This is a genomic window from Saccharopolyspora hattusasensis (assembly GCF_050972075.1).
GTDB classification, from domain to species: domain Bacteria; phylum Actinomycetota; class Actinomycetes; order Mycobacteriales; family Pseudonocardiaceae; genus Saccharopolyspora; species Saccharopolyspora hattusasensis.
Map to the genome: position 1 here is coordinate 3,980,868 of NZ_JBPCDC010000001.1, position 456,688 is coordinate 4,437,555.

At 68.2% G+C, this 456,688-nt stretch carries 418 protein-coding genes, 9 tRNA genes and 14 pseudogenes (1 of these 441 running past the window's edge); 238 read left to right on the plus strand and 203 right to left on the minus strand.

Annotated elements, in window-relative coordinates:
• The 6 genes from ACRXBZ_RS18730 to ACRXBZ_RS18755 all read right to left on the minus strand — a co-directional run.
• Positions 1–194 carry the 5' end (the start) of a hypothetical protein gene (locus tag ACRXBZ_RS18730; RefSeq protein ID WP_433880189.1) on the minus strand. The gene continues 358 nt to the left of window position 1, outside the view, so 194 of the gene's 552 nt are visible here — the first part of the coding sequence; the start codon lies at positions 192–194; the stop codon falls past the left edge of the window.
• Positions 195–679: 485 nt separating this feature from the next.
• Entirely contained in the window at positions 680–835 is a 156-nt protein-coding gene (locus tag ACRXBZ_RS18735; RefSeq protein ID WP_433880190.1) for a hypothetical protein, read from the minus strand.
• Positions 836–853: 18 nt separating this feature from the next.
• Entirely contained in the window at positions 854–1,465 is a 612-nt protein-coding gene (locus ACRXBZ_RS18740; protein WP_433880191.1) for a hypothetical protein, read from the minus strand.
• Positions 1,466–1,872: 407 nt separating this feature from the next.
• On the minus strand, positions 1,873–2,985 hold the full coding sequence (locus tag ACRXBZ_RS18745; protein ID WP_433880192.1) for a hypothetical protein: 1,113 nt from the start codon (positions 2,983–2,985) through the stop codon (positions 1,873–1,875).
• Positions 2,986–3,249: 264 nt separating this feature from the next.
• A complete protein-coding gene (locus ACRXBZ_RS18750; RefSeq protein ID WP_433880193.1) occupies positions 3,250–3,960 on the minus strand; it encodes an ATP-binding protein in 711 nt (236 codons plus the stop codon).
• The gene (locus tag ACRXBZ_RS18755; protein WP_433880194.1) at positions 3,935–4,375 is read right to left on the minus strand and encodes a hypothetical protein; all 441 of its coding nucleotides are present in this window, start codon (positions 4,373–4,375) and stop codon (positions 3,935–3,937) included. The genes ACRXBZ_RS18750 and ACRXBZ_RS18755 overlap by 26 nt, the downstream gene beginning before the upstream one ends.
• Before the next feature lie 116 nt (positions 4,376–4,491).
• Here ACRXBZ_RS18755 and ACRXBZ_RS18760 point away from each other — a divergent pair, with 116 nt between their 5' ends.
• From ACRXBZ_RS18760 to ACRXBZ_RS18780, 5 genes are all read left to right on the plus strand, one after another.
• Positions 4,492–4,809 (plus strand): hypothetical protein, encoded by a 318-nt coding sequence (locus ACRXBZ_RS18760; protein WP_433880195.1) that lies wholly within the window; start codon positions 4,492–4,494, stop codon positions 4,807–4,809.
• 5 nt (positions 4,810–4,814) lie between these two features.
• Complete coding sequence (locus ACRXBZ_RS18765; protein WP_433880196.1) at positions 4,815–5,429, plus strand: transglycosylase SLT domain-containing protein; 615 nt, start codon at positions 4,815–4,817, stop codon at positions 5,427–5,429.
• Positions 5,426–5,887: a hypothetical protein gene (locus tag ACRXBZ_RS18770; protein WP_433880197.1), complete on the plus strand. Its 462-nt coding sequence runs from the start codon at positions 5,426–5,428 to the stop codon at positions 5,885–5,887. The genes ACRXBZ_RS18765 and ACRXBZ_RS18770 overlap by 4 nt, the downstream gene beginning before the upstream one ends.
• A gap of 253 nt (positions 5,888–6,140) precedes the next feature.
• Positions 6,141–6,458 carry a hypothetical protein gene (locus ACRXBZ_RS18775; protein WP_433880198.1) on the plus strand — a complete coding sequence of 106 codons (318 nt, stop codon included), beginning with the start codon at positions 6,141–6,143 and terminating at the stop codon, positions 6,456–6,458.
• A gap of 67 nt (positions 6,459–6,525) precedes the next feature.
• Positions 6,526–6,678 carry a hypothetical protein gene (locus ACRXBZ_RS18780; RefSeq protein WP_433884153.1) on the plus strand — a complete coding sequence of 51 codons (153 nt, stop codon included), beginning with the start codon at positions 6,526–6,528 and terminating at the stop codon, positions 6,676–6,678.
• A gap of 241 nt (positions 6,679–6,919) precedes the next feature.
• Here the strand turns inward: ACRXBZ_RS18780 and ACRXBZ_RS18785 are convergent.
• Positions 6,920–7,093 (minus strand): annotated as a pseudogene (locus ACRXBZ_RS18785) (DUF397 domain-containing protein); the annotation flags it as partial.
• Positions 7,053–7,940: a helix-turn-helix domain-containing protein gene (locus ACRXBZ_RS18790; protein WP_433880199.1), complete on the minus strand. Its 888-nt coding sequence runs from the start codon at positions 7,938–7,940 to the stop codon at positions 7,053–7,055. The gene ACRXBZ_RS18790 and the pseudogene ACRXBZ_RS18785, both read right to left, overlap by 41 nt.
• Positions 7,941–8,085: 145 nt before the next feature.
• Between ACRXBZ_RS18790 and ACRXBZ_RS18795 the strand changes: the two genes are divergently transcribed.
• From ACRXBZ_RS18795 to ACRXBZ_RS18810, 4 genes are all read left to right on the plus strand, one after another.
• Positions 8,086–8,388, plus strand: a complete 303-nt coding sequence (locus ACRXBZ_RS18795) for a hypothetical protein (RefSeq protein WP_433880200.1) — start codon at positions 8,086–8,088, stop codon at positions 8,386–8,388.
• Positions 8,389–8,810: 422 nt separating this feature from the next.
• Positions 8,811–9,236, plus strand: a complete 426-nt coding sequence (locus ACRXBZ_RS18800) for a response regulator transcription factor (protein ID WP_433880201.1) — start codon at positions 8,811–8,813, stop codon at positions 9,234–9,236.
• Positions 9,237–9,695: 459 nt separating this feature from the next.
• A complete protein-coding gene (locus ACRXBZ_RS18805) occupies positions 9,696–10,106 on the plus strand; it encodes a YciI family protein (protein ID WP_210435681.1) in 411 nt (136 codons plus the stop codon).
• The gene (locus ACRXBZ_RS18810) at positions 10,103–11,260 is read left to right on the plus strand and encodes an RNA polymerase sigma factor (RefSeq protein ID WP_433880202.1); all 1,158 of its coding nucleotides are present in this window, start codon (positions 10,103–10,105) and stop codon (positions 11,258–11,260) included. The genes ACRXBZ_RS18805 and ACRXBZ_RS18810 overlap by 4 nt, the downstream gene beginning before the upstream one ends.
• A gap of 26 nt (positions 11,261–11,286) precedes the next feature.
• Here ACRXBZ_RS18810 and ACRXBZ_RS18815 read toward each other — a convergent pair whose 3' ends face one another.
• The 19 genes and pseudogenes from ACRXBZ_RS18815 to ACRXBZ_RS18905 form a co-directional block, all read right to left on the minus strand.
• Positions 11,287–11,823, minus strand: coding sequence for a GrpB family protein (locus ACRXBZ_RS18815; protein ID WP_433880203.1), 537 nt, complete (start codon positions 11,821–11,823; stop codon positions 11,287–11,289).
• A 528-nt stretch (positions 11,824–12,351) separates the two neighbouring features.
• Positions 12,352–12,513: pseudogene (locus ACRXBZ_RS18820) on the minus strand (VOC family protein); the annotation flags it as partial.
• 311 nt (positions 12,514–12,824) lie between these two features.
• Positions 12,825–14,555, minus strand: coding sequence for an acyl-CoA dehydrogenase family protein (locus tag ACRXBZ_RS18825; RefSeq protein WP_433880204.1), 1,731 nt, complete (start codon positions 14,553–14,555; stop codon positions 12,825–12,827).
• 2 nt (positions 14,556–14,557) lie between these two features.
• Positions 14,558–15,367, minus strand: coding sequence for an acyl-ACP desaturase (locus ACRXBZ_RS18830; protein ID WP_433880205.1), 810 nt, complete (start codon positions 15,365–15,367; stop codon positions 14,558–14,560).
• A pseudogene (locus ACRXBZ_RS18835) lies at positions 15,364–15,534 on the minus strand (acyl carrier protein); the annotation flags it as partial. The gene ACRXBZ_RS18830 and the pseudogene ACRXBZ_RS18835, both read right to left, overlap by 4 nt.
• Positions 15,535–15,709: 175 nt before the next feature.
• Entirely contained in the window at positions 15,710–16,567 is an 858-nt protein-coding gene (locus ACRXBZ_RS18840; RefSeq protein ID WP_433880206.1) for a class I SAM-dependent methyltransferase, read from the minus strand.
• Complete coding sequence (locus tag ACRXBZ_RS18845) at positions 16,551–18,287, minus strand: AMP-binding protein (RefSeq protein WP_433880207.1); 1,737 nt, start codon at positions 18,285–18,287, stop codon at positions 16,551–16,553. Before ACRXBZ_RS18845 ends, ACRXBZ_RS18840 begins: the two co-directional genes overlap by 17 nt.
• A gap of 655 nt (positions 18,288–18,942) precedes the next feature.
• Positions 18,943–19,404 (minus strand): TnsA-like heteromeric transposase endonuclease subunit, encoded by a 462-nt coding sequence (locus tag ACRXBZ_RS18850; RefSeq protein WP_433880208.1) that lies wholly within the window; start codon positions 19,402–19,404, stop codon positions 18,943–18,945.
• 190 nt (positions 19,405–19,594) lie between these two features.
• Complete coding sequence (locus ACRXBZ_RS18855) at positions 19,595–20,602, minus strand: DUF6924 domain-containing protein (protein ID WP_433880209.1); 1,008 nt, start codon at positions 20,600–20,602, stop codon at positions 19,595–19,597.
• Positions 20,603–22,045: 1,443 nt separating this feature from the next.
• On the minus strand, positions 22,046–23,272 hold the full coding sequence (locus tag ACRXBZ_RS18860) for a GDSL-type esterase/lipase family protein (protein WP_433880210.1): 1,227 nt from the start codon (positions 23,270–23,272) through the stop codon (positions 22,046–22,048).
• A 4-nt stretch (positions 23,273–23,276) separates the two neighbouring features.
• Entirely contained in the window at positions 23,277–23,894 is a 618-nt protein-coding gene (locus ACRXBZ_RS18865; protein WP_433880211.1) for a TnsA-like heteromeric transposase endonuclease subunit, read from the minus strand.
• Positions 23,895–24,442: 548 nt separating this feature from the next.
• Positions 24,443–26,908 carry a DUF6924 domain-containing protein gene (locus ACRXBZ_RS18870; protein WP_433880212.1) on the minus strand — a complete coding sequence of 822 codons (2,466 nt, stop codon included), beginning with the start codon at positions 26,906–26,908 and terminating at the stop codon, positions 24,443–24,445.
• 333 nt (positions 26,909–27,241) lie between these two features.
• Positions 27,242–27,643: a LysR family transcriptional regulator gene (locus ACRXBZ_RS18875; protein ID WP_433883914.1), complete on the minus strand. Its 402-nt coding sequence runs from the start codon at positions 27,641–27,643 to the stop codon at positions 27,242–27,244.
• Positions 27,644–28,503: 860 nt separating this feature from the next.
• The gene (gene dnaB, locus ACRXBZ_RS18880; RefSeq protein WP_433883915.1) at positions 28,504–31,128 is read right to left on the minus strand and encodes a replicative DNA helicase; all 2,625 of its coding nucleotides are present in this window, start codon (positions 31,126–31,128) and stop codon (positions 28,504–28,506) included.
• A 422-nt stretch (positions 31,129–31,550) separates the two neighbouring features.
• Positions 31,551–32,003: a 50S ribosomal protein L9 gene (gene rplI, locus ACRXBZ_RS18885; RefSeq protein WP_433880213.1), complete on the minus strand. Its 453-nt coding sequence runs from the start codon at positions 32,001–32,003 to the stop codon at positions 31,551–31,553.
• A gap of 18 nt (positions 32,004–32,021) precedes the next feature.
• Positions 32,022–32,258 carry a 30S ribosomal protein S18 gene (gene rpsR / locus ACRXBZ_RS18890; RefSeq protein WP_093151213.1) on the minus strand — a complete coding sequence of 79 codons (237 nt, stop codon included), beginning with the start codon at positions 32,256–32,258 and terminating at the stop codon, positions 32,022–32,024.
• A gap of 45 nt (positions 32,259–32,303) precedes the next feature.
• Entirely contained in the window at positions 32,304–32,786 is a 483-nt protein-coding gene (locus ACRXBZ_RS18895) for a single-stranded DNA-binding protein (protein ID WP_093263833.1), read from the minus strand.
• Positions 32,787–32,828: 42 nt separating this feature from the next.
• Complete coding sequence (gene rpsF, locus ACRXBZ_RS18900; protein WP_210435509.1) at positions 32,829–33,179, minus strand: 30S ribosomal protein S6; 351 nt, start codon at positions 33,177–33,179, stop codon at positions 32,829–32,831.
• A 385-nt stretch (positions 33,180–33,564) separates the two neighbouring features.
• Positions 33,565–34,524 (minus strand): hypothetical protein, encoded by a 960-nt coding sequence (locus tag ACRXBZ_RS18905; RefSeq protein WP_433880214.1) that lies wholly within the window; start codon positions 34,522–34,524, stop codon positions 33,565–33,567.
• 194 nt (positions 34,525–34,718) lie between these two features.
• On the opposite strand from ACRXBZ_RS18905, the gene ACRXBZ_RS18910 reads away from it, so the two are divergent.
• Together ACRXBZ_RS18910 and ACRXBZ_RS18915 are read left to right on the plus strand one after the other, a co-directional pair.
• Positions 34,719–35,486 carry a deoxyribonuclease IV gene (locus tag ACRXBZ_RS18910; RefSeq protein WP_433880215.1) on the plus strand — a complete coding sequence of 256 codons (768 nt, stop codon included), beginning with the start codon at positions 34,719–34,721 and terminating at the stop codon, positions 35,484–35,486.
• A gap of 67 nt (positions 35,487–35,553) precedes the next feature.
• The gene (locus tag ACRXBZ_RS18915; RefSeq protein ID WP_433880216.1) at positions 35,554–36,915 is read left to right on the plus strand and encodes a glycosyltransferase family 87 protein; all 1,362 of its coding nucleotides are present in this window, start codon (positions 35,554–35,556) and stop codon (positions 36,913–36,915) included.
• A 52-nt stretch (positions 36,916–36,967) separates the two neighbouring features.
• On the opposite strand, the gene ACRXBZ_RS42165 is transcribed toward ACRXBZ_RS18915, so the two are convergent.
• Together ACRXBZ_RS42165 and ACRXBZ_RS18920 are read right to left on the minus strand one after the other, a co-directional pair.
• Positions 36,968–37,144 carry a WCX domain-containing protein gene (locus ACRXBZ_RS42165; RefSeq protein WP_490885441.1) on the minus strand — a complete coding sequence of 59 codons (177 nt, stop codon included), beginning with the start codon at positions 37,142–37,144 and terminating at the stop codon, positions 36,968–36,970.
• Positions 37,145–37,168: 24 nt separating this feature from the next.
• The gene (locus ACRXBZ_RS18920) at positions 37,169–39,013 is read right to left on the minus strand and encodes an acyl-CoA dehydrogenase (RefSeq protein WP_433880217.1); all 1,845 of its coding nucleotides are present in this window, start codon (positions 39,011–39,013) and stop codon (positions 37,169–37,171) included.
• A 381-nt stretch (positions 39,014–39,394) separates the two neighbouring features.
• On the opposite strand from ACRXBZ_RS18920, the gene ACRXBZ_RS18925 reads away from it, so the two are divergent.
• The 8 genes from ACRXBZ_RS18925 (at position 39,395) to ACRXBZ_RS18960 (ending at position 46,944) form a co-directional block, all read left to right on the plus strand.
• The gene (locus ACRXBZ_RS18925) at positions 39,395–40,150 is read left to right on the plus strand and encodes a MerR family transcriptional regulator (RefSeq protein ID WP_433880218.1); all 756 of its coding nucleotides are present in this window, start codon (positions 39,395–39,397) and stop codon (positions 40,148–40,150) included.
• Positions 40,151–40,557: 407 nt separating this feature from the next.
• Positions 40,558–40,995, plus strand: a complete 438-nt coding sequence (locus tag ACRXBZ_RS18930) for a fluoride efflux transporter FluC (RefSeq protein ID WP_433880219.1) — start codon at positions 40,558–40,560, stop codon at positions 40,993–40,995.
• Positions 40,995–41,336, plus strand: coding sequence for a DUF190 domain-containing protein (locus ACRXBZ_RS18935; protein WP_210435684.1), 342 nt, complete (start codon positions 40,995–40,997; stop codon positions 41,334–41,336). The genes ACRXBZ_RS18930 and ACRXBZ_RS18935 overlap by 1 nt, the downstream gene beginning before the upstream one ends.
• The gene (gene crcB / locus ACRXBZ_RS18940) at positions 41,333–41,707 is read left to right on the plus strand and encodes a fluoride efflux transporter CrcB (RefSeq protein WP_433880220.1); all 375 of its coding nucleotides are present in this window, start codon (positions 41,333–41,335) and stop codon (positions 41,705–41,707) included. The genes ACRXBZ_RS18935 and crcB overlap by 4 nt, the downstream gene beginning before the upstream one ends.
• A 291-nt stretch (positions 41,708–41,998) precedes the next feature.
• The gene (locus tag ACRXBZ_RS18945) at positions 41,999–42,337 is read left to right on the plus strand and encodes a cupin domain-containing protein (protein WP_433880221.1); all 339 of its coding nucleotides are present in this window, start codon (positions 41,999–42,001) and stop codon (positions 42,335–42,337) included.
• A gap of 6 nt (positions 42,338–42,343) precedes the next feature.
• Entirely contained in the window at positions 42,344–43,699 is a 1,356-nt protein-coding gene (locus tag ACRXBZ_RS18950) for an MBL fold metallo-hydrolase (RefSeq protein WP_433880222.1), read from the plus strand.
• Between the two features lie 58 nt (positions 43,700–43,757).
• Positions 43,758–44,387, plus strand: coding sequence for a LysE family translocator (locus ACRXBZ_RS18955; protein ID WP_433880223.1), 630 nt, complete (start codon positions 43,758–43,760; stop codon positions 44,385–44,387).
• Between the two features lie 256 nt (positions 44,388–44,643).
• Positions 44,644–46,944, plus strand: coding sequence for an ATP-binding protein (locus ACRXBZ_RS18960; RefSeq protein ID WP_433880224.1), 2,301 nt, complete (start codon positions 44,644–44,646; stop codon positions 46,942–46,944).
• Positions 46,945–47,027: 83 nt separating this feature from the next.
• On the opposite strand, the gene ACRXBZ_RS18965 is transcribed toward ACRXBZ_RS18960, so the two are convergent.
• Complete coding sequence (locus tag ACRXBZ_RS18965; protein ID WP_168585843.1) at positions 47,028–47,435, minus strand: hypothetical protein; 408 nt, start codon at positions 47,433–47,435, stop codon at positions 47,028–47,030.
• 500 nt (positions 47,436–47,935) lie between these two features.
• Between ACRXBZ_RS18965 and ACRXBZ_RS18970 the strand changes: the two genes are divergently transcribed.
• Positions 47,936–49,738 carry a HEAT repeat domain-containing protein gene (locus tag ACRXBZ_RS18970; protein ID WP_433880225.1) on the plus strand — a complete coding sequence of 601 codons (1,803 nt, stop codon included), beginning with the start codon at positions 47,936–47,938 and terminating at the stop codon, positions 49,736–49,738.
• Between the two features lie 316 nt (positions 49,739–50,054).
• Positions 50,055–51,278, plus strand: coding sequence for an MFS transporter (locus ACRXBZ_RS18975; RefSeq protein ID WP_433880226.1), 1,224 nt, complete (start codon positions 50,055–50,057; stop codon positions 51,276–51,278).
• A gap of 168 nt (positions 51,279–51,446) precedes the next feature.
• Here ACRXBZ_RS18975 and ACRXBZ_RS18980 read toward each other — a convergent pair whose 3' ends face one another.
• Together ACRXBZ_RS18980 and ACRXBZ_RS18985 are read right to left on the minus strand one after the other, a co-directional pair.
• Positions 51,447–51,758 carry a hypothetical protein gene (locus ACRXBZ_RS18980; protein WP_433880227.1) on the minus strand — a complete coding sequence of 104 codons (312 nt, stop codon included), beginning with the start codon at positions 51,756–51,758 and terminating at the stop codon, positions 51,447–51,449.
• Between the two features lie 46 nt (positions 51,759–51,804).
• On the minus strand, positions 51,805–52,059 hold the full coding sequence (locus tag ACRXBZ_RS18985; protein WP_433880228.1) for a hypothetical protein: 255 nt from the start codon (positions 52,057–52,059) through the stop codon (positions 51,805–51,807).
• Between ACRXBZ_RS18985 and ACRXBZ_RS18990 the strand changes: the two genes are divergently transcribed.
• Positions 52,058–52,366 (plus strand): Rossmann-fold NAD(P)-binding domain-containing protein, encoded by a 309-nt coding sequence (locus ACRXBZ_RS18990; RefSeq protein ID WP_433880229.1) that lies wholly within the window; start codon positions 52,058–52,060, stop codon positions 52,364–52,366. The genes ACRXBZ_RS18985 and ACRXBZ_RS18990 overlap by 2 nt on opposite strands.
• A gap of 125 nt (positions 52,367–52,491) precedes the next feature.
• Here ACRXBZ_RS18990 and erm read toward each other — a convergent pair.
• A pseudogene (gene erm / locus ACRXBZ_RS18995) lies at positions 52,492–53,214 on the minus strand (23S ribosomal RNA methyltransferase Erm); the annotation flags it as partial.
• 263 nt (positions 53,215–53,477) lie between these two features.
• Between erm and ACRXBZ_RS19000 the strand changes: the two are divergent.
• The 4 genes from ACRXBZ_RS19000 (at position 53,478) to ACRXBZ_RS19015 (ending at position 57,138) form a co-directional block, all read left to right on the plus strand.
• Positions 53,478–54,077 (plus strand): MerR family transcriptional regulator, encoded by a 600-nt coding sequence (locus ACRXBZ_RS19000; RefSeq protein WP_433880230.1) that lies wholly within the window; start codon positions 53,478–53,480, stop codon positions 54,075–54,077.
• A gap of 25 nt (positions 54,078–54,102) precedes the next feature.
• The gene (locus tag ACRXBZ_RS19005) at positions 54,103–54,282 is read left to right on the plus strand and encodes a hypothetical protein (protein ID WP_433880231.1); all 180 of its coding nucleotides are present in this window, start codon (positions 54,103–54,105) and stop codon (positions 54,280–54,282) included.
• A gap of 166 nt (positions 54,283–54,448) precedes the next feature.
• Complete coding sequence (locus ACRXBZ_RS19010; RefSeq protein ID WP_433880232.1) at positions 54,449–56,518, plus strand: PhoX family protein; 2,070 nt, start codon at positions 54,449–54,451, stop codon at positions 56,516–56,518.
• Positions 56,519–56,592: 74 nt separating this feature from the next.
• The gene (locus ACRXBZ_RS19015) at positions 56,593–57,138 is read left to right on the plus strand and encodes a TetR/AcrR family transcriptional regulator C-terminal domain-containing protein (protein WP_433880233.1); all 546 of its coding nucleotides are present in this window, start codon (positions 56,593–56,595) and stop codon (positions 57,136–57,138) included.
• A 6-nt stretch (positions 57,139–57,144) separates the two neighbouring features.
• Here ACRXBZ_RS19015 and ACRXBZ_RS19020 read toward each other — a convergent pair whose 3' ends face one another.
• The gene (locus ACRXBZ_RS19020; protein ID WP_433880234.1) at positions 57,145–57,381 is read right to left on the minus strand and encodes a hypothetical protein; all 237 of its coding nucleotides are present in this window, start codon (positions 57,379–57,381) and stop codon (positions 57,145–57,147) included.
• A gap of 456 nt (positions 57,382–57,837) precedes the next feature.
• Positions 57,838–59,175, minus strand: a complete 1,338-nt coding sequence (locus ACRXBZ_RS19025; protein ID WP_433880235.1) for an MFS transporter — start codon at positions 59,173–59,175, stop codon at positions 57,838–57,840.
• A 101-nt stretch (positions 59,176–59,276) separates the two neighbouring features.
• On the opposite strand from ACRXBZ_RS19025, the gene ACRXBZ_RS19030 reads away from it, so the two are divergent.
• Positions 59,277–59,960, plus strand: a complete 684-nt coding sequence (locus tag ACRXBZ_RS19030; protein WP_433880236.1) for an SDR family oxidoreductase — start codon at positions 59,277–59,279, stop codon at positions 59,958–59,960.
• Between the two features lie 228 nt (positions 59,961–60,188).
• Here ACRXBZ_RS19030 and ACRXBZ_RS19035 read toward each other — a convergent pair whose 3' ends face one another.
• Positions 60,189–61,529: an amidohydrolase family protein gene (locus ACRXBZ_RS19035; protein WP_433880237.1), complete on the minus strand. Its 1,341-nt coding sequence runs from the start codon at positions 61,527–61,529 to the stop codon at positions 60,189–60,191.
• Between ACRXBZ_RS19035 and ACRXBZ_RS19040 the strand changes: the two genes are divergently transcribed.
• Positions 61,519–61,692, plus strand: coding sequence for a hypothetical protein (locus tag ACRXBZ_RS19040; protein ID WP_168585850.1), 174 nt, complete (start codon positions 61,519–61,521; stop codon positions 61,690–61,692). The two genes, ACRXBZ_RS19035 and ACRXBZ_RS19040, sit on opposite strands and share 11 nt — an antisense overlap.
• Positions 61,693–61,946: 254 nt before the next feature.
• On the opposite strand, the gene ACRXBZ_RS19045 is transcribed toward ACRXBZ_RS19040, so the two are convergent.
• Together ACRXBZ_RS19045 and ACRXBZ_RS19050 are read right to left on the minus strand one after the other, a co-directional pair.
• Complete coding sequence (locus tag ACRXBZ_RS19045) at positions 61,947–62,606, minus strand: response regulator transcription factor (protein ID WP_168585851.1); 660 nt, start codon at positions 62,604–62,606, stop codon at positions 61,947–61,949.
• Positions 62,603–64,405, minus strand: coding sequence for a sensor histidine kinase (locus tag ACRXBZ_RS19050; protein WP_433880238.1), 1,803 nt, complete (start codon positions 64,403–64,405; stop codon positions 62,603–62,605). Before ACRXBZ_RS19050 ends, ACRXBZ_RS19045 begins: the two co-directional genes overlap by 4 nt.
• A gap of 277 nt (positions 64,406–64,682) precedes the next feature.
• On the opposite strand from ACRXBZ_RS19050, the pseudogene ACRXBZ_RS19055 reads away from it, so the two are divergent.
• The 3 genes and pseudogenes from ACRXBZ_RS19055 to ACRXBZ_RS19065 all read left to right on the plus strand — a co-directional run bounded on the left by ACRXBZ_RS19055 (position 64,683) and on the right by ACRXBZ_RS19065 (position 67,147).
• Positions 64,683–65,391, plus strand: a pseudogene (locus ACRXBZ_RS19055) (ABC transporter ATP-binding protein).
• Positions 65,388–66,776, plus strand: a complete 1,389-nt coding sequence (locus tag ACRXBZ_RS19060; protein ID WP_433880239.1) for an FtsX-like permease family protein — start codon at positions 65,388–65,390, stop codon at positions 66,774–66,776. Before ACRXBZ_RS19055 ends, ACRXBZ_RS19060 begins: the two are co-directional and overlap by 4 nt.
• Positions 66,722–67,147, plus strand: a complete 426-nt coding sequence (locus ACRXBZ_RS19065; protein ID WP_433880240.1) for an FtsX-like permease family protein — start codon at positions 66,722–66,724, stop codon at positions 67,145–67,147. Before ACRXBZ_RS19060 ends, ACRXBZ_RS19065 begins: the two co-directional genes overlap by 55 nt.
• 312 nt (positions 67,148–67,459) lie before the next feature.
• Here the strand turns inward: ACRXBZ_RS19065 and ACRXBZ_RS19070 are convergent.
• A pseudogene (locus ACRXBZ_RS19070) lies at positions 67,460–68,092 on the minus strand (nitric oxide synthase oxygenase).
• Positions 68,093–68,540: 448 nt separating this feature from the next.
• Between ACRXBZ_RS19070 and ACRXBZ_RS19075 the strand changes: the two are divergent.
• Both ACRXBZ_RS19075 and ACRXBZ_RS19080 read left to right on the plus strand, forming a co-directional pair.
• A complete protein-coding gene (locus ACRXBZ_RS19075; RefSeq protein ID WP_433880241.1) occupies positions 68,541–68,855 on the plus strand; it encodes a nuclear transport factor 2 family protein in 315 nt (104 codons plus the stop codon).
• A gap of 453 nt (positions 68,856–69,308) precedes the next feature.
• A pseudogene (locus ACRXBZ_RS19080) lies at positions 69,309–69,605 on the plus strand (GNAT family N-acetyltransferase); the annotation flags it as partial.
• A gap of 403 nt (positions 69,606–70,008) precedes the next feature.
• On the opposite strand, the gene trmB reads toward ACRXBZ_RS19080, so the two are convergent.
• On the minus strand, positions 70,009–70,653 hold the full coding sequence (gene trmB, locus ACRXBZ_RS19085) for a tRNA (guanosine(46)-N7)-methyltransferase TrmB (RefSeq protein WP_246869153.1): 645 nt from the start codon (positions 70,651–70,653) through the stop codon (positions 70,009–70,011).
• A gap of 144 nt (positions 70,654–70,797) precedes the next feature.
• Entirely contained in the window at positions 70,798–71,370 is a 573-nt protein-coding gene (locus tag ACRXBZ_RS19090) for a hypothetical protein (RefSeq protein ID WP_433880242.1), read from the minus strand.
• Between the two features lie 235 nt (positions 71,371–71,605).
• Here ACRXBZ_RS19090 and ACRXBZ_RS19095 point away from each other — a divergent pair, with 235 nt between their 5' ends.
• Positions 71,606–72,073 carry a universal stress protein gene (locus ACRXBZ_RS19095; protein ID WP_223839760.1) on the plus strand — a complete coding sequence of 156 codons (468 nt, stop codon included), beginning with the start codon at positions 71,606–71,608 and terminating at the stop codon, positions 72,071–72,073.
• 536 nt (positions 72,074–72,609) lie between these two features.
• On the opposite strand, the gene ACRXBZ_RS19100 is transcribed toward ACRXBZ_RS19095, so the two are convergent.
• From ACRXBZ_RS19100 to ACRXBZ_RS19125, 6 genes are all read right to left on the minus strand, one after another.
• Positions 72,610–72,753: a hypothetical protein gene (locus ACRXBZ_RS19100; protein WP_433880243.1), complete on the minus strand. Its 144-nt coding sequence runs from the start codon at positions 72,751–72,753 to the stop codon at positions 72,610–72,612.
• Positions 72,754–73,179: 426 nt separating this feature from the next.
• Complete coding sequence (locus tag ACRXBZ_RS19105) at positions 73,180–73,905, minus strand: hypothetical protein (RefSeq protein ID WP_433880244.1); 726 nt, start codon at positions 73,903–73,905, stop codon at positions 73,180–73,182.
• Positions 73,902–74,849 (minus strand): ABC transporter ATP-binding protein, encoded by a 948-nt coding sequence (locus tag ACRXBZ_RS19110; RefSeq protein WP_433880245.1) that lies wholly within the window; start codon positions 74,847–74,849, stop codon positions 73,902–73,904. Before ACRXBZ_RS19110 ends, ACRXBZ_RS19105 begins: the two co-directional genes overlap by 4 nt.
• A 259-nt stretch (positions 74,850–75,108) precedes the next feature.
• The gene (locus tag ACRXBZ_RS19115) at positions 75,109–75,912 is read right to left on the minus strand and encodes an HAD hydrolase family protein (protein ID WP_433880246.1); all 804 of its coding nucleotides are present in this window, start codon (positions 75,910–75,912) and stop codon (positions 75,109–75,111) included.
• Positions 75,913–75,961: 49 nt separating this feature from the next.
• Positions 75,962–76,618, minus strand: a complete 657-nt coding sequence (locus ACRXBZ_RS19120) for a response regulator (RefSeq protein WP_433880247.1) — start codon at positions 76,616–76,618, stop codon at positions 75,962–75,964.
• Between the two features lie 79 nt (positions 76,619–76,697).
• The gene (locus tag ACRXBZ_RS19125; RefSeq protein WP_433880248.1) at positions 76,698–77,900 is read right to left on the minus strand and encodes a sensor histidine kinase; all 1,203 of its coding nucleotides are present in this window, start codon (positions 77,898–77,900) and stop codon (positions 76,698–76,700) included.
• A 212-nt stretch (positions 77,901–78,112) separates the two neighbouring features.
• On the opposite strand from ACRXBZ_RS19125, the gene ACRXBZ_RS19130 reads away from it, so the two are divergent.
• The 3 genes from ACRXBZ_RS19130 (at position 78,113) to ACRXBZ_RS19140 (ending at position 82,072) form a co-directional block, all read left to right on the plus strand.
• A complete protein-coding gene (locus tag ACRXBZ_RS19130) occupies positions 78,113–79,663 on the plus strand; it encodes a dynamin family protein (RefSeq protein WP_433880249.1) in 1,551 nt (516 codons plus the stop codon).
• Positions 79,663–80,127 (plus strand): nucleotide exchange factor GrpE, encoded by a 465-nt coding sequence (gene grpE, locus ACRXBZ_RS19135; protein WP_433880250.1) that lies wholly within the window; start codon positions 79,663–79,665, stop codon positions 80,125–80,127. The genes ACRXBZ_RS19130 and grpE overlap by 1 nt, the downstream gene beginning before the upstream one ends.
• Before the next feature lie 85 nt (positions 80,128–80,212).
• On the plus strand, positions 80,213–82,072 hold the full coding sequence (locus ACRXBZ_RS19140; protein WP_433880251.1) for a dynamin family protein: 1,860 nt from the start codon (positions 80,213–80,215) through the stop codon (positions 82,070–82,072).
• A 213-nt stretch (positions 82,073–82,285) separates the two neighbouring features.
• Here ACRXBZ_RS19140 and ACRXBZ_RS19145 read toward each other — a convergent pair whose 3' ends face one another.
• Positions 82,286–82,567 carry a hypothetical protein gene (locus ACRXBZ_RS19145; RefSeq protein ID WP_433880252.1) on the minus strand — a complete coding sequence of 94 codons (282 nt, stop codon included), beginning with the start codon at positions 82,565–82,567 and terminating at the stop codon, positions 82,286–82,288.
• Between the two features lie 108 nt (positions 82,568–82,675).
• Positions 82,676–82,888 (minus strand): HC3 family zinc finger protein, encoded by a 213-nt coding sequence (locus ACRXBZ_RS19150; protein ID WP_433880253.1) that lies wholly within the window; start codon positions 82,886–82,888, stop codon positions 82,676–82,678.
• Between the two features lie 112 nt (positions 82,889–83,000).
• Between ACRXBZ_RS19150 and ACRXBZ_RS19155 the strand changes: the two genes are divergently transcribed.
• The 10 genes from ACRXBZ_RS19155 to ACRXBZ_RS19200 all read left to right on the plus strand — a co-directional run bounded on the left by ACRXBZ_RS19155 (position 83,001) and on the right by ACRXBZ_RS19200 (position 92,181).
• Positions 83,001–83,843 carry a helix-turn-helix domain-containing protein gene (locus ACRXBZ_RS19155; protein ID WP_433880254.1) on the plus strand — a complete coding sequence of 281 codons (843 nt, stop codon included), beginning with the start codon at positions 83,001–83,003 and terminating at the stop codon, positions 83,841–83,843.
• On the plus strand, positions 83,840–84,079 hold the full coding sequence (locus ACRXBZ_RS19160) for a DUF397 domain-containing protein (RefSeq protein WP_433880255.1): 240 nt from the start codon (positions 83,840–83,842) through the stop codon (positions 84,077–84,079). The genes ACRXBZ_RS19155 and ACRXBZ_RS19160 overlap by 4 nt, the downstream gene beginning before the upstream one ends.
• A 135-nt stretch (positions 84,080–84,214) precedes the next feature.
• The gene (locus ACRXBZ_RS19165; RefSeq protein WP_433880256.1) at positions 84,215–84,625 is read left to right on the plus strand and encodes a hypothetical protein; all 411 of its coding nucleotides are present in this window, start codon (positions 84,215–84,217) and stop codon (positions 84,623–84,625) included.
• 13 nt (positions 84,626–84,638) lie between these two features.
• Positions 84,639–85,175, plus strand: coding sequence for a DUF3558 family protein (locus tag ACRXBZ_RS19170; RefSeq protein WP_433880257.1), 537 nt, complete (start codon positions 84,639–84,641; stop codon positions 85,173–85,175).
• 23 nt (positions 85,176–85,198) lie between these two features.
• Positions 85,199–86,599, plus strand: a complete 1,401-nt coding sequence (locus ACRXBZ_RS19175) for a hypothetical protein (protein ID WP_433880258.1) — start codon at positions 85,199–85,201, stop codon at positions 86,597–86,599.
• A 19-nt stretch (positions 86,600–86,618) separates the two neighbouring features.
• Entirely contained in the window at positions 86,619–87,434 is an 816-nt protein-coding gene (locus ACRXBZ_RS19180) for an ESX secretion-associated protein EspG (protein WP_433880259.1), read from the plus strand.
• A 134-nt stretch (positions 87,435–87,568) separates the two neighbouring features.
• On the plus strand, positions 87,569–88,405 hold the full coding sequence (locus ACRXBZ_RS19185; protein WP_433880260.1) for a trypsin-like peptidase domain-containing protein: 837 nt from the start codon (positions 87,569–87,571) through the stop codon (positions 88,403–88,405).
• Positions 88,406–88,769: 364 nt separating this feature from the next.
• Positions 88,770–89,510 carry a DUF6802 family protein gene (locus tag ACRXBZ_RS19190; protein WP_433880261.1) on the plus strand — a complete coding sequence of 247 codons (741 nt, stop codon included), beginning with the start codon at positions 88,770–88,772 and terminating at the stop codon, positions 89,508–89,510.
• Positions 89,511–89,916: 406 nt separating this feature from the next.
• On the plus strand, positions 89,917–91,731 hold the full coding sequence (locus tag ACRXBZ_RS19195; protein ID WP_433880262.1) for a phosphoenolpyruvate carboxykinase (GTP): 1,815 nt from the start codon (positions 89,917–89,919) through the stop codon (positions 91,729–91,731).
• A 285-nt stretch (positions 91,732–92,016) separates the two neighbouring features.
• Positions 92,017–92,181, plus strand: a complete 165-nt coding sequence (locus ACRXBZ_RS19200) for a hypothetical protein (RefSeq protein WP_190819980.1) — start codon at positions 92,017–92,019, stop codon at positions 92,179–92,181.
• Positions 92,182–92,303: 122 nt separating this feature from the next.
• Here ACRXBZ_RS19200 and ACRXBZ_RS19205 read toward each other — a convergent pair whose 3' ends face one another.
• The 4 genes and pseudogenes from ACRXBZ_RS19205 to ACRXBZ_RS19220 form a co-directional block, all read right to left on the minus strand.
• Positions 92,304–93,500 carry a sensor histidine kinase gene (locus tag ACRXBZ_RS19205; RefSeq protein WP_433880263.1) on the minus strand — a complete coding sequence of 399 codons (1,197 nt, stop codon included), beginning with the start codon at positions 93,498–93,500 and terminating at the stop codon, positions 92,304–92,306.
• Positions 93,497–93,919 (minus strand): hypothetical protein, encoded by a 423-nt coding sequence (locus tag ACRXBZ_RS19210; RefSeq protein ID WP_433880264.1) that lies wholly within the window; start codon positions 93,917–93,919, stop codon positions 93,497–93,499. The genes ACRXBZ_RS19205 and ACRXBZ_RS19210 overlap by 4 nt, the downstream gene beginning before the upstream one ends.
• 8 nt (positions 93,920–93,927) lie before the next feature.
• Positions 93,928–94,179 (minus strand): annotated as a pseudogene (locus ACRXBZ_RS19215) (ATP-binding cassette domain-containing protein); the annotation flags it as partial.
• Positions 94,180–94,312: 133 nt separating this feature from the next.
• Positions 94,313–95,461, minus strand: coding sequence for a sensor histidine kinase (locus ACRXBZ_RS19220; protein ID WP_433880265.1), 1,149 nt, complete (start codon positions 95,459–95,461; stop codon positions 94,313–94,315).
• A gap of 273 nt (positions 95,462–95,734) precedes the next feature.
• On the opposite strand from ACRXBZ_RS19220, the gene ACRXBZ_RS19225 reads away from it, so the two are divergent.
• Positions 95,735–95,890, plus strand: coding sequence for a PLD nuclease N-terminal domain-containing protein (locus tag ACRXBZ_RS19225; protein WP_433883916.1), 156 nt, complete (start codon positions 95,735–95,737; stop codon positions 95,888–95,890).
• 9 nt (positions 95,891–95,899) lie between these two features.
• Here the strand turns inward: ACRXBZ_RS19225 and ACRXBZ_RS19230 are convergent, their stop codons facing one another.
• Positions 95,900–96,577: a LuxR C-terminal-related transcriptional regulator gene (locus ACRXBZ_RS19230; RefSeq protein ID WP_433880266.1), complete on the minus strand. Its 678-nt coding sequence runs from the start codon at positions 96,575–96,577 to the stop codon at positions 95,900–95,902.
• A gap of 155 nt (positions 96,578–96,732) precedes the next feature.
• Here ACRXBZ_RS19230 and ACRXBZ_RS19235 point away from each other — a divergent pair, with 155 nt between their 5' ends.
• The gene (locus ACRXBZ_RS19235) at positions 96,733–97,950 is read left to right on the plus strand and encodes an ROK family transcriptional regulator (protein WP_433880267.1); all 1,218 of its coding nucleotides are present in this window, start codon (positions 96,733–96,735) and stop codon (positions 97,948–97,950) included.
• Between the two features lie 27 nt (positions 97,951–97,977).
• Here the strand turns inward: ACRXBZ_RS19235 and ACRXBZ_RS19240 are convergent, their stop codons facing one another.
• The 6 genes from ACRXBZ_RS19240 to ACRXBZ_RS19265 all read right to left on the minus strand — a co-directional run bounded on the left by ACRXBZ_RS19240 (position 97,978) and on the right by ACRXBZ_RS19265 (position 106,992).
• Positions 97,978–102,828 carry a DUF6531 domain-containing protein gene (locus tag ACRXBZ_RS19240; protein WP_433880268.1) on the minus strand — a complete coding sequence of 1,617 codons (4,851 nt, stop codon included), beginning with the start codon at positions 102,826–102,828 and terminating at the stop codon, positions 97,978–97,980.
• Between the two features lie 43 nt (positions 102,829–102,871).
• Positions 102,872–103,474: a YbaB/EbfC family nucleoid-associated protein gene (locus tag ACRXBZ_RS19245; protein ID WP_433880269.1), complete on the minus strand. Its 603-nt coding sequence runs from the start codon at positions 103,472–103,474 to the stop codon at positions 102,872–102,874.
• Between the two features lie 115 nt (positions 103,475–103,589).
• Entirely contained in the window at positions 103,590–104,192 is a 603-nt protein-coding gene (locus tag ACRXBZ_RS19250; protein WP_433880270.1) for a type VII secretion target, read from the minus strand.
• 19 nt (positions 104,193–104,211) lie between these two features.
• Positions 104,212–104,973, minus strand: coding sequence for an ESX secretion-associated protein EspG (locus ACRXBZ_RS19255; protein ID WP_433880271.1), 762 nt, complete (start codon positions 104,971–104,973; stop codon positions 104,212–104,214).
• On the minus strand, positions 104,970–106,535 hold the full coding sequence (locus tag ACRXBZ_RS19260) for a WXG100 family type VII secretion target (RefSeq protein ID WP_433880272.1): 1,566 nt from the start codon (positions 106,533–106,535) through the stop codon (positions 104,970–104,972). Before ACRXBZ_RS19260 ends, ACRXBZ_RS19255 begins: the two co-directional genes overlap by 4 nt.
• 55 nt (positions 106,536–106,590) lie before the next feature.
• On the minus strand, positions 106,591–106,992 hold the full coding sequence (locus tag ACRXBZ_RS19265) for a hypothetical protein (protein ID WP_433880273.1): 402 nt from the start codon (positions 106,990–106,992) through the stop codon (positions 106,591–106,593).
• 160 nt (positions 106,993–107,152) lie between these two features.
• On the opposite strand from ACRXBZ_RS19265, the gene ACRXBZ_RS19270 reads away from it, so the two are divergent.
• The gene (locus ACRXBZ_RS19270) at positions 107,153–109,240 is read left to right on the plus strand and encodes an AfsR/SARP family transcriptional regulator (RefSeq protein WP_433880274.1); all 2,088 of its coding nucleotides are present in this window, start codon (positions 107,153–107,155) and stop codon (positions 109,238–109,240) included.
• Between the two features lie 80 nt (positions 109,241–109,320).
• Here ACRXBZ_RS19270 and ACRXBZ_RS19275 read toward each other — a convergent pair whose 3' ends face one another.
• From ACRXBZ_RS19275 to ACRXBZ_RS19345, 15 genes are all read right to left on the minus strand, one after another.
• Positions 109,321–110,178 carry an SGNH/GDSL hydrolase family protein gene (locus tag ACRXBZ_RS19275; RefSeq protein ID WP_433880275.1) on the minus strand — a complete coding sequence of 286 codons (858 nt, stop codon included), beginning with the start codon at positions 110,176–110,178 and terminating at the stop codon, positions 109,321–109,323.
• Between the two features lie 205 nt (positions 110,179–110,383).
• Positions 110,384–112,651, minus strand: coding sequence for an oxidoreductase (locus ACRXBZ_RS19280; protein WP_433880276.1), 2,268 nt, complete (start codon positions 112,649–112,651; stop codon positions 110,384–110,386).
• Between the two features lie 296 nt (positions 112,652–112,947).
• Positions 112,948–113,712: an amino acid ABC transporter ATP-binding protein gene (locus ACRXBZ_RS19285; RefSeq protein WP_433880277.1), complete on the minus strand. Its 765-nt coding sequence runs from the start codon at positions 113,710–113,712 to the stop codon at positions 112,948–112,950.
• A complete protein-coding gene (locus tag ACRXBZ_RS19290; protein WP_433880278.1) occupies positions 113,709–114,539 on the minus strand; it encodes an amino acid ABC transporter permease in 831 nt (276 codons plus the stop codon). The genes ACRXBZ_RS19285 and ACRXBZ_RS19290 overlap by 4 nt, the downstream gene beginning before the upstream one ends.
• 12 nt (positions 114,540–114,551) lie before the next feature.
• Positions 114,552–114,710, minus strand: coding sequence for a hypothetical protein (locus tag ACRXBZ_RS19295; RefSeq protein ID WP_433880279.1), 159 nt, complete (start codon positions 114,708–114,710; stop codon positions 114,552–114,554).
• On the minus strand, positions 114,710–115,525 hold the full coding sequence (locus tag ACRXBZ_RS19300) for a basic amino acid ABC transporter substrate-binding protein (protein ID WP_433880280.1): 816 nt from the start codon (positions 115,523–115,525) through the stop codon (positions 114,710–114,712). The genes ACRXBZ_RS19295 and ACRXBZ_RS19300 overlap by 1 nt, the downstream gene beginning before the upstream one ends.
• Before the next feature lie 471 nt (positions 115,526–115,996).
• Positions 115,997–118,114, minus strand: a complete 2,118-nt coding sequence (locus tag ACRXBZ_RS19305; RefSeq protein ID WP_433880281.1) for a VanW family protein — start codon at positions 118,112–118,114, stop codon at positions 115,997–115,999.
• Between the two features lie 145 nt (positions 118,115–118,259).
• Positions 118,260–118,580, minus strand: coding sequence for a GroES family chaperonin (locus tag ACRXBZ_RS19310; RefSeq protein WP_010313054.1), 321 nt, complete (start codon positions 118,578–118,580; stop codon positions 118,260–118,262).
• A gap of 181 nt (positions 118,581–118,761) precedes the next feature.
• Positions 118,762–120,639, minus strand: a complete 1,878-nt coding sequence (locus ACRXBZ_RS19315) for an NHL domain-containing thioredoxin family protein (protein ID WP_433880282.1) — start codon at positions 120,637–120,639, stop codon at positions 118,762–118,764.
• Positions 120,621–121,034, minus strand: a complete 414-nt coding sequence (locus ACRXBZ_RS19320; protein ID WP_433880283.1) for a type II toxin-antitoxin system VapC family toxin — start codon at positions 121,032–121,034, stop codon at positions 120,621–120,623. The genes ACRXBZ_RS19315 and ACRXBZ_RS19320 overlap by 19 nt, the downstream gene beginning before the upstream one ends.
• Positions 121,031–121,246 carry a type II toxin-antitoxin system CcdA family antitoxin gene (locus ACRXBZ_RS19325; RefSeq protein ID WP_433880284.1) on the minus strand — a complete coding sequence of 72 codons (216 nt, stop codon included), beginning with the start codon at positions 121,244–121,246 and terminating at the stop codon, positions 121,031–121,033. The genes ACRXBZ_RS19320 and ACRXBZ_RS19325 overlap by 4 nt, the downstream gene beginning before the upstream one ends.
• 32 nt (positions 121,247–121,278) lie before the next feature.
• Complete coding sequence (locus tag ACRXBZ_RS19330) at positions 121,279–121,494, minus strand: YunG family protein (protein ID WP_433880285.1); 216 nt, start codon at positions 121,492–121,494, stop codon at positions 121,279–121,281.
• Between the two features lie 234 nt (positions 121,495–121,728).
• Positions 121,729–122,034 carry a HigA family addiction module antitoxin gene (locus ACRXBZ_RS19335; protein WP_433880286.1) on the minus strand — a complete coding sequence of 102 codons (306 nt, stop codon included), beginning with the start codon at positions 122,032–122,034 and terminating at the stop codon, positions 121,729–121,731.
• A gap of 88 nt (positions 122,035–122,122) precedes the next feature.
• Positions 122,123–122,566 carry a hypothetical protein gene (locus ACRXBZ_RS19340; protein WP_433880287.1) on the minus strand — a complete coding sequence of 148 codons (444 nt, stop codon included), beginning with the start codon at positions 122,564–122,566 and terminating at the stop codon, positions 122,123–122,125.
• Positions 122,567–122,805: 239 nt separating this feature from the next.
• Complete coding sequence (locus ACRXBZ_RS19345) at positions 122,806–123,717, minus strand: aminoglycoside phosphotransferase family protein (protein WP_433880288.1); 912 nt, start codon at positions 123,715–123,717, stop codon at positions 122,806–122,808.
• 218 nt (positions 123,718–123,935) lie between these two features.
• On the opposite strand from ACRXBZ_RS19345, the gene ACRXBZ_RS19350 reads away from it, so the two are divergent.
• Together ACRXBZ_RS19350 and ACRXBZ_RS19355 are read left to right on the plus strand one after the other, a co-directional pair.
• Positions 123,936–124,595 (plus strand): hypothetical protein, encoded by a 660-nt coding sequence (locus tag ACRXBZ_RS19350; protein WP_433880289.1) that lies wholly within the window; start codon positions 123,936–123,938, stop codon positions 124,593–124,595.
• 567 nt (positions 124,596–125,162) lie between these two features.
• Positions 125,163–125,486: pseudogene (locus ACRXBZ_RS19355) on the plus strand (SDR family oxidoreductase); the annotation flags it as partial.
• Between the two features lie 453 nt (positions 125,487–125,939).
• Here the strand turns inward: ACRXBZ_RS19355 and ACRXBZ_RS19360 are convergent.
• Entirely contained in the window at positions 125,940–126,590 is a 651-nt protein-coding gene (locus ACRXBZ_RS19360; protein WP_433880290.1) for a TetR/AcrR family transcriptional regulator, read from the minus strand.
• 121 nt (positions 126,591–126,711) lie between these two features.
• Between ACRXBZ_RS19360 and ACRXBZ_RS19365 the strand changes: the two genes are divergently transcribed.
• From ACRXBZ_RS19365 to ACRXBZ_RS19380, 4 genes are all read left to right on the plus strand, one after another.
• The gene (locus tag ACRXBZ_RS19365; RefSeq protein ID WP_433880291.1) at positions 126,712–127,266 is read left to right on the plus strand and encodes an SCP2 sterol-binding domain-containing protein; all 555 of its coding nucleotides are present in this window, start codon (positions 126,712–126,714) and stop codon (positions 127,264–127,266) included.
• Positions 127,267–127,331: 65 nt separating this feature from the next.
• The gene (locus tag ACRXBZ_RS19370; RefSeq protein WP_168585886.1) at positions 127,332–128,540 is read left to right on the plus strand and encodes an acyl-CoA dehydrogenase family protein; all 1,209 of its coding nucleotides are present in this window, start codon (positions 127,332–127,334) and stop codon (positions 128,538–128,540) included.
• 461 nt (positions 128,541–129,001) lie between these two features.
• Positions 129,002–129,238, plus strand: coding sequence for a hypothetical protein (locus ACRXBZ_RS19375; RefSeq protein WP_433880292.1), 237 nt, complete (start codon positions 129,002–129,004; stop codon positions 129,236–129,238).
• Positions 129,239–129,345: 107 nt separating this feature from the next.
• A complete protein-coding gene (locus ACRXBZ_RS19380) occupies positions 129,346–129,816 on the plus strand; it encodes a pyridoxamine 5'-phosphate oxidase family protein (RefSeq protein WP_433880293.1) in 471 nt (156 codons plus the stop codon).
• A gap of 55 nt (positions 129,817–129,871) precedes the next feature.
• Here the strand turns inward: ACRXBZ_RS19380 and ACRXBZ_RS19385 are convergent, their stop codons facing one another.
• The 3 genes from ACRXBZ_RS19385 to pdhA form a co-directional block, all read right to left on the minus strand.
• Positions 129,872–131,197 carry a dihydrolipoamide acetyltransferase family protein gene (locus ACRXBZ_RS19385; protein ID WP_433880294.1) on the minus strand — a complete coding sequence of 442 codons (1,326 nt, stop codon included), beginning with the start codon at positions 131,195–131,197 and terminating at the stop codon, positions 129,872–129,874.
• 267 nt (positions 131,198–131,464) lie between these two features.
• The gene (locus tag ACRXBZ_RS19390; RefSeq protein WP_168585890.1) at positions 131,465–132,481 is read right to left on the minus strand and encodes an alpha-ketoacid dehydrogenase subunit beta; all 1,017 of its coding nucleotides are present in this window, start codon (positions 132,479–132,481) and stop codon (positions 131,465–131,467) included.
• A complete protein-coding gene (gene pdhA / locus ACRXBZ_RS19395; RefSeq protein WP_168585891.1) occupies positions 132,481–133,698 on the minus strand; it encodes a pyruvate dehydrogenase (acetyl-transferring) E1 component subunit alpha in 1,218 nt (405 codons plus the stop codon). The genes ACRXBZ_RS19390 and pdhA overlap by 1 nt, the downstream gene beginning before the upstream one ends.
• 429 nt (positions 133,699–134,127) lie before the next feature.
• On the opposite strand from pdhA, the gene ACRXBZ_RS19400 reads away from it, so the two are divergent.
• The 5 genes from ACRXBZ_RS19400 (at position 134,128) to ACRXBZ_RS19420 (ending at position 138,231) form a co-directional block, all read left to right on the plus strand.
• The gene (locus tag ACRXBZ_RS19400; protein ID WP_168585892.1) at positions 134,128–134,805 is read left to right on the plus strand and encodes a GOLPH3/VPS74 family protein; all 678 of its coding nucleotides are present in this window, start codon (positions 134,128–134,130) and stop codon (positions 134,803–134,805) included.
• Positions 134,806–134,894: 89 nt separating this feature from the next.
• On the plus strand, positions 134,895–135,542 hold the full coding sequence (locus ACRXBZ_RS19405; protein ID WP_433880295.1) for a GOLPH3/VPS74 family protein: 648 nt from the start codon (positions 134,895–134,897) through the stop codon (positions 135,540–135,542).
• A 10-nt stretch (positions 135,543–135,552) separates the two neighbouring features.
• Positions 135,553–136,212 carry a GOLPH3/VPS74 family protein gene (locus ACRXBZ_RS19410; RefSeq protein ID WP_433880296.1) on the plus strand — a complete coding sequence of 220 codons (660 nt, stop codon included), beginning with the start codon at positions 135,553–135,555 and terminating at the stop codon, positions 136,210–136,212.
• Positions 136,213–136,264: 52 nt separating this feature from the next.
• A complete protein-coding gene (locus tag ACRXBZ_RS19415) occupies positions 136,265–137,680 on the plus strand; it encodes a M20/M25/M40 family metallo-hydrolase (protein ID WP_433880297.1) in 1,416 nt (471 codons plus the stop codon).
• A gap of 332 nt (positions 137,681–138,012) precedes the next feature.
• Positions 138,013–138,231 carry a hypothetical protein gene (locus tag ACRXBZ_RS19420; RefSeq protein ID WP_433880298.1) on the plus strand — a complete coding sequence of 73 codons (219 nt, stop codon included), beginning with the start codon at positions 138,013–138,015 and terminating at the stop codon, positions 138,229–138,231.
• 38 nt (positions 138,232–138,269) lie between these two features.
• Here the strand turns inward: ACRXBZ_RS19420 and ACRXBZ_RS19425 are convergent, their stop codons facing one another.
• From ACRXBZ_RS19425 to ACRXBZ_RS19440, 4 genes are all read right to left on the minus strand, one after another.
• Positions 138,270–138,446 carry a PspC domain-containing protein gene (locus ACRXBZ_RS19425; protein ID WP_168589986.1) on the minus strand — a complete coding sequence of 59 codons (177 nt, stop codon included), beginning with the start codon at positions 138,444–138,446 and terminating at the stop codon, positions 138,270–138,272.
• A 213-nt stretch (positions 138,447–138,659) separates the two neighbouring features.
• A complete protein-coding gene (locus ACRXBZ_RS19430) occupies positions 138,660–140,315 on the minus strand; it encodes a glycosyltransferase family 87 protein (RefSeq protein WP_433880299.1) in 1,656 nt (551 codons plus the stop codon).
• A 79-nt stretch (positions 140,316–140,394) separates the two neighbouring features.
• Entirely contained in the window at positions 140,395–143,490 is a 3,096-nt protein-coding gene (locus tag ACRXBZ_RS19435) for a transglycosylase domain-containing protein (RefSeq protein ID WP_433880300.1), read from the minus strand.
• 236 nt (positions 143,491–143,726) lie between these two features.
• The gene (locus tag ACRXBZ_RS19440) at positions 143,727–144,131 is read right to left on the minus strand and encodes a DUF5318 domain-containing protein (RefSeq protein WP_190819912.1); all 405 of its coding nucleotides are present in this window, start codon (positions 144,129–144,131) and stop codon (positions 143,727–143,729) included.
• 213 nt (positions 144,132–144,344) lie between these two features.
• Between ACRXBZ_RS19440 and ACRXBZ_RS19445 the strand changes: the two genes are divergently transcribed.
• Both ACRXBZ_RS19445 and ACRXBZ_RS19450 read left to right on the plus strand, forming a co-directional pair.
• Complete coding sequence (locus ACRXBZ_RS19445; RefSeq protein ID WP_433880301.1) at positions 144,345–144,935, plus strand: PadR family transcriptional regulator; 591 nt, start codon at positions 144,345–144,347, stop codon at positions 144,933–144,935.
• Positions 144,936–144,955: 20 nt separating this feature from the next.
• The gene (locus ACRXBZ_RS19450; protein ID WP_433883917.1) at positions 144,956–146,047 is read left to right on the plus strand and encodes an inositol-3-phosphate synthase; all 1,092 of its coding nucleotides are present in this window, start codon (positions 144,956–144,958) and stop codon (positions 146,045–146,047) included.
• A 248-nt stretch (positions 146,048–146,295) separates the two neighbouring features.
• Here ACRXBZ_RS19450 and ACRXBZ_RS19455 read toward each other — a convergent pair whose 3' ends face one another.
• Complete coding sequence (locus ACRXBZ_RS19455; protein ID WP_433880302.1) at positions 146,296–147,147, minus strand: sensor domain-containing diguanylate cyclase; 852 nt, start codon at positions 147,145–147,147, stop codon at positions 146,296–146,298.
• Positions 147,148–147,439: 292 nt separating this feature from the next.
• Here ACRXBZ_RS19455 and ACRXBZ_RS19460 point away from each other — a divergent pair, with 292 nt between their 5' ends.
• Positions 147,440–148,759 (plus strand): glycosyltransferase 87 family protein, encoded by a 1,320-nt coding sequence (locus ACRXBZ_RS19460; RefSeq protein WP_433880303.1) that lies wholly within the window; start codon positions 147,440–147,442, stop codon positions 148,757–148,759.
• Between the two features lie 108 nt (positions 148,760–148,867).
• Here ACRXBZ_RS19460 and ACRXBZ_RS19465 read toward each other — a convergent pair whose 3' ends face one another.
• Both ACRXBZ_RS19465 and ACRXBZ_RS19470 read right to left on the minus strand, forming a co-directional pair.
• On the minus strand, positions 148,868–150,178 hold the full coding sequence (locus ACRXBZ_RS19465; RefSeq protein WP_433880304.1) for a hypothetical protein: 1,311 nt from the start codon (positions 150,176–150,178) through the stop codon (positions 148,868–148,870).
• A 182-nt stretch (positions 150,179–150,360) separates the two neighbouring features.
• The gene (locus ACRXBZ_RS19470) at positions 150,361–151,206 is read right to left on the minus strand and encodes a hypothetical protein (RefSeq protein WP_433880305.1); all 846 of its coding nucleotides are present in this window, start codon (positions 151,204–151,206) and stop codon (positions 150,361–150,363) included.
• A 198-nt stretch (positions 151,207–151,404) separates the two neighbouring features.
• On the opposite strand from ACRXBZ_RS19470, the gene ACRXBZ_RS19475 reads away from it, so the two are divergent.
• Positions 151,405–152,586 (plus strand): AI-2E family transporter, encoded by a 1,182-nt coding sequence (locus ACRXBZ_RS19475; RefSeq protein WP_433880306.1) that lies wholly within the window; start codon positions 151,405–151,407, stop codon positions 152,584–152,586.
• An 80-nt stretch (positions 152,587–152,666) separates the two neighbouring features.
• On the opposite strand, the gene ACRXBZ_RS19480 is transcribed toward ACRXBZ_RS19475, so the two are convergent.
• On the minus strand, positions 152,667–153,896 hold the full coding sequence (locus ACRXBZ_RS19480) for a GGDEF domain-containing protein (protein WP_433880307.1): 1,230 nt from the start codon (positions 153,894–153,896) through the stop codon (positions 152,667–152,669).
• A gap of 142 nt (positions 153,897–154,038) precedes the next feature.
• Here ACRXBZ_RS19480 and macS point away from each other — a divergent pair, with 142 nt between their 5' ends.
• From macS to ACRXBZ_RS19515, 7 genes are all read left to right on the plus strand, one after another.
• Positions 154,039–155,220, plus strand: a complete 1,182-nt coding sequence (macS, locus tag ACRXBZ_RS19485) for a MacS family sensor histidine kinase (protein ID WP_168585904.1) — start codon at positions 154,039–154,041, stop codon at positions 155,218–155,220.
• Positions 155,217–155,894 carry a response regulator gene (locus ACRXBZ_RS19490; protein ID WP_168585905.1) on the plus strand — a complete coding sequence of 226 codons (678 nt, stop codon included), beginning with the start codon at positions 155,217–155,219 and terminating at the stop codon, positions 155,892–155,894. Before macS ends, ACRXBZ_RS19490 begins: the two co-directional genes overlap by 4 nt.
• Before the next feature lie 526 nt (positions 155,895–156,420).
• A complete protein-coding gene (locus tag ACRXBZ_RS19495) occupies positions 156,421–156,582 on the plus strand; it encodes a hypothetical protein (protein WP_433880308.1) in 162 nt (53 codons plus the stop codon).
• Between the two features lie 81 nt (positions 156,583–156,663).
• A complete protein-coding gene (locus ACRXBZ_RS19500) occupies positions 156,664–156,837 on the plus strand; it encodes a hypothetical protein (protein WP_433880309.1) in 174 nt (57 codons plus the stop codon).
• Between the two features lie 116 nt (positions 156,838–156,953).
• Positions 156,954–158,285, plus strand: coding sequence for a hypothetical protein (locus tag ACRXBZ_RS19505; protein ID WP_433880310.1), 1,332 nt, complete (start codon positions 156,954–156,956; stop codon positions 158,283–158,285).
• 253 nt (positions 158,286–158,538) lie between these two features.
• Positions 158,539–159,294, plus strand: coding sequence for an AfsR/SARP family transcriptional regulator (locus ACRXBZ_RS19510; RefSeq protein ID WP_433880311.1), 756 nt, complete (start codon positions 158,539–158,541; stop codon positions 159,292–159,294).
• Positions 159,295–159,573: 279 nt separating this feature from the next.
• The gene (locus tag ACRXBZ_RS19515) at positions 159,574–159,801 is read left to right on the plus strand and encodes a hypothetical protein (protein ID WP_433880312.1); all 228 of its coding nucleotides are present in this window, start codon (positions 159,574–159,576) and stop codon (positions 159,799–159,801) included.
• A 323-nt stretch (positions 159,802–160,124) separates the two neighbouring features.
• Here the strand turns inward: ACRXBZ_RS19515 and ptsP are convergent, their stop codons facing one another.
• Complete coding sequence (gene ptsP, locus ACRXBZ_RS19520; RefSeq protein ID WP_433880313.1) at positions 160,125–161,762, minus strand: phosphoenolpyruvate--protein phosphotransferase; 1,638 nt, start codon at positions 161,760–161,762, stop codon at positions 160,125–160,127.
• Between the two features lie 208 nt (positions 161,763–161,970).
• Between ptsP and ACRXBZ_RS19525 the strand changes: the two genes are divergently transcribed.
• Positions 161,971–162,258: a hypothetical protein gene (locus ACRXBZ_RS19525; RefSeq protein ID WP_433880314.1), complete on the plus strand. Its 288-nt coding sequence runs from the start codon at positions 161,971–161,973 to the stop codon at positions 162,256–162,258.
• A gap of 303 nt (positions 162,259–162,561) precedes the next feature.
• Here ACRXBZ_RS19525 and ACRXBZ_RS19530 read toward each other — a convergent pair whose 3' ends face one another.
• Positions 162,562–162,894, minus strand: coding sequence for a glutaredoxin family protein (locus ACRXBZ_RS19530; RefSeq protein WP_433880315.1), 333 nt, complete (start codon positions 162,892–162,894; stop codon positions 162,562–162,564).
• Between the two features lie 219 nt (positions 162,895–163,113).
• On the opposite strand from ACRXBZ_RS19530, the gene ACRXBZ_RS19535 reads away from it, so the two are divergent.
• A complete protein-coding gene (locus ACRXBZ_RS19535; RefSeq protein ID WP_433880316.1) occupies positions 163,114–163,821 on the plus strand; it encodes a TetR/AcrR family transcriptional regulator in 708 nt (235 codons plus the stop codon).
• 10 nt (positions 163,822–163,831) lie between these two features.
• On the opposite strand, the gene ACRXBZ_RS19540 is transcribed toward ACRXBZ_RS19535, so the two are convergent.
• Together ACRXBZ_RS19540 and ACRXBZ_RS19545 are read right to left on the minus strand one after the other, a co-directional pair.
• The gene (locus ACRXBZ_RS19540; protein WP_433880317.1) at positions 163,832–164,227 is read right to left on the minus strand and encodes a hypothetical protein; all 396 of its coding nucleotides are present in this window, start codon (positions 164,225–164,227) and stop codon (positions 163,832–163,834) included.
• Between the two features lie 34 nt (positions 164,228–164,261).
• Positions 164,262–164,489 (minus strand): HC3 family zinc finger protein, encoded by a 228-nt coding sequence (locus tag ACRXBZ_RS19545; RefSeq protein WP_371812837.1) that lies wholly within the window; start codon positions 164,487–164,489, stop codon positions 164,262–164,264.
• A gap of 189 nt (positions 164,490–164,678) precedes the next feature.
• Between ACRXBZ_RS19545 and ACRXBZ_RS19550 the strand changes: the two genes are divergently transcribed.
• Both ACRXBZ_RS19550 and ACRXBZ_RS19555 read left to right on the plus strand, forming a co-directional pair.
• Positions 164,679–165,545 carry a helix-turn-helix domain-containing protein gene (locus ACRXBZ_RS19550; RefSeq protein ID WP_433880318.1) on the plus strand — a complete coding sequence of 289 codons (867 nt, stop codon included), beginning with the start codon at positions 164,679–164,681 and terminating at the stop codon, positions 165,543–165,545.
• Positions 165,546–165,549: 4 nt separating this feature from the next.
• Positions 165,550–165,732 (plus strand): DUF397 domain-containing protein, encoded by a 183-nt coding sequence (locus ACRXBZ_RS19555; protein WP_433880319.1) that lies wholly within the window; start codon positions 165,550–165,552, stop codon positions 165,730–165,732.
• On the opposite strand, the gene ACRXBZ_RS19560 is transcribed toward ACRXBZ_RS19555, so the two are convergent.
• The gene (locus ACRXBZ_RS19560; RefSeq protein ID WP_433880320.1) at positions 165,722–167,848 is read right to left on the minus strand and encodes an ATP-binding protein; all 2,127 of its coding nucleotides are present in this window, start codon (positions 167,846–167,848) and stop codon (positions 165,722–165,724) included. The two genes, ACRXBZ_RS19555 and ACRXBZ_RS19560, sit on opposite strands and share 11 nt — an antisense overlap.
• A gap of 319 nt (positions 167,849–168,167) precedes the next feature.
• On the opposite strand from ACRXBZ_RS19560, the gene ACRXBZ_RS19565 reads away from it, so the two are divergent.
• The 3 genes from ACRXBZ_RS19565 (at position 168,168) to ACRXBZ_RS19575 (ending at position 170,027) form a co-directional block, all read left to right on the plus strand.
• Positions 168,168–168,995, plus strand: coding sequence for an isocitrate lyase/PEP mutase family protein (locus ACRXBZ_RS19565; RefSeq protein WP_433880321.1), 828 nt, complete (start codon positions 168,168–168,170; stop codon positions 168,993–168,995).
• A 179-nt stretch (positions 168,996–169,174) separates the two neighbouring features.
• Entirely contained in the window at positions 169,175–169,762 is a 588-nt protein-coding gene (locus tag ACRXBZ_RS19570) for a hypothetical protein (RefSeq protein WP_433880322.1), read from the plus strand.
• 82 nt (positions 169,763–169,844) lie between these two features.
• Positions 169,845–170,027 carry a hypothetical protein gene (locus ACRXBZ_RS19575; RefSeq protein WP_433880323.1) on the plus strand — a complete coding sequence of 61 codons (183 nt, stop codon included), beginning with the start codon at positions 169,845–169,847 and terminating at the stop codon, positions 170,025–170,027.
• On the opposite strand, the gene leuS is transcribed toward ACRXBZ_RS19575, so the two are convergent.
• Positions 170,028–172,916 (minus strand): leucine--tRNA ligase, encoded by a 2,889-nt coding sequence (gene leuS, locus ACRXBZ_RS19580; RefSeq protein ID WP_433880324.1) that lies wholly within the window; start codon positions 172,914–172,916, stop codon positions 170,028–170,030. It abuts the gene before it with no gap.
• Between the two features lie 1,077 nt (positions 172,917–173,993).
• Between leuS and ACRXBZ_RS19585 the strand changes: the two genes are divergently transcribed.
• Positions 173,994–174,407: an SdpI family protein gene (locus tag ACRXBZ_RS19585; RefSeq protein ID WP_168585925.1), complete on the plus strand. Its 414-nt coding sequence runs from the start codon at positions 173,994–173,996 to the stop codon at positions 174,405–174,407.
• A gap of 64 nt (positions 174,408–174,471) precedes the next feature.
• Positions 174,472–175,437 carry a magnesium and cobalt transport protein CorA gene (locus tag ACRXBZ_RS19590; RefSeq protein ID WP_433880325.1) on the plus strand — a complete coding sequence of 322 codons (966 nt, stop codon included), beginning with the start codon at positions 174,472–174,474 and terminating at the stop codon, positions 175,435–175,437.
• Between the two features lie 99 nt (positions 175,438–175,536).
• Here ACRXBZ_RS19590 and ACRXBZ_RS19595 read toward each other — a convergent pair whose 3' ends face one another.
• On the minus strand, positions 175,537–176,112 hold the full coding sequence (locus tag ACRXBZ_RS19595; protein WP_168585926.1) for a YqgE/AlgH family protein: 576 nt from the start codon (positions 176,110–176,112) through the stop codon (positions 175,537–175,539).
• Between the two features lie 202 nt (positions 176,113–176,314).
• Positions 176,315–177,778 (minus strand): CCA tRNA nucleotidyltransferase, encoded by a 1,464-nt coding sequence (locus tag ACRXBZ_RS19600; RefSeq protein ID WP_433880326.1) that lies wholly within the window; start codon positions 177,776–177,778, stop codon positions 176,315–176,317.
• Between the two features lie 239 nt (positions 177,779–178,017).
• On the opposite strand from ACRXBZ_RS19600, the gene ACRXBZ_RS19605 reads away from it, so the two are divergent.
• From ACRXBZ_RS19605 to ACRXBZ_RS19645, 9 genes are all read left to right on the plus strand, one after another.
• A complete protein-coding gene (locus ACRXBZ_RS19605; protein WP_433880327.1) occupies positions 178,018–178,575 on the plus strand; it encodes an NUDIX hydrolase in 558 nt (185 codons plus the stop codon).
• Positions 178,572–180,890 carry a DUF6049 family protein gene (locus ACRXBZ_RS19610; RefSeq protein ID WP_433880328.1) on the plus strand — a complete coding sequence of 773 codons (2,319 nt, stop codon included), beginning with the start codon at positions 178,572–178,574 and terminating at the stop codon, positions 180,888–180,890. The genes ACRXBZ_RS19605 and ACRXBZ_RS19610 overlap by 4 nt, the downstream gene beginning before the upstream one ends.
• Before the next feature lie 130 nt (positions 180,891–181,020).
• Positions 181,021–182,862, plus strand: a complete 1,842-nt coding sequence (murJ, locus tag ACRXBZ_RS19615; protein ID WP_433883918.1) for a murein biosynthesis integral membrane protein MurJ — start codon at positions 181,021–181,023, stop codon at positions 182,860–182,862.
• Between the two features lie 98 nt (positions 182,863–182,960).
• Positions 182,961–184,538, plus strand: a complete 1,578-nt coding sequence (locus tag ACRXBZ_RS19620) for a protein kinase family protein (protein ID WP_433880329.1) — start codon at positions 182,961–182,963, stop codon at positions 184,536–184,538.
• Positions 184,539–184,657: 119 nt separating this feature from the next.
• The gene (sigM, locus tag ACRXBZ_RS19625) at positions 184,658–185,266 is read left to right on the plus strand and encodes an RNA polymerase sigma factor SigM (protein ID WP_433880330.1); all 609 of its coding nucleotides are present in this window, start codon (positions 184,658–184,660) and stop codon (positions 185,264–185,266) included.
• Entirely contained in the window at positions 185,263–186,069 is an 807-nt protein-coding gene (locus tag ACRXBZ_RS19630) for an RsmA family anti-sigma factor (RefSeq protein WP_433880331.1), read from the plus strand. The genes sigM and ACRXBZ_RS19630 overlap by 4 nt, the downstream gene beginning before the upstream one ends.
• 206 nt (positions 186,070–186,275) lie before the next feature.
• On the plus strand, positions 186,276–187,283 hold the full coding sequence (gene trxB / locus ACRXBZ_RS19635; protein ID WP_433880332.1) for a thioredoxin-disulfide reductase: 1,008 nt from the start codon (positions 186,276–186,278) through the stop codon (positions 187,281–187,283).
• Between the two features lie 35 nt (positions 187,284–187,318).
• Entirely contained in the window at positions 187,319–187,648 is a 330-nt protein-coding gene (gene trxA / locus ACRXBZ_RS19640; RefSeq protein ID WP_168585933.1) for a thioredoxin, read from the plus strand.
• Positions 187,649–187,937: 289 nt separating this feature from the next.
• Entirely contained in the window at positions 187,938–189,086 is a 1,149-nt protein-coding gene (locus tag ACRXBZ_RS19645) for an N-acetylmuramoyl-L-alanine amidase (protein WP_168585934.1), read from the plus strand.
• Between the two features lie 272 nt (positions 189,087–189,358).
• On the opposite strand, the gene ACRXBZ_RS19650 is transcribed toward ACRXBZ_RS19645, so the two are convergent.
• Complete coding sequence (locus ACRXBZ_RS19650; RefSeq protein WP_433880333.1) at positions 189,359–189,985, minus strand: GNAT family N-acetyltransferase; 627 nt, start codon at positions 189,983–189,985, stop codon at positions 189,359–189,361.
• A gap of 498 nt (positions 189,986–190,483) precedes the next feature.
• Between ACRXBZ_RS19650 and ACRXBZ_RS19655 the strand changes: the two genes are divergently transcribed.
• Both ACRXBZ_RS19655 and ACRXBZ_RS19660 read left to right on the plus strand, forming a co-directional pair.
• The gene (locus ACRXBZ_RS19655) at positions 190,484–191,827 is read left to right on the plus strand and encodes an aminotransferase-like domain-containing protein (protein ID WP_433880334.1); all 1,344 of its coding nucleotides are present in this window, start codon (positions 190,484–190,486) and stop codon (positions 191,825–191,827) included.
• A 97-nt stretch (positions 191,828–191,924) separates the two neighbouring features.
• A complete protein-coding gene (locus tag ACRXBZ_RS19660; RefSeq protein WP_433880335.1) occupies positions 191,925–192,875 on the plus strand; it encodes a D-alanine--D-alanine ligase family protein in 951 nt (316 codons plus the stop codon).
• 154 nt (positions 192,876–193,029) lie between these two features.
• Here the strand turns inward: ACRXBZ_RS19660 and ACRXBZ_RS19665 are convergent, their stop codons facing one another.
• From ACRXBZ_RS19665 to rpmH, 8 genes are all read right to left on the minus strand, one after another.
• Entirely contained in the window at positions 193,030–194,028 is a 999-nt protein-coding gene (locus ACRXBZ_RS19665) for a ParB/RepB/Spo0J family partition protein (protein ID WP_433880336.1), read from the minus strand.
• Positions 194,025–194,924, minus strand: coding sequence for a ParA family protein (locus ACRXBZ_RS19670; RefSeq protein WP_223839738.1), 900 nt, complete (start codon positions 194,922–194,924; stop codon positions 194,025–194,027). Before ACRXBZ_RS19670 ends, ACRXBZ_RS19665 begins: the two co-directional genes overlap by 4 nt.
• A 98-nt stretch (positions 194,925–195,022) precedes the next feature.
• A complete protein-coding gene (gene rsmG / locus ACRXBZ_RS19675) occupies positions 195,023–195,721 on the minus strand; it encodes a 16S rRNA (guanine(527)-N(7))-methyltransferase RsmG (protein ID WP_168585940.1) in 699 nt (232 codons plus the stop codon).
• 380 nt (positions 195,722–196,101) lie between these two features.
• The gene (locus ACRXBZ_RS19680; RefSeq protein WP_433880337.1) at positions 196,102–196,662 is read right to left on the minus strand and encodes a Jag family protein; all 561 of its coding nucleotides are present in this window, start codon (positions 196,660–196,662) and stop codon (positions 196,102–196,104) included.
• 32 nt (positions 196,663–196,694) lie between these two features.
• Positions 196,695–197,627: a membrane protein insertase YidC gene (gene yidC, locus ACRXBZ_RS19685; RefSeq protein ID WP_433880338.1), complete on the minus strand. Its 933-nt coding sequence runs from the start codon at positions 197,625–197,627 to the stop codon at positions 196,695–196,697.
• A gap of 5 nt (positions 197,628–197,632) precedes the next feature.
• Positions 197,633–197,971: a membrane protein insertion efficiency factor YidD gene (gene yidD, locus ACRXBZ_RS19690; RefSeq protein ID WP_168585943.1), complete on the minus strand. Its 339-nt coding sequence runs from the start codon at positions 197,969–197,971 to the stop codon at positions 197,633–197,635.
• Positions 197,971–198,417: a ribonuclease P protein component gene (gene rnpA, locus ACRXBZ_RS19695; protein ID WP_433880339.1), complete on the minus strand. Its 447-nt coding sequence runs from the start codon at positions 198,415–198,417 to the stop codon at positions 197,971–197,973. The genes yidD and rnpA overlap by 1 nt, the downstream gene beginning before the upstream one ends.
• Positions 198,418–198,429: 12 nt before the next feature.
• Complete coding sequence (gene rpmH / locus ACRXBZ_RS19700; RefSeq protein ID WP_083822226.1) at positions 198,430–198,573, minus strand: 50S ribosomal protein L34; 144 nt, start codon at positions 198,571–198,573, stop codon at positions 198,430–198,432.
• A gap of 616 nt (positions 198,574–199,189) precedes the next feature.
• On the opposite strand from rpmH, the gene dnaA reads away from it, so the two are divergent.
• From dnaA to ACRXBZ_RS19755, 11 genes and pseudogenes are all read left to right on the plus strand, one after another.
• A complete protein-coding gene (dnaA, locus tag ACRXBZ_RS19705) occupies positions 199,190–200,974 on the plus strand; it encodes a chromosomal replication initiator protein DnaA (protein WP_433880340.1) in 1,785 nt (594 codons plus the stop codon).
• A 1,332-nt stretch (positions 200,975–202,306) separates the two neighbouring features.
• The gene (gene dnaN, locus ACRXBZ_RS19710; protein ID WP_433880341.1) at positions 202,307–203,431 is read left to right on the plus strand and encodes a DNA polymerase III subunit beta; all 1,125 of its coding nucleotides are present in this window, start codon (positions 202,307–202,309) and stop codon (positions 203,429–203,431) included.
• A 150-nt stretch (positions 203,432–203,581) separates the two neighbouring features.
• The gene (gnd, locus tag ACRXBZ_RS19715; RefSeq protein ID WP_433880342.1) at positions 203,582–204,469 is read left to right on the plus strand and encodes a phosphogluconate dehydrogenase (NAD(+)-dependent, decarboxylating); all 888 of its coding nucleotides are present in this window, start codon (positions 203,582–203,584) and stop codon (positions 204,467–204,469) included.
• 232 nt (positions 204,470–204,701) lie between these two features.
• On the plus strand, positions 204,702–205,877 hold the full coding sequence (recF, locus tag ACRXBZ_RS19720) for a DNA replication/repair protein RecF (RefSeq protein ID WP_433880343.1): 1,176 nt from the start codon (positions 204,702–204,704) through the stop codon (positions 205,875–205,877).
• Between the two features lie 148 nt (positions 205,878–206,025).
• On the plus strand, positions 206,026–206,562 hold the full coding sequence (locus ACRXBZ_RS19725; protein WP_433880344.1) for a DciA family protein: 537 nt from the start codon (positions 206,026–206,028) through the stop codon (positions 206,560–206,562).
• Between the two features lie 441 nt (positions 206,563–207,003).
• Complete coding sequence (gene gyrB, locus ACRXBZ_RS19730; protein WP_433880345.1) at positions 207,004–208,977, plus strand: DNA topoisomerase (ATP-hydrolyzing) subunit B; 1,974 nt, start codon at positions 207,004–207,006, stop codon at positions 208,975–208,977.
• Positions 208,978–209,137: 160 nt separating this feature from the next.
• Positions 209,138–211,633, plus strand: coding sequence for a DNA gyrase subunit A (gene gyrA / locus ACRXBZ_RS19735; protein ID WP_168585950.1), 2,496 nt, complete (start codon positions 209,138–209,140; stop codon positions 211,631–211,633).
• Positions 211,634–211,687: 54 nt separating this feature from the next.
• Positions 211,688–212,479: a DUF3566 domain-containing protein gene (locus tag ACRXBZ_RS19740; protein ID WP_433880346.1), complete on the plus strand. Its 792-nt coding sequence runs from the start codon at positions 211,688–211,690 to the stop codon at positions 212,477–212,479.
• A 115-nt stretch (positions 212,480–212,594) separates the two neighbouring features.
• Positions 212,595–212,668, plus strand: a tRNA-Ile gene (locus ACRXBZ_RS19745).
• Positions 212,669–212,732: 64 nt separating this feature from the next.
• Positions 212,733–212,840, plus strand: a pseudogene (locus ACRXBZ_RS19750) (DLW-39 family protein); the annotation flags it as partial.
• 99 nt (positions 212,841–212,939) lie between these two features.
• Positions 212,940–213,012: transfer RNA gene (locus ACRXBZ_RS19755), tRNA-Ala, on the plus strand.
• 41 nt (positions 213,013–213,053) lie between these two features.
• On the opposite strand, the gene ACRXBZ_RS19760 is transcribed toward ACRXBZ_RS19755, so the two are convergent.
• From ACRXBZ_RS19760 to ACRXBZ_RS19770, 3 genes are read right to left on the minus strand one after another with little or no spacing between them, the layout of a single operon-like run.
• On the minus strand, positions 213,054–214,178 hold the full coding sequence (locus tag ACRXBZ_RS19760; RefSeq protein ID WP_433880347.1) for a tyrosine-type recombinase/integrase: 1,125 nt from the start codon (positions 214,176–214,178) through the stop codon (positions 213,054–213,056).
• Positions 214,171–215,520, minus strand: coding sequence for a replication initiator (locus ACRXBZ_RS19765; protein WP_433880348.1), 1,350 nt, complete (start codon positions 215,518–215,520; stop codon positions 214,171–214,173). Before ACRXBZ_RS19765 ends, ACRXBZ_RS19760 begins: the two co-directional genes overlap by 8 nt.
• A complete protein-coding gene (locus ACRXBZ_RS19770) occupies positions 215,517–215,963 on the minus strand; it encodes a hypothetical protein (protein ID WP_433880349.1) in 447 nt (148 codons plus the stop codon). The genes ACRXBZ_RS19765 and ACRXBZ_RS19770 overlap by 4 nt, the downstream gene beginning before the upstream one ends.
• Before the next feature lie 150 nt (positions 215,964–216,113).
• On the opposite strand from ACRXBZ_RS19770, the gene ACRXBZ_RS19775 reads away from it, so the two are divergent.
• The 3 genes from ACRXBZ_RS19775 (at position 216,114) to ACRXBZ_RS19785 (ending at position 218,218) form a co-directional block, all read left to right on the plus strand.
• Positions 216,114–216,878, plus strand: a complete 765-nt coding sequence (locus ACRXBZ_RS19775; RefSeq protein ID WP_433880350.1) for a GntR family transcriptional regulator — start codon at positions 216,114–216,116, stop codon at positions 216,876–216,878.
• Between the two features lie 9 nt (positions 216,879–216,887).
• Entirely contained in the window at positions 216,888–217,550 is a 663-nt protein-coding gene (locus tag ACRXBZ_RS19780; RefSeq protein ID WP_433880351.1) for a YdcF family protein, read from the plus strand.
• A gap of 603 nt (positions 217,551–218,153) precedes the next feature.
• Positions 218,154–218,218: transfer RNA gene (locus ACRXBZ_RS19785), tRNA-Ser, on the plus strand.
• A gap of 625 nt (positions 218,219–218,843) precedes the next feature.
• Here the strand turns inward: ACRXBZ_RS19785 and ACRXBZ_RS19790 are convergent.
• On the minus strand, positions 218,844–219,107 hold the full coding sequence (locus ACRXBZ_RS19790; protein WP_433880352.1) for a hypothetical protein: 264 nt from the start codon (positions 219,105–219,107) through the stop codon (positions 218,844–218,846).
• A gap of 122 nt (positions 219,108–219,229) precedes the next feature.
• Positions 219,230–219,805 carry a hypothetical protein gene (locus tag ACRXBZ_RS19795; protein ID WP_433880353.1) on the minus strand — a complete coding sequence of 192 codons (576 nt, stop codon included), beginning with the start codon at positions 219,803–219,805 and terminating at the stop codon, positions 219,230–219,232.
• A 140-nt stretch (positions 219,806–219,945) separates the two neighbouring features.
• On the opposite strand from ACRXBZ_RS19795, the gene ACRXBZ_RS19800 reads away from it, so the two are divergent.
• Both ACRXBZ_RS19800 and ACRXBZ_RS19805 read left to right on the plus strand, forming a co-directional pair.
• Entirely contained in the window at positions 219,946–220,494 is a 549-nt protein-coding gene (locus ACRXBZ_RS19800; protein WP_168585954.1) for a peptidylprolyl isomerase, read from the plus strand.
• A 57-nt stretch (positions 220,495–220,551) separates the two neighbouring features.
• Positions 220,552–221,481, plus strand: coding sequence for a rhomboid family intramembrane serine protease (locus tag ACRXBZ_RS19805; RefSeq protein ID WP_433880354.1), 930 nt, complete (start codon positions 220,552–220,554; stop codon positions 221,479–221,481).
• 3 nt (positions 221,482–221,484) lie between these two features.
• On the opposite strand, the gene ACRXBZ_RS19810 is transcribed toward ACRXBZ_RS19805, so the two are convergent.
• Both ACRXBZ_RS19810 and crgA read right to left on the minus strand, forming a co-directional pair.
• Positions 221,485–221,892, minus strand: coding sequence for a PH domain-containing protein (locus tag ACRXBZ_RS19810; protein WP_433880355.1), 408 nt, complete (start codon positions 221,890–221,892; stop codon positions 221,485–221,487).
• 168 nt (positions 221,893–222,060) lie between these two features.
• Positions 222,061–222,327, minus strand: a complete 267-nt coding sequence (gene crgA / locus ACRXBZ_RS19815; protein ID WP_168585956.1) for a cell division protein CrgA — start codon at positions 222,325–222,327, stop codon at positions 222,061–222,063.
• 260 nt (positions 222,328–222,587) lie between these two features.
• Here crgA and ACRXBZ_RS19820 point away from each other — a divergent pair, with 260 nt between their 5' ends.
• Positions 222,588–223,229 carry an aminodeoxychorismate/anthranilate synthase component II gene (locus tag ACRXBZ_RS19820; protein ID WP_433880356.1) on the plus strand — a complete coding sequence of 214 codons (642 nt, stop codon included), beginning with the start codon at positions 222,588–222,590 and terminating at the stop codon, positions 223,227–223,229.
• A 131-nt stretch (positions 223,230–223,360) separates the two neighbouring features.
• Here ACRXBZ_RS19820 and pknB read toward each other — a convergent pair whose 3' ends face one another.
• The 7 genes from pknB to ACRXBZ_RS19855 are packed head-to-tail and all read right to left on the minus strand — an operon-like array spanning position 223,361 to position 232,846.
• The gene (pknB, locus tag ACRXBZ_RS19825; protein ID WP_433880357.1) at positions 223,361–225,316 is read right to left on the minus strand and encodes a Stk1 family PASTA domain-containing Ser/Thr kinase; all 1,956 of its coding nucleotides are present in this window, start codon (positions 225,314–225,316) and stop codon (positions 223,361–223,363) included.
• Between the two features lie 37 nt (positions 225,317–225,353).
• Positions 225,354–226,682 carry a serine/threonine-protein kinase gene (locus tag ACRXBZ_RS19830; protein ID WP_433880358.1) on the minus strand — a complete coding sequence of 443 codons (1,329 nt, stop codon included), beginning with the start codon at positions 226,680–226,682 and terminating at the stop codon, positions 225,354–225,356.
• A 3-nt stretch (positions 226,683–226,685) separates the two neighbouring features.
• Positions 226,686–228,140: a peptidoglycan D,D-transpeptidase FtsI family protein gene (locus tag ACRXBZ_RS19835; protein ID WP_433880359.1), complete on the minus strand. Its 1,455-nt coding sequence runs from the start codon at positions 228,138–228,140 to the stop codon at positions 226,686–226,688.
• Positions 228,137–229,546 (minus strand): FtsW/RodA/SpoVE family cell cycle protein, encoded by a 1,410-nt coding sequence (locus tag ACRXBZ_RS19840; RefSeq protein WP_433880360.1) that lies wholly within the window; start codon positions 229,544–229,546, stop codon positions 228,137–228,139. Before ACRXBZ_RS19840 ends, ACRXBZ_RS19835 begins: the two co-directional genes overlap by 4 nt.
• Positions 229,546–230,946 (minus strand): protein phosphatase 2C domain-containing protein, encoded by a 1,401-nt coding sequence (locus ACRXBZ_RS19845; RefSeq protein ID WP_433880361.1) that lies wholly within the window; start codon positions 230,944–230,946, stop codon positions 229,546–229,548. Before ACRXBZ_RS19845 ends, ACRXBZ_RS19840 begins: the two co-directional genes overlap by 1 nt.
• Positions 230,943–231,407 carry an FHA domain-containing protein FhaB/FipA gene (locus tag ACRXBZ_RS19850; RefSeq protein WP_168585963.1) on the minus strand — a complete coding sequence of 155 codons (465 nt, stop codon included), beginning with the start codon at positions 231,405–231,407 and terminating at the stop codon, positions 230,943–230,945. Before ACRXBZ_RS19850 ends, ACRXBZ_RS19845 begins: the two co-directional genes overlap by 4 nt.
• Before the next feature lie 47 nt (positions 231,408–231,454).
• Positions 231,455–232,846: an FHA domain-containing protein gene (locus ACRXBZ_RS19855; protein WP_433880362.1), complete on the minus strand. Its 1,392-nt coding sequence runs from the start codon at positions 232,844–232,846 to the stop codon at positions 231,455–231,457.
• Positions 232,847–233,056: 210 nt separating this feature from the next.
• Here ACRXBZ_RS19855 and ACRXBZ_RS19860 point away from each other — a divergent pair.
• From ACRXBZ_RS19860 to ACRXBZ_RS19900, 9 genes are all read left to right on the plus strand, one after another.
• A tRNA-Leu gene (locus ACRXBZ_RS19860) sits at positions 233,057–233,139 on the plus strand.
• Positions 233,140–233,759: 620 nt separating this feature from the next.
• The gene (locus ACRXBZ_RS19865; protein ID WP_433883919.1) at positions 233,760–235,484 is read left to right on the plus strand and encodes an IS1182 family transposase; all 1,725 of its coding nucleotides are present in this window, start codon (positions 233,760–233,762) and stop codon (positions 235,482–235,484) included.
• A gap of 94 nt (positions 235,485–235,578) precedes the next feature.
• Positions 235,579–235,962: an anthrone oxygenase family protein gene (locus ACRXBZ_RS19870; RefSeq protein ID WP_433880363.1), complete on the plus strand. Its 384-nt coding sequence runs from the start codon at positions 235,579–235,581 to the stop codon at positions 235,960–235,962.
• Positions 235,963–236,002: 40 nt separating this feature from the next.
• Complete coding sequence (locus ACRXBZ_RS19875; protein ID WP_433880364.1) at positions 236,003–236,449, plus strand: HD domain-containing protein; 447 nt, start codon at positions 236,003–236,005, stop codon at positions 236,447–236,449.
• A gap of 31 nt (positions 236,450–236,480) precedes the next feature.
• Positions 236,481–236,819, plus strand: coding sequence for an alpha/beta fold hydrolase (locus ACRXBZ_RS19880; RefSeq protein ID WP_433880365.1), 339 nt, complete (start codon positions 236,481–236,483; stop codon positions 236,817–236,819).
• Positions 236,780–237,256 (plus strand): alpha/beta fold hydrolase, encoded by a 477-nt coding sequence (locus tag ACRXBZ_RS19885; protein ID WP_433880366.1) that lies wholly within the window; start codon positions 236,780–236,782, stop codon positions 237,254–237,256. Before ACRXBZ_RS19880 ends, ACRXBZ_RS19885 begins: the two co-directional genes overlap by 40 nt.
• A gap of 220 nt (positions 237,257–237,476) precedes the next feature.
• Positions 237,477–238,265, plus strand: coding sequence for an IclR family transcriptional regulator (locus ACRXBZ_RS19890; RefSeq protein ID WP_433880367.1), 789 nt, complete (start codon positions 237,477–237,479; stop codon positions 238,263–238,265).
• A gap of 298 nt (positions 238,266–238,563) precedes the next feature.
• Positions 238,564–239,196, plus strand: coding sequence for a hypothetical protein (locus ACRXBZ_RS19895; protein WP_433883920.1), 633 nt, complete (start codon positions 238,564–238,566; stop codon positions 239,194–239,196).
• Positions 239,197–239,397: 201 nt separating this feature from the next.
• Positions 239,398–240,054 carry an SDR family oxidoreductase gene (locus tag ACRXBZ_RS19900; protein ID WP_433880368.1) on the plus strand — a complete coding sequence of 219 codons (657 nt, stop codon included), beginning with the start codon at positions 239,398–239,400 and terminating at the stop codon, positions 240,052–240,054.
• Positions 240,055–240,106: 52 nt separating this feature from the next.
• On the opposite strand, the gene ACRXBZ_RS19905 is transcribed toward ACRXBZ_RS19900, so the two are convergent.
• The 4 genes and pseudogenes from ACRXBZ_RS19905 to ACRXBZ_RS19920 form a co-directional block, all read right to left on the minus strand.
• The gene (locus tag ACRXBZ_RS19905; RefSeq protein WP_433883921.1) at positions 240,107–241,417 is read right to left on the minus strand and encodes a D-arabinono-1,4-lactone oxidase; all 1,311 of its coding nucleotides are present in this window, start codon (positions 241,415–241,417) and stop codon (positions 240,107–240,109) included.
• Positions 241,418–241,520: 103 nt separating this feature from the next.
• Complete coding sequence (locus ACRXBZ_RS19910; RefSeq protein WP_433877452.1) at positions 241,521–243,293, minus strand: IS1182 family transposase; 1,773 nt, start codon at positions 243,291–243,293, stop codon at positions 241,521–241,523.
• Positions 243,294–243,399: 106 nt separating this feature from the next.
• Positions 243,400–244,242: a transposase gene (locus tag ACRXBZ_RS19915; RefSeq protein WP_433880369.1), complete on the minus strand. Its 843-nt coding sequence runs from the start codon at positions 244,240–244,242 to the stop codon at positions 243,400–243,402.
• A gap of 544 nt (positions 244,243–244,786) precedes the next feature.
• Positions 244,787–245,173: pseudogene (locus tag ACRXBZ_RS19920) on the minus strand (transposase); the annotation flags it as partial.
• A 76-nt stretch (positions 245,174–245,249) separates the two neighbouring features.
• Here ACRXBZ_RS19920 and ACRXBZ_RS19925 point away from each other — a divergent pair.
• Entirely contained in the window at positions 245,250–246,428 is a 1,179-nt protein-coding gene (locus ACRXBZ_RS19925; protein ID WP_433880370.1) for an amino acid deaminase/aldolase, read from the plus strand.
• Here ACRXBZ_RS19925 and ACRXBZ_RS19930 read toward each other — a convergent pair.
• Complete coding sequence (locus ACRXBZ_RS19930; protein WP_246869157.1) at positions 246,398–246,976, minus strand: TetR/AcrR family transcriptional regulator; 579 nt, start codon at positions 246,974–246,976, stop codon at positions 246,398–246,400. The genes ACRXBZ_RS19925 and ACRXBZ_RS19930 overlap by 31 nt on opposite strands.
• Before the next feature lie 536 nt (positions 246,977–247,512).
• Here ACRXBZ_RS19930 and ACRXBZ_RS19935 point away from each other — a divergent pair.
• A complete protein-coding gene (locus ACRXBZ_RS19935) occupies positions 247,513–250,992 on the plus strand; it encodes an L-tyrosine/L-tryptophan isonitrile synthase family protein (RefSeq protein ID WP_433880371.1) in 3,480 nt (1,159 codons plus the stop codon).
• 797 nt (positions 250,993–251,789) lie between these two features.
• On the opposite strand, the gene ACRXBZ_RS19940 is transcribed toward ACRXBZ_RS19935, so the two are convergent.
• Positions 251,790–252,128 carry a hypothetical protein gene (locus ACRXBZ_RS19940; RefSeq protein WP_433880372.1) on the minus strand — a complete coding sequence of 113 codons (339 nt, stop codon included), beginning with the start codon at positions 252,126–252,128 and terminating at the stop codon, positions 251,790–251,792.
• A gap of 13 nt (positions 252,129–252,141) precedes the next feature.
• On the minus strand, positions 252,142–252,387 hold the full coding sequence (locus ACRXBZ_RS19945; protein ID WP_168585974.1) for a hypothetical protein: 246 nt from the start codon (positions 252,385–252,387) through the stop codon (positions 252,142–252,144).
• A 222-nt stretch (positions 252,388–252,609) separates the two neighbouring features.
• Between ACRXBZ_RS19945 and ACRXBZ_RS19950 the strand changes: the two genes are divergently transcribed.
• The 7 genes from ACRXBZ_RS19950 (at position 252,610) to ACRXBZ_RS19980 (ending at position 260,312) form a co-directional block, all read left to right on the plus strand.
• Positions 252,610–253,980 carry a helix-turn-helix domain-containing protein gene (locus ACRXBZ_RS19950; protein ID WP_490885423.1) on the plus strand — a complete coding sequence of 457 codons (1,371 nt, stop codon included), beginning with the start codon at positions 252,610–252,612 and terminating at the stop codon, positions 253,978–253,980.
• 51 nt (positions 253,981–254,031) lie between these two features.
• The gene (locus tag ACRXBZ_RS19955) at positions 254,032–254,937 is read left to right on the plus strand and encodes a phosphotransferase enzyme family protein (protein WP_433880374.1); all 906 of its coding nucleotides are present in this window, start codon (positions 254,032–254,034) and stop codon (positions 254,935–254,937) included.
• A gap of 144 nt (positions 254,938–255,081) precedes the next feature.
• Positions 255,082–255,384 carry a hypothetical protein gene (locus ACRXBZ_RS19960; RefSeq protein ID WP_433880375.1) on the plus strand — a complete coding sequence of 101 codons (303 nt, stop codon included), beginning with the start codon at positions 255,082–255,084 and terminating at the stop codon, positions 255,382–255,384.
• A gap of 367 nt (positions 255,385–255,751) precedes the next feature.
• Positions 255,752–258,415 carry a hypothetical protein gene (locus ACRXBZ_RS19965; protein WP_433880376.1) on the plus strand — a complete coding sequence of 888 codons (2,664 nt, stop codon included), beginning with the start codon at positions 255,752–255,754 and terminating at the stop codon, positions 258,413–258,415.
• A 323-nt stretch (positions 258,416–258,738) separates the two neighbouring features.
• A complete protein-coding gene (locus tag ACRXBZ_RS19970) occupies positions 258,739–259,086 on the plus strand; it encodes a hypothetical protein (RefSeq protein ID WP_433880377.1) in 348 nt (115 codons plus the stop codon).
• 171 nt (positions 259,087–259,257) lie between these two features.
• Positions 259,258–260,115: a helix-turn-helix domain-containing protein gene (locus ACRXBZ_RS19975; RefSeq protein WP_433880378.1), complete on the plus strand. Its 858-nt coding sequence runs from the start codon at positions 259,258–259,260 to the stop codon at positions 260,113–260,115.
• Positions 260,112–260,312: a DUF397 domain-containing protein gene (locus tag ACRXBZ_RS19980; RefSeq protein WP_168585981.1), complete on the plus strand. Its 201-nt coding sequence runs from the start codon at positions 260,112–260,114 to the stop codon at positions 260,310–260,312. The genes ACRXBZ_RS19975 and ACRXBZ_RS19980 overlap by 4 nt, the downstream gene beginning before the upstream one ends.
• 266 nt (positions 260,313–260,578) lie before the next feature.
• Here ACRXBZ_RS19980 and ACRXBZ_RS19985 read toward each other — a convergent pair whose 3' ends face one another.
• The 3 genes from ACRXBZ_RS19985 to ACRXBZ_RS19995 all read right to left on the minus strand — a co-directional run bounded on the left by ACRXBZ_RS19985 (position 260,579) and on the right by ACRXBZ_RS19995 (position 262,452).
• A complete protein-coding gene (locus ACRXBZ_RS19985; RefSeq protein ID WP_433880379.1) occupies positions 260,579–261,106 on the minus strand; it encodes a copper resistance CopC family protein in 528 nt (175 codons plus the stop codon).
• The gene (locus ACRXBZ_RS19990; protein WP_433880380.1) at positions 261,103–261,795 is read right to left on the minus strand and encodes a YcnI family copper-binding membrane protein; all 693 of its coding nucleotides are present in this window, start codon (positions 261,793–261,795) and stop codon (positions 261,103–261,105) included. The genes ACRXBZ_RS19985 and ACRXBZ_RS19990 overlap by 4 nt, the downstream gene beginning before the upstream one ends.
• A 138-nt stretch (positions 261,796–261,933) precedes the next feature.
• Positions 261,934–262,452 carry a hypothetical protein gene (locus tag ACRXBZ_RS19995; RefSeq protein WP_433880381.1) on the minus strand — a complete coding sequence of 173 codons (519 nt, stop codon included), beginning with the start codon at positions 262,450–262,452 and terminating at the stop codon, positions 261,934–261,936.
• Positions 262,453–262,761: 309 nt separating this feature from the next.
• Here ACRXBZ_RS19995 and ACRXBZ_RS20000 point away from each other — a divergent pair, with 309 nt between their 5' ends.
• Together ACRXBZ_RS20000 and ACRXBZ_RS20005 are read left to right on the plus strand one after the other, a co-directional pair.
• Positions 262,762–264,453, plus strand: a complete 1,692-nt coding sequence (locus tag ACRXBZ_RS20000) for a BCCT family transporter (RefSeq protein WP_433880382.1) — start codon at positions 262,762–262,764, stop codon at positions 264,451–264,453.
• A gap of 6 nt (positions 264,454–264,459) precedes the next feature.
• Positions 264,460–264,789, plus strand: a pseudogene (locus tag ACRXBZ_RS20005) (ABC transporter permease); the annotation flags it as partial.
• 705 nt (positions 264,790–265,494) lie between these two features.
• On the opposite strand, the gene ACRXBZ_RS20010 reads toward ACRXBZ_RS20005, so the two are convergent.
• The 3 genes from ACRXBZ_RS20010 to ACRXBZ_RS20020 form a co-directional block, all read right to left on the minus strand.
• Positions 265,495–266,304: an NsdA family TPR-like regulatory protein gene (locus tag ACRXBZ_RS20010; protein ID WP_490885424.1), complete on the minus strand. Its 810-nt coding sequence runs from the start codon at positions 266,302–266,304 to the stop codon at positions 265,495–265,497.
• Positions 266,216–266,626: a helix-turn-helix domain-containing protein gene (locus ACRXBZ_RS20015; RefSeq protein ID WP_433880383.1), complete on the minus strand. Its 411-nt coding sequence runs from the start codon at positions 266,624–266,626 to the stop codon at positions 266,216–266,218. Before ACRXBZ_RS20015 ends, ACRXBZ_RS20010 begins: the two co-directional genes overlap by 89 nt.
• A 1,065-nt stretch (positions 266,627–267,691) precedes the next feature.
• Entirely contained in the window at positions 267,692–268,330 is a 639-nt protein-coding gene (locus tag ACRXBZ_RS20020; protein ID WP_433880384.1) for a DUF6474 family protein, read from the minus strand.
• An 87-nt stretch (positions 268,331–268,417) separates the two neighbouring features.
• Between ACRXBZ_RS20020 and ACRXBZ_RS20025 the strand changes: the two genes are divergently transcribed.
• Together ACRXBZ_RS20025 and ACRXBZ_RS20030 are read left to right on the plus strand one after the other, a co-directional pair.
• On the plus strand, positions 268,418–270,052 hold the full coding sequence (locus tag ACRXBZ_RS20025; protein ID WP_433880385.1) for a TM0106 family RecB-like putative nuclease: 1,635 nt from the start codon (positions 268,418–268,420) through the stop codon (positions 270,050–270,052).
• Positions 270,053–270,218: 166 nt separating this feature from the next.
• Positions 270,219–271,967 (plus strand): N-acetylmuramoyl-L-alanine amidase, encoded by a 1,749-nt coding sequence (locus tag ACRXBZ_RS20030; protein ID WP_433880386.1) that lies wholly within the window; start codon positions 270,219–270,221, stop codon positions 271,965–271,967.
• Positions 271,968–272,528: 561 nt separating this feature from the next.
• Here the strand turns inward: ACRXBZ_RS20030 and ACRXBZ_RS20035 are convergent.
• The 3 genes from ACRXBZ_RS20035 to ACRXBZ_RS20045 form a co-directional block, all read right to left on the minus strand.
• Positions 272,529–273,287, minus strand: coding sequence for an SDR family NAD(P)-dependent oxidoreductase (locus tag ACRXBZ_RS20035; protein ID WP_433880387.1), 759 nt, complete (start codon positions 273,285–273,287; stop codon positions 272,529–272,531).
• 104 nt (positions 273,288–273,391) lie between these two features.
• The gene (locus ACRXBZ_RS20040) at positions 273,392–273,514 is read right to left on the minus strand and encodes a hypothetical protein (RefSeq protein WP_256413681.1); all 123 of its coding nucleotides are present in this window, start codon (positions 273,512–273,514) and stop codon (positions 273,392–273,394) included.
• Positions 273,515–273,767: 253 nt separating this feature from the next.
• Positions 273,768–274,730, minus strand: a complete 963-nt coding sequence (locus tag ACRXBZ_RS20045; protein WP_433880388.1) for an aldo/keto reductase — start codon at positions 274,728–274,730, stop codon at positions 273,768–273,770.
• Between the two features lie 141 nt (positions 274,731–274,871).
• Here ACRXBZ_RS20045 and ACRXBZ_RS20050 point away from each other — a divergent pair, with 141 nt between their 5' ends.
• Positions 274,872–276,182 (plus strand): UDP-glucose dehydrogenase family protein, encoded by a 1,311-nt coding sequence (locus ACRXBZ_RS20050; protein ID WP_433880389.1) that lies wholly within the window; start codon positions 274,872–274,874, stop codon positions 276,180–276,182.
• Positions 276,183–276,591: 409 nt separating this feature from the next.
• Entirely contained in the window at positions 276,592–278,400 is a 1,809-nt protein-coding gene (locus ACRXBZ_RS20055; protein WP_433880390.1) for a gamma-glutamyltransferase family protein, read from the plus strand.
• 122 nt (positions 278,401–278,522) lie between these two features.
• Here the strand turns inward: ACRXBZ_RS20055 and ACRXBZ_RS20060 are convergent, their stop codons facing one another.
• Positions 278,523–280,157, minus strand: a complete 1,635-nt coding sequence (locus ACRXBZ_RS20060; RefSeq protein WP_433880391.1) for a flavin monoamine oxidase family protein — start codon at positions 280,155–280,157, stop codon at positions 278,523–278,525.
• Between the two features lie 247 nt (positions 280,158–280,404).
• On the opposite strand from ACRXBZ_RS20060, the gene ACRXBZ_RS20065 reads away from it, so the two are divergent.
• Genes ACRXBZ_RS20065 through ACRXBZ_RS20075 form a run of 3 tightly spaced genes read left to right on the plus strand, consistent with a single transcriptional unit; the run spans position 280,405 to position 283,242 of the window.
• A complete protein-coding gene (locus ACRXBZ_RS20065; RefSeq protein ID WP_433880392.1) occupies positions 280,405–281,463 on the plus strand; it encodes an SDR family oxidoreductase in 1,059 nt (352 codons plus the stop codon).
• Positions 281,460–282,743: an aspartate aminotransferase family protein gene (locus tag ACRXBZ_RS20070; protein WP_433880393.1), complete on the plus strand. Its 1,284-nt coding sequence runs from the start codon at positions 281,460–281,462 to the stop codon at positions 282,741–282,743. The genes ACRXBZ_RS20065 and ACRXBZ_RS20070 overlap by 4 nt, the downstream gene beginning before the upstream one ends.
• Before the next feature lies 1 nt (position 282,744).
• Positions 282,745–283,242, plus strand: a complete 498-nt coding sequence (locus ACRXBZ_RS20075) for a type II toxin-antitoxin system RatA family toxin (RefSeq protein WP_433880394.1) — start codon at positions 282,745–282,747, stop codon at positions 283,240–283,242.
• A 342-nt stretch (positions 283,243–283,584) separates the two neighbouring features.
• Here the strand turns inward: ACRXBZ_RS20075 and ACRXBZ_RS20080 are convergent, their stop codons facing one another.
• Positions 283,585–284,484: a DMT family transporter gene (locus ACRXBZ_RS20080; RefSeq protein WP_433880395.1), complete on the minus strand. Its 900-nt coding sequence runs from the start codon at positions 284,482–284,484 to the stop codon at positions 283,585–283,587.
• A 292-nt stretch (positions 284,485–284,776) separates the two neighbouring features.
• Here ACRXBZ_RS20080 and ACRXBZ_RS20085 point away from each other — a divergent pair, with 292 nt between their 5' ends.
• Entirely contained in the window at positions 284,777–285,895 is a 1,119-nt protein-coding gene (locus ACRXBZ_RS20085) for a baeRF11 domain-containing protein (protein WP_433880396.1), read from the plus strand.
• 356 nt (positions 285,896–286,251) lie between these two features.
• Positions 286,252–289,494: a glycosyltransferase gene (locus ACRXBZ_RS20095; RefSeq protein WP_433880398.1), complete on the plus strand. Its 3,243-nt coding sequence runs from the start codon at positions 286,252–286,254 to the stop codon at positions 289,492–289,494.
• Positions 289,495–289,648: 154 nt separating this feature from the next.
• Here the strand turns inward: ACRXBZ_RS20095 and ACRXBZ_RS20100 are convergent, their stop codons facing one another.
• Entirely contained in the window at positions 289,649–290,971 is a 1,323-nt protein-coding gene (locus ACRXBZ_RS20100) for a hypothetical protein (protein ID WP_433880399.1), read from the minus strand.
• A 222-nt stretch (positions 290,972–291,193) separates the two neighbouring features.
• Here ACRXBZ_RS20100 and ACRXBZ_RS20105 point away from each other — a divergent pair, with 222 nt between their 5' ends.
• Together ACRXBZ_RS20105 and msrA are read left to right on the plus strand one after the other, a co-directional pair.
• Complete coding sequence (locus ACRXBZ_RS20105; protein ID WP_433880400.1) at positions 291,194–292,939, plus strand: acyltransferase family protein; 1,746 nt, start codon at positions 291,194–291,196, stop codon at positions 292,937–292,939.
• A 21-nt stretch (positions 292,940–292,960) separates the two neighbouring features.
• Positions 292,961–293,629 (plus strand): peptide-methionine (S)-S-oxide reductase MsrA, encoded by a 669-nt coding sequence (gene msrA, locus ACRXBZ_RS20110; protein WP_433880401.1) that lies wholly within the window; start codon positions 292,961–292,963, stop codon positions 293,627–293,629.
• Positions 293,630–293,727: 98 nt separating this feature from the next.
• On the opposite strand, the gene ACRXBZ_RS20115 is transcribed toward msrA, so the two are convergent.
• Positions 293,728–293,979 carry a hypothetical protein gene (locus tag ACRXBZ_RS20115; RefSeq protein ID WP_433880402.1) on the minus strand — a complete coding sequence of 84 codons (252 nt, stop codon included), beginning with the start codon at positions 293,977–293,979 and terminating at the stop codon, positions 293,728–293,730.
• A 251-nt stretch (positions 293,980–294,230) separates the two neighbouring features.
• Here ACRXBZ_RS20115 and ACRXBZ_RS20120 point away from each other — a divergent pair, with 251 nt between their 5' ends.
• Complete coding sequence (locus ACRXBZ_RS20120; protein ID WP_433880403.1) at positions 294,231–294,440, plus strand: dodecin; 210 nt, start codon at positions 294,231–294,233, stop codon at positions 294,438–294,440.
• Between the two features lie 454 nt (positions 294,441–294,894).
• Here ACRXBZ_RS20120 and ACRXBZ_RS20125 read toward each other — a convergent pair.
• Positions 294,895–294,967, minus strand: a tRNA-Gly gene (locus ACRXBZ_RS20125).
• A 71-nt stretch (positions 294,968–295,038) separates the two neighbouring features.
• On the minus strand, positions 295,039–295,449 hold the full coding sequence (locus tag ACRXBZ_RS20130) for a PPOX class F420-dependent oxidoreductase (RefSeq protein WP_168586012.1): 411 nt from the start codon (positions 295,447–295,449) through the stop codon (positions 295,039–295,041).
• 31 nt (positions 295,450–295,480) lie between these two features.
• On the opposite strand from ACRXBZ_RS20130, the gene ACRXBZ_RS20135 reads away from it, so the two are divergent.
• The 3 genes from ACRXBZ_RS20135 to ACRXBZ_RS20145 all read left to right on the plus strand — a co-directional run bounded on the left by ACRXBZ_RS20135 (position 295,481) and on the right by ACRXBZ_RS20145 (position 297,202).
• Complete coding sequence (locus ACRXBZ_RS20135; protein WP_433880404.1) at positions 295,481–296,152, plus strand: RNA polymerase sigma factor; 672 nt, start codon at positions 295,481–295,483, stop codon at positions 296,150–296,152.
• Between the two features lie 184 nt (positions 296,153–296,336).
• Complete coding sequence (locus ACRXBZ_RS20140) at positions 296,337–296,774, plus strand: DUF983 domain-containing protein (protein ID WP_433880405.1); 438 nt, start codon at positions 296,337–296,339, stop codon at positions 296,772–296,774.
• Between the two features lie 203 nt (positions 296,775–296,977).
• Positions 296,978–297,202 (plus strand): hypothetical protein, encoded by a 225-nt coding sequence (locus tag ACRXBZ_RS20145; protein WP_433880406.1) that lies wholly within the window; start codon positions 296,978–296,980, stop codon positions 297,200–297,202.
• Between the two features lie 121 nt (positions 297,203–297,323).
• Here the strand turns inward: ACRXBZ_RS20145 and ACRXBZ_RS20150 are convergent, their stop codons facing one another.
• The 6 genes from ACRXBZ_RS20150 to ACRXBZ_RS20175 all read right to left on the minus strand — a co-directional run bounded on the left by ACRXBZ_RS20150 (position 297,324) and on the right by ACRXBZ_RS20175 (position 301,296).
• The gene (locus ACRXBZ_RS20150; protein ID WP_433880407.1) at positions 297,324–298,841 is read right to left on the minus strand and encodes a methionine--tRNA ligase; all 1,518 of its coding nucleotides are present in this window, start codon (positions 298,839–298,841) and stop codon (positions 297,324–297,326) included.
• Between the two features lie 111 nt (positions 298,842–298,952).
• A complete protein-coding gene (locus ACRXBZ_RS20155; RefSeq protein WP_433880408.1) occupies positions 298,953–299,570 on the minus strand; it encodes a hypothetical protein in 618 nt (205 codons plus the stop codon).
• A 743-nt stretch (positions 299,571–300,313) separates the two neighbouring features.
• Positions 300,314–300,451 (minus strand): hypothetical protein, encoded by a 138-nt coding sequence (locus ACRXBZ_RS20160; RefSeq protein ID WP_433880409.1) that lies wholly within the window; start codon positions 300,449–300,451, stop codon positions 300,314–300,316.
• A gap of 67 nt (positions 300,452–300,518) precedes the next feature.
• A complete protein-coding gene (locus ACRXBZ_RS20165) occupies positions 300,519–300,857 on the minus strand; it encodes a hypothetical protein (RefSeq protein WP_433880410.1) in 339 nt (112 codons plus the stop codon).
• Positions 300,854–301,063, minus strand: a complete 210-nt coding sequence (locus tag ACRXBZ_RS20170; RefSeq protein ID WP_433880411.1) for a hypothetical protein — start codon at positions 301,061–301,063, stop codon at positions 300,854–300,856. The genes ACRXBZ_RS20165 and ACRXBZ_RS20170 overlap by 4 nt, the downstream gene beginning before the upstream one ends.
• Positions 301,060–301,296 carry an HC3 family zinc finger protein gene (locus tag ACRXBZ_RS20175; RefSeq protein WP_433880412.1) on the minus strand — a complete coding sequence of 79 codons (237 nt, stop codon included), beginning with the start codon at positions 301,294–301,296 and terminating at the stop codon, positions 301,060–301,062. The genes ACRXBZ_RS20170 and ACRXBZ_RS20175 overlap by 4 nt, the downstream gene beginning before the upstream one ends.
• A gap of 155 nt (positions 301,297–301,451) precedes the next feature.
• Between ACRXBZ_RS20175 and ACRXBZ_RS20180 the strand changes: the two genes are divergently transcribed.
• The 11 genes and pseudogenes from ACRXBZ_RS20180 to ACRXBZ_RS20230 all read left to right on the plus strand — a co-directional run bounded on the left by ACRXBZ_RS20180 (position 301,452) and on the right by ACRXBZ_RS20230 (position 312,287).
• Positions 301,452–302,303 carry a helix-turn-helix domain-containing protein gene (locus ACRXBZ_RS20180; protein WP_433880413.1) on the plus strand — a complete coding sequence of 284 codons (852 nt, stop codon included), beginning with the start codon at positions 301,452–301,454 and terminating at the stop codon, positions 302,301–302,303.
• Positions 302,300–302,503 (plus strand): DUF397 domain-containing protein, encoded by a 204-nt coding sequence (locus ACRXBZ_RS20185; RefSeq protein ID WP_433880414.1) that lies wholly within the window; start codon positions 302,300–302,302, stop codon positions 302,501–302,503. The genes ACRXBZ_RS20180 and ACRXBZ_RS20185 overlap by 4 nt, the downstream gene beginning before the upstream one ends.
• A gap of 25 nt (positions 302,504–302,528) precedes the next feature.
• On the plus strand, positions 302,529–302,699 hold the full coding sequence (locus ACRXBZ_RS20190) for a hypothetical protein (RefSeq protein WP_433880415.1): 171 nt from the start codon (positions 302,529–302,531) through the stop codon (positions 302,697–302,699).
• A gap of 165 nt (positions 302,700–302,864) precedes the next feature.
• A complete protein-coding gene (locus ACRXBZ_RS20195) occupies positions 302,865–303,716 on the plus strand; it encodes an Fpg/Nei family DNA glycosylase (protein WP_433880416.1) in 852 nt (283 codons plus the stop codon).
• A gap of 176 nt (positions 303,717–303,892) precedes the next feature.
• Positions 303,893–305,137, plus strand: a complete 1,245-nt coding sequence (locus tag ACRXBZ_RS20200) for a GAF domain-containing sensor histidine kinase (protein ID WP_433883922.1) — start codon at positions 303,893–303,895, stop codon at positions 305,135–305,137.
• Positions 305,138–305,146: 9 nt separating this feature from the next.
• Positions 305,147–306,052: a S49 family peptidase gene (locus ACRXBZ_RS20205; protein ID WP_168586022.1), complete on the plus strand. Its 906-nt coding sequence runs from the start codon at positions 305,147–305,149 to the stop codon at positions 306,050–306,052.
• A 769-nt stretch (positions 306,053–306,821) separates the two neighbouring features.
• On the plus strand, positions 306,822–307,598 hold the full coding sequence (locus tag ACRXBZ_RS20210; protein ID WP_433883923.1) for a LytR/AlgR family response regulator transcription factor: 777 nt from the start codon (positions 306,822–306,824) through the stop codon (positions 307,596–307,598).
• A gap of 16 nt (positions 307,599–307,614) precedes the next feature.
• Entirely contained in the window at positions 307,615–308,022 is a 408-nt protein-coding gene (locus ACRXBZ_RS20215) for a hypothetical protein (RefSeq protein WP_168586024.1), read from the plus strand.
• A 49-nt stretch (positions 308,023–308,071) separates the two neighbouring features.
• Entirely contained in the window at positions 308,072–309,814 is a 1,743-nt protein-coding gene (locus ACRXBZ_RS20220; protein WP_433880417.1) for a sodium/solute symporter, read from the plus strand.
• Between the two features lie 299 nt (positions 309,815–310,113).
• A pseudogene (locus ACRXBZ_RS20225) lies at positions 310,114–310,458 on the plus strand (DUF485 domain-containing protein); the annotation flags it as partial.
• Positions 310,459–310,763: 305 nt separating this feature from the next.
• Complete coding sequence (locus tag ACRXBZ_RS20230; protein ID WP_433883924.1) at positions 310,764–312,287, plus strand: solute symporter family protein; 1,524 nt, start codon at positions 310,764–310,766, stop codon at positions 312,285–312,287.
• A 70-nt stretch (positions 312,288–312,357) separates the two neighbouring features.
• Here ACRXBZ_RS20230 and ACRXBZ_RS20235 read toward each other — a convergent pair whose 3' ends face one another.
• The gene (locus tag ACRXBZ_RS20235; protein ID WP_168584092.1) at positions 312,358–312,588 is read right to left on the minus strand and encodes a hypothetical protein; all 231 of its coding nucleotides are present in this window, start codon (positions 312,586–312,588) and stop codon (positions 312,358–312,360) included.
• 340 nt (positions 312,589–312,928) lie between these two features.
• Between ACRXBZ_RS20235 and ACRXBZ_RS20240 the strand changes: the two genes are divergently transcribed.
• The 9 genes from ACRXBZ_RS20240 (at position 312,929) to ACRXBZ_RS20280 (ending at position 325,542) form a co-directional block, all read left to right on the plus strand.
• Positions 312,929–313,252: a rhodanese-like domain-containing protein gene (locus ACRXBZ_RS20240; protein WP_168586029.1), complete on the plus strand. Its 324-nt coding sequence runs from the start codon at positions 312,929–312,931 to the stop codon at positions 313,250–313,252.
• Positions 313,249–314,166 carry a DUF4328 domain-containing protein gene (locus ACRXBZ_RS20245; RefSeq protein ID WP_433880418.1) on the plus strand — a complete coding sequence of 306 codons (918 nt, stop codon included), beginning with the start codon at positions 313,249–313,251 and terminating at the stop codon, positions 314,164–314,166. Before ACRXBZ_RS20240 ends, ACRXBZ_RS20245 begins: the two co-directional genes overlap by 4 nt.
• Positions 314,167–314,528: 362 nt before the next feature.
• Complete coding sequence (locus ACRXBZ_RS20250; RefSeq protein WP_433880419.1) at positions 314,529–315,371, plus strand: glycerophosphodiester phosphodiesterase; 843 nt, start codon at positions 314,529–314,531, stop codon at positions 315,369–315,371.
• Positions 315,372–315,392: 21 nt separating this feature from the next.
• Complete coding sequence (locus ACRXBZ_RS20255; RefSeq protein WP_433880420.1) at positions 315,393–316,343, plus strand: DUF5926 family protein; 951 nt, start codon at positions 315,393–315,395, stop codon at positions 316,341–316,343.
• A gap of 509 nt (positions 316,344–316,852) precedes the next feature.
• Positions 316,853–317,431, plus strand: coding sequence for a SigE family RNA polymerase sigma factor (locus ACRXBZ_RS20260; protein ID WP_168586032.1), 579 nt, complete (start codon positions 316,853–316,855; stop codon positions 317,429–317,431).
• The gene (locus ACRXBZ_RS20265) at positions 317,431–317,928 is read left to right on the plus strand and encodes a hypothetical protein (protein ID WP_433880421.1); all 498 of its coding nucleotides are present in this window, start codon (positions 317,431–317,433) and stop codon (positions 317,926–317,928) included. The genes ACRXBZ_RS20260 and ACRXBZ_RS20265 overlap by 1 nt, the downstream gene beginning before the upstream one ends.
• 181 nt (positions 317,929–318,109) lie before the next feature.
• The gene (locus ACRXBZ_RS20270) at positions 318,110–320,929 is read left to right on the plus strand and encodes an SNF2-related protein (protein ID WP_433880422.1); all 2,820 of its coding nucleotides are present in this window, start codon (positions 318,110–318,112) and stop codon (positions 320,927–320,929) included.
• Positions 320,926–323,535, plus strand: a complete 2,610-nt coding sequence (locus ACRXBZ_RS20275) for a DNA methyltransferase (RefSeq protein ID WP_433880423.1) — start codon at positions 320,926–320,928, stop codon at positions 323,533–323,535. The genes ACRXBZ_RS20270 and ACRXBZ_RS20275 overlap by 4 nt, the downstream gene beginning before the upstream one ends.
• Before the next feature lie 81 nt (positions 323,536–323,616).
• Positions 323,617–325,542, plus strand: coding sequence for a hypothetical protein (locus tag ACRXBZ_RS20280; protein ID WP_433880424.1), 1,926 nt, complete (start codon positions 323,617–323,619; stop codon positions 325,540–325,542).
• A gap of 56 nt (positions 325,543–325,598) precedes the next feature.
• On the opposite strand, the gene ACRXBZ_RS20285 is transcribed toward ACRXBZ_RS20280, so the two are convergent.
• Positions 325,599–325,802, minus strand: coding sequence for a DUF397 domain-containing protein (locus tag ACRXBZ_RS20285; RefSeq protein WP_433880425.1), 204 nt, complete (start codon positions 325,800–325,802; stop codon positions 325,599–325,601).
• A 13-nt stretch (positions 325,803–325,815) separates the two neighbouring features.
• Entirely contained in the window at positions 325,816–326,682 is an 867-nt protein-coding gene (locus ACRXBZ_RS20290; protein WP_433880426.1) for a helix-turn-helix domain-containing protein, read from the minus strand.
• 182 nt (positions 326,683–326,864) lie between these two features.
• Here ACRXBZ_RS20290 and ACRXBZ_RS20295 point away from each other — a divergent pair, with 182 nt between their 5' ends.
• Together ACRXBZ_RS20295 and ACRXBZ_RS20300 are read left to right on the plus strand one after the other, a co-directional pair.
• Entirely contained in the window at positions 326,865–327,107 is a 243-nt protein-coding gene (locus tag ACRXBZ_RS20295; RefSeq protein WP_433880427.1) for an HC3 family zinc finger protein, read from the plus strand.
• Positions 327,107–327,382 (plus strand): hypothetical protein, encoded by a 276-nt coding sequence (locus tag ACRXBZ_RS20300; RefSeq protein ID WP_433880428.1) that lies wholly within the window; start codon positions 327,107–327,109, stop codon positions 327,380–327,382. Before ACRXBZ_RS20295 ends, ACRXBZ_RS20300 begins: the two co-directional genes overlap by 1 nt.
• 25 nt (positions 327,383–327,407) lie before the next feature.
• Here ACRXBZ_RS20300 and ACRXBZ_RS20305 read toward each other — a convergent pair whose 3' ends face one another.
• The 5 genes from ACRXBZ_RS20305 to ACRXBZ_RS20325 form a co-directional block, all read right to left on the minus strand.
• A complete protein-coding gene (locus ACRXBZ_RS20305) occupies positions 327,408–328,601 on the minus strand; it encodes a hypothetical protein (RefSeq protein ID WP_433880429.1) in 1,194 nt (397 codons plus the stop codon).
• A gap of 79 nt (positions 328,602–328,680) precedes the next feature.
• Positions 328,681–329,244: a DUF3558 domain-containing protein gene (locus ACRXBZ_RS20310; protein WP_433880430.1), complete on the minus strand. Its 564-nt coding sequence runs from the start codon at positions 329,242–329,244 to the stop codon at positions 328,681–328,683.
• A gap of 27 nt (positions 329,245–329,271) precedes the next feature.
• Entirely contained in the window at positions 329,272–329,598 is a 327-nt protein-coding gene (locus tag ACRXBZ_RS20315; protein ID WP_433880431.1) for a hypothetical protein, read from the minus strand.
• A 776-nt stretch (positions 329,599–330,374) separates the two neighbouring features.
• On the minus strand, positions 330,375–330,740 hold the full coding sequence (locus ACRXBZ_RS20320; protein ID WP_433880432.1) for a hypothetical protein: 366 nt from the start codon (positions 330,738–330,740) through the stop codon (positions 330,375–330,377).
• 13 nt (positions 330,741–330,753) lie between these two features.
• On the minus strand, positions 330,754–333,210 hold the full coding sequence (locus ACRXBZ_RS20325) for a hypothetical protein (RefSeq protein ID WP_433880433.1): 2,457 nt from the start codon (positions 333,208–333,210) through the stop codon (positions 330,754–330,756).
• Positions 333,211–333,458: 248 nt separating this feature from the next.
• Here ACRXBZ_RS20325 and ACRXBZ_RS20330 point away from each other — a divergent pair, with 248 nt between their 5' ends.
• Positions 333,459–339,692 (plus strand): DEAD/DEAH box helicase, encoded by a 6,234-nt coding sequence (locus ACRXBZ_RS20330; RefSeq protein ID WP_433880434.1) that lies wholly within the window; start codon positions 333,459–333,461, stop codon positions 339,690–339,692.
• Positions 339,693–341,879, plus strand: coding sequence for a 3'-5' exonuclease (locus tag ACRXBZ_RS20335; protein ID WP_433880435.1), 2,187 nt, complete (start codon positions 339,693–339,695; stop codon positions 341,877–341,879).
• A 3-nt stretch (positions 341,880–341,882) separates the two neighbouring features.
• Here the strand turns inward: ACRXBZ_RS20335 and ACRXBZ_RS20340 are convergent, their stop codons facing one another.
• The 4 genes from ACRXBZ_RS20340 to ACRXBZ_RS20355 all read right to left on the minus strand — a co-directional run bounded on the left by ACRXBZ_RS20340 (position 341,883) and on the right by ACRXBZ_RS20355 (position 345,917).
• The gene (locus ACRXBZ_RS20340; RefSeq protein ID WP_433880436.1) at positions 341,883–342,440 is read right to left on the minus strand and encodes a ferritin; all 558 of its coding nucleotides are present in this window, start codon (positions 342,438–342,440) and stop codon (positions 341,883–341,885) included.
• A 323-nt stretch (positions 342,441–342,763) separates the two neighbouring features.
• A complete protein-coding gene (arcA, locus tag ACRXBZ_RS20345; protein WP_433880437.1) occupies positions 342,764–343,966 on the minus strand; it encodes an arginine deiminase in 1,203 nt (400 codons plus the stop codon).
• Positions 343,967–344,149: 183 nt separating this feature from the next.
• A complete protein-coding gene (locus tag ACRXBZ_RS20350) occupies positions 344,150–344,959 on the minus strand; it encodes a CPBP family intramembrane glutamic endopeptidase (protein ID WP_433880438.1) in 810 nt (269 codons plus the stop codon).
• A gap of 178 nt (positions 344,960–345,137) precedes the next feature.
• Positions 345,138–345,917, minus strand: a complete 780-nt coding sequence (locus ACRXBZ_RS20355; protein WP_433880439.1) for a DUF2470 domain-containing protein — start codon at positions 345,915–345,917, stop codon at positions 345,138–345,140.
• A gap of 318 nt (positions 345,918–346,235) precedes the next feature.
• On the opposite strand from ACRXBZ_RS20355, the gene ACRXBZ_RS20360 reads away from it, so the two are divergent.
• The 7 genes from ACRXBZ_RS20360 (at position 346,236) to ACRXBZ_RS20390 (ending at position 357,274) form a co-directional block, all read left to right on the plus strand.
• Positions 346,236–347,102, plus strand: a complete 867-nt coding sequence (locus ACRXBZ_RS20360; RefSeq protein ID WP_433880440.1) for a hypothetical protein — start codon at positions 346,236–346,238, stop codon at positions 347,100–347,102.
• Entirely contained in the window at positions 347,099–348,304 is a 1,206-nt protein-coding gene (locus ACRXBZ_RS20365) for a fumarylacetoacetate hydrolase family protein (protein WP_433880441.1), read from the plus strand. Before ACRXBZ_RS20360 ends, ACRXBZ_RS20365 begins: the two co-directional genes overlap by 4 nt.
• Before the next feature lie 4 nt (positions 348,305–348,308).
• Positions 348,309–349,001, plus strand: coding sequence for an IclR family transcriptional regulator (locus ACRXBZ_RS20370; protein WP_433880442.1), 693 nt, complete (start codon positions 348,309–348,311; stop codon positions 348,999–349,001).
• A gap of 265 nt (positions 349,002–349,266) precedes the next feature.
• Entirely contained in the window at positions 349,267–350,769 is a 1,503-nt protein-coding gene (locus tag ACRXBZ_RS20375) for a cytochrome ubiquinol oxidase subunit I (RefSeq protein ID WP_433880443.1), read from the plus strand.
• Between the two features lie 15 nt (positions 350,770–350,784).
• Positions 350,785–351,798, plus strand: a complete 1,014-nt coding sequence (cydB, locus tag ACRXBZ_RS20380; RefSeq protein WP_433880444.1) for a cytochrome d ubiquinol oxidase subunit II — start codon at positions 350,785–350,787, stop codon at positions 351,796–351,798.
• A 121-nt stretch (positions 351,799–351,919) separates the two neighbouring features.
• Positions 351,920–355,672 (plus strand): thiol reductant ABC exporter subunit CydD, encoded by a 3,753-nt coding sequence (gene cydD, locus ACRXBZ_RS20385; protein WP_433880445.1) that lies wholly within the window; start codon positions 351,920–351,922, stop codon positions 355,670–355,672.
• Between the two features lie 444 nt (positions 355,673–356,116).
• Positions 356,117–357,274: a GAF domain-containing sensor histidine kinase gene (locus ACRXBZ_RS20390; protein ID WP_433880446.1), complete on the plus strand. Its 1,158-nt coding sequence runs from the start codon at positions 356,117–356,119 to the stop codon at positions 357,272–357,274.
• 321 nt (positions 357,275–357,595) lie between these two features.
• Here the strand turns inward: ACRXBZ_RS20390 and ACRXBZ_RS20395 are convergent, their stop codons facing one another.
• The 3 genes from ACRXBZ_RS20395 to ACRXBZ_RS20405 all read right to left on the minus strand — a co-directional run bounded on the left by ACRXBZ_RS20395 (position 357,596) and on the right by ACRXBZ_RS20405 (position 359,689).
• On the minus strand, positions 357,596–358,237 hold the full coding sequence (locus ACRXBZ_RS20395; RefSeq protein WP_433880447.1) for a response regulator: 642 nt from the start codon (positions 358,235–358,237) through the stop codon (positions 357,596–357,598).
• A gap of 60 nt (positions 358,238–358,297) precedes the next feature.
• Positions 358,298–358,810: a DoxX family protein gene (locus ACRXBZ_RS20400; protein WP_433880448.1), complete on the minus strand. Its 513-nt coding sequence runs from the start codon at positions 358,808–358,810 to the stop codon at positions 358,298–358,300.
• Between the two features lie 270 nt (positions 358,811–359,080).
• Positions 359,081–359,689 (minus strand): macro domain-containing protein, encoded by a 609-nt coding sequence (locus ACRXBZ_RS20405; RefSeq protein WP_433880449.1) that lies wholly within the window; start codon positions 359,687–359,689, stop codon positions 359,081–359,083.
• Between the two features lie 428 nt (positions 359,690–360,117).
• Between ACRXBZ_RS20405 and pheA the strand changes: the two genes are divergently transcribed.
• Both pheA and ACRXBZ_RS20415 read left to right on the plus strand, forming a co-directional pair.
• Positions 360,118–361,041 (plus strand): prephenate dehydratase, encoded by a 924-nt coding sequence (pheA, locus tag ACRXBZ_RS20410; RefSeq protein ID WP_433880450.1) that lies wholly within the window; start codon positions 360,118–360,120, stop codon positions 361,039–361,041.
• Complete coding sequence (locus ACRXBZ_RS20415) at positions 361,038–361,691, plus strand: histidine phosphatase family protein (protein ID WP_433880451.1); 654 nt, start codon at positions 361,038–361,040, stop codon at positions 361,689–361,691. The genes pheA and ACRXBZ_RS20415 overlap by 4 nt, the downstream gene beginning before the upstream one ends.
• 43 nt (positions 361,692–361,734) lie before the next feature.
• Here ACRXBZ_RS20415 and ACRXBZ_RS20420 read toward each other — a convergent pair whose 3' ends face one another.
• Together ACRXBZ_RS20420 and ACRXBZ_RS20425 are read right to left on the minus strand one after the other, a co-directional pair.
• Positions 361,735–362,085, minus strand: a complete 351-nt coding sequence (locus tag ACRXBZ_RS20420) for a metallopeptidase family protein (RefSeq protein WP_433880452.1) — start codon at positions 362,083–362,085, stop codon at positions 361,735–361,737.
• 28 nt (positions 362,086–362,113) lie between these two features.
• A complete protein-coding gene (locus tag ACRXBZ_RS20425; RefSeq protein WP_433880453.1) occupies positions 362,114–363,070 on the minus strand; it encodes a septum formation family protein in 957 nt (318 codons plus the stop codon).
• 177 nt (positions 363,071–363,247) lie between these two features.
• Here ACRXBZ_RS20425 and ACRXBZ_RS20430 point away from each other — a divergent pair, with 177 nt between their 5' ends.
• The 3 genes from ACRXBZ_RS20430 to serS all read left to right on the plus strand — a co-directional run bounded on the left by ACRXBZ_RS20430 (position 363,248) and on the right by serS (position 366,443).
• On the plus strand, positions 363,248–363,934 hold the full coding sequence (locus ACRXBZ_RS20430; protein WP_433880454.1) for a hypothetical protein: 687 nt from the start codon (positions 363,248–363,250) through the stop codon (positions 363,932–363,934).
• 3 nt (positions 363,935–363,937) lie between these two features.
• The gene (locus ACRXBZ_RS20435; RefSeq protein ID WP_433880455.1) at positions 363,938–365,107 is read left to right on the plus strand and encodes a glutathionylspermidine synthase family protein; all 1,170 of its coding nucleotides are present in this window, start codon (positions 363,938–363,940) and stop codon (positions 365,105–365,107) included.
• 73 nt (positions 365,108–365,180) lie between these two features.
• Positions 365,181–366,443, plus strand: coding sequence for a serine--tRNA ligase (gene serS / locus ACRXBZ_RS20440; protein ID WP_168586057.1), 1,263 nt, complete (start codon positions 365,181–365,183; stop codon positions 366,441–366,443).
• Positions 366,444–366,669: 226 nt separating this feature from the next.
• Here serS and ACRXBZ_RS20445 read toward each other — a convergent pair whose 3' ends face one another.
• Positions 366,670–367,305 carry an endonuclease gene (locus ACRXBZ_RS20445; protein WP_433880456.1) on the minus strand — a complete coding sequence of 212 codons (636 nt, stop codon included), beginning with the start codon at positions 367,303–367,305 and terminating at the stop codon, positions 366,670–366,672.
• Positions 367,306–367,668: 363 nt separating this feature from the next.
• Entirely contained in the window at positions 367,669–368,541 is an 873-nt protein-coding gene (locus ACRXBZ_RS20450; protein WP_433880457.1) for an LLM class flavin-dependent oxidoreductase, read from the minus strand.
• A gap of 126 nt (positions 368,542–368,667) precedes the next feature.
• Here ACRXBZ_RS20450 and ACRXBZ_RS20455 point away from each other — a divergent pair, with 126 nt between their 5' ends.
• Positions 368,668–369,480, plus strand: coding sequence for an HAD family hydrolase (locus tag ACRXBZ_RS20455; protein WP_433880458.1), 813 nt, complete (start codon positions 368,668–368,670; stop codon positions 369,478–369,480).
• A 32-nt stretch (positions 369,481–369,512) separates the two neighbouring features.
• Here ACRXBZ_RS20455 and ACRXBZ_RS20460 read toward each other — a convergent pair whose 3' ends face one another.
• Together ACRXBZ_RS20460 and ACRXBZ_RS20465 are read right to left on the minus strand one after the other, a co-directional pair.
• Complete coding sequence (locus ACRXBZ_RS20460) at positions 369,513–370,544, minus strand: N-acetylmuramoyl-L-alanine amidase (protein ID WP_433880459.1); 1,032 nt, start codon at positions 370,542–370,544, stop codon at positions 369,513–369,515.
• Between the two features lie 226 nt (positions 370,545–370,770).
• The gene (locus tag ACRXBZ_RS20465) at positions 370,771–372,009 is read right to left on the minus strand and encodes a glycosyltransferase 87 family protein (RefSeq protein WP_433880460.1); all 1,239 of its coding nucleotides are present in this window, start codon (positions 372,007–372,009) and stop codon (positions 370,771–370,773) included.
• A 314-nt stretch (positions 372,010–372,323) separates the two neighbouring features.
• On the opposite strand from ACRXBZ_RS20465, the gene glf reads away from it, so the two are divergent.
• The 5 genes from glf to ACRXBZ_RS20490 all read left to right on the plus strand — a co-directional run bounded on the left by glf (position 372,324) and on the right by ACRXBZ_RS20490 (position 377,780).
• A complete protein-coding gene (gene glf, locus ACRXBZ_RS20470; RefSeq protein WP_433880461.1) occupies positions 372,324–373,514 on the plus strand; it encodes a UDP-galactopyranose mutase in 1,191 nt (396 codons plus the stop codon).
• A 1-nt stretch (position 373,515) separates the two neighbouring features.
• Entirely contained in the window at positions 373,516–375,477 is a 1,962-nt protein-coding gene (locus ACRXBZ_RS20475) for a glycosyltransferase (RefSeq protein WP_433880462.1), read from the plus strand.
• A 20-nt stretch (positions 375,478–375,497) separates the two neighbouring features.
• Positions 375,498–376,079, plus strand: coding sequence for a phosphatase PAP2 family protein (locus ACRXBZ_RS20480; protein WP_433880463.1), 582 nt, complete (start codon positions 375,498–375,500; stop codon positions 376,077–376,079).
• A gap of 265 nt (positions 376,080–376,344) precedes the next feature.
• Entirely contained in the window at positions 376,345–377,295 is a 951-nt protein-coding gene (locus tag ACRXBZ_RS20485) for a decaprenyl-phosphate phosphoribosyltransferase (protein WP_433883925.1), read from the plus strand.
• Between the two features lie 131 nt (positions 377,296–377,426).
• Positions 377,427–377,780: a hypothetical protein gene (locus ACRXBZ_RS20490; RefSeq protein WP_433880464.1), complete on the plus strand. Its 354-nt coding sequence runs from the start codon at positions 377,427–377,429 to the stop codon at positions 377,778–377,780.
• On the opposite strand, the gene ACRXBZ_RS20495 is transcribed toward ACRXBZ_RS20490, so the two are convergent.
• From ACRXBZ_RS20495 to ACRXBZ_RS20515, 5 genes are all read right to left on the minus strand, one after another.
• Entirely contained in the window at positions 377,723–378,991 is a 1,269-nt protein-coding gene (locus ACRXBZ_RS20495; RefSeq protein ID WP_433880465.1) for an NAD(P)/FAD-dependent oxidoreductase, read from the minus strand. The genes ACRXBZ_RS20490 and ACRXBZ_RS20495 overlap by 58 nt on opposite strands.
• Positions 378,988–379,395, minus strand: a complete 408-nt coding sequence (locus tag ACRXBZ_RS20500) for a GtrA family protein (protein ID WP_190819615.1) — start codon at positions 379,393–379,395, stop codon at positions 378,988–378,990. Before ACRXBZ_RS20500 ends, ACRXBZ_RS20495 begins: the two co-directional genes overlap by 4 nt.
• On the minus strand, positions 379,382–380,386 hold the full coding sequence (locus ACRXBZ_RS20505; RefSeq protein ID WP_433883926.1) for a glycosyltransferase family 2 protein: 1,005 nt from the start codon (positions 380,384–380,386) through the stop codon (positions 379,382–379,384). Before ACRXBZ_RS20505 ends, ACRXBZ_RS20500 begins: the two co-directional genes overlap by 14 nt.
• 294 nt (positions 380,387–380,680) lie before the next feature.
• Entirely contained in the window at positions 380,681–380,923 is a 243-nt protein-coding gene (locus tag ACRXBZ_RS20510; RefSeq protein ID WP_433880466.1) for a hypothetical protein, read from the minus strand.
• A gap of 301 nt (positions 380,924–381,224) precedes the next feature.
• A complete protein-coding gene (locus ACRXBZ_RS20515) occupies positions 381,225–384,392 on the minus strand; it encodes an arabinosyltransferase domain-containing protein (RefSeq protein ID WP_433880467.1) in 3,168 nt (1,055 codons plus the stop codon).
• A 183-nt stretch (positions 384,393–384,575) separates the two neighbouring features.
• Here ACRXBZ_RS20515 and ACRXBZ_RS20520 point away from each other — a divergent pair, with 183 nt between their 5' ends.
• Both ACRXBZ_RS20520 and ACRXBZ_RS20525 read left to right on the plus strand, forming a co-directional pair.
• Positions 384,576–385,226 (plus strand): hypothetical protein, encoded by a 651-nt coding sequence (locus ACRXBZ_RS20520; RefSeq protein ID WP_433880468.1) that lies wholly within the window; start codon positions 384,576–384,578, stop codon positions 385,224–385,226.
• A 33-nt stretch (positions 385,227–385,259) separates the two neighbouring features.
• The gene (locus ACRXBZ_RS20525; RefSeq protein WP_433880469.1) at positions 385,260–386,051 is read left to right on the plus strand and encodes a hypothetical protein; all 792 of its coding nucleotides are present in this window, start codon (positions 385,260–385,262) and stop codon (positions 386,049–386,051) included.
• 490 nt (positions 386,052–386,541) lie between these two features.
• Here the strand turns inward: ACRXBZ_RS20525 and ACRXBZ_RS20530 are convergent, their stop codons facing one another.
• From ACRXBZ_RS20530 to dprE1 (ACRXBZ_RS20550), 5 genes are all read right to left on the minus strand, one after another.
• Entirely contained in the window at positions 386,542–386,988 is a 447-nt protein-coding gene (locus tag ACRXBZ_RS20530) for a hypothetical protein (RefSeq protein ID WP_433880470.1), read from the minus strand.
• Positions 386,989–387,201: 213 nt separating this feature from the next.
• On the minus strand, positions 387,202–388,566 hold the full coding sequence (locus ACRXBZ_RS20535; RefSeq protein ID WP_433880471.1) for a hypothetical protein: 1,365 nt from the start codon (positions 388,564–388,566) through the stop codon (positions 387,202–387,204).
• Positions 388,567–389,131: 565 nt separating this feature from the next.
• Complete coding sequence (gene dprE2, locus ACRXBZ_RS20540) at positions 389,132–389,893, minus strand: decaprenylphospho-beta-D-erythro-pentofuranosid-2-ulose 2-reductase (protein WP_433880472.1); 762 nt, start codon at positions 389,891–389,893, stop codon at positions 389,132–389,134.
• Positions 389,890–391,254, minus strand: coding sequence for a decaprenylphosphoryl-beta-D-ribose oxidase (gene dprE1 / locus ACRXBZ_RS20545; protein ID WP_433880473.1), 1,365 nt, complete (start codon positions 391,252–391,254; stop codon positions 389,890–389,892). Before dprE1 (ACRXBZ_RS20545) ends, dprE2 begins: the two co-directional genes overlap by 4 nt.
• Positions 391,254–392,618 carry a decaprenylphosphoryl-beta-D-ribose oxidase gene (gene dprE1 / locus ACRXBZ_RS20550; RefSeq protein ID WP_433880474.1) on the minus strand — a complete coding sequence of 455 codons (1,365 nt, stop codon included), beginning with the start codon at positions 392,616–392,618 and terminating at the stop codon, positions 391,254–391,256. Before dprE1 (ACRXBZ_RS20550) ends, dprE1 (ACRXBZ_RS20545) begins: the two co-directional genes overlap by 1 nt.
• 184 nt (positions 392,619–392,802) lie before the next feature.
• Between dprE1 (ACRXBZ_RS20550) and ACRXBZ_RS20555 the strand changes: the two genes are divergently transcribed.
• Entirely contained in the window at positions 392,803–393,243 is a 441-nt protein-coding gene (locus tag ACRXBZ_RS20555; protein WP_168586074.1) for a GtrA family protein, read from the plus strand.
• Between the two features lie 629 nt (positions 393,244–393,872).
• On the opposite strand, the gene ACRXBZ_RS20560 is transcribed toward ACRXBZ_RS20555, so the two are convergent.
• From ACRXBZ_RS20560 to ACRXBZ_RS20580, 5 genes are all read right to left on the minus strand, one after another.
• Entirely contained in the window at positions 393,873–397,175 is a 3,303-nt protein-coding gene (locus ACRXBZ_RS20560; RefSeq protein WP_433883927.1) for an arabinosyltransferase domain-containing protein, read from the minus strand.
• A gap of 388 nt (positions 397,176–397,563) precedes the next feature.
• Positions 397,564–398,478 (minus strand): galactofuranosyltransferase GlfT1, encoded by a 915-nt coding sequence (glfT1, locus tag ACRXBZ_RS20565; RefSeq protein ID WP_168586075.1) that lies wholly within the window; start codon positions 398,476–398,478, stop codon positions 397,564–397,566.
• Positions 398,475–399,293 carry a galactan export ABC transporter ATP-binding subunit Wzt/RfbE gene (gene wzt, locus ACRXBZ_RS20570; protein WP_433880475.1) on the minus strand — a complete coding sequence of 273 codons (819 nt, stop codon included), beginning with the start codon at positions 399,291–399,293 and terminating at the stop codon, positions 398,475–398,477. The genes glfT1 and wzt overlap by 4 nt, the downstream gene beginning before the upstream one ends.
• 16 nt (positions 399,294–399,309) lie before the next feature.
• Positions 399,310–400,173 carry a galactan export ABC transporter permease subunit Wzm/RfbD gene (gene wzm / locus ACRXBZ_RS20575; protein WP_433880476.1) on the minus strand — a complete coding sequence of 288 codons (864 nt, stop codon included), beginning with the start codon at positions 400,171–400,173 and terminating at the stop codon, positions 399,310–399,312.
• 100 nt (positions 400,174–400,273) lie between these two features.
• Positions 400,274–400,807, minus strand: coding sequence for a bacterial proteasome activator family protein (locus ACRXBZ_RS20580; protein ID WP_433880477.1), 534 nt, complete (start codon positions 400,805–400,807; stop codon positions 400,274–400,276).
• Positions 400,808–401,044: 237 nt separating this feature from the next.
• Between ACRXBZ_RS20580 and ACRXBZ_RS20585 the strand changes: the two genes are divergently transcribed.
• Positions 401,045–402,244, plus strand: coding sequence for a cysteine desulfurase-like protein (locus ACRXBZ_RS20585; protein WP_168586078.1), 1,200 nt, complete (start codon positions 401,045–401,047; stop codon positions 402,242–402,244).
• A 238-nt stretch (positions 402,245–402,482) separates the two neighbouring features.
• On the opposite strand, the gene ACRXBZ_RS20590 is transcribed toward ACRXBZ_RS20585, so the two are convergent.
• Positions 402,483–403,460 carry an NAD(P)H-quinone oxidoreductase gene (locus tag ACRXBZ_RS20590; protein WP_433880478.1) on the minus strand — a complete coding sequence of 326 codons (978 nt, stop codon included), beginning with the start codon at positions 403,458–403,460 and terminating at the stop codon, positions 402,483–402,485.
• A gap of 182 nt (positions 403,461–403,642) precedes the next feature.
• On the opposite strand from ACRXBZ_RS20590, the gene ACRXBZ_RS20595 reads away from it, so the two are divergent.
• Together ACRXBZ_RS20595 and ACRXBZ_RS20600 are read left to right on the plus strand one after the other, a co-directional pair.
• A complete protein-coding gene (locus ACRXBZ_RS20595) occupies positions 403,643–405,166 on the plus strand; it encodes a M28 family metallopeptidase (protein WP_433880479.1) in 1,524 nt (507 codons plus the stop codon).
• A 187-nt stretch (positions 405,167–405,353) separates the two neighbouring features.
• Positions 405,354–406,586 (plus strand): endonuclease/exonuclease/phosphatase family protein, encoded by a 1,233-nt coding sequence (locus tag ACRXBZ_RS20600; RefSeq protein WP_433880480.1) that lies wholly within the window; start codon positions 405,354–405,356, stop codon positions 406,584–406,586.
• A gap of 283 nt (positions 406,587–406,869) precedes the next feature.
• Here the strand turns inward: ACRXBZ_RS20600 and ACRXBZ_RS20605 are convergent, their stop codons facing one another.
• Positions 406,870–407,160, minus strand: a complete 291-nt coding sequence (locus ACRXBZ_RS20605; protein ID WP_433880481.1) for a hypothetical protein — start codon at positions 407,158–407,160, stop codon at positions 406,870–406,872.
• Positions 407,161–407,610: 450 nt separating this feature from the next.
• Between ACRXBZ_RS20605 and ACRXBZ_RS20610 the strand changes: the two genes are divergently transcribed.
• A complete protein-coding gene (locus ACRXBZ_RS20610; protein WP_433880482.1) occupies positions 407,611–408,447 on the plus strand; it encodes a tyrosine-type recombinase/integrase in 837 nt (278 codons plus the stop codon).
• Positions 408,448–408,565: 118 nt separating this feature from the next.
• On the opposite strand, the gene ACRXBZ_RS20615 is transcribed toward ACRXBZ_RS20610, so the two are convergent.
• Together ACRXBZ_RS20615 and ACRXBZ_RS20620 are read right to left on the minus strand one after the other, a co-directional pair.
• A complete protein-coding gene (locus ACRXBZ_RS20615; protein ID WP_433880483.1) occupies positions 408,566–409,429 on the minus strand; it encodes a phosphotransferase enzyme family protein in 864 nt (287 codons plus the stop codon).
• Between the two features lie 14 nt (positions 409,430–409,443).
• Complete coding sequence (locus tag ACRXBZ_RS20620; protein WP_433880484.1) at positions 409,444–410,769, minus strand: NsdA family TPR-like regulatory protein; 1,326 nt, start codon at positions 410,767–410,769, stop codon at positions 409,444–409,446.
• Between the two features lie 254 nt (positions 410,770–411,023).
• Here ACRXBZ_RS20620 and ACRXBZ_RS20625 point away from each other — a divergent pair, with 254 nt between their 5' ends.
• The 9 genes from ACRXBZ_RS20625 to ACRXBZ_RS20665 all read left to right on the plus strand — a co-directional run bounded on the left by ACRXBZ_RS20625 (position 411,024) and on the right by ACRXBZ_RS20665 (position 417,281).
• Complete coding sequence (locus ACRXBZ_RS20625; protein WP_433880485.1) at positions 411,024–411,410, plus strand: hypothetical protein; 387 nt, start codon at positions 411,024–411,026, stop codon at positions 411,408–411,410.
• Between the two features lie 489 nt (positions 411,411–411,899).
• Positions 411,900–412,433, plus strand: coding sequence for a transposase family protein (locus tag ACRXBZ_RS20630; RefSeq protein WP_433880486.1), 534 nt, complete (start codon positions 411,900–411,902; stop codon positions 412,431–412,433).
• 649 nt (positions 412,434–413,082) lie between these two features.
• Positions 413,083–413,382, plus strand: coding sequence for a hypothetical protein (locus ACRXBZ_RS20635; protein ID WP_433880487.1), 300 nt, complete (start codon positions 413,083–413,085; stop codon positions 413,380–413,382).
• The gene (locus tag ACRXBZ_RS20640) at positions 413,379–413,540 is read left to right on the plus strand and encodes a hypothetical protein (RefSeq protein ID WP_433880488.1); all 162 of its coding nucleotides are present in this window, start codon (positions 413,379–413,381) and stop codon (positions 413,538–413,540) included. The genes ACRXBZ_RS20635 and ACRXBZ_RS20640 overlap by 4 nt, the downstream gene beginning before the upstream one ends.
• 37 nt (positions 413,541–413,577) lie before the next feature.
• Complete coding sequence (locus ACRXBZ_RS20645) at positions 413,578–413,892, plus strand: hypothetical protein (protein WP_433880489.1); 315 nt, start codon at positions 413,578–413,580, stop codon at positions 413,890–413,892.
• Positions 413,893–414,447: 555 nt separating this feature from the next.
• Positions 414,448–414,633, plus strand: a complete 186-nt coding sequence (locus ACRXBZ_RS20650; protein ID WP_433880490.1) for a hypothetical protein — start codon at positions 414,448–414,450, stop codon at positions 414,631–414,633.
• A gap of 372 nt (positions 414,634–415,005) precedes the next feature.
• The gene (locus ACRXBZ_RS20655) at positions 415,006–416,418 is read left to right on the plus strand and encodes an aminotransferase class I/II-fold pyridoxal phosphate-dependent enzyme (RefSeq protein WP_433880491.1); all 1,413 of its coding nucleotides are present in this window, start codon (positions 415,006–415,008) and stop codon (positions 416,416–416,418) included.
• A 115-nt stretch (positions 416,419–416,533) separates the two neighbouring features.
• Positions 416,534–416,977: a TSCPD domain-containing protein gene (locus ACRXBZ_RS20660; protein WP_433880492.1), complete on the plus strand. Its 444-nt coding sequence runs from the start codon at positions 416,534–416,536 to the stop codon at positions 416,975–416,977.
• A gap of 40 nt (positions 416,978–417,017) precedes the next feature.
• The gene (locus ACRXBZ_RS20665; protein WP_433880493.1) at positions 417,018–417,281 is read left to right on the plus strand and encodes a hypothetical protein; all 264 of its coding nucleotides are present in this window, start codon (positions 417,018–417,020) and stop codon (positions 417,279–417,281) included.
• Here ACRXBZ_RS20665 and ACRXBZ_RS20670 read toward each other — a convergent pair.
• The 3 genes from ACRXBZ_RS20670 to ACRXBZ_RS20680 form a co-directional block, all read right to left on the minus strand.
• Positions 417,278–417,748, minus strand: a complete 471-nt coding sequence (locus tag ACRXBZ_RS20670) for a tyrosine-type recombinase/integrase (protein ID WP_433880494.1) — start codon at positions 417,746–417,748, stop codon at positions 417,278–417,280. The genes ACRXBZ_RS20665 and ACRXBZ_RS20670 overlap by 4 nt on opposite strands.
• 120 nt (positions 417,749–417,868) lie before the next feature.
• Positions 417,869–417,952, minus strand: a tRNA-OTHER gene (locus ACRXBZ_RS20675).
• 107 nt (positions 417,953–418,059) lie between these two features.
• A complete protein-coding gene (locus tag ACRXBZ_RS20680; RefSeq protein ID WP_433880495.1) occupies positions 418,060–418,251 on the minus strand; it encodes a helix-turn-helix domain-containing protein in 192 nt (63 codons plus the stop codon).
• A 112-nt stretch (positions 418,252–418,363) separates the two neighbouring features.
• On the opposite strand from ACRXBZ_RS20680, the gene ACRXBZ_RS20685 reads away from it, so the two are divergent.
• Positions 418,364–418,567, plus strand: coding sequence for a hypothetical protein (locus ACRXBZ_RS20685; protein WP_433880496.1), 204 nt, complete (start codon positions 418,364–418,366; stop codon positions 418,565–418,567).
• Between the two features lie 376 nt (positions 418,568–418,943).
• On the opposite strand, the gene ACRXBZ_RS20690 is transcribed toward ACRXBZ_RS20685, so the two are convergent.
• Together ACRXBZ_RS20690 and ACRXBZ_RS20695 are read right to left on the minus strand one after the other, a co-directional pair.
• On the minus strand, positions 418,944–419,882 hold the full coding sequence (locus tag ACRXBZ_RS20690; RefSeq protein WP_433880497.1) for an SUMF1/EgtB/PvdO family nonheme iron enzyme: 939 nt from the start codon (positions 419,880–419,882) through the stop codon (positions 418,944–418,946).
• Between the two features lie 53 nt (positions 419,883–419,935).
• On the minus strand, positions 419,936–420,745 hold the full coding sequence (locus ACRXBZ_RS20695) for an aminotransferase class IV family protein (RefSeq protein WP_433880498.1): 810 nt from the start codon (positions 420,743–420,745) through the stop codon (positions 419,936–419,938).
• 169 nt (positions 420,746–420,914) lie between these two features.
• Here ACRXBZ_RS20695 and ACRXBZ_RS20700 point away from each other — a divergent pair, with 169 nt between their 5' ends.
• Positions 420,915–421,115 (plus strand): hypothetical protein, encoded by a 201-nt coding sequence (locus ACRXBZ_RS20700; RefSeq protein WP_433880499.1) that lies wholly within the window; start codon positions 420,915–420,917, stop codon positions 421,113–421,115.
• A 14-nt stretch (positions 421,116–421,129) separates the two neighbouring features.
• Here the strand turns inward: ACRXBZ_RS20700 and ACRXBZ_RS20705 are convergent, their stop codons facing one another.
• Positions 421,130–421,471 carry a helix-turn-helix domain-containing protein gene (locus tag ACRXBZ_RS20705; RefSeq protein ID WP_433880500.1) on the minus strand — a complete coding sequence of 114 codons (342 nt, stop codon included), beginning with the start codon at positions 421,469–421,471 and terminating at the stop codon, positions 421,130–421,132.
• A gap of 232 nt (positions 421,472–421,703) precedes the next feature.
• Between ACRXBZ_RS20705 and ACRXBZ_RS20710 the strand changes: the two genes are divergently transcribed.
• From ACRXBZ_RS20710 to ACRXBZ_RS20780, 15 genes are all read left to right on the plus strand, one after another.
• On the plus strand, positions 421,704–421,976 hold the full coding sequence (locus ACRXBZ_RS20710) for a helix-turn-helix domain-containing protein (protein WP_433880501.1): 273 nt from the start codon (positions 421,704–421,706) through the stop codon (positions 421,974–421,976).
• Position 421,977: 1 nt separating this feature from the next.
• The gene (locus tag ACRXBZ_RS20715) at positions 421,978–422,511 is read left to right on the plus strand and encodes a hypothetical protein (RefSeq protein WP_433880502.1); all 534 of its coding nucleotides are present in this window, start codon (positions 421,978–421,980) and stop codon (positions 422,509–422,511) included.
• Positions 422,511–422,780, plus strand: coding sequence for a hypothetical protein (locus ACRXBZ_RS20720; RefSeq protein WP_433880503.1), 270 nt, complete (start codon positions 422,511–422,513; stop codon positions 422,778–422,780). The genes ACRXBZ_RS20715 and ACRXBZ_RS20720 overlap by 1 nt, the downstream gene beginning before the upstream one ends.
• Positions 422,780–423,664 carry a hypothetical protein gene (locus ACRXBZ_RS20725; RefSeq protein WP_433880504.1) on the plus strand — a complete coding sequence of 295 codons (885 nt, stop codon included), beginning with the start codon at positions 422,780–422,782 and terminating at the stop codon, positions 423,662–423,664. The genes ACRXBZ_RS20720 and ACRXBZ_RS20725 overlap by 1 nt, the downstream gene beginning before the upstream one ends.
• A gap of 20 nt (positions 423,665–423,684) precedes the next feature.
• Positions 423,685–424,122: a RapZ C-terminal domain-containing protein gene (locus ACRXBZ_RS20730; RefSeq protein ID WP_433880505.1), complete on the plus strand. Its 438-nt coding sequence runs from the start codon at positions 423,685–423,687 to the stop codon at positions 424,120–424,122.
• Positions 424,123–424,174: 52 nt separating this feature from the next.
• Positions 424,175–424,693 carry a hypothetical protein gene (locus tag ACRXBZ_RS20735; RefSeq protein ID WP_433880506.1) on the plus strand — a complete coding sequence of 173 codons (519 nt, stop codon included), beginning with the start codon at positions 424,175–424,177 and terminating at the stop codon, positions 424,691–424,693.
• Between the two features lie 11 nt (positions 424,694–424,704).
• The gene (locus tag ACRXBZ_RS20740) at positions 424,705–424,899 is read left to right on the plus strand and encodes a hypothetical protein (RefSeq protein WP_433880507.1); all 195 of its coding nucleotides are present in this window, start codon (positions 424,705–424,707) and stop codon (positions 424,897–424,899) included.
• Between the two features lie 88 nt (positions 424,900–424,987).
• Positions 424,988–425,332, plus strand: a complete 345-nt coding sequence (locus tag ACRXBZ_RS20745; protein ID WP_433880508.1) for a hypothetical protein — start codon at positions 424,988–424,990, stop codon at positions 425,330–425,332.
• Positions 425,329–425,592, plus strand: a complete 264-nt coding sequence (locus ACRXBZ_RS20750) for a hypothetical protein (RefSeq protein WP_433880509.1) — start codon at positions 425,329–425,331, stop codon at positions 425,590–425,592. Before ACRXBZ_RS20745 ends, ACRXBZ_RS20750 begins: the two co-directional genes overlap by 4 nt.
• Positions 425,592–426,692 carry a hypothetical protein gene (locus ACRXBZ_RS20755; RefSeq protein ID WP_433880510.1) on the plus strand — a complete coding sequence of 367 codons (1,101 nt, stop codon included), beginning with the start codon at positions 425,592–425,594 and terminating at the stop codon, positions 426,690–426,692. Before ACRXBZ_RS20750 ends, ACRXBZ_RS20755 begins: the two co-directional genes overlap by 1 nt.
• A 133-nt stretch (positions 426,693–426,825) precedes the next feature.
• Positions 426,826–429,132 carry a P-loop NTPase family protein gene (locus ACRXBZ_RS20760; RefSeq protein WP_433880511.1) on the plus strand — a complete coding sequence of 769 codons (2,307 nt, stop codon included), beginning with the start codon at positions 426,826–426,828 and terminating at the stop codon, positions 429,130–429,132.
• Positions 429,133–429,391: 259 nt separating this feature from the next.
• The gene (locus ACRXBZ_RS20765) at positions 429,392–430,339 is read left to right on the plus strand and encodes a bifunctional DNA primase/polymerase (protein WP_433880512.1); all 948 of its coding nucleotides are present in this window, start codon (positions 429,392–429,394) and stop codon (positions 430,337–430,339) included.
• Entirely contained in the window at positions 430,336–431,397 is a 1,062-nt protein-coding gene (locus tag ACRXBZ_RS20770; protein WP_433880513.1) for an AAA family ATPase, read from the plus strand. The genes ACRXBZ_RS20765 and ACRXBZ_RS20770 overlap by 4 nt, the downstream gene beginning before the upstream one ends.
• Before the next feature lie 83 nt (positions 431,398–431,480).
• A complete protein-coding gene (locus tag ACRXBZ_RS20775; protein ID WP_433880514.1) occupies positions 431,481–431,681 on the plus strand; it encodes a helix-turn-helix domain-containing protein in 201 nt (66 codons plus the stop codon).
• A 21-nt stretch (positions 431,682–431,702) separates the two neighbouring features.
• The gene (locus ACRXBZ_RS20780; protein ID WP_433880515.1) at positions 431,703–432,968 is read left to right on the plus strand and encodes a tyrosine-type recombinase/integrase; all 1,266 of its coding nucleotides are present in this window, start codon (positions 431,703–431,705) and stop codon (positions 432,966–432,968) included.
• A 78-nt stretch (positions 432,969–433,046) separates the two neighbouring features.
• On the opposite strand, the gene ACRXBZ_RS20785 is transcribed toward ACRXBZ_RS20780, so the two are convergent.
• Together ACRXBZ_RS20785 and ACRXBZ_RS20790 are read right to left on the minus strand one after the other, a co-directional pair.
• Positions 433,047–433,131, minus strand: a tRNA-Ser gene (locus tag ACRXBZ_RS20785).
• Between the two features lie 48 nt (positions 433,132–433,179).
• Entirely contained in the window at positions 433,180–433,608 is a 429-nt protein-coding gene (locus ACRXBZ_RS20790) for a MarR family winged helix-turn-helix transcriptional regulator (protein WP_433883928.1), read from the minus strand.
• A gap of 156 nt (positions 433,609–433,764) precedes the next feature.
• Here ACRXBZ_RS20790 and ACRXBZ_RS20795 point away from each other — a divergent pair, with 156 nt between their 5' ends.
• Genes ACRXBZ_RS20795 through ACRXBZ_RS20805 form a run of 3 tightly spaced genes read left to right on the plus strand, consistent with a single transcriptional unit; the run spans position 433,765 to position 435,972 of the window.
• Positions 433,765–434,238, plus strand: a complete 474-nt coding sequence (locus tag ACRXBZ_RS20795; protein WP_433880516.1) for a MarR family winged helix-turn-helix transcriptional regulator — start codon at positions 433,765–433,767, stop codon at positions 434,236–434,238.
• Positions 434,222–435,205 (plus strand): ABC transporter ATP-binding protein, encoded by a 984-nt coding sequence (locus ACRXBZ_RS20800; RefSeq protein WP_168586084.1) that lies wholly within the window; start codon positions 434,222–434,224, stop codon positions 435,203–435,205. Before ACRXBZ_RS20795 ends, ACRXBZ_RS20800 begins: the two co-directional genes overlap by 17 nt.
• Entirely contained in the window at positions 435,202–435,972 is a 771-nt protein-coding gene (locus ACRXBZ_RS20805; RefSeq protein ID WP_168586085.1) for an ABC transporter permease, read from the plus strand. Before ACRXBZ_RS20800 ends, ACRXBZ_RS20805 begins: the two co-directional genes overlap by 4 nt.
• Before the next feature lie 49 nt (positions 435,973–436,021).
• Here ACRXBZ_RS20805 and ACRXBZ_RS20810 read toward each other — a convergent pair whose 3' ends face one another.
• Positions 436,022–436,204 (minus strand): DUF397 domain-containing protein, encoded by a 183-nt coding sequence (locus ACRXBZ_RS20810; RefSeq protein ID WP_433880517.1) that lies wholly within the window; start codon positions 436,202–436,204, stop codon positions 436,022–436,024.
• A 6-nt stretch (positions 436,205–436,210) separates the two neighbouring features.
• Complete coding sequence (locus tag ACRXBZ_RS20815; protein WP_433880518.1) at positions 436,211–437,059, minus strand: helix-turn-helix domain-containing protein; 849 nt, start codon at positions 437,057–437,059, stop codon at positions 436,211–436,213.
• Between the two features lie 138 nt (positions 437,060–437,197).
• On the opposite strand from ACRXBZ_RS20815, the gene ACRXBZ_RS20820 reads away from it, so the two are divergent.
• The 5 genes from ACRXBZ_RS20820 (at position 437,198) to ACRXBZ_RS20840 (ending at position 439,800) form a co-directional block, all read left to right on the plus strand.
• Positions 437,198–437,422, plus strand: coding sequence for an HC3 family zinc finger protein (locus ACRXBZ_RS20820; protein WP_168586088.1), 225 nt, complete (start codon positions 437,198–437,200; stop codon positions 437,420–437,422).
• On the plus strand, positions 437,419–437,607 hold the full coding sequence (locus tag ACRXBZ_RS20825) for a hypothetical protein (RefSeq protein WP_433880519.1): 189 nt from the start codon (positions 437,419–437,421) through the stop codon (positions 437,605–437,607). The genes ACRXBZ_RS20820 and ACRXBZ_RS20825 overlap by 4 nt, the downstream gene beginning before the upstream one ends.
• 13 nt (positions 437,608–437,620) lie before the next feature.
• Positions 437,621–437,905, plus strand: coding sequence for a hypothetical protein (locus ACRXBZ_RS20830; RefSeq protein WP_433880520.1), 285 nt, complete (start codon positions 437,621–437,623; stop codon positions 437,903–437,905).
• A gap of 504 nt (positions 437,906–438,409) precedes the next feature.
• Positions 438,410–439,222, plus strand: a complete 813-nt coding sequence (locus ACRXBZ_RS20835) for a L,D-transpeptidase (RefSeq protein WP_433880521.1) — start codon at positions 438,410–438,412, stop codon at positions 439,220–439,222.
• Between the two features lie 50 nt (positions 439,223–439,272).
• The gene (locus ACRXBZ_RS20840; protein ID WP_433880522.1) at positions 439,273–439,800 is read left to right on the plus strand and encodes a hypothetical protein; all 528 of its coding nucleotides are present in this window, start codon (positions 439,273–439,275) and stop codon (positions 439,798–439,800) included.
• Positions 439,801–440,163: 363 nt separating this feature from the next.
• Here the strand turns inward: ACRXBZ_RS20840 and hisC are convergent, their stop codons facing one another.
• A complete protein-coding gene (hisC, locus tag ACRXBZ_RS20845) occupies positions 440,164–441,225 on the minus strand; it encodes a histidinol-phosphate transaminase (RefSeq protein WP_433880523.1) in 1,062 nt (353 codons plus the stop codon).
• 262 nt (positions 441,226–441,487) lie between these two features.
• Here hisC and ACRXBZ_RS20850 point away from each other — a divergent pair, with 262 nt between their 5' ends.
• The 4 genes from ACRXBZ_RS20850 to ACRXBZ_RS20865 all read left to right on the plus strand — a co-directional run bounded on the left by ACRXBZ_RS20850 (position 441,488) and on the right by ACRXBZ_RS20865 (position 444,584).
• Positions 441,488–442,189, plus strand: a complete 702-nt coding sequence (locus ACRXBZ_RS20850) for a dienelactone hydrolase family protein (protein ID WP_433880524.1) — start codon at positions 441,488–441,490, stop codon at positions 442,187–442,189.
• Positions 442,190–442,271: 82 nt separating this feature from the next.
• On the plus strand, positions 442,272–444,266 hold the full coding sequence (locus ACRXBZ_RS20855; protein ID WP_433880525.1) for an acetoacetate--CoA ligase: 1,995 nt from the start codon (positions 442,272–442,274) through the stop codon (positions 444,264–444,266).
• Between the two features lie 113 nt (positions 444,267–444,379).
• Positions 444,380–444,469: transfer RNA gene (locus tag ACRXBZ_RS20860), tRNA-Ser, on the plus strand.
• 42 nt (positions 444,470–444,511) lie between these two features.
• A tRNA-Arg gene (locus tag ACRXBZ_RS20865) sits at positions 444,512–444,584 on the plus strand.
• A gap of 732 nt (positions 444,585–445,316) precedes the next feature.
• Here the strand turns inward: ACRXBZ_RS20865 and ACRXBZ_RS20870 are convergent.
• Complete coding sequence (locus ACRXBZ_RS20870; protein WP_433880526.1) at positions 445,317–445,541, minus strand: hypothetical protein; 225 nt, start codon at positions 445,539–445,541, stop codon at positions 445,317–445,319.
• A gap of 1,405 nt (positions 445,542–446,946) precedes the next feature.
• Between ACRXBZ_RS20870 and ACRXBZ_RS20875 the strand changes: the two genes are divergently transcribed.
• Positions 446,947–447,600, plus strand: coding sequence for a YeeE/YedE family protein (locus ACRXBZ_RS20875; protein WP_433880527.1), 654 nt, complete (start codon positions 446,947–446,949; stop codon positions 447,598–447,600).
• Complete coding sequence (locus ACRXBZ_RS20880) at positions 447,600–448,016, plus strand: YeeE/YedE thiosulfate transporter family protein (protein WP_168586104.1); 417 nt, start codon at positions 447,600–447,602, stop codon at positions 448,014–448,016. The genes ACRXBZ_RS20875 and ACRXBZ_RS20880 overlap by 1 nt, the downstream gene beginning before the upstream one ends.
• A 239-nt stretch (positions 448,017–448,255) precedes the next feature.
• Here the strand turns inward: ACRXBZ_RS20880 and ACRXBZ_RS20885 are convergent, their stop codons facing one another.
• Positions 448,256–448,456 (minus strand): DUF1707 SHOCT-like domain-containing protein, encoded by a 201-nt coding sequence (locus tag ACRXBZ_RS20885; RefSeq protein WP_433883929.1) that lies wholly within the window; start codon positions 448,454–448,456, stop codon positions 448,256–448,258.
• 117 nt (positions 448,457–448,573) lie between these two features.
• Between ACRXBZ_RS20885 and ACRXBZ_RS20890 the strand changes: the two genes are divergently transcribed.
• Positions 448,574–449,203: an SRPBCC domain-containing protein gene (locus ACRXBZ_RS20890; protein ID WP_433880528.1), complete on the plus strand. Its 630-nt coding sequence runs from the start codon at positions 448,574–448,576 to the stop codon at positions 449,201–449,203.
• Here the strand turns inward: ACRXBZ_RS20890 and ACRXBZ_RS20895 are convergent.
• Positions 449,172–450,493, minus strand: a pseudogene (locus ACRXBZ_RS20895) (MFS transporter). The gene ACRXBZ_RS20890 and the pseudogene ACRXBZ_RS20895 overlap by 32 nt on opposite strands.
• A 70-nt stretch (positions 450,494–450,563) precedes the next feature.
• Here ACRXBZ_RS20895 and ACRXBZ_RS20900 point away from each other — a divergent pair.
• Entirely contained in the window at positions 450,564–451,544 is a 981-nt protein-coding gene (locus ACRXBZ_RS20900) for a GlxA family transcriptional regulator (protein ID WP_433880529.1), read from the plus strand.
• A gap of 341 nt (positions 451,545–451,885) precedes the next feature.
• Positions 451,886–452,650, plus strand: coding sequence for an SDR family NAD(P)-dependent oxidoreductase (locus tag ACRXBZ_RS20905; RefSeq protein WP_433883930.1), 765 nt, complete (start codon positions 451,886–451,888; stop codon positions 452,648–452,650).
• A 158-nt stretch (positions 452,651–452,808) separates the two neighbouring features.
• Here the strand turns inward: ACRXBZ_RS20905 and ACRXBZ_RS20910 are convergent, their stop codons facing one another.
• Positions 452,809–453,306: a YbaK/EbsC family protein gene (locus ACRXBZ_RS20910; RefSeq protein ID WP_433880530.1), complete on the minus strand. Its 498-nt coding sequence runs from the start codon at positions 453,304–453,306 to the stop codon at positions 452,809–452,811.
• Between the two features lie 268 nt (positions 453,307–453,574).
• Between ACRXBZ_RS20910 and ACRXBZ_RS20915 the strand changes: the two genes are divergently transcribed.
• Positions 453,575–453,793: a hypothetical protein gene (locus ACRXBZ_RS20915; protein ID WP_433880531.1), complete on the plus strand. Its 219-nt coding sequence runs from the start codon at positions 453,575–453,577 to the stop codon at positions 453,791–453,793.
• Between the two features lie 114 nt (positions 453,794–453,907).
• On the opposite strand, the gene ACRXBZ_RS20920 is transcribed toward ACRXBZ_RS20915, so the two are convergent.
• Together ACRXBZ_RS20920 and ACRXBZ_RS20925 are read right to left on the minus strand one after the other, a co-directional pair.
• Positions 453,908–455,086, minus strand: coding sequence for a cytochrome P450 (locus ACRXBZ_RS20920; protein ID WP_433880532.1), 1,179 nt, complete (start codon positions 455,084–455,086; stop codon positions 453,908–453,910).
• Positions 455,087–455,119: 33 nt separating this feature from the next.
• Positions 455,120–455,812 carry a TetR/AcrR family transcriptional regulator gene (locus tag ACRXBZ_RS20925; RefSeq protein WP_433880533.1) on the minus strand — a complete coding sequence of 231 codons (693 nt, stop codon included), beginning with the start codon at positions 455,810–455,812 and terminating at the stop codon, positions 455,120–455,122.
• 262 nt (positions 455,813–456,074) lie between these two features.
• Between ACRXBZ_RS20925 and ACRXBZ_RS20930 the strand changes: the two genes are divergently transcribed.
• The gene (locus tag ACRXBZ_RS20930) at positions 456,075–456,197 is read left to right on the plus strand and encodes an antitoxin (protein ID WP_433880534.1); all 123 of its coding nucleotides are present in this window, start codon (positions 456,075–456,077) and stop codon (positions 456,195–456,197) included.
• Positions 456,198–456,688: the final 491 nt, after the last annotated feature.

The window sequence follows — 456,688 nt, forward strand, 5'->3', positions numbered from 1 at the left end:
GCGTTTTCCGGCAGCAGGAACACGTACGGGTTCGTCCCGACGTTTTCCGGCCTGCCCTGCGGCGGTGATCCTCCGGGCGAATTCCTGCGGTACGCGGAGGCGATCAGCAGCACGGCTACCGCAATCGCCATCCACGTCCACATTTCGATGCCGCCGTACTTTTTCTTGAAAAAGTTGGCGTTCAGCTCAGCCACCGGCCGCCCCCTCCTGTCCACGGGCGCGGTGGTGTCCGAATAGGACTGACCCCGGAAACGCGGAATCGACAGCAGCGACCGCACCGGCCGCCGCTGCTGCTGCCGTCCGCTGCGCCCGTCCCGCCCCGCCGTCGTCGGGGTCGGGCTGTGCATCCCCGTGCGGTCTGAATGCGCCCCGCCCGCCATGCGCCGCCATTGGTGCGTGCGCTGGTGCATGTCCGGGCGGATCGGCCCCGCCTCCGTCCACCGCAGCGGGGCGGCTGCCGGGATGTAGTTCCCGGTGTGCCACCACGGGCCGCGTTCGCGGTAAATCCCCTGGTCAAACGATGCCGGTGGTGGGGCCACGTACTCGATCGGTGCCCGCCCGCCGGAGGTGCGCCCCCGGAACGGCAGACCCCCGGAGGTACGCCCCGGGCGCGGCGTGCGTTCGTCGTAGAACCGCTGTGTGCCCGCGTGCGGCAGCGGGCGAGGCGTGCGGTGGCGCATCACCAGCTCCCCCCGCCCGTCGCGGCCTTGAGTGCGCCGGAGAAGGCTCCGCCCACGGAGTTCACGAGCCCCGGACCCTGCGAACCGGGGCGGACCATCACGAAGATGGCAGAGACGACGATGATGCCCATTGCGATGTCGGCAACCTTGTTCATTTCTTGTTCTCCTGTTCTCTACACGAATTGCGTCGGCTGCCCCGGTGGCACCGCTGGCAGCGGCAATGGTGGGGCATTCGGGTCGGGTGGCGGCGGTGGTGGCGCGAGTAGCTGATTAATCCACTCTTGCCCGTTGAAACGCGGAATGACGTTCTCACGCGGCTTGCGCTGCGCCATTCTCTTGATGTGGTCGGACATCCGGACACCGAACGCGGTGCCATCCTGGAATGGTGCCAACAGCAGCATCAGCACCGTTAAACCGCCTAACGCGGAAGCGACCCGACCGGCACGCGGGCCGATCCCGCCAATGGTGAATAACACGATGTAGATCGCAGACCACAGCAATTGCCGTGCAACCCACTGATTGAAGTCCTTGACCCATTCCGGTTTCACCAACGGGTACAGCCACATCAACAGGATTCCGGCGAGCCATTCGCCTTTCAGTGCCCGCAGCGATGGCGAACCGGATTTCATGTTGCCGGTGGCGTTGCGGCCGGAACGGTTGGCGACACGCCCAACTGTTCCGGCCACCTTGACCGCCGTAGCGGCTTCCGGTCCGGCAACCTTCGCGGCGACTTTCGCGGCCTTGGCCGTTTTACTGCCCTTCTGCTGCTTGGGTGATGCCGCCATAAACGCCCCTGATGAATCCACGAAAGCCCGGTTCGGGTGCGTTGTAGCCGTGCAGCGCTACCCATTCCAAGCTGATTCCGATGACCATGAGTGTCAGACCGATTGCCGGGCGCATCAGCCCGGCCCCTTCAGTACTCCAATGAGAGCTTGCGGCGGGAACAGCAGCGCCACAGCCCACCCAAGCAAAATCCACAGAATCGCGTGCTTCGGCTTCATTGTGATTAACCTCCGTGAACGTGGCGGAAGATGTACCGCAGTGTCAGCAACGTTGCGTATTCGGCGAGTACAAGCAGCACCAGATATGACACTGTCGGCTGCCAGGGTCGGGCGGAACCGCCCGCAGCGGGTGCGGTACCCGCGTTACTGGGTGCGGCCTGATCGGCGGCACCGGTGTAGCGGCCTGCCATTTAGATACCCTCCAATTCCAGGGGAATCGCGTTGATCGGAACCACTTCATCCGTGATGATTTCGACCGTGCCCGGAAGATTCTTCGCACCGGCGGCGGTGGCGGTTTCGAGCATCACGTACGTGGCGTTCGACGTCGGCAGCCAATACGAACCCGTGAGCTGCCCCGGCTGCCGGAATCGGGGGATCACATACACCCCGGTTTCGCGTTCCGCGATCCCCAGACCCAACGAATCGTAGTGCCACTCCATTTGAGAGAACAACGACTCTGGGGACCGAACAAACACGGAACGGTCATCGAGACGGAAACGAATGGGATCACTGAGGTAGTCCTGCCTTTCCCCCTTGGAATCCCGCACAACCAGAATGATGGTCCTGTACTCATTGCCGGTGTTCGAGAGCTGCAACAGATTGTCCGCACCCGCAGCGTTGAGCGCCTTCACGTCATGCCGCAACAGGCTGCCGATCGACAATCCCGGTGGCAGCGGCGCAATCGGGTTGCCGTGCAAGTCCTGTGCGTCGGTCTGCGCCCACGTTTCCAGAAATCCGGTCACCGTGACGTTCGGCCACGCACCGACGTTGCCCGTCGCGACGTTGTCACCACCAGCGAGCGTATAGCGGATTCGATACTGCGCGCGAGCGTCGGTGTTGGCCAGCACACCGGCCGTGTCCCTGATTTCGGGAAAGATGCGCAGAACGAAACTCGGGTTGATGCCCCGCGAATACGCGCTGTACTTCGTCGGGTCGCCCATCCACGGTTTCGAATACTTGTTTTCGAGATAATAGGCATACCCGCTCATGGGGTACTTGATCGGCGAACCGTCGATGTTCTCCAACGAAATCGACGTGATCAGCGACCACGGGTTATCCGGTGACACCGTGCCCTGCCCCAGAGAACCGCCCGTAGCCTTCACATACAGCGACACACCCCGCAGAAAACCACCAGGCGTGATGTTGTGAACGAACTCCTGAGACTGCCCCGGCTTCGTCTCGTAGTTGTCGGTGAAAATCTTTTCTGCGTAGTGGCTTGATCCGACTAGGAACGGAACCTGTACAGCCCCACCACCCTTGCCCGGTGCGGGTCCGGGATTGCCGCCAACGGTTGCAGCAGGCATAACAACTCCAATCGTGTTGATCAGTACTGGAACGCCATAGCGCGCCCAACGTGCTGCCACGTGGGCGAACTCGAATTAGCGAAATGCGCGGCCAACAGCCGCCACAACGTGCCCATCAGGAGCACGGAAAAGAATGCGGATGTTGCCGCAGTCGCCGAAAAGTGAACGTGCACAATACACCCCCTCACAGCGTTGGGAGAACAATTCTCAGTGTAGCCGCCGGCGGTGCCCCGAATCGAGCCCCAGGAATTGCCCCGCGGCACCCTATCCGGGCAGTTTTGAAATGTATGCTTCGCGTTTTCTTCGTCGCACGATCAGAAATTCATGCGGTTCAAGGTCCAACAGGATCGGTTTGTATTTCCTGCGCCCGCCGATCACTTCAGCGACCCGTGCGGCGTCGTCTTCATCATCCGGCCGAAACGCGACTGACCAGCTTGGTTCACTGTGCATATAACGGCTGACGAAACGGGGTCGCTGCGTCATCGCCATCAACGTCATTCCCAGCGCCCGCGACTCTCGCCAGTATTTCGCGATCAACGGTTGTAACTTGAGTTCGTGCTCGATGTATGCGATCTCATCAAATTGGATGATGACGTTGGCATCCGGTTTCCACAGCTCATCGAGCATGTTGAACACGGCTTGCCGCTGTCGTGCGATTCCCTCAGACGGTCGGCCCGAGATAGGCCAGTAGATCACCCGGTTCTGTCCGTAGTCCGGTGGCCACGTTCGCCGGATCACCCACCCTTGCCGCGCCATCCTGGACATGGTCGAATCAGCCGGTTTGGTCGCAACGATAATCGCGTGTGCGCCTGAGCGGGTCACGCGGCGATGCAGTAAGTGTGTCGCAAAATAGCTTTTGCCTGAACCGGTCGGCCCTAGCACGGCCATGTGTTCCGGCTGCCACTTCCCCTCCGGCCAACCCCAGTGTTCCAGAATCGCGGGCTCTAGCTCAGTCCACGGAATACGTTCGACCATGATTGTCCGCACTGTCATCATCGGTGTTCTTGGGTGTGAGGTGATGCTCGCGAATCGTCATGATTAGTGGCGTGAGATGCATCAGCAGCGGCACCAGCTTGCCTAGTCCCATTGTCTGTTCCAGATACCGCCGTGCCCGTGTTGACGACGCTGCCAGTTCGGCAATGTCACCTGCGATCAGAGACGATGTCTCATTCAGCGCACCACCACACACCGGGTCGCGCGTTGACCACAGCATCGCGATCATTTTCAGCAGCGCGTCTAGCTCATCGCCGAATTCCTTGGCGAACGCTGCTTGCTTCTGCTTGTTCGTGCTTCCGCGCGGCCTGCCCCGCTTTCTCGCTTTGTCACCGGGTGTCGGTTCCTGCGCGGCGTTCGGATTGTCATCAATGTTTGTTATCGCCAAATCAGGCATCAGATAGGCACCCCTCGAAAACGCGGGAAAAATGCTACCTTGAGTATATGCGAATAGCGCCCGGATGCGGGCGATCGATCGCAGTCGATAGCCCACGTTGACGAAAGGATCTGGTCATGGCTGGAAAGAGGCAGCGTCTCACGAAAGAAGAAAAAGAAAAACTGATGGCGCTGTTGGCTGAAGAAGAGGACGAAAGTGTTGATGAGGCTGTTCAGGAAACGGAATCAGAGGCGACTGTGGGAACCAATCAAGTCATTGTCTTTACCGGAACTCCCGATGACTTTATCCGGCATTTCCGCCCCGCGTCGACTTCTGATCAGAATGTGGCTGAAAAGAGCGACGAAAAGGAATCTGAAGACGATGCAGACGAAACCGGCGATGAGCCCGCAGACGAGCCACAGCCCAAATCCCGAAGCCGCTACTTCAAAAAGTAGTCACGATGGCCAACATAGTTGAAACCATCACGTCAGTTGCCCAGCAACACGGGCTAGATCCCGTGTTGGCGTTGGCGACCGCATACCAGGAAAGCAAGCTTAATCCGCGTGCTGTCGGTGATGGCGGAACGTCGTTCGGCCTGTACCAGTTGCACCGTGGCGGGCAGCTGGGCAACCACACTGCGGAATGGGCGTTCAATCCATCCAACAACGCCAACCAAGCACTATCGGTCATGGCCGATGTTGCCCGCGAACATCCCAGTTGGTCACCGGGGCAAATCGCCGCAGCGTCCCAACGGCCCGCCAACCGATCCGCCTACGCCACCAACGTCAACAATTGGTACCGGCAGATCAAGGCGGGCACGCTGAAACTCGGCGGCGGTGAACAGGTCCCGCCACCCACCGACCCCACGCCTGGTGCCACGCAAGCGTTTTTTCCGGGTGCCGGACTGTTCGGCCTGCCCGATCCACTCAGTACCGCCGCAGCGGGTGTTCTGGCGAAGTTCCTGAACTGGACCGGCCTGCCTAACCTGTTCATCCGCATTTTCTGCGGGTTCCTCGGGATCGGATTCATCGCGTTCGGCGTGTACTTCTTTGCCACAGAAGGGAAATCAGCGTGATTATCAAGATTGAGGCAGGGCGCGAAATCGACATCGCCACGCCCGATGAGGTCGGAGGCATCGTGGCTGAGGCGATCAGCCAGCGGCAGCAGATGTTGATGCGTGCGCCTGAGTTCGCCACTGTGCGAGCGTCGACAGTCACCCTGCCCGGACACTCCGGCCGAACGCTGATGACCGGTACAGCGCCGATCGGACCGCGTCCGGGGCGCGTGTGGGACGTCAGGCGGATCAGCGTGAACGGTGGGTGGGTCAGCCTGCACACCGACGACGCTTCCCCGTCCAGCTACGTCACGCAGGCGGGAGGGCAGCCGGGCGGCCTGGTTCAGTTCGGCCGGGCGTCCCTGGTGCTGCGCAACGGCCAGACGCTGTACATCGGCAACCCCAGCGTCAACGCGGTCACCGTGACTGTTTCACTGGCCGTGGCTGATGTAGCCGTTGGCGACGAATGGCGGCTGTAACAACTCATGAGAACTGTCCGATTGTGTTCCTGTAGGTAAAACTACACGGCAGCATCCCACCTAATGGGAGCGATGAGCGATCGTTTAGCGATTGTTTAGCGGGCGGAGTTAAAACCCGCTCCACAATTATGGTAAATGTGTGAAATAAGACAGTTTTGAAAAACGGAAAACCTCTTGCGGTCGTACGACTGTTCGGTTCATAGTGGACATACGCCCCTTTGGCAATGGTAGTTCTGGGGAGGAGTATCTTTCTATGTCGGGTTACAACATCAGTGACAGCAACGGTGAGATCCCGGTTTCCCGCCGCAAGGGTCTGCCCATTCCGCCTGAACTGCGTGAAGCGGTTGATGCGAGCTTGGAGAGCAAGACTGCCAAGCGGGTTGCAGTGGACAGCGAGAACGAAGCGAACCGCATCGTTTCGTTCCTGCGCAGCCTCACCAACCGCGAGGGATACCAGTTCGAACAAGGCAAGGAACGCACCGACGACGGCACCATCGCGGCGGTAGTGTTCCTCACGCTGGACAAGGGTAAACCCAAGAGGGGACACAAGCGGGAACCCGCGAAAGCCTGACATCCGGAAACGGCCCAAACGCACCCGACTGCGTTTGGGCCGGATTTATTTCTAGAGGAGTGTGAACATGGCGATTTATACCGCTGAAATCAATGAAGCCGATGGAGAGTACACGCTCACCATCACCAACCACCGGCTCAACACGACACAGACCGTCCAGCTTCCGCCGCACGTGATCGACCAAATCCCGATGGCACTGCAACTGCTGCGGATGATGTGAAAGGGGCAACATGCTCATGCGTGCACCCGCCGGAAGCGTACGGCTCCAATTCAAGCGCTACCCGTTCAACAACGGAAATGACTACCTGGATCGGATCAACGGCCATATCCTGTTCCGCGAACACGACCAATGGAAGTGTCGGCACTGTGAGTTCCACGTACCCGAACAGCGATACATGACGTGGCGAGCCATCATCGAGGATCACCGCAGACACAACGGCAGAACCTGATCCATAGACACAGCGGTCGAATCGACCAGCCCTCACCGCCTTGACGAACGCGGCGACATCGACTTTCAACGTCGGCCCGTTCGGGTCCTTGGAGTCGCGGAGTTCGTCTAAGGTCATGGTGAGTTCGACACAATCACCGTTTACGTTACTGTATGAACTCTTGCGCCAATTGTTCCCGGGTGCCATTTTTGTGATACTCCTCTACGATAACTTGTCCGATAAAGCCTACCGAATCGGCGTGGCTATAGGCATATTTACTAATCTTGGCTACCGCTTTGCGGTATGCTTCAATGTCGTCAGAGTTGGTGACGAATGCACCCGAACTATAGTGTTCAAAATGCACAAACGGTGGCGAGTCTGGAAACTCGTACAAGACAAACGGTCCGGCTGTTCCTGGATGCCATCCTACGCGTGTTGGTACTACGCGGAGGTCAACGTTAGGAAATTCGTCACTAGCTTTGATTAAGTACCGCAACTGTTCGACCATTACCTCTGGCGGTCCAATCGGCTGCCTTAGTGCAACCTCGCCGATCAGCACGTCGAACTTTCCAGGGTCACGACGGGTCAGAACCTCACGCCGAGCGAGGCGAACCATCACACGCGATTCAACCTCATGTGTCGGTAGCCCATCAGCCGTAGCGACGGCCCGAACGTAATCAGCCGTCTGTAGCAAGCCCGGCATAATCATTGGCGACCAATGAACGACTGCCGATGCAGCGCGCTCACTCTCTACGGCTCCGGCTAGCTGCTGTGGTATCCCAGGCATACCGACGGTAAGCCAATTAGGTTCACTTGCATTCTTCGCTAGATCGAGAATTCTCTCCCGCTCGCTCGGCGCTATACCGAGAACAGCAAGGATCATGGCTGTTGTTTCGACACTAGGAATTCTCTTGCCAGTCTCGATCTTTGATAGATGAGACTGGTCAATTGACAGCTTCCTTGCTACCTCGCGAAGACTTATTGATCGTTCTTTACGAGCTTCGCGCAAAGCAGCTGCAAGTGCTCTAGCTCGCGGTGACCCATTAGTAGCCATCCGATACATCCTTACGTGTCATACGGGCAACGTCACCCGTTTAGAGCAATTGTGTGGTCATGGCCGCCTCACCCAATCTCTAGCCAACACAGGTCAACCGTTGCAGCCACAGCCTACTAGTTGGGTCAACACTTCCGGGGGTGTCATGTCTGATAACGAAATCGTTCCACTACCGCCGAACGGCCCTGACAGTGGTCCCCAAACGGGCGAAGATGAGCAGTACTTCTCTTGCCGACCGTCTCTGACCATCCGTCGCTACTCGGCACAGTCGCACCTGACACTGCTGCTCCGGCAGGCCGAGCACGCCATCAGGGACGTCTGCGACAACCTCATTCACAACCGCTGCAAGGACACAGAGCTGTACGACCTTGCCCACGGTCTTGAGATCGTCGCGGGTGGCGTCAAGGGCTATCTGGACACCAAGGACCCCGCTGGGGGCGCGAAGTGACCGCAGCGTCTTTATTCGCACCAGCGCCCGAGGCAGAAGGGGACGCCGGACCGCCAGGGGTCCGGGTGGTCTGGACTGACCATCTCGGGTTCGTACACGAACGTAAGCCCGGAACCATCGCGACGTCGCGATGCGGACTCAACATGGGCAAATCCAACACGCCACCGGCTGCGAGAGCCTGCTCCGACTGCCTTGAAGAGGCATTGCGGGAAGAGTCACCGGTCGAGGTGATCAGCGGACGCCACAGGCGCACCGCTTAACCCCAGACACGGCCCGTGCCGGTCAACCGCAACGACGCGGTACGCCCCCCGGCCCGGCATGGTCCGTTCGCGGCCGGTTGGCGTTCATTGGGCCTGTCACGCCAACCGGCCGCATCCACGTGATTCCTTCATTTTCAAACTAGTACGAACGGTTTTAATGTAGTGAGAACGTCACCGCAAAGATTCAGCACAGACAAGCTGATAAATCTCACCAAGGCAGAGAGGGACGTCATATATTGTGTCGCCTGCGAACTTACCGACGATGAAATTGCAATGCGGCTGTACATCTCGAAAGATACCGTAAAATCCCGATTGGGTAATATCTACCGCAAGTTTAATCTACGCAACCGTGTCGGTGCTGTGATTCTGGGATACGAGCTCGGAATCCTCACTCCGTCATATTCCGAGCAATTCCGAAATGCTGAAGATTCGCCGATTGACCATACATCCCACATATGTCTTCCGGTCCGCCAACAAGACATGAAAGAAATGGAAGCTTTAGCGGATCTTATTGCCAGACGCATGAAAAAGTATCTCCTCACTGAGGCCATGAGCCCACAATGGGAACAAACGAGAAGCCGATCTTAGTCGCGACCCCGCCACCTGTACGATGCCCCGCACCCCCGGTGCGGGGCATCGCCGCATCATGGCCGTTGTGCACATTGCACACATCACGACGCTTGTTCACATCAGCCGTTACAGTGCGTACAGGCTGATTGGGGCGCTTGTTTTGATCATGGCTATCAGGCGGCAGGTCCCGCGTGAAGGGCCACTGCTTCATAACCCATTTCGCGCGAAATCGCCGTTGGCCACGCCTGGCAAGTGTCGATTTCGCGCGAAATCGCGCAGCCCCGCTCGCGGGCCGCGGTCGCGCTGTTGACCGGTGAGCTCCCGAGATGTCGCACGGGTGGGGCATCGCCACCCCTGTGGTCAGCGTCACATCCAGAAAAGTGTGCGGATTTCCGGCGGCGGTGTCGAGAACAGCGCGCCGGCTCCGTCCCTGGGGCACGATCGGCCCTAACCGGCCGCACAACCGAGAAGGAGCTCATTGTGAAGTACCTACTGCTCAAGCACTACCGAGGTGGCCCGACACCGGCTGTGGACCAGCCGCCGATGGATCAGTGGACTCCGCAGGAGGTCGACGCGCACATCCGGTACATGAAGGACTTCGCCGCCCGCCTGGAGGAGACCGGCGAGTTCGTGGACGGGCAGGCACTGGCTCCCGAGGGCACCTTCGTGCGATACGACGGTGCGGGACGCCCACCGGTGACCGATGGCCCGTTCGCCGAAACCAAGGATCTCATCGCGGGCTGGATGGTCATCGACGTGGAGTCCTGGGATCGCGCGGTCGAACTGGCCGGGGAGCTGTCTGCGGCTCCCGGGGTTGGTGGCAAGCCGATTCACGAATGGCTCGAGGTGCGGCCGTTCCTCACCGAGCCGCCCGCGGTGACCGAGTGAACGAGCCGCTGCTGCGGGAGCTCGTGCCTGCGGTGATCGGTGTCCTCGTCCGTCGCGGAGCTGACTTCGCCTCGGCCGAGGACGCCGTGCAGGAGGCCCTGATCCGGGCACACGAAACCTGGCCGGACGGGCAGCCACGCGACCTGAGGGCGTGGCTGATCTCGGTCGCGTGGCGCAGATTCCTCGACGCCGCCCGAGCCGAGAAGGCCCGGCGCGAGCGAGAGCTCGCAGTGGAGGCCGAACCACCCGGCGGCCCGGTGCCTGCCACGGACGACACGCTGCGCCTGTACTTCCTGTGCGCGCATCCCACCCTGGCTCCGAGTTCGGCAGTCGCGCTGACCCTGCGCGCGGTTGGCGGCTTGACAACCAGGCAGATCGCGACGGCATACCTGGTTCCGGAAGCGACGATGGCCCAGCGGATCAGCCGGGCCAAACGGCGCATCGCCGGGGTCCGGTTCGAGGAGCCCGGCAACCTGACGACCGTGTTGCGAGTGCTCTACCTGGTGTTCAACGAGGGATACAGCGGGGATGTCGACCTGGCGGCCGAGGCGATCCGGCTCGCCCGCCAACTCGCCGCCCTCTCCGACGAGCCCGAAGCGGCCGGGTTGCTCGCACTCATGCTGCTGCACCACGCGCGCCGGGCTTCTCGCACCGGGCCCGGCGGTCGCCTGGTGCCGCTAGCCGAGCAGGACCGCTCGCTCTGGGACATCGAGCTGATCGCCGAAGGAGTGACGATCCTGCAGACCGCGTTGGCCCACGACCGGCTCGGCGAATACCAAGCCCAGGCCGCGATCGCCGCCCTGCATGCCGACGCCCGCACCGCGTCCGAGACGGACTGGGTGCAGATCGTGGAGTGGTACGACGAACTGCTGCTCCTCACCGGCAGCCCAATCGTGCGGCTCAATCGTGCCGTGGCAGTCGGCGAAGCCGATGGACCACAGGCCGGCCTCGCCGCGCTCGCCGACATCGACCCCGCCCTGCCCCGGTACACCGCGGTGGCGGCATACCTCCGCGAACGCGCAGGCGATCTCAGCGACGCCGCCGACCTGTACGCCGAAGCCGCCCGCGCCGCCACCAGCCTGGCCGAACGCGACCACCTCACCCGCGAAGCAGCACGCGTGCGGCACCACGCCCGGACCTCACCACCGCCTTGACGGTCACCGATTCCGCCCCACCGGGCTCACTCCTCCCAAACCGGCACGAGGGGCAGGCCGCGGGCGGCACGCTCGTGGTCGACCGCGCGTTGGATCAGCTCCGTCTTGCGCTTGGTGTAGGCGAGTCCGTTCTCCTCCTCGGCAGCGACGCGCCGCTTCAGCTCTCCGTACTCGGCCGCCACCTCCGGATGCATCCGCAGGTGGTCGCGGAACAGCCGCTCGTTACGGGTGCCCCAGGTGTCGGCGGTAACGACATGCAGGTGGTGACTGCGCCACCCGACGTCAGTGTTTCGGTAGTAGAACAACCGCTCGGTCATCCCGGTCTCCTGTGGCCGGTAGCCCAGCCGCTCCAGCACGGCTTCCCGGTCGGCGGTAACGTCGTCCAGCCTCGTAACCGACGCCATCAAATCGATCACCGGCTTGGCGGCCAGACCCGGTACGGAGGTGCTGCCCACGTGCTCGACGTTCAGGAACAGCCCGGGCACGGCGTCGATCAGCTCCGCGCTGGCTTGGGCTCCCTGTTCGGGCCAGGAAGCGTCGTACTCCGCTATATCAATGGCCATCTGCGCATTTTAAGAACCGCGCCGCGACTGCTGGTCACGTTGCAGGTGATCTTGTTTGTTGTTCCGCAAGCCGGTGCCCGTGTTGCGCCGCCAAAGGTGCCGATGCGGTGCGGACAGGCTGGTCTTGGAGCCTTCCGCGGGAAGACCGGGTCATGCCTTGGGTCATGCCGGTCGCCGCGGCGCGGCGCACGAACCTGACTGCCGAACAGTGGCAGCAGCGATCATCCGTCCGCTAACGCAGTAGGGGTGATCTCATGTCGTCTTCTCGCATATACACGGCGCAAGCGCCAAGCAGGCGCCAAGTGATCTGAGAAAGCGCCAAGTTCGTTGAGACCCCACAAAACGCCGAGGGTCTTACGGCGCGTGACATGTCGATCTTGTGCGACCGGCGGTGTTCTCTGTTGGCTTACGGTAATTTCACCAAGATCAGTCTCGAATCGGGGGCATTTCCTCAGCGTCGATCGCCCGCCCGCCGGTGGTGCCGGTCAGACCGCGGACGGGCGTCACTGGTCTGGAACGTTGCTGTCGTCAGCGGGCGAGCCTCGCGCGGGCCTGGTCGGTAAGTGGTGCGAAGAAGTTGACCAGGTTGCCGTCGGGGTCGCGGAACAGCAGGGAGCGGTTTCCCCACGGCATCGTGGTCGGCTTCTGCACGATCTCGGGGACGACAGCTAGGATCGTCAGCCGTTCGTGCGCGACTGGCCAGCCACGCCGACGCGCGACAGGGACACTGATCACCCACAAGAACGCGCCCTGGCGGCCGCAAGCGCCGGGAAATTCGACGTCCTGAACGCCTGAACGTGCCGATCGGTGCAGAAGAGCACTACATGACCAAAGAATCACACCGTGATGTCGTATATGACATCCGTACGACATCGTTCGTGAGATTACGACGTCAACCGCGAGACCCTACAACAGCCTTGTAGAGTCTCACCGCTGGTGACCTGTCGATCTTCGTTGACCTGCGGTTTTGTGGTGCAGACCGGGTGGGCCGGCGAGCGGCGTCAGGCCGGCTGCACCCGATCGTCGGTGTCGCGGGCGGCTGTGACCGTGCGACGGACGTAGTCGGCGTGCGCGAGAGGCACCTCGAGCAGTGCTGCGGGCACGTCCAGCAGATCGAGTACCTCGGCGTGCCGGTCGGCGCACCGGTCGCTGAGCACGCCGCGCTGCGCCATCAGTCCCCGGATCCCCGCGCCGTCCAGCAGTCCCTCCGCCACCAGATGGTCAGCCAGGCCCAGCAGGCAGGTCACGGCGTAGAGCTGTCGCACGGCGTCGTCGACGTCGCCCCGGGAACGGTCCGTCCACCGGCGGAGCAGCAGGGCGGCGCAGCGCGCGTCGACCTGCGGTCGGCACAGTGCGCCGCGCTGCGACGTCCTCCAGCGCCGGAGAAGACGCTCCGCCAGCGCTTCCAGCAGGTCGATGCCGTGGCCACACGAGCGCAGGCCGTCCTCGGTGACGGCGGGCACGGTGGGAGAGGCGTCGTCAGTTGGCGCGTTTTTCGCGGCGACACGGACGCTCTCGTAGCACAGGACGGTGTTGTCGCCGCCGAAGGTGGTGTTGATCTCGCCGTCCACGCGTGCGGTGACGATCTCGTTGTGGCTGTGGAACCCGTGGCCCCCGCAGAGCTCCCGCAGAACGACCAGGGCCGCGTTGGCCGCCCACGAAGCGTGGGCCTTGGCCCCGGAGGTCAGTCCGTAAAGCGTTTGCCGGTGGCGGGCGACCGGCTCTGCCGCGTAGCGACTGGTCCATTCCTCGACGAGGTGCTCGGTCAGGTGGTGGAGGGCGAGTGCCCCGGCGACGACGGGCATGAGGCGTTCGCGGTAGTGCTGGTAGCTCAGGAGAGTGCTGCCGAAGGTCTCCCGGTGAGTGCTGTAGCGAAGAGTGATCGCCGCGCAGCGCCGCAACACCCCGGCCGCTCCCGTCACGGGGAAGATGCGTTCCTGAGAGAACGTCTCCAGGCAGCGCAGATAACGCCCTCGCCTGGCGATCTCGGAGACGTACCTGCCGGAGTCGTCGATGTGCGCCCAGGCGCTCAGCAGGGCGTCCGGCGGAATCCGGTACTGATCGAAATGGATCATTCCCGTCTGGTTCCCCGCGATCCCGCCCTTGGGGTCGGCACGGCGAATGCGCACGCCGGGGAACGGCAGCGCGCCTTCCGTCGGCCGCAGCGGAACCCGGAACCAGTGGTGGCCCTCGTCGGCACCGTCGACCACCAACCGGGCGAGGAGCATCGCGTGCGTCGCGGAGAACAGGCTGTTGCCGATCCAGTACTTCGCCGCGTCATCGGACGGTGTCATCACGCGCAGCGACCGGTCGTCGTGCCGGTAGTGGACTTCCGTCCCGATGGACAGGAGGTTGGTCCACCGGCCGATCTCGGTCACCGCGAAGGCGTACACCCGCTCCATCCGATCGATCTCGTCGCGGTACGCCGCCAGCTGTGCGGGACTGCCGTGCGAGAGCAGTGCATTGCCGGCCAGTTGCTGGTTGCCGATCGTGGAGACCAGCGAGATGTCGAAGGCGCTGACCCAGCCCAGGGTGCGCACCAGGTCGGGGAACCGGGTTTCCCGGCTTCCCCCGCACCAGGCCTCGCTCCCCACCAATCCCTTGGCGTGCAATGCCTTCGCGCGTTCGACCGTCAGGAGCATCAACTCGTCCACCCCCAGTTCGTACCGGGCGAGCGGATCGAAGAGGGGCTCGTCGAGAAAGCCGGTGACAGGCGCTCCGGGTTCGGGCACCGTCATTTCTCCTGGCCGTGCGGCCGGGCCGTCATGCCGGGTTTGGCGACGGGCAGGTCGTGGCGGGTCAGGTGCAGGGCCTTGAGGGTGGGAGCCACGATGTCGCGGAGGTAGACCTGGCCGTTGATGCCAGTGGAGCGCATGAGGGCGGTGCGGGCATCGGAGTCCGGGAGGAGTTGTTCCGCGGGCATGCGGAACGTCCGCAGGACATGTGCCAGATCGGCCAGGGTTCCTTCTCGGTCGTCGTCGAGCAGGAGGGCGACCATTTGTTGGTAGAACTTGGTGTGGGCCATCTCGTCGCGGCCGATGAGGCGGTAGATGTCGGCGAGGACCTGGTGATCGGTCTCCAGGGCCAGGGTGCGCTGGGAGCGGTAGACCACGAAGGTGGTGAGTTCCTGAATCATGCCGTAGATCAGCATTTCGCGGGGACTCTCGTACGGGCGCTCCCAGCGTTTGGCCAGCACGGTGTCGGCGTAGTCGTGGAGTTGTTCTTCAGTGCGCTGACCGCTGCGATGCAGGTACTCCCGCAGGGCGAGGGAATGCTTGGATTCCTCGTACCCCCAGTTAGCCGCGAACCAGGCCTGGGCGTAGTTGCGGCCGAAGAGTTCCAGGTGGGCGTTGAGATAGTCGGGGAGGAACATCTCCACGCCACAGAACGTCTCGGCGTTGGTGGCAAGTTGCGGATCGCTCTTCGAGCTGTCGAGCACGTCCCAGTCGATGTCGTTGAACAGATTCCACCTGCGGGTGCGCTCGGCGTTCTCGAAGAACGTCATGTAGGAGCGGTGGAAGGATTCGCGCAGATCCCTGTTCATGAGGCGGTCCGGTTCGCGAGTTCGGCGGAAATCAGGTCGCACAGCCCTCGGACATCCGTCACGGAGTAGAGCTTTTCGTCGGGCAGGCGGACGTCCAGCTCCGTCTCGGTCCAGGTGACGAGCTCCAGCAGCTGCAGGGAGTCGATGCCGGCCGAGTGGAGGTCGGATTCCGGGGTGAGCGGGGGTCACTCGGCGGACGTGATCTGGCGCAGACCACGGCCGAGGAGGGCCAGCAGGTCGTCCTGTGTCATCGGGATTCCCTTTCCTGTGCGGTAGTACCGGTGTTCCGGGAGACGGTGTGGGTACCACCGCCCTGATCGACGGCTGTGGCCCGCAGCGCTTTCACTCGGGATCGTCGACCCGGCGCAGGCACCACTGGGAGAGGGTCATGTGCCGGCGGGCGAAGGAGTTGACGCAGCAGGTCAGATAGCGGTCATAGGTCTCGAAGAGATCGTTGCCCCAGCGGTCGCGGATTTCTTCTTCGTGGGCGCGCAGCCGGGTGCGCCAGTGGGTGGTGGTCCGCTCGTAGTCCTCGCGCCTGGTGCGCAGCTGCATGACCTCCCAGTAGGGACCTACGGCCATGATGATGTCCTCGGCACGGGGCGTCATGCCCCCGGGGAAGATAGTCCTGCCGAGCCACTGGAGCTCCCGCGCCTCCTCGGGACGGCGGGGCAGGCGGTCGCGCAGCCCGGTCTGGAGCGCGAAGTGGGTGCCGGGGCTGGTCCACGTCCACGCCTTGTGAAAGTAGTCGCGGTAACGCGCGACAGCGCGGCCCGCGCGGGCCTCCTCGGGAGTGCAGACGTGCTCGATCATGCAGATGGACTGCACCGCGTCGAAGGTGTGGGACGGCGTGAAGTCGCGGTAGTCGACGCAGGAGACGCTTACTCCCGCCATGTCGCGGCGCAGGATCTCGTTGTACTGGGCTTCGGAGAGGGTGATGCCGTGCGCCTGGGCGACGTGGCGTTCCTGGGTGAGGTAAGCGAGGTTGTTCCCCCAGCCGCAGCCGATGTCCAGCACCCGGCTCTGCGGTGTGATGCGGGCGAAGTCGTGCAGAATGCCGAGCTTGGCGACCTGGGCGGTGTCGAGGTCGTCGGTGTCATCGAAGACGCCGCAGGTGTAATTCATCCGGCTGTCGAGCCACAACCGGAAGAACTCCGGATCGAGGTCGTAACTGACGGCTATGTCAGCCCTGCTGGACATGGAGGGCACCTTCCAGGTACTGGCGGCGGGTTTCCTGCCGCCGTGGCTTTCCCGAGGTCGTTTTGGGGACGGTGCCGGGCCGGACGGCGACAACGTCGTGGACGGGAATGCCCAGAGCGGCGGCCACCGCCTCGCGCAGGGCGGGGGCCAAGCTGGGGGCGGCCGAGGTGCGGCACTCGGCGACGATCACCAATTCCTCGGACTGCGGACCGGGGCGGGTGCAGGCGACGACGCCGCCCGCGCGGACGCCGGGAACGGTCTCGGCGAGCCACTCAACGCGCTGTGGGTCGATGTTGCGGCCGTTGAGGATCAGCAGATCCTTAACGCGTCCGGTGACGAACAACTCCCCTTCGGCGAGGTAACCGAGGTCTCCGGTGCGCAGCCAGCCGCCCGGCAGGAAGGACGTGCCGGTCTCCTGTGGAGCCGCCACGTAGCCGCGAGCGACGGAGGGGCCACGCACCCAGACTTCACCGACGGCGCGCTCACCGAGGGTGTCGCCGTGGGTGTCGCGGATGACGATCTCGTTGCCCGGCAGGGGTGGTCCGCACCCGACGAGGGTGCTCACGCCGTCGGCAGGGTCCGGCAGCCCGGCCCCGCTGTCGGCGGGGTCTGTCTCACCGGTGGGATCCGCGCCGACGGGGGTGGCCCGCCCGGCGGACAACGCGGCCGTCCGGACATGGTCCACGCGGTACGGGCGATCCGGTGGGGAGAGTGTGACCGCGAGGGTGGCCTCGGCCAGCCCGTAGCACGGCATCAGGGCCTCGGGAGCGAGGCCGGTGGGGGCGAAGGTACTGAAGAACCGTTCCAGCACCGAATGGTTGATGGGCTCGGCGCCGCATCCGAGCACGCGCACGTGGCCGAGGTCCAGGGCAGCGGTCTGCTCGGCCGAGGTCCGGCGGGCGCTCAGCGCGAAGGCGAAGTTGGGCGCGAAGCTGATCGTGGCGCGTCGTTCGGACATCGAACGCAGCCAGAGCCCAGGATCCCGCACGAAGAAGCGGGTCGGGATGAAGGAGACGGGGACGCAGGCCAGCAGGGGTGCCAGCACGAATCCGACCAGTCCCATGTCGTGGTGGAGTGGGAGCCAGGAAAGACCTCGGTCGATGGCCGGGTCGCTGCGCAGGCCGTCGTGCATGATGGCCCGGCCGTTGGCGAGTACCGCTGCTACGCGCGCCGGGACGGCACGGGGATTTCCGGTACTGCCGCTGCTGAACTGCAGGTACGCGGTCGCGTCCGGCTCGGGGTTGTGGGGTGGTGACTCTTCCGGCGGCGCGGCGACGATGCTGTCGAGGGCGACCGGCCTCCCACTGTCCGCTGGCGGTTCGGTGTCACCGCGCAGCGCGATCACCTGAGGCTGCGCGGTACGCGCCATCGCCGTCACGTGGGCGCTCCACGCGGCGTGACGCCCCGCCGCGGGAGGCGGTGGCAGGGGAACGGGGACCACGCCAGCCCACAGGGCGCCGAGGAAGGCCGGGACGAAGACGTGCGGGTCGGTCGCCTCGACGGCGACCCGGTCGCCGGGCCGCAGGCCAGCCTCGCGCCATCCCCGTGCGGCCGACTGGACGCCCCAGAGGAGGTCGTGCCGGCTGACCGCGGTCCATTCGCCGTTTTCGCGAAGGTATTCATGGGCGGGCCGGTGGTCGTTCTCGTAGCCCGCCAGGACGTCGGTTACCCAGGCTTCGCGCATGTGCCGCCGACCCTTTTCTTCGCAGTCAATGGTCAATTATCCAGCGCTCCCCCGATCGGGAAACGCGCGGCCACTTTCGCCGGGACATCGTTCCCCGCGGAACAGCCGAAGCCGATGACGCGTAGCGTGTACCACGCAGCCGCTAGTCCACAGCGTCGATGTTGGACAGGATGAAAAAAACAGGCACACAGCAGACCCTGCGCGATCAGCCATACTTGTATGTCCTTATGGGACATACTGCGTCGTGCTCAGGCTGTACCCGCAGACATTCGCGGTGTGCGCGCCGATCGCCGGTCGGGCTCGAGGTCGGCGAGCGCTCCGGCGGAGGCAAGGGCTTCCATCTGGGTGTGGTGAGCACGGCGCGGCGAGCGAGGTGGTGATGGTGCCACGGTGGATCCGCGCCCCGTGCCGGCGGGCGTCGGCGATGAGCGACTGTGGCGAGTAGAACCCCATCGGTTGCACCCGCTACAGCGCCGCGCAAAAACGGGCAGGAAAATACAATTCGAGCCAGCTGCTGGAGAACATCAGCAGACGTTGCGACACCACGTCCCGGGTACTGTCATCGACCATCCGGCGATGTCAGGACAACGGGTTTCCGCAGTATCAGATCAAATGATCGGACGCCTATCAGCTAAATGCGGAAATGGTCATTCTTGCGCGGCAGCTCCAAGAACGGCCGACAACCCGATTCTCAGTCCGATGCCCAATTGGACAGACAGCGGACATTACGACTGAGAATTGGCGCTTTCAGGACCTCGACTTTGGACGGCGCCTTGACGTCCACCACCATGACACTGCCATCAGCGTTGACGAGCAGGTTGTCGGGCACATGCCTGCGGATTCGGGCTCCATCCGGCCCAACAAGCTGGAAGGGTTGCGCAGCCAGAGCGATCACGTCGCGGTCGAAGTCCGCCAGCATGATCCGCGCCAGCTCCAGGCGGCTCTCATACGCCACGAGACCCTCGACCGTCGAGGAGTAGTACCAGCCCGAGTAGTGACGCCTGCCCTTGTACCAGCGGAACTCGCGAACGGGCAGTCCGCTCGCTATGTCGTCCACGACGACCCGATCCAAGGTCGTGTGCAGGAACTCGCCGTCGCAGCGCCGGTAGCGCACCCGAGCCTGGTCGACGCCGTCCTTGCGCACGAAAGCCATGCCGCCAAATGGTGGCAGCAGAGATCACCAAACCGCTAACTCCACACGGGTGATCTCCACAGTCCGGTAGGTGTGGTGCGGCTGTAGTCGCTGTACACCACGCGTACAGCGACCACCGCGCCCCGCCCCGAAGAGGCGGTCTCACCGCTCACCAACCGACGTCCCGGTGGCACGGCTCCCCTTCGGCGGCCTACGCTTCGTCGTCCCGCCAGTCGTCGATGTCCATGTTGCCCAGCGCCAGGTTGACCACCATGCCCCCCACGACCTCGGGGTCCACCCGGAAGGCGAACCCGACCTGGTCTACCAGAGGGACCACCAGGACGCGGTGCCCGGGCTCGCGCATAGTGGTGGCGTCGGCGATCAGCACCACGTCGGAGTTCATCGCTTCCTTGTCGGTACTGGGGTGGACCTGCGCCATCACCTGCTCCGGCGTGGCGCCCGCAAAGGCCGGATCGTCGACGAAATCGACGTAGTCGCCGAAGTCGTCGATCACGTCGTTGCGGCCCGGGCGACACACGCGCTCGACCAGGGAGGCCCAGGCCGCATCGTCGGTGAAATCGGTGCGCACGAGCAGATCAGCCTGTTGGATGAGCGGAGGCAGCTCGCGGGCCGGCTGAGTGTAGCGGGGCGGGGCGTTCAGCGACTCCAGTTCGACCCCCGCGGGCTCATAGAGGTCCCAGAGGTCCTCCTCGTCGGGCTCCCACTCCTCTTCGTCCTCCTCAAGCTCAAACTCGGCGGGAGCCGTCTCCGAGAACCAGTCGATGGTCGAGGACAGGCACGGGCGGTCCGGCACCAGGTAGGTCATGGCCGCCTGACGCGGAGTGATCCAGAAGGCATAGCCGTCGCTGCCGCGAAAGGCCAGCAGCGGGCGCCAATCCGCATTGCGCACGGTGCGGTCGTCGGTCAGCACCACCAGGTCGGGCACCCAGATCCCGGGCCGCTCCAGGGCCGCGGAGACATCCTCGGAGGTGGCGCCCCGCCACGCGGGATCCTCCGCCACGATCAGGCGCCGGGGAATCGACTCCCGCGCCACCGCATCGGCCGCGTCCCCTTGATCGGACCGGTACATGCCGGGGAGCTCGCCCATGCGCCAGAGCACGTCTTCCCAGACGTCGTCGTCGCTGTCGGTGCGCACCAGCAGGATCCCGGGCACACGGGACTCACCGTCGTCGGGGGGTAAAGGAAGCGGAGGACGCATCAGCAGACACCTCATCGAATCGGGGACGAATCCCCGTAGTCCTAACACCAGGCGACGACAAACCCTCGTCGGCGTCGCTTGCCGTGCGCAAGCGCAGTCCGCTGTATTCACGCAGGTAGCTGCTGCGCTATTGCTGCTGCCGCACCGACGAGAGGCCGGAAAACACCGCCCTTACAGGGAACCGTCAGTGCCCTCCTATACCAGCGCCATCCGCATCGCGACGCGTCCGCGACGCTGAACTCGCGAGTGCACGGAGCACGCCGGGCGTGACTGTGGTGGAACGTCAATTCAACCCGTCAAAATCAGCCGCCGCTACCGCATCGACACCGACGCCCGCATCGACGAGCTGCCCTGCTGGCTGGCGCAGCCCCTCACCGCCCGGCCGGCCTCCTCGACAACACGCGATCGTCGATGTAGCCCGGCACCACGATTTACAGGGGCAGGGACTTACGCCGAGTTTTGGCTGGTCGTCCGCTGTTGTAGTCGGTGATGTAGCCGGTCGGTTCATGCCAGTGCGCGGACCACGGGTTCTTTCACGCCTTGCACGAACCGTTTCAGCGTCTCGACCTCGTCGTCGGTGCGATCAAGGTTGCTGCCGGCGACGTTGACCAGCAGAACGATCTCGTCCTTGTCGTGGATTTCGCAGACCTGGAGCTCATTGGACGCGCAATAACACGATCAAGCAGCAGCATTTAGAACCTGTTCTACCAAATTCCATGATCATATCTTTCTCGTGATTCTTCCCCGCAACACGACAAACGGGATGCGTCAGCCAGCGCGGTTCGGCACCACGACCTGCCACAACTGCGACGGAAGCGGTTGGGACGAACGCGAAGACCACCACTGCAACATGTGCGGAGAAACCGGCACGATCTGACAACTCAGGTGCCACCGACTAGCCGACAGCACCCTCGATCGTTGTCGGCTAGGACCTTTCTCATCGATCCGACGCAAGCGACAAGTAGGCGACAAGCTATTTGAGAAAGCGACATCAGTGCTGAGACCCTACAACCCTGTAGCGTCTCAAACCGCGTGACATGTTGATCTTGTTTGCCCAGCGGTCTCTCTGGCTGTCTCATACCGACTTCACCAAGATCAGTCTCGAACGCATGACACTTCCTCGGCTGCCACCTTCGCCCGCGCCTTGAGGCAGGCGCCAGGGGTCACCGTTGACGAGCCGCAGACCCGCTCGTTTCCGGTATTCCTCACTGGCGACCGCGACACGCTCGACGCCGCACACCTGGGCAGGCCGAACGCACCAGCAGCTGGCTGCTCAGCGGGTTCACCACCACCGACGTGCCCGGAACAACCATGGCCGAAGTCCAAGTCGGGGCGGCCACCGAGGCGATCGACGACTCCGAAGCTGCCGACCTCGTCGCGGCCCTCCTGAAAGAGGCCGAGTCAGCGGCCTGATCGCAATGAGCCGCCGGAACCACCCGAACCTCAAACGGAGCTAGCGGGACGTTCCGCGCCGAGCGGGCCGCCGTCGCCGAAGGTCAAAGCGGCGAAACGTTCGCCGATGCGGCGGTGGGTTGCGGCATCCGGGTGGAGATCGTCGGACAACGGGAGCTCGTCGAAGTCGGCCTTCCCGTAGAGGTCGAGGCCGTCGAGGTAGTGCAGGTTCGGGTCGTCGGCCGCCCGCTGCTCCACGACGCGGGCGAGTTCCTCCCGGATGACGGTGAGAGTGAGCTTGCCAGCGGCGCGGTCGGCAGGATCACCGGTCGCCCGGAACCGCACCTTCCCCTCATTGAGAGCGCTCGAGTCGAACGCGCAGGGACCGGGGGTGTCCTCGTGGATGGGGCAGTAGAGCGACGAGACGACCAGCAGCGGCGCGGCGGGGTGGCCCTCGCGAATGGTGTCGAGGAAACCGTGCACCGCTGGGGTGAAGGCGCGCAGACGCATCAGGTCGGCGTTGACCACGTTGATGCCGATCTTGATGCTGATCCGGTCAGCAGGGGTGTCGCGCAGGGCGCGAGCGGTGAACGGGTCGAGCAGACCGCCGCCGCTGAACCCGAGGTTGATCAACTCGACGCCACCGAGCGAAGCGGCCAGCGCGGGCCACGTCGTGCTGGGGCTTGCGGCGTTGGAGCCGTGGCTGATCGAGCTGCCGTGGTGCAACCACACCAGACGTCCCCGGTCCGGTGCGGGCTCGACGGAGGCGTCGGTGCGCAGGGCGACGAGCTGGGTGATCTCGTTGTGCGGCAACCAGATCTCGACGTCCTTCACGCGGTCGGGCAAACTGGGAAAGCGGACGGTACCCACGGGGCCGGGCTGGGTCTCGGCGGTCCCGGTGGCGAGGTCCACGGTCAGGACGTTGCCGCTGGGCGCGCTGGCCTGGCCGGTCAGGTGCCCGTCGACGAGCAGGTCGTAGACGCCGTCGGGACGCGGCGGAGCGCCCAGGTAGACGTTCTTGGTGGGCAGCGTGTCCAGTTCGACTGCGGTGGCCCGCGTCCGGAACACGAGCCGCACACCCGAGGGCTGCGCCTCCGCCATAGCCAACTGCCCGTCCGAGTACTGCGCGCGGGCGCGGGCGGGCAACCGGTGCGGCAGCACGCCGTGCTCGGTCCGCTCCAGATCCAGCGCACCACGCAGGAGTTCCCCGGTGATGGGTGTGATGATCCAGTCCTGCGACCGGGACGCGGCGGTGATGTCGTCGTGCGGGAGGCTCACGATCTCAGTCTGTCAACCAGAAGCACGGCCCGCACGAGGTTTTCCGGACCCGCTGGCGGAGGCGCAACCGCGCACGAGTGGCGCTTGAACCACGTACCTCGTTACGAGGATCACTCTCGCGTTGTCGGAGACCAGGAGTAAGTAACCCCAGATCGAACAGCCAGTCACGGCGGTACTTGGCCAGGTAACGCACATTCTCCAGCTCGGCCAGTGGAGGCTCGCTGAACACCTGGTAACTCCACCCCTTTGACTCGACCAGCCGTCTGGTCCAGTCGAAGGTGAACACGTTCTCCGGCCTGGCAGCCCGATGACGAGGCTTGACATCGACCACAACGGGAACGTCATCGGTGAAGAGCAGGAAGTCCGGGACGTGCTTTCGTTCCCGCCCAGACACCATGGACTTCAGCAGAATCGGCTGCGCAACGATGCCACGCACCGATGTATCGAAGTCTGCGAGCAGAAGGCGAGCGAGCTCCAGTCGCGACTCGTAGACGACATGGTTCTTCTCCGTCGCAGACCAGTACGTGCCCGAGTAGTGCCTCTGCCCTCGATACCAGCGAAAAGTCCGCCACGGCACGGCAGTTCTCAGAGCGTCATCGTCGACATCGCTCCACAGCCTCACGACTTCTACCTCTTGGAGCGAAGACCGGAACACGACGGACGTCGTCCCAGGCCGCCCTAACCGAAGCTGTTCCTCGGTATCGCCCACCACTTGATCGAGAGCCACGACCGACCATCGGCAGCACCACCGCAGACCATAAGGATCAGTCCGATACTCCACACGAGCCCCAACTGCACAAGTGCAGCCGAGGTGCAGCCAACGATGAGAAAGTGCAGCCGGATTTGAGACCCTACAACCCTGTAGGTTCTCAGAGGCCGTGACATGTCGATCTTCTTTGGTCAGCGGTTTTGCCTCTGTCTCGCCGCGATGTCGCGAAGATCAGTCTCAGGCGGGTGGCTTTTCCGGCGTGAAGTGACGTCACTTGTTGGTTGACAGAAACACCGATGCGCCAGACGAGCAGCGCGCGCCTGACAACCCGTTGCCCGACGGCGCTGACGACTACGGCGAACACCAGATGCCTTCGTCGCTCCAGCGAACGGGAGGGCTCAGGCTGACCCGGCGTGAAGCGTGTCGGTTCGTGGGCAGTTGGTTGGTGCCGCTCTCCGGGACTATTCGGTTGCCTGATCGATAGTCAGGTCCTCGACGCGGCCGTAGAGCATGTGTTCCCGACGTACTCCGTCGTCGTCGACGCCATCGGCGAAATCCTCCCAGTCCATGTTGGCGATCGAGAGGTTGTTTTCGATCTCCTGAATGGTGTGCGGGAGGGCTCGGAACGACCGGCCAGCGGGCTCGCCTGGCCAGTCGTTGGCCGGGTCAGGCTCTGAGCCGAGGTCCACGATCAGGATCGGGTGCTCGGGGGAGCGAATTGTGGTTTCGTCGACGACCAGCAGCAGCGCGTGCGTGGCACGGTCCGGCCCGGATTCCAGCAGGTCGGTGGCTGTCAAGCCGGCGAACGCTGGGTCGTCGACATACGTCACGTTGGCCTCGAACTCGTCCGGTGTCACCCAACTGATCCCGGTCTTCACTCGTTCCCAGGCCGTGTGGTCGGAGAAGTCGGTGCGGATCACCGGCACGTTCGGCGTGTCCGGCAGCTGTGGTGCGCCAGCCGGAACCGCGGGGCGGCGGGCGGCACGCTTGAGACTTGTTTTCGCCTGTCGCTGGTTCGAGGATTTCGTGAACTCGGCGTGGTTGCGTTTGTACCCGTTGCGCCACATGACCTCGCCGTCGGCGTCCAGCATTTCCAGGTCACCGCTGTCACGGACCACGACCTGTTTGGGGTGGAACGGGAACCGCGGTGTGGTGAGGCTGTCCCACGCCTTGCGGACGCCGCGCAGGTCGACACCTTCGCCCTCGTCTTTGGACCATCGCAGGAACAGGCCGTCCTCCTCCAGGGTGAGCCGGGTGCCGAACCGGTCCGGAAACATCGCCGGGACCAGGTAGAACCAGCTGGTGATCTGCCCCTGTGGCCCATAGAGAAAAGTACCGCCGTGCTGATGATCGTGCACCAGCACGTACTCGCCGTTGGGGGAGGTCAAGCTCTGCTCGGCCAGGCTCTGCCCAACCAGCAAGCGGTCTCCGCGTGCCACGGTGAACGACGGAAGCTGGACGTCTGTGGTTGCGGTGTCGGTGTGCCACACGATCTCGCCGTCACTGTCCAGCAGGACGACGTCGCCGTCGTCACGGACCTCCAGCATCGCAACGCCACAGCCCGCCGTGCCGGTGGACCGCAGCGGGACACCATCCTCGTCATACGCCACGAGATCGCCGTCGGGCTGCAGGGTGACGTCACTGACACCGGTGCCGCGACGCTTCTGCCGCCAGTCGCCAGGACTGAACGAGCTGGACCACCACAGCGGTTTGCGATCGTAGTTGCGGAAAAGGATGAGATCGTCAAAGCCGAAGTGCTTGAGGGTGAACGCGTCGTTGAGCGAGGTCAGGGACTGCCGTCGCAGACTCTCGCCAACTCGCAACCGGTGTCCTCCGGCGATCAGGTCGTCTCCCGCCGACGGCGCTGAAGGCGAGTCGCCAGAGCGCACACGGACCTTGGTGCCCGGGAACCGGCTCAGCCGCCGTGTGTGCCGGCTAGGCAACTCCTCAGGCAAGGGTTCCATCGGCGTGTCCGGTGCTTCCGGCGCGGCGCACGCCCCTCGGTATGGGATGGGGGCGTGGCCCGTGCGGTGACGGTAGCCGGTGAAACCGCCGGCTGCGGCGAGGAACCGGACGGTTTCGAGTTGCAGATGCGGGGAGCCATTGTTGCCGACGATGTCGAGGCGGTAGCAGGCATAAGCTCCGGGGGCGGTGATCGGATAGGTTCTGGACTCGTGCCGGTCGGTGAACGACTGGTGCGTGCGTGTGTCCAGGACCCGCCACAGGTTCCCGTCTACGGAGCCGCGCAGGATCCATGCGGCCGGGTCCCGATCGGGTGCGTCGTTGGCGGAGGTGAGGACGTACCGGTCCGCCGCGATCGGGTGCGGAAACTGGAATTCCAGGGACGCCCGGTCGTGTGGTGCGAACCATTTGCTGGGGGTCCCCTCGATGAGGTTCGCGGCCACCTCACCTGCGTCGCGATACTCGGCGCTGGCCCACACGTGGGTCACCATGCCAGTGATATCCGCGTTGCCGGTCGGGCTCGCCGAACGCAGCGAAACCGAGCAGGAGATGCCCGTCCGGTCACGCCAAGCTGTCCACAGCAGCGGCGTGTCAGCACCGTCGTCGATCAGCAACCGGAGCTGTTCCGACGGCTGCCAGCCCGTTGTGTCCTCGACCTCCGTGTCGAACTCGTACCCGCGAGTATCGCCGGTCCCTTGTGCGTCTTCCGGCTGGCTGCGGAGCTCGCCTCGTACCTCCACTACATCGCCGTTGGTGGTGCGGCGATGGCCGTAGCAGCTCGCCATGTCCGGTGAGAAACCGACCGCGGACAGCGCGCCGTCCGCGCTGCTCCACGACAGCTCGTCCAGGACTAGGTTCTCGCCGTTGTTGACGTGCACCAGTAGCTCGTGGCCTGGCGTCCACTCCGCAGAGTTCAGGGCACGCCACCACATCTGATAGGCGTGCCTGGACGCCGCGGCCGTCATAGGTTCGAATGCTCCTCGCTGGTCATGGCGTCGGCGGTGACGACTCAGCGACGCGTGATGTAACTGGATCGTAGGGTGTATCACCCGACGGTCAAGAGTTGTCCGGTGACGATGGTTCTGGCAGTCACAAGGTCTGCACGAAGTGCCCATGCTGTAGCTCTGCGTACTGTTGCTGCCACGTTCCGATCGTGGGCTGAGAACCTGCACCGAGATGTCGGGATACGGGCCCTTGGACTGACTTCTTACGGGCCATTGCAAGCGGAAATGAGATTGTCGGCGTCGCAGGTAGCGTGGCCGGAAGGTACTCGTCTGTGCGGCAATTTCTGAATCCCGTCACCGTGTCATAGTTCGACAAGGTTGAGGTTGCGGTTTCGTCGTCATCACTGCGGCGCCGTTGCCCGTGCCGGCGAGCATGGCCAGAACTGGGACTGCTTCCGCCCTGAATGCCACGCCGGCGGCGGTGAGGCTGATGCCGTCAGGGTCGGGCGTCTTGTCCAGGAGAGTGGCCCCGACAGTCTGTTCGAGGTCGTCGATGTGGCGGGTGAGGACGGCTTTCCTGATGTCGAGGTGGTGGGCGGCGTGATTGAGGTCGGGGTGTCCGGGGACTGCGAGGACTCGTCGGATGCTTTGTTCGGCTCCGCGAGTGGCGAAGGCCGCCCAGAGGGTGCTGGAGAATGTGTCGGGTCCGCCGTGTTCGGCGAGGATGTGCTTGTGGGCGGCGACTCCGTGGCGGATCGCGAGTCCGAGCTTGCGGGTTGGCGGGCCAGGTCGGACGGTCGGATGCCGAGCTCAGCCGCGATGTCGACAAACGAGCGGTGGCTGTGTTCGTATTGTTCTCGCAACAAGGTGGTGTCGACGGCGAGGAGCCCTGACGCGGTGCTGGTGGGCCGATTCCGCTGCTGATCAGGAGTGTGCTGATCCGTTGATGGCTGCAGCCGGTGAGCTGTGCAATCTGGCCGGGGCGGAGTCCTTGCTTCATGTAGGTGCGCAGTTCGTGCTCGCTTGGTAGGGGTGTTCCTGGTCTCTGCGTGCCCTGCTTGGGACTGCTTTTTGAGGCCAGGGCTGTGGATGACGGATCGCGGTCAGATGGATGTGCTCGGGTGTGGTGTTCAGGTGGGCGGCGATGGTGCTGCGGGGCAGCCCCTTCCGGGCGAGGGGCCCTTGCGCGCCAATGTGAGATTGTCCAACCGGACGACGGTCTCCCTCGCCTGAGCACCATCCTGGACCAGGCCGGACCGCAGCGTGGAGGTCATGCATCCTCCAGTGCGTCGGCGTAGAAGTCTTCCTCTGCGTCCTCCAGGTCGTCGTCATCGCCCATCTAGCGATCGGCTCAGCGTCAACGTTCGAGGGTGCGTCACCCGAGCCTGCGGCGGCCAGCAGGCGGGCGACCGACGGCAATGCCGACAACGCCGGTTCCCGCTCTTCGGAGTGGTCGAGCGCGGCTTGCTCGCGGGAGAGTGAACAGACAGAGATCCACGTTCACTCGATCTAATGGTCCGCGACCGCAGTTCTCAGCCCGATGGCCAATTGGCCAGACAGTGGCCATCAGGACTGAGAATCCGCCATCAGGTTTGAGACCCTACAAAACCCCGCGGCTACTCCTGGGCCATGTCGACGAAGCGGCTGTAGTGCAGCTGGTGGGCGACGGTGATCGTGGCCGTCGGGCCGGCACGGTGCTTGGCCAGGATCAGGTCCGCCTCGCCCATCCGCGGGTCGTCCCGCTCGAACGCGTCCGGCCGGTGGATCAGGATCACCATGTCGGCGTCCTGCTCCAGCGAACCACTCTCACGCAGGTCCGACAGCTGCGGCCGCTTGTCCGTACGCTGTTCCGGGCCTCGGTTCAGCTGGGAAATCGCGATCAGCGGGACTTCGAGTTCCTTCGCCAGCAGCTTGAGGTTTCGGGAGAACTCCGAGACCTCCTGCTGACGGGACTCGACGCGCTTGCCGGACGTCATCAGCTGCATGTAGTCCAGGACGATCAGCTGGATGTCGTGGCGCTGCTTGAGCCGGCGGGCCTTCGCACGGATCTCCATCATCGTCAGGTTCGGCGAGTCGTCGACGTACAGCGGCGCCTCGCTGATCTCGCTCATCCGCCGCGCCAGCCGCGTCCAGTCGTCGTCGGTCATCCGACCACCGCGCATATCGCCGAGCCGGATCCGGGCCTCGGCGGAGAGCATGCGCATGACGATCTCGGTGCGCCCCATCTCCAGCGAGAAGATGACGCTCCCGAGCCCATGCTTCACCGACACTGACCTGGCAATATCCAGACCCAGCGTCGAGTTGTGAGTCGGAATCATCGACCGGCTGGCCAGGTACAGGTGATCCGGTGAATCCACCTCCACGCACCGAACCGGCACACTCGCCACCGACCGCACGTCAGTGATGAAGCGAGTGCCGACCATCCTCGGCGTCCGCGCGTTGCGCTCCTTGTGAACCAACATCTTGCGGTTCAGCCGGAAAACATCGTCCTGGGTGGTGAACGTGAGCGTGAAGGCCGTGGACGATGCTTCCGTTCGGCCACGGACCCTCTTGGTCGTCAACGTGCAGCTATAGCCGAGGCCGACGACAAGTTCGTATGCATCGCGTGCAAGTCGCTCACTGGTCACGCTGAACTGAACGGATCCGCTCGGTGCCACCGTGCCGCCGGTGTCGAGGAGACCCGCGAGAATGGCGCGGCGTTGAGATTCGGAACCCCGGAGGTACTCGGCCGGGATGTGCTTGTTGCCCAGCACTCCCATCGTCCGGAGGAGGGCCTGAACAGTTCCGCGCCGATTCCGGCGGGCCTCGCACTGGCGCAGCCCGCACGCCGGTTTTCCGCAGTCCGGACACATCGGCTGCGGAACCGGTTCAGAGATGCGGCGAGCCTTGCCACCGCAGCTTCTACCGCAGGTCCGCACTTGACTGGTCTCCGGCACGAACGTGGCACCGCAGACGACGCACGTTCGTTCGGCAACCAGCTCGGGCTCGGGAAACTGGATCCTGTAGTGGCGGTCGTGCACCAGCGGAGCGCGGTAACCCTCCGCTTCGACGTACATAGCGATCTCGGGATCCGCGCTCGTGAAGGCCGCCGCCATCGACGTGCCATCACCCAGCCAGACGCCCAGCACGTAGGGCGCGATGGGGAGATCCCGTTCCTGCAAGTCGAGTGCCTGTGCGGCGTTCACCGAGTGGTTGAGCCGTCGATCGGCCGTGTTGCAGCGCAGGGTCGCCGCGATTTCCTCGGTCGACCGCACTTCCGCGAAAGTTCGCTGGTTGCGGGTGCGGTTGTATCCGACCGCAGCGGCCTGAGCCGACTTCCGCGACGCGCGAGTGTCGGTCAGCCACTGGTGTTGGGCATCGGCGGTGATGATCGTGCCGTCGGAGAATTCGACCTCGTAGCAACGGCGGTCGTACATCACCTCGGTTGCCCCGACAACCTTGGTCGGCTTGCCGTCCGCGCCGATCAGGTAGTCCCCGACCGCTACCTCGCCCATCGTCGTCCAGCCGCCCGGGGTCGGCAGCGGCGTGTCCAGCGACAGTGCCTTACCAACACCGGGACGCGCCGCGATGATGATCATCTGGCCGGGGTGGAGGCCGTTGGTCAGGGCGTCGAGGTCGGCGAAGCCCGTCGGGATGCCCTGGGACTCCCCGCCGCGGGAGGCGATGGCGTCGATCTCGTCCATCGTCGGCTGGAGGAGCTCTTCGAGGACGTGGTAGTCCTCGCTGGCCCGGCGTTCCGTCACGTCGTAGATCGCGGACTGGGCCCGGTCGACGACCTCTTCGACCGCCGCACCCTCGGAGCCGTGGTAACCGAGCTGCACGATCCTGGTGCCCGCCTCCACCAGGCGGCGCAGGATCGCCTTCTCCGAGACGATCTCCGCGTAGTAGCCGGCGTTCGCGGCCGTGGGCACCGTGGCGATCAGGGTGTGCAGGTACGGCGCGCCGCCGACCTTGAGCAGCTCCTGGCGGCGCTCCAGCTCGGCCGACACGGTGATCGCGTCCGCCGGTTCGCCGCGGCCGTAGAGGTCAAGGACGCAGTCGTAGATCGCCTGGTGCGCCGGCCGGTAGAAGTCGTTGGGGCTGAGCACCTCGACGACGTCCGCGATGGCGTCCTTGCTCAGCATCATGCCACCGAGCACGGACTGCTCCGCGGCGAGGTCCTGCGGGGGCTGCCGCTCGAAGGTTCCGCCGCTGGACCCGCCGTCGTCGGCGAAGTACGGATCCTCCCGCTCGTCGGGCATCGCCACCGGACCCGTCACCTCCTCCGGCGCCAAGACGATCACGCGTGCCGGCGCGACCGCCCGCGCGCGAAGCTAGATCGCCCGCTCGGAGCAAGCAAATCAAGCTGTGGACAAAGCTCGGGACAACCTGTGGATAGATCGAATCGAGCTGGGGATAACTCGCGTCAGCCGTCCGCATGGCTGGGGACAACTTGGGGACAAGTGGGCATGATCGACAACAAACCCCAGGTCAACAGCTGTGCGCAGGCTGTGGAAGAAATCCGTGGAAAAGTTCCGGCGTGTCGCGCTCGTCGGCGTGTCGGAATCGGCGGGGCTCGGCCACCGCCATGACCGCCGGTGCGCACACCGGACACAGCATCGTCCACCCGTCACACGAATGTCGGAGTGGACGATGCTGTGTTGTGGAAACCGGTACTACCGGGTCACTGCTCGCCGGCGACCTGGACGCTGACGTTGGCCGTCACGTCCGGGTGTAGTTGCACGTCGACGATGTGCTTGCCCAGCGACTTGATGTGGCCGCGCAGCGAGACCGAACGCTTGTCCAGGCTCGGGCCACCGGCCTTGCGCACCGCGGCGACGACGTCGCCGCTGGTGATCGAGCCGAACAGCTTGCCCTGCGAGGACACCTTCGCGGTCAGCGTGACCGGGCCCAGGTCCTTCAGCTGCTGCTTGAGCTCGTGAGCGTGCTCCAGGTTGCGCACCCGGCGGTTCTCCTGCACGCGGCGGATCGTTTCGATCTGCTTCTGCGCGCCCTTGGTGGCCACGATGGCCAGGCTGCGGGGCAGCAGGTAGTTGCGCGCGTAACCGTCCTTGACCTCGACGATGTCGCCAGACTCGCCGAGACCGGTCACGTCAGCGGTAAGGATGATCTTCACGACGTGTCTCCTTCCGGATCAGCGAGCGGTCGAGGTGTAGGGCAGCAGAGCCATCTCGCGAGCGTTCTTCACCGCGATGGCGACGTCGCGCTGGTGCTGGCTGCAGTTGCCGGTCACGCGACGGGCACGGATCTTGCCGCGGTCGGAGATGTACTTCCGCAGCAGCGTCGTGTCCTTGTAGTCGATCTGCGCCGCCTTGTCCTTGCAGAACACGCAGACCTTCTTCTTCGGCTTGCGCACGGGCGCCTTGGCCATCGGTCTTCCTCCTGAGCGAAAACTTCGTAAGCGTTGCTGCGCCGTTTAGAACGGCGGCTCGTCGCTGAACCCACCACCGGAACCGGCGGGCGGCGCGGAACCCCACGGGTCGTCGGCCGGGGGACCGGACGGGCCCCCGCCACCGCTGAAGCCACTGCCGCCGCGGCTGACCTTGTTCACCTTGGCGGTCGCGTAGCGCAGGGACGGCCCGATCTCGTCGACCTCGAGCTCGACGACGGTGCGCTTCTCGCCTTCCTTCGTCTCGAAGGAACGCTGCCGCAGCCTGCCCTGCACGACGACCCGCATGCCGCGGGTCAGCGACTCGGCCACGTTCTCCGCGGCCTGCCGCCAGATGTTGCAGCGCAGGAACAGGGCCTCGCCGTCCTTCCACTCGCCGGACTGGCGGTCGAAGGTCCGGGGCGTGGAGGCCACCGTGAAGTTCGCGACCGCGGCACCCGACGGGGTGAAGCGCAGCTCCGGGTCGGCGGTCAGGTTGCCGACCACCGTGATTACCGTCTCACCAGCCATGACCTGAGACTCCAGTCTGGTCGTTTAGCGGAATCGGGCAGGTCAGGCGGACGCCTGAGCGGCGCGGGCCTTGGCGGCGCGCGCGGCCTTGCGGGGCTCGACGATCTTGCGGATGACCTTCGTCCGCAAGATCGACTCGTTGAGGTTCAGCTGCCGGTCCAGTTCCTTGATGGTGGCCGGCTCGCTGTTGAGGTCCAGGATGACGTAGATGCCCTCGGCGTTCTTTTCGATCTCGAACGAGAGACGCCGGCGGCCCCAGACGTCGACCTTCTCGACGGTGCCACCGTCGTTGCGGACAACGTTGAGGAAGTTCTCCAAGGACGGAGCGACGGTGCGCTCGTCCAGGCTCGGGTCCAGGATGACCATGAGCTCGTAATGACGCATGAAGACCATTCACCTCCTGTGGACTCACGGCCACGGGCTCTCCGTGGCAGGAGGGTCGTTCGCGTCGACGAACTGGACAAGGCTAGCAAGCGGCACCGACGGCACCGGCATCACCCCTGCTCCGCCATCCGCCGCTCGTGGTTCCGCAATTTCCATTGAAATCGAAGGTCCGATTTCCATTGAAATTGCGGAACCGGAACCGGAACCGGAACCGGAACCGGGGCCAGGGCCAGGGCCGGAACCGGGTAGGGCCGGGGCCGGTACCGCGGCTCGGGGCGGGTGGATGTCGGGTGGGGTGGGTGTCGGGTGAGGTGGATGTCAGGTGGGGTGGGTGTCGGGTGAGGTGGATGTCAGGTGGGGTGGGTGTCGGGTGGGTCGGTGCCGCAGGCCGGGGTCAGTTGCGGCGGAGGACCCAGCTTCGGACGAGGGCCGCGGTGACCACCGCCAGCGAGATCGCGGCGAGCAGCACCGGGGCGGCGACCCGCTCGGTCACCTCGGTAGGCAGCGCCTCCGCCCTGCCCGCAGCGCGGATCTCCTCCTGCTGCTCACGGGCCTGCTGCTGCTCACGGGCCTTCTGCTGCTCCTGGGCCTGCTTCGCTAGGTCGCCGACGTTCGGGGTCAGGCCGGGGGCCTGGTCGTAACGGGCCTGGCCCCACGGCGGCGATCCCCCCTGGAGGTCCCGCAGGCTGGGCGGCAGGACGCTGATCTCGGCCGGTGCCCCGATGCTGGGGGTCAGGGTCGGTTCCGGCGTCGTGACCACCGGTGGCGGCGTGGTCGGGCTCGGCGGCTGCGTCGCGCTGGGTTCGGGCGTCGGTGTCGGCTTCGACTTCTCGGGGGTCGGCTGCCCGGACGACGGTGGCGGCTGTTCCTCCGGGCGCTCGGCCTTGACCGTGAGGGCGTTGCCGAGGCTGACCAGGTTGGTGAAGTGCCAGGTCACCGCGTCGACCTTGTCGGCGGGCAGCCCGATCTCGGCGAGCCGTGGCGCGGCGGCCTTGGCGATGTCCTTGCCGGAGTAGAAGGTGCGGCCCTCGGGCGCGGCGCCGAGCGAGATCGGCGCGAGCTCCTTGAACCGTTCCGCGGCGTCGGCGGCCGGGCCGAAGGCCAGCGGCATGGCGAGCAGCACGGCTTCGCGGACCTTGAAGTCCAGCGTCGATGGCGCGATGGTGATCTGCTGCCCTGGGACCGCCTTGACCGTCGCCAGGGGCTGGTCGACGAGCAGCGGATCGGCGGCGTTCGCGATTCCTGCGCCGAGGAAGGTGCTCGCGGTGATGACGAGGCCCACGAGCCCGGCGGACACGGTCCGGCCGAGCGCGTTCGACCGGTACAGCGGATCGGGTTTCCCCCGTGCGCCCATGGCTCGCCCTCCCAAGGCAGTGCGAATGCCGATCACTCTCTCAAGATTAATAACGCGTGAACACCGCCGTTGGTGACGCCCGGCCCGAGAAACGGAACGCGTTCTCGCGCTGTGGGATCGCTGTGGGATCGGGGTGGGCGATCCGCTGGTCAAGCCGACGGTAGGAGAACCCGCCCGCCGCCTAGACTTCGGGTATGCGTATCGGCGCTCACGTTCGCGATGATGACCCGTTGGCCGCCGCCGCCGAGCGCGGCGCGGAGGTCGTGCAGTTCTTCCTGTCGGACCCGCAGGGCTGGAAGGCCCCGAAGCCGCACCCGCAGGCCGAGCAGTTGCGGGACAGCGACGTGGCGGTGTTCATCCACGCGCCGTACGTCATCAACGTGGCTTCGCTGAACAACCGGATCCGGATTCCGTCCCGCAAGGCGGTGGGGCAGCAGGCGAAGGCGGCGGCCGCGGTGGGCGCGCACGGCCTGATCGTGCACGGCGGGCACGTGACGAAGGACGACGAGCCGGCCGAGGGCGTGTCGAACTGGCGCAAGCTGTTCGAGCGGCAGGCCGCGGAGGGCGGCTTCGAGGTGCCGATCCTGATCGAGAACACCGCCGGCGGCACGAATGCGATGGCTCGGCGGTTCGACGCGCTGGCGCGGTTGTGGGATGCGGTCGGCGAGTTCGGGGCGGGGTTCTGCCTGGACACCTGCCACGCGCACGCCGCTGGCGAGGAGCTGCTGGACGTCGTGGACCGGGTGAAGGCGATCACCGGGCGGATCGACCTGGTGCACCTCAACGATTCGCGGGACGAGTTCGGATCGTCGCGGGACCGGCACGCGAACATCGGTGCGGGCAACATCGACCCGGAGCTGCTGGTCGCGGTGTGCGCGAACGCAGGGGCGCCGGTGGTGGTAGAGACCCCGGACGAGGGCCAGGCCGACGACATCGCGTTCCTCCGCGGCAAGGTCGCCTGAACACAATGACTTGTCGGGGTATCGAACGGGTGGAGTGATCGGAATCAGCGCTAGGACGACCCGCGGGTTGACGATCTCCGGTTTGGTCGCGCTGTGCATGTTCACCGCGTTGGCGTTGGCGTTGGGCTACGCGAACAAGGCGCGCTGCACGGGCCCGCTCTACGACGAGTGGGGGCGTTCGGAGCCCGCCTACCAGGATCGGGCCTACGGCGATGTGTGCTACTCAGACATCCAGAACCTGTGGATCGGCCGGGACATCGATCGGCACGTCTTCCCCTACGTGAACGGGGGGATCGAGGCCGACGGGACGTTGTACGGCGGGGTGGTCGAGTACCCGGTGCTGACCGGGGTGCTGATCTGGGTGGGCGCGATTTTCGCCCACACGGACGCGGGTTTCCTGGCCGCGTCGGCGTTGTTGATGGCGCCGTTCGGGTTGGCCGTCGCATGGTGGTTGGGCAGGTTGAGCGGCTGGCGGGCGTTGTTGTGGGCGCTCAGCCCGCCGCTGGTGCTTTATGCCTTCCACAACTGGGATTTGCCTGTCGTGGCATGCGCGGTCGGCGCGGTGTTCGTCGTGCATCGGTGGACGTCGGCGCCGTTGCGCCGTCGGGCGACGGCGGCCGCGGTGTTGTTGGGCCTGGGTTTCGCGCTGAAGTTGTATCCGGCGCTTTTCGTGCTGCCGTTGGCGTTGTACGTGCTCACCGAGGGCCGGGACGAGGCGCGGCGGTTCGACGTGCGCGGTGCGTTGCAGGTCGTGGGGGCGGCGGTCGGGACGGCGGTGCTGGCGAACCTGCCGTTCATGTTGGCCGGGTTCGGCGGTTGGTTGGCGTCGTTCGACTTCCAGTCGCGCCGGCAGGTGGACATCAGCACGAACTCGGTCTGGTACTGGGGTTTTCGGCACTGGACCGACTCCGAGGGCTTCCAGTCGGCGATGGGCGTGGTGTCGCCGCTGCTGATCTTGTTGGCGTCCGCGGTCGCCTGCGCGGTGGGTTGGTTGCGGTACGAGCGCGCCGGGACCTATCCGTGGATCCAGGTGTCGGCGGCGATGCTGTGCGGTTTCCTGCTGCTGCACAAGGTGCATTCGCCGCAGTACACGTTGTGGTTGCTGCCGTTCTTCGTGCTGGTGTCGGTGCGCTGGGGCTGGATCGTGGCGTACCTGGTGGCGGACGTGGCGATGGGCATCAGCATCTTCCGCTGGTTCTACCTGAACATGTCGGGTGTGCCCAACGGCATCCACGACGGTTTCACCGCGCAGGCGTTGATGATCGGGGTGTGGGGTCGGGCGGCGCTGCTGGTCGGGCTGTTCGTGGCGTTCCTCGCCGCTCGTTCCACTGTGGACGATCTCGGGTCCGGCAGGCCAAGCGGCGCAGCACGTGCTCTGCCGGACCTCGCCGACCACGACGCTCCAGCCAGTACGCCCCGGCAACGGTGATCAGCCAGGCAGTGGGCCCGCGCGCTGCCGACCGGTGCTGATCGACGCACGCTCAGGAGGCGTAGCGGGCCGCCAGCGCGGTGACGGTTTCGGCGACCGCGGCACGGAGTTCTGGCGGGCCGAGAACTTCCGCTTCGTTGCCGAGGCGGAGCAGGTCGGTGACTGCGGCCGCCCGACGAGCACGGCTGGATGGAGGTCGAGCTGCTCGTCGAGCGGCAAGCCGTCGAATCGAAACTGCGGTTCACGTGGCTCGTCAGAAGACGGACTCGTCGAGGTCCATCAGGGAGTTGTCCGCCGCCTCGATGATCTTGCGGCGACCGGTGAGTTCCGGCAGCACGTTCTTGGCGAAGAACCGGGCCGCCGCCACCTTGCCCTGGTAGAACGGCTGGTCCTTGGCTGACGCGCCCGCGTCCAGCGCGGCGAGGGCGACCTCGGCCTGCCGCAGCAGCAGCCAGCCAACTAGCAGGTCGCCCATGCTCAGCAGGAACGACACGGCGTGCTGGCCGACCTTGTAGATGTTCTTGACGTCCTCCTGCGAAGAGGTCAGGAACTCGATCAGCGTGCCGAGCATGCCCTGGCTGTCCTGCAGCGCGCGGGCCACCAGCGCGCGCTCCTCCTTGAGCCGCTCGTCGGCGCCCTCGGCCTCCAGCGTCGCCTGGATCTCCGCGGCGACGTGGCCGACGGCCGCGCCGTTGTTGCGGACGATCTTGCGGAAGAAGAAGTCCTGGGCCTGGATCGCGGTGGTGCCCTCGTACAGGCTGTCGATCTTGGAGTCCCGGATGTACTGCTCGATCGGGTAGTCCTGCAGGAAGCCGGAGCCGCCCAGGGTCTGCAGCGACAGGGTCAGCATCTCGTAGGCGCGCTCCGAGCCGACGCCCTTGACGATGGGCAGCAGCAGGTCGTTGACCTGCTCGGCGGTGCTGAAGTCGGTGCCGTCGTGCTGGCCCTGCGCCACCTGGTCCTGGAAGCTCGCGGTGTACAGGTACACCGCGCGCAGCCCCTCCACGTAGGCCTTCTGCAGCATCAGGATGCGGCGCACGTCCGGGTGGTGGGTGATGGTCACCCGCGGCGCGGCCTTGTCGGCTGTCTTGGTCAGGTCGGCGCCCTGCACGCGCTCCTTGGCGTAGTCCAGCGCGTTGAGGTAGCCGGTGGAGAGGGTGCCAATGGCCTTGGTGCCGACCATCATCCGGGCGTACTCGATGACCTGGAACATCTGCGCGATGCCGTCGTGCACCTCGCCGAGCAGCCAGCCCCGGGCCGGGGTGCCGTGCTGGCCGAAGGTCAGCTCGCAGGTGGCCGAGGCGTTCAGGCCCATCTTGTGCTCGACGTTGGTGACGAAGGCGCCGTTGCGCTCGCCGGGCTCACCGGTCTCGGAGTCGAAGTGGAACTTCGGCACCAGGAACAGGCTCAGGCCCTTGGTGCCGGGCTTGGACTCGATGCCGGGACCTTCGGGGCGGGCCAGCACCAGGTGCATGATGTTCTCGGTCATGTCCTGGTCGGCGGAGGTGATGAACCGTTTCACGCCGTCCAGGTGCCAGGAGCCGTCCTCCTGCTTGATGGCCTTGGTGCGGCCGGCGCCGACGTCGGAGCCCGCGTCCGGCTCGGTGAGCACCATGGTGGAGCCCCAGCGGCGCTCGATCATCAACTGGGCCCAGCGCCGCTGCTCCTCGGTGCCGTTGCGCCACAGGATCGTCGCGGAGCTCGGGCCCGACATGTACATGTAGATCGCCGGGTTCGCGCCGAGCGTGAGTTCTGCGGCCGACCAGATGACGCTGGGCGGGGTGCCGTAGCCGCCGAGCTCGTCCGGCAGGCTGAGCCGCCACCACTCGCCGTCCACCAGCTGTTGGTACGACTTCTTGAAGGCCTCGGGCAGGGTTACCGAGTGGGTGGCCGGGTCGAACTTGGCGGGAGTCCGGTCGCCTTCGACGAAGGAGTCGGCCAGCGGGCCGGTCGCCAGCTCGTTGAGCTCGGTGAGCACGCCCCGCACGGTGGCCTCGTCGGTCTGCTCGAAGGCACCCTTGCCCAGCCGCTCCTGCACCTTGAAGACCTCGAAGAGGTTGAATTCGAGGTCGCGGACGTTGCTCTTGTAGTGGCCCATCGAAAGGCTCCCTCTTGCGCGCTTCTGCGGGGCGGGCCCGACTCGGCCCTTACTCGTCGGTAACAAGAGGATATTACCTCACAGTAACTTCTGCCAAGGCGGCCTTCCCAACGCCGCCGCCGTACCCGTCCGCGACCAGGACGTTCACCGGGAAAATTCCGGCCCCGCAACGCCTCCAGCAGGCCGACGAGGAATTCGGCGACGAGCCCGTCCGGTCGATCTCGGTAGCGACGTCGATCAGTGGGCCATTGTGCTCCGCGAACCCGCGGCGGTCCACTACGACGTTCCGCACGAAACCGCAGTTGCCGGGCTCACCGCCGAATTCGGGTTGACCCTCACGTGGCGTGAGCCCGCAAGCTTGGCTCCGAGGAGGTGAGGGCCATGGGCTACTCGGTCGGTGAAGCCGCCCGGCTCGCCGGGGTGACGGTGCGGACGCTGCACCACTACGACGAGGTGGGACTGCTGACCCCGAGCGGTCGGACGGCGGCGGGCTACCGCAGCTACTCCGACGCGGACCTGGACCGGCTGCGCCGGATCCTGTTCTACCGGGAGCTGGACCTCGGCCTCGACGACATCGCGAGCATCCTCGCCGACGGTGACGCCAACGCGCACCTGAAGCGGCAGCACGAACTGCTGCTGATCCGCATCGAGCGGTTGCAGCGGATGGTCGCGGCGGTGGAACGCGAGCTGGAGGCGAACACGATGGGGATCGAGCTGACGCAGGAAGAGAAGTTCGAGCTGTTCGGGGAATTCGACCCGGACGATCACACCGAGGAGGTCGAACGGCGTTGGGGCGGCACCGACGCGTACCGGCAGTCCCAGCAGAAGATGTCCTCGTTCACCAAGGAGGACTGGAAGCGGTTCATGGCCTCGCAGGAGGACATCGGCCGCCGCCTGGCCGAGGCGATGCGGGCCGGGTTCGCCCCGGACAGCGAGCAGGCGATGGACCTCGCCGAGGAACACCGCCAGCACATCACGCGCTGGTGCTACGACTGCACCTACGAGATCCACCGCGGTCTCGGCGAGATGTATGTGGCGGACGAACGCTTCGCGGCGAACTACGAGAAGCTGCTGCCCGGCCTCGCCGAGTACATCCGGACGGCGATCAACGCCAACGTCACCCGGGCTGGGGCGTAACGACTCGTGAGTGCGGAAACCGGCTCATACCGGTTTTCGCACTCACGACACCTGGCTCGCGGCCGTGGCCCGGCGGGGGTTACTGACAGTTCCGGATCCTGTGTCAATGTGTGACAGAGCGTGGTGTAGTGTATTGCTTGCTGACCGAGCGAAAGCCAAGCCCGGTCAGCGGTTTTCCTGTGGCGGCAGGTGAAACACGTTAGGTACCGCGAGTTGCGTGGGAACCGGCCGCAAGGCCAAACGCACGTGGAGACCGTGTCAGACCAGCGTTCGTGCTGGCAGTGGTCGAGGAAGCGTGAAGGCCACCAGTCTTCCTGATGGTCAACGCAGGTGGCGAAGTCATCTGCTCACGGAACGTTTTGACAAGTTTCGTGAACGGTAACGTGCTTCACCGGGATGGGAGGGTCATGGCATTCCCGGTGGAGCTGCAGCCGCGGCGCAAGCCCCGGGCCGGCGCCGCGTGGGACGTTCTCGCGGTGGTCGCCGCAGGTGGCACGCTGGGGTCGCTGCTGCGCTACGGCGCATCGCTGGCGTGGCCGGGACCGTGGTCGACGCTGCTAGTCAACGTGGTCGGATGCGTGGCAATCGGGGTGCTGATGCACGTGATCACCGAGCTCGTCGTCGCGCACCGGCTGCTCCGGCCGTTCCTCGGCGTCGGTGTCCTGGGCGGGTTCACCACCTTCTCCACCTACGTCGCCGACGCGGTGCACCTGGTGTTCGATCGCCAGCCCGCGGTCGCCCTCGCCTACCTGGTCGGCACCGTGCTGGCCTGCTTGTTCGCGGTGTTCGTCGGGGTGCTCTCGGCGCGCTCGGCGGCACTCCTGTTCCAGCGAGGTGATCGATGATGCGGCTAAAGGGCCAGGCGTACCGGCTCACCGCGATCGTCGGGGAGACCGCCACCTACCACCACAAACCGCTGTACCACGAGATCGTGCTGCGGGCCCGGCGCGCCGGTTTGGCGGGCGCTTCGGTGTTCCGCGGCGTCGAGGGTTTCGGCGCGTCCTCAGCGATCCACACCGCTCGGCTGCTGTCGCTGAGCGAGGACCTGCCGGTGGCAGTGGTGATCGTCGACGATGAGCAGCGGCTGCGGGACTTCCTGCCGGAGCTCGACGAACTGGTCACCAAGGGCCTGGTGCTGCTCGACGAGGTCGAAGTGATCCGCTACGTCGGGCAGGAGCAGCGGTGACGATCGTCCTGGTCGCGTTCGGCGGGGCCCTGGGTGCGTGCATGCGGTTTCTCACCGACCGCTGGGTGCAGGCGCGGCACGACACCGGGTTCCCGTGGGGCACGGTAGCGGTCAACTCGATCGGCTCGCTGATCCTCGGGTTCGTCGCCGGCGCCGCCCTGTTCGGCGTGCCCATGCCGGTGGTCCAGTCGCTGGTCGGCGTCGGGTTCTGCGGCGCGCTCACCACTTTTAGCACGTTCAGCTACGAAACAGTCCGCCTGCTGCTCGACGGCGCGCGGCTGTTCGCGGTGCTCAACGTCGTCGGCACGGTGCTCGCCGGGATCGGTTCGGGCGTGGTCGGCGTGGTGCTCGCCGCCTCGATCTGGGTTTGAGAGCCTGTCGGCGAATGCCGTCCGCGCCTTTGGAAGCGGCGCAGCCGCTTGCAGCCACCTTGCCAAGACGACCATCGGCGGGTTCTGAGAGGTTTTCTGGCGAGGACGGCCCCTCCGCCGCGTATTGGACATACATCAGGAGGGGCACCCGCAGCCCAGGGAACCGCTCTCAGGTTCCGCTAAGCGACCACCCACCCAGACCATTCACCAACAGGCTCCTGAGAAGTCGCGCTGCCCGACCGCCCGGGCGGCGGGAGAATCGAGGCGAAACGGGCACGAGGAGGGGGTCCGATGAGTGACACCACGATCATCAAAGTTGACGGCGCGCACTCGCCGCGCGGTTCCCTCGGGCAGTACTACCTCGCCGAAGGAGTCGGCCTGGCGATGCGGCTGTGGCGCGAGGAGCCGCCGGGAATCGACAAGCCGACGGCGGCGCGGGACTACGAGACCGCCGGATACGTGATCAGCGGCCGCGCGGAGCTGCACAGCGAAGGCCAGACGGTGCTGCTCGAACCGGGCGATTCGTGGGTCATCCCCAAGGGTGCCGAGCACCACTACAAGATCCTGGAGACGTTCACGGCGGTCGAGGCCACGCACCCGCCGGCCCAGGTACACGGCCGCGACGAATGAACGGCCATGGTCTCGGTCGAAGTCGTCGAGACCTCGTCGCTCGGCGACCGCAGCTACCTGGTCACCGACGGCGCGGTGGCGGCCGTCGTGGATCCGCAGCGCGACGTCGACCGGGTGCTCGCGCTCGCCGGTCACCATGACGTCCGCATCACCCACGTGCTGGAGACGCACATCCACAACGACTACATCTCCGGGGGCCTGGAGCTGTGCCGGCTGACCGGCGCGGAGTACGGGGTGGCCGCGGCGGATGTGGTGTCGTTCGCGCGGCGTCCGCTGGCCGAGGGCGACGTGGTGGCGGTGTCGCCCGGGCTTCGGTTGCGCGTGCTGGCGACGCCCGGCCACACCTTCCACCACCTGTCCTACGTGCTCGAGGATCCCGAGGGCGCGGTCGGCGTGTTCACCGGCGGGTCGCTGCTGTTCGGTTCGACCGGGCGCACCGACCTGCTCGGCCAGCAGCACAGCGAGGAGCTCGCCCGGCACCAGCACGCGTCGGTCCGCAAGCTCGCCGATGTGCTGCCGGACGGCGCGGAGATCTGGCCGACGCACGGCTTCGGCAGCTACTGCTCGACGGGTGGCGTGTCCGGCAGCTCCGCGACCGTCGGCCAGCAGAAGAAGGTCAACGCCGCGTTCCGGCTCGGCGAGGACGAATTCGTCGAACACGCCCTCTCCGCGTTGGACGCTTTCCCGGCCTACTACGCGCAGATGGGTCCGCGGAACTTGGCCGGGCCGGAGCCGATCGACCTGCGGGAACCGGCCCGGGTCCGGCCGGCGGAGCTGGCCCGGCGGTTGCGCGTGGGCGACTGGGTGGTCGACCTTCGGTCCCGCCAGGCGTTCTCGCAGACCCACCTGGCGGGCACGATCAGCCTCGGTCTGGACGGCCCGCTGGCCACCTGGCTCGGCTGGCTGATCGAGTGGGGCGCCCCGCTGACGCTGATCGGCGAGGCTCCGGAGCAGGTGTCGGCGGCGCAGCGCGAGCTGGCGCGCATCGGGGTCGACCGCCCGACGGCTGCGGTCGGTCGCCCGCAGGAACTCGCCATGGACGCGAACCTGGTGCGCCGCTTGCCGTCCGCGACGTTCGGCGACCTCGCCGAGGCGGGCCCGGGAACCGTCGTGCTGGACGTGCGGATGCGCAGCGAATGGCGGGCCTGCCACTTGAAGAACGCCGTGCACATCCCACTCTTCGAGCTGCGGTACCGGACCCACGAGCTGCCCGACGGGGTGGTGTGGGTGCACTGCAGCGCCGGGTACCGCGCGGCCGCGGCTGCCTCGCTGCTGGCGCGGGATGGCCGCGAGGTCGTGTTCGTCGACGAGGAGTTCGCCGCCGCGCACCGGGCCGGGCTGCCGCTGGTTTCCGACCGTTGAGCCGGAAACGCGCCACCTGGTGGGAAAACACCTTGTCCGGCGGAAGTATCGTCGAAGCATGTCGTTAACGCTGCTGGGTTTCCTGACCGTGCTGGTCCTCACCTACGTCGTTCCCGGTCCGGATTTCGCGGTGGTGCTCCGCAATGCGACCCGCAGCGCGAAAGCCGGGCACCTGGCGTCGGCCGGGGTGTTGGCCGGGGTGTGCGTGCACATCACCGCCGCGGCGCTCGGATTGTCCGCGCTGCTGGCGCAGTCCGCGGTGGCGTTCACGGTGGTGAAGGTCGTCGGCGCGGGCTACCTGGTGTTCCTCGGTGTCCAGGCGCTTTGGGCGTCGCGGAAGAAGACCGTCGCCGCGGCTCCCGCCGAGCCCGCCCGGACGTCCCGGTTGGCGTTCGTGCAGGGCTTCCTGAGCAACGTCTCGAACCCGAAGGCCGTGCTGTTCTTCGTCAGCCTCATGCCGCAGTTCATCGATCGCACGGCCCCGGTGCTGCCGCAGACCCTGCTGCTCGGGCTGCTCACCCTCGGCTTCGGGGCGATGTGGTGGCCGCTGCTGGTCAGCGTCGCCAACCGGATTCGCGGGGTCTTCGCGAGGCCGCGCGTGCGGCGGGTCCTGGACCGCGTGACCGGAGTGGTCTTCATCGGCCTGGGCATCCGCCTGCTCCGCACGCCCATCGCCGCCGCCACCTGACCGCTCGGGGCCGGCGGGAACCAGCGTCCCGCCGGGGGAGTCTGATCTGCGTGGACCTCGACTCCAGCGACCCGTACCGGATCCTGCTGACCGGCGACTGGCCGGAGGCGGTCAACTTCGCGCTCCTGCTCTTCGGCCGCTCTTCAGCACCGTCGGAGCGCTCGTGACCTGGGCCTTCCTGAGCAACTGATCCGACTGTTCGGGTGAATCCGGGCATACACTCGGGTGCAACGTTCGGAGAGTGCGGGTGGTCGGAATGACAACCCGGCGGGTGGGCAAACTCCCCGACGACCTGACGAGCTTCGTTGGCCGCCGCGGAGCGATCACGCAGGTCAAACGGCTGCTGTCCACCTCTCGACTGGTGACCCTGACCGGTGTGGCCGGGGTCGGCAAGTCACGGCTGGCCATCCGTGTCGCGCGCGATCTCCGACGCACCTTCCCGGACGGCGTCTGGCTGGTGGAGCTGGCCCGCGTCCCGCCCGACGACGACGTCGCCCGGGTCCTGTTGACCAACCTCGGGCTCAGCGACCGGGCGGCGCTGCCAACTGCGCAACAGCTCGCCGAGCAGCTCGCCGACAAGCGGATGCTGATCGTGCTCGACGGCTGCGAGCACCTGCTGGAGGAGTGCGGACCGCTGGTCGGCGACCTGCTCGCCGCCGCCCCCGAGCTGCGCATCCTGGTCACCTCCCGCGCTCCGCTGGCGATCGCCGCCGAGCAGGTGTGGCCCGTGCAGCCGATGGTCGTGCCCCGGCTGGACCGGCAGGGCCGCGTGGTGCAGAAGGCCATCGGTTACGAGGCGCTGGAGCTGTTCGCCGACCGGGCCGCCGCCGTGCTGCCGGGATTCGTCATCGGACCGGGCAACGAGGCGCTGGTGGTCCGGGTGTGCCAGCAGCTGGACGGCCTGCCGCTGGCGATCGAGCTGGCCGCGGTTTGGATGCGGTCGCTTTCGGTGGAGGAGATCCTGGACCGGCTCGCCGACCGGTACCGGCTGCTGATCCTGGGCGATCGCAGCGGCCTGCCGCACCACCGCACGCTGCGGGCGGCGATCGAGTGGAGCTTCGACCTGTGCTCGCCGACCGAGCAGGTGGTTTGGGCGCGGCTGTCGGTGTTCTCCGGCGGTTTCGAGCTGGACGCCGCGGAGGAGGTCTGCGTCGGCGACGGCGTGACCTTGGAGGACGTGTTCGTCGGGGTCGCGGGCCTGGTGGAGAAGTCGGTGCTGTTCAAGGAAGATCAGCACGACACCCGCACTCGCTACCGGCTGCTGAAGACGATCCAGGAGTTCGGGCGGGAGCGGCTCGGCGGCGGCGCGCGGGAGCTCGCGCTGCGGCGGCGGCACCGCGATCACTGCCTGCTGCTCGCCGAGCACGTCGACGCGGAATGGCTCGGCCCGCAGCAGGTGGACTGGCTGACCCGGATCCGGCAGGACCGGGCGAACCTGCGCGCCGCGCTGGACTTCTGCCGCACCGAGCCCGGCGAGGGGCCCGAGGGCCTGCGGATGGCGACCGCCCTGCGGTTCTACTGGGTGGCTGGCGGCGCGCTGCGGGAGGGCCGGTACTGGCTGGACGAAATGCTCCGCGTGGTGTCGGACCCCGACGAGCAGCGCGCCCGGGCGCTGGCGGTGAATGGGCTGATCAGCTGCTTGCTGGGGGACGTCGATGCCGCCTGGTCGCTGCTGGCCGAGGCGCGGGATATGGCGCGGCGGATCGGCGCCGACGCGGTGCTGGCGCTGACCCGGCACATCACCGGGACCCTCGAACTGCTGCGCAACGAGCACGAGACGGCGGCGGCCCGGTTCGCCGAAGCGTTGGAGCGCAAGGAGATGCTTCAGCACGACGGGATCGCGCTGATGAGCCTGCCGAACTTGGCGTTGCTGGCGACCTTCCGGGGCGACTTCGAGCGAGCCGTCGAGCTGTGCGAGCAGTGCCAGGAGATCTGCGAAGAGCATGGCGAGTTGTGGGACCGCTCGTGGTGCGAGCTGACGCTCGGGCTGGTGCGCTGGCGGCAGGGCGACTACCCGGCTGCGCAGGAGCACCTGCGCGAAGGCCTGCGGATCAAGCAGCTGTTCAACGACTTCACCGGGATCCTGCTGGCGGTCGAAATGGAGGCGTGGGTGTCCGCGGCGCAGGGGCGCGTGGACCGGGCGGCCCGGCTGAGCTCGGCGGTGGCGCACCTGTGGCGGCCGCTGGGCCGCTACCTGTTCGGCATCGACCGCTACCTCGGCTGGCACACGGAGACCGATGCGCGGATCCGGAACGCCCTGCCGACGTCGGAACTCCGCGCGGAGCGGCACCGCGGCTCGGAGTACACAGTGGACGAACTGGTCCAGTTCACGCTCGGGGTGCGCCGCCCGGAGCCGTCGGCCGACGCGCCGGTGCGGCTGACGCCGCGGGAGCGTGAGGTGGCGAAGCTGGTCGCGCAGGGCCTGTCGAACCGGCAGATCGCGGAGCACCTGGTGATCTCGAAGCGGACCTCGGATAGCCACATCGAGCACATCCTCGCCAAGCTCGGAGCCACCTCGCGCGCACAAATAGCGGTCTGGGTGGCCGAGGAGGCCTGAAACTCGTTTCCAGAGAAGACAGACCCGTGAGTACTTTTGGGGGTTGTAGCGCCCAAAAGTACTCACGGACCCTGGGGAGCGAGTCAGACGGCGACGAGCGGGGGTGCTTCGGCCCTGGCGCGGCGGGCGGCCGAGAAGATGACCTGGCGGGACGGCGCCGGGCGGTCCGCGTGGGGCGGGGTGATCCAGCCCGGGTCGTCCAGCGGCGGCAGGTCCATCCGGCTGCCGGTCGGCACGGCGGTGACCTCGTCGAGGTCTTCCGGTAGGTCGCCGCGGCCATCGGGCTGGGCGAACAGCACCCAGTCGTCGCCGTCGACCAGAGCGGGTCCGGTTTGGAGGTGGATCGCGAGCACTTGGTGCACGCGGGCGGCGATCGGGGCTGGCATTCGCAGCACGCTGATGCGTCCGCCGATGATGAGCGTGGTGTGGTCGGAGTTTGGGTCGTTCTCGACCCACCAACCGTAGGAGCGGTATTCGGAAGTGCTGTTCATCTCGGGTGTTCGCGAGTCTTCGCGGGATCGGGAGCATGGGTCGGCGAGGTGGGCGCGGCGGCTCCGTTGCCGCCTTGTCGGACGGGTGGCACCCACCTCGCCGAATGGGAGGGCCGAACAACAGGCAGCTGGGAAAGTAGCTGCTGTCCGGTCACGCAGTACCTCCTCCTTGTTGGGCACGCCTCTGACGGATCCGGGGGTCGACCCAAGACCGGAACGACCGGGTGGGCCGCGGTCACCCCGGCGGTTATCGCCGTTCGACCACCGGGTTCGCCAGGCGGTGCGCTGGTACGTCCAAATCAGGACGTGTAGAAAGCATGGGACCAAAGCCCCTGGTGGCGAAGCGGGACAACTACCGAAGGCCATACCGAGATTCCGCATTCCCGGGTTCGAGCACCGTTCGAGGGATCACGACACGCGGGCCTTGATCGCTTCGCTGCCCGGGACTTCTCCACGTGCTACCTACGCTGATCCGCACACCTTAGCGAAAGGAGCACGTGATGCGAACTGCCTTCATCCACGGCGAGGTCGACCGGTTCGAAGCGGCGCGCGAAGAGTTGATCGACGCGTTCGCCCGCAGCCGCCCGGAGCTGGACGCCGGGTGGCTGGCGGGGTGCCTGCTGGACGACAAGTTCACCAGGGACGGCCTGCTGGCTTGCTGGACCGAAGAGGACCTGGTGCGGTTCCTGGTCGAAGTGGTACCCCGCAAGATGATCGTGGCGCGGTGGCCGCTGGTGCCGGATTTCTTGCACCAGTGGCTCGGTTTCCTCTCCGAGGAGGGGCTGCTGACCTCGCCGAGCCCGCTCGACGAGCTGCATGAGGCGGTCGAGCGGGCCGTTCCGGACTACCTGGCGGCGATGGCCGAGCCGACCGAGTGGGGCGTGGAGAAGTTCTGGGGCACGACGATGCACGAACTCGGAGTGGACGCCGAAGATCCGCAGGCCGTGGCCGGGTTCTTCGACGCGGTGGACGCCGAGGAGATCGACTTCGACAGCGAGGTGTTCGAGGAGATCGAGCGCCGGGACGCGCAGGAGTCGCCATCCCAGCCCGCGCTCTGGTTGCCGCCGATCGATCTCGTCCACGTCGAGCCGCACCGGGCCATCGCGGCGGGATCGCCGATCATGCAGCGCATTCGCACGGTCCTGGAGTGGGTCGGCGACGGCCGGGATCCGTCCGATGTGGACGACCTCGTCGCGGCCCTCGCGGAGCCTTCCGGCGGTGCCGCCGAGGACGCCGACCTTTTGCTGGAGTGGGCCGAGCGGGCGGGCCTGGTCCGGTCGGCCGGGGACCTGCTGGTGCCGACCCTGATCGCGGAACCCCTGCTGGCGGAACCGGAACTGCTGTGGACCCGGCTCTGGCAGCGGTTCGTGCTCGTCGACGACGTCTTCCACGCCGAGCTCGACGGGCTTTCCGACGACGACGCGCTGCTGGAGATCGTCCAGGCCGCGTTGAGCATGCTGTACTCGCGAACCGAGGCGGTACCGCTGGAACTGATCGTCATGATGGCCTGCGACCTCCTGGACGCGGATGAGCCGGACGATCGCGAGGCGGTGCGCGGCATCGTCCGCCGGATGCTCGCCCAGTGGGCGGCGATGCAGGCGGTCCGGTGCCACGTGACCACCGCGCCGGAGGAGATCGAGGCACTGGAAGAAGTCGTGCCCGACGGCGTCGGCGCCGATCACACCGTGGTCGAGCTGCTGCCACCGGGTCTCTGGGCCGCGCGGGAGTCGTTGCGCGCCTTCGGCTTCCAGGTGCCCACTGTGGACGATCTGGTTGCGTGTCCGGCGGAGCTGCTGGCACTGGTGGTGGCGGATGCCCCGGCGGACGTGCAGCAGGTGTTGATCCCGCAGTGGATCGAGCGGCGCGGCACGACGCGGGCCAGCGCCGAGCTGGCGGCCTTGCTGACAAGGGTGGACCACCCAACTATCCGGCTGGCGGCGCTGGGCCTGCTGGAGCACACCGGCGACGACGGTGTGTCGGCGGTGCGCGAGCTGACCGAGGATGCGGTCGCCGGGCCGGCGGCGCGGATGTGGCTGCAGTCCCGGCCGACCAGCACCGAGAATACGGCCCGGCCCGGCGATGAATTGCTGTTCTCGCTCGACGGCATGGCGGCGGCCCTGGACGAAGACGTCGATCTGTTCCTCGCGGAGTTCGCCCACCAGCCGGAGCCGGAGCAGGTCGAGTTGGTCAAGGAGATCGCCGCGACCGCGCACCGCAGCGCCGGCGAGATCCTCGCGGTGCTCGCCGAGCACCACACGGAGGAGGTGGTCGCGGCAGCCGCCCAAGCCGCACTTAACCGCTGAAAACCCGTTTCCGGGCTCGTTTTGTGCGGCGATGCAAGTAGCGGAACCTCAGACGCCGCGAGGGTGGCTAAAGCGCGGGCTAAGCGGCTGGCGCCGCTTAGAAACAAAACCCCGCCCTTGCACACCGCGACGCAACCGCTTCCACACCAGCCTCATGCGGCACTGATCGCCGCCCTTGCCCGCTGAGCCCATCGGTCGCCACCCTTGCCGCCAGCTGGAGCAATTCGCCCTGAACCCCTCATGTCCGTTTGGTTTGCTAACAAAACTTTGTTAGCCTCGCAAACGACTTGCTCCCGTCCATGAGGAGTGGTGACCGATGAGCGCCGGGCACGACGTTCGGTTTCTCGACGTTTTCAAGGGGCAACCGAAGGCGGTGTGGATCACCGCGTTCGCGGCTGTGATCGCCTTCATGGGCATCGGCTTGGTCGACCCGATCCTGCTCTCCATCGCCGAGGCGCTGCGCGCCGGACCCGAGCAGGTCACCCTGCTGTTCTCGTCCTACCTGGGCGTGCAGGTCGTGGCGATGCTCATCACCGGCGCGTTCAGCGCCCGCTTCGGCGCGAAGCGGACCGTGGTCACCGGCCTGGTGCTGATCGTGGTGGCGACCCTGGTGTGCGCGATGGCCGGCTCGATCGGCCAACTCGTCGCGCTGCGCGCGGTGTGGGGCCTCGGCAACGCCTTCTTCATCGCCACCGCGCTGTCGGTGATCGTCGGCGCCGCCAGCGGCGGCCAGCAGGCCGCCATCCTGCTCTACGAGGCGGCGCTAGGCATCGGCCTGTCCACCGGCCCGCTGCTGGGCGCCCTGCTGGGCAACATCTCCTGGCGCGGCCCCTTCGCCGGCACCGCGGTGCTGATGGCGATCGCGCTGATCCTCTCCGGCGGTTTCCTGCCCAAGGACGGCAACCGCGCCGACCGGCCCAAGGTCCGGCTGCTCGACCCGATCCGCGCGCTCGGCCACAGTGGCCTGCTGCGGACAGCGCTCGGCTCCGCCTTCTATACCGCCGCGTTCTTCATCGTGCTGGCCTGGTCGCCGTTCGTCCTGGAGTTCGGCGCGATCGCGGTCGGCCTGGTGTTCTTCGGCTGGGGTCTGTGCGTCGCCCTCTCCGGCGTGTTCCTGGCCCCGAAGCTCGCGGCCCGGTTCGGCGAGGTCGGCGGGACCATCATCGCGGTGCTGTTCTTCGCGGTCCTGCTCGGCGTCATGGCGATCGGCTCCAAGCCCGTCGTGGTCGTCGCGGTGGTCGTCAGCGGCGTCGCCTCCGGCCTGCTCAACACCCTGTTCACCGGTACCGCGATGAGCATCAGCGACGCGCCGCGCCCGGTCGCCAGCGCTGGCTATAACTTCTGCCGCTGGCTCGGCGGCGCGGTCGCGGCCACCCTCGTCGGGCACGTGGCCACCTGGTTCGGTTCGCAGCACGCCCCGTTCGCGGTCGGCGCGGTGCTGTGCGTGATCGCGGCGGGCCTGCTGTCCCTGGAACTGCGCACCAAGGCCGACGCCCACCAGGTCCCCGCCGAGGCCGCCCTGGTCGGCGAGGAGTTCTGAGGCCCAACTGAACGACTGATGGACCCGGTGACCCCTTGCACGGACATCAGGGGGACGCCGGGTTCTAAAACCGCGCAGACATCCGCCTCCGCTGCCGATCATCGGCGCCAGGCCTGCCGGAGGTGCCGGCCAGAAGAACCCGCCCAGCCAGGAAAGCGACTGCAGCGGTCAGGAAAGCAGCAGCACCGGTGCCGCCCGCGAGGCTTGCGGCCACAGCCACGACCGCCGGGACGGCAGGCTGGGCGATGCCCCACGACGAGCCGTGGAAGGCGAACCAGCGGGGACGCCCCGCTGCCGGGGGACTTCGGCGATCATCGCCTGCCAGCGGCCCAGCAGCACGCTGTTCACAGCCACCCACCCCAGATAGGCCGCGATGGTGAGCATCGAGTGGATCGACGAGGCCACCTGCATGGACTGCTGGCGGCGCATCAGCTCGCGGTTGTCGTGAGTGTTGGTTCCGGTAAGAACCGGAAGCAACACTCACGACCCCGGACCAGCGGAAACGTCAAGCGCTTCGGCGCTGCGATCATCGCGAGGAGATCTCCGCGCAGGCTCCCGGTGTCCACCGACGCAGCCGGTTCCGGCCAGGTGCTGTAAACCGCGGCCAGCACCAGCTCCATCCGGCTCGAGCACCTGCGGTACAGCGACGCTTGCCGGCCTTGGCGCGCTCCGCGACCCGTTCCATGGTCAGCTCGGCGTAGCCGACACGCGCCAGCTCGGCCAGCGTCGCCCAGTTTCCCTTCGCAAGGCGATGACCGGGCGCGGACGCGGTGTTCAGCATGCAAACGCTGGCCTGGGACGAAGCGGGACTCGCCGCCGAGGTCCGCCTGGGCTCGGCGATCGCCGACATCGCCAAGGACCAGCGTCTACAACTCCGTCGGCGGCGCCGAACGCGACTCCGGCGTCGCCCACTTCGAGAGCAAGCCACCATCGAGGCGCACATCCAGCGTCTCGGCGTGCCCGCCCCCGTGCTGCGGCCGGTGTTCTTCATGACCAACCGGCTCTTCCTCGCCAACATCTCCGATTCGGGCGAGCGCGTCCTCTCCATGCCGCTGGACCCGGCGCCCCGGACCCGCGAGGGCGCGTGACAGTGAAGAGCCTGGGCGCTTCGGAGAGCGGCCACCACAACGTCGCTTCACCACCTCAGCGCTTTGGGTTGCGATGGCGGCCCTAAGTGCTCATGAGCCTTGGTGTCAGGTGGTTTCGTTTCGGCGTAGAGGTGGGCCCAGTCCTCCGCGGTGAGATCCCGGGGGAGCGCGGGCAGGTTTCGCACCCGGCAGCCCGTCACGTTGCGGACGATCTCGGCCAGGCCGCGGCCGCGCCCCGTGAACACCGCCTCGACGAACCGCTGGTAGCGCCGCAGGTCACCGAACGGCACCAGCGGGTGCGGTCTGCGCTGCACCTTCAGGATGCCGCCGTCGACCGCGGGTACCGGGCGAAACGATCGCGCGGAAACCCCGCCGCAGAGCCGGAATTCGTACCACGGCGCCCACTGGGCGTTCAGCTGACTGCCACCTGACGCGCGTTTCCGGGCCACATCCCACGGCACCAGCAGCACCGCCTCCGACCAGCTCCGCTCGCCCAGCAGCCGGCGCATCATCGCCGTCGTGATGCGGAACGGGAGGTTGCCGACCACCGCGTGCGGCGCGGCGGGGAAGCGGAAATCGAGCATGTCGCACCTGATCACGCTCACTCGTGGACAGCTGTCGCGGAGCTCGTCCGCCCAGTGGCGGTCCAGTTCCACGGCGGTGACCGTTCGTCCGGCGTGGACGAGCTCGCGGGTGAGGGCTCCGCGCCCTGCCCCGAGTTCGACCACCGGAACCGGTGATGGATCGAGGAGATCGACCAGGCGCCGCGCGACGCTCCGGTCGATCAAGAAGTTCTGGCCGAGTTCGCGGCGCGCACGATCGCGCGCCGAATTCCGGCGGGTAGGCATGTCGGCTGCTCCTGTGTTCGCGGACCGGTCGGAACCGGGCTCTCGCGAGCGCAGGTCAGCGTGGTGTTTCAGGCACGACGAACCGCGCGTCAGGAAACGGGAGCCCGGACGCGTACGGCGGCGCGAATTCGGATCCTGCGCCGCCTAGGCGGAACGCAGCCGCATGAAAACGGCAACAGCAAAACACGACATGCGGGGAAGATAGCAACGCGGGCCACGCCGACGACACCGATTTTTCCGCTCGGGTTGAGCGCACCCGGCCGTTGCTCGACTGCCTCGCGGCCGGTCGGCAGCACGCGGACGGCTGCCCGGCCTCGCTCGCCGACTACCGGGAGGCCATCGACGAGCTCACCGAGCGGACCGAGGCGCTCACCTCCCGCCGCGCGGTGCTGATCGCGCACCTGCACGAAGCCGCCCATCGCAACAGCCGCGCCGCCCGTGGAGCGGGACCCGATGAACGACTACCTGAACCTGCCAGCCGACCTGCCCGTGCCCGAGGACGACGGCGCGGCGAACCACCTGCCCGGGAGGCGGATGCCGCATCTGGAACTCCCGGGCACAGCAGGCGAAGCGGTCCACGTCGACGAGCTCGGCCCGGGCCGCGCAGTGCTCTACATCTACCCGCTCACCGGTCGTCCCGGCACCGGCTCTGCCTGCCGTTCAAGATGCTCTCCGATCCCGCGCTGGCCCTGGCCGGCGCGCTCGACCTGCCAACGTTCGAGCTCGGCGGAATGACGCTCTACAAGCGGCTGACGCTGATCATCCGCGACCGCGCGATCGAGCACGCCCGCTACCCGATCTTCCCGCCGAAAGAGCACGCCCAGCAGGTCCTGACCTGGCTGCGGGGCAATCCTCCCCGCTGAGAGCCCGGTCGGCGTGAAACGATCGGTGAACGCCGCGCGCTGGCCGTCGGCTTCGGTCGCCGACACCCTGCGGAACCTCCCCGGCGTCGCCGCCCGCGACGACCGCACCGTCGCGATCAGCGGCCGCATGCCCGACGTCTACCGGCAGTTCCGCGTCTGGCTGACCGTGGCGACCGCGCTCACCAACCAGCCGCCCTACTGCTGATTCGGTGTTCGGTCGGACACGCAGCGTTGGTCAATTCAGGTCTCTCGCCTGCGGTTTCGATAACTCTGTGTCGCATGTTTAACCGCCGTTTACTTTCGCGTCCGGGAACCATCGCCTGATCGACCTAACTTCCAGTTGTTCCCCTGACGAGCATCTGGAGGTCCGCTTGTCTTCGCGACCGGACAGCGGGCGGGTCATCCCGCTCCCCCTGCTTCCCCACCACTCGGCTAACCGCTCCTCGGTGACGTGCAAGTACCGCTGCGGCAACGCCTGTGCGCACGAAGCCCCCAACACCTCGGACAACGCCTACTTCGGCGACATCGTCGAGAGTGTGCTCAGCCGACGCGGCGCGCTCAAGGCCAGCGGCGTGCTCGCGCTGACCGTCGGCGGCGCGGCGGCCCTCGCAGGCACCGCGACGGCAGCGACCCCCGCGCCCGCCCCGCTCGCCCGCCCGGGCCAGGGCAACGTGCCGGGCACCGACTACACCCCGGTCGCCCCGAACACCGAAGACCGGGTCGTCATCTCCGAGGGCTACGAGCAGGGCATCGTGATCCGCTGGGGCGACCCGGTGCTGCCCGGCGCGCCCGAGTTCGACTTCAACAACCAGACCGCGGCGGCGCAGGAGAAGCAGTTCGGCTACAACAACGACTTCGCCGAGCTGGTCTCGCTGGACGGCAGCGGCAAGCGCGGCCTGCTGGTGGTGAACCACGAGTACACCACCGAAACGCACATGTTCGTCGGCTACGACGAGAACAACCCGACCGAGGAGCAGGTGCGCATCGCCTGGGCCGCGCACGGCCTCTCGGTGGTGTACGTCGAGCAGCAGGGCGGCGGGCTCAAGCCACTGCCGAGCAAGTACAACCGGCGCATCACCCTGAGCACGCCGTTCGAGCTGCGCGGGCCGGCCGCGGGCAGCGACTACCTCAAGACCTCCGCCGACCCGACCGGCACGAAGGTCCTCGGCACGCAGAACAACTGCGCGGGCAGCATGACGCCGTGGGGAACGATCCTATCCGGCGAGGAGAACTTCAACCAGTATTTCGCCAACGCCGACTCGGTCACCGAGCCGACGGCCAAGAAGCGCCTCGCCCGCTACGGCCTCAAGGGCACCGCGAGCACCCGCAAATGGGAGAGGTTCGACAAGCGTTGGGACCTCGCCAAGGAGCCCAACGAGGCGAACCGCTTCGGTTGGGTCGTCGAGATCGACCCGCACGACCCGAACTCGACGCCGGTCAAGCACACCGCGCTCGGCCGCTTCAAGCATGAGGGCGCGGCGGTGAAGATCGCCGACGACGGGCGCGTGGTCGTCTACTCCGGTGACGACGAGCGCTTCGACTACATCTACAAGTTCGTCTCCAACGGCAAGGTGAAGCCGGGCAACAGCGCCTACGCCCGCCGGCACAACATGTCGCTCCTCGACGACGGCACCCTGTACGTCGCGAAGTTCAGCGGCAACAGCCCCGCCGGCGAGATCGACGGCACCGGCAAGCTGCCGTCGGACGGCCACTTCGACGGCACCGGCGAGTGGATTCCGCTGGCCAGCGGCAAGAAGTCGTTCGTGCCCGGGTTCACCGCCGAAGAGGTCTACCTCTTCACCCGCCTCGCCGCCGACGAGGTCGGGGCGACCAAGATGGACCGGCCGGAGGACATCGAGCCGAACCCGGTCAACGGCCGCATCTACTGCGCGCTGACCAACAACAGCAACCGCGGCTCGACCGGCAACGCCGCGCCGGACGAGGCCAACCCGCGGGTCGGCAACAAGCACGGCCACATCCTGGAGATCGACGACGACGCGGTCGGCACCAGGCTTCGCTGGAACCTGCTGCTGGTGTGCGGCGACCCGAACGACGCGGGAACCTACTTCGGCGGGTTCGACAAGTCCCAGGTCAGCCCGATCTCGTGCCCGGACAACGTGGCCTTCGACCGGCACGGCAACCTGTGGATCTCCACCGACGGCAACGCGCTGAAGAGCAACGACGGCCTGTTCTCGGTGCCGGTGGACGGTCCACAGCGCGGGCATGTCAAGCAGTTCCTGACGGTGCCGCACGGCGCGGAGACCTGCGGCCCGGTGATCCGGGACAAGTTCGTGACCGTGTGCGTGCAGCACCCGGGCGAGCTCGACGGGGCGAGCGCGGACAAGCCGGCTTCGCACTGGCCGGACGGCGGCAACTCGCAGCCGCGCCCGTCGGTCGTGGCGGTCTGGCGCAAGGACGGCGGTGAGATCGGCGGAAGCTGATCCACCTTGCGAGCGCGGGGGTCTTCGGCTTGTTCCGGAGGCCCTCGTTGCGCTTCCCGGGGTAGTTTCGGCTGGTGGCGTCTGCGGATCAAGCGTCGTTCGCGCGGGCCTTGGCGAGCGCGTTGCACGGCGCTGCGCCGGGGTCGCGGGTGTCGTTGATCGGTTCGCTGGGAGCCGGAACCGCTGACGAGTACAGCGACATCGATCTGCCCTGGGTGGTGCCGGACGGCGCGATGCCGCGGTGCGCCGAGTGGTTGGGGGAGGTGCTCGGCGCGGTGGCCGAAGTCGCGTCCGTGCGGTCGGTGCCGGAGTTCCAGCGGTCCGGGCTCCGCCGGCTGGTCTTCGTGCGGTTCCGCGGCGTTCCGGTGCTGGAGAAATGGCTGGCCGCAGGCCCGCAGTCGGTGCGTGAACGGCTCGCTCCGTACCTCCGGAAGATCACCGAGCGGGGTCTGCTCGCGATCGACGACGCCAAGCAGGCCGCCCTTCACTTCAACCTGCTCACGGTCACCACCGTGTTCCAGCGGACGTTCTACGGCTCGATGCCGATGCCCCCGGGCGAGGCCGACGAGAGCGTCAGCGGCGTGCGGGCGTTCTTGCGGCTGTACGGCGCGGATTCTTGATCCCCGTCAGGCGAGGCCCCTTTCCAACCCCGGCACGGCGACTTCGATCTCGCCGGTGAAGGCTGCGCGGGCCGACCGCTGCGCATCAGCCGCTTCGGTGCCCGGCCAGAGGTGGGTCAGCACGAGTGGCCAGGAAGACGTCGGCTTCGCGAGCCAACTCGACGATGTCCGGGCTGAGCCGGTATCCCCGGTGTAGCTGATGACCTTGCCGTCCGCTGCCAGCCGCATGCCCGCGTTGGGCACGAAGTGCGGTAGCGACCTGTGTCCACTGTGAACGGTCCAATTTCGAACCGCGTGCCGGCGTCGAACTCGCGCGCTCGTCAAGCCTTGCAGCATTCGGCCATCCAGGCCAGCACCGCGTCCAGAGCACCGCGTCCAGAGCGCCCGGCAAGGCGTGGACCGGCAGCGGCGGCGGGGGAGCGTCACCGAGCACCCGGGCCCGCAGCAGCGGATTCAGATCTGCGCAGTGATCCGGATGTCTGCGGCTGACCAGAACCGCGTCCGCCCACTCCGCCGGAGTCGACGCGAGCAGGCTCGGCAGCGTGGCGTAGCCGGGATCCAGCACAGGCGGAACCCGTCGTGCTCGACGAGGTAACCGCTGCACGCCTGCCCCGCAGCCGGCCACGCCCCGCACCCGGCCACGCCCCGCACCCGGCCACGCCCCGCAGACGCCGAGGACCGCGAGGCGCATCAGCTTGCTTACGCCGTGCTCACTTCTTGCTTCTCCGCCCGCGGTGCCGCGCGGAGGGCGATCACCGTGATCGCCGCCGCGACCATCACGAAGCCGACCACCCACAGGCCGGTCTTCTGGGAACCGGTCGTGTCCTTGAGCGCACCGGTGACGTACGGCGCCGCGAAACCGCTGATGTTGCCCAGCGAGTTGATCAGCGCGATGCCGCCCGCCGCCGCGGCACCGGACAGGAAGTTGCTCGGCAACGCCCAGAAGGTCGGCAGCGCGGCGCAGACGCCGACCGCGCAGACCGTCACCGCGGCCATCGCGCCGAGCGGATTGCCCAGGTACAGCGCGATCGGGATGCACACGCCGCCGAGCAGCATCGGCAACGCGACGTGCCACACCCGCTCCCGCTTCCGGTCGCCGTGCGCGGCCCAGAACACCATGGCCACCGCGCCGACCACGTACGGCACCGCGGTGACCAGCCCGGTTTCCATAGTGGACAGATTCGTGCCGTACTGCTGCTCGAAGCCCTTGATGATGGTGGGCAGGAAGAAGCCCAGCGCGTACAGGCCGTACGCGATGCCGAAGTACACGAACGCCAGCGCCAGGATCCGCGGGTGGGTCAGCGCCCTCCGCAGCGGCCAGCCGTGCGCCGTCTCGGTATGCGCGCGCTCGGCCTCCAGCTGGTCGCTCAGCCAGGCCCGTTCTTCCGCCGACAGCCACTTCGCCCCCGACGGCCGGTCGGTCAGGTAGAACCAGGTCGCCACCGCGAGCAGCATCGCCGGGATGCCCTCGACGAGGAACATGAACCGCCACCCGGACAGCCCGAAGATCCCGTGCCCGGCGCTGATCAGCGCGCTCGAAACCGTGGCACCGATGGCGCTGGACACCGGGATAGCGGTCATGAACAGCGCGACCGCCTTCGCCCGCTGCGCCGCCGGGAACCAGTACGTCAGGTACAGGATGATGCCCGGGAAGAACCCGGCCTCGGCCACGCCGAGCAGGAACCGCAGCACGACGAGGGCGGTGGGGCTCGGCACGAACGCCATCACCGTGGCCACCACGCCCCAGCTGATCATGATTCGGGCGAGCCACTTCCGCGCCCCGAAGCGGTGCAGGGCGAGGTTGCTCGGCACCTCCAGCACCAGGTAGCCGATGAAGAAGATGCCCGACGCGAAGCCGAAGGTCGTCGCGGTCAGCCCCAGCTCGTCGTTCATCCCATTCGGGCCAGCGAAACCAATGTTGACCCTGTCCAGGTAGTTCACGAAGTAGAGCAAGATCAGGAACGGCATCAGCCGGACCGCGACCTTGCGCAGGATCCGGTTCTGGACTTCGGCAGGGGCTGCGTCGGCGCTGCTCACTGGAGTGACCTAAGCCCCATCACCTCAACGGGTCAAGAGGCAGCCTGATTGCTGGGATGACCGGTCGCCGCCCCGGAACCGCCCGACGATACCGTTATGGCATGTTCGAACGCCCAATTGCCCTGGTCACCGGTGCCTCAAGAGGCATCGGGGCCGCCGTCGCCCGCTCGCTCTCCGATACGCACGACCTGCTGTTGGGCGGGCGCGACGCCACCGCGCTGCAAACGCTCGTCGACGAGCTCCCCGGTGCCAAACCGTGGCCCGTAGAACTAACCGACCGCGATGCCGTCGCCGCCGCGGTCGCCGACATCGATCGGCTCGACGTTGTGGTGCACAGCGCCGGTCTCGTCGAACTGGCCCCCGTCGCCGAGGCCGCCAGCGACTCCTGGCGGCGCACCTTCGAGCTGAACCTCTTCGCCGTCACCGAGCTGACCCGGCTGCTGCTGCCCGCGCTGCGCGCCGCGAAGGGCCACGTCGTGCTCATCAACTCCGGCGCCGGCCTGTCCGCGAAGCCGAACTGGGGTTCCTACGCCGCAAGCAAGTTCGCACTGCGCGCCTTCGCCGACGTGCTCCGCGCCGAAGAAGCGACCAACGGCGTTCGGGTCACCTCGGTGTTCCCGGGTCGCACCGCCACCGACATGCAGCGCAGCGTCCGCGAGCAGGAGGGCCAGGCGTTCGACCCCGACCACTACCTGCGCCCCGAATCGGTGGCGGCGCCGATCGTGTCGGCGGTGCGCGCCAGCGCCGACGCACACCTCGCCGAGATCGTCATCCGGCCGTCCTGACCGGGATCGGCTTGATCTGGGGTCGGCCGAACTGATCCGGGGACCTGTCTGGGCATCCGGATCCGGGCAGGCGGTCCGGACGACCGGCGGCCTGCACGGTCGGGTCCATCGCCGATTCAGGGCCAGCCGATTCAGGGCCGGTTGATTCAGGGCCGGTTGACAACGGTGGCGTGCCGGGCGAGACGCACGCCACCGCGTGTATCGGGGCGCTTCACTGCCGTCGGGCCGTCAGCCCCGGATGTGCTGGGACGCCGCGCGGGCTGCGGCCTGCACGGTGCCCCTGTCCACCCGCGTGGGCTCGCGCTCGTGCAGCACCTCTTCACCCGCGACCCAGACGTCCCGGACGCACCGGGATCCGGCCGCCCACACCACGTTCGCCAGCACCTGATCGTCCGGCGCGTCCAGGCCCGTGGCGAACGCAGGGTCGTCGACGTTCAGGTGGACGATGTCGGCCCAGCGCCCCGGCTCCAGGGTGCCGATGTCGTCCCGGTGCAGCGCCTCCGCGCCGCCCCGCGTCGCGGCGAGCAGCGCCGCACCCGCGCTCAACGCCGTCGCATCGCCTGTCACGGTCCGCGCGAACAGTCCCGCCAACTGCACCTCCTCCCACAGATCCAGATCGTCATTGCTGGATGGCCCGTCAGTGCCCAGCCCCACTGGAATCCCCGCGGCGAGCAGGTCGACCAACCGCGCGGTCCCCGAGGCGAGCTTCGCGTTGGACCCCGGGCAGTGCGCCACGCCCACCCCGCGGCGCACGAACAGCTCGATGTCGTCGTCCGACAGGTGCACGCCGTGCGCGGCGAGCACGCGGCCGTCGAGCACACCGAGCTTCTCCAACAACGCGGGCACCGAACCGAACTTCTCGCGCTGTTCGGTGTCCTCGGCGAGGGACTCCGCCACATGCGTGTGGACCAGCGCGCCACGCTGCTGTGCGGACTCGCCGATCGCCTGCAACGCCTCCGGCGGCAGGGTGTACGCCGAGTGCGGCCCATAGGCCAGCTCCACCCGATCAGCGGGCCCGAACCGCAGGCCATCGGCGTCGATCCACCGGTTGATCCCGTCGACCATGCCCCGCCAGCCGCCGAGCTTGTCCAGCGCCGGCGTGGAGATGACCGCCGAGGCGAACACCACCCGGGACCCGACCGCCAGCGTGGCGTCGACCACCGCCTCGCCCATGAAGTACATCTCGGCGCTCGTCGTGACCCCGGCCCGCAGCATCTCGACGCACCCGAGCTCCATCCCGGCACGGACGTCCGACGGCCGCAGCCGCGCCTCGGCCGGCCAGATCACCTCGTGCAGCCAACGCAGCAGCGGAAGGTCTCCGCCCATCCCCCGCAGCAGCGTCATCGGGCTGTGCGCATGCGCGTTGATCAAGCCCGGCAGCAGGATTCCACCGCATTCCCGGACATTCGCACCGTGCGGACGTTCCGGCGCCCCGACGCGCGGCCCGCAGTACACGATGCGCCCCTCGCCGTCAACGTCCACCACGGCGTCCCGGATCACCGAACAACCGGGATCGCAGGGCAGGACCACGGGCGCGTGCAGGCGGAGTGCGATCGGCATGCCCCGCATTCTGCCCGACGCTTATCCGCCGCCACCCGTGCTTATGACGAGCAACATGATCACCCCCGCCAACCCCGCGATCCCGGCCAGCACTGCCACTAGAACGATGTCCTGCCTCCGCTGTGTCATGGACTCCAGCATCGCCGGTTTCCAGGCCCCGGACCTCGGCTGATCGGTCCGTCGACCTCGTTCGATCGGCCAGTCCCAGCCAGCCTGTCGGCCGACCCCGAACGGGTAGGACAACGGTTGCGCGACGCGTTCGGCAACGCCTCGATCAGCATCAGGCCAACAGCATCCGCCACGGACACCACGCCCGCGCTCCACCGAACTCCTTGCGACATAAGGGAGACCCCGACGCGATGCGCATAGAGACTCGTGTGGCCGTCCCGCAGCGCTACTCCCGGACCACCCGTGCAGGGCGAGAAATCACGCGTCGTCCATCAACCCGCTGCGCCACGCCCACGCCGCGGTCTCCACCCGGTTGCGGGCCTTGATCTTGCCCTGCGCGGCGGCGAGATGGGTCTTCACCGTGGACAGCGACATGAACAGCTCCTGGCCGATCTCGCCGTTGGTCAGACCGCGCGCCGTCGCCCGCACGACATCGAGTTCGCGCTCGGTCAGCTCCATGGTCGGCTTCGGCACGGCGCGGCGTTGCACCTGCGGCTGGGCGAAATGCTTGAGCAGGCGCACCGTGATCTGCGGCGAGACCAGCGCGTCGCCGCGCTCCGCCGCCCGGATCGCCTCCAGCAGCAGCGTCGGACCGGCGTCCTTGAGCAGGAAGCCGCTCGCCCCGTTGCGCAAAGCGCGGTCGACGTACTCGTCCAGGTCGAAGGTGGTCACGACGACCACCTTGATCGGGTCGACGACGTCGGGACCGGCCAGCTGCCTGGTCGCCTCCAGCCCGTCGATCCCGGGCATCCGGATGTCCATCAGGCACACGTCCGGCCGCTTCTCACGCGCGACCCGGACCGCGTCCAGCCCGGTCGCGACGTCGGCCACCACTTCGATGTCGTCCTGGGACTCCAGGATCATCCGGAAACCGGCGCGCACCAGCTCCTGGTCGTCGGCGATCAACACCCGGATCATCGCTGTCCCACTTCCCCGTTCTGCTCCGCCAACGGCAGCACTGCCTCGACGCGCCAACCGACGTGGTCTCCCGGACCGGCCCGGAACCGGCCGCCCAGCAGCTCGATCCGCTCCCGCATCCCCACCAGACCGTATCCGCCCGAGCCGCCGACCGGTTGCTGGCGTACCGCCGTGCCGTCATCGGTGATCCGCGCGTAGATGTTAGTCGGGTCGGCGTAGACGTCGACCTGCACGTAACTCACGTCGAGCGCGTGCTTTTCGGCGTTGGTGAGGGATTCCTGCACCACGCGGAGCGTGGATCTGGCGACCTCCGGCGGGATCTCCCGGCCGAGGTCGACGCGCAGCTCCACAGTGGTCGGCCGGTGGTCGCCGACCGGGGCACGCCGAGTGGCCTTCACGAGGGCTTCGAGGTCCGCTTCGAGGTCGGTGGTCGCCTGCTCGGTCGCCGCCGAAGCACCGGCCGGCTCCGCGCCACGCATGCTCGCGACCAGGCGCCGCATCGCGGTCAGCGCTTCGGTACCGCTGTCGGCGATGCGCGCCAACGCGTCGGTCGCCGCCTTCGGGTTCTTCTCCGCGACCATCTGGGCGGCCTGGGCCTGCACCACGATGCCGGTGACGTGGTGCGCCACCACGTCGTGCAGCTCCCGCGCCAGCGCCATCCGCTCGGCCTGCTGCGCGTCCGACACCGCGCTGCGCACGGTCTTCGCGCGCTCCGTATCCCGCGCGCGGAAATACATCCCGGTGCCGACGGAGATGACCAGCAACAAGCCGCCCAGGAAGACCGATTGCAGGTAGCCGCTAATACCGCTGAGCGGCGACGAGCTGATCGGCATCACGAACAGGGCGAACAACGCCGAACCGACCAGCGCGGCGCCCGCCAGCACCGCGCGCCGCGGCTCCGCGTGCCTGGCGGCGTAGGTCACCAGCAGCATTCCTGCTCCGGTGGCGGTGATCGGGATCCCGCCGATCAAGGCGACCTCGGTCGAGAGCCCCCAGAAGCGCATCATCAACGCGGTGAGCACCAGGGCCGTGGCCCCGAGCACCGACGCCTCGAACGGCCGGATCGGCCCGAGGACTGCCAGCACCGACATCACGACACCGCACAACAGCAGCACGACGCCGATGACCAGCGAATCGGCCCCGTTCTTGGTGAACTCCAGGAAGACCAGCACGCTCAGCACCGCGATCACCGGCCACTGCCGCCGCGCCAGCACGCGCAACGGGGTGTCCCGGACCTCTTCCCGCGCGAGCCGCCGGCTGTGCAGGTACATGCCGGTGCCCACGGTGAGCATCAGCTGGAGGAAACCGAAGCTAAGCATCTGGCCAAAGTCCATCGACGGGTAGACGACCGACGATCCGGTGCGCACCACCACCGATGCGACGCAGGCCACCACGAGCACCGCGGTGACCGGAACTGCCTTGCGCAGCGGGTGGAACCGGAACAGGTAGAGCACCAGCAGCAGCCCTGCCAGGTTCTCGGTCGGGGTGATCTTATCCAGCCCAAGCGAGTGGAAGTACGCGCCGGCCAGCCGGCCGACCACCGTGGTGCCGCACAGCGCGACCGCGGCCGCGAGTCCGCATCGGACCGGAGCGCGTCGGCCGGCGATCGCCAGCAGCGCCATCGCGGTGATGCCCGGGATCAGCACAGCGCCACGGTTGGAGAGCCACCCTAGCGTGTCCCCCAGCCAGGACAACCCGAGCAGCCCGGCGAAGATCCACTGCTCGCGCAGAAAATCGCCGAGCCGGCGCCACCACGGGGCGGCCGGCCCGGTTCCGGGGATCGTCGCGGAATTGCTCATGGCTCGACCGTAGCCGTTGCTCCGATTCGAACACCTTGGCCGAGTGGTTCGAAAGCCCTGTCCGATCGGCCGACCTTCGCCGTCGATCAACGGCCCCGTGGCCGATCCGAAATCCGCCGCCGCCCGCCAGTCTCGAATCGAGCGAGCCTCGCACCAGGCGGGGCACCGAGATCTTGACCGCAGCAGCCCAAACGCGAGCAACCGCAGGCACGGCGAGCACGGACCCGCAACGGCGACGAACGGCGTTAGCGGCGCGAAACGAGCAGGAGGAAGGAAGATGGCGGCTTCAACCGTCGATCGGCGGCCCGGGGGACCGTTCCTGGTGGGGCGCGGGTTGCTCAAGAACTACGGCTCGTACCGGGCGCTGGCCGGGGTGGACCTGGCGATCCACACCGGCGAGGTGCTGGCGATCGTTGGTCCGTCGGGCTCCGGCAAGACGACGCGGCTGCACGTGCTGGCCGGGATTCTGCGCCCGGACGGCGGCGAGGTGCTGCTGGACGGGCACCGCATCGACCAGCTCGGGGAGGCCAAACGCAGCGCGCTGCGGCGGCACGAGTTCGGCTTCGTCTTCCAGCAGGGCATGCTGGTCGGCGAGTTGACGGCGGAGGAGAACACGGCGCTGCCGCTGCTGCTGGCCGGGGCGAACCGCAAGCAGGCGCTGGCGGGCGCGCGGGACTGGTTGGCCCGGCTCGGCCTGGGGCGGGCTGGAGAAGCGCCTGCCCGGCGAGCTCTCCGGCGGCCAAGCGCAGCGGGTGGCGATCGCGCGGGTCCTCGCGCACCGCCCCAAGGTGATCTTCGCTGACGAGCCGACCGGCGCGCTGGACAGCCGCACCGGGGAGGAGACCACGCAGGCGTTGTTCGCCGCCGCAGCAGCAACCCGGGCTGCAGTGGTTATCGTGACGCACGACCGGGAGCTGGCCGCCAAGGCCGGGAGGATCGTGGAGATCCGCGACGGGCTGATCGTCGGCGGTGTGCTGGTCGGATGAATCCCGTGCAGCTGGCACTACGGGTGTTGCGGGTGGACTCCCGCAGTCGCCTGTCGGCGGTGCTCACCGCAGCCGGGGTCGCGGTCGCCACTGCGCTGATCCTGTTCCTGGCGACCCTGCCGGACGCGACGGATGCCCGGATGGAACGGGCGTCGTGGCAACGCGGCGCCGTGGATCCCTCCGGCGCGATCGCGGTGGCGAGCCAGGACTTCTTCCAGAACGAGCGGATCATCCGGCTCGACGTCTCGGGCGATCGGGCTCCGGCGAGCAGCGCACCGCGCTTCCCCAGGCCGGGCGAGGTGCTGCTGTCGCCGCGGCTGGCCGAGCTGACCGAGAAGTATCCGCGCGAAGAGCTCGCCAACCGGTTCTCCGGCCAGGTGGTCGGCGTGCTGGACGAGACGTCGCTGAAGTTTCCGGAGCAGCTCGTCGCGCTGGTCGGGAACCTGCCGGGCACGGTGGACGCCGCGGTGGCCGAAGACTCGGGCTGGGTCGCGGCCGGCACCGACGACTTCCTGCTCAAGTTCTTGGCCGGGGTGGGGATCGTGCTGCTGGCCATCCCCAGCCTCGTGCTCGTCGCATCGGCCGCCAGGCTGACCGCCGCACGTCGGGAGCGCCGGCTCGCGGCGCTGCGGTTGGCCGGCGCAACGCCGGGGCAGGTGGTCGGCACGGTCACCGCGGAGACCACGATCGCCGCGGTGGCGGGCACCGTCGTCGGGCTCGTGCTGAGCTGGCCGCTGCGGTACCTGGGGGCACAGATCCCGTGGGGTGGCGGCACCTGGTTGCCCAGCGACTTCACGCCGTCGTTGCCGACGCTCGTCGCGGTGGCGGTCGTGATCCCGCTGCTGGTGGTGCTGGCCGCGGTGCTGAGCCTGCGCCGAGTGGTGCAGGCGCCGGTCGGCGCGGCGATGAGCCAGTCGAGGAAGGCACCCAAGGCGTGGCGGCTGCTCGCGCTGCCCGCGGCAGCGGGGTTCTTCGCGTTCGGGCTCTACGCGGCCGATGAAACCGGCGGCTTGACGTTCCTGCTCGCGGCGCTTGCGGCGGGGCTGCTGTCCGCCTCGGTCGTCGGGCCGTGGTTGACCGGGGCGCTCGGCAAGTTGTTCGCCACCGGTTGGCGACGCCCGGCGACGCTGCTCGCGGGTCGGCGGTTGTGCAGCGATCCGAAGGCCGCCTACCGGTCCGTGTCCGGCATCGTCCTCGCGGTGTTCGTCGGGTCGATGGCGCTGACCCTGCTGCCCAGCTTCGAGACCTTCGCGGGCGGCGGCGCGCGGTGCAGGCCCAACGCCCGTGAGCGGTTTTCGGTGCTATGGCACCCAAAATCACTCACGGCCAGGTGGCGACCTTCGCGCAGGCAGCTGACCAGCAGAAGCGCATCGTCGACGAGTTAGACCGCAGCGGCGCGAAGGCCACCGTCGTGCGAGCGGAACCGGTCGCACTCGACACCTACGAGGGCAGCACGTACGCCGATCTGGTCATCAGCCGACGCACCTTCGGCGCGTTGATCGCGGCGGGGACCCCGGTGCGCATGTTGGGCCGTGTGCTGCGGACCGAGGCGGCGCTGCCCGCGCTGGGCGCCGGCGCAGGTGGCATCGCGGTCGGCATGTCGATGCTGACCTTGTTCGGCGCGGACACGCCGGTGGTGATCAGCGGCTGGATCTTCGCCCCCGTCGCGATCGGGGTGGCCGTCGCGGTGCTCGCCGCCTCCACCAGCGGCCCGATGCTGCGCCGGATCAGCACCGAGCCCATCACTGACGAGTAGTGGGCGAGTAGTGGGCGAGCGGCCCCGCCAGTGACCATCCGGCCAGTTCCGCAGCACGCGGGACTGGCCGGTCGGCCATCCCGGGCCGACCACATGACCGATCCGAAACACGCGGCCGAAAGCGACGCTCTAAGGGCCAGAAAGAAGATCCTGGGAGGTCAGAAATGTTCGTCACCCTCGTTTCCACCGCCGGCGCGATCATCGCCCTCGCGCTGCTGGTGCTCATGTCGCTCAGCTCAGTTCTCCCCGAAGCCATGGACCGATTCGCCGCAGCCCGTCATTCGGCGAGCGACGGTGCGCAGCAGTCGCAGATCAGTCCTCGGACGAGCCGGTACCCAAGCGACGCCGGTTCATCCGCGACAGCACGTCGTACCGGAGTTGCGGCGGTTCGGGGGACTGGGAGCCGGGCGGTTTTCCAGGCCGGATCCGCTGGGGCCCTTCCGTGGTGACGGTGAACATCGGTCGGCGGGCATCGGCCCCGGGTGCGGATCGCAGCAAGGCCAGCCGGTGCAACGCCTCGCTGTGGTGGCCGGTGATCGTGATGCGCGCGGAGTCGAATGAGAAGAGCACGGACCGGTTGATCTCGACGATCACCGGGTCCCGCCACAGGGTTCGTTCGGTGGAGGTGTCCATGCGCAGCCGTTCGGCCCCGCGCCGGGTGATGCCGTACGCGCTCTCGTCGGCCAGGCCACGGGTGCCGATCTCGGTTCCCCCGAACCAGGTGTTGAACGGCGCGGCGGGGGACCGGATGCCGCCGATGAGCAGCTGCATGTTGCTGATCAGAGGCACGGTGTGTCAGCGGAGTCCCAGCTCGACGAACCACGGCAAATCCGGGTGCTCCAACGGAACTTCCTGCACGACGTCGTGCGGGACGGTCACCAGTTTGGCATCGGTTTCCGGCGAGCGTTGTTGGATCGGGAAGACGTCATCGCGGAAAGCCGTCACGGGCCGGTAACGTAGTCACGATCATCGATTACTCGTCACTTCGCACGCGTCCTTCTTTTCGGCGAACCTGCGAATCCCCGATCGTGTGCCATCCCTCTTGTAGTAACAATCTTCGGCTAGACATCAGCCACTCTTGACCGCCCAATCGGGTGAATAACTCCGTTGTCGATCGTGGATTTGGCCAATCGGCCGATGCCGATGCCGATCAGCGGAAGGGTCGACGGCGCTGCGGGCAAACCTCGACGTCCGATCGCCCCAGCAACCGGCCGACCGGTCGACCGGTCGACAAAGCTAATGCCGTGACTGCCACGAACGCGACCAAGTCCGTGCTGGAAGGCATGTACGCGGCGGAGGCCAGTACATTACGGCGGACGGCCCAGGCGAAGCGAGTTTCGCACCGCTCGCCGAGTTCTTCTCACCCGACGTCGTCCTGCACCAGGCCGAGGCGATGCCCTACGGCGGCACCTGGCACGGCCACCAGGGCATGGAACGGTTCTTCCTCGCGATGAGCCGGACCTGGGAATCCTTCGAAATGCCGGAGCAAGACTTCCTCGCGTCGGACAACACCACGGGCACGGCCGTGGTGCTCACGCGTGTCCGGGCCCGAGCCCGCGCAACCGGGCGAGATCTCGAATTCCCCATCCTGCAGACGATCGCGATCCGCAACGAGCAGATCACCGAGATCCACCCGTACTACTGGGACACCGCCGCAATCGCCGACATCTGCGCGAACCCAGCGCCGACGCAACACCAATCGCACTGACAGCCGCGACTCCGACGAGCCGCGCGGTGCGCATGCCCTGCAATGGCCCGGAAATCGTTGGACTCGGCGACGAAGTGCTTGCTGTGCTGGCGGGATGAGCTCCTTCTGGACAGGCCAGCTCGTCCGGCTGCGGGGCATCGAACGCGAGGATTGGCAAGCGTTCATGCGGATGGACTCGAACTCGGCGTACCAGCAGTCGGTGGACGTTCTGCATCCACCGCGTTCAGCGGAGGGGTGCCCAACTGCTCCGGGAGCTGGGTAAAGATGTGTCGTTTCGGGTTAGCATGGTTTGCCGCGAAGGAACTTGGCATGCTCGCGAGAGCCAAGCCAGTCTGTCGGGGACCTGGTTTTCCAACATGGCTGGGTGGCGGCGAGTTGCGTCGTGACAGCCCGATGAAACCCACGTAAGACCAGCACTGGGCTGGCGGCGGGTATCGCCACGGGAACACCAGCGCCGGACGGTTCTCCCACGGCGTGGCCATCAGCGACGAACACCAGCGGCGGGGATACGCGTCCGACGCGCTCGCGCTCCTGCTCCGCTTCATGTTCGGCGAACGCCGCTACCACAAGCGCGAAGCGCGAATCCTCGCCTACAACGCCGCATCGCTCGCGCTGCACGACAAGCTCGGATTCGTCTCCGAAGGCCGGCTGCGCGACCGCGAATTCTTCGCCGACCGCCACCACGACCTGGTCATCATGGGCATGACGGCACCTGAGTTCTCGCAACGACACGGCTTCGGCGAACTCTGACCCGGCGATTCCAGACACGGCGCTAACGGCCGACCGAACCGTCGAGCTGTTCGCGGGGGATGCCGGCGTGGCCCGCGCCGAGCGGTCTCCTCGATCATGTGGACCGGGACCCAACGCATCGACGGCGGCGGAGTTTCGCGGAGCGCTCGCGCGCCGGACACGTCCAGGCCCGGCGGCCCTGCCGGTCAGCACGATCAGGACCGCGTCGGGCTCGTACACGCCACGAGCCCATCGACGTCACCGGCGTTGAGCCGTTCCAGCACGAACCGGTTGAGGTTCTCCGGCTGCGTCGCACGCTGGCGCCCATTCGTCATTGCCTTCATCTCCGCATCTGCTCAACAGATCCCGTTCAGACGGTGGCAGATGGCAGATGGCAGTGACGGGGCGTCCCGATCGAACCTGGCTAGATGCGTTCGAAGATCAGGTCGTGGATCTCGCGGCCCTCTTCGTGCGCCCGGTTCTCGAACTTCGTGACCGGCCGCCACTCCGGCCGCGGCGCCCAACCACCCGGCTCGTCGGCGTACCGGTTGCGCAGCTGCGGTTCCGCCTGGCAGACCTCCAGCATCTGCTCTGCGTAGTTCTCCCAGTCCGTCGCGAGGTGCAGCACACCGCCCGGCGCGAGCCGGGAAGCGATCAGCGCCACCGAGCCGGGCTGCACGAGACGGCGCTTGTGGTGGCGCTTCTTCGGCCACGGGTCCGGGAAGTAGATGCGCACCTCGGCCAGCGACGCGGGCTCGATGTGGTCACGCAGCAGCACGATCGCGTCGCCGCGGAGCAGCCGCAGGTTGGTGACCTCCAGCTTCTCGGCCCGCAGCATCAACTGGGCCAGGCCCGGCTTGTAGACCTCGACCGCCAGGTAGTTGGCGTCGGGTCGGGCGGCCACGAGCTGGGAGGTCGTCTCACCCATACCGGAACCGATCTCCAGAACGACCGGGGCGGAGCGGCCGAACCAGGTCGCGAGATCCAACGGGCCTTCGGGCAGCGCGGTCACATCGGAACCCGACTCGGACCAGTGCCGGTCCCAGGCGCGCTGCTGACCCGCCGTCATCCGCTCGCCGCGTTGGACGTAGCTGACGACGGTACGACGGAACGGAACCTGCTGGTCAGAGGCATTCACGGGGACTCAGTATCGCAAACGGGCGGCGAGCCCCGGCGACCGAACCCCGCCCCGCCCGAAGGCCGGGCCGGCGGGTCACCAGGCTTCGATCTGCGGGAACATCGCAACCAGGCCGGTGGCCAGCTTGACCGGCACCGGAACCGGCTCGGTGTCGCCGTGCACCGGCACCACGTTCAGCCATCCCCGGTGCCCGTCGGTCAGCACCACGGTGGTGGGCATCCGCATCGGCGCGCGGTCCGACGGCGCGTATTCCCAGTACCCTGCCTCGCCGACCCCCGCCCATGGCACGAAGACCCAACCCGGTCGGGAACCGAGCACGGCCTGCGCCTCGTCCTCGACCTCGAACGCGGCGTCCCGCGACTCGATCTCGCCGCGGTCCAAGGCCCGCAGCCACCACGGGGCGGGCAGTCGGCGCTTGGCGCCGTGCAGCTTGCGGAACAGTCCGAGCACCTGGTGTTCGGGTGCGGTGTGTATCCAGCTCCGACGCAGCGATGCGGGTGTCGCGGCCTCCAACGCGGGCGGGTGCGCTTCCGTTGCCAACGACCATTCCAGCCTGGGCACCGGCTCCAGCTGGACGTCGTTCACAGACCGCCGCGCTCGCGCACCGCCCTCCTGCGCCTGGACTACCGACCGCTCCTTCGACTGCATGATTCGGCCTCACCCTTCTGCTGTTGAGAAAGTTGCGAGCCCAAACTCGCCCTCGACCAGCGCATGCCCCCAAGCGACGCTGGTTCGGGACATCCCAACTCATGCCTTACCACAGCCAATATCAAGAATGAAACAGGCATGTTAATTGTGCCTAAAATCACGTATCTACAACGTCTTGGGCTGATGCACCGCTGATCGGCTCGACAACTCGACCTCGTGCGGATGGAGTGGACAGGTGCCAGATCAGACGATCCAACAGGTGGAGATCGACGGCGGCGTCGTCGTCGGCGTGGACAGTTCCGCATCGTCGCTGCGTGCCCTGCTCGTGGCGGCCGAAGAAGCCAGACGCCGCAACACCGTTCTGCACGTGGTACGGGCCTGGAGCTTCCGGACAGCGCCGCGACCGGCGGACTGCCCGCCGAATGTCGTGCCGAGCCTGGACCAGTTCCAGCAGACGGTGGTGGGGGACACGGAACGGATCGTGTCCAACAAGCTCGGCGACCACGCCGACCTCCCGGTCCAGATCCACGTGGTCCACTCGCCCTCGCCGCAGGCGCTGCTGTCGGCGTCGAAGGGAGCGGACCTGCTCGTCGTCGGCCATCGGGGCCGCGGCGGGTTCGCGGGCCTGATGCTGGGGTCGGTGGCCGAGCAGTGCGTTCGCCACGCTGCCTGCCCGGTGCTGGTGGTCCGCCCCAACGTCTAACGGGAACAGGCAGCCCGCCCGTTCTTCTGCTCGCACCGGATGGGCGGTTTCGCGCGGAATCGCTGCGGCGCCTCGGGGGTGCGGGCTCTCGTGCGGAGGCGTCGCCAGTGCGGAGGACGGACTGCAGCTGCGGTTCGGCGCGTCAGCGGCGCCTGCGCGATAAGCATGTGGGCAGCTGGAAACGGCTGCCGCTCAGTCGCCCATGCGCCCGGCGTGGGACAGCGCCCTGCGTGGGACAGCGTCCTGCGCTCCCTCGCACCAGGCGTCGACCTGCACGTCCCGCCGCGCAGGTCGATCAGCGGCACGAATCCGGAGGCTCTAGCCATGTCGTCGAGGAACGAGACCGCAGTCCCGTCCGCTTCCGTCACCACGCGCCGGTCCTCGTCGAGAAGAGCCTTCAGGAACTGCACTGGACCTGTGGGGATGCCTCCGCTCATGAGGCGCAACTCGCCCTCGACCTCGGGATCGTCCTGCCATCGCCGCGTCGGGTCGAGGGTGGGGTTTTCGAAAATGACCAGATCGTTCGTCCAATGCGATCACCGTCCATCCACTCGCCAGGCCCAGGATGCCCGGGACAACTCGTCCACCGCTCGCACGACGTTGGTGGCGCTGCCGACGTCGTGGCACCCGTCCCAGCGCAGCAGCGTGGCGAGTTCGTTCAGGATCTGCCGATGCTTCATGGCACGCATCCCGTCGACACCACCGACAGCTCCGCGCTGCGAGCTGGCATTCACACTCGCGTTGCCACGGAGATCACCTGGGAGTCCAGAAAGCACAGGGCCCGGGCCATCCCCCGAATGACAGCCCGGGCCCTCCCCCGTCCCGACCGCGGGCGCCCCCGAGCGCTATTGCAGTCGGTCGAATTTGGTCGTGCCTGTCGGCCCCGACGTCAGCCCTCGCGCGATGTCCAATGCGGACACTGCGTGCCGCAACGGTTACGGCGCACCGAGTAGGCGACGTCTGCGGCTCGATCTTGTCCCCCCGATCCTATCGGTTGACGTGATCAGACTCTCGGCCGGGCCGGGTAACGTTTTGCTTTCCCTCGCCCAACTGGGCCTTTCTCCAGTTGATCATGCTGAGGCCAACTCAAGATCAGTTCTCGCAGGTCATGCGTCGCGCCGCCGGACGATGATCAAAGCGATCGCCCACACGGCCACCGCGACGGCCGCGAAGTAGGCCAGCGCGCCCCACGGACCGAACGGCATCTCGCCGACCCCGGCGGTGCCCGAGATGAAGTGGTCGGCCGCGTTGAACGGCATCCACTTCCGCACGTCGCCGCCGACCTTCGGGATCAGGCCGACCAGGCTCTCCACCAGCAGCGGCCAGAGCAGCAGCAGGGCAACCGCGCCGGCCGTCTGCCGCAGCAGCGCACCGACCGCGACCGCCAGCACCGCGCTGATGGCGAACACCAGGCCGACCCCGGCGACGTGGCGCCAGTCGTCAGCGGTGGCGAACGCGAGGTTGGAGCTTGGTGCCAGCAGCTTCGCGACGCCCCAGGAACCGAACGCGGCCACCTCGCCGATGATCAGCGCAACCACCGCGACGACCACCGTTTTGGCCAGCAGCGCGGTGGTCCGGTTCGGCACCGCCTGGAAGGTCGCCCGGATCGTGCCGAACCGGTACTCGGTGGTGATCGACAGCGCGGCAAGCACCAGCACCACCATCAGCCCGAACTGGTAGCCGACCTGCGTCATCGGCACCGACATGCCGCCGTCGGACTGGGTCGCGAACAGCATCGCGAACCCGATGGTCATCGCCAGCGCGAGGAAGGTACACCACCACGGGGACTTGGTGGAGAAGAGCTTGATCCGTTCAACGGCGAGCAGGGTCATCGGGCCACCTCCGAGGCCGTCGGCTCGGACGAGGCGGCGCCGAGACCGGTCTGGTATTCGACTGCGTTGCTGGTCATCTGGATGAAGGCTTCTTCCAACGAGCTCCGCTGCACGGTGAGCTCGTGCAGCACGATCCCGTGCTGCGCGGCGAGTTCGCCGATCTGCTCGGTGCCGACCTCGTCGATCAAGAGCGTGTCCGCGGCCGTCGACCGCGCGCTCAGCCCCTGCGCGCTCAGCAGCTGCTGCAACTGCGCCGAGCTCGGCGAGCGCACCAGCACGCCCTGCGTGCCGGCGTTGTCCACGAACTGCTGGGTGCTGCACTGCGCGATGAGCTCGCCGCGCCCGATCACCACCAGTTCCTCGGCGGTCAGGGCCATTTCGGACAGCAGGTGGCTGGAGACGAAGACGGTGCGCCCCTCCGCGGCCAGGCCCTGCATGAACCGCCGGATCCAGTGGATGCCCTCCGGGTCGAGCCCGTTCACCGGCTCGTCGAACAGCAGGATCTTGGGGTCGCCGAGCAGCGCGGTGGCGATCCCGAGCCGCTGCGACATGCCCAGCGAGAACCCGCCCGCCTTGCGGCGCGCGACGTCCTCCAGGCCGACCATGCCGAGCACCTCGTCGACCCGCTTCGCGGGGATACCGTTGGACTTCGCCATCCACTGCAGGTGGGTGCGCGCGGACCGGTTGGGGTGCACCCACTTCGCGTCGAGTAGCGCTCCCACGGTGCGCAGCGGGTGCTTCAGCTCGCAATAGGGCTTGCCGTCGATGCGCACCTCACCCGCGGTCGGCCGGTCCAGGCCGAGCATCATGCGCATGGTGGTGGACTTGCCGGCTCCGTTCGGGCCGAGAAAACCCGTTACCCGGCCGGGTTTCACGGTGAACGACAGATCGTTCACCGCGACTTTCGAGCCGTAGCGCTTGGTGAGGCCGATCGCCTCGATCATGATCACTCCTGTCGGGCCGATAATGCCGCGGCCCACCCGGGCCACGCTCCAAAGCCTGCCTGGTCGACCCTTGCACCGGCATCGCCCCCGCGTCTGGACCAGGGGTCAGCCTGAAGTCGTAGTCGACCCCCACCAGCAGGATGACCTCTCAGGGTTCTCCCTGAGCTTGGTGGACATGCGCCAAACAGCGATCCCGGAATCCGGGCGTCCGACGTTCCGCCAACCCGCACCGCCACCCGCACCGCCCCGCAGCCAGAACTCAGCGGAACAAGCGGTTCAGCGCCGTGGCCAGGCCGTCCTCGGCGACCGGCCCGGTGACCTCGTCGGCCGCGGCGCGCACGACCTCCGGCGCCTGCCCCATCGCGACGCCGCGCGCCGCCCAGCGCAGCATCTCGATGTCGTTATCCCCGTCACCGGCGGCGAACGTGTCCTCGCTCGCGATGCCCAGTTCGGTGCGCAGCTTCTCCAGCGCGGAGCCCTTGGTCACGCCCTCGGGGACCACCGTGACCCACGGCTCGTAGTGGTCCAGCGTGAAAGTGCAGCCCGGCAACCGAATCCCGGCCAACACCTCGACGACCTCGGCGGGCTCGTGATCCACCCAGTTCGCGATCAGTCGCGGCACCGGGACGCTGACGAGTTCGTCCAGCGACGCCAGCTGTTGCGGGCCGTGCAGCTCCTCCTCGTGGAACCTGGAGGTCACCAGGCTGCCCGCACCGACGTCCTCGGCCGCGAAGATCGCGCCGGGCAGCCGCCTGGCCAGCTCGGCGAGCACCGGCCCCGGCTCGAAAGTCTCAACGGACAGCACTTCCCGCGCCGCGGCGTCCACCCGCACCGCGCCGTTGGAGCACAACGTGACTCCGCTGGTCAGCTCCAGGTCGTCGAGGATCGGCAGGGTTCCGAGCGTGCTCCGGCCGGTCGACACCACGACCTGGGCGCCCGCCTCGACCACGCGGCGCACGGCCGCCCGGACCACCGCGGAAATCTCCTGAGTGGCCGGATCGAGCAGGGTCCCGTCGACGTCGAGGGCGATGAGTCGGGGCTTCCACGCGGCGTCAATCACCACCGCAGGCTAGCCGCCGATGCGCCCCGAAGTGCCTGGTTGGAGGCGCAATTCACGCCTCGCCCGGTTTGACCAGACCGGTCTCGTAGGCCAGCACCACCGCCTGCACCCGGTCCCTGATGTCCAATTTGGACAGGACGCGGCCGAGGTGCGTCTTCACGGTGGCCTCGGACAGGAACAGCTTGCCCGCGATCTCGGCGTTCGACAGCCCCTTCGCCACCAGCACCAGCACCTCGCGCTCCCGGTCGGTCAGCACGTCCAGCACCGATGCGTCCCGCAGCTGGCCGCCGCGCTCGCCCAGGAACCGGTCGAGCAACCGCTTCGTCACGCTTGGCGCGACCACCGCGTCACCGCTCGCGACCGACCGCACCGCGGTGACCAGGCTCTCCGGCGGCGCATCCTTGAGCAGGAAGCCGCTGGCCCCGTTGCGCAACGCGGACAGGGCGTACTCGTCCAGGTCGAAGGTGGTCACCACCAGGACCTTCGCACTGTCGGCCGCGACGATCCGGCGGGTCGCCTCGACGCCGTCGAGAACCGGCATCCGGACGTCCATCAGGACCACGTCCGGCCGCAACCGCTCGGCGAGCTCGACCGCCTCCGCGCCGTTGCCGGCCTCGCCGACGATCTCCAGGTCGTCCTGAGCGTCGAGCACCATCCGGAACCCCATGCGCATCAGTTCCTGGTCGTCGACCAGCAGCACCCGCAACATGTGGAACACCCTATCCAAGCTGCGATTTCAGGTCTTTCCAGCCACTCGGCCCGGGTGGCAGGACTCGTGCGCGACCACGTCAGGAAGTCGCGCCAGGCTGGTCAAGCGGCAGGATCGTGTGCACCCGCCAGCCGCCGCCGGTTCGCGGACCGGCCGCGAGCGTGCCGCCGTAGACCGCGGCGCGCTCCCGCATGCCGATGAGCCCGTTGCCGCCCGTGGTCATCTCGGTCGGTTCCCGCCGCATCCCGTCGTCCACCACCTCGATCTCGATGCGCTGCCCGTCGTTGACGGCCCGCACCGAAGCCTTGGTGCCGGTGCCGCCGTGCTTGACCACGTTGGTCAGCGACTCCTGCACGATCCGGTACACGCTCAGCCCGATCCCAGTCGGCAGCCCGGTGAAGTCGCCGGTGAGCTCCATCGACACGGTGAGCCCGAGCCCGCGCACCCGGTCCGCCAGTTCGTTCAGGTCGGCCGCCGTGGGCTGCGGGATGCGGGCGGGGTCGTGCTCCGTGCCGTCGCGGAGCACGCCGAGCAGGCTGCGCAGTTCGCGGAGCGCCTCGCGACCGGTACTGCCGATCGCCTGCAACGCCCGTTCGGCGAGATCCCGGTTGCTGCGCAAGGCGTAACCGGCGCCGTCGGCCTGCGTCACCATCACGCTCACCGAATGCGCCAGCACGTCGTGGATCTCCCGGGCTATCCGGTTGCGCTCCTCCGCGACCGCGATGCGGGCCTGCTGGTCGCGCTCGAATTCCAGGTTGTGCAGCCGCCTTTCCACCTCCGCGTGGTACGCGCGGCGGGCCCCAACGAACTCGCCCAGCACCCAGCAGAAACCGACCAGCATGACGAAAAAGAAGACCTGGTCGAAGACCAGCGACGGTAGGTCCTCCGGCGCCTCGTCGCCGGTGAACCGCCGCAGCAGGAAGAAACCACCGGTCAGCGCGGTGTAGACCGCCGCCTTCCGGCGCCCCACGTAGGCGACCAGGGTATAGATCATCATGCTCGGCACCACCGTCGTCGTGGTGACGTCCGGCCCCTGGTTGAGGACCGCCATGATCGCAAGACCGAGCAGCGCGACGTACGCCGACCGCATTGGCCAGATGCGCCGCACCGACACCGGCACGGTCAGCAGCAACCCGGCCAAGACGAACAGCACGGTAGGCATGCCGACCGCGAGATCGCCTTCGCCACCGAGCTCACCCAGGTGCAGGAGCAGCATGAAGGTGGCGATCCCGCTGTCGCCGACCAGCGGGTGCGCCCGCAACCAGAGGCTCAGTTTCCGCACCAAGCGAGGTTATGCGGCAGACGGGTGAGCCGGCGTCATCCCACGGGCTCGAATCGCATCAGCCCCTGGTCGCATCCGTCCTGGCCCGGGCTACCCCTCGGGGCCGCAGCGGCGGGTGCGGCGGGTGGTGATCGCGTGACTCGGGCCGACCCATCAGATCTGCGTGGCAGGATGTAGCGCGCAGCGAGTCGCACATCCCGGAAAGGTCGGCGTTGAGTACGGCAACCGAGCAGCAGCACTGGCCCGGCCCGCTATCGGCGGCGGTCGCCCGGCTGTGCACCGGGTTGCGGCCGCAGGTTTCCGAGCGGACCGCGGCCGGCTTCGCCGAGGTGCTGCGCAGGCTGTCCGCGCCGCTGCAGGTGGCCGTCGCGGGGCGGATCAAGTCCGGCAAGTCCACACTGGTCAACGCGCTGATCGGGCGCCGGGTGGCGCCCACCGACGTCGGCGAATGCACCCGGCTGGTCACCCGCTTCCAGTACGGCACGGTGGACCGCGTCGAGGTCATCTTCCACGACGGCAAGAAGCAGGCCGTGCCGTTCGACGCCGACGGCGGCATCCCCGCCGACCTGGGCGTGAACATCGACGAGGTCTCGCACCTGGAGGCCTACCTGACCAACGCGGTGCTGCGCGACCTGACCGTGATCGACACCCCCGGGCTCGGCTCGCTGGACGCCGCATCCGTGGCGCGCACCGAAGAGCTGCTGGGCACCGGCAAGGAAGAAGAAGGCGAGGAGGACTCCGAGCTGGACCCGGTGTCGCGCAACGCGGTCGCCGGGGCCGAAGCCGTGCTCTACGTGGTGACGCAGGGCGTCCGCGCCGACGACGAGCTGGCGCTGGCCGCGTTCACCGCCGCCACCGCCAGCCGGGAAGCGGGGCCGGTCAACGCGATCGCGGTTCTGAACAAGGCCGACACAATCGAGCCGAGCTCCGTCGAGGACTCCGACGGCGAGGTGTGGAAGGCCGCCTCGCTGCTCGCCGGGAAGCAGGCGCAGCTGCTCAAGCCCAAGGTCGCCGACGTGCTGCCGGTGATCGGCCTGCTCGCGGAGACCGCCGAATCCGGCGGGTTCACCGCCGCCGACGCGGAGGCGCTGCGCGGCCTGGCCCAGCTGGACGAGGCGACCCGCGAAACCCTGCTGATGTCTGCGGACCTGTTCACCAGCTGGGAATGCGACGTGCCCGCCGGCACCCGCAGTCGGCTGCTGGAGCGGATGGACCTCTACGGGATCCGGTGCGCGCTGGCGGCGATCGACGCCGAACCTGAGATCACCGCGGGCGCGCTGCGGCGGCGGCTGCTGGACTCCTCCGGGCTGGCTTCGGTGCTGAACCGGCTGGACTCGGTGTTCCGGGCGCGGGCCGACGGCATCAAGGCCGCTGCGGCGCTTGCCTCGGTGACCGCGCTCGCGCACGCCGCCGGCGATCAGGGCGAGCGGCAGCGGGTGCACGACGCGATCGAGGTGCTGCTGGCCAAGCCGGAGGCGCATCAGCTGCGGGTGCTGGAGGCGTTGACGCTGGTCACGGCGGGGGCGGTGGCGATGCCGGCGGACCTGGCCGAAGAAGTGATGCGGGTCGGCAGCAGCAACGACGCCGGCGAGCAGCTCGGCCTGCCGGGGCGGCACCGCAACGAGCTGGCCGACTACGCGCTGGAGCGGGCGAACTGGTGGCGCTCGTTCTCGTCGTTCGGCGCCACGCCCGCGCAGAGCCGCATCGCGCACGTGGTGCACCGGGCGTACTTCCTGATCTGGCAGCAGCTGCGGTCCGGGTGATGGCGGTGCGGGGCTGGCGACGCAAGAGTTCACCCGAAAGTGGAACCGGTGGCGTGCCGGGGGCGTCCGATCCGGGTGAGGGCACGGCCGTTGCCCCGGACGTCGACGCAGGGTTGGGGACCGATATGACCGCCGTGACCAGCGATATCGGCATAGACCCGCTCGAGAAGGCGCTGGCCGAACGAGCAACGCTGATCCAGCTGTGCATGTACGCGATGGACCGGGCCCGCAGCACGGGAGTGGTGGAGCGGCTCTCCGAGGGCCTGCGCGGGATCGGCGTCTCGGCGCTGCGCCCGGACGGTACCCGTTTCGACCCGGCGCACCACGAGGCGGGCGGCACGACGCCGACCGACGATCCGGAGCTGAACGGGTTGATCGCCGAGACCGAGGTGCTCGGCTTCGCCGACCGGGACCGCGTGCTGCGCGCCCCGGTGGTGACCGTCTACCAGCTCCGGGCGCAGTGATCCGCCTTCCGGTGATCACCGTGGTCGGGGACAATTCCCGAGTTCGAGCGCGGTCCAGGCAGGTATCGAGAGGAGCGGGGCGGACATGACGCCGACTGCACCGGGCGTCGCGGTCGCCGCGACCCTGCCGCAGCAGGTCAAGCAGGCCAGGGAGAAGCTGCACGCGGTGCTGCGGGAAGCCGACCCGAGCGCCGCCGAGTGGGTCGAGCAGGTCCGGCGCGGCCGCCCGAAGACGCCCAGCGTCGTGGTGGTCGGGGAGACCAACCGAGGCAAGAGCTCACTGGTCAACGCCCTGCTCGGGCATCCCGGTCTGTCCCCTGTGGACGCCGATGTGGCCACCGCCACGTACCTGCAGTTCACGCACGGCGAGCAGTGGGCGGCGCACGCCTGCTACCCCGGCCAGCAGGAGCCGGTGCCGTTCGATCTGTTGCAGCTGCCGAGCTGGGCGGGCGCTGGCCGCGACCTGCCCGAGGGGCAGCTGCCGCCGCGCTACGTGCAGATCACCGCGCCGATCGAGACGCTGGCCCGGGTGACCGTGGTCGACACCCCCGGCGTCGGCGGGCTGGACGCCCTGCACGGCGAGCTGGCGATGGAGGCGGCAGCGTCGGCGACGGCGCTGCTGTTCGTCGTCGACGCGTCGGCCCCGTTCACCCGGGGCGAGCTGGAGTTCCTGCAGAAGGTCGCCGAGCGCGTCGAGACCGTGGTGTTCGCGCTGGCCAAGACCGACCAGCACCGCGGCTGGCGGCAGGTCCTGGAAGCCGACCGGAAGCTACTGGTGGAGCACGCGCCGCGGTTCGCCGACGTGCCGATCTTCCCGGTGTCCGCGCGGATGCAGGAACTCGCCGCGAAGGCGCCCAGCGAGCGGGCCGCGGAAATGCTGCGCGAGAAGTCCGGCATCACCGAGCTGCGCACCGAGCTGGAACGGCTGATCGGCGGCCGGTCCGCGATGCTCGGCGAGGCCAACACGATGCGCGCGCTGTCCACTGTGCTCGGTGAGCTGGCCGCGCGGTTGGAGGCGGAGAAGCGCGCGCTGACCGTCGGCGAGGACGAGGCGGAGTCGCTGCGCGCGCGGCGCGACGAGCTGACCACCGCGCGGCGCTCGTCGACCCGCGGCTGGCAGGTCAAGCTGCGCGGCGAGATCCAGCGCACCCGCGTCGAGACCAGCCACGAGGTGACCCGCCAGGTGCGGGAGGCGCAGAACTGGTTCCGGCGAGCGATCGACGGCGCCGACCGCAACCAGCTCGCCGAGCTGCCGCGGCAGGTCGACGTGGCGTTGCAGATGGCGTCGAGCCGGGTCGCGGCCATGCTGTCCGCGCGGCTGGCCACGGTCGCCGAGCAGTCGTTGAAGGAGCTGTTCTCCGCCGAGGAGCTCGACGTGATCCGCTCGCAGTTCGCGCGCGGGTTGCAGGCGCCGATCGCGTTGCGCCCACCGGACAAGCGCCCACCGACCGCCGAGGACAAGCTCCTGGTGTTCATGGGCGTCTCCGGCGGGCTCGGCGTCGGCCGCGCGGCGGCGATGCCGTTGGCGGGCTTGGGGATCGCGGCGTTGAACCCGGTGGTGCTGCCGGTGACGATCGTGCTCGGCCTCGGGGCGGGCTGGTGGATGGCGCGGACCCGCAAGCACGCGGCCGACAAGCAGCACCTGAAGCAGTGGCTGACCGAGGCCATCGCGGATGCCCGCTCGGCGCTGGACCAGCTGGTCGCGGAGCAGCTGATCGAGGCGGAGCAGCAGCTGTCGCTAGCCCTCGACGACGCCTTGACCAGGCGAATCGAGGCGATCGAGGGGGAGCTGCGGGAGGTGGACAAGGCCCTGAAGATGGACGCCGCGGAACGCAGCCGCCAACTCCAGACGGTCAACCGCCGCCTCACCGAAGCGACAACCGGACGGGAGCGCGCGGAGAACCTCCTCGCCAGCATCCGCAACCTCCGCGACACGGCGGCCTGATCCGAACGAACCCGCCGGGTCTGAAGCTGGATTGCCGGGGTGCCGGTGACCGGGCGCGTGGGGAGGGGGCGTTCGCGCCCGGTCACCGGGAAGGGCCGATGCGGCGGAGGTCGGGGAGAACACCGCACCGGCCCGGCTGGGTGAGGTCAGGTCTCGTGAGTGGTTGCTCCGGTAAGAACCGGTCTTGAGTCCGGAAGGATCACTCACGAGCGTTCAGGCGCGCAGGTGGTGGCGCCCGGTGGGCTCGTCGGGGTCTGTGATGGGGAATCCCGGTGGTATGGGGGGATGTTCTTGTTCCACCCGATGTTCTTCGGCCTTGGCGCGGGTTTCGGCTTCGACGTCGGCTATGAGGTGCCAGACCGTGTAGGCGCCTTCGCCGCCTCCGGCGTGCTGGCCGGTCGAGAACGCGATGGTTCTCGCGGGCAGCTGGGTGGTCAGCATGGCGAGGATCAGCAGGTTGAACAGGACGAACGTGCTGAGCTGAATCCAGAACATGGTGAGGTTCCTTCCGAGGTGCGAGCGCGGCGATTTCGCGCGAAATCGGCACTTGCCAGGCGTGGGGAGCGGCGATTTCGCGCGAAATCGCCAGCCCCCTTGGGGGCGCTACAGGCGGGTGGTGAGGGTGTGCCAGCAGCGCATGCAGGTGTCTTCACGGATCCAGTCCACTTCGGACCGATCATGCAGCTCCGCCGCGCCCGCTTCTGCCCCGCAGAACGCTTTCACTCGCTCCTCGCGCGGCGCTTTCGTTGCAGCGATGGGAAACGCGTGGCGACCGCCCGTGACCGGGCGCCAGACGTAGGTCAAGTAGTCAGACATCGGGATCTCCCTTCGAAGATGTTGAGGCAAGTTTGCCCGAATCTGGGCAAACTGATCAACTACACGAAAGAGCGAGATCAAATGGGTGGTCGGTCACTCGTAAGCTGTGCCCATGTCGGACACCCCACGAGCACGCGCTCTGGCGAAGGAACTCCGAGCCGCCCGCAGCGCGGCGGGCTTGACCGCGCGGGAGCTTGCTCGCGCGCTGGGCTGGTCCGAGGCAAAGGTCAGCCGGATCGAGACTGCGCGGCGCGGAATCCTGGTGCAGAACGTCGAAGCGATCCTCGACGTCCTCGGCATGAAAGATGGAGATCGCGAGCGCCTGCTGAAGATGGCCCGCGACATCCGCGAACCGGCATGGTGGGAGCTCGGCCGCGAGCTACCTCAGCAGCTGACGGCTCTGATCGATGCGGAGCAACGCGCTAAGACGATCACTGACGTCACGCTCAACGTGCTGCCCGGATTGCTTCAAACCAGGGCATACACACGGACAGTGATGGAAGCGTCCGGTGTTCCCGAGGATCGGATTGACGACCACGTGTCGATTCGACAAGTCAGGCAAGGGATTCTGAGCAAACGAGATCCAGCAACGATGCGTTGCTTTATCGATGAGACCGCATTGACGAGGCCAATCGGCGGCGCCAAAGTGATGGCCGATCAACTGCAAAAGATCATCTCTGCCTGCGAGGAACCGAACGTCACGGTCCGGGTAATCCCGCTGTCCATTGGTGCACATGCAGGTTTGAGCGGCACTTTCGTGCTCTTCGAGTTCGGCAAGCCTCGTCCCGTCGTGTACCTCGAAGCGCGGCGATCGGGTGCGTTCATTGACGAGCCAGACGACGTAGCGCTGTTCTTCGATGCAGTGGAGAGATTGGAAGATCACGCTTCCGACCTCGAAGCCTCGCAGGAGATACTGCAGAAGTACCTGGAGCAGTACGAGAGCGAGGCGAAATGACGCCTGAGTTAACCGGCTGGCGCAAGTCCAGCCGTAGCGCGGCCGAGGGCAACTGCGTCGAGGTGGGCTGGTCGAAGTCCAGCTACAGCGGCGCAGAAGGTGACTGCGTCGAGGTGGCTTTGGCACCCCAGGTGGTCGGCGTTCGGGATACCAAGGACCGGGATGGCGCTGTGCTGACGTTCCCCCGACGGCAGTGGGTGGCGTTCGTCTCGGGGTTGCGGGATCGCCGCTCGTGAATTGGGCCGTCCGGGGGGTTCGTGGAGACGTTTCACGAATGTTGTCCGGGCCCGGATCTAGCCCTTGAACTCTCTGCGTTTGTGATCACACCACCGTGTAACCAGCGGTGATCACGAACGTGGAGGGGAGCTGCGTTGACCACGGGGATGGAAGGCTTAGCCGCCGGCGCGAGCGTACTGGCCGGACGGGCGGAGGGGCTGCGCGCGGCGGTCGACAACGGCCAGCTCGTCATGGACCCGGAGGCGGCTGAACGCGTCGCCAAGGTCTACGACGAAAAGGCCGACGACTTTCGTGGCTTTGCTCGTGAGGCTCAGCAGTTGATCACCAACAGCGTCTTTGGCGAATGCTTCATCGGGCGCGATCTGGAGAAGAAGTTCAACGAGAAGGTTCAAGGTTCCCGAGACGCTCCAGACGCTGGGCTGATACCGGTACTCCGTCAAGCGGAGAAGATCTTCAAGGACATGGCGCAGGCGTACCGGGACTCGGCGCGGGACATGCAGAATGCAGACGACGAGAACGCTCGCAACCTGGGACGGAATGCCTGATCTAATGATGCACATGCGCAAACTGCGATTCGGGGCTGCTGCCGCACTTGCGGCGGCGGGACTGCTGGCAGCTGGTTGCTCCGGCGGCACGGCCCCGAAGCCTGAACCATCGACAGAGCCCACGACCAGCAACGCTCTGGCAAGTTTCGATCCTTGCACCGCACTGACGCCTACGGAGATCCGGTCTTTCGGAGCAGCACCCGAAGGCAAGCCCAACGACCTCGGGATCGGCGAGGTCGGCTGCGATTACATGGGCGAAGACTTTGAATTTGGCGTCCTGAAAGCAGGGAAAAGCGACGAAGCGTACTGGCAGCAGCGGCGGAACAGCTTCGACGCGTTCACGCCGAACCAAGTCGGGTCGCACAGTGGCTTCGCCGGCATTGCGCTGAGCGGCAAGGGGCAGGGCGTCTGTCGTCAGATGATGTACGTCGGGTCGGGTTCAGTGATCGTTGACATCACATACAGCGCCGACAAGATCCAGAGTGACGACGCGACTTGTGCGAAGGCGATGGAGATCGCGCAGGTTGTTGAGCCGAAGTTGCCGATGTAGGCCGGTCGAGGGGGAACGACGACGTGGGGAACTGGTTCACCGATGGGGCCAGGGAGTTAGGGGGCTCCGCCTCCGATCTGTGGGCCGGTATGACCGGTGGCGAGACTCGTGCTCAGGAGCAGCAGCGGATACGCCAGCAGCTCTCCACCGCAGCCGGCGAGAAGCAGCGCGCCGACTTGGCCCAGCAGCAACAAGGTCTCCAGATCGACGGTACTGATCCGGCGTCGATCGGTCAGCACGACAACTGGAACGACTGGGATCAAGCTCGGCTGGCCAACCAGCTCAAACCTTCGCTACAGGTCGACCAGATCAACGCTGTTGGCAGGGCTTGGCAACAGCTTGGCGAGAGCATCAGTGCCTCTTTAGCCGACCTGGACTCCAAGACCCGCGAGGCCGCTGGTGACGGGATGCAGGGGCGGGCCGCCGATGCTGGGCTTGGTGCTGCCAAGCCGCTGCAGGATTGGGGGCAGCAGTTCGGCGACTCCGTGCGTGGGACCGGCCTGAAGATCCAGGAGGCTGGGATCGCCGCCGGACAGACCAAGGCGCAGTTGCAGCCGCCCGAGGACTACAACGGCACCCGCACCGTGATGGCGACCGTGCTCAGCCCTGCTGGCGGGATCATGGACGCCGGCGCGCAGATGCGGGAGCGGGCCGAGGCGGACAAGCAGGCTCGGCAGATCGTGCAGAACGTCTACACGCCCGGTTACACCGCCGTGGACTCCAGCACCCCGACGTTCCCGCCGCCGGTCGACCCACTGAATCCTCCGCCACCGCCGCCCAACCAGGGCCGCGACACGCAGAGCATTTCCAGCAACACCCCGAGCAGCACCGGCCGAACCGGCACGAGAACCGGCAGCACGCCGAACATCCCGAGCGGACCTGATCCGTCCATTGTGGACCCGCGTGGCATCGGTGACGGTTATCGCCCGCCCGCGCAAAGCGGCTCCCAGTGGACGAATCCGCCCACGCCGACGATGCCCGGCCCCGGCCTCGCATCCGCTCCGCCAGGTGCCCAACCGCCCGGCGGCGGCTTCATCGGCGCCATGCCGCCCGGCGGCGGCGCGGGCGGCGCTGGCCTGGGTGGTCGCGGTGCCGGTGGCATGGGTGCAGGCGGCCGCGGCGCAGGAGGTTTGGGCGCAGGAGGCTTGGGCGCTGGTGGTCGGGCTGGTGCCGGTGGTCCCGGCATGGGTGCGGGTGGCCGGGCCGGTGCCGGCGGACTCGGTGCCGCAGCGGGCGCCGGCTCGGGTGCCGCCGGTGCCGCCGGTGGTCGCGGTGCGACCGGTGGCGGAGCGGGCGCGGGTGCCGGTCAGCGCGGCAAGGGCAGCGAGGACCAGGAGCATGAGCGGCCGAGCTGGCTGGAAGAACAAGACGACATCTGGCTCGACGACATGCCGAGGACGGCACCGCCCGTCTTCGGCGAATAACACCAACCGGGGGTAACGCGTGTCCGAGCGATGGCTGCTGCCACCGCTGTGGTTCGACTTGTGCTGGGAAATCGGGAGATTCGACGAATACCCGTTCCCCATCGCGGTGCGCTCGCACGGCGCGACGCTCGAGGAGCGCGCCGTGCTACGCCAGCGGGCGCTGCCCGAGCTGCAGGCCGCCGGCCTGCTTGCCGGTGACGGCCTCGCCCCGCGCTTCGCTCGGTCGCTCGCCCAGCTCGCTAAGCCGGGCCTGTGGATCGAAGGGCTCTGGATACCCGACGACACAAACGAATCCCCGACCCGGCTGCTGGCAGTGGCCACCGAGGAAGGCGCGGTGCTGCTCGTCCAGGACCCGGGTGAATCCGAACAGCACGGGGGTGACCTGCGGATCTCCGTGCATCCGCGGACCTCGGTCGGCGCCGCGGCGGTCCAGGGCATGCCGCCGTCCCCACCCGGGAAACGCCCGCGCTTGGCGGTTCCGGTCGCCGATCTCACACCGCGCGACAACGCCGACGAAAGCTTCGAGAACGTCGACATGATGCAGTCCGCCGGTCCGAAGCGAGCCGCCCCGGCGGCCACGACGCTGCGCGCGATGACCGAGGAAAGCCACTTCCGCGACGGCCAGTTCACCGCGAACCTCCGCGACCGGCTGGGCCGCACGCACCGCTCCCAAGTGCTGAAGTGGTTCGACGCCTTCGAACCGGACGGCCGCTACGGCCTGACCCAACAACACCGCCCAGGCCTCGGCCCAGAACTCGTCCTCGCCCCACTAAGACCAGCAGAACTCGGCGCGGCCCTGGAAAACCGGATCGCCGAAATCCGCACCGCCAGCTGAACACCACTCGGGCACCGGTCCTGATCGGCATCGCCGCAGGTCGCGGGGTGTGGTATCAGGTAGCGGTCAGGGCGCGTTGATGCCGGGTTTCGCGGCGCTCGGGCCTTCCGCGGCACCGGGAGGAGGCCGTGCGCATGAGGACTCGTTTCGGGCTGGTGGTCTCGTTGGTCGGCGTCGCCGCGCTGGCGGCTGCCGGACTTGCCACCGGGGCTGCCGCGGCAGGACATTCCTGGGCCGCGGCATCCAGCGCGGCCGTGCATCCCGGGGTGCAGACCGTGACCAACTCCGCGCAGTGCACCGCCAATTTCGTGTTCCAGGGCGGGTCGAAGGTGTACATCGGGCAGGCCGCGCACTGCGCCGCGAAGGGCGATGCCACCCAGACCAACGGCTGCACCTCGGAGTCGCTGCCCATCGGCACCCAGGTCCAGGTCAGCGGGGCGAGCAAGCCCGGGGTGCTCGCCTACAGCTCATGGGTGAGCATGCAGGCGATCAAGGAGAAGGATGCCAACGCCTGCGCCTACAACGATCTCGCGCTGGTCGAACTCGATCCGGCCGACGTCGGGAAGGTCAACCCGAGCATGCCGGTCTGGGGTGGCCCCAACGGCCTGAACACCTCGGGACTGCAGCAGGGCGACGTGGTCGTGACCTACGGCAATTCGAAGCTGCGGGCCGAAGCCAGCGAGCTGAACGCCAAGCAGGGCACGTCCCTGGGCGACAGCGGCGGCGGTTGGAGCCACACCATCCGCACCTCCACGCCGGGCATCCCGGGCGATTCAGGCAGTGCCGTCCTGGATGCCACGGCCCGCGCGGTGGGCGTTCTGTCCACTTTGAACATCACGACCAACATCGGGACCAACAACGCCGGCGACCTCTCCCGCGAACTGGGCTACCTGCACGCCCACTCGTCGTTGCGGAACGTCTCCCTGGTGACGGGCACGCAGGACTTCCGCGGCACCACGGCCATGCCGTGACGCTCGACCTGCTCGCGATCCCGGCATCCGACGAAGACGCCAACGGCCGGCAGCCCAGCAGGACCGCGCTGCTGCGCGGGTGCGGGCAAAGCGGGTGCGGGCAAAGCGGGTGCGGGCAAAGCGGGTGCGGGCAAAGCGGGTGCGGGCAAAGCGGGTGCGGGCAACGGTGGGTCAGGGACCGTGAACGGTTGTGGGCGCTATGGCACCCGAAACCGCTCACGGGCACTGCGCTGCACCGATCCAACGCCCTCTGGGATCTTACGATCGCGATGCGGAAAAGATCAGGCCCTTCATCCCCGGAACCCTTGGCCTCTACCCTGCGTCCTAGGCGTTGCAGATGATCGGCGGCTGAGAGGTTGCGGACGTGTACATCGAGGAGCAAGGCGCGGGAGACGGCGACATCAAGGTCACCGTCGAGGGCGAGGAGTACACCGCCGAGGCCAACTACGACTTCGATGGCGACGGCATCGACGACACCGTCGCGGTGATGACCGACGACGGCTTCGTCGCCTACATCGACGACGACGCCGACGGTCAGGCCGACGTGATGCAGACGATCAACGCCGACGGCGAGGTGGTCGGGCAGGCCCGCTACGACGCCGGCACCGGCCACTGGACCGGCGAGGCCCCGCAGCAGCACCCCGGCGGCGCCGACCCGCAGGACCAGGAGCATGGCCGGTCGATGGTCATCGACACGCCGCAGGGCGACATGCAGGTCGGCCCGGCCACCGAGGACACCAACCAGGACGGGATCGCCGACACCGCAGTCGTGGAGACCGAAACCGGCGGCACCATGCTGGTCACCGACGTCGACGGCGACGGATCGGCCGACCAGGTGGTGGAGATCAGCCAGACCGGCGATGTGACGATCTCGCACCACACCGGCGACGGCCAGTGGACCGTGGTCGAGCACGGCAAGATTAGCGACGAGGGGCAGTACGCACCGAACCCCGCGACCGGCGCGACCGACGACGCGGCCTGGACCTTCGATGAAATCGCCCAGCCGCACGCGGCCACCGTCGACACCGGGGCGCACGGCGACCAGCAGGGCCAGCGCGGTGGGGCCGCGGCCGGCAAAGCGGACTCCGACGACGCCTGGGTCTGACCTCTAGACCGCAAATCTTTTCCCCGCCCGATGCGCCTACTCCAGGCCGTCGGGCGGGGTTTTCTTCGCCCGCAGCGCCGAACAACCGCCATTCGGGCGACGCCCGCGCGTAACCCGCCGTTCGCGCAACCGTCCGGTTCGCCGGAAATTCTGGGACGCAGCGATCCCCAGGCGGCGAGATTTTCGTCCGGACCACTTCCAAGATCGCTTCTGAATCGATTCCCTTATCGTTCTTGTGAGAGAACGAACAACGCTGATCTCCATTCAGCGGCCATTCCGCCGTTAGCCTCGGTGCATCCCTTTTTCACTTCGCCCGATCTTCGGGGCGGGCGAAGCTTTCCCTGCAAAGGCCGACGACCCCGTCGGCAAATCCGGGCTGTGGCGCCCAGTCAGGAGACACGACGCGATGACCGCATTGACCATCCCAGGTCTCGACCAGGCACCGACCACGCACGAGCGCCTGTTGTCGTGGGTGCGCGAGGTCGCCGAGCTGACCACCCCCGACCAAGTGGTGTGGTGCGACGGTTCGCAGCAGGAATGGCAGCGGATGACCGACCGCCTCGTCGAGGCCGGCACCTTCACCCGCCTGGAGAAGAAGCCGAACTCGTTCTACGCGGCTTCGGACCCCTCGGACGTGGCGCGCGTCGAGGAGCGGACCTTCATCTGCTCCGTCGAGGAGAAAGACGCCGGGGTCACCAACAACTGGATGGACCCCAACGAGATGAAGGCGACCATGACGGAGCTCTACCGGGGCTGCATGCGTGGTCGCACGATGTACGTGATCCCGTTCTGCATGGGGCCGCTGGACGCCGAGCCGCCGAAACTGGGCGTCGAGATCACCGACTCCGAGTACGTCGTGGTGTCGATGCACATCATGACCCGGATGGGCGCGAAGGTCCTGGAGCGGCTGGGCACCGAGGGCGACTTCGTACCCGCGCTGCACTCGGTGGGCGCGCCGCTGGAGCCGGAGCAGCGGGACGTGCCGTGGCCGTGCAACGACATCAAGTACATCACCCACTTCCCCGAGGAGCGGATGATCTGGAGCTTCGGCTCCGGCTACGGCGGCAACGCGCTGCTGGGCAAGAAGTGCTACTCGCTGCGGATCGCCTCGGCGATGGCCCGCGACGAGGGCTGGCTGGCCGAGCACATGCTGATCCTGAAGCTGATCTCGCCGGAGGAGAAGGTCTACTACGTCGCGGCCGCGTTCCCGTCGGCCTGCGGCAAGACCAACCTCGCGATGCTGCAGCCCACCATCCCGGGCTGGCGGGTCGAGACCCTCGGTGACGACATCGCGTGGATGCGATTCGGCGAGGATGGCCGGCTCTACGCGGTGAACCCGGAGGCCGGGTTCTTCGGCGTCGCCCCGGGCACCAACTGGAAGACCAACCCGAACGCGATGCGCACCATCGAGCAGGGCAACTCGCTGTTCACCAACGTGGCCCTCACCGACGACGCCGACGTCTGGTGGGAGGACATGGAGGGCGAGCCGCAGCACCTCACCGACTGGAAGGGCCGCGACTGGACCCCGGACAACGGGGAGAACGCCGCGCACCCGAACTCGCGGTACTGCACGCCGATGTCGCAGTGCCCGATCCTGGCGCCGGAGTGGGACGACCCGAAGGGCGTGCCGATCTCGGCGATCCTCTTCGGCGGTCGCCGCAAGACGACCGTTCCGCTGGTGAACGAGGCCTTCGACTGGCAGCACGGCGTGTTCATGGGCGCCACCCTCTCGTCGGAGAAGACCGCCGCGGCGGCCGGCAAGGTCGGCGACGTGCGGCGCGACCCGATGGCGATGCTGCCGTTCATCGGCTACAACGTCGGCGACTACTTCCAGCACTGGGTGAACGTCGGCAAGTCCGCCGACGCCACCAAGCTGCCGCGGATCTTCTACGTGAACTGGTTCCGCCGCGGTGAGGACAAGCGCTTCCTGTGGCCCGGCTTCGGGGAGAACTCCCGCGTGCTCAAGTGGATCGTGGACCGGCTGGAGGGAAACGCGGCCGCCGCCGACACCGCGATCGGGCGGGTGCCGACGGCCGACGAGCTGGACCTGAGCGGGCTGGACACGCCGAAGGCCGACGTCGATGAGGCGCTGAACGTCGATGTCGAGGAGTGGAAGGCGGAGCTGCCGCTCATCGAGGAGTGGTTCGGCACCATCGGCGACTCGTTGCCGAGCTCGATGCACGATGAGCTGGAGGCCTTGAAACAGCGTCTCGGTCACTGACCGAGCGACCCCCGGACGGGTGGACTTGCCGAAGCGACGTGGGAAGCTTCGAGTCCGCCCGTCCGGCACGGAGCTCCGCCAACCTGTGCGCATTCGTGCGGCGTTTCCCCAAGAGAGCTGAAGTTCTTTCGGGGAAACGCCGTTTTCGTTTTCGGGCCCTGGTGGATCTACGCAGCTCGGGGGGAGCAGATCCAGGGATTCCAAACGATCAGCAACCCGGCGGACACTGTCTGCGTCCCAGTGATTACCGCCGAAAACGGCGCGCCGATACGAGGGGGGTGTGTCATGGCTGACCTGGCCATGTTGGCGTTGTCCCTGATCGCGGTCGCTGCGGTGTTCGTTTCGTTGCGCAGGGAGGACCACGAGGTCGACGAGCAGTCGGAAGCCGGTGAGATCGACCGTATTCACCGGGACACGATTCCGATCCGGAGGAGGCCACAACTGCGATGACTGCAAGGCGTCTCCAAAGTCCCGCGGGGGCGGTAGCGCGTCCAGCGGCGGCGATTTCGCGCGAGATCGCCGCCGCCCTGGCACGAGACCATTGAAATCGAACCTCCGATTTCGGTCGTCGGTCACGTCGCGGGGAGCTGTTCGTCTATTTCCGGCTGGCGCGGGAGGACTGCGTGCACGCGGTAGCCACCGTCATCGGTGCGGCCGGTGTGGAGCTTGCCGCCGGTCAGGGCGACCCGTTCGCGCATGCCGATCAGGCCGAACCCGGAGCTCGGCAGCGCGACGGCGTGCGCGCGAGGGCTGCGCCGGTTCGTCACGGTCAAGGTGAGGTCGTCCCCGTCCTCGCTCACCGTGACCTGCACCGCAGCGTGCGGGGCGTGTTTGGCGGCGTTGGTGAGGGCTTCCTGCACCACGCGGTACGCGGTGCGCCCCACGACGGGCGGCACGTCCGGAACGGGATCGGGCATGGTGAGCCGGACGTTCGCGCCCGACCGCACAGCACCGTCTACCAGGTCGGCGATCCCGGTCGTGCTCGCCGCCGCGGGTTCGGCCTCGGCGTCGTCCCGCAGCGCACGTAGCATGTCGTGCAGCTCGGACATCGCGATGGCGCTCGTCGAGCGGATGATCTCGGCCAGCTCGGCGCTTCGCTCGTCGACAGCGTTCGCAGCCAGCGCCTCGGCGTGCCGCGACACGACGCCGATCCGGTGCGCCACGACGTCGTGCATTTCCCGGGCGATCTCGCGCCGTTGCGCACTGACCGCGCGTTCGGCGAGCAGTTCCCGCTCCCGCTCGACCTGCTCCGCGCGTTCCCGGTAGTCGGCCAGGACGCGTTGCCGCCCGCACACCCACAGGCCAAGTAGCAACGGTACCCCCGCGGACAACATCACCACGCTCCCCGCGACCCCCACGCGGACCTCGTCCCGCCACGCCATGCCGAGCACGGTGACCAGCACTTGCACCCCGGCGGCCACCCAGGTCACCGGCCGTGGCCCGCGGCGACTCGCCACGGTGTACAGCGCGATCTCCACGACGCCCCGGACGTAGCCTGCGGGCAGGCTCACCAACGCCGCGACCACCGCGGCCGGGAACGGGAAACGGCGCCGCACCAGCAGCGCGAGGAACCCCGCGGTCAGGAAAGCCAGCGCCGGGAGCGAGCTGTCGCCGAGGCGACCGCCGTGCGAGTAGATCTCCCCTGCGATCGGGGCCAGCGCTACCGCGACGTCGAACAGCAGCGACCGCGGCGAGCCATCCCACCACGACAACCACGAGCGCTGCTGTTCGGCTGACACCCGGTGCAGGGCACGAGCGCGGCCGGTCACGTGGCCCGGCGGGTTAGGGCGACCGCGGCGGCGCCGAGCAGGACCACCGACAGCACCAGCAGCACCAGGTGCCATTCGGGCGTCGCAGAGACCAGCCGGCGGGCGGAGTAGAACGGCTCCAGCGCGGTGAGCAGCGCCGGCGGCAGATCCAGCCGGTTGATCAGGAACATCTCCATCTGCGGCCACACCACGAGCACCGCGATCGGCAGGACCGATCCGCGCACCAACCCGGCCAGCGCGAGCCCGATGAGGGTGATCAGCGCGATGTCCATGACGAATCCGGTGCCGAGGAGGAGCGAGGTGGACGGGGTCGGCGGGGCGCCGAAGAACACCGCGAGCACCAGCCAGGACGCCGCGAGCACCACAGCTTCGGTGACGATCGCGGCCACCGCGACCGTGATCATCTTCGCGAGCAGCACGCTCGCCCGTGGGCGCACTGTGCGTCGAGCAGCACACCCACGGTGCGCACCGGATTCGGCAGCTCCTGGTAGGTCCGGCCGCCGAACGTGACGCTGCCTTCGCCACGGTCGAGCCCGAGCATGAGCCGCATCGTCGTCGACTTGCCCGCGCCGTTGGGACCCAGAAAACCGGTCACCACACCGGGCCGGACGGTGCAGCTGAGGCCGTGCACGGCGAGCTTGTCGCCGTATCGCTTGGTCAGTTCCCGGACTGTGATCAACCCTGCTCCTCGATGTCGCCAATGGTGTTCCCGCATGGCATCGAGAATCGCGAATCCGGCGCCCGCCGACGTCTGACTTCCAGCTAGGAGCAGGTACGACTTTCGGGCAATCCGCGATTGCTGACGGCGCGGCTCATCCCGGGTTCGCCGCGCGCAACGGGAGAACCGCCGCCACCCGGTAGCCCCCATCATCGGAGGGCCCGGCCTGCAGCGAACCGCCCGCGAGTGCCACGCGTTCACGCATCCCGAGCAGCCCGTACCCGGAACCCGCCGTGGTGCCCGCTTTCCGGCCGGGGTCGTTCGCGACGGTGATGACGAGGTCATCGCCAGCCTCGACGTCGACCCGGACGGCGGCGTCCGGTGCGTGCCGGGCCGCGTTCGTCAACGCCTCCTGCACCACCCGGTAGGCGGCGCGGCCGGTGGTTCCGGAGGTCTCGGGCAGCTCTTCGGGCATGGTCAGTCGCACGGTGGACCCGGCCTCGACCGAGTCGCGGACCAGCTCCGCGATGTCGCGCACGGTGGGCACTTCCACGAGATCGCCGTCGTGACCGGACGGGCCCTCACGCAGGACGCGCAGCATGCCGCGCAGCTCGGTGAGCGCCTTCGCACTGTTTTCCCGGATGACCTCGGCCGTATCGGCGGTGGTCTCGTCCCGCGCGTGCATGGTGAGCGCCCCCGCCTGCAACGACATCACGCTCGCCCGGTGCGCGATCACGTCGTGCAGCTCGCGCGCGATCCGCGTGCGCTCTTCGGCGACGGCCCGTTCGGCGAGCAGTGCGCGTTCCCGTTCTGCCCGCTCGATGCGTTCGTGCGCGGCGGACAGCAGCACCTGCCGCTGGTGCAGCCACAGCCCGAGCATGGCCGGGACGCCGTAGAACACCGATTTCACGACGATTCCTAGCAGCATCGGGAATCCGTGCCAGCCCTGCTGCCGGACCATCTCCGAGGCCACCTCGGCCGCGATGGTCACGGAGCCGGAGAACCACAGCGATCGCCCGGGGCCGTGGCGGCGGGCGAACGTGTACAGCGCGATCGAGGCCGGTAGCGGGGACTGGCCGAACGCGACGACGGCGACCGCCGTCGTGACCGCCACGCTCGGGAACCGCCTGCGCACGAGCAGTCCGAGTCCGGCCGCCAGGATGACGCAAACCGCCCAGGGCGAGTCGGTCTCGTTGACCAGTCCGGCGCTGAACAGCAGCGATACCGCCAGGTCGAGGAGCAGCGAGCGCACCTTGCCGTCCCACCAGGACAGCAGGCGGTCGCGGTCGACTAGGAAGGGCACCGGGCCGACTCTAGCCCCGGCGATCCGCCCGGGTGTTCGCCGACCGGCCGATCCCCGTACGACTTTCGGCCAAGTCCGGACGAGCGGGTAGCCGGACGCCGTCGCGGTGCGCCGCGCCATAGCGTGCTGAATCGAACGACAACGCACATCGCGGAAGGAAAGCCCCTCATGGCCCTGGCCCTGGCACCCGCGCACGTCCTCGCCGACCCGGCACCGATCATCGCGATGAGCGGGTTGGGGCTGGCCACCCTGCTGCTCTTCGGCTGACTGGCGCTGTTCGTATGCGCCCTGATCAGCATCCTCCTCTCAGCGCACACCGGTGGGATGAAGATCGCGTGGCTCGTGTTCGCCTTCGTGGCCCCGTTCCTGGGCTGCCTGCTGTGGTTCGTCGTGGGCCGGGGTGACGCCTACCGGCGTCGCGCGGTCTGACGACCTGCGCTACGCCAGGCCCGCGTCGTGGGTGATGATCGCGACCTGGGTTCGGTTGACGGCGCTCAGCTTGGCCATGATCCGTCCTATGTGGACCTTGACGGTGGATTGGCTCATGTACAGGCCGGCCGCGATTTCCGCATTGCTCGAACCCCGGGCAACCGCCACCGCCACCTCGCGTTCCCGGGCGGTCAGCTGGTCCACCTTGGACTTCGCGGCGTGCGCGGCGGCGCCACCTGCGGAGAACGCGGAGAGCAGCTTCCGGATGATCCGCGGGGAGAGCATCGCCTCGCCACCTGCGAGGGTGTGCACCGCGGCGACCAGTTCGTGCGGCCGGGTGTCCTTGAGCAGGAACCCGGCCGCGCCGCTCTGCAACGCCTCGTGCACGTACTCGTCCACGTCGAATGTGGTTAGCACGGCCACGGCAGGCGAATCGGGGAGAGCGGTAACGCGCTTGGTGACTTCCAGGCCGCCGACGCCCGGCATCTGGATGTCGGTGAGCACGACGTGCGGGCGGTACCGGGAGACGAGAACGAAGAAGTTGCCCCAGGCCGTGATGAACGTGAAGATCGCGACCACTGCCATGCCGGGCACGATCAACGGCAGCACGACCGAGCGCAGTGCCTGCATCGCCGACGCGCCGTCCACCCACGCCGCCTCTTCGAGGCTGATCGGGACACCGTCCATGAAGTTCGGGTACTCCGGCAGCGCGGGCCGGTACTGCGTGGTGCCCAGCCAGCGGTGGTTGCGCCCGACCTGAGATCCGGATCACACTCTGGGCAAGATAATTCCATTCGATGGAACAAGTCAACGATCTTGCCGTCCCCGGGTGAGGAGCGCCGATGGCGAAAGCGTCCTGGCAGGGCACGAATCTGCCGCGGGTGGGTGGATTCAACCGCGCGGTGGTGCTCGACGCGATCCGCCAGCAAGGTGAAGTCAGCCGCGTCGAACTAGCGCAGCGCACCGGGCTGACCGCGCAGACGATGTCCAACATCGTGCGCGCGCTGATCGACGACGGGCTGGTCACCGAGAACGGGCACGCGCCGTCCACCGGCGGCAAACGCCGGGTGCTACTGAAGGTGGTGCCGGACGCGTACTCGGCGGTGGGCCTGCACCTCGATCCGGAACGGATCACCGGTGTCCTGCTGGACATGGCCGGCGGGGTGCGGATGCGCAGCCGCCGCCGCGTGCCCGCCGACGCCTCGCCCGCGGCGGTCGGGGCCGCACTGGCCCGCACCTTCCACCAGCTGGTGCGACGTTCCGGCATCGCCGACGGCCGGGTGCTCGGCGTCGGGCTCGCGGTGCCCGGCCCGCTGGACGCGGCGAACCGCCGGGTGCTGGCGCCACCGAACCTGGCCGGCTGGGCGGAGGTTCCGCTGGCCGACATCGTCGAGGAGCGGGCCGGGCAGCCGGTGGTGATGGACAACGACGCGACGGCGGCGGCGATCGGCGAGCGATGGGCCGGGCGGGCGGACCGCGCTGGGTCGTTCGTGTACGTCTACCTGGGTTCCGGGGTGGGCATCGGCGTGGTGCTGGACGATCAGGTGCATCGCGGGATCAGCAACAACGCCGGCGAGATCGGCCACGTAAACAGCGGCGGCGGGCGCGAATGCCATTGCGGCAGAAGAGGATGCCTGGAGGCGTACTGCTCGATGCGCGCGATCGTCGCCGACTGGCGGGCTGCGAGCCGGGCGGAGCCCGACGGGGAACCGGCCGCGGCGGCGTACGAGCGGCTGTGCCGACTGGCGGCGGAGGGCGATGCCACGGCCGGTCGGGTGCTGCGCGTGGCGGCGACCCGGTTGGGCCAGGCGCTGGCGTCGGTGGTGAGCGTGTTGGACGTCGACCGCGTGGTGCTCGGCGGACCCGCGCTGCGGCACGTGGCGGAGCTCGTGCGGGCGCGGGTGGCGAAGGTCGTCGAGGCGCAGGTGTGGGCACCGGAGGTGCGCCCGGTGCGGGTGGAGACTGCGCTGATCGGCGACGACGCGGGAGCGGTAGGCGCGGCGTCGCTGGTGCTCGACCACGCCTACTCGCCCCGCCTGGCCACGCTCCTCGGCTCCTGATCGGCCCCCGGGCTGCGCGGCGGACGACTAGAAATTCTTGAACATGTCGCCGTACTGGTTATCCCAAACCGACTGCTTTTTGGTGCCCGGGTAGCAGTGGTAGGCCACGTCGTTGGAACCGCCGCTGAAGTCGCCCGACACCTGGTAGCGGACACCATCGACGCTCTGCGCCGGATTGGCGCCCTCGTAGATCGATCCGTCCGGGCGCCTGAAGCCGTCGTGGCTGATTTTCTCAAGATTCTTGTACGCCGCGTCGTCCTTCTTCGCGGCTTCCTGGTAGCGGTCGTTCGCAGCCTTGTACTCGGCGTAGGACTTGTCGCCCGACCGGAGATCGTGCCAGGCCTGATCCCGCTCCCGCTTGGCCTCGAAGCGAGCGTCGGCGGTGCCCCCGTCCTTGTAAGCCTCCAACTTCTCCTGGCGTTTGAGGTCCGCGATCTCCGCGGCGTTCTTGCCGAAGTAGTCCCTGTGCGCCTGATCGCCGATGTTCTCCGGGAACTTGTTGGCACCCGCGGACTTGACGTCCTTGTTGTCCATCCCGGTGATGTTCGTGGTCTGGTGCTTGTTTTGGTGGGCTTCGACCTCGACGTTGTATTTCTTGCCGTTCACGTCGTACGTCCCCACGGGCTTCTGCTTAAGCGCCTTAGGCTCCGGCCGGTCCGTGTTGCTGCCGCCCTGGTTCGAAGGGCCTTGCCCGTTGTTCCCGGTCTCCGGCGTGTTCGGGGCCCCGTGCTTGCGCCCGGTCTTGTCCTTCGACCCCGCGGTGGCCCCCTGCCCCTGCTGGCCCTGCGTGTTCTTCCCGCCGCCCTTCTTCGGCATCAGCCCCAGCGGGTCCTTGGCGCTGTGCGGGTTGCTGACGTAGGCGACGGGGTTCGGGGCCGGGGCGAGTCCCAGCGGGTCCTGGCTGAGGTAACGACCGGTGGCCGGGTTGTAGTAGCGGTAGACGTTGTAGTTCAGACCGGTTTCGAGGTCGGCGTACTGGCCGGGGAACCGCAGCGGCGTGCCGGCGGCGGTCGGCTGCGCGGGCAGTTCCCTGCCCCACAGGCTGTTTCGGCCGTGCCAGGTGAGCATTCCGCTGGGATCGACCAGATCGGTCGTCGTCCCCACCGGGTCGGTGATGACCGAGTGGAACCGCTCCGGCGCACCCGCGCCGCGCTCGAGCTGGGCGACGGGTGCGTCATCGTCCGGATGATGCGCCCAGGTCGTCACCGTGCGGCGGCCGTTGGCATCGGTGTGCACCTGCTCGATCAGCGTCCCGCCGTCCCAGGTGAAGTCGGTCTGCTCGGCCACCGCGGACATGTCGGGAGTGAGTCGCTGCTTGGCGATCCGCCGCCCGACCGGGTCGTACCGGTACCGCCAGACGACGCCCTCCGGGGTCGTCACAGCGATCAGCCGATCGTAGGAATCCCACGCATAGCGCCAATTCCGGCCAGCGTTGTCGGCGCGGACGACCAGCCTGCCCTGCGCGTCGTGCTGGAAGGCGACCGCCCCGGCGGCGATCAGGCTGTTGCCCGCATAGCGCCGTGGACCGGTCTCAGCATCGTTGAGGCCGTTCGACGCGACGACGTTCCCCGAACCGTCGTACCGGTAGCTCTCCCGCCGGTCCGGTGCGATGACTTCGACCACCCGGCCGGACGGGTCGATCTGGTAGCGAATGCTCCCGGAGAGCCCGTCGTCGGTACCGATCAGCTTGCCGTCGGGTCGGTAGCGGAACCGTCGCCGCAGCACGTGCCGGCCCGAACGTCCCGCAACAACCTGCGAGGTGAGCCGCTGCTCGCCGTCGTACGACTGCACCAGGGTCACCGCGCCGTCGACCGAACGGTTGATCTGCTGACCGGCGGCGTCGTAGCCGAAGTTCAGCGAATGCCCGGCGAAGGACAGGCCGGTCGGCCGGCCCGCGGCGTCGTAGTTCCAGGCACTGGTCACCCCGGACGGCGTCTGGCGCCGGATCACGCCGTGCTGGCTGTCGTAGTCGAACGTGACCGACCGGCCGTTGATGGTCTCCGCGGTGATCCGCCCCTGGTCGTCCCGCTCGAACTCGAGGACGGCGTCGTCGTTGGTCGCCCGGATCAGGTGGCCGACGGGTGAAAAGGCGTACTTGGTGACGCCCGAGGGAGCCCGCCATTCGATCAGGTTGCCGAGCTCGTCGTAGACGTATTCGGTCTCCTCGCCCGCACCGTTGACCGAGCGCACGAGCTGTCCCGCCAGGTCGTAGACGTAGCGCAGCACCCGGCCGTCGAAATCGTGTTCCTCGATCACCCTGCCCGCGAGGTCGTAGACGTAGCGCCAGGTCTGGCCCTGTGGATTCGTGACGGAGGTCAGCCTCCGCTCGGTGTCGTAGGTTCGCGTGGTGCGTGCCCCGGTCTGGTCGACGCTGGCCAGCTCGACCTCGAACGGGCCGTACTCGGTGGCGGTCACTCCGCCCATCTCGTCGGTCTGCGCGATCTGGTTGCCCTCGGGGTCGTAGCCCCATTGCACCCTGTTGCCCAGCGAGTCGACGCGCCAGGAACGACGGCCTTCCACGGTCCAGCCGAGCTGGATCCGCCCGCCAGCCGGCGTCGTCGTCTCCCGGGGGCGTCCGAACAGGTCCAGCAGCCGGGGGTCGGGCTCGTTGAGTTCCGGTTCGGTGGTCTCGGCACGTCCAGATCGGATGCTTTCGACGCTGAGTTGCGGTGCTACGCCCACCTTTCCGCTGAACGGGTCCAACGCCTCGTCGTCGTAGGCACGGGTCCAGGCGCGTTCATCACCCTTCACCTCGATCGATTCGACGGTGCCGTCGTCGGCGAGGTACAGCCGGACGGTGCTTCCGTCCGGGCGCGTGATCCACCTCGGCTTGCCCAGGCTGTCGTACTGGTAGTACGTGGTCCGGCCCAGCGGATCGGTCCGGTAGAGCAACCGGTCGTAGCGATCCCACGTCGACAGCGTGGTGTTGCCGAGCGCATCGGACTCCCGCACAAGCTGCTTCGCGTCGTTGAACTCGAACTCTTTGATACCGCCCAGGGAATCGGTGTACCGGGTGATCGACCCGTCATAGGCGAAGGTGGAGTCGAAGAAGCCCTTGTCGCCCACCGTCCGGACGCAGCGGCCGTGCTCGTCGTAGATGTAGCGGAACCAGAACCCGTTGCGGTCCTGCCACTCCGTCAGCCTGCCCGCGCTGTCGTACTGGAACAACAGCGCCTTGCCCGACGAGTTGACCACCTCGCTCAGGCGTCCCCGGTCGTCATAGCCGTACCGCATCACGAGCACGTTGAGATCGTTTTCGCGGTCGACCACGCGAACGGCCGTGACCCGTTCCCGAGCGCTGTCGATCTCCACCCGGTACCCGTCGGAATGCCGAATCGCCTTGGGCGGCCCGAACCGGTGGTGCTCGATGTCGATCCGGCGACCGCCGGCGTCCTCGACCGCCAGCAACGGCAGGACCCGGTCGCGCTCGCCCAGCGGACCGAAGTGCAGGATCTCCTCCTGCTGCGGCTTCTCCAGGCTGTAACCGCCGCCGTCCCGCACGCTCAACGGCCACCGCGGTCCTTCGATCGGCAGCACCTCGGAATCCGCTGGCGGCAGTGGGTAGACCAGGATCATGCCGTCCGGGGAGAAGTAGCAGACGTTCTCCGAGTCGACCTCCAACCGCTGGTCCAGCGTCGAGGTCCACGACGGACCGAACCACCGCCCCGCGCGGTACGACGAGATGTACATCCGCTTCAGCACCAGGCTCAGCGGGCCTTGGATTTCCAGGTCGATCTCGGTCATCACCACGTGACCGGTGGCCAGGTCGACCGGTTCGGAGCCGCCGGTGCAGATGTCCTCCCCCGGAATCGAACGGTCCCTGGGATTGCCCGGCTTGTTGCCGGAGCCGTTCGGTTTGCTGTTCGACGGCGTCGTCGGGGAGCTGCCGCCATCGGGATCGCTCGGCTTCGTCGGCGTATCGGGCGCGCCGCTGCCCGGTCCGGCGCCGGATGGCTTGGTCGGCGCCGGACCGCCCTCGGGCGTGGGCTTCGACGTCGAACCGTCGTCGGACGACGGCTTGGTCGAGGCCGGACCGTTGTCCGGGGATGACCTCGGCCTCGGACCGTCGGCGGAGGACGGCTTGGTCGGGGCCGGGCTATTCGGGCCTTCGGCCTTCCCGTCATTGGACTTGATCTTGTTCAGGGCCTTCTTGGCGTCGCCGAAGGAGGTGCCGAGCTTCTTCAGCAACGGCGACAGCGCCTTCATCGCCTTGATCAGCTTGGTGGTGATATCGGCGATCTTGGCCACGGTCTTCGCCACCGCCGCGACCACCTGCGGCACCACCCAGGCCATCGCGATGCCCAGCGTGGCCAGGACCTGCAGCGCCCAGGAGATCAGGCGGCCGACGAGTTCGGCGATGATGTCGCGGACGAGGGTTCGAACCGTCGCGACGACCTCGCCCGCGGTGCTGATCCCGCCCGAGGCACCTTCGGCCGCTTTCTGGGCGGCCTCGATGAGCTTCGCCGTGTCCTCGCTGCGCGCCCGGTAAGCATCCGCGGCCTCGCCGGTCCAACCGGCGGTGTCGCTGTTGACCAGGTTGGCCATCTCGATGTTGATCTCGCCCAGTTCGGTGGCGATGTTCTGCCAGGTTTCCGAGTGGGCCTTGATCTCGTCGGCGTCGCCGGTCAGGGCGTCAAGTGCGTCGGACAACGGGCCGATGTGCTCCATGAGCCAGCCGACCCCGGCGGCGAGGATCGAGCCGAAGGGGTCCATCGCCATGCTGACCGCGTCCATCGCTGTGCCCGCCACGCCGAGCACACCGGAAGCCCAGTCACCGCTCTCGATGGCCTGCTTCGTGTCGTTCACCGACTCCAGGATCGGCACACCGCTGAACGCCTGCGTCGAGTCCTGTCGCTCAGCGACCAACGGATTCGTCACTGCATCACTCCGGGGTTGGAAGAACGGGCAAGGTCAGGTGACGTCAGTCCCGCAGCGGGTCGAAGTCGGGGCCGAAGTCGTCGTCCTCGTCTTCGAAGCGGGGCCGCTTCGGCGGTGCCGCAGGCGGCGTCGGCCCGGCAGCCGGGGGCGCGGGCGGCGCGGGCGGCGGCTTCGGGGTTTCCTCGTCGGCCGGAAGTTGCCACTTCGACGGGGTTTCCGGCTGCTCTGGCTCCTGGTCCTCGGGCTGCTCGGGGAACCGCTCGCGCAGGTTGTCCAACATCATCGAGCGCGTCTGCGGGTCCTCGTCCCCGAGATGCGCGGACATCGTCTCGCCGACCCGGCTCGCGATGTCGGACTGCGCACGGTGCATTGTGGACAGGATTTGCGCGGCGAGCTCGGACGGCGCCATCGTGCGGACCTTGTCGGTGAACTCCAGGTCCGTGACGCTGCCGTCGGCGCGGACCGTCACCTTGATGCGGCCGTCCGGGCTGGCCGCGGTCAGCCGCAACTGCTCGGTCTCCGCCTGCATTTCCTGGTAGCGCCGGGCCTTGTCGGCAAAACCCTGCGCCCACTCCTGGATCCGCTGCTCGGCATCGTCGGGGTCGGCCCCGATCGCAGCGAACCCACCCCGGCTCTCGCCCGGCATCGCACAACCTCCAAAAAGCTTCTACTCCGCGATCTGCCTGCTGCCCTGGAACGGCGCCGAAGGCACCTCACCACGGCTTAACCCCATGGGTTCCGCTGCCTGACGCTGCACGGGCTCAACCGGATTCGAACGACCTACGGTATGTCGCGAACGGCTCGACCTGCTCCGCCTGGCGATACGACGCCGGCTCACCCTGCTCCGCCGGGGTGTACGACGCCGTGTACGACGCCGGCTCACCCCGCTCCGCCTGGCGATACGACGCCGGCTCACCCCGCTCGGCCGGGGTGTACGCCGGCTCACCCCGCTCCATCGGGCGATAGGCCGCCGTTGGCTCCACAGGCGACGACGCGCGGCTGAACCCCGTGGTCTCACCAACCGGCTCGCGCAGCGCGACTGCCGATTCTTTCACCCGGACGGCCTCGTCGAACTGCGAAAAGTTGTCCGCACCCGCCTCGTCGGTTTCCTGGTACGCCTTGGACGTCTGGCGCACGTTGTCCGCCGTGACGCTGATGCCTTCCTTCGCGGCCTTCAACGCGTCCATGCCCTCCTGCTCCATCGGGTTGATGATGGGCGGCAGGAACGAGCACAGGAGTCCGTACGCTTCGTCGGACATGCTCACGGCCTCGGCAGCCGAGATCGCGGTGTCCATTCGATCGGTCAAGCCATCCAGGTGGCTGGCGTGCGCGGTCAGCTCCTCGGCGACGACCTCGAACGTCATGGCGCTTCCCCTCGGTACTTCAGTCCAGCTTGGACAGGACTTCGGCCAGTCGGCGCTCGATGCGCCGGTTGTCGGCCGGGCTGATGCTGAGCCAGGAATCCTGGCTGACCATCAGGTAACGGCCCTGGGGCGTGTCGAACCAGGTGACCAGCGTCGACGCCCGCGCCGACCGGTGCGTGACGCCGAACTGCCCACCGGCGCAGCGGGTGTTCGCCAGCTCGGCCAGCGTCGCGGCGTCCTGCGCGGACAGACCGGCCCTGGCCAGTGCTGTCTCGTCGTCGTAGTCCCCGCCGAACGGATCGTCCTCGTCCTCTTCGAGCGCGCTGGTCAGCTGCTCCTGGCGCAGGGACAGCGACCGCATCGGTCCGGGTTCGGCGGGCGGCAGCACGCTCACGGCCGACATCGCCAACGAGGTCGGGCGGATCTCAGTCAACCGCAGCTCGTTCGCGACCAGCTGCGCGAGCACGCCGGTGCGCCCGGCGGCGGCGGCCAGTGCCTGCACCGGGCCCCCGATGTGGCCCAACACGTCGACCGAGGTGTCGTTCTCGCCGAGCAACCGCAGCAAATCCGCCAGCCGCGGGTCTAGTTGGTCGCCCGTCGCGTACCCGCGGCCGGACAGCGACCGGAACGCATCGGCGGCGAGCTCGGCGCGCTCCTCCATCGTCGCGCCGAGGCTCGGCACGTCCAGCGGGAACGGGACGCGGCCCAGCCCGAGCGCGCCGTGGACGAGGTCGAATTCGGCGGCGGACAACACGAAGTCCGGCGCTGTTGTCGCGGTCATCGCTGGTCCTGCTGCTTCTTCCGCTTGCCCTCGCCGATCACCGGCGGCGGCAGGTCGGCGCCAGGCACCTCGACCACCGGGCCGCCCTCGACGTACTTGCTGGTGCGTTCCTTCTCCTGGCCTTCGTTCTGGCCGCGCCGGCCGCCCATCGACCCCATCCCGGGGGCACCCGCCATGCCGGACTGACCGGGCATGGCTGAGGCTCCGCGACCGCCGAACCCGGCGTCGGGACCGCGGCCGGTGCCCGACCCGCCGCCGGAGCCCACGCCAGACGTTCCGCCCGGGCCCACACCGGAACCGCCGCCCGCACCCGGCAGGCCGCCCGGTCCGCCACGAAAGCCCGAGCCGCCGGGGCCGGAACCGCCGCCGGGGCCTGTGCTGGGCAGCACCGGCCCGCCCCCACCGCCGGGGCGGGGGATCGGCGGGATCGGCCCGCGCCACCCGCCGCGCGGATCGCCGGGTCCGGGGTTTGCGCGCGGCCCGGTCAGGTAGGGGCCGTCCGGCGCCTGGAACGGCCGCGGCTGGTACTGCCGATCGTCGCCGACCGGCGGCAGGTTGCCCGGCGGGTGGAAGCCGTTAATGCCCTGGGGGGTCGTGGTCTTGGGCTGGTAGTCCCCGAGGGGCGCAATGGCCGGTGGCCGCAACGACTGCGTCGGGCCATCAAACGATGCGGGGCCGCCCTGCGGCAGGGCCGGGAAGGACTTCGTCGGCGCATCCATCGGCACGGTACCGCCGGGGTTCGGCGCCTGGAACGGCGTCGGGGCGCCACCGGGCTGGCCGCCCGGCGTCGGGTCGACCGGCAACTGCGCGGTCAGGCGCTGCGTTGCCAAGACGTCGCCGGGAGCCGAGTTCGGAAGGGTCGAGCCCGGCGCTTCCGGATCCCTCCCCACGTTCAGGGGCTCCAGCTTGGCCTGGGGCTCCAGCCTGGCCCGCTCGCCCAGGATCTGCTTCGTCCGGTGCACCGGCTCGTCGTTCTCGATCGGGTCCGGCGGGGGAGTGAACTTCGGGGTGTCGACGTCGATATTGCGGGACTGGTCCTCCATCCAGGTCATCACCTGGACCGCCTGCTGGTGCGCGGAGTCGGATCGGTCGCGGTGGGCCTTCAAGTCGACGCAGGCCTGCTTGAAGGCCGCCAGGTCGCCGGTGCTGTAGCTCACGAGCGCCATCGCGTTGAGCGCCTCGCCGCCCCCGACCGGCTCGGGCATCTCGGCCCTGGCGGTTTCCATGATCTGCCCCTGCAGCGCGATCCGCTCCCCCAGCGCGCCCGCGGTCGTGCCCGCGTCGTGGTTCCAGTCGGCCAGCTGCTGGATCGCCGACCGCGCCGCGTCGGCGGCCTCGCCCTCCCAGCCCGCTTCGGTGGCCTGCAGCCGCTCGCCCATGCGCGTAGCGGATTCGGCGAGCTCGCGGCTCAGCCGGTTCCACTCGTCGGCCAGCTGGCCGACGCGGCCGGGATCGTTGCCGGCGTGCACCGCCTCGTAGAGCTCGCGGTGGCTGCGCGAGGCCCAGTTCTGTGTCTCGGTCAACGCGAAGTCGGCGTCCGGCCCAGTGGTTTCCTGAGTCATGTCCGGTCTTTCCCCCTCGACTACGGATCGGTGCGCCCGGCCGAAACCGGCCCCATCAAACGAGCTTCCGGAAGGAGTCCGACACGCGCTCCTCGATCTCCCGGTACTCGCGGATCGCGGAGACGATGGCGTCGAGGGCTCCCTCCAGGACCTCCCGGTAGCGCGTGAGTACTGCGTTGAAGGAGTTCTCGTGGCCGTTGGCACGGGTCGCGAACTTCGCCGCCATGGCCTCGCCGACCGGGTTCTGCCCCAACGGCGCGTGCTGGTTGAGCGAAGCGGACCTGGCCAACCAGTCGTCCACTGCGGACAACTGATCCTCCAGTGCGGCGCGGATCTCCGCACCCGCCACCGGATCCAGGCGCAAACCTCGCGATTTCACCGCCCGGCGCAAGTGCCTGACGCTGGCGACGGACCGAGCGAGCGCAAGCTTTGCCGGTTCTTCGACGTCTTCGCTCATGAATCCCCCAGACAAGACATCACCTGGCTATGATCGCACAGGCCGCCAACGCCGGACCAACGCCGGACCAACGCCCGCGTTGGCCGGTGCACTCGCCGACGAACCTCTCGATCGGGGGCGGATGTCTTCTCCGAGAACCCGGCCACAACTGCAGATTCGCTTGCTGGGCCCGGTGGAATTGCTGCGGTCGGACGGCAGGACGGCGACCATCGGTGCCGCCAAACGGCGCAATGTCCTCGCAGCACTGGCAATCGACCTCAACCGCGTCGTCTCCGTCGACCGGCTGGTGGACATCGCCTGGAACGGCAATCCACCGCCGACGGCCAGGGCCTCGCTGCAAGGCCACATCGCCCAGCTGCGCAAGGAACTCGGCGACGGCGTGAAACTCGTCACCCGTTTCCCCGGCTACCTGCTGCTCGCGCCCCGCTCGCTGCTCGACCTGACGCGTTTCGAGGACCTGATCGCGGACGCCAGGGATGCGTCCGACGACGAGGCCGTCGACCTGCTGCGCGCCGCGCTGGCCCTGCGCCGCGGCCCGGCCCTGGCCGACGTCGAGGCGGAGGGCCTGCGTCGCGACGCCTCGGACCGGCTGGACGAGTCGGTGGTCACCGCGGTGCACGAGCTGGCCCGCCGGCTGAACCGGCTCGGTCGCGCCGTCGAGGCGATCGACCAGCTCCGGGAGGCCGTCGCGATGCGGCCGCTGCGCGAGCCCCTGGTGGAGCTGCTGGTGCTGAGCCTGCACCAGGCCGGTCGGCAGTCCGAGGCGCTCGAAGTCTTCCACGACACGCGGATCCGCCTCGCCGACGAGCTCGGTGTCGCACCCGGAGCCGGCCTGCAGGAGGCCTTCCGCACCCTGCTCGGCGCCGACGACGAACGGCCGCCGGCTCGCGTTCCGTGGCAATTGCCAAGGGAGAACAGGGGTTTCGTGGGCCGCGGCGCCGAACTCGCGCAGCTGGACGCGGCGCTGAACGACGACGGCCCGATCCGGATCCTCACCGGTCCCGCGGGCGTCGGCAAGACCGCGCTCGCGCTGCGCTGGGCGCACCAGGTGACCGCGGACTTCGAGGACGGCTGCCTGTTCGTCGACCTCCGCGGGTTCGACGACGCGGATCCGGTGGCGCCGGAGCAGGCGCTCAGCGGTTTCCTCCGCGCGCTCGGGGTGCCTGCCGCGCGGATCCCCGACGACCTCGACGAACGCGCCGCGCTATACCGCTCGGTGCTGGCGGACCGGCGGCTGCTGGTGGTCCTCGACAACGCGCGTTCGGCCGCGCAGATCCGCCCGCTGCTGCCGGGCAACTCGGGTTGTGTGGTGCTGGTGTCCAGCCGGAGCCGCTTGGACGACCTGGTGGCCACCGAAGGAGCGGTCCGGCTGTCGCTGCCGGTGCTGGACCGGGAGGCGGCGGTCGCCGTTCTGCGGCTGCTACTCGGCGCCGAGCGGGTCGCCGCCGAACCCGCCGCCGCTGCCGAGCTGGCGGAGCTGTGCGACCGGCTCCCGCTGGCGCTGCGGATCGTCGCCACCCGCGGCTCGAGCCATCCGCACTTCACGATCCGCTCGGTGGTCGACAGCTTCTCCGACGAGCGCTACCGGCTGACCAGACTGTCGCTGCCGGATTCCGGCGGGAGCATCCGCGCCGCCCTGACCACCAGCTACCGGCTGCTCGACGCCGCGTCGGCGCGGCTGTTCCGGCTGCTGGGCGAGCACCCTGGCGCCGAGGTCGACTACTTCGCGGCCGCCGCGCTCGCGGGCACCACGCTCCGGGACAACCAAGCCAGGCTGGAGAGCCTGGTGGCGGTCAACCTGCTGCACGTGACCGGCCCCGGCCGGTACGGGCGGCACGACCTGGTCCGGCTCCACTCGGCGACCCTCGCCGCGGCGGAGCCCGCGGCCGACCGGGACGCCGCGATCACCCGGCTGCTCGACTATTACCTGCACGCCGCCGAAAGCGGCCTGCGCGCGGTCGAAGGTTCGGCGCGGCGGTCCGGGCAGCACGCCGCGCACCCGCTCGCCGAGCTGCCCGACCTGCCGACGGCGCAGGCGGCGCTGAGCTGGTTCCGGGCCGAAGAAGCCAACATCCAGCACGCGCTCGCGCTGGCGACCGCGCGCGGCCGCCGCGGCAGGGCGTGCCGGCTCTGGCTGTACCTGGACCGCTTCCGCCGCCACCTCGGCGGGCCCGACCCCCGCGAGCCGGGTGAAACGCTGGTGCAGGCGTTCTTCCCCAGGCACATCCACGGGAGCTCGATCGCGTAACAACAGAAGACCCCCGCAGCTGGTGGCGGATTCCAGGGGTCACATTGCAACCCAAGGCTGCGGGGGCCTTCTGGGTCGTGTCAGGCCCGGGTGTGCCGCACGGCTTCCGCGACGGCTCGGCCGAAGGCGAGCATGCCCCTTGCGTTCGGGTGCAGCGGGGCCGCCACCGAAGTCGGGATGACGCCCTCGTAGTACTTGTCCGCCGGGGCGGCGCAGACGTCGTGGCCCGCGCTGACCGGGCCGAGGTCGACGAACTCCGCGCCGTGCGCCGCCGCCCGCGAACCGAGCATCGAGCTCAGTTTGTCCACACTGGACTGAATGTAGTCCGCGTCGCGCCCCCACATCGGTTCCTTCGGGTAGCAGCCGCCCGGCCGGAGGTAGGTGCCGTAGCCGACGACCATGATCTCGGCGTTCGGGGCCCGGTGGCGGATCTGCGCGAGCGCATCGTCGAAGCGCGGTTCGAGCGCGTCGATCCGCTCCGCCAGTTCGTCCCGGCCGCCCGCGGTGAACTCGTCGGCGCACGACGATCCGGCCGGTTCTGGCAGCAGGTTGATGCAGGAGACCGCCGCTTGCACCAGGCCGACGTCGTTGCCGCCGATGGTGACGGTCACCAGGTCGGTCTGGTCGCTGAGCGCTCCGTACTGCGGCGGCATGATCCCGTGCTGCCGCCCGGAGAAGTCCGCGATCTTCGCGCCCGAGCAGGAGACGTCGGTCAGCTTGGCGCCGAGCAGTCGAGCCGCCACCTGCGGGTAGTTCTCCCTGGAGCGAAAGCAGAGCAGGTTCGGGTCCGGGTGCGGCGTTAGCGGCCCGGCGGCCGCCGAATCGCCCATCGCGACGTACTCGAACTCGTCGGCTGCGTGAGCCGTGGGCGCGAGCACCGCCGCGGTCGCGACGAGGGCGGAACCGAGCAGGGCGAGACGACCGGGCTGGGATCCCACAGGACCTCCTGCGTGAGCTGGAGCATTGGCCAGCTTGATCTAGCACGCGAAAGCCCTCGCGGCGCGCGAATTCACCCGACCGTCGAGCGAAACGGAGCCGATCGGATCAGCCGAACTCACCCGAATCCCGCGCACTGACGCAATTTCAATGGAAATCGAAGGTCCGATTTCCATTGAAATTGCGTTCAACGTGCCGGGGGTGGGACTACAGCTCTCGGTGAAGGGCTCTGGTGATGCCCGCTGCCACCGTGGTCGCGAGGATCCAGCCCGAGGCGATCAGGACCACCGTGATCCACTGCGAATTGCCGTGGGCCTGCCACATCACGTCGTGGCCGAGATTGATGATCGGCAACAGTTGGTCCACTGTGTACAAGAGGGGACTCCACACCGGGTGGTCCTCCTCGTTGATCGGCTCCAGCTTGTGGAACGCGAACCAGGTGGTGCCCGCCGCGGTCAGCAGCACCAACCAGATCAGGGCGCGGAGCGGGCGGTAGCCGTAGCTGACCGTGATCAGCTGCAGCGCGCTCCACAACCGCACCGGTAACCGGAACGCCGGGCGGGTCGCCGCCGCGATCGCCTGGTAGCGGCGCTTCTGCTTCTCGATCAGCACCTCCACCGCGTGTTCCTCGTTGCCGTTGCCGCGGAACACCCGCGCCAGCTGGTCGTACGGCCCCGGCTGGTAGCGGCCGCCGGAGTTGGCGCGCAGCCAGCCGAGCCGCTCCCGCACCGCGGCCCGGTCGGTCGGCTCGATGGTGGTGGTGAAGTTGTCGTACGCGAAGTCCTCGACGTCGACGCCGCCGGATGCCGCCCACAGCTGCGAATTGTCCGCGAGCAGCTCGCACTGTGCCTGCCGCAGCATGATCCGGCCCTGCGGCGCGGTCTCCGGAAGCAGCGTGAGTTCCTGGACGACCAGGCCGAAGGCGTTGATCGCGTTGCGGCTGGAGCCGTCGCCGAGGCGGCAGCCGTGGAAGTTCGCCTGCCGCCCGATCTCGGCGCGCCGCAGCTGCACCTCGCCTTCGGCGACGAACGGCCTGCTGCCCGCCGCGCACACCAGGTCCCGCGCGATGCTGGCCGCGCGCAGGTCCACAGAGGACTTGTAGGCCATCCGGTGGCGGTGCCACGCGGGCTTGGTCAGGTGCGCCGAGCGCAGGTCGACGTTGGCGCCGATCTGGGCGCCCTGCAGTTGGATCGAGCCGACGACGTCGGCCTCCCGGCAGTCCATGTTGCTGCCGACCACGATCCGGCTGGCTTGCAGCACATCGGTGCGCGGGCCGTGCAGCTTCGCCCGGTTCAGCTGGAAGCTGCCGTGCACCCGGACGTCGATCATCCGCACCTGGCCGTGCAGGTCGACCCGCGACGCCTCCAGGTTGCCGAGGATCTCGGTGCCGTCGATGTGCACCGCGCGCAGCGGCTGCTCGACCGAGGCCTTCGCCGAGCGCGACCAGCTCAGGTCGATGTGCGCGCCGGACATCCGCAGGTCGCCGCCGACCTTCGCGCTCACCATCCGGATCGTGCCGCCGCTGCGGAAGCCCTGGTCGATCTGCACGTCGCCGCGGATGTCGCCGCGGTCGACGACCAGCGTGCTGGTCGGGTCGTCGTACTGGGACTCGCCACGACGCGGGGGAGCGACGCCCGGCTCCAGCACCGCATCGCGCAACCGCAGGTCGCCGGCGATGTGCGCGCTGGGCATGAACAGGATCCCGGCGACCGTGAACGGCCGGCGGGTGAGCGGGTCGACGTCGCAGCGCAGGCTGCCGCCGATCTGGATCCCGTTCGCGTTCAGCGCGTAGCGGCCCCGGTTGCGCAGCGCCCCGCCGGAGAAGTTCAGGTTGCCGCCGACCTTCGCGCCGGGGATGCGGATCTCGCCGGATGTCTGCAGCCGCAACCCGAGCAGCGCGCCGTTGACCGTCAGGCGGTCGCCGTAGACGGCGCGGCCGCCGGGGTTGCGCAGCTCGCTGTCGTTGAGCAGCAGGGAACCGCCGAGCTGGGCGTCGGCGAGGTCGACGATGCCGCCGACGCTCGTGCAGTTGCGCAGCACGGTGTCGTTGCTCGTGTTGAGGTTGCGGGCGTCGATGCCGGGGAACCGGCAGTGCCAGAGCACCAGGCCGGCGATGTTGGCCTGCCGCAGGTCGGGGGCCTGCTCGAACCGGCAGCGGACGAACTCCAGCAGGTATGGCAGGTCGGTGGCGCGCAGGTCCAGGTTGCCGGTGATCACCGCGTCCTCGATCGCGATGACCTGCTGCTGGCCGCCGCTGCGCCGGGCGAACGGCCGCCAGCTCGGCTCGACCAGGCGGCGGGCGAGGTATTCGCCGCGGATCTCCTGGTCCTGGAGGTGCCACGGGGCGTGCACGTCCAGCGGCGGAGCGGCGTCCTGGGGCGCGCGATCCGCTCTGCCCTGTCGGAGCAGATCCTCGAACCGCTGCTCCGCAGCGGTGAGCGGACCGTTGTTGTCCCACGGCTTGACGACCGGCACCCTCGCCCCCGAACTTGTCCCGACGTGTCGATCACCCGAAACGTAGCTGATCGACTACCTGTGGGATTAGCCCGTTTGGAAATCGATTTGGTCTTCCGCGCCCGACGCGGCCCACCCGCGCCGCGCAGAACGGGCCGGAAACGGGTTCCACAGAGCTCGGACGTTCGGCCTCGACGCCTGGTTGCGACATCCGGCGCAGTGCACCGGGATGGCCTGGCCGGTTCCACGTGAAACCCCCGGCGATCCGCCCTGGTTCGGGCGGTGCCGGGGGCTCGCAGCAGTGCGGTTCCGCCGGATCACTCCGGGGTCGGATGGGCGTGGGTCGGGTAGAGGACGCGGGCCAGGAAGGTGCGGGTGCGCTCCTCCTTCGGCGCGCCGATGACCTCGGCGGGCGGCCCCTGCTCGACAATCCCGCCGCCGTCCATGAACAGCACCCGGTCGGCCACCTCGCGGGCGAACTGCATCTCGTGGGTGACCACGAGCATCGTCATGCCCTCGTCGGCGAGCTCCCGCATCACGCCGAGCACGTCGCCGACCAGTTCCGGGTCCAGCGCCGAGGTCGGCTCGTCGAACAGCATCACCTTCGGGTTCATCGACAGCGCCCGCGCGATCGCGACCCGCTGCTGCTGACCACCGGAGAGCTGGGCCGGCATGGCGTCGGCCTTCTCCAAGAGCCCGACGCGGGCCAGGTTCTCCCGCGCGATCTTCTCCGCCGCCACCTTGTCCCGGCCCAGCACCTTCCGCTGCGCCACGGTCAGGTTGTCCAGCACGTGCAGGTGCGAGAACAGGTTGAACTGCTGGAACACCATGCCGACGTGTCGGCGGGCGCCGTCGAGGTCGGTGTCCGGGTCGGTGAGGTCGGTGCCGTCCACCACGACCTTGCCCGCGCTCGGCTCCTCCAGCAGGTTCACGCAGCGCAGCAGGGTGGACTTGCCGGACCCGGACGGGCCGATGACGCACACCACCTCGCCGCGCTCGACCTGCAGGTCGATGCCGCGCAGCACCTCCAGCGAGCCGAACGACTTGCCCAGCCCGGAGATGTCGATCATCACGTCGCTCATGCCGTGGCCCCCTTGGTCCGCACCCCGCCGTACTTGCGCTCCAGCAGGACGGAGACGCGGGAGAGCGGGATCGTGATGATCAGATAACACAGGCCCGCCACCAGCAGCGGTGTCAGCGACGCGTACTCGTTCAGCGCCGCCCGGCCGAACTTGGCCAGCTCGTACTGGTCGCTGGCCAGGCCGAGCAGGTAGATCAGCGACGAGTCCTTGGTGAGCAGGATCAGCTCGTTGGTCAGCGGCGGCAGGATGATCCGGAACGCCTGCGGCATCACCACGGTGATCATGGTGCGGGTCTGCGACATGCCCAGCGAGCGCGCCGCCTCGATCTGGCCGCGCGGCACCGCCTGCACGCCCGCCCGGATGGTCTCGGCCATGTAGGCCGCGCCGACCAGGCCGAGCGCGAGCATCGCGGTGGAGTAGATGTCGAACCGCAGCTGGAAGGCGATCGGTACGCCGAAGCCCAGCGCGATGAACACCAGCAGCGCGGGCAGGCCGCGGAACAGCTCGATGTAGCCGGTGGCGATCCACCGATACGGCCCGACCGGCGACATCTTCATCAGCGCCAGCAGGATGCCCAGCCCCAGGCCGAAGCCGAAGCCAAGCGCGGTGTAGATGATGGTGTTCACCAGCGCCGTCGTGATCACGCCCGGGAACTGCGCGACCGCGACGTCGACGTTGAAGAACGCGCGCGCGATGGAATCCCAGTCGGCGATCGCGGCCGCGACCACGATGACCACGATCAGCACGGCGTACTGAATGCCGCGGTTCAGCCGCGCCCGCTGTCGTCGGCCCAGCCCCGACTTGGGCCGCTCGGTGTCCGTTGTCATGAAGTCTCCTGATCAGTGTTCGGGGCCGGCGGTGGAGCACCCGCCGGCCCCGCTGCTGGCGGGCCGGATCGCGGTCGGCGATCCGGCCGCGCGGATCGGTAGTTCGGCGCGGCCGACCGTGGTCGCGGTCAAGGCGATGCCTGCTGCGGCCTGCAATCGACCACCCGCCATCACTGCGGCTTCTTGCCGAACCACTTCTCGTAGATCTTGTCGTACTCGCCGTTGTCCTCGAGCTTCTTCAGCGCCGCGTTGACCCGCTCTTTCAGCGCCGTGTTGCCCTTGGCCATGCCGATGCCGTACTGGTCCCCGGTGGTGAACTCGGTGGTGATCTCCACCTCGGGGTTGTTCTTGACGAAGTCGGCCAGCACGCTGTTGTCGTTGACGGCCGCGTCGACCTGGCCGGTCTGCACCGCGGTCACCGACAGCGGCAGGTCCTCGAACTGCACGACGTCGTAGCCGTTGGCCGCCTTGTTGTCGTTGGCGTACTGCTCACCGGTGGTGGACAGCTGGACGCCGAGCTTCTTGCCCCGCAGGTCGGCGAGGCTGCGGATGTTCGCGCCCTTCTTGACCAGCAGCGCCTGGGTGGCCTCGAAGTACGGGTCGGAGAAGTCGAAGTTCTGCTGGCGGGTCGGCGTGATGCTCATGGCCGCGGCCGCGACGTCGCAGCGCCTGGTGTTGAGGTCCTCGCCGGACTGGATGCCCTCGAACGGGGTGTCGACGATGTCCTGCTTCAGGCCCATGTCCTTGGCGATCGCGTCGACGAGGTCGACGTCGAAGCCGACGATCTTGCCCTGGTCGTGGAACTGGAAGGGCTTGTAGTCCAGGTGCGTGCAGGTCGTGAGCAATCCGGGCTTGATCACCTCCACGCCGCCGTCGCCCGTGCCACCCCCGCCGGTGGTGGATTCGGCACAGCCCGCTGCCGCGGCGGTGGCCAGGGCCAGAGCGGGCAGCAGAGCCAACGCTCGTAGTGTTCTGCGACGCGCCACGATGTCACTCCTAGTAGGTGAGAACGCGAGTGATCGAATGGTGCCACTCGTCCGGGCGTAATCCCAATGCTGAATATTGCGAACCCATCAAGTTTTCGCCGGAGGCCCGGCCGCGATCCGGCCCACGATCGGAAAACTGCAGGCCGAGCACCGGGAACGCGAAAGGAATTCCGCCGAACCTCCCCTGTTCGTGCGGGTTGTCGCCCGCGGTTGCCGAGTGGCACTCAGTTTCATGTGGCATGTGCCACTGGTCAACAGGGAGCCGCCGACAGCTCCGCAGGACGTTCCGTGCCCCCGCCAGACGATCACTGCTCGTACACGGAACGTGATCCAGACGGGTGGATTTGTCGACAAGTCGCCACTACGCCATCCGGCGGTGGAGCGGATGTTCGCCGGTTAGGAGACTTCGAAACGCGGGAGCGGTTGTTCCGGCAATACCGGAACAACCGCTCCCGACGGCAACAGCGCTGGTCAGCCAGGCAGCGGTGGCGGAGCCCCGCAGTGGATGATCGGCTGCGGTTTGTAGACCGTGTGCTGGGTCTCGGTACGCACCCGCCCGGTGGACAGGTCCTTGATGGTCCGGGTGTCGTTCACCGAGAAGCCCGGCGCCCCCTTGCTCGGGCTGCACGGCTCGCCCGGCGGCACGACCTCCTCGTGCGGCTCCGTGGGATTGGTCCGCTCGCCGGTCTGCGACGTCACGTCGAACTGCTTGGTGCCCCACAGCGTCACCGTGATCGACGACGCCGTCCAGCGGGTGGTGATCACGATGCCGCTCTTGGCGACGTTCTTGAACTTGACGTCGATGATGCTCGCGCCGCTGGGGCTCTGGAACACGGTGGCCTCGCGGCCAGCCGGGTAGCGGCTGATGTAGTAGCTGTGCGCCTTGTGCTCGACGTTCTGCATGCCCGCGAAGTACGAGGCGTTGTAGAGCGTCGTGGCGAACTGCGAGATGCCGCCGCCGACGGCCCGGCCCGGCCGGCCGTTCTCGATGATCCCGGACTCGACGTAGCCCTGCGGGATCCCGCGCGGCCCGGTGTGCCCGTTGAGGCTGAAGGTCTCGCCCGGCTTGATGATCGCGCCGTTGACCTGCTCGGCGACCCGCCGGATGTTCACACCCGACGCGGCCTCGAACCCGTTGGTGGTGAACTCGCCGACCACCTCGCGGATGCCCATCTGGTTGGCCTGGTCGGTGGTGAACTTGGCCGGCTCGTGCACGTAGATCGCCTGCACGACGCGGTCCTGCGGGCGGCGGAGCACCTCGTCGATCCGCTCGAAGCTCTTGTTCCAGTCGACGCCGATGCCGTCGGTGGACGGCCGGACCACGGGGGCGCCGCCCTCCAGGACGATCTCGGCGTCCTTGCTGGGCTTGATCGTGTCCGCCAGCTGCGGCTCGACGCCGCCGATCGCGGTTGGCAGGTCCACGCTGGACTTCAGCCCACCGGCGCCGTCCGGTTCGAACCGCAGCGAGGCGCCGATGGTCTCCGGCGAGAGGGTCGCGTTCTTGCGCTCGCCGCGCACCGTCACCGGCGCGGCCACCGCTGGCTGCGCGACCTCGGTCAGCGCCCGCTGCACGCCTTCGCGGGTCGTGCTCACCGGCTGCTCGGTGTACGGCAGCCGCACTGCGCCGCCCTCGGCCCAGCGGGCGAGCACCTCGTCGGTGGCCGCCTGCATGTCGATGGCCTGGCCGGTGACCGGGTCGACCGCGACCGGTTTGGCGCCCTCGAACCGGATGGTGCCCTCGGCGGGCGCCCGGTCCAGCTGCGGCCGGACCTGCTCCAGTGCCTGCACCAACTGCTCGCGGTCGCCGTGGCTGACCGGGGCGACCTCGTGCGTGGTGAACAGCGAGGCGATCCGGGTGAACGGGTTCAGCGGCTGGCTGCCCGCCTGCTCAACGGTCGCCGTCCAGTCCATCTGCAACCCGACCTGCTCCGGGTTGATCATGGTTGCGCGGTCGCCGACCCGCAGCTCGACGGGCTCGTTCAGGCCGGGGCCGAGCTTCTCGCGCAGCTGCGTCTCGGCGGCGGTTTCGTCCAGTCCGCCGATGTCGACGCCGGCCACCACTGTGCCACGCGGCACGGTGCCGCTGGTCAAAGCCAGGTCGCCGACGTAGAGCAGCGCCAACGCGCCGACCGCGGCACCGGCGGCGATACCGGCCCGGATCAGGCCGCGCCGCTTCTTGTCGGCCTCAGGGGGCTCCGGGTCGGAGGGCAGGGCGCCGCTCCAGCCGCTGGGTTCGGCGGGGACTCGCGGGATCGCTTGGGTCTCGCCGATGGGGAAGGCGGAGAAGTCCGCGGGCAGCGCCGCGATCTGGGCGGTGCGCTCGGCGTCGGACTCCGGTTCCGGCTTTGGGGGTTCGGGCTTTGGGGGTTCCGGCTTCGGGGGTTCGGGCTTCTGGGGTTCTGGCTTCTGGCCGTTAGTCGGCAGGTTGGGCCGAGTGCCCAGTTCCAGGTCGGCCTGCACCAGGGGGATCCGGGTGGTCTGCTCGACGCTGCTCTCCGGCTGGGCTCCGCCGGCGGGGCGCTCGGGCTCGGTGCGGAACCGCTCGGTCGACGGCTCCGCACCGCTTGGCTGATCGTGGTTCTCCGGCACCGCTTCCCCTTCTCGTGTCAGTCCTGCGGTGGGGCACGTGGAACTGTCAGCGGCCGGTGGGGCACCGACCCAGCGGCGAACACCCTCGCACGCACAGCGGAACGACCGGTAGGCCGGGCCCGCTGCCCGACTCGGGCACGCCGATCTACAGGTACAGCCCGGTGCCCTGTTCGGTGCGCTCGCTGGCCACGGCGTGCAGGTCCCGCTCCCGCATCACGAGGTACGCCTGGCCCTGGACCTCGAACTCGAACTGCTCGTCTGGGTTGAACAGCACCTGGTCGCCGACCTTCACCGTGCGCACGTGACTGCCCACACCGAAGACCTCGCCCCACAGCAGCCGCTTGGCCACCTGGGCGGTCGCCGGAATCACGATGCCGCCGCTGCTGCGGCGTTCCCCGGATTCCGGAGAGATGCGCACCATGACCCGGTCGTGCAGCATCTGGATTTCGAGCTTGGCATCGGTCACCCGAAAAGTTTACTTGCCACCGCCGGGTGACCAACCAGCCAGGGCGGGTCCGGCGCGCGGCTTTCCCGGCGCACCACGGCGAACCCCCCGAGGGCCCACCGGTTTCCGCTGCTCAGGACCCGTGAGCATTTTTAGGGGCTATGGCACCCAAAACCACTCACGGGCCTCTCTGGGCGGGACGTCACTCCTCGGCGTCGAGGCCGCCCATCACCAGCGGCAGCCTCCTCGGCCCGGCGGCGGTGATCTTGATCGGCACGCCCCAGTCCTGCCTGGTCAAACGGCAGGCCGGATGCTCGACCGACGGGTCTTCGTCGCAGCTGGCGGCCTGCGCCACCACGTGCAGCACGCCCTGCTCGATGCCGTCGGCCAGCACCAGACGGCGGGTCAGGCCGGTGCCCACGCCAGCGCCTTCGACCAGCAGCTCCGTCGGCGACGAGGTGATCTCCAGCCTCGTCGACGGCCCATAGCGCTCGTCCAGCTTGGTGCCCGGCGGCGGCGTGAACACCACCGCGAGCTCGACCGTGCCGCTGCCGATCTCTGTGGCCGGCCGCTTGACCTGCTGCGACGCCCCCTCGACGAGGCGGGCCGCGACGCCGGGCGGCACCGGCCGCTCGAGGCGGTGCGCGGCGGAGGCGACCACCACCAGCTCACCGTCCACCACGGTCGCGCCAGACGGCTCCGCGACATCGATGGCCAACGTGGAAACCTCACCGGTCGCCGGCTCGTAGCGCCGGACGGCACCGTTGTAGGTGTCGCAGACCGCGACCGAACCGTCGGGCAGCACCGCGACGCCGAGCGGGTGCTGGAACAACGCCTTATCGGCGAGGCCGTCGGCGTGGCCGAAGTCGAACAGCCCGGTGCCGACGGCGGTCCGCACCGCGAAGCCCCCGTCGGCGGCCTCGACCCAGCGCAGCGCCGACGTCTCGGAGTCGGCCAGCCAGAGCCGGTCACCGCCGTCGGCCAGCCCGGACGTCTGGGCGAAGAACGCCTCGTGCGCCGCGCCGTCGCGCAGGCCCTCGACCGTCGTCCCGGCGAACCGCCGGACCTCGCCGGCGACCGGGTCGAACAGGCCGAGCGTGTGGTTGCCCGCCATCGCGATCACGACTCCGCCGGCCGGTTCCCACCAGACGACGTCCCAGGGGCTGGTCAGCGGCGTCTCCAGCGCGGGCCCGCTGTCCGAGCCGTCGCGCCACTGCTCGCCGGTCCCGGCCAGCGTGGTGACCTGGCCGTCCGCGAGCCGGACGCCGCGCAGGAGGTGGTTGACGGTGTCAGCGACCACCACGTCGTAGCCGACCTGCTCGGCGACGCGCCGCGGCAGCAGCGCGAGACCCGCGGGCTCGGCGAACTCGGCGGCAGCGCCGTCGGCGCGACCGCGCGGACCGGTGCCGATGCGGCGCACGACCGTCTCGCCGTCGGCGGCGAACTCCGCCAGCGAGTGGTTCGCGGAGTCGGAGACCAGTAGGTTGCCGCCGGGCAGGGCGACGACCTTGCTCGGGAAGCGGAGCGTCGTCGCGGGCGCCTCCGGCGGCACGTACGGACCGTCGCCACGGTGCAGCGTGCCCTTGGCCTCGTGCTCGGCGATGACCTCGGTGATCACGCTGCGCAGCGCCTCGACGTGCCCCTCACCTGCGGCGACGTGCACGACGTAGCCCTCCGGGTCGACCACGACCAGCGACGGCCAGGCCTTGACGGCGTAGTTCTGCCAGGTGGTCAGCTCCGGGTCGTCGAGCACGGGGTGGCGCACGGCGTAGCGCTCGACGGCGGCGATCAGCGCATCGGGGTCGGCCTCGTGCTCGAACTTCGGCGAGTGCACGCCGACGGTGACGACCTCATCGGCGAACTCGGCCTCCAGGGGCCGGAGTTCGTCGAGCACGTGCAAGCAGTTGATGCAGCAGAACGTCCAGAAGTCGAGGACGAGCACCTTGCCGCGGAAGTCCTTGAGCCGGAGTTCCGTCCCGCCGGTGTTCAGCCACTGGCGGCCCACCAGTTCGGGGGCACGGACCCGGGCACGGCGTTTCTGCTGCTCACTCACACCGGGAGTCAACAGTTCGGTGGGCACAGGGTTTCGGTCAGATTCGGGCACACCCTCGCCAGTTTGTGGTCAGTGGTCAGTACGCGAAGTCCGAGATGGTCGGCCAGCGCGATATAAAGCGCGTCGAGCAGACGCACGTCCGCGCGCCGTGCCCATGCCCCAGTCAGCAGGCCTGGCAACGGGTGACGAGTAACAGGCATGGCTGTGAGGCGGTCCAGGGCCAGTTCGACATCGGCGACAGCGAGGGCACCCGCGCGCTGCATTCGACCAAGCGCTGAGATGACCTCAGCGTCCAGGTGCGCCGGAGCGTGCAGCTCGGTCCTGGTCAGGCGGTCGATCGCCGCTGGGGCGTAGTCGGTGCCAGCGAGCAGATCAACCGCCACGGAGGCATCCAGTACCACTGCGTTCATTGCTGCGCTCACGCACCGAACTCCTCACGCGCGTCATCGAGCGCGGCAGCGGCTGCCTCATGGGTGAGCCCACGCGGCACAGGAAGCGTCGCCAACCATGCATCGGTAGCGGTGCGCGCCAACTCAGCGGCTATGGCGGCCTGCGTCAACGCCGAGATGTTGAGTTCGGCCTCGCGCGCTCGCTCTGCTAGTTCGTCAGGCACCCACACGTTCACACGAGCCATACACACACCATACACACACGTCATTGCCTGGGCTAGCACTCGAGATATGTCAGTACTCGTTTTCGGAGGGTTTCGTACTCCGTATCGAGGCGGGTCTTGCCGTCCGGGCGAGAGACGGGTTCACCAGGGCCGACGAGCTCGTTGGAGGCGAACTGACCTCGGGTGAGGTCGAGTTCCACGCCGCCGCCGAGGCGGTTCCACCAGTGGTAGTCGACCCATTCACTGCCGCGATGAACATCGCCCCGCATAAGGTCGCCACCAAAGAGATCGTTGAGGACGAGGGCGGTGTGGTGCCGCATTGGCCGCGGGCCGGATTGCCGGGGTGCCAGGCGGGGATGTCTTCCGGGGCACACGTGTCAGAACCTGTCAGAACCCCAGGAACCTCGGATCGCGCGCTCCACGTCGGTCAGGGGACCAGAGGATCACGAGGCGCAGCCTGCCGAAGACCACCGACAGTCCGCACCCTTGGCCGCATGAGTCGCTCACGCCGAAAGCGGACGAACAGGGGTGCGGTCGTCGGTCAGCGTTGGTCGCCCCGCGAGCAGATCCGCGCCGCCGCAACGAGCGAGAGGGACTCGTCCTGCAGCCCGGTCCCAGAAACCCTCAGACGTGCTGGAGTAGCGTGACAGACGCAATCCGGTATCAGCTGTGATCCCCCGTCGACCGTGCGTAATCGCGCTGACACGTGTCTGCGGAATGCCAAGATCCTTCGCCAGGCGATACTCCGTGATCCCCATTGGTTCGAGGAACTCTTCGCGCAGAATCTCCCCGGGATGTGTGGGTGGCATAACGATGTCAGTGTTGATGGCCTCCCTCTCAGTGATAATCGGTGAACTCGACGGCTTCCGGTCCCGCGTCCGGTCCAGCGGAGGTAGCTCATCGACTGCTTGCGGCTTTGAAGTACTGGTTCGACGGTTTGAGGAACGCCAGGACGAGGAACGGCGGCATCGCGACCAGCACCATCAACAACTCGATGCTGGCCATGATCGCGCCCGGCTGGCTGACGAGAGGCCCCAGCTGGAAATCGAAGGTGATGAGCATCTGGATGATGCCGAAAAGGCCGTAGAGCAGCCAGACCACGGCGAGGATCGCGAGTGTGGTCCGAGCCCAGTTCCGGCCAGCGCGCATCCGGAACGCGAAGATCACCCACAGCACGGTAAGCACGAGGGTGCCCAACGTGTTGACCACGTTGAAGATGAGCGGGCCTAACCAGGCATCGAGATATCTGATGACTTGCAGCGCGAGGACCACGAAGCTGATAACGGTCAGCACCGCCGAGAGGATCGGCACCACGATGCCGATCAAGGTCGCGAACGTCACCGTCCCAGGCGCTTTCGGTCGGCCAGACTGCTGCTGTGGCGGGAACTGCTGGTTACCCGCCGGCTGGAACTGCTGCTGCGACCAAGGATTTTGAGGCGCTGTCACGCGAACAGCGTAAGACACCGACAACGATCAAGAATGTGCCTGCGTGCCGTCGCACTCGTACCAGTCGGACGCGGTGATGTTCTCCCGGGAGACCCGGCGAGCGAGTTCGTCGTCCTTGACGCGAAGCCGCGCGATCAGTTCGCCGCCAGGACCCGTTCGAGCGTGGCGTAGCCCGCCGGCTCCCAGGTCGGTTTACCCCCGGGCAGACCGAGCCTGCCACGCTGTCCGATCCAGATCAGGTTCAGGGCGCGCGCGACGGCCCAGCCTCGGGCCCGGGCGATGGTGGCTTCGTCGGCGTGCTCATAGGCGTCGAAGAACCGACTTGCCGCGTCGGCAGGTAGCAGAATCCAAGCGGCTGAAAGATCGGTCGCGGGATCGCCTGCGCACATATCCCCAAAGTCGATCACCCCAGCGAGCATCCCGTCCCGGACGACCACGTTGGCCGGATGCAAATCACCATGCAGCCAGAGCGGCGAGCCCTGCCAGGCGGGCGCCGCGACGGCCTTCTCCCAAACTTCCCGCGCGGCGTCAGCGTCCGGGTAGTCGGCAATGACAGCGAGCCAGCCGTCGAACTCCTGTCGCAAACCGGACAGCGGGATGCCGCGCGTCGGGTTGGCCGGGGCGTCAGCCGGCGCCTGGTGATGCAGCACTCCAAGGAACCCGGCGAGGACCTCGGCCGCCTCGATGCGGGTGATCGGCGCGTGATCGGCCGGCTCACCCTCGACCCAGCGCGCGATCGTCCAGGTGTGCTTGAACAGGCTAGAAGGCTTGCCGATGCGAACCGGCGCGGGCGTTGGTAGTGGCAGGCGCTCGGCCAACACCGGCAGCCACGTCTGCTCCGTCTGCAGCAGAGCCGGCGCTCGCTCGGTGCGCGGCAAGCGCACGGCCAGCTCCTCCCCGAGGCGCCACTGCTGGTTGTCCCAGCCTCCGTCGACGTCTCGGAGCTCAAGGTCCGCGAGATCCGGATGCTGATCCCGTAGTAGCGACCGCACCAGGTCCTGCTCGAACTTCAACTCGTCCACCGAGGAGCCTCCGGTCACTGGCATGCGAAGGCACGCTAGCACCGGTCGGACGTAGCAGTCGGAAGAGTTGATTCTGTGGTCTACAACGTCCAGAAGTCGAGGACGAGCACCTTGCCGCGGAAGCCGACGAGCCGGAGCTCCTATCTCCGCTGCGCCATCCAGGTGAACTCGATTCAGATGGCTGTCGCAACGGCGTACAGCGACCAAGATCTTTGGTCGTCGATCTGGGGAGGGTTCACACATTGGTCGAATTTCGCATGCGCCCGGACGGGACGAGGTACCCGATCAATGGCAGGAAAGGCCGGGGCGGAGTCGTTGCCGCAGCCGGCGCGACTGCGGTCGCGCTCGCGGCGTACACGGGCGGCGGGGCCGTCACGGGCGGCGCCGGTTCCATCGCCGGGGAGAGCATCTCCATCCGCACGAGCAATGCCAAGCAGTCGGCTCGCAACGGCCAGCCCGACAAGGCTTGGCAGCAGATGCGGCTGCGGGTCACCAGGCAGCGGGCCCCCGAGCACTACGTCGACTGCGTCCTGCATTCCTTCGGGCAGGTGCGGGACTTCTTCGTCCAGACACCTTGCCGCTCCATGACCAGAACTCTGGTGCCGCTCGCCGACGAGCACGGCAACACCGCGGTCGTCTCGATCGCCTGGGTGCAAATGCGCACGTCACGCACGGCGCGCGAGCTGGACCGCCTCGACTACCGCGACGGCACCGGCGACGTCACCGCGCTCGGGCACAGCGTCCTCGCCGCGCAGGGCGTGTCGTTCACCGGCGAGCACTACGAGTCGCGCGTGAAGGGGACGCTTTTCGTGCGCGCCGAAGCGGCTCCGGTGAGCGGCAACCCCGATCCGGCACTGCTGGAGGGCATGGCTCAAGTCGCGGTGCTGTTGCCGCGGCCGTGAGCCGTGGTGCGGGTGGTCAGCGGCTGGCTCGGTCTCGGACGTAGTAGGCGGTCGCCGCCAGGGTGGGGACCAGGGCTCCGATCAGGACGATGGCGATTTGCACCCAAGACTCCTTTCGCGCATCGCCGGATCATCGGCGCACCCGGGAATAACGCCCGGGCCGTCGGGTTTTCAGGTGGTGGGTGGGCGAAGCGCCCGATACCGGCAGGCGTGCCGGAATTGGAAAGCCCCGCGATGCTGCCAGGTCGGGGGTCCGACAGCACCGCGGGGTCATCCTGCATATCGATGACCGAGGGCTTCTCGTTACACACGTATCCACATGTGTCTTAGGTCACCACCAGGTCGACCTGCTTGAGCACCGCACCGGCGACGAACTCGCCGAACCGCTCGCCCTGCAGCCCGAACCGCCGCGATCAACCCGTCGAGGGCCGCGGTGAGCATGTCCTGGTTGGAAGCGCGGGCGTAAGGGCGGACCGGGCGAACGGAATCCGGTTGCCGCCGATGATCGCAACGCGCTCGGCTCCACGCTGCGGTTCCTGCTCTCCGCGAAGTCCGCGTACGTGTCCGGTCAGCGGCATCGCGGGCGACGTCGGGTAGGCCAACTACGCGGCGTCCAAGGCCGTGGTGATCGGGCACGTGCAGTCCACCGCCGGGGCAGCCGCAGGTCGCGGGGCCACCATCAACGCGGTCGCGCCGGGCTTCATCGAGACCAAGATGACCGCGGCCATCCCGCTGTTCGTTCGCGAGGCCGGGCGGCGGATGAACAGCATGTCCCAGGGCGGCCTGCCGGTGGACGTCGCGGAGACCATCGCCTGGTTCGCCAACCCTGCGTCGGCCGGGGTGAACGGCAACGTCGTCCGGGTCTGCGGGCAGAGCCCGCTGGGCGCCTGACAGTCGTGAGTGCGAATGCCGGTAAGAACCGGTTTCCGTGCACCTGCACCCGTTGACGGCCAAGGCGTTCGGCTTCCCGCGGGCGATCGCGCACGGCATGTGGTCGAAGGCCCGCTACCTGGCGGCGTTCGCGAGCGGCTGCCGTACGCGTACGAAGTGGCCGTCGAGTGTCACAAGCCGGCACAGCTGCCGTCCACAGTGGACTTCACGATGCGCCGACAGGACACCGGCTGGGGATTCGCCCTGCACTCCCACTCCGGCACTCCCACACCGGCACTCCGGCACTCCGGCAACCCCACCTGCTGGGCTCCGTACGCTGACCCGAGGTCACCGCAATTTCAATTGAAATTGCGGCCCTTCGGCATGTCGGACCCCGACACGCCGAAGGCTGTGGACAACTTCCGCAATTTCAATGGAAATCAGAGCTCTGATTTCAATGGAAATTGCGGACGGTCATTGGTCGGGTGTCCAGGAGCGGCCTTCGACTAGATCACTGAAGCCCATCCAGACCATGTTCATCAGCCGCATCGCCATCCCGTCGGCGGTGTGCTCGGGGTGCTGGAACCACCACTCCACCAGCGACTCGCCGGCCCCGACCAGGGCCACCGCGAACGGCTCGGTCTGCTCCGGCTGCATCGGCTGGGCCGACTCCTCGGTCGCCTGCGCCAGCAGCGCGGCGATCACGCTCGTCGCCCGCTCCCGCAACTCCACCAGCTCCGAGACGAACGGTTCGCCCTGGTTGACCTGCCGGTGCAGCACCGCCCAGCCCGCCTGGTTGCGGCTGACGTACCCGAAGAACACCCGCAGGCCGCGCCACAGCTGCTCGGCCGGGCTCAACCCGGCTTCCACCGCCACGCTGATCGCGTCGATCAGCCGGGCGGCCTCGCGCCGGATGCAGGCGACGAACAGCTCGTCCTTGGCGCCCAGGTAGGCGTAGAGCATTGGCTTGGAGATGCCCGCGACCTCGGAGATCTCGTCCATCGACGCGGTGTGGAAACCGCGCGTGGCGAACACCTCGACCGCAGCGTCCAGGATCTGCCGCTCGCGAACCGCCCGCGGCAGGCGCCGCGACCGGGGGCGGCCATTGTCCTGACGATCGACCATCTCACCTCTTACTCTGGTCCTTTCCGGCCAGGCTAGATCAGATCAGATCGGTCGCGCCGACTTGCCTTCGAACCTACTCGAACATAGTCTTACTCACGAGTAGGTAATGGAGGTTGCATCGATGCCCCAACCCGAGATCGACCCGATCGCGGCTCTCGGAGAGGTCGACCCCAAGAAGGTCGGCAAGGCGGAGTTCGTCGCGCTGCTCGCGGCCTCCTCCGAGTTCGCAGGCAGCGGCGCCCCGGTGGACCTGAGCGCGCTGCGACCGGCGCAGTTCGCGCGGCTGATCACACGCGCCTCCGACGAGCAGCTCGAAGCCGTGATGGACCGCCCCGAACTGCGCGAACGCATCCTCGACGAGGTGTTCCGGCGGATGGGTGAGCACTACAAGTCCGAGAAGGCGGGCTCGACCGATGCCGTGGTGCGGTGGCGCATCGGCAGCGACGACGACCTGCTGCGCTACGAGTGCGTGTTAGCCGACGGCAAGTGCACCGTCAGCAAGGACCCGCAGCACGAGCCCAGGGTGACGATCACGACGCCCCCGGCCGAATTCCTGAAGCTGGCCGCCGGCAACGCCTCGGCACCCATGCTGTTCATGAAGGGCAAGCTGAAGGTCGCCGGCGACCTCGGCTTCGCAGCCGGGCTGACCAAACTGTTCCAAATCCCCAAAGCCTGAGTGCTTTTCCCCGAACCGGTTTCGCGCGGCGGCGCGCTTCAACGAAGACGACTGACAGGACGGCGATGACTTTCTCCCTGGAACTGAGCGAGGAACAGCAGGAGCTGCGCGACTGGGTGCACGGTTTCGCCGAGCAGACCATCCGCCCCGCCGCGCGCGAATGGGACGAGCGCGAGGAAACCCCCTGGCCGATCATCCAGGAGGCGGCGAAGATCGGGCTCTACGGCTTCGAAACGCTGGCCACGTTCTGGGCCGACGACACCGGTCTGTCGCTGCCGATCGCCAACGAGGAGCTGTTCTGGGGCGACGGCGGCATCGGCATGGCGATCTTCGGCACCACACTCGCCGTCGCCGGGATCTTCGCTGCAGGCACGCCCGACCAGTTGGCCGAGTGGGTGCCGCAGTGCTACGGGGACGCGGACGACCCGAAGGTCGCGGCGTTCTGCTCGTCGGAGCCAGGCGCCGGTTCCGACGTCGCGGCGATGCGCACCCGCGCGGTGTACGACGAGGCCACCGACGAGTGGGTGCTCAACGGCCAGAAGGCGTGGGCGACCAACGGCGGGATCGCGAACGTGCACGTCGTGCAGGCAGTCGTCGACCCCGTGCTGGGCTCCCGCGGCCAGGCCGCGTTCGTGGTGCCGCCGGACACCAAGGGCCTGGAGTCGCCGAGCAAGATCCGCAAGCACGGGCTGCGCGCCTCGCACACCGCCGATGTGTTTCTGGACGACGTGCGGGTGCCCGGCAACTGCCTGCTGGGCGGCAAGGAGAAGCTGGACGAGCGGCTGGCCCGCACCCGCGAGGGCGGCAAGGCCAGCGCGCAGGCGGCGATGAAGACCTTCGAGCTGTCCCGCCCGACCGTCGGCGCGCAGGCCATCGGCATCGCGCGGGCTGCCTACGAGACCGCCCTGGAGTACGCGCAGCAGCGGGAGACCTTCGGGCGGCCGATCATCGACAACCAGTCGATCGCGTTCACCCTGGCCGACATGCGGATGGAGATCGACGCCGCGCGGCTGCTGGTGTGGCGGGCGGCGTGGCTGGGCAGCAACGGCGGCTTCACCGCGGGCGAGGGCTCGATGGCGAAGCTCAAGGCGGGCCGGGTGGCGACCTGGGCGACCGAGCGGGCGATCCAGATCCTCGGCGGCAACGGCTACACCCGGGAGTTCCCGGTAGAACGGATGCACCGGGACGCCAAGATCTACGACATCTTCGAGGGCACCGAACAGATCCAGCAATTGGTCGTGGCCAGGGCCATCTCCGGCCGGCACATCGCTTGACCCATGCCGGGCCGTCGCGGGTTTCCGCGGCGGCCCGATTTCCGCACGTCGTGCCTGCCGTCCAGCCGCCGGGAGGGTCCCGAATTCACCCTCCGCCGGACCGTCCGGGATGCGCGGTTGACCATGTTTTGCCCGGATTCGCGACAGTGGCGCTCGCCACGGTGCGGAATTGCACAAACCACGCTCGGGTTGGTGTTCGAAGGTGCACGATTTCGTGGGTCCCTTGCACCACCACGACTCGGCAGGTGCACCATTGACGTTGGTCCGAACGAATGAATGTCGTCGGCGCGGAGTCATCATCCGCTCCGGCACGCGTCACGCCAGCGTGGGACTAGCGCCTTGCGGTGCCTGGCCACTCCGGGCGAGCTCCGCAGGGAAGGCTCGGAACGTGACGCGGTGGGCGACGACGCCGCTCGCGGCGGCCCGGCCACAGCTTCGAGAGTGAACGGGAGGGCGAAGCGGTGAAGAAGACCACCCCTGACCTGGAGACACCGATCTTCCGGGAACTGAACAAGGAGCTCGGCGAGCTGCCCGAGCTCGACATCCACGACTTCGACCAGCACGCGTTCGACTTCCTCCGCGAGTACGACGAGCAGAAGTCGGCGGCGGCGGACGAATCCGCGGAGGCGGCCGAGCCGGTCGTGGCATCGGCCGGCAGCGGTTCCCGACGCGGCGGGCGGCGGCGCAAGGGCGGCTGACCCGACTGGTACTTGAAGCGAACGGCCTGTTCGCTTCATCTAATGAGGCGAACGGCCTGTTCGCTTCATCCCACGCGCCGTCGGTGCCGCCTGCCACGATGGCGCGCATGACGACGTGGCAGGAATTCGCTGAACAGGCTCCCGAACTGGCGAAGACCACCCGGGCGAAGCTGGAGGCCGCCAAGCACCACGTGCTGGCCACCCTGCGTCGGGACGGTTCGCCGCGGGTCAGCGGCACTGAGGTCGGCTGGCGCGGCCCGGACCTGACCCTGGGTTCGATGCCGGGCTCCAGGAAGGCCCTGGACCTGCGCCGCGACCCCCGGTTCGCGCTGCACGCCAACCCCGGCGACGGCTCGATGGCGGGCCCGGACGTGAAGATCGCCGGCCGGGCGGTCGAGGTCACCGGTGATGAGCAGCGCGCTTGGGTCGAAGAGGTCAAGCCGCCGAGCGAGGACTCGCACCTCTTCCGCCTGGAAGTCACCGAGGTGACGACGACGGGTCTCTCCGACGACCAGACTCATCTGGTCATCCAGCACTGGACGCCCGCCGAAGGCGCCCGCACCTTCAAACGCCGGTGAACGACCGAAGGGCACCTCCGGCCGGCTTGGCCGGAGGAGGTGCCCTTCGGCTCGGTCAGTACGTGATGGCCATGCTGGGGTCCGACAGGATGGCGCCGACGTCCGCCAGGAACTGGGAGCCCTGCTGGCCGTCCACGACCCGGTGGTCGAAGCTCAGCGCCAGCTGGCACACCTTGCGGGGCACCACCTGGCCGTCCACCACCCACGGCATGTCGCGGATCGCGCCGAGCGCGAGGATCGCCGACTCGCCCGGGTTGAGGATCGGCGTCCCCGTGTCGACGCCGAACACGCCGACGTTGGTGATCGTGATCGTGCCGCCCACCATCTCCGCCGGGGTCGTCTTGCCCTCCCGCGCGGTCGTGGCGAGCCGCTCCAGCGCTTCCGCCAGGTCCTTCAGGGACATCTGGTCGGCGTCGCGGACCTTGGGCACCACCAGGCCGCGCGGCGTGGCCGCCGCGATGCCCAGGTGCACGTAGTCCTTGTAGACGATGTCGCCGGCCGCCTCGTCCCAGGTGGCGTTCACGTCCGGGGTGCGGCGGGCGGCGAGGCACACGGCCTTCGCCGCGAACGCCAGCGGCGTGATCTTGACGCCGCTGAACACCGGGTGCGACTTCAGGCGCTCCCGCAGCTCCATCATCGGCGTGACGTCGATGGTGAGGAACTCGGTGACGTGCGGCGCGGTGAACGCGCTGTTCACCATGGCCTGCGCGGTCGCCTTGCGGACGCCCTTGATCGGCACCCGCCGCTCCCGCCCGGCCGGTGCTCCGTTTGTGAGCACGGCCGCGCCACCCGCGGCGGACTGCACGTCCGCGCGGGTGATCACGCCGCCGGATCCGGTCCCGGTCAGCGCGTGCAGGTCCACTCCGAGGTCCTTGGCCAGCTTGCGCACCGGCGGCTTCGCCAGCGGCACGTAGCCGCCCTGCTGCGACGCTTGGGAAGCTGCCGCGACGGGTTCGGGAGCCAGCGCCGGAACCTCCGCGACCTGCGCCGCGACGGGCTGCTCCCCGGCCCGGCCCTTGCGCGGGCGGCGCTTCGCGCTCGCCGTTCGCGGGCCGTAGCCGACCAGCGTGGCGATGCGGCCGTTGGACTCCTCGCCGATCTTGCCGGACGCTACGGCAGGGGCCGCTTCGCCGGCCGAGCCTTCGAGGTCGATCGCGATGATCGGCGACCCGACCTCGACGGTCTGCCCCGGCTCGGCGAGCAGCTCGCGGACCGTGCCGGCCCACGGGCAGGGCAGCTCGACGGACGCCTTGGCCGTCTCGATCTCGACGATCACCTGGTTGACGGTGACCGTGTCACCGGGCCGGACGCGCCAGCCGAGGATTTCCGCTTCGGTCAGCCCCTCGCCGACGTCGGGCAGCGGGAAATGCTTCAGTGCCATCGAACGACTCCCTCAGAGCCTGTTGGCGAACTCGGTCTCGATTTTGTCTTTGAAGCGGCGAAGCCGCTTAGCCCACCCTCGCAACCTGCACCGCCGCGGGTTCTCAGACTGTGCCCAAACCCGGTCGAGGTTCTTGGCGAGGCCAGCCCCGAAGCCGCGTATCGGGCATACGCGAATCGGGGATCCCGCAGTCCAGGCGGCGTCTGTAATTCCCGCAGGGGGCCGCTACCCGCACCGCGATGCAACACGGTTTCGGAGACGGGCCATTCAGTACGTCAGCGAGCGGTCGACCGCGTCCAGCACCCGGTCGAGGTCGGGCAGGTAGCCCTCCTCCAGCTTGCTGGGCGGGTAGGGCGTGTCGAAGCCGGTCGCGCGCAGCACCGGCGCTTCCAGCGAGTAGAAGCACTCCTGCTGCACCCGGGTGGCGATCTCCGAGGTGACGGAAGCCTCCGCGGGCGCCTCGCTGACCAGCACCAGCCGACCGGTGCGGCGCACCGAGTCGAACACCGGGTCCAGGTCCAGCGGGGACAGCGTGCGCAGGTCGATGACCTCCAACTCCAGGCCGTCCTCGGCGGCGGCGGTCGCCGCGTCGAGGCAGGTGCGCACCATCGGCCCGTACGCGGCGACGGTCACCGCCGAACCCGCGCGCACCACGCGCGAGGTGAACAGCGGGACCGGCGGCGTGCTCGGGTCGAGCTCGGCCTTCTCGTAGTAGCGGCGCTTCGGCTCGAAGAACAGCACCGGATCGTCGCACTCGATGGCCTGCTGCAGCATCCAGTAGGCGTCCACCGGGTTCGAGCAGGAGACCACCTTCAGGCCGCCGACGTGCGCGAACAGCGATTCCGGCGACTCCGAGTGGTGCTCCACGGCGCCGATGCCGCCGCCAAAGGGCACCCGCACCACGACCGGCATCTTCAGCTTGCCCTGGCTGCGGAAGTGCAGCTTGGCCAGCTGGGAGACGATCTGGTCGAAGCCGGGGAAGATGAACCCGTCGAACTGGATCTCGCACACCGGCCGGTAGCCGCGGATGGCCAGCCCGATCGCGGTGCCGATAATGCCGGACTCCGCCAGGGGGGTGTCCAGCACGCGGTGCTCGCCAAAGTCCTTCTGCAGGCCGTCGGTGATCCGGAAGACGCCGCCGAGCTTGCCGACGTCCTCGCCCATCACCAGGACCTTCGGGTCCCGTTCCAGCGACGCGCGCAGGCCCATGTTCAGCGCCTTGGCGATCGTGACGGTCTGGGCGCCGGCCGTTGTGGTCGGGCGCTCCAATGCGGGCGCGGCCATCAGCGCACACCTCCTGCCATCGCGTCGTCGGCGAAACCGGCCAGATACTTGAGGTAATCCTCGCGCTGGGCAGCCAGCTGCGGGGTGTCCTCCGCGTAAACCTCGGAGAACATTCGCTCCGGTGGTGGTTCGGGCATGTTGAAGCAGAAGTCGCGCAGCCGGGCGGCGAGCTCGTCGGCTCCGGCGTCGACGCCGTCGAAGAAGCCCTGGTCGGCGATCTGCTCGCGGACCAGGTGTACCCGCAGTCGTTCGATCGGGTCCTTGAGCTTCCAGGCCTCCTGCTCGTCGGCCAGCCGGTAGCGGGTCGGGTCGTCGGAGGTGGTGTGCGCGTCCATCCGGTAGGTGAACGCCTCGATCAGCACCGGCCCGTTGCCCTGGCGGCACTCGTCCAGCGCCCATTTGGTGACCGCGAGGCTGGCCAGCACGTCGTTGCCGTCCACCCGGATGCCGGGGAAGCCGTACCCGCTGGCGCGGCGGTAGAGCGGCACGCGGGTCTGGCGCTCGATCGGCTCGGAGATCGCCCACTGGTTGTTCTGGCAGAAGAACACCACCGGGGCGTCGTAGACCGCCGACCACACCATGGCCTCGTGCACGTCGCCCTGGCTGGTGGCGCCGTCGCCGAAGAAGACCATGGTGGCCTCGCCGTCCGGGTCGCCGACCTTGCCGTCGAAGCGCTGGCCCATCGCATAACCGGTGGCGTTCAGGCACTGGTTGCCGATGACGATCGTGTAGAGGTGGAACCGCGTGCTGTTCGGGTCCCAGCTGCCGTGGTCGGTACCGCGGAAGATGCCCAGCAGCTCGGTCGGGTCGATGCCGCGGCACCAGGCGACGCCGTGCTCCCGGTAGCTGGGGAACGCCATGTCCTGCGGCTGCATCGCCCGGCCGGCGCCGATCTGGGCGGCTTCCTGGCCGAGCAGCGGGACCCAGATGCCCAGCTGGCCCTGCCGCTGCAGGGCGTTGCCCTCCCGGTCGGCGCGGCGGACCAGCACCATGTCCCGGTACAGGTCGCGCAGCTGCGCGTCGGAGACGTCGATGTCGAAGTCGGGGTGTGTTACCCGTTGGCCTTCCGGGGTGAGTAGCTGAACCAGGTCAGCTCCACCTTCGCTCGTGGCGCGCAAACCGGCGATCACCTGCTCCCGTGTGGGTTTCGCTGCGATAGCGGCAGGGGGGCCGTCGGCGCCTTCGGCTTCGGGTCGCGTCCATTGCTCGGGGGACATGCGTGATCTCCTCGTGTCGCGCCGGTCCACCCGCTTGTGGCGGTGTGGCCCGACAGCCCCGACCGGAGCGCCGGTGACCTGGTGGGTCACCCATTGCTCCAGCCGGAGCGATTGGATCGCTCCCCGCCATCCTGGCACGAAACCGGCCGCTTTCGTGAGCCCTGCCACCGGGATTCGGCACGGCCGCGGCACGGCCGGCGTCTTCCCGTGAGACCACCGTAGTTCGCCGTCGATCAAGCGAAAACCGCAGGTCATCGAAGTAATGGAGGTCCGACTAATGCCTTGTGGACCATCGCGGTACCGATATTGCGAAGGCGTTCCTCCTACCGCCGCGATAGTCCTATTTACCCGATTGCACTGTTTCACCCCGCGTCGGTCGCGAGATCGACCAGCAGGAGAGCCGAGATCTCCGCAGCCGCCCGCGCGGAAATGGGACAGACTGGACTCGTGGCCGAGTTCGCCAATCCGCTAGCGCTGCCCGACGAGTTGGCCCTGCTGATGTGCAAGGACAACGGGACGTACTACGTCAGCGCGAACCCGAACACGGCGACCGCCGCCGCCGAGATCGGCGAGCTGGCCCTGCGGGACCGCGTCGAGCTGGAGGGCAGGGCGGTGCGCCTGGTCGACACCGCTTCGAGCGGGCTGCCGTGGATGGACCGGTCGCTCGCGGACCTCCAGCAGCGGGCGGGGCGGGCGAACCGCCCGGTCGAGCTGAGTGGGTGGTTGCAGGGCCGCACCGGCGCGTTCGCGACGCATCGGATGGTGCTGGTCGAGCACGGGTTGCTGCGGCGCGAGCACCGGAAGTTCCTGGGCGTGCTGCCCGACGACCGCTACTACCCGGAACGTGCCGTTCGCGGGGCGCTGCTTACCGAGCTGCGCGAGGTCGCTGTCGACGAGCGGCCGGTGGACGGGCGGTTGGCGCTGCTCAGCGCGCTGGTCTACCGCAGTGGGCTGCTCTACCTGCTCGGTTTCGACCGGGCCCAGCGGACCCGGCTGAAGACCATCGCCGAGGCCGAGGACCTGGGCAACACCGTCGGCACCGCGGTCACTGCGGCGCTGGTGGCCATCACGGCGGTTCCGGCGGTGATCGTGGTTGCCGGCGGGTGAGGCGCTCCACGCCGCGCTTCCTCGCAGCGATGGGCTGACGACTGCGGCATTCAGCCACGTGAAGCCGGTTTCACTGGGAGAATGGGCGCATGACCGCGCTTACCCTGCCCGAAGAGTTCGTACTGCTGCTGCAGAAGGACAACGGCTCGCACTACTCGACGTCCGATCACACCGGGGCGGCGGAGCTCGGCGAGCTCGTGCTGCGGCACCGGGTCGAGTTCGCCGGCAAGAAGGTGCAGGTGGTCGACGCCAGTCCGAGCGGCATCGGCTGGCTCGACGAATGCGTGGCGTTCCTGACGCGGAAGGCCGGCGCGGCGAACAAGCCGGTGGCCGCGACGAGCTTCATCCAGCACCGGCGCGGCGTGCGCAAGGTGCACTGCGCCGCGCTGGCGGAGCGGGGCTTGATGCGCTGCGAGCAGAAGTCGGCGCTGTTCATCCCGTACAACAAGTACTTCCCGGACCCCGCGGCGCGGCAGTCGTTGATCGGGGAGATCCGCAAGGTCGCCCGCGACGAGGTCGAACTCGACAACCGGCAGGCGCTGCTCGCGGCGATGGTGCACGCGACCGGCCTGGTCCGATCGCTCGGCCTGGAGCGGGCCGAGCGTAAGCGGTTGAAGGAGATCAGCAAGAGCGAGCAGCTCGGCAAGGCCGTTGAAGCCGTGGTCGCCGCCGCGACGGTCGCGATCGCCGCCGGAGCTGCGGCCGCGACCACCGCCGCCACGACGGCCGGCAGCTGAGGACTCGATCGTGGAACTGATCCTGCCCGAGGAACTGATGTTGATCGGCCGCACCGCCGCCGGACACGAGTACGGCGGCTCGTCGACCAGACTCGCCGTCGCCGCAGGTGTGATCGGCGAGCTGGCCCTGCAACGCCGCATCATGATCGACGGCAGCTACGCCTTCGTCACCGATCCGACCGCGACGCGGCACCCGCTCCTGGACCAGCTGTTCGGCGAGCTGGTCCAGCGGCGCACGGCGATCCGGCTGACCAGCTTCTTGAGGGAGCAGGCTCGCCTGTACGAGATGTGGCTGAACCACCTCGTGGCTGGCGGGCTCCTCCGGCCTGAAGCGGCCAGCGGGTCGTTCGCCAGCACGCGCTACGTGCCGGCCCCGAAGGTCCGCAATTCGGTGCTCTCGCGACTTTGGTACCTGCTGAACGACTGGGCGAAGCAGGATCCGCGCACCGTCGCGCTCGCCGGGATCGTGCACGGCAGCGAGCTCGGCGACGACCTGATCCCGTTCCCGGCGGACCGGGCGACGCTGGCGGTCTTCGGACAGCGGGACCCGATCGGGCAGGCGATCGGGGCGGTCCACATCGAAGACCGGTCCGCCGCGGCGGGCATGCCCTTCATGGTCGTGTCCATGCCCGCTACCCCAGCGAGCTGCACGCCTCTCGGGGACTGCTGAGCAGTTCCGGCCATCCACGACGACCAGGTCGGAGCGGGCATAGGATCGCGGCGTGGATCGTGCAGCCGTAGCGAAGAACGTTGACCAGGCGTGGGCCGAATCCGTCCTGCCGAGCCTCTCCGAGCTGGTGAAGATCCCGGCGATCTCGCCCGCCTTCGACGCCGGGTGGGCCGCCGCCGGGCACCTCGACGCCGCCATCGAGCACCTGCGTGCGTGGATCGCGGCGCGGGACATCGCCGGCGCGAACATCGAGGTCGTGCGGCTGCCGGAACGCACCCCGCTGCTGGTGGTGGACATCCCGGCCAGCGAGGGCACCCCGGACGAGACGGTGCTGCTCTACGGCCACCTCGACAAGCAGCCGCCGCTGGGCGGCTGGTCCGAAGGGCTCGGGCCGTGGACCCCGGTGGTCCGCGACGGCCGGCTGTACGGGCGCGGCGCCGCCGATGACGGCTACGCCGGGTATGCGGCGATCACCGCGATCGAGGCGGTCCGAGCGCACGGCGGCGCGCACGCGCGCTGCGTGGTGCTGCTGGAGACCGGCGAGGAGTCCGGCAGCCCCGACCTGCCCGCCTACCTTTCGCGCCTGTCCGGCCGGCTCGGCAACGTGTCGCTGGTGGTGTGCCTGGACTCCGGCGCGGGCGACTACGAGCGGATGTGGCTGACGAACTCGCTGCGCGGCATGGTGTCGCTGGAGGTCAAGGTGCAGGTGCTCGAGAGCGGCCTGCACTCCGGCATCGCCAGCGGCATCGCGCCCAGCTCGTTCCGGGTGCTGCGGCAGCTGCTCGATCGGCTGGAGGACGCCGCGACCGGCGAAATCCTGGTGCCCGAGCTGAACGTGCAGATCCCGGAGAACCGGGTCGCCGAGGCGCGGGCGGCGATCGAGGCCGCGCCCGGCCTGGTGCGCAACGTCGTGCCGTGGCCGGAGGGTTTGCGGCCGGTCGACGAGGACGAGGTCGAGCTCGCCCTGAACAGCACCTGGCGGCCGACGCTGTCCGTGATCGGCGCCGACGGACTGCCCAAGCCTGCGGACGCGGGCAACGTGCTGCGGCCCTTCACGACGTTGGTGCTGAGCTTCCGGCTGCCGCCGACGGCCGACCCGGAGGCGGCGCTGCGCGCGGTCCAGGAGCGGCTGACCACCGACGTGCCGTACGGCGCGAAGGTGACCTTCGGGCACTCCGAGGCCGGGCTGGGCTGGAACGCGCCGGACCCCGCGCCGTGGCTGGTGGCGGCGCTGGACCAGGCGAGCGACGAGGTGTTCGACGCCGGCTGGCGGACGATGGGGCTCGGCGGCTCGATCCCGTTCATGGGCCTGCTGCACAACGCCTACCCGGACGCGCAGTTCCTGGTGACCGGGGCGCTCGGGCCGGACAGCAACGCGCACGTACCGGACGAGTCGCTGCACCTCGCGTTCGCGGCAAAGGTCACCTCGGCCGTGGCCTACGTCCTCGACGCCCACGCCCGCCGCTGACCGCCGCAATTTCCATTGAAATCGAACCTCTGATTTCCATTGAAATCGAACCCCTGCGGCGTGTCGGATCACGACACGCCGCAGGTTGTGGACAACTCGTGCAATTTCCATTGAAATCGAACCTCTGATTTCCATTGAAATCGCACTGCGATGGGGGCTGGGGTGGCCGTTCGGGAGCTTTCGGGGGTTACCAAGCGCCACGGGGCCCGGTCGGTGCTCTTGGGCGTTGATCTCGTACGGGCTCGGCTACTCGCCGAGTGATCTCGGCGTGGGGCTGCTGGCGCACGTCGTGTGCGCGTCGTTCGGCATCGCCGTCGCCCTGCCGTGCTCCGGTGGTCGTCCGGCGCATCGGCTACACGGTGATCGCGGCGGCGGCGCTGTTCGCGATCGCGTTGCTGGCGCAGTGGATTCCGCTTGCCTTCCCGCTGCTCCAAGCGCTGAGCTCGGGGGCGGTGAGCGCGGCGCTGCTCATCCGCTCCGCGCTCACCGCCGCGGGCATCCTGATCGCCAGCACGCTCCTGGTCACGACCTGGTACGTCCGCCGTTCCTAGCGGCAAGTGGCCGGTTCCGCCCCCTGCGCGCAGCCAGTTCAGCGCTTCGGGATCAGGATCCAGAGCACGATGTAGACGATGAACTGCGGTCCCGGCAGCAGGCAGGACAGCAGGAACAGCAGGCGCATGGTAAACGGCTTCGTGCCGAATCGATCGGCCAGACCGGCGCACACGCCCGCGATCATCGCCTTCTCGCTCGGCCGGGACAGGGGCATTCGGTACGTCGTCATGTCTCCATGTTCGCCGCTACGGCGGCGCGACGCGTCAGGGAGCGACCCCGAGATTCCCCTGACCCAGATCATCCCGCACCAGATCATCCCGCAGACGTAGTCCACGGGCGTACCCCGAACGTGCCGGTGCCCGCTCGACCGGGGACCGAGCGGGCACCTCACAGTGCATCGGCGGAGCGCCTCCAGGGCGGAAGAAGATCACCGCCTCGAAGCTAGGTTCTGCCCGTTCTGCCCCCTGGATGTGGACCGTTCCTTGCCCCAACGGGCGATGCCGGGTAACACGAACCGGTCGCGTGTTCCGTCCAGGATGCCGCCGCTCGGGTCATCGAAGGCGCCCGGTTCGCGCCCGCCCCGCATCGCGAGGGCCGCGCGGACCTTGTCCCGCTCCGGCCGAACGATCTCGAAGATGATCAGCACGCACAGCGCGACCACCATCGCGTCGCGGATCACCACCGCGCCGAGGAACCAGCCCTCCGGCAGCCCCTTGTTGCCGGTGCCGAGGTAGTAGTACATCCGCGGCGCCCACACCGCGGCGTCGATGATCATCCAGCTCAGCAGCAGCCGCCAGCGCGGGATCGCCAGCACCCCCAGCGGCACCAGCCACAGCGAGTACTGCGGGCTCCACACCTTGTTGGTCAGCAGGAACGCCGCCACCACCAGGAAGCACAGTTGTGCCAGCCGCGGCCGGGTCGGCGCGACCAGCGCCAACCACCCGACGCCGAGGCACGCGACCAGGAACAGGGCGAGGCTGACCGAATTCAGCACCGTCGGCGTGGCGCCGTCGCGCAGCGGGCCGTCGAAGCCAGCCCAGCCGGTGAAGTGCATCAGCACGTTGTAGAGCGAGTCCGGATCGGCCTGTCGTTCGTTGTTGAGCCGGAAGAACTCCCGCCACCCCACGGGGAAGAGAACGAGGATCGGCACATTGATCAGCAGCCAGGCCACCGCGGCGGCCAGCACCGAGCGCAGCGCGTCCGCCAGCTTCCCGGCCCGCCAGGCCAGCACCAGCAGCGGGCCTAGGAAGAACAGCGGGTAGAGCTTCGCCGCGCCGCCGATCCCGATCAGCACCCCGGCCAGCACTGGCCTGCGCCGCGCCCACGCGAGCAGCCCAGCAGTGCCGAAAGCCGTGGCCAGGGCGTCGAAGTTGGTGAATACGTGCACGAAGACCAGCGGCGACACCGCCGCCAGCGCGGCGTCCCAAACGCGTCGGCGGCAAAGCAGCACCAGCGCCCAGATCGTCACCAACCAGGCCGCGGCCAGCCAGAACGTCGAGATGTTGAAGTACAGCACGCTCGTCAGGGCGGGGGGCAACCAGCCGAAGCTCGCCAGGGTCGCCCAACCGTCCGCGGCCCGCGCGTTGATCCACTGGAACAACCCGGTCAGCACCGGGTACTCCATGTACCGGACCTGCTGCTGCGGCGTGCCGGGGTTCTCCAACCACGAGGTCTTGTACGGGAAAGCGGTGTCCGGCGCGAGATCACCCAGGCCGTAGCGCGGGATGATGTCGGTGTAGCACATCGCGGTGTACTGCTTGCTGTTCCGCCAGTCCAGCTGCGGTCCGCGGTCGGTCTCGTAGGTGACCTGGCAGGGCGCCTTGAACAGCCATGCGGCGGCCAGCACCAGCACCGCGAGCAGCAGGATCACCCGCAGCGACGTCCAGAACCACTGCCGCCCGACCTGCGCATGCCGCCCGAGCCGGCCGCCGAAGGGGAGGCTGAGCTTCTGCGCCAGCGGCTCGGTCCAGGTCGGCGAGACGCGATCGGCCGGCCCGAGGGAATCGCTGTCCACCGCCGAGCTCGCACTGCCGCCGGGGGACGGCGGCGGTTCGGTGCTGGCGGGCTCGGTCGAGGTGGACACGACCGGATGCTACTTGGGCCCAACAACGCGGAGGGGCACCCGCCGACTCGCGGGTGCCCCTGGCGTGTTCAACAGGTGCTCAGCCGGACTGCATCGTCGGGGTCGGCGCCACGTTGTTCGCCGATGCGTCGCCGGGGTCGCTGCCTCCGCCGCCGTCGGTGTTGCAGTTCGGGTCCAACCAGCTGCAGCGGCCCGGCTTCTCCTTGCTGGTGGTCGGCCTGTCCGGTTTGCCGGTGTCGCTCGGCTCCGACGTCGGCGGCGGCGACGTCTGGGACGTGGGCGGGGCCGCCGACGTCGGCGGGGGCGGCGGCGGGGTGTCCACGAACTGCCCGATCTTGTCACCTTCGGGGAACGGCACGACCTTCTTGCCCTGGAGGTAGGAGTCCATGAACTCCTTCCACACCTTGGCGGGCAGGCCACCGCCGTAGAAGCTCTGGCCGTTCGCGTTCTCCAACGGCTTCGGGCCGCCGTCGTCGTTCTGCATCGCCACCGCGGTGGAGATCTGCGGCACGGCACCGATCATCCAGGCGTTCTTGTTCTTCGTGGTGTTGAGCCACTGGTGGGTACCGGTCTTGGACACCACTGGCCGGTTGCCCGCCAACGGGACCTTCGAGTGCGCGGCGACGTCCAGCATCGATTGCGAGACGTTGTAGGCGATGTCCTTGCTGGTCGACGCGTCACCGAAGGCCGGCTCCGGCTTCGTGGTCGCGAGCGGGAACACGCCCTGCTCCGGGCTGACGGCCTGCTGTACGAAGTGCGCCGGAACCTTGTTACCCCCGTTGACGAACGAGGAGTACGAGGCGGCCATGTCCGCCGGGAGCACCGGGTACATTCCCAGCGCGATACCAGCGGCCACGCTGCCGTCGGGGCTTTCCAGCTTCGTCGATTCCGGGATGCCGGCCTGGTGCGCGGCCTCGGCCACCTTCTTGGGGCCGAAGTCGGCGGCCATGTTGACGAACACCGTGTTGACCGAGTTGGTCATCGCCTCTCGGACACCGCAGTGCGTCGGGACCTCGCATTTCACACCGGGCGAGTTGTTGAACTCGTGCCCGGCGATCACCTGCGGACCGGTGCCGTCGTAGAACTCGCCGATGCCCTTACCCTTCTCGAGCCCGGCGATCACCGCGAACGGCTTGAACGACGAACCCGGCTCCTGCGGGGTGCTGGCCCAGTCCAGGTCGCCGATCTGATTCTTGGACCCGTAGTACGCCCGGATCTCGCCGTTGTTCGGGTCGACCGCGACCAGCGAAGTGCGCAGCGTCTCCGGCTCCGAAGCCATCACCTTCTTCACAGCGGCCTCGGCCTTCTGCTGCGTGTCCGGATCGATGGTGGTCTTGATCGTGTAGCCACCGCGGGACAGGTCGCTCTCGGACAGGCCCTGGGCTTCCAGCTCCCGCTTGATGGCCTCCCAGATGGCGTCCTGCTCGGGGGAGAGCCTGCTGTTCTTCTTCCACTCCCCGCGAGGCAGGGTCTGGGGAAGCGTCATGGTCTCCCGCTCGCCCGGCTGCAGGAAGCCGTTCTCGTCCATCTGCCCGACGACGTACTCCCAGCGCTTCTTGCCCTTCTCCGGGTTCTGGCCGGGGTCGTTGCCGCCGTAGGGGCTCTGCACCACACCGGCCAGCACGGCCGCCTCGGCGGCGCTGAGCTCGCTGGGTTTCTTGTTGAAGTAGGCCCGCGCCGCGGCGCTGATGCCGTTGGCGCCGCGCCCGTAGTCCGCCGTGTTCATGTAGGCGAGCAGGATGTCGTCCTTGCTCTGCTGGTTCGTGATCTTGAACGCCAGCACGACTTCCTTGATCTTGCGGATGTACGTCGGATCCTTCTTGAGGTCCTGGTCCAGCTTCAGGAACTGCTGGGTGATCGTGGAACCACCGCCGACGCCGGAACCGGATACCAGGTAGTAGACCGACCGCAGGATGCCCTGGAAGTCGAAGCCCGGGTTGGTGCGGAAAGTAGAGTCCTCGGCCGCGATCGTGGCGTTCTGCATCGCCAACGACACGTCGTTGATGCTGTGCAGGACCTCCCGCGAGCCCTGCACGTCCATGCGGCCCATCGGGCTGCCGTCGGAGTACTGCAGCTCGACCGGCCGGTCCATGCTCATGACCTTGGCCTCGTTCGGCGCATCCCAGAAGATGTAGCCGTAGATGAACACGACGGCCGGAACCACGACGGCTAAGGCCGCGGCGACGTAGCAGGACCGGCGGATCCGCCGCCAGAGCCGACTGCGTTTTGCTCGGGCGGCGCTCATGTCGTCGTCCAGATCCGCGAAGTCGTCCGGGCCGTCGTCGAAGTCGTCGCCCCGGTACCGGTCATGGCCATTGCGGCTGTCGAGGTCGTCGCCATCCCGATCATTCCCGTCGTACCCGCTGTTGTACGGGTCGTCGTCGTAGTCGTCGGCGTAGTAGTTGTAACTGCCCTGTTCCTGATGCGTGAGCAACTGCGGCTCGGGGGCTACGCCCCCACCGCCACCAGCTCCACCTGCGGCTCCCGCCGCTGCGCCTGCGGCTCCCATGGCTCCGCCGGCCGCGCCCGCTCCGGCGGCGCCTGCGGCTCCGGCCATCCCGGCGCCTGCGGCAGCACCGGCGATCCCGCCTGCGGCGGCGCCGGCTGCGGCGGCTCCACCTCGGCGGCGATCGCTGTCGCGATCGTCGGCCGGGGTCTGCGGGATGTTCTGCGTCGGCTGCTCGCCGTCGGGCGGCTGCGGCGGACGCCCGGGCGGCGGTCCTTGCGGCGGGGGCGGCGGCCCCTGCCTGGTCTGCTGCGCGCCGGGCGGTGCTGGGGGTGGCCCCTGCCGTCCCGTGTTCGGCGGCGGGGGAACCGCCGAGTAGCTGGTGGGTAGGTCGAGCTTGCGCCCGCCGTTCTTCTCCGGTTCGCCCGAGTCGCCGCTGAGCCGCTTGCCCAGCGCCGAGTCGTCGCCATCGTCGTCGAACGACGGCGTCCACGCGCCGGTCTGCTCCTGCGGCGGCTCCCCGTCCGGCCACTTCATGGGCTGGCCAGGCGGTGGCACCGGGGTATTCTGCTGCGTTTCCTCCGCGCTGCGGTCCGCCCCGCTCGGCCACCGGGGGTTCGGCTGGTTCGGCGGCGCCGACCGCGGGCCCGGGCGCGGCTCTTCGCCGGGCCACGCCGGGCCGCCCGCACCGGGCGGTCCCGGTGGCGGGCCCTGCGGCGGGCCGGGCATCGGACGCTGCGGAGGCCGTGCCTGGTCACCCGGGCGCGGCGGCCCGGGGCGCGGCGGGGGTGGCGTGCCGCGACCGTCGGGATGCGGATGCCTTGAGTGGCGCCCTCGGGTGGGGTCGTCACGCTCGTCGTTCACGAGTGGGCCTCCAGGACAGGCGTCGTCGGACGCCGTGTGATGCGTTCACGTCGGGGATGCGCCGCACCGGGCGCGCGGCCGTGTTCGGGACACGACCGTTGTCACTCGGCTGCAGTCTTGCGCCGGGACCGGTTGTCGTTCAACCCACCGGTTCCGGTCACGTACGACAGCACGAGGTGGTTCCAGTTACATGTGCGGCATACCTCTACGACGTAGACGTTGAACTCCTCGAACATGGCCGCCATCCGGTCGAGCTCCTCGGGAGCCCGCGCCGTTCCGGACGCGTGCTTGAGGGCATCGCCGAAGACCCAGGACACCTGGGTCAACGGTTCCTTCCGGCACACCGGGCAGGTCACCCCGCTCGGCTCGCCATGGAATTTCGCCGCCCGAAGTAGGTACGGATCGGCGTCGCAGACCTCCATCACCCCGACCCGGCCAGCGTGGACTTGCGCGAGCAGCGCTCGGCGCTGCAACGCGTAGTCGACCACTTGCCGTTGGGTCCGCACGACCACAGGGTACGTGGCGACCAGGTCTGCCCCATGCGCCGATCAGGGCAGGCGACGCGACCGATCACTACCAGCGGTGACGACCGCCACCTCAGGCCCCTCGTGATCGTGCACTCCGATATATCGGCGCGATATAATCTGTCGGGTGGTCTGCCTCACCGCAGCACCGCCACTGGCATCCGGCGGTGAATTCGCCGGGCGGAGGAGGTGCGGATGCTCGAACTCGCCGTGCTTGGGCTACTGCACGAGGCCCCGATGCACGGCTACGAGCTGCGGAAGCGGTTGCACGACACGGTCGGTGCCTTCCGCGCGCTGTCCTGCGGAACGTTGTACCCGACGTTGCGGAGGCTGCTGCGCGCCGGGTTGATCGAGGAGGAACCCGACTCGCCCGGTTCGCGCGCGTGGGGTCGGCGAGCGCGCCGCGTGTACCGGACCACAGCCGCCGGGCGGCAGCGGTTCGCCGAGCTGGTCGGCGACTGTGGGCCGCAGGCCTGCGACGACAATGCATTCGGCGTGCACATGGTGTTCTTCTCCCGCACCCCGGCCGAGGTCCGGCTGCGGATCCTGGAAGGACGCCGACGCCGCGTCGAAGAGCATCGGGACGGCCTGCGTAGCGCGCTGGCGCGCTCCGAGGAACGGTTCGACCGCTACACCCGCGAACTGCACCGACTCCGGCTGGACCACAGCGAGCACGAGGTCCGCTGGCTCGACGAAATCATCGAACACGAACGCGCCGAGCAGTCTGCTGCGGCGCCGGGCCGACCCAGCGTCGGCGGGCAAGAACTGCAAGGACACGACAGATGAGTAAGAAGGAGGGCCCTGCCATGGGCGGAGATCGTCGAGCGGTGCGGGTGGCGATCGTGGGCGTCGGGAACTGCGCGGCGTCGCTGGTGCAGGGCGTCCACTACTACGCCGACGCGGACCCGGGCACCCGGGTGCCCGGCCTGATGCACGTCAACTTCGGTGATTACCACGTGCGCGACGTGAAGTTCGTCGCCGCCTTCGACGTGGACGCGAAGAAGGTCGGCCGCGACCTCTCCGAGGCGATCGTCGCCAGCGAGAACAACACCATCAAGATCGCCGACGTGCCGCCGCTGGGCGTCACCGTGCAGCGCGGCCACACCTTCGACGGCCTCGGCCGCTTCTACCGGGAGACCATCGAGCAGTCCGACGACCAGCCGGTGGACGTCGTGCAGGCGCTCAAGGACGCCGAGGTCGACGTCCTGGTGGCCTACCTGCCGGTGGGTTCCGAGGAGGCGGACAAGTTCTACGCGCAGTGCGCGCTGGACGCCGGGGTGGCCTTCGTCAACGCGCTGCCGGTGTTCATCGCCTCCGACCCGGAGTGGGCGCAGAAGTTCACCGACGCGGGCGTGCCGATCGTCGGCGACGACATCAAGTCGCAGGTCGGGGCGACCATCACGCACCGGGTGCTGGCCAAGCTGTTCGAGGACCGCGGCGTGCACCTGGACCGCACGATGCAGCTGAACGTCGGCGGCAACATGGACTTCCTGAACATGAAGGAACTGGAGCGGCTGGAGTCGAAGAAGACCTCCAAGACGCAGTCGGTGACCTCGCAGGTGGACCGCGACCTCGGCAAGCGCAACGTGCACATCGGGCCGTCGGACTACGTGCCGTGGCTGGACGACCGGAAGTGGGCCTACATCCGGCTGGAGGGCCGCGCGTTCGGCGACGTGCCGCTGAACCTGGAGTACAAGCTGGAGGTGTGGGACTCGCCGAACTCGGCGGGGATCATCATCGACGCCATCCGGGCCGCCAAGATCGCCAAGGACCGGGGCATCGGCGGGCCGATCCTGTCGGCGTCGTCGTACTTCATGAAGTCGCCGCCGGAGCAGTACTCCGACTCCGCCGCCTACCAAGCGGTCGAAGACTTCATCGCGGGCAAACTGGAGCGCTGATCGGCTGTTCGGGGTTGCCGCAAGGCCGGCAACCCCGAACGGCACGAGCGGCAGTTACAGCCTGTCGGCGAATGCTGTCCGCGCCTTGGAAGCGGCGTAGCCGCTTGCATTCACCTTGCCAAGACGACCATCGGCGGGCTAAGGAAACTCGCACGTTGCGCGCACCGCGACACGTGACGAGGTGTTCGCCGGAGTTGTCGCAAGCGGCGAAGCCGTTTGCCCACCCTCGCAACCATTCACCAACAGGCTCAATGTTGGAGCTGCTGCTCGGCCCGGGCCAGGACCGAGTGCACCGAGGCTTGGCCGTCGGTGGTCACCCACGACACCCGCAACCCGGGGCGAACGCGCTTGCGGCCGATGCGCACCGGCCAGCCCGCAACCTCCCGCGCCTGCTCGGCGATCTCCTCGCCGGTGCCGTTCGAGTGCTCCGCGACCACCGCGAACTCGTCGCCGCCGTAGCGGGCGACGGTGTGCTCGTCGCTGAGCCCTTCCCGGAGCCGGCCGGCCAGCGTGGTCAGCAGCTCGTCGCCGCGGTCGAAGCCGTGCTCCGCGTTGAAGGCCGCCAGGCCGTGCACGTCGATCAGCACCAGCGTGGACAGCGTGCCGCGACTGCGGGCGCGGACCAGCGACTGCTCCAGCCGGTCCAGCAGGAGCACGCGGCCCGGCAGCCCGGTCAGCGGGTCGAGCAGGCCGCGGCTGTGCGAGACGTCGGTGTGCACCGACTGCAGCAGCAACAGCACCCGGCTGCGGCCCTGCACCCGCACCGCGTGGTAATCCGCCCAGATGCGGCTCAGCGGTTGGCCGCTGCGGGCGATCACCATCGGGATGGACAGCGGCGAGCCGGCCCGCAGCACCTGCCCGGCCAGCTCTGCCCAGTCCGGCATCGGTGCACCGGTGTCGTCGCGCACCTGCCAGCCGGCGGGCCGGGTGCCGGTGAGCAGATCGGACTTGGCCAGCTGCATCAGTTCGGCGGCAACGTCGTTGGTGGCCAGCACCTGGCCGCGTTCGTCGGTCAGCAGCACGCCGACCGTGAGCCCGCTGATGAGTTCGTCCCAGACTGGCGCCAGCTGAGCTGATACGGCCACTTCGAGGACACTCATTCGGCCCCCTCCTCTCCACCGAACGGAGCAGTCCGTTTGAGCCTCCCCTTCGGGCAGGGCGAAATTCAAGGTCTCGGCGACTACCCGTATTGGTGGTATTCACGCTCCGCACATAACGGTGAGTCAGCTGTTTGCGGTGCGTTCCCTCTCAGGTCACCTCGGGCCGGGGCTTGATGAATCGGGCAGGTGAAACATCGCCCGTTGGCCCGGGACTCAAAATCGCCCCGCTGCGCCCACTTCACCCGATCGAATATCTACGCTGGCCGAGGTGCCGCAGGCGAGAGGATGGTGCATGCCCGTGCACGGGACCGCGGGTCGACTGCCGTTGCAGGAGCGGTTGCGTGACCAGCGATCACTGCTGGTCGTGATCGCAGTCGCGGAGCTGATCGCGGTGATGGTGGTCTCCACCGTCAACACGCACGACCACATCGACGGTGAGGTCTACCGGCTCGGCGCGAAAGCGCTGCTCGGCGGACGCGATCTTTACAACAACCTCCCGGCCACCGAGTCCGGGCTGCTGCTGCCGTTCATCTACCCGCCGTTCGCGGCGATCGTGTTCGCGCCGCTGGCGCTCATCCCGAAGGCCGCCTCGACCGCGGTGATCATGCTGGTCAGCCACGCCGCGCTCATCGTCACGCTGTACGTCGTGCTCAGCGCCTCGACCTTCCTGCGCGCGCACCGGGAGAAGGTGCTGCTGGTGACGGCCGCGGTGCTGCCGCTGGCCACGATCAGCGAACCGGTGCTGGAGACGATCACCTACGCTCAGATCAACATCGTGCTGATGGCGCTGGTCGCGGTGGACCTCCTATGGCGGACGGACGGCGCGAAGAAGCTGCCGTACCCGCGCGGCCTGCTGATCGGCCTGGCCGCCGGCATCAAGCTCACGCCGCTGGTGTTCCTGCTGCTGCCGCTGCTGCGCCGGGACGTCCGCACGATCGTGGCCTCGCTGCTGACCTTCCTGGGCACCGTGCTGCTGGGGTTCGCCCTGACCTTCGACAACGCCCGCCGGTTCTGGCTGCACGAGATGCTGGCCAGCAGCAACGTGTCCTTCGGCCCGAAGTTCACCGGCGACGCGTCGACGTACGCGGGCAACCAGTCGCTGCGGTCGCTGCTGAGCAAGATGTCGGCGCCGAGCCTGACCATCGTCTTCGTCCTGCTCGCGGCGATCGTGCTGGTGCTCGCGGTGCTGGGGATGGTGCACGCGATCCGGCAGCGGGACCTGCCGATGGCGATGACGATCAACGGCATCCTCGGGCTGCTGGTGTCGCCGATCTCCTGGTCGCACCACTGGGTTTGGGCGATCCCGGGGCTGGTGCTGCTGATCGGCGCGGCGCAGGCCAAGCGCGACTGGGCGCTGCTGCTGGCGACCACGTTGACGGCCGGGTTCTTCATGATGGGCCCGCACTGGAAGATGCCCCAGGGCCACGGTCTGGAGCTGCGCTGGAACTTCTTCGAGCAGCTGATCGGCAACTCCTACGTCTACTTCGGACTGGCGTTCCTGCTCTACAACGCGGTGCGCTGGTGGCGCTCCCGCCGAACGCCGGTCAAGCCCGTCAAGCCAGTCAAGGACGATCCGGCCTCCGACGCGCCGGTCACCGCCCCGGTTCCATAAAGGCAGCCGTGAGTGTTTTTCGGTGTTCTGGCACCCAAAAACGCTCACGGGTTCTTCGTTAAAAAACCGGGGCGAGCATGGTGCTCGCCCCGGTTTTCGGCTTTCGGGTCAGATGCGGTTGAAGACCACCGTGTCCGCGTTTTCCAGGGTGCGCAGCGCGCCCCGCGGGTTCAGGGCCGGCGTCGGCAGCGTCGCGCCCTGCACGGTCGTGATGTCCGGGACACCGCCGCCGAGCACCGGCAGCGCCCCGCCACCGGTCCGCGCCACGCCACCGGTCCGCGCCGCGGTGCTGGTGCGCGCCGCGGTGCTGGTGCGCGCCGCGGTCCCGGTCCGCGGCGCGGTGCCGTCCAGCGCGGAGGTGATCCGGCTGACCTGCGGCCCCGAGGTCTGGCGGCCGCCGAACGCGTTGAGGTCACCCACCACCGGCAGCGGCGCCGTCACGGCGGTGGACTCGCTGCGCCCCACGGTGCCCGGCGTCTTGGACACGCTGAGCAGGGGGAGGCCGACGAGGTCCGGAACCTCGTTGGCCTTCAGCTGGTGCTCGCCCGGCACCTCCAGCGGCATCAGGTCCGCGCGCGGCGTCGGCTCGGCGGCGACCGCGGTCAGCGCGCCGGCCAAGATCTCGCCCGGCACGGTGTGCAGGTCACTGCGCAGCCCGGGCAGTTCCGCGGAGGTGAGGTCCACCTGCTCCGGCGTCACCAGGCCGCCCGGGCCGTGCGCGAGCACGTCTCCCCAGAGCTCAACGATGCTGCCCGCCGGAGGAGTGAAGCCGTCGAAGTAGACCAGGTCATCGTGCAGGATCACGAGGTCTGCAGGGACATCCAGGAACGCACCCGTTCGAAATGCACCCTCGTCGAGGGTGTTGGCACCTCCTTGGAGCACCTCACCGATGGGACCGGCCCAGCTCAGCGAGCGGTGGAAGCCCTCGGCGGGGGTGACCGGGCGGTCCCCGCCGAACGGTGACAGGCCCGGCACGGTGTCCAGCGGGCGGGCGTCGGCCGGGTCTGCGACCCAGCCCGCCAGGTGCAGCGGAATGTTCCGCGACGGGGCGTGCCAGTGCAGGTCGCGCAGCGCCGGCATCTCCTGGGTCAGCTCGTTCTCGACGGCCGGCAGCAGGTCGCGCACCGGGTCCAGGGTGCCCGTCAGCGCGGTGACCGAGTGGCTGGCCCGCGATTCCACCAGCGGGGCGCTGTGCCGCGTGCCGGAGTTCTCGACGAACAGCTCGCCCGCGAAGCACCGATCGGCGGGCACCTCATCGTCTCCGAGCTCGTCGAGTACGGGGGGCAGCGCCGACTCCCCTAGCGGCGGGGCCGGACGCTCCGGGCAGGACCCGGCGGCGGACGCGACTCCCGTGCCGACGGCCAGCATTCCACCGGTGACCAATGCGGCCTGCACGCCGCGCTTCGCCCAAGTCTGCATGGACTTTCTCCTTCATGAGGCTTCCCCGGTCGGGGGAGGAAAATGAACTGTGGGCGCCACACCGTCATCGGAACTTGATCATCGATTGACGGTGGGCCTTCGGGAACTGCGATCTGGGTTGGGCGCGGCGGATTTCCTTTCGCCGGCAACGAGATCGGTCGTCGGCGCGCCGCGCGGGGGATCTAGTCGGGGGTGGTGCCCGGCTGCGGTTCGGGCACGCTGATCAGCGTGCCGGCGCGGGCGCGGGCCGGTGCCCCGGCGAGAGCGGGGGTGCGATCCGGTTGTGCCGGGTAGCAGCCGACCGGCGCGTTGTTGTGCTGCGGCCCGTCGCCGGTTCCACCGCAGCTGGGCGCTCCGGAGGGCGCGGGCAGGGCGAACGGCCTTGCCCAGTCGTGTCCGGGGGTCTCGCCGGGTTCCGGCGCCCGCCATTGGACGACCGACTCGGGTTGTTCGACCGAGTGCCGGTGCTCGACCAGCTGCGTCGGCAGCGGGACGGCGGGTGCGGCGGCCGGTGCCGACGCGGGCGACGCGGGCGGCGAATAGGCCGGCTGCTGGCCGGTTTCCCCGGACAGCAGCGGGCCCCCGAGGCTGTTCAGTCCATTGTCGACGGACGTGGGCAGGGCGGCGGCCTGGGTTCCGGTAGTCGACAGGGCGTCGTCGGCTACGTGCCCGACCCCTGCCGCGGACTCCTGCAGCACGCCGGTCACCGGCCGCGCCGCGTCGAGCAGCCGCCCGGCCGGATCGGACCGGACCAGCGCGACCGGGTCCAGGCGGGCCAGCGAGAACTCCGCCGGGCCGGACCGACCGGCGGCCGAACCGTCCACTGTCGACTCCGGCGGCTCGACCGGTCGCGGCGCCGATTGGCCGGCGGACACGGCCGGCGGGAGGTCCGCGGCGTCCGCGTGGATCCCGGAGCCGATGAGCCAAGCCGCGGAGGTCCCGGCGACCGTCGCGCCCGTCACGACCAGCGCACGGGTGAGCAGCCGCCACGGTCGGGCGGCTGCTGTCCTGCGGTCGCGGCGGGACATCTCGGTGCCAGAACCTCCTCGGCTTCGGGCGACTCCCCGTTGGAGCTCTCCTCGCCGCCGCGCACTCTTTCAAAACGCCCGCCACTTCCGTAAGCGCATAGCGACACCTTCGCTACATCGTGTTACTGGAGATCGGGTCCTGTTGCGCCCAGCGGTCATTCCGCCCATGGATTCCGCGGTCGGCGCTACGGTGACAGGGTGAACGACTTCAAGATCACCACGCGAGACGATGCCGCGGCGTCGATCCCCCGCGTGCTACGGGTCTCGGCGGCGCTGAGCTGGCGACTGCTGATGGTCGTCGGCGCCTTGTACGTGGTGGGGCTGGTCATCGGCCAGATCTACGTGGTCGTGATCCCGGTCGCCATCGCGCTGCTGCTGTCAGCGCTGCTGGCGCCGATCGTGTCCTGGCTGGCCAGGCACGGCGTGCCGCGCGCGGTGGCCACCGCGATGGTGCTGATCGGCGGGCTCGCCGTCGTCGGCGGCGTCCTCACGTTCGTCATCAACGCGTTCATCGAGGGCTTCCCGGACCTGCAGCGCCAGGTCGTCGCGAGCCTCAACCAGCTCAAGGACTCGCTGGCGCGGGGCCCGCTGCACATCAACGATGTGCAGATCGGCCACTACCTGACGCAGGCCCAGGAGTGGTTGGCGGCCAACCAGGCGGCGTTGACCAGCGGCGCGCTGTCCACCGCGGGCACCTTCGGCAACTTCCTGACCGGGCTGGTGCTGGCGCTGTTCACGCTGATCTACTTCCTGCACGACGGCCGCGGCGTGTGGCTGTTCGTGGCGAAGCTCGCGCCGAAGCGCGTGCGGCACCGGGTCGACGTCGCCGGCTGCCGGGGCTTCGCCTCGCTGGTCGGATTCGTGCGGGCGACCGCGCTCGTCGCGGTGGTCGACGCGCTCGGCATCGGGACGGGGCTGATGATCCTCGGCGTGCCGCTGGCGATTCCGCTGGCAGCGCTGGTATTCCTCGGCGGCTTCGTGCCGATCGTCGGCGCGGTGGCCTCCGGCGCGGTCGCGGTGCTGGTGGCGCTGGTGACCAAGGGCTGGATCGTCGCGCTGATCGTGGTCGGCATCGTGCTCGCGGTGCAGCAGATCGAGGGCAACGTGCTGCAGCCGCTGATCCTGGGGCGGGCGGTGCAGATCCACGCGCTGGGCGTGGTGCTGGCGATCAGCATCGGGATGGTGGTCTCGGGCATCGTCGGCGCGCTGCTCGCGGTGCCGTTGGTCGCGGTGCTGAACTCGGCGATCCGCTCGCTGGTCGAGGAGGAGGAACCGGCCGAACCGCCGGAACCCGCCGACCGCGCCGAGGCCGAACCCCCACCGGAGGAAACCCCGGACGAGAAAACCCCGACCGGCTCGGCCCCCAACTCGGAGGTCTGACGAATAGCGGACGCCGCCTTCGACCAGCTATCCCGGTCGAAGGCGCGCCCTTCACCCACAACCGGATCGAATGGTGCTGATCAGGCGAGGGTGACCGCGTTCCGGCCGGCTGACTTGGCCGCCAGGAGGGCCGCGTCGGCGGCCACCAGGAGATCCGTAAGGTCGTAGCCGAAGCGGGACGTGGTGGCCACGCCGATGCTGACCGTGAGGTCGTTGAGCTCCCGGTAGTCGCCCCGGGTGTCGCGGGTCGGCACGCACAGCGCCGCAGTCGAGGCCCTGATCCGGTCCGCCACATCGCACGCGACGTCGGTGTCCTTGCCCGGCAGCAGCACCACGAACTCCTCGCCGCCGAAGCGGCCGACCGCGTCTTCGCGCCGCACGCTGCTGCGCAGCATCATCGCGACGGCCGCCAGCACGGTGTCGCCCGCCAGGTGCCCGATCTCGTCGTTGACCCGCTTGAAGTGGTCCAGGTCCAGCAACAGCAGTGACACGGGTTGGGCGCGGGCCTGCGCTCGGTGGAGTTCGTTGCGCGCCAACCGCTCCCAGTGCGCCGCGTTGGCCAGGCCCGTCTTGGCGTCCCGCTGCGCCGACCGCCGCCACTGCGGCAGCTGGCTGGCGAGGTCAAGCAGCACCAACGGCGGCCCGGCCAGCAGCGCGCTGCCCGGCTCGATGCTCACCGCCACCGCCAGCAGCCCGCCCAGGCTCGCGGCGACGATGCCGAGCAGCACGTCGGTCGGTTCGCCCAGCACGTCCGCCCGTGCCGCCCCGGGGTTGCGCAGCCGGATGCCGACCGCGACCAGGAAGGCCCGCACCAGCAGCAGCACGGCCCCGGCCAGCACGAACAGCACCGGGCTCCAATGGGGTTCCGACCAGCCGATAAGGAACCGCGCGGACAGCGTGGCGATCGTGGTTGCGGCCGTGGTGAACAGCCAGCGGTGCAGCTCCGGGCGGCCGTCCAGCACCCCGTGCAGGGTCGGCCCGAGCAGCAGAAGCACCAGCAGGTTCGGCGGCAGCGTGAGGATTCCGGCGGCCAGGTAAGCGATGTGCAGCGTCCAGGGGTTGCGCCGGATCTGCCGCCGCACGTTGATCGACACCGAGGTGATCACGATGACGGTCCCGGCGGTGGCCGCCAGCATCGCGAAGGTCAGCAGCTCGTTCGACAGCGGCGACCGGCTCGTCACGAAGACCAGCACCACCAGCGCCAGGGCGACGGCCTGCACCGCGAGCACGTAGGCGATGGCCGCCGGCCGCAGGCGCCACAGCAGCCATCCGCCCACCAAGCCGATCACCTCCACCAATGAGCCTGTCACAGGGAACCGTCAAGCCGCAGCTCGCCACTCGGGCATTTCACGTCGATGCGGGGTCGTGATCACAAACACGCGGAGTGCTCGGTGCGGCGACCATCGCACACCAGGACGTACGGCAGGATGGTCCGCTGAGAAGGGAGCGAATGTGGGCCGTACGCAATCGCCGTCGCAACCGCAGGTGACCGACGGTCGCTCGCCGCTCTGGCGCGGGCACAACGTGTTCCGCGTCGTCACGTTCCTCTACGCCTGCTATTGGGTCATCGACCAGTACGGCGACTACCAGCGGCCGTGGTTGGCGTTGGTGGTCATCAGCCTGATGGCCGTGTGGACGGTGTTCACCATCTGGCGCTACCGGACCCGGCCGGGGCGCACCAACCGCATGGTCCTGCTCGACTGCATCGTGGTGACGGTGCTGTTCCTCAGCAGCGAATTCATCCTCACCGAGGGGCAGATGCTTTCGGCCAAGCCGTCGGTGGCGACGGTGTGGCACTCGACGATGGTCACGGTCGCGGCCGCGCAGTGGGGCATGTTCGGCGGTCTGGCCAGCGGGATCATCGCTACTGCCTGCAACTACCTGATCCGCGGCTACAGCGCTGCGGACACCTCGCTGGACACCCTGCTGCTGATCGGCAGCGGCCTGGTGCTCGGCCTGGCCTCGGACACCGCGCGCAAGTCCACCGAACGGCTGGCGCGCGCGCTGCGCGCGGAGGCCGCGACCGCGGAGCGGGAACGGCTGGCACGCGACATCCACGACAGCGTTCTGCAGGTGCTCGCGCGGGTGCGGCGGCGCGGCGCGGAGCTCGGCGGCGAGGCGTCCGAGCTGGCGAAACTCGCGGGAGAGCAGGAGATCGCGCTGCGCGCGCTGGTCACCACCTCGCCGCAGGAGACCACGGAGGACGGTGAGACCGACCTCGCCGCGCAGTTGCAGGTGCTGCGCACCGGCCGGATCCACGTGTCGATCCCGGGCAATCCGGTGCGGCTGCCGGAGCCGCTGAGCACCGACCTGTTCGCGGTGGTGCGGGAGGCGCTGGCGAACGTCGAGAAGCACGCCGGCGAGGACGCCCAGGGGTGGGTGCTGCTGGAGGAGCTGCCGGACGCGATCGTGCTCAGCGTCCGCGACGACGGCCCGGGCATCGCCGAAGGACGGCTGGAGCAGGCCGCCGCCGAGGGTCGGCTGGGCGTGGCGAAGTCGATCCGGGGCCGCGTGGAGAGCCTGGGTGGCACGATCACGCTCGAGACCGCGCTCGGCGAGGGAACCGAGTGGGAGGTCTGGGTTCCCCATCCGGGTGCGGCCCAGGGCAAGCGGCGCAGAGGAGGAAAACGATGAGCGAGCCGCCCGTCACCGTGATGGTCGTCGATGACCACCCGATGTGGCGCGACGGGGTCGCGCGTGACCTGATGGAGCGCGGCTTCGAGGTGCGGGCCACCGCGAGCGACGGCGCGTCCGCGCTGCGCATCGCGCGGACCGTCACGCCCGACGTGGTGCTGATGGACCTGAACCTGGGCGACACCTCCGGCGTCAGCGCCACCCTGCAGATCACCCAGGAGATCCCCGGCACCCGGGTCCTGGTGCTGTCCGCCAGCGGCGAGCACAGCGACGTGTTGGAGGCGGTCAAGGCCGGTGCCTCCGGCTACCTGGTCAAGTCGGCGTCGGTCGCGGAGCTGGTGGACGCGGTGCAGCGCACCGCCGCCGGCGACGCGGTGTTCACCGCCGGGCTGGCCGGGCTGGTGCTCGGGGAGTACCGGCGGATGGCGATCACCCCGGATTCGGGGTCGCAGGTGCCGCAGCTCACCGACCGGGAGACCGAGGTGCTGCGGCTGGTCGCCAAGGGGATGACCGCCCGGCAGATCGCCAAGAAGCTGGTGATCTCGCACCGCACGGTGGAGAACCATGTCCAGTCGACGCTGCGCAAGCTGCAGCTCCACAACCGGGTCGAGCTGGCCCGCTACGCCATCGAGCACGGCCTGGACCAAGAAGAGGCCCAACCCGAAGAAGCCTGAGCAGAGCCTGTTGGTGAATGGTCTGGGTGGGTGGTCGCTTAGCGGAACCTGAGAGGTTCCCTGGACTGCGGGTGCCCCTCCTGATGTATGTCCAATACGCGGCGGAGGGGCCGTCCTCACCAGAAAACCTCTCAGAACCCGCCGATGGTCGTCTTGGCAAGGTGAATGCAAGCGGCTACGCCGCTTCCAAAGGCGCGGACGGCATTCGCCGACAGGCTCCTAGACTGAGAACCCGCTGTTCGAGGCCCGCGAGCCAGCCCGGCTCCCGGGCCTTTTTTTCATTGGGTGACCGCCATCCGTGTGGGAATTTCGCAGTTCACCCGATCCACTGACGAAAACTCTTGTCGGGCCCGGGATATTCGCTGCTCACACCGTACGCACGGAACGTGACCGGAGGGCCTCGCGACGACCGGTGCGGCAGCGCGTGACGGTCTTGTGACGGTGGGGTGACGGGCCTCTGGCGTACTCGTCACCAGCGGCACAAAGCCGCAGTCGAAATTCCGTCAATGCGAACAGGAGCATGATCATGGAGTTCTCGTACGAGTTCGCTGAGATGCTGCCCGAGCGCGAGGCGCTCGGCGGCTGGTGGGGCGGCGACGTCAACACCATCGTGGCCGACAACACTGCGGTGGCCCTCTTCGGCTCGCAGGCCACGGCCGCCCAGGTCATTACGCAGGTCTCGCACTGACCGGTCTGCCGTTAACGCGTCCGGCCGCCCACCGCTGCTGCGCGTGGTGGGCGGCCGGCCACCAACAAGAGGAGATGGAAGATGGACAAACTCGATCTTCATGACCAGTCCGCGGAACTGCTTCCGCAGCGCGAAGCCCTGGGCGGCTGCGGCTGCAACTTGTTCCCTGACATCAACACCGTCGTCGCGGTCAACACCGCCGTGGCGCTCTTCGGGTCGCAGGCCACGGCCGCCCAGGTCATCAACCAGGTCTGACAGTCCCGTCTGGCCGGGAGCGAAGCACTCGCTCCCGGCCAGGTTCACGTGCTGCCCACCACGGCGCGCGGACCAGTGCAGCTACCCGCACGTGAACGGGTTCGCAGGAGGAAGCCATGTCAGAAGTCACCCAGACCGACCGTGTGGAAGAGACCGACGAGCAGGCGGTTGCGCGGCTGGCCGACGGAGTGTCGTTGTGCGGGGAGTACGAGGGCGGCGGCTTCGACGAACCGCGTTACCTGATCTCCCGCGGCGACGGCCAGATGGTGCTGGTGTCACCGCTGCTGTACGAGATCGCGACCGCGATCGACGGCACCCGTGGGCTGGCCGAGGTAGCGGCGCGAGCGTCGCAGGCGACCGGCAAGCAACTGACCGCGGCCAATGCGGAATTCCTCATCAACGAGAAATTGCATCCGCTGGGCATCGCCACCCTGTCCCAGCCGATCGCCGAGCCGCCGAAGGCGGACCCGCTGCTGTCGTTGGCGATGCACGGCATGCTCGCACCGCCACGGGTGGTGCAGGCGGCGGCCGCGGTTCTCGCTCCGCTGTACACGCCCGTAGTCGTGGTGCTCGTGCTGTGCGGGTTGCTCGCATTCGACGGGTGGCTGATCGGCTCCGGTTACGTCGACCTGGCGTTCCAGCAGTCCGTGGGCGAACCGGCGCAGGTGCTCCTGCTGCTCGGGCTGATGGTGGCCAGCACGTTGTTCCACGAGCTCGGGCATGCCGCCGGATGTCACTACGGCGGGGCCAAGCCGGGCGCGATCGGCGTCGGCATCATGCTGATCATTCCCTGCTTCTACACCAACGTCACCGACGCCTACCGCCTCGACCGGCGGGGGCGGCTGCGCACCGATCTGGGCGGCATCTACTTCAACGCGGTGTTCATCCTGGTGATGTACGGGATCTACGGCTGGACCCAGTTCGCGCCGCTGCTGGTCTTCATCGCGCTGAGCCACATCCAGATCCTGCAGCAGCTGCTGCCCCTGCTGCGCATGGACGGCTACTACATCCTTGGCGACCTGGTCGGGGTGCCGAACCTGTTCTCGCAGATCCGCCCGTTCCTGCTGCGCCTCGTCGGGCGCGGCGGCGGCCAGACCAACGCGCACACCGGGCTGCGACCGCGGGTTCGGATCATGGTCACCGCTTGGGTGCTGATCGTGGTGCCCACCCTGTTGTTCGCGCTCGGGATGCTGCTCTGGCGGCTCCCGGTCTACCTGTCCAGGGCGTTCAGCAGGGGCAACGACTACTGGACCATGCTGGTGACCGGTATCGGGCAGGGGCAGCTCTGGGGCCCGCTGCTGGCGATGATCTCGATGCTCATCCTGCTGCTGCCGTGGCTCGGCGCGGGCGCGTTCGCCGTGCGCACCTACCGGCGGGTATCCCGGGCCATCTCGCGCCGCCGCAAGCAACGGAGCAAGGGCGGGCGCCACCGCACTGTGCGCGCCTGAGTTGCTCCTTCATGGGGCTCCCACCGGGGGGTGTGGGAGCCCCACAAACTTGTCCGGAGTTCGAAAGTCACCGTCCGTAGTCCCGTAACAGCTGACTGGAGTGGCCCCGATAGGCACGCATGTGGGCCCTGTTCCGGCGTCCACGCCGGTGCTCGGGAGCTTCTGAGGGGACACGAGCCGCGTCGCTCCCTCGCGAAGCACCCGTTTCAGGCCTGTCGAGGGGGGAACTATGACCGGTGGAACAGTGCGTCCGATGACACGCCCGCGGGTGCGCACTCCGGCGCAGCCCGACCAAGCGTTCCGGCTGTCGCTGCTCGGCGGCTGGGACTTGCACGCGGACGGCGAGGGTGTGGCGATGTCCAGCAGCGGGCAGCGCCTGCTCGCCTTCCTGGCGCTACGCGGACGCACGCAGCGTGACCGCTTGGCCGGCATCCTGTGGCCGGAGAGCGACGAGCAGAGCGCCCTGGCGAATCTCCGGACCACGTTGTGGCGGGTGCGCCAGCGGGTGCAGGGCGCGGTGATCAGCACTTCGCACGAGCTGCAGCTGGCGCCGCTTGTGACACTGGACGTCGACGGCCTGGTCGCGGCCGGGCGCTACCTGGCGCACCAGGACTCGACCGAGTCGCCCGCGGACTGCGCGGAGATCGGCCGTGACCTGGCGCGGCACGCGCCGCTGCTGCCGGGCTGGTACGACGACTGGGTGCTGACCGAGCGCGAGCGCCTGCTGCAGTTGCAGGTACATGCGCTGGAGGTGGCCGCGGAGCGGCTGGTGCAGTCCCGGCACTTGGGGGCGGCGCTGGAGATCGCGCAGGCCGCGACCGAGGTTGAGCCGTTCCGGGAGACGGCGCACTGCGCGGTGGTCAAGGTGCTGCTGCAGCAGGCCAACCCGGCGCAGGCGGTCCGCCACTACCAGCGCTACGAGCGCCTGCTGGATCGAGAGCTGGGCATCGAGCCGTCGCCCAACCTGCGCGACCTCGTCCGCCCGGTCCTCGCCCGCTCCCGTGCCTGACGCCGAGGAGTGGACCTCGCCGCGCAAAGGACATCTTTGACCCGAAGAGGTGCCCTTTGCGCGGCGATTGCTGTCGTCCAGGGCCTTTGGTCGCGATATTCCAACGCATTTTGCGCCAATAGAATACGATTTTTGCTTTTCGGGACGAAAATCATGACCGCACGGGTTTTCGCATGCCCTCCCGGTTCCTATTCTGAAAAGCACCTTCCCATCATTTCTTCGGTGATTTCCGCGACGCGCTTCGTGGACCTCGTCGACATCAACTGAAGGAGACGCATGATGCATCCCGTACTGCGCAGCTCGCTCGGCGTCGCGCTGGCACTACCGCTCCTGCTGGGGACCTCCGCTCTCACCGCGACCGAGGTGCTGGCCACGAGCCAGGCACCGACCGCGGTAACCCAGTTCGCCCCGCAGCAGAAGCACGACATCCACTGCCACGACACGGACCAGGGCCGGATCTGCCACGAGCACGAAAACGGGCACCAGCCGCACCACCACTCGCATTAGAAAACTGGTGAACACCAGCGGGAACCCGCTCAGCCGAAGCAAATTTACGACCTCTGGCGCTAAACCGGCTGTTCCTCGAACTCAGCCGATCAGCGGCGCTGGGATCTCCTTACTGCGGAAGGCACGTCTCGCGAGCCGCCCTGACCGTTGCCGACCGCGCGAATCAACGGTCGCGAATGGCATCGCCGAGCCAGGCCACTCCAACCCGGCCTTTCCCCGCAGGGACCGCTGCTCTCGTGCGCGAACCCATCAACGGGTCGGGTGAGGGGGATCCGCATCCGTGCCCAGTTACTCGGGCAGGGATGCCCCTGGACTCGGTTGGATCAGGCGAGGGCGGACTTGGCCGCTTCTCGGGCACGGGCCGCGTTCGGAGCCGCCAGCGCCGCTTGGGCGGCCCGCTCGAACGCCGCGAGCGGGTGCTTGGCGAGCGTCGCGCCGACCGCCGGGACCGCCGCGGCGGCCATCGAAAGGCTGGTCACGCCGAGACCCGCGAGGACGCCGCCCAGCAGCGGGTCGGACGCCGCCTCGCCGCAGACGCCGACCGGCTTGCCGAGCTCCCGACCGGCGCGGCCGACCTCGGCGATCAGCCGCAGCAGCGCGGGCTGCCAGGGGTCGTTGAGCTCGGCGAGCGCGCCCATCATCCGGTCCGCGGCGAAGACGTACTGGGCGAGGTCGTTGGTGCCGATGCTGACGAAGTCGACGGCACCGAGGATTTCAGCCGCGCTCAACGCCGCGGCCGGGATCTCGATCATCACCCCGGCCCGCGGCAGGCCCGCGGCCCGCACCCGGGCGGCGAACCAGGCGGCCTCGTCGACGGTCGCGACCATCGGGGCCATCACGGACACCTCGGCGCCGGAGTCGGCCGCGGCCGCTGCGATCGCCTCCAATTGCCGGTCCAGCACGTCCGGCCGGTCGAAGGCCACCCGCAGGCCGCGCACGCCGAGCGCCGGGTTCGGCTCCACGCCCATGTCGAGGAACGCCAGCGGCTTGTCCGCGCCGGCGTCGAGCGTCCGGACGATGACCGGCTTGCCCGCGAACGGCGCGATGACCTCGTGGTATGCGGCCCGCTGCGTTTCGGCTGCCGGCTCTTCGCCGGCCGCGAGGTAGCAGAACTCGGTGCGGAACAGCCCGACGCCCTGCGCCCCGGCCGCGATGGCGGCCCGCGCATCGGCGCCCGATCCGACGTTGGCGACGACCTTTACCGGCTTGCCGTCCGCGGTGGCGCCGACGCCGTTCCACTCGCTGGGCGCGGCCCGCTCCGCGGCCTGGACGGGAACCTCCTGGTCGGAGGTCTCCACCTCGCCGCTGTCGCCGTCCACGACCGCGCCGACCACGTCGGGCACCGCGAGCACGCCGCGGACCGCCACCACTGCCGGGATGCCCAGCGCCCGCGCCAGGATCGCGGTGTGGCTGGTCGGGCCGCCTTCCTCGGTGACCAGCGCGAGCACCATGCTCGGGTCGAGATCGGCGGTGTCGGCGGGGGCCAGGTCGCGGGCCAGCAGGACGCTCTGCCGGTCGAGCTCGGGCACGCCGGGCGGGGTCGCGCCGACGAGTTCGGCGATGATCCGGTCCCGGACGTCCTGCACGTCGCGGGCGCGTTCGGCCAGGTAGCCGCCAGCGGCCCGCAGCGCCTCGGCGAAGCCGTTGGCCGCCTCGTACACCGCGCGCGGCGCGGGCAGCGAGCGGCCGGTGACGAGTTGTTCGGCCTGCGAGCTCAGCGCCGGGTCCATCGCCATCGCGGCGGTCGTCTCCAGCACGGCCTTGGCGTCGCCCTCGACCCGGCCGGCTCGTTCGAACAGCCGCTCGGCGACGGCTTCGGCGGCCGGTCGGATGCGGGCCGCCTCGACGGCCGGTTCGGCGGGCGCGGGAGTGGCGGACGGTTCGGGCAGGGGATCGGCGACCCGGGCGACCGGCCCCGAGGCGCGGCCGGAGCTGACTCCGACACCAGTCAAGCGCGACATGGTCTAGACCATACCCTCCTAATTCGGCCTTTGGGGCGATCGTAGGCACGAGTACACCGTTCGGCCCGAACGTCGCGGCCAGGTGAACACGCCCCGTGGCCACAGTGGTTCTTACGCGCTCGAATGTCGTAGTGCCCCGACTACTCATGAGTAACACCTGAGTAGCCGTACGGATCCGACCGGAACCCCGAAACAGCAGGCTGTGGGCATGGCATTGAGCACTCAGAGCACCGCAACGAACCCCCGCCTCGACTGGTTCGCCGAGCCGCTGACCGCGATCGGGAACCTCTTCGCCAACCAGTTCACGGCCGGCTCGGCCACCGGGCGGGAGGACGCGGACCCCACACCCGGGACCGCCCCCGTCAGACTCCCACCGCCGACGAGCGAGCTGCCCGCGAGGCCCGTGCCCATCCCGGGCGAGCCCGTCGACACCAGCCAGGCCCGTCCAGCGCAGTCCCCGGCCGCTTTGGCCGGGGCTGCCCCGCATTCGGAGTGATTCCGCGTCCATGCCACCAAGACACCGCCGCCGAGCGCGCGAACGGCCCGTTCACCCCGATGCCAGGGGCGAACGGGCCTTTCACTTCGCCGGCCCACATCGCGCGACAAAGCGGAGAATCCCGTTCGAGGGATCCACCGTTCGGGCTAATTTCGGGTGACATATGGATCTTTTCGGCGTAGTCGAGCGGCAGACTGAACGAGTTGTTGCTCGCCGGTATCGCGCCACCGGCGATCACAACATGCTGAGGGCCGGCCGCAACGCCCCCCGTGCGGTCGGCCCTCGGCGAAACTCGAGCCGCGCTCAGTCGCGGGACTTGCGCAATCCCAATGCCTTCAGCGCCCCGTCCACCGGACCGGGCTGCCGCTCCGGCAACAGGTGCGGCGCGTGCTTGGCGACCGCGGAGAGCACGCTGCTCGCCGACGGGTTGACTGCCTGCCAGCCGCCGACGACCACGGTCGGCACCGTCTCGTTGCCGTCGGCGATGGAGCGCACCACCGCCGCCGCGTCGGGGTCCTCCCAGATGTCGACCTCGTTGAAGGCCAAGCCCTGGCGCCGCAATCCGGCGCGCAGCGAGGTGCAGAACGGGCAGCCGGGCCGGGTGTATACGACGACTTCCTGCGCAGCGGCGGTCATCTTGCCTCCTGAGTCGTAGAGCCGTCCCCGAACCTAACCCGCACAGCGCCCGCGAACGGCCACCGCCGACGAAGAACACATCCCGTTTGGGGGCGTTTACTGACTGTCGTCGATGTGGCGGATTCGACCCTCGCTTGCCCGATCGGGCGGCCGGATGGGCCACAATCACGGGCGGCCATCGGGGAGGCAGGGCCGTCCACGGAAGCACTGGAGTGGCACATGACCGAGGTGACTCGGCGCGAGCGGCTTCGCGCGGCCACCGAACTGGAGATCCGCCAGCATGCGCGGGCACTGCTCGTCGGCCATGGGCGCGACGCGGTGACGCTGCGGGCGATCGCCCGGGAGCTGGGCATCACCGCGCCCGCGTTGTACCGGTACTACGAGTCCCGCGAAGCCCTGCTCCGCCGGCTCTGCGACGACATCTGCGCCGATCTGGCGACCGAGCTGCACGCGGCGCTGGAACCGGCGGGCGGCGAGTTCCTGGAGAAGATCTTCGCGGTGTGCCGCGGGTTCCGGCGCTGGGCGCTGGCGCACTCGGAGGAGTTCGCGCTGGTCTTCGCCACCCCGCAGGGCGAGGAGGGGAAGCGGCAGCAGGACCAGTTCGCCGGGGTCTTCCTGGGCATCGTCGGGCCTTTCCTGGTCGAAGGCGCGGTGCAGATCAACTCCGAACCCGGGCCGCCGTTCGAGCTGCCGGACCTGTCGGAGCAGCAGGAAGCGCTGGCGGCGGCCCTGTCCACCGAGGGCATCGAGGTCCCGCCGGGGGCCCTGCACCCAGACACGGTGTACTTCCTGCTGCGCTGGTGGGTGCGCCTGTACGGCTACGTGGCGCTGGAGGTCTTCGGCCGCTTCCCGTTCGACCTGAAGTACGCGGACCGCCTGTTCGACTCGATGCTCGACGAGCTGACCCACGAGCTCGGCCTCGCCTGAGGCGAGCACTTCAGGGCTGGTGGAAAGCGGTGGGACCCAGGGTGATGGTGACCTTGGGGTGGAATTCGTCGACCAGATCCTCGATGGCGAGCCGGTGTTTGCCGACATACGGCGGGGGTTCCGCGCCGAGCTTGCGACGGCAGCGTTCCGCCAGGTAGGCCTGGCACGCTTCCTCGGCCATTGTGTCGAAAACGTCCCGGCTGACCGCTTCGGATTGTCGACTGGGCGCGCATTGCACGGTGTCGCGTATCTGCCAGACGCTGACCACGCCTGGCCCGGCCCCCGCATGCTGACCGTTTCCGCCACGCAGCGGGAAAACCGCGACGAACGCAGCGGCAGCAGCGAGCGCCCCGATCGCTGTTGATGCGCCCATCGGGGAGTTCATGAATCCGAGCAGCACGTCCATGTCCAACCTCCGTGAATTGTCCTGTGTGGACCAGTCAGTTCTGGGCGTCGCGGCGAGCTTTGGCTTCGGCCCAGCAGGTTTCACAGGTGGGAGCCAACCAATCAACAACGGTCGGCCGACCGATGTTCATCGAGACGCCGCAAAGAGTGACGCGCTCCAGCCCGGGAAAGGGCAGCTCGTCGGGCTCCAGCCCATGCCGAGCCCCTTCGAAAGGACGCCAATAACAAACGGGCCGCTGAGGCTCCAACCCAGGGAAAAGCACCAGAACACCTCCAGGAGTAAGGGGAAAGACGGCGGCGGACCGGCCGTGTCGGGGGAGGGGAGGAGAGCCAGCCCACCGCCGTCTAGATCTCAAATTACCGTCGCGATATCGCGTCCGTACATTCCCCAATCGAGTGGAAAGATCACGACCCCGTACGCTTCTGACTGCAACGAACCAGGAGGACCTCGCATGGCACCGTCTTCGTCAACAGTCGCTGCGCTTGAGTTGGGCTTCCGGCTGCGCGATGCCCGAGAAGAGGTTGGCCTGAGCGGGATCAAAGCCGCCAAAGCCCTTGGAATCTCGCAGAACTTCTTGAGCGAAGTCGAGCACGGCAAGCGACGGCTTACGGAAGACAAGCTCGCCGAAGCAGCGGACCTCTACAGCATCCACAACCAAGAACTGAGCGAACTACGCGCCTTGCGCGATCAGAGTGACGAACGGGGCTGGTGGATCCGTTATTCGGGCCTGTTCCCGCCCGACGTGCTCCGCTACTTCGGTTATGAGTGGGGTGCCGAATCTATCCGCTCGCACGAGAGCTTGCTGCTCCCAGGCCTTCTACAGACGGAGGCATACGCGCGTGCCGTTATCGACGGTGACAGGCCCAACATCCGAGCGTCGGATACTGACCAGCGAGTTACCGCGAGGCTCAAGCGACAACGTCGGATCATCGACGCAGACGATCCGGTGAAGTTCACTGTTGTGTTGAACGAGGGCGCCCTCAAGCAACAGGTCGGAGGGCCGAAGGTGCTGGCCGAGCAGCTACAGCATCTGATCGATCTGATTGAAGCCCACCCAGAGACGTTGGAAGTTCTCGTCGTCCCGTTCACAGCCGACGCCCACGGCACGCTCGGCGCATCGACCTTCCATCTCTTGACCTTTCCCAGCCCGCAACTCCCTGATCTGGCCTGGCAAGAGACCGTCACGACGGTTGGCTTGATCGAGAGTTCGACGAGAGTGCGGCAGTTCAGCTTGACCTGGGCCGATTGCGTGCAACATGCGGCGGATCGGAAGGGGTCGCTTGACCTCATTTTTCGCGATCTCAAGGCGCTACCATGAGGACGTGTCCACATTTGAGAACGACCGATGGGCCACGTCCAGCTACACCTCGAACGCACATTCCTGCGTCGAGGTCGCGATGACGCCCGATTTGGTAGGTGTCCGAGACACCAAGGACCGGCAGGGCGGAACGCTCCTGTTCGGCCCGGGTCCGTGGGCCGCCTTCGTCGCATCGATCAAGAAGTAGGCAACCCGTCCAGCTCGGCACGAACCTCGGCTGCTTCGTCGTGGCCAAGTTCCTCGAAGACTGCCAGCGCTTCCTGCAACGCCTGCCGGGCTCCTTCCAGGCTCCCGACGTGCTGCAAGACCCTGCCCAGTGCACGCAGGCTTGCGCCTTCTCCTTGCCGGTGACGGATCTTTCGCCGGAACTCCAGTGCTTGCCGGTGCGTGTCGATCGCCTCATCGACCCGCCCGGAGTCGAAGTAAGCGTTGGCGAGGTTGTTCAGCACGAACCCTTCGCCGATTTCCTCACCAACCTCGCGATCGAACCGCAGCGCCTGGTCGAAGTGCGGATACGCCTGCCCGAACCGGCCGAGCTTGGCATGGAGAAGCCCCAGCGCGTTGTGGGAAAGCCCTTGCGCGAAGGCATCGTTCACGCCCTCGGCGATCCCAAGGGCGCTCTCCAACGGCTGGACCGCTTCTTCATATCGCTCGGCGTCCATCAACGCGTGCCCGAGCGCGATGAGAACTTCCCCTCGTCCCTGGAGATCTCCGATCGCATCGAAGTGTGGGAGGGACATCTCGGCGTACCGCGCCGCTGCATCGAAGTCCTTGCGGTCGTAGTAGGCGATTCCCAGTTCATGCAGCAAGTTCGCCTGCGCCGCTTCATCTCCAAGCCGCCGAGCTGCTTCGATACCGATGTTGTAAGCCTCGATCCAATCGTCGGTGTAGCCGCGCAAGTGGAACGGGTACATCAAGCTGCGCGGCAACTGCCACGAGTGCTCCCACCATTTCAAGTCCGAAGCTTGCTTGATCGCAGCTCTGAGGTTGTGGCGTTCGGTCTCCCACCAGGTCATCGCGGCTTCGTCGCCGTCGAAGGTGTGGCCCTTGATGTCGGACTCCGGCAATTCGGCGGTGAAATGCCTGGCGTGACCGGTCGTCTGGTGATCGGCCGCCGCGCTCGTGCGGAGGTAGAAGTCGAGCAGGCGACGGATGGCCGCGTGGCGGGTATCGGCCGATTCGTCGGTCGCCGCGCACTCCGCAGCGTAGGAACGGAGCAGGTCGTGGAAGCAGTAGCGGCCTCGCTCCCGTTGTTCGATGAGGTTGGCTCGCAGCAGCTCCGCGAGTGGTCTGCGGAGGTCGCGCTTGGTCCGGTCGGCGAGCGCGGCCAGGGCGTCCGGGCCGATATCCGGTCCGGTGGGTAGGCCCATCAAGCGGAAGAGCCGGGCCGCTTCGTCGGAAAGGGAGTGGTAGGACCAGGAGAACACCGCGCGGACACCGGTTTCACCGCCCGCATCCAGGGCGTCCAGGCGTTCGCGTTCGTTGCGGAGTTCCTCAGCCAGCTCGTCCAGCGGGAAGTCCTCGAACTCCACGGCCCGGACCGCGACTACGCCCAGCGCGAGCGGCAGCCCGGCGCAGTGCGACAAGATTTCCGCCACGGCATCCCGTTCGGCGGCCAGCCGGTCTCGCCCCAGGTAATGGGCCAGCAGGTCGTGGGACTCCGGCTCGGGCAGCACTTTCAGGGCCACCCTGGTGGCGCCCTCCCGGACGACGAGGGCGTCGAGGCGGTTCCGGCTCGTCACCACGACCAGGCAGGTCCGCGTTCCCGGCAGCAGCGCTCGCACTTGGTCGGCGGTGCGAGCGTTGTCGAGGAGCACGAGCATTCGCTTTTCGTGCACGAGACTCCGGAACATCGCCGCTCGGGCGTCGTCGCTCGGCGGGATGCGATCCAGCGCGACGTCGAGGGCGGCGAGGAAACGGCCCAGGGCCTCGTTCGGCGTCATGGGTTCCGCGATCGGGTCGAATCCGCGCAGGTTGACGTACAGTTCGCCGTCCGGGAACCTGTCCCGCATCCGGTGCGCCCAGTGCACCGCCAGCGTCGACTTGCCCACACCGGCGGTGCCATCGATGGTCGACAGCAGGACCACGCCGTCGCCCCGCGCCCCGGCCAGCAGCGTCGTCAGCATGTCTTGCTCGACCGCCCGGTTCACGAAATGTCGTGTCGCACCGGGCAGTTGCCGCGGCACCAGAGGGCCGGTCCCTCGGTGGAAGTGCACGTCGCCGTGGATCGAGCCGGCTTGCACCACAGGGCCCTGCACCGGCGCGGCCACCTCATTGCCGACGCAGTCCGTCTTCTCGCCCACGCTTCCCCCCAAGCCGGTAGATCAACATCTAGCCTGGCACGAAAGCCCGAGCTGCCAACACCCCCAGACTCGTGAACGCCGACACTGCCGTCACGAGACGGCTCACCATCAGCGGAGCCGTACTCACGGTGTCTTGCAGGTCTCCCCGGGCCGCACGAACACGTTTCGAGTCAATTTCGCGAGAAATTGGCGTTCACCCGGGTGACGGTCAATTTCTCGCGAAATTGCGCCGTCCTCGGGTGATCACAGGCGGGGGTGAGGGTGTGCCGGCGACGCATATCCGCCAGTCCTGCGGGGCGAAATGTGGTGGACTGCGGACATGACGATCACCCAGCGGGACAAGGCGAAGATCTTCCACTCACTGCACGCCGAACGGGCGCCGCTGGTCCTGCCCAACGCCTGGGACTCGGCCAGTGCACGGCTCGCCGAGGACGCCGGGGCGACGGCGGTGGCGACCACGAGCGCGGGCGTCGCGTGGAGCCTCGGTGCCGCCGACGGCAACGCGCTCGACCGACGGCTCGCCATCGAGCTGATCGCGCGCATCGCCGTCGCCGTCGACCTGCCGGTCACCGCCGACATCGAGAGCGGCTTCGCCGAAAACCCCGATGGCGTCGGGGAAACCATCCGCCTGGTGCTGGACGCCGGCGCGATCGGCGTCAACATCGAAGACGGCGTCGGACCGTCGCTTCGCCCGGTCGGAGAGCAGGTCGCGCGCATCGCCGCTGCTCGCGCGGCGGCCGACGCCGTGCAAATCCCGCTGTTCATCAACGCGCGCACCGATCCCTTCCTCCGTCCCGTGCACGACGATCCGGCAGAGCGGTTGCGCGATGCCATCGCCCGCGCGGCCGCCTATGCGGAGGCCGGCGCGGACGGGATCTTCGTTCCCGGAACGACCGATGTCGCGGTGATCTCCGAGCTGGCGGCGAACATCGAACGGCCGTTGAACGTCCTGGCCCGCCCTGGCGCGCCCACCGTCGCGGAACTGGCCGAGGCCGGAGCCGCTCGCATCAGCCTCGGCGCGGCAGTCGCACAGGCCGCATATGCCGTGGCGCGCCGGGGGATCCGGGAAGCGCTGGAGCACGGCAGCTACGACACGCTCGCCGACGCGGTGGACTTCTCGGACTTCAACGCCCTGTTCCGCAATTGACCTGTTTAGCCTGTTTGTCCCGTTTGACCAGTTCGGCCTGTTTAACCTGCTCGGGCGGCGCGCTGCACTTTCGGCGCAAACCTACCGCCGACGCGAATTTTCGCGCGGTTCCAGTGAACCTACGCCTTCGACAGGCGTCCAGTGAACAACTGGACGTTGCACTAGGAGGTCAGGTCGTGATGCACAGGTCGGTGCGAGTGCTCGGTTCGGCGGTTGCGGTCGGCGCCGCGCTACTGCTTTCGGCTTGCGGCCAGCAACCGCCGCCGCCGCCGAATCTGATCCAACCCGGCGACATCGGCCATCGGCCAATCGTGATGGACAACCCGCCCGCGTCCGCCACCGCGTCCACAGTGGAGACATCTGCACCGGAAACCAAGACCGCAACCACGACGAAGACCACCGAACGGCAGCCGGCGCCCCAGCAGCCGGCACCTGAGAAGCAGTTCTACGCGGCCACTTACGTGGACGGCACGAACCAGAAGCTGGTGCAGCAGCCGAGCGAATTCATCCACCCCAACGTCACCGGCGAGTCCGCCAGCGAAGTGAAGGTGATGAACCTCGACTGGTCGAAGTGGGGCGAGAACGGCGCCGTCGGCTACGGCAGCGCGTACATCACCGGCGGTGGCGGCCCACCCGAAACCGTGAACGGCGTGCAGTTGATCCTGGACAACCCGAAGCTGCACAACGGGAAGATGCAGTACACGCACTACATGATCGTCTGGCCGCAACAAGACGCCCCTGACGAAGGCCAACTCCACACCCTGTAAGCCCGTTGCGCGACAGCCCTCCACCCCGTTCGAGGCCGTCACCAGGTCCACCGCGTGCGGGCGGAGCTGGCCGAACAGCACGTTGATCGCCCAGTTGATCGCCTCGATGATCGCCCGGTTGATCGCCTCGGTGATCGCCTTCGAGAGCGCGAAGTTACCAACACGCCGCCATGTGACCTACCTCGCCAGTTCCAGGGGGACCGCAACTTCCATTGAAATCGAATCTTCGATTTCAATGGAAATTGCGGCCTCCGAGGCGCACTGATCAGGCGACGACGTTGACCAGGCGACCCGGGACGACGATGACCTTGCGCGGATCCTTGCCATCCAGCGCCGCGACGATCTTCTCGTCCGCCAGCGCCGCCGCCTTCACCGCGTCCTGATCCGCCGAGGCCGGCACCACGACCCGGGACCGCACCTTGCCGTTGACCTGGATCGGGTACTCCGCGGTGTCCTCGACCAGGTACTCCTCCTCGGCCTCCGGGAACGGGCCGTGCGCCAGGCTCCCGCCGTGGCCCAGCCGGGCCCACAGCTCCTCGGCCAGGTGCGGCGTCAGCGGCGCGGCCATCAGCACCAGCGGCTCCACCAGCGACCGCGGGGTGCCCGCCGCCGACGAATAGGTCTTGGTGAGCCGGTTGTTGAACTCGATCAGCTTCGCCACCGCGGTGTTGAACCGCAGCTCCGCGTAGTCCTCCCGAACCCCGGCGATGGTCTTGTGCAGCGCCCGCAGCGCCTCGATGTCCGGCTGCTCATCGGTCACCCGCAGCGCACCGGTGTTCTCGTCGACGACGTTGCGCCACAGCCGCTGCAGGAACCGGTGCGAGCCCACGACGTCCTTGGTCGACCACGGACGCGAAGCCTCCAACGGCCCCATCGACATCTCGTACAGCCGCAAGGTGTCCGCGCCATAGGCGTCGGCCATCTCGTCCGGGGAGACGGAGTTCTTCAGGCTCTTGCCCATCTTCCCGTACTCGCGGCTGACCTCCTGGCCCTGGAAGTAGAACTTCCCGTCCCGCTCCTCCACTTCCTCGGCGGGGACGTAGACCCCGCGCGGGTCGGTGAAGGCGTAGGCCTGGATGTAGCCCTGGTTGAACAGCCGCCGGTACGGCTCCTCCGACTCCAGGTAGCCCAGGTCGTGCAGCACCTTGTGCCAGAACCGGGAGTACAGCAGGTGCAGCACCGCGTGCTCCACGCCGCCCACGTACAGGTCCACGCCGCCCGGGTCGTTCGCGCCGTGCAGCTCCGGGTGCTTGCCCATCCAGTAGCGCTCGTTGGCCGGGTCGACGAACCGCTCGGAGTTGATCGGGTCGATGTAGCGCAGCTGGTACCAGCAGGAACCGGCCCACTGCGGCATCACGTTGGTGTCGCGCCTGTAGTGCTTCAGCCCGTCGCCCAGGTCCAGCTCCACCTCGGCCCAGTCGGTGGCCTTGGCCAGCGGCGGCTCCGGCTTGCTGTCGGCGTCCTCCGGCTCGAAGGTGCGCGGCGAGTAGTCCTCCACCTCGGGCAGCTCGACCGGCAGCTGGTCCTCCGGCAGCCCCAGCGGCACGCCGTCCTCGCCGTAGACGATCGGGAACGGTTCGCCCCAGTAGCGCTGCCGCGCGAACAGCCAGTCGCGCAGCTTGTACTGGACGGTGCCACGGCCGTGGCCGTGCTCCTCCAGCCAGGCGATGATGGTCTTCTTCGCGTCGTCCAGGCCCAGCCCGTTCAGGTCCAGGCCGACGTCCGGGTTCGCGGAGTTGATCCGCGGCCCCTCACCGGTGTAGGCGCCGCCTTCGAAGTCCGCGGACGGCTGCACGGTGCGGATGATCGGCAGGCCGAACACGCCCGCGAACTCGTGGTCGCGGGCGTCCTCGCCGGGCACCGCCATGATCGCGCCGGTGCCGTAGCCCATCAGCACGTAGTCCGCGATGAACACCGGGATCTGCTTGCCGTTGACCGGGTTGGTCGCCCAGGCACCGGTGAAGACGCCGGTCTTCTCCTTGTTCTCCTGGCGGTCCAGGTCGGACTTCATCGACGCGGCCCGCCGGTACTGCGCGACCGCCTCCGCCGGGGTCGCCGCGCCGCCGGTCCAGCGGTCGTCGACCTCGGCCGGCCACGCGGCCGCGGTCAGCTCGTCGACCAGCGGGTGCTCCGGGGCCAGCACCATGTAGGTGACGCCGAACAGGGTGTCCGGGCGGGTGGTGAAGGCCTCGATGTGGTGTGCCGAACCGTCCAGCGGGAACACCAAGTTCGCGCCTTGCGAACGGCCGATCCAGTTCCGCTGCATGGTCTTGACCTTGTCCGGCCAGTCCAGCCGGTCCAGGTCGTCGACCAGGCGGTCGGCGTACGCGGTGATCCGCATCATCCACTGCTTCAGGTTGCGGCGGAACACCGGGAAGTTGCCACGCTCGGTCAGCCCGTCGGCGGTGACCTCCTCGTTCGCGACCACGGTGCCCAGGCCGGGCGCCCAGTTCACCGGCGCCTCCGACAGGTAGGCCAACCGGTAGGAGTCGATGGTCTTGCGCTGCTCGGCGCGGGATAGCTCGGCCCACGGGCGGCCGTCCGGGGTGGCGCGCTCACCGGTGGCGAACTGCTCTTCCAGCTCGCTGATCGGCCGGGCGCGGCCCTTGCCGCCGTTGGCATCGGTGTCGTACCAGGCGTTGAAGATCTGCAGGAAGATCCACTGCGTCCACCGGTAGAACTCGAGGTCGGTGGTGGCGACCCGGCGGCGCTCGTCGTGGCCCAGGCCCAGCCGGCGGATCTGGCCCAGGTAGCGCTCGATGTTGGCTTCGGTGGTGGTCCGCGGGTGGGTCCCCGTCTGCACCGCGTACTGCTCGGCGGGCAGGCCGAACGCGTCGAAGCCCATCGTGTGCAGCACGTTGCGGCCCAGCATCCGGTGGTAGCGGGCGTAGACGTCGGTGCCGATGAAGCCCAGCGGGTGGCCGACGTGCAGTCCGGCGCCGGACGGGTACGGGAACATGTCCTGGACGAACAGCTTGTCCGCCGGAAGGTCGCCCTGGAGTGGGCCGGCCGGGTTCGGCGCGTGGAACGTGCCGTGCTCGTCCCAGAGGCGCTGCCACCGCTGCTCGATCTCGGTCGCCGTGTCCGCCGTGTAGCGGAACTGCGGGACCTCTTCGGAAACCCCGGTCGTCGAGCCCTCTGCCTGGCCACTCATCGTGTTGCGTCCTTCCCTGCCTTCTCGCCCGAACCGCGCGGGTCGTGCCTGCCTAAGTGTGCCGCCTGAGGAAAATGGAAAACCCCCCAGGCCCTGTCGGGCATGAGGGGTCGCCGCGTTGACGCCTGCTAACAGGCGGTCAACGCGGCCTCGCAAGAAGCAGCCTCGCGCGCACGGCTCCAGGGTAGCCGAGATCACGTCACGGCCACGCCGACTTCCCCGCGGCGCCGGACGGAAGCTTCTCCGCATTGGAGGTCGCGGCCTGGCTCGACAAACGCCGCATACCGCGCGACAAGCGGCGAGTGGACGAGCCGGAAGGCACCACCTACGGCGATCGCTTCCGCCGGGCGTTAGGTCTCGCGGGCACGTTGCCGTCTCAACTCGCACCGCCGAAGGCCGACCCCGCCGCTGAGGTACGAAAATTCGCAATCTCTGGACTTCACGAACTGCGCGGAGCCGCAGCCCGGGCCAACTACCAGGAGTTCATGGTCGGTCTGCTGCAGGCTCGAGCAAGCGGACAATGGAAAGCCATTCGCGCCGAGCTGCAGCATCCAGCAGGAAGCGGGCGGTGGCGCTGCAGGACGAAGTCGCCGACACCACGGAACGGCTCAAGCACTACCTCGGGCAGCTCATCGGTGCCGGCGACTTCCCGCTACGCGACTGAATCAGGGGTCACTTCACGGCCAGCGTGATTAGCTGTGTGGTCTGGTTTGGGGCGAAGTTGTCGTCGCTGACCAGCACCAAGCTTCGCCGTCCCGCAATTTCAATGGAAATCGGACCTTCGATTTCAATGGAAATTGCGGTTGATCGGCGTGTCGCACCACGACACGCCGACGGCTGTGGACAACTTCCGCAATTTCAATGGAAATTCGACTGCCGTCGAACTGCAGGCCGTGCGGCAGCGTGGCTCACCGACCAGCCGCACGTCCCCGCTGGGTGCCGCAACGGCGGGCGCGGCCGCCAGCAGTCCGGTTGAGACAGGATCTCCGGTTGAGACAGGAAACTTCGCCATGGCCGACAGCACACCTGACCTGGGTGTCGGGCAGGTGGCGAGCAGGTGAGGCTTACGCTGTCGGAGTGCTCGCTGTACAGGTGATCCTCTGCGCTGTCCTGGTCCTCGGCGGAGCGGCGCTGCTGTTCCTGGGCTTCCGGGGGCTGCGGGGCCAACTGACCCGCAACCGCTACATCGGTGTTCGCACCCCCGCCGCCATGCGCAGCGAGGACGCGTTCGAGCTCGCCAACCGGGCCGCGGCACCCGCGATGCTGGCCGGCGGCGCGATCGCGGTGCTCGCCGGTGTCTCGCTGCCGATGCTGGCCGCCACGTCCAGCGTCGTGATGGTCGCGGTGTTCGGGCTGATCGGCGCCTTCGCGCTGATGACCGTCGGCGGAGTGGTCGGCAACCGCGCCGCCGAGTCGATGCCCGCGCCGGCGCCCGCCGCCGGATGCGGTGGCTGCGCCGGCGGCTGCTGCGGCGTGCTCAAGCAGAACTGATCTTCCCGGGGACACGGCCCGGCAATGCGCCGCGCTGCCACACGCTCGTGGCAACGTGGCCGCCATGCTGAGGTGCACCCGTTTCCGCGACGGCCGCCCCGAGGACATCCCGAGCGGCGAGGCGCTCGATGCTCTGCGAACCGTGCCGGACGACGCCTTCGTCTGGCTCGAGGTTCCGCCCGCACGGCTCGACCTGCTGCACGAGGTGGCGCAGCTGCTGGAGCTGCCCGCGCTGGCCGTCGAAGACGCGGTCCGGGCGCACCAGCGCGCCAAGTTCGAGCGTTACCCGGGCTGCGCGTTCATCGTCCTGAAGATGCTCGACTACGCCCAGCACGCGTCGGCGGTCAGCACCTCGGAGCTGATGCTGTTCCTGACCGACCGGGTGCTGGTCACGGTGCGCCACGGCGATCAGGACCCAGCTACCGAGGCCCACCGGCGCGCCGCCGACCGGCCGGACCTCCTGGCCCTCGGGCCGCATGCCGCGGTTTACCTGCTCGCGGACGTCGTGGTCGATTCCTACCTGGCCATCGCGGCGGAACTCGGCAAGGACCTCGTCGCGCTGGAGCGCCGGGTCTTCGCCCCGAACCGGGACGATCCGACCGAGGACCTGTACTCGCTGAAGCGGGAGGTGCTGGAGTTCCGCGACGCCGTCGAACCGCTGGTGCCGGTCGCGCAGCACTTGATCCGGCCGGGCAACGGCGAGCCCGGACTGCTCGGCCAGCACTTCCGCGACGTTGCCGACCACGTGCTCCGGGCGGGGCGCGAGGTCCGGTCCTACGACGAGCTGCTCAACTCGGTGCTCGCTGCCCAGTTCTCGCGGGCCGGGCTTTGGCAGAACGAGGACATGCGCAAGATCTCCGCATGGGCGGCGATCGCGCTGGTACCGACCATCGTCGGCGCGATCTACGGGATGAACTTCGAGAACATGCCGGAGCTGCACTGGTCCTTCGGCTACCCGGCGGCGCTGCTGCTGATCATCGCCCTCTGCGGTGCCATCTACGCGGGCTTCCGCCGCAACGGCTGGCTCTGACCCGTCCACTCCGAACCTGTCCACAACTCTGTGGATAACTCCCAAATCTGGGGATAACTCACCCGTCCATCCACAGGCCCCGCACCCGATTGGCTCTTCCTAGTTGAGCTTCACGTCGCCGGGGTGGGTCGCGAGGAATGCCAGCGGGGGGCCTTGGCGGCGCAGGACCCGCCCCCAGAGCTCGGCGCCCGGGTCGGCGATGACGTCGTCCGGCAGGGCCGGGACGACGATCCAGTCGCCGCGTTCGATCTCGCCGGCGAGCTGGCCCGGCTCCCAGCCGGCGTAGCCCGCGAAGAAGCGGAGGCCGCGGGCCCGGGGGACCAGTTCGTTGGGGTCACCGTCGAGGTCGACCAGGCCGACCGGGCCGCGGACCCCGACCATGCCCGCGATCGCGCCGACGTTCTCACCCGCGCGCAGCGTCGCCAGGCAGATCGCCGTGCGCTGTTCCACCGGACCGCCGACGAACAGCGACTGCGGTTCGCTCGCGTGCTGGCCCCACTTCGGCAGCACGTCGTGCACCGCCACCTCGCTCGGCCGGTTCAGCACGACGCCCAGGGTGCCCTCGGCGCGGTGGTGGATCACGTAGACCACCGTCCGCCGGAAGTTCCGGTCCAGCAGCTGTGGGGCAGCGACGAGCAGCGTCCCCGGTTCTACGTCCGCATCTGATCCCACCATCGCATGATCTCACTGGTTGACCGCGCCCGAACCCCCCTGACCGAAACCGCGTCCGGCAGCCCGCCCGGCCGACGAGCAGCAGTATCAACGACTACTCAACATCGGAGGATCACAGCAGGAAATAGTATTCGATATTATTAAAACCTTCTGACCTGCGGTGGAAGAAACCGCAACCGAAGCGAGCGGGCGCAGGCGCAAGGGCTCAGGAGACGTCGATGCCCTGTTCGCGGGCCCAGCGGACGAGCTCCTCGACAGCCTCGTCGCGGGACATCGGGCCGCGGTCCAGGCGTACCTCTTTCAGGTGCTTCCAGGCCCGGCCCACGACCGGGCCCGGCTCGACGCCGAGCAGCCGCATGATTTCGTTGCCGTCCAGATCGGGCCGGACCTTCGCCAGGTCCTCCGCCTCGGCGATCCGCGTGATGCGCTCTTCGAGCTCGTCGTACGCCCGCTGCAGGGCCGTCGCCTTGCGCTTGTTGCGGGTCGTGCAGTCCGCGCGCACCAGCTTGTGCAGCCGGGGCAGCAACGGGCCCGCGTCGTTGACGTAGCGGCGGACCGCCGAGTCGGTCCACTGGCCGTCGCTGTAGCCGTGGAAGCGCAGGTGCAGGAACACCAGGTCCGCGACGTCCTTGATGACGTCCTTCGGGTACCGCAGCGCGCGCAGCCGCTTGCGGACCATCTTCGCGCCGACGACCTCGTGGTGGTGGAAGCTCACCCCGCCGCCCGACTCGAACCGGCGGGTGGCCGGCTTGCCGATGTCGTGCAGCAGCGCCGCCAGCCGCAGCACCAGGTCCGGCTCGCCCGCCGGATCGGCCGACCGCTCCAGGTCGATCGCCTGGTCCAGGACCGTCAGCGAGTGCCGGTAGACGTCCTTGTGCTGGTGGTGCTCGTCGATCTCCAGCTTCATGGCCGGGACCTCAGGCAGCACGTGGTCGGCCAGCCCGCTCTCCACCAGCAGCTCGATGCCGCGCCGCGGGAACTCGCCGCACAGCAGCTTGGACAGCTCGACCTGCACCCGCTCCGGGGTGATCCGGGTGATCTCGGTGGCCATGTCGGTCATCGCCGTCACGACCCGGTCGGTGGCGGTGAAGCCGAGCTGGGAGACGAAGCGGGCGGCACGCAGCATCCGCAGCGGATCGTCGGCGAAGGAGTCCTCCGGCGCGGCCGGGGTGTCCAGCCGCCGGTCCGCCAGGTCGGCCATCCCGCCATGCAGGTCGACGAACGTGCGGCCGGGCAGCTCGATGGCCATCGCGTTCACGGTGAAGTCGCGGCGCACCAGGTCACCCTCGATGGTGTCGCCGAAGGCGACGTCGGGGTTGCGGCCCACGCGGTCGTAGGTGTCCGCGCGGAACGTGGTGATCTCCACCGTCGTGCCGTGCCGGTACGCGCCGAGCGTGCCGAACTGGATCCCGGTGTCCCAGATCGTCTCCGCCCAGCCGGTCAGCAGCTCGCGGACCTGCTCCGGTCGTGCCTCGGTGGTGAAGTCCAGGTCGGTGCCCAACCGGCCCAGCAGGGCGTCCCGCACGCTGCCGCCGACCAGGTACAGCCGGTGGCCCGCCGCGGCGAATCGCTGCGCGAGCTCCTCGGCGACCGGTGCGACCTTCACCAATTCCACGACGGCGTTGCGCTGCGCTTGGCGCTCCCGGGCCTGCAGCTGCTCGGCGGACATGACGGAGTCGTGGTGCGAAGGGGAGGACACGATTTACCAGGATATCGGCCGCTCGGCCCAACGAGTCACCCATATGCGGCCGCCACCCGACCGACGCGGGGCGGGGTGTGCTTTCCCTGGGGATCGGCGACCCGTTTTCCTCCGGATCGCTTCCGGCCCCAGGTGGGAGCGGGGTTCGACGCTCCGCGGCGACCGCCCAGCTCACCCCTGAAACAGCTGATCGCACTACCATCGGCGGCATGCCCCCGTCGCCCGGCCGCTCCGGCGGTGCCCAGCCGGGGCGTCGGAACCGGCGCCGGCGGCGCAGACTGCGGACCGTCGACGAGACCTCGGCCGGTGGGCTGGTGGTCGACGGCGCCGAAGGCCTCGCTGCGATCATCGGGAGGCTGGACCGCAAGGGGCGACTGCTGTGGTCGCTGCCGAAGGGGCACATCGAGGCGGGCGAGAGCGCGGAGCAGACCGCGGTGCGCGAGGTCGCAGAGGAGACCGGCATCATCGGCCGGGTGGTCGCCCCGATCGGCACGATCGACTACTGGTTCATCGCGGGCAACCGGCGCATACACAAGACCGTGCACCACTTCCTGCTGGATGCGGTGGGCGGAGAGCTTTCCGACGAGGACGTGGAGGTCACCGAGGTGGCGTGGGTGCCGCTTGGTGAACTGGACGAGATATTGGCCTACGCCGACGAGCGTCGGCTGGTGCTCCGCGCGCTGAGCCTGCGCGACGGCGCATCGGGTGGCGCGAGCGAACGGCTCGGAGCCCGGCCGGCACGAGGTAGCGGAACGGAGCCGGGGTGAGGTTTCTGCTTGCCGCGCTGGTCGCGGTGCTGTTGTGCGCGGTAGTTCCGCTGGTCCCGGCGCCGCGGGCGGCCGCGGAGGGCGAGACCCCAACCCAGTTGGACGTGATTAAAATCACGCCGTCTGCGGTCGGGGTCGGCTCGCCCGGCGAAGTGGTCGTCACCGGCCGGTTGACCAACACCAGCGATCACCAGATCAACAACGTCGAGGCCCGCATCCAGCGTGGCAACGCGACCAGCACCGAGCCGGCCGTCCAGCGCGCGCTGCGCGAGGACCCGGCCACCGTCACGGAGCCCGCGTTCACCTCGGTCGCCGCCCGGCTCGCGCCCGGCCAGCAGATCCCGGTCGAGCTCCACATCCCGCTGACCGGCGCGAACTCGCTGCAGATCAGCCAGCCCGGCGTGTACCCGCTGCTGGTCAACGTCAACGGCGCGCCGAGCGGTGGGGGCCGCGCCCGCATCGCGCAGGCCCAGTTCCTGCTGCCGGTGCTCGCCCCGCCGGGCGGTGCGCCGGTGCGGCCCGAGAAACCGACCGGCACCAGCATGCTGGTGCCGCTGGTGGACTACCCGCGGTTGGAGCGGGAGGCCATCGGCGGCATCCGCGCGGTGCTGGCCGACGACCAGCTGTCCACCTCGCTGGCGCCCGGCGGTCGGCTCTACGACCTGGTGCAGGCGGTGAGCGACCGCGTGACGCCCGGATCGCCGCTGGGCAGCGCGTTGTGCTTCGCCATCGACCCGGACCTGCTGATCACCGTCCAGGTCATGCAGCGCGGCTACCTGGTGCGCCAGCCCAACGGCTCGCTGGTCGAGGGCATCGGCGCCGGTGCCGCCGACCTGTGGCTGTCCAGGCTCCGCCAGGCCACGTCGGGGCGCTGCGTGATCGCGCTGCCCTACGCGGACGCGGACATCGTGGCCCTGGGCCGGGCCGGGCTGCCGGACCTGGTGGACGGCGCGCTCGACGGCACCGACCTCGTGCGCAACATCCTGCGCGTCGAACCGCGCAACGTGCTCTGGCCGATCGAGGGCGTGCTGGCCGATCCGGCGATCGGCCAGAAGATGCCTTACACCGCGCTCCTGGAGCCCCGGGCGCTGAACATCCCCGCCGGGTCGCTGTCCCCGGTCCGGGTGCGGGGCCGCGACACGACCGCGGTCCCGATCGACCCGCTGCTGACCAGCGCGCTCGACCCGCAGCACGACACGGAACAGAAGGTCACCGCGCTGTCGCCGCCGCAGAACGGGCTGCTGTCCGTCCAGGACGCGCTCGGCGCTCTGGCGTTCCGCGCGACGCAGGGCCAGGTGGCGGGCGCCACCACCGTGCTGGCGCCGCCGCGCCGCTGGAACCTCCGCGGCGACGACCTGCGCGCCCTGCTCGACGGCATGCAGCAACTGGCGGACGCGGGGCTGATCCGGCCCACCCCGCTGCCCGACCCATCCCCGGACACCCTGCCGGAAGCCGACCTCGACTACCCGGTGGACGCCGGTTCGGCCGAGATCTCGCAGCCGGTGCTCGCCCAGCTCGCCGCGCAGAACTTCAAGGTCGGCGACCTGTACGGGTCCATCCGGGAGGAGCGGTCCAGCACCGTCCGGAAGGGCGACATCACCACGCCGCTGCGCAACGGTCTGCTGCACGGCGCGTCCAGCGCGTGGCGCGGCAACCCGGACGCCGCCCGCCAATGGGTGAACCGAACGACCCTCGCGATCGACGACGTCCTCTCGCAGGTCCACATCGAGGAGTTCGCCGGCCAGGTCACGCGGATGGACACGGCCACCAGCCCGATCCCGTTGACCGTGGTCAACGACCTGCCGATCACGGTGGTCGTCGTGTTCCGCATCCCGCGGGTGCCCGGCGTCGAGATCAAACAGGACTTCGACGGCCCGGTCACCATCCCGGCCAACAGCCGGCGCGGGTTCCAGCTGCCGGCCACGACGCAGCGGGCCGGCAAGTTCACCATTGACGTGACCCTGACCACCGAGTCGGGCACCCAGTTCGGCACCACCAAACGGATGCAGCTCGAATCCAACAACTTCGGTGCCCTGATCCCGATCCTCACCGGGAGCGCGGCCGCGCTGCTGGTGCTGATGTCGGGGCTGCGGATCGCCAAGAGGGCCCTGGCCAGGCGCCGCCGGACGGCCGCCGGTTCGACCGACCCGGACGACTCGTCGGAGCCGCCGAACCAGGCTGGACCGGACGCCGAGCCGGACGCGGAGCCGGACACCGCCTCGACGGGCCCGGCGGCCGCGAACGGCACGCAGCAGGACAGCACGCCTGGAATCGCCCAGATCGCCACCACCGACGGTGATCGGAATCGGAACTGAGATCCTGAGCGGGGTCGCGTCTTCACTCTTAGGTGTGGACCTCGACTGAAGTACAGGACCGGGCCGTGCACTCGGCGTGCCGACGGGCGAAGGATTTGAGGCAGTGAACCGAGACAGGGATGCCGGGCAGATGAGCGGTAACCCCGGGCCACCCAGGCCCGCGCCACGTCCGGCGCCACGCCCCGAAGCAGCGCGCCCGACCGTGCCGATCCGCCGGCCTGACGCCGTGCCCCAGGCGCCGGGCGTGCCGCGCGGCTGGCACGTCGCGGAGACCCAGCCGATCCCGGTGGTGCCGCCGGAACCCGGCATGAGCCAGGCCGCGGAGCAGGCCACCGAGCAGACCCAGGTCATCCGCCCGGTCTCACCGGGCAAGCCGTCGCTGCTCAGGGCCAGCGGCTCGATGGCCATCGCCACCCTGACCAGCCGGATCACCGGCTTCCTGTGGAAGCTGATGCTGGCCGGGGTGATCGGCTTCGCGGTCGAGAACGACTCGTTCAACGTGGCCAACACGATGCCGAACATGCTCTTCGAGCTGCTCATCGGTGGTGTGCTGACCAGCGTCGTGGTGCCGGTGCTGGTGCGGGCCAAGAAGTCCGACGCCGACGGCGGTGAGCGGTTCGTCCAGAAGCTGATGACGCTGGCCACGGTGGTCCTGGCGCTCGGCACGCTGTTGGCGATGGTCTGCACGCCGGTCCTGACCTGGGCGCTGGTCACCGAGTCCGACGCGTCCAACCGGGACCTGGTCAGCGCCTTCGCCTACCTCCTGCTGCCGCAGATCTTCTTCTACGGCATCAGCGCGCTGGTCGGCGCGATCCTGCAGGCGAAGCAGATCTTCAGCCCGCCGGCCTGGGCGCCGGTGGTGAACAACCTCGTCGTGATCGCCACCATCGGCGGCTACGTGCTGCTGCCGGGCAAGATCACGCTCGACCCGGTGTCGATGACCGACGCGCACCTGCTCGTGCTGGGCATCGGTGTCACCTTTGGCGTGGTGTGCCAGGCCGCGGTGCAGGTGCCCGCGCTGCGCAAGACCGGGTTCCGCTTCCGCTGGCAGTGGGGCTGGGACTCGCGGTTGTCGGAATTCGGCGGGCTCGCGCTGTGGATGCTCGGCTACGTGGCGGTCAGCCAGGTGGGGCTTTGGGCGCTCACCCGGGTGGCCACCGGGGCCGCCGGGGGCGCCCTGTCGACCTACAACTACGTGTGGATGCTGCTGCAGTTGCCCTACGGCGTGATCGGCTTCTCGATCATGACCGCGATCCTGCCGCGGATGAGCGCGGCCGCCGCGGACGGCGACCACGCCAAGGTGATCGACGACCTGTCCCTGGGCAACCGACTGTCCACTGTGACCTTGTTGCCGATCAGCGCAGTCATGACCGCGCTCGGCGTCCCGCTGGCGGTGGCCCTGTTCACGACGGTCAAGCCCGAATTGCTCGAGCAGGCCAACACCCTCGGCCTCGGACTGGCCGTCTCCGCGTTCGGCGTGCTGCCCTACGCGCTGACGATGATGCAGATGCGGACGTTCAACTCGTTGAACGACGCGCGCACCCCGACCCTGATCATGGTCGTGATGACCGTCGCGAAGGTGCTGCTGGCGTTCGCGTTGCCCGCCGTGTTGGCACCCGAGCAGGTGGTGTTCGGCCTGTGCTTCGTCAACTCGTTCACGTTCGTGATCGGCTGGTTGGTCGGTGAAGCCTGGCTGCGGCACCGGCTCGGCCCGCTGGGCAGCCGGCGTTTCCTTGTCACGCTGGCGAAAACGTTGACGGCTTCGGTGCTGGGTGGACTCCTCGCCTGGGCGGGCACGCTCGGCGTGGACGCGCTGATCCCCGGAACCGCCGGTGCCGGAACGGGTTGGCTGCAGTTGATCGTCGGCTGCGTAATCGGTTTGGCCGCGATCTTCGGGCTGATGTCTGTGCTGCGGGTGGCGGAACTGCAGCCCGCCTTCGGGCGGCTCACCGGTTTGCTGCGTCGTCGCTGACTTCCGCGTCACGTACCCTCGTTGGCGAAGTCTCCTTCCGCGGGGGAATCGGGGTGGCACGCAACCCCTGGCGGACCGGAAGGAGCGGGAGAGGGAAGGTGACCAGCAAACCCACTGAGCAGATCGCTGCGGAACGCGACGAGTCCGGCGACGAGGGTTCGACCGAGCAGGCGCTGACGCCTGGCCGGGTACTGGATCACGGCCGGTACCGGCTGCTCTCCCAAGTCGGTGCGGACAAACGCTGCAACGTGCAGCTGTGGCGGGCCAAGGACGGCGTGCTCGGCCGAGACGTCGCACTGACGATCCTGGTCGGCGACCGTTCGGACGCCGAGGCGGCGTCGGGCGCGCGCCGGACCCTGGAACGCGCGATGCACGCCAGCACTTTCAACCACGTCGGCGTCGCGCGGGTGCTCGACGTCGTCACGCAATCGTCCAGCGACCCGACCGGCGTGCTCGGCCTCGTGATCGCCGAGTGGACGCACGGCACCGACCTGCTCGACCTGGTCGCCGAGGGCCCGCTGCCGCCCGGCACCGCGGCGCGGCTGCTGCAGCCGCTGGCCGCCGCCGTCGAGGCGGCGCACCACGCCGGCCTGGTGCTCGGCGCCGACCACCCGCAGCGGATCCGGGTCACCCCGGACGGCGAGATCCGGATGGCGTTCCCGGGCCCGATGGCGCAGGCCACCTCCAGCGACGACGTGCGCGGCCTGGGCGCCGCGCTGTACCTGCTGCTCACCGGCCGATGGGCGCTCGGCGACGCGCCCGAGGGCCTGCCCGCCGCGCCAACCGGACCCGACGGCAACCTGGTCGCGCCGCGCACGCTGCGGCCGACCGTGCCGCTGGAGCTGTCCACGGTCGCGGTGCGCGCGCTGGGCAACCCGGACTCCATCGGCACCACCGGCGGGGTCCGCACCGGCGCGGCGGTGCTCCGCGTGCTGGAACAGCACGCGACCTTCGAGAACAGCAGCGCGTCGGCGCAGGGCGCGCGGTCGACCGAGAGCAACGAGGTCTGGCGGCGAGAAGACCCCAAGCCGGACAAGGCGAAGCGCAAGAAGCTGATGATCAGCGTCGGCGTGCTCGCGGTGGCCACGCTGCTGGTGGTCGGCTGGATCGCGGCTTCCCTGATCGGCATGTTCACCGAGACCAACACCGGCCACAACACCGGCCAGGTCATCGGGGAAACCGGCAACCGCCCCGGCGGTCAGCAGCAACCCAGCGAACAGCCGCAGGCACCCGCGACCCCGGTGAAGATCACCGCAGGCACCTCGTTCAACACCAGCGGCGATGCGGACGCCCCGCAACGCATCCCGAACCTGTTCGACGGCAACCCGGGCACCTGGTGGTCGACGTTCGCCTACAAGCAGCAGCTCGGCCCCGGCGGTATCAGCAACGGCACCGGCGCGGTACTGACGCTGGACCACGCCGCCGTGCTGCGGGAAGTGGTGATCAACTCGCAGAGCGCGGGCACCAAGGTGGAGATCCGGCAGGTCAACGGCACGCCGAGCATGGACGGCAAACTGCTCGGGTCCGCGGTGCTCAACGCCGGCGACACCTCGATCCCGATCCAAGCCGACTCGCCGACCCAGCAGGTCCTGGTGGTGATCACCCAGCTGGTCCCCAGCAACGGCGGATTCGCCTCGCAGATCAACGAGGTGAAGGTCAGCGGGAGCGCGGCCTGACGGTCGTGGTGCGGACTCGGGCGGCGCCCGGCTCCCGCCGCGACCACTGACCTGGCCAGATCCGCCGCTGGTCAATGTGGCGGGTGTGCCGTTTCACAGGAACAGTAAAGTTGTGTTCCGTGTCTGTCCCCGTCAGCTCGGACGCCGAACTCATAGCGGCGCATACCAACGGAGATCCACATGCGTTCTCCGAGCTCTTCCGCCGACATCGGGATCGGCTGTGGGCAGTGGCGCTGCGAACCATGCGCGACCACGAAGACGCCGCCGATGCGCTTCAGGACGCCATGATCTCGGCCTTCCGCAACGCTTCGTCGTTCCGCGCCGAATCCCAGGTGACCACCTGGCTACACCGGATCGTGGTGAACGCCTGCCTGGACCGGATACGCCGCCGCCAGGCCCGGCCGACCGTGCCGCTGCCGGAAACCGGCCCGACCGAACCGGCGGTTCCCCGCGACGCCATCGATGAGCAGGACACCAAGATGGCCGTCCAGGAGGCGCTCGCCGAACTCCCCGAAGATCAACGCTCCGCGATCGTGCTGGTGGACGTGGAGGGATACTCCGTGGCCGAGACAGCAACGATCTTGAGGGTTGCGGAGGGAACCATCAAGAGCCGGTGCGCGCGCGGGCGGGCCAAACTCGCCAAACTTCTGGGACACCTGCGGAACCCAAGTGCAGATGCGAACGTCCCAGATGACGCGATGGCCATGCGTCGACGGGAGGGACGATGAGTGGTGAACACCGGCGCACGGGGGCGCCGCAGGGGCCACCATGGTCCCTGGACCTGCTGGCCGATCTCCACGCCGGAGTGCTGGACCAGCAGACCGCCGACCAACTGCGCGTCCAGGTCCAGGACGACCCGGAGGCCAGAGACATCCTGGCGGCGTTGGACGCCACTAGCTCAGACCTGGCGGCGTTGCCGCCGCTGACGATTCCCGACGACGTTTCGGCCCGCATCGATGCCGCGTTGGAGAACGAGGTCCGGGCCTGGGCCCAGCAACAGGCCGCTGCCGCACCGCCGGCCGAGCCCGTCGCACCGCCCGCCGAGCAGGACGGCCAGGTGATCGACTTCGCCGCGGCCAAGCAGCGCCGCCGGAGGCGGTTCACGCTGGGCGCCGGACTGGCCGGGGTGGCCGCCGCGGCCGCCGCCGTGGTGTTCTCGGTCCTGCCCAGCAACACGGACACCTCAGGCAGCAACCAGGCGCAGCCGGCCGCGACCGGCGGGGCACCGGCGCCGCTGGCGCTGCGGGGGGAGCAGGTCACGCTGAACGGCGAGCAGTTCGGCGAGATCATGAAGTCCGAGCAGTACAGCAGCACGCTGACGGACCCGCAACGGCTCATCGGCTGCCTGCAGGCCAACGGCGTCAACAGCGGCAAACCGCTGGGCGCGCGGGAGATAACGCTCAATGGGAAACCCGCCCAGCTGCTGGTTCTGCAAGGCGGTGCCATCGGCAAGTTCCGCCTTTTAGCGGTGGGACCCGAGTGCGGCCCGGGCAACCCGGCCAAGGTCTCGGACTCCACCTTCGGCGGCTAGGAACGCCTCCCACATGCTGACGGCCGGGTGCGATCCGCACCCGGCCGCCGCGTCTCACCGACTCCCGATCCGTGGGACGGGGTCGGCTGCGCTGTGCCCTCCGGCACGGCGTCTCCGTGATCGGGAACAGACCCGAATAGGATCGCGTTGAGCCGGGTACCGTCGCGCGCCGAGCGCGACGGAGACGCTACGACGGAAGGGGCGCGGTGACTGGCGAAGTCCGCAACGTGATCATCGTGGGCTCTGGCCCCGCCGGATACACCGCTGCGGTGTACGCCGCACGGGCGGAGCTCGAACCACTCGTCTTCGAGGGCACCCAGTTCGGTGGCGCGTTGATGACCACCACCGACGTGGAGAACTTCCCGGGGTTCTCCGACGGGATCATGGGCCCGGATCTGATGGAGCAGATGCGGTCCCAGGCGGAACGCTTCGGTGCCGAGCTGCGGGCCGAGGACGTCGAGCGCCTCGACCTGACCCCAGGGGAAGAAAGCGCCGGCGTGAAGTCCGTGTTCGCAGGCGGTGTGGAGTACCGCGCGAAGGCGGTCATCCTCGCAATGGGCGCCGCCGCCCGCTACCTCGGCGTCCCGGGCGAGGAGCGCCTGCTCGGCCACGGCGTGTCCGCCTGCGCCACCTGCGACGGCTTCTTCTTCCGCGACCAGGACATCGCCGTCATCGGCGGCGGTGACTCGGCGATGGAGGAGGCTACCTTCCTGACCCGCTTCGCCCGGTCGGTGACGATCATCCACCGCCGCGAGGAGTTCCGCGCCTCCAAGATCATGCTGGAGCGGGCCCGGGCCAACGAGAAGATCAAGTGGCTGACCAACAAGGCGGTCACCGAGGTCGTCGGCGGCAATGCCGTCAGCACCCTGAAGCTCCGCGACACGGTCACCGGCGAGACCTCCGAGCTGGACGTGACCGGCATGTTCGTCGCGATCGGCCACGACCCGCGCAGCCAGCTGGTGCGCGACCAGGTCACCTTGGACGCCGAGGGTTACGTGCAGGTCCAGCAGCCCACCACGCACACCGGGATCCCCGGCGTGTTCGCCGCGGGCGACCTGGTGGACCACACCTACCGGCAGGCGATCACCGCGGCCGGTTCCGGATGCTCCGCCGCAATGGATGCCGAACGCTGGCTCGCTGAGCACGACGTGCCCGAGGCCGAGGTGGCCGCCGAGCTCGTCGGTGGCGGCTACGGGCCCGGCTCGGCGAACTGACTCCAGGCAGCACCAAACCGACAGGGAGAAGGAACATGGCCGACACCAACACGGTGGTCGTGGACGAGAAGACGTTCAAGGAAAAGGTCCTGGACAGCGACAAGCCGGTCCTGGTCGACTTCTGGGCCAACTGGTGCGGCCCGTGCAAGATGGTCGCCCCGGTGCTGGAGCAGATCGCCGGCGAGCACAAGGACAAGATCACCGTCGCGAAGCTGGACATCGACGCCAACCCCAGCCTGCAGCGCGACTACCAGGTGATGTCCATCCCGACCCTGCTGCTGTTCAAGGACGGCCAGCCGGTCAAGCAGATCGTCGGCGCCAAGCCGAAGGCGGCGCTGGAGTCGGACCTGTCCGAGTACCTGTGAAATCGGACTCCATCTGACGCAACCGAATAACGCGGTCCCGCCGTCTAGTCGATAGGACAGTGACGGCGGGATCGTGTTTTCGCGCACCGAACGAGATCACCCACCCACGGACCGTTGTCGCACGTCCACCCCGGTGGTCGTGGGCCGTAGCGCCGGGTCTCGGTGCACAAGGCACAATGACCCGACGGGTCCGCCTTCCGGACCCGGCACGCAGAACGGGAATCCGGGGCAAACCCGGCCATCCTTCGCGTCGGTGCCAGTACCGGCGCCTGAATCGAGCGAGGAGTGCATGCAGCTGCTCCACCGCGGTGACGTCGGTCCGGCCGTTGCCGAGATCAGGAACACCCTTGCGGCGTTGGGTCTGCTTCCGGCCAACACCCGGACGGGACCGTCGATCTTCGACGACGCGGTGGAACAAGCGGTCCGGGTCTTCCAACAGCAACGTGGGCTGATCACCGACGGCGTCGTGGGCCCGGCGACCTACCGGGCGCTGACGGACGCGCGCTGGCGCCTCGGCGACCGGTCGCTGGCCTTTCTGGTGTCCAAGCCGATCAGCGGCGACGACGTCTTCGCGCTGCAGGAGCGGCTGCTGGAGCTGGGCTTCGACACGGGCCGCCCGGACGCCATCTTCGGCCGGGAGACCGAGCAGGCGCTGCGCAGCTTCCAGCGTGACTACGGGCTGAACCCCGACGGCATCTGCGGGCCGGGCACGCTGCGGGCGCTCAAGCAGCTCGCGCCGAAGGTCCGCGGCGGGCGGCCGGTGTTCCTGCGCGAGCAGGAGAAGGTGCGGCGCGCGGGGCCCCGGCTGCGCGGCAAGCGGATCGTGATCGACCCGGGCCACGGCGGCACGGACCGCGGGGTGTGCATCGACAACGTGCACGAGGCCGACCTGACCTGGGACCTGGCCCGCCGGTTGGAAGGCCGGATGGTCGCCACCGGAATGGAGGCCCTGATCACCCGCGGGCCCAACGCCAGCCCGCCGGACGCCGACCGAGCCGGTTTCGCCAACGAGGCCGGCGCCGACATGTTCCTGTCGCTGCACATCGACGCCAACCAGTCGCCGCTGGCGGAGGGCGTGGCGAGCTTCCACTTCGGCACCGGCAACGGCACCACGTCGACCGTGGGGGAGGCGCTGGCGGGCTTCCTGCAGCGCGAAATCGTGGCCCGGACGGGGCTGCGCGACTGCCACACCCACCCCAAGACATGGGACGTGCTGCGGCTGACCCGGATGCCCGCGGTGCGGATGGAGATCGGCTACCTGACCAACGCCCGGGACCGCAGTCGGCTGCTGGACCCGGCGTTCCGGGACGTCGTCGCGGAGGGCCTGCTGGTCGCGGTGAAGCGGTTGTACCTGCTGGGCAAGGACGACCAGCCGACGGGCACGTTCACCTTCGATGACCTGCTGCGCCACGAACTCGCCCGCGCCGAGGGCGCCTGACCGCACTGGTCCGCCGCAATTTCAATGGAAATCGAAGGTCCAATTTCCATTGAAATTGCGGAAACGAAATCTCCGTTCTGCGATGCGGAAGATTCTTCCCGGATGGTTGGGGGATTTGTCGACTTGGTGACCTGTCGACGTTGACTTGGTGACTTCTCGACTTGGTGACCTGTCGACGTCGACTTGGGTGGCCGGGTGGCCTCTCCGACTTGGTGGCCTCTCCGACTTGGTGGCCTGTCGACTTGGTCATCCTGCCGGGCCTGTTCGGCCGGTCAGGCGCCGCCTATGGCCGGTTCGGCCGTCTTGATCGTCACCGAGCTCAGCAGCCGCTCCAGCGCCGCCTCCACGTCTTCCTTCCAGGAGATCGCGGTGCGCAGCTCAAGCCGCATCCTGGGCCATTTGGGGTGCTGGCGAACCGTCTTGAAGCCGACCTGCTGCAGGAAGCCCGCCGGGATCACGCAGCTCTCGGCGGAGCCCGCCAGGTCGCCGAAGGCCTCCACGGCCTTCACCCCGCGCCGGGTCAGGTCCTTCGCCACGTTCTGCACCAGGATCCGCCCCAGCCCACCGTGCTCGAACTCCGGCAGCACGCGCAGCGCGGTCAGCAACACCGCGTCCGCGCTCACCGGGGCTGTGGGGAAGGCGTTGGAGCGCGGCACGGCCGCGGGCGGCGCGTACATCGCGTACCCCGCCGGAACGCCGTCCACGTAGACGATGCGGCCGCAGGAGCCCCACTCCAGCAGCACGCTGGAGACCCAAGCCTCTTTCTCCAGTTCGGTCTCGCCGAACTCCTCGGCCTGCTCCCGGACGTGCGGCGCCAACTCCCAGAAAACACATCGGCGACACCGCCGGGGCAGGTGGTCGAGGTTGTCCAGCGTGACGCCGACGACGCGTCGCGACACCTGACCTCCTGGAAACCCGCACGAACCCGCGCAGATGCGGCGGGATGCCGCCAGGATAAGCCGCTGCAGCCCGGCACCGGAACCCACAGCGCACGCCATCAGCAACCCGATGGAGTGAGATCGCTTACCTCCGGCCAACCGATCACAAGGGAGCCGCCACCACCACCGCCACCGGAACAACCGCCACGGCGACACCTGAACGGGATGCGCTCCAAGCTGCCGCATGTGGCGAAGCCACTTGGCCCACCTATGCAACCTGCACCGCCGCGGGTTCTCCGGAGCTATCTCGCGAGGCCAGCCCCAACGCCAGTCGGGGATCCCGGAGTCGAGAAGGCCCCTGAGGTGCCGCCACCCGCACCGCCACGCAGAACGAGATCGGAGACCCGCTATTGCGAGGTGCTCGTTACATGTCGGGTGGGTTGTGACGATAGGCCCTATAGAATCGCCCGATCGTCCCCACGGGATGAGCAGAGCGCACAACCGAAACCGGAGCGCGATATGTCGGACCACGGAAGCCCGCCGGCCACGCCGGAACAGCCCAGCCCGCCCGAGAAGCCCGCACGCAACCTGGACGCGTACCGGGCGCACTACGCGGAGCGGACCACCGGGATGACGGCCTCCGAGATCCGAGCTCTCTTCGCCGTCGCGAGCCGCCCCGAGGTGGTCTCGTTGGCCGGCGGCATGCCGAACCTCGCCGCGCTGCCGCTGGACTCGCTGGCCGCCGAGGTCGCCCGCCTCATCTCCGTCGACGGCCAAGTCGCGCTGCAGTACGGCTCCGCGCACGGCGTGCCGGAGCTGCGCGAGCAGATCTGCGAGGTCATGGCGCTGGAGGGGATCACCGCCCACCCGGACGACGTGATGGTCACCGCGGGCTCCCAGATGGCCCTGGACATGGTCACCCGCATCTTCTGCGACCCGGGCGACGTCATCCTCGCCGAGGGCCCGTCCTACGTCGGCGCGCTCGGCTCGTTCGCCGCGTACCAGGCCGAGGTCGTGCACGTCGCGATGGACGAGGACGGCCTGCAGCCGGAGGCACTGCGCCAGGCCATCGCCAACGTGACCGCGCAGGGCAAGCGGATCAAGTTCCTCTACACCATTCCGAACTTCCACAACCCGGGCGGCATCACGCTGGCCCTGCCGCGGCGCTCCGAGATCCTGGAGATCTGCGCCCAGCACGGCATCCTCGTGGTGGAGGACAACCCGTACGGCCTGCTCGGCTTCGACGGCCAGCCGCACCCCGCGCTGCGCAGCATGGATGCGGACAACGTCGTCTACCTCGGTTCGTTCTCCAAGACATTCGCCTCCGGGCTGCGCGTCGGCTGGGTGCTGGCGCCGCACGCTATCCGGGAGAAGCTGGTGCTGACCGCCGAGTCGGCCACGCTGTGCCCGCCCACGCTGAACCAGATGATCGTGTCCCGCTACCTGAGCACGCACGACTGGCTGGGACAGATCAAGATCTTCCAAGAGCAGTACCGGGAGCGGCGCGACGCGATGCTCAGCGCGCTCGAGCAGTACATGCCGCCGGGTTGCACGTGGACGCGCCCCGACGGCGGCTTCTTCGTCTGGCTCACCGTGCCGGAGGGCGTGGACACCAAGGCGATGCTGCCCCGCGCGGTGACCCAGCGGGTCGCGTACGTGTCGGGCACCGGGTTCTACCGCGACGGGTTCGGCAGCCGGCAGATGCGCTTGTCGTTCTGCTACCCGACACCGGAGCGGATCCGCGAGGGCGTCCGACGGCTGGCCAACACGCTGACCGAGGAGATGGAGCTGGTCCGCACCTTCGGCACGGTGCCCCAGCGCAGCGTCCCGGGCCCGCAGGTTCCGTCTCCCGACACCGCGTAGAGTTTTCGCCGAATCCTGGCCCGAAATCCAAACAGTCCACTGTGCACCAGGAGTCCTCCTGAGCACAGTGGACTACTACTTTCCAGGGGTGTGTTGAGTGTCTGAACGCTGGGTTGCCGTGCTCGCAGGGGGGCTGTCGCACGAGCGCGAGGTGTCGCTGCGCTCCGGGCGCCGATTGTCCGCCGCACTGCGTTCGGTCGGCGTGACCGTGGCGGAGTGGGATGCCGACGCCCGGCTGCTGTCCCGCATCGAACAGGAGCGCCCCGACGCGGTCGTGGTCGCCCTGCACGGCGGGGAAGGGGAGAACGGCGCGGTGCAGGCCGTGCTGGACATGGTCGGTGTCCCGTACGTCGGCACCGGCCCGCATGCTTGCCGCCGGGCCTGGGACAAGCCGACCGCCAAGGCCGAACTGGCGCGCTCCGGGCTTGCCACGCCGGACTGGGTTGCGTTGCCGCATGCAACGTTCCGCGAGCTCGGCGCGCAGGCCGTGTTGGACGCGCTCGTGGCCAAGCTCGGGCTGCCGTTGATGCTCAAGCCGGACCAGGGCGGGTCGGCGCTGGGCGCGCACGTGGTGCGCGACGCCGCCGAGCTCCCCGCGGCGATGGTGGGCGCGCTGTCCTACGGCGACGCGGTGCTCGTCGAGCAGTTCGTCGAGGGGACCGAGGTGGCGATCACCGTCATCGACGGGCCGGATGGACCGGAGGCGTTGCCCGCGGTGCAGATCGAGCCGGCGGACGGGGTTTACGACTACACCGCCCGCTACACCGCCGGGCTCACCAGTTACCACGCACCCGCCGAGGTCCCGGCCGAAGCCGCCGCCGCCGCGGGCGAGCTGGCGATCGCCGCACACCGACTACTCGGGCTCCGCGACGTCTCGCGGACGGACGCGATCATCGACCGGGACGGGACGCCGCACTTCCTGGAAGTCAACGTGTCGCCCGGACTGACCGAGACCTCGCTGCTGCCGATGGCGGTCGAGGCCGCCGGGCGGTCACTGGGGGAGGTCTTCGCGACGCTCGTCGAGCGGGCGATCGCGCGATCGCGGTGATCCGCTGTTTCACGTGAAACAAGAGGGCCGGTCTCCGACGAGACCGGCCCTCTTCTTGTCGCGAGCGAGTGCGATGAGCACTCTTGATTTTTAACTACTGTATGCGATTTTCAACTACCGTAAGTCATCGTCACCGTGACGAAAGATCTCGGTATCATTGCTCATGGATCTCGCGGTCCTGATTAATCAAGATCAACTCCACCAACCGCTCAAGATCGTCAACCGACCCGAATTCGACGACGATCCGTCCCTTCCGCTTGCCGCGCTCCACCTTGACGGTGGTGTCGAAGTGGTTCGACAGCCGGTCCGCCAACCGGTCGAAGCCGGGGGCCTCGATCGGCTTCTTCGCCGCCCTCTTCTTCCGCGGCGCCTCCGACTTGATCAGCTTGACCTGCTCCTCGGTCGTGCGGACCGACAAGCCCTCCGCGACGATCCGCTTCGCGAGGTCCTCCTGCTGCTCGACGTCCTCCAGGCCCAACAGGGCGCGGGCGTGCCCGGCCGACAGCACCCCGACCGCCACCCGCCGCTGCACCTCCAGCGGCAGCCGCATTAGGCGGATCGTGTTCGTGACGACCGAGCGACTGCGGCCGATGCGGTCGGCCAGCTCGTCATGGGTCACGCCGAACTCGTCCAGCAGCTGCTGGTAGGCCGCCGCCTCCTCCAGGGGATTCAGCTGCACCCGGTGGATGTTTTCCAGCAGCGCGTCCCGGAGCATCGCGTCGTCCTGCGTCCTGCGGACGATCGCGGGGATGACCTTCAGCCCGGCTAGCTGGGAGGCACGCCACCGGCGCTCACCCATGATCAGCTCGAACTTGTCGGCGCCCAGCTCCCGCACCACGATCGGCTGCAGCAGCCCGAACTCGCGGATCGAGTGCTCCAGCTCGTGCAGCGCGGACTCTTCGAAGACCTGCCGGGGCTGTTTCGGGTTGGGCGCGATCGAGTCGATGGGAATCTCGCGGTAAACCGCGCCCGCCACGGAACCGCCGGTTTCACGTGAAACATCGGACCCGGACCGGTTGCCGAACGACTTACGCAGGGCCGGGCTGCTCTGCAATGCCACGCCGTCGGCACCCGCCGGGGGAGCGCCTGCCGGGGGACCGCTGGGGATCAGCGCGGCGATGCCGCGGCCAAGACCACCTCGACGCTCGGTCATGCTGTCTTCCTCTCAGCACCCCGCTCGGCGATCTCCCGAGCGGCGTCCAGGTAGCTCATCGACCCGCGCGAGCCCGGGTCGTACGTCAGCACCGTCTGGCCGAAGCCGGGGGCCTCGGAGATCTTCACGCTCCGCGGGATGACCGTCCGCAGCGCCAGGTCCCCGAAGTGGCCGCGTACCTCGGCGGCCACCTGGTCCGCCAGCTTGGTGCGTCCGTCGTACATGGTCAACAGGATCGTCGACACCCAGAGCGCGGGGTTGAGGTGCGCCTGCACCAGCTCGATATTGCGCAGCAGCTGGCCCAGCCCCTCCAGCGCGTAGTACTCGCACTGGATCGGGATCAGCACCTCGTTCGCGGCGACCAACGCGTTCACCGTGAGCAGCCCCAGCGACGGCGGGCAGTCGATGAGGACGTAGTCGGGTGCGAGCTGGTCCACCACCTCGGAGTTCAGCGCCTCCTTCAGCCGACCCTCGCGCGCCACCATGGTGACGAGCTCGATCTCGGAGCCCGCCAGGTCGATCGTCGCCGGCACGCACCACAGGTTCTTCGACTGGGTACTTTGCGCCGCCGCATCGGCGATGCTGATCTCACCGAGCAGCACCTCGTACACCGACGGGACGCCGGAGCGGTGCTCGACGCCCAGCGCGGTGCTCGCGTTGCCCTGCGGGTCGAGGTCGATGACCAACACGTTGAGCCCATGCAGCGCCAGCCCGGCCGCGAGGTTCACCGTGCTCGTCGTCTTGCCGACGCCGCCCTTCTGGTTGGCCACGGTCATGATCCGCCGATGGGTGGGGCGGGGGAGTTCCAGGGTCTCCGGGTGCAGCACCCGGGTCGCCCGCTGGGCCTCCTCCATGATCGGGGTCCAGCCGATGTCGTCCTTGCCGAAGCTGCTCATAGACGACTCGCCTCCCGGCCCGGAGGGGAACCGAAGCCCGCCCATTGCACGCCCCCTCGTTTCACGTGAAACACGACCCGCTCCGTTTGACTCCGGATTCACCGTCCACGATCCTTTCTCGTTCGACGTGCACCGTCACGACGCCGACCGGACGCATTTCGGGTCGCCGCGACCCGCTCCACCACGACGACGGTCGTCGGCACCTCGATCACACCGACACCACACGAAACCACTTCGCCGCGACCGCCGCCGACCGCAGCGATCGCCGCCGCATCCCGTTCGAGTTCCTCCGCCGCGCTCTCGCCCTTCATGGCGAGCAGCCGGCCCCCGGTCCGAAGCAGCGGGAGGCACCACTTCGCGAGCCGTTCCATCGGCGCCACGGCACGCGCGGTCACGACGTCCTGATCGGCCAGCCGTTCGCGCACCGGGCCCTCCTCGGCACGTCCACGCACCACCTCGACGGTGAGCGCCAACTCGGTGATGACTTCCTGCAACCACGTCACCCGTCGAGCCATCGGCTCCAACAGGGTCAGGTTCAGATCCGGGCGGGCGATTGCCAACGGGATGCCCGGCAACCCCGCCCCAGAGCCTACGTCCAACACCCGGCAATTCGGTGGCAGCAACTCCGCAATCACCGCAGAGTTCAATAAATGTCTTTCCCAGAGCCGGTCCAGTTCGCGCGGACCGATCAGACCGCGGCGGATTCCGTGCTCCTGGAGCAACTCGACGAAGCGTTCCGCCAACGCCAACCGCTCGCCGAATACGACCCGCGCCTCAGATGGCGCACCTCCGGTCAAAGCATTCACCCCGTGTCGATGTTTCACGTGGAACCAGGTGTGTTCACCTAAGCCTGCCGGATCGCAATCCGCAGTCACACGGCAACCCGCGTTTCACGTGAAACCTCCTTGGGGGAATCGGCTCAACGCACGTGGCGATGCGGGCGGCGCAACCACAGGCGCCGCCCGGACTCCAGATCCCCGATTCGCGCAATTACAACAGGAGTAAGGGCTTACTCGTCAGGCGACGTCTGAGAACCCGCGACGGCGCGGGCGCTACTTCGAGGAAGCGAACGCATCGAGGTCTCGTCCAACCGCCGCGTTTCACGTGAAACACGGGCCCGAATAGGACGGTGCCCCCGCCGGTCCGAGGATCGACGGGGGCACCGGTGGGGCAGCAGTCAGCTCTTGAAGACGACGACCTTGCGGTTGGGCTCTTCGCCTTCGCTCTCGCTGTGCACGCCGTCGACGGCCGCAACGGCGTCGTGGATGATCTTCCGCTCGAACGGCGTCATCGGGCGCAGTCGCGCCTCCTTGCCGGTCTCCAGCACGGTCTCCGCAGTCGAGCGCCCGAGCTCGGTCAGCTCCTGCCGACGGCCCGCCCGCCAGCCCGCGACGTCCAGCATCAGCCGGCTGCGGACGCCGGTCTCCTGCTGCACCGCCAGCCGGGTCAGCTCCTGCAGCGCCTCCAGTACCTGGCCGCGTCCGCCGACCAGCTTCTCCAGATCGTCGCCGCCGTCGATGCTCACCACCGCGCGACCCGCCTCGACGTCCAGGTCGATGTCCCCGTCGTAGTCCAGCAGGTCGAGTAGCCGCTCCAGGTAGTCACCCGCGATGTCGCCCTCCTGCACCAGGAGAGCTTCGGTGTTCGACACCTCGGACTTTTCAGTCTCGGTGTTCTCGGTGCTGTCGGTCTGGGGCTCGGCCGGGGACGGGCTCGACTCCTGCACGGTTTCGGACACTGGGTGTCTCCTCTCCAGGGTTCGCGACGGACTCAGCGGGACTCGCCCGGCTTGTCCGTGTCGCGAGAACGGTCTTCGATCACCCCGGGGATCTCACCGGGTTGGTCCTTGGCCGCCGGGTCCGCGGCCCGCGTGGTGTCCGTCTCCACCCCAGTGGATTCGACGACCACGGGCGCGCCGGCCAGCGCAGCCTCCTCGTGGTCGATCCGGCGGTACACCACGCGCTGCTGACCCAGCGTCCAGAAGTTGTTGGCCAACCAGTAGATGAGGATGGCCAGCGGCAGGAACGGACCGCCGATGATCGCGAACATCGGGAAGATCCACAGCGTCATCCGGTTCATGATCGCCGTCTGCGGGTTGGCCGCCGCGTCGGCGGTCTGCCGCTGCACCGAGTGGCGCGCGGTGAAGTGCGTGGCGATCGCGGCGGCGATCATCAGCGGCACACCGACCAGCATCATTTCCACACGGTCGGTGCCGAACGTCGCGAGCACCTCGGGGGTCTGGCTGATGGTGTTCGACAGCTTCGCGCCGAACAGATCGGCCGCCACGAACGAGGCCACGTCGTCGGCGTTGAAGATGTAGTTCGACGGTGCGCCCGGTTTGAACCCGTTGAGCACGTGGAAGAGCCCGATGAACACCGGGACCTGCACCAGCATCGGCAGGCAGCCGCTGATCGGGTTGAAGCCCTGCTCGGCCTGCATCTTCTGCATCTCGGCGGCCAGCTTCTGCCGGTCGTCGCCGTACTTGGCCTGCAGCGCTCGGATCTGCGGCGCGAACTCCTGCATCTTCTTCATCGACCGCACCTGGTGCACGAACGGCTTGAACAGCAGCGCGCGCAGCGTGAAGACGAGGAAGATCACCGCCAGCGCCCAGGCGTAGCCGCTGGCCGGATCCAGCACGAAGCCGAACACCTTGTGCCAGAACCAGAGGATGGCCGACACCGGGTAATAGATGAAGTCCAGCACGCGGGCTACTCCTCGGCAGGTTTCTCGGGTACGCGGCCACCAACGGGGTCGCCCGCCGCGGACCGCTCACGGGGCGGTGGAACGGGGTCCAGGCCTCCAGGGTGCCAGGGGCCGCAGCGCAGCAACCTGCGCAGGGTCAACCAGCCACCGCGGAACAGGCCGTGGACGGTGAGTGCCTCGACCGCGTAGGTGCTGCAACTCGGGTAAAACCGGCACGACGGCGGCAGCAGCGGGGAGATCACCTTGCGGTAGACGTGCACCGGACCGAGCAGCACCCAGGCGAGCGGGCCCGGGCGCCGAGCAGGGGCGCGGAGCCTGTCGTCGTGGCGCTCGTCCGAAGCCATCACCTGGAACCCGTCGCCGGAACATCGGGGGCGAGGACGCGGAGCTTGCGCAGCGCCACGTCGAGATCCGCACCGAGCTCGCGGCTGGACGCACCTGCCGCGGGCGGCAGGGCGCGGACCACCACCAGTGTGCCAGCGGGCAACGCCGGCAGGAGGTCGCGCATCAGGTGCCGGAGGCGGCGGGTGACCCGGTGCCGGACGACGGCCGTCCCCACGGCCTTGCTCACGACAAAACCCACCCGGGTCGAGACATCCGAATTCCGGGTGGGTGCCGTTTTCGCCTCGGCTTCCGGCAAGGCCTCGCCGGTGTGGTGCGGGCCGAGGTCCCGAGCCTGGTCCGGACGCAGCACGTGGACCACCAGGCGGGACCGGCCGACCCGGCGACCACGACGGACCACCAGGCGGAACTCCTGGTTTTTGGTCAGCCTGGCTGCCGCGGGAAGCACGGCCGGACGCGATCAGGCAGTCAGCTGCGCGCGACCCCGGCGACGGCGCGAGGCCACGATGGCCCGGCCGGCCCGAGTGCGCATGCGCAGCCGGAACCCGTGCTTCCTGGCACGGCGGCGGTTGTTCGGCTGGAAAGTGCGCTTGCCCTTGCTCACGGTCGGATCTCCCGGTTACTACAGGCACCGATGGCCACGGTGAACCACGGTTCGGTCAAGGTGTCCCTGTTTCGCGAGCCGCAGTCGCTGGCCGTGCGGCGATCGGCGAACACCGAGCGGTGCACGGCGCCGGAATCTCGGCGCAGCGACATGCCCGCTCAGGAAGCGGGGGACTGTACGAGAGTACGCAGTGGCAGCGGAGGACGCTGAACCGGGGTCGCCAACCGGCGACGATCACCGGGCACAGCCGCCGCACCAGTGGCCACCAGGCTGCCACATCCCGATCTTCGCGGCATCTCCGGGAGTCGCTTGTGACGCGGGCGCGACCTTGTTAGCGTGCCCCCCTGCGATGCGCGGACCGGTGTGTGGGAGCACCGGTCTTCGGTGGGCACCTGACCTCGATCGCAGCGGTACAGCCGCCCCAGGAAGGATCACCGGAGCGGCCTGCCGTACCTTCATACACAAGTTGTGGACAACTCTGTGGACACCTGCTCGAACAGGTGTCCACTTGAGTATGGCCCCACCGTCCCGTGACACCGCCCGCGCCCGAGCACCGTGGGAGCCTGGCCCGGGACCGCACCGGGGGCTGCGCGAGCGAGGGGAGGGGAGCAAGGCGGTGTCCGACCACCAAGCCGATCTCGTTCGAGTTTGGGATGAGGTGGTGCAGGAGCTGTCTTCCGGCACGCTCTCGCCTCAGCAACGCGCCTGGATGCGGGTGACCCGACCGATCGGGCTGCTGGACGGTACCGCGCTGCTCGCCGCGCCGAGCGACTTCGCCAAGGAAGCCATCGAGCGCGCGCTGCGCGACCCGATCACCGACGCGCTTTCCCGCCGGCTCGGCCGCGCCGTGTCGCTGGCGGTGAAGGTGGACACCGCCGTTCCCGCGCCCACCCGCCCGGTCGCGGCACCCGCGTCGGCCGATTCCTGGTCGGCCGATTCCTGGTCCGGCCGCGGTCCCGGTACTCCGACCGGCGCCGATCACTCCGGGCATCCGTTCGTCTCCGCGCCTGGCTTCGGGCGGGGGCCCGAAGCTTTCGGGAACACCGCGCACACCGGCTCGATCAGCGGGCCCGTCACCGGTCCGGTGCCTGGTTCGTTGCCCGACGCCGGAGGACGGCACGCGGCACCGGACAAGCACCCCGGGATCGACTTCTCGACGGCCGAGTTCAGATGGCCCAACGGCGAGGTTCCGTCGCCGTTGGATGCCGACGGCGACGGCGAAACCGACGAGCCGGAGAGCGCGGCGACCGAGCCGGAAGCCGACGAGTCCGCCAACGAGATCTGGCCGACCTTCGGCCGCGCCGGACAACCGGGCGAGCCGCACCAGGGCCAGCCGTTCACCGCGCCGAAGCACGCGCCGCCGACCTCGCAGACCCGGCTGAACGCGAAGTACACCTTCGACACGTTCGTCATCGGCTCCTCGAACCGCTTCGCGCACGCCGCCGCCGTCGCCGCGGCGGAAGCACCGGCCCGCGCGTACAACCCGCTGTTCATCTGGGGCGAGTCCGGGCTCGGCAAGACGCACCTGCTGCACGCGGTCGGCCACTACGCCCAGCGGCTGTTCCCCGGGATGCGCGTCCGCTACGTGTCCACCGAGGAATTCACCAACGACTTCATCAACTCGCTGCGCGACGACCGGCAGGTGGCGTTCCAGCGCCGGTACCGCGACGTCGACGTGCTGCTGGTGGACGACATCCAGTTCTTGGAGGGCAAGGAAGGAACCCAGGAGGAGTTCTTCCACACCTTCAACACCCTGCACAACTCGAACAAGCAGATCGTGGTGTCCTCGGACCGGCCGCCGAAGGGGCTGCGCACCCTGGAGGACCGGCTGCGCACCCGGTTCGAGTGGGGCCTGATCACGGACATCCAGCCGCCGGAGCTGGAGACGCGGATCGCGATCCTTCGCAAGAAGGCCGCCCAGGACCGGATGAATGCGCCGGCCGACGTGCTGGAGTTCATCGCGTCCCGGATCGAGCGCAACATCCGCGAGCTGGAGGGGGCGCTGATCCGGGTCACCGCGTTCGCGTCGCTGAACCGGCAGCCGGTCGACCTGCAGCTGGCCGAGATCGTGCTGCGCGACCTGATCCCGGACTCGCAGACCCCGGAGATCACCCCGCCGACGATCATGGCGGTGACAGCGGACTACTTCAGCGTGACCATCGACGACCTGTGCGGCCCGGGCAAGACGAAGGCGCTGGCGCAGGCGCGCCAGATCGCGATGTACCTGTGCCGGGAGCTGACCGACTCGTCGCTGCCGAAGATCGGCCAGTACTTCGGCGGCCGCGACCATACGACGGTGATGTACGCGGACAAGAAGATCCGCAAGGAGATGGCCGAGCGGCGCCGCGTCTACGAGCACGTCCAAGAGCTCACGGCCCGAATCAAGCAGCAGTCCCGCTGACCTCTCAAAGGAAACCGGGGGCGTCCCTGCGCGCCTTCGCTGCTTGCCTGATGCTGCCGTGCTGTTGAGAAGTTCGAGGTCAGAAGGGTCGGGCCGCTCAGATGGCCGCTGCGGGGCCATCTCGGGGTCCCCGGTGTGATTCCTTCGCCTCTCGCGGCGAATCTTTCTGCTGACCCCGCCCGGCGCGAGCCACCCCCGTCAGCAGAAAGCTCTCCCGTAGCGGCCCGTGGGGAATCGCTCCGGCCGCGCGCCGTCGGGCCCGGAGTGGGGCTCCGCCTGATCGTTGGTCGCTGCGCGCTTCGCGGCGCGCGCCGGACGTCCCGGGGTCCGCCGGGGACGTCGAGAGATTTCTGTTGGACCACCCGGCTCGCATCAGACCGCCCCGACAGAAAACTTCGGGCCGTTTCGCGGGCCGCCGGGGTCCGGGATGCGCGCGCATCGAAGGCTGTGAACCGGCCGCGGGGCGCGCGCCCGGACAGCAAACCACCACGTTCCGAGGTTGATCAAGCGCGCTACGCACTCGCGAAGGGAGTTGGCGCGCCGAATTTTTCTGAGGACCCGGGTGGTCTTCGCCTCACCCCATCGATAAAAAAGTCCGCCATGTCAGCGGCAAGGCCCGAGTTATCCACAGGTTCTCCATCCCCAGGCCTGACCTGGAGTTTTCCCCAATTCATCCACAAGCTGTGCACAAGCTGGAGCAAGCTGCCCACAGAGCGGAGCCCAGTTGACCACAACGCTTTCACAGCTTTGCCCACAACCTGATCGGTGGACGAGCCCAAAACCAACAGGGGCTGGGTATAACCGGGCCGAAAGCTGTGGATGGAACTGTGGACAACTCGGGGTGGTTGTGGATAAACCGAGGTGGGGCAGAAGTTGTCCACAACCCGGACGTCGTAGTCCCCAGTTACATCCCGTGTTCATCCACAACCGACCACGCCGTCCGACCAGCCCAAACGACACTTGTCCCCACAACTCACAGCCCCTACTACTACGACGGTCATTTCTTCTCTTTGAAGAAAAAAGAAAAAGAGAAGAAGGCTCGGTGGATAAGTGGACAACTCGGCCTGGACCGCCAGGACGGCAGCACGAACTGCCCGGACCCGGATGCGGAGATCTCGGCGCACGCTCTACGGTGGAACTCCTGCGGAGGCCGCCGGTGTGAACTCCGGGGCGAGCTCGAGCCGACTTCGCGTGCACGGCGCTCGTGGGGGACCGCTTCGTCCTCGTTGCGAGGGGCGCGGGGCACACCGACTACACCGACCCGATGAGCTGCGCTCCAGCTCTACACAGTTCTCCGGCAGCCGAGCCACGGCTGGAACCGAAAGGACACCCATGAAGATCCGCGTGGAACGTGACGGTCTCGCCGACGCCGTCGCCTGGGTCGCGCGCAGCCTGCCGTCGCGCCCACCGGTTCCGGTGCTGGGCGGAGTGCTGCTCGACGCGAGCTCCGGGGAGGCGCTGACCATCTCCGGGTTCGACTACGAGGTCTCGGCGCAGGTCACCATCGACGCCTCGATCGACGCCAGCGGACGCACCCTCGTTTCCGGGCGGTTGCTGGCAGACATCACCAAGGCGCTCCCGGCCCGCCCGGTCGAGATCACCGTCGACGGCTCTCGCGTCACCATCACCTGCGGCAGCTCGCGGTTCAGCCTGCCGACCATGCCGGTCGAGGACTACCCCGAACTGCCCGCGATGCCCGAGCACGCCGGTTCGGTTCCGGGCGATCTGTTCAGCGAGGCCGTCGGCCAGGTCGCGGTGGCGTCCGGCAAGGACGACACGCTGCCGATGCTCACCGGCATCCGGATGGAGATCAACAACGACAAGCTGACCATGGTCGCCACCGACCGGTTCCGCTTGGCGATGCGCGAGATTACCTGGGAGCCGGGCACCTCGATGGAGGACACCGCGGTGCTCGTCCCAGCCAAGACCCTTGCCGACTCGGCGAAGACGCTGGGCACCGGTGGCGGCAAGGTGGAGATCTCGCTGGCCTCCGGCGACGGCCTGCTCGGCCTGTCCGGGACGGCGCGCCGCAACACCACCCGGCTGCTGGACGCGGAGTTCCCGAAGTACCGGCAGCTGCTGCCCGCCGAGAGCGCCGTGACCGCTGACGTCGACGTCGCCCCGCTCGTCGAGGCGATCAAGCGCGTCTCGCTGGTCGCCGAGCGCGGCACCCAGGTGCGCCTGGAGTTCTCCGACCGGCTGCTGCGGCTGACCGCCGGCGGTGACGACGAGGGCAGCGCCGAGGAAGAGCTTGCGATCGAGCTGGTCGGCGAGCCGCTGACCATCGCGTTCAACCCGGCCTACCTGCTCGACGGGCTCGGCGCGATGAAGACCGGGCGCGCCCAGCTGCAGTTCACCACCGCCAACCGCCCGGCCCTCATCAAGCCGGTTGGGGAGGATGGCGAAGTGGCGGAGGGCTACCTCTACCTCCTGATGCCGGTCCGCCTTCCTGGCTGACCTGGGTCACATCCGGCGCACTGCCCGACCGGAGCCGCGAACGCCGATGGCTAGGCTCCGGTCGGATCGATTTAGCTGGTGGTCCTCACCCCGCGGCCGGCCATCCGCGCCGACCAACCAGTCGATATACAGCTCGCAGAGGGAGATCCGGTGCAACTCGGACTTGTCGGTCTCGGCCGAATGGGTTTCAACATGCGTGAGCGGCTGCGCGCCGCCGGTCACGACGTCGTCGGTTACGACCGCAACCCGGACGTCAGCGATGTCGCTTCCATCGCGGAGCTGGTGCAGAAGCTGGCCGGCCCGCGGATCGTCTGGATCATGGTGCCGCACGGCGACCCGACCCGGCAGACCGTCGAGGAGCTGGCCGGGCTGCTGTCGTCCGGCGACCTGGTGATCGAGGGCGGCAACTCGAAGTTCACCGATGACCAGGCCAACGCGGCGCTGCTCGCCGAGCGCGGGATCAAGTACGTCGACGTCGGGGTTTCCGGCGGCGTGTGGGGTGCCAAGAACGGTTACGGCCTGATGGCCGGTGGCGACGTCGAGGACATCGAGCGCGCCATGCCGATCTTCGACGCGCTGCGCCCGGAAGGCCCACGGGAGGAGGGCTTCGCGCATTCCGGCCCGGTGGGTGCCGGGCACTACGCGAAGATGGTGCACAACGGCATCGAGTACGGCCTGATGCAGGCCTACGCCGAGGGCTTCGAGCTGCTGTCGGCGTCGGACGTGGTCACTAACGTGCCGGAGACGATCAAGGCGTGGAGCCGGGGCACGGTGGTTCGCTCCTGGCTGCTGGACCTGCTGGTCCGCGCGCTAGAGGAGGACCCGGAGCTGGCCGAGCTGCGCGGCTACGTCAACGACTCCGGCGAGGGTCGGTGGACCGTCGAGGAGTCGATCAACAACGCCGTGCCCACGCCGGTGATCACCGCCTCGCTGTTCGCGCGGTTCGCCTCGCGCCAGGAGGACTCCCCGGCCATGAAGGCGGTCGCGGCGCTGCGCAACCAGTTCGGCGGCCACGCCGTGGAGAAGACCGAGGACTGACCGGGGCCCGGAAGCGGTGTTGCTTTGCCGACAAATCAACACCGCCGACCGTCCTCGCTGTTTCCGCAGGTCAGGTGTCTTGAGTACGTTGAGGTGCGGTAGCGACTCAACGCACCAGGCAGCTACCAGGAAAAACCGCCCCAGGGAGCACCGCCGACGACAAAGGCGTCGAATCCGCGAATTCGGCGACCGGGCGGACGACCGAACAAAGCTGCGAATAAGTTGGATCGCCGTGTACGTCCGTCATCTGCAAGTGACCGACTTCCGGTCGTGGCCGCACGCCGACCTGGACCTGGAGCCGGGCATCACCGTGCTGCTCGGGGCCAACGGGCAGGGCAAGACCAACCTGGTCGAGGCGATCGGCTACGCCGCGACCCTCGGCTCCCACCGCGTGTCCACCGATGCCCCGCTGGTCCGCGACGGCGCGGCGCGCGCGGTCGTGCGGGCCGCCGTGGTCAACAGCGGGCGCGAGCTGCTGGTCGAGCTGGAGATCACGCCGGGCAAGGCCAACCGGGCGCGGATCAACCGCGGTGCCGTCGCCAGGCCTCGCGACGTGCTCGGCATCCTGCGCACCGTGCTGTTCGCACCGGAGGACCTCGCGATCGTGCGCGGTGATCCGGGCGAGCGCCGCCGGTTCCTCGACGACCTGCTGGTCACGAGGTCACCCCGGTACGCGGGTATCCGCTCGGACTACGACCGGGTTCTCAAGCAGCGCAGCGCTCTGCTCAAGTCCGCGGGCGCGGCGCGCAAGGGCGGCGGCTCGGCGGACCTGCGCACGCTGGAGGCGTGGGACGGCCACCTGGCCCGGTTCGGTGCCGAGCTGCTGGCGGGTCGGCTCGACCTGGTCGCCGCCATCGCACCCCACGTGACCAGCGCATATGCCAACGTCGCGGCGACCGATGAGGCGACCGTGCCGTCCGGTCGGGTGGCCGACGTCCGCTACCGCAGCAGCCTCGGCGAGTCGCTGCCCGAGGGCTACGGCGCGCCGCTGGGCAAGGACGCCGACCCGGCGGAACTGGAAGCGGCCCTGCTCGCCGAGCTGGAGCGAGTCCGGCCGCAGGAGATCGACCGCGGCGTGTCGCTGGTCGGGCCGCATCGCGACGACCTGGAACTGCTGCTCGGCGACCTGCCCGCGAAGGGCTACGCGAGTCACGGCGAATCTTGGTCGTTCGTGCTGGCGTTGCGGCTGGCCTCCTACCACCTGCTCACCGAGGATGGCGCCGAGCCGGTGTTGATCCTGGACGACGTCTTCGCCGAGCTCGACCGCCGCCGCCGGGCCCGGCTGGCCGACTTGGTGGCCGGGGCCGAGCAGGTGCTGGTGACCGCGGCGGTGCCGGAGGACGTTCCGCCGGAGCTCACCGGTGCCCGATTCGACGTCCGGGAAGGCGAGGTGCGACGTGCCGTATAACCGTTCGCAGTCGTCAAGTAAACCCAGAGTGATCGCCGCGGCCGGAAACACCACAGATTTGCCCACATCTGGGGATAACTCTGTGGATGGTGTGGATAACTCGGCGCCATCAACAGGACCATCAACAGGACTATCAACAGCAGTCCCGGTGAATACCGGGACGTCGCCGGTCGGGTCCGACGGGGCCGCGCTGTCCGGTCCCGACCTCGCCCGGGCCGCCCTGCAGGCCGCCCGGGAGCAGTCCGCGGCCCGCCGGCGTGACGGCAAGAAGAAGGGCGGCGCGGTCCGGACACGCCGCCGTCGTGGCTGGTCCGGGCCCCGCCCGGACGACCGCGATCCGCAGCCGCTGGGTCGGCTGGCCGCCCGGATCGCCAGCGAGCGCGGCTGGACCGAGCACCTCTCCGGCGGCCAGGTCTTCGCGAAGTGGGCGTCCCTGGTCGGCGGCGACGTGGCCGAGCACACCAAGCCGGTGGCGCTGAAGGACGGCGAGCTCACCGTCCAGGCCCAATCCACCGCGTGGGCCACGCAGCTGCGCCTGCTCCAGCGCCAGATCCTGAAGCGTATCAGCGACGGCGTCGGCCGCGACGTGGTGCGCCGCATCAAGGTGCAGGGCCCGGCCGCGCCGAGCTGGCGGCACGGCCCCAGGCATATTCCCGGGCGTGGCCCGCGCGACACCTACGGCTAGTAGCCTGCCGATACGCACTCGCCGCCGGCCCGCGCGGGCCGCGGCCCCCAGGCGCGGTGGGGCGAATGGCGGGTCGCGCCGAGGAGCAGACCCGCGGGCCGGTCCACCGCCGGATCGGCAAGCGGCCGATCGCCACCGAGATCCCCCGGCGGCTTCTCTCGGCTCTCGGATGGTGGATTGATTCGAGTTCTCCGCCCTGTGAGGAAGTCAGGGGTGTCCTTGCCCTACTTCTGTCGCGGGGGGCCAGTAGAATCAGTTCGGGGTGTGGCCGACGCCTTCGGCCGATGTGATCGTCGAGGCGCTGGGCGACGGCACGCATCAGGGTGCGGCGCCCGACAGACGAGTCGCCCCGAAATGGTCTGCGGTGCGGGATAGGGCGTGTTTTCGAACCGGCACCGGCCAACCTGACAGCACAGTCGGCTCAAGGAGAAATCGAGGCCCGTGGCACCGAAGAAGAGCGAATACAACGCTTCATCCATCACCGTTCTTGAGGGCCTTGAGGCCGTCCGCAAGCGTCCCGGCATGTACATCGGTTCGACCGGCGAACGCGGCCTGCACCACTTGGTGCAGGAAGTCGTGGACAACTCCGTCGACGAAGCGATGGCCGGCTACGCCACCAGGGTCGAGGTCACCCTGCTCGCCGACGGCGGCGTGCGCGTCGTCGATGACGGTCGCGGCATCCCTGTTGGCATCCACCCGGTGGAGAAGAAGCCGACCCTCGAAGTCGTGCTCACCGTGCTGCACGCGGGCGGCAAGTTCGACGGCGACTCCTACGCGGTCTCCGGCGGTCTGCACGGCGTGGGTGTGTCCGTGGTCAACGCGCTGTCCACGGCGCTGGAGGCGGAGATCCACCTAGAGGGCTACGTGTGGCGGCAGCGCTACGAGGACTCCAAGCCCGTCGCCGACGTCGAGCGCGGCGAGCGCACCGACAAGACCGGCACCACCATCACCTTCTGGGCCGATCCGACGATCTTCGAAACCACCAGGTACAACGCCGAAACCATCTCCCGCCGCCTGCAGGAGATGGCGTTCCTGAACAAGGGCCTGACCATCGTCCTGCGCGACGAGCGCGCCGCCGAAGAGGACGAGGCCGGCGAGGACGCCAGCGGCACCACCGCCCGCGCCACCGAGCGCACCTTCCACTATCCGGGCGGCCTGGAAGACTTCGTCCGCCACATCAACGCCACCAAGGAACCCATCCACAAGAAGGTGGTGTCCTTCAACGCCTCCAGCAAGGACTACGAGCTGGAGATCGCGATGCAGTGGAACTCCGGCTACAACCAGTCGGTCTACACCTTCGCGAACACCATCAACACGCACGAGGGCGGCACCCACGAGGAAGGCTTCCGCTCGGCGCTGACCCGCGTGGTCAACAGCTACGCCAAGGACAAGAAGCTGCTCAAGGAGAAGGACAGCAGCCTCACCGGCGACGACGTCCGCGAGGGCCTGGCCGCGATCGTGTCCGTGAAGGTCCGCGAACCCCAGTTCGAGGGCCAGACCAAGACCAAGCTCGGCAACACCGAGGTCAAGTCGTTCGTGCAGACCACCGCCTTCGAGTGGCTCACCGACTGGTTCGAGCGCAACCCCGCCGAGGCCAAGGTGATCGTCAACAAGGCGGTGTCCTCGGCGCAGGCGCGGATGGCCGCGCGCAAGGCCAAGGAGCTGGTGCGCCGCAAGAGCGCGATGGACATCGGCGGCCTGCCGGGCAAGCTGAAGGACTGCCAGTCCAACAGCCCGGAGGAGTGCGAGCTCTACGTCGTGGAGGGCGACTCCGCGGGCGGCTCCGCTAAGGAAGGCCGCGAGTCGCGGTTCCAGGCGATCCTGCCGCTGCGCGGCAAGATCATCAACGTGGAGAAGTCGCGGATCGACAAGGTCCTCAAGAACAACGAGGTCCAGGCGATCATCACCGCGCTGGGCACCGGCATCCACGACGAGTTCGACCTGTCCAAGCTGCGTTACCACAAGATCGTGCTGATGGCCGACGCCGACGTCGACGGCCAGCACATCCGCACCCTGCTGCTGACCCTGCTGTTCCGGTTCATGCGGCCGCTGATCGAGAACGGCCACGTGTTCCTCGCGCAGCCGCCGCTGTACAAGATCAAGTGGCCGCGGTCGGAGCCGGAGTACGCCTACAGCGACAGGGAGCGCGACGCGCTGCTGGCACAGGGCGCGGCAGCCGGCCGCAAGCTGCCCAAGGACGACGGCATCCAGCGCTACAAGGGTCTCGGCGAGATGAACGCCGACGAGCTTTGGGAAACCACCATGAACCCGGAGACCCGGCTGCTGCTGCAGGTCTCGCTGGACGACGCGGCGACCGCGGACGAGCTGTTCAGCGTGCTGATGGGCGAGGACGTCGAAGCCCGGCGCTCGTTCATCACCCGCAACGCCAAGGACGCGGGCTTTCTCGACGTGTGACGCACCGCATCACTGGAGGAACGCCCATGACTCGGTTGGAGCAGCGCCCCGTCTGCAACGGAAGCGGACGAAATCCGGCCGACACAAGACACATCTGCCCCAGCTGCGGTGACTCAGGTGAAGGGCGCTGACATCCGACCCCCGAAAGGAATCTCAAGTCGTGACTGAAATCCTGCCGCCGGAACACGGCCGGATCGAGCCGGTCGACATCCAGCAGGAGATGCAGAATTCCTACATCAACTACGCGATGAGCGTCATCGTCGCGCGCGCCCTGCCGGACGTGCGCGACGGTCTCAAGCCGGTACACCGGCGCGTGCTGTATGCGATGTACGACTCGGGCTTCCGCCCGGACCGCGGGTACGTGAAGTGCTCCCGCGTCGTCGGCGACGTGATGGGCAATTACCACCCGCACGGCGACTCGGCGATCTACGACACCTTGGTCCGGCTGGCCCAGCCGTGGTCGATGCGCCATCCGCTGATCGACGGCCAGGGCAACTTCGGTTCGCCCGGCAACGACCCGGCCGCGGCCATGCGGTACACGGAGTCGAGGTTGCAGCAGTTGGCGATGCACATGCTCGCCGACATCGAAGAAGACACCGTCGACTTCGCCGACAACTACGACGGCCGCACCCAAGAGCCCACCGTGCTGCCGTCGCGGTTCCCGAACCTGCTGGTCAACGGCGGTGGCGGGATCGCGGTCGGGATGGCCACCAACATCCCGCCGCACAACCTGCGCGAGGTCGCCGAAGGCGTCGTCTGGGCGCTGGAGAACCCAGAAGCCGACGACGAGCAGCTGCTCGAAGCGCTGCTCGCGCGGATCAAGGGGCCGGACTTCCCGACCCACGGGCTGATTCTCGGCACCAACGCGATCGCCGACTGCTACCGCACCGGTCGCGGCTCCATCAAGATGCGGGCCGTCGTGACCATCGAAGAGGACAACAAGGGCCGCACCACGCTGGTCGTCTCCGAGCTGCCCTACCAGGTCAACCCGGACAACCTCATCGAGAACATCGCGTCGATGCACCGGGAGGGCAAGCTCACCGGCATCTCCGACATCGCCGATGAGTCCAACAGCCGGCGCGGCATGCGGATCGTGATCACGCTCAAGCGCGACGCGATCCCGAAGGTGGTGCTGAACAACCTCTACAAGCACACCCAGCTGCAGACCACCTTCGGCGCCAACATGCTGGCCCTGGTCGACGGGGTGCCGCGCACCCTGCGGCTGGACCAGATCATCCGGTACTACGTCAAGCACCAGGTCGAGGTCATCGTCCGGCGCACCAAGTACCGGTTGAAGAAGGCCGAGGAACGCGCCCACATCCTGCGCGGTCTGGTCAAGGCGCTGGACATGCTCGACGAGGTGATCGCGCTGATCCGCCGGTCGCCCACGGTGGACGACGCGCGCACCGGGCTGATCGGGCTGCTCGACGTCGACGAGGTCCAGGCCAACGCGATCCTGGAAATGCAGCTGCGCCGCCTGGCCGCCCTGGAGCGGCAGAAGATCATCGACCAGTTGGCCGAGATCGAGCGGGAGATCGAGGACCTCAAGGACATCCTCGCCAAGCCGGAGCGGCAGCGGCAGATCATCCGTGACGAGCTGATGGAGATCGTCGACAAGTACGGCGAGGACCGGCGCACGAAGATCGTCCCGTTCGAGGGCGAGGTCTCCATGGAGGACCTCATCGCGGACGAGGACGTGGTCGTCACGATCACCCGCACCGGCTACGCCAAGCGGACGCGGACCGACCTGTACCGGGCGCAGAAGCGCGGCGGCAAGGGCGTGCAGGGCGCGCAGCTGAAGCAGGACGACATCGTGTCGCACTTCTTCGTGTGCTCCACGCACGACTGGATCCTGTTCTTCACCAACAAGGGCCGCGTCTACCGGGCGAAGGCCTACGAGCTGCCGGAGGCCAACCGCACCGCGCGCGGCCAGCACGTGGCGAACCTGCTGGCGTTCCAGCCGGACGAGCAGATCGCCCAGGTCATGCAGATCAAGGACTACACCGCGGCGCCGTACCTGGTGCTGGCCACCCGCAACGGGTTGGTCAAGAAGTCCCGCCTGACCGACTTCGATTCCAACCGATCGGGTGGTCTCATCGGGATCAACCTGAAGGACGAGGACGAGCTGGTCGGCGCGGTGCTGTGCTCCGCCGATGACGACCTGCTGCTGGTGTCCGCGGAGGGCCAGTCGATCCGGTTCCACGCCACCGACGACGCGCTGCGGCCGATGGGCCGGGCCACCTCGGGCGTGCTGGGCATGCGGTTCAACGGCGGCGACGAGCTGCTGGCGATGGGCGTCGTCCGCGCCGACCGGTACGTGCTGGTGGCCACCGACGGCGGTTACGCGAAGCGCACCCCGATCGATGACTACCCGGTGCAGGGCCGCGGCGGCAAGGGCGTGCTGACTCTCCAGTACGACAACAGGCGTGGCAGGCTGGTGGGGGCACTCATCGTCGAGATCGACGACGAGCTCTACGCGATCACCTCGACCGGTGGGGTCATCCGGACCACCGCCAAGGAGGTGCGCAAGGCCGGCAGGCAGACGAAGGGGGTTCGTCTGATGAACCTGGACGAGGGGTCCGCGCTGGTGGCGATCGCGCGCAACGCCGACGAAGCCGCCGACCCGGACGCTGCGGGGCCCGAACAGCAGCAGTAAAACCGTGGGAGACCACGTCGCACACCGCCGCCGACGATCAACGAAGGATCGCTCGTGACACCTTCCGAGAAGCCGGAGCAGTCGGACCCGCAGCAGGATGCGGACCGGGCTTCGGTCAGCACCCAGACAGCCGACGACAGTGCCGCGGACGACGGCACGGAATCCGGGTCGGCTCCCGCTCAGCCGAGCGCCGGAGGCAGTGGGGAAGACCTGCACGGCACCGAGACGCCGCCCCCGTGGCAACGCGCCTCGGTGACCGCGTCCGGCTCATCCGACACACCGGTGGCCGCGGCTGCGGCATCCGGCCCGGATGCCGCTGACCCGCAGCACATCCCGAAGCAGGTGCAGGACCAGGAAACGGTGCGCACCAAACTGCCGCCGTCCACGCGGACGACCGTGTCGTTCACCGGCGGCGCTGCCGGTGCCGCCGGTGTGGGCGGGGCGGCCCGCGCCACAACGGCCTCGGCGCGGCGGCCGAGCCGAGGCCCGCGGCGGGCCAGCCTGCAGGTGAAGCGGCTGGACCCGTGGTCGGTGCTGAAGCTCGCCCTGGTGCTCAGCGTCGCGCTGTTCTTCGTGTGGATGATCGCCGTCGCGGTGCTCTACGGGGTGCTCGACGGCATGGGCGTGTGGGACCAGCTCAACGGCACCTTCACCGAGCTGACCCAGCCCGACAACGCGGCCAGCGAACCGCTGATCAGCGCGGGACGCGTGTTCGGGGTCGCCTCGATCATCGGCGCGATCAACATCGTGCTGGTGACCGCGCTGGCGACGGTGGCCGCGTTCATCTACAACGTGGCGGCCGACTTCGCCGGCGGCATCGAGGTCACCCTCTCCGAGCGGGAATGAACCGCTGACGTGGCGATCCCGGTCCAGCACGGGATCGCCACGTCCCGGGAGATCCGCAACGCCGACCCCCGTTTCGGGCTCCGGAAGGCGTCCTGTAGTGTTTGAACCACACCAAGGGCCTATAGCTCAGGCGGTTAGAGCGCTTCGCTGATAACGAAGAGGTCGAAGGTTCAAGTCCTTCTAGGCCCACTGGTAATCTTTCGCAAATCCGAGGACTTCTCGGGCTGCACGCCGTGCTAGGAGGCGACCGGAAGTGAAGAAGCTGCTCGCACTCGCCGCAGTTGCTGGGGTCGTTCTGTTCGTCATCCGGCGCAACCGGGCCGCGAAGGCCGAGGCCGACCTGTGGCGCGAGGCCACTGCCGAGGCCTGATCGCTGCCCACCGCTCTTGATCCGGCTCGCGGAGTCGGCAGCCATCGTGAGCGTCACCGGTCAGCGGACCTGAGTGGGGCTGCGATAGCCGGGGACGTAGCTCAATTGGCAGAGCACCGCCTTTGCAAGGCGGGGGTTAGGGGTTCGATTCCCCTCGTCTCCACCGTAAAAGACCAGGTTAAAGCGCCTGGTCTTTCTGCATGATCATGTACGGGGCACATTCGGGGCACATACCGCCGCATCCATTCGGTCGGCGATCTCGTTCAACCGGTCTGGGAATAGGTGTCCGTACTGGTCAAGCGTCATCGTCGCCGACTTGTGGCCCAACATTTGCTGGACGATCTTCACGTCCGCCCCAGAGGCGATTGCCAGTGACGCGGCTGTGTGACGCAACTCGTGGGGATGGAACCCGACTGGACCGACTTCGGCCACCGCGCGATCGAACACGGCTCGCCGGAAGTTCCGAACCCGAAGCACGCCGCCTTGCGGCGCAGTGAACACCAGACCTTCAGCGGCCTTGTCCACCAGGTGCTTGCCCAGCAGTTCGGCAACGAACCTCGGCAGCGGCACCGACCGACGCTCGTGATTCTTCGGAGTGCCCCAGACCAGCCGTCCACTGACCTCCGTGACCGATTCGGCGACCAGGACGCGACGCCGGTCGAGGTCGATGCGGTGAACGCGAAGTGCGGCCATCTCACCCCAGCGCAGTCCGGTGTAGGCCAGGAACAAGACGACCAGGCCATCCAGGGCGCAGGCGTCGGCGAGGTCGGCGACCTGCCGGTGAGAGAGGTACCGGTGTTCTGGCGCTACGACGCGCGGGAGGTTGACACCCTCCGCCGGGTTCTTCGCCAGCCGATCATTCCGCACGCCCCAAGCCAAGATCAGCGAGAGCACCCGGTGAACCTTGGCGACCGACGCGGGCGATAACTCACGGCTCAGATCTGATACCCAGGACTGCACGTCTGCATGCGAAATGTCCGCGAGGCGGAACTTCTCCCACCGGGGAAGGACGTGAGTTCGGATGATCCCCGCGGAACGGTTCAGGGTCGTTGGCTTCACATGCGCCTGAGCGTCGAGCCACTTCGCGGCCCATTCGCCCATCGTGATTTTCCCTGCGTCGGGCGCGATGTAGGTGCCGGACAACAGTCCGTGCTCGATGGTCGTGGCGTACTGCTCGGCATCTGCCTTGCGGCGGAAGCTCTTCTTGCGCTGCCTACCGTCAGGATCACGCCAGCGGACCAACCACCGCGCGCCGATCCCGTAGCGGTCGGTGCGTTCGGGCTTGCCGTCTGGGCCGGTCCGGTGCCACCGGTCGTCGATGTCAGCCATGCTGACCTCCGTCGATCTCCTTTCGCGCGTCGTATTCGATTCGTTGCGCGTACTGGTGGCGTTCGGCCATGGCTTCGGCGAGTTCGCGTTGCGCCGCGTTTCCCCAGCCAATCCCGGTGAAAGTCCAGTCGTTGACGATCCGCACATCGTCGGTGTCGTCGATGCCCAGCGCCGCGAGGTGTTCGGCGCGCTGGTGTTCCGCGCGCACGCCCCGTAGCGCGGTGAAGGTGGTGGAGTAGTACTTGGATTTGGTCAGGAAGTGACCGCCGAAGCCGAGCATGTGTGCCCACCGCCGCAGGCCCAGCCGCCACGCGGTGCGGATCATGCGCCTGTGATGCCCGGAGACCTCAAGGTCGTCGATTTGGGCTTCGCTGCGGATCCGGTTGTCGGTGCCCTCGGTGGCCCCGGTGCCCTTGGTCGAGTACTTCGCGATGTAGCCCGCCACCCGCTGATCGGCCAGCACTTCGGCCGCATCGTCCGACGCTGACTCGGCGATGGGGTCGATCTGGACCTGACGGCCCCACGTGACCAGCGTGGCTGGGTAGGTGTCGGTGGCCTCCACTTCCACCGAGGTCTTCCACACGGCCAACCGAATGAACTCATCCAGCATCTTTGCCGTGATTCCGGCCGGCGGGGTGCTGCCGGGGCCGTCCGGGCCGTCGAGGCGGATCACGGCGTGGAAGTGGACAAGGCCGCGCCGCTGATATTCGGCGACTTTGGAGTACGACAGCCGGAACGTGGCCGGGATGTCCTTGGCCTTGATCCCCAGTGATGCGGCGACCAGCCGGGCGAGGTAGATGCGGAACCGGTGCCACAGCTGCCCGGCGTGGGCGTTCCAGAGCACGGCGCCCGCGTAGTCGTAGGAGTCTGGGTCCACAGCGGACCCGATCCGGGTATCGGCCTGGTGGTGCACCTCTCCGCAGGTGCAGCGACGCACGCGGCCCCGAGTCGTCGTCGTGCGGGTGTGCACCGCCCCAAACGATGGCCCGGTCAGGGTCACGAACAGCCGCAGATGCCTTGCCGCCTCGTCGGGAACGCCCTTGCCGCCGGATAGTCCCGCCTTGACGAGCTGGTAGGCGTCTCCGGCATACCGGGCAGCGCACGACGGGCACACCGACTCACGACGGTTGTTGCACGCCACCGCGATCTGCCCGGAATGTTCCTTGACCGGGGTGCCGTCCGACCGCTGCGCCGACCACGAACCGGCCAGCCACACCGGCCGCAGGCATCCCCGCACGGAGCGGACCGTCTCCCGGAACCGAGTGAACCCGGATGCCTTGATCGTGTACTTGAGCAGCTCATCTGCCGTAGGCAGAGCGGAAACCAATGCGGCGGTCGTCACGCGGCCACCTCCGGCCGGTGCAGGTGCACGGCCCAGTTGACGCACGTGCAGATCACCGGCGTCCCCAACTCCCCGGTGTAGGAGCCGTCCGTGTCGATCATCACTAGCGACCCGTCGCATTCCGGGCAGAACTCCGAACGGCCCTCGCCTCGCCGAGCCAGCCGCTGCACGCACGGCAGCGAACGCGGGATCGTGTAGCGGTCGGGACCGGTGAACTCCAGCACCTGGCCCAGTTCCACCAGCACGTTCCACTTCCACGCGCTCAGGTCGATCACGTCTTCGACGATGTCCTGTACGAACTCCGGCAGGTCCCGGAACGCCGACTCGGCGTACGAGCGCCCCATCTCCGGGTTCGCGTCGGTGAACCGGAACGAGGTCATCGACTCGATCTCCGCGTGGGAAAACACCGGCTGCACGGTGGGGGCGTTGAGTACGGCAGTCACGACTACCTCCAGGAGGCTCGATCGACTAGGCTTCATTAGAACTATCTCTATTGAACACCGCCCATGATCTGGAGTCAATAGAGATAGCTTTATTCGCCGAAAATTCTACGAAGAGCCAGTAGGGATAGGCTTATCCAAGGAGGTGAGGGCATGGGAACCGGCTACCGGGAACTCGCGTCAGCCCTGCGCGAGGCAATCCAGCAGGGCACGTACCCGCCCGAGACGACGCTGCCGAAGCAGGCCGAGTTGGCCGACAGCTACGGCGTCAACATCAACACGGTCCGCAAGGCTGTTGGAGTGCTAGAGGCGGAAGGGCTGGTTACTGCCGTCCGCCGTAAGGGAACCGTTGTCCGGGCTCGACCAGCGATGAAGCGGCTCGGCGTCGAGCGGTACGCCAAGAGCAAATGGAAGTTCGGCCTTGTTGCCTTCGCGGCTGACCGGGAAGCGTCTGGACAGGGATGGAACCGAAACGACCAGACCAACAAGGTCCAGAAGGTCAGCGCCGACGCCGAGACTGCCGAAGCGCTGGGCGTCGACGTCGGCTCGGAGGTCTACGAGCGTGCCCGCCTGGTCAAACAGGACGACGTGCCGACGCATACGCTGGTGAGTTACTACAGGCCGGAGCACGTCGAGGGTACGCCCATCGTCGAACCTCGCCCGGGAACTGCGACGCCCGGCGGAGGGTTCGCCGTCCTTACCTTGCAGGGACTTGAGCCCGACCACATGACCGAGACTTTCCACGCCCGCATGCCGACGCCAGGCGAGATCGAAGAACTGGCGATCCCGGCTGGTGAGCCGGTTGTGGTCCTTCACCGCACGACCTACACCGCCGATGATGTCGCCGTAGAGTTCGCCCGTGGCATCCACAAGGCAAGCCGGTTCTCCTGGTCCTACACGTTCACCCTTCCAGAGTGAGAGGTCGGCATGACGACAGCCGAGATCCCCGCGAGCCTGGAAGACGACGTTCGCGCGCTCTGGGACTACCACGATCTTCACCATGAGCTGGAGCCGACTGACGTTGGCGTGGGACTCGGAAGCCACGACCTCGGCGTAGCCACGTACACGGCCGAGCTGTACCGAGCCGGGTACTTCCCACGAATCGTGTTTACCGGTGCCAACGCGCCGACGACCATTGAGCGCTTTCCTCGGGGCGAGGCAGTCCACTACCGAGAGCACGCACTCACGCTTGGCGTCCCCGCCGAAGCGATCTTGATAGAGCCCAAGGCGACCAACACCGGGGAGAACATCGCCTTTACCCGTGCCGCGCTTCAGGAAGCGGGGGAGCGACCGAGTTCCATCACGCTGATCTCGCGGCCATACCAGCAGCGGCGCGCCTATGCCACATGCCGCAAGGCATGGCCCGAAGTCGAGGTCGTATGCGCTTCTCAGCGACTGCCGTTGGCGGAATACGCGGCGGGCATTGGGGATGCGGATCGGGTGATCAACATGTTGGTTGGGGACACCCAGCGGATCACCTTGCACGCAGAACGAGGATTCGCGATCCCGCAGGACATTCCGCACAACGTCCAGGCCGCATTCAAACGACTGGTCGCAGCCGGATACACCGCCAGGCTGTTACCGGAGTGAGCCCGGGCGCTCACCAGGCGTGCGTGTTCAGACTTTCTCTACTCAATCAAGGGCGGCCCCTGCGGGGCCGCCTGCCTGCTGTATGCGAGCCATGATGAGGCCGCCGACCTTCCTGTATGCGAGCCCGGTCAAGCCGCCGATGGCCGGCCGGGCGTGCGGTTCGCTGCGCTCACCGGTCCCGGCCGGCCATCGGCGGCGACCGGGCGCGAGCGGAAAGGTCGGCGGCCTCATCATGGCGCGAGCGGAAGGCAGGCGGCCCCGCAGAAGCCGCCGAGATGGAGATCCGAACCTCGGATGTCCTGACTCCACTGGTCGCCTGGGCGAGCCATTGAGAAACGGTGCTGGGCACGCTGCAAGGGTGGTCGCCTTGGCCACTCCAGCTGACACCGAACCTGTCCCGCTGCGTGCGTGGTTGCCTGCTTGTGGTTTGTGGTTACGTGCGAAGAGCGAGGCAGTCAGTCCATCGGCAAGTTGAGCAGCAACGTGCCCCGGACGCGCATGGAGCACATCCGGGGCACACGAGGACCAACACCAACGAAGAACAACGGCAACTGACCGGAACCACGCGGCACGTCGACCAGCGAAGTTCGATCAGCGGCCGAGGTAGACGAGGTCCCTTGATCGCCTTTGCAAGGCGGGGGTTAGGGGTTCGATTCCCCTCGTCTCCACGCGTCAGTTGGGTGGAGTGTGCCCACGGAAAGCGTGGGCCATTACTGCCGCGTCATTATTTTGCGGGGGCCGAGCCCCCGCAGGCCCCCACGGTGTGGGGGTTTCTTTTTTGCCCGCTCCTTGGCCTTCGGAGCGTTCCCGGCCTGCTCTTGGACCAGCGCTCCGGGGGTTCTGAGCTCCAGCCTCCGGCTGTCGGAGCACTCGCCCTCTTCGTTCACGGAGCTTCTGGGTGGCATTCGTCGTGCCTTCGTTCGTGGCGGGCCCTTCCCGCTCTTTGTCGGCCTTCGGCCGTGTTTTGCCTGGTGTCGGCCTTCGGCCGTGCCCTTGGGGTTGCGGGTTGTCAGCCTTCGGCTGGCGGTGGGTTTTCGGTGGGTTTTTGGGGTTCCGCTCCATACGCTGTGCCGTGTTGTTGCTCCGGTTGCGGATTGTCCTTTTTGGACATTTGGTTTCGTTGGCTTTGGTTTCGTTGTGGGTTTGGGTTTGGCCTTGTGACGTCGTCAACGAGGGCGAATAGCAGGTGTTCCTCGTGGTGCCCGGCTTCGCCGGGTGGCCGAGGTGAACTTCTTGAATATGATCAGGACCTCCCGTGTTTCTTGTGCACGGCCTGTTGACAATCTGGCGATGTCAACCTTGGTTGACGTGCGGCTGCTTCATCCGGAAGCGCTGGGTGAGCGTGCCGCCGACGCCGTCGGGTTCTACATCGAAGGACCACACCGAGTTGTCGCGTTCGGTCGTCCAGAGGTCGTCGCGGAACCGGTTGTGGCCCTTGAAGGTGGCGCCGGTGGTGCCCGGTTCGCCGGATGCCCACTCGCCGCCGACGCACTCCGGGGCTCCACTCGCCCGCCACCCTCGGGTGACGGAGCGTGCTTTGACGTGTGCAGATCGCAATTCGTCGGTTCGCTCGTCCCTGCATCGTGGTCATCGATCCGGTGGGAGCGAATGTGATGTGCGACATCCGGAGAAGTCGGAGGCCGGACCCAGCGGGCCCGGCCTCCGAGAAGTTCACGGGGTCAGTGGGATCGTTCCGGCGTGGTGTTCGCCTGGCCGTCGGGCTGCGCCGGCACGTCGGGACGGCTCGCGCGGTGACGGGCCTGGGTGTCGCGCCTTGTGAAGCTGTCGTCGGCCTCGGCCACCGGCAGCTCCTCCGGGCGGCGGGAGAACGCCACCGCCGCGGCCGCGCCGAGGGCGGTCAGCGCCAGCAGCACCCACGGCCACTTGCGCCGCGGCTTCGGCTTGCCCGGGTCGATGCGAGCGGCCAGCTCCTTGCGGGCGGCGGCCGTGTTCTTGGCCAGCTGCTTGCGGGAGTTCGCGGTCTTCTTCTCCCACTGCTTGCGCGCCTTGCGGCCGCGCTTGGCGAGCTCCTTGCGCGACATCCCGGTGGCGCGCTGCGCGATGAGCTCCTGCAGCTCATCGGTCGAGTAACCGTGGTTGGCGAGCTCCTGCTCGGCGAGGGCGGCGGCCTGTTTGGACAGCGCCATACCGACCTCACCCGCGCGTTTCGCGCCGTGGCGGGCGGACTTGATGCCCGTCCCGACCGCCTTGCCCACGCTTTCGCCAGCTCGGGCCATCGCCTTCACCTCGTCCATCGTGTGCCTCCTCGGCCCGGCGTTCGCCGGTCGACTTCGTCGGCCCACGCCTGCGGCGTGGGCACCGCCCAGCAGGCGGCGATCAGCCCCATATTGCACCCAGACTCCGGGTTCGGCCTCTTCGATGGCAGGATGGTCTGGTGGCTGAAGACAACGGATCGCTCGTTGGGATTACGGTGACCGCGACCCTGCACACCTCGCAGGGCGACATCCGGATCAACCTGTTCCCCGACAAGGCACCCAAGACAGTGGCCAATTTCGTGGGCCTCGCCGAAGGAACCAAGGAGTACACCGAGCCCAACGCCAAGGGCGAACGCTCCGGGCCGTTCTACGACGGGGTGATTTTTCACCGCGTCATCTCCGGCTTCATGATCCAGACCGGGGACCCGACCGGGACCGGGCGTGGTGGCCCGGGCTACAAGTTCGGCGACGAGTTCCACCCCGAGCTGCAGTTCACCAAGCCGTACCTGCTGGCGATGGCGAACGCCGGGCCGAACACCAACGGCTCGCAGTTCTTCGTCACGGTGGGCGCCACGGATTGGCTGAACTACAAGCACTCCATCTTCGGCGAGGTCGCTGACCAGGAGTCCCGCGACGTCGTCGACTCGATCGCGAACACCGCGACCGGTGTGGGGGACCGCCCGGTCAACGACGTCATCATCGAGAAGGTTTCGATCGAACGCGGCTGAACCTCGGCCGACCAGGCTCGGTTCCGAGACAGCCCCAAGCGAAGAGCAGGTCCCGACGTGACTGTTCCGCCCGGATCCCAGCCCGGCGCGGACGGGGCTCCGCCGCAGCTGCCGACCTGCGTCCGGCACCCCGACCGCCCCACCGGGCTGCGCTGCACCCGGTGTGAGCGGCCGGCCTGTCCGGAGTGCCTGCGCGATGCCGCCGTCGGCCAACAATGCGTCGACTGCGTCGCGCAGGGACAACGCAGCATGCGGCGGCCGGTGACGGTAGCCGGCGCGCGGCTGGCCAAGAAATCGATCTTGGTCCCCGTGCTGGTCGCGATCAACGTGGTGGTCTTCGCGCTCACCGCGGTGCAGGCCGGCAGCATCGGCGGGAACTACACCGCCGCGCTGTTCGGCGACTTCGCGCTGTGGCCGGTCGTGGTCGCGGGCGGGCAGTGGTGGCGCCTGATCAGTGCCGGGTTCCTGCACATCGGCCTGCTGCACCTGGCGATGAACATGATCGCGCTGTGGGTGATCGGCCGGGACCTGGAGCTCCTGCTGGGGCGGCTGCGGTTCGGCGCGGTGTACCTGCTGTCGCTGCTCGGCGGCAGCACCGCGGTGTTCATGTTCGGCGAGCCGATGGGGATGGTGGCCGGCGCGTCCGGTGCGGTGTACGGCCTGATGGGGGGCATCGCGATCGCCGCGCTGCGGTTGAAGATCAGCCTGCGGCCGGTGCTGGTGGTGATCGCGCTGAATATCGCGGCCAGCGTGCTGATCCCGGGCCTCTCGCTGCTGGGGCACCTCGGCGGGCTCGTCATCGGTGTGCTCGCGACTGGTGCGCTCGTCTACGCGCCACGCGAACGGCGGACGCTGGTCCAGGTGGGTGCGCTGACCGCGCTGCTGGTGGTCCTGATCGCCGTGCTGGTGACCCGTGACCTGCAGTTCGGCAACGTGGTGTGCATCGGGTCCGGAGCGGATACCCGCTGCGGCCTGTTGCGGTCCTGACGCTCAGCGGCGCAGGGCGCGCAGTTCGGCCGCGACTTCCTGCGGGTCGGCACCGAGGTCGAGCCTGGTCAGCACGACCAGCTCCGGGTCGGCGTCGAGTTCGAGCGCCTGCACGGTGCGGCCGAACCGGCGGTCGTGCCGGACCCGGATCGACACCGCAGGCCAGGACCAGTGCCGCAAGCCGCGCAAGCCGCGCACCGTGACACCGTTGAGATCCGCGCGCAGCCGCGGTCGGCAGATGCTGCCGTGTGCGGACGTGGCGGCCAGCGCCAGCACGAGCACGCCGATGAACAGCCGGTCGACTGGGCTTTCCGCGAGCAGCCACCACGCCGCGGCCGCAGCGGCGAGCACCCATCCGCAGGTGATCAGCCCGATGGGCGTCGACCACTGCCGAGATCCGTTCTCATCCACCGTTATCCACCTGCTACCGATGAGTTATCCACAGGAGTTATCCCCACTGGGGATGAGTTACACCTGTGTTGTTCGCTGACCGAACGTCAAGAGGTTCGACGAGATGAGTGAGGCCCGAAGGGATTGACCCCTTCGGACCTCGACCACATTCCGTTTACGTGCTAACGGTCAGCGCCAGCGCATCGTCATCAGCAGGCCGATGATCATGAACGCGAAGCCGACGGCGAAGTTCCACCCGCCCAGGTCGACCATGAACGGGATCTTGTCGCCGGCGATGTAGTTGATCACCAGCCAGAGGAGGCCGATCAACATCATCCCCAACATCACGATGATGTAGATCGGGTGCGACGGGCCGACCGCCTTCGCCTTCACCGGCGTGCGGCGATCGGTCACCGGGGTGGGGGAGTCCTTCTTGCGGACCTTGGACTTCGGCATGGTGTCCTCGCCAGGTGGTGCGGCATCGTGCGCCGCGTGCTCGGGCGGTGGCCGCACCCCGGGCGTCAGCGCGCCGAGGCGCGCGCAACTTCTCGCGGTGCAGCTCGTTTTCCAGCTACCACGTTAACGTAATCACAGCGTTGCTCTCCCCCGTGGTCCAAGCCGCAACGAGAGAGCCCCCCCCGTGGCTTCGCCGGAGCTGGGATCCCTTCCTGCAACGAGCCTGGAAACACGTTTTGCGCTCCGCGTAGTCTGGCGGGGTGCGCGTACTCGTCGTCGACAACTACGACAGCTTCGTCTACAACCTCGTGCAGTACCTCGCTCAGCTGGGCGCGGACTGCGTCGTGCGCCGCAACGACGTCGTCACCGACGATGACGTTGCCGTCGCCGATGGCGTTCTGCTCAGCCCCGGTCCTGGTACGCCGGACCGCGCGGGCCGCACGATGGAGTTGATCGAGCGCTGCGCCGCGGAGCGCAGGCCGGTGTTCGGCGTGTGCCTCGGGCACCAGGCCGTCGGTGCGGTGTGGGGCGGGACCGTCGAGCGGGCGCCGGAGCTGCTGCACGGCAAGGTCAGCGAGATCCACCACTCCGGGACCGGGGTGTTCGCCGGACTGCCAGCGCCGTTCATCGCGACGCGCTACCACTCGCTGATCGTCCGCGCGGACACCATCCCGGAAGACTTCGAGGTCACTGCGCGGACCGCGTCCGGCATCGTGATGGGCATGCGGCACCGAGAGCTGCCGGTGGAGAGCGTCCAGTTCCATCCCGAGTCGGTGCTCACCGAGGGCGGCCACCGGATGCTGGCGAACTGGATGGCCTCGGCCGGTCACCCGGTGGACGAGCACCTGGTCGCCGAGCTCGAACTCGGCATGCGCAAGGTCGCCGCCGCCGCCCAGCGCTGAGCCGGAACGTTGAAGGGCACCTCTGACCGGCCAAGTCGGTCGGAGGTGCCCTTCAGTCATAACTGGATCCGGTGATGCGCGAATCCGTGACCCGGTTGCCCGGTCACGGATTCTCCCTCACGCAGAACAGGTCAGCCGAACGGCGGGAAGAGGGAGCCGTTGGACGGGGGACTGGTGGTCGGGCTGTTGCTGTAGTCGCCGACCATCAGCGTCACCGACTGGTTCTTGCCCAGCTTCTGCCCGCTGCTCGGCGACGAGCCGACCACCTTGCCGTCCTGGCCCTTGTCCGAGGTCGGCTGGTTGACCTCGTTGATCTCGCCGTCCCAGCCACGGGACCGCAGGGCGTTCTCGGCCTGACTGGGCGTCATGCCCAGCAGCGACGGCATGGTGATCTGCTGGCCGTTGGAGACCACCAGGGTGATCTCGGTGTTCGGCCGCGCCTTGCTACCGCCCGACGGGCTCTGGTCGAGCACGGTGTCCGGTGCCTGGTCGGAGTCGCGGTCCTGCCTGCTGACCTTGAACCCGGCACCCTCCAGGTAGGCCTTCGCGGTGTCGTAGGGCATGCCGCGCACGTCCTTGACCTCGACCGTCGGGATCGACTTGCCCACCGTCACGGAAATCGTGGTGCCCTGGGTGACGGACTGGCCCTTCTTGTCCCAGTCGATGATCTTGTCGACCTGCTTGGGGTCGCTGGTCTCCTCGTAGGACGGCGTCAGCCCCAGCTTGAGCCCGGCCTCGTCCAACTTCTGCGACGCCTCGGGGATGGACAGCCCGCTCAGGTCCGGCACCTGGACGCTGGCCGGCCCGGTGCCGGAGCAGAGCTCGATCTTCTGGGTCTCCTTGGCCACCGCCACACCCGGCGCCGGCTTCTGGCTGACGACCTTGTCGATGTTGTCGACGCTGGACGGGGACACGCACCAGGCGAGCTTCCACCCCCGGGCGTCGGCCTCGGCCTGGGCCGAGGCCCGGGTCATGCTGACGAAGTTCGGCGGCACTTCCGTCTTCGGTGAGCCGTTGAAGATCCAGGTCGCCAGCCAGGCGGCGAGCGCGAACACGATCACGCAGGCCGTGGTGACCAGCGCGATCGTCCGGTGCTTGCGCTTCTTGCGCTCCCGCTCGGCGTCGGCCTCGTCCGGCTCCCGGTCGACCGACCGGTGACGGCCGGGCGGCAGCACCTCGGTCGCCGAGGCCTGCGAGAGCATCGCCGTCCGCTCGTCCTCGGACATGATCATCGGCGCCTTCGGGCGCTGCCCGGAGAGCACCCGCACCAGGTCGGCCCGCATCTCCGCGGCCGACTGGTAGCGGTTGGCCGGGTTCTTGCTCAACGCCTTGAGCACCACGGCGTCCAGCGAGGCCGGCGTCGTCGGCTTGACGTCGGAGGGCTTGCGCGGCTCCTCCCGAACGTGCTGGTAGGCGACCGCAACCGGGGAGTCGCCGGTGAACGGCGGCTCCCCGGTGAGCAGCTCGAACAGCACGCAGCCGGACGCGTAGACGTCGCTTCGCGCGTCCACCGCCTCGCCACGCGCCTGCTCCGGCGAGAGGTATTGCGCGGTCCCGATCACCGCCGCGGTCTGCGTCACCGCGGCCTGCCCGTCGGCCAGCGCGCGGGCGATGCCGAAGTCCATCACCTTCACGGCACCGCCGCGGGTGATCATGATGTTGGCGGGCTTGACGTCCCGATGCACGATGCCGTGCCGGTGGCTGAAGTCCAGCGCAGCCGACGCGTCCGCCATGACCTCCATGGCCCGGCGCGGCGACAACGGGCCCTCGGTCTTGACGATGTCGCGCAGCGTCCGGCCGTCGACGTACTCCATCACGATGTACGGCAGCGGCCCGCTCTCGGCCTCCGTCTCGCCGGTGTCGTAGACGGCCACGATGGCCGGGTGGTTCAGCGCGGCGGCGTTCTGCGCCTCCCGGCGGAACCGCAGCTGGAACGTGGGGTCGCGGGCGAGGTCGGCGCGCAGGATCTTCACCGCCACGTCGCGACTTAGCCGGGTGTCGCGGCCGCGGTGCACCTCGGACATACCGCCGTAGCCGAGAGTCTCACCGAGCTCGTAGCGGTTGGACAGAAGTCGAGGTGAACTCATCGAAGTGTCGTTCCGATCCTTGTCAACGATCGTCCCATCATGCCGATTCGCCCTGTGCGGCCGGTGCCAGCAGGACGACCGGCGGCGGTCCCCCGAATTCCGTGTCCGGCCAACTCGCGGGGTCCGCCCCGATCAAGGGCGTGCGCCGTAGCGAAGTCTGGCCCAAAGCAGTTGCCGAATCCAGGTTGTGAGTTGTCACATGGCCGGATCCGGCCAATCCCTGATCCCGGTTGACCACCCAGTAAGTGGTCACACCGACAGCGACCAGCAAGGCTACCGCGAGCACCGCGACGAGCACCCAGACGATGAGCTTGTTCGTGCGAGGCGGGGACGGCACCTGCTGCGCTGGCAGCTGCGGGGCAGGCAGCTGTGGGGCCGGTGCCTGCGGCGGGATCAGCCCAGGCGGGTACGTGTTGCCCATCGGCGGCAGCTGCCCGGGCATCTGGAGCACCCCGGTGTTCGTCGGCACCAGCTGCTGCCGCTGCTGCCGCTGCTGCGGCATGACCAGCGTGGACGGGGTGGGCAGCGGCATGCCCGCGCGCACCGCGGCGACGGCGTTGGCGAACTCGCCGCCGTCGGCGTAGCGGCGTCGCGGGTCCTTCGCCAGCGTCGCCTCGATCAGCGCCCGCACCCCCGGCGGCACGTCTGGCGGCAGCGGCGGCGGGATCTCCCGGATGTGCATCATCGCGACCGTGACCGCGTTCTCGGACAGGAACGGGCGGTGGCCCATCAGGCACTCGTAGCCGACCACGGCCAGCGAGTACACGTCGCTGGACGGCGTCGCGTCGTCGCCCAGGGCTTGCTCCGGCGCGATGTAGTGGGCGGTGCCCATCACCATTCCCGAGCGGGTCACCGGTGCCGCGTCGGCCGCCTTCGCGATGCCGAAGTCGGTCAGCTTCACCTTGCCCTCGGGCGTGATCAGGATGTTGCCCGGCTTGACATCCCGGTGCACCAGGCCCCGCTCGTGCGCGGCCTGCAACGCCCGACCGGCCTGCTCCAGCATGTCCAGCGTGTGGTCGGTGTTGATGCGGCGCTCGCGGGCCAGGATCGCTGCCAGTGGCTCGCCCTCGACCAGCTCCATCACCAGGTACGCGGTGTCCTCCGGGCCGTCCGGGATGGCTGCGGTCTCGCCGTAGTCGTGCACCGCGGCGATGCCCGGGTGGTTCAGTGACGCGGTGGTCCGGGCCTCGGTGCGGAAGCGGTGCAGGAACTCGGCGTCACCGCACAGCTCCGCCTTGAGGACCTTTATCGCGACGGTCCGGTCCAGCCGGACGTCCACCGCCTGCCAAACCTCGCCCATCCCGCCGACGGCGATGCGCTGGCCGAGCCGGTATCGGTCGGCGAGTAACTGGCCGGAGGTCAGCATGGGTCAGCCACCCCCCTGCAGACCGGCCCGGATGACCTCCCGGCCGATCGGGGCGGCGATCGAGCCACCCGTGGCCTCGGTGCCCTCGTCGCCACCGTTCTCCACGATCACCGCCACGGCGATGGTCGGGTTCTCAGCCGGCGCGAACGCGACGTACCAACCGTGCGGCTGGTCCTTGGCGTCGCCGTGCTGGGCGGTACCGGTCTTCGAAGCGATCTCGATGCCGGAGATCTTGCCGCCGCCCTTGGTGTTCTTCTCCGACTGGATCATCATGTCGCGGATCATCCGCGCGACGCCCGGCGAGACTGCCTGGTTGATCTCCTCCGACTGGAAGGAGCTCAGCTCCGCCATGTCCGGCGACCGGGTGGCCTCGACCAGCTGCGGCTTCATCAGCTTGCCGTCGTTGGCGATGGCCGCGGCCATCATCGCGTTCTGCAGCGGCGTCACCCGCACGTCGCGCTGGCCGATCCCGCTCTGGTACAGCGACGGGGTGTCCGCCATCGGACCCAGGTCCGACTTGGCGACGGTCATCGGGATCGCCAGGTCCTGCCCGAAGCCGAACGCGGCGGCGGTCTCCCGCATCTTCTCCGGGCCGACCTCACCGGCGATCTTGGCGAACGCGGTGTTGCACGAGTGCGCCAGCGCCTGCGTCAGGGTGTTGCCCGCGCAGGTCTTGCTGCCGTAGTTCGGCAGCTGCGTGTTGGTGCCGGGCAGCGTGATCGATGCGGCCGCCTCCACCTGGCTGTTCGGGTTGTACCCGTTCTGCAGCGCGGCGGCGGTGGTGATCAGCTTGAACGTCGAGCCCGGCGGATAGATCTCGGAGACCGCCCGGTTGGACATCGGCGCATCCGAGTTGTCGTTGAGCTTCTTCCACTCCGCGGCGGCGTCGTTGTTGTTCGTGGTGGCCAGCACGTTCGGGTCGTACGACGGCGCGTTGACCATCGCCAGGACCTTGCCGGTCTTCGGGTCGAGCGCCACCACGGAGCCGTGGAAGCCCTGCTTGGTCAGCTGCTCGTAGGCCACCTGCTGAATCGCCGGTTTGATGGTCAGCTCGACGCTGCCACCGCGCGGCTTGTTGCCGGTGATCATGTCGGAGAGCTGGCCGAAGGCCAAGCTGTCGTCGGTGCCGTTGAGGATCTTGTCCTCGGCGCGCTCGACCCCGTTGGATCCGTAGAAGAACGAGTAGAACCCGGTGACCGGGGCGTACTGCGGCCCGTTCGGGTAGGTGCGCTGGAACGCGTAGCGGTCGTGCTCGATGGGCATCGAGCTCGCCAGCGACTGGCCGCCGGCGATGATCTGCCCGCGCTCCCGCGAGTTCTCCTCGTACATCGTCCGCCTGTTGAGCGGGTGGTCACGCAACTCGTCGGCCTGGATGACCTGCACGTAGGTCGCGTTGCCCATCAGCAGCACGACCATCACCATCATCGCCAGCGCAACCCGGCGCAGCGGCTTGTTCATCGGGGACGCTCCACCAACTCGGTATGTGCCTCCGCGATCGGGGCCTGCTTGGGCTTCGGCTTTGCGGGCGCCTGCGGGCGACGCGCGGCGTCGGAGATCCGCAGCAGCAGCGCGACCAGCATGTAGTTGGCCAGCATCGAGGAACCGCCCGAGGCCAGGAACGGCGCGGTGAGACCGGTCATCGGGATCAGCCCGGTGGAACCGCCAGTGACCACGAACAGCTGCAGCGCCATGGTGAACGACAGACCGCCGGCGAACAGCTTGCCGAACGAGTCGCGCACCGCGAGCGCGCTGCGCAGCCCGCGCATCATCAGGAGCAGGTACAGCATCAGCAGCGCCATCAGCCCGGCCAAGCCGAGCTCTTCGGCCAGCGACGGGATGATGAAGTCGCTGAACGACAGCGGGGTCAGGTTGGGCATGCCCGCGCCCAGACCGGAGCCGCCGATCCCGCCGTTGGCCATGCCGAACAGGCCGGACCGCAGCTGGTCGTTCGCAGTACCGTCGGCCAGCGGGTCCAGCCAGGTGTTCACCCGGGCCTGGACGTGGTCGAACAGGTTGAACGCGATGATGCAGCCGAGCGCGAACATCGACAGACCCAGGAAGACCCACACCGCGCGCTCGGTGGCGATGTAGATCATCACCAGCACGATGCCGAAGAACAGCAGCGACGTGCCGAGGTCCTTCTCCAGCACGACGATGCCGATGGACAGGGCCCAGGCGACGATCACCGGCATCAGGTCACGCGGGCGCGGCCAGTCGATGCCGAGGAACCGCTTGCCCGCAGTGGTGAACAGCTCCCGCTTGGACACCAGGAACGAGGCGAAGAAGACCAGCAGCAGGATCTTGGCGAACTCGTTCGGCTGGATGGACACGAAACCCAGATTGATCCACAGCTTCGCGCCATTGACCTCGGAAATGCTCGAGGGCAGCAGGCCGGGCAGCGCCAGCAAGGCCAGGCCGACAAACCCGCAGGTGTAGCTGTACTGCGCCAGTGTTCGGTGGTCCTTGACAAACACCAGGACCAGGATGAACAGCACCACGCCCGCCGTGGTGAACACGATCTGCTTCGGCGTGTACGGGGCTCCCACCACCGGTGCCAGGTCGAGCCGGTGCAGCATCACCAGGCCCATCCCGTTGATCAAGGACACCAGCGGCAGGATCAACGGGTCGGCGTACGGAGCCCACCGGCGGACGCCGAGGTGCGCCGCGCCGAAGAGCACCAGGAACGCCAAGCCGTAGAAGAACAGCTCCCGGGTAACGGTCTGCTCCTGGGAGACCTCCACCACGATCAGCGCGAACGTGACGATCACCGCCGAGCAAACCAGCATGAACAGCTCGGTGCCCCGCCGAGTGTCGACTCGGGGGGCCCCGCTGGCAGCTCCGGTCGTAACGGCCGGTTGCGCCATCAACTCACCATCCGGCAGGTCACGCCCGGCTGCTGCTCCTCCGTCTGCAGCGGGGTGGCGTCCGACGGCTGCTCGGGCTGCTGGCCCTGCGACGGCGGCTGCGACGGCTGCTGGCCAGCCGGGGGCTGCGCTGGCGGCGGCTGCTGTGCTGGCGGCGGCTTGGGCTTCTGGCATTCCGGCAGCAGCGCGGTCATCCGGAGCCGCCGCATCGCGTCGCGGGCCTCCTGCAGCCCGTTGACCTCGGCGATGCCGTTGCGGACGTCCGGTCGCTGCGCTTCCTGCAGGTCGACCACCTTGATCGGGGTGCAGTCCGGCGCGGAATCCGGCGGGCAGGACGTTTCGACCTGCCAGTTCAGCGAGACACCCAGCACGCTGCCCTGCATTCCTTGGAAGATCACCACCTCATCGGCGCGGTTCGCGCCGAGGTAGTACTGGTTGAGCACCCACCAACGCCCAACCAGCGCGACTCCGGCCAGCACGATGAGCACGCCGCACGTCACCAGCAGCGAACGCAGCCAGCGGCGCTTGCGCGGCTGCTCCGGTGGAGGTGAGGTGGGCTCGAAACGCTGCGGCTGCGGCCGCGGCATGGTCACCGCGGATGCGCGTGCCGCAGACGAATCGGGTTGCGGATGCTCATCGCCATTTCCCGCCGCGCCCCCGACGATCGGGGCGTCGTCGCCGAACTCGACGTCGACGACGTCGGCGATGATCACGGTGACGTTGTCCGGACCACCGCCCTTGAGGGCGAGCTCGATCATCCGGTCCGCGCACTGCTGCGGGTCCGGGATGCGCAGCGCGTCCGCCATGGTCTCGGTGCTCACCGGGCCGGTCAGGCCGTCCGAGCAGAGCAGGTAGCGGTCGCCGGCCCGGGCTTCCCGGATCGCCAGGCTCGGTTCCACCTCGTGGCCGGTCAACGCGTGCAGCAGCAGCGAGCGCTGCGGGTGGTGCGCGGCCTCCTCCTCGGTGATCCGGCCTTCGTCGATCAGCGACTGCACGAAGGTGTCGTCGTGGGTTATCTGGGTCAGCTCGCCGTCGCGGACCAGATAGGCCCGGGAGTCGCCGATGTGCACCAAGCCCAGTTTGCTGCCTGCGAACAGCACAGCGGTGAGCGTGGTGCCCATCCCCTCCAGGTCCGGGTCGTTGGCCACCAGCTCGGCGATCGCGCCGTTGCCGGCCAGCACCGCACCGCGGAGCTGGCCGAGCAGGTCGTCGCTCGGCTCGTCGTCGTCCAACGGCGCCAACGCCGCGATGACGACCTTGCTGGCGACCTCACCGGCGGCATGTCCACCCATGCCGTCCGCGAGGGCGAGTAGTCGTGGGCCGGCATAGACCGAGTCCTGGTTGTTGGAGCGCACCAGGCCGCGGTCACTGCGGGCTGCGTAGTGAAGGACGAGGGTCATGAGCGCAGCTCGATCACCGTCTTGCCGATTCTGATCGGAACGCCGAGCGGGACCTTGGTTGGCCCCGTGACCTTCGCCCGATCGAGGTATGTGCCGTTTGTGGAGCCTAGATCCTCCACGTACCAATCGGAGCCTCGAAGCGACAGTCTCGCGTGTCGTGTCGACGCGTAGTCGTCGTCGAGGACCAACGTGGAGTCATCGGCGCGACCGATCAGGATCGGCCGGCCGTCCAGGGAGATGCGCGTGCCGGCGAGAGCGCCGTGCGTCACCACCATCTGGCGGGGCGCCTTGCTCTTGCCCCGGGCCTGCTTGCCCGGTAGCCGACTCGCACCTGGCATCGGGACCCGCATCCCGGACGCCGAGTAAAGATCCGAGCGAACCACGCGAAGCGCAGCCAGCACGAACAACCAGAGCAGGGCGAGAAACCCTGCTCTGGTCAGCTGAATCACCAGCTCTGGCACTTGTTGTGAACGCTCCTACTCGTGTCTTGACGCGGGGTTCCGCGATCTCAGGCCTGCTGAGCGCGGAAGACCAGGGACGAGTGGCCCACCCTGATCACGTCGCCGTCTGCCAACTGCCAAGTCTGCACCGGCGTGCCGTTCACCGTGGTGCCATTGGTCGAACCCAGATCGGCCAACATCGCGCTCTGGCCGTCCCAGGTGATCTCGATGTGCTTGCGCGAGACCCCGGTGTCCGGCAGGCGGAACTGCCCCTCCTGACCCCGGCCGATGATGTTCGAGCCGTGCTGCAGCGTGTACGACCGGTTCGAACCGTCGTCGAGGTGCAGCGTCGCAGTCATCTGCGCGCGCGGGCCACCCGCGGCGAAGCCGCCGCTCTGCGGGAAGGCGCCGCCGGGCTGCTGGCCGTAGCCCTGGTCCGGGAAGCCACCGGACTGCGGGTACGCCCCACCCGGCTGCTGGCCGTAGCCGCCCTGGTCGTAACCGGCTTGCTGCGGCTGCTGGCCGTAACCCTGGTCGTAGCCTGCGGCGGGCTGGCCGTAGCCGCCCTGGTCGTAACCCGGCGGCTGTTGGCCGTAGCCGCCCTGGTCATAACCGGCGGGCTGGCCGTAGCCGCCCTGGTCGTAGCCGGGCTGCTGCTGCCCGTAGCCCTGGTCATAACCGGCTTGCTGCGGCTGCTGGCCGTAGCCGCCCTGGTCGTAACCAGGCGGCTGTTGGCCGTAGCCGCCCTGGTCATAACCGGCGGGCTGGCCGTAGCCGCCCTGGTCGTAGCCGGGCTGCTGCTGCCCGTAGCCCTGGTCATAACCGGCTTGCTGCGGCTGCTGGCCGTAGCCGCCCTGGTCATAACCAGGCTGCTGCTGGCCGTAACCGCCCTGGTCATAACCAGGCTGCTGCGGCTGCTGGCCGTAGCCGTAGTTGGGGTCTTGGCCTTGGCCTTGGCCTTGGCCGTAACCCTGGTCGTAGCCGTACTGCCCCTGCTGGTTGTACGGATCTCCCTGGGGGTAGTGGCCTGGTGGCTGGCTCATGGGTCGGTCTCCTGCGGTACGCGGTTGTGCCGGCCGTCGAGTCACGTCGGGGTCGACGGTCGAGCTGATTCGAAACTGTCCCGTGTGCAGCGTTTCAGAGCGCTCCAGGGAGACTACGACGTCACCATATGTGTCCCACCCCTGTTCGGTGAGATGCTCCTGAACGCAGTCGGCGAGGAGGTCGGTCACCCGGGCCTCATCGTCGGTGAGCCGATCGTGATCGGACGGGCTCAGTTGCACAACGTAGTGGTTACAAGCGAGCAACCGTCCCCCGGCGAGCTCCCGGACCTGCAGCTCGGCTTCCCGCTGCAGAGCCTGGGCGACCTCCTGGGGGACGACCTTTCCGCCGAAAACGCGCGCAAAGCCGTTACCGACGATGCCTTCGAGTCGGCGCTCAAAGCGCTGCACGAGGCCCACGGCAAAATCCCTCCACGCGTACGACTCCTGGCGACCATCGTATCTGGGCCAACGGGCCGAGACACCGCCCTGTTCCCAACTCGTCCAACCCCCCGCCGAACCCCCTCGTCAGCCGTGCTAATCTTCTCCCGCCAACAGGGCAGCGGGCGCGAAAGCGACCCCGATGCCAAAGGGCCGGAAGAGAGCAAGATAAGCTTCCAGCCAAGCCACGGGCGAGTGGCGGAATGGCAGACGCGCACGGTTCAGGTCCGTGTGTCCGAAAGGACGTGAGGGTTCAACTCCCTCCTCGCCCACTCGGAAGGGCCCTCCCGGCTCATGCTTCGCCGGGAGGGCCCTTCCTTATTATTTTGCGGGGGCCGAGCCCCCGCAGACCCCCACGGTGCGGTGGTCGTTTCTCTCGGGCTCCTTGCCTTCTCGGGCGTTCCCGGCTTGCTCACCGACCAGCCTCCGTTCGTTTCCCTGGTTTTGCTGACGGGGTGGGTTGTGTGGCTGTGTTTTCCCTGGTCTGGTCGTGCGGGTTGGTTGTTGCTGGTCGCGTGCCTCCGCTGGGCTTGTTGGCCGGTTGTGGTTTGTGTCTCTGATTCGGGGCGTTCTCTCTTGCTCCGGCTGGGGTTCTACCGGGGCGCTCGGGGGCTTGTGAGTTATGTCCCTGGTGTTTTCGGGGGCAGCAGTGGCTCTGGGCTTCTTTGGTTGTGGTGAAGGTCGCCTTCGGCGTTCGGGGGTCGGCTGTTCCTCGGGTTCTCTTCAGCGGTCAGCGAAACAGGTTTGGGGTGTTTTCGGGGTTCCGCTGACCCTGCTGGCTAATTCGGCGAGGGGCTGGGTTTGGTGTCGCCGCGGTCCGTTGATCTGGTGCATGATCTTTCTGCGGTCGACTTACCCGCTTCCTGGCCGCAGGATGGAGTGTGTGGTGTCTATGCAGCCCCGGCCGTGGCCGCGGATTCCGGAAGCGACCGTGCGTGCCGCGCGGGCGGCGGCGGGCACGAGCGAGTACCCGTTGGCGATGCGGGTCCGTGACGAGCTGGGTGAGCTGTTCAGCGATGCGGAGTTCATCGAGGCGTTCGGGGTGCGGGGGAAGCCTGGGTGGTCGCCGGGACGGTTGGCGCTGGTCACGGTGTTACAGATGGCGGAGAATCTGACCGATCGGGGTGCGGCCCACCGGGTCCGGTTCGGCATGGACTGGAAATACGCGCTGGGGATGGAGCTGGACGATCCAGGGTTTGATGCGTCGGTCTTGTCGGAGTTCCGCACCAGGCTGGTCGCCCACGGGTTGGAGGAACGGGCGCTGGATCTGCTGCTGAAAGTGTTGCAGGACAAGGGATTGGTGGCCGCCGGCGGGAAGCAGCGCACCGATTCGACCCACGTGGTGGCGGCGGTGCGGGATCTGAACCGGCTGGAGCTGGCGGGTGAGTCGGTGCGGGCCGCGCTGGAGGCTCTCGCGGCCGCGGTGCCGCAGTGGCTGGCCGGGGCGATCGATGTGCCGGCGTGGGGACAGCGGTATGCCGCGCGGGTGGATTCCTGGCGGCTGCCCACCTCGGAGACCAAACGCCGGGATCTGGCGGTGACTTACGGTACCGACGGGTATGCGCTGCTGGGGGCGGTGTATTCCCCGGACGCTCCTGGCTGGTTGTGTGAGTTGCCTGCCGTGGAGGTGCTGCGGGTGGTGCTGCTGCAGAACTACACCCGCACGATCACCGGCAACGGACGGGAGGTGATCACACGGCGGGAGGCGGACACGGACGGTCTCCCGCCAGGGAGATCGCGTCTGACCTCGCCGTATGACACCGATGCCCGCTGGGGCGGCAAACGCGACACCTTCTGGAACGGCTACAAGGTGCACTTCAGCGAGACCTGCCAGCGCCCCGGCACCCAGCCGGAGCCGGAGCCGGAGCCGGCCGATGCCGCCGTGCCACGACCCAACCTGATCACGAACGTGGCGACCACGGACGCGAGTGTCCCGGACGTGGCCATGACCGAACCGATCCACCAGGCACTGGATCGTCGTGGCCTGCTGCCCGGCGAGCACTACCTGGACTCCGGCTACCCCTCGGCCGAGCTGATCGTCAGTTCCGTGACCGATTTCGGTGTCACGTTGATCACTCCCGTGCTGGCCGACCACTCACCGCAGGCCCGGGCCGGCGCCGGGTTCGACCGCACCCGCTTCACCATCGATTTCGATCGCGAGCAGGCCACCTGCCCGCAAGGCCAGACCAGCTCCACCTGGAACCCGGCCACCCAGCGCGGCACCGACACGATCGTGATCACTTTCGCGACCGCGACCTGCGGGCCCTGTCCGGTCCGCGAGCAGTGCACCACCTCCCGGACCCGGCGCCGGCAGATCACCGTGCACCCGCGGGCCGTCCACGAGGCCCAACGCGCTGCCCGCGCCGACCAGGAAACCAAGGACTGGCAAGCCGAATACGCGCTGCCGGCCGGGGTCGAGGGCACCATCCGCCAAGGCATCGCGGTCACCGACCTGCGCCACGCCCGTTACCGCGGACTGGCCAAAACCCACCTGCAACACGTGTTCTCCGCGGTCGCACTCAACCTGATCCGCCTGGATGCCTGGTGGAACGGCCACCCCCTCGACCGAACCCGCACCAGCCATCTCACCCGCCTTGAACACGCCCTCGCAGCATGATCAGGAATTAACCAGCAGGATCTCCGCTGGGTTGGTGTGGTTGGTTTCTCGTGGTTCGCGCGAATCTCGAACGCCGGGTTTCGGGTACGCCGTCATGCCCGGGCTTCGGGGCGTTGCGGACCGGTCCTTTGTCGATGTGATGCAGCGCATCAATGTGGCCATCGTCAACTGGTTGTTCTTGTCGCTGTTCCTCGGCGGGTTGGTCGTCAGCGGGTTGGGCGCCCCTCTGCTGTGGTTCGGCGGTGGGGCCGGCACGGGGTGGGGCGCTGCCGGGTTCTTGCTGTACCTGGCGATGTTTGTCGTCACCGCTGCCGTGAACGTGCCGTTGAACAACGAGCTCGCCGCCGGCGAAGGTGCCGACCCCGCCGCTGCGCGCGCTCGGTTCGAGGTGCGTTGGGTGCGGTGGAACCTGGTTCGGGCATTCGCTGCTACCGGTTCCTTCGGTTGTCTCCTGGCGTTGGTCGTCGAGGTGCTCTGAGCCGGGCCCTCGGTGGTCGCGGGGGTTGTACGGTTTCGTCGTGGGTGGTCGGGTTCTGGGGCTTGACGAGGTTGCTTCTCTTGCCGCTCGGGCTCATGGTGGGCAGGTCGACAAGGCCGGTCGGCCCTACGTCGAGCACCTGGCCGCCGTTGCCGCCGGGGTGCGGGACAGGGGTGGGAGCGAGGCTCAGGTCGCCGCTGCTTGGTTGCACGATGCCGTCGAGGACGGGGCCGTTTCCGAGGCTTGGTTGTCGGGGGCTCCGCTCCCGTCGGAGACCAAGGCCATCGTGCTGGCCGTGACCAAGCGGGCCGGTGAAGAACCCGCCGACTACGCCGCCCGGATCTTGGGGACGCCGGGCGCGCTGCTGGTGAAAGCGGCCGACCTGGCGCACAACGCCGACCCCGCGCGGTTGGCCGTGCTGGACGAAGCGACGCGGGAGCGGCTCACCAGGAAGTACACGCGGATGCGCGCACTGCTGGGACTGTGAGCCGATCGGCCGACGACGGAGGGGTTTCGGCGTGACTCGGTGGGAACAACTCGGCTTGGAGTGGCGGGAGACCGGGCATGCCGACGCTCCGGTCCTGGTGCTGTCCAACGCCCTCGGTTGCACCTGGGAGATGTGGGATCCGCAACTCGAAGCCCTCAACAGCGCTTATCGCGTGCTCCGGTACAACCAGCGCGGGCACGGCCAATCGCCGGTGCTTCCCGGCCCGTACACCCTGGCCGACCTCGGTGCGGACGTGCTCGCGTTGCTGGACCACCTGGAGGTTCCGCGGGCCTCGTTCATGGGCTCTTCGCTCGGCGGGATGATCGGGTTGTGGCTGGGGCGCATGCCGGCGAGCGCATCGAAGGGTTGACCATCTGCTGCAGTTCCGCCTGGTTGGGGCAGGAGCAGGTCGAGCTCGACCGGGCCGCCGCGGCTCGGGAGCACGGGACCAACGAGTTGGTCTCGCCGACCATCGAGCGCTGGTTCACCCCGTACTTCCGCGAGTGGCACGCCGAAACCGCCGCCTACTCCGCGATGATCGCCAGCACCGACGACGAGGCGTACGCGCTGTGCTCGGAGCTGATCGGCCGTGTTGACCTGCGAGCCGACCTGCCCGCCATCACCGCGCCGACGCTGGTCGTTGCCGGGGCCGACGATCCCGCCACGCCGCCGGAGCACGGCGCCGCGATCGTCGACGGAATCGACGCCAATGCCCGGCTGGAAGTGCTGCCGCACGCCGCCCACCTGGCCAACGTCGAGCAGGCGGAGGCGTTCACCGCGCTCCTCGGACTGAGCCAAATTTCGTGATCACCATCACCTCTCGCTGCGGAATCCCGAACGGGGCTGCCGTCCCCGACAGATCAGACCTCGGTGATCGGCTTCTCGGTCTTGGCGACAGCCGCGGACTGTGCTGGGCTTGAGCCATCGTTCCGGGTGAACACTGGAGTCGGTGCGGGCGGCACCGGAGTCCGCTCGGGCCGGGTGACCGGGATCCCGCGATCTCGGACCGCGTGCACGGGAGGAAGCGATGGCGGGCAACAGCCGGGATCCTGGCCGGTCGGTCACTGCGCGAGCGCTCAGCGTCCTCACCGCCTTCGACATCGAACACGCCCGGCTCACCCTCACCGCCATCGCCCGCCGCGCGGAGATCCCGCTGGCCACCGCGCACCGGCTGGTCCGCGAGCTGGAGATGTGGGGCGCCCTGCAGCGCGACGGCGAAGGCCGCTACACGATCGGCCTGCGGCTGTGGGAGATCGGGCTGCTGGCGCCGGTGAACAGCCGACTCCGCGAGATCGCCCTTCCGTTCATGCAGGACCTGTGCCAGAGCACCCACGACAACGTCCACCTAGCGGTACGCGACGGGATGGAGGTCGTTTACGTCGAGAAGCTCACCTCGCCGCGCGCCGTGCCGATCATCTCGCGCATCGGCGGCCGCCTGCCGCTGCACTCGACCAGCGTCGGCAAGGTGCTCCTGGCGCACGCCCCGAGCGTGGTGATGCACCAGTACTGCGAGCGCGGGCTGTCCCGGTTCACCGCGTTTACCATTACCGAACCCGGTCGCCTGGGGCGCGAGCTGCAGACCGTGCGCAGTCGCGGTTTCGCGCAGGCCAACGAGGAGATGACGCTCGGTAACTGCTCCGTCGCGGTGCCGGTGCATGACGCCGACGGAGTAGTCGTCGCGGCGCTCGGGGTAGTGGCGCACAGCGTTCGCGCCGAGGTTTCGAAGCTGGTGAAGCCGCTGCTGCCTGCCGCGGAAGCGATCCGCCAGCGGCTCGTCGAGCAGGATCGGGCCAACCTCGACCTGCTGTCGCACTGACGTCCCGCCCGCCGCCCGGCGGGCGGTCGTTTTGCGAAGATGGCGAAATTCGGTTCTGCCGGTTGGGGAAACCTGAACGCCATGTGCCGTACCGGTTCACCTGAATGGCGGCATCGCTGGGCTGAAGTCCCGTTGTCATTCATCGACCAGTCACCGACCGATGCCCGCCGCCGGTCGCAGGAACCCTGTTGAGCAGCGCAATACCAGCTCCGAGCTGTTTAGGTCAGCAGTGGCCCCGTTGTCGGTGGCCGCGGAGTGCAAGCGCAGTGCATGAGGGAGGCGGAACGCCGTGACCGGAATGCCGGGACGTGCCTGGACCGAGGACGAGCTCCAAGCCTGCTCGACGACGCAACTCCGGTCCCCGCTAGGGCTCGCGGCCTCCATGGGTCGGCTCGCCGAGCGGACGGTGGACACGTTGGGGTGGGCGGGCAGCGTGCTGCCGCCCGTGAAGTTGCTCGGTCGGCAGATCATCGCGACCGCCGAACTGCTCCCCGACGCGCACGCCGAGCGGCTGTGCTTCGGCAGCGGGCCGGTGCTGGACCGAGCCGAGATCGCCACCTGGGTGTGGCCCGAGATGGACGGGCGGGTGCCGCCCCCCGCCGCCCGGATCACCGGTGTGCTCGCCCCGGCCCGGCACTGGCGCAGCGCGTTGACCGCCGTGGTGCCGTTCGCCCGGTTCGTCAGCTCCGCGATCTTGGTGCCGCGCGACGTGGCCGTGGCCCCCGACTTCGCTTCCGCCTGCCTGATCCGCGCCCGCCAGTTCGGCATCGCGGTGCTCAGCGCCAACGGCGACGACGTGCAGGTGGAGCTGGTCGGGCGGTGCTTCGACGACGCGCCGCCGGTGGAGCACACCGCGGTGTCCCGCTGGGTGAACGAGGTCGTCTACCAGCAGCTGCTCGCGACGGAGGCCCCCACCCCGTCCCGCAGCTGACCCACGAGCCAGCCCCTGGGGTCTGGTCGTGAGTGCGTAATCGGGCGCGCCACTCGACTACGCACTCACGACCGACGGCTTGGCAGCCGCGCCACGGGGGAACCGCAGCGGCGGCCGGCCCCAGTTGTCCACAGGATGTGGCTAGTTGTCCACAGGCTATGCGGGCGGCCTGGAACCGCGGGTTGTCCTACGTTGGATGGCATGCGAATCGTGATTGCCGGAGCCCACGGGAAGATCGCGCGACACCTGGGGGCGATGCTCGTCGAGCGCGGCGATGCCGTGCTCGGACTGATCCGGAACCCGGACCAGGCCGAGGACCTCCGCGCCGACGGCGTCGAGCCACAGCTTGCCGATCTGGAGCAGGTCGACGTCGCCCGGCTCGCCGCCCTGCTGTCCGGTGTGGACGCTGCTGTCTTCGCCGCCGGAGCCGGTCCCGGAAGCGGCGCGCCGCGAAAGGACACTGTGGACCGCGCCGCCTCGGCGCTGCTCGCGGACGCGTGCGAGAGGGCGGAGATTCGTCGTTTCCTGCAAGTGAGTTCGATGGGTACGACGCGGCCGAACCCGCCCGGTGTGGACCCGGTGTTCGGCGCGTACCTGGACGCCAAGCGAGCTGCCGAGGAGGACTTGCGGTCGCGGGATCTGGACTGGACGATCCTGCGGCCGGGGAGGCTGACCGACGATCCGCCCACCGGTCGCGTGACGCTGGCCGAGTCGGTCGGCCGGGCCGAGGTGACCCGCGCCGACGTCGCCGCCGTGCTGCTCGCCCTGCTCGACGAGCCGGCCGCGTCCCGGCGAGCCCTGGAGCTCGTCAACGGCGAAATCCCGATCCCCGAAGCCCTCCGCGTCGCGCTGGTTTGACGGCCGGGATTTCGGTGGAGAGCGACACGCCGGTTTCCACCGAAATCGTGAGTTATCCACAGGGGCCGAGGACACGATCGAGGTACCGGTTGCGGAAGACGCCGTCGGGGTCGACCTCGGTGCGCACCCGGCGGAAGTCGTCGAAGCGCGGGTAGCGCTCGCGCAGCGACGAGGCGTCGAGGCGGTGCATCTTGCCCCAGTGCGGTCGCCCGCCCGCCGCGCCGACGATGTCCTCGAAGACGTCGAACCAGCGCCGGTGCGGCATCCCCTGGAACTGGTGGATCGCGATGTAGGCCGACGGGCGCTGGTAGGCGGTCGACAGCCACACGTCGTCGGCCGCCGCGACCCGCACCTCCACCGGGAACATCACCGGGTCGGCGAGCCGCCCGACCGCGGCGCGCAGTTCCCCGAGCACGTCCCGCAGCGCCTCCCGCGGCACGGCGTACTCGGATTCGACGAACCGGACTGTCCGCTGCGTCGTGAAGACCCGGTGCGAACGATCGCTGTAGGAACGCGCGGACCAGGTCGAGGCGCAGAGCCGGTTTAGCGGTCGTACCGACGCGGGGATCGCGCGCCCCAGCCGGCAGATCGTGCCGAACAGCCGGTTCTCCACCACCTCGTACTCCAGGAAGTGCCGGAGCGGGTGCAGCGGCCGCGGTGATTCCTCGGCGGGGAGCCGGTTGTTCCGTTTGACCAGCGTGTTCGACGCGTGCGGGAACCAGTAGAACTCGACGTGGTCGTTGTCGGTGGTGAGCTGGTCGAAGCGGTCCAGCACGTCATCCAGGCGGACGGGTCGTTCGTCGGCGACCAGCGCGAACGCGGGCACGCAGCGCAACGTCACGGTCGTGATCACCCCGAGCGCGCCGAGCCCGACGCGGGCGGCGGCGAACAGCTCCGGGTTCTCCTCGGCGGAGCAGCGCCGCTCGGTGCCGTCCGCGAGCAGCAGTTCCAGCTCCTCGACCTGCGTCGCCAGCCCGCCCAGCCGGGCGCCGGTGCCGTGGGTGCCGGTGGAGATCGCCCCGGCGATGGTCTGCCGGTCGATGTCGCCGAGGTTCGCCATCGCCAGGCTGAGCCCGTCGAGCTCGGCGTTGAGCCGGCTCAGGGGCGTGCCGGCGCGCACCTTGACCAGCCCGCTGTGCGGGTCGGCCTGCACGATTCCGGACCAGTGCGAGAGGTCCAGGGCGCAGCCGGTGTCCGGCGAGCCGATGCCGGAGAACGAGTGGCCGGTGCCCAGCGGGCGGACTGTGCCGCCGTCGCGTGCTGCGGCGCGGATCGCGGCAGCGGCCTCTTCGGTGTCGCGGGGCGTCACCAGCGCGCTGGGTGTGGCGGTGGCAGTGCCCGCCCAGTTGGTCCAACGCTGCATCGCCAACCCTCGCTCCTTTGGGGGCCGTCACGGAGAAATTATGTGAATTAAATTCACATAACAAGTGTTTTCGGCCTACTGTTGATCCTGGTGGTTAATTGGTTCAGGCTGCCAGGCTGAGTTCGAGGCGGGAGAGGTGGCTGGTGCGGGTCCGGTCGAGCGGGTGGCCGTTCCACCAAGCGTCGAGTCTGATCAGGTTCAGTGCGGCGGCTGAGTAGACGTGGTCGAGGTGGGTCTTGGCCAGGCCTCGGTAGCGGGCACGGCGTAGTCCGGTGACGGCCGTGGCCTGGCGGATCGTGCCTTCGACGCCCGCGCGGAGGGCGTAGTCCTTCTGCCAGTCCTGGGTCTCCTGCTCGGCGCGGGCCCGTCGCAGTGCCTCGGTCATCTCCCTGGGATGTAAGGAGATCTGTCGGCGTCCGCTTTTCGCGGTGGTGCACTGCGCCCGATGTGGGCAGGAGCCACAGACCGTCTTGGAGAACGTGACCACCGTCTTGGGGACCCCGTCTTGGACACAAGGAGTCCACGACGAGCTGAGTTGTCCAGCCGGGCAGGTCACCCGTTGGGCCTGCCAGTCGACGGCGAAGTCCGACGCGGCGAATCCCTCGTGGGCCTTGGCCTGGCGGGAGCGGTCCAGCAGCACAGGGGTGATCAGCGCGATGCCGAAGTTCTCCAGGGACCCCACGATCAGTTCGGCGGACGGGTAACCGGAATCAAGGTAGTGCTCGTCGGGCAGCAGATCCCGTTTCCGCAGAGCCTGATGGATCGGTTCGAGCATCGTGCTGTCAGAGACGGTGGCGTCGGTCGTGGCGACGTTCGTGATCAGATTCGGCTTCTGCGCGGCAGGACAGCGACAGCCGGCATCCTCGGCGGGTTCCGTCGGGGCGGGAGCCGCACAGGTCTCACTGATGTGGACCTTGAAGCCGTTCCAGAACATATCCCGCTTGACGCCCCAACGGGCGTCGGTGTCGTAGGGTGAGGTCAAGCGCCGACAGCCGGGCGGGAGACCACCATCCTTATCGATGTCATTCCCCCGCCGCTTGATCACCTCTCGTCCATTCCTGGCCACGGTGCGCGTGTAGTTCTGGACCAGCACCACGCGCAGGATCTCCACGGCCGGGAGTTCACGCAGCCACGTCGGCGAGGCGGGCGCGTAGACGGCTGCCAGTAACGTGAAGCCGTCTTTGCCGTAGGACAGGGCGAGTTCGTCCTTCTTGGTCTGCGAGGCCGGCAAGCGCCAGGTGTCGATCCGCTGCTGGTAACGCCGGCTCCAGCCCGGAACGTCGAGCACCTCGGCCACCCAATGCGGGGCCGCGGCGGACAGGGCTTCCAGACAAGCCCGCACCGCCTCACCCGCCAACTCCAGCCGGTTGAGGTCCCGCACCGCGGCGATCACATGCGTGGAGTCCGTGCGTTGCTTGCCACCAGCGGTGACCAAGCCCTTGTCCCGCAACACCGCCAGCAGCAGGTCCAGGGCCTTCTCCTCCAGCCGGTGCTGGACAACGCGGGCACGGAACTCGCTGAGCACCGTGTGGTCGAAACCGGGGTCGGTCAACTCCAGCCCCAGCGCGTATTTCCAGGCGAGGTTGGTGCGCACCGCGTCGGCGGCCTGTCGGTCGGTCAGATCCTCCGCCTTCTGCAGCACCGTGATCATGGCGAGCATGCCCGGCGACCAGCCGGGCTTGCCACGAGCCCCGAACGCCGTGGCGAACTCAGCGTCCGCGAACAGCTCACCGAGCTGATCACGGACCTGCACAGCCAACGGCACCTCACGTCGCCCGCTGTACATCGCCCGGATCGCCGCGGCGATCTCCGGGACCGGCTCCGGCCAGGGCTGCGGCTGCACCGACACCACGATCTCCATCCTGCGGCCAGACACCACAAGACTGCCGCAAGATCATCATCCCGGGCCTACCCAACACACCCTCACCCAACCCGAGAATTAACCACCAGGGTCACTGTTGATCCTGCTGGTTAATTCCTGATCATGCTGCGAGGGCGTGTTCGAGGCGGGTGAGATGGCTGGTGCGGGTTCGGTCGAGGGGGTGGCCGTTCCACCAGGCATCCAGGCGGATCAGGTTGAGTGCGACCGCGGAGAACACGTGTTGCAGGTGGGTTTTGGCCAGTCCGCGGTAACGGGCGTGGCGCAGGTCGGTGACCGCGATGCCTTGGCGGATGGTGCCCTCGACCCCGGCCGGCAGCGCGTATTCGGCTTGCCAGTCCTTGGTTTCCTGGTCGGCGCGGGCAGCGCGTTGAGCCTCGTGGACGGCCCGCGGGTGCACGGTGATGTGCCGGCGCCGGGTCCGGGAGGTGGTGCACTGCTCGCGGACCGGACAGGGCCCGCAGGTCGCGGTCGCGAAGGTGATCACGATCGTGTCGGTGCCGCGCTGGGTGGCCGGGTTCCAGGTGGAGCTGGTCTGGCCCTGCGGGCAGGTGGCCTGCTCGCGATCGAAATCGATGGTGAAGCGGGTGCGGTCGAACCCGGCGCCGGCCCGGGCCTGCGGTGAGTGGTCGGCCAGCACGGGAGTGATCAACGTGACACCGAAATCGGTCACGGAACTGACGATCAGCTCGGCCGAGGGGTAGCCGGAGTCCAGGTAGTGCTCGCCGGGCAGCAGGCCACGACGATCCAGTGCCTGGTGGATCGGTTCGGTCATGGCCACGTCCGGGACACTCGCGTCCGTGGTCGCCACGTTCGTGATCAGGTTGGGTCGTGGCACGGCGGCATCGGCCGGCTCCGGCTGGGTGCCGGGGCGCTGGCAGGTCTCGCTGAAGTGCACCTTGTAGCCGTTCCAGAAGGTTGTCGCGTTTGCCGCCCCAGCGGGCATCGGTGTCATACGGCGAGGTCAGACGCGATCTCCCTGGCGGGAGACCGTCCGTGTCCGCCTCCCGCCGTGTGATCACCTCCCGTCCGTTGCCGGTGATCGTGCGGGTGTAGTTCTGCAGCAGCACCACCCGCAGCACCTCCACGGCAGGCAACTCACGCAACCAGCCAGGAGCGTTCGGGGAATACACCGCACCCAGCAGCGCATACCCGTCGGTACCGTAAGTCACCGCCAGATCCCGGCGTTTGGTCTCCGAGGTGGGCAGCCGCCAGGAATCCACCCGCGCGGCATACCGCTGTCCCCACGCCGGCACATCGATCGCCCCGGCCAGCCAGTCCGGTACCGCGGCCGCGAGAGCCTCCAGCGCGGCCCGCACCGACTCACCCGCCAGCTCCAGCCGGTTGAGATCCCGCACCGCCGCCACCACGTGCGTCGAATCGGTGCGCTGCTTCCCGCCGGCGGCCACCAATCCCTTGTCCTGCAACACTTTCAGCAGCAGATCCAGCGCCCGTTCCTCCAACCCGTGGGCGACCAGCCTGGTGCGGAACTCCGACAAGACCGACGCATCGAATCCCGGATCGTCCAGCTCCATCCCGAGCGCGTATTTCCAGTCCATGCCGAACCGGACCCGGTGGGCTGCACCCCGATCGGTCAGATTCTCCGCCATCTGTAACACCGTGACCAGCGCCAACCGTCCCGGCGACCACCCAGGCTTCCCCCGCACCCCGAACGCCTCGATGAACTCCGCATCGCTGAACAGCTCACCCAGCTCGTCACGGACCCGCATCGCCAACGGGTACTCGCTCGTGCCCGCCGCCGCCCGCGCGGCACGCACGGTCGCTTCCGGAATCCGCGGCCACGGCCGGGGCTGCATAGACACCACACACTCCATCCTGCGGCCAGGAAGCGGGTAAGTCGACCGCAGAAAGATCATGCACCAGCTCAACGGACCGCGGCGACACCAAACCCAGCCCCTCGCCGAATTAGCCAGCAGGGTCACTGTTGTCGCCGTGCGCCGGTTCGAAGAGATCACCAGGGAGCTCGACCCGCCCTTCGCGGTGGCCGACCTCGACGCGTTCGACAGCAACGCGGCCGACCTGGCGCGCCGTGCCGCCGGGCGGCCGATCCGGGTGGCCACCAAGTCGGTGCGCTGCCGAGACCTCCTGCAACGGGTGCTGCGCACCCCCGGCTTCGCCGGGCTGATGTGCTACACCCTGGCCGAAGCGCTCTGGTTGCACCGCGAAGGCCTGAGTGACGACGCCCTCGTCGCCTACCCGACTGCCGACCGCTCGGCGCTGCGCGAGCTCGCGGCCGACCCGGCGGCCGCCGCGTCGATCGCGCTCGTGGTCGACTCCGTCGACCACCTCGACCTCATCGACGCCGCCACCGGCTCCGCCCGGCCCAAGATCCGGCTCTGCCTCGAAATCGACGCGTCCTGGCGGCCGCTGCCCGGCCTGCACCTCGGCGCCCGGCGCTCCCCGGTGCACACCGCCGCGCAGGCCCGGCGGCTCGCCGAATCCGTGGTGCGCCGCAAGGGTTTTCTCCTGGTCGGGCTGATGGCGTACGAAGGCCAGATAGCCGGGCTCGGCGACGCGCCGCCCGGCCGGCCGCTGAAGGCCGCCGCGCTGCGCTGGATGCAGCGCCGTTCGGCCGCCGAACTGGCCGAACGCCGGGCCGAGGTGGTGCGGGTGGTGCGCGCGCTGGCGCCCCTGGAGTACGTCAACGGCGGTGGCACCGGCAGCCTGGAGGGCACCGCCGCGGAACGCGCCGTCACCGAGGTGGCAGCCGGCTCCGGGCTGATCGGCCCGACGCTGTTCGACGGCTACCGAGCCTTCCGCCCGCGCCCGGCGGTCCTCTACGCACTACCCGTGGTGCATCGCCCCGCCGCGCGCATCGCGACGGTGTTCGGCGGTGGCTATCTCGCTTCCGGGCCGCCCGGCGCGGACCGGGTGCCGACGCCGCACTGGCCGGCTGGCCTCCAGTTGCTCGCGACCGAGGGCACCGGCGAGGTGCAGACCCCCGTGGCCGGCGACGCGGCCCGGCGGCTCCGGCTCGGCGACCGGGTCTGGTTCCGGCATGCCAAAGCGGGCGAGCTGGCCGAGCGGTTCACCCACTACCACCTGGTGGCGGCCGACCGGCTGACCGGCACCGCGCCGACCTACCGGGGCGAGGGAAAGTCCTTCGGCTGATCCGCGGGCATCCGGTTCGACAGGTAGCCCCGCACCAGTTCCTTCGCCTCGGCGACGAGCGTGGGCTCCCCGGCCGGGTCGCGCCGGAACGCCAGGTGCAGCACCGCGTCCGCCGCCTCGACTGCGACCGCCAGTGGAAGCAGCAGGTCGGCCGGGGCGAGCCCGAACTCCTCGCCGATCAGCCCGGTGAGCTTCTCGGCGATCACCGCGTTGTTGTCCTTGCTTGGGTCCAGCAGCCGCAGGTCGACCACGTCGCCGAAGTGCAGCCGGCTGAACGCCGGGACTTCGCGGTGCATCGTCAGGTAGACGTCGAAGACCGCGTCCACCGCGTCCCACCAGTGCTCCAGCTCCAACTGGTCGAACCGCGCGGACACGGTGCGCACGAAGCGGTCGAGGTTGCGCAGCGTTAGTTCCTGGACGACGGCGCGCTTGTCGGGGAAGAACTGGTAGAGCGATCCGACCGCCACGCCGGCGCGCTCGGCGATGAGAGTGGTTGTCAACCCGTCATAGCCCACCTCGTCGATCAGCTCGGCACACGCCGAGAGCATCTTCTCCACACGTTGTGCACTGCGCTGCTGGACCGGCTTTCGGCGCAGCGGGGCTACTTCGGCAGGCAAGGCAACTCCTTGATCAAGTTCTAAATGACCATCTTGCCGACCACGACCATGATTCTCTCTCAGGGGAGGGAGCCCTGGGCAGATGGTGCCGAGCTCGACTCGGCGGTCTGGTTCACCAACGTGGGGCGAGGGTTTCGCCCGGCGCCGGCGATGTCCACAGTTTCCCGGCCCGCAGGCGGTGTTGCGCTCCGGACATGCCGGGGACGGTATCAGTCGATCGGGTGGTTTCCCTGTAGACGCCTTGACCGAACCCCGGTGTCTGGTCATTCGGGGGTTCCGAGGCGCGGCTCTGACCTGCGGATCCGGTCGCGTTACATCGTTGTCATATGCATTGAGTCATGTTGTCAGCGCGCAAGTTCGCTATCTAGTGTGATTCGAGTCGTTATTTTCAGTGACAGAAGGGTCATCGTGGGTTACTGCCCGGCCGCCCCTAATTTTCCCGCCGTGCCTCGTGCTGTGCTTTCCAGGTGGACATCGACTGGGGGAAGAAGCGGGTGCTGTGGTGCCCGTGCCGCTGGCACCCATGTCTGTTCGGCTGCCACGCGTGCGAAGCGCACCGCAGCCACGTGACCGCGCGGCTGACCCCGGAGCTCGCGGCCCCGGCGGTGCCGCCCTGCGCGGTCGCGGCGGACGCCCCGCCCGCCCCCGGCCTGTGGCACCCGTTGACCATCGCGGACGCGAACGCACTGCTCTCCGACGGCGGCTACGGCCTGCGGGTCGAGCGGTCGGCGCAGGGCACGCTGCGGCTCCGCGGCTTCGGTGCCGGTGCCGGGTTGCCGCTGGGCGCCGAACCGAACTGGTCCGATCTCTACCGCGCCCTGGTCCGGTTGCGCCGCACTCGTCGCGTCTTCGACCCGGCGTGGCTGCACCGGCTGACCCGGTCGCTGGGCCCGGATGTCGGCACCGGCGGATCGGTCCTGCTGCCCGGCGACCGCGTCGACCTGCTGACCTCGGAGCGGCGGCAGCTCGCCGAGGACTGCCTCGCCGCGGTGCTCGGCCCGAACCGCAGCGTGCCGTTTCCCGCGGAGCGGATCACGGTCAGCGGTCCGGCGCGCATCGTTGAGCTGCGAGCCGTCGGATCCCGCGAGCGCGCCCAGCGCCAGCTCCGCGGCTGGGAACGGATCTCGTCCATTGTGGAATCCGACCCCGACCTGCGGATGCACTGCGCCACCCAGCCGGTGCCGGCCGCCGTGGTGGACACCGCCACCGGTTCGGCCGCCCTGACCCGCATCGCCGAGCCCGCGCCGGCGCATCCCACGCACCCGGGCGGCACCATCGCGGCGGACCTTGCCACGCTGCTGCACCCGGCCGGCGACGGCACGCCGGGACTGCTGCGCGTGGTGCTGGACAACCGCTTCGAGCGGCGCGAGGACGAACTCGACTACTTCCTGGAGCACTTCGTCCGCCCGCTGCTCCGCACCTTCCGGCTCGCCCTCGACTCGCACGGGGTCGGGCTGTTCGCCCTGGGCGGGGCGGGGGTCGCCTTCGAGCTCTCCCCGGAACTGCAGGCCACCGGCCGGATCGTGGTGACCGACTACCTGCGGGTGAGCCACGAGCCGACCCGCGCCGAGGTCGCGGCGGGAGCGCGTGCGCTAGTCGAGACCCTCGACGAGCTCGGCGCCGGGTTCAGCCGACTCGATTCCGGGCGGCGGGAGAGCCGGGTGCGGCGGGCCGTCGACCGGGTGATCACCGAGGAACTGCGCTTCCTGGCACCGAGCACCGCGGAGCTGCTCTCCGGCGAGCAACCGCTGCAGTGCTACGTCCACACCGTGCCGGAAACCCAGGACGCGGTGCTGAAATCGGTGCTGGACCGGGTCCAGCAGCGCACCCAGCAACGTCGCTGGGACGACCGGTTGCCGCAGCCGACCGTCGTGATCGACGTGGACCTGTGCGGACTCGTGCCGCTGCAGCGGATCCTGGACGCCGCGCGGTCCGTTTCGGGCGCGCGCCCTGGTGCGCCGGACGGCATCCTGGAGCTGGCCGGCCCCGGCACGCTCCCGGTGCTGCCGACCCACGCCGCTGCTACCTGGCGGAACTTCGTGGAGCTCAGCGGCCTGCGCGACCGCTACCCGTCGGTGGACTGGGACGAGGTGCGTGCCGACTTCACGCGCGCTTTCCTGGCCAGGCCGCGGGAAAGGCTGCGCACCGACAGCGCGAACGCCGGGCTCGCCCGGTTCGTCTGGGATGTGCAGGACGCCGGCGGGCGGGTGGTGTTCTGCACCGGGCGTCGCGAGCGGTTCCGCGAGCACACCGAGGAGGCGCTCGCCGCCGGCGGGGTGCTGCACGCGACGCTGCTGTGCCTGCCCGAGGACGGCGGGTGCCCGCGTTCCGACCTGAAGGTGGAGAAGCTCCGAGAGCTCGGCGACGTCGACGTCGTGGCAGTCTTCGACGACGAGCTGGCGAACCGCATCGCCGTGACCAAGGAGTTCGGCGGGGCCATCCCGGTCGCCGTCGAGATCCCCGGCCTGGCCGCCGAACGCCTCCCCGACCAGCCGGTGGCCGACACCACGGCCGTGATCGCCACCTTCGAGACCACGCCCCGCCTCGGGGCGCGCAGCGGTCCGCGCCTGTCCAACACGCATTCGCTGGAAGAGCTGCAGATCGGCGCACTGCGCAAGAACCGCTTGGCGCAGCAGTGGGCGGTGCACCTCACCGAGCGGGAATCGCGGTCCATTGTGGATTCGGTGCTCGCCGACTTGGACCGGGCGGCGGCGCGGACCGGGCGCAGCGCGGTCGCGAAGTTCGGCATCGACGAGCGCAGCGCGCCGGAGCAGGTCCTGGCGGCGCTGCACCACGTGTTCACCCGCAAGCAGTTCATCAAGGGATCGCGGTCCAACTACCAGCCGGCCGACCTGCGGCGGGACGCCGAACCGTTCGTGCGCCGGGGCGAACCCATCGAGGTGGTGCTGCTCGGCTTCCCGGTCAAGCAGTGCCTGAACCGGCTGAAGGCGGGCGGCCCGCTGCCGGACTTCGCCGAACTCGGCGCGATGGCGCGGCTGCGGGAGCTCCAGCGGGCGGTCAGCGCGGTGCACGCGCCCGGCCTGCACTTCAACATCCTCACCGACGGCAGGCACTTCCGCAGCCGGCCGCACGCGATCACCGACGCCTACCAGCGGAAACTGCGCGAGTACATCGACCTGGTCGGCATCGGCGACCGGACCACCGTCGAGGAGATCGACGAGGTCGCCCAGCGGCGGCTGGGCCCCGGGCTCCCGGCCGTGCGCGCCACCCGGATCGCCGGTTACCGCCGACTGCTCGCCGACTCGTTGCGGCACTTCGACATCACCGACAACCCGCTGCGGACCCTGGAGAAGGTGCATTCGCGCACCGCCGCGATCGACGAGTTCGCGCCGCACGTCATCGGGCTGTTCCGGGAAATCCTGATGTCGCTGGTGTATTCGGTGCCGGTCGCGGTGCCGCCCGGCACGGACCGGCTGGAGTGGTCCACCGCGGTCTACGCGGACATCTACAACGTGACCGACCAGAGCGTGTCGGGCGAGGTGCGGCAGGCGCGCTGCGCGGTGCTTCGCCGGGCGTGGCACACGGTGCTCCGCTACATGGCGACGATGCAGGCGGACGAGGAGTTCGGCTACGAGCAGATGTTCCCAAACCGCGTGCGGCTGACCCTCAGCGCGGTCCGCAAGGGCTGCCTCGGATTCACCTACCTCGGCGGATCGGGCCTGCTGCCCTGGCAGGGCACCGGCGTGCTCGACACCCGCGGCTACGTGGCGGTCGACTTCGCGATCTCGCTGCTGGACCAGGGATTCGTGCCGGTGTACTCGCCGCTGCTCGGCTCCCGCCAACCGTGGCTGATGGTGCCGGCGCAGCACACCCACCTGGCGGAAGCCCCGGGTGTCGCAGTGCCGGCCCAAAGAGGAGCGGCGACGCCACCGGGAATCCGGCTGGACCAGGACTTCGCAACCAGAGCCCGCCTCCGCCGGAAGTAGCAGAGGCTGCTTCCAGACTCACCGCGCGCGGCGGTGCGGGTGAGGGCAGGCGCCGTCTTGACTTCGTCCTACGCAAGTTCCATTTGAAATCGGACCGGCGGGTTCAACGGAAAGGCTCTTCTGCTGCTTCCGCGGGTGTCAGGTTCGTCCGAGGAGGGCGGGTGGCAATCGAGGCGGCGAAGCCTCGTGGATCGGGCGATTTCGCGCGAAATCGCCACCTTGCAGGCGTGGCGAGTGGCGATTTCGCGCGAAATCGCGAACCCCTCGCCGAGAGCCGGCACGGTGGGCACGGTGGGCACGGTGGGCACCGCCGCGGGTTCTCAGACGTCGTCTGGCGAGGACAGGCCCGATGCCGCGTATTGGGCATACGTAAGTCGGTGATCCCGGGGTCCAGGCGGCGTCTGTAATTCCCGCATGGGGCCAGTACCCGCATCGCTGCGTAAGCCGACCACTTGCCCCCAAGAAAATATGGAAAGGCCCTGGGCACGGTCGGGGAATCGAGCTCCAGGGCCTTTCCAGACTCCGGCTCCGTCCGGGGAAACGGTTTGCCGGAGTGGTTGGAGTCCGCGGACCGGCGCCGGTCGGGGGGAGGGGAGTGCGTCAGCACCGGCCCGCGGAACTTTGCGTGACCGCGCTGGTGTCCAGCCGGTCGGATGTGGAGTTTTTCGCGGCGGCGGCCGGTGAACGTCGGCCGAGGTCGGGGAATCACGACCGCACGTTCATCGGCCGCCGCCTGGCGGTTGCTCGGCAACCCGGATCGGGGAGGGGTAATGCTCTCCGGGGCCGAGTCCGCCTGCTTACGGCACCGGCGCCACCGGGCGCAGCGCGTGCGCCGGATGCAGGTGCCGTGCGGGACGGGGTGCCAAGGCTCCTGCTACCAGGTGCTCGTGGGCCGTGCGCCACACCGAGCATGGTGCTTTCTGCGGGCGCCAGCGGCTCGAGCACTCCGGGCAGTTGCCCTTCTCGTCGGCGTCGTGCGCGGTGAGCAGCGTTCGCCACCCCTCGGTCAGCCGGGGAAGTTCGGAACGCGCCACGGAGAGCTGGGAAGGGGCGTCCGCGCGGTTCGCGAGCTCGCTCAGCACATCGAGCCGCTCCCGCACTGCACTGCGCAGCACCTGTTCCAGGATCTCGTCCATCGAAACGTCACCGTCACTTTCTCGCCTGCACAGCGGCATCCCGCAGCGCGTCCGACAACTGGCCGAGGCCGTAGGCTGACAACGCCGCAGAATGGCCGGGCGGTCCGACGAGCACCACCCTGTCCCGGTTTACCAGCACGTCCAGGAACCGGTGCGAGTTCGCCACGTCTCGGCAGTCCACTCGCCACCAACGGCGCCGGTCCGCGGGCGCGGTGGGGAACTCGGCCGACTGGCCGTTCCCGCCCTGTGCGTCCCGCATCTCGTCACCGTTCCCGTTCGTGCTCGGTTTGCCTGTGCTGACTAGATTGGAACGGGCCGGGTCCTCGCGCCTAGGGGCGCGTCGATAACCGGGCCAATGGCAACGACGAGCGGTCGGTGGACTTCACCGCCGCCGATCACCTCTACCGATATGCGCTTCACCGGGATGCAGCAGTGCCCTTACTCTGCGACCAACGCCCGAGCAGAGCGTCAGGGGGTCTAAATGAACATCATCGGTTCTGGCGGCTCTCCCGTTACACCCGACATTTGGAACGAGCGGGAGATGCGGGATGCGCTGGCTCGACGGGACGTCAGCGAGATCTACCGGCAACTGCGCCGGCACGGCGTTTCGCAGCGCCAGATCGCAGCCACGACGGGGCAGTCGCAGTCCGAGGTGTCCGAGATCCTCAAGGGGCGGCAGGTCATGGCCTATGACGTGCTTGCCCGGATCGCTGATGGGCTGGGTATCCCGCGGGGCTACATGGGCCTCGCCTACGACGGGGCGACCGCTATGCGGGTCGCGCAGGCGGCTAACGCCCCTGACGCTGAGGAGGACGAGTCGGTGAAGCGCAGGAAGTTCCTGTCCCACGCCGCAGCGGTGACCATGGGCGCGGCCGTTTTCGGCACCGAGACCAGTTCCTGGTTGCCCGCCAGCGCGCAGACGCCGGCACCGGCACGCATCGGCATGACCGACGTGCAGCAGATCCACGCCGCGACCAAGGCGTTGCGCGATCTCGACTACCGCTACGGTGGTGGGACCTGCCGGGACGCCGTCGTCGCCCAGCTGTCCTGGGCGCAGCAGCTGCTCGAGTCCAGCGCCGCCGATCCCGTGCGCAAGCAGCTCTTCGTGGCCCTGGCGGACATGCACAGCCTGGCCGGTTGGACCTCGTTCGACGTGGGCCTGCTCGACCCCGCTCGCGGGCATTTCGGCAAGGCGCTGGAGTTCGCGAAGCAGGCCGACGACGACGGCCTGGTGGCCAGCGTGCTGTACCGGATGGGCCGCGTCTACCTGCACTACGAGGAGCCCAACGAGGCGCTGAAGCTGTTCCAGCTGGGCCAGATCGCCGCGCAGGAGTCCGGTTCCGCGCTGACCGTGGCCGTGCTGTGCGCCAACGAGGCCTGGGCCTACGGCATGTTGAACAAGCCCGATCAGGTGCAGAAGATGGTGGGCCGCACGAAGGACGAGTTCGCCCGCGCCCGCGCCGACCAGGCGCCGGACTGGGTGCGCTTCTTCACCGAGAACGACCTGCACGGCATGATCGGCTCCGCGCACGACGCGCTGGCCGTCTTCGAGCCGAAAAAGCACGCCTCGATCGCCGTCGCCGAGACCATCAAGTGCAACGAGGCCTACGGCGCGGACATGGCGCGCACCCACGTCTTCGGCCTGAGCCTGCAGGCCACCAACCACATCCGGGCCGGCGACCTGCAGGAGGGCGTCAAGGTCGGGCGGCGGGCGCTGGCGGCCGGCGAGCGGGTCAAGTCCGCGCGCGTCGCCGACCGGCTCAGGCCGCTGGAGCTGGAGGCCGGCAAGCACCGGATGAATTCCGATGTCCGTGACCTGTTCGAGGCGGTCCGGCGGTTCCGCCGGGTGTGATCGGGCCACGCCGGGCAGCCGTGCCGGTGCCGTCGGCTTGAAACGATGAGCATGAAGACACAACCAGTGGAAGAGAGTCGGTGCGTTCCGCCTGAGCTGGATCTGGCACTGACCGAAATCTGCGCGGCCGTCGGCCTCGATTCGACCGGCGCGCGTTTGATCCGAATCGTCAACAACGGGGTTTTTCTGCTCCGCGACCAGCAAGTCGTCGTTCGCTTGGTCCTTTCCCCGTCCTTCACCTATCGAGCTTTCAACGCCGTGGAAGCCGCGCGTTGGCTGGCGGTGCACGGGATTCCCGCCGTGCGCCTGCTGCCGGGCGTCGAGCAGCCGGTCCAGGTGGGCGAACACCTGGCGACCCTCTGGCAGTACGTGCCGGAGGCCGGCCCGATGCCCAGCGGCGCGGACCTCGGCGAACTGCTGCGCCAGATGCATTCGAAGCCAGCATCACCGACTTTCCTGGACTGGCAGCCGATGGCGGACATCCGGCGCCGGTTGACCGATGCGGTCGACGTCGATCCGGCCGATCACCGGTTCCTGGAGCAGCGCTGCGACGCGTTGGAAGAACGGCTGGAAACGCTGCGCTTCCCGTTGTCGCGCAGCGTGATCCACGCGGATGCGCACCTGCGCAACGTGATCGGCGGCGCGGATGGCCCGCTGCTGTGCGACCTGGATTCGCTGTGCATCGGGCCGCCGGAGTGGGACCTGACCCCGATCGCGGTGGGTCGGCTGCGGATGGGGCACCCGCCGTCCTGGCACGACGACCTGGCCCGGGCCTACGGCTTCGACATCACGCGCTGGGAAGGCTTTTCCGTGCTGCGCGAACTGCGCGAATTGAAGATCACCACCGGGGTGCTCCCGATCCTTCGCAGTAATCCCGGGGTTCGCGAGCAACTGCACCAGCGGTTGCGCACGATCAGGGACGGAGATCTCGCCACGCAATGGGCGCCGTACAGCTGATCCGGTCAACGGCTAGGCCGAACGGGCGATCTTGGGTCGATTGCCGAAGCCGTTTGACAGTTTCTGGTGACGCACCTTCGGTCGAAGGAGTAAATCATACGGGCGAACTGGTGCATCGGTGCGTTGCTATGGGACGGGCTGTCGATGAGGAACGCGAAGTTCTTACCGCGGAAGCCGCGCTGGCGCCGGACGCGCGCGTTACGCGCCGCCCAGGTGCTCGACGACGTGGTGGACAGCCAGGTCGCATCGTTGCCCCGGTTTCCCGAGGAGCTCAGGGTCCGCCATGCCGACCACTTGGCGGAGCTGGTGTTGCTCGCTCAGGCGTATCGGCATTACGCCGCGGGTTGGATCACCTGGCGCCAGTTGGAGTGCCGCGGCCGGCTCGCGGTGCAGCGCTTGGGTGGGGACTGCTGCGTTCCGCTCGTGCAGCTCGCCGACGGCGAATGACCACTCGGCGAACGGCGCGTCATCATTCGGCCGCGGCCGTGTCTCGCTGCCGGTGTTCCTGTTGAGCTGGGGTTTCGGCGATCTGCGGGGGGCCGTTCGGTCGGGGTGAATTCGGCGTTCGCGCCGGTGGCGGCCGTTGCGCGGAGAAGTGGGGCAGTTGGGGCCTTCGGTATTGCGGAATTTGCCGCCACATTCCCATTTTTCGCTCGCGAGGTTGTTCGGTAGGACCTCGCGGGCGTTCGGGTGCGCAGTTTCTGGGATTGAAGAGAACTCCTCGGCCGGATGAGCGGATGGGGCGGCGGGCGGATTCTGCTTCGACGTTTTCTCGGCGGATTCGGGCAGCAAGCGGCGGACAGATCGATTGGAGATGGTTTTGCGCGGTCCGGATGGCCGGTCGGAGCGGCCTGGATTGCTGGACGACGACCCGCTGCTGCGCCTGTACTGCGTGGTGGCGTCCGCGGCCGGTGCGCATCGGGAGCTGAGAACGCTACCGGTGGCGCGGAATGCGGTCGGTCTGGGTGATTTGGCGAGCAGCGGTTTCCCCGGTGATGTGCTGTCGTTGAAACGACTGGTGGAGGGCAGGCCGACGGACTGGGGAGCACCGGACCACTTAGCCGAGTTCGTGTTCCGGCCGTTGCTGATCACCTTCCGCGGGCTGCTGGCGAAGGGTTGTCTGCCGGTCGGCGAGATCGGTGTCGAACTCGACTCGGAGTCGGCGGCCACCGGGCGGATCGTGCTCGCCGGGATCCGCAGCGCGCGGTCGGCGGTTCCGGGAGTGGCGGACGCGATCGTCGCGTTGGACGAGCAGTTGGACGAGCTGGCCGCCGCCTGCGCGCTCGTCACCGGCGACGAGCAGGTTCGCGCTGCCTTCGACGCCGTCATCGCCCAGGAGCTGCGCAACCTCTCCGAGGAGACTGCGGCCGCTTTCGCCGGTGATCATCCGTGGCGCCGCTTCGTGCATGCCGTCGCCGCGGAGCAGCACGAGATCCTCAGCCGGGTCGTCCGGCTGGTCAGGGAACGAAGCGTGCGGTGCCGGCGCGAGCCCGGCCTGGCGCGTCCGCTGGTCGCCGTGGACCTCGACTTCTGCGCGCTGCACCCGAAGCGCCGGGTCCGCGATGCGTTGCGCCGGCTGGGCGAAGCGCACGGCATCGAGGAGCTTGCCGCGCAGCTCGATGTGCTGCCCGGGCTGTACCAACCGGGCTGGCGGCCGTTCTTGGTGCGCAACGGCTTGTTGGAGCGCTACCCCGAACTCGATTGGGACGCGCTGTACCGGGAGTACCGCCGCAACGTCGCGTGGGACCGGGCGGCGCTGCTGACCGATGGTCTGGCGCCGGGTCTGGTCCGATTCGTCCGGGATCTGGAGCAAGCCGGTGGCCGGGTCGTCTGGTTGACCGGTCGCCGGCACCGGATGCGGGCCGCCACCAGAGAAGTCCTGGCCCGCCACGGACTCGGCCACCTCGACCTGCGCACCACCGATGACGGGCCGGTCGCGGACCAGAAGGTCGCGGCGCTGCACGACATGCCGGGGCACGAGCTCGTCGCGGCCTTCGATGACTCGGCCGCCAATCGCCGTGCGCTGCAAGCGGCGTTCCCAGCTGCCGTCGTGGTCGCGGTGCGCCCGTCCGAGTTCACTGTGGACGGTGCGGGCCGAACCGCTGATGGCATCGCAACCTTCGAATCCCTGCCGCATCCGATCCCGGTGGGGCGCGGGCACGGCCGCAACGCGCAGTTGTCGCATGCGACGTCGCTCGGCGGGCTGCGGATCGGGGACCTCAGCACCCGCCCCACGATCTGGTCGCACGGCGTGGAACTGACCGAGGAGGAGCAGGCGCGGATCGTCGCGTCGCTGGCGGCCACCGCGCTGGCGAGCGGGCAGCGGCTCGGCAAGCAGGTCGGCGCCGGGATGGATCCGGGTCCGGTGGGGATCGCCCGCGCGGTGTGGCAGGTCATCACGGCGAAACCGTTCGGCGCCGCGAGGTCGGCTTATCCGCTCGCGGCGGCCGAACGGGACGTGCTCGCCTCGATCGGGGCCGGTGATCGCATCCGGTTCGTCATGGTGGGGCCGTCGCTGAAGCAGGACGGTTCGCGGCTGAAGGCGCTCGGCGGGCTGCCGGACCTCGCCGAGCTCGCGATGCTCATCCGGCTGCGGGAACTCGACGCGGCCGTCCGGCAGGTGCACCCGCCGGGGATGGAGGTGCGGGCGCTCACCGATGCCAGCCACTTCAGGTTCCGCGAACCGCACCGGTACGCCGGGTATCACGAGCAGTTCGCGCGGCAGGTGGAACTCGCCGGAGCCCAGGACGTGGTGACCGTCGAGGACTTCGACACCGCAGCCGACGCGCACCCGCTCTGCGGCGACCGGGCGCAGCGACCGGAACTGCTGGCGAAGCACCGCGACAGGTACACCGCGGCGTTCGCGGGTCTCGACATCCGCCGAAACCCGCGGTCGGCGCTGGCGGCGGCCGACGACCGAGATCCGGCCCGCCCCGGCCAACCGCGATTCGTCGAGCTGTTCCGCTCCGTGCTGCAGGCCGTCGACGTGCCCTTCCCCGGCGGCGATCCGTTCGCGTGGTCGCAGCGGATCTACGCGGACCCGTTCGACCTGACCGATCCGGCGGCCCCGCTTGGGATCCGCCGAGCCCGCGGCGACCTGCTCGCGCTGGCCTGGCGCGAAACGATCATCTATCTCGCGAACAAGCACGTCGACGAGGAACTTGACTATTCGGTGCTGTGGCGGGAGAACTGCGTGCGGCTGAGCCTGTCGATCCGCCCGGCCCCGGGCAGGCTGCGCTTCGTCCCCCTCGGCGGCTCCGGCGTGATGCCCTGGCACGGCACGGCGACCCTGAACGCCCAGCACGAGGTCTCGGTCGACTACGCGATCTCGCTGGCAGACCAGGGATTCCGGCCGGTCCACGCGCCGGGCGCCGGCGACCGCCGTCAGCCGTGGTTCATGGCATCACCCCAAGCCCTGACCCGAGCCGGCCGCCTCGACCCAAGGATCATCGACCGGATCCGCCTACGCCCCAAGTGACGCGGGCAGAGCAGCGCCCCGCAGCCGGGGGCGGGCTGCGGGGCGTGGCAGCGGGCAGGCATTGGGGAGGGGACTACCTGCCCGCGGGTTCGGCTGCTCTACGGAAGGAGACGGCGCAGTGCTCGGTCGAGTGGAGCGGTCCGGCTGCCGGTCGGGGGCACGGCAGCCGGACCGGGTCTACAGGCGTTCGAGCCCGGCGAGTATTCGGCTCAGGATCTCGGAACGACGCGTGGAGCTCTCGTGGTCGGTGGTTGGCGGCCAGGCCTCGTCGATGGTGGGCTGCACGGTCGGACCCCGCGAATAGCAGGCGTTTCGCGAAGGCGGTGCCGGCCGCCGTTGGTGGTCTCGGCTTCGATCCGCGCGATCAGGTGCCGCACGGTCAGCGCGCCTTCGCTGCTACCGGCGTGCTGGGCTCGGTAGAAGTAGCTCCGGTACGTCGGCCAGAGGGTGAGCAGAACGGCAGCGGCACCAACGGCGACGGTCCAGGCGATCATGGTCATCCCTTCAGCGCTTTCAGCAGCGAGTTGCAGTCTTGGCACGACGGCGCCTGGATCCAGTCCATTTCAGACGGTTTGGCGAGACAGAAGCGCTTGTCGCAGAACGAATCGTCTCGCGCCCGCATCTGCATAGCTGCCTCGGAAGGCGTGGCGGACCATGCCGCCGCTGCTTGACTCGTCTACGACGGGAAGCCAGTAGTAGCGCTGAAGTGGCTTGTCATGTCGACCCCCGATGGTCTCTTGGTCTCGTTGTTTCCGAGACCAATAATTTCGGTCTTGTCGCTTGTGGACAATCGCCTGATTGAATGACGACGCTGCACTACCGGGTGGCCTAGTGTGTGGTGCATGGACGAGACCACTCCCGCGCCGCGTGCATACGTTCTCGGCGCAGAACTCCGGGATGCGCGGAACAAGGCGGGGCTTGGGCTTCGCCAGCTCGCGGCGAAGCTGGATGTCTCCCATTCGGTTGTCGTGCGCTGGGAACGCGGCCAACGCGTGCCAACCACCGAATCCGTGTCCGCCCTCTGCGCGGTGTTGGGCATGAACGGTGCGACCAGGGAAAGGCTGATGAAGCTGACGCGAGACGCGGTCTCGGAACCACCGAACACGGTGTCAGTCGGCGCGTCGGGCGAGGCCGATCAGATGGCCGCACTGCTGGAGTTCGAGCGGATGGCCACCGCAATCACCGAGGTATCGCCGGCGGTCGTGCCTGGGATGTTGCAAACCGCGGAATATGCGCGGGCGATCATGAGCGCCGGAATTCCCAACGGTGAGACCGACAAGCGGGTGATGATGCGACTCGGTCGCCGAGACCTGATCACTCGTAGACGAGCGCCGATTCGGTTCACGGCCGTCGTGCTGGAGTCCGCGCTGCACCAGTTGATCGGCGGTCCCGAGGTAATGGCCGACCAGCTCCAGTTCCTCTTGGAAATGGGCGAGCGGGACAACGTCGAGATCCGGGTCATCCCGCGGTCTGCTGGCTGGACACCGGCGCACGCCGGGCCGTTCGTCCTATTGGAGTTCGCCAAGGCTGCACCCGTTGTGCATCTGGAGCACCACAGGTCATCGGTCTTTCTTCGCGATGAGGCAGACGTGAAAGCGTTCGTCTCCGCACGGGAAGATGTCGAGCGGGTGGCGATGAGCCCGGAAGCCACGGTCGGACTTATCGCCCGCGTCATCAACCAGGAGGAGACGCCGAAATGACGTTATCTCAGGCCCCCGTCGGATGGCGGAAGTCGAGCCGGAGCAACCAGGAGACGAGCTGCGTCGAGGTCGGGCGCATCGGTGGCGGTGCTGCGGTTCGCGACACCAAGGACCGCGCCGCCGGTCACTTCACCACGACCGCCGCCCAGTGGTCGGCCTTCGTCGCCGCCATCAAGACCGGCAAGTTCGACGCCTGAACGAAGTGAAGGGCCCCCTCCTGCCGACCAACCTGGCAGGAGGGGGCCCCTTCACTTCACTCACCGTCCGACCAGGCACGTTCCGGTCGAAACCCGCAATTTCCATTGAAATCGAAGGTCCAATTTCCATTGAAATTGCGGAAAAACCCACCTCATCGGGTCGTGAACCCCTCATCGGGTGGGAACCCCTCATCGGGTCTCGTGAACCCCTCACCGGGCCGTGAATCTGGTCGGAGGTGCTCTTCGCACTTCGATCTATCGGGTTGTCAGGCCTTGGGCTTGCCGAGGCGGAGGGCGAGGACCAGGCCGAGGACGACCAGGACCACCGCTCCCGCGATCCACGGCCAGATCGGCATGCCACCCGACTCCTCGGACTGCGCCTGCTGGTCCGCGTTCTGCGGGGCCGGGGCCGGGGCCGGGGTGCCCTTGCCCGGGGTGGTCAGCGTGAAGGTGACCTTGCCCGACACCGGGTGGCCGTCGTTGGACAGCACCCGGTAGCCGACCGTGTAGGCACCCGCCGGGCCGAGCTCCCGGACCGGCGCGATGACGGAGGTGTCCTCGACCCGTACCTGCCCGTCGGTCCAGTACGTCCCGTCCGGGCCGACCACGTTGACCGTGTTGTAGCCCTCGCGCACCGGCTGGTCGAAGGTCAACCGGACCTCACGGGGCCCGGTGGCCAGCTGTGCGGCTTCCGGCGGGTCGCTGCTGACCAGCGCGTTGTGAGCCAGCGCCGTACCGGCGCCGCCGAACAGGGCGGCCAGCGCCAGCACCGCTACTGCCATCAACCGCTTCACGACTCGTCCTTCCCGGATTCCTGCTTCGCCGCACCCGGCCCGGCGTTGCGGCTGCGCGCCAGGGCACCGGCCCCGACGCCCAGGCCGAGCGCGCCGACCACGAGCCCGGCGCCGCCCAGCCAGCGGGCCGCGTTGTCAGCAGAACCGGCCTTCGTCTCCTCGGCGGGCTCCTGGTGCGAGGCGCCGCCGTGGGAGTGCTCGCCGTCGGCCTCCTCGACCAGCTTCAGCGCCGGAGCGGGGTGCTCGGGCTCCGCCGCGCCCTCGGCCGGCGGCGGGGCGTCCCAGTTCACGACCTCGCCGTTGTCGTAGGTCTGCGTGGTGGGCATCACGAGTTCATCGGTGTTGGTCGGCAGGGCGCCGAGGGACACCTCGAACTCGTTGAACTCGTTCGGCCCGATCCGGTTGCCCGGCTGCGCGGTCCACGTGATGCTGCGCACAGCTTCGGTGACCTGCGCGCCGGCCACCTCGACCGGCGCGATCTGGACCCGCTCGACCTGGACGTTCCAGCCCGGCATCGGCTTGGTGCGCACCGAGCTCAGCGGGTACTGCTCCGGAAGGGTCACCTTGACTTGCACGGTCCCGGCGTTCGGCCGCTCGTTCGGCACCCGGAAGGCGACCTTGGCGTAACCGCCCTTGGCGGCCTCGCCCGGCTGTGCGGTGACGTGCGCGGACGCCGTTCCCGCTCCCATTAGCGCAACAATCCCGCAAGCGGCGGTCAGTGCCGCGGATCGAACCGCAAATCGCTTTGTCGACATGCTTGCTTGAAATCTCCTGTGCGTATGAGTTATTCGCGCGCGAAAGCGGCGAAATGACGAAAAGCACGACGATCAGGTGGCATATTCCACTTGATCGACAAGAGATTCCGGAGGCCCGCGACGGGCATGTATTCGCTGGTAGATCAGCTGCGCCAGGGCACGCACCGTGACGACGGCGACGCACACCGTGCGCGGCTCCGTGACGATCGGTGACGGAGTCGACCGGCGGGGCAGGATTGCCCCGAGCAGGCGGGCGACTACAAAGAGTGCCCGCTCCGCGTGCGCCATTACGAGTCCGGTCAGCAGCACCACTGCGATGTGCCCGAGGGTCATTGCCAGTGGTGAGAATGGCATCCCGGGGTGCCCGGCGCCGTCCTGATGACTCGCCACGACCTGCAAAAATACGTGAAGTGCCAACTGGGTGACGCTCAAGGCCCCTAGAATGCCCCACGACCCACGCTTGCGATCAGCGAGCGCCACACCGGCACCGGCCAGCAGGGCGGTGATCACAACGGTCGTTCCCGGATCGGGTAACGACCCGCCCGCGGCCGCGTGCGCGGCCACGGACAGTGACGCCGACGTGGTGGCCAAACCAACACCGCGCAGGACGCGTAGTGCGCCCTGCGTAGGTGTAAGTCTGGCTGCCACAGCAGGCAAGTCTAGGTGTCGGTTCGGCCACGCTGACCACAGGTGAGCTTGCCTTGTTCATCCGATTGGGTCACGGTTTACGGGTTGCAGACGGTCCGGAGCTACCACCTGCACGCATGCTGGCTCGATTAGTTCCAGATCGTCGTAACCGACGACGGAGAGGAGGGGGCGTCGCCGAAAGTGGCGCCGAAACCTGTGTCGACCGAAACAAAACGAAGTGGTGACCCCGCTGAGGGCCACCATAAAACTGCATTGAACGGAACCCCCGAGTTCCTTGGGAAGCCGAGAACGGACTGGGTTGTCTTCGGCGTCACCGCGGCCATCATGTTCGCCGTGGTCTTCTGGGGAGCACTGGGGACTGACACGTTGAGCGCTGCCTCGTCGGCCGCGCTGACCTGGTTGCTCACCAACACGGGCTGGGGCTTCGTGCTGGCGGCCACCGGGTTCGTCATCTTCGCCCTGTTCCTGGCCTTCAGCAGGTACGGCCGGATCCCGCTCGGGAAGGACGGCGAGCAGCCGGAGTTCCGGACGGTGTCCTGGATCGCCATGATGTTCAGCGCCGGTATGGGCATCGGTTTGATGTTCTTCGGCGTTAGCGAGCCGCTCGGCCACTTCGTCTCGCCGCCGCCAGGGACGGTGCCCGGCGAGAGCGAAGAGGCCATCAAGATGGCCATGGCGACCTCGCTGTTCCACTGGACGCTGCACCCATGGGCGATCTACGCGGTGGCGGGTCTGGCGATCGCCTACAGCGCCTTCCGCCGCGGCCGCCGCCAGACGATCAGCGGCGTGTTCATCCCGCTGATCGGCAAGAAGAACGCGGACGGGTGGGTCGGCAAGCTGATCGACATCCTCGCGCTGTTCGCGACGCTGTTCGGGTCCGCCGCCTCGCTGGGCGTCGGCACCCTGCAGATCCGCAGCGGCTTGGAGGCCGCCGAATGGCTCCCCAAGGACTCGGCCAGCAGCGCCGTGATGGTGGGGATCATCGCGATCCTGACGCTCTGCTTCATCCTGTCTGCGGTGTCGGGTGTCGAGAAGGGCATCCAGTGGCTGTCCAACATCAACATGGTGCTGGCGGCCCTGCTCGCGCTCTTCGTGTTCATCCTGGGCCCGACGGTGTTCATCCTCGACCTGCTGCCCACCTCGGTGGGGTCCTACATCAGCGAGTTCGGCGAGATGGCCTCGCGGGCCGGTGCCACCGGCGGCGACGAGATGCAGAGCTGGCTGGCGAGCTGGACCGTCTTCTACTGGGCGTGGTGGATCTCGTGGACGCCGTTCGTCGGCATGTTCATCGCGCGCATCAGCCGCGGCCGCACGATCCGGCAGTTCGTCGCCGGCGTGCTGCTGGTGCCGAGTGGGGTCAGCCTGATCTGGTTCGCGATCTTCGGCGGTGCCTCGATCGACGCCCAGAAGTCGGGCGCCAACGTCTACGGCGAAGGCTCCGCGGAGGCGCAGACCTTCGATGTGCTGGGGACCATGCCGTGGGCCACCGTCACCTCGGTGCTGGTGATGATCCTGGTGGCGATCTTCTTCGTCTCCGGGGCCGACGCCGCGTCGATCGTGATGGGCACCCTGTCCCAGCGGGGCGCCATCGAGCCCAGCAAGTGGGTGGTCATCTTCTGGGGTGCCGCGACCGGCGCCGTGGCCGCGATCATGCTGGTCATCGGCACCACCGGAGGTGATGAGGAGAAGGCGCTGGACGGCATCCAGAACCTGACCTTCATCGGGGCGCTCCCGTTCGCCATCGTCATGGTGTTCATGTGTTTGGCCCTGCTCAAGGACCTGCGCAGCGACGACATGACGTTGCGCGACGCCAAGGGCGCCGAAGTGCTGGAGCAGGCCGTCATCTTGGGCACCGAGGAGCACGACGGCGAGTTCCAGCTGGTGACCACGCCGGCGGAGGCCGACGAGGTCACCGCGGCGGTGCCTGCGGATGGAAAAGAGTAAGCAAGCGTGAACCTCCTGGACTACGTCGCATCCAGGTGGCAATCGCTGCTGGTGGACTCCTACCAGCACGCCAGCATGGTGGTGCAGTGCATCGTGCTGGCGACGATCGTCGGCGTCCTGGTCGGGGTTGCGGTTTACCGCAGCCCCGCCGGGGCGGCGATCGCCACCGCTGCATCCAGCGCGATCCTGACCATCCCGTCGTTCGCCCTGTTCGGCCTGCTTATCCCCGTGCTGGGGCTGGGCGTGGCGCCGTCGGTGGTGACCCTGGCGCTCTACGCGCTGCTGCCGATCATCCGTAACACCATCGTCGGATTGTCTACAGTCGACCAGTCGATCTTAGGTCTCAAAGCGCTACCCGGGCAGAAGCTGCCCGCCGGTACAACGTCGGCATCACCACTCGCGACGAGCTGCTCAAGCGGTACCCGCAGATCATGAGCGTCTTCGAGCCGGTTTCGGCGAAGTAAAGAAAAATTCGGCAACACATCGCCTTAACGACTGCGACGACGGCATTGGTGAAGCCCCGCCGGGTTGGTTGTGTCCCGGTCGGGGCTTCGTGGTGTGGGTCGTGCGGTGGTGGCAGGTTGCCCGTGCTGTGCCGTCCTGGGAGGGGCTGGGTTTCGGGTCAGGCGCGCTTCGCGGATCGAGCGGCCGTGGGCGCTGGTTTCGACATAGGCGTGCCAATGCACACCCTGGGATCGCCATCGATCGGGGTTTGAGAATCCGGAAACTCGTTGGCTCAACAAGGGAATCACCTCCTCTGCGGAAGGACTTTGAACGGGGTGCGCTGTGAGGGGAGACCGGTGGGAGCGGTTGTCGGGGAAGAACCGCTCCCACCGGAGTTTCAGGACAGCCGCGCTGAGTCCAGCCCGGCGGTTTGCGGCGTCGGCTGTTCGGTCCGCGCTGTCGTTGGGGTGCGCGGAAGCTGGTCGGGGATACCGTTTCTGGCCATTTCCATCCGGCACATCCGGCAGCGGTTGCGGAAGGTGGTGGGATGGCCGGGTTTGGCCCACATGACCGGTGCACCGCAAAGCCCGCATAGGGTTATGCGGCGTGCTGCACGAGGACCGTCAACATGTCGTCCAGCGTGGAGGGAGCCCCATTACGACGGGCGGTGTCGGCCGCGGCGCGGACTCGGCGAGCTGCGCGAGCTGAGGACACTTGACTGGCCAGGCCGTACAACTCGGTGCCGACTCCCTCTGCCGCTGCCCAATCGGCGACCTCGACCAAGGCGTTGATCAGGCTTGCGTTACCGATAAACTGCGCCCACCGGTAACTGGGCGGTGTGGATTCCACGGCGGCGTAGTAGCAGTCCACCGCGCGGGAAGGTTCGCCAACCGCTCGCCACATTCCGCCCTCGTGGGCTTGTAGCTCATGTTCGGTGATCCACCAGGCCCAATCGGGATCGGTGCTGCGCACGCTGCTGGACAAGTCCGACTGCGCGCGACGCATCACTGCGAACGAGTGTTGGTCGCCCAGGTCGGAGGCCGCGCGTGCGTGGCGCATGCCTGTCATGGCACGCAGGCGCGGTGACAACGTGAATGTCTCCATGAGCTGCACCGTGCGCAAGGCTTCTCGGGGCCTCGCGGTTTCCTGCGCTTGCATCGCCATATTCCCGAGCAGGAACAGTTCCATATCGCGGTCCCCGGCGAGTCCGGCGAGGTGCAGCGCCTCCAGGTTCAGGCTCCTGGCGTCGTCGTATTGCATTGCGTCGAACGCCAGCCACCCGGCTACCTCGCCGAGTTCGGCAGTGACGGCAGCGAGGTCACGTTCGATCACCGGGCTGTACTTTCCGGACGCCAGGCGAGCGGAGGTCGAGTGGAACAGGCGTGCGGCCATGGGCACGAGTTCCATGCCGCCGTGTTGTCTGTCTAGTGCCACGAGTTGGGAGATGCTGTTTTCGCAACTCGTCGAGATGGTCCGTCGTGACGGGCTCTGCGGTATCAAGCGTTGGCGCGAGAAGACCGGGCTTGGCGGGGTTGATCAACTGAGCGAGGCGTCCGGCCGCGTTCAGTAGATTGTCCAGCTGCTCCACGGTGTCCATGTCAGGGATGCTGCGGCCATTTTCCCACCGGGACAGGGTGGATTGGTCCACGGGAACCTGCCGTGCAAGTTGAGGTTGCGAGAATCCGGCAGCCTGACGGAGTTGTCGCAGGGTCCGTCCGAAGTCGGACATGGTGGCACCTTTCCGTCGTTGACCACTGCCGTACCCGCTGCGGCACGAGTCCCGGGTAACTGGAGCAGATTCTCCGAGCGTATCGACCGATCACGATCAGGTGACAGGCCCGAACGGCGAGAGCTGAACCCTCGCGGCTTCAAAATTACCCGTTTGGCGTATTGGGCGATGGGGGTTGAACACTACTTCTCTCCGCGTTTCGGGTTTACGCTCGGGTTGACGACCACCTATCAACAGCCGCTATGAACATTAATTGTCCATAGCGGATTTTCTTATTTTGCTGTGCCCGAATGGTTTCGGGCGTTGGTGTCGTGCGCTCTTTTTCGGGTGGAGGTTTGGTTGATGGGGGAAGGAAGGCGTTCAGGCGTTAAACCGCTTGAAGGGTCCCCGTGCGCTGGAGATCGCGCAGGCGACGGCTGAGGCTGAGGATGTGTGTCCGGCTGATCTTGTTGTGGCGGACGGATCCGGAGACCGGTCGCAAGGATCTGATTCCCACGACCTGTGATCGTCAGTGGAATTCGGTGTCCGCCGTGTTCGCGGAAGTATTTGCGGACGGCTCGGGATCCGGCGTCCGCAACCCACACCGAGTAAGACGGTGGCGTGGGAGACCGAACGCGTACGGCCCTCACGTCCGCTCTGCCTGTCCGGCAACGCGTCACCGTGCCCCTGGGCTCGGGTGTGGGCCGGTGTGGGGCTGCGCCAAGGCGAGATCTTCGGCTTCTCCCCCGAGGACATCGAATACACCCCGGACGGCACCACACAACCGCGCACGTGCCGCAATCGACGACTTCACAGCCCTACTCACGGCCAACGATCAGCTTGCAGCCTGACACGGCCACCACACGGCCTGACAAGATCCACAAACCATAAAACCACTGGTCATCTATGAAGGGACGGGGCCGGTTCCGATCGTAGTTCCATTGAAATCGAAGGTCTGATTTCCATTGAAATTGCGGAAGAACTCACCTTATCGGGTGGTGAACCTGGTCGGAGGTGCCCTTCACCCACAGCCAATGCCTCCGGCGCACCGGTGGGTTTCGGGAAACCCGGCGGTGCGCTGGGGCGCTAGCGCCTGGATCGGACGACGCCGAAGCGGGTGAGCAGGTCGTCCTCGATCTGCCCCAGCTCCGCGTCGACGGCGCGGTGCGCCGACCTCCGCCGCTGCGCGGGCATCCGCTCCGCGGCCCGCACCGCGCTGGTCAGCTGTTCCAGCCGCTTCGCCGTCCGCTCCGCGTACCGCTCCGCGACGACCGCCTCCTCGGTGCTCGCCGACTGCTCGCTCAGCTCGCCCAGCGCACCGGCGTCGCCGGCGATCCGCGCGTGCAGCGCCGCGCCCCGGCCGGTGAAGCTGCCCAGCTCGTTCACCGGCACCCCGAGCCGACGCGCTCGCATCCGCTCGTAGCGCTCGCGCGCCACCGACACCGCGTGGAGCGCGAACGGCGCGATCACCGGGCCGACCACCTTGGCCACTCCGATGATCTTCTTGGCGTTGCCTGGGGTGATGCGCCCGTGCTCGCCCTTCTTGATGGCTTTGGCGGCCTTCTTGTCCGCCTTCTTCGCCTGCTTGACCGCCTTGTAAGAGCCGGTCGTGCCCTTCTTCCGGATCTTGCCCCCGGGAGTGCGTTTCCTCACCGCGGCCGACACCTCCCCTTCCAGCAGTTCCACTGCGATCACCTTAAGTCCGGCCGCCGTGCGGTACGACATCTGACGGTGTTCTGATGAGTACGGTGCGTAGTCGTTATCACCGGGGTGATGGGCGCGCCTGTCAGAGCGACGGCATACCCTTCACACGTGAAGGACAAGGTGCTGCTCGAGGCGGGCGTCGTAACACGGTGCCGTCGACGCGTGCACCTGGAGAACGATCCCGCGCAGGACGAACCGCCCGCGCAGTTGGATCTGGGCATCGAGCAGCGCATCGCCGACGCCGCGGAACACCGTCGGTACGTCGCGAAACTGCTGCACAACACGCTCGGCGAGGACTGGGCGGAGATCCCGCGCGGCGTTACGGCCAGCCGCGAGGAGCTGACGCTCGCCGCGATGCGCGCGGGCACGCCCTATATCTCCTCCGCGCAGCTGCCCGCCGACGTGCCTGGCGGTCGCCGCGGTTCGGTCGACCTGCTGGTGCGCTGCGGCGACGGTTACGTACCGGTGCTGGTGGTGCGGCACAAGATCACCGATCCGGGGAATGGCGCCTGCGCCCGGGTATCGCCGCTCGATCGGCCGGTGCCGGAGGCCGCCCGGAACGACCCGGCCCGCAAGGTTCGTGCGCAGCCGCGCGACCAGCTGCGCCTGGCGCACGCCGTGCGGCTGTTGCAGGCGTGCGGGATGGGGGCGGCGACGCGCGTCGGTGGCGTGATCGGCGTCGAGGCCGACGCGGTGCTGTGGCACGACCTGGACGTGCCGAACTGGCCCGGCGGCCGGACCGCGCTTGCCGAGTACGAGGCGCGCTTCGCCGACCGGTTGGCTGTGGCCACGGCGGCCGCAGCAGGGGCCGAGCCGCTCGCGCTGCCGTCCCGGATCACCGAGTGCAAGGGCTGCCCGTGGTGGCCGTCCTGCGAATCGCAGCTGCGCGAGAACCGCGACGTCAGCCTGGTGGTGCGCGGCGAGGACGCGGTCGCGCTGCGCGACGTCGGGGTGTCCACAGTGGATGAATTGGCCGCGACGCCGTTGGCGGAGGCGGAATCGCTGCCGCTGACCGGGGTCCGCAACACCGACGCGATCCTGCTCGCCAAGGCCTGGCTGCAGAACCTGCCGCTGGTGCGGCGGGTTCGCGATCTGGCGGTGCCGCGCGCGGACGTGGAAGTCGACGTGGACATGGAGAGCTACGCCGACGCCGGGGCTTACCTGTGGGGCTGCTGGCTGTCCGGAGCGGACATCGACGAGGAGCCCGGCTACCGGGCGTTCGTCAGCTGGGAGCCGCTGCCGTCCGACGACGAGGCGCTGTCCTTCGCGGAGTTCTGGACGTGGTTCGGCTCGGTGCGCCGCCGCGCGTACGAGCGGGGCCTGAGCTTCCGCGCCTACTGCTACAACGAGCTCGCGGAGAACCGCTGGATGCTCGCCTCGGCCGAGCGGTTCGCCGGGAAGCCGGGGGTGCCGTCGGTGGCGGAGGTACGCGAGTTCATCAACTCGGCCGAGTGGGTTGACTTGTTCGCCTCGGTGCGGGAGCAGTTCCTGTGCCCGAACGGCAAGGGCCTGAAGGTGATCGCGCCGAGCGCCGGGTTCGGCTGGCGGGACGCCGAGGCCAGCGGCGAGAACTCGATGCGCTGGTACCGCGACGCGGTGGGCCTGGGCGGCGGCGAGCCGGAGCTGTCCCAGCGGGACCGGATTCTCCGCTACAACGAGGACGACGTCCGAGCGACCTGGACGATCCGTGGCTGGATGACCTCCGGAGCGGCCAACGAGATCCCCTACGCGGCCGACCTCTGACACCTGTACCGCGTCGGCTGTCCGGCGCGGTCAAGCGGTGATCTTCGTTCCGCGACGGACACGCACAGTGACCATTGTGGACTAGTTTTTTCGCCCAATCGGGTTAACATCTCTGTGGTCGCTACTTCCCCCGCGACCGTTCGTGATCGTTCGGTAAGGGAGTAGCGTGATCCGTCGATGTCTTGCTGCGCTGATCGTGGTCATTTCCGCGGGTGTCGCAGCGCCGTCCGCAATGGCCGAGCCGCCTTCGAAGAAGGTGTCCGTCGAGCGGGTGCCGCTCGCCGACGGTGCACCTGAGGTTCCCGGCAAGGGAAGAGAAATCCGCCGGTCCAAGCCGTTCGCGATGGCCGCCCTGCGGTGGAACGGCAAGAACCCGGACCTCGTCGAGGTGCAGGCGCAGCACCTCGACGGCACCTGGGGCGAGTGGGTGCGGCTGCCCGCCGTGGACGGTCAGGACCGCGGCCGACCGGGTAATAACCAGGCGAGCGAAGCGGCCTGGCTCGGCGACTCGACGGCGATCCGGGTGCGCGCCGAATCCGGCGGCGCCCCGATCGACGCGAAAACCGCGTCCGTGCTACTGATCGACCCTGGAACCGCGCAGACCGCGAGCACCGCCGCGAAGCCCGCCGTGATCAGCCGCGCCGAATGGGGCGCCGACGAGTCGCTGCGCACCCAGTGCTTCCAGCAGCAGGGCGTCGGCGTCGACTACGGCGACACGGTCAAGGCCGCGATCGTCCACCACACCGCGGGCACCAACGACTACACCGCGGCCGACTCCGCGCGCATCGTGCGCGGCATCTACGCCTACCACGCGAGCGAACTGCAGTGGTGCGACATCGGCTACAACGTGCTGGTCGACAAGTTCGGGCAGGTCTTCGAAGGGCGCTACGGCGGCCTGGAACTCCCGGTGTGGGGCGCGCACGCGCAGGGCTTCAACAAGGACACGGTGGGTGTGTCGATGCTCGGCGAGTTCACCTCGGTGTCGCCCAGCGCGACGCAGCTGGAATCGGTGGCGCAGGTCCTGGCGTGGAAGCTCGCCGGCAACTACCGCGATCCGCTCGGCCAGGTCACGATGGTGTCCGGCTTCGGGGGATCGTCCGCGAAGTACCCGCTCGGGACCGAGGTGACCCTGCCGGTGATCCACGGCCACCGCGACGTCGGCTACACCGAGTGCCCCGGCAACCTGGCCTACCAGGAACTCCCGGCCCTGCGGCAGCGGGTGGCCGAGCTGATGGGCGACTGGACCGCGGGCGCGATCTACCAGAAGTGGCAGGCCACCGGCGCTGACGCGGGCCCGCTGGGCGGCGTCTACGAACTGGAGCGGGACGCCGCCGGCGGCGGGCGCCAGGCCACCTTCGCGGACGGCGCCAAGTCCGCGTACTGGTCCCCGGCCACCGAAGCGTCGCTGATCCAAGGCATGATCCGGGACAAGTGGCGGGAGCTCGGCGCGGAGACCGGGGTGCTGGGCTACCCGCGCACCGACGAACTGTCCACACCAGACAGTGACGGACGTTACAACCACTTCGCCGGTGCCGACGGTTCGATCTACTGGACGCCGTGGACCGGGGCGCACGAGATCCGCGGCCTCATCAGGGCGAAGTGGGCGCAGCTCGGGTGGGAGAACGGCCCGCTGGGCTACCCGCGCACCGATGAACTGGGCACGCCCGACGGGGTGGGGCGCTACAACCACTTCGACCGGTCGAACGGTTCGGTCTACTGGACGCCGGGCGCCGGCGCGCACGAGATCCGCGGGGCGATCAAGGACCGCTGGGCGCAACTGGGCTGGGAGCGGTCGTACCTGGGCTACCCGACCAGCGACGAGTACGCGGTCCCGGGCGGGCGCCGAAGCGACTTCCAGTACGGCTACGTCGTGTGGGACGCCGCGACCGGCAACGTCACCGACCGGCGGTACTGACGCGCAACGCACCGGGTGCCCCGGACCGCACACGGTCCGGGGCACCCGGTGCGAAACTCGAGCGTTGTCGCTCCCGGCACCCGATACGGTGACATTGCTGCAACGGGTTTCGGCGCGGTACGAGCGCTGAGGAGGCAGGCCGTTAGTGACCTTTCCCAGGTCCAGCGGCGGAAGTCGAGCCGCTCGGCCAGCGGCGGTACCTGCGTCGAGGGCGACCGACGACAACTGCTCGGCGGGCCAGCTCATCACCCTGATGTCGGAGAGGCACACCCCGGCGGCGGTCACCTTCAGCAGCACCTGCCCGGGCCCCCGGCTCGGGTTTCGGGACCTCGACAACCACCGGAGCCGCCCAGACCTGCTGGTACTAAACGGCTTTCATGGTCCTGCCCATGACCGAGCTCCCTTCACGTTCATCCTATCGGGGTACCCTCCGGCGAATCGGCTCCAGGCGCAGCACGGCTGCACGCGACTCCCGAGGATTGGGGCGATTTCGCGCGAAATCGCCGCTGGTCCTGCGTGGGTGGTGGCGATTTCGCGCGAAATCGCCACCACTGCCCAGCGTTACCGCGGCGCCATCCGCAGCGCGCCGTCCATCCGGATGACCTCACCATTGAGGTAGTCGTGCCCGACGATGTCCACCGCGAGTTGCGCGAAGTCATCGGGCGTGCCCAGCCGCTTCGGGAACGGCACGTTCTCGGCCAGCCCGGTGCGGAACTCCTCGCTGATGGTGGCCAGCATCGGCGTGTCCACGATGCCCGGCGCGATGGTCATCACCCGGATGCCGGAAGAGGACAGGTCGCGTGCGGCCGGCAGCGTCAGGCTCGCTACGCCGCCCTTGGACGCGGCGTACGCCGCCTGCCCGATCTGCCCGTCGAAGGCGGCGACCGAGGCGGTGTTGATCATGACGCCGCGCTGGCCCTGCTGGTCGGGTTCCGTCTGGCCGATGGCGGCCGCGGCCAGCCGCAGCACGTTGAAGGTGCCGATCAAGTTGATCTCGATGACCTTGCGGAACAGGTCGAAGTCGTGCGGGCCCTTGCGCCCGACGATCCGCGCCGACGGCGCGATGCCCGCGCAGTTCACCACGATCCGCAGCGGGTTCCCAGCGCCGGCGGCCTGCTCGACGGCGGTCTGCACCTGGTCCGCGTCGGTGACGTCGGCGGCCGTGTAGGTGACGCCGTCAACAACCGGCGCCTTGGCCACCGCGTCCGGCAGGTCCACCGCGAACACGTGCGCGCCGCGCGACGCGAGTGCTCGGGCTGTGGCCGCGCCAAGGCCGGAAGCCCCGCCGGTGACGATCGCCACGGTATCGGTGATCAGCATCTGCTCGTTCCTTTGCGTCCGTTCCTGGTGTCCCGGCATGTCTAACACCTCGGAACGGTCGCAACCAGCACCGGACGCGGAACGGGCAGGCGGCGAAACGGCGGTCAGCGATGACGGTGCACCCGTCGCTGCGAGGTCGCCTCGACGAACGCCAGCAGCGCGACCAGCGGCAGCGCGGCCAGCAACGCGAGGCCGACGAACATTGCGGCGATCCCGATCAGCTCCATGTGAAGAGCGTGGTCCGCGTGCCCGGCCCGGCGCGTCTGCCACCGGTGGCATCCTGCGATCCGTCCGAGCGAAAACCGCGATCACCGACCGTCGCCGCACCCCCCGCAACGCCGTGCTGGGAGCGTGATCCGTCTCGGTGCCAGATGACGGGCAATTCTCACGAAATCCACTGCCACCTGCGGGAATGCGTGTGCGGAGCCCTCGCCGTCGTCATCCGGGGATGGCGTAGTCCCTCGCCGAACCGACCGCTTGCTAACGCTGCGTGGGCGGGCAGATCGCGTCGATGGCGTCCAGATCGGCCTGGGAAGGACGCCACTCACCGGCCGCGGCGTTCGCCCGGACCTGCTCCGGGGTGGTCGCGCCGCTGATCACCGAACCGACCACCTCCTGCGCCGCCAGCCAGCCGACCGCCACCGCCGTCATCGGGAGACCCCGCTGCACGGCGAAGGCGCGCAGCTGCTCGATGTGCTCCCACGGCGCGTCCGCCAGCATCTGGTTCCGGTTCGCCAACCGGCTGCCCGCGGGCGGCTCCTGGTCCTGCCGATACTTGCCGGTTAGCAGCCCGTTGGCCAGCGGGAAGTACGGGATGATCCCGACGCCGAACCGCTTGCAGGCCGGGATCACCTCGCGCTCGGCCTCCCTCGCCAGCAGCGAGTAGTGGTTCTGCGCCGACACCGGCGTGGTCAGCCCGGCCGAGGACGCCGTCCACGACGCGTCGGCGAGCTCCCAACCCGCGAGATTGCAGTGCCCGAGGTAGCGGATCTTGCCCTCGCGGATCAGGTCGTCGAGCACCGAGAGGGTTTCCGCCATCGGCGTCAACCGGTCCGGCCGGTGCAGCTGGTAGAGGTCGATCCAGTCGGTGCCGAGCCGCCGCAGCGACGACTCGACGGCGCGCCGCACGTAGCGCCGGGAACCGCGCGCGGTGAAGTCGGGGCCGTTGCCGCCCTGCATGTCCATGCCGAACTTGGTGGCGATGATGGCGTGTTCGCGACGGCCGGACAGCGCCTGCCCGAGCAGTTCCTCGCTGCGCCCGCGCGGCGAGCCGTACACGTCGGCCACGTCGAAGAAGGTGATCCCGGCGTCGAGCGCGGCGTCCACCACGGCTCGCGCGCCGGCCAGGGACTCGGTGGCCGTTCCGGGACGGCCGAGGTTGTTGCAACCGAGACCGACCGCGCTTACCACCAGACCGGATTCGCCCAGGCGTCGCTGTTCCACGGCTGGTGAGCCTAAACGCCGGTTCACCGGCGCGTCACGCAGGACGTACGGCGCGTGAACGTTTGGCGAAGCAGGTTCCGCTGAGCGGGCGATGTGCCACGATTCGTCTTGCGGGGGGTCGTGCGAAGGGGTGTGGGTCTGGTGTTCGCCCGTCGAATCGTCGTTGTTGGCACCGGGTACGTCGGGTTGACGACCGGGGCGTGCCTGGCGTCGCTGGGGCACCGCGTGGTGTGCAGCGACGTCAACACCGCCAAGGTCGAGCAGCTCTCCCGCGGTGAGGTGCGGATCCACGAGCCTGGCCTGGCTGAACTTGTGCAGGAGGGGATCGCGGCCGGCCGGCTGGAGTTCGTGGTCGGTTCGGCCGGCGCCGTTGCCGAGGCCGAGGTCGTCTTCCTGTGCGTGCCGACCCCGATGGGGGCCGGGGGCGAGGCGGACCTGGCGGTGGTGGAGGCGGTGGCGCACGAGGTGCGCGAGCTGCTTCCCGCGGGATGCGTGCTGGTCACGAAGTCGACGGTGCCGGTGGGCACCTCGGCGCGGCTGCGCGAGTTGGTCGGCCGCGAGGACGTCCCGGTGGTCAGCAACCCGGAGTTCCTGCGCGAAGGCTCGGCGGTGCACGACTTCCTGAACCCGGACCGGATAGTGGTCGGCTCGGACAGCCAGGACGCGGCGGAACGGGTCGCCGCCCTGTACGCGCGGCTCGGTGCGCCGACGGTGCTCACGGACGCGGCGAGCGCGGAGATGGTGAAGTACGCGGCGAACTGCTTCCTGGCGACCAAGCTCTCCTACGTCAACGCGATCGCGGAACTCTGCGAGCGGTTGGGCGCCGACATCTCCGACGTGACGGAGGGGATGGGCTACGACCGCCGGATCGGCCAGTCGTTCCTGCAGCCGGGTCCGGGCTGGGGCGGCTCCTGCCTGCCCAAGGACACCGCGGCACTGCTGCAGGTGGCGGAGGCGGTGGACTTCGACTTTCCGCTGCTGCAGGCGACGATCTCGTCCAACGCGCGGCAGCGCGAGCGGATGGTAGCGAAGGTCGTCGAGGCCTGCGGCGGTTCCCTCGACGGGGCGCGGCTCGGGCTGCTGGGGCTGACCTTCAAGGCGGGCACCGACGACCTGCGCGGTTCGCCGGCCCTGGAGGTGGCGCGGCTGCTGGCGGCGCGCGGCGCGGAGCTGGTCGCCTACGACCCGGGGCTGCGCGGCGACGAGCCGGCGCTGCCGCCCGAGGTGGAGCTGGTGGACGACCCGTACCAGGCGGCGAAGGAAGCCGCGGTGCTGGTGCTGCTGACGGAGTGGCAGGAATTCCGGACGCTGGACTGGAACCGGGTGGCCGAGGCGCTGCAGGGCCCGGTGGTGGTCGACACCCGGAACCACCTGGACCCGGACGTCCTGCGCCGAGCGGGCCTGTCCTGGCGAGGCGTCGGCCGAACTCCGGTCGCGGGCGGCCCTGCCTGAATTGCTTCCGAACTCGTTCTGCACGGCGGTGCGGGTAGCGGGTAGCGGCTTCCCCTTCGGGAGTTGCCAACTTCAGCGCCTGCCCAAGGGGGGTATCGGCGAGCGCAGTCCCCGACGGCGCGCACCGCCGCAATTTCAATATGGAAATTGCGACTTTCCGGCGTGTCGGGACACGACACGCCGGAGGCTGTGGACAACTCCCGCAATTTCAATGGAAATCGGACCGTCGATTTCCATTGAAATTGCGGACCGACCAACCCGGCCGAGAGTGAACCCTTGCTCGCCGGAGCCCTTGCTCGCCGGAGCTTCTCCGCACCGGGAGCGCCTTCGGAGGGCTTGGGCTGGGCGCGGCAGATGCCTTCGCTTCAGGTGTCGATCGAGAGGGTGGTGGCGGCCTAAGGTAGTTGACGTGTTTACGACTCGCCCTGAACTCGCAGGCACGCACGGGATGGTCGCCGCCACGCACTGGCTCGCCTCTGCGGCGGGCATGGCGGTGCTGGAGGACGACGGCAACGCCTTCGACGCTGCGGTCGCCGCCGGGTTCGTCCTGCAGGTCGTCGAACCACACCTCAACGGCCCGGGCGGTGAGGTCCCCGCGCTGTTCACCACCGCCGGCGACCCGCGTCCCCGCGCCCTCTGCGGTCAGGGGCCGGCCCCCGCCGCCGCGACCATCGGCCACTACCGCGACGAGCTGGGCCTCGATCTGGTGCCCGGCACCGGATTCCTGGCCACCACCGTGCCGGGCGCCTGGGACGGCTGGCTGCTGTTGCTGCGCGATCACGGCACGAAGACGCTGCGCGAGGTCCTGAAGTACGCGATCGGATACGCACGCGGCGGCTTCCCGATCGTGGACCGGATCAGCACTACCATCGACACGGTTCGCGACATGTTCGCCGAGCACTGGCCCACCTCCGCCCAGCTCTGGCTGACCGGCGGCGCTGCGCCGAAGCCGGGCAGCGTGCTCAAGAACCCGGCGCTGGCAGACACGTGGGAGCGGCTGCTGGCCGAGGGCGAGGCGGCAGGCCCCGGCCGCGAGGCGCAGATCGACGCGGCCCGCCGCGCCTGGTCGCACGGCTTCGTCGCCGAAGCGGTCGAGAAGTTCGTGCGCATACCGCACCGGGACAACTCCGGGCGGGACCACGCGGGCGTCATCACCGCGCAGGACATGGCCGAATTCGAGGCGGGCTACGAGGCGCCGCTGACCGTCGACCTGCCCGGCGGCTGGACCCTGGCGAAGTTCGGCATCTGGTCCCAGGGGCCCGCGCTGGCGCAGCAGCTGCGCATCCTGGAGGGCCTGGCCGACCGGATCAACTACGTCGACGGCGTCGCCGACGCGGACACCGTGCACATCGCGGTCGAGGCGGCCAAGCTCGCCTTCGCCGACCGCGAAGCCTGGTACGGCGACTCCGCCGATCCCGGCGTCCTCGACGACCTGGTGTCTCGCGACTACGCCGCCGCCCGCCGTGCGCTGATCGGCGACCGCGCCTCGCTGGAGCTGCACCCCGGCTTGCCGGGTGGTCGCAAACCGATCCTGGCCGCGCACGTCGCCGAAGGTCGCGGGGTGGACGGCCTGAAGGATCCGAGCGGCGTCGGCATCGGCGAGCCCACCGTGTCGCCGAGCGGGGAGAGCCGTGGCGACACGGTGCACGTCGATGTGGTCGACCGATGGGGGAACCTGATCTCGGCGACGCCGTCCGGTGGTTGGCTGCAATCCTCGCCGGTCATCCCCGAGCTGGGCTTCTGCCTCGGCAGCCGAGCGCAGATGTTCTGGCTGGACCGGGACCTGCCGAACTCGCTGGCCCCGGGCAAGCGGCCCCGAATCACGCTGAGCCCGTCGCTGGCGCTGCGCGGCGGCGTCCCGACCATGGCGTTCGGCACGCCGGGCGGCGACCAGCAGGACCAGTGGCAGCTGTGCTTCTGGCTGGCGCACGTCCACTGTGGACTGAATCTGCAGGAGGCGATCGATGCACCCGCCTGGCACACCGGAGCGTTCCCGGGTTCGTTCTACCCGCGGGCCTGGGAGCCCGGCCGGGTCGTCGCGGAGTCCCGGCTCGGCGCGGAGACCCTCGCCGAGCTGGGCCGCCGGGGCCACGACGTGCTCGACGCGGGCCCCTGGGCCCTCGGCCGCCTTTCGGCGGTCTCCCGGGACCCGGACACGGGTCTGCTGCGAGCGGCGGCAAACGCCCGAGGAGCTCAGGGCTACGCCGCCGGCCGTTGACGCACCCCGCTAACGCTGCCCGCTGATGCACCCCGCTGACGCACCCCGCTAACGCACCCCGCTAACGCTGCCCGCTGATGCACCCCGCTGACGCACCCCGCTGACGCTGCTCCGGCGACACGTCACAACGAGCTCGTCACTTCCTTCGCGACGCGTTCGCCGGATCTGACCGCACCATCCATGTAACCGCTCCAGATGGTCGCAGTTTCCGTGCCGGCCCAATGAATGCGGCCGACAGGCGCGCGCAGTGCCTTACCGGAGTCGAGCCAGGCGCCCGGTGCGAACACGCCCCCGTAGCCGCCGCGCGTCCATTCTTCTTCCAGCCAGTTCTTCTCGATGTATTCGAGCGGATCAGCGGCGCGTTCGCCAAAGTACCGCGTGAAACATTCGATCACGCCCTTGCGTCGCTGTGCCGCAGGCATCTGATCGGCATGGCGTCCTTGTTCACCTTCAACGAAGCCAAGCAGCACACCCACACTCGCATCCGGCGGTGAATTGTCGAACGTGGTTCGCACGAGCCCCGTGTCGCTGGTCGCTTGTCCGGCCAGACCGTCGGCGCGCCAGAACGGCGTCGGATAAACGCATTGCACCTTGATCACGCTGCCCATCGGCATGCGTTGCGTCAGCTGGTCACGGGTTCCTGGCAGCAGTGGCGCGTACCGGATTCGGGCGGCTAGCGCGGGCGGCGCGGTGACGACACAGCGCTTGGCGCGCACGCTGAAGTCGTCGCCGTGCACACTGACGCCCGCCGAGTCCTGGTCGATTCTGGTTACAGGTGCGTTCAGAAGGACGCGGGGACCGAGTTCGCGTGCCATTTCAAGCGAGATGCGCTGCGATCCACCGATGATACGGGAGTCCTGGGCTCCGTCGGACGTGCGTAACAGCCGGTCGAGTCCGCCTGCGGAGGCGATGTAGAAAAGCACGTGAAGCAGCGACACGTCACGAGGCTCGACCGAGAGGACCGCGTTGATCGCCAGCGATATCAGCGATTTCGCGCCCGGCTGGACAAGATGATGATTCATCCAGTCTGCAAAAGTCTGGCCATCCAAGGTACGTGCGTCATGCGCGGTCCAGGGCGCGTCTAGTGGAACTCCCGCTGCCATCCTGTCGAGTTCCTGGATCGCGACGGCGGCTTCTGCCGCGCCCACCGGGTCGGAGGGCGGAATCCGGTTCAATCCGAGGTTCAGCGGATCCGCTGGGAACACGTGGCCGTACCGGGTCAGTTTCCCGTTGTGGTAGTCGGCATAATCGCCGGCGTCGTAGGTCTTGAACGTTTCCAGGCCGAGCTGCCGGATGAGACCGAGCACCCGGTCCTGTGTCGGCCCCACCCACTGGCCACCGACCTCCACGATCGTGCCCGGACTGGCTCCCGGCGCAGTCACGGCCTGATTGACGGTACGGCCGCCGACACGGTCGCGTGCTTCGACCACGAGTACCTCGCACCCCGCGGCGACCAGCTCGCGAGCGGCGGTAAGCCCCGCCAGTCCCGCACCGACAACAACGACCTGGGTCTCGCTCCGCCCAGCGGCGGGAGTCGACTGTGCGATGGCACGCGGCGCACCAGGCGCGATCAGCGCCCCGGTACCAGCCGCGGCCACACCGGCCAGCAAACCACGACGTGTGAACCGATTCATGTCCTCTTCCGTACCGCTCGCCTGGGCTATGAACGTCCGGCTGCTGGCAAGGTGACCGAGCCTCCGGATCCGCATGGTGGTGGCCGACGACTTGCTGTTGATAGTTGCTCCGAACTCAACCATGACGAGGTGCGACAGCTCCAGAGCTGATCAGGAGTTTTGCCTGTGCGAGCAGAACATGCTGGGCAACCAGGCACGCGTCGCGCTTCCCCGGTTGCGGCGGCGCCGTCCCTCACGTCACGGTTTTGCCGTCACGCCTGGCGCATACGGCCTGACGCTGCATCGAGCCGGGTTGGCAACGGAGCACCATTGCGCGGCTCAGTGCCCTTGACGCAGGGGTGGACCAACACGGCAATTCGAGGAGACCGGCATGTCGCAACCCAAGTTCGTGCTGCTGACTGGCGCTTCTGGCGTGGTCGGCACGGCATTGCGCCCAGCGCTGGCTCACCACAGGGTTATCAGCCTGACTCATCGCGCCAAAATTGACTCCGAGTCGGTTATCGGCGATGTGACCCAACCGTTCCTGGGGCTCGATGAGCTCACATACCAGAAACTGGTGTCCCAGGTGGACACTGTGGTGCACTGCGCCGCGAAGACTGACTTCGGCGCTGGAGCCGATGCCGCGCACCAGCTCAACGTCGTCGGCACGAAGCGAGTCCTGGAGTTCGCTGCTGACGCGCAGGCCCGGGTCATCTACGTGAGCACCGCGTTCGTGGCCCGTAGCGAACTCACCCGGTCGGCACAGGGATTAATGTCCGAGGGGGCGGCTCGCCCCGAAAATTACCTCGATTCCAAGCGAGAAGCCGAGGAGCTGCTTCGCGGCTCGGGAGTCCCCGTGGTGATCGCCCGCCCCTCGGTGGTGGTCGGTGATTCGGTAACCGGCGCCATGGCCAATTTCCAGGGTGTCCACCTGGTCGCCGCAGGCATCCTCAGGAGCAAGTTTCCGCTTCTTCCGTTCGCACCTGAAGAGCTGGTGGACGTCATACCGCAGGACCTTCTCGCTGCAGGGCTGCGGGCGTTGGTGGACGCGGATGTGCGTGGCGGCGAGTACTGGTTGACTGCGGGGCCCCACGCGCTGACCTCGAGGCGGTTCGTCGACCAATGCGTGGCCGTGGCCGAGGAGTCGGGCATCGATGTCACGCCGCCGCGGTTGGTATCGCCGGACATGGTGGATCGGTTGATCCGCCCGGTATTGACCGATGTTCTTTCTCCGCCCGCACGCAAGCAGTTTGATGACCTGCTGGCAATGGCCGCTTTGTTCGCCGGTGCCGAGCCATTCCCGACTTCCTTCGGCGCCCTTCCCGGTAACCCGGCAGCGTTGACGCTGCCCTCGGCAGAGTGGTTCGAGTCTGCCTTCCGCACTTCAGTGCGCTTTTTGGCCCGTACCAAACGCCTTGTCCCCGCCGCAGCTGCCGGGGCGACGGTATGAGCGGTCATGACACCCAGCACGCCGGTTCACGGCAGACGTCGGAACGCTACCGCCGCCACATTTCCCGTGGGCGGGCCCGACTGGCCGACATGACCGGCGGACTGACCGAAGTGTCCTCGCATGGCAGCCGAGTTGTCGACGCTGCTGGAAAGACGTACCTCAACTGCGGCGGATACGGCGTGTTCCTCCTCGGCCATGCCCACCCGGCGGTGGTAGAGGCGGTGGTGGAACAGGTTCGGCGGCACCCGCTGACCACCCGGCTAATGCTGGAGCCCACCGTCGCCAGTGCTGCCGAAACGCTCGCTCGCGTCGCCCCGAACGGTCTGGACTACGTGCATTTCGTTAACTCCGGAGCCGAGGCCACCGAGGCCGCGATCAAGCTGGCACGTGCCCATGGGCATGCGCACCTCATCTCTGCGGTCGGCGGTTACCACGGCAAGACCATGGGTGCGCTCAGCATCACCGCCCGGGAGCTCTACCAGGCTCCGTTTCGGCCGTTGCTGCCCTCCGTTGACCACGTTCCCTTCGGCGACGCGCAGGCGCTGGAAGAGGCATTGGCCGCAGCGCCACCGGCCTGCGTGGTGGTGGAACCGGTGCAGGGAGAGGGCGGTGTCGTTGTTCCGCCGAGCGGATACCTGCGCGATGTCGCGCAGCTGTGCCGGAAGTATGGGGCGTTGTTCGTCCTGGATGAGGTGCAGACCGGACTGGGCCGGCTTGGTCACTGGTGGGGCGCGGACAGGGAGTCGGTCACCCCTGACATTCTCCTGGTGGGCAAGAACCTTTCCGGGGGAGTCGTGCCCGTAGCGGCCATGGTCGCCACAGCAGAGGCGTATTCGCCGTTCAATCGCGACCCGTTCCTGCACACGTCGACATTCGCCGGGTCGCCGATCGCTGCCGCAGCCGCCGAGGCAGCGATCCGTGTGGTCGTTGCGGAAAACCTCGTCACCAAGGCTAGCGAGTTGGGCGAGTACCTGCTCCAGGAGTTACGCCGAATCCTGTTGCACCATTGCGGTCACCTGATCACCGACGTGCGCGGACTGGGTCTGCTGATCGGAGTGGAGCTGGTCAACGAGCAAGTCACGGGTGAACTGCTGATGGAACTGCTCGACCACGGAGTGCTCGTCAACCATTCACTGAACGCGCATCGGGTGCTGCGCTTCACCCCGCCGGCGGTCCTGACTTCCGAGGACGTTCACTGGCTTCTTGAGGCAGTTACCCGAGCCGCGGAAACCCTCGCGCGCCGATGCCCACCCAACGCTGTTTTGGAAGGAACCCCCTGATATGCCGACCGTTACGGTTGAGTCGCTTGTGCCAGCTGCCATTGGGACCGACGCCGACACTGTCTTCTCCGCGCTCTGCGACACCGAGCGCTTCGCCGATCAAACCGATGAGGTCCGCAGCGTCACCGTCACCGCAAGGCAGGAAGGCACCCAGGATTCGGAATGGGCGGTCACATTTCGCAACGGCATCCTGTGCTGGTCGGAACGAGACCAGATCGACCACTCGGCCAGGACCATCACGTTCTGGCAACTCGACGGAGACTTTGAACGCTTCGACGGCGAGTGGGCAGTTGACGAGTTCGGATCCGACACGGTCGTCAGGTTTTCCGCGCACTTCGATCTCGGTATGCCGAGCCTGGCGGCGATCATCGATCCGATCGCGGAGGGGGCATTGCGCGCGAGCATACAATCCATCCTTCGCGGCCTGCTCGGCGAAGAACTGGTCTTCCTCGACACGGCTTCCTACCCGGTCGCGCCCGATGCGGAAAGGCCGTCGTGATCACGGTTGTCGCGTCAAAAGGAAAACTCAACCGCCGGTGAAGCGTGATCAACCGCGTGGGTTGATGCAGGGCACGTTGTCGGCGACGTGGTGCATCAGAAGTCACGTAGTCGGCGCGGACCCGTTCCGCGGTGTCCTGGTGGCCGTTCATGGTGTCCACGATCTGTCCCGCTGCTCAGCGGTGCGTGAACCGTCCATGAGAAGCGTTTCATCTTTGGGGACGCAGTTGTCCACAGCTTGTGGACAACTGCGTCAACAGGGGTTTCAACTGCGAAAACACCCGTTAGTGCGACTAGTTGTGCACAGCTGTGGAGAAAGTTATCCACAGCTGTGCACAAGTCCTCAGCGGCGGGTGCTGACCAGCACCAGCCCGACGCCGATGAGCCCGACGCCGCACCACGACGCGACGCCCAGCCGTTCTCCGACGACGAGCACGCTCAGCAGCGCCGCCACCACCGGCTCCAACAGGCTCAGCGTCGTCGCGACGCTGGTAGACGTGCGGCGCAGCCCCGCGCCGAACAGCACGTACGCCAAGCCCATCGGGATCACCGCGAGGTAGCACGCGACCACCAGCCCGGACGCGGAACCGAACAGCGGGCCGCCGGTGAACGCGAGAACCGGCAGTAGCACCACAGCGCCGGTGCCGAACATCGCGCCCATCACCGCGCGCGACCCGTGTCCGCCGCGCATCATCCGCCCGGCCGCCCACGAGTACACGACATATGCGGCGCCGCCGAGCAAGCCGAGCAGCGCACCGAGCACGGCATCAGTGCCAACACCGGACTCGCCGCCGCCCGTGATCAACAGCAGGCCGAGCACCGAAACCGCCGCGGCCAGCGCCCATCGGCGGTCCAGCCGGACACCGTCGACGACGCGTTCCAGGATCGCGGCGAACACCGGCGCCGAGCCGAGCGTGACGACGGTGCCGATGGCGACCCCGGCGAGCGCCATCGAGGAGTAGAACGCCAGCGGGTAGACCGCCACCGCCAGGGCACCCACGACCAGCAGCCCGGTCCGTCCGGACCGCAGCACGGGCAGCGCGGACCGCCCGGCGGCGGCGAGCAGCAGGATGCCGCCGATGCCCATCGTGGCGGCCCCGATCGACAGCGGACTCGCGCCGGCCGGGGCGAAGCTGGCGGCCGTTCCGGTGGTGCCCCACAGGACGGCCGCGAGCAGCACCGGCAGCGGGCCGGAGAGGAAGCTCCGGGCAGGAGCGGGTGCGGTGAGCAATTGATCGGACACAGTGAACTCTTCCGTTCGCGAAACCAGCAGGACTCGTCGAACGGGCGCGCGTCACGGGGACCCCGGGCAGTTTCACTTGAAACTGCGGTGGCGTCGGGGTGCAGGAGGTTCGCCGCCCGTCAGCCGGACGGCGGCGGCAGAACGCGGTGCCAGTGCGAGTTCACGCCGCCCACCCTAACCGCAGGTCCGGGCCCGCCGGAACGGGCGACCCGGGGTGAGCTCCGTCGCCCTGCCGGTTCCCCGAGCTCTCGGTAGCGTCGCTGGTCCGGACGTTTCTCCTGGGAGGACCCCGATGGCGATCCTGCACACCGACATCCCGACGCGGGCACAGGTCGATGCGCTGCTGACCGCCCGCGAGCCGGTCAGCGTCTCGCTGTACGTGCCGACCGGCCCGGCCTCCAGCGGCGACGCCGAGCGCATCGAGCTAAAGAACCTCGCCGGGCACGCGATCGAGCAGCTCCGGCAGGCGGGCACCGCCAAGGAGGACATCGCGGGGGTCACCGAACACCTGGCCGACCTGGCCGAGGACGAGGAGTTCTGGCGCTTCCAGGCCCGCAGCCTGGCGCTGTTCGCCACCCCGAAAGCGCTTACCACCTTCCGGCTGCCCAACCACCTGAACGCGGCGGTCGAGGTGTCCGACCGGTTCCACCTCAAGCCGCTGCTGCGCTCGATCACCTTCCCGCAGACCGCGCTGGTGCTGGCGCTCGCGCAGAACTCGGTGCGGCTGGTGGAGGTCGTGCCCGAGATGGACCCGGTGATCGTCGACGTGCCCGGGATGCCGGCGGACGTGGCCAGCTCGGTGGGCAAGGAGTCGGTCACCGACCGCTTGCCGCGCCGCCGGTTTCAGGGCAGCGAGGGGCAGAAGCTCCGGATGCGCCAGTTCGCCCGCCAGGTCGACCGCGCGATGCGGCCGGTGCTGCGCGGCGACGTGCCGCTGATCCTGGCCGCGACCGAGCCGCTGCAGAGCATCTTCCGGTCGGTCAGCACCGCTTCGGAGCTCGCCCCGGTCGGCCTGACCGGGAATCCGGAGGAGAGCAGCGACCGCGAGCTGGCGTCGGTGGCCCGCGACGTCCTCGACGACCTGCACGCCGAGCGGCTGCGCGAGCTGCATCGGCTGTTCGAGCACCGCACGGGGCAGGGCCGGACGGTCGCCGACATCGCCGACGTGGCCCGGCACGCGACCATGGGCGCGGTCGACACGGTCTTCGTCGACATCGACAACGCGGTGCCGGGCTTCATCGACGAGGCGGGCGCGGTGACATTCGAGGAAGCCGACGACGCCGTGTCCTACGGCGTGGTTGACGAGATCGCCCGCCGGGTCTGGCTCACCGGCGGCCGGGTCCTCGCGGTGCGCCGCGACGACATCCCGGGCGGCGGCGAAACGGCCGCCATCCTCCGCTACCGCCCCTGACCAGCACCGTTCAGCGGCCGGGCTGGGGGCAGGGCCGCCCCGTGTGCCAGGCGGTGGTGGTCTGCCGATGGTGTCGTCGAGCCTGTCCCGGGTGCTCACCAGACCGCTGATCTGCCGGTTGATGCGGTCGCGCTCTCCGGATACGTCCGCTGCCCGCCGGGGCTGCGCTTCGAGGCGAGCGGCTGCTGCTCTTCGTGGTACCACAGCTTCCGCACGCTGACGCCCGTCTTGGCGGAAATTGAAACTGCGACCGAGCCGTCCACGGCCGCACGGCGCCACAAAAGGCCGAACCGGCGACGAGTCACCCGATCGGGGCGCTAGCCTGCTGTGGGATTTTCTACGCGGTGAGGAACCGGATGGACAAGCGGCTGATCGACTGGACCGGCGAGCGCTGTGTGCCGTGGACCGACGACGTTCAGGTCGTCTACGAGCACTACCACCGCTACGCCCTCGCAGCCCGCTTCGTGCGCGGCAAGCGGGTGCTCGACCTCGCCTGCGGCGAGGGCTACGGCGCGGCGCTGCTGGCCGCCGAAGGAGCCGAGGTGGTCGGCGTCGACATCGACCCGACCACGGTCGAACACGCCCAGCACAACTACGGCAGCCGCGACGTCAGTTTCCAGGTCGGCTCGATCACCGACCCCGAACTGCTCGCCGACGCCAAGCCCTTCGACGTGATCGTCTGCTTCGAGGCGATCGAGCACGTCGAGGACCACGACGCCATCCTGAGCCTGGTCAGGTCCCGGCTCGTCCAAGGTGGACTGTTCCTGAGCAGCACCCCCGACACGGCGGTCTACTCGCACGAGCACGGCAACGACAACCCTTACCACGTCAAGGAACTCACCGCGAAGCAGTACGAAACGCTGCTGGAGGACGCGTTCCGGCACGTGGCCGTGCTAAAGCAGAACGTCACCGTCGGATCGCTGCTCACCCCCGCCGACCACGGCGACCCGGACACCGCGATCGAAGGCGTCCGGCTGCAGACGATCGAAGGGCACGACGGCGAATGGGCCGTCCGGCAAGGCGTCCCGCACACCTACCTGCTGGGCATCGCGTCCGACAAGCACCTGCCGAAGCTGCCCGCCGCCGCGCTGCTGACCGACGCCGACCTCACGCTCATCCGCCGCGGCGGCGACGTCACGCCAATAATCGAACAACGCGACGCGGCGGTCGCGGACGTGGCCAAGCTCCACGAGCTCTACCAGCGCAGCCGCGTCGAGTCCGAAGAGCTCAAGAGCACCATCAGTAGGCTCGAAGAACTGCGCAAAGCCGAAGAGCAGCGCGCCGACCAGGGCATCCGCGAGCAGGCGAAGCTGCGAGCCGAACTGGACCGCGTCGGCGGCGAGCTGCACGAGAGCCAGCAGAGCGCGGAGCGCGACGCTGCGCGCATCGAGTGGCTGCGCGACACCGTCGCGCGGCTCGAAGGACGCGTAGCGGACGCCGAGCGGCAAGCGGCGGAGCTCGGCGCAGCGAACGCGGAGCTGGCGGCGCAGAACTCCGCGCTGGTGCAGCGCGCGGTGGCGAAGTACCGGAAGGTCGTCGAGCGCGTAGCGCCGCGCGGCACCGCGCGGCGCGATGCGTACGAGATCGCGCTCGGGCGCAAGCCCGGCGTGCCGCAGGCCGAGGAGGCGGTCGAGACCGGTCCGCTTCCCGTGCCGCACAGCGACAAACCGCTGGTTAGCGTGATCGTTCCGGTGCACGGCAAGTGGCCCTACACCCGGCAGTGCCTGCGGTTCCTCGGCGGGCATGTGGTGTCCGTGCCGTTCGAGGTGATCGTCGTCGACGACGCCTCGCCGGACGACAGCGCCGAGAAGCTCGCCGCTTGCGAAGGTGTCCGGCTGGTGCGCGCCGAACGCAACCTCGGGTTCATCGGCGCCTGCAACCTCGGCGCCGAGCACGCGCGCGGCGAATACCTGTTCTTCCTGAACAACGACGCCGAGGTCACCGAGTCCTGGCTGGACATCCTGATGGACACGATCCGCGGTGACGAACGCATCGGGCTCGTCGGCGCCAAGCTGGTCTACCCGGACGGACGGCTGCAGGAGTGCGGCGGCATCGTATGGTCCGACGGCAACGGCTGGAACTACGGCCGCAACACCGAGCCCGGCGGCGCCGAGTTCAACGTGGTGCGCGACGTCGACTACTGCTCCGGCGCGGCAATCCTGGTGCGCACCAACGTGTTCCGGCAGGTCGGCGGCTTCGACACCCGGTACGCGCCCGCCTACTACGAGGACACCGACCTGGCGTTCGCGGTGCGCGCGGCCGGCTACCGGACCGTGGTGCAGCCGAAGGCCGTCGTCGTGCACCACGAAGGCGTGTCCAACGGCACCGACCTCAGCACCGGGGTGAAGAAACACCAGGAGCTCAACCGCAAGGTATTCGTGGAGAAGTGGGCCGACACGCTGGCCGCCGAACACCTGCCGGAAGCCTCGCCGCGCAACCTCTGGCTCGCGCGGCAACGCGGCACCCGCGGCCACCACGGGCCGATCGTGCTGGTGAAGGATCACCAGGTGCCACGCCCGGACTTCGACTCCGGTTCCGTGCGGATCCGCCGCGTGCTGGAGCAGTTCGTGCGGCTCGGCTGCCGGGTGGTGTTCTTCCCCGGCAACCACGCGCGCCTGGAGCCCTACACGACGCAGCTGCAGCAGCTCGGCGTCACGGTGCTGCCCGAACCCGAACTGCAGCAGGCGTTCCTGCACGAGGCGGGCTCGGAGATCTCGCTGGCACTGCTGTCCCGCCCGCAGGTCGCGTGGAGCCTGGTCGAGGAGCTGCGCACCTGCGCGCCGCAGGCGGTCATCGCCTACGACACCGTCGACGTGCACTTCCTCCGGCTGGAGCGGCAGGCCGAGGTCGCCGAGCAGCAGGGCGACCCGGCGCGGGCGGAAGCGCTGCGGCGCAAGGCCTTCGCGTCGCGGCAGATGGAACTCGGACTGACCCGTTCCTGCGACGTCACACTGGTGGTGTCCGAGGCCGAGCGGGTTCTGCTGCGCGAGCTGGTCCCCGACGCCGACGTGCGGGTGCTATCCAACGTGCACGAGGTCGACTGGAGCCCGGCGAAACCGGACGGGCGCAAGGACCTGCTGTTCGTCGGCAGCTTCGACCACCCGCCGAACGCCGACGCCGTGCGCTGGGCGGTGCGCGAGATCATGCCGCTGGTGCGGGAGACGTGCCCGGACGCGGTGCTGCACGTCGTCGGCAGCAACCCGACCGACGAGGTCCGGGAGCTGACCGGGCGGGGCGTGCAGGTGCACGGCTGGGTCGCCGACCTGGAGCCGCAGTACGCGGCGAGCCGCGTGACCCTCGCGCCGCTGCGGTTCGGCGCCGGCGTCAAGGGCAAGGTCGGCGAGAGCCTCAGCCTCGGGGTGCCGGTGGTCGGCACGACGGTGGCGATCGAGGGCATGCATCTGGTGAATGGCGAGCACGTGCTGGTCGCCGACGATGCGGAGGGACTGGCGGAGGCGGCGGTCCGGCTGCTCACCGACGACGACGCCTGGCAGCGGCTGGCGGAGGCGGGCAAGGCGGGCATCGCGGCCCAGTTCGGCCCGGACGTCTCCCGAGCGGCCCTCGGCGACCTGCTCGCCACCACCGACTACGAGGCCTGATCCCGACACACCCCGGCGCGTCGGGCCCCGACGCGCCGGTCCCCCGCAATTTCCATTGAAATCGAAGGTCCGATTTCCATTGAAATCGAAGGTCCGATTTCCATTGAAATCGAAGGTCCGATTTCCATTGAAATTGCGGGGACGTCGGTTCGGGTCAGTCGCGGACCGTCGGCGGCAGGTGGTTGACCTGCTGGTCGAGGACCGACTTGAACGTCTCCTGCGCCGCCGCCTTCTGGTCCGACGAGCCGCTGACGTCGATGATGATCGCCCAGTTGTGCGCGACGTAGGCGGTTCGGAACGTGCCGCCGGTGTTGACTACCTTCACACCCTGGTAAGACAGCTTGTCCATTTCGGACAGACCCTGCTGGGCGGCGAGGTATTTGTCGACCACGCCCTTGGCAGCGTCGGAGTTGGGCATCTGCAGCGCGAGCAGCGTCTTCTTCGGGGTCGCGCCCTCGGTGCCGTTGAACCAGCCGTCGACCAACCCGCCCTGGATCGCGGAGTCGAGCACTGTCTTCGGCTGCAGCAGCCCGCCCTTGGCACCCTGCAGGCTCGGCAGGTCCAGCGCCCCGCTCCACGGGTGCGCCGGGCCGGACACCGTGACCAGTGTCTCCTGCGAGCCGGCCGGCGGGTTCGCCCTCGCGGGCGGCGGCGTGGGCAGCTCCTGGGTCTGCACCGGGGGCGGCGGTGGCGCTGCGGTCGGCTCGGTCGGCGTGTTGCCGCTGCTGGAGGTGAAGTAGAGGATCCCGGCGACGATAACGCCGACTAGCAGCACGCCGCCGATGGACAGCCCGGCGATCAGCTTGCCCTTGCCGGGTTTGCTCGCGGACTCGAACACCTCGGGGCCTTGACGCATCCACGACGCGTCGCCATGGTCCGGCGTCGCCGGCAGATCATCGCCCCAGGGCGTGCCGGTGCTTTCGACGGCACCCCAACCCTGCTGCGGCCCCCACTGCGGCTGCGGCGGCTGCTGCGCCTGGGCCCACTGCGGCTGCTGGCCGAGGTTGACGACCTGGGTGCTCTCGGAGTCTCTCGGCGGCTGGGCCTGCGGCTGCCGCTGCAAAAGCGGGTTGAGCACGACCTGCGTTGCTTCGTCGGCCGCACGACCTTGTTGTTGCGGCTGCTGCTGCGGGGTGGCCTGAGAGGCAGCGTCTGCCCAGCTGAACGCCGGCGGGAACGGGTTGGGCTGCTGCGGTGCCTGCTGCTGCGGGAATCCGCCCGAGGAAGGCCCCACCTGCGGTTGTTGCTGCGGGAATCCACCGGGCGGCGGCCCTGCCTGCGGCTGCTGCTGCGGGAACTCGCCGGATGGCGTGCTCGCCTGCGGTTGTTGCTGCGGGAATCCGCCCGAGGAAGGCCCGTTCTGTCCGTTCTGGGCCCGACCGAGCACGGCGTCTCGCCGCTGGCGGTACTCCTCAGCGGAAATCCGCCCCGCCGCGAGTTCGGCGTCGAGATTCTGCAGCTCGTCTTGCCAGGTCACCGATGAGCCCTTCCCGGGTTTGCGAACGCCCCCAATTGCGATCGACCGCCATTCTGGCACCCGCAAGGGGGAACGGGGGGCACCGGCCGGATAACGATCCGACTCGGAGTCTGGCCGGAGCGGGCTACGAGAAGGTAATAGGTCCACAACCATGTTGTCCCGAGCTAGGCTACCCAGCGTTGACTTCTCTGGCCGGGGACATGACTTGATGGGGTGATCTGGGTGGGTGACGCGCGGGTCGTCCACACTCACCCGGAGTGGTTCGCCGAGCCGAACCACGGGTTCGCCTGGATCCGCATGATCGGCGCGCTCGCGGTCATCTACGGGCACAGCTCGCCGCTGGCCGGAACGGGCGACCTGTTCCCGGCGGACTGGCCGGTGCAGCCCGACGAGGGCGTCCTGATGGGCTTCTTCGCGATGAGCGGCTTCCAGATCACCGAGAGCTGGATCCGGGATCCTCACCCGTTCAGGTTCGCCGCGAAGCGCATCCTGCGGCTGTGGCCGCCGATGCTCACGGTTTCGCTGACCATGGCCCTGATCATCGGCCCGATGATCACGACCTTGTCCATCGGCGACTACTTCGCGGCCAACGGCACCTGGGGTTACGTCGTCAACAACGCCGGTCTGCTCACGCTCAAGCACGAGCTGCCGGGCGTGTTCGTGAACAACCCGTGGCCGAACGCGGTGAACGGGTCGTTGTGGACGCTGCCGATGGAGCTGCTGGCCTACGCCGCCCTCTACACATTGCTGCTGCTCGGCGCGGGGAAGCACAAGTACCGCTGGCTGGCGGTCGTGGCGCTGATCGGGATCATCACGTGGGACCGGTACCTGGAGGAGCTGCCGGGCTCGGAGTCGGCGGGCTCGCTCCTCAGCGTGCCGGTGGAGTCGCTGGTGGCGTTCCTGGTCGCCTTCGCCTTCGGCGTGGTCCTCAACCTGTACCGGGTCCCGCTTTCGCCGTTGGCGGCCGGCGGCGGCCTGGTGCTGCTGGTGCTGATGCCCAACAGCATCACCGGGTCGTTCTGGATGACCTTCGCGGTCAGCTACGCGGTGGTCGTGACCGGGCACTTCTGGCCGTCGCGGCTGACGGTGCCGGGCGTGTGGGTCAACGGCAGCTATGGCGTGTACGTGTGGAGTTTCCCGATCCAGCAGCTGCTGGCAATGGCCGGAATCCGTAACCAGTGGTTGATGCTGATCTGCGCCGCCCCGCTGGCCTACTGCGTCGGCACGCTGTCGTGGAAGTTCATCGAAGAACCGACGATGAAGCTGCGCCACTACCTCACCCCGGCGTCGAAGAAAAAGGAACCAGAGCGGGCGGAGGACGGACTCGACGAGCCGGAAGACCTCGACGATTCCGAGGATCCCGACGACTTCGACGACCTGGAACCGGAGGACCGGGACGAACGGGATGACGACCGGGCGGCGCGCTTGGACGATCCGGACGAGCCCCGAGCGGCGCGCGAGGCGACAACCATGCGCCGACCGCCGCCCCGCCCACCGGCACCCAACCGCGACGGCGCTGCCCAGGAACCCCCGACCAAGCTGACCCCGGCCCGTCCGGGGGCGGACCAGACCCGCCCGCCACGTCCGCTCCGCCGCGCGACCACCCCGCCGAACGGCACACCGGTCAACCACAACCGCGTTAACGGCGCGCCTCGGCACGGCAGCGCTGACGGCCCGAACGCGGCCCGGCTCAACGGGCTTCCCATGAACGGCACGGGGCCGCCGCTCGGTCGGCCGTCCGCCCGCTCCCGCCGCTCGGCCGAGCAGTGGGCGGTCGGCCCGCCCGCTGTGCCGCCTGAGGACTCGGTGCTGTCCAAGCGGCTGTCCGGGGACTTGGACTCCGACCGGACCCCCGTGGACCGCCAGGCCGTTCGCCGCACCGGTGGTCGGCACGCCCGCCCGGAACCGCCGCCGACGCCGGAGGAGGAGACCCGGCCGGTCCGTCCCAAGCGGCAGGACCGCCCGTAGCGCACGCGTACCCTCGGGTGCATGGCGCTTTTCGGTGACAAGACCAGGTTGATCGACCCGGCCGAGGCCTTGCCGGGCCGTTCCAACCCGCTCCCGGTGGCGGAGTCGCATGCGGTGTTCCCGGACCGGCGCATCATGCCGCCGTTCCCGGAGGGCTACGCCACCGCGGTGGTCGGCATGGGCTGCTTCTGGGGAGCGGAGCGCACTTTCTGGCGCACCGAGGGCGTGTGGTCGACGGCGGTCGGCTACGCGGGCGGCTTCACCCCGAACCCGACGTACGAAGAGGTGTGCTCGGGCTTGACCGGCCACACCGAGGCCGTCCTGGTGGTCTTCGACCCGGCCGCGATCAGCTACCAGCAGGTCTTGAAGGTCTTCTGGGAGAACCACGACCCGACCCAGGGCATGCGCCAGGGCAACGACATCGGCACCCAGTACCGCTCGGCGATCTACTACGCGGACGACCAGCAGAAAGCCGAAGCAGAAGCGAGCGCGCAAGCCTTCCAGAAGGCCTTGACCAAAGCGGGTTTGGGCCAGGTCACGACGGAGATCGCACCGCTGAAGACCTTCTACTACGCGGAGACGTACCACCAGCAGTACCTTTCACCACAGAAAAACCCCAATGGGTACTGCGGCCTAGGCGGCACCGGGGTCTCCTGCCCGATCGGCCTGGGCGTCCCGGGCGAGCGCTGAGCACGGTCTACTCGATGGACGAGGACGGGCCCCCTGCCGGTTGACCGGCACGGGCCCCGTCCTCGTGGTTTCACGAATAGCCGCTCCGGGCGTGCCGTTCAGCCGTCCTGGCCTTGAGCGTCCTGGCCCTGGGCGTGGGCTTGCGCGGGGCTGCCGTCCTCGGAGTGCGCCGAGGAGGATGCCGAGGCCCCCTGTTCGGATGTCCGGTTCTGCCCGGATGTGGCGTCCTGGCTGGTCACCTGCTGTAGGAGCGAGGCGGGATCGAAGGGCACTTCCTCGGCCGCGGCGATTCCGGCGGAACCCAATCCGCACAACCCCGTGAACAGCACCCCGACGATGAAACGACGCATGGAACTACCTCCGTGGACGAAGTGGACTATGCCGCCCAGGAGAAGATCACATTGCCCGAAATCCCGCTTTCCGCATCACCTCAAAGAAGCCAGTGATTCCCAACTTCGAGGGAAGCCGGAACGACAAACCCACCTGATCAAGCGACCAAACCCAAAACCCGGCCAAAAGACGACCAAACCCAGACCAAACGCCCCCTGATCGGCAACAACACCAACTTGCAAGAGCCCGGCAAAACAAGAACCATCAACCCATGACCGACCACGTGTACCGGGTAACAGAAGTAGTGGGCACATCAACGAAAGGAGTGGACGACGCAATAAAAAAGGCGATCGGAAGAGCCTCCCAAACCCTGAGGAACATAGACTGGTTCGAGGTCGAAAACGTAAGGGGCCACGTGGAAGACAACGAACTGGCCCACTACCAAGTAACCCTGAAAATAGGATTCCGCCTAGAAACCTAAACCCAAAACCCACCAACAGCCAAAAAGCCCACTCACGACGCGTGGAGAACAACACAAGCCAAGGTGACGTGTTTGGCTGCTGGTCACTGAGCAGGCCAGGAAACACCCCCGCACCGCAAGGGAGCCAGCAAGCCCGGAGCCCCGCTCCGTAGGCGCCAACGACGTCAAGGTGACGTGTTTGGTCGCTGGTCACCGACCAGGCCAGGACCCTCTTTGCCACCCCCCCACCACAAGGGAGCCAGCAAGCCCGGAGACCCGCTCCGTAGGCACCAACGACGTCAAGGTGACGCGTTTGGCTGCTGGTCACCGACCAGGCCAGGGAACGCTTCTCCACCGCAAGGAGCCAACGAACCCGGAACACCGCACCGTAGGGGGGTTTGGGGGGAGTCGCTCCCCCCAAAGAAATGGCGAGGAGCCAAGGTCGAACGAAGTCGACACAAGGCTCCCAGCTCCGAGCGGATGACGGGACTCGAACCCGCGACCCTCACCTTGGCAAGGTGATGCGCTACCAGCTGCGCTACATCCGCATTTTCAGCGCCCTGTTGGGCTGTTGATAACCACTTTAGCCCATCGTTGCGGGCCCGTTCACCAGGGGGCCCTATCGGGTTGGGGAGGAGACCGCCCGGGTCGGGGTGATGCGTAGCAGGACGCGGTGTTCTTCCTGCATGGCCTGGCGATATGCGGCCCAGTCCTCGTGTTCGCCGGAGATGCGGCGGTAGTACTCCTCCAGGAGGGGGAGCGCGGCGGGGAGCTCGACGATCTCGACGATGCCTTCGACCTGGATCCAGCGGCCGAAGAACTGGTCTGGCAGGACGCACAGCCACGCGCGGGGGTCGCGGCGCAGGTTGCGCACCTTGGCTGCGCCAGCGACAGTGCTGACAGTGACGTGTCCGGCGCTGTCCGTGGTGGTCAGCACCGGTGTCATCTGGGGGGTGCCGTCGGCGCGGAGCGTGCTGAGCACGGCGCGGTGCTGGTTGCCGATCACTTCGCGGGCTTCGTCGAGATCCACTGCGACCTCCGTGCGGTGACTGGTGACAGCCGTGGTCCGAGGGTCCACGGTAGCGATTGCGCTGGTCGCGCGGTATTTCGCCGCGGCTGGTCGTTGGGGGGAGTTCATGGGGATGGGTGAGGACGTCGCCGGGGGGCCGTTGCCGGACGACCGGGTGCTGCTGGCGCGGTTGCGGGCTGGGGATGATCTCGCCTATGGCGATCTGTACCGGCGGCACGCGCCTGCGGTGCGGCGGTTCGCGTTGAGCATGCCGCAGCCCGGGATTGACGTCGACGACGTGGTCGCCGAGGTGTTCTTGCGCACATTGCGCGCGGTCCGGGCCGGGCACGGGCCGCGCGATGCGATCCGCACCTACTTGTCGACGGTGGTGCGCCGGGTGCTGTGGGAGTGGGCGGCGGCTCGCCGGGACGAGCTGATGAACGGCGATGAGCTGGGCGAGCACACGCCGCGGCAGCGCGATCACCAGTCCGTGCAGGCTGAGGGGGAGTTGCTGGCCCGCGCGTTCCACCGGCTGCCCGTGCGTTGGCGGGAGGTCCTGTGGTGGACCGAGGTGGAGGGGCATCGGCCGGCCAGCCTCGCCGGTCAGCTGGGACTGACCCCGAACGCGACGGCGGTGCTGGCGCATCGGGCGCGCCGCGGGTTGCGGGAGGCTTACCAGCAGGCGGCGGAGCTACCGGTCGCGGGCTGTTTGCGCCGCGCTTGACGGGGCGGGTTCGGGGTTGGCCGGACGCCGCTCATGATCGACAATGGGACCGTTCTGGGCTCGACTATCACCCGTCGGGTCCATGACGCACGCGGTACCGTTGCTCCACGGTCGGTGACCGACGGTGTTCGAGTGGCGAGACGATGTTCCGAAGCGACCAGCCCGGGTGGGCGGGGAGGCGACGATGAACCGGGTGGTGCGGGGTTCCGACGGCCGGGAGTGGACGATCAAGGCGAGCCTTGAGTGGTCCAACCCGATCGCGGCGGACGAGTTCGAGCATGACGTCAACGGGGGTTCGGCGCCCGCGATCCTGATGGGCGCGCTGTTCCTGTTCCTGGTCGTGATGTTCGTGGTTTGGACGCCGACCGAGGTGGTCGTGCCGAACTGGCTGATTTTGCTGCTGATCGTGGGCGTGCTGTTCTTCCCGGTCCGCTGGGTGCTGCGGCGCCCGTGGACGGTCACCGCGGCCACCCCGGGCGACCACGACGAGAACCCGCCGGAGACCTGGGTGGGCGTGGTGCGCGGTTTCTTCGACGTGCGCCAGGAGATCTCCTTGGTGGCCCGGCACATCGAGCTGCACGCGGAGCCGGACATGAACGGCGGCCTGCAGCCGGTGGAGTAGCGATTCCGATTGAAATCGCCGGGGTGGGCGGCACACTGGACCGATGCCGGAGAGCTTCTGACCTGCTGTTTTTTGGATTCCGATGGTTGCAGGCGGATGTCGGTGACTGGCCGCAAGCTAGCAGGTCAGGCCGTGTTTTCGGCGGCTTCGATCACGGTCTCTGAAGATGTCTGTCGGCCGTGGTCTGCCCCAAGATCTGCCCCATGCGCCGTTCCGGCTGTCTGGTCTGCGCTCGTCGCCTACCTGGTCACCCTGGCGCACCTCACTGGATCAGCGGGCCGCTCGGCGAGGCCGGGCCGACGGTCGTGGTGCCCCTGGTACTAGCCGCGGTCTACGCCGCGTTGCGCGCCCTCGAACCGCACATGCCCGCGTGGCTGACCCGACTGCTACTCGGCAGCAATCAGCCGCCCACCTACCGCGCCGAGTAGCCTCGCGCTGCCCAGCTACCGCATCATCCCCAATGGTCGTGGCCGGGTCCAAACGCGAGCGCCACCGCATCCTTCCGGTTCGCCGGTCGGGTGCGGGGGGCGTTTGTGTCTTCGGGTTTTGCTACTCGTCCGCTGGAATTTCGATGCGTGGGAAAAGCGGCGTCGGCTTGTCTAGTTCGTCGCCGCCGTCGCCGAGCTGCGCCGCGACCCGCCGGGCGGCATCCGGTAGGAACGGTGTCAACTCGTCGGCCACCAGGCGCTCGGTGTCGACCAGCGTGCGCAGCACAGTGTCGAGGCGTGCGGCGGCGTCCTGGTCGCCGTTCTTTTCTGCCTTCGCCAGGATCCACGGGGCGTTCTCGACGACGTAGCGGTTGGCCTCGGCGACGATCTCCCACAGCGCGCCGGTTGCCCCGCGGAAGTCGAAGCGGTCCATCGCGGCGTCGATCCGGTCCCGGACGCCGTCGACAGGGCCCACCTCGTCGGTGGTGCTCGGCGCGGGCACGGTGCCGCCCCGGTACTTGTGGATCATCGACACGGTGCGGTTGACCAGGTTGCCGAGCCCGTTAGCCAGCTCGTCGTGGTAGCGGCCGATCAGCCGTTCCAGGGTGAAATCGGCGTCGCCGACCCTGGGGACATCGCGAGCCAGCCACCAGCGCAGCGCGTCAGTGCCGTAGTCGTCGACGATCGCCACGGGGTCGATGGCGTTGCCCAGCGACTTGCCGAGCTTGCGCCCGTTCACCGTGAGGTAATCGTGTACGAAGATGTGCGTCGGCAGGGGCTGGTCGGCGCTCATTAGCATCGCGGGCCAGTAGATCGCGTGGAAGCGGATGATGCCCTTGCCGATCACGTGGTTCCGGCGGTCGGAGTTGACCCACCAGTGGTCGTAGAGGTCGGCGGACTCGCCGTCGCCGAAGTCCAGGGCGCTGATGTAGTTGCCCAGGGCGTCGTACCAGACGTACATGACCTGGCTCGGGTCGTCCGGGACCGGGATGCCCCAGCCGCGGGCGCGTTCGACCGAGCGGGACACGCTGAAGTCCTGCAGCCCGCTCTTGATGAAGCTCAGCACCTCGTTGCGCCGCGACTCCGGTTCGATCTTCAGACGACCGGATTCGATCAGCTCGCGCAGCTGGTCCTCGTAGCGGGAGAGCTTGAAGAACCAGTTCTCCTCAGACACTTTCTGGGGCGGCGTCAGGTGCTCGGGGCACAGACCGTCTTCGGTCAGCTCGGCTTTGGTGTAGAACTGCTCGCACCCGACGCAGTACAGGCCCTCGTAGTGCTTCTGGTAGAGGTCGCCCGCAGCGGAAGCGGCGCGCCACAGGCGCTCCACGCCCGCTGTGTGCCGGGACTCGCCCGAGGTGCGGATGAAGTCATCGAAGGAGATGTCGAGCGGGCCGCGGAGATCCTTGAACGCCTGGGCGTTGAGGTTGACGAACTCCTGGGTGGGCATCCCGGCGTCCTCGGCCGCGATGGCGTTCTTCAGACTGTTGTCGTCGGTGCCGGTGAGGAAACGTACCTCGTGGCCGCGGTGTCGCCAATGCCGGGCCATCATGTCGGCTTCCACCAGCTCCATCGCGAACCCCAAGTGCGGCTTGGAATTGACGTACGGGATGGCGGTGGTGATGTAGCGACGTGAGGTCATGGCCCTCTCCGATCGAACGGAACTTTGGCGTGATCAGGGTAGCGACCGGGCCATATGTCAAGGCGGTCGGCGTCACCGAGAGCGCCGACCTCCTTGCCGTGCGTCACAAGGTCACGCGAGCGTGGCCACCCGCTCCACCGTCGCCGAGACCTCGTCGACCGCTGGCGGGGACAGTGGCAGCACGCTGGTGGTCACCTTCGACCACAGGTGGTTGCCGTCGAGTTCCTGCTCCACCGACTCCACCCGCAAGATCTGGTAGTACGGGATTTCTACCGCCTGATCGGGCAGATAGTGCGGGTAGGTCGTCGAGCCGTAGATCGTCGAGCCATCCTCCAGCTCGGCGGCAAACCGGGTGGTGACCACGACGAGATTCGGCCCGGCCTGCATCATCACGCCATCGAACGCTGGAATTTGCGCGATGCCGTTGACACCGCGCCGCAGGTGGGAGATCCCGCCCTCGATGCGGGAGTGGTCGAACGCCTGCGGGCCGCGGAAGTGGGTCACCGAGCTGGCACGGACATGCGCCATCGGTTGGCCAGTCGCGTTCCGCATGAACGACTCGCGGCTGTTGCCGTTGAGGTGACGGCCGATAGTGAGGTGCCCGCCCGAGGCGCGCAGCATGCCGACGGTCCCGGCTGTTTCGCGGGCGGCCATAACCAAGGCGCGGTCGCAGCACATCAGCACGATGGTGCGTGGGTCCCACCCGTCGGCCATCTGCTCGAAAATCACGTCCATCTCGCGGACGCCCGTCGAAGGGTCGATTCGACCGGTGCCGGCACCGAGCACCGGCCGCCCCGTCACCCGGGGTGGGCGCAATTTCTCGCGAAATTGCGCCGTCCTCGGGTGATCACAGGCGCGACCGAGCCTTCGATGCGGTAGCCGTGATGTTGACTCATCGCGTGTCCTCTCGGGTCCGGATCATTTTGCGGTTACTGAACGTATTGATCTGACCTCTGTGTGTCACTCCGCTGAATGTGTCGAACGCGCGGTCGAATGGCTGAGTTGGGGATCACACGCCTTGGGTGTCTAGCGATGCACCTGGCCGACGCGCTATCGGAGCACGCGCCCACCAGGTGCCCGGCGCGCCCGGGTCGGTTGCGGCCAGTGCCGCGCGTCGACCACCGCCAGCCGCGACCGGTTAGGTGTCGGCTGTTGCGCGCCGGGCGATTCTGGGGATGGCCAGGCGGCGTCGGAGGGCTCGCGTCGCCTGACCTTCCGGGGTGCCCGGCCGCCTTTGGGATGACGGTGCCGGGCACGGGGGGGAAACACCGGTCGGGGTCGACTGCGGCATTCCCACCGGGCCTACAGCTGCAGCAACGCGACGTAAAGCCGCCGCAGCATTCCGGGATGCCGTGCCATGGCTTCCCGGTCGTCGACCGGGAAGCCGGACTCGACCACCGGCAGCATCCGGGTTTCCAGCGCGGCAACGTCGTCGGCTGTCGTTTCCTCGCCGTTGGCGGTTCAGCCGAGCGTCACAGGTCGATGACCTCGTTTGGGGGTTCGTCAAGCCACACGTCGTGTTGCCCGGCATCGATGGTGAGGCCGAAGCGTTCGCGGGCCGGGCTGCCGAGCGCTTGCCATTGCTGGTGGGCGAATCGGCGGGGATGCACCGAGGGGCGATGCACCCCCGCCGAACGGTCCGGTGCCGGTCGGGGGATTCACGGCACCGAGCCGGGTCTACAGGCTTTGCAGGGCGGCGAGCAGCCGCCGCAGCATTCCGGGGTGTCGTGCCATCGCTTCCCGGTCATCGACCGGCAAACCTGACTCGACCAGTGGCAGGTGCCGGGTTTCCTCGAGGGCGAGCGCATCGGCCAGATCGCCGCGCATGACGACCGGCTCGCGGAGCCGATGCCGGCCATGTCCGCGCGTCTCGGCCTCCACCCGCGCGACCAGATAGGCGACCGTCAGCGCACCCTCGCCGCTACCGGCGTGCTGTGCCGGGGCGTAGTAGAACGTCGCCCACACCGCGAGCCCGCCAACGCCGAGCAGGCCGCTTGCGACCACCGCGGCGATCATCGCTTTGCCTCCGATATGTCGATAACAAGCGGTTCCGGCGGCTTTCCATCACCGCGCAGCGCAGCGGTCACCATCGCGAGCTGGTCGCCGAGTTGCCGGATTTCGTCGTCGCTCCACAGGCCGCGCTCGACGTCGTCGGCGGCGTAGCCGAGCATGAACACCGTTGCGCGGATCATGCGCCCGATGTGGGCGTGCTCGGCGGTCATCGCGCACCCGCCGCCGGCGGCATGGGGCATTGGGCGAGCACGTGCGCCGCCGCGTTGCAGTCGGGGCACGTGTCCCAAAGCCACGCCAGTTCACTCGTCTTGGCCTGGATGGACAGGTCGCACAACGTCGTGACTGTCTCGCCGTCTCGCCATCCACCGGGCGGGCGGTCGTCGATGGTCGCGTGCCGCTGCTCAGCACCGGGAACCCAACTGAACGGATGCGGTCGATACATCGGGAACCACCTTTGTAGCCGGGGGCGTGTCCACGCGCGGTACCGTGGTCACAACTGGATCTATGTCTCGCAATCCACCTTGTTGGATTGCGAGACAATGAGCAATAGCTCGATCGGCGGACTCATATGTCCATGCAATCCGTACGATGTGGTTCATGGCCCGATCCACAGCGGGAAGCCCCAAGGCGCGCACGCTCGCCGCTGAACTGCGGAAACTCCGTGAAGACAGCAAGGTCGGCGTACGCGAGCTGGCACGCAGAATCGGCAAATCTCACGGCTGGGTGAACCGCACCGAGTCGGGCGCGCGGTCCATCACGGTCGACGACGTGACCAGCATCCTGACGGGGCTGGAGATCTCCAGCCCGGAGCGGGAACGGCTTGTCGAGATGGCCCGCGCCGTTGACGAACCCAACTGGCTACGTCCGGGGATACCGGGTGTGCGCGAAGAACTCGTGACGTTGATCGAGTACGAGCGCACCGCCACCAGCATCATCGAAGCGGCACCGCTGCTCATTCCGGGAATCCTGCAAACCACGGACTACGCCCGCGCCGTCATGGCCGGTCTGCCCGTGAGCGAACGCGAAGCGAAGATCGGGATGCGCGCGGCCAGGCGCGATGTCTTGACCCGCCGCACCGGTCCCGCGTTCGAAGCGCTCATTTTGGAACACGTGGTGCTCGATCCAGTCTGCGCGCCGGAGCACCACGGCGACCAACTGCGTCACCTCCTGCGGATGGGTGAGCTGCCGAACGTGACGATCCGCGTCATCCCATCGCACCGGCACGCGTGGATACCGTTGTATGCTGGGCACTTCATCATGTTCGAGTTCGGCGACGCCTCGCCGATCGTGCACCTTGAAACGCTGGCCTCGGGAGTGTTCCTGTCGTCGCCCGGAGTGGTGAACACCTACGCGGAAGCCCTGGGTACTGTCCGGCAGGCGGCGATGACTGCGGAAGAGACGGCCGACTTCATCGCCACCTGCATCGACAAGATCGAGGAGACTCTATGACGGTACACCCGACCCACCCGACGGGGTGGCGGAAGGCGTCCTACTCGGCGCAGCAGACTGCATGCGTCGAGGTCGGCCGCGTTACCAATGGTGCCGCGGTGCGCGACACCAAGAACCGCGCCGCTGGATACTTCACCGCCAACCGCGACCAGTGGTCGGCGTTCGTCGCCGCGATCAAGGGCGGCAAGTTCGACGCCTGACCCACAACAAAGAAGCGCCCGCCCGGTGTCCTGGTACCGGGCGGGCGCTTCCGTTTTCGCGGTCACCACCGCCAGTAGTAACGGCCGTGCGCAGTCCATTTGGTTGGGGCGGTACTGGAAGATGTGGAAGGCCATGCCCTTGGCCTTGGCGATGAACTGGTCGCGGCGCAGCTTCTCCCGCAACACGCCGTCGTAGGCCCGTTGTCGTCGAGCCACCGTTCGTACTGCTTTAGGCACCGCTGATTGGAGTGGTACGGGTTCGAGCGCGGGTGATCGCGGCGGTGTCCGGGTGGAACGAATCTGCCCCAAAAGTCGGGGCGTACGGGCAGGTCAGAACGACTTTCGCTGGCACACTGGACCGGTGCCGGAACTTCCCGAGGTGGAGGCGTTGGCCCAGCACCTCCGCGACAACGCCGTGGGCCGCACCGTGGCGCGCATCGATGTGGCGTCGATGAGCGTGTTGAAGACCGCCAGCCCGCCGTGGACGGAGTTGCACGGTCGTGCCGTCACCGGTGCGGTGCGGCATGGCAAGTACCTCGATCTCGATTGCGACGGGCTGCACCTGGTGTGCCACCTGGCGCGGGCCGGTTGGTTGCGCTGGTCGGACAACCTGTCGCCGGTGCCGCCGAAGCCCGGCAAGGGGCCGATCGCGCTGCGGGTGCACCTGGGCGGTGCGGGTTTCGACCTGACCGAGGCCGGCACGCAGAAGAAGCTGGCGGCCTGGGTCGTCGCTTCGCCCGCGGAGGTGCCGGGGATCGCGAAGCTGGGGCCGGATGCGCTGGGCCTGGACGCGGCCGGGTTGGCCGAGGTCCTGGCGGGGCGCACCGAGCGGATCAAGACGCTGCTCACCGACCAGTCCGTGCTGGCCGGGATCGGCAACGCCTACTCGGACGAGATCCTGCACGCCGCGAAGCTGTCGCCGTTCGCGACGGCGGGCAAGCTCGACGCCGCCGCGATCGAACGGCTGCACAGCAGCGTGCAGGAGATCTTGCGGGATGCCGTGCAGCGTTCGCTGGAGCAGGATGCGGCGCGGCTGAAGGCCGAGAAGCGGTCGGGGATGCGGGTGCACGGGCGCACGGGGTTGCCGTGCCCGGTGTGCGGCGACACGGTCCGGGAGGTGTCCTTCGCGGATCGGTCGATGCAGTACTGCCCGACCTGCCAGACTGGCGGCAAGCCGTTGGCGGACCGCCGGTTGTCCCGATTGCTGAAGTAGTTGTCCACAGCCTGTGGACAACTGGCCTGGTTGTGCACAGGACGTTGCCGCTGGTCGAGTAACTACTTTCCGCTGAATGGAATAGTGAGGTACCGCTTATCGACGGAAACGGTGCACTGAGCGTAGTCGCCTTGATTCCATGGGTGGCGGCACTGAAGATTGATGTTGTGCCCGAGATGTTGACTGAGCGGACGGTCCTGACCACGCTCGCCGCACTCGCCGTGCTCGGCATGTTCGTGCTGCTGTGCCGGGCGCGACGGGTGAGCACCTCCGCAGAGGACGCCACGCTGTCGGCGTTGCACCGGGTGACCAGTGCGGCCCCCCACCTGCGGGCCGGGCTGAACCAGGAATCCGCCGACAAGACAGCGCCGCACCTGCGGGCGCTGCTGGCGTGCGTCGCCGTCGGCATCGTCGACGCCGACGGCACCCTGCTGAGCTGGGACGGCGAGGTCAACTACCACTACGCCGACCTGCGGCCCAAGATCGAGCAGGTGCTGCGCACCGGCAAGCGCGAGTTCCTCGACCACGGCGACGTGATCTGCGACCACCGGCCCTGCCCGATGCGGCACGCCGTGGTGGTGCCGCTGGAGGTCGAGGGCGAAAGCCGCGGCGCGCTGACCATCGTCGCGGACGGCGACCGCAAGCGGCTGCTGCGCGCGGCCGCCGAGGTCGCCAATCACGTGTCGACCCAGCTGGAACTGGCCGAACTGCAGGAGTCCAAGGAGCGGCTGGCCAAGGCCGAGGTGCGCGCGCTGCGGGCGCAGATCTCGCCGCACTTCATCTACAACGCGCTGAACACCATCGGCTCGCTGATCCGCACCGACCCGGAGCACGCGCGGGACCTGCTACAGGAGTTCGCCGACTTCACTCGCTACTCGTTCCGCACCAGCGGGCTCTACACCACGCTGGCCGACGAGATCCGCAACATCGACCGCTACCTCACGCTGGAGAGCGCCCGCTTCGGGCCGGACCGGCTGAACGTGCGGCTCAAGATCGCCCCGGAGGTGCTGCCGGTGGTGGTGCCGTTCCTGGCGCTGCAACCGCTGGTGGAGAACGCCGTCCGGCACGGACTGGCGAACAAGCCTGGCGGCGGCACCGTGTCGGTGATCGCCGAGGACAACGGCACCGAGGCGCTGATCAGCGTGGACGACGACGGCATCGGGATGGACCCGGAGCTGCTCGACGCGGAACTGGCCAACGCGCACCTGACCGGCGCGCACGTCGGTCTCGGCAACATCAACAACCGGATGCGGGCGACCTTCGGCAACGACTACGGCCTGGTCGTGGAGACCGAGCGGGGCGCGGGCATGAAGGTCATCATGCGGGTGCCGAAGTTCGCGCCGGGCGTCCGGCCGGTGCCGCGGCAGGTGATCGACGAGCCGGCCGTAGGGTTGGCGGCCGGGCCGCAGCTGAGCCGGTAACGTCGAGGTATGGACGAGAAGGCGCCGCAGAAGTTCACCGACATGTTGGCCGGGAAGTTGTCCTCGAAGCTGCCCGGCAAGCTTGCCGAGCGCGCCGAGCGCGGGCCGGTAGTCGCCGTGGTGAAGCTGCACGGCGTCATCACGCCGACGCCGTCGCCGATGAGCCGGTCGACGATTTCGCTGCAGACCGTGGAATCCGCGCTGACCCGCGCGTTCGGGCACGACCGGCTCAGCGCCGTGGTGCTGTCGATTAACTCGCCGGGCGGGTCGGCGACCCAGTCGGCGCTGGTGTCCGACCGGATCCGGGGCCTGGCCGAGGAGAAGCAGGTGCCGGTGCTGGCGTTCTGCGAGGACGTCGCGGCCTCCGGCGGCTACTGGCTGGCCTGCGCGGCCGACGAGATCTACGCGCACCCGACGTCGCTGGTCGGTTCCGTCGGCGTGGTCAGCGCCAGCTTCGGGCTCACCGGGTTGTTGGAGAAGCTCGGCGTGGAGCGCCGGGTGCACACCGCCGGCACGCACAAGGTACGGCTCGACCCGTTCGGCCCGGAGAAGGAAGAGGACGTGCGGTGGCTGCGCGGACTGCAGGACGAGCTGCACGAGCAGTTCCGGGCCTGGGTGCGCAAGCGCCGCGGCGGCAAGCTGAACGGCTCTGACGACGACCTTTTCTCCGGCGAGATCTGGACCGGCACGAAGGCCGAGAAGTTCGGTCTGGTCGACGGTTTGGGCACGCTGCGGGACATCGTGAAGCAGAAGTTCCCGGAGGCGCACCTGCTGACGGTGGAGCCGCGCAAGCCGCTGCTGGCCCGGCTGGGCATGGCGTCGTCGGTCGGTTTCGGCCGCAGCGGTGCGGATTCCGTGCTGGCCGCCGTGGAGGCGCTGGAGCACCGCGCCATGTGGAACCGCTTCGGGCTTTGAACCTGCTGCCGGACTCGCCTTGCTTGGTTGTGCGAGTGGCGGAACCTTAGCGGCCTTCTCAACCCCGGGATCCCCGGCGCACGTGGTCCATTACGTCGCGTCGGGGCTGTCCTCTCGGGAAAAGCTCGGGGTGCGGGGTGTCCCCGCAAGGCACTGTTGAGAACCTGCGGCGGCGCCGGCTGCGGGGGTGGGCCAAGCGGCCGCACCGCTTCGGAGACAAGAACCCGCCCTACCGACCTCGACGCAACCCCTTGCCGAACAGCCTCCGCGGAGATCACCGCGAAGGGCGCTCCTTCGGGAGATGCGGCCGTACTTCCTGGAAGCTGAAGGGGGATCAGCGGCCGCGAGTACTTTGGGCGCTATGGAGCATCCAAAAGTACTCACGGACCCGGTCGGGGCCACGATTTGATCTTGACAAATCCCCTGCGAACACAGGGTAATCGGTGTGATCGCACTGTGTCGATCTTGTTGCAAACGAACTCACTCGTTCAGCCCTATGCAATAGGCTGATCAGGCTAAAACCGTTGCTGCTGAGCGGAATTTCACGCCGTGCACCCCCTGCTGTCCTGTGCTCTCCGTTAGCAACTAGTTTGGTTGGCAGGCGTGACTGACCTCACTCGGCGACTGGCGTGGCCGGGAGCCGCTCCGGCGGGTGGGAGCCGATACTCGATCATGGACACAGTGCGCCGTGGGCGCGGCAGGATATGGCGTTGCAGTGAGTACACGAGAAAATCCAGCGGGGCTCGTCGTTCTGGCCGTCGATGACGAGATGGCCGGGCTGGATGAGATGAAGTACCTGCTCGGCAGCAACTCGCGGGTCGGGCGGGTGCTGACCGCGTTCGACGCGGCCGAGGCGCTGCGCCTGCTGCGCAGCGACGACCCCGAGCTGATCGGCCGGCGCGACGATGATTCGTCCATTGTGGACGCGGTATTCGCGGACGTCTCGATGCCCGGACTGAGCGGGATGGAACTGGCCAGGGTGCTCACCGCCTTCCGCAATCCACCGGCCCTGGTGTTCATCACCGGGCACGAAGAGAACGCGCTGGAGGCGTTCGAGGTCGGCGCGCTGGACTACATCATGAAGCCGGCCAACGCCGAACGCATCGACCGCGCGCTGCGCACGATCGAGAAGAACAAGGCCCAGGCGGCCAAGGGCACGCGCGCGCTGGAGGCCCCGGCGGCCGACGACGACGAGGTCATCCCGGTCGAACTCGCCGGCACCACCCGGATGATCCCCCGCAAGGACGTGCGCTGGGTTGAGGCGCAGGGCGACTACGCCAGGCTGCACACGGCCGAGGACTCGCACCTGGTGCGAATCCCGTTGGCGCAGCTGGAAGAGCGCTGGGCGGAAGCCGGTTTCCTACGCATCCACCGGTCGTTCCTGGTGTCGCTACCGCTGGTCACCGAGCTGCGCATGTCGTCGTCCGGGTATTCGGTGGTACTCGGCGGCGGGCCGCCCAAGGAACTGCCGGTCAGCCGCCGGCACACCCGCGAGCTGAAGGACCGGCTGGTCCGGGCGCCGCGGCAGGGCTGGGGCCAGCAGTGAACCGCGGTTCGCCGGGATGAGCCCGGACCACGGCTTCGACATCCGGGCGCGGCTGGGGGACGGCACGCCCCGGCCGCGCCGCAAGCGCGTGGTGCTCGCCGACCGCCGCACCCGGCAGGTCGCGCGCACCATCATGGAGCTGGAGGAGCAGACCAGCGTCGGCGAGGTGCTGGTCCGGCACCTGGTGAAGGTGCAGTTGCGCAGCGCGCTGGTGCTGACCGGGGTGGTGGCGGCCGTGCTGCTGGGGCTGCCGTTGCTGTTCTGGGCGGTGCCGGCGATCGGCTACCTGGAGGTGCTGGGCTTCCGGGTGACGTGGCTGCTGCTCGGCGTGCTGGTCTATCCGTTCCTGGTGCTGATCGGGTACCTGTGCACTCGGAACGCGGAGCGGCACGAGCGGGACTTCATCCACATGGTGGAGCAGTGACCCGCATGATCGACGACGGATTTCCACCTTCCTGGGGCGGCGCGGCGCGATGGTTTCGAGTTCTTGGTCCCTGCTAGGCGTCGTGCTTATCGTCGCGGCGACCCTGGGCATCGGGATCTGGGGTTCCCGGTCGGCGCGCACCACGTCCGACTTCTCCGCCGCGCGGCAACTGGTGCGCGAAGAGCGCAACGCGATCGCGATCTCGGGTGAGTACCTGTCGGCGGCGTCGTTCCTGGGTGTCGCGGGACTGGTGCTCAAGGACGGCGTGGACGCGCTCTGGTACCCGATCGGCTTCGCGGCCGGGTACCTGGCGTTAATGCTGTTCGTCGCCGCGCCGATGCGCCGCTCCGGTGCGTACACGTTGCCGGATTTCGCCGAGGCCAGGCTGGATTCGCTGCGGCTGCGGTCGCTGTGCACCGCGCTGGTGGTGCTGATCGGCTGGCTCTACCTGGTGCCGCAGTTGCAGGGCGCCGGGCTGACTCTGGCGGCGATCGTCGGAGTTCCTTACTGGGTAGGGGTTTTCACGGTCGCGTTGATCGTGCTGCTCATTGTGGCCACCGGCGCGCTGCGGGCCGTCACGTTGGTGCAGGCCTTCCAGTACTGGGTGAAGCTGTTCGCGATCACGGTGCCCGCGTTCGCGCTGTTCGCGGTGTTCCTCAACGGGGCGCCGCACCGGACGCTCGACGAACCGATGCCGCCGGTCTTCCAGCGCGACACGGCGGTGTGCATCGACACCGACGTGCGGGTGCGGGTGAGCCAGCCGGTGTGGCTGGCCGACGACTCGGGCCCGATCTACCTGCGGTCCGGTGAGTACTCGATGACGGCTGGCACCGAACTGCGGTTCCCTGCGGGCGCGGCGGTTCCGGTCGTCTCGGCGGCCGAACCGGACAACGCCAGTTGGCTGCGGCCGCACGGCGACGGGGTTTCCAGTCTGCTCGAAACGTATTCGGTGCTCGTCGCGACTTTCCTGGGCACGATGGGCCTGCCGCACGTGCTGGCCCGCTTCTACACCAATCCGAGCGGGACCAGCGCGCGTCGCACCACCCTCTTCGTGCTGGCCATGCTCGGCGCGTTCTACCTGTTCCCGACGATCTTCGGGCTGCTGTCCCGGCTGTATGTGCCGCAGTTGCTGGTCACCGGCGAGACCGATGCGGCGGTTCTGCTGCTGCCGCAGGCGATGCTGGGCAACTGGTTGGGCGGGCTGCTCGCGGCGATCACCGCGGCCGGGGCCTTCGCCGCCTTCCTGTCGACCTCGTCTGGGCTGGTGGTGAGCGTGGCCGGGGTGCTGTCCTCGCGCGACGTGGTGTGCGGCAGGACGCTCGACTTCCGGCTGGCCGCCGTGGTGGCCTGCCTGGTGCCGACGCTGTTGGCGCTGCCCGCGGACAACCACGACATCGCGCGCAGCGTGGGGCTGGCGTTCGCGATGGCGGCTTCGACGTTCTGCCCGGTGCTGGTCCTGGGGATCTGGTGGCGCGGGCTCACCGCGACGGGGGCGGCCAGCGGCATGGTGGCGGGCGGCAGCCTGGTGCTGATCGCGGTGGCGTGCGCGCACTTCGTCGAGGACTCGGACAGCTGGTGGGCGACGCTGGTCAGGCAGCCGGCGCTGGTCACCGTGCCGATCGCGTTCGCGGTGACCTACTCGGTCAGCCGCGCGACCCGGGCGCGGGTCCCGGCCGAGGTGGGGCGGGTGATGTTGCGGCTGCACGCGCCCGACCGGCTCGGTTTCCTCGACGGCCGCCTCACCGCGGGCACCACGAACCCGGAGCCGACCAAGGGCCGCCACCAACGCTGACGATGATCACCCAGCGTGTGATTTGTGTTGGTTGAGTAATTTTGAATCAAATGTAATGGCGCTTCAATTTCCGGACCAGTTAAAAATCAATAGGCTGAACGGGTGAAATCGTCGTGGTCAGGCGTAATTCGATGCGTCTTGATGCCCCGAGTCAACTTCACTCGATCGTTAGCTTGCATACTCCCAACGGGCCTTCACAGCAGCGGTGGAACTACGTAGCGTTCCCGCGTTGAAATGATTCAGCAGGCTCCCGTACCGGCGGCGCCCGGAGCGGCGCCTTTTCTTGTGGGAGGAACGCTGTGAGCGCCACGGACCAAATCGGGTCCGGGTCCGGTATTGACGCCGAAACCTGGGCCGCTGCTCAAAGCAGCCCCGAATTCACCAACCTGCGACGCAGACTGCGCAACTTCGTCTTTCCGGTCTCGGCACTGTTCCTGGCCTGGTATCTGGTCTACGTGCTGCTCGCCGACTACGCGCACGGCTTCATGAGCATCAAGCTGGCCGGCAACATCAACATCGGTCTCGTGCTGGGCCTGCTGCAGTTCGTGTCCACGTTCGCCATCACCACCTGGTACGTGCGGTACGCCAACCGGAACCTCGACCCGGTCGCCGAGGAGATCCGCGACAACCTCGAAGGGGGCGCGGGCGAGAAGGTCCCGGTCGCCACGACGGGCCTGGCGGACGCCGCCGACCCGGCCGACGGCGCCGAGAAGCCCGACGATGCCGAGAAGCCCGACGTCGCCGACCAGACCTCGGCCGACGACGGCAGGGACGACGCCGCTGTGAAGGACGCGGCCGACGCCGCCGCTGAGAAGGACGACGTCAAGAAGGACAGCGCCGTCGAAGGAGGCCAGAAGTGATCGCCGCACTGTCCCCGCTGGCCCAGAGCAAGACCGCGGACAACAGCCTGCTGAACATCGCCATCTTCGGGCTGTTCGTCGTGGTCACGATGGTCATCGTGTTCCGGGCCAGCCGGAACACCAAGACCGCCTCCGACTACTACGCGGCCGGCCGCGCGTTCACTGGCCCGCAGAACGGCATCGCGATCGCCGGTGACTACCTCTCGGCGGCGTCGTTCCTAGGCATCGCCGGGGCGATCGCGGTCTACGGCTACGACGGCTTCCTGTACTCCATCGGGTTCCTGGTCGCCTGGCTGGTGGCGCTGCTGCTGGTCGCGGAGCTGCTGCGGAACACCGGCAAGTACACGATGGGCGACGTGCTCAGCTTCCGGATGAAGGAACGTCCGGTCCGCACCGCCGCGTCGCTGTCCACCCTGGCCGTGACGTTCTTCTACCTGCTCGCGCAGATGGCCGGTGCCGGTGGCCTGGTCGCGCTCCTGCTGGGCATCACCAACAAGGCCGGCCAGGCCGCGGTGATCGCCGTCGTCGGCGCGCTGATGATCCTGTACGTGCTGGTCGGCGGCATGAAGGGCACCACCTGGGTGCAGATCATCAAGGCGGCGCTGCTGATCGCGGGCGCCTTCGTGATGACCATCTGGGTGCTCGGCATGTACGGCTTCAACCTGTCCGGCCTGCTCGGCGCGGCCGCCGACGTGGGCGGCGACAAGCTGCTCAACCCCGGCGCCCAGTACGGCAAGACCGAGACCAGCAAGCTGGACTTCGTCTCGCTGGGCATCGCGCTGGTGCTGGGCACCGCGGGTCTGCCGCACGTGCTGATGCGCTTCTACACCGTGCCCACCGCCAAGGAAGCCCGCCGCTCGGTGGTCTGGGCGATCTGGCTGATCGGCCTGTTCTACCTGTTCACGCTGGTGCTGGGCTACGGCGCCGGGGCGCTGGTCGGCTCCGACGTGATCAAGAAGGCGCCGGGCGGGGTGAACTCGGCCGCGCCGCTGCTGGCGCTGGAGATCGGCGGCCCGCTGCTGCTCGGCTTCATCTCCGCGGTCGCGTTCGCGACGATCCTGGCGGTCGTCGCCGGCCTGACCATCACCGCGTCCGCCTCGTTCGCGCACGACATCTACGCGAATGTGATCAAGAAGGGAGCGGTCGGGGACAAGGGCCAGGAGGTCAAGGTGGCCCGGATCACCGCCGTGGTCATCGGCATCGTGTCGATCCTGGGCGGCATCGCGGCCAATGGCCAGAACGTGGCGTTCCTGGTGGCGCTGGCGTTCGCGGTCGCGGCCTCGGCGAACCTGCCGACGCTGCTGTACTCGCTGTTCTGGAAGCGGTTCAACACCACCGGTGCGCTGTGGAGCATCTACGGCGGTCTGGCGGTCACGATTGTGCTGATCGTGTTCTCGCCGGCCGTTTCCGGTGCCGAGGACGCGATGTTCCCGTTGCTGGACTTCGCGCTGTTTCCGCTGAAGAACCCGGGTCTGGTGTCGATCCCGGTGTCGTTCCTGCTCGGCTACCTCGGGACGGTGCTGAGCAAGGAGCCGTTCAACAGCGAGAAGTACGCCGAGATGGAGGTCCGGTCGCTGACCGGCGCGGGCGCCGAGAAGGCGATCTCGCACTGATCCGGTAGCTGCGGCGAGGCGCCCCGTCCGGCCGAGCCGGGCGGAGCGCCTCGCCGTTCGGTGGGGCCGATCAGGCCGCGATCAGTTCGGCGGCCGATTCGGAATCGTTGGTGGTGAAGTGCGCTTCCCACATGTCTCCGCCGGCCGGCCTGGGGGCGATCCGGGCCAGGAGGTCCTGCACGCGCGGGTCGCTCATCTGCACGAAGCCGGCGAACTGCGGCAACCCGCCGTCGTCGGAAACGGTCGCCAGATGACCCCAGTCGCTGCCGTTCGGCCAGCGGAGAATGGCTCGACGAAACATGTCTTCCTTTCGTTACGGACGGATCCCGAGAAGGGACCTGAATCGAGCCAGCACACTGTGACATGGAAGATCACGAAAACATCGTTTCTTTCGGGATCTCCGCTGAAAGTGTGAACAACCTCAAATCCGTCCGGAGTAATTGCAGGTCAAGACGGAAGGTTCGAGGGCTTCTCCCGCTCGAGTCCACACCTGGCCGGACCGGCCGCGCGAACCGGGTGGCGAAGCGGTCCCGGAGCCCGCGCGAGCCGGCCCTTCCGCGCGCCCTCTTACGCGGGTACCACGCCTCGCGTGGCAGCATCGGGGTGTGACTACCCCAGTTCCCGGTCATCAGGTTCCCGGAGTGCAGCCCGAGGAGCTGCCCGCCCAGCTGCCCGAGGGCAGCGTGCTGCTCGACGTGCGCGAGGCGAACGAGTGGCAGGCCGGGCACGCGCCCGAGGCCGTACACATCCCGATGAGCGAGCTCGTGCAGCGGCTCGACGAGATCCCGGAGTGCGACCAGGTCTACGTGATCTGCCGCTCCGGCGGCCGGTCGGCGAAGGTCGCCGCGTACCTGGGCGCCAACGGATGGGACGCGATCAACGTCGAGCGCGGCATGAACGGCTGGTCGGCCATCGGCCGGCCGCTGGTCTCCGATGACGCCGACAGCGAGCCGTACGTGCTGTGACGGCCCGGCCTCCCGGCCCCGGGCCGGGCGTGCAGTGGGTCGCCACCCCACCCGGCGGCCCGCGGCGGATCCGCCCCCCGCGCCGACCGCGCCGCTACACCGGCCCGCCGGCCTACCCGGCCGTGCCGCGCTGGGGATTCCCGCTGCTCGCGTGGCGGTGGCCGCTGGCGCTGCCGCTGCGGCCGCACGCGGATCCGATGGTGCGGGCGGAGTCCACCGCCGGAACGGCGGTGGTGGCGCTGTGGATCACCACCGCGGTCGCGGCGCTGGCCACCCTCGCCGAGGGCTGGCGGTACGTGCTGCTGCTGATCAGCCGCAGCCAGGCGCTGCCGCGCACGACGCTGGCGATCTCCGACGCCTTGGTCGGCACGGCCGGCGTGGTCCTCTGGGTGCTGGGCGTGCTCTCCGGCGTTCTCGTCGTCCTGTGGGGGCTGCGGGCGCGCGCCGCGGCCGCCGAGCGCATCGCGGTGCAGAATGCCCGGCCGGACTGGCAGGTGGTCGTCGGAGTCCTGGTCCCGGGGCTGAACCTGACCGTGCCGGGCTCGGCGTTGGCCGAGCTGGAGCATTCGGTGCTCGTCGCGGAGCGAGTTCGGCAGCGAGGCGCGCGACCGTCGCCGACGCTGCGCGTCCGGCTGTGGTGGGCGGCGTGGGCGGCGACCCTGCTGTTCGGCTGGCTCGCGTTCGCCTGGGGGTTCTTCGGCAGCGTCCAGGCCATGGCCGACGGGGTGCTGCTGCACGCGCTCAACAACGCCCTGGTCACGCTCCTGGCGATCCTGACGGCGCGCCTGATCAAGTACCTGATGCGGCTGCTCGCCCCGATGGACCCGACGGAGCTCAAGCACCTCCGCGTCCGGGCCGTCCGCGCGGCTCCGCCCACACCCCGAGCCACGCGCCCCGCAAGCGCCCCGCGCTGATTTCTGCTCCGGGAACCACGACTCGTGCACGACCGGTCCGCTGCTGATCACCCGTGAGCGTTCGGGGCGCTGTAGGGGCTGCGTGGGAACTCGTTCTGCCGGGCGGTCCCGATGGCTGCCCCAGCGGGAGTGGCCTGGTTCTGACTCGCCAACCGGTGTGCAGCGAACGGCCTGTTCGCCTCGATAGACGACACAAACGGTTCGTTCGCTTCACACCAGCACCTTCCAAAACAGCCTCTGCGGCGCCCGAAAGCGCTCGCGGTAGCTGAGCAGGCGCAACAGCGCCTAATCGCGGGTGCGGCGGCGTTGTGGTGTGTCACAGATGCCGGAAGTGGATCGAGGTCGCCCGCATAATAGGCGCCGTGCGGCAACCGACCCCCGACGTCGTTGCGCACCGAGGGGCCTCTGCGCATTGCGCCGAGCACACCCGCGGTGCTTACGAACTGGCCCTGGAACAGGGCGCCGATGCACTCGAATGCGATATCCGGGTCAGCCGGGACGGCCGGCTCGTGTGCGTGCACGACCGCCGCATCGACCGGACCTCCAGCGGCCGCGGCGTGGTCAGCGAGCTCACCGTCGCCGCGATGTCCGAAGTGGACTTCGGCGGCTGGCACCAGGAACCGCCGGAGTCCGCGGATGAGCTGGTGCGCCGCCCGGCCGCAACGCCCGAGCACGGCGTGCTGACCCTCGACGAAGTCCTCGGCCTGGTCCGGGACCACTCGCGGCCGGTCAGGCTGTTCATCGAGACCAAGCACCCGGTCCGCTACGGCGGGCTGGTGGAGCACAAGCTCGTCGCGCTGCTGGCCCGCCACGGGCTGGCGGCGCCCGCGGACCCGGAGAGCTCGCCGGTGCTGATGATGTCGTTTTCCCAGTCGGCGGTGCGCCGGTTCCGCGAGGCAGCGCCCGGGGTGCCGACCGTGCTGCTGTTCGACAGTTTCCGCAGCTCGTGGCGGTCCGGGGTGCTGCCACCGTGGGCGGACCTCGCCGGCCCGGACATCCGGCTGCTGCGCGAGGATCCGGGATTCGTCGCGCGTGTCGCCGCGCTCGGCCGCGACACGTACTGCTGGACGGTCGACGACCCCGCCGACGTCGAGCTGTGCCGCCGCGCCGGAGTTCGCTTCGTGGCCACCAACTCGCCCGCGTCCACCCGCTTCCACCTGGCTGAATCGGAGCCCGCGCAGTTCGGTAGCGTCACGGCGAATTGACCGCGAGCGAGGGGATTTGCAGTGTCGAAGCGAACCGCACCCAAGCCTCAGGCGGACACCGGGATCAAGCCGCGCCAGCCCTGCCCGTGCGGTTCCGGGAAGCGCTACAAGGCTTGCCACGGTGCCGCCGGTGGTGCCGCCGACGTGATCGTGACCAGGCCTTTCGAGGGGCTGGCCGCCGAGTGCGAGCTGGTGGCGCTGCGCGAGTTCGTGCCGTCGGCGACGGCGAAGCTGCCGCTGCGCGGCGAAGGTGAAGTTACCCTCGCGACCGTGCTCCCGATGGCCGCCGCGGCGCTGCGGCGCAACGACGACAAGGCCTTCATCGGGCTCCAGGTGCAGACCCATTCCGGTGATATCAGCCGGGATCTCGCGCGCGCCGTCGAGTGGGTGCAGGCCGCCGAGCTGGGCGAATCGCTGTCGGTGGTGGGTCCGGAGACGGCCGAGGTCGGCACCGTCCCCAACCGCCTGCAGGACCTGCTCGACCCGGCCGCGCCGCTGGACGTCGAGCTGCACAAGGACTTCGCCTGGTGGCTGCCCGACGAGGTGGAGCCGACCGGCGAGGTCGCGCTGTCCCTGGAGCGGGCGAACGCCGCGATCATGCCCACCGAGCGGCTGACCGCCGAAGGCGTGGAATCCGCGTACTGGGTGGACGCGGGCGAGAAGGCGCACCTGCGGTGGGTGCGGCCGGAGCCGGAGGAGCAGCTGCTGGCGGCGCTCGCGCGGTTGTCCGCCCGGGGCCAGCTGACGCTGGGCGAGGACAGCAAGTTCGCCGGATCCTTCCGCGCGCACGGCCTGCTGGTGCCGGTGTGGGACCTCGATCGAGAGAAGCACGCGCGAGAGTGGGACGAGCCCGCTGCGGAGCTCGGGCGCCGACTGGCGGAGGCCCTCGGCTCGCTGGACTCGGAGCCGCTGGACGCGGCGGAGCGGCGCGCCCGCGACGGCCTCCGCGGCCGCCAGGTCACCATCCGCTGACCCGTGAACAGCAATTTCAATGGAAATCGGACCTCTGATTTCCATTGAAATTGCGGAAGTTATCCACAGCCATCGGCGTGTCGGGGTCCGACACGCCGATGTTCCGCGATTTCCATTGAAATTGCGGCCAGGTCCATCCGACCGGCCATCGATCCGACTGGCCATCCGACCGACCCGAGACTCGACATCCGACCCGACATCCGACCGGACATCCGACCGACCCGAGACTCGACATCCGACCGGACATCCGACTGGGGGTGTCCATAGTGGGCTTGGTGTTGGGTTCGGAGCCGTCGGCGAGGCAAGGTGCCGCCTCGTTGACGACCAGCTCGTGGTGGCGAGCCGGTTTGCTACAGGGAACGGCGCGCGTCGCCGGGCACGACATCCAACACCTTGCGAAACCCGTCCTCGTTGCGCCGATCGAGTGATCAAGGGCGGCGTCCGGCAACCCATCGGCGCGTTGCGGCGTGTCCCTCCACGGCGATACCTGACGTTGAGGGGGTGGAGGGGTGACCGCGCACCTGCCCGCCGTGCCGACCGCCGCCGAGGCGTCCGGTGTCTACCGCGGGCAGGCGCGTCGGGGGGACATGGCGGCAACAGAAGATGACTTCGCGGAGTTCGTCCGGGTGGCGCTACCCGGGCTGATCCGCTACGGCCATGCCCTGACCGGCAATCCGCACGACGCCGCCGACCTGGTGCAGATCGTGCTGGAGAAGGTCGGCGCCCGCTGGGCGAAGATCAGCCGGCACTGCGCGGACCCCAGCGCCTACGTGCGCAAGGCGATGGCGAACACGCACGTCAGCCGCTGGCGGCGGACGCGCCGCGAAACGCTGCTCGCCGACTTCCCGGACGTCCCCGCCGCCATTCAGCAGGATCGCCTGGAGCACGAGCCGGTGTGGGTCGCGCTGCGATCTCTGCCGCCGAGGCAACGCACGGTGGTCGTGCTTCGTTACTACGAGGGGCTTTCCGAGCTGGAGATCGCCGAGACGCTCGGCGTCAGCCGCGGAACGGTGAAGAGCCAGGCCAGCAAGGCGCTGGCGACGCTGCGCAAGCGGCTCGGGCCGTTGGTGGAAGGAGGTGACGTGTGATGGATCTGGAGGACGAGCTGCAACGGGTCTTCCAGGATGACCAGCTGGACATCCCGGTGCGGACCGGGGCGGAGTGGTCGCTGGTGGCCGCCGCGCGTCGCCGCCGGCAGCGCAACGGCATGCTGGCCGCGACGGGTAGCGGACTCGGCGCGGTGCTGCTGGTCGGAGGCGGGATCGCGCTGGTCAGCCACCAGTCAGACGATCCGCTCCAGCCCGCCGTGCCGCCCGTGGTGCAGTCGGAGCCGAACCCGGGCTCGACCACGTCGCAGGAGCCGTCGCAGCAGCCACCGGTCCCGCCACCGGTGCAGCAGCCGCCGGGCCAGCTGCCGGCATATCCGAGCCCGACGGGCACGCCGGTCCGGAAGCCGCCGCCACCGGAGGTCCTGCTGACGATCACTTCCGAGCCGGACCCGATGACCTCCGAGCCATCGGTCACCAGCTCCCCGAGCCAAACGTCATCGCAACACCCGGCGACCGAACCCAACGTCCCCGGGTAGTGATGATCTCGGTGTCCTCTTGCACGAACCTCTGCCCTGGCTGAGCGGGCGTTTCCGGAATGGCCTGTGTGTGACGAGCCCTTTCCGGCACGATGCACTATGTGATCGGCTGAATACCACGAAGGTTAGGGGGCACGGGTTGGCCGACGAACAGGTGGATGGCTTTGCGCCGGGAACGATCGTGGAAGTCCGTGACGAGGCGTGGATCGTCCGATCAGCGGAGCGGTTGAAGAACAACGCGTGGGCGGTGTCCTGCACTGGCGTGTCGGAACTTGTGCGAGACACCGTCGCGACGTTTCTGACCGACTTGGACCAGCTCCGCCCGCTGGTCCCGGAGAAAGCCGAAGTGGTTCCGGATGACTCGCCGCAATTTCGGCGCACGAGGCTGTGGCTGGAAGCCGTGCTGCGAAAGACGGCCGTGCCGTTGCACGACGAGCGTTTGATCGTTTCCCACCGGATGTTGCTGGATGAGCTCGGATACCAGCGCCGGGCCGTAGCCCAGGCGTTATCCCGTACGAATCTGCGGACCCGGATCCTGGTAGCGGACGCCGTTGGTCTCGGGAAGACGCTGGAGATCGGCATGTTGCTGGCCGAGCTCGCCCGTCGAGGCCGTGCGGAGCGGATTCTGGTCGTGACGCCGCGCCACGTTCTGGAACAGATGCAGCACGAACTATGGACCAGGTTCGCGATTCCACTGGTGCGGTTGGATTCCGATGGCATCAAACGGGTACGGCAGGAACTACCCGCCAGCCGCAATCCGTTCACCTACTACCGCAAGGTGATCGTCTCGGTCGACACGCTGAAATCCGGGCAGTACCGGGCGCATTTGGAAAAGCACCACTGGGATGCGGTGGTGATCGACGAATCGCACAACCTGACCAACACCGGCACCCTGAACAACGAGCTGGCGCGTGTGCTGGCCCCGCGGACCGACGCGCTGGTGCTCGCCTCGGCCACACCGCACAACGGCAAGCCGGAATCGTTCGCCGAGCTGGTGAGCCTGTTGGATGCCACCGCGATCAGTGACCGGAGCGACTATCAGGTCGAGGACATCGCGCACCTTTTCGTGCGGCGGCACCGGCATTCCGCTGACGTGGCCAACGAGGTCGGCAAGGACTGGGCGGAGCGTCCGGAACCGAAGGTGCTGGCGATTCCGGCCAGCCCGGCGGAAGAGAAGGTCATCAACGAGCTGGCGGACACCTGGCTCTATCCCGAGCCGGGGCGTTCTCCCCTGGAGGGAAGCAACAACGCGTTGTTCCCCTGGACCTTGGCGAAAGCCGCGCTCTCGTCGACCGCAGCGCTGCGTGAGACGATCGCGAATCGTAAGCAGAGTAAAAAACGAACCGAAGCCGAATTGTCCGCGCTGGACACCTTGGATGAGCTCGCGACCGAGGCGCAGGCGGCGGGTGAGTCGAAACTTGCCGAACTGGTCGACTATCTCCGCAAAATCGGTATCGGCCCGAAGTCGGAAACCAGGGTTGTGCTGTTCAGCGAGCGGTTGGCGACCTTGCGCTGGCTGCAGCAAGAACTTCCGAAAGCCCTGCGCATACCGGCCGATGCCTTCGACATGTTGCACGGCGGTTTGCCGGATGACAAGCAGCAATGGGTTGTGGAGCAGTTCAAGCTCGCGGATTCTTCGGTGCGGGTGTTGGTTGCGGGTGATGTCGCTAGCGAGGGCGTCAACCTGCACGCCCACTGCCACAACCTCGTACACGTCGACATTCCGTGGAGCCTCATCCGCATCGAGCAGCGCAACGGCCGGATCGACCGGTACGGCCAGAAGCACCCGCCGCAGATCACCGCACTAGCCTTGACTTCGGCCAACGACCGCTTCACCGGTGATGTGCGCGTGTTGACCAAGCTGCTGGACAAGGAGCATGCCGCGCACCAGGCGCTGGGAGATGCCGCCACTTTGCTGAACCTGCACAGCGTCACCAAGGAGGAGCAGGCGGTAGCGGAGGCCTTGGCGAAGGGGCGCGACATCGATGAGGTGGTGCCGGAGCTCTCCGACGACGTCGGCGAATGGGACTTCTTTCACCAGCTGATGGCGCAGGGCGATCAGCAAGCCCCGGACGACGTGGAGGTCGACGAGGGGCACAACCTGTTCCGCACCGATCTCGACTTCCTCCGGGACGCGCTCAGGGAGGTGTATCCCAACCCGGCCGAGCCGGTCGGCAAGGGCGGCGTGGCTTGGGAGGAGGCCGAGGACGGCAGCTGGGTTCGGCTGACCCCACCGCCGGACCTGAAGCGCCGGTTCCGGGCATTGCCGCAGTCGTATCGGAGCGAACGCAAGGTGCTAGAGCGCTTGGTGCTGGCGGCCGACAGGCAGCGGGCCGAGGATTCGCTGAAGCGGGCTAGGGATCACAAGGAGTCCGGCACGCTGTGGCCGGAGGAGCATTTTCTCGGCCCGCTGCATCCGGTGCTGGATTGGGCGTGTGACCGGGCGCTCGCTCGTTTCGAGCGCAACCAGGTGCCGCTGGTCGTCGGGGATGTCGAGCTGCCGACGGTTCTCGTGCAGGGCACGTTGACCAACGCCCGCGGCCAGGTGGTGAGCTGCACGAACTGGGCATTCGGATTCGTAGATCCGCGATCCGGGCCGATCGGAAGTTCTGATGCGCTGGAGATCCTGGAAGAGGCCGGTATCCGGGACGGCGGCATCAATGCCGGCTACGACCTCGACCCGTGCGACTGGCAGTGGTTGGTGCCCAAAGGCGTCGAGGCGATGCGCGCCCACCTGAAACGGATTCTGGCGGAGCAGGGCAAGCAACTGGCCGCTGGGGTGTGGGAGGCCGAGGCGCGTCTGGAGCGCTGGGAGGCCGACAGCAGGCGGATCGCCGAGGGGCGGGACGCCGGGCCGCGGACGCGGATGGTGAATCAGATAGATGCGATCGTGCAGGGCGCGAGGAAGTCGTTGGAGTCGCTGCACGCTGTGGGCAAACCGGGGGTGCGCGTGCTTGCGGTCATCGCTCCCCGGCAGGACGTGCAGGAGGGGATTCGGTGAGTGCGTTCGATTCGGTGGTGGTGACCGGGGATTTCGTCTCCGAGCACTACCTGTCGGAGCAGTTCCCGACGCGGGTCAAGGCGTTGCGCAAGGACTGGGCGGAGCGTGAGGAAGTCAAGGTCGCAACGCCCCGCAGCGGTCTGACCGGATTCGCCGGGACCGCGGCGAGGCTGTTGGCGTCCGCCCGGGAGCGGGCTGACCAGGACGTCTTGCGCAAGTTCTACCGGAAGACCAGGCGGGCGTTGTTGCTGGATGCGGAGCCGGAGCAGATCAAGGTGGTCCGGCTCGGGGCGGCGGTTGAGGTCGACGGGGTCGCGCATCGCACCGCGTCGGGCCTGCACCTGGTGATCTTGCAGGCGATGGATGCGCACACCGTGGAGGACATCCTCGACTGGAACGCGGAGACGGAAGAGGGCCTGGGCCGGTTGCTGGCCCCGGCGACTATCGACGGTAAGCCGGAGCCGGGTCTCGGCAAGGTGATTTCCGGTCTGTTCCTGGCGGAGGAGCCGCCGCGGCTGGTGTTGGTGCAGGCCGGTGGCTGGCTGTTGCTGACCTACCGGGAGCGCTGGCCGGAGGGGCGTTGGCTGGCGGTGGACCTAGCCACGGCGGCCGAACGCAAGGACGTCCGGTCGGCCGGGGAGCTGGAGACGATCGCCGCGCTGGTCGGTTCGGACGGCCTGCTCCCGCGCGAGGACGGTTCCTGCGGCCTGGACGAGGTGCTGGAGGAGTCGATCAAGCACGCCGTCGGGGTGTCGAAGGACCTGCGGGAGGGGGTGCGCGAGTCGGTCGAGTTGGTGGCCAACGAGATCGTGGCGCGTCGCCGCCGCGCCGGGCTGCCGGTCGATGGGCTGAGCGATCTGCCGCTGATGCTGCAGAAACAGGCGTTGCGGTTTCTGTACCGGATCCTGTTCCTGCTGTATGCCGAGGCGCGTCCGGAGTTGGAGATCGTGCCGGCGAAGGCGCCGGAGTACGCCGAGGGTTACGGGCTCGACCGGCTGCGCGACCTGGCCTTGGTCGAGCTGACCGAGCGGCGTTCGCTGGACGGCACCCACTTCTATGAGTCGCTGCACAAGCTGTTCCAGCTGGTCGATCAGGGGCACGAGGCCGACGACGACGGGTTGCCGTTCGAGGCGCTGCGGGCGGATCTGTTCGCCGAAGGCGCCATTTCGCTGATCGATGCTCCGTCTAATGTGGACGAAAACTGGGATCCGGAGCGCGGTGCGCTGCGGGTCCGGGGCGTCGGTTTGGGTAACCAGTGCTTGCAGACGGTGTTGCGGAAGTTGTTGCTGTCCAAGCCCACGAGGGGCCGGGACGCCGGGTTCGTCTCGTACGCGCAGCTGGGCATCAACCAGCTCGGCGCGGTGTACGAGGGCCTGATGTCCTACTCCGGCTTCTTGGCGGAGGAGGACCTCTACGAGGTCGCCAAGGGCGGTGACCCGAGCAAGGGCACCTGGGTGGTGAACGCTGAGCAGGCTCAAGAGCTTTCGGACGAGGTGTTCGTCAGGGACGAAGATCCGGAGACGGGTGAACCGCGCCGGCGGCTGCACCGCAAGGGCACGTTCGTCTACCGATTATCCGGGCGGGAGCGGCAGCGCAGCGCCTCGTACTACACGCCGGAGGTGCTGACCCGCTGCGTGGTGAAGCATTCGCTGGCCGAGCTGCTGGATCAGGGCGGCGAACGCACTCCGGCCGCGCGGATTCTGGAGTACACGGTCTGCGAGCCCGCGCTGGGCTCGGGGGCGTTCCTGATCGAGGCGGTGAACCAGCTCGCCGAGGAGTACCTCAAGCGCCGTCAGGAGGAGCGCGGCGAGGTGATCGAGCCGGAGCGGTATGCGCTGGAACTGCAGCGCGTCAAGGCGTATTTGAGCCTGCACCAGTGCTACGGCGTGGACCTCAACGGCACCGCGGTCGAGCTGGCGGAGGTGTCGTTGTGGCTCAACGCCATGCACGCCGGGCTGCGGGCGCCGTGGTTCGGTCTGCACCTGCGGCGCGGCAATTCGCTGATCGGCGGTCGGCGCGCGGTGTACGACGTGCCGCCGAAGAAGGCGTTCAAGTGGCTGGACGTGGTGCCGAAGGACCTGCCGATCAACGGTGACGTGCCGTTGGGCGCGCTCGGCACCGGCAGGGTGCATCACTTTCTGCTCCCGGCCAAGGGCTGGGGCGCGGTCGCCGACACCAAGGAAGCCAACGAGCTGGTGCCGGAAGAGGTGGCGAAGCTCAAGAAGTGGCGCAGCGCGGTCCGCAAGGCACCGAACGCGAAGCAGCGCGAGCGGTTGCACGCGCTGGCGCGGCGGGTGGAGTCGCTGTGGTCGCTGGCCGCGCAGCGGCTGGAGATCGCCGAGGAGAAGATCAGCCGCCAGGCGGACGTGTGGGGTGCGCCGGAGATCACGCGACGGTCGAACGGAGTGACCCGCGAGCAGGTCGAGGAGTTCCTGGCGGACGAGAACAACTCCTACCGCCGCCTGCGCCGAGCCATGGACGCCTGGTGCGCGCTGTGGTTCTGGCCGACGACAGCCGACTGCGAACCCCCAGACTGGGAAGACTGGCTCGACGGCCTGGAAGCCCTGCTGGGGCGTCACGTCGTGAAGCAAACAGCCGAGGAATGACGTGGGCAGGAAAGCCTGTTCACGTACGCGGACTGGGAAAGCCTTGACGACGCGGAGGACGCCGAACGCCTCTGGTACAAGATGCGCGACGTCCACGAAGCCTTGGCCTGGCACCCCTGGCTGGAGGAGTGCCAACGCATCGCGGACAAGGAAGGCTTCTTCCACTGGGAACTCGACTTCGCCCCGATCTTTTCGGCGGGCGGGTTCGATCTGCAGGTGGGTAATCCGCCGTGGGTGCGTCCAACCTGGGACGACGACACGATCCTTGCCGAACGGGACCCGTGGTTCACCTTCAACGAGAAGGCTGACGTTAACGTCAAGGCGGAGCGTCGAAACGACGTGCTTGAGAGTCCGTATTGCGCTGACTACCTTCGTGAACGGTCGTCGAATAGTGGACTAAATGAGCATCTGAACAGCGATGTAGATCGCCCGATTTTGGCCGGTTTGCAGCCGGATCTCTACCGCTGCTTCATGGATCGCACGTGGCGTTCGATGAACGGTGATGGAGTCGTTGGGCTCATCCATCCAGAGAGTCATTTCACCGAGGCGAGAGCCGGGGGGCTAAGGCGTGAAACTTATCGACGTCTGCGTAGGCATTGGCAATTTAGGAATGAATTTAAACTCTTCGAGATTCAACATACGAGAGAATTTGGAGTTTCCGTCTATGGGGGTTCGACGAAAGTTGATTTCCTGAATATTTCTGCCGTCTATCATCCCGACGTTGTTGAACGATCTTTCGATCATTCTGGCGAGGGTGTAGAGCCGGGAATAAAAGACGACAGTGACCAATGGGATGTGCGTCCGCATCGAAAACGTATCGTGCGCGTAGATCGACAGGTGCTCGTGGGTTGGGCGGCGCTGCTCGACGAGCCAGGGACCTGTGCCGAGGAAGCTCGGATGGCGCGACCGGTGAATACTGCTAGTCAAGCAGTTTTGAATAAGTTGGTAACCTCGCCAAGATTTGGCGAGATTGATTTTCGATGGAATGCGGGTTGGCATGAGTCTGCAGATCGCAAAGCAGGATTTTTTGTCAAGCGATCCGAGGTTGTAGATCGTCCAGAAGATGTCATCCTGCAAGGTCCGCACTTTTCGGTCGCCACACCGTTGGCAAAGCAACCACGGCCGTCGATGCGTAGTACCGGTGATTACGAGGACTGGGATCTTGAAGCGCTTGGGGAGTGGGCGTTGCCTCGAACGAGCTACCAGCGCGCGAAACCACTGGATGAGTACCTGGCGGGTTATCCGCACTGGGATGGGAAGCCCTCAAATGGATTCTGGAGGCTCATATGGAGGGCAATGGCAGACTCTTCGACGGTAAGGACGCTATATGCTTCACTTATTCCGAATGGTCCAGCTCACGTCTTGAGTGCATTCAGCTTATCTGCTGATAGTTTGGATTTGGCTGTTGCGGCAGGGCTATGGGCTTCGCTTCCGTTTGATTTTCTAGCCAAGGTGAGTGGTAAAACCAACCTAAAGGTCGACTTCATATCCCGGCTTCCGCATGTCCGAAGCCATGCGCTTGAGCCTGAGCTGATTCTCCGTGCTCTCCGGTTGAACTGCCTTACTAGGTACTATGAGCCGTTCTGGCAGGAGTTGTTTGATGAGCGGTGGCGGGAGGACTGCTGGACGCATGGGCGGGACGACCGGCCGGCGTTGGGGGATGTGCGGCGGGAGTGGGAGATGGGTACTCCGCTTCGGATGGACTTTCATCGGCGGCAGGCGTTGGTTGAGATCGATGCTTTGGCCGCGATCATGTTGGACATCACCGCCGAGGAGTTGTGCACGATCTACCGGACGCAGTTCGGGGTGCTGCGCAAGTACGAGCGGGAGATGCGGTTCGACGCCAACGGCCGCCAGGTTCCCAAGGATGTCCTCAAGGAGTACGCGAAGCACGGCGACAAGGCCGACCTCGGCCGCTACGTCCTCCCCTTCACCGGCGTCGACCGCGAAGCCGACATGACCCGCGCCCACGAGATCTTCACCGAACGCCTCCGCGCCCGGACGTGACCAGGCGGTCGTGAGTGTGAAACCGGGCTCCAGCCCGGTTTCACACTCACGACCCCTCAGCCCTGCTTCAGGCTGGTGGTGAACGACGTCCACTGGGCGGGTGTGAACACGAGTGTGCCGCCGTCGCGGTCCTTGGTGTCCCGCACGCCGATTGCTCCCGTCGCTACCGCGACCTCCACGCAGTGGGCGTTGCTGGCGCTACGACGGGACTTTCGCCAGCGCGCGTTGCTCAAGTGCTTGTAGGCGCGGAAAATGCTCATGTTCCAACTGTAGCTATCTCGGCAGCTCTGTCGAGATCTTCTTGATGAGTGCACGGGAATCCTCGCGGTTGAGCGCGGCCTGGGTAGCGGCCGTGTGGGCGATGGAGTATTCCCGGACGGTCATGGGATCGATGATCAGGTGGGTTGACGTCACAGTCTCCTGCCAGAGCACGGTGGGCAACTGACTGTTCGGGAAGGTCATGAGATAGAAGGCGGAGCCGCCCACCGCCTCGTGTCCTCTCGATGAGAACGGGACGATGCGCAAATCCAGGGTGTCGGGCAGGCTGTCGATGAGAGCAAGGAGGTGCTCAAGTTGAGCCTTGAGCACCTTCGGCCCGCCGATTTCCTGGCGCAGCACGGCTTCTGACATGACGGCGTTGAATCGAAGCGGGTCGTCCCCGGTAAGCCTCAGCTGTCTGGTCATCCGGCAGGCGATTCGACGATCAACTTCTGCCATCCGGAGATTTCCGGTGCTTGCGTCGCTGATCGCTCGTGCGTAGTCCTCGGTCTGGAGCAGACCATTCATGAGGCCGCTGTCGTAGGCGTGCACCGCTTCAGCGCCGTGCTCGAAGCCGAAGAAGCGCAGCAGATCGTTGCCGAAGATGCCGGAGTACTTGGCCCACCAGCCGCGCTGGACCGCTTGCTCCCGCAGAGTTCGAAGTTCCTGAGCCTCGGCGTCCTCGATGTTGTACTCCGCCACGAGAATGTCCAGCTTCTCTGGGACGAGCGTCTTCTTACCGTGCTCGGCCTCAGACAGGTACGCAGAGGTCACGCCGATGAACTTGGATGCTGCGCCGCTGGTCAGCCCGGCTTCCTCGCGGATTTCCCGAAGGCGACGTCCCAGCGCCCAGTTGGCGACTGTCGGGGAGATTGGCGGCATGCTCGGACTCCTTCTGATCACACCTTTGGGTTTACAGGCTGGCTATATAACCGCAAGCTTCGCTAGCATTACTGCTGTCGGTGACGGTATCAGCACGATCCGTCACCGCGCGGCGGTGGCCCCGGCCTCCCCTTTCCCCCGACCCGGGGCCACCGCTTTCCCTTCGGCAGCAAGGAGACGCGATGCACGACATGTTCCAGCCAGCGGGGTTGGTTGCGTACTGGCGGCCGGTTGACGGTGTGCGGCATGGGTTGTCGCCGGTCGAACCGCCGTATCCCGGGCAGGAGCGGGAAACCCTGTGCGGCACGACGGTGACCGTCGTCAAGACGACCGCGATCGACTGGCTCTCCCCGACCCGCACGGCCTGTTGGGACGAGGCCCGGGCTCGCCGCGATGCGGCGGCACGAGAGGCAGGTGCGCAGTGATGACAACCGTTCTTGCCGTGGTGTACGAGCCGGGCAACCTGCTGGTTTTTCTGGGCGTCGTTGCAGCGGTATTCGCAGTGGCCGTACTACTGCCGTTGCGCAGCGGAAATGGTCAGCATGCCCACTCCGGGCCCGGGGCGGTGATGGTGTGGCAACTCGTCGATGCGATATCGGTCGAAACCCCGCATCCCGAGCCGCCTGCCCGCCAACCGCCGGAACCCATCGAGTGGCCGACCGAGGAATACGTCGGCCGCCACCGCCTAGCTTCGAGTTAGGCGGTGGCGGGGGTGTGGCCGCTGCTCAGCGTCCGTCGTTGGACCAGTCTCCGAAGACCGGGGGTGCGGTCTTTTCCATGTCGTTGGTGAAGACGTCCTCGTTCTCCATCAACCAGCCGGGACGCTCATGCTCCTGGTCCTCCTCGCGCTGCGGCTTGCCACGGCCGGCGCCCCCGGCGCCGCCCATGCCACCCGCAGCGCCGCGACCACCGGCACCCGCAGCGCCAGAGCCGCTAGCGCCCGCACCGGAGCCGAAACCACCGACGCCTGCGCGACCACCGGCACCGAGCTGCCCGCCGAGTCCGCGGCCCATGCCACCGCGAGCACCGGCACCGCCGGGGCCGCCGTTCGGTGACGGAGCCCAGCGACCGTTGTAGGGGTTCTGCCGCTCCCACGCGCCGGTCTGCGGGTTCTGCCGGTACAGCGTCCCGTCCGGCCCGCGAACGACACCGGGAGGCAGGCCCGGAAGCTGCCCAGGAGTCGGAGTGGCCCACACCGGAGAAGTACTGGCCGGGGGAACGGAAGGAGCCGGAGGCGCGTAGGAGGGCACGTGGCTGGGAGCCGAAGCCCACGAAGACGAAGTACCGGCCGGAGTGGAGGAAACGCCGCTGCCACTGGTGTAACCGGAGGGAGTGTTCGAGGAGTGCCCGCTGGGAGTCTGCGGGTAGGGGCGCGTGTCCTGCGGCGGAGGCGGTGGGGGCTGGTCGGCGGGCTTGAACTCCGGCATCCGAGCGATGGCGCCCTCGGTTTGCGTCTTGTACCGCTGCATGGCGTCGTTGGCCCGCTGATTGGTTTCAGCGAAGGCTTCCTGGCGTTCTTCGTAGTCGCTCATCCACCCGGTGATCGGGTTGGAGTCCAGCCCCCAGTCTTCAACCCACCCCTTCTGTGGCGGATCGAGGATTGCTTGCTTGCCGCTAGGCAACGTTTCGCCGTGCGCGGGCAGCGCGGTGAAAGTCTCCCGCTGGTAGCCGTTCTGCTCCTCCAGCGCGGAGCGGATGACCTGCGAGGTGTTGGCCGCCGCCTCGGCCATAGGCATTACCTCGGCGATCGAAGCGTTGGCGGCCTCGGCGGCCTTGCCTTCGTGCGCGGCTTCCGCCTTGCGCAGCGCGGCCTCGATCTGGCCGACGAGCTGTGTGAAGTCGTCGGCGACCTTGCCCCACTGCTCCGCGCCGTTGCCCGTCGGTGCGGGAAGGGCGGCGGCGTCGGCAGCACCCCCCATTTGGGTGCGGTACTCCTTGGCCGCGCTGCGGTAGCACGGTTCAAGACCTAAGTTCGGCGTTGTCATTTTGACTGTATTGCTATTTCGCTGCAGGAAGCTTAGGAACGGCGGCCTCCAGTGCGTGCTGCGCGAAACCGCACGGGTCCTTGGTCTTGTCGAAAAAGCTCACTATCGAAGACAGGATCTGGCCGTCCTTGGTAGCAAGGAAGATGGAGCAGGATCCCAGCTTCTGTGGATCGTTCCGGTTTGCGCGTACGGCTGGATGTCCCGCGATCGTCAGCTCTTCAAAGTCCACGAACTGCGACCGGTTGTTCAGATACGACGAAAGAGAACGGTTGGGGATTGCCGTAAAGCTCAGGCGATCACGTTCGTCAAACGATCTCCATCCGCAGGACTGACTTTCAGATTCCGAGAGCTTTTTGCTCTCGGGGTTGAGACCGAGGCTCGTTGCGGCGTCTGGCGGGAGGATGTCGCAGGGTGGGACCGCTGCGGCGTCCTTCGGGTCGCTGATCTTCGGACCGGAGGCTTGGGTGGTCTGCGGCGGTTTCTCCCCGCTGGGGGTCGGTGTGGCTTGGCTGCCGCATGCCGCCAGGAGGGCGGTCATGGCCAGGCTTGCGCCGAGAACGGCACCGCGTTTCAACACGTCACTCCTCGCGATCAACAAAGACTCTCACGCCTGCGGGTTGGTCCGAAGCTGGTCGGCGCTTGCGGCGTCGTCTACCGCGTCGTACTCCCTGAGCGTCGCTTCGTAACCCTCGATCTTCATCGTAAGCTTGTCAGAAAGCGCCTGGGCGAAGGCTTGCAGCGATCCGACGTCGCCGACGGCCCGCTTCTGGATCTCCTCCTTGAACATTTGCGTGGCCCGGTCCCCAGCAGTGAGCTCACCTGCGTCGATGTTTAGGGCGCCGTCGCGCACTTCGTCCACGCGGTCTCGAGCTGCCTTCAGGTCGGCGATCGCTTCGCGCAGCGCGTCAAGGTCTATCCGGAACCCGGTCATGTCTACGTCCCCTCCTCGTGACACCCCTTGGTTGCTGATCCATCCTCTGCGATCACCTCACGTGACGACAGCAGGTCAGACCGGTCAACACTATGGCTCTGGTCACCATATCGAGGTGTCCGGGTTGCCCCGCTGTTCACCGGAATGTCGCAGTCCGTGATCTTGGAACGATTGCACGCCACCGGGTGGAAGGCGCCAGGGCTCTGCCAGACGCACCGGAGCCCATGCCGGGCGTCAAGCCTCGAACGGACCCGTCAGCCGGATTTTCTTAATCGGTCATACGTCCCGGCGACCTGCCCTAGCATCACGATGCCGTGCCGAACGTCCTCTCCGGTTCTCCCGGAACCGGTTGCTGCGCAAGGGGCTCTGTCGAGAAATTTGGGGGTAGGCATTATGCCGCTAGACAACGTTGTGCTTGCAACACTGGACGTTCCCGACAACCCGCAACTGCGGGCTCGGCTGGTCGAACTCACCCGTCCAGACGGCGTGGAACTGCAGCCGGCTAACACCTACGAGGCCTGCGATCCGAGCGGGTTCGGCGGCGACAGGTACGCATCCCCGTCGATTACATTACCGAGCTGGCCAAGATGGCGACCGGTTTCCTGGGGGCTCTTATCTTGATGAGAACGCAGTGATGACCACATCTTATTATCCTCGCACTAGGGATAACGACCCACGAAGCGAGCAGTGCCGTGAAGGTGCTCGTGAGGTCGCGAGAAAGATCTACGCCGCCGTCCAGCCGCAGTGAGGTGTTTCGGGGGTAACGGTTTGTGCCGCTACGTGGCATGCCCCGGCGCATTGGTGGCGGCCCAGGCCGCGAGTTGTTCGAGTTCTTCGACGGTGCTGTGCCAGCTTTCGAGCTCGGATTCGGTCGGGACCGCGGCTCGCCGGGCATGGAGATAGTCGCTGGTGGCCCGGTAAATGCGGCGGGCGCGGCGCACCGTGACCAGCGCCGCGGGCTGGTGCTCCGCTGGCGCGGCTGCGGCAAGAGCCCACAGGCGGGCCTGGATGTTGCTGGTGCCGGGCTTCGTCCAGCCCGGCACATCCCTTGCCGCGGCTTCGAGCCGGATGCGCAGCAGCAGGGCAAGCGCGTGCTTGGTCAGGACTGGGTCCAGCGAACTCGACGAAAGGTCCGCCCACATGGCTGCCCAGGTCTCATTGCTCAGCGCGCACCGCCTCGACGAGGTCGGCGCAGAACTGCTCGAAGTAGTCGATGTCGCGGCGTACGTCGTGAATCGAAAGTTCGCTCAACTCCTCGGCATTCCCGTGTCCGGCGGCATTGAGATTCCGCAGCTTGCCGCCGTCCAGCAGATCCTGGATCAGCGCGCCGCCAGGGTGGCCCTGGCCGATCAGTCCACGCAACTTCTTCAGCGCGGTGCTGGTAGGGCCGGAACGGTCGATCGCCTCTAAGAGCGGGTGCGGACCGGGGTGCCGCCGCGCCCACTCGCGCGCCATCCCGCGCGCCACGGCGTCCAGCGCCTGACGGCAGAAAGCAAGCGACAACGTCGCCACCGTCAGCTCCGTGAGTGCTTGCCCGCTCTTCGTAAGCTCCTTGGCGTCTGTGAGAAGCGCTTGCCACGGGTACGTCACGTCATTGAGCACATGCTCGCCGTCGTCATCGCGGGCGAGTGCCATCCTCGTCGCGGTCGGGATCGTGTCGGCCAGTTCGTTGAGCAGCTGCTCGTTGTGGGTGAACACCACGACCTGGCGGTCCTGCTCGGCCAGCCGCGCCAGATGCCGGCACAACACCTGGATTCTCGTCTCGTCCAGCGCGTGCACTGGGTCGTCCAACACGAGGAACCGGAACGGGCCGGCAGCGTTGCTGCCCAGAAGAACCGACAGCATCAGTGCGTTGAACTGCCCAGCCGACAACGCTCCAGCGGAGGCCAGCCGCTCGCCGAACCGAAGCATCAACTCCGCTCGTTCCGGCTCGCCCAACGTCCCCGTGATGGACATCTGCAAACCAGCGAAACCGGTGTCCGGGAGGAAGTCACGCAGCACCGCCTCGATGTCCGCCGCCAGCGAGCGCACTCGGTTATCCCTGACCTGCTCGTAAGCACCGATCAACCGGTCCAACGCCGCCCGCCAGGTCTCGACGTTGTTCGCGACATCGCCCTGGTCGGCGTGGAAGTCCGCCAGCTGCCGGCAGATCCGGGCTCGGCTCCGGTGCCAGTAACCCGGCACGTCCGCGGTACTGATCAGCGCATCGAGCACCTGCAACACGCGGGCCTCGAAAGAATCATCGGCAAGTAGCTTGATCAGCAGCGGCCACGCTTCGTCGAGCTCGCCGCGCAGCTCATGCCGTCCCCGTAGCGGGCGCACGAGGTGCGTGAGCTCCCTGGCCACCGCGTCGACCCCTGGCAGCTGTTCCGCCGCCTCCAAGGCCAGCCGCACCTCCCCACCGAGAAGCCGGGCGAGCTCGGTCATCAGATGTTTTACCAGGGCGAACTCTTCGTCGATAGCCTGCAATTCCCTGGATGTTCGGGAAATCCCCGGCCAGCCAGTCTCCGTGGCGCACAGCGGGCAGCATGCCTGTTCGCCCCCGGTGGTGGCCAGCAGCTGACGGATCGCGGCGATGGTTTCCCCTGGTGTTTCGCCGATCGGCGCGGCGTTTCGCACGCTGTTTCGCGCCCGGCGGTAGCCGGCCATGGCATCGGCGGTATCGGCGAACGCCTCGGTAAGCCTGATCCGGAGGTCTGGGCGTATCGGGGCGGGCAGTTCGACGACGTTCGAGTCGCCGAAGACCTGCGTGAACCAGTTCCCGACGTCCGCGCCCAAATCCGGCAGTGCTACCGGCTCGGGCGGTTCCACGAGCGGATGCTGCTCGGTCAGTTCGGCATCGAGCGTAGTGAGTTCGGCGGCGACGTTGCGGCGTAGTTCCGCCCACTGCTCCGCGGCGCGCACCGCGACTTCCAACCGCCTGGAGATGTACGCGTGCAAGCTCGACCAGTTGGGCCCCAACGCGAGTGCTTCGGTGCAGAACCGGCTCAGCCGCGCTGCGTCGCGCAAGTGGTGGTTCAGCTCGTCATAGCTGATCACTGGACGGTGCGCGGCGACCGTCTCAGCCCAGCGCGAACCGAGGACATGCCGCTCGGCCTCGGCTGTTCCCGGCATGCTCCAGCTGGCGGTACATCGCTCCGCCGGCTGCGCATCCGCGGTCGGGGCAGGCCCGAGTCGCCAGTTGAGCTTCAACTGATGCGCCTTGTCGCCGAGCAGTTCCACGTCCACCGCAGCGCTGGTGACATCGTGATTCAGCGGCTGCTGCCTGCGGAGATCGTCGTGCACGAATGCCGGGCAGTGCCGGATACCGCCATGCAATGTCACTCGAAGACCATCGGAAAGGCTTGATTTGCCCGCGCCGTTCTCGGCATGCACCAGAACTACATTGCCCGGTCCCGGAATGCGCCAGACGAACGGCTTGGCCACGCCGCGGAACCCGGTTATGCGAAGCGTGCGCAGCTGCCACCGATCCAGCACGAGGGCATCGTTGATCTCGCTGTCACCCAGCTCCTGGTGGTTGCGGCATTGCTGGACGGCCACCCGTAGTGCCTCGCCAACGCGGTCCACCTGACCAGCGGGAAACAGCAGGTGACCGATCCTGGTGAAACTCATGGCATGCCGCAAAACGGAACCTTCCCCCATTACTCTTGATCGCCAGTAGAGTACGGAGAGAGACGACAGCACACTAACGAGTCGCCAAGATCCGCTCGATCGTACGAGGGCGATCGAGCTCTGGGGGAGGTCTGCACCGTGCTCGATGAATCCGGGCTCGACGAATCCGGGCTCGACGATTCCGGCCGGACAGCGCGCGGAAAGCGCCCGCAACACGCCGAAACCGCCTGAGAACCGGAGCTCTTGCAATGCTGCCCTCACTGCTGGCCGAGGAACTCCAGAAGCGACTGATCTCCTACCTCGCGACCACGTTCGAACTTGCCGATGACGACGCCCGCAAGAGCCTGGAGCGATTCCTCAGCGACCCGGAAACCAGCATCTTCTCCGGACCGTTCCTGCGGGCGCGGTTGCCGTTCCGGCCGGCGAGCGAGGGCTGGCAGAGCCACCTCGCCTTCGTACCGGATGGCTTCCAGCCCTACCGGCACCAGGCAGCCGCGTTCGCGCGGTTGACCAGCAAAGACCACCAGCCCGAGCCGACGATCGTCACCACCGGCACCGGCTCGGGTAAGACGGAGTCGTTCCTGTTCCCGGTGCTGGACCACTGCCGCCGGCAGTGCGCGGCGGGCAAACCGGGAATCAAGGCCCTGATCCTCTACCCGATGAACGCCCTGGCCAACGACCAGGCCACCCGCATCGCCAGGCTGGTGGCGCAGCACCCCGAGCAATACGGCGAGATCACTGCCGGTCTGTTCACCGGCGACTCCGGCCAGCACCGGTTCATGGGGCCGGACCACATCATCGAGAACCGGGGCGCACTGCGGGCCAACCCGCCGGACATCCTGCTCACCAACTACAAGATGCTGGATCGCCTGCTGCTGCGCCAGGACGACATCGGACTGTGGGACGGTGCCGCGGAAAACCTGCAGTACCTGGTGCTCGACGAGTTCCACACCTACGACGGGGCGCAGGGCACCGATGTGGCCCTGCTGCTGCGTCGGCTCGGTATGGCACTCGGCATCAGTCGAGACGGTCAACCACTCGGATCGGTGGCACCGGTAGCGACGTCGGCGACGCTTGGCGACGGAACGCGCGCCGACGAACTGCTGAGATTCGCCGAAACCGTATTCGGCTGCCCGTTCACCGAGTCGGCACTGGTTCGCGAGGACCGGTTGACCACCACGGAGTGGATCGGCACGGTGTCCGATGCGGATGCCGTGCCGGTCGGTCGCATTCCGCTGCTCTCCGAGATCGACGAGCTGATCCCGGACGATCGGGAAGTCGAATACGAGCAGCTGGTCCAAGCGGCGATCACGGCGTTCTTCGAGCTCGGCGAGGGGGCCGAACTCGGTCCCACCGAGCTGAGCGCCGCGCTCAAACACCACCCGCTGACCGCGGAGGTGGTAGCGGCCGCCGCTGAACCGACGACGTTCGACCATGCGCTCCGCAGCTTGGGTGCGGTCGCACCCACCTGGGTGAGCGCCCTCGACGGCGGCGAGGCGGACAGCGCGCGAAGGGCGTTGTCCACCTTCGTCGCCCTGCTCTCACACGCCCGGACCGGCAACGGCGACCAAGCCCTGCTGCAGGTTGAAACGCAGTTGTGGGTCCGCGAGGTCACGCACCTGATCCGTTCGGTCGACAACGTTCCGACGTTCCTCTGGTACGACGACAACCCCGGCGCCGAAATGGATCGGTTCCTGGCAGCGGTGTTCTGCCGGCACTGCGGCCGGGGCGGCTGGGGAGCAGCGCTGGCCGGAGCAGCGGGCAACCAGCTGGACGACCGGGTGAAGAAAGCCTGGAAGCTGTCCGTAGCGAAAAGCGATCGCTTCCGGGCGTTCCTGCATGCCGCCGGAGAGGCGGACGCAACACCGGAGAAGGTCGCCTGGCTCGACCCGGTGACCTTGGAAGTGCTGTGGAAGCAGCCGGATCACCACGAGGAATGTGTACCGGTCGTCACCACCGAACCGAGCGATCTGAAGGCGGCAGCGGACGGCAAATGCCCGTCCTGCGAGAAGACCGACGGCATCCGGTTCCTCGGCTCCCGGGTGTCGACGCTGACATCGGTGGCGCTGAGTCACTTGTTCGGGCACGCGGGCATTCCCGAGCAGGAAAAGAAGACGCTGGTCTTCACCGACAGCGTGCAGGACGCGGCACATCGCGCCGGATTCATCGAATCCCGTGCCTACGCCTTCAACCTGCGGTCCGCGCTGCACCGCGCGGTCCGGGCCAACGGAGTTCGGCTGGACCAGATCGCCGGGAACCTGATCGGCGATGTCGCCGGGCCCGGGAACCGGGCCGCCCGCTACGCGTTGCTCCCGCCGAACACCACCGATCTGCAGGGATTCAAGAGCTTCTGGGCCGAGAAGCGGGTTCGCAACACCGCCCGGGTCGAAGCCCGCATGGACTTCGCGGCCCACCTGGAGTTCGGGCTCAACTCCCGGACCGGCCGCACGATGGAACTCACCGGCACGATCAGCGTGCTGGTCGACACCGACAACGAAAAGAGGTTCAAGACCCGGGTCAGCCAGGTGGTCGCCGAGCACCGGCCGGCCGACCTCGAACTGGAAACGGGTTTCGCCGCGCAGGAGTTGGCGTGGGCACGTGGCATCCTCGAACGGATCCGAACCCAGGGCGCGATCGGGCACAAATTCCTGGACCGCTACATCCATGCAGACGGCAATCGGTGGCCGATCTGGGGCGGCCGGGACCGGCGGACCGGTATGCCCGCGTTCCACAAGAACCGTCCGGCACCGGCGTTTCCCACCGACGCGGCGCGGTCGGAGCAGTTCGACAGCATCGTCGCACCACGCACTTGGTTCACCTGGTGGACTCACCGGTGCCTGGGCGTGCCCGAAGTGGACGCGCCCCGCCTGGTCCACGCGTTGTTCCGGATGCTCGCCGACGAAAGCATCCTGCAACAACGGACGACCAAAAACGGTGCCACCGTATACCTGATTCCCCCAGACCGGATCTGGCTGGACCGCACCGACCTGGCCGATCTCGCGGCCGGGCGCAGCATGTTGCGTTGCCACGTGTGCCAAACGCGGACGCCGGTTCACCCGGACATCGCCAGCCAACTCGCCGACGCCCCGTGCCTGCGCAAAGGGTGTGGTGGGCGACTACACCCGCACGCCGAGACCGACAACTACTACCGTACGTTCTACAACTCCGAACGGGTCCGGCGAATCGTCTCCCGTGAGCACACCGCCTTGCTGAGCAGGGACCAACGAACCGAGGTCGAGCGGGAATTCAAGGAAAGCACCGAGCCGAACGCGCCGAACGTGCTGGTCTGTACGCCGACCCTGGAGCTGGGTATCGACATCGGTGATCTCGGCGCCGTCGGTCTGACGTCCTTGCCGCGCGCCACGGCCGGTTACCTGCAACGAGTCGGGCGGGCCGGGCGGCGCAGCGGCAATGCCTTCGTGGTGGCGATCCTGCCCGCTCGCCCAACGGAGCTGCGCCACTTCGGGGAACCGCTGGACATGATCGCGGGCGAAGTCGTCCCGCCGGCCTGCTACCTCGATGCCGAAGAGATCCTGCGTCGCCAATACCTTGCATCGCTGATCGACCGCTCTGCGGCACGGTCCCGCACCAAGTGGGCACAACCGAAAACCGTGCCGACCCTGCTCAAAGACGGCCTGGCCCAAGGCCGATGGTTGCGCCGGTTGCTCGACGACGCGCGGGCCAACGCCGAGACCTACGTGACTGAGTTCCTGGAGACACTCGGTAAACGCGTCACGGACGGGACCGCTGCCGCACTGCGGGACTGGGCAGGCGCTGCCAGCTCTGGCGAGGTGCCCGGCATCGAGCGCACGGTGCAAACCGGTGTGATGCGCTGGGCACGTGAGCTCAACGAGCTCAACAGCCGGATCGCGGACCTCGACGCAGTTGCCGAGGAACTGAAGGCCAAGCGCGACTTGCTGGAAGGCGAGGCACGAACCGACTTCCAGCGGGTCACCGGCGAACGCAAGGCCGCGCGGCGGCTGCGCCGGGACGTCTACGAAGGCAACGACTGGGTCGGCGCGCTGGAGTCGCTCGGCCTGCTGCCCAACTACACGCTGCTCGACGACCGGACCCGGCTCGACGTGAGCCTGTGGTGGATCGACGAGGAAACCACGAAGCCGGAGATCGAAGAGTGCCAGTACGAGCGCGGTAGCCGTACTGCGCTGTCCGAGCTTGCTCCCGGCGCAACCTTCTACGCCAGCCGACGAGCGGTGCGCATCGACGCGGTCGACGTGGGCAGCGAGCACAACAGCCTGATCCAGCGGTGGCGTTTCTGCCCCGCCTGCGGCTGGTCCGATCCGGATGACGCCCCGCAGGCATGCCCCCGGTGCCACAGTGAGCACGCGGCGGATTCCGGGCAGCGGCTCGACGTGGTTGCGTTCCGCCGTGTCTCGGCTTTTGCGGCCCTCGACGAGTCGCGGTTCGGCGACGAGGACGAGGAACGCAAGCGGACCGCGTTCGAGATCGCCACCAGCGCCGACGTTGCCCCGGAGGACATCCGTGACGCTTGGCAGCTACGCGCGTACCCCTTCGGCGCCGAGTTCTGCCGCAAGATCAGGATCAGATGGTTCAACCTTGGGCTGCTCGACCGCGGTGGCGCTGGCATGCGCATCGCCGGCGAGGAGTATTCGGCACCGAGGTTCCAGGTGTGCACCGGCTGCGGTGTTGTGCCGGCGGCGCAGGGCAAAGACCAGAACGAAGTCCGGCACCGTGGTTGGTGCCCGCAACGCAGCGAACCGGACCCGGCCAAGTGGGCGAACGTTGCGCTGATGCACGAGTTGCAGACCGAAGCGCTGCGAGTGCTCGTGCCGCCCATCGTTTTCGCCGATGACGCACAGTTGGTGTCCTTCACCGCTGCGCTCAAGCTGGGCTTGCGCGGCGTGCTCGGTGGGAGGCCGGATCACCTGGACGCCTTCTGTTGCGTCGAGTCGGGCAGCCAGGGGCGTCGACAGATGGTGGTGCTGCACGACCAGGTCCCCGGCGGCACCGGCTATCTGACCCGGTTCACCGATCCGGAGAACCTGTTGAAGCTGCTGGAAAAGGCCAAGGAGACGCTGGAGAACTGCGGTTGCGTCAACACGACCCACTTCGCCTGCCACCGCTGCCTGCTGTCCGTGGGGCACGTCGACGATGTGGAACTGCTTTCCCGCGACCGGGCGCTTGGCATCATCAACGACGTGCTTGAGCACTGGGACCCGGTCGAAGGCACCGGCGTGCACCAGATCAGCACGACGATCGATGAAACCCACATCGAACGTCGCTTCCGGGCACAGCTGTACCGGTGGGCCCAACAGCACAAGCTGCGCCCGCAGCTCAGCGCAGGCACCTACGGGGACAGCCTCCGGTTCGCCGTGGACGAGCGGGACGGCCACCGGAACTGGATCGTCGAACCCCAGGTGAACATCGATAACGTGGTCAAGCCGGATTTCGTCATCTCGCCGGTGGACTTTTCCACGCCGCGCATCGCTGTGTTCTGCGACAGCGTTCGGTTCCACGCCAGCGCGGAGCACAACGTGACGACCGCCGACGCGCGCAAGCGGGCCATCTTGCGGGAACGTGGATATCTCGTCTGGGCGGTCACCCATCAGGACATGGAGGAGTTCGAGCGGGTCCTCGCCGGGGCCAAACCCAACCCGCTGCCTTTCCTCACCGCCGGCCAACGGAACCAGGTTGTGGCTAGCGCGAACCGAACCTCGGGCTTGGGGAGCATGGCCGCGCGCAAGGTTGTCGGTGACGCGATGACCCTGCTCACCGCATATCTCGTCAACCCGGACCGCGACCACTGGCGCAATGTCGCGCAGGCTGTCGCCGGTGGTTTGGTGGCGAGCTGCGGCAAGGCAGGAATGACAGCTGCGGACAAGGCAGACCTGCCGCGGATCGTCGTGGAACATGGCCGAGGAGCGCCGATTCCGCCGCCGAGCGGACCGCAGCCGGTTGCGTTGACCGAAACCGCGAACGACGCTGGAGTAGTCGTCCTCCCGGTCGCGAAGACCAAAGACCTCGCGGTGCTCCTGGTGCTCAACGATGCGGCGGACAAGGTTGGTTCGCCGGCTCATGCCGCTGCCTGGCGAGACTGGCTCGCCACCGGCAATGTCCTGCAATTCCTCGACCGGGAGCTACCCCGGTTCGCTGCCGCGACGACCAGCAAGCAGCTCGAACCGGATGAAATCCCGGGGGCGGCGGCGGCCGAGCCACGCTTCAACGCCGATTGGCGGCTCGTCATCGACGTAGCGGAAACCGAGCTGCGGGAACTCTTGGTCGCGTTGGCAACGCGGGACGTCGCGCCACCGCTGCCGGGCGACGAAAGTCCAGACGGGGCGTGGCAGATCGACCTGTCGTGGCCGGAGGAGAAAGTTGCCGTGTTGGTCGAGGAATCCGCCGACCGGATAGCACAGCTCCGCGAACACGGCTGGCGGGTAGTTCCCGCCGATGCTGAGAAGATCATCGAGGAACTCCAGCAAGTATCGGGAGGCGCGCGTTAAATGGCGATGGTCGTCATGCACAAGGACTTCCAGGCGGGCTACAAGCTGGACGGCTCGCTGAAGAAGAACGCCTGGGACCTGATGCTCAAGCTCTCCTCGAGCGAGAACAGCAACGGGCTGAACTTGAAGATGCCGCAAGGCGCGATCGACCGGCGAGTGCGCGTAGCGCGCGTAAACGACAACTTCCGCGCCGTGCTGTTCGACGCGAGCAATCCCGGCGAGGCTTCCTATGTGCTCGTGGCGATCAAGCCGCACGACCTCGCTTACCAGTACGCGGCAACGCTGAAGATGCAGGTCAACCCCATGAACGGGGTTTTCGAGGTGCTCAAGAGCGCCGATGCTGAGCCGGTCGCCGTTGAACCGCCGACCGCGGCGCGGCCCGTTGCGGACGACCGTCCGTTGCTGTTGCCGTTCCAGTCGGCAGAGCTCATCGGCCTCGGCATCACCGAGCGGATCGCGGGCCGCGCGGTGCAGGTGCGCGACGAGGACGAGCTGCAGCGGATCTGCGTCGATGCGCCGTCGTGGCAGGGCAGCGCGCTGCTGGACCTGGCCTTCGGCGCGTCCCTGGAGGATGTGCGGCGGACCTATACCGTCCTTGCCTCGGAGACGGACCGCAGTGGATCGCACGAGTTCGGCAACGGTGCATCTGACCCTGGGCAGCTGCGCGAATCACTGCAGCGACCCGGTTCCCAGATGGACTTCGTGGTCTTCTCCGACGACGAACACATGCGCCGCATCCTGGAAGGCGATTTCGAGGCGTGGCGAGTATTCCTGCACCCTGAGCAGCGCTCGGTCGCCTATCACCCCGGCTGGAAGGGAGCTTTCCGCATCACCGGCGGTGCGGGCACGGGTAAGACCGTCGTTGGCATGCACCGGGCGGTGTTCCTCGCGAGACGGTCGAACGTACGCGTGCTAGTGACGACCTTCACCCGGAACCTGGCAGCGGAATTGAAGCGGCAGCTTGCTCAACTGGCCGAGCCTGAAGTGCTCAACCGAATCGACGTGCGCCACATCGACCAGCTAGCCAGGGAGGTCGTGCTGCGGGCAAAAGGGCACCGGACGCCGCTGCGCAGTAACGACGAGCGCCGTTGCTGGCTGCAGGTCCTCGGTCAGATGGACCTGACCGAGGCGGATCGGCAGCTGCTGACCCCGGACTTCCTCAGTCGCGAATACGTCCAGGTCATCTTGGGGCGCGGCGTTCGAAGCCGTGACGAGTACCTGAAGGTTTCCCGGCCCGGGCGCCGGGTTCGGCTGAACCGGTTGCAGCGCGCTCGCATCTGGTCGGTGGTGGAGGAGTTCGAACGCCAGCTGTCATTGGACGACAAGACCACCTTCGGCAAACTCATCGCCGAGGCCGCCGAGATCGTGGCCGACCAGCGGACACTGGACACCCACCGATACGACCACGTCGTGGTCGATGAGGCGCAGGACCTCAGCCCGGCGCACTGGCGACTGTTGCGTGGCGTGGTTCCGGTCGGGCTGGATGACCTCTTTATCTGTGAGGACGCGCATCAGCGGATTTACGGCGACCGGGTCGTGCTGAGCCGCTATGGGATCGAAACCCGGGGCCGGTCGCGAAAGTTGACCTTGAACTACCGGACCACCAGCCAAGTTCTGCAGTTCGCCAGGCAGGTCCTGGGCGACGAGGCGTACCTCGACCTCGACGAGGAAACCGACTCGACGGAGCGGTACCGATCGCTGTTGACGGGGCTGCGGCCGCGTTACCGGGGCTTCCGCAACGAGACCGATGAGCAGCGCTTCATCGCGCAGCAGATCGCTGAGTGGAAGGAAGAGCCCGGCGAGCTTGGAGACATCGCGGTGCTGGCCCGGACCGGAAAAATCCGGGACAAGTTCGCGCGGGCACTTCGAGAAGCCGACATCCCCGTAGTGATCGTCGAGGACGGTGACGCCTCGACACGGCGAGACGCCGTGCATGTGGCCACCATGAATCGCGCCAAGGGGGTCGAGTACCAGCGGGTGGCGGTTGTCGGTGCCGACGCAGGCACGGTTCCTCTTGACTTTGTGCTGGACCAGAGCGCCCCGGAAGAGCAGGACGACGTCAGGCAGCGCGAACGCTGCCTGTTCTACGTCGCCTGCACCCGGCCTCGTGACCAGCTCCTGGTCACCTGGACTGGAACTCGCACACCGTTCCTGTCGTTCCTACCGGAAGCTCCAGCCGAGGCGTGAGCCTCAGAGGGCGCCGCCGGCCGTCCTGGGGGCCGTTGCGTCGGCTCCTTCGTCGCCGACCGTTTCGCGGGTCAGGTAGTTCTCGACGTCGAAGAGGTTGCCCTTGGCCCGGTCGACCACGTTCAGCAGCGTCGACATCGAGGAGACCTCCTCGACCTGCTCCTTCAGGAACCACTGCATGAACTGCTCGCCGAGGTAGTCGCCTTCCTCGCGGGCGGTCTTGGCCAGCGTCTCGATCTCGCGGGTGACCTCGCGCTCCTGCTCGAGGGCGAGCGCGACGAGCTCGCGGGTCTCGGTGAAGTCGTTGCGCACCTGCTCGATGGCCGGGATGATCGGCTTGATGTTGTTGTCCATCAGGTACTGGACGATCATCATCGCGTGGTTGCGCTCTTCCAGCGCCTGGCGGTAGAAGAGCGCGGCCAGCCGCGGCAGGTCCTCGTTGTCGAACCAGACCGCGACCGCGAGGTACTGCTGCGAGGCGGTGAATTCATTGCGGACCTGCTCCTGCAGCAGGTGCTCGAACTTGGATTCCTTGTGGTGAATCTTCGCGGTGACAGCCATGCCTTCAATATACTCTGGAATCAGTCCAGATACATTTCAGGTAAACCTAATAATGGTATGGTTGACCTTGGTTGTACTCCATTTAGCGAAGGCAATCCTCAAGTAATTAAGCTAAGCCAAACCTATGTTGTTTGCGCAGGTGGGCGACGCCTCAGCTACCGAAAGTGGCGAAGTTTCGAAACTCCTCACCGATTAGGGTGATCAGTTTCGGGTAAGGGCTCCGTTGGCCGGATTGGCCGGTTGTCCAGTCTCGGTCAAAAGGACCCTTTTGCTCGTCCCCTGGTCAAGTGATCGGGGAGATTCGGCGCCCGCGAAATGTGATTTCAGGGGCGCAATGGGGCGCGGGTGATGGGGCAGGACATGCAGCGGGGGCCGCCTCGACCGGAGCCGAGTTCAGAGCCGCTGATCCGCAGCACCTCGATGCCGGCTTCCTCCAGCCGGGCGTTGGTCTCCGCGTTGCGCTCGTAGGCCACCACGACGCCCGGTGCCACCGCGAGCGTGTTGTTTCCGTCCTCCCACTGCTCGCGCTCCGCAGTCACCGGGTCCAGGCCGGTGTCGATCACCCGCAGGTGGTCGATTTCCATCGCTTCCGCCGCGGCGGTCAGGAACGGCGTCGGGCCGGACACCTTCAACTCGCCGTCCAGCGGACGCAGGGTGAAGGCCTCCAGCGAGTGCTGGATCGCCGGGTACATCACCACCGCGTCGCGGTCGACCATCGTGCACACCGTGTCCAGGTGCATCGAGGCCCGGGCCTGCGCGATCGGCACGGCCAGGACGGTGTGCGCCAGATCGTCGGCGAACATCGAGCGGGCCAGCGACTCCGCGCCGGCCGGGGTGGTGCGCTCGCCGACCCCGACGGCCACCACGCCCGGCGCGAGCAGCAGCACGTCGCCGCCCTCGACGGGCGCCGAGTGTGCGCCGTAGGCGCGGGCGGAGTGCGAGAACCTCGGGTGATAGGCGTAGATCAGGTCGGTGAGCGCGGATTCGCGGCGGCGCGCGGGCATCGCGAGGGCCGCGATCGCGACCCGGTCGCGGACCCACACCGACGAATCGCGGGTGAACAGCAGGTTCGGCAGCGGGTCGACGGCGAAGTCGTGCGGGTGGTGCATCCGGCGGACCAGGGACTGGCCCTCCGCGGCGGGCAGTTCCTCGAACGTCATGCCCGCGATCAAGACCTCGGCCATTGCACCGTTGTCCACACTGGACAGATGTGAGCGCAGCATATCGGCGATGTCAGCGCCCAGCTTGAGCTCGTCCACGCCCGCGAGCACGGCCGCGGCCCGAGCGCGCGGGTCGTGCAGCGCCTCGGCGAGCAGGTCGCGCAGTAGCAGCACCTCGACGCCCCGGTTGCGGAGCACCTCGGCGAACGCGTCGTGCTCCTCCTGCGCGCGATCGACCCAGGGGATCGCGTCGAACAGGAGTTGGTCGCTGTTGCGCGGCGTGAGCCGCTTCAGTTCCGTGCCCGGCCGGTGCAGCAGCACCGCGTGCAGCGGGCCGACCTCGCTCTGGACGTGTGGTTCGGTCACGAGTTGCAGCCTAATCGCGACGAATCGAAAGTCCCTTCATTGGCACTGATTTCGATCAATCATTAAACAAATCGGGCGGTTGGCAGTCGAATCGTTGCGCTCGATGGCAGACTGGTTCGGCTTAGAGACGTCTGAGTTCCGCTACCTGCGCCGCCACACAGTACGAGTCTGGAAGCAGTCATTTCAGGGGAGCCAGCCGACCCGGCCGCGCAGGGCGGCGTAGCCGACGAAGGCCACCACGTCGATCAGCGCGTGGCCGACGATCAGCGGCCACAGGCGGTTCGTGCGCTGCCAGGCGCGCCCGTAGACCAGGCCCATCACGACATTTCCGACGAACCCGCCGAAGCCCTGGTACAGGTGGTAGCTGCCGCGCAGCACCGCAGACAGCCACAGCGCCCGGTTCTCCGACCAGCCCAGCTGCCGCAGCCGGGTCAGCAGGTAGGCCACCACCAGGACCTCTTCGGCGAAGGAGTTGCCGAACGCGGCCAGCGTCAGCACCGGCGCCCGCCACCACGCCGCGTCCAAGGTGGAGGGTTGCACGGTCAGGCTGAGGCCGAGGGCGTGCGCGATGAGGTACAGGCCCAGGCCGGGGATGCCGATCAGGGCCGCGAGCCCGAGCCCACCGGCGATGTCCCGGCCGGGCCGCGACCGGTCCAGGCCGACCCGCCACAGCGCCGTCCCGCCGCGCCACAGCAGGAACGCCCCCAAGCCGCCCCAGGCGCACAGTCGCAGCACGTTCGCCAGCTGCGCCAGCATGTCGATCAGTCCGAGCTCGGCCCGCGGGACGTTGATGGCGGCGTGCTGGTCGGCCAGCGGCTCCGGGCGCATCAGGGCATCCAGCAAGGAGAGCAGGCTTTGCAGGCCGGAGAGCCCGAGCGTCACCGCGAAGACCACGACCAGCTCGATGATGATGGCCTTGCGCTCCACGCGGTCCGCGATCACCGCGGGCTCGCCGGGCCGGGTCGGGGTCAGCCATGCGCGCAAGGTGCTCACGCGACGAACCGTACCCGGATCGGTGATGTGCGCGGGCGGCCGTTCGAGGGTCTGGCAAAACCGGTAAGGCCCGCTCCGAACACTGCTCGGACGACTGAATCAGCGAGGGGCCTGGGGCGAACGGACAGTGCCGTCTATTGAGGTGAACAGGCCGTTCGCTTCAGAGACCACCCGGCGTTCAACCCTGGCGTTGTTGGGCGAGGAAGGGGCAGCCGACGAGGCGGCGGAGTTCGGCGCCGAGGTGTTCGGTCGTGCTGACCGGGCGGGAGAACGCCAGCCGCACGTCGTGATCGCCGTCCGCGGACTCCACCCGCAGCCGCAGGCCGTACTTGTCCAGGCCCAGCGGGCGGATGTGCCCGCCGTGCAACTGCTCCGGCAGGTGCCGGGCCAGCAGTCCGACGACGTCGCGGTGCGAGAGCTCCAGGTGCCGCAGCCACGCGTCTTCCTGCAGGCAGAACGGATCAGGCGCGGCTGCCTGGAATTCCGCCGGGTCCACCGAGCTGGTGCCCTCGGAGTCCGCCAGCACGAGCGACGCGGGCTCCAGGCGCAGCACGCTCGCGCCGTGCCCGGCGTCCAGCAGCCGCGGGTCTGGGCGTTCCGCGGCGACCGAGAGGACCTCGTCGCGGGCCTCCGCGCCGTCGAGCAGGCGCACCCAGCCGGTCAGCCACAGCAGTCCGCGCACCGGCTCGCGCAGCCGGACCGGCGTCGGATCGGTGAGTTCGAGGACGGCGGCGAGTTCTGCGCGCGGGGCTTGCCAGGCAGTTGCGATCAGCGGGTGTTCGTCGGCCAGCAGAACGGTTGCGGCTCCGTCGGAGTGCACGTGGTGCAGCAATGGCGCGATGCGCGCCGAGGCCTCGCCGGTCGGCAGGAGCGCCGCGCGGCCGCCGCGCTTGGCGATGCTCTTGGCCCGTTCCGCGGCGCTCGGCGTCGCAGGCCGGCGGATGGTCGTTTCGCCCACTGCTCACCTCCAGACTTAGGCAAGCCTAACTTAATTGCCCGGTGTGGGGAAGTCGTCATCCCGGGCGATGTGCGGCCCGGGACGCTCTGGGCCGGATCCGTCGCCCGCGAGCTGATCCGCACACCCCTCTTAGTACCAGCTGGAACGTCGCCGTGGGGAGCCAACCGGGAGTAGTGCGCGAAGGGGCGGTGCGAGCGAAGTTGGCGGCCGGAGGATGATGATGTCCAAACCAGGCGAGGGAGGCCTACATGACCCCGCCAGACGTCCGTTTATCGGGCACCTTTGTTCACTCGCCGGTACGGCATTAGCGTGTCAGCCGTGTCAAGCGCTGTTGAGCTTCGCGCGCCCGGTCCGCGCGGCATCCCGCCCCTGTTCGCCCGACTGGTTGACGACGCCGCGCTGTTTCCGCCGGGAACCGCCGGTGTGCAGCAGGCGGTGGCCGACCACCTGGACGCGCGCGGCGGCGAGTACGCGGGCCTGCTTGGGCCAATGTTGTGCAAGGCGTCCCGACTGGCCGAGTTGATCACCGAGCTGGCGAAGGCGAAGCCAGCTTCGCCGGTGCCGCTTTCGCTGGTGTGCGACACCGGGCTGGGCGGCGTGCCCAAGGCCCTGTCGATCATCGAGGGGCGACAGGAGCTGCTGGCGCTGCGGATGGTCGAGATGCCCGCGCCGTCGGACGTCGACGACATCTGGCTGGAGCGGGTCTCGGAGTTCGTGCCCGAGGACATCATCCGGGTCGTCGAGCCGCGTCGCGGCGGTGACGGCTGGCTGGGCGGCATCCGGCGGGTCGCCGAGCACGGTTGTTGGCCCAAGCTGCGCTGCGGCGGGCAGACCGCCGAATCGGTGCCGTCCATCGACGTGGTCAACGACTTCATCGCGGTCGCCGGCACCCTCGACGTGCCCTTCAAGGCCACCACCGGGCTGCACACCGCGGTGCGCTGCACCGATCCGGAAACCGGCTTCACCCACCACGGCTTCCTCAACATCCTCGTCGCGACCGCACGCTCGCTGTCCGGCAAGGACGTGCGGGCGGCGCTGGCCAGCACCGACGGCCCCGCGCTGGCGAAGGAGGCGAGCGCCCTGTCCGACGACGCGGCCAACGCGGTGCGCGACGTCTTCGCGTCCTACGGCTCGTGCTCGTTGCAGGACCCGGTCGCCGAACTCGAAGGATTGGGGCTGCTTTGACCTGGATCGAGGACCCCGAGTTCGCCCCGGACAAGCCGTTCGGCCCGCAGACGCTGCCCTACGGGGTGCTGGTGACCGGCGGGAGACCGGTCATCGCGGTGCGGGTCGGGCGGCATGCGCTGGCGCTGCGCGGCATTGCCGGGGCGCTCGGTCCTCGACTCGCCGAGCTCGTCTCCGGCTCCTCGCTCGACCCGCTGCTGGCGGCGGGCCGCGACCGCTGGCACGAGCTGCGGGAGCGGCTCACCGAGCTCGTCACGGCCGACCGGGCGCCGGCCGGTGCGGGGCTGGTGCGCACTGACTGGCACACCCTGGTGCTGCCGTTCGCGGTCGCCGACTACGTCGACTTCTTCTCGTCGCGGCACCACGCCGAGAACGTCGGGCGCATCTTCCGCAGCGCCGCCGAGCCGCTGCCCGAGAACTGGGCGCACCTGCCGATCGCCTACCACGGCCGGGCGGGCACCGTTTACGTCTCCGGCACCGACATCCACCGCCCGCGCGGGCAGCGCAGGGCCGCCGGTGACCTGCAGCCCGCGTTCGGCCCGACCCGGCGGCTGGACTTTGAAGCGGAGGTTGGGTTCGTCTGCGGCGGCGAACCGGCCGCCCAGGTGTCCACTTCGGACTTTGCGGAGCACGTGTTCGGCGTGGCGCTGGTCAACGACTGGTCGGCGCGGGACATCCAGGCCTGGGAGTCCAAGCCGCTGGGGCCGTTCCTGGCCAAGTCGTTCGCCACGTCGGTCGCCGGGTGGATCACCCCGCTGGAAGCATTCGAGCACGCCCGCGTGCCGACTCCGGCACCGGAGCACGTGTTGCAGCCCTACCTTGTCGAGGCCGAGCCGTGGGGGCTGGACCTGCGGCTGGAGGTGCGCTGCAACGAGACGCTGCTGTCCCAGCCGCGATTCGAACACATGGCCTGGTCGCCCGCGCAGCAGCTCGCGCACCTGACCGCGAACGGTGCGCCGGTGCGGCCCGGTGATCTGTTCGCCTCCGGAACCGTGTCCGGCCCGGAGCGCGACCAACGGGGCTGCCTGCTGGAGCTGACCTGGGGCGGGGCGGAACCGATCACATTGCAAGACGGAGAGCAGCGGACCTTCCTCCAGGACGGGGACCGGGTGACACTGAGTGGCAGTGCACCGGGACCTGACGGCTCGGTGATCGGGCTCGGCGAGGTTACCGGCACGGTGCTGGCCGCGGCTCGGAGGTGACGCGATGGCCCAACCCAGCCCCGAGCCGATCCGCGCCCCGGTGGGCCTGCACCGCGACGTCCAGCCGGGCACCAAGGAGAGCTCGCTGACCCTGGACCGCGGGCTCAGCCTGCTGCAGGCCGTGGCGGACGCGGAAAGCGAAGCACTCACCATCAGCGACTTGGCGGCGACCGTCGGGGTCAGCCGCGCGGCGGTGTACCGGCTGCTCGGACCGTTGCAGAGCCGCGGCCTGGTGCGCCGCGAGGGCTCGAAGGTGCGGCTGGGGCTCGGCGTGCTGTGGCTGGCCGGGCGCGTGCTGCCGCAGTTGCGCGCCGCGTCGCTGCCCGCCTTGCGGGCGTTGGCCGAGAAGGTCGGCGCGACGGTGCACCTGACCGTGGCCGACGGCAGCGAGGCGCAGGTCGTCGCGGTCGCCGAGCCGTCGTGGACCAGCTACCACGTGTCGTACCGGGTGGGCAGCCGGCATCCGGTGCAGCGCGGGGCGGCCGGTCGCGCCGTGGACCTGCCGCCCGGCGGGCCGCGCTGGATCACCAGCAGCGGCGACCTGCAGCCGGGGGCGTTCGGAGTCGCTTCGCCGGTGCGCGGAGTGCCGGGGTTGCGCGCCAGCGTGGGCGTGGTGGCTCTGCAGCCGTTGGCGCCCGACGAGGTCGGCCCGCTGGTGCTGGAGGCGGCGGAGGCGGTCGCCGAAGCACTCCGCTGATACCCGCCGGTGGGCGCTGCTTCGGATGTCCAGTGGTCATCGGCCGGGCATCGCGCGCGAGGAACCGGAGCCGGTACTCCCGATCCGGTTTTTTGCGCTTAAGTCTTCCGCCTCACCAGATCGCTTTGATATTTGTACACGATACGGTGAATGTGATTGCCCAGCGTGACCAGGACCAAGGTCCCGTCCGGGTTAGGACCCTCGACCGGGCGAGATAGGGCCCTTGCCTCTGCGATTTCTCAGCTCGGGGCGGCAGGGTGGAGCCGTGGATCTGCTCGACATCGCCCGCTGGCAGTTCGGGATCACGACGGTCTACCACTTCCTGATGGTCCCGCTGACCATCGGGCTGGCGATCCTGGTCGCCGGGATGCAGACCGCGTGGTACCGCACCGGCAAGCAGCGCTATCTGAAGATGACCAAGTTCTGGGGCAAGCTGCTGCTGATCAACTTTGCCATGGGCGTGGTCACCGGCATCGTGCAGGAGTTCCAGTTCGGCATGGCCTGGAGCTCCTACTCGCGCTTCGTCGGCGACGTCTTCGGCGCCCCGCTGGCCATGGAGGGGCTGCTCGCGTTCTTCGTCGAGTCGACCTTCCTCGGCCTGTGGATCTTCGGCTGGGACCGGCTCTCCAAGGGCGTGCACCTGGCCTGCGCCTGGGCATTCTCGCTGGCAACGGTGCTGTCCGCCTACTTCATCCTGGCCGCCAACTCGTGGATGCAGCACCCGGTCGGCATCGAGCTCGTCGACGGCCGGCCCCGGCTAACCTCGATCTGGGCGGTGCTGGGCAACAACACCGTGCTCGCGGCGTTTCCGCACACCGTGTTCGGCTGCTTCGCGGTCGCCGGTTCGTTCCTGATCGGCATCGCCGCCTGGCAGATCGCCCGGCACCACCGCAAGTCCGACGCCGACGACGAGGACCGCCGCGCCTGGCACGGTTCGATGCGGCTGGGAGCGTGGGTCGCGGTGGTCGCGTTCGCCGGGCTCGCGATCTCCGGGGACGTCCAGGGCAAGCTGATGTTCCAGCAGCAGCCGATGAAGATGGCCTCCGCCGAGGCGCTGTGCCACAGCGAGGCGCCCGCCAGCTTCTCGATCTTCGCGATTGGCGACGTCACCCGCCCCGACTGCGAGAACGTCAAGAGCATCACCGTGCCCTACATCCTGTCCTACCTGGCGGAAGGCGACTTCCACAGCGAGGTCAAGGGCGTGCAGGCGCTGATCCCGGAGTACCAGGCCAAGTACGGCACGCACTACTCGGACGACCCGCGGCTGGGCTCGTTCGCCGGGCAGCCCGTCGACTACGTGCCGAACCTGCCGGTGACCTACTGGGGATTCCGGTTCATGATCGGCTTTGGCGGGCTGGCGGCGCTCGGCGCGCTGGCCGTGCTTTGGCTGACCCGCAAGCGGAAGTTCCCGCCGGGCAAGTGGTGGGCGCCGCTGGCGGTGCTGAGCATCGCGCTGCCGTTCCTCGGCAACGTCGCCGGCTGGGTGTTCACCGAGATGGGCCGCCAGCCGTTCGTGGTCGTGCCCAACCCCGATCCGTCCGGCGTCGACGGCGTGTGGATGTACACCGCATCGGCCGTGTCCGCGGGCGTGCACCCCGGCGAAATGCTGACCTCGGTGCTCGTGCTGACCGCGCTGTACGGGGCGCTCGCGATCGTGGAGATCTTCCTGATCGTCCGCTATGTCCGCGGCGGCTTCGACGGGGTGATGCCGCCGAAGCCGCCAGAGGGCGAGGAGAAGTCCGGCGAAGCCCTGTCCTTCGCGTACTGAGAGGCTGCACCTGCGATGGATCTGCCCACCTTCTGGTTTTGCGTGATCGTCCTGTTCTGGCTGGGCTACCTGTTCCTGGAGGGCTTCGACTTCGGCGTCGGCATGCTGCTGCCGGTGCTGGGCCGCCGCAACGAGGAGCGGCGGGTGCTGATCAACACGATCGGCCCGGTCTGGGACGGCAACGAGGTCTGGTTGATCGTGGCGGGCGGCGCGACGTTCGCGGCCTTCCCCGGCTGGTACGCGTCCCTGTTCAGCACGGCCTACCTGCCGTTCCTGGTGCTGTTGGTCGCGCTGATCGGGCGTGGCGTGGCGTTCGAGTACCGCGGCAAGGTGGACACCGCGCGCTGGCGGCGCACCTGGGACACGGTGATCGTGCTCGCCTCGTGGATCTCGCCGATGATCGTCGGGCTGGTGTTGTCCGCGAGCGTTTTCGGCCTGCCTCTGAACGAGCATGGGGACCGGGTCGGCGGCTGGTGGACGATCTTCACGCTGCCTAACGTGATCGGCGCGCTAGCGGTGTGCGGGTTCTCCCTGCTGCACGGTGCGGTGTTCCTGGCGCTCAAGACGGAGGGCGAGCTCCGGGAGCGGGCGCGGCGGTTCGCGCTGCGGGCCGGGGTGCCGCTGCTGCTGCCGGTGATCGCGCTGGTGTTCACCGCGCAGCTCCTGGAGGGCGAGACCTGGACCTGGGTGCCGCTGGTGATCGCGCTGGTCGCGGCGTTGGCCGGGCTCGCCAGGCTGTACCGGTGGCGGGACGGCCAGGCGTTCGCGCTCCAGGGCGTGGCGCTGGTCGGCGTGGTGGTGACCCTGTTCGGCACGCTGTGGCCGAACGTGATTCCGTCCACTTTGGACCCGGAGTGGTCGTTGTCAATCGCGGAAACCGCGTCCAGCCCGTACACGCTGACCGTGATGACGTGGGTGGCGGCCTTCGGTGCCCCGGCGGTGCTTATCTACCAGGGCTGGACGTACTGGGTGTTCCGCAAGCGCATCGGCACCCAGCACATCCCACCGGTGCACGTACCCAGCACATGACGATTTCCGCAGGTCAGGGACCGTGAGTACTTTGCGGTGCTATAGCGCCCCAAAGCGCTCACGGGAGTCGCCGCAAGCCCGCGGGATGAGCCGGGAAGCAGCAGATGACAGGGAGTTCGTGATGGGTCCGCTGGGAGCACTGCCCCGGTTGTCCGGGGCGGCCCGGCGTGCGCTCGTCGTGGCCGGGCTGCTTTCGGTCGGCAACGCCGTCGCGCTGATCGTGCAGGCCTGGGCGCTGGGCAGCGCGCTCGCAGCGGTGGTGACCCGGGGCGCGGCGCCGGACGCGATCGGTCACTACCTGGTCGTGCTGGCCGCAGCGGTGGTGGCGCGGGCCGTGCTGGGCTGGGCGACCGAAACCGTGTCCGCCCGGGCGGCGGCGGGCGCGAAGGAGGAGCTGCGCGGCCTACTGCTGGACTCGGCGTTGCGCCGGGGGCCGGAGTGGACCCAGCAGCGCGGCCCGGCCGAGCTGACCGCGCTCGCCACGAAGGGCCTCGACTCGCTCGACGCGTACTTCACCAAATACCTGCCCGCCCTGGTGACCGCCGCGGTGGTGCCGCCGCTGGCGGGGGCCTGGATCCTGTTCTCCGACTGGGTTTCCGCGCTGGTCGTCGTGATCACCGTGCCGCTGATCCCGCTGTTCGCGTGGCTCGTCGGAAAGTACACCGAGCAGCGCACCTCGCGGGCCGCCGACGCGGTGCAGCGCCTGTCCGGCCAGCTGCTGGAGCTCATCCAGGCGCTACCGGTGTTGACGGCGTTCGGGCGGGCGCGGTCGCAAGGCGAGGTGGTCCGCCGGGTCAGCGACACGCACCGCCGTACCACGATCGCGACCCTGCGCATCGCCTTCCTGTCCGCGCTGGTCCTCGAGCTGCTCTCGTCGTTGTCGGTGGCGATGGTGGCGGTCGGCATCGGCCTGCGGCTGGTCTCCGGCGACCTCGACCTGGCGACGGGGCTGCTGGTGCTGGTCCTAGCGCCGGAGTGCTACCTGCCGCTGCGCGCGGCCGGAGCCGCCCACCACGCAAGCGAGGACGGCGTCGAAGCCGTCCGCAGGGTCGACGAGATCGTGAGCGGTCGCACCGCTTCGCGGCGAGGTGAGGGTGGTGAAGCGAACGGTCCGTTCGCGCCGGTAGGTGAGGCAAACGGTCCGTTCGCTTCGGAGGGGTTGGGTTCGCGCGAACGGCCTGTTGACCTCGTTCATCGGCGTGAACGGTCCGTTCGCTCCGACAGCGCGTTGCGCGTCACCGGGCTGCGGGTGCGGCGGCGGGACGGGTTCGCGCCGGACGGGTTGAGCTTCGTCGCGCGGCCCGGCGAGATCGTGCGGTTGGAGGGCTTCGACGGGATCGGGCCGAGCGGCAGCGGGAAGTCGACGACGATGGCCGTGCTGCTCGGCTTCGCCGCCCCGAGGGAAGGCGCGATCACCTGGGGCGGCGTGGACATCGCCGAGCTCGACGCGGCCGAGTGGCGACGCCGCATCGCATGGGTGCCGCAGCGCCCAACCTTCACCGGCGGCACCGTCGCCGACGAACTCGCGATCGCCACGGCCGACCAACCCGACCTGACGGCCCACGTCGGCGAAGCGTTGTCCGAAGCGGTCGCCGCCCACCTCCGCGACCGCCGCATCGACGAACTGTCCACAGGGGAGCGTCAGCGGGTCGCGGTGGCCCGAGCCCTGCTGAGGCTGCACGGCGAGGCGACGATCCTGCTGCTCGACGAACCGACTGCGCACCTGGACGCGACGACTGCGCACCAGGTCAACGCGGCTATCCGACGCGCCGCCGACGCGGGCGCGACCGTCGTGCTCGCGAGCCACCGCCCGGAGGCGGTCGCGACCGAACCGGAAGCAGCCACCGCGGCCGTCCCGGCCGCTCCGCCCGACCTGCCGGCGGCGACCGGTCGCATCCGCGACCTGATCACGCCGCGAACGCTCCTCGGCGTCGGCCTCGGAGCGCTGTCGCTGCTCTCCGGCCTCGCGCTGACCGCGACCTCGGCCTGGCTGATCGCCCGTGCTTCGCAGCAGCCGCCAATCCTCACGCTCTCGGTCGCCGTCGTGGGCGTGCGCACCTTCGCGCTGTCGCGCGCGGTGCTCCGCTACGCGGAGCGGCTCGTCACGCATGACGCCGCCTTCCGGCTCTCCGGCCGCCTCCGGCGGCAGCTGTGGGAGGCCCTCGTGCGACTCGGGCCGGTGCGCACCGCCGGGCTGCGCCGCGGCGAGGGTGTCGCACGGCTCGTCGACGATGTCGACACCGTCCGAGACCTGGAGCCCCGCGTGATCCTCCCGCCGCTGGTCGCGACGGTCGTCGTGGTCGCTGCGGTGGTGCTCCAAACACTGGTGCTGCCCGAAGCGGGCTTGGTGCTCGCAGCTGCGCTGCTCGTCGCCTTCGTGGCGAGCCCGCTCGCTGCGCTCGTGGCGGAGCGCCGCGCGACCACTGCCGTGGCCGAAGGGCGGCGCCGTGTCGCGGCTCGCGTACTCGCGCTGTTCGACGGCTCAGCGGAGCTGCTCGCCTTCGGCGCGCACATCGAGCGTCGAGCGGAACTCGCTGCCGCCGACGAGCGGCTGGCTGCCCGCGCCCGCCGCGCGGCGTTCGGCGCGGGTGCGGCGACGGCGGTGAATACGCTGCTGGTCGGCATCGCGGTGCTCGGCGGAGCCTGGTTTGGTGCGGAGGCGGTGGCCGAAGGCCGCCTGGTGCCGGAGCTCGCGCCACTGCTGGGCCTGGTGCCGCTAGCGGCGGCGGAAGCCGTCGCGTTGCTGCCGCCCGCGGCGCAGCAGTGGCAGTCGCTGCGAGCAGCGCAAGCGCGCTTGGCGCCACTGCTCGCGGCAGGGTCTGGCGAGCCGCAGGCGAGTCGTGGCCGTGCGGCGGAAGCGGCTCGGCGGGGCGGCGAGGCTGGGGCTCGGTCTGCGAGTCGTGCTGGTTGGGCGGGGTGTGAGGTGGCTTTGGGGAGCGGTGAGGCTGGGGCTCGGTCTGCGAGTCGTGGTGCGATGGGGCGCGAGGTGGCGCAGCGCAGCGGTGAGGCTGGGGCTCGGTCTGCCAGTCGTGGTGCGGCGGGGCGCGGGGCGGCGCAGCGCAGCGGTGACGCGGAGCCCTCGACCGTTGGCCATAGCGGTGAGTCGAGGAGTGAAGCGACGACCGCCGGTGGCGGGGAGCTTAGCGGGGCTCCGACCAGCGGTGCCGAATTCGTTGGTGTGCGTGGAGATTCCCGCGATGGCTATCAGCGCGGTGCGGCCGAACCGAGTTCCGGTGGCGTCGAGCTGGCCGGTGCCGACGTCCGGTGGCCTGGGTCGGCGGAGTTGGCTTTGCGGGGCGTGGATCTGCGCGTGCCGGATGGGGCGCACGTCGCGGTTGTCGGGCCCTCGGGCGGCGGGAAGTCGACGTTCTTGGCGCTCCTGCTGGGGTTCCTGGGTGCCGAGCGCGGCGAGGCGCGGGTGCCGCAGCGGGTTGCGTGGTGCCCGCAGGAGCCGCAGTTGGTCTCGACGACCATCCGGGAGAACCTGCGGCTCGCCGCGCCGCACGCGAGCGACCAGGCGCTCGGCGAGGCGCTCCGGCTGGCCGGGCTGCCGGGCTGGGACGAGCGGTTGGACGAGCTGGTCGGCAGCGGCGGAGCGGCCCTGTCCGGCGGCGAGGCGCAGCGCCTCGCGCTGGCACGAGCCCTGCTGTTCGCGGATGCGGACCTGCTGCTGCTCGACGAGCCGACCGCGCACCTGGACGTGCCGACGGCGGAGGAGCTGCTCGTCCGCCTCCGCAGCGAGCTGCGGGGACGCACGGTCGTCCACGTGACGCACCGCTGGTCGGAGACCGAGCACGCCGACATCGTCCTGCGAGTCGAGGGCGGCGAAATCACGGTCGTCCGCAACAACCAACGCGAGGAAGCGTTCTCGTGAACGCCGTCCGCGCGCCGTCGCCGCTCCTCGACCGGCAGCCCCGGGGCGCACCGTTGGGCCAGCGAAAACGCAGGCCCGCCAACCCCTGGGCAAGGCGGGGGCTGGGATGCGGCAGCCCAAAGCACGCGATGCGCCGGATCGCAGGGCGCCATGGCGCGCGGCCAAAGCACGACGAGCCATGCCGTCGCGGGCGGAGTCCTTCGCCCGATCGGCCTCGCAGAGATCAGCGCCGTGATCGGTCGCGCGGAGCGGGTACGCCGCCGGACCGCGAGGTGCGGCGATTTCGCGCGAAATCGCCGGTCCACGTGAGGGGGAGGCGGCGATTTCGCGCGAAATCGCGGCGATCGGCATGGGGGCTGCCAGCCGGAGGTATCGGGATGCGCTGTGAGCTGCGTCGTTCGGAGCCGACTTCGCGCCTGCGGGAGCTATAGCCTCGTGCATGTCATGGATTCCACCCTCGCCAGGCGCATGCTGGCAGCGTCCACCGAGATCACCCGGGCTGCGCTGTCCGCGGAGGATCCGGACGCGGTCCTCCCGCTGGTCGTCCGCCGCGCCGCCGAACTGGCGGAGGCCGACTTAGGCGTCGTCACGGTGCGCGCCGACGACGGCCGCCTGACCGTCGAAGCCGCCTACGGCGCACCCACCGCGATCGGCCCGCTCGCCGACCCGGTCGGCACCGTCCTGTCGTCGCGTTCGGCGGCGGCGCGGGTCGCCCGCAGCGGCGTGCCGGTCGTCGTCGACGACCTGATCGACGACCCGCTGACGGCCCCGTACGTGCCAGCCTCGCTGCGGGTTTACGGCCCGTTCGCCGTCGCGCCCTTCGGTACCCGCGAGCGGCGGCTCGGCGCGCTGGCCGTCTACCGGCGGCGCGGTGCCAGCACCTTCACCAGGGTCGCCGTGGACGTGCTGACCTCGTTCGCGGCTCAAGCCGGTCTCGCGCTGGTGCTCGCGGAGGGCTCCACGGCGCGCCAGCGCATCGCGGTCTATCAGGAGCGGGAGCGCATCGCGCGCGACCTGCACGACGTGATCGTGCAGCGGCTCTACGCCACCGGCGTGCAGCTGGAGGTCCTGGAGCGGCGGCTGTCGGGCCGGCTCGACACCGCCGACGCGGCCCGGCTGTCCGAGACGATGGAGCAGATCGACCAGGCGATCGCCGAGGTCCGGGCCACCGCCCGCACGCTGCGCTCCGCGGACCCGGAAATCCCCGCGCACGCGCCGTTGCTCGACGACTCGATGCGCTCCGAGGTGCAGATCGCCGGGGAGCTGATGGGGCGTCCGCCGCGGCTGGAGATCGACGGGGACTTCAGCGACGTGCCGGTGCCGGTGGCCGACCACGCCCGCGCCGCGCTCCGCGAAGCGCTGTCCAACGTGGTCCGGCACGCCGGGGCGCAGACCGTGCTGGTGCGGGTGCGGCGCTTGGATTCGGGACTGCTGCTGCAGGTCGTGGACGACGGCTGCGGAATTCCGCGCGACGTGAGCAAACGTGGTCTCCGCAACCTCGAAGAGCGCGCGGTCGCGGCGGGCGGCCGCTGCGTGATCACGTCCTCTCCGGACAGCGGCACCACGGTCACCTGGGAAGTCCCGCTCTCCAGCAGCGCCTGAACCAACGTCAGAGCTGAAACCCGACCAGCTCCGTCCGCCGCCCACCCGGGAGTACTTTTCGGCGCCGCGGAAGCTGTTCTGGAAGTGGCCGTCCAGGGGCGTGGGTAGGGTGGGCTCTTGTCTTTGCAGCGGCGCAGCCGCTTGGCCCACACACGCAACCGGCACCCGTCGCGGGTTCTCAGCGTCGTCTGGCGAGGCCAGTCCCCGGCGTGGTGAATTGGCTCATGAGTCGGGAATCCTGGAGTTCAGGCGGCTTCCGTAATTCCCGCAGGGGGCCGCTTCCCGCACCGCCACGCAGGACGAGTCTGGAAACCGTCTTGCTCAGCTCTGGCTCTGGCGGCGGGCGACCCAGGCGGCGGCTTGGGTGCGGCGCTCCATGCCGAGCTTGGCCAGCACCGAGGTCACGTAGTTCTTGACCGTCTTCTCCGCCAGGAACAGCCGCTCGGCGATCTGCCGGTTCGTCAGCCCCTCGCCGATCAGCTCCAGCACCTTGCGCTCCCGCTCGGTCAGGGCGGCGAGTTCGTCCGGCTCGGGGCTGGTGGACTGGCGCAACCTCGCCAGGACCCGGCCGGTGGTGATCGGATCCAGCAGCGAATGCCCGGCCGCAACCTCGCGTACCGCGTTGACCAGGTCCTGCCCGCGCACCTGTTTCAGCAGATAGCCGGACGCACCGGCGTTGATCGCGCCGACCAGCGCCTGCTCGTCGTCGAAGGCCGTGAGCACCAAGCAATACGGCGGCTGCGGCAGCTCGCGCAGCCTGCGGCACAGCTCCAGCCCGTCTCCATCGGGCAGCCGCATGTCGATGACCGCGACGTCGGGTTCGGTCGCCTGCGCGCGCACCAGCGCCTCGCCGACGCCGCCGGCTTCCGCGACGATCACCACGTCTTCCTCGGTGTCCAGCAGGTCGCGGAGCCCGCGCCGGACCACCTCATGATCATCGACTAGCAGCACCCTCACTGGCACGAGCACCACGCTACGTACGTGCTCGGCGGCGGATGCGCTGAGGGTCGCCTGACGACCGGGTTACTTCCGGGCCTTCGCCGCGCCCTTGACCGCGCCGACGCTGTGGTGGGTGTGCTTGGCGACCTTGCGCGCGCGGCGCTTGGCCCGGTAGCCGACGGACGGCTTGCCGCCCGTGTCGACGGCGGTGATCAGCAAGCCGCCGAGCAGCCCGATGTTCTTGAGGAAGTGAATCTGCTGGTTGGCCCGCTCCTGTGGATTGTCGATCTCCCAGAACGCGTGCGCCGCCAGCGTGGTCGGCACGGTGCTGCCGGCGAGCAGCAGCGCGGCCAGCCGCGGGAATTTGCCGAGCGCCAGCAGGGCTCCGGCCCCGATCTTCACCACGCCGTCGATGCGCACCAGCGTTTCCGGATCGGTCGGGAACCGTTCCGGCAGCGAGTCCTTGAGCGGGGCCGTGGTCTTCTCCAGTAGCGGGGCGGCCGCCTTGGCGTGGGTCGGCGCATCGCGCAACGCCCCGAATCCGTCGTAGATGTAGGTTGCGGCGAGCATCGGCCGGGCCAAACGGCGAATGAGCATCTGGGGACCTCCTCGGTGGTCGGCCGGTGTGCCCGACGGTACTCATTTCGCCCTCGGCGCGCTTGATCATCTGAACTTGCGCCCGGTCGGCTCAACTTCATCCGTCCAGTGGGTTGAAATCCGCAGCGGGGCCCCGGAGGAAAGCCGACAGAACCGGGTGCGACCCGCCGAGTGCGGGACCCACCCGGGCAATTCGGCATAATCGGCCGTGCCCAAAACTCGAACATGGCGAGTCGACATCTCGGCTGCGGTCCACTCGGCTGACCGGTCTCAGAGGTCGACGCGGGCGAAGATCTCGTCCCACGCCGCCGCGACCTGGCGTGCGCACAGTTCCGGGGCGGCCCCACCGGTGCCCGTGCCCAGGCCGGGCATCGCGACAGTCCGGACCACTTGGTGGACCGGGGTGCCGTTCTCCAGGACACCGCTGGCCCAGAGCCGCAGCACGGCTCGCGCCGCGAGGTAGGGGTGGACCGTGTCGGCGGGGAGCTGCTCGCCGGGTTCCCGCATCGTGGGAGCGCTGATCAGCCAGATCGGGTTCGGCGCCCCGGTGGGCACCAGCAGCGCTTCGCCGACCGGCAGCTCGCCGCCGTGGTACGCCAGCACCGCGCTGCGGACCTGCTCCTCCACCTCGGGGAAGACACGCGAGTACACCGCGTCGATGCCGCCCCGCATCCAGCCGTAGGAGTTCGCCGGGCTCACCACCGCGTCGACCCGCAGGTCGAGCACCGAACCCCGGTGAAGGGTGAGGCCGGCTCGGCCGTCGGCGATCTCTTGCCAAGCGGCGGCCAGCGGCTCGTCTAACGCGCACAGGACGAGCTGCAGCTCCGGCTCCGCTCCATCCGCTGAGCGCCCCGAATCTGCGGTCACGCCCCACAGCATCGCAGGAATGTGTGACGCGGTGGCATTGGGTAGGTCACACATTCGCCGATTTGTCGGAGCGCGGACCCGCCGCCCGGAACGTCCCGCCGTCGAGTGGACGCCCGCGCCCGCGCGCCCGGACGAGTGGCAGTCCGCCTTCCGGCCGCCGAGGTTGCACCGTCGGCACCGCTACGCGCGGCGGACACGGCCCCTCTGAGCTGAGAGCCTGCCGGCGAATGCCGTCCGCGCCTTTGGAAGCGGGTAGCCGCTTGCATTCACCTTGCCAAGACGACCATCGGCGGGTTCTGAGAGGTTTTCTGGCGAGAACGGCCCCTCTGCCGCGTATTGGACATACATCAGGAGGGGCACCGCAGTCCAGGGAACCGCTCAGGTTCCGCTAAGCGACCACCCGCCCAGACCATTCACCATCAGGCTCTTAGTCTGGGCGGGTGCCACAAATCGCGTACCTCGGCCCGCCGGGCACCTTCACCGAACAAGCCACCCGGCAGCTGACCGGGGATTTCGACGCCGAACTCGTGCCGTACGAGACCGTGCCGCTGGCACTCGCCGCAGTGCGCTCCGGTGCGGTGCTGGCCGCCGGGGTGCCGGTGGAGAACTCCGTCGAAGGCTCGGTGGCCGCCACGCTGGACGCGTTGACCACCGACGAGCCGCTGGGCGCGGTGCAGGAAGTCGTGCTGCCGGTGCAGTTCGACCTGCTGGGTCGGCCCGGCATCGCGATGTCTGACATCAGTACCGTGGCGAGCCATCCGCACGCCCTCGCCCAGGTCCGCGACTGGTTGGCCGAGAACCTGCCGGGCGCCAGCGTCTGCGCGACAAGTTCCACCGCCGCGGCGGCCGCCGCGGTGGTGGCCGGGGAGTTCAACGCGGCGATCTCCGCGCCGGTGGCCATCGAGCACTACCCGTCGCTGGTGCGGCTCGCCGGCGGCATCGCCGACGTGCGCGATGCGGTCACCCGCTTCCTGCTGGTCCGCCGCCCCGGCGCGCTGCCGGACCCGACCGGCGCGGACCGGACCTCGGTGTGTGCGGTGATCAGCGACGAGGTCGGCACGCTGGCTGAGATGCTGGCCGAGTTGTCGCTGCGCGGCATCAACCTCAGCCGCATCGAATCCCGGCCGTTGCGGGAGCGGTTCGGCGAGTACCGGTTCTTCCTCGACTTCGACGGGCACGTCGCGGACGCGCGGATCGGCGACGCGTTGACCGCGCTGCACCGCCGCTGCAGCACCGTGCTGTTCCTCGGGTCCTACCCGAAGGCGGACCGCTCGCCGGCCAGCGTGCGCCCATCCGCCTCGGAGCAGGCGTTCCAGGTTTCGGCGAAGTGGCTCGAAGACATCCGCGCGGGACGGTTGGCGTGATCGATTTCGGGTACGAGCTGGAGGCGCCCACCGGATTGCGCTTGATCCTGGCCCGCCACGGGCAGACCCTGGCCAACGTGCGGCAGGAACTCGACACCTTGCCGCCCGGCCCCGGCCTGACCGAGCTGGGCGAGCGGCAGGCGGCGCGGTTGGCAGAGCGGCTGGCCGGGGAGAAGATCATCTCGATCCACGCGAGCCGCGCCCTACGCGCGCAGCAGACGGCGCAGCCGTTGGCGCAGCGGCACCGGCTGCCGGTCGAGATCGTCGAAGGAACGCACGAGATCTACGTCGGGGAGCTGGAGGGGCGTGGCGACTCGGAGGCGCTGCGGGTCTTCGATGACGTCTACGAGAGCTGGCATGAGGGGCGGATCGACATCCCGATGCCCGACGGGGAAACCGGTCGCGAGGCGCTGACCCGGTTCGTCGGGGGTGCGCGCAGCGCCATCGACGGCGCGGGTGACGGCGCGGTGGCGCTGGTCAGCCACGGCGCGATGCTGCGGCTCGCGGCGTGCGCCATCGCCGCTAACGTCGACGCAGCCCACGCCAACGCGAGGCATCTGCCGAACACGGGCGTGATCGTCCTCGAAGCCGACCCGGACGTCCGCACGGGCTGGCGCTGCCTCTCCTGGGACGGCCTCGGCACCCCCTGATCTGCAGTCTCACCTGACCACAGTTCCCGGTGTCGTTGCCGGTTCAGCCCCAGCCCAGGGCGTGGAGCTTTTCGTCGTCTATGCCGAAGTGGTGGGCGATTTCGTGCACCACCGTCACCGCGACTTCATCGACCACTTCTTCCTCGTCCGCGCACATGTCCAGCAGCGGCTCGCGGTAGATCGTGATCCGGTCCGGCAGCACCCCGCCGTAGGTGCTGTCCCGCTCGGTCAGCGCGATGCCCTCGTACAGCCCCAGCAGCGACGGGTCCTCGGGGTGGGTGTCCTCCACCAGCACCACGACGTTGTTCATCGCGGCCGCGAATTCCGCGGGCAGCAGATCGAGGGCGTCGGCCACGAGTTCCTCGAACCGGGCGCGGGTCATCTCCACCGGCATGAACCCGTTCTACCGCACTCGGCAGGCGTCAGCGGGGCTCCGTCGCGGGCACGCCCGGCTCGTTCGGGGCCGCGTCCTTCGGTGCCGGCTCCTTGCCGACCTGCACCTCGCCCTTGACGCTGCCGGTCACCGGCGCGAGCCCGCTGCCGTCCGGCAGCTGCGCGCTGACCTTGCAGTTGACCTGCCGCGAACCGGCGTCCCAGCTCTCCGGCGCCAGCGTGTCCCAGTAGGGGACCAGGCCCTTGTCCTTGGCGACCGTCGGGCCGCCCGCAAAGTTGTCGGTCAGCTCCGCGCACCTGGTCGCGAGGAAGCCGTCCTGGTCCGTCTCCGACGGGTAGCCGCCGGGGAACTGCTCGCCGAGGTCGACCTGGCCGGTGATCTCCACCGAGTGCGGCCGGGCACAGTCCACCGGGTCCCACACCGCCGTGCCGTTGATGCCCAGGCAGCGGCCGACCGGGTAGACGTTGGACTGGTCCATCTGGGCCGCGCTGCCGGTGATCGGGAAGAGCTTGCCGGACGGTCCGGGCTGCTGGATGCCGCAGTGCAGCATTCGATCGCCGTCGGCCCAGCCATCCTCGCTCGGGGTGAACGCGCCCACGCTGAACCGGCCGTGCGGGTCGAACTGGTTGGCCAGGAAGCCCTTCGACACGTCGGTACAGCGCTGCTGCTTGATCTGCTGCCACTGCTCGGGGTCCGGGAATGGGGCGTTGTCGCCGAACTCGCCGCGCAGTTCCGAGCTGCCGGTGACCTGGAAGAGGTGGGGTTCGGCACAGGTGACGTTCCTGATATCGCCGGCGTCGGGGTCGTTCCAGTTCAGGCAGTCGCCCGCCTTGGCATCGAACACCGCCTCCGGCGCCGGGGCCGAACCGATCTGGCCGGAGCCGCCGACCCCGCGGCCGCCGGTCCCGGGACCGCCGCCGGTGGGCCAGTTCAGCACCGCGCTGACCACGAGGATCAGTAGGGCGCCGATGGCAGCCGAGATCATCACGATCCGAGTGTTGGGCTTGTTCCGGCGTGGACTGGGAGGGGATTTGCGCGCTGCCATCGAACACATGATGCCTCGCCGCGTCCCGGATTGCGCGATGCCCTCTAGCAGGTTCGGAACCGATTCGTTGCCGGGCACGTCGCCTCAATAGGTAATGTTGCGTTCGGGAGTGGGGCTATGACGGAAGATGGCAAGCCAGTGGCAGACGACGAGCAGCCGCAGGGGCACGCGGGGACGACCCCGGCGCAACCGCCGCCGCCCCAGCCGTCGGAAGAGGCGGGGCGCGGCCGGATCCGGTACCAGGATGCCGAGCACACGACTCCGCGCGAGCCGACGCTGGCGGAGCAGCGCGCCCGCGTCGCCGCCGAGCAGCGCCGCGAAGACCAGCACCGGGCCGAGCTGGAGGCCGCGGAGGCCAAGACGAAGAAGCGGCGCCGCCTGATGATCGGTGGCGGCGCGACGGTCGGCGTCGTGGCGCTGGTGGCCGCGATGTACACCGCGTCGGAAGTCAGCAACGAGGCCAACGCCACCCAGGAGTACTGCGCCACGGACCAGTCGGGCCAGCCCGGCAACAGGGACCAGGATCAGTACTGCGACGCGAACTACGTGAACTCGCACGGCGGCTACGTGGACGGCGGCATGTTCTTCATGCCGATCTTCCTGCCTACCGGGGGCTTCGGCGGCTACAACTCCTACCGCTACGCGTACACGCCGTCCGGCGTGTCGGCGCCGCCGATCGGCTCGCCGGCCTCCGGGTCGACCTTCACCAAGCCGTCCGGTTCGACGATCAAGGACACCAGCGGCAAGACCATCCAGCGGGGTGGGTTCGGCATCAGCAGCAAGAGCGGCAGTAGCGGGAGCTGACGAGTGCGGCGCAGGACCACGGCACGACGACCGGACTGGCAGGCCAAGGTCGAGGAGCTCGGGCTCGTCTTCGGCACGCCCGCGCGCGCGGCGGACGGCACGGCGCGGCCTTACTGGGACGAGGGCGTGCACTACGAGTTCAGCCTCGACGAGGTGCTGTCGCTGGAGGCGGACGTCGAGCTGCTGCACTCGATGTGCCTGGACGCCGTCGATCACGTCATCATCACGGAGCGCTACAAGGACTTCGGCATCCCGGAGTGGGTCTGGCCGCACATCGCCGATTCCTGGAAGCGCCACGACCCGCACCTCTACGGCCGGTTCGACCTGCGCTACGACGGCACCGGCCCGGCGAAGCTGCTGGAGTACAACGCCGACACCCCGACTTCGCTGCTGGAGGCGGCGGTCGTGCAGTGGCACTGGCTGACCGAGTGCCACGAGGGCGACGACCAGTGGAACTCCATCCACGAGACGCTCGTCGAGCGCTGGGGCGAGATCACCAAGCAGCTGGCCACCAACGAGGTGCACTTCACCTGGTCGTCTGCGGACGTCACCGGCGAGGACAACATCACCGCGGCCTACCTGCAGGAGACCGCGGCTGAGGCCGGGCTGGACACCGTCGGCCTGCCGATCGAGCAGATCGGCTGGGACAGCCTGCTGGAGCGCTTCGTCGACCTGGAAGAAGCGCCGATGAACTCGGTCGTCAAGATCTACCCCTGGGAGTGGATGGTCGACGACGACTTCGGCAAGCACGCCGTCAAAACGCTGCCGGCCACCCAGTGGGTCGAGCCGCTGTGGAAGATGCTGCTGTCCAACAAGGCGCTGCTGGCGATCCTGTGGGAGATGCACCCGGGGCACCCCAACCTGTTGCCGACGTTCCTGGACCAGCCCGGCCTGCTCACCGAGTACGTGCGCAAGCCCCGCCTGGGGCGCGAGGGCAACAACATCGCGGTCGTCGCGCCGGGCTGGGAGACCGAGACCGGCGGGGTGTACGGCTCGGAGGGCTACGTCTACCAGGCCTTCGACCCGCTGCCGGAGTTCGACGGGATGCGCCCGGCCCTCGGGGCATGGGTGGTCGGCGACTCGTCGGCGGGGCTCGGCATCCGCGAGACGGCGGGCCTGATCACCGACGACGGCGCGGCCTTCGTGCCGCACCGCATCCCCGCGAGCTCCTGACCCCATACCCTGATCGCGGCAGGACGCACCCTGCGGGTGGGGCTCTCGCGGTGGGCGGCTACGCTGACCAGCTGTGATCGACCTGAAGACGCTACGCGATGACCCGGAAGCGGTGCGCGCTTCGCAGCGCGCACGAGGAGAGGACGCGTCCCTGGTGGACGCGCTGCTGTCCGCCGACGAGCGTCGCAGGTCCGCGGTGTCCCGGGCGGACAACCTGCGCGCGGAGCAGAAGCAGCTCGGCAAGCAGGTCGGCAAGGCCAAGGGCGAGGAGCGCGAGGCCCTGCTGACCCGGGCCAAGGAGCTCGCCGCGCAGGTCAAGGAGGCCGAGGCGGAGCAGTCGGCGGCCGACGAGGAGCTGCTGCGGTCGCAGAAGGCCGTGTCCAACGTCGTCGAGGCCGACGTGCCGCCGGGCGGCGAGGACGACTACGCCGTGCTCAAACACGTCGGGGTGCCGCGCGAGTTCGACTTCGAGATCAAGGACCACGTCGAGCTGGGCACGGCCATCGGCGCCTTCGACATGGAGCGCGGCGCGAAGGTCGCCGGCGCCCGCTTCTACTTCCTGACCGGCATCGGTGCGCAGCTGGAGCTGGCGCTGCTGAACATGGCCGCCGCGCAGGCCGCCGCCGCCGGTTTCACCCTGGTCGTACCGCCGGTGCTGGTTCGCCCGGAGATCATGGAGGGCACCGGGTTCCTCGGCGCGCACGCCACCGAGGTGTACCGGTTGGAGGAGGACGACCTGTACCTGGTCGGCACCTCCGAGGTCCCGCTGGCGGGCTACCACTCGGGCGAGATCGTGGACTTCTCCACCGGCCCGCTGCGCTACGCGGGCTGGTCGACGTGCTTCCGCCGGGAGGCCGGTTCCTACGGCCGGGACACCCGCGGCATCATCCGGGTGCACCAGTTCAACAAACTGGAGATGTTCGTCTACTGCCGGGAGGACGAGGCCCGCGACGAGCACCAGCGGCTGCTGGCCTGGGAAGAGGAGATGCTCGCCAAGATCGAGGTGCCCTACCGGGTGATCGACACGGCGGCCGGGGACCTCGGCGCGAGCGCGGCCCGCAAGTTCGACTGCGAGGCGTGGGTGCCGAGCCAGCAGACCTACCGCGAGCTGACCTCGACGTCGAACTGCACCACGTTCCAGGCGCGGCGGCTGAACACCCGCTACCGCGACGAGGACGGCCGCCCGCAGTTCGCCGCCACGCTCAACGGCACGCTGGCCACCACCCGGTGGATCGTCGCGATCCTGGAGAACCACCAGCAGCCGGACGGCTCGGTGCGGGTGCCCCAGGCGCTGCGCCCGTTCCTCGGCGGCCGCGAGGTTCTCGAACCCAAGTGATCATCCAGGCCGGGGGCTGATTTCCAGGCTCGTCTCACGTGTCATGTCGAGTTCGGTGCGTGCGGCCCCTGCGGGAATTACGGCCCCCTGCGGGAACTACGGCCCCCTGCGGAAATTGCGGTCGTCGTCCGGACTCCGTCCTACGCAAGTTCCATTGAAATCGGACCTTCGATTTCAATGGAACTTGCGAACCCCGCGACGCGCTCATGGGTCCTGACCAGTGGGTTCAGGCCGCCTTGGTGATCTCAGCGGCGAGGCCGCGGTCGAGGGTCGCCCGGACCAGGGCGGCCGCCAGGCGGGCGAGCTCGTGCCCTTCGACGAGGCCCGCGAGCCGGTCCGGATCGGTGGGCAGGCCGAGCTTCTCCGCGCCCGCCAACGCCTTCTTGTCGAAGATCGGCCGGAGCTCGGGCCACACCAGCTGCACCTCGCGGCAGAAGATGTCCGCGCCCACCGGCCCGAGCCGGGGAAGTTCGGTGAGCTTCTCCTGCAGCAGGCCGATGTCCCCGTCGGCCTTCGCGCGCATCCGCCGGAGATCCCCGTGGTACCGGTCGATCAGCAGCTGCGCGCCCTTGCCGAGCGCCGTGGACGTGCTCTCGTCGTACCGCGCGTAGTGCCCGCGGTCGAGCGCGTCGACCCGCTGCTGCCAGGTCGCGTCGCACATCTTCTGCGGCGTCCCGAACTCGGCCAGTTCGCGCGCGGCCGATACCGCCAGCTCCGCCCTGATCCGGGTGGACATCAGCATCGACAGCACCAGCAACCGGTACAGCGGGGCGGGTTTGTTCGCCAACGAGATCCCGGCCTGGGCGGCATAGGTGGTGCCCGCCTCGTCCAGCAGGAATTGCACGACGTTCTTCACCGACATCGCCACCACCTCCTGCCGGAAAGGCTTCCCGGCAGCTCCCGGGGGCACACCTGCGGTTGCGGCCCGGCTTACGGTGGGACGTGTCCAACCCCCTGAGTGGCGCGCAGGCCTCGCGCTGGCCGGTCTCGGCGACCGGATCCGCCGGTTTTGCGCGACAACGACAACGAGGCGCCGACGGTCGACACCGACGGCCCGCCGCGGGAGAGCCGGGCGTGCCGCTGGGTGCTTGCGAGCAACCTGCGGTCGAGTGCGGTCAGCGCGAGCGACGAACGGCAGAACGGTGAATCGGCGAGTGCGCCCCATGTAGTGCCTTGCATGCCCCGTGCGATGCGTCGGCGCGTGCTCGGGTTTGTCACGGGGAGATCACAGTTCGGGCAGGACCTCTGAGGCGATCTCCTCGACAGTGGACTCCTTGCCCGCGTACGGCTCCTCGGGGCGTGGCCAATGCGTGATGACGTCGGTGAAACCGAGCTCCGCGGCCCGGCCGACCACGTCCCGGAAGTAGTCCACACTGGACATTGAGTAGGCCGGTGCGGCGTCCACCTGCAGATACTTGTCGACATTCGCCGGGTCGCGGCCCTGTTCGGCGAGCACTTCGGCGAACCGCAGCGACAGCTCGGCGACCGACCGCCACCAGGTCTCCACGTCGTCGGCAGGCCGACCGGTGGTGACCCAGCCCTGGCCGTACTCCGCTGCCAACCGCATCGACCGCGGCCCGTTGGCGGCGATCACGAACGGCATCCGGGGCAGCTGCGCGCAGCCGGGCGCCCGGTGCGCTTGGACGGCCGTGTAGTACTCGCCGGAGTAGTCGGTGCAGTCTTGGGTGAGGATCTGGTCGAGCAGCTCGACGAACTCGGTGAACCGGTCGACGCGCTGCCCGGCGGTGAGTTCGGCGCGGCCCAGCACGTGCGCGTCGAAACCGATGCCGCCCGCGCCGATGCCGAGCGTGATGCGGCCATCGGCGATGTCGTCCAGCGCGGTCAGCTCGCGCGCGAAGTGCGCGGGGTGCCGGAAGTTCGGCGACGCGACCAGGGTGCCCAGCCGGATCGTCGAGGTGAGCGTGGCGGCCGCGGTCAACGTCGGGACCGCGTCGAACCAGGGCTTGTCCACCAGGGACCGCCAACCGAGGTGGTCGTAGGTCCAGGCGTGGGCGAAGCCGTACTCCTCGGCCATCCGCCACAGCGGCTCGGCAGCCCACCAACGGTGTTCGGGCAGAATCACGATCCCAACTCGCACGCCGTTGACCGTACTGGTCGAGCCTCGCCCTTATCGACCCGATCAGGTGATGCGGAACGTGGCGCGGGTCGCGTAACAGGGGCCCGGGCCTCCCGCGCGACGACCGGGACCGGGCAGGATGACTGGGTGCGCAAACCTGGCCTGGTGGCATCGGACGTGGATGGCACCCTGCTCGACCCGATGGAGCGGGTGAGCCCGCGAACCGCGCGGACGGTGCAGCGGGTGGTGGCGTCGGGCACGCCGTTCGTGCTGGCCACCGGGCGTCCGCCGCGCTGGATGCCGATGGTCGTCGATGGGCTGGGCGTGTCCGGGATGGCGGTTTGCGCGAACGGTGCGGTGCTCTACGACGCGTCCGCCGACCGGGTGCTGCACAGCCACGTGATCGACCCGGTGCTGCTGCACGACGTGGCCCGCGAGCTGCGGCACGAGCTGCCGGGCTGCGCCTTCGCGGTGGAGCGGACCACCGACGGCGCGCGGGACCGGCCCCACGAGCAGTTCCTCGCCGAGGCCGATTTCCGCCGGGTGTGGCCGAATTCGGACATCCACGTGGCCGGCGCGGGCGAGCTGACCGGTAAGGCCGCGGTCAAGCTGTTGGTCCTGCACGAGCACATGACCAGCGCGGAGATGGCGGCGGCGGCCGGCGCGGTGCTCGGCTCGCAGCTCCAGCTGACCTACTCGACGACGGCCGGGCTGATCGAGCTGTCCGCGGCGGGCGTCGACAAGGCGACCGGCCTGGCGGCGGTGGCCGAGGAGCTGGGCGTGGACCAGGCCGACGTGATCGCCTTCGGCGACATGCCCAACGACGTCCCGATGCTGAAGTGGGCGGGCCACGGCGTGGCGATGCGCAACGCCCACCCGGAGGCCCTGGCGGTGGCGGACGAGGTCACGGCAACCAACGCCGAAGACGGCGTGGCGCACGTCCTCGACCGCTGGTGGTGACCGCAGGTTCAATTGACACTGCGGTCAACCGGTCATGGCCGGTGGTCGCGTTGCATGGCTGTTGCGTGGGCCCGGATCTTGTCGAGCTGCTCGTAGCCGCGCTGCCCCGGACAGGCCGTCTTGCTCACGTCGCGGTGGCCGAAGATCGTCGGTAGCGGAACCACCGCGCCGGCCGGAAAGTGTGAGTTGTTCGCGGGCCCGGCGATCAGCTCGATGCGGCCGTCCGCGGGAACCCTGGCGGTGTTCAGCTTCCACGCGCTGATCGCCGCGACCGACTCGATGGTGGCGCCGGAAGGCGCGATGCGGTCGTAGTTGCCCATCATCGACACGCCGAACGTCCCGCCGTTGAAGCCCCGCGCGTGGCCGCCGATGATGTCGTCGCGCAGTCCGCCGGCGCGGCCCTCGAAGATCGTGCCGCACTTGTCGACCAGGGCGTGGTAGCCGATGTCGCCCCACTTCAGCTCGACGGCGTGGTAGCGGTAGATCGCCCGCACGATGTCGGCCGACCGGCCGCAGTCGTAGTCGTTGGTCCCGGCGGTGTGGTGCACCACGACCGCCTTGGTCTCGGTGCGCTCCGGCGGCCAGGTCATCTGGCTCTCGTCGGCGCCCCACTGCGCGCGGCCGACGACCGGCGGCTGCCCCGGGGCGCTCGACCGGGGTGGTGCGGCGGGTGCGGAGCCCGGGTTGATCGCGACGAGTTCCAGCTCGCCGGTCACGTCCGCGCCCGCCCGGCTGGCCCGCACCTCGGCGGTGTCGGCGCGCTCGGTCCACAGCGGTTCGCTGCCCTGCGCCGCGTCGATCGCTTCCAGCTCCGACCACGGGCTCCAGCCGGCGGCGCTCCGGGTGCGCACCTCGACGCGGTCTGGCGCGGGGCCGCGCCAGGTGATGCCGACCAGGTCGAAAACCCCGCCGGGATGCACTTCCCGCGTTGCGTCGCGGTTCATCGGCGCGTCGCGCAACGCGACTCGGGTGCTGGTCGTCTCGGGGGTCTCCGCCGCGCTCGCACTGGGCAGTGCGGTCGCGGTGAGCAAGAGGACGATCGGGACGCTGAACCGGAGACGCATTGGCGATACCTCGCTTCCGCGACGGCGATCGGGGCGGCCTACGTGAGGCGAGTATCCGGTGGGTCCGGATCCTCCGCTGGTCAACTGCTCTGTCCGAGTGACCACGACCCGGCGTCCCCTGTGGACGATTCCCGCGATTTCAATGGAAATCAGAGGTCCGATTTCCATTGAAATCGCGGAACACCGGTGTGTCGGCCCGCGACACACCGGAGGATGTGGACAACTTCTACGATTTCAATGGAAATCGTCGGTTCGATTTCAATGGAAGTTGCGGGGTGCCTGGACCCCGGGAGCGGATGTAGGCGACCGCCGCCGCGATCAGGAAGCCGATGCCGATCAGCGTGTAGGCGTTGCCGACGACCTGCTGCGAGAACGTCCAGTCCAGCTCGCGGTCCTCGGTGTTCGGCAGGTACCACTGCGGGCCGGCGAGGACCGTCAGCGCGCACAACCCGACGGTCAGCAGCACGCCGTACCAGCGGTGCCGCAACGACATGGCGAACAGCAGCGCGAGCGTCGGCCCGGCCCAGACCCAGTGGTGCGACCAGGAGATCGGCGACACCAGCAGCACCAGCACGGCGTTGAGCATCAGCGCCAGCGGCACGTTCGCCATCCGCAGCGCGTATCGCATGCCGAGCACCGCGAGCGCCAGCAGCAGCACCGAACCGAGGACCCACAGCGAGTTCAGCTCGAACCCGGTCAGCGACTGCTTCGCCAGCAGGCTGCGCAACGTGAGGTTGCCGGCGTAGACGGTCCCGAAGGAGTCCCCGGTGGACAGCATCTTGTCCAGCCACCAGTCCGCCGCGTCCTTCGGCGCGGCGACCAGCCCGATCAGCACGGTGGCGGCGAACGTCAGGCCCGTCACGGCCATCGCGCGGTAGTCCCGGCGCAGCAGGAACAGCAGCAGGAACCCGAGCGGCGTCAGCTTGATCGCCGCCGCGATGCCCACCAGCAACCCGCGCGGCCACCTGGTGAGCGGCAGCAGGCAGTCGGCCGCGACCAGCGCCATCAGCACCAGGTTGATCTGACCGTAGTTGATCGTCTCGCGGGCCGGCTCGATCAGCGTGAACCACGGCATCAGCACCGCGGTGGCCACCGCCACCAGCCCGGCGCGCGGCGCGAGGTAGTCCGACGAGCGGGCCAGCGAGTAGGCAGTGACGAGGATCGCGATGTGCGACAGCACCGCCACCAGCACGACCGCGCCGTCCACCGACAGCCAGGTCAGCGGGATGAACAGCAGCGCCGCGAACGGCGGGTAGATGAACGGCAGCGTGCCGGAGTCCGGGCTCTCCGGCGTCAGGTCGTCGCCGTACACCTGGTAACCGTTCAGCCACGCCCGGGCACCGAGCCGGTAGATCTCGGTGTCCATGTAGCCGCGGGTGTCGATCCAGTGCACGAACCAGATCGCGAATACCTCGATCACGACCGCCGCGACCAGCAGGAACCGCCCATCACGCGCGCGTGCCAAGCCGATGCTCACCATCCCAGGATCAGGCCCCGCTACCGCGCCGGTCACCGGCCCGCGGCGGCTGCGGGGCGAGTCGACGCCGCGCGCGATGCTACCCGCGGCACGACTCGCCGGTCGCGTCGCCTGACGGGTAATAACAGCCGCGAATAGCTGCGGACGGTACTCGCGGAATCATCGATTGTATGAAGAAAGTCCTGATCAAGGGTGGGGAGGCCGCTGAGCGAGGCGATATCGACACGCCACGTAGCTATGCGTAGCGGCGAACGTCAACGCGGTTTCGGGCCGGTGGTTTGCCCCCGCTACCCTCGACGGCTGTGAGCTTCGCAGGCTATGACCTGATCGTTGTTGGTTCCGGATTCTTCGGCCTCACGATCGCAGAGCGCGCCGCCACCCAGCTGGACAAGCGGGTGCTGGTGCTGGACCGACGTGACCACATCGGGGGCAACGCCTACTCGGAGGCGGAGCCCGAGACGGGTATCGAGGTGCACCGCTACGGCGCCCACCTCTTCCACACCTCGAACAAACGGGTCTGGGACTACGTGAACCAGTTCACCGAGTTCACGGACTATCGGCACCGCGTGTTCACCAAGTACCAGGGGCAGATTTACTCGCTCCCGATGAACTTGGGCTTGTTGTGCCAGTTCTTCGGCCGCTCGTTCACCCCGGACGAGGCGAAGGCGCTGGTCGCCGAGCAGGCGTCCGAGATCAACACCGCGGACGCGCAGAACCTGGAGGAGAAGGCCATCTCGCTGATCGGCCGCCCGCTGTACGAGGCGTTCATGCGCGGGTACACGGCCAAGCAGTGGCAGACCGACCCGAAGGAACTGCCCGCGGCCGTCATCAGCCGCCTGCCGGTCCGCTACAACTTCAACAACCGGTACTTCAACGACAGCTTCGAGGGCCTGCCGGTCGACGGCTACACGGCCTGGCTGCAGAAGATGGCCGATCACCCGAACATCGAGGTCCGGCTGAGCACCGACTTCTTCGACGTGCGCGCCGAACTGCCCGCCGACGTCCCGGTCGTCTACACCGGCCCGCTGGACCGCTACTTCGACTTCGTCGAGGGCGAGCTGGGCTGGCGCACCCTGGACTTCGAGACCGAGGTCGTGCAGACCGAAGACTTCCAGGGCACGTCGGTGATGAACTACGCCGACGAGGACGTCGCGTACACCCGGATCCACGAGTTCCGGCACTTCCACCCGGAGCGCGACTACTACCCGAAGGACAAGACGGTCATCGTCCGCGAGTACTCGCGGGCCGCGGAAAGCGGCGACGAACCGTACTACCCGATCAACACCCCGGCGGACCGGCAGAAGCTGGAGGCCTACCGCGAGCTGGCCAAGAAAGAGGCCAAGGAGCGCAAGGTCGTCTTCGGCGGACGGCTCGGGACCTACAAGTACCTGGACATGCACATGGCCATCGGTTCGGCGCTGAGCATGTTCGACAACAAGATCGCCCCTTACTTCACCGAGGGTCGTTCGCTGGACGGCTCGCTGGAGGACTGACGTGACCGACCGGACCCCCCGAGAGGACCGTGCTGCCGCCGCGGGCGAGAGCAAGCTCAGCGACGTGACATCGGTGCGCTCCGGAACCGCCGACGTGGCGCCCGAGCAGGTGCTGCAGCGCGTCGTGTTCCCGCGCAGCGAGGACCCGCTGGACGTGCGTCCGCTGTACATCGACGAGCCCGCGGCGCTGGACAGCTCCGCGACGGTCGTGTCGCGGCGTCGCCTGCTGGTGCCCTCGCACCGCAAGATCTCCCTGGCGTCCTACTTCAACGCCTTCCCGGCCAGCTACTGGAAGCGTTGGACAAAGGTCGACGAGGTCGTGCTGCGGCTGAAGGTGAAGGGGGCCGGTCGGCTCGACGTCTACCGCTCGAAGGCCAACGGCGACAGCGTCCACCTGAAGGGCACCCCGGTGGCCAGCGACGACTGGAAGTCGCTGGAGTTCCGGGTGTCGCTGACGCCGTTCGAGGACGGCGGGTGGATCTGGTTCGACCTGTTCACCAACGACGTCCCGCTGGAGATCGATGAGGCGGCGTGGACCACCGACGTCCCGCTGCCCAAGCAGAAGGTGCTGATCGGCACCACCACGATCCGGCCCGCCGACTGCGTGCTCGCGCTGCAGACACTGGGCGAGGACCCGCAGGTGATGGACGTCGTCGAGCGGGTCGTGGTGGCAGACCAGGGCCCGCAGAAGATCCGCGACACCCAGGGCTTCGACGAGGCCGCCCGGCGGATCGGCGACAAGCTGCACGTGATCGAGCAGGACAACCTCGGCGGCTCCGGCGGCTTCACCCGGGTCATGTACGAGGGCGTCCACAACTCGGACGCCGCGCAGGTCATGGTCATCGACGACGACATCGCGCTGGAGCCGGACGGCGTGCTGCGGGCGAACGCGTTCGCGCGCGCCGCCTCGAACCCGGTGATCGTCGGCGGCCAGATGCTGAACCTGCAGGCCCGCTCGCGGCTGCACACCATGGGTGAGGTCGTCGACCTCGCCAATGGCATCTGGCGGGCCGCGCCGGGCGCGGTCACCGACCACGATTTCGCCAAGAAGCCGCTGCGCAAGACCAGCAAGCTGCACCAGCGCATCCACTCCACCTACAACGGCTGGTGGATGTGCCTGTTCCCGCGCGAGGTCATCGAACGCACCGGGTTGCCGCTGCCGCTGTTCATCAAGCACGACGACTCGGAGTACTCGCTGCGCGCGGGCGGGCACGGGTTCCCGACGGTGACGCTGCCGGGCGCGGCGATCTGGCACATGCCGTGGACCGACAAGAACGACGCCACGGACTGGACTTCGTACTTCCACACGCGCAACCGGCTGATCCTGGCCGCGCTGCACAGCCCGGAGGAAGTCAAGACCAACATCGTCAAACAGGGCCTCAAGCTCACGCTCCGGCACCTGCTGTCGATGGAGTACTCGACGGTCGCGGTGCAGCAGAAGGCGATCGAGGACTTCATGGCGGGCCCGGAGGGGTTGTTCGACAGCCTCCGCTCGGCGCTCCCGGAGGTCCGCGAGCTGCGCAAGGACTACGACGATGCCAAGACGCTGCCGTCGGCCCGCGAGTTCCCGCCGCCGTCGGCGGACCCGATCATGGCCGAGGGCCTGCTCAAGCCGCCGGTGAACCCGGCGGTGATCGCGGCCCGCGCATCGAAGGCGTTGCTGCACAACCTCAAGGAGCCGACGAAGTCGGCCACCGACCGGCCCCAGCTGAACGTGCCCGCCGCCAGCGCACGGTGGTTCCTGCTGGGCAACCTGGACAGCGCGACCGTGTCGAACGCCGACGGCAGCGGGGTGGCGTTTCGGCGCCGTGACCCGGAGGAGTTCCGTCGACTCGGGATGCGCGCGCTGGCGAACTACAAGCGGCTGGCGCGGGAATGGGGGCGGCTGCGGTCCGCCTACCGCGACGCGTTGCCCGAGCTGACCAGTGCGGAGTCCTGGAAACAGGTCTTCGACCAGAAGTGACCCCGACACCCGGAGACGATGTGGCAGAGCTGACGACGGCGACCGCCCCCGAAGAACCGGCCGCCGCACCCACCGACGAGGCACCGGCAGCGGTCACCCCCGAGACCGTCGCGCTGCGCAAGGTGCAGGGCGCGCTGGCGAAGCCGGCGGTGGTCAAGACCGCCCAGGCGATGTCGCTGTTCGGCGAGCACGCCGGCGGCTGGCTGGCCATCGGCGCGGTCGGCGCGCTGGTGGACCGCAAGCGCCGCGGCGAGTGGCTGACCGCCGCCGTCGGGGTCGCCGCCGCGCACGCGGCGTCGATCGCGGTCAAGCGCGTGGTGCGCCGCCGCCGCCCCGCCGACCCCGAGGTCCAGGTGCTGGTGGGCACGCCGAGCAGGCTGAGCTTCCCGTCCTCGCACGCGACGTCCACGACGGCCGCCGCGGTGCTCTACGGCGGGTTGACGGGCAAGAAGCTGACTCCGGCGCTGGTGCCGCCGATGATGGTCAGCCGGCTTGTCCTGGGGGTTCATTATCCGAGCGATGTGGTCGCCGGTTCGGCGCTCGGCGGTGCCGTGGCGTGGGGCGTGCGGCGATTCATGAGACGGCGGAGGAACCGTGGCTGACAAGAACGAAACCGAGGTCGACACCGGGAAGCCCGACGCCCCGGCCGAGGCCGACGCGGAAGGCAGCAACGGTGCCCAGGTCGGCGACGCGGTGCTGACCGGCACCGACGAGTCCGACGAGCCCGGCGAGCCCGGCGACGAGGCGAAGTCCGACGAGCCCGGCGGCGAGGCGAAGTCCGGCGAAACAGCGCAGGAGAAGCGGGTCGAGGTCGAGGCGGACGCGGAAGGCACCATCGGCGCAGAGTTCGGCGACGAGGCGCTTGAGGTGCCGTCGGCCAAGTCCGACGACATCAAGGACAAGTCCTCGGACGCCTACCACGCGAAGGTGACCGCCAAGGCGGGCACCACGGCGGGCCTGGTCTCCGGCCTGGTCAAGGAGCTGCGCCCCAAGCAGTGGGTGAAGAACGTCCTGGTCCTGGCCGTTCCGTTCGCGGCGGGCGAGATCCTGAACCCGGGCATCCTGGGACACGCGGTGATCGCGTTCCTCGTGTTCTCGATGGCCGCGTCCGGCATCTACTTCGTCAACGACGCGATCGACGTCGAGGCCGACCGCCAGCACCCGACGAAGCGGAACCGCCCGATCGCCGCCGGCCTGATCCCGGTGCCGATCGCGTACGCGGTGTGCGTGCTGCTGCTGGGCGGTTCGCTGGTGATCTCGGCCCTGACCAGCACGCCGCTGCTGATCGTGATGGCGGTCTACATCCTGGTGCAGTTGGGCTACTGCTTCGGCCTGAAGCACCAGCCGGTGATCGACCTGTGCATCGTGGCGTCCGGCTTCCTGCTGCGCGCCATCGCCGGTGGTGCCGCCGCGAACCTGGTCATCACGCAGTGGTTCTACCTGATCGTGGCGTTCGGCTCGCTGTTCATGGTGGCGGGCAAGCGCTACGCGGAGGTCAAGCTGGCGATGGAGACCGGCGCGAAGATCCGCAAGTCGCTGAAGGCGTACTCGCCGTCCTACCTGCGGTTCGTGTGGGCGATCGCGGCGGCCATCACGATCATGTGCTACGCGCTGTGGGCGTACGACATCCGGGAGTTCGAGTCGTCCCGCTGGGGCCTGATCTCGATCATCCCGATGGTGGTGGCGATCCTGCGGTACGCGGTGGACATCGACAAGGGCGTGGCGGGCGAGCCGGAGGAAGTGGTCCTGAAGGACAAGGTCCTGATGGTCCTCGGCGTGATCCTCGCCGGCTGCCTGTTCCTGGCGTTCTACCTGTAAGTCCGAACCAACGGCGCCCCCGACCGAACCAGGCCGGGGGCGCCGTTGCATTTACGCTGCACAGCGTCACTGTTGGGGGCGTAGGGCACAGTTGGTCGGGTACCGGCAGCTCGCCGGAGGAGGAGGACGCGGTGAGCGCTGTGGCGTGGCCGGACCACCTGCTGTCCCTGAAAGACTGGGCCGAGCTTCCCGAGGACAACATCCACCGCGTTGAACTCGTCGAAGGGACCCTCCACGTCAGTCCTCGGTCGGCGTCCGATCACCAGTGGGCGCTGAAGAAGCTGACGCGGCAGCTAGACGATCAGGTACCCCAGGGCGCACCCGATCGGCCGCATCGGACGCCCGGGGAAGTCGCCGAGACCATCGCATTCCTCGTCTCCGACGCCGCGAGCATCATCACCGGCGCGGGATCCGCCGCCGTCACCCATCAACCCCGGTCGAGGCTGAGGCGGTTGGTCACTTCGTGGGCCATGGCTATTGCGTAGGACTGGCCCCTGTCCTGCGGGTAGATCTGGGACATCGTCGCCAGGGTCACGCCGGGCATCGCCGTGTGGTGGCCGGGGATTCGGGACCGGTATTGCGGCGTCACGATCGGTTGGGCGAAGCCCGCCTTGGAGAAGTGCCAGTCGAGGATCCAGGACCGGTCGAAGTCCAGGTTCAGCTTGCGCAGCCAGGGGATGTAGCGCTCCAGCAGTTCGGCCGGATCGGTGGTGAACCGCCAGTCTTCGCGCGGCACGTAGTTGCCGACGTAGACGATGTGCCGCCCGCCGTACTCGCTGCGGTCGACCATGTTGGTGTGCTCGACGACCGCCAGGAACGGGAACGCCGGGTCGTTGATGTTCAGCCAGTAGTGCGGGATCACGCTGCGGTCGCACTCCAGGACGAAGCAGGTCGCGCCGAGGTACTGGTTCTGCCACAGCACGTGGTCCGATGCGATCCCGGCGGCCTTCGCGAACACCGGTTGCGGCACGGTCACGATCAGCCTGTCAAACTCGTAGCTGCTGCCGTCCCCGGCGCCCACCAGCACCGTCGCGCCGGGCTGGCGGATCGACTCGACCGGCTTGCCGAACTCCACCTTCCCGCCGCGTTCGGTCACCGCGTCCAGCAGCGCCCGGTACACCTGCTCGAAACCGCCGTGCACGTAACCGAGTTCGAAGGTCCGGTAGTGGATCCGCGCCCACAACCAGGCCATCGAGATCTGCTCGGCGTGGGCGCCGAACTTGCCGGTCAGCAGCGGCTCCCAGATCGTCTCGGTGACGCGCGGTCCGGCCCAACGGCGCATCCAGTCCAGCGCCCGCACCGAGTTGAACTGCTGTCCATTTCGGACGAACTTAAGCACCGCCGACGACGCCCCGAAGCGGAACCGGTCCAGCAGCGAGAACTTCGGGAACCGCAGCATCTCCTGCGGCGTGCCGAAGTCGTGCAGCTCCCCGTCGATGTACACGCCGGTGCTGGGCTTGTGGAACCGCAGCAGGTGCCCGAGGCCGAGCTCCTCGACCAGCTCGATCATCGCCCGGTCGGTGCGGAAGCTGTGGTGGTAGAAGCGCTCCAGCGGCGTCCCGCCGACCTCGATCGACGCCGCCAGCCCGCCCAGTTCCGCGGACGCCTCCAGCACCGTCACGTCGTGCCCGGCCTTCACCGTGTCGAACGCCGCAGTCAAACCGGTCGCGCCCGCCCCGACGACGCCTACTCTCATCCGAAGCTCCACTTCTTGTTGATCGAGTACTGGAAGATCAGCACCACCGGCAGCGAACCGGCCTTGACCAGGTTCGGGTCGATGCCCAGCCAGCCGGAGAACACCTGCAGCAGCACGAACGCCCACGCGATCCCGGCCACGCCGACGGCGTAGAACCGCAGGAACCGCACCAGGATCCGGTCTCGCTTGCGGAAGTTGAACAGCGTGTTGAGCACGAAGTTGTTGGTGATCCCGGCCGTCGTGCTGATCGCGTTCGCGAGCTGCTCGTGCAGCCCGACCGCGTTGAACAGCAGCAGGAACAGCAGGTAATCCAGCAGCACGCCGCTGGCGCCGATCAACGCGTAGCGCAGCAGCGACCGGCTGATCAGCCGGTCGCTGCCGCCGATCGGTTCAGTCTTCGTCATGCGAGATCACGTTCCGCACTATGTAGAGGGGGCGCTGCTGCACCTCGTGGTAGATCCGGCCGACGTAGCTGCCGATGACCCCCAGCGACAGCATCTGCAGCCCGCCCAGGAACAGCATCGCGACCATCAGCATGGTCCACCCGGAGACCGTGATCGAGGGGAAGAACAGCCGCAGCGTCACCGAGTAGATGATGCCGAGCATCGCCAGGCCCAGCGTGATGAACCCGATCCGCGTGATCAGCTTCAGCGGCACGGTGGAGAAGCCGGTGACCCCGTCGGCGGCCAGTCGCATCATCTTCCGCATCGGGTACTTGGTCTCGCCGGCCATCCGCTCGTCGCGGTCGAAGAGCACCTCGCGCTGCTCGAACCCCATCGAGGCGACCATGCCCCGGATGAACCGGCTGCGTTCCCGGAAGCCCCGCAGCTCCTCGGCGGCGCGCCGGTCGAGCAGCCGGAAGTCGCCGGTGTCCACCGGGATGTCCACCTCGGCGCAGCGCCGCAGCACCCGGTAGTAGGTGTGCGCGGTGGCGCGCTTGAACGGGGTGTCGCGGCGGGTGCGCCGCCGGGCGGACACGATCTCCGCACCGGACAGCCAAGTGTCGATCAGCTCCAGGCTGACCCGCGGTGGGTCCTGCAGGTCGGTGTCCATCACGATCACCGCGTCGCCCTGCGCGTGGTCCAGCCCGGCGGTGATGGCGATCTGGTGGCCGAAGTTGCGGGCGAAGTCCACCACCCGCACGCGCGGGTCGTTCTTGGCCAGGTCCTGCAGGACGTCCAGCGATCCGTCCGCGGAGCCGTCGTTGACGTAGATGAACTCGTAGTCGAATTCGGGGCGAGTGGCCGTGGACTCGACGAGCTCCTCGTGGAACCGGCGGATGCCCGCCACCTCGTTGTAGACCGGCAGCACGTAGGAGATCAGCGTGCCTTCGCGGGTGGCCTGCCGCTGATGCGGCACCGGAATCCGGACCTGCTGGCGCATCGTGTCGGCCATGGTCACCTGATCTCCAATCTGCGGATGCCCCGTCCTTCAGGGTGGGGAGGAGCAGATCTCGCGTGTCGGTCGCGTAGCGACCGCTGATAGTCTTGATTTCGGTAGGTGAGACCTACCACTCCCACGCAAGTGGGAACACCCGAGCACGTACGTGGGTACCGCTGGTCGAGCGGGAACCCGGACCACCCCGGTCCGAACGCCTGAGTGAGATCGTGTGAGACCGAACCGCCACGGTGGGGACGCTGCGGTCGTTGAAGCAGGAAACTCAGTCCGCGAGGACTGAATCTCCTTCCTTCAGGGAGGAGAGAAGTCAATCCCCTCGCCATCCCCACCCACCGTGGAACATGAACGCTCTGCACGCCGAAGTGGTTGCCCGGAATCGGGTGATCCACCACGATCAGGCCCCCGCCCCGCGTGGTCGGCGATGCCGCAGCTGCCGTCCTCGACGGCGGCGAGGTTCTGGACTCCGACGGAGTAGTCGCCGGACTGCCGGATCGGCGCGACGATGAAGCAGAAGAGCGAGATCGCCACTGTCACCCCCACTGCTCCCTGCGCTGGTCGCGGCGGAGGGCGGAGGAGTAGCCACCGCGGGGCGGACCCGGTCGGGAGCGTCCAGCTAGGACGGACGCGGCCAGCGCGGTGCACGCCCCCGGTCGGCGTGCACGGAAAGAGATCAGCACCACACCCGCCGGCCGTCAGAGTAACGGCTCGGACCCCGGTCAGCGCGCCGAAGCAATGCGTCCTTTTGGAGGGTGTCGCGGCAAATGCTCGTGAGCGCTTTGGGTCGCCATCGCAGGTCGCCATCGCAGCCCACGCGCTCACGAGACCTGACCTGCGGTCAGTGCGCCTCGAACGGGTAGGCGGGGTCGCCGTCGGCGCCGCCGATACGTTCGCGGTGCCGCGTCGTCGCGTAGGCGTCGCGGTCGATCGGGTAGCGGACGTAGTAGAGGTGGCCCCAGGTGTTGCCGGGGGCGTGGCGCAGGCGGGTGGGGAGCTCGAGCCGCTGGGACAGCATCGGCACCCCGGCGAACACGCCGCCCATGTCGGGCCCGAACGCCATCGAGCCCTCGCCGGCGGGCGGTGTGATCAGCATCCGAGGGCTGGTCGCGACGCCGTGCGACACCTGCGGGTAGTTGAAGAGGCAGGGGAAGACGAAGCTCATCGGCCAGTCGATCAGCGCCGGTTCCCGCTCTTCGAGCGCCTGCCGCAGCGGCACCACGTCCCGGACTGCGGGGCCGCTGACGGTCAGCCACCCCTGGTCGTCGCTGGTGCGGTCCTCGGCGCGCACCCGCACCCGCTCGGCCCCGGCCGGGATCTCGCCGGGCTCGACCGTGAGCAGCCGCCAACCGCGGAAGTTCCGCCAGTCGATCGGCCGGCCGTGAGTCGGGTCGTCGAACGGCAGATCCGTCGGCGGTGGATCACGCAGCTCGCGCGTCGCCACCTGTCGCCCGCCGGCCGTGCCGAACTCCAGGGCCAGCGAGTTGCCCTGCTCGGGCCGACCCGAGACCCACAGCGACAGCGTCTGGTCGCCGGTGAGGCCGGGCAGGCCGAACCAGGCCGAGGTCAGCGAGCCGGTCGTCTGCGGTCCGCCCGTCGTGCTGGTCCAGGCGAACTGGCTCGCCGACGTCGACGCCACCTCGCCCTCGGGTGCCTTCGGGTCGTCGGGCTTCTTCGCCTGCAACGGCTCGCCCGAGCGCTCTTCGCGCAGGTCGGGCTCCTGCGGCGGCGCGCCACCCGCGGTGAAGCCGTCGAGTTCGGCGGTCCCGGCCACCGGCATCAGCCGCTCGGCGATCGGCAGCGTCTCGATCTCGCTCTCCAACCCGCAGCTGTTGGCCCGGATGCTCTGCCAGTTCATCCGGGCGATGGAGAAGCGGTCGCCCATCGTCTGCGGCGCGGCGATGAAAGATCCGATCAGCACCGCCACCGAAGCCAGCGCCGCCAACCCCAGCACCGACGACGGCATGACTGTCCACATGAGACCGCCGGGGCCGGGCTGCTTCGACAGCTTCGTGCGGACCCGGACGAAGCCGAAGGTGAGCACGCCGACCGCCGCACCCGTCGCGAGCCACAGCGCCGGGTTGTCCATCGGCAGGTCGGGCCGGACGGGCATGTCGGACCACGGCATCGCCAGGTTCGACTGCGACGGCCAGGCGTTCGGTCCCATGAACGCCAGGCCCGCGGCCACCGACGCGGCGATCCCACCGAACACGCCGACCAGCCGCGCTTCCCGCTTGGCGTGGTCGAGCCGGCCGACCCGCCCCAGCAGCACGACCGTGACCGCGAGCAGCGCGGAGCCGACCCCGGCGAACGCCCCGAAGTGGTGCGTCCACTTCGACGGCGTCAACCACATCGCCACCAAGACAGCGGCTACGGCGCCGAGCAGCATCGGCAGGTCGGTCAGCCCGGTCCACCGGTGCATCTGCCGCATCGCGCACGCCGCAGCGATCAGCACGGCCGTCACGACGAGGAACACCACCATCCGCTTGCCGGCGGCGCCCCACATGCCCGTGCCGAGCAGGTTCGCGTACCGGTCGAACTCCTGGTACCAGCCGAGGCTGGGCCCGAACTCGTCGTGGATCGCGGTCGCCTGCCGGACTCCGCCCAGCGTCGAGTCGGCGAACATCGCCACCACGCCGACCGATCCCACGCAGCCGAGCAGCACGACGCGCATGGGCACGCTGATCCAACGCGGCAGCGCGCCGCGCTCCACCAGCACCCGGCCGATGCGCGGCGCGAACACGAGCACGGTGATCAGCGCGCTGACGCCGGTCGGCGTGACCGCCACCGTCAGCCCGGCGATCAGCGCGGCGACGCCGAGCCAGAAGTGCGCTGCCCGCGTCCGGGACATCTTCAGCAGGGCCGCGACCAGCGCGGACGTACCGAGCGCGACGAACGGCTCCGGCCGAATGCCCAACCCGAACGGCAGCCAGCAGGCCAGGAAGAACACCGCCGCGAGCAGGTGCAGCGGCAGGCGCCGGGTGCCCCGGCACACCGGCGCGACGATGCCGCGGCTGACGACGATCCAGGTCAGCAGCCCGGCGATCGTGCTGGGCACGCGCAGCCAGGCGGGCGCGAGGCTGTCCGCCGAAACCCACCGCATCAGGTGCTGGACCAGTGTGAACGGGGTTTCGGAGGCGTTGAACCAGCGGTAGTAGTTGCCGATGTCGCCAGCCTCGTCGTAGTTGCGCACGGTCATCATTGCGAAGCCGTCGTCGTCCGTGAGTGGCCCGATGACCAGCCATCCCGCCAGTACCGCGGCGACCGCGGCATCGACCGGCAGGAGCAGCGGACGCAAGCGGATCGCGCCGAATACCGGTGGGGCGTGGACGAACAGCAGGACCAGCGACACGAGCGCGAGCACCAGCGCGGCCGTGATCAGGATGGTCTTGCTGTCGGTCGGCGAGGTGTCGAACCAGGAGAAGGTGCGGGCGGTCACCGACATCCCGGCCAGCTGCGCGGGTTCGAGATCGGTGGCGAAGGTGAAGATCTCCGGCGCGGCCACCCCGGGCAGCACGATCGGTGGTCGGCCGCCCAGGGTCACCACGGATCGCCCGGAGTCCGCGTGGATCGCCAGGTCGCAGGTGCCGGGCGGCAGCGGCACCTGGTGCTGGCCGAGCACGAGCTCGGGTTTCCCGTCGCGGGTGGCCAGGACCAGGCCTTCGCGGGCGCTGCCCGGCGGCAGGGTGGTCAGGACGGTGGTCCGCTCCGGCCGGTCGAGGGCGGCGCGCAGCACCGGGCACGGCACGGACGCGTCGAACGAAGCTGGGCGGTAGGGCGCGAAGAACGCGGTCGTGGACTCGGCACCTGTCCAGCTGACCTCGGTGCGGTCCACCCAGACCGGTGCCAGCGGAAGGGCGAGCGCGCAGCCGAGCCCGACGATGCCGACGCAGCACGCCAGCAGGTGCACCAGCCACTGGCCGAGCCGGGACCGCTTGGGGCGGTCGGCTTCGACGGGCCGCGGTTCGGCCGGCGGATCGAGTTGCGCCGAGCTGCTCCAGTACTTCACCGCGCTCCTCGTAGATCGGAAATGCGTCGCCGGTCATCCTGACGAAACCTGCTCTCGCCGCTGGTGGTGGCGCGCCGAATTCGTCCAGCCGATTGACGATCTGCGTCCCGCGCAGGTTGCCCGCGCGCAGGCAACGTCCAGGGCCGGTTCGGCGTGCATGTGTCGAGCAGACGGGAGTGGCAGGTGGATGTTGCGGAGATCGTGGTGGAACGGCCGGAGCGGGCGCGGGTCAGGGTGCCGGTCTGGCCGCTGGTGGTAGGCGTCGTGTCCGGCGCGGTGTTCTGGGTCGTCCACGGTGCCCTGATCGACGACAGCTACATAACCCTGAGCTACGCCCGGAACCTGGCGTTCCACGGCCATTGGGGGCTGATCGGCGCCGAGGTCTCGAACTCCGCGACCGCCCCGCTGAACGTCCTGGTGCTCGCCGCGGCCATCGAGGTGGTGCGGGAGCCGGTGGTGGCGCTGGGAGTGGTGTTCGTGCTGGCCAACGTCGCGCTCTCGGCGTTCCTCGGCAGCGCGGCGCGGACCAGCGGATTCCCCGGTTGGATCGGGTCGCTGGGAGCGCTGCTGGTCGCGGCGAACCCGCTGGTGCTGTCCACGGTGGGGCTGGAGATGACGCTGGCCTCGGCCCTTCTCGGTCTGCTGCTGCTGGCGGGGGTACGGCGTCGACCGGTGCTGTTCGGCCTCGCCGCCGGATTGCTGGCCCTGACGAGGCTGGATCTCGGCGTGTTCGTGCTGGTGGTGCTGATCGGCCTGCCGAGCCTGTGGCGCGGCTGGTGGCGCTGGCTGCTGACGGCCGCCGCGGTCGCGTTGCCGTGGTTCACCTTTAGCTGATTTTACTTCGGATCGGCGGTCCCGGACACGCTGGTGATCAAGCAGTTGCAGAAGTCCTGGGGCGACTGGGACTTCAGCAACGGGCTGGAGCTTTACCACGAGGCTTTCCCGACAGCGGTGGTGGTTTCGCTGATCCCGGCGGTGCTCGGCCTGGCGTGCCTGCCGGTCGTGTGCGTGCTGCGGGTGTTCCGCCGCGCCGCACTGCTTTGGCCTTGGGCGCTGATCGGTCTCGGCGCCGTCGCGCACTACTACGTCTACACGCGCCTCGGGGTTCCGCCGTACCACTGGTACTACGCTCCGAGCCTGATCGGCCTGTCATTGCTGCTCATCGGCGTTCTCGGCGCGGTCCGGTGGCCCTTCGCGGCTGTGGTGGGGTGTGCGGTGTTCGCCGCGCAGGCGTGGTTCAGCGGGCAGCAGGGGCTGCCGTGGCGCGAAGCGGCGATCACGACGAACTGGGCGACCCCGGCCGACTACGCACGCATCGGCGCCGAACTCGGACGGATCGTCGGCGACCACACCGTTTCCAGCCCAGGCGAAATCGGCGCGCTCGCGTACTACTGCGACTGCGCGATCGTCGACGGGTTCTCGGACCGCGGCTACCTGGCGCCCCAGATCGAGCAGCGCCTGGCCGATGCGACCCCGTTCGTCCGCGCGTTGCTGGAGTTCAACTACCGCCACTTCACCCCGACCGAACCGCGCCCGATCGAGGTCGTCCTCCGCCGCGAGCCCGGCCCCGGCCCGGACCCGCTCTGGGACATCGCCTCGACCTGGGCGGAACCCGCCCACCTGGTCCTGGAACCCGTTTCGGCCGGTCGAGTCCCGTGAGCCATAGAGCCTGTTCCAGGCTCGTCCTGCGTGGCGGGATCGGGTAGCGCCCCCTACGGGAATTACGGCCCCCCTACGGGAATTAAGGCCCGCCTACGGGAATTACGGTCGTCGTCTGGACTCCGTCCTACGCAATTTCCATTGAAATCGCACTTTCGATTTCAATGGAAATTGCGGCCCTCCCCGCCGAGGGCCGGGACACAGGGCGCGTGCAAGGTTGACCTGTCAGGTTTTAGTCGTTTCGGGTAGTAGGTCCGGGAGTCGTACGGGTTTGTGGTTGCCGGCGCGGAGCGCGGGCCGGATGCTGGCTACCGCGAGGTTTTGGGGTGCGTTGCGGGTGCCCGGTGGTGGTGCGGTGGTGGTGGTGGTCTTCGTCGAAGGCCATGTCACGCACCAGGTGAAGGCGATTTGTTGTGCCCAATGCCCTTGAACCAGTTCTGCCGGCTCAGCGGGGCTAGCGGCGAGCTAGCGGAGGTGGGTGGCAGGGTGATCAGGTGGATGGCAGGGCGGTCAGGTAGTCGACCGTTTCGATACCGGCGGCTTTGCAGTCCGGGCGGCGCCAGCGCCGTATATGGATGGCCTGCCGGGCCCCGAGCAGTTCGGTTCGCAGGTTTTCTTCCAGAACAAGGATCTTCCAGGCTGCGGGGCTGCGGGCTGCGGATCCCGGCGTGCCCGCGCCCGCGCCCGCCCACGATTTCCATTGAAATTGCGGAGGTTGTCCACAGGCGTCGGCGTGTCGGGGTGCGACACGCCGACGTTCCGCAAGTTCCATTGAAATCGAAGGTTCGACTTCAATGGAACTTGCGGGGTCGTATCCGCCGAGGCGGACTCGGGTCCAGGGCCGGGTTTTCAGCTGTTGGTGTAGGCCAGACCGGTCGCCTTTGACCGGGAGCAGCCAGCTGGCCTCCACCGCGGTGGAGGCCGAGAACGTCGCCACGGGAGTTCATCGCAGCCACCACGTGTGTTCGGGGGCATGCCGGCCTTCCCCGGTGGGACCGCGGCCCGCGGCCCGCATCGTTTTGCCGTCAGAAGGCGACGACCCTCAGATCAACCTTGCACACGCCCTGGGCCGGGACACAAGCCTGTCCTACCGCAGCTTGCGGGTGCCCGGTGAACTGGCCGCCACCGGGCACCCGTGCATTAGCCGAGCTCAGTTCTTCGGGAAGTCCACCACCGCGCCGGTGTCGCGGTGCCATTCGACGAAGCCGCGCTCGAATTCGCTCGCCCGACCCTGCGGGATGTCGTACTCGCCGGTCACCGGATAACCCAGGTAGGAGCGTTCCCACCCCAGCTGCGACCAGCGGGCGCGGATTCCGCCGTACACCTCGTGCGCGCCGGTCTGCGGTGTCCAGTAGATCGACGCCCCGCCGGTGCCGGTGAAGTGGTTGTACCGGCCTCGCCCGTCCGGCGTGCCCAGCTCGTCCGTGGTCGGGTAGCCGAGGATGCCGGTGGGGCCGCCCAGTTCGACGTAGCGCTGCGCGATCACGCCCTGCAGCGAGTGCGCCCCGGTCTGCGGGCTCCACACGATCCCGGAGAGCAGCCGCCCGTCACCCGAGAACTCGTTGTACCTGCCGACGCCGTCTCCGGCGTCCAGTTCGTCGCTGATCGGGTAGCCCAGCGGGCCGCGCTCCCAACCGGTTGCGGCCCACTTGTCCCGGATCGCGCCCTTGACCGAGGCGACCCCGAATTCGCTCCAGTAGATCGAGGCGCCGTGGCCCTGCGGCGTGATGAAATGGTTGTAGGCGGCGCGCTCGTCCGGTGTCGGGTAGCTGTCCGTGGCGACGTAGCCGAAGCGGTCCTCGCCGAGCGCGCGGTAGTGATCGCGCAGGGCCTCCACGACCAGGTGCGCCCCGGTCCGGGTGGACCAGTAGATCGTGGAGGGGTATTCGCCGGTCGCGTCCCGGAAGACGAAATCGCTGTAGCGGCTGGTGCCGCCGACGGAGCTCAGCTCGTCGGTGACCGGCACGCCGAGGCCTTCGTGCGCGCCGAAGTCCAGGTACCGCTGGAAGATCTGGCCCTGGACGATGGTCACCCCTGTGTCGGGCGTCCAGTAGAAGCGGGCGTTGGTGAAATCTTGCCAGCGAAGGGTGTCGCCCGCGACCACCTCGGCGCGAACCGGGTTGCCGACCTCGGCGCGCAAGGCCGGGGTGAGCGAGTCGTAGCGCCGCTGGATCTCGCCGTCACCGGGTGCGACCGCTGCGGTGGTCGGTTCCGCCGCGGACGTGGTCGGTTCCGCGGCGGTGGTGCCGGCGGTGGTGCCGGCGGTGGTGCCGGGGGTGGGCTCCGCCGGGGTGGTGGCGGGTTCCGATGTCGCCGTTTCCTCCGCGGCGGTGGGCCTTTCGGCCGGTTCCGAGGCGTCGGAGGGCACCTTTTCGCTGGTGGACGGTGTTTCCGGCGCGGTCGTGGTGGTTGCGGTGGTCGGTTCCTCGGGCTGTGCGATTGCCGGTGCGGTCGCGGCCAAGCCGAGTACGGCTGTCGTGGCGGCCACTGCCGCAACGAGACGTTTGACGTTCACTCGTAACCCTTTCGGTCAGGTCACCTGGTGATCGCCGGTGGGAAGGGAAACGTTGCCGGGTGTTACCGATTCGAGTCCTTCGCTCTTTTTGTCCGACAGGTCTGAACCTTCTGCCGCTGTCGGCTATTCAGCCAGGGACGCCCGTCTCGATTCGGGGTGAGCGGTGGATCGGGTCGTGTCGGCGGCGAGGACCGGCGTGGGCATCCAGCTGCGGGTGAACGTTCCGTGGGTCCTCCGGCGATTCAGGCAGATTGGAGGACCCACGGACACGGGCACCCGGTGAACCCCACTTCGCCAGGCATCCGCGCTTCCTCTGCGCGCAGCGCGTCGGGAAGTCACATATTCCAGACGGAACGCCTTCATCGCCCCGTCACCACGATGATCGCCGGAAGGGGACGAAACGTTGCCTGCGGAGCCGAAATTACTCCAACTCCCGAGCGCGGTATGCCCGTGAGTGCTTTCAGGCGCTATAGCACCCAGAACTGATCACGGGCCTTGACCTGCAGAGACGCGGGAAAGCAGAGGGGCCGCCGGAGATGGCTCCGACGGCCCCTTCCGAAACCGATCAGATCGGCAGGCGGCGGAAGATGGCGCGCGGCACGAGCCGCAGGATCGACATCACGAAACGGAACTGCGCGGGGGCGTACACCAGCGGACTGCCCTTGCGGACGCCGTCCACGATCACCTTGGCGACGCTTTCCGGGGTGTTCGCCATCGGCGCGGCCTTCATGCCCGCGGTCAGCTTGGTGTGGGTGAAGTTCGGCCGCACGACAGTCACCTTCACGCCGTGCTCCTCGAGCGCGTAGGTCAGGCCGGTGAAGAACACGTCCAGGCCAGCCTTCGAGGAGCCGTAGACGAAGTTCGACCGCCGCGCGCGCTCACCGGCGGGGGAGGACATCACCGCGACGTTGCCGTGGCCCTGCTTGCGCAGCTTCGCGGCCAGCAGCACGCCCAGCGACACCGGGGCCACGTAGTTGATGTCGGCCACCGCGCGGGTCGCCTCGACATCCGTCCAGCCCTTCTCGTTGTCGCCCTGGATGCCGAAGGCGATCAGCGTGACGTCGACGTCGCCGTCGGCGAACGCCTTGTCGATCACCTCGGCGTGCGTCTCGGGCTTGCGGGCGTCGAACGTCAGGATCGACACCGTGCTGCCGGTCTTGCGCAGCGTCTCGGCGGCCTCGTTCAGGCGCTCCGACTCCTCGGGGCGGTCCGCGAGGATGATCCGCAGCGGGCGGGCCTCGGCGTACTGCTTCGCCGTCGCCAGCGCGATGTCGGAGGTGCCACCGAGCACCAACAGGGATTGGGGATTTCCAACGGCGTCGATCACAGCTCAAGCCTCCGGCTCATGTCTGAGGCGAAAATGCCTTCGGGGTCTACGGATTGGCGGATCTTGCGGAACTCGTCCACGCGCGGGTACATCCGGTGGAACGTCTCCGCCGTGGCCCGCGAGTCCTTCGCGGTGTACAGCCGGCCGCCGATCTCGAGCACCATCTCGTCGAGATCGGTGCATAGTTGGGAAAGGCCCGATTTGATCGGGAAGTCGACGCAAACCATCCAGCCGGGGTGCGGGAACGATAGCGGTGCTCGGTTGCCCTCACCCATCTGCTTGAAGACATTGAGGAACGAGTAGTGCCCGGAGTGCGCGATCTTCAGCAGGATCCGGCGCAGCTCCTCGTGCGCGTTCAGCGGCGTGCTGAACTGGTACTGGAGGAATCCCTTGGAACCGTAGGCCCGGTTCCACTCGCCGAACATGTCCAGCGGGTGGTAGAAGGCGGTCAGGTTTTCCACCACGCCGAGCTTGCGCTTGGGTGACTTGCGGAACCACGCCTCACCGAGAGCGCTGAAGGTCAGCTTGTTGGCCAGCCCGTTGGGGAACACGTCGGGCAGCGTCGCCAGCTTGGGTGCGTCGAACTTAAGCGGGTTCGCACGCAGCTTCGGAGGCAGGTCGTCCAGTTTGGCCAGCGAGCCGCGGCTGAACGCGGCGCGGCCCAGCTTGGCACCGGTGGAGATGGCGTCGAACCACCCCGAGGAGTACGTGTAGTCGTCCTCGGAGCCGTTGCTGACCAGTTCGAGCGTCTCGTCGAGGTTGTCGGTGCGCTCGAGGTCGGCCACGAAGTACGCGGTCTCGGTCCGGGTCATCCTGATCTTGGCTCGAACGATGATGCCGGTGAGGCCGATGCCCGCGACGGTCGCCCAGAACAGCTCCGATTCGGGGCCGTCCGGCGTCACCGTCCGGACTTGCCCGTCCGCGGTGATCAGGTCCATCGACACCACGTGGTTGCCGAAACTGCCTGCGCTGTGGTGGTTCTTGCCGTGGATGTCGTTTGCGATCGCGCCGCCGATGGTCACCTGGCGGGTGCCCGGCAGCACCGGGACCCACAAGCCGTAGGGCAGCGCGGCCTTCATCAGCTGGTCCAGGCTGACGCCGGCGTCCACGTCCACGATCGCGGTGTCCGGGTCGATGGCGTGGATCTGGTTCAGCGGGGTCATGTCGATGACCACACCACCGGCGTTCTGCGCGACATCGCCGTAGCTGCGGCCCAGGCCGCGGGCGAGGACGCCGCGCTCGTCGGCGGTGCGCACCGCCTCGGCGATCTTCTCGACGTCGGCGGTGCTCAGCACGCGCGCCCGCGTCGGCGCTGTGCGACCCCAGCCGCAGAGTTCCTTGGTTTCGGACGCCGCAGTCATCAGAGGCTCAGCCTCCGGGAGAGGTCGGAGTGGAAGATGCCCTCCGGGTCGACCGCGGCGCGGATCTTGCGCCACTCGTCGATCCGCGGGTACATCTGCTCGATCATCTCGGCCGAGGTGCGGGACTCCTTGGCCAGGTACAGCCGGCCACCCGCGTTCAGCACCATCTCGTCGAGCTCCTGACACAGCCGGTCCAGGCCCGGGGTGATCGGGATGTCGACGGTCAGCGTCCAGCCCTTGCGGGGGAACGACATCGGCGCCTGATTGCCCTCGCCGAAGGTCTTGAGCACGTTCAGGAACGACACGTGGCCCGACGCGCTGATCTTGTCGATCGAGCGGCGGAACATCGCCTCCTGCCCGAACGGCACCATGAACTGGTACTGCAGGAAGCCGTTGGGGCCGTAGACCCGGTTCCACTCGCCGACCAGGTCGAGCGGGTGGAAGAACTGGGTGATGTTCTGCACCATGCCGAACTTCGTCGGCGCCTTGCGATACCAGACCTCGTTGAACGCGGTGATGGTCAACTTGTTGACCAGGCCGTTGGGAAAGATCGGCGGGGCGGTCATCAGCTGCGGCGCGTTGAACTTCAGCGGGTCCTTGCGCAGCTTCTTCGGCAGGTCCTCGACGCGGGCCGAGTTGCCGCGGGTGAGCAGCGCGCGGCCCAGCTTGTCGCCGCGGGCCAGCGAGTCGAACCAGGCGACGGAGTAGACGTAGTTGTCGTCCGAGCCGTCGGTGAAGTGCTCGATCAGCTCGTCGAGGTTCTTCGTCTGCACGTTGTCGACCAGGAAGTACGCGGTCTCGACGCGCTTGAGCTTGATCGTCGCGCTGATGATGATGCCGGTGAGTCCCATGCCGCCGACCGTGGCCCAGAACAGCTCGGAGCCCTCGCCGTCCGGGGTCAGCGTGCGGACCTCGCCGTCGGCGGTGAGCAGGTCCAGCGACAGCACGTGGCTGCCGAACGAGCCCTGCGAGTGGTGGTTCTTGCCGTGGATGTCCGAACCGATCGCGCCACCGACGGTGACCTGCCGGGTGCCCGGCAGCACCGGGATCCACAGCCCGTAGGGCAGCAGCCGGCGCATCAGCGTGTCCAGCGACACGCCAGCGTCCACGACCACCGTCGCGTTGTCCACGTCGATCTGGTGCACCCGGTCGAGGGCGGTCATGTCGATGACGGTGCCGCCCGCGTTCTGCGACGGGTCGCCGTAGCTGCGGCCCAGACCGCGGGCGATGACGCCCCGTTCACCGGCCTCTCGGACCGCTTTGGCGATCGCCTCGACGTCCGAGGTGCTGACGACGTGCGCCCTGGTCGGCGCGGTGCGCCCCCAGCCGGTCAGCGTCTGAAGCTCGTCCTTTACCGATCCCACCCAGCCGAGTCTATCCGCGTTGACGTGGCAGATACCGGCGGGTACATCCGGTCCCCGGCGGTGTGTGATGCGTCATCGCTACACTCGCTTGGGACGTTCGCGGAGTTCGATCTCCCACGTCTTCGGCGTCTAGCCGGGTGCCCCAGGTGCCGAATGCCCTGTCGTCGGATCCCGAGGTGAACCAGTGGCCGTGGCCGAACCCGCAGCCCAGACCGAACCGAAGCGCCTAGGCGTCTTGAACCAGCTGTTCCGCTTCATCGTCATCGGCGGCGGCTGCGCGATCATCGACTTCGGCACCTACTCGCTGATGTTGGGTGTGTTCGGTTGGCCGGTGTGGCTGTCCAGGGGGATCAGCTTCGTCCTCGGGACTTCCGCGTCGTACGTGATCAACCGGAAGCTCACCTTCCACGGTGCGAGCACCGGGAACACGAGGGCGAAGGCCGGTGCCTTCGCCCTCGTCTACATCGTCACGTTCTTCGTGAACTGGGGCACCAACCAGCTGCTGGTCATGCTCACGGGCGCCGAAGGCACCCCGTGGATGATCACCGCCTGCTGGATCGCCGGGCAGGGCCTGGGCACGCTGATCAACTTCGTGATGCTCAAGTGGGTCGTCTTCCGCGAGTGACCCACAAGGCTCCCTGTCGCCGCCCGGCTCCCCCCGTGGTCCGCAATTTCAATGGAAATCAGAGGTCCGATTTCCATTGAAATTGGGGGAGTTATCCACAGCCGTCGGCGTGTCGGGGTCCGACACGCCGATGTTCCGCGATTTCCATTGAAATTGCGGGGAGAACCGGTGCCCTGAGGCGTTGCGTCGGAACGGGTCGTCTCGACGTGCGCCGTGGCCACGTGCGCGAAGTTCACCGCGAAGCGGCCGTCGTCGGCGGTCGTGAGCGACTTCGTCTGGCCGTTGGCCATCAGGTCGGCGAGCACGTCGCGGAGCGCATCGGCCTCGGCCGGGGCCAGCGCGATGTGCAGCGGCTGGCTGACGCCGGCGAGGTGCAGCACGAGTCCCGGTCGCGTTTCGGGCATCGGATCTCCCAATCGCAGGGTGACGGGTTCCTTGCGCCGCAAGGACTTCTCCGTCCAGCGCAGCACGAACCGGCCGTCCCGGCACCGGATTTCACCCTCAGCGGACCCCGGAACCCCCGCCCACCGGCCGTTTTCGCTCACGGCGTACCCCAGCACCCCCAGCGGCGACCGAAAAACGACGAGGGGCGCCCGCGACCAGGTCGCGGGCGCCCCTCGCGCTGCGGGCTACTGCTCGGGTTCTTCCTCCGGGGGTTCGAAGGCCTTGACGTCGTTGCGGTCGTCGCTGTTCGGGACGTCGCCCGGCAGGTGCACCGTCTTCGACAGCGGACCCGGCGTCCAGGTGCCCCAGTGCGTCTCCTCGTGCACGTCCATCGCCGCCTGCGCGGGCAGTGCGTCCGGCTCGTACGGGTCGACCGCGTACAGCGAGCCCCAGTCCCGGTGGATGTTGTTCTTCAGGTAGGTCGGGAGCTCCCGCATGCTGGTCGCCACGTTGAGCCAGCCGAACGGTCCACCCGCGTCCGGCGACGACCAGCCCTGCCCGATGTCGCGCACCTCGGCGCCGGCCGCCACCCGGAACTTCGGGATCTCGGCGATGCCGTGGTGCACGCCCGGCAGCTGCAGGCACGGGTTCACCAGGGCGGCGGTCCACTCCACGAACGTCGGCTGATCCCCGACGAAGTCGGTCATGTTCACCAGCTGCGGCGCCCGCGGCGCGCTCACCGCGACCCAGCCGTTCGGGCCCAGCGAGTTGTCGATGGCCACCACCCGCATTTTGATGGCGTCTTTGGACTTGTCGCCGAGGGTGAACCGGAAGTCTCGCCACGCCGGGCCGGGCTGCTGCACCACGTACTTGCGCTCGGTGATCAGGAAGCCGTTGTCGGTGTCGTGGCCGAACTCCAGCGCCACCGAGTTCGCGCCCAGCTCCGCGCCGGCCAGCGAGAGCACCACCGGCACCTCGCCGGTCTTCGCCCGATCCGGCAGGTCGTACCACTGGGTGCGCAGCTCACCGGTGCCGACGCCGGCCGCGTCGTAGCTGCCCCACACCGGCGCGTTGTCGTTGCCGAACTGGTGCGGCGGCTTCCAGTCGGGTTCCTGCATGTCGGAGCCGTCGCCGGGCGGCAGGCCGGGCCGGTTGAAGCCGACCATCTTGGCCCGCATGTACTGGTCGGCGTCCTCCTTGCCCTCCAGCCGCTTCGGCGGGACGCCGATGTCCTTGTCCTCCGACGGCGCCGCCTTGCCCGGCTGGTCGCCGGACACCCGCAGCATGCCGGACTGCGGGTTCGTCTCCACATAGACGTAGTCGGACAGCCCGCAGCTGGAGCCGACGATCTGCCTGATGTTGTCCGCGCCGAGGCTGTAGCTGCCCCACTGCTTCTGGATGACCTTGCCGAAGTTGGCGAGCTCGAACAGCACCAGCAGCGCGCACAGGATCGACAGCGGCGCGGTGCCCAGCCGCAGCGCGCGGCTGCGCTTCTCCTCGCGGCCGAAGCGCTCCTCGACGACCTTCGGGTTGTTCTCGTCGATGCGCAGGTGCTCGATGAACGCGACGATCAGCGCGATCCCGGCGATGCCCAGGAAGACCGTGCTCAGTTCGTGGCCGCTGATCTGCGGCGGCATGTTGAACCAGGGCACGCCCCAGCCCGAGACGTACCACCAGGCGTTGGGTCCGGTGGCCGCGAACGCCAGGATCACCATGAGCATCGCGACGAACGCCGCGCGGTTGCGCTTGGACCGCAGCACGGTGCTGCTTGTGGCCAGCGCCGTCAGCGCGGCCAGCGCGCCGCCGAACGCGGCGAAGATGCCGAAGTGGTGGGACCACTTGGTGGGGGTCAGGACCAGCACCACGAAGGACAGCGCGGTGACCGCGAGCAGCCGTCGGCTCGGCCCGAGCGCGGCGCCCCGGATGCGGCCCCGCCGCAGCAGCACCACGGCGCAGGTCGTCAGGCACAGCATGACCAGCAGCACCGGGAACCGGCGGGTCATCGAGCCGTCCGGCGTCTGGCTGAACAGCAGGTTGTAGCGGCTGAGCTCCTCGTACCAGCTCTGGCTCGGGCCGAGTTCGGTGCGCAGTGCGGTCGCGTCCATGACCGACTGCCAGGTCTGGTCGGCGAACACCAGCGTCAGGATCACGAACCCGGAGGCCGCGATCGGGGCCAGCACCGGCACCCAGCCGAACTCCTGAGCCCGCTTGCGCACCAGCCGGAACAGCGGCTTCAACGCCGCCACGAACGGCAGCACGGACACCATGCCGTGCGGGTTCGCGCCGACCGACAGCGCCGCGACGACCAGCCCCAGCGCGGCGGGCATCAGCCGCCCGGTGGCCACCGAGCGCTCGACCGCGCACAGCGCCAGCAGCGAGAACAGCACCACGACCGGCTCGGGCCGCAGGCCGTTGTCGTAGGGCAGCCAGAACGCCAGGAACACCGCGGCGGCGGCCCAGCCTGCGGCGTTGCTGCGCCGCACCTGCTGGCCGAGCCGCGGCAGCACCTCGCGGCTGATCAACAGCCAGCTCACGATGCCCATCAGCAGCGCGGGCAACCGCACCCACGGCGTCGCCGTCGACACCTGCACCCACAGCGCGTACAGCTCGTAGAACCAGCCGAACGGCGCTTCGGGCACGCCGAACCAGCGGAAGTAGTTGCTGATGTAGCCGAAGCTCTCGCGCGCCCGCGCGATGGTCAGGATGTAGCCGTCGTCCGAGGTCATCGCGCCGACGACCCACCAGACGACCAGCGCGCCGATCACCGACACGTCGCGGAACGTCGGCTTCCACCAGCCGGCCGGGGCCCACTTCGGCGGGCGGCGACCGGCCCGCACGTCCAACCGCCGCAGGCAGATCAGCGAGCCGATGAACGCCAGCACCGCGAGCACGATCACCGCGAGCTTGAGCGTGGTCGCCTGGCTCTCGTAGCGGTTGTCGACGCGGGCCTCGAAGGACACGCCGCGCACGTCGTCGATGCCGTCGTTGAGGCCGGAGTAGATGCCGGTCAGCTGCGGGCGCTGGTCGCCGCGGAGGTTCGCCAACGTCTCGGTGCCGACGCTGGCCGTGGTGCTGAAGGCGTCGGAGCGCAGCGAGAGCGAGCAGTCATCCGCGGGCAGCGGCACCGTGCCCACCTGCTGGCCCTTGGTCAGCATCGTCAGGTGGCCGTTGTCGGCCTGCAGCGTGAGGCCGGTCAGCTTGCCGTAGTCCGACGACGGCGGGTTCGTGCTCAGCAGCGTGGCCGGGCCGTTGGTGCGGGCGTCCAGGCTGCGCACGGCCGCGCACGGGATCTCGGCGTTCAGCCACACCGGGGAGTAGCTGACCAACGGCGCCGACACCGACTTGGTGCCTTCCGCCGTCGGCCATTTCAGGGTCGTGATGTCGTAGTTGACCGGAAGGAAGGGCACGGCCAATGCGAGCACCGTGCCGAGCAGCCCGAAGACCGTCGCGAACAGCTTCAGCCGTTTGGCCGACGGTTGTCGGTGATTCGTCTCGATGCGCGCCGAAGCGTCGTCCGTTCGGCGGCTTTCTTCCTGGCCACTGAGCACGGGCCGAGGATAGTAGTTGCTGGTCCGGGCCCTTTCGCGGCATTCGACGGCTGTGTAAATGAACACTTCGTGCAACGCCGTGAGCTGCGATCTCAGGAAATTCTCAGGCCGTTCTCAGTTTTCCCGTGACAATGCGGTGACCAATTCGGTCGGGCTTGGAACTCGGGAGCTGTCCAGCCGCACTGGCGCGTCAGCAAGCGGCGAAGCCGACTTTCTCTTTTCATCACGTACACAACTCGCACCGCCGCGGGTTCTCAGCGGTCGTCTCGCGAGGACAGCCCCGATGCCGCGTATTGGTCATACGTAAGTCGGGGATCCCGCAGTCGAGACGACCGCTGAGGTTCCGCTACCCGCACCGCTACGCAAAACGAGTTGATCCATTCTTTCGTCAGCGGCGGTAGAACTTTTCCTGTTGGCCTTGGCGGAGCAGTCGCAGCCATTCCTTGAATGCCTTCGGGTCGCGCTTTTGCCCCACGAAGTACAGGCCGAAGCGGAGCACTTCCAGCGCGCCGATCTTACGCATCCCCGGCTGCGACAGCAGGTAACCGCGGTTGCGGTAGGTGTAGTAGCGCTTCGCCGCGTCCGACGGGTCCTGGGCGTGGAACCGGCCGCCCAGCATCGGCTTGAACTCCGCCGAACCGTCCGGATGCAGGAACCGGGTGCGCAGCGTGGTGCCGAACGGCAGGCCGGAGCGCACCACCCGGCGGTGCACCTCCACCTCGTCGCCTCGGAAGAACAGCCGGTAGTCCGGCACACCCACCACGTCCAGCGTCGAGGCGCGGAACAGCGCGCCGTTGAACAGCGACGCGATGCCCGGCAGGAAGTCGCCGTCGCCGAGCTCGCTGACCCGGCGCTTCCAGGTCAGGCCGCGGCGCAGCGGGAACGCCAGCTTGTCCGGGGTGTCGATGTTGACCACCACCGGCGACACCGCGGCCAGCCGCCGCTGCTTGGCGACCTCCAGCAGCGTCGCGAGCGCGTGCTCGTCGGCGGGGCGGCCGTCGTCGTCGCCCAGCCACACCCACTCCGCGCCCAGCGACAGCGCGTGCAGCATGCCGAGCGCGAAACCGCCGGCGCCGCCGAGGTTGCGCTGCGAGACGAGGTAGGTCGACGGGATCGGGCAGTCCGCCACCACGTCCTGCGCGGGCTGGTCCGGACCGTTGTCGACCACCACCAGGTGATCGGGCAGCCTCGTCTGGCTCGCGATGACTTTCAGGGACTCGGCCAGCAGCTCGCGACGGTGCCTGGTGACGATCACCGCGACTACGGACCCGGCAGGCAGCTGCTGTGCGGAGTCGGTGCTCATGAGCCTTCTTTGCTCCCGGTCGTGGCCGCGGATTCGCCGATCCGGGCCAGGGTTTCCTCACTGAGGTGCTCGAAGGGGTCGTAGCCCTTGTAGTGCGTCAGCACTTCGCGCAGCGATCCCTGCTCCCGCATCCCGCCCTTGTCCATCCAGATGGCGGTGCTGCACAGCTCGATCAGGAACTCGTCGGAGTGCGAGGCGAAGACCAGGATGCCCGATCGCTTGACGAGGTTGTTGAGCCGGTCCCGCGCCTTCTCCAGGAACTCCGCGTCGACGGCGCCGATGCCCTCGTCGAGGATCAGGATCTCCGGGTCGATCGAGGTCACGACGCCCAGCGCCAGCCGCACCCGCATACCGGTGGAGTAGGTGCGCAGCGGCATCGCCAGGTAGTCGCCGAGCTCGGTGAACTCGGCGATCTCGTCGATCCGCTTCTCCATCTCCTTGCGGTTCATGCCGAGGAACAGGCCGCGGATAATGATGTTCTCGTACCCGGAGATCTCCGGGTCCATGCCGACACCGAGGTCGAACACCGGGGCGACCTTGCCGACCACCCGCGCGCTGCCGCGGGTGGGTTCGTAGATGCCGCTGAGCAGGCGCAGCAGCGTCGACTTGCCCGCCCCGTTGTGTCCGACGAGGGCGACCCGGTCGCCATGCCGCAGCGACAGGTTGATGTCGTGCAGCGCCTCGATGATCGGCACCCGGCTGTCGGTGCCGATCTTGCCGCCCGCCTTGCCGAGCACGGCCTTCTTCAGCGAGCGGGACTTCGCGTCGAAGATCGGGAAGTCGACCGCTGCATTCCAGACGTCAATGCTGACCACGGTTGTTCGGCCTCACTCAGACCCAGTAGGAGACACGGGAACGGTAATTGCGCAGCACAATCAGGGCCAACGCCCAGCCCACAACGGTGATCACGCCGACCACCAGCCAGTGGTGCCACGCGATGGGGGAGCCGAGCATCGGCTGCCGGATGATCTCCAGGAAGTGCATGAACGGGTTGATCTCGGCCAGCTGGGCGCGTTCCGCGATCGCGGGGTTCGAGTTCGTCTTGAACTCGTCGTAGTTCCAAACGATCGGCGTCATGAAGAACATCAGCTGGACGACGCTCTGGGTCACCGGCGGGATGTCCCGGAAGCGGGTCGAGATCGTGCCCACCACGAGAATCACCCAGGCACCGTTGAGCGCCAGCACGGCGAACGCCGGGATCGCCAGCAGCGAGACCAGCGTGAGCGGCTTCGGGAAGATCAGCAGCAGCACGAAGTAGACGACGAGGTTGTGCGCGAAGAAGAGCACCTGCCGCCACAACAGCCGGAGCACGTGGATCGTGACCGGGGCGGGCAGCTGCTTGATCAGGCCTTCGTTCGAGATGAAGACCTCGGAGCCCTCGTTGATGCAGTTGCCGATGAAGCCCCAGATGATGAAACCCACGGCAAGGTAGGGCAGGTGCACCGAGAGTTGCTGGTTGAAAAGCTGCGAGTACAGCAAACCGAGCGCTGTGCACGTCACAGCCATGCTGATGGTGATCCACAGCGGGCCGATGACGGAGCGTCGGTACCGCTGCTTGATGTCCTGCCAGCCGAGGTGTGCCCACAGCTGTCGCTGCCCGAATGCATCGCCGATGTCCTTGAAGGCTTTATGCCAGGTCTGCGACGAAGTCTCGGGAGGGGCTTCAGGTCGGTCTAGCGTGCTCGTGGACTGCACAGTGCGTCAGAGTACCGACCACGAGTGTGCCCCCCGGGTGAGGGCATCACTCGACGGCGTCGCGCCCGTCTGACGTCGGGCGCGACACCTCCACGGAGCGTCACAGGTATTGGCCGGTGCCCCGGGTGTGGCCGGTTTCAGTTTCGTTGCCGCTGCTGCCCATGGGCAGGCCTCGGCGCATCTGTTCCAGCTGGGCCCGGGCCGCCATCTGCTGGGCGAACAGCGCCGTCTGCAGGCCGTGGAACAGGCCCTCCAGCCAGCCGACGAGCTGGGCCTGCGCGATCCGCAGCTCCGACTCGGACGGCGTCGTCTCCTGGGCGAACGGTAGCGACAGCCGCTCCAGCTCCTCGATGAGCTCCGGGGCGAGCCCCTGCTCCAGCTCGCGGATCGAGGACTGGTGGATCTCCTTGAGGCGGCTGCGGCTGGCCTCGTCCAGCGGTGCCGCCCGGACCTCCTCCAGCAGCTGCTTGATCATGGTGCCGATGCGCATCACCTTGGCCGGCTGTTCGACCAGGTCGTTGATGTCCTCGCCGCGCTCCGGCTGGTCGTCGGCGTTCATGGCGGCACCGATCGGCATGCCGTCCTCGCCGACGACGAACACCTGCGGCCTGCCCTCACTCGGGTCGTGGGTCATGTCTCTATCCTGGCCTGTCACTACAAGATTCGAAATCCCGGGGCAGCGCTGCGTGCCCGCCGGTCCAGCCCCCGAGATCCGACCATGCGCGAATGGGGATCCCGTGGTCCAGGCGGTGTCCGAGGTTCCGCCACCCACGCCGCTACGCAGGGTGAGCTGGAAGCGTCTTCGCGCGAGCGATGCGATATCTGCCACCCGGGGGCGAGTTCGGGTCGCTCCATACGTAACGTGTGCCCCATGGCGTTCGACGTCGCGGCGGTTCGCGGGCTCTTCCCCGCGCTCGGCGACGGGTGGGTGCACCTGGACGCCCCGGCGGGCATGCAGGTTCCTGAACAAGTGGCGACCGCGGCGTCGACTGCGCTGCGGGCCCCGGTATCCGGTCCGGGCGGGATCTTCCCCGCATCGCAGCGCGCCGAGGCGATCGTGGAAGCCGCCCGTCGCGCTATTGCTGACCTCATCGGTGCGAACCCGGCCGGGGTGGTGCTCGGGCCGAACTCCGCCGTGCTGCTGCAGCGGCTCGCCGATGCGCTCGGTGACGGCTGGATGATCGGTGACGACGTTGTCGTCTCCCGGTTGGACCACCCGGCCAATGTCGCGCCGTGGCAGCGTGCGGCGCAGCGCTCCGGAACCACGGTGCGGTGGGCCGAGGTCGACATCGAGACCTGCGAGCTGCCCACCTGGCAGTACCAGGAGCTGATCACCCCGCGGACGAAGGTCGTCGCGATCACCGCCGCGTCCGGCGCGGTGGGCACCCGGCCGGACGTGCGGCAGGCGGCGGACGCCGCGGCGGAGCACGGCGCGCTGGTGGTGGTGGACGCCGCGGCCGCGGCGCCGTTCGTGCCGCTGGACATCACCGCGATGGGCGCCGACGTGGTGGTGGTGAACGCCTCGGCGTGGGGCGGGCCGCCGGTGGGTGCGCTCGTGTTCAAGAACCCGGCGATGCTCGACCAGCTGCCGTCGGTGGCCCTGGAGTCCGGCGCGCGCGGACCGGAGCGGTTGGAGCTTGGCCCGCACGCGTACCCGCTGCTGGCCGGGTTGGTGGCGTCGGTGGACTACCTGGCGGGGCTGGACGATGCGGCGGTCGGGCCGCGCCGGGAGCGCCTGCTGACCTCGCTGGGTTCGGTGAAGTCGTACCAGGCGGGGTTGCTGGCGAACCTGACCAACGGGCTGCGGAAGATGCGGCACGTGATGGTGATCGGCGACGCGATGCGCCGGGTGCCGTCGATGGCGTTCACGGTCAATGGCGTCAAGGCGGAGGAAGCGGTCGAGCACCTCGCGGAGCGCGGGGTGTGCGCGTTCGAGGACCCGGGCACGCACGGGGTGTTCGCGGTGCTCGGCGTCGGCGAGGTCGGCGGCGCGGTCCGCGTCGGCCTGGCCCACTACACCAACGCCTCCGAGGTGGACCAGCTCGTCCGGGCGGTCGCCGAACTCGGCTGAAGTTCCCGCAATCCAGGCACATTTCCCCGTCTCGGCGCCGGTTGCGAGGGTGGAGCGAACGGCCCGTCCACCTCCTCTACCGGCACTGTCCGTTCGCTCCAACCCGAAGCGTGCGGCCGGGCCATCCATCGCCTTCGACCGGAAGTGCTCGGTTTTCGCAGGCCATGGCCCGTGAGCGCTTTGGGGTGCTATAGCGCCCAAAAACACTCACGGGCCTTGACCAGCGGAGATCTTGCTTTCAGCGGACGAGGAGGATCTTGCCGCGGACGTCGCCCGCTTCCAACGTCGCGTGCGCTCGCGCCGCCTCCGACAGCGGCACCCGCTCGTGCACCAGCGTCCGCACCTCGCCCGCCTCGACGAGCGGCCACAGCCGCTCCCGCACGTCGGCGACGATCGCAGCCTTGCCCTGCGGGCCCTCGACGGGCCGCCCGCGGAGCCCGAGCACCGACAGTCGTAGCCGTTTGACCAGCATCTTCCCCAGGTCGAGCTCGGCCTTCCGGCCGCCCTGCATGCCGATGACGGCCAGGTGCCCGTCGGGCGCCAGCGCGGACAGGTTCCGGTCCAAATAGGACGCACCCATGTTGTCCAGGATGACGTCCGCCCCGCCGAGTTCCTTGACGATCGCGACGAAGTCCTCGTCCCGGTAGTTGATGACCGGGGCCGCGCCCAGGTCCGCGCACAGCTGGCGGCCCTCGGCCGATCCGGCGGTCGCCGCCACGCGCGCGCCGAGCGCCTTGGCGATCTGGATCGCGCAGGTCCCGATGCCGCCGGCCCCACCGTGCACCAGCAGCAACTGTCCACTCCGGAGCCCGGCCTCCATCACCACGTTGGACCACACGGTGCAGGTGACTTCGGGCAACCCGGCGGCCTCGACGAGGTCCACCCCGGCGGGCTTGGGCAGCACCTGCGCGGCGGGCACCGCGACCCGCTCGGCGTAGCCGCCGCCGGCAAGCAGCGCGCACACCTCGTCGCCGACTTGCCATCCGGGCACGCCCTCGCCGAGTTCGGCGATGGTGCCCGAACATTCCAGCCCCAGGATGGTGCTGGCGCCCTTCGGCGGCGGGTAGTTGCCCTCCCGCTGGCTCAGGTCCGCGCGGTTGACCGCGCTCGCGGCGACGTCGATGAGCACCTCGCCCGGGCCCGGCCGCGGGTCGGGTTGCTCGGTCCACTCCAGCACGTCCGGTTCGCCCGGCTCACGAATCGAGATCGCGTACATCCCTCGACGGTAGTCAGCGCGGAATGCTTCGCAGCGCGTGGTTCGGTGGGGTGATGGGAGATCGGTCAACGCGGTAAAAATGGGAATTTGTCCCTGCTTATTAACTCTTGTTGGTGCAGGCTTGACTTCGTGGAGTGATCTTCTCAAGGCTAGCCATCACAAGTCCACCCGAAGCGGGGAGCATGATGAGTTCGCGAACCATCACACCCAAGCGCTCGGCGGCCGCTCTGGCCGCGATTTGCGCGGCCGCGTTGTTGACCATCACGCCGGCGAGCGCGGCGCCGGCCGATCTCGGCTCGGAGATCAACGGCAATGCGGTGAACCGCCACCTGATCGCCTTGCAGCGGATCGCCGACCAGAACGGCGGGAATCGCGCGTCCGGCTTGCCGGGCTACGAGGCGAGCGTCGACTACGTCGCCGGCAAGCTCCGCAACGCGGGCTTCGACGTCACTACGCCGGAGTTCACCTACCAGGCCTACTACCTGGACTCGTTCAACCTTGCGGTGGCCGGGCAGCCGGTCGAGGGTGACGCCCTGGAGTACTCCCCGGCCACCCCGCAGGGCGGCATCACCGCGCCGCTGGCGGTCGCCCCGGTCGACGACACGCCGGGCTGCGAAGCCACGGACTATGACGGCGCGGACATCACCGGCAAGGTCGTGCTGATCCAGCGCGGCGCCTGCACGTTCGCGCAGAAGGCGCAGGTGGCCGGCGAGCGCGGGGCTGCGGGCGCGATCATCTACAACAACGCGGACGGTCCGCTCAACGGCACGCTCGGCGACCCCGAAGCCGCGAAGATCCCGACCGCGGGCGTCACCAAGCAGGTCGGCGAGGCGCTCGCCGGGCAGGCCGGCGCCGAGGTGAAGCTGGACGTCCAGGCCCGCCTGGAGACCGTCACCACCCGCAACGTCATCGCGCAGACCCGCACCGGTCGCGCCGACAACGTCGTGCTCGCGGGCGCGCACCTCGACAGCGTTCCGGAAGGCCCCGGCATCAACGACAACGGCACCGGCTCCGCAGGCATCCTGGAGACGGCGCTGCGGTTGGGCGGCAGCCCGAAGGTCAACAACGCGGTCCGCTTCGCCTTCTGGGGCGCGGAGGAGTCCGGCCTGGTCGGGTCGACGAAGTACGTGCAGAGCCTGAGCTTCGAGCAGCAGCTCGACATCGCCCTGTACCTGAACTTCGACATGATCGGCTCGCCGAACGCCGGCTACTTCGCCTACGACGGCGACGACTCCGACGGCGTCGGCGCCGGGCCGGGCCCGCAGGGCTCGGGGCAGATCGAGCAGGACCTCGTCAACGCGATGGCCGCGCAGGGCATCGAGGTCGAGGGCGATGACTTCGACGGTCGTTCGGACTACGGCGAGTTCATCGCGGTCGGCATACCGGCCGGCGGCCTGAACACCGGCGTCGAGGAGCTGAAGTCCGAGGCGCAGGCGGCGAAGTGGGGCGGCACCGCGGGTGTCGCCTTCGACCCGAACTACCACTCGGCGAAGGACAACCTGGCCAACGTGGACCGGGTCGCCCTGGAGAGCAACGCCAAGGCCCTCGCGAACGTCGTCGAAGGCTACGCGCAGAGCACCGAGGCGGTGAACGGGATGCAGACCCGCGCCCAGCGCGCGCAGCTGCGCGCCGCGCAGGCCCCGATGCTGGCGCAGGCCCACGCCGCCCCGGCGAAGACCAAGTCCGGCCACCACAACGTCGCCTGACGAGCCGGAACCAGCGGAACGGAGCACCCCGACACCGTGCAACGGAATCGAGGGTGCCCTCCGCCGGTTCGCCGCCGGTTCCCGGTGGTCCGCAATTTCAATGGAAATCAGAGGCCCGATTTCCATTGAAATTGCGGAAAACCTCACCGAGTGGGGTGGCGACTGTAGCCCGATCGGAGGAGATGTCGTGAAACGTGCCGTTTTCGCGGTCGCCGCCGCGGTCGCCGCTGTAGCCCCCACCGCCCATGTGGCTGCCGCCGTGGTCGCCCCCGTCGCCCCCACCGCCGCCGTGGCTGCCGCACTGGTCGCCGCCACCGCCGACGCGGTGGAGCCGGTGCGCTTCGCGGCGTTCAACGCTTCGCTCAACCGTGCCACCCAGGGCGAACTGCTCGCGGATCTGTCCACATCGGACGAGCTGCAGGCGGCTGCGGTGGCGGAGGTCGTGCAGCGCGTCCGCCCGGATGTCCTCCTGCTCAACGAGTTCGACTACGTCGAGGGCGGCGCCGCGGTCGACGCCTTCCGCGCCAACTACCTGGCGCGGAGCCAGGGCGGTGCCGAACCGATCGACTACCCGCACGCCTACACCGCCCCGGTGAACACCGGCGTGCCGTCCGGGATGGACCTCGACAACGACGGCACCACCGGCGGCCCCGGCGACGCCTACGGCTTCGGGGCGTTCCCCGGCCAGTACGGGATGGTGGTGCTGTCGAAGTACCCGATCGGCGAGGCCCGCACGTTCCAGGGGTTCCGTTGGGCGGACATGCCGGGCGCGCGGCTGCCGGACGACCCGGCGACGCCGCAGCCCGCGGACTGGTACTCGCCGGCGGAGCTGGAATCCCTGCGGTTGTCCTCGAAATCGCACTGGGACCTGCCGGTCGACGTCGGCGGACGAACCGTGCACTTCCTGACCTCACACCCGACGCCGCCGAGCTTCGACGGCCCCGAGGACCGCAATGGCCTGCGCAACCAAGACGAGATCCGATTCTGGGCGGACTACGTCACGCCGGGCCGAGCCGACTACATCTACGACGACGCGGGCGCCTTCGGCAGTCTCGCGCCGGGTGCCCGGTTCATCATCGCGGGCGATCAGAACTCGGATCCGATCGACGGCGACAGCAACGGCGCCCGCCAGCTCCTGCGCGCGCCCCGCGTCATCGACCCGCTGCCGGGCAGCGTGGGAGCCGTCGAGGCCAGCACAACGCAGGGCGACGCCAACGCGGACCAGCGCGCGAACCCGTTCCTCGACACCGGGGACTTCAACGACGAAGCGCCCGGCAACCTCCGGGTGGACTACGTCCTGCTGTCGGCGCCGCTGATCCCGTTGCGCGCCGGGGTCTTCTGGCCGGCCTCGAACGACGGGCTCGCACGCCTCAACGACGCCTCGGACCACCACCTCGTCTGGACCGAGCTGCTCGCCTGATCAGGGCCGAACAAGGGGCGCCACCGGATGTGCCGGGCACGGCCGCCAGTCGAAGCTCGAGGCGGGAAAACACTGATCGCGGCGGTTGCGGCAGGCGCGCTGCTGGCCCCGACCGCGGCCGCAGCCGAACCCGCGCGACTCGCGCTCCAGGAACCGACCGGCCCGAATGCCCTCGGCACGGCCGGCCTGGCGCGGACGAGACCTGGGCCGCCAGCTGGCCGCACGTGACGGGCTGGGCGCGCTGGCTTTCCGTCGCGGGCACGGCGCGTTCGTCGTTCACCGTCTACACGTTGCGTTTCCTTACCCGGCGGGGCTCGCCTCCGGCGAGAGCGGCGCCGATCCACAGCACGCTCGTGGTGGCGATGCCGCCGAAGAGCGCGCCGAGCGTGATGGACAGGTTGGAGGTGGAGACGTACAGCGAGGAGCCGATCAGGATGCGGGCGACGAGGACGATCGCGAAGATGGTCGCGAAGGCGGAGGCCAGGTTGGCCGCACCCACCAGGCCGATCAGGACCGCTAGCACGATGCGGCGGTCGATGCGGCCGGTGGCCACGGTGATCAGAGTTCGGTGCATTTCGAGAGCAGATGCACGGGTCAATTCCGGCTTGCTGCCACCGCGATGGCTCTCTCGGCAAAAAGCTCCGGAACATGGGCGGCAAGGTTTTCTCGGTGCTGAAGGCCATGTGTCGCATGTCGCCTCTGTTGGCGATCACTGACGGGGGTCGTCGGCCTGCAGTTTGGAGATATGCGCGCGTTGACGTGCCGAACCTGTCCGCCCGGCCAGACGGCCGCTCGTTGTGCGTGCCGCTTCGAGCCCTCGATGTCGCCGCGGCTTCGCAGAGCGAGGGCGAGGTCTACCCGAAGGCCTGTCTCCGCGCGTTTCGACGTGAGGACCTGGCTACCTTCCAGTGCGGTAGTCACACGTCAAACGGAAAGACGAAGGTGACGTAATCGACCCCGCCCTCGAAAGGCAGCGCGACGCCGGGAAGGTTCGCAAATCGGGCCGCGCGTGGACCGTCGAGAAATGGCTTACGCACTGGGTCGAAAACATCGCAGCACCTTCGGTCCGCAGCAACACTGGTGGGATATAGGGCTGCCGTGTACGGACACGCGACTTCCGGAACCCTTGCTTGATCAGCTCAAGCTGCACGCTGTCGAGCAAGCGGCAGAACGGGAACGGGCAGGCGACCTCTGGCACGACGGCGATTGGCTGGTCACGAACGAGGTTGGTCAGCCGCTCAACCACCGGACCGACCTCGAGCGCTGGAAAGATCTGTTAGCCGCTGCCGGCGTGCGCGATGCGCGGTTGCACGACGCCCGGCACACGGCCGCAACCGTGCTGCTGGAGCTCGGAGTTACCCAACGTGCTACCGAACATGTGATGGGTTGGTCCAACCCTTCGATGGCGAAGCGGTACATGCACGTGACCGGGGAGGTGCTCGGCATGGTCGCCGACAAGGTCGGGGAGACCTCTGGGAGAAGCCGAAGAAGCCGTCCGGCAAGCGCCGAAAAGAGGCCAGCTGAGACGAGATTTGAGACGAGGGGCAACAGGGCCTGGCGGGGGAGAACCCGCCGAGCCCTATTAGCCCTGGTCAGACAGCGGAAGTGGGGGGATTCGAACCCCCGGTCGCTCTCGCGACGCTCGCTTTCAAGCTGTACGGCACCGAGCGCAGTGCTCGCCTGGCAAAGCGCAGCATACCGGCGAGCGCAAGTCGCCCAATCGTGTGCACTGGTGTTGATCTTGCTGAAACGAGCGGTTAGATCGCCAAGTCGACCTCGACGGGGTGCTGCCTCCCGCCGAGCGAGTCCGCCGAGCCGAGTCGGCCCGCAAAGCTCACTCCGGCGGCTCTGGCGTTCTTGAGTGCCAGAGCCGCCGGAGGGGCACAGGTCGAGACTAGGCTCGGGTGCAGACTGCGGAATGACAAGCGCCCCGCCTGGTCTTTATCGGGCTGGGCACTTTCGTTGATCTCGAATTTCGTTCATGGGACGGGGTGCCAGTCTGGCCAGGGGCGTGTTCCGTGCTCGCCGCGTAGGCAGGCGAGGCGGTGGGCCAACTGGGGCTGGACCGCGGGGTTTGTGCTGGCTACTTGTGCTGCCATGGTGGTCATTCGTAGCTCGCGGATGTTTCGTAGGACCTCGAAGCCGTCCCATTCCGTGACGTCGTAGCCGTAGGTCTTGCAATAGGCTCGCCATGCTTCGGAGTCGATCGTTTGTGTCGTGACGTACCCGACCGCGGTTGATACGAGGTCCCACTCAGGAGGCCCGAACGTGCAGCGTTCGAAGTCGTGGAGAACTGGGCCGCCCGCTGTCAATGCGACGTTGCCCGGCCATGCGTCCCCGTGGATGACACGTCGGGGCATACCCTCTGGCAGGTTGGCGTACGCGCCTTCAAGCTCGGACAACCGTTGGCGCATCCACGCACGATCATCCGGGGACAACGTACGTGCTTCGTTGATCCGATCCGCGAGGCGGACGAATGGTGCCAGTTCGGGAAGGTCGAACTTGGGCGCCGGCAGATTGTGAAAGTCCCGCAGCACCGCGGCGACATCGGCGGTCGTGCCTTGTTGATGTGGTGGTAGCTCATGCCAGAACGTGACGGCGCGGCCGAGAGCAACAACCGGCTGCTCGACGTCACGAATGGGACGCGCGGCGGCTACTCCGTTGTCCTCTAGCCAGGTGGCGACGTTGATTTCCTTTGCCGCTGCGGCATCTTGGCCAGTTCGAGCGATGCGTGCGACGACGCCATTGGGAAGGCGGTAGAGGGCATTTTCGCCAAGCCGGATCACCTCGGCTCCGTCCGACCTCAGAGCTACCCGTCCGCTTGCCGCGTCGAGCACTGCCATTAATGATGAGCTGCTCATGCGGTCACTACTGCCGACCCGATCCGGCTGCATAGTTCGCCGACCTCGTCGAGGCCCGCATGTGGTCGGCTAGCACGACGGAGCTCTCTAAGGTCGTCGGCAGCTCGCCGTGATTTGATCGGCCCCGCTGCCTGGAGTGCTTGGGCGCCGAAATGCGCGGCCTCGGTCGGATCGCCGGCGACCATCGTCAGAGACGCGAGCTTGGTCTGACTGATCACCCGTGATCGTGCGTGAGCTTCGGAGTGTCCGGAGACAGACGACGCGAGACGGGTTCGAGCCTCCGTGATGAATTGTCCGCTTACGCCGAGCTCCCACAACGCATGCCCTGTGTCTCCGGCGTGCTGTGCTGCGTCGTAGTAGGCCATCCAGGGCGGATTTTCGGTTGGATTTGCGTTATCGAATGACTCGTCGGCGAGACCGACCGCGGTCAGGGTGTCCTGTATCCGACCGAGCTTGCCGAGGGCACGAGCCCGTGCGGTGTGCAGCATGGCGCGTTCGGTCGCTACAAGTCGGTCGGCTCGAACGAGCGCCAGTTCGGTATAGGTCAACCCCGTGTCCGGGTCACCGCACCAAATCGCCTGACGTGCCATTGAGGACAGGATTTTGGCGCGCAAGTGCCAGTCCCCAGCCTCCTCGGCGCACCCCAGCGCGAAGCCGAACATACTGCGAGCGTCTTCGTGGGCATAAGCATCGAACGCCATGAAACCCGTGACGTGAGCTAGGTAGCCAACGGCTGAGAACAAGTCGTTCCGCACCGCTGGAGCGCATCGTCCGTTGAGAAGCTCCGCGGAATAGCGCAGTTGCGCGGCTACGGCTTCCCGGACGAGTCCACCCCCGTATCGCGCATCCCAACCGCTGAAGGCTTGAGCGGCGGCACGGACGTCGGCCACCTCTGACGTGCCAACGACCGTTGGAACTGGAGTCGGCTCGGTAGGGGCCAGCATGTCAATGACCGTGTGGCCTACTACGGCTGCAGCGCCAGCGCCGACGGCTGCACGCAAAAATTGCTGACGGTCCACGTCTGCCACGGTAGAACGGCTTCGGCGGGGACGTCGAAACCCCAACTCCTGATCGGTACGGGCATTGAGTACTGCGCGTAGTGCTGCGCGCCGGTCGTCGTCCTGCGGCCACCGGATCTTTCCCTGCTCCAGTTTCCCGATGTAGTTCGCGTCCAGCGCGATCACGCGAGGCGGGTTCGTGTGCTCGTAGACCCACCTGTTGACCAGGTCGGCAAGTTCCTGACGCGACAGCGGCTCGCCCGTTGCGTTCGGTGACTCGACTCGCTCCCGAGCGTGGCGAAGTTGATCGTTGGGCTCAGACACGGTTGATCTCCTTGACGGGCCGAAGCGTGTCCATATTTGCACAATGAGTAATCGACGTCACGCATGAGGATCCTGGCTATCCTCCCGCAATCCTCCCCTTGACAACCCGGTTGTGCGCCGTTCCGCTGCCGCCGCATCACCGGCAGAGTCGGCAATATGTCGGTAATTCGTAGTGCGGGGACGGAGAACATGCCGGTGCGCTGGGCAGGCAGTTGGTCCGCGGACGCGGTTGCGACGGGGAGGGCATCGGCGCGATGACCACTCCGACGCACACGCTCCCGGAGTTCGGAGCGCTGCCTGCGTGGCTCCGCCCGCACATCCGCGCGATCGAGGACAGCAAGCGTGCTGGCTTCATGTTCCTCTACCTGCCGAGTCTGGCGAACCTGTCGGCGTTGCAGGGGATCCTGAAGGCGAACGGTGCGATGGACGTCTACAGCGCGGCCTCGACATCGGACGCCGTCGCTGCCCGGTACAGACTGGAAGATCTGGAGACCGGCCGGCCCCGGCCGTTGTGGCACGCGCACGGATCGGTGACCGATGTGGTGCGCGAGCTGATGCAACTACCGCCGCACGGGTCCAAGGGGGCGCCCAGTCTTGCGCTTCCGCTCCCCGGCGAGTTGTGGGTGCCGCCGTACGCCTGATGGCCCCGGACCTGGCCGCCCAGTGATTTATTTCTAAAAGAGCAGACAATTTCGCTAGATCTTTCGAGAAAGGCTCGAAAGATGGTGGATGGTTGCGCTTAAAATGGAGGAAATGTGTTTGTGCAATTGTTATGGATAATGGTTGTGCTTGAGGATTATTCAGGCGCATCAAAATTCAGTCGCCGACCGGCGTGTTGACATAAGCGGCGGTCCGTTTAATGCGAGAATTGGGTTACCACACTCAAAATCGCAAGAAAGCGGACCACCTGTATGTATCATACCACCGGCCTCACCGTGCCACAGATCGCCGACTTATGTGAGCTGATCAGGATGGAAACCGGGCAAGAGAACCAGCCGTGGCCACCGATTCTAGGATTGTGGAACTCTGTGGTCGTTGCGCTGACCTATATGAGGCGCAATCGGGTCCAAGCGGAAATCGCAGAAACCTACGGAGTTTCCCAGCCGTCCATCAGTCGTGCGGTTACCACAGTGACGCCACTGATCAACCAGGTGCTCGCGAGGTTCGTGCCCACCGCCGACGAGTTGGACGACCGGCAGCAGTACATCGTCGACGGCACGCTGCTGCCCTGCTGGTCCTGGTCCTCGCACCCGGAGTTGTACTCGGGCAAGCACAAGACCACCGGTATGAACGTGCAGATCGCCTGTACGGTCGACGGCCAGCTCAGGTGGATCTCCGATCCGATTGATGGCAGCCGGCACGACTCGTACTGCCTCGGTGAATCTGACGTGCTGTTGACACTGACGCCCGCCAACTGGATAGGCGACAAAGGATACGTGGGCAACGACATGCTCACGCCGATCAAGAAACCTGAATGCCGCGAATTGCTGGACTGGGAGAAAGAATTCAACACGCAGATCAACAGGATTCGCTACGTCATCGAGCAGGTGATCGCTAACTTCAAGACCTGGCGCATCCTGCACACCGACTACCGGCGCCCCATCGAGACCTTCCGTAAAACCATCTCCACCGTTGTCGCCCTGCATTTCTTCGCCTCAGCGTGAATAACCCTCCTTGTCGCGGGATTTAGTGCGCTTGCGTGGTGGGCGTCGTCGCCGGAGCGTGAGCAGCAGGCGGGCGACGAGGGAAAAGAATGAGCCACCCGGGCGCGCGATCGATGAAACCGGTCCCACGTGTTTGGGTGGCCAGCGCGAAAGAATCCAGACTGCATCTTGCGGACCAGCGTGAGGCCGAAGACGGCGCGGAGTCCCTTCCTGGTCTGTGCGAACACTTCGTTCGAAGCGTCGTCGGGGCGTGGGAGGGAAGTCCGCCGCACATCCAGGGTTACGGCTTATGTGAGCCGTGCTGTGTGATTGCGAAGATCTTCCCGGTTCTGACTCAACCGGCGATGTCGTTCGACGAGGCGTTGTCGCGTGCGTTGGACAGCTACCGCCCGAGAGCTCACTCGGTGGATCGGCCGACGGCCGTGATTCCGCGGGTCGTGGACGTCGAGATGACCGACCGGATTCCGGTGTTGCGGGATGGTCTGGGCGCTGACGGGTGGCCTGTGGACGACCCGGATCTTGACCAGCCCGGCTTAGGCGTTGGTGCCCCCGGCAGTTCCTACCTGCCGGGGACGGCGGCTGAGCCTACTCCGCTCCCGCGCCAGTCGTACAGGCCGCGCCACGCTCTCCAACCCAGGGCGGAGGCGGCATGACCGAGCGCATCGAGCCGGCCACGGCCCCCGGGAACCGTCGGTTCCGGGCTCTGGTCCCGGGCATCGACCCCGACACCGTGTACCAGGACATCCGCGAGGCGCGCGGCTTCCGATCGTGGGAAGACCCGCCCCGCACCCTGTACTACCTCGCGCCGACCGCCGTCGAGGTCTACCAGGTCGGCGGCGGGTGGGTGCTCGCCGTGAACGGTCCGAGCGTCGAAGCCGTCCGCGAGGGGCTGCGGATGCTGGGGTGCGGAGCCGACAGGGACGTGCACGAGCTCCAGGGGGCGGCGTGATCGTCGTGGTGCTGGTGTCGCTGTTCGTCCTTCTGGTCTGTCTGGTCACCGCCTATTACGCCCGGACTCCGGGGCGTCATGCCGGTGCGGGCATCGGCGCGTACAACGCGCGCACGCTTGCGAACCCGGTCCGCAGGCCGGTCGCGAGAACGAAGTGAACGGCACGAAACTCGTGAATGGGAACGGGAAACCGAATTGATAGACCTTCTCAGCGTGGTCTCGCTTGCTTGCGAACAGGCGCGTGGGCACACGGTCGGATTCATCTCCGAGTACGGCACCGGCCCAGAATTCGACCAGTTGGCTACCGAGACGTTCGAGCAAGCCGAGCGAGATGAAGAGGGCAACACGCTCTCGTGGGCGGTTCTGGTTCGGAAAAACTTCTACCAGGCTCTCAAGATCAAGGATCCCGGCCGTCTGCATGACGCGCTGCTGCGGCATGTGGGCTACTGCCTTGCCTGGGCGGAGCACGCGAAAGCGAGCCACGAGACGGAACTCGCCTCCAAGAAGTAAGGCCGCAGAACTCGGGCCGAGAAGTGTCGTCAACACCGGGACTCGCCCCGTTTCCGCCCTGGCCACTGCCACAACGGCGTGGCAGTGGCCAGGGCTACCAAAGAATGAAGGAAAGGGAGAAATTGATGTACACGTCTACGCTTGCCGCAGCGATCTTGGCGAGCGTGTGCGCTGTCTCGTGCGTCGCGTTGGCAGACCGGCCAGCGCTCGACACTCCGAACCTCAGTGCCAGAGCCGTTGAACCTCTCATCGTGGTGCAACCGTTTCCGCCGGCTGACCCGTGCGCGGTGAGGCCGCCGGTCAAGTTCTAAGGAACAGGCTCGCCCACCGGCGTGGGCGAGCCCGTTCGTCCCATCGATCGTCTGGTCGCTCGGCGGCTTCCTCGCATGGAGGCCGAGTGATCAGGTGTTCCGACGAGACGAGAGGAGGATAGCTTGCGCTGCAACGACTGCGGTAATCCGTGGCACGTTCCGCACGGTTCGAAGTAGTTGAACTTCCTGGTTGGCGCGGGTCTGGCGCAGGCTCCGCGCCGACCGCCAACCGAAAATAGGTCGCATGCTTGAGAAAGTGGTCGGCTTCTGTCTGGCCGTGATTGCCGGATACGTGGTCATCATCGGCGTGGTGGCACAGGCTCGTTTGAACTCGGGCGAGTTCTACTACTTCGGAGATGCATTCGCCACGACTTCGACCGACGCCGGGCAGATCCTCGCCGACGTGGGCGAATGGATTCCAATGCGCTGAATCTGCGGGTAATTCGCCTCGTTGGCCGCTCGGTGTCGGTACCCCGACCCCTGGCGCCGAGCGGTACCCGGCCGGCCACTAGCCGTTGTTGGGAAGGCGCGGCATGCCTTAGCCCGGCGCGAATTCGTTCATGCCGTTGGTGCACTCGTCAATTGGAATTGAGGGAGCAGCATGGTTGCTGAAGATGGTCAAGCCGTGCAAGGGAGATTCTCTGATCTCTACACGGTGGTTTATGCACTGATCGATGATGCCAAGCGAGACCATCGTCTGGTCAAGCTGCACAAGGGAAGCCACGGGTCCGATAACCCGCACCCGGTGGTGCAGGACGTGGGGGCGTATTTTTTCCGTGAGAGGAAAGGGATTTTCGCATTCGTGCACCATGCGATGGGCGCAGCGGGTGCGGGGCTGGATGCTCTTGTGGCCTACGACTCGGCATGTCGCCCTCGCATCGCTACTCGGGAGGTGTTCGGCCTGTTGGCCGAGTGCTCGCGTCGTGACGGTGAGACGGTCGAGGACTTCTCCCGGTGGGTCGTGTCGCGGCAGCATGATCTCGGCCGGTACCGGGGAGGGTCGTCCGGGTTCGATGACGAGGCCCGGTCCTTTGCCGCCGCGCATTTCCGCAGCACCGGTATCCCGGCTTCGCCGGGGGAGGTTTTGGTGTGCTGTGGCGGCGCTAAGGGCAGCATGATGGCGATGCTCGGGGCGGTGATGTGCCGGCATGAGGGCGAGAAGGTGCATCGGATGTCCGGGCGGGTGCTCGCTCCGGTCGGCTACTACCAGAGTTTGCGGATTCTGCCGCCCATCGTCGGCGGCACCATCGACGTCGCAGCGAGCTTGGACGGCCCGGACGTGCAGGCGTGGCTTGCCGACACCGCCCGCGAGTGCGGCCGGGTGATCTATGCGCCGTTGGTGAACAATGTCGATGGCAACGTGCTTACGGAGTCGCGTGCGCGCGGGATCGCGGCGGCGGTGCTGGAGTACAACCGACGCCACCCCGGGAACCCGGCATATGTGCTGGGCGATGACATCTACGCCGGTAGCTACCTGGCGCCCGGAGCCTCGACGCGGCCGATCGGGTCCATCCGCGGTGACGAACTCGGCAGCCCGGACTTGGGGAACATGTCGGATTGGGTTCTGTCGGTGGTGACACCGAGTAAGACCTACGCGCTACCCACGAGCCGCATCGCTTTCGCTCACACCGGCAACAAGGCTCTGCGGTCAGCGGTGGCGCACTACCGCACGATGCTGTCCTACGGACGGGTGCCACAAGGCGACGAGCTGACCGCCGCGGCTGCGATCTGCCTCACCCCGCAGCGATGGATCGACCGGTGGAACCGCACCTACGCGCAGCGGGTCGACCGGCTCTGTACCCGCTTGCAGGCCATCAACGAAAACCTCGGGATGGACGCTTTCCGGCTCACCAGGCCGGACGGCGGCTGGTACGCGGCACTGCGCATCCATCAAGGGCTGTTCGCCGACCCACGGGTTCGTTCCAGCGTCCACGCTCTGGCGGTCTGCCTGAACTACGGCCGCGAGCGCCGCGACACCGGACTCGCCCTGCTCCCCGGCGAGCTCTCCGGCTACCGGGTCACGCCAGGCTCGCCGGACTACATCCTGCGGGCCAGCGTCGCCGTCGGTGACGACGACCTCGACGAGTTCACACACCGTTTGGCAGATCTCGGCGCGCTGCTACGCAGCCCCGCCAGGCCGGCCGCGATCACGCACGCACTCGACCGCGCCCGCGCTGTCGTGCACGATCTCGACACCATCGTCGAGACCGCCTGATCAGGCGGTGCGATCATCCCCCTGCTGTCAGGTGCTCGCGCTACGATCAAGCCCCATATCTTGTAGATCAACCATCGCATTAACCCCAATTGTTGGGGTGATGAAAAGGAGCGACATGTCCGGAAGTGTCGGCATCGCCGAGGTCACGGTCACGCCGACTATCACCCGCCGCCGATTGCCCCGGGTTCGGTCCGGGCAGCGGATCTCGGCCTCGGTCGGGGGCGTCGACCTGGAGGTCATCATGGACCTCGACAACGACGGGCAGCTGTGCGACATCCACCTGCCCGAATCCGGCCCGCACGGCTCGTTCCAGCATGGCATGCTCAGTGCCTACGTCTCGATGATGTCGCTCGCCCTGCGCTACGGCGCTCCGCTGGAAGAGATCGTGGACCGCTTCGTGCACACCCGATTCGAGCCCAGCGGCTACACCGACGCCCCCGACATCCCACGCGCCGCAAGCGTCGTTGACTACCTCGCCCGCCGCATAGCCTTGGACTTCCTGCCCCGAACCCGGCAGGAAATCCTCGGCATCGCTCCCGGTACCCGCGCCGTGGCATGAACGCTGAAGGCCGGGGCGAGTTGGCCGGTGTGGACAACTCGTGTTCGGGCTGGTCGTCGGGTGTGTGGCGTTGCGTCAGCCCGAGCGCGGTGCCGCGGATCTGCCCGCGGCCGGTGGTGCGGCGCCACTGGACAGCGACCGTGACCGTGCCCTCGTAGGGCCTGCCGGGCAGGGGGAACGGTCCGCGGCGACGGTCGGCGAACTCGCTGCCGACGGCCCAGGTCTCGACGACCTCGGCGCGGCCGGCGGGGTCGGTGATGACGATCCCGCCCTCGCCGGTGGTGCCCGGCTCGGCGGTGTCTAGTGTGGACGGTTCGACGTAGGGGTTGGTTTTAGCGAACCGGGCCTCGACGACCGTCTCGAACCTCCACGGGCGGGCGAGCCCGCTGCCGACATCTGCTCGATGGTGACGATCGGAACCTGCTTCTCGGGGACTTGAGGCGCTCGGGTCCGCTCCATCGGCGAGCGATCAAGCTCCTCCTCGTCCACCAACCACGTGAAGAACGTCCGCAAGCTTCGGTAGTGGTTGTGTGCGTTGCCCGCGCGCCCACGATCCAGTAGATGCTGCATGTAGTCGCGGATATCTTGCGCCTTGATCGTGGCCGGCTCGACCGGCGTCGGCTGCGAGCTTGCCCAGTCGCCGAGCTGCCTCACCGCGTGCAGGTAGATCCGCACCGTGTTCGGCGACTTGTTGTCAGCTCCGAGGGAGCGGCGCCACTCTCGCGCAAGGGTTCCCCACTCGCCTGGGGCGGAGGTGTACGGCGCTTTCATGATCTCCATCCTGGCGTCGAAGTGTCGCCAGGCGTGTGCACTGGAACCGCCGTGCTCGCTCAACTGTGCACTGACACAAACGCCCCTGACTAGTGTTTCACCAGGTCAGGGGCGGTGCAGCGGAAGCGGGGGGATTCGAACCCCCGGTCGCTCTCGCGACGCTCGCTTTCAAGGTCTGCGAGTGACCGTTCGGAACTTCGTTTCTGCTGCTCACGCGGCAAGTCGCGAGAAAGCTGCAACAGTGGGGGATAGCTCGTAACGGGACGAACTGAGACCAGAACTGAGACCGCATTCCTGCCTTGCTGCCGGGCCTAGTCGCGACCCTGGCGGTGCTTCTGCGCAAGCTGGCGGAGTTCCTTGCGGACCGTTTCGAGGTCGAACCGGTACTTGCCTCCTGGTGTTACCAGCGCGACGGTGATCAGCCCCTCGTCCGCGTAGCGGCTGATCGACCGGCGAGAGATTCCAAGCTCTTTCGCCAGTTCACCGGATGAGAGCAGCCGCATGACCTGAACGTATGGCCGGGCGCTGTCCTGTGCTGCCTGGCTGGCCTCAGCGGCCTAACTGGCCTATATGCTGGCCCGACTGGCCTCAATGTCTGATTTTGAGAGGTGGGGCATGACCTCTGGACGCGTCGCGCTTGCTGTCCTGCTCCGCGCGGCACAGTGGGAGCTTGATAAAGCCGCGTTCGAGCTGGGCGCCGGCCGATACACGAAGGACGAGCGGCACCGTCTCGCTGACCAACTCGTCGAGCTTGCATCGGTGTTGCGGCATGACGAGGTGGCCCCCCTGAACCTCGCCGAACGCAACGAAGCCCTCTGAGTCGATCTCAGCGCCTCTTGAGAGGCCTTCTCTCGGCTAGTAATTCCGCGGAGCATTCCGAATAGCGGTCGCTACAAGGACAGCCTCCAGAACTGATCTGAGGGGCAACCGGACGACGATCAACGCTAGCGTTCCGTGCTAGCGCGCTAGCGTGGAGTGCTAGCAGCAGAAAAGCGCCCCCAGTGCCGTGATGGCACTGGGGGCGCCTTGCTCATAGTGGTGAGATTGCTGCGGTGGGGCCACCAACCCCACTGTTACAGCCTCGGTCGTGTCCCCAGGATTGTCCCCGCATCGACGTGCTATTTCTGCTGGTCAGTGCCATGCGGGGACAGCGGGGACAGTAGGGACAGGTCCCCGCTCGGAGGTTGCCAGGTGTTCACGATCCCTTTCCGAGAAGCTTCTCCAGGTCCTCGGCCGACACGGCACAGCGGAAGCCGGTGTCGTCGTCCCACATGGTCTCTGAGGCGTCGTTGAACGACGATGGCGTTGCACGGTCGAATTGGCTGGTCCAAGCGCCGCCCTTCAGCTCGTACCTGCCAGGCTTCGACTCGGTGGAGCACCACTCCCAGACGTTTCCGCACATGTCGTAGACGCCGTACGGGCTGATGCCGCTCTGGTAGTGGTCGACCGCCGTCGTGGAACCCACGCCGTTCTCACGAACGTTGCACTTCGCTGGTGTGGGCTGGTCGCCCCAGGGGTAAGCGATGCCGCGCGTTCCCCTGGCGGCCTTTTCCCATTGCTGGGTAGTGGGCAGGGACTTCCCTGCCCACTTCGCATAGGCGGCGGCGTCTTTCCAGGTCACGAAGACAACCGGGTGGTTCGTGAGTTCCTGGGGACACTGGCCATTGGTCCAGTGCTGCGGCGGTGTGTGCTCGGTCGCGGAGACGAACCGGGCGTAGTCCGCATTGCTCACCAGGTGAACATCGATGTAGTACGCGGGCAGCCACACCGGCGTGTTGCTCGGGCCGGACAGGAAGACACTCCCGTCCACCTTGACCATCGGGCTGCCGTCCATGGGATGCCGAATCTTGCTGCTGCCGATGGGCTCGATGGTATCGTTCGCTTGCCCCGAGACCTGGGCGCCGTTGGTGAGGTGGGTGAAGCGCGCCTTCGTGTCCGGGTCGCATCGTGACAGGGCAGTATCGAGCGCCGCCTGGTTGACCGGCCGAGGCGTGATGTTCGCCCCGGCCGCTTCCCACTTCGAGATCATCCGCTCGCTGACCCCGAGATGGGCAGCGAATTCCCGGATGCTCATCCTCTTTGCTTCACGAAGTCCCCGGACCTCGGCCCCGGACCAGACCTGCACGTTCGCCACTCTCGCTCCCCTGTTCACATTCCGTCGGGAGCCTAATCGGCGGTGTGCGGTCCTCACACCCCTTCAGTGGGAATGTCGGCGTAGAGCTCGCGAAGCTCGCTGAACACCTTGTGGTCGTCAGACCACTCGGCACTGTCAACCGCCCTGACTGCCCGGATGCCGGTGCTCGCGTTGGTTGCGAAAACGGCTTCCATGTCGGCCAGATCGGCGAGCGTGATCGGCTCCGTGGTGACCGGCTCGTCGAGCGCCTGGTGGAGAAGCGTCATCGTGATTCCGGCCAGGTATTCGGACCTTGGCCAGACGATCTGTCCGTCTCGAACGAAGCCGATGTTCGACGTGGCGATCTCGGAGATGGTCCCGTCCGGGTTCAAGAACAGCACATCATCGAAGCCCTCGCGCTGGGCGGCGCGGCGGTGCTTGAGCGTCCCGAACAGCCCGATGTGCTTCACTGCCGGATCGTCGCGCCGGTAGGAAACGGCCTGTAGACGCCACGGTGATGGGATCTCTTGAGTCGCCGAGCGTGTGGTGACCAGGACATGCGGAGTGGCGTCCGAGCCGATGGTGCCCAGGTCTAGGGACGGGTCGTAGATGGTCACACGAACTGTCGTCGGCTGCCTCTTGCCGACCAACGCGTGCCGGATGTAGTGCCGCACACGGTCGATGTCGAGCTCGGCGTCGAACAGTTGGCGGCAATCACGCGCCAGCCGCTGCATGTGCAGGGACAAGCCACGGACGCCGTTCTCCTCAACCAGCATCGAGGTGAAGTGCCCGTAGTTGGTCAGCGCGAGGGCCTTGACCTGGTCGATGTCGGGAGTGGTGCCGTTTAGCTGCATGGCGTCCAGCCTGGCACTTGACCGGCCCATTCTGAACTTCGTCGGAACCGAAGTTCAGCGCTAGTTCAGGGGCGTCGGTTCAGCGGAAGTTCAGCGAAGGGGGTTTTTGGGGCAGTTCTCTCCGAGCGCTTTTGGCCGCAACCTGGATTCATCAGCGACAACAGCAAAACAAGCGACTGTCGCGACACAGGAGGTGGCAATGGCCAAGCAAACGTTTCCAGGGATCAACACCGGCGGCGGCGTGCTGAAGAAGGTGCTTGCAGCGGCGGTTGTGTTTGCCCTATTGGGTTTGATCCTGAACGACCCCGCAGGTGCCGCAACTCTGATCAAGGGGTTGTTCGACCTGTTCGGCGAGCTTGTCAACGCGCTTTCAGTGCTCTTCAAGGGCCTTCTGGGATGACAAGCGCGGCTAGCTCAGTCCTTCGGAAGCTTCCGCTCGATGGCTTCCAGGCGCTGCGTGATGTCCGCCAGCTTGGCGTAGAGGTCGTCGAGACCAGACGACTCGGAGGAGCCGGAAGTGGCCGGCGGGGTGCGCCCGTCGAGGACAGCCGCAAGGTGTTGTCGCGGAAGGCCCAGGGCCTCGGACATCGCTTCGAGCGTCCGTGCCGTGCGCTTGCGCTCTACGAGGTTGTGCTGAAGCTCGCGCACGGTGTGGAGGGCGACGCCAGCGCGGTTCGCGACCTCTTGCTGCGTCAGCTCCAACTGCTCCATTCGGGTGTTGATAGCTGTCGCGACGGCTCTCCAGTCCTTCGCCATTGGCACCCCTTCTGAGCTGCGAATATCGCTGCCAACACTAGTCCCAATCCTGAGCAACATTCCAGGGGAGGGGCCCGCCTGAGCTTGACATGACTAATTTTAGTTGCTGTATTAGTGCTCGTGTTGGTTGCCGGTTTCGCAGAGATCGCACCAATCGCAAGACGAAAAAGCGGAAGCCCCGGTCGGTGCGGCAACACCAACCGGGGCACACATCGAAACCTCTGGAGAAACGATGCAGGTCAACGGTACTGCGGCCCGGATGTTCCGGGTCAAGGCAGTCGCCCAGATGCTCGACGTTCACGTCTCGACGGTCTACCGGCTGGCGGATTCGGGGAGGCTGCACTCGGTCCGGGTGGGTTTCGGCAAGGGAGCGTTGCGCATCCCGGCCGACTCACTGAACGCCTACCTCAAGAGCTTGGGCATGGCCCCGGTCGAGACGCCCGTGACCGACGGCGACTCGGCCGCCGAGGGCACCGACGGCGCGCAGGTTGGGGAGGTGGCCTGAGATGGATCAGCAGGCTTACGGCGTGGTCAACGGCCACGGCAGCGACCTGAACCAGGTGATGGCTGAGACGGCCGCTGAGTTGGCCGCGTGGTTGACCGTGCGCGCTCTCCCGGCTCTGCCTCCGATCGTGGCCCTGCGCATCGACGGCACCGAGGTGGAGGCGCAGTTGCCGCCCGGGATCGGTGGGTCCGTCACTGCCCCCGACGACACGCCCACCCTGCGGCGCCCCAGCGCGCACCCCGGCGTGTGGTACGGCAGCGACGTTGCCGCCTGCGCCCACTGCGACCGGACGATCAACACCTACACGGGCGGACAGTGGACCCACTCCGACGGCCCGAAGTGCGACCCGAAGCTGGTGGCCGAGATCGATGCGCACCGGATCCGGGAGACGCTGCGGGAGTTGGATGTCGAAGACATGCGGCAGGCGCAGAAGATCGCGCATGCGCTCCTGGACAAGGGATTCGGCCCGGTGGTGTCGGCTCAGTTGGCTGCACAGCGGATCAGCGGCACCACGGCCCCGAAGGCGGTGGCGTGATGGCTGCCTTGAAGAAGATCTCCGTGCCGAAGGACCTGCTCACAGGGGACATCGACCGTGCCTACTACGAGTTCATGCGGGTGCTGGTTTCGGAAGACCCGGCGCGGGCGGTAGCTGCTCGCCGCAATCTGGCGCGGCACTACAAGAGCTTGGTCGCGTCGTTGGCTCACCAGTCGATGCCGCTGGCGTACGCGGTGCTTGCCGCTGCGGACGAGCTGCTGAGCGAGGCCAGGAAGATCGAGGCTCGTCACGTCGGGGGTGCGGCGTGATGTCGGCCGACATCGACCACGGGTCGGCTCCGCAGGAGTTCTGGGAGGACTTCACCGGTTACGTCCGGCTCAGCCTGGACAAGCCGACACCGCAAGGCCGCGACCGCTTCGAGCTGGAAGCGGGCTCGCTGGACTACGACGCCAAAGACTACTTCGGCCGCGGCTACTGCCACTGGCTGGCGGGGGCGATCCACTGCCTGACCGGCTGGGACCTCATCACGTTCGACCAACAGCAGCCCGACGGGTCGTGGGTGCCCGCGCACACCGGCGTGAAAACCCCGAAGGGCACGGTGCTCGACATCTTCGGCGAGCACACCCAAGACCAGGTCGCCCAGCGCTACGTCGATCCCGAGAAGGGCCTGAACGTCCGTACCCGCAGCGTGCCGAATGCGGACATGCCCGGTGACGTGATCACCGGTAGCGACGAGCTGCGCGGCGACCCGTTCTGGTGGACCCGAACCCGCTTCAAGGGCCGCATGACCAGCGTCGTGACGCACTTCGCGCGCACCGTCCTGCGCCGACGCGGCTACGAGCAGTACCTCACCACCCAACACCAGCCGGCGCCCGCCCGGGTGCCCGAACCCCGTCCTACCCCGACCACAACCACCGCAACGGAAGGTTCTGTTATGTCGACGCTCGCTGAGCAGGCCCGACACGCGCTGTCGCTGGCCAACGAGAAGGCCACCTACGTCCAAGGCGCGTTGCAGCAGGCCAGGTTGGACCTCGACGACATCATCGCCCAGCTGTCCCAGGTCACCGACACCGCCGAAACCGTCATGCAGGCGACGGCCATCTACATGCAGGCCAAGGACAACCTCGAACAGCTCCAGGGCCTCGTCAGCACCGCGGCGGCCGCGACCGACCTGCACGCCGGCGTGCTCTGACCACGATGGAGGACACCACCATGAAGCCCGTTCGCGTCGTGGCCATCAGCTTCGGCTACGGCCACGCCCCGGCCCCGCGCGCTGACATCACGCTTGACGTGCGCCGGCACTTCCGTAATCCGCACCACGACCCCGCGATGCGGTACCTGACCGGGCAGGACCAGGCGGTGCGGGATCACGTGCTCGACACCCCCGGCGTCCTGCGGTTGATCGAGGACACCGCCGATCTGGTGCGCAACCTCCTCAACGCCTCTGCCGCCACGAACCAGGTGTTGGTCGCGGTCGGCTGTGTCGGTGGCCGACACCGCAGCGTGGCCATCGCCGAAGGCATCGCGGCCGCTGTGGTCATCGGAGGGATCAACGCCGCCGTCAGCCACCGCGACATCGACCGTGAGGTCCTGCCCGCAGGAACCCACCAGCGCCTCGACAACACCGAGCAGTACGGGCAGCGGCTCTAAGCCGGGGGGGTAAGGGCATGGACGAGATCAAGCACAAGTTGTGGAAGCGGTCGTGGTGGGACGGGTCGGTGACCGGCTGGTGTGGCCAGACGTTCCCGTCGGGCCATTACCGGGAGAGCTGGTTCGGCGGCGGGACCACCTGCCCCGGCTGCATAGCCGCATGGAAAGCGAGGAAGCGATGAGCAAGACCGAGAGGATGGCCATGACCGTGAACGAGTCGACGCCTGCGACCTACGACGAGAAGACGGAGCACCTGCGGGTTGTCGCCGAGCGCGGCGCTGACGCCCGGAAGCTCTGCGGGGCGATCACGGGTTGGCCGCGGCGGCGGGCGGTGCGGGTGCGCGCTGAGCAGGTGTGGGACGCCTTGAGCGTGCTGAAGACCAGCCCGCCCGGCTACCGCTCGGTGCAGGCGATGCAGGACACCCCGCCGGATGGCAGGACCACCAGCAACATCGGCGGCCCGACGCCGACGATCTCCCGGACGTGGGCGGCTGAAGTTCGCCGCACCTTCATCACAGCGTTCTGCGCGGCCCCGGAAGCCGTGACCCCCCAGATCAACAGCGAGCAGTGAGGACAAGAGCAATGAGCCGCTACCTGGAAGAAGCCGCCGCCCTGATCCGCAAGGCCGCCGAGGACGACGAGCACATGTGTGGCGGGACGACCAAGGTCCGCTTGGAGTGCGCACAGAGGTTCGCGGAGTTGGCCGCGATCGAGAAGGGCTTGCTGCCGGACCGGTTGGCCGCGAAGTACGTCGCCGAGGGCTACAGCGCCCGCTAGAGACGCCCCGGCCCAGCAGCATTCCCGCCAAGAACTGCCTGCTGGGCCGGGTCTCCCAATCGCCTCATCGACTTTTAGGAGATTTCCGATGCTAGAGCTTTGGGTCACGGCCCGTTGTGACGAGTGCGGCGACCTGTACGGCGCGCACGTCGATGGTGTCGTGCATTTCCGCACCGCCGTCGAGGCGGCGAAGGAGATCACCACGCCGTACCACGACGAACTGACCTGGGTGGTCGGCGATAACGGGCGGCTGCGGTGCGACGTCTGCGAGGCGCGCCGGTGGTGCGCCGAGTACGGGCACGACTGGTCGAAGTGGCTTCACGTCATGCGCCAGGACGTCGCCGAGCTGCTCACGTACCGGATGCGGTTCTGCTCACGGTGCCCGGAAACCGAAACCACCGGATCCACCGGGTCGAAGGAGGTCACGGCATGAAAACGCTGGTGGAAGCCCTGGCGATCACGTTGGGGCTGCTGATCCTCGGTGTCCGGTTCCTGTTCCTCGGTGTGTTCACCGCCGGACTGCCGGTGGTGGGCCTGTTGGTGGCGGCGCTGGTGTCGGGTGCGGTGCGTACCGCCGTGCTGATGGCGGTGTTCCCGCTGGTGACGCTGGCCTACCTGACGATCGTTGCGGCTGATGCCGCCGGCCGCCACGTTCCGGCTCCCCGCTTGCCGCGACCGCTGGAGGTGGCGTGATGACGACGTACTACGACCACAAGGCCGAACGGTTGGCGGCGGCCGGGCAGGCCGAGACGGCCAAGGCCGAGGCAGCGGTGAAGTTCGCCGACGCGCAGACGAAGCTGATCGCCGCGAACGGCGAGCAGGCTCGCGAGAACCGGAAGGCCAGGCAGGACGAGAAGCGCGAGAACGCCGAGCGTCGTGCCAAGGCGTTGGGTTCGGCGGCCGGGTGGCTGTCGGGGCACGTGGTCGAGCTGGCGTTGAGCGTGATCGTGGTGGTGCCGGCGGTGATGGCCTGGACCGCGATGGCCGCCTACGGCAAGGACGTTTACGGCCCGGTCGGCTGGGGACTGCCGCTGTTCAGTGAGGCGGCGATGTGGGCGTTCGCGTTCGCCTCCCACGCCGCCCGCAAGAGCGAGACGCCGCGCCCCACGGGGTGGTTGCAGGTCGGGATCTGGTTTTTCGCTGCCGTCGCCGGGGTCCTCAACTTCATCCACGGCCTGACCATGCCCGAAGGTGGTGTCGGCGACGGCGTGGTCATGGCCCTGGTCAGCGTCGGCGGGGTGGTAGCACACCAGCTGATCACCGCCGCGCCGATGCGGACCCGCCGCAGCGCGGCCGAACGCCGCGCCGCCCGCACGAACCGGGTGGCGGTCCGGCGGGTGACCCGGATGGAACGGGCCGCGGTGCGCCGGGCGGTGGGCGAGCTCGCCACGGATGGGACGGTGCGGCTGCTCTACACCCCGGGCATGGTCACCCTGGACGGGCGGCTGCGGTCGCGACTGGTTCCCACGGTGGTTCCCGGCCTCCCTGTGGCCGGTGAGGATGCCGAGTTCGACGCGGAGCTGCGTGCCCTGCTCGACGAGGCGTCGGAACCGTCGGGAACAGCACAAACACCCGACACAGACACCAGCGCGGGAACCACGGTGGACCCGGCCGTGAGCGTTCATCTCGACCGGGTGCGTCAGGCCATCCGCGACGGCGAACTGCCCGCGAAGCCCAGCCGCCGCAAGGTCCAAGCGTTCCTCGGTGTCCGCGCCGGAACCGCGCAGGACGTCATCCGGGAACTGCGCCGCGATGACACCGACGGCAACGCCGCAACCCCCACCGCCGCCTAACAACTCCCCCCGCTGAACCCACGTCGGCCCCGTCGCACACGAAGGCGTTGGGGCGGGGCCGACTTATCCCTTTTTCCGCCCAACCGGCACCGCCGAGAGGTGAAACGACATGATGCCGCACGAGGAGAACTTGATGGGTGAGGTGATCCGGTTCCCTCACCGCACCACCACCGAGCAGCAGACTGACGGGGCGGTCGTGCGCGCGGTCGCCGAACGCATCGACCCCGACCAGGAGACCGAACAGCCCAACGGGGCGTCGACCGAGCTGGCCGAACGCCCGGCCGTTCCTCCGGTGCTGGGCAGGGGAAAGGCCCTGGCTCGGCGGGGTGGCGAGCTGGCGCTGAAGGGGGCGAAGAACACGCCTGCCGCGCTGGCGCAGGGCTTGAAGGCGACGAAGCAGGGTTGGACGGCTTCCGCGCCGGTCCGTGCGCATCTGGCCTACCTCAAGACGGGGGTGTTCGACCTGGGCGGCAGGGCGTGGGCGCGGCTGTTGCACCGGGACCTCACCGCCGCGATCCGGCAGGCGAGGGCGGATCGCAACTACGGCGAGCTGGCCGTGTTGGAGCAGCAGAAACGGGAATCGGCTAATGCGCGTTGGCAGCGGATCAAGACCATGTTCGACGTCGCCGGGACGGCCAGCAAAGCGGCCGGGTGTTCCCTGCTGGTCCTCACGGCCTTGTTCGTGCTGGTGACGGTAGGGGTCGGGGTCTATGCCGGTGGCGCGCAGATCGGCGACTGGATCTCTGAGGCGAACGCGGGCGGCGCGAACTGGGAGAACACGTTTGTCAACGGTTACTGGGCGACCGTGACCGGTACCGGCGAGGCCATCGGCGCGTTCATCGCCGGCGTCTGGGCGGTGATCACCGCCCTGTTCCCGTGGCTGATGGGCGCGGGTGTGGTGGGTGGGATCGCCGCGCTGCACAAGGCAGGCCGCAACTCGGTGAACCTGCCGGAATGGGTCCGGTCGAGCACCGACGCCGAGGAAGGCATGGACTACCTCGACGAAGGTGCGATCCTCGGCGCGCTGCGCAACCTCGGTATCCAGAAGCTTGACCAGGCGTTCAAGGCCGGGTGGGGCGGCGCGGACCATCCGGCGCGGGTGTGGGAGATGGGCCTTGGTCAGGACGGGAAGGGTCAGCGCTGCCAGATCCGTCTCCCGCAAGGGGTTCCGGTGTCGGAGATCAACCGCAAGAAGGGCGTGCTGGCGCACAACCTCGGGCGCACCCCGGCTGAGGTGTGGGTGACCGAGCCCAAAGGACAGGCGTCGGTCATGGATCTGTGGATCGCTGACCAGGGCGTTCTCACCGAACCGGTGGAGGAGTGGCCGCTTTTGGCGGAGCTGGCGACGGTGGTCACCGACTACTTCGCCGGGGTCCCGGTCGGCGTCAACATGCGCGGCGACACCGTGAAGGGCCACTTCTCCGGGAAGAACTGGGCGTCGGCCGGAATGATGGGCTCGGGGAAGTCCACGCTGACCATCACCGCCCTGTGCGGCGCGATGCTGGATCCGCTGGTGGACATCGACGTGTTCGTCATGGCCGAAAACGCCGACTACGAGATTCTCCAGCCCCGCCTGCGGATCCTGGCAACTGGCGCTGGTGAGGCGACCGTGGAAGCGGCCATGAACAACCTCCGGGAGCTCTACGCGGAACTGGAGATCCGGGGCCAGGCGCTCAAAGAGCACACCCGCAACGGTGACCCGGACGCCGAGAAGGTGTCCCGCCGCCTGGCGGAGAAAGACGCCCGGCTGCGGCCCCGGATCATGGTCATCGACGAGTGCCAGGCCCTGTTCATGCACGAGAAACACGGCAAGAAAGCGCAGGAGACGGCGATTCTGCTGATGAACGCCTCCCGGAAGTACGGGATCACGCTGATGTTCCTGACGCCGGAACCCTCTACGGATTCCTTGCCGCGCAAACTCATGGCGGTCATGTCGAACAAGGCGTGCTTCGCCATCGGTGACCAGCAGTCCAACGACGCCATCCTCGGTACCAGCTCCTACAAGCGCGGGATCTCCGCTGTGGGCCTGGAACCGGCCACCGAGGAAGGGCCCGGCGACGTGGGTACCGCGATGACCAGCCTGGGCTTCCTGTCCAAGCCGGGCCTCATGCGGTCGTACTACGTGCCACGCAGCCAGCACAAAGCGATCGTGCAGCGCGCCCTGGAGATCCGCCAGGCCGCGAACGTCGCCGCCGAGACCACGGCCCCGGAGAAGCGGGACGTGCTGGCCGACGCCTTGGCGGTGATGGGTACTGAGGTCACCCGCGCGTCGAAGGTCGTGGACGTGATGGGCGCCCGGTGGGCCGAGTACAGCGACTGGGCCATCGCCGATCTCGTGGACGCGTTGGCTACGGAGGGTGTCCGGGTGCCCTCCACCGACCGGAAGTGGCTCGTGGACCCCGGCAAGCTCCGCGAGGCCCTGGCAGCCCGGTCCGAATGAGCCTGACGGTCCCCCTCCGCACCCCCTGATTTCCGGGGTTTGGAGGGGGACCACCGCCGGCCCCTCATTCGCCTCATTCTGCTCATTTCTGCTGGTCAGAGTGGATGAGGTGGCCGAATGAGCGAACTCATTCACAACGGCCCACCTCATTGCTCAACTCATTCGCCCGCCACGCGGCAGGGCACCGGGCGACGCCCTTCCTTCGTCGCTCGACTCATGCCCCCGTTCGGCTACTCAACGTGATCTTTGGAGATTCCTGGTGTCCAGCTCGACTGACCTTCTCAACGCCGCTCTGGCCGCCGCGCGGCGCGGCTGGCCGGTGTTCCCGCTCAAGCCGCGAGGCAGCTTCCCCGCCCTGCACGGGCACGCCGAGTGCCCCGGCACCGGGATCTGTGCCAACGGCCACCGCAAGCCCGAACACCGCGCCACCACCGACCCCCGCCGTATCCAAGACTGCTGGAGCGACGACGACTACAACATCGGCCTGGCCACCGGCCCGGCCGGGCTGGTCGTGATCGACCTCGACGTCCCCAAGCCCGGCAAGCCCGTCTCCGCCCGGTGGGCCGAACGGGATGCGGCCGATGGCATGGACGTCTTCCTGCTCGTCTGCGCCGACGCCGGGCAGACTCCACCGCTGGACACTTTCACCGTCACCACCCCCAGCGGCGGAACGCACCTGTACTTCACCGCCCCCGCCGGCATCGAGCTGCGCAACACCCAAGGCGAGCGCGGCAACGGACTCGGCTGGGGAATCGACACCCGCGCCCACGGCGGCTACGTCCTCGCCCCCGGCTCCATCCGGCGAGGCCGCCGCTACACCATCACCGACAACCGGCCACCCGCCCCGCTTCCCGCGTGGCTGGTCGAGCAGCTGCGCCCCGCGGCGCTGCCGCCACAGCAGCCCACCGAGATCACCACCGGCCACGGCCGACGGGCCCGCTACCTCGACGCCGCGATCCACGCCGAAACCGAGCGCGTGCGCGCGGCTGGAGGCGGAGAGCGGAACTTCTCCCTGTACTGCGCCGCAAACGCTCTCGGCCAGCTGGTCGCCGGGCGCGAACTCGGCGAGCAGGACGTCACAGAGCTGCTGTTGCACGCCGCCCACGATCACGTCACCGCCGGCGCCTACAGCTGGAACCAGGCACACAAAACCATCGCCTCCGGACTGCGCGCCGGGGCCGCACGCCCCCGAAAGGTCGCCGCGTGAACAACCCACAACCATCCGGGGCCGACAACGTGCGCCCGCTACGCCCCGAGCTCGCCGACACCTTCGCCACCGCCTGGACCGCCGACAGGCTCATGGCCGCCGAGTTCCCCGAACCCCGGTGGGCCGTGCCCGGAATCTTCTCCGAAGGCGTCAACGTCCTGGCCGGGCCGCCCAAGGTCGGCAAGTCCTGGATGTCTCTCGGCCTGGCGCTGTCCGTCGCCGCCGGAGGCCAGGCGCTGGAGTCGATCGACGTGCAGCCCGGCCCCGTGCTCTACCTCGCGTTGGAAGACACCCCACGCCGGTTGCAGACCCGCATGGGCAAGCTTCTCGGCGGCAAGCCCGCCCCACCGGGTCTCACCCTGGCCACCGAGAGCCCCGCGTTGCCCGCCGGGGGCGATCAGGCCATCGCCGGATGGCTGGAACGCAACCGGGACGCGCGGATGGTCGTGCTCGACGTGTTCGCCAAGATCCGGGGCGTCCCGCCCGCAGGCATGTCCGCCTACGACGCCGACTACGCCGCCGTGTCCCGCGCGAAACGCATCGCCGATCACTACGGCGTCGCGATGGTCCTGGTCCACCACGTCCGCAAGATGGGCTCTGAGGACTTCCTCGCCGAAGTATCCGGCACCAACGGCATCGCCGGAGCCGCAGACGCCGTCCTGGTCCTCAAGCGCGGCCGGAACCAGGCCGACGGCGTTCTCAACGTCACCGGCCGCGACGTCGACGAAGCCGAATACGCCCTGTCCTTCCAAGCCACGACGGGAAGTTGGCAGCTGCTCGACGGCCCCGCCACCGACCACACCTTGCACGACACCAGCGCCACGATCTTGCGCTACGTACGCGAAAACCCCGGTGAGGGACCGAAAGCTATCGCCGACGTGACCGGCCTGCCGTACGAGAACGTCAAGAAGACCTGCCAGCGCTTGGCCAAGGCCGGCGACCTGCACGCCGCGAGCGGCCGATATCGCATCCCGAGTACCCCGGATGTCCCTGGGGATGGGAACGCGACCGGCCAGGAAGTGTCCCCGGCGTCCCCGCTGTCCCCGAACCTCTTCTGAACAGGGAAAACAAAGATCGAAATCGGGGACACGGTCAGGGAAACCTTGTCCCTCTGCTGTCTTCGACAGGAAAGGAACCCGCCATGGACGACGTCCACAACACCGGCCAGCCGCGAGTGCTTCTCACCGTTGAGCAGGCCGCCGAACGACTCGGCCTCGGACGAACCACCGTCTACCAGCTCATCGCGAACGGCGACTTGGGCTCCGTTCGAATCGGCCGCCTTCGCCGCATTCCCGCCGACGCCATCGACGCGTACGTCAAGCACCTCATGCAACAGCAGTGATCACGGACGAGAGGACACGCCATGCCGCCGAAGAAGCGCACCCAGGGAACCCGCGCGCCGAACGGTGCGAGCAGCATTTACCAGGACAAGGACGGGAAGTGGCATGGCCGCGTCACGATGGGAATTCGAGATGACGGCAAGCCAGACCGGCGACACGTTCGCGGAAAGACGCGTGCTGAGGTGACCAAGAAGGTCCGCGAGCTCGAAAAGTCGCGCGACGAAGGCAACATCACCAAGCCCGGTGAGAAGTGGACCGTCGCGGAGTGGATGGACCACTGGCTGAACAACATCGCCACCGCAACGACGAGTGACAACGGGTGGGATGCCTACTTCTACGCTGCCAAGCACATTCGCAAGTACATCGGTGCGCACAAGCTTTCGCCTCGCCTCCTGCCCGAACACTTGGAGACGATGTACCGCAAGATGCAGGAGGCAGGCGCGTCGGCCGCCACTGCCCACCAGGCGCACCGGACCGTCCGAACGGCATTGAACGAGGCCGTTACGCGCGGATATCTCGGCAAGAACCCGGCCTTGATCGCCAAGCCTCCCAAGGTGGAAGAAAAGGAGATCGAACCGTTCAAGCGGAACGAGATCGCCAAGCTGTTCGGCGTCGCGCTGGAGAACCGCAATGCGTGCCGGTGGATCATCGCGATCTCGCTGGGACTGCGACAGGGCGAGACACTCGGACTGCGGTGGTCCGACATCGACTTCGACGAGGGCACGATCAAAGTCAATATCCAGCGGCCTCGGCCGAAGTGGGCGCACGGTTGCGGCGACTCCTGCGGGCGCAAGCATGGCGGCCACTGTCCGCAGCGGGTGAACCTCCGGAAGGAGACGAAGAAGCCGAAGTCTCGCGCAGGCGAACGACCGATTGGGCTTCCGCCGCCGTTGCTTGATCAGCTCAAGCTGCATGCTGCCGAGCAGGCGGCAGAGCGCGAGCGGGCGGGCGACCTTTGGCACGACGGCGATTGGCTGTTCACCAACGAGGTCGGACAGCCGATCAACCACCGGACCGACCTCAAGCACTGGAAAGACCTGCTGGCCGGTGCCGACGTGCGCGACGCGCGGTTGCACGACGCCCGACACACGGCCGCGACCGTGCTGCTGGAGCTCGGAGTAACCCAACGTGCTGCCGAGCACGTGATGGGGTGGTCCAACCCGTCAATGGCGAAGCGGTACATGCACGTGACCGGAGAGGTGCTTGGCATGGTCGCTGACAAGGTGGGGGAGGGACTCTGGGCGAAGCCGAAGAAGCCGCCCCGGAAGCGTCGGAAAAAGACCAACTGAGACCAAAAATGAGACCAGCCGCAACAGAGCCCGGCCGAGGTGATCCCCGTCGGGCTCTGTTTGTGCTGGTCACAGGAGCGGAAGCGGGGGGATTCGAACCCCCGGTCGCTCTCGCGACGCTCGCTTTCAAGGCGAGTGCATTCGGCCGCTCTGCCACGCTTCCATGCCGTAGCGTAGCCAACCCGCGAAGATCCGCCTGCAGCGGTCCGGGTCAGTCCAAGCCGCGCAGGCGGGTCGTCAGCCGCTCGAAAACTGCGCCCAGGACCTTCATTTCGTCGGGCTCCAGCAGGTCGATCATGTGCGTTCGGACGCCCGCGACGTGCGTGGGGGCAGCTTCGCGCAGCTTCGCCAGCCCCTTGTCGGTAAGCACCGCGAGCACACCTCGGCCGTCGCTGGGGCATTCGTCCCGACGGGCCAGCCCGGCCGTTTCCAGGCGGCGGATCTGGTGCGAGATCCGGCTCTTGGAGTGCGCGATCTGGGCGGCCAGCTCGCTCATCCGCATTCGCAGGCCGGGTTGCTCGGACAGGCTGACCAGGATTTCGTAGTCCGCGATCGAGAGTCCGTGGGCGAGCTGCAGTTCGCGGTTGAGCCGGTACTCCAGCAGCGCGCTGCCGACGATGTAAGCGCGCCAGGATGCCATTTCGCAGTCGCCCAGCCACTTGGTTCGCTGCTCGGTCGCCTCGGTCGCCTCGGTCACGCGGCCAGGTTACCGGCAGGTTGACGGTACTGGTGCAGGTTCGGACGTACCGGAAAAATAATTTGCTTCCTAACCATTCACTCCACGTATGATCGGGTCGTGCCCGGCTTCCTGGAGCGAGATCCGCAGCGCATGCCACTGAACCGGCTGGTGGGGCTGACCGGTCGGCGGTTGTCGCTTTACTGGGAGCAAGCGGTGGCGCGGAGCACCGACCTGAGCCAGACGGCGCTGCTGGCCCTCACCGCGATCGACGAACGGGACGGCCGAACGCACCGCGAGGTAGCCGAGAGCTGCTGGGTGCGCCCGGCGACGCTGACCCCGGTCATCGACGCCCTGGAGTCCGACGGATTGCTGACCAGGCAGCGCGACACGGCCGACCGGCGCGTAGTCCGGCTGCGCATCACCCCGGCGGGGCGGGCAGCGCTGGGCGAGGCGTGGCGGGGGGTTCGCGCGGAGTTCCGGCGGATCGACCCGGGCACGAGCCCGGCAGCAGAGGCCCTGATCCGTAAGTACCTGCTCGCGATCCTGAGCGGTCTGAACGAGAGAGAAGGCGGATGTGACCAAAGCGGTTGAAGTGACCGACCTGGTCAAGCGCTACCCGAAGGCCAGGAACAACGCGGTGGACGGACTCAGCTTCGAGGTGGAGGCGGGGGAGATCTTCGGGCTGCTCGGCCCGAACGGAGCCGGCAAGACCACCACCGTCGGCATCCTGACCACCAGGGTCCTGCTGACCAGCGGAACCGCCCGCGTCGCGGGGGTCGACGTGGCGGCCGACCCGGTCGCGGCCCGCAGCAGGGTGGCGGTCGTGCCGCAGCGGGTCAACCTGGACCGCTCGTTGAACGCCCGCCAGAACCTCATCTGGCATGCCGCGTACCACGGCGTCGCCCGCGGCGAGCGGAAGCGGCTCGCGGACGAACTGCTCGACCGGATGGGCTTGGCGGAGAAGGCGAAAGCCCGCGTCGACGACCTCTCCGGCGGCCAGGCGCAGCGGCTGATGATCGCTCGCGCGCTGATCCACAAGCCCGAGGTGCTGTTCCTGGATGAGCCGTCCACCGGGCTCGACCCGCAGGCCCGGCTGTTCGTCCACGACCGCATCAACGACCTGCGATCCGAGGGCGTGACGGTCGTGCTCACCACCCACGACATGGACGAGGCGGAGAAACTGTCCGACCGGGTCGGCGTCGTCGACCACGGCAAGCTGCTGACGCTGGACACGCCGGAGGCGCTGATCAAGTCGCTGCCGGGCAGCGGCACGGTGGACGCCACGCTGCGGACCAACGGCTACGACCCGGCCAGGGTCGCCGAGCTCTTATCCGATGTGGACGGTGTGCAGCGGGTCGAGCAGATCGGTACCGGCACCAACCAGGCCGGGGAAGCCGAGCTGCGCCTGCGCCTGTACGTGGGCGAGGAACCCGCCGCGCTGCTCGGCCCGGTCGCGCAAACCCTGCACGAGCAACGGGTTTCGGTCAGTGACCTGTCGCTCGGATCGGCGACGCTGGAAGACGTCTTCATCGACCTGACCGGAAGGGAACTGCGATGAGTCCTGTCCGCGCATTCACCGCGGTGCTGAGCCGCGATGTGTTCGTGACCGGTCGGGAGCTCCCGAGCTTCCTGGCGCAGGTGCTGGTGCAGCCGGTCGCGCTGTTGTTCATCTTCGGCAAGGTGCTCAGCGAGCTCGGCTACGCCCAGCCCGGCTACGCGCAGATACTGCTGCCGGGCATGATCGCGCTCAACGCCTTCCTGGTGTCGCTGCAGAACACTTCTTTCCCGCTGGTGCTGGACTTCTCGTTCTCCCGGGAGATCGAGGACCGGCTGCTGGCGCCGCTGCCGATCAGCTGGGTGGCGGTGGAGAAGATGCTGTTCGGCGCGCTGCGGGGGCTGCTGGCGGCGGTGCTGATGGTGCCGATCGGCATGGTGATGTTGGGGGACATCAACTGGAACCTCGGCGGCCTGGCGTTCGCGCTGCTGTGCATGGTCCTGGGCTCGCTGTCCGGCGCGGCGGTCGGCCTGACGGTCGGAGCGGCGGTGCCGCCGCGGCGCATCAACATCATGTTCGCGGTGATCCTGGCGCCGCTGATGTTCACCGGGGCGACCCAGTTCCCGTGGGCGCAGCTGGAACACCTCCGCTGGTTCCAGGTCCTCTGCGCGATCAACCCGCTGACCTACGTCAGCGAGGGCATGCGCGGAGCGCTCCTGCCGGAGGTCCCGCACATGCCGGCCTGGATCTGCGTCCTGGCCCTGCTGATCGCCACGGTGCTCTTCGGAGCCCTCGGCATCAAGTTCTTCCTCCGCCGAGCCCTCGACTGACGCAGAACACGAGGACGGATCGCTCACGCGACGGCCGACCGAACCACGGTCAACGGTCGAAACGACCGGCCTTGAGGCCGCCGAGGAACCCGGCCCAGGAGTGCTGGTTCACGCATAACGTGCCGCCGTCGCGGTCCTTGGTGTCGCGGATGTAGGTCGCCGACTCACCGATGGCCAGCTCGACGCACTGCCTGGGACCGCTACCGCTCCGGCTGCTCTTGCGCCAGTTCATGGCAGATCACTCCAACGCTCTTGCTCTCGCACTGAGCGACTTCGCCGACTCCTCGGAGCTCAGTGCAGAAGAGGCGATCTCTTCGAACATGTCCGAAAATCGTTTCACGTCTTCGACATTCTCCACCCACGCGCCACCTGCGGCGGAATCTACGTAGACGGCAGGTGGATCGTCAGAGCTGTGGTACCCAATGAGAGTGAAGCCGCCGCACATGTTCCCGTACGAGCCCGCTGAGAAGGGCACGACCTGGATCGTGATGTTGTCCTGCTCCATCACTGTGATCAAGTGGCGCATCTGCTCGGCCATGATCTCGTCGTTGCCGACGGTTCGATGAAGTACCGCCTCGTCGAGCAAGGCATGCAGCTTGAGCGGTGCAGAACCCGATAGCCGTGCCTGTCGACTCAATCGAGCAGTCACATACCGCTCGGCGCTCGAAGTATGGAACTGCTGGCCCTTCGCATTGACAGCACGCACATACGCCGGCGTCTGCAGAAGTCCGGGAACCAGCAGGGGATCCACTGTTCGTGCGGAGTCCGCCTCGGCTTCAGCGCGCAGGAACACGCGGAACGGCTTCGGAGAACCAGCAGGAGTGATCAGGCGAACGGCCCTGTCGCCAGCGTCTTCCCACAGCGCTGCGGCCTCGGCTCGCTGGTCGTCGCTTGCGTTGTAGAGCGCGAGCAACGCCTGCAATGTCGCCCAGCCGGGCCGAAAGTGGCCGGTCTCGTAGCGGCTCACCGTCGATTCGCCGACACGCAACAAGTCGCTCGCGTGGGCGAGAGTCTGGTCTGCCTCGGTGCGAAGACGAGCAAGTAGCTGACCGAGTCGTTTCTTGCGCCGCGTCGGGGTGGTCGGCATGGCAGGAGCGTAGCGCGACCTGATCGTGGGGGAGCTACACCAGATCGGAGGATTTATAAAGGAGCCATTGCTCCCGATATTTTCCTTGTCAGGCTCGAAGCTTGGGTTCCGATTGACTGTTTGAGTAGGTGGTGGGGGATGCATCCGTTTCACTGGGTTCCGGCTGCTGGGGCGCGGCACGCGAGTTTGGACGCTCGGCCGGACGGGGCCTTGGCGTATCCGAGCGGGACCGGCGTGCAGACCTTGTGCGGGCAGCGGCTCACGGCCGACAACTCGGAATTGGCTTGGTTGTGGGAAACCTGCCCCGGATGCGATGCCGAAGCGCGGCGGATCTCCGGCGCGGCTCCTCCGTTGCCGCGATGAGCGAGCGCACCAGGGGGCTCGCGACGTTGCTCCGACGGGCCCAGTGGATGTTGGACGACCTGGCTTTCCAAGTCGGCGCAGGCGTTCTCGACTCCGACGACCTCGACGCAGCCGCCTCGGCCCTGGACGAGACGGCGCGGCTGCTGCACGAAACCGCGAACAACGATGCGCGCGCCAGCGCGTAAAAGGACCGATCACATGCCGAACGTGCTGGACATGATGCCGCAAATCGGGTTCATCTCGGCGATCCTCGCCTATTACCTGATCGTCACGCGGAAGTCCTACCGGCCCCAACACGCGGGCGAGGGCGAAGGCGCCCTGACGGTCTGGCACCTCATAGCCCACGTGGAAGCCGAGCAGCGACGACGCGAGCAAGGCGGCCGCCACCGCCTCCGCGAACCGGCGGAGCACTCCATATCGGACAGTCCAGCTCCACCGCTGGACCTCCAACGCCGTGTCCTAGAAGGCCTCCGCCGCCTATAGCCACCCGAACCCGGCTCGATGCCGATGCCCCCGATCTCGCGGCATCGAGCCAGCCGAGCGGCCGGTCGGTGCGCTTCCCCTCCCCACGCACCGACCGGCCGCACCCCACTTCGCGCCGTCGGGTTCGCAGTTTCAATCAAGCCATTGGGTCTTCTCGTCGGCTGGATGTGAGGCCGCACGGCGCCCTGGGCCGGGTTGTCCGAGTCGCCCCTCGACGCGGACAACCCGGCCTTTTTGTCGCTTGACAGAAGTAAAAACGACACACGATCGAGCGATTACCTTTTGTGTAACACTCCAAACTCCATGGTTTCCCTGACCCGTTTGTCCTGATCAAGCGGCGGATGCGGGTGATCGGGCTCCGGTCGGTCCGCGTCGGTGGTCACGGAGTGCGCGTTAGCGTCCCGGCGGCACTTGATCTCGCAAATCAGGCTGCCCGCTGCAGGTGCTTCCCGGCCTTCGCCGGGGCCGCCGACAACAGGTACGCCAACGGGCCAGGAGCTGATCATGAATCCTCGCACAACGAGTACCGGACGCCCCGACCACGCCGGTCGCCGCGTCCGGATGGCGGCTGCCGCCGTGCTCGGTGCGCTTTGCCTGGGCATCAGCGGATGCTCGGGCACATCGCCGATCGAGCCGGCCCACGCGATAGCGCAAGCCGACCTCGGCATGCAGGCCTCCGCGACCACCTTCGCGAACTTCCCCAAGGCACCGCAAGATCGGGCGCCGAACGCGGAAACCAGCGGGCTCGTGCTGCACATCAAGCGTGACGTCGCAGTGCACGAGGCACCCGGCGGCGCCGTGTTCGCCAAGCTCCCCGCCACCCAGCTGAAGAACCCCACCTGGGTGCCGGTGATCGCGGAGCACGGCCCGTGGGCGCAGGTGCTGCTCCCATCGCGTCCCAACGGTGCGACCGGTTGGGTCCGCACCGACGATCAAGTCGAGCGGGCGCGGTCTCCCTACGTCGTGGACGTCGACATCGATGCGCGTCGGCTCGTGGTGCGCGAGGACGGCTCGGCGATCGGGGAGTGGGTCGTCGGGGTCGGCGCACCGGGTTCGCCGACGCCGCGCGGCCGAACCTTCATCATGGCGGCGATCGAGGAGACCGTCACCAAGTTCAGCCCGATCATCCTGCCGCTTGGCGCGCACTCCGACACCTTCAGCACCTACGGCGGCGGCCCTGGCACGGTCGCGCTGCACGGATGGCCCGACCCCGCGGTGTTCGGCCAGGCGAGCAGCGACGGGTGCGTCCGCGTACCCGACGATGCGCTTCGCCTGCTGACCACCCTGCCGTTGGGCACCCTCGTCCACCTGCGGTGATCGCCGTAGATGGAAATTCCCCGAAGTACACCGAAAAGGAAGTGCTACGAATGCGCAAGACTGCTTGCCTCGCCGGAGTTTTCGCCGCAGGCGCCGGACTGCTGGGCGGCGCCGCGCCGGCGTTCGCGGACAGCGCGGACAACGACGGCATCAACATCGGCAACGACAACAACCTGAGCGTGTTGCCGATCCAGTTGTGCGGCAACAACATCGGGGTGCTCGGGGCCGTGGTGCCGATCCTCTCGCCGCAGGCCAACCACTGCACCAACGCGCCGATCGTGGACCACCCGACCGTCCCCGGGAAGCCGGGCACCGACGGGCCCTGCGAGCCGGGCGGGCAGAGCGGACCGGGCTGGCAGGGTGGGCCCGGTTGGCAGGGTGGGCCCGGTTCGCAGGGTGGCGGCTGGCAGGGTGGCGGCTGGCAGGGTGGGCCGGGGCGCGACCAGTGCGCGCCCGGCGTCCCCGGCGGGCCGAGCGACCCCGTCCAGACCCCGCCGAGGCAGGTGTCGGCCGTCAAGCCGCTGCCCACCGCGCCAGCACCGGTCGCGGTTCGCGGACACCACCCGGTGACCGGCTGACCCGACCGATTGGTTTATTTCACCCGAACGAGTGCATGCCTAAGTCGCTGGCTGGCTCGCATCGTTTGATCAGCACTAGATTCCGGTGCTGCGTAGATCACTACGCACTCCAAGTGGTCGTTCCGGCTCGAACGACCACACCCCCGGTGGTGGTGCCCGGCGAAGTACTCCCCCTCTCTTCGCAGGGCACCATCACTGTTTACGGGGCATCCCGGGAAAACCGGTCAGCCGCTGATGCGGTCGGAGCACCGGGGTCAACGCCGTCGTCCGCTCGGCGGCCGTGTTCCACGGCGTCGTCTCCGACTCTAGGCATTCGGCGATTCGGTGCACCCGCAAGTCCGGGTGCACCGAATCGCCGCAAGATCACTGCGCCGCTTGGCCGAACGAGCTGGCTGCGGCCAGGAACGCGTCGTTCTCCTCGGGTTGTCCGATGGTGACCCGCGCGCCCTCGCTGGCGAAAGCGCGAACCACGACCTTGTTCTGCAGGCAGTGCTCGTTGAACTCGGCGGTGCGCTCACCCAGCGGCAGCCAGACGAAGTTCGCCTGCGTTTCGGGAACCTCGTACCCGGCGGCCACGAGTTCACGGCGCACCCGCTCCCGCTCGGCGACCACGTTGGCGCACCGCTTCCGCAGCTCGTCCTGCGCTTCCAGCGAAGCGATCGCGGCGACCTGGGCGATGGCGTTGACGCTGAACGGGATCGCGACCTTGCGCAGTGCGACGGCGACCTTCGGCGGGGCCACGGTGTAGCCCACGCGCAGCCCGGCGAGGCCGTACGCCTTGGAGAAGGTCCGCATCGAGGCCACGTTGTCGCGCGCCCTCGCGATCTCGACGCCGTCCGGGCCGTCCGGGTCGTTGACGAACTCGAAATACGCCTCGTCGAGCACCACCAGCACGTCCGAGGGCACCCGGTCCAGGAAGGCTTCGAGCTCGGCCCGCCGCAGCAGGGTGCCGGTCGGGTTGTTCGGCGTGCACACGAACATCAGCCGGGTGGCCGGGGTGATCGCGGCGAGCATCGCCTCCAGGTCCAGCGCGTGCTCAGCGGTCAGCGGCACCCGGACCTGTTTGGCGCCCACGACCTGCGTGATGATCGGGTACGCCTCGAACGACCGCCACGGGAAGATGACCTCGTCGTCGGCGGTGCAGGTGGCCTGCACCAGCTGCTCGCACAGCGCGACCGACCCGCAGCCGACGGCGATCCGCTCCGGCTCCACCCCGAACCGCGCCGCCAGCGCCTCGGTCAGCCGCCCGACGCCCATGTCCGGGTAGCGGTGCACCTCGCCGGCCGCCTGGTTGATCGCCGCGACCGCGCTGGGCAGCGGGCCTTCGGAAACCTCGTTGCTGGCCAGCTTGATCGAGCCGGGGATGGTCCGGCCGGCGACGTAAGCGGGCAGCTGGTCGAGGTCGGCACGAGTGCGCACGGTCATTTACGACTCCTAGCTCCGACGATGGGTCACCTGGACGTTAGCTCGCCTGACCGGGGGACAGGGGCACGGGTCATTCTGCGAAGCGGGTGACGAACATCGTGTACGAATGTCTGGGACAGGTGGGGCGTCGCCTGCCCGGCGGGGCCGGTGCGACGGACGGTTCCGTCTGATGGCTTGTCTTGGCGGCCATCCGTGTATTTCGCTCGTCCGAGCGGTGGAATTCGTTGACTCGTGTTCACTTCGGCGTGATTACCTGCACGGCATGATCCAAACCCGGACCGAAACGCTCGCGCTCACCGATGGCACCCAGCTCCGGTTCACCGTCGCCGAACCGGACACCGTGGTGCGCGGTGGACTCGTCGTCCTGCACGAGGCCCGCGGCGTCACGGAGCGGGTGCGCCGGCTGTGCGGCTCCCTCGCCGAAGAGGGCTGGCTCACCGTCGCGCCGCATCTCTACCACCGCGACGGCACCGACGAGTTCCACGACCACCAGCCGGACGAGCACGTGCACGACCAGGTGCGGCGGCTGTCCGGCGACACGATCCTCGCCGACACCGACGCGTCCTTCCTCTGGCTGTCCGATCAGGGCGTACCGGCCGACCGGCAGGGGGTCCTCGGCTTCGACATCGGCGGCTCGGCCGCGTTGGTGGTGGCGGCCAGCCGCACCTTGGGGGCCGCCGTGAGCATCGGCGGGCGCGGCATCCTAGAGCCGCTGTCCGCGGCAGTGCCGCCGCTGGTGCAGATCGCCGGGGAGCTCTCCTGCCCGTGGCTCGGGCTGTACGGCGACGACGACGAGATGGAGCCCGGCGAGGTCGAGAAGCTTCGCGAGGTCACCGACACCGCGCAGGCCGCGACCGACGTGATCCGCTTCCCGGGAGCCGGGCACCGGTTCGACCGCGACGCGGACGCGGCGGCGGAGGCGTGGCAGCGAGCCCGCAACTGGCTGGACCTCCACCTGCGCTGACCGCGCGTCGCCAGCGGAGAATCAGCAGCTCATCGCTACCGGAGGCTAGGCGAACGGGGTCCAGGTGGGTTAGGAAGAGCCCATGACGTCGAGCACCAATCCAGAGCAGGTCCCCGAGCTGTTGTGGCAACCGAGCGCGGAGCGCGTGGCCACGAGCCGGATGGCCGCGTTCCGGGACTGGTTGCGCATTGAGCGGGACCTCGACCTGCCCGACTACCGGGCGTTGTGGCAGTGGTCGGTGTCGGACCTGAGCGGTTTCTGGGCCGCAGTGGCGGACTTCTTCGACGTCCGCTTCCACGACCGCGCCGAGCGGGTCCTGACCGCCGAGGTGATGCCGGGCGCGGAGTGGTTCCCCGGCGCCACCCTGAACTACGCCGAGCACGCGCTGTGCGACGGCGCGGGCAAGGGGGACGGCGACCTGGCGGTGATCTTCGCGCGGGAGGACGGCCGCAGCGAGGAGATCACCTACGGCGGACTGCGGGCCCGGGTGGCCGCCGCCCGCGCGGGCCTCAAGGCGCTCGGCGTGCGGGCGGGGGACCGGGTTGCGGCGCTGGCGCCGAACAGCCCCGAGACGCTGGTGGCGTTCCTCGCCGCGGCGAGCCTCGGTGCGACCTGGTCGTCGTGCTCGCCGGACTTCGGCGCGCGGGCGGTCGCGGACCGCTTCGTGCAGATCGAGCCGAAGGTGCTGATCGCGGTCGACGGCTACTCCTACGGCGGCCGCAGCTTCGACGTCCGGTCCACTGTGGACCAACTGCGCGAGGCGGTGCCCGGGTTGACGGGCACGGTGCTGGTCGACTACCTCGGCGAGGGCGCCGAGCTGGCGGATGCCATCGGCTGGGACGACCTGCTTGCGCAGCACCGCGGCGCGCCGCTGGAGTTCGACCCGGTGCCGTTCGACCACCCGCTGTGGGTGCTGTACTCCTCCGGCACCACCGGCCTGCCGAAGGGCATCGTGCACGGCCACGGCGGCATGGTCCTGGAGCACCTTAAGGCCATCGGCCTGCACTGCGACCTCGGCCCGGGCGACCGGTTCTTCTGGTTCACCACGACCGGCTGGATGATGTGGAACTTCCTGGTCGGCGGCCTGCTCACGGGCACGAACCTGGTGCTGTACGACGGGAGCCCGGGCTACCCGGCGCTGTCGGCGCTGTGGAAGCTTGCGGCCCGGCACCGGGTGAACTACTTCGGCACGTCGGCGCCGTTCATCCAGAGCTGCCTCAAGCGCGAACTGCGCCCAAAGGACGACTTCGACCTCTCCGCGCTGCGCACCGTCGGCTCGACCGGCGCGCCGCTGACCACCGACGGCTTCCGCTGGGTGGCCGACGCCGTCGGCGCGGACGTGCAGATCGCCAGCGTCTCCGGCGGCACCGACCTGTGCACCGCGTTCGTGGGCGCCGCGCCGGACGTGCCGGTGTGGCTGGGCGAGATCTCCTGCCGGATGCTCGGCGCGGCGGTCGCCTCCTACGACGAGTACGGCAAGGAGCTGCATGACGAGGTCGGCGAGCTGGTGGTGACCAAGCCGATGCCGACGATGCCGGTGTTCTTCTGGAACGACCCGGACGGCTCGCGGCTGCGCGAGGCGTACTTCGACACGTTCCCGGGCGTGTGGCGGCACGGCGACTGGGTGCGGATCACCGAACGCGGCACCCTGGTGATCTACGGCCGCAGCGACTCGACCCTCAACCGCGGCGGCGTCCGGATGGGCACCGCGGAGTTCTACCGGGTGGTGGAGGGCTTCGAGGAGATCGTCGACTCGCTGGTGATCGACACGTCGGGCGCGGGCGAAACCGACGGCAGACTGCTGTGCTTCCTGGTGCTGGCGGAGGGCGCCGACCTGAACGAGGTCCAGCCGAAGCTCAAGGCGGCGCTGCGCACCGAGCTGTCGCCGCGGCACGTCCCGAACCGGTTCGTCGTCGTCGACGAGGTGCCGCGCACCCTCAACGGCAAGAAGCTGGAGGTGCCGGTGAAGAAGATCCTCGCCGGCACCCCGCCGGAGCGAGCGGTTAGCCGCGACGCCCTGCAGAACCCGGCGTCCCTCGACCCGTTCGTGCAGCTCAGCGCGGAGCTGGCGACCTGATCGGCGGTTCGGGAGTCCTGCCGCGGCGGCCTCCCGACCGCAAAACCGACCCCCCCGTGACGGCCGATCGGGAGGTTGTGTAATCTTTTCTCCGGTGGCCGCGAGGGTTACCGGGAGGCTTCGCCTAGTCTGGTCTATGGCGCCGCACTGCTAATGCGGTTGGGGGTTACGCCCCCTCCCGGGTTCAAATCCCGGAGCCTCCGCTGTGGCCTCCGCCGGAAGGCGGAGTTCACACAACTGAACATGCGCCCGTAGCTCAACGGATAGAGCATCTGACTACGGATCAGAAGGTTAGGGGTTCGAATCCCTTCGGGCGCACGTCTGGTCGAGACAGCAGGAACCCCCTCTAGTCAAGGGGGTTCCTTGCTGTCTCGGGGCTTAGCGGCACGGTTGCTGGTTGGCGCTCATGCCCGGGTTGCCAACAAATTGCCAACTTTCCTTGGCTACTCGCCGGGTGCCTCGGAGTCCAGGAAGGCCATTCGACAGCATCTGGACGACCGTCGCACGGGAAGTACGCCGATGACGGGCCCACCGCAGATCATCTGTGACAGTGACGCCGTGCTGCTCGACTTCGACGGACCGAGGTCGCAACTTACGGCAACTTACGGCAATGGATCGAGAGCCATAACAGGCCAGGCGTGCGCGAGCATGGGCAGCCCGAAGCCTTGGTGAACCGGGTGAACCCCATCTCGCTCTGCGAGCCGGGGCGCGTCAGCTTTCGCGGCATTTCGCGGTCAGTCTTCGCGAGATCGGCGACATCGTCAGGGCAGCACTCGTGCTCACCCATTTCGAACACCGCCGACTCACGTGAAACCCGTTGAGATCGCTTTGCCGTTCACGCAGCCAGTGTGCCGATCCACCTTCTGTCACAAGAAGGCGATCAGTCAAGATCTGCACCCATAATCAACGAGGGCAGGCTAACGCCACCCGAAGGTTAATTCTCAAACTAGCGGCCAACCTGTTAGAAATTCGTGACGATACGAGGTGGCGAGGCTATTATGACGCTAGCTTCGCCACCCCGGAGAACATACCGTGGATGTCAGCCTCGCCTCAGCGGATGTAGACCCACAGCTCGACTCCGCCACGGTTGGCACGAATCTTGTAGCTGCAACCGTCCCAACGCCCTTGGGAAATACCGTCATTGCACGCCTTAACAGCCGCGCTGGTGCTGGGATAAACCCCAGCGTAGTACGAGGTGGCAGCTGACGCGAGCGGCGTGACAGCAGTCATGGAGGCAACAGCAAACGCGCCGAAGATTGCAAGCTTCTTGAGCATGCCCATCCCTTCCAAAACGGTATTCGCACTTTTCTGTCGATCTGGCAATGGCAGGCTACAATCGCTTAGCGTGGTCAAGTCAACGCTGAGGTAAGGGAACTGCCCTTCCGTGCGCAATCTAGTTCCCGATGATCACAGCAACGTCGAGCGGAATAGCGGCATAGCGGAATTCCGTTGTGTCCGACCTGTCTTCGGTGGCAGTGGATGGCTTGGCGCGGTCTCGGTGGCGTGTGCGCCGCAGGATCCGACTTACAGCAGGTGTCGACCGTCGCTGGAGCCCGGCAGCAGTCTCCCCGGCGGCTGATCCGTCGTAGTTGTAACCAGGAACCCCGAACGGCGTTGTTCGGTCCAAGGCGGGCAGCGCCGTTTTTGTGATCAGTTGTGCTCAGTTCGCATCGATGATCAATGGCTTGTCCAGGTCGGCGCGTAGCGCTTCGGCGAGCACGAAAAGTCTGTCGGCGAGGTTGCGCCGTTGATCGTTGGTGTACCTTCCGTCGCCCAGAGTAAAGAGGAGGTGCGTGTGCCGTGCGAGCGTGCGGTAATGACTTCGCCAGGTTTCGCCTCCCGGCGTGCAGGCGCGAGATGGTGACATGATCGCGCGATGTGAAATAGGACCTATTTCACAGTATTTGGTAACGATATGAACACGCAACTTATCACAGTTCGATAACTATATTCGCCGGAGTTTTGTTATTTAATCGTAAAGCGGTCAGGAAAGCTGCTGGTCAGCGTGCTTTTCCGGTTGAAATTCGCATTTTCCTGAAGGGGGGGAGTAGGAGTAACGAGCCGGTCGATCCGCAGGATTAACAATCGGAGAGGGTTTGCGTCACGGTGTGTTGCGCGTCTGCGACGCTCTGCGATCGATGGTCGGGTTCTGCAACTGTTAAAACGACAAGATCGCGCCATGCCGTCCACCCCGACTGGGCGGTATGCGCCGGTCAGATCGGAGTGATATGGGTTGCTCCCATGCCAAAGCCTGCCCCCTTTTCCCCCTGCTCAATGCAAGCTTACGAGGCTGGCGTGATTCCTACTGCGACAGCGAGCAACGTTGGCGGGAATGCGCCAGATACAGGTTGGCATCCAGGGGGCAGCTCGTGCCGATCTCGCTGCTCCCGAACGGGGCTGACGTGGGGCACATTCGACGCGCTGCCGAGCGGTCCGCGGCGGCCGAACCAACGCCGCCCGCACCGCTCATTTCCGGGTCGCAGGGAACCGTGGCCTGGTTCGAGCCGGCCCCAGAACCGAAACCTGCGCGGCCTCGTGAACCTGCGCGGCCTCGGGAGCTTTCGCGACCCCCGCACGCCCCGCAGCAGCCCCCGGTGAGCCCGCCAGAACGATCAACTGAACCCCGCGGCTCGAAACGCCGCTGGTGGACTCGGCTCGCCGAGTGGATGAGAGGTCCCGCATGAGCAACTACTGGCCCTGGTGGGCGGGCGCTATCGGGCTCGCCCTCGTCACCATCAACTACACCCTCATCACCGATCGGTCCTTCGGGGTGTCTTCGGCGTGGGATCGCGTCCTGCACTGGCGCGCCGAACGCCGGATCGAACGGCAGGAAGCCCAGTTCGCGGACGACGGAGCTCTCGCTGACGCTCTGGCCGCGGCGACCGCCGACGAGTTCGGGACCCGCGGTGGAGCACCGACGTTGCCGAGCGCGGCACGCGGCGCTGCGCAGCCTGAGCAGGTCTCCGAAGCGGCCGAGTCACGGAATTCCGCGTTCACGACCCGCCGCCAGGTACCGCTGGTCACCCAGGCCGCGCTGCTGTTGTCGATCGTCGTCGGTGGATGGGTGGCTGCGGTCACCTCCGGTCGGTTCGAGCTCCGCTTCGACATGGGCAGTGCTTTCAGCCGACTCGTGACTGACAACCCGAACACCATGATCGGTGTGCTGTTCGTTGGGGGCGTGCTCGTCGGCTTCGGCACCCGCCTCGCCGGGGGCTGCAGCTCCGGTCACGGACTCAGCGGATGCGGACGGTTGCAGCCGGTCAGCATTGTCGCGACTGCCGTCTTCTTCGGCACCGCCGTCCTCGTGTCGTTCCTGCTGTGGAAGGTGATCTGATGCGTACCCGAGGCGCGGTTCTCGTCGCCAACATCATCACCGGGCTGGCCCTCGGTTTCATCGTCACCAACATCGGGTTCGGCGACTACGCCGAGCTGAACCGCATGTTCACCTTCCAAGACCTGCGGATGCTGTACGCCTTCGCCGGCGCGGTCGCGATCATCGTGGTGGCCTTCGCGCTGGTGGGCGTTCGCCGCAGGCCGGGGCGCATCCACGGCGGCGTGATCCCCGGCGCAGTCCTCTTCGGCACCGGCTGGGCGATCTCGGGTGGCTGCCCGGCGATCCCGCTCATCCAGGTCGCTAGCGGATACCTGCCCGCTCTGGTCACGATCGCGGGTGTCATGGTCGGCATCTGGCTCTGCCGCTGGGCCAACGCCCATTTCTTCCAGCTCGACCGCGGATCTTGCGGGTTGTAGCGGACATTCACGAGGCCGGGACCAGAAGGCCGGCCCGAATCCCTTCGGGCGTTCGTTTGGTCGAGCCAGCTGGAAACTCCCTCTCGCCGGGGGCCAGCCGTCTCCGTTCAGTGCTACCAGAGGCGCTTTTCGCGCTCGGGATGGCGGATGTCGTTGCCGTCCATGAGCGCGAAGTACCCCGACTTCCGCGGCACTCGGCAGCGCCCCTGGTAGTCGGAACTGCCCATGATCGCCAGCTTTCACCGGCGTTTGGTCCCGTCGGTGGGCTCGACGGGGCGGTCGGCTGCCGTGGCCGGCAGGTCGGTCACCTGCGCGTCGAGTTTTCCGCGCGTGACGGACTGGTAGGCGGCGTCCACGCGTTCGGTGAACTCGGCCAAGGTCAGCCGTCCATCGCCCCCATCGTCCCCGTGGCCGGACCAGGAGTGGCAGCTGACCCGGATCGGCTAGTTGGCCGCCCGCTGTGCGGTGGCGGTGCGGATCAGCTGGTCACGGCGGCGGCGAGCGCGCGGCGGGTCGAGGGCCGATGATGGCCCGTAGTCGGGACTGAGGGGAACCAGATGATCGACATCGCCAAGCAGGTAGCCGCCGTGCAGCGGGTGGTCAGCCAGCACTCGATCGACGGCGGTGGGCAGGTAAGCGTCCTGCTGCGCCGGAACTACGCTGCTCCGATCAAAGAGGTCTGGCGCGCGTTGACCGAACCGGACACGTTGCGACGTTGGCTCCTGCCGATCACCGGCGGGCTGTCGGGACCCGGTCGGCACTGGTTCGACGGCACCGTGGGCGGCCGGATCCTGCGCTGCACGGCGCCGCGCTTGCTGAAGACGACGTTCGACGAGGACAACAGCGTTGTTGAGCTGCGGCTTTCTGAGGGGGACGGGTCTGGCGGCGGGACCGGGGTCGAGGTCATGCATTCGGTTCCGCTGGATCCGATCAGCAGCGGCGCGGGCGCTTTGTTCGTCGGGCCCGCCTGGGACGTCGGCCTGCTCGGGCTGGACGTGTATCTCCGGGGCGAGGACATCCCCGGACGGGAGAACTCGGCCGAGGTGCAGCGGTTCTCCCGGCAGGTCATCAGGGCGTGGGCCACCGCGACCGAGGACTCCGGCACCGCCGACGGCGACCAGATCGCCGACGGGGTGGCCGCGGCGACCGCCCAGCTCACGCCGGACCTCGACCAGACGAGCGCCTGATCGTCCCCGTCCCGCTGGGCTGCCATGCGGCAGGTCGGCGGGTTCGGCTGATAGCTGCTGGACGCGCGCGTCCGATCGTCATCGCCATCGCGGCGGCAGCCCCGCACAGCGCGGCGGCTCCGATCCAGACCGCGTCGTAGGAGCCCAGCAGGTCCCGCGTCACCGCGCCGAAGTAGGCGATCAGCCCGGCGCCCACCTGGTGCGCCGCGCTCACCCAGCCGAAGACGATCGCGCCGCCGGGGCCGAAGACCTCGCGGCACAGGGCGATCGTCGGCGGCACGGTGGCGACGTCGAGCAGGCCGAACAGTACCGTGAAGACGATCATCCCGATGTGCACCGTCGGCCCCATCAGTGCTGGCAGGGTGAGCAGCGAGGCGCCCCGCAGCCCGTAGTAGCCCGCCAGGAGCAGTTGCGGGCTGTAGCGGTCGATGAGCCAGCCGGACCCGATCGTGCCGGCCACGTTCACCACCCCGATGACCGCGAGCAGCGAGGCCGCCACCGTGGTCGGCATGCCGTGATCGTGCGCGGCGGAAGCGAAGTGGGTCCACATGATCCCGTTGGTGGATGCCCCACAGATCGCGAAAGTGCCTGCCAGCAGCCAGAACGGGCCGGTCCGCGCCGCGTCGAACAGCAGCCGCACCGCGCGGCGGGCCGCGTCGGGCACGGGTTCGGGCTTGGTTTCGAAACCCGTTGCGCCATAGGGGCGCAAGCCGAGGTCGGCGGGGTGGTCGCGTAGTACCCACCACACCAGCGGCGCCGTGGCCAAAGCAATCAGCGCGAGGACGACGATCGCCGTGCGCCACGCGAAGTGTTCGACGACCCAGGACATCACCGGCAGCAACGCGAACTGCCCGAAGACGCTCGCCGCGGTCAGCGAACCGGTCACCAGGCCGCGTCGAGCCGCGAACCAGCGGTGCGTCACGGTCGCGGCGAACGCCATCGCCAACGCGCCGCAACCGACCCCGACGAGCACGTCCCAACCCGGGACCAGTTGCCAGGAATCGGAAACGATCGTGGTCAGCCCGGCGCCCGAGGCGATCAGCAGCAGAGCGCCCACCGCCACCTGCCGGATGCCGAAGCGGTCCATCAGCGCCGCGGAGAACGGCGAGGCCAGCCCGTACAGCGCCATGTTCACCGACACCGCGACCAGCCGAACTCGTCGTGCAGCGGGGTGACCAGGAGGCCTGCCGTGGTGGCGCAGGCACCCGCGCTGATGACCGCCAGCGCGGTGACGGCGGCGACCCACCACGCGCGGTGGATGCGCGTCCGGGGAACTGTTTCGGTCGTCATGCCCAGACCCTGCGTCGCCGGGCGCGGCCGAACGAGTGGCCTGATAGCCAATATGTGCAAGAATCGGGCCATGTTCAGTCGAGTCGCGGTGCTGGTCCGCCACGGCGTGATGCCGATGGAACTGGGCCTGGTGCACCAGCTGTTCGGGAATGCCCGCTCACCTGCCGGAACGCCGCTGTACGACGTCGTGACGTGCACGCTCGTTCCCGGCTTGGTGCGCACCAACGCGGACTTCCCGATCAGCGTCGAGCGCGGTCCCGAAGCGTTGGGCGAGGCCGACACCGTGATCGTCCCGGCGTCGCACGAGCCCGACGAGACCGAGACCGAAGGCCTGCTCGGCCCTGACCTCGCCAAGGCGCTCGCGCGGATCCGGCCGGGCACCCGAATCGCCTCGATCTGCACCGGGGTCTACGTGCTGGCCGCGGCCGGGCTGCTCGACGGCCGCCGGGCGACGACGCACTGGAACTCCTGCGACCGGTTCCGGCGGCTCTACCCGGCGGTCCGGCTGGACCCCGACGTCCTCTACACCGACGACGGCGACGTGCTGACCTCGGCCGGGGAGGCGTCCGGCATCGACCTGTGCCTGCACATGATCCGGTGCGATCACGGCGCGGCGGTCGCCAACGAGGTGGCGCGGCTGGCGGTGGTGCCGCCACACCGCGACGGCGGCCAGGCCCAGTACATCCGGTGCCCGATCCCCGAACCCCAGCTCTCGTCGACCGCGCAGGCCCGGGCATGGGCGCTGGAGAACCTGGACCGGCCGCTGGCGCTGCGCGAACTGGCGGCGCGGGAGTCGATGAGCATCCGCACGTTCACCCGCAGATTCCGCGACGAGGTCGGCATCTCACCGCTGCAATGGCTGACCCAGCAGCGCATCGAGCGAGCCCGGCACCTGCTGGAGGAGACCGATCTGCCGGTCGACCGGATCGCGGCGGACGCGGGATTCGGCACTGCGGCTTCGCTGCGCCAGCACCTGCAGACGGCGCTCGGCGTGTCCCCGAGTGCGTACCGCAGCACCTTCCGGGGAAGTGAAGCTTTAGGGAGCCCGTGAGCGCTTTTGGTTGCGGTAGGGGCTGCTTCGAGGCACGTTTTGCGTGGCGGTGCGGGCGGCGGTGCGGGCGGTGCGGGTGGCGGTGCGGGCGGTGCGGGTGGCGGTGCGGGTGGCGGAACCTCAGCTGCCGCCTGGACTCCGGGATCCCTGACTCATGAATGGCAATTCACCACGCCGGGGACTGGGCTCGCTTCAACTACAAAAGCCAGCCTTACCGCCCCCTGGACGATCATGTCCAAAACAGCCTCGATAGCACCGAAAAACGCGCACGGCGGATGTGACTTGAGGTCCGAACACCTGGCGGGCTCGGCTGCGCAGGAGCAAGGTTCAGGCTCGCCGACCTGTTCCGGCTCGACGGGCGAAAAGCGGTCGTCGTCGGCGGTGGCAGCGGCCTTGGCCGGTCCAGTGCGGTGGGACTGGCCGAATTCGGCGCGAAGGTGGTCGTCGCGGACGTCGACGTGGCCGGGGCCGAGGAGACTGCCAAAGCGATCGGGGAGTTCGGGCACGAGGCGAGCTGGCGCGAGCTGGACGTCCGGGACGGCGAGCAGATCCAGCGGCTCGCGGAGGCCGAGGCGGACGCCGAGGTCCTGGTCGTCACGCCGGGCATCAATGTCCGCAAGCGGCTGGTCGACACCGTCGACGAGGACTTCGACCGGGTCGTGGACGTCAACCTGAAGGGCACCTACCGGCTGGTGCGGGACTTCGGCGCCCGGATGGCCGAACGCGGCCGGGGCAGCATCGTCACCTTCGCCAGCTTCCGGGCCGTGCTCGTCGAACCCGGGCAGGGCATCTACGCCGCGACCAAGGCCGGCGTCGTGCAGCTCTCCCGCGCGCTCGCCGCGGAACTGGGGCCGAAGGGCGTGCGGGTCAACGCGATCGCGCCAGGACCGTTCGAGACCCCGCTGACCGAGCAGATCAAGTCCGATCAGGGCTGGTACGCCGCGTACGCGGACAAGACCGCGTTGAAGCGCTGGGCGAACGCCGACGAGATCGCCGGCGCCGTGGTGTACCTCGCCTCGGACGCCGCCTCGTATGTGACGGGCAGCCTCCAGCTGGTAGAGGGCGGCTGGACGGCGATCGACGGCCGCTTCGAACCGAGCGTCTGATCCGCTTGCGGGGCAAGCAAGAACGAGGCCCCGCCCGGCGGGGCCTCGTTGCGCGTCGTGGGGCCGTGAGTGAGTTTTCCGGTAAGAGCCGGAATCGTCACTCACGAGGTGTGCGTGGGGTCGTGAGTGAGTTTTCCGGTAAGAGCCGGAATCGTCACTCACGAGCTGGTGCGGTCGGGGTGCGGCTCAGGTTTCTCCACTTCGGCGGGCAAGCCGCCGGTGATCCGCACCAGCTCGCCGAACGTCGTCGGGAACATCGCGTGCTTGGAGCCCGCACCCGCCCAGACCTCCGGGTGGTCGGCCAGCATCCGGTCTACCACGGTCCGGATCGGCCGCGGGTGCCCGACCGGACCGACACCACCCACCGGCTGCCCGGTCGCCTCCAGCACGAATTCCGGGGTGGCCCGCCGGATCTTGCGCACCCCGAGCAACCGCCCGACGTGCTTGGTGTCCACGCGGTGCGCGCCGCTGGCGACGATCAGCAGCGGCTCGTCGTCGGCGGTGAAGATCAGGCTGTTCGCGATCGCGCCGAGCTCGCAGCCGAGCCGTTCGGCTGCCGCCGCTGCGGTCGGCACGTCGGTGTCGAACTCGACGACTGACCCCGCGACGTCGAGGTCGCGCAGGCAGGCGGCGAAGGTATCGGTGGCATTGCTCATGCGGCGCAGAATCCCCCAAACCGCGCCGTTGGAACAAGTTCTTTCACGGTCGTGTGGCTGCGTCGCCCTGCTCTTCGTTGCGATCCATGACCGTCCGTCATCCGCCAACCGGACATCTTGATCGCGGTGCACGCGCCGACCTACGCGGTCAGCGCCTCTGTATTGTCCACTGTGGTCGGTCGGTGGGATCGTCGGCGACTGCTGTGGTTGTCGCTGGCCCTGCCGTCCAGCACCGGCTGATCTAGCTGACCCCGGCCGGAGCCGGCCTGTGATCGCCTTCAACTCGTCGGCTCTGTACCTGGGCATGGGCTTCGGCGGCCTGACCGGGGGAGCGGTCGCGGCTGAGTGGGGCTGGGTGGCCCTGGGGCCGGTGTCGACCGCCGTCGCCCTCCTCGCCCCGGTCCTCTTCTGGCGGACCAACCCGACCACGACCGCCACCCCGGGCACCGCTGCGGCTCCCGCTCAGGAGGCCCAACCCGTCGCTTGAACCCGCTGGTCAAGACCCGTGAGTGCTTTTGGGTGTCGATAGCCCGGTGCCATGGCCCCCAAGAGCACTCACGGCCTTCCCCCTTCGCACAGGTCGAGCCTGGACGCGCGTTTCCTAGACCAGCAGGGGCAGCTTTCGGACTCCGGTCATGTTGGGGCTGGGGATGAACTCCGGGCCCTCCGCCGGGTCGGTCCGCAGGTTCGGGAACCGGTCCAGCAGGATGTTCAGCGCGACCCGCCCCTCCAGCCGGGCCAGCGGCGCGCCCAGGCAGAAGTGAATGCCCCGCCCGAACGCGATGTGCGGGTTCGGGTCCCGGCCGACGTCGAAGACGTCCGGGGCGGTGAACTGGCGGGGATCCCGGTTGGCCGCCGCGACCCAAAGCAGCAGCAGTTCATCGGCCGGGATCCGCTGCCCACCGAGCTCGACCTCCCGGTTGGTCACCCGGGAAACCGCGGCGAACGGGCTGAAGAAGCGCAGCGACTCCTCGATCGCCGAGGGCACCAGCGACCGGTCCGCCCGCACCTTCGCGAACTGCTCGGGGTGCGCGTCCAGGCACAGCACCGTGTTGCCCAGCAGCATGGTCGTGGTGATGTGCCCGGCGATCAGCAGCACCATGCCGAAGTTGACCACTTCGGCGTCTCTGAGCCGCGCGCCGTCCACTTCGGCCAGGACGAGCTTGCTCAGCAGGTCCTCGCGCGGCGCCCGCCGGCGTTCCGTGACGTGCTCGCCCAGGTACTTGGTCAGCTCCTGGACCTGGTCCAGGGCCTTCGCTATGTACTCCTCTTGTTCCTTCGAGCGGTCCTTGAGGGAGACCTGGTTGGAGGTCTCGAACATCGCGTCGACCCATTTCTTGAACAGGCCCCGGTCGCTGCTCGGCACGCCCAGCAGCTCCGCGATCACGATGACCGGTAGCGGGTAGGCCAGGTCACGGACCAGTTCGGTCCGGTCGGACACGGCGTCGAGGAGTTCGTTGGTCAGCGCGGCGATCCGGGGTTCCAGGCTCGCGACGACCTTCGGGGTGAACGCGTGGCTCACCAGCTTGCGGAGCTTGTTGTGCTCCGGCGGGTCCAGCTGCACGATGTTGCCCTCCTGGAACCCGGACGCCTCCGGCACCAGCCGCTGGGTGGCCGAGGAGAAGGTCGCCGGGTCGCTGAGGGCCTCCAGAACCTCGGGGTATCCGTAGACGTTCCAGATCCCGGCCGCCGAGTCGTTCGCCACCGGCTGATCCGGTTGCACCCCCCGTAACCAGAACTGCGATTCGTTTATCCCCCAGGTGTCGGCGAGGGTCGTCATGTGGTGCCCCTTCCTGTTGGCGAGCGCCGCCGGTCAGGTGCGCTCCATGTCCATCTCGGAGGTGTAGATCCACTTCCGGTAGTTCGCGTTGATCTCGTCGAACAGCGCGCTGATCTCGGCCGCGGCCGAGATCAGCGAGGCGCGGTCCGGTCCTTGCTCGGGTTCGAAGGCGCGGCGGACGGTCAGCGCCAGTGCGTCCGCCTTGGCGCGGTCGTCCGGGCCCGCCAGGTGCGGGTTGATGTTGTCCACCATGAAGAACCCGGTGACGGCGGCGCTCATCGAGAAGATCAGGTGCGGCACGTCGTCGCGGACGAGGTCGTACTTGGTGATCAGCTCGAAGTAGCGGGCGGTGAACTCCTGCCCGCGGATCTGAGCCGAGGTCTGCTTGAGGTTGCCGAGCAGTTCCGCGTCGCCGGTGACCAGCGCCCGCATCAGCGGCCTGCGCTGGGTGGCCAGGAACGAGTTCTGCATGAACCGGTGCGGCCGGACCTCGTCGGGGTCGCGGCGCACCGCGTCGACGAGCTCGATGATCAGGTCCACCGATTCGCGCAGGAACAGCGATTCGAACAGCCGCTCCTTGGTGCGCCAGTGCAGGTAGACGGTGCCCTTGCCGACGCCGGCATGCTTGGCGATGTCCTCGATGGTCACCTTCCGGTAGCCCAGCCGAATCATCAGCTCGCCGGCCGCGTCGAGGATGCGGTCGGCACGTTCGGTGGGCTGCGGCATGGTGCGTCTCCTTGGCCTGGGTAGGCGCTTGCGATGACTTGTTGACCCGATTTGAAATCTGGTCAACCGGTCATTCGTCACGATAGCGCTAGCCGCAGCGGCGGGCAATGGACCTCGGGTCCGCCTTGACGCGGTCTTGACGCGGTCTTGACGCGTCACCCCGAAGCACCAACCGGCGCGCGCTGCCGCCTGGGCGGGCTTAGCTTCTGCAGGCAGCCCCCCATACCGAAAGGGCTTTCCCCGCCGCCCGGAAGGGAGCACCATGGGATTCGGCGAGTTCAAGGACCGCCTGCAGAACTACGGCGAGGAACACGGCGAGAAGATCGAGCAGGGCCTGGACAGGGCGGCCGATGTGGCCAAGGAGAAGTTCGGCCACGAGGAGTAGATCGACAAGGCCGCGGAGAAGGGCGAGGAGTTCCTCGGCGAGCCCGAACTGGGGCCCGGCGAGCAGCGGTAGCCGACCGAACATCGCCGCCCGACCCATGCTGACGAGCGGGACCAGGTGAGGGCCATCCTGCCCGGCAGTGGTCGGAGCGGATCATGGAGAGGCCGCCTCAACGCACAGGGCGGCCTCTCTTAATGCCCAGAATCCCTCGGTTTAGTCGAGCGTCTTCCAGCCTCTTCTTGCATTGCGGCGCGGGTGGCGGAACCGGTGGGATCCCGGACTTGTGTATGACCAGCGGCGTCCGGGCTGTCCTCGTGAAAAGACCGCCGAGAACCCGCAGCGGTGCCAGTTGCGAGGGTGGGCCAAGGCGGCTACGCCGCTTGCGGCAGCCTGGTGGGACTTCCAGCGTCGCAGCCGCGGATCGGCGAGGACGAAAAAGGCTCCATTGAAGTCAGAGCTCTGATTTCCATTGAAATCGAAGGTCAGAGCTC

Coding starts and splice junctions, on each gene's coding strand:
- ACRXBZ_RS19140 (WP_433880251.1), top strand. CDS start 80,213: ATGACGCCGACTGCACCGGGCGTCGCGGTCGCCGCGACCCTGCCGCAG.
- ACRXBZ_RS19365 (WP_433880291.1), top strand. CDS start 126,712: ATGCCCCAACCCGAGATCGACCCGATCGCGGCTCTCGGAGAGGTCGAC.
- ACRXBZ_RS19645 (WP_168585934.1), top strand. CDS start 187,938: ATGCAGCTGCTCCACCGCGGTGACGTCGGTCCGGCCGTTGCCGAGATC.
- ACRXBZ_RS19045 (WP_168585851.1), bottom strand. CDS start 62,606: ATGATCCGGGTGTTGATCGCCGACGACCAGGAGCTGGTGCGCGCCGGT.
- ACRXBZ_RS20075 (WP_433880394.1), top strand. CDS start 282,745: ATGCCGACCGTTACGGTTGAGTCGCTTGTGCCAGCTGCCATTGGGACC.
- ACRXBZ_RS20775 (WP_433880514.1), top strand. CDS start 431,481: ATGGACGACGTCCACAACACCGGCCAGCCGCGAGTGCTTCTCACCGTT.
- ACRXBZ_RS19595 (WP_168585926.1), bottom strand. CDS start 176,112: ATGGTGGGATCAGATGCGGACGTAGAACCGGGGACGCTGCTCGTCGCT.
- ACRXBZ_RS18840 (WP_433880206.1), bottom strand. CDS start 16,567: ATGTCCAGCAGGGCTGACATAGCCGTCAGTTACGACCTCGATCCGGAG.
- dnaN (WP_433880341.1), top strand. CDS start 202,307: ATGAAGATCCGCGTGGAACGTGACGGTCTCGCCGACGCCGTCGCCTGG.
- ACRXBZ_RS18740 (WP_433880191.1), bottom strand. CDS start 1,465: ATGGCGGCATCACCCAAGCAGCAGAAGGGCAGTAAAACGGCCAAGGCC.
- ACRXBZ_RS18780 (WP_433884153.1), top strand. CDS start 6,526: ATGGCGATTTATACCGCTGAAATCAATGAAGCCGATGGAGAGTACACG.
- ACRXBZ_RS19360 (WP_433880290.1), bottom strand. CDS start 126,590: ATGGTCGATCGTCAGGACAATGGCCGCCCCCGGTCGCGGCGCCTGCCG.
- ACRXBZ_RS20235 (WP_168584092.1), bottom strand. CDS start 312,588: ATGTTTCGTCGAGCCATTCTCCGCTGGCCGAACGGCAGCGACTGGGGT.
- ACRXBZ_RS20220 (WP_433880417.1), top strand. CDS start 308,072: ATGGTTTCGAGTTCTTGGTCCCTGCTAGGCGTCGTGCTTATCGTCGCG.
- ACRXBZ_RS20660 (WP_433880492.1), top strand. CDS start 416,534: ATGTCCGGAAGTGTCGGCATCGCCGAGGTCACGGTCACGCCGACTATC.
- ACRXBZ_RS18745 (WP_433880192.1), bottom strand. CDS start 2,985: ATGCCTGCTGCAACCGTTGGCGGCAATCCCGGACCCGCACCGGGCAAG.
- ACRXBZ_RS20650 (WP_433880490.1), top strand. CDS start 414,448: ATGCTTGAGAAAGTGGTCGGCTTCTGTCTGGCCGTGATTGCCGGATAC.
- ACRXBZ_RS19185 (WP_433880260.1), top strand. CDS start 87,569: ATGAGGACTCGTTTCGGGCTGGTGGTCTCGTTGGTCGGCGTCGCCGCG.
- ACRXBZ_RS18850 (WP_433880208.1), bottom strand. CDS start 19,404: ATGGCTTTCGTGCGCAAGGACGGCGTCGACCAGGCTCGGGTGCGCTAC.
- ACRXBZ_RS19200 (WP_190819980.1), top strand. CDS start 92,017: ATGGCTGACCTGGCCATGTTGGCGTTGTCCCTGATCGCGGTCGCTGCG.
- ACRXBZ_RS19235 (WP_433880267.1), top strand. CDS start 96,733: ATGGCGAAAGCGTCCTGGCAGGGCACGAATCTGCCGCGGGTGGGTGGA.
- ACRXBZ_RS20300 (WP_433880428.1), top strand. CDS start 327,107: ATGACAACCGTTCTTGCCGTGGTGTACGAGCCGGGCAACCTGCTGGTT.
- ACRXBZ_RS18935 (WP_210435684.1), top strand. CDS start 40,995: ATGCGGCTAAAGGGCCAGGCGTACCGGCTCACCGCGATCGTCGGGGAG.
- cydB (WP_433880444.1), top strand. CDS start 350,785: ATGGATCTGCCCACCTTCTGGTTTTGCGTGATCGTCCTGTTCTGGCTG.
- leuS (WP_433880324.1), bottom strand. CDS start 172,916: ATGAGTGGCCAGGCAGAGGGCTCGACGACCGGGGTTTCCGAAGAGGTC.
- glfT1 (WP_168586075.1), bottom strand. CDS start 398,478: ATGAGCACCGACTCCGCACAGCAGCTGCCTGCCGGGTCCGTAGTCGCG.
- ACRXBZ_RS19030 (WP_433880236.1), top strand. CDS start 59,277: ATGTTCGAACGCCCAATTGCCCTGGTCACCGGTGCCTCAAGAGGCATC.
- ACRXBZ_RS18855 (WP_433880209.1), bottom strand. CDS start 20,602: ATGCGTCCTCCGCTTCCTTTACCCCCCGACGACGGTGAGTCCCGTGTG.
- ACRXBZ_RS20315 (WP_433880431.1), bottom strand. CDS start 329,598: ATGACCGGGTTCCGGATAGACCTTGACGCGCTGCGCGAAGCGATCGCC.
- ptsP (WP_433880313.1), bottom strand. CDS start 161,762: ATGTCGCGCTTGACTGGTGTCGGAGTCAGCTCCGGCCGCGCCTCGGGG.
- ACRXBZ_RS19760 (WP_433880347.1), bottom strand. CDS start 214,178: ATGGCTGACATCGACGACCGGTGGCACCGGACCGGCCCAGACGGCAAG.
- ACRXBZ_RS18755 (WP_433880194.1), bottom strand. CDS start 4,375: ATGCCTGATTTGGCGATAACAAACATTGATGACAATCCGAACGCCGCG.
- ACRXBZ_RS20835 (WP_433880521.1), top strand. CDS start 438,410: ATGAATCCTCGCACAACGAGTACCGGACGCCCCGACCACGCCGGTCGC.
- ACRXBZ_RS20725 (WP_433880504.1), top strand. CDS start 422,780: ATGTCGGCCGACATCGACCACGGGTCGGCTCCGCAGGAGTTCTGGGAG.
- ACRXBZ_RS20815 (WP_433880518.1), bottom strand. CDS start 437,059: ATGCCGACCACCCCGACGCGGCGCAAGAAACGACTCGGTCAGCTACTT.
- ACRXBZ_RS20165 (WP_433880410.1), bottom strand. CDS start 300,857: ATGATCGCCGCGGTGGTCGCAAGCGGCCTGCTCGGCGTTGGCGGGCTC.
- ACRXBZ_RS19535 (WP_433880316.1), top strand. CDS start 163,114: ATGACCGAGGTGACTCGGCGCGAGCGGCTTCGCGCGGCCACCGAACTG.
- ACRXBZ_RS19495 (WP_433880308.1), top strand. CDS start 156,421: ATGGAGTTCTCGTACGAGTTCGCTGAGATGCTGCCCGAGCGCGAGGCG.
- ACRXBZ_RS18975 (WP_433880226.1), top strand. CDS start 50,055: ATGAGCGCCGGGCACGACGTTCGGTTTCTCGACGTTTTCAAGGGGCAA.
- ACRXBZ_RS18920 (WP_433880217.1), bottom strand. CDS start 39,013: ATGGGCCACTACAAGAGCAACGTCCGCGACCTCGAATTCAACCTCTTC.
- ACRXBZ_RS18945 (WP_433880221.1), top strand. CDS start 41,999: ATGAGTGACACCACGATCATCAAAGTTGACGGCGCGCACTCGCCGCGC.
- ACRXBZ_RS20870 (WP_433880526.1), bottom strand. CDS start 445,541: ATGCTCAAGAAGCTTGCAATCTTCGGCGCGTTTGCTGTTGCCTCCATG.
- ACRXBZ_RS19505 (WP_433880310.1), top strand. CDS start 156,954: ATGTCAGAAGTCACCCAGACCGACCGTGTGGAAGAGACCGACGAGCAG.
- ACRXBZ_RS20280 (WP_433880424.1), top strand. CDS start 323,617: ATGCGCGACGTCCACGAAGCCTTGGCCTGGCACCCCTGGCTGGAGGAG.
- ACRXBZ_RS20585 (WP_168586078.1), top strand. CDS start 401,045: ATGGCGTTCGACGTCGCGGCGGTTCGCGGGCTCTTCCCCGCGCTCGGC.
- ACRXBZ_RS18990 (WP_433880229.1), top strand. CDS start 52,058: ATGCAAACGCTGGCCTGGGACGAAGCGGGACTCGCCGCCGAGGTCCGC.
- ACRXBZ_RS19390 (WP_168585890.1), bottom strand. CDS start 132,481: ATGGCCGCGCCCGCATTGGAGCGCCCGACCACAACGGCCGGCGCCCAG.
- ACRXBZ_RS20605 (WP_433880481.1), bottom strand. CDS start 407,160: ATGCACCGAACTCTGATCACCGTGGCCACCGGCCGCATCGACCGCCGC.
- ACRXBZ_RS18750 (WP_433880193.1), bottom strand. CDS start 3,960: ATGGTCGAACGTATTCCGTGGACTGAGCTAGAGCCCGCGATTCTGGAA.
- ACRXBZ_RS20425 (WP_433880453.1), bottom strand. CDS start 363,070: ATGATCTCGGCTGCCATCGGCGCCCTACTGATCCTCGTGGTCAGCGCG.
- ACRXBZ_RS19835 (WP_433880359.1), bottom strand. CDS start 228,140: ATGAACAAGCCGCTGCGCCGGGTTGCGCTGGCGATGATGGTGATGGTC.
- ACRXBZ_RS19655 (WP_433880334.1), top strand. CDS start 190,484: ATGTCGGACCACGGAAGCCCGCCGGCCACGCCGGAACAGCCCAGCCCG.
- ACRXBZ_RS20580 (WP_433880477.1), bottom strand. CDS start 400,807: ATGACCCACGACCCGAGTGAGGGCAGGCCGCAGGTGTTCGTCGTCGGC.
- ACRXBZ_RS19895 (WP_433883920.1), top strand. CDS start 238,564: ATGCCGGGACGTGCCTGGACCGAGGACGAGCTCCAAGCCTGCTCGACG.
- ACRXBZ_RS19665 (WP_433880336.1), bottom strand. CDS start 194,028: ATGACCGAGCGTCGAGGTGGTCTTGGCCGCGGCATCGCCGCGCTGATC.
- ACRXBZ_RS19780 (WP_433880351.1), top strand. CDS start 216,888: ATGACGACAGCCGAGATCCCCGCGAGCCTGGAAGACGACGTTCGCGCG.
- ACRXBZ_RS20035 (WP_433880387.1), bottom strand. CDS start 273,287: ATGCTGATCACCGATACCGTGGCGATCGTCACCGGCGGGGCTTCCGGC.
- ACRXBZ_RS20015 (WP_433880383.1), bottom strand. CDS start 266,626: ATGTCCGACTTCGGACGGACCCTGCGACAACTCCGTCAGGCTGCCGGA.
- ACRXBZ_RS19145 (WP_433880252.1), bottom strand. CDS start 82,567: ATGTTCTGGATTCAGCTCAGCACGTTCGTCCTGTTCAACCTGCTGATC.
- ACRXBZ_RS20185 (WP_433880414.1), top strand. CDS start 302,300: ATGACGGTACACCCGACCCACCCGACGGGGTGGCGGAAGGCGTCCTAC.
- ACRXBZ_RS20145 (WP_433880406.1), top strand. CDS start 296,978: ATGCGCCGTTCCGGCTGTCTGGTCTGCGCTCGTCGCCTACCTGGTCAC.
- ACRXBZ_RS19405 (WP_433880295.1), top strand. CDS start 134,895: ATGACCGCGCTTACCCTGCCCGAAGAGTTCGTACTGCTGCTGCAGAAG.
- ACRXBZ_RS19565 (WP_433880321.1), top strand. CDS start 168,168: ATGACGATCACCCAGCGGGACAAGGCGAAGATCTTCCACTCACTGCAC.
- ACRXBZ_RS18760 (WP_433880195.1), top strand. CDS start 4,492: ATGGCTGGAAAGAGGCAGCGTCTCACGAAAGAAGAAAAAGAAAAACTG.
- ACRXBZ_RS19965 (WP_433880376.1), top strand. CDS start 255,752: ATGGTTTTGCGCGGTCCGGATGGCCGGTCGGAGCGGCCTGGATTGCTG.
- ACRXBZ_RS20825 (WP_433880519.1), top strand. CDS start 437,419: ATGAGCGAGCGCACCAGGGGGCTCGCGACGTTGCTCCGACGGGCCCAG.
- ACRXBZ_RS20405 (WP_433880449.1), bottom strand. CDS start 359,689: ATGCTGTGGGGCGTGACCGCAGATTCGGGGCGCTCAGCGGATGGAGCG.
- msrA (WP_433880401.1), top strand. CDS start 292,961: ATGGCGCTTTTCGGTGACAAGACCAGGTTGATCGACCCGGCCGAGGCC.
- ACRXBZ_RS20180 (WP_433880413.1), top strand. CDS start 301,452: ATGGCCCGATCCACAGCGGGAAGCCCCAAGGCGCGCACGCTCGCCGCT.
- ACRXBZ_RS19040 (WP_168585850.1), top strand. CDS start 61,519: ATGCCCCGCATTCTGCCCGACGCTTATCCGCCGCCACCCGTGCTTATG.
- ACRXBZ_RS19540 (WP_433880317.1), bottom strand. CDS start 164,227: ATGGACGTGCTGCTCGGATTCATGAACTCCCCGATGGGCGCATCAACA.
- ACRXBZ_RS19915 (WP_433880369.1), bottom strand. CDS start 244,242: ATGCCCGCTGGGGCGGCAAACGCGACAACCTTCTGGAACGGCTACAAG.
- trmB (WP_246869153.1), bottom strand. CDS start 70,653: ATGACGGCGGGTCAGCAGCGCGCCTGGGACCGGCACTGGTCCGAGTCG.
- ACRXBZ_RS20720 (WP_433880503.1), top strand. CDS start 422,511: ATGGCTGCCTTGAAGAAGATCTCCGTGCCGAAGGACCTGCTCACAGGG.
- ACRXBZ_RS20635 (WP_433880487.1), top strand. CDS start 413,083: ATGACCGAGCGCATCGAGCCGGCCACGGCCCCCGGGAACCGTCGGTTC.
- ACRXBZ_RS18910 (WP_433880215.1), top strand. CDS start 34,719: ATGCGTATCGGCGCTCACGTTCGCGATGATGACCCGTTGGCCGCCGCC.
- ACRXBZ_RS19250 (WP_433880270.1), bottom strand. CDS start 104,192: ATGACGTTCGAGGTCGTCGCCGAGGAGCTGACCGCGCACGCCAGCCAC.
- ACRXBZ_RS18970 (WP_433880225.1), top strand. CDS start 47,936: ATGCGAACTGCCTTCATCCACGGCGAGGTCGACCGGTTCGAAGCGGCG.
- ACRXBZ_RS18895 (WP_093263833.1), bottom strand. CDS start 32,786: ATGGCTGGTGAGACGGTAATCACGGTGGTCGGCAACCTGACCGCCGAC.
- ACRXBZ_RS20330 (WP_433880434.1), top strand. CDS start 333,459: ATGCTGCCCTCACTGCTGGCCGAGGAACTCCAGAAGCGACTGATCTCC.
- ACRXBZ_RS19830 (WP_433880358.1), bottom strand. CDS start 226,682: ATGCTGACCTCCGGCCAGTTACTCGCCGACCGATACCGGCTCGGCCAG.
- ACRXBZ_RS20400 (WP_433880448.1), bottom strand. CDS start 358,810: ATGCTCATTCGCCGTTTGGCCCGGCCGATGCTCGCCGCAACCTACATC.
- ACRXBZ_RS19385 (WP_433880294.1), bottom strand. CDS start 131,197: ATGGCACTGAAGCATTTCCCGCTGCCCGACGTCGGCGAGGGGCTGACC.
- ACRXBZ_RS20710 (WP_433880501.1), top strand. CDS start 421,704: ATGCAGGTCAACGGTACTGCGGCCCGGATGTTCCGGGTCAAGGCAGTC.
- ACRXBZ_RS19930 (WP_246869157.1), bottom strand. CDS start 246,976: ATGCTCTCGGCGTGTGCCGAGCTGATCGACGAGGTGGGCTATGACGGG.
- ACRXBZ_RS20750 (WP_433880509.1), top strand. CDS start 425,329: ATGAAAACGCTGGTGGAAGCCCTGGCGATCACGTTGGGGCTGCTGATC.
- ACRXBZ_RS19600 (WP_433880326.1), bottom strand. CDS start 177,778: ATGTCCGCCGAGCAGCTGCAGGCCCGGGAGCGCCAAGCGCAGCGCAAC.
- ACRXBZ_RS19460 (WP_433880303.1), top strand. CDS start 147,440: ATGCCCGTGCACGGGACCGCGGGTCGACTGCCGTTGCAGGAGCGGTTG.
- ACRXBZ_RS20210 (WP_433883923.1), top strand. CDS start 306,822: ATGGCCGGGCTGGATGAGATGAAGTACCTGCTCGGCAGCAACTCGCGG.
- ACRXBZ_RS19465 (WP_433880304.1), bottom strand. CDS start 150,178: ATGCAGACTTGGGCGAAGCGCGGCGTGCAGGCCGCATTGGTCACCGGT.
- ACRXBZ_RS20595 (WP_433880479.1), top strand. CDS start 403,643: ATGATGAGTTCGCGAACCATCACACCCAAGCGCTCGGCGGCCGCTCTG.
- rpsF (WP_210435509.1), bottom strand. CDS start 33,179: ATGGTCTTCATGCGTCATTACGAGCTCATGGTCATCCTGGACCCGAGC.
- pdhA (WP_168585891.1), bottom strand. CDS start 133,698: ATGTCCCCCGAGCAATGGACGCGACCCGAAGCCGAAGGCGCCGACGGC.
- ACRXBZ_RS20670 (WP_433880494.1), bottom strand. CDS start 417,748: ATGAAAGCGCCGTACACCTCCGCCCCAGGCGAGTGGGGAACCCTTGCG.
- ACRXBZ_RS18775 (WP_433880198.1), top strand. CDS start 6,141: ATGTCGGGTTACAACATCAGTGACAGCAACGGTGAGATCCCGGTTTCC.
- ACRXBZ_RS20295 (WP_433880427.1), top strand. CDS start 326,865: ATGCACGACATGTTCCAGCCAGCGGGGTTGGTTGCGTACTGGCGGCCG.
- ACRXBZ_RS19795 (WP_433880353.1), bottom strand. CDS start 219,805: ATGGACGAGGTGAAGGCGATGGCCCGAGCTGGCGAAAGCGTGGGCAAG.
- cydD (WP_433880445.1), top strand. CDS start 351,920: ATGGGTCCGCTGGGAGCACTGCCCCGGTTGTCCGGGGCGGCCCGGCGT.
- ACRXBZ_RS20680 (WP_433880495.1), bottom strand. CDS start 418,251: ATGCGGCTGCTCTCATCCGGTGAACTGGCGAAAGAGCTTGGAATCTCT.
- ACRXBZ_RS20695 (WP_433880498.1), bottom strand. CDS start 420,745: ATGGGCCGGTCAAGTGCCAGGCTGGACGCCATGCAGCTAAACGGCACC.
- ACRXBZ_RS20855 (WP_433880525.1), top strand. CDS start 442,272: ATGACGTCGAGCACCAATCCAGAGCAGGTCCCCGAGCTGTTGTGGCAA.
- ACRXBZ_RS19525 (WP_433880314.1), top strand. CDS start 161,971: ATGGCATTGAGCACTCAGAGCACCGCAACGAACCCCCGCCTCGACTGG.
- ACRXBZ_RS18905 (WP_433880214.1), bottom strand. CDS start 34,524: ATGGGCGCACGGGGGAAACCCGATCCGCTGTACCGGTCGAACGCGCTC.
- ACRXBZ_RS19590 (WP_433880325.1), top strand. CDS start 174,472: ATGCTGAGGTGCACCCGTTTCCGCGACGGCCGCCCCGAGGACATCCCG.
- ACRXBZ_RS19425 (WP_168589986.1), bottom strand. CDS start 138,446: ATGCCCCTGTCCCGGCCGAGCGAGAAGGCGATGATCGCGGGCGTGTGC.
- ACRXBZ_RS20325 (WP_433880433.1), bottom strand. CDS start 333,210: ATGAGTTTCACCAGGATCGGTCACCTGCTGTTTCCCGCTGGTCAGGTG.
- ACRXBZ_RS20175 (WP_433880412.1), bottom strand. CDS start 301,296: ATGTATCGACCGCATCCGTTCAGTTGGGTTCCCGGTGCTGAGCAGCGG.
- ACRXBZ_RS18925 (WP_433880218.1), top strand. CDS start 39,395: ATGGGCTACTCGGTCGGTGAAGCCGCCCGGCTCGCCGGGGTGACGGTG.
- ACRXBZ_RS19150 (WP_433880253.1), bottom strand. CDS start 82,888: ATGTCTGACTACTTGACCTACGTCTGGCGCCCGGTCACGGGCGGTCGC.
- ACRXBZ_RS19630 (WP_433880331.1), top strand. CDS start 185,263: ATGAGTGGTGAACACCGGCGCACGGGGGCGCCGCAGGGGCCACCATGG.
- ACRXBZ_RS19870 (WP_433880363.1), top strand. CDS start 235,579: ATGCCCGGGCTTCGGGGCGTTGCGGACCGGTCCTTTGTCGATGTGATG.
- grpE (WP_433880250.1), top strand. CDS start 79,663: ATGGCGGTGCGGGGCTGGCGACGCAAGAGTTCACCCGAAAGTGGAACC.
- ACRXBZ_RS20920 (WP_433880532.1), bottom strand. CDS start 455,086: ATGACGACCCTCGCCGACACCTGGGGGATAAACGAATCGCAGTTCTGG.
- ACRXBZ_RS19285 (WP_433880277.1), bottom strand. CDS start 113,712: ATGAGCGACGTGATGATCGACATCTCCGGGCTGGGCAAGTCGTTCGGC.
- ACRXBZ_RS20040 (WP_256413681.1), bottom strand. CDS start 273,514: ATGGAGCTGATCGGGATCGCCGCAATGTTCGTCGGCCTCGCGTTGCTG.
- ACRXBZ_RS19370 (WP_168585886.1), top strand. CDS start 127,332: ATGACTTTCTCCCTGGAACTGAGCGAGGAACAGCAGGAGCTGCGCGAC.
- ACRXBZ_RS19445 (WP_433880301.1), top strand. CDS start 144,345: ATGCTCGAACTCGCCGTGCTTGGGCTACTGCACGAGGCCCCGATGCAC.
- ACRXBZ_RS19155 (WP_433880254.1), top strand. CDS start 83,001: ATGTCGGACACCCCACGAGCACGCGCTCTGGCGAAGGAACTCCGAGCC.
- ACRXBZ_RS20930 (WP_433880534.1), top strand. CDS start 456,075: ATGGGATTCGGCGAGTTCAAGGACCGCCTGCAGAACTACGGCGAGGAA.
- ACRXBZ_RS20290 (WP_433880426.1), bottom strand. CDS start 326,682: ATGCCGCCAATCTCCCCGACAGTCGCCAACTGGGCGCTGGGACGTCGC.
- ACRXBZ_RS19160 (WP_433880255.1), top strand. CDS start 83,840: ATGACGCCTGAGTTAACCGGCTGGCGCAAGTCCAGCCGTAGCGCGGCC.
- ACRXBZ_RS19940 (WP_433880372.1), bottom strand. CDS start 252,128: ATGGACGAGATCCTGGAACAGGTGCTGCGCAGTGCAGTGCGGGAGCGG.
- ACRXBZ_RS20790 (WP_433883928.1), bottom strand. CDS start 433,608: ATGGCATCCTGGCGCGCTTACATCGTCGGCAGCGCGCTGCTGGAGTAC.
- ACRXBZ_RS19330 (WP_433880285.1), bottom strand. CDS start 121,494: ATGCGGGGCGATGTTCATCGCGGCAGTGAATGGGTCGACTACCACTGG.
- ACRXBZ_RS19435 (WP_433880300.1), bottom strand. CDS start 143,490: ATGCCCGGCCCGCCGCAGGGCCCGCCACCGGGACCGCCCGGTGCGGGC.
- ACRXBZ_RS18955 (WP_433880223.1), top strand. CDS start 43,758: ATGTCGTTAACGCTGCTGGGTTTCCTGACCGTGCTGGTCCTCACCTAC.
- ACRXBZ_RS19605 (WP_433880327.1), top strand. CDS start 178,018: ATGCCCCCGTCGCCCGGCCGCTCCGGCGGTGCCCAGCCGGGGCGTCGG.
- ACRXBZ_RS20065 (WP_433880392.1), top strand. CDS start 280,405: ATGTCGCAACCCAAGTTCGTGCTGCTGACTGGCGCTTCTGGCGTGGTC.
- ACRXBZ_RS20780 (WP_433880515.1), top strand. CDS start 431,703: ATGCCGCCGAAGAAGCGCACCCAGGGAACCCGCGCGCCGAACGGTGCG.
- ACRXBZ_RS19090 (WP_433880242.1), bottom strand. CDS start 71,370: ATGCAGTCGAAGGAGCGGTCGGTAGTCCAGGCGCAGGAGGGCGGTGCG.
- ACRXBZ_RS19775 (WP_433880350.1), top strand. CDS start 216,114: ATGGGAACCGGCTACCGGGAACTCGCGTCAGCCCTGCGCGAGGCAATC.
- ACRXBZ_RS20430 (WP_433880454.1), top strand. CDS start 363,248: ATGACGGAAGATGGCAAGCCAGTGGCAGACGACGAGCAGCCGCAGGGG.
- ACRXBZ_RS20020 (WP_433880384.1), bottom strand. CDS start 268,330: ATGTCGTACCGCACGGCGGCCGGACTTAAGGTGATCGCAGTGGAACTG.
- ACRXBZ_RS20875 (WP_433880527.1), top strand. CDS start 446,947: ATGAGCAACTACTGGCCCTGGTGGGCGGGCGCTATCGGGCTCGCCCTC.
- ACRXBZ_RS20910 (WP_433880530.1), bottom strand. CDS start 453,306: ATGAGCAATGCCACCGATACCTTCGCCGCCTGCCTGCGCGACCTCGAC.
- ACRXBZ_RS19670 (WP_223839738.1), bottom strand. CDS start 194,924: ATGAGCAGCTTCGGCAAGGACGACATCGGCTGGACCCCGATCATGGAG.
- ACRXBZ_RS19975 (WP_433880378.1), top strand. CDS start 259,258: ATGGACGAGACCACTCCCGCGCCGCGTGCATACGTTCTCGGCGCAGAA.
- ACRXBZ_RS19905 (WP_433883921.1), bottom strand. CDS start 241,417: ATGCAGCGTTGGACCAACTGGGCGGGCACTGCCACCGCCACACCCAGC.
- ACRXBZ_RS18965 (WP_168585843.1), bottom strand. CDS start 47,435: ATGAACAGCACTTCCGAATACCGCTCCTACGGTTGGTGGGTCGAGAAC.
- ACRXBZ_RS20070 (WP_433880393.1), top strand. CDS start 281,460: ATGAGCGGTCATGACACCCAGCACGCCGGTTCACGGCAGACGTCGGAA.
- ACRXBZ_RS19265 (WP_433880273.1), bottom strand. CDS start 106,992: ATGAGCGAAGACGTCGAAGAACCGGCAAAGCTTGCGCTCGCTCGGTCC.
- ACRXBZ_RS20715 (WP_433880502.1), top strand. CDS start 421,978: ATGGATCAGCAGGCTTACGGCGTGGTCAACGGCCACGGCAGCGACCTG.
- ACRXBZ_RS20685 (WP_433880496.1), top strand. CDS start 418,364: ATGACCTCTGGACGCGTCGCGCTTGCTGTCCTGCTCCGCGCGGCACAG.
- crgA (WP_168585956.1), bottom strand. CDS start 222,327: ATGCCGAAGTCCAAGGTCCGCAAGAAGGACTCCCCCACCCCGGTGACC.
- ACRXBZ_RS20150 (WP_433880407.1), bottom strand. CDS start 298,841: ATGACCTCACGTCGCTACATCACCACCGCCATCCCGTACGTCAATTCC.
- ACRXBZ_RS19510 (WP_433880311.1), top strand. CDS start 158,539: ATGACACGCCCGCGGGTGCGCACTCCGGCGCAGCCCGACCAAGCGTTC.
- ACRXBZ_RS20810 (WP_433880517.1), bottom strand. CDS start 436,204: ATGAACTGGCGCAAGAGCAGCCGGAGCGGTAGCGGTCCCAGGCAGTGC.
- ACRXBZ_RS18815 (WP_433880203.1), bottom strand. CDS start 11,823: ATGGCCATTGATATAGCGGAGTACGACGCTTCCTGGCCCGAACAGGGA.
- ACRXBZ_RS20500 (WP_190819615.1), bottom strand. CDS start 379,395: ATGACGAAGACTGAACCGATCGGCGGCAGCGACCGGCTGATCAGCCGG.
- ACRXBZ_RS20610 (WP_433880482.1), top strand. CDS start 407,611: ATGGCTTACGCACTGGGTCGAAAACATCGCAGCACCTTCGGTCCGCAG.
- ACRXBZ_RS20590 (WP_433880478.1), bottom strand. CDS start 403,460: ATGTACGCGATCTCGATTCGTGAGCCGGGCGAACCGGACGTGCTGGAG.
- ACRXBZ_RS20305 (WP_433880429.1), bottom strand. CDS start 328,601: ATGGGGGGTGCTGCCGACGCCGCCGCCCTTCCCGCACCGACGGGCAAC.
- ACRXBZ_RS20840 (WP_433880522.1), top strand. CDS start 439,273: ATGCGCAAGACTGCTTGCCTCGCCGGAGTTTTCGCCGCAGGCGCCGGA.
- ACRXBZ_RS19245 (WP_433880269.1), bottom strand. CDS start 103,474: ATGCCGGGCGAGAGCCGGGGTGGGTTCGCTGCGATCGGGGCCGACCCC.
- ACRXBZ_RS19960 (WP_433880375.1), top strand. CDS start 255,082: ATGAGGAACGCGAAGTTCTTACCGCGGAAGCCGCGCTGGCGCCGGACG.
- ACRXBZ_RS20170 (WP_433880411.1), bottom strand. CDS start 301,063: ATGACCGCCGAGCACGCCCACATCGGGCGCATGATCCGCGCAACGGTG.
- ACRXBZ_RS19470 (WP_433880305.1), bottom strand. CDS start 151,206: ATGTCCCGCCGCGACCGCAGGACAGCAGCCGCCCGACCGTGGCGGCTG.
- ACRXBZ_RS20755 (WP_433880510.1), top strand. CDS start 425,592: ATGACGACGTACTACGACCACAAGGCCGAACGGTTGGCGGCGGCCGGG.
- ACRXBZ_RS18960 (WP_433880224.1), top strand. CDS start 44,644: ATGACAACCCGGCGGGTGGGCAAACTCCCCGACGACCTGACGAGCTTC.
- murJ (WP_433883918.1), top strand. CDS start 181,021: ATGAGCGGTAACCCCGGGCCACCCAGGCCCGCGCCACGTCCGGCGCCA.
- ACRXBZ_RS20390 (WP_433880446.1), top strand. CDS start 356,117: ATGGATTCCACCCTCGCCAGGCGCATGCTGGCAGCGTCCACCGAGATC.
- pknB (WP_433880357.1), bottom strand. CDS start 225,316: ATGAGTTCACCTCGACTTCTGTCCAACCGCTACGAGCTCGGTGAGACT.
- ACRXBZ_RS19060 (WP_433880239.1), top strand. CDS start 65,388: ATGAATCCCGTGCAGCTGGCACTACGGGTGTTGCGGGTGGACTCCCGC.
- ACRXBZ_RS19230 (WP_433880266.1), bottom strand. CDS start 96,577: ATGGACGGTGTCCCGATCAGCCTCGAAGAGGCGGCGTGGGTGGACGGC.
- hisC (WP_433880523.1), bottom strand. CDS start 441,225: ATGACCGTGCGCACTCGTGCCGACCTCGACCAGCTGCCCGCTTACGTC.
- ACRXBZ_RS20805 (WP_168586085.1), top strand. CDS start 435,202: ATGAGTCCTGTCCGCGCATTCACCGCGGTGCTGAGCCGCGATGTGTTC.
- ACRXBZ_RS19955 (WP_433880374.1), top strand. CDS start 254,032: ATGAAGACACAACCAGTGGAAGAGAGTCGGTGCGTTCCGCCTGAGCTG.
- ACRXBZ_RS20460 (WP_433880459.1), bottom strand. CDS start 370,544: ATGCGTCTCCGGTTCAGCGTCCCGATCGTCCTCTTGCTCACCGCGACC.
- ACRXBZ_RS19035 (WP_433880237.1), bottom strand. CDS start 61,529: ATGCGGGGCATGCCGATCGCACTCCGCCTGCACGCGCCCGTGGTCCTG.
- ACRXBZ_RS19450 (WP_433883917.1), top strand. CDS start 144,956: ATGGGCGGAGATCGTCGAGCGGTGCGGGTGGCGATCGTGGGCGTCGGG.
- ACRXBZ_RS20890 (WP_433880528.1), top strand. CDS start 448,574: ATGATCGACATCGCCAAGCAGGTAGCCGCCGTGCAGCGGGTGGTCAGC.
- ACRXBZ_RS19335 (WP_433880286.1), bottom strand. CDS start 122,034: ATGCCACCCACACATCCCGGGGAGATTCTGCGCGAAGAGTTCCTCGAA.
- ACRXBZ_RS20335 (WP_433880435.1), top strand. CDS start 339,693: ATGGCGATGGTCGTCATGCACAAGGACTTCCAGGCGGGCTACAAGCTG.
- ACRXBZ_RS19075 (WP_433880241.1), top strand. CDS start 68,541: ATGCCCTACGGCGGCACCTGGCACGGCCACCAGGGCATGGAACGGTTC.
- ACRXBZ_RS19845 (WP_433880361.1), bottom strand. CDS start 230,946: ATGACCCTCGTCCTTCACTACGCAGCCCGCAGTGACCGCGGCCTGGTG.
- ACRXBZ_RS19900 (WP_433880368.1), top strand. CDS start 239,398: ATGCGAATCGTGATTGCCGGAGCCCACGGGAAGATCGCGCGACACCTG.
- ACRXBZ_RS20285 (WP_433880425.1), bottom strand. CDS start 325,802: ATGAGCATTTTCCGCGCCTACAAGCACTTGAGCAACGCGCGCTGGCGA.
- ACRXBZ_RS19195 (WP_433880262.1), top strand. CDS start 89,917: ATGACCGCATTGACCATCCCAGGTCTCGACCAGGCACCGACCACGCAC.
- ACRXBZ_RS20925 (WP_433880533.1), bottom strand. CDS start 455,812: ATGCCGCAGCCCACCGAACGTGCCGACCGCATCCTCGACGCGGCCGGC.
- ACRXBZ_RS20820 (WP_168586088.1), top strand. CDS start 437,198: ATGCATCCGTTTCACTGGGTTCCGGCTGCTGGGGCGCGGCACGCGAGT.
- ACRXBZ_RS19120 (WP_433880247.1), bottom strand. CDS start 76,618: ATGTTGCGGGTGCTGCTGGTCGACGACCAGGAACTGATGCGCATGGGG.
- ACRXBZ_RS20085 (WP_433880396.1), top strand. CDS start 284,777: ATGGCGATCCTGCACACCGACATCCCGACGCGGGCACAGGTCGATGCG.
- ACRXBZ_RS18795 (WP_433880200.1), top strand. CDS start 8,086: ATGTCTGATAACGAAATCGTTCCACTACCGCCGAACGGCCCTGACAGT.
- ACRXBZ_RS20615 (WP_433880483.1), bottom strand. CDS start 409,429: ATGGCAGTGCTCGACGCGGCAAGCGGACGGGTAGCTCTGAGGTCGGAC.
- ACRXBZ_RS20760 (WP_433880511.1), top strand. CDS start 426,826: ATGGGTGAGGTGATCCGGTTCCCTCACCGCACCACCACCGAGCAGCAG.
- ACRXBZ_RS20745 (WP_433880508.1), top strand. CDS start 424,988: ATGCTAGAGCTTTGGGTCACGGCCCGTTGTGACGAGTGCGGCGACCTG.
- ACRXBZ_RS19840 (WP_433880360.1), bottom strand. CDS start 229,546: ATGGCGCAACCGGCCGTTACGACCGGAGCTGCCAGCGGGGCCCCCCGA.
- ACRXBZ_RS18830 (WP_433880205.1), bottom strand. CDS start 15,367: ATGAACAGGGATCTGCGCGAATCCTTCCACCGCTCCTACATGACGTTC.
- ACRXBZ_RS19400 (WP_168585892.1), top strand. CDS start 134,128: ATGGGACAGACTGGACTCGTGGCCGAGTTCGCCAATCCGCTAGCGCTG.
- ACRXBZ_RS19455 (WP_433880302.1), bottom strand. CDS start 147,147: ATGAGTGTCCTCGAAGTGGCCGTATCAGCTCAGCTGGCGCCAGTCTGG.
- ACRXBZ_RS19170 (WP_433880257.1), top strand. CDS start 84,639: ATGCGCAAACTGCGATTCGGGGCTGCTGCCGCACTTGCGGCGGCGGGA.
- ACRXBZ_RS20625 (WP_433880485.1), top strand. CDS start 411,024: ATGACCACTCCGACGCACACGCTCCCGGAGTTCGGAGCGCTGCCTGCG.
- ACRXBZ_RS18950 (WP_433880222.1), top strand. CDS start 42,344: ATGGTCTCGGTCGAAGTCGTCGAGACCTCGTCGCTCGGCGACCGCAGC.
- ACRXBZ_RS20200 (WP_433883922.1), top strand. CDS start 303,893: ATGTTGACTGAGCGGACGGTCCTGACCACGCTCGCCGCACTCGCCGTG.
- ACRXBZ_RS20060 (WP_433880391.1), bottom strand. CDS start 280,157: ATGGTTGAGTTCGGAGCAACTATCAACAGCAAGTCGTCGGCCACCACC.
- ACRXBZ_RS19550 (WP_433880318.1), top strand. CDS start 164,679: ATGGCACCGTCTTCGTCAACAGTCGCTGCGCTTGAGTTGGGCTTCCGG.
- ACRXBZ_RS20095 (WP_433880398.1), top strand. CDS start 286,252: ATGGACAAGCGGCTGATCGACTGGACCGGCGAGCGCTGTGTGCCGTGG.
- ACRXBZ_RS19105 (WP_433880244.1), bottom strand. CDS start 73,905: ATGACCCTGCTCGCCGTTGAACGGATCAAGCTCTTCTCCACCAAGTCC.
- ACRXBZ_RS20830 (WP_433880520.1), top strand. CDS start 437,621: ATGCCGAACGTGCTGGACATGATGCCGCAAATCGGGTTCATCTCGGCG.
- ACRXBZ_RS19530 (WP_433880315.1), bottom strand. CDS start 162,894: ATGACCGCCGCTGCGCAGGAAGTCGTCGTATACACCCGGCCCGGCTGC.
- ACRXBZ_RS20900 (WP_433880529.1), top strand. CDS start 450,564: ATGTTCAGTCGAGTCGCGGTGCTGGTCCGCCACGGCGTGATGCCGATG.
- ACRXBZ_RS20420 (WP_433880452.1), bottom strand. CDS start 362,085: ATGCCGGTGGAGATGACCCGCGCCCGGTTCGAGGAACTCGTGGCCGAC.
- ACRXBZ_RS18765 (WP_433880196.1), top strand. CDS start 4,815: ATGGCCAACATAGTTGAAACCATCACGTCAGTTGCCCAGCAACACGGG.
- ACRXBZ_RS20140 (WP_433880405.1), top strand. CDS start 296,337: ATGAACCGGGTGGTGCGGGGTTCCGACGGCCGGGAGTGGACGATCAAG.
- ACRXBZ_RS20700 (WP_433880499.1), top strand. CDS start 420,915: ATGGCCAAGCAAACGTTTCCAGGGATCAACACCGGCGGCGGCGTGCTG.
- ACRXBZ_RS19890 (WP_433880367.1), top strand. CDS start 237,477: ATGGCGGGCAACAGCCGGGATCCTGGCCGGTCGGTCACTGCGCGAGCG.
- ACRXBZ_RS19295 (WP_433880279.1), bottom strand. CDS start 114,710: ATGGCGGGTGGTCGATTGCAGGCCGCAGCAGGCATCGCCTTGACCGCG.
- ACRXBZ_RS20370 (WP_433880442.1), top strand. CDS start 348,309: ATGGCCCAACCCAGCCCCGAGCCGATCCGCGCCCCGGTGGGCCTGCAC.
- ACRXBZ_RS20730 (WP_433880505.1), top strand. CDS start 423,685: ATGAAGCCCGTTCGCGTCGTGGCCATCAGCTTCGGCTACGGCCACGCC.
- ACRXBZ_RS18985 (WP_433880228.1), bottom strand. CDS start 52,059: ATGCTGAACACCGCGTCCGCGCCCGGTCATCGCCTTGCGAAGGGAAAC.
- ACRXBZ_RS19380 (WP_433880293.1), top strand. CDS start 129,346: ATGACGACGTGGCAGGAATTCGCTGAACAGGCTCCCGAACTGGCGAAG.
- dnaB (WP_433883915.1), bottom strand. CDS start 31,128: ATGCCCGACGAGCGGGAGGATCCGTACTTCGCCGACGACGGCGGGTCC.
- ACRXBZ_RS20120 (WP_433880403.1), top strand. CDS start 294,231: ATGACCGACCACGTGTACCGGGTAACAGAAGTAGTGGGCACATCAACG.
- ACRXBZ_RS20010 (WP_490885424.1), bottom strand. CDS start 266,304: ATGGAACTCGTGCCCATGGCCGCACGCCTGTTCCACTCGACCTCCGCT.
- ACRXBZ_RS20850 (WP_433880524.1), top strand. CDS start 441,488: ATGATCCAAACCCGGACCGAAACGCTCGCGCTCACCGATGGCACCCAG.
- ACRXBZ_RS20495 (WP_433880465.1), bottom strand. CDS start 378,991: ATGAGAGTAGGCGTCGTCGGGGCGGGCGCGACCGGTTTGACTGCGGCG.
- ACRXBZ_RS20265 (WP_433880421.1), top strand. CDS start 317,431: ATGGATCTGGAGGACGAGCTGCAACGGGTCTTCCAGGATGACCAGCTG.
- ACRXBZ_RS19865 (WP_433883919.1), top strand. CDS start 233,760: ATGCAGCCCCGGCCGTGGCCGCGGATTCCGGAAGCGACCGTGCGTGCC.
- ACRXBZ_RS20215 (WP_168586024.1), top strand. CDS start 307,615: ATGAGCCCGGACCACGGCTTCGACATCCGGGCGCGGCTGGGGGACGGC.
- ACRXBZ_RS19290 (WP_433880278.1), bottom strand. CDS start 114,539: ATGACAACGGACACCGAGCGGCCCAAGTCGGGGCTGGGCCGACGACAG.
- ACRXBZ_RS19325 (WP_433880284.1), bottom strand. CDS start 121,246: ATGGCTCGTGTGAACGTGTGGGTGCCTGACGAACTAGCAGAGCGAGCG.
- ACRXBZ_RS20445 (WP_433880456.1), bottom strand. CDS start 367,305: ATGTCGGTGAAGAACGTCGTGCAATTCCTGCTGGACGAGGCGGGCACC.
- trxA (WP_168585933.1), top strand. CDS start 187,319: ATGGCCGACACCAACACGGTGGTCGTGGACGAGAAGACGTTCAAGGAA.
- ACRXBZ_RS20205 (WP_168586022.1), top strand. CDS start 305,147: ATGGACGAGAAGGCGCCGCAGAAGTTCACCGACATGTTGGCCGGGAAG.
- ACRXBZ_RS19980 (WP_168585981.1), top strand. CDS start 260,112: ATGACGTTATCTCAGGCCCCCGTCGGATGGCGGAAGTCGAGCCGGAGC.
- ACRXBZ_RS20740 (WP_433880507.1), top strand. CDS start 424,705: ATGAGCCGCTACCTGGAAGAAGCCGCCGCCCTGATCCGCAAGGCCGCC.
- ACRXBZ_RS19345 (WP_433880288.1), bottom strand. CDS start 123,717: ATGCCAGTGACCGGAGGCTCCTCGGTGGACGAGTTGAAGTTCGAGCAG.
- yidD (WP_168585943.1), bottom strand. CDS start 197,971: ATGGCTTCGGACGAGCGCCACGACGACAGGCTCCGCGCCCCTGCTCGG.
- ACRXBZ_RS19500 (WP_433880309.1), top strand. CDS start 156,664: ATGGACAAACTCGATCTTCATGACCAGTCCGCGGAACTGCTTCCGCAG.
- ACRXBZ_RS19950 (WP_490885423.1), top strand. CDS start 252,610: ATGAACATCATCGGTTCTGGCGGCTCTCCCGTTACACCCGACATTTGG.
- ACRXBZ_RS20340 (WP_433880436.1), bottom strand. CDS start 342,440: ATGGCTGTCACCGCGAAGATTCACCACAAGGAATCCAAGTTCGAGCAC.
- ACRXBZ_RS19050 (WP_433880238.1), bottom strand. CDS start 64,405: ATGAGCAATTCCGCGACGATCCCCGGAACCGGGCCGGCCGCCCCGTGG.
- ACRXBZ_RS19110 (WP_433880245.1), bottom strand. CDS start 74,849: ATGATCGAGGCGATCGGCCTCACCAAGCGCTACGGCTCGAAAGTCGCG.
- ACRXBZ_RS19255 (WP_433880271.1), bottom strand. CDS start 104,973: ATGACCGCGACAACAGCGCCGGACTTCGTGTTGTCCGCCGCCGAATTC.
- dprE1 (WP_433880473.1), bottom strand. CDS start 391,254: ATGACTGCGGCGTCCGAAACCAAGGAACTCTGCGGCTGGGGTCGCACA.
- rpsR (WP_093151213.1), bottom strand. CDS start 32,258: ATGGCCAAGGCGCCCGTGCGCAAGCCGAAGAAGAAGGTCTGCGTGTTC.
- ACRXBZ_RS20505 (WP_433883926.1), bottom strand. CDS start 380,386: ATGGCCGACACGATGCGCCAGCAGGTCCGGATTCCGGTGCCGCATCAG.
- ACRXBZ_RS19990 (WP_433880380.1), bottom strand. CDS start 261,795: ATGGGAGCGGGAACGGCGTCCGCGCACGTCACCGCACAGCCGGGCGAG.
- ACRXBZ_RS18930 (WP_433880219.1), top strand. CDS start 40,558: ATGGCATTCCCGGTGGAGCTGCAGCCGCGGCGCAAGCCCCGGGCCGGC.
- ACRXBZ_RS20705 (WP_433880500.1), bottom strand. CDS start 421,471: ATGGCGAAGGACTGGAGAGCCGTCGCGACAGCTATCAACACCCGAATG.
- ACRXBZ_RS18790 (WP_433880199.1), bottom strand. CDS start 7,940: ATGGCTACTAATGGGTCACCGCGAGCTAGAGCACTTGCAGCTGCTTTG.
- ACRXBZ_RS18870 (WP_433880212.1), bottom strand. CDS start 26,908: ATGACGGCCGCGGCGTCCAGGCACGCCTATCAGATGTGGTGGCGTGCC.
- ACRXBZ_RS19515 (WP_433880312.1), top strand. CDS start 159,574: ATGCATCCCGTACTGCGCAGCTCGCTCGGCGTCGCGCTGGCACTACCG.
- ACRXBZ_RS20880 (WP_168586104.1), top strand. CDS start 447,600: ATGCGTACCCGAGGCGCGGTTCTCGTCGCCAACATCATCACCGGGCTG.
- ACRXBZ_RS19570 (WP_433880322.1), top strand. CDS start 169,175: ATGCACAGGTCGGTGCGAGTGCTCGGTTCGGCGGTTGCGGTCGGCGCC.
- ACRXBZ_RS19490 (WP_168585905.1), top strand. CDS start 155,217: ATGAGCGAGCCGCCCGTCACCGTGATGGTCGTCGATGACCACCCGATG.
- ACRXBZ_RS19260 (WP_433880272.1), bottom strand. CDS start 106,535: ATGACTCAGGAAACCACTGGGCCGGACGCCGACTTCGCGTTGACCGAG.
- ACRXBZ_RS20320 (WP_433880432.1), bottom strand. CDS start 330,740: ATGTGGGCGGACCTTTCGTCGAGTTCGCTGGACCCAGTCCTGACCAAG.
- ACRXBZ_RS19100 (WP_433880243.1), bottom strand. CDS start 72,753: ATGAAGCATCGGCAGATCCTGAACGAACTCGCCACGCTGCTGCGCTGG.
- ACRXBZ_RS20115 (WP_433880402.1), bottom strand. CDS start 293,979: ATGCGTCGTTTCATCGTCGGGGTGCTGTTCACGGGGTTGTGCGGATTG.
- ACRXBZ_RS19945 (WP_168585974.1), bottom strand. CDS start 252,387: ATGCGGGACGCACAGGGCGGGAACGGCCAGTCGGCCGAGTTCCCCACC.
- ACRXBZ_RS18735 (WP_433880190.1), bottom strand. CDS start 835: ATGAACAAGGTTGCCGACATCGCAATGGGCATCATCGTCGTCTCTGCC.
- ACRXBZ_RS20230 (WP_433883924.1), top strand. CDS start 310,764: ATGGTCATCGTGTTCCGGGCCAGCCGGAACACCAAGACCGCCTCCGAC.